Below are 453,238 nucleotides of genomic sequence, written 5' to 3'. Positions count from 1 at the left end.
GCGGGACAACGAGATCGTGTTGAACATCAGCTTCCAGGCCACGAGCCAACTGCAGATGGGCAATGACCTGATCGAATTCAACGCGCGTTTTTCCGGCAAGTCGCACAAGATCGAGGTGCCGGTGGCCAATGTACTGGCCATCTACGCACGTGAAAACGGCCAGGGCATGGCGTTTCCCGTCGATGCACCGGCTGGCGGCGCCGCCGACGCCGTGCTCTCGTCCGAGGAAGAGGATGTGCTGGACGAAGTCCCGGCCGGCAATGGCGAGCAAGGTGCGGCCGCAGGCGTTGAGGCACGCGATCCGGATGTCGCCGAAACTGGAGAAGGCCCGGGGCCCAACAACGGCGACGACGGCGGGAAGGGCGGCCGCGGACACCTCAAGGTCGTGAAATGAAGTAGAATCGCGGTCTTACGCCGGCTTAGCTCATCTGGTAGAGCAGTTGATTTGTAATCATCAGGTGGCGGGTTCGAGTCCTGCAGCCGGCACCATATAAAACAAGGGGTTACGAGATTTTTCTTGTAACCCCTTGTTCATTTCTGCGGCTCATGTAACCGCTGTGTAACCGGATTTCCTCAATCCCGGTCAACGTCGTTTCGGTTACATGACATCCCAAAAGGGCGCTGACCAGGGCTGGCGCGAGTCGAGCTGCGCGCCGTATGGGTTCCCTCCAACGTCTACGCCAGAGTAATCGTCGCCGGTCATCGGCAAGCCGGTTGCTGGGTTGATGTGATAAGTCATAGCGCTCTCCTTGTTGAGCGGTTGGAAAACGCCCCGCCGTCATCGGCGAGGCAGAGGAAACTCAGTCTTCGTTGGGCATCAGAATCGTGATAACTGGCTCGGCGTTGTCGCCGGGGCCGATGTGCAGGTTCAGCACGACGGGGCGAGGCTGTGTAGTACGGCCGTCGCGCGGAACGCGGTTCAGCTCGAATGCAATACGCTGCGTCCCACGTGCGCGTTTTGCCGCTAGGGCACCCATCCAGAGCACATCCCAAAGCCGACCGCTTTCACCTCTTCCGCTGTCGGCGTCGGTCCATGCCACGCAATCCGCCCATACGGCTGATGTCAGCGCAACCGGGATACGAAAACCGGCTTCTCGCGCCATAGCGCTTACATCGACCAGCACGCCATCAGCAATCGCCTGAGCGCGGGTGTAAGTCGAAATCGTTTTGCCGAAAACGTCGTCGGGGTTGTTTGTGTTGTCCTGCATGGTGTTCGCCTCCCAAAAGCTGACCGGGTTCCTGATGCAGAGCCCCCGAACCGTTCCCGGTGCCGGCGTGGGGTGGCGCTTTGCCTGCCGCCGTTCTTCCCTCTGCTTCGCCCTGATGCACTGCGACGACAGGCAACAGGGACGACGTGCAAGGTCACGTCCGGAAGCCGCAGTCCGAAGGAACCGGGTGAGGAGCGTGCGCGTAGCGTTCAACCTTGTACGGCGGCACGCCTGGCGTACAGTCATCCGTTTGGGCTAAGAAGCAGGGAAGAACGGCGGCAGGCAGCCGTCGCGACAGCACCGGCGTCGCGGGCGAACGGGGCCAGTGGACACGCGCGCACGCGACCTTTGCACGCGCAGCGTGCGTGACCCGCAAGCCGGAGGCGCGCAGTGGTCGGCCAATGGGCCGGCTACGTAGGGGAGCCGCATCGCATCGCGATGTGGGGCAAGGCGCCCAGCCGCAGCACACGCAATTGCACTCGCGCCCACGCGGGTCAAGTGCGCGCCGGGGGAGCCGAATCATTGCTGCGCGTCCCAACGTGCAGAGGGCACCCCAGTGACCGGTAATGATTTGGGGGCGAAGCCCCGCCCCACGCTGCGCGCGGGCAAGGTAGTCAGGTCATCGACCGTAGGCCACCAGCCGGAGCCGGCGGAGCGTCCAGCGCAGACGGATGAGTACCTTGCCCGCGCGCAGCGTGGGGCGCTGGTTTTAAGGACACGGCGGGCGTCCAGCCCGACGAATCCCCGTGCGACCGTACAGGGCGCGTAAGGGGATGGTGGCCCTGCCGCGAAAGCGGCTTCGTTCCCCCTGTATGACCCCGGGCATACAGGGGGACATACGGGCGGTCACGCGCTATACGGATATGTTGAAACCATCGGAGACATACCCGTGACAGCGCCGGATGGCCGGATTACGGCTAGCCAGAACGAGGTGCGCGTGCTGCGAGCGCTCAATCGCTTCGGCTGGCTGCCGACGAAATCGCTTGGGGCGCTGCTCTGGCAACCCTGGCTGCGCAAGCCGGTAGGGGAGCCGGACATGCGGCCGCTGATGCCGAGTACATCGGCCCGGCTGATGGCGCAACGCACACTGCGCCGGCTGTATCTGGCGCATCAGGTGCTGCGGGCACGCGCACCTGACGGCAGCTTGGTTTACGCGCTTGCTGAAGCCGGCGCGCGCCGACTCGTGCAACTCGGCGTGCCGGCTGTGTCTGGAAAGGACTTGGTGCGGCGCTTCAGTTCGGCACAGTTCCGCCATCGGAGCATTGCGAACGACGTTGCGCTCGCCAGTATCGTGGCCGGATTCCGCGTCTCGACCGAACGCGAAATCGCAGTCGGGAAATGGCTCGGTGGCGAGCAAGGCATCGCAGACAAGAAACCCGACGTGCTGCTGCAAGCGGATGGGCGCGTCTGGTGGGTGGAGGTCGAGAAGTCACGCCGTAGAGCCAGCGACAGGGCCAAGCTGCACACATTCCTGAACGCCGTCCATGAGGACGCCAATCGGGCAGATGGCCCGGTATTGCTCGACGGGTTGCATTGGGCGAGAGTCATCTTCATCTGCACGCCGGCATTCCGTCTTCGTCTTGTGCGCGAGCTGGAGAAATCCGGCTGGTCGGCGGAATTGCTAAAGCGCCTGATAATCTTCGTGGATGACACGTACCATTTCACGGACATCGCGTTTCAGTGAAATAGCATGCTGTCACAGGGATTCTATGAAAACCGGCTTGCCAGGAATGGTGCAAAAGATACGCAACATGGGCTATTGATGCGCTATACGGTTTCGTGGGAAACGCGTTTCGGTAATATCAGGTCGCCACAAATCGGCGGCCTGGGTGCAGGTATTCACGCCAGCAGGCTGGACTGGACGTGCAGTAGCCCTATGACTGTCTGCGCCAATCAAGCGCGGCCGCGTGATGCAGCGCGCTTCTGGCCATCACGCGTTACGGGTAGGACGGGGCTGTAATTGTGGTATCGAGGTGCAAATCCGCTGCGGGCCAAAGAGGATGAGGCCACGGCGCGGTTATACGGCCGCAGCAACCGCCCAGTCCGGTCAGTTTCCGGCTCGGCGGTTGTCTTCACGCCTCATTGGCTGCGTGAAGCATGTTGGCCATGTTGGCCGACTCGGACAGGCTCCAGTACCACTTGCCGTCTTTACCCTTGTACTTTTCGACGCGCATAGCGTCCGACGCGCGCCGCAGGGTGCGCAGAGCGATGCCGGCGCTTTCCGCTTCGGCTTCGACGGTCTTGGCCGGAAGGTCGCCACCGTTGAGCAGATTGCTCAGGAATTCGCGTGCGGAATTCGCTGCGCCGCCGCCGCGCGCACCGTCGCCCCCCTTGCTGGCGAGCAGGTCGTGTGCAGAGCCGGTGAGCTGTTCGCCCCATGCGATGCAGGACGTCGGAATGCCTGGCTTGGGTTCAGACTGCTCGATTTGATACTCGAAGCCATCGCCGTCAGGGCCGATGTTCGATTTGGCGCGTGCGAAAACACGAACGTCCTCGCTGCCGTCGCGTTTCACCTTGGCTGCAATCATGACGACGCGTGCTACCGCAGTGAAAGCGACCGAGCCGTTGAGCCACATTGCGGGATTGGTACCTTGCTTGCCCTTGTTGAAGTGCGTGATGCCGAGCAGTGCAGCACCGATGCTCATGGCCAGTTCGACGACGGGTTGCAGCGCGCGACGAGTTTCCGTGTTCTTGTGACTGTCACCCGAGACGGCGGACACGATGGGGTCGAGGATTATCAGCCGGACATTGCCGATTTGTTCGCACGCTTCCTTAAGTTCAGACATGTGCTGAGCTGGGTCGAAGGGACGTACCTTGCCTTCGACACGGGTAGCTGTGACGAAATGGATTCGGTTCAGGTCTGCACCAGCAGACATCAGCCGGGGGGCCAGCGTGTCTTGCGGGTCGTCTTCGCCCGACCAGATGAGGACGTTGCCCGACTCTACTACGGTACCGTCGGGCCATTCTCCACCGCGCGAAACAATCGCGGCCATAGACATGGCGAGAGTCGTTTTACCAGTGCCCGGCTCGCCTGCCAGGAGGGACACCTTGCCTTGGGCCAGATAGCCATTCCAGAGCCACTTGACGGGCAGCGGAGACAGCGATGCAGCGCTGACCGTAAGCACCCCGTCGCTTACGGAGGCGCGGGCGTTTGCAGGAGCCGGCAGCGGATTCGTGTTTGCCGGGCGTTGTGCGATGGACGTGACGAGATTCATGCTGCCACCTCGCCCATGAGCTGTTGAACGGCATTGTTCGGCCACGCGAGGAAGCGATTCGGGAGCTTCGTCGGGCGCACGCCGTGATAGCTGCCGGTTTCCATGTAGCGCTTGCGGATGGACTGCGGGCGCACGCACATCAGCGTGGCCAGTTCCTCGGTCGTGAGGAAGGGGCGGACGGCAAACATTGCCGGGGACTGATTGACGTTCATCTGTATCACCTTTCGCCGTTCGGCGTTTCGTTGGGGTGATACGCATTAGATTTACCCCTATACCGTCCCCCACAAGCGTGCCCCGCTCCCCCAACTTGGGGGACGGGGCACGGGGGAGGCTACCGGGCGTCGGCGAGTTCCTTGTTACGTCTCAATCGCTCCCATGCCTTGTCGAACGTCGTGGAGCCTTGCCAGTTCAGCTTCTTGCGAACCTCGGCCTTGACGCCTGGCTGCCCGGCAGGGGATTTGGGCAAGTTCAGTGGGTCGTGTCCGAATTCCGCCAGAACCCGCAGGATTTCCTGTTCCTGGAAAACCTGTTGCTGCAATGGTCGGGGCGTGGCACTTGGTTCCGACGACTGCGAATCCTCTGCACCAGTCCCGACAGGGGCGGTCTCGACCGGGGCGTTGGCGGGCGCTTCGAGAGGCCACGCATAGCCGTGCTGCTTGCACCAGGCGCTGATGTCGATGTGCGAAAGCATCTGCTTGCCGGAAATCGTTGTCACGGAAATGGCTGTACGTGCAATGGCATCGGAGAGCGCGGTTTCCCATGTCCAGTACATGTCTTCGTACTTGGGCAGCATGAGCTTGGCATCGCTTAGGTGGGCCATGAGAATTTTTATCGCCCGGTCACCCGAAACCCAGGGCTGATGGTCGTAGGCCAATATCCAGCCGGGGATGCGCTTGCCATTCGGGAAGAGGCGCTCGTCCGAGCCGCTGTCGCCGGGCAGAGAAACCGCAATATCGTGGGAAGCCAGCCGCGGGTAGATTTCGGCTGTATAGAAGATGAACTGCTCGAAGGCGGGCTGTGCGCTATCGTTCGGCATTCCATCAGCATCAAAAAGTGTGCAGTGGCTTGCGACGAGATTGAGTTGCTTCAACAAACGTAGCCGGGTATCGGTATCGATAGGGAGCAGAATCCCCGACTCGTTGCGGCATCGCACGTGGTCAAGGCCTGCCGGCTCACCGTTCAGAAAAGCGAGCAGGCAGTGCGCTGCACCGTCGATGTATGCCATTTCCGCTTGCTCGATTTGCTTCAACAGCTCCCACAAATTGACGAATTGGCCGCCATCGTTCGGGCGGTTTGTCAGGCTATACACATTTCCCTCACGTATCAGATTTCAACTTGTCCAACGTGGCCAGCTTCGGGACGTTGGACAAGTTGGCCAACATGGCCCAAAACCGTATATCGGCAGTCGTCGGGGTTTTGTGAAGCCGTGTCGGGGTTGACGCGTCAGATGGGAATATCGGCCGAGGCAGTGCGACAAGCATGACGAGTCCCATCCGATGGGACTATTATCTTGGCCGAGACCCTTATTCCGCCCTGCCAGTGAACCAAGACCTGAAGAAAACCCTCTGGGCCGCAGCCGACAAGCTGCGCTCGTCGATGGATGCCGCCGAGTACAAGCACATCGTGCTCGGCCTGATTTTCCTGAAGTACATCTCCGATGCATTCGACGAGCGCCGCGCGCAGCTCGCGGCGGCGTTCGCCAACCAGGAAGACGACCTGTATCTGCCCGATGCTGCCGACCATGCTGAAGCATTGGAGGAGCGCGACTACTACACGATGGCGAACGTGTTCTGGGTGCCGGCATCCGCGCGGTGGGAATCCATCCGCGCGCAAGCCAAGCAGCCGGACATCGGCGTGCGGATTGATTCTGCGCTGGAAGCTATTGAGGCCGATAACAAGAGCCTCAAAGGCATCCTCGACAAGCGTTTCGGTCGCACGCAGCTCGAACCGGGCAAGCTCGGCGAACTGGTGGACCTGATTTCGACAGTCGGTTTCGGCGAAGGCCATCACGCGAAAGACCTGCTTGGCGAGGTCTACGAATACTTCCTCGGCCAGTTCGCGACGGCCGAAGGCAAGAAAGGTGGCCAGTTCTACACGCCGGCCTCGGTGGTGCGTGTGCTCGTCGAAGTGCTGGCGCCGCACGAGGGGCGCGTATATGACCCCTGCTGCGGTTCGGGCGGGATGTTCGTGCAGTCCGAGAAATTCATCGAGTCGCACGGCGGCAAGGCGGACGACATCAGCATCTACGGCCAGGAAGCGAATCCAACCACCTGGCGGCTGGTGGCGATGAACCTGGCGATTCGCGGTTTCGCGGCCGACCTCGGCAAGGAGCCGGCAGATACTTTCCATCGCGACCAGCACCCCGATTTGCGTGCCGACTACGTGCTCGCCAATCCGCCATTCAATATCAGTGATTGGGGCGGCGAGCGGCTGGCCGACGACCGACGCTGGACGTATGGCGTGCCGCCGGCCAGCAACGCAAACTATGCGTGGCTGCAACATATCCTGCATCACTTGAGTCCGCGCGGGCAGGCAGGCGTGGTGCTGGCCAACGGCAGCATGTCCAGCTCGCAGAGCGGCGAAGGCGAGATTCGCCGCGCCATGGTCGAGGCCGGCGTAGTCGATGTGATGGTTGCGTTGCCGCCGCAACTGTTCTTCAATACGCAGATTCCGGCGTGCCTGTGGTTCCTCGCGAAGGACAAGAGCGGGACGCCGGTTCCTGGTGGCAAGCCGAGCCGAGACCGGCGCGGCGAGGTGCTGTTTATCGACGCGCGCAAGCTCGGGCGCATGGCGTCGCGCGTGGTGCGTGTGTTCGATGACGAGGACATCGCGCGCATTGCTTCGACCGTACATCGCTGGCGTGCGGATGGTGAGGACGGGTCCGACGAGCCGTATGCCGATGTGCCGGGATTTTGCCGGTCGGTGAAGGTAGCCGAGATTGCCGAGCACGGGTATGTGCTCACGCCGGGACGCTATGTCGGTGCGGAAGAAACTGAAGACGATGAGGAGGCGTTCGGCGAGAAGATGGGGCTCCTTACTGCACAGTTGGCCGAGCAGATGGCAAAAGGAGCGGTGCTGGATGCGGTGATTCGCGAGAAACTTGCGGGGCTTGGGTATGCAATCTGAATGGCATTCGGGCCGTTTGGGCGACTTTATAGAGCTGAAACGTGGTTATGACCTACCGCAAGCAAAGCGAGTAAAGGGAGCGATACCACTTGTATCCTCATCTGGTATTATCGACTCACACAATGTGGCGATGGTCAAAGGGCCGGGGGTCGTCACGGGCCGATATGGAACGCTCGGTCAAGTTTTCTATATTGAAGATGATTTTTGGCCGTTGAATACGACGCTTTACGTCCGAGATTTCAAAGGGAATGACCCAAGCTATATTCATTATTTCTTGAAGATTTTCGATTTTCTCGCGTTCTCGGATAAGGCTGCCGTCCCGGGAGTAAATCGAAATCATCTTCATGAGGCACAGGTTACTATGCCGCCGGTGGATGTGCAGCGGGACATCGCGGTTGCACTTCGTTCACTCGACGACCGCATCGACCTTCTGCGCCAAACCAACGCCACCCTCGAATCCATCGCCCAGGCACTGTTCAAAAGCTGGTTCATCGACTTCGACCCGGTGCGAGCGAAGGCCGAAGGCCGTGAGCCGGAAGGCATGGATGCCGAAACGGCTGCGCTGTTTCCGAATTCGTTCGAGAATTCTGAATTGGGCGAAATTCCAAAGGGGTGGCGAGTAGGGATTTTTGGTGACGTTGCCGAATTGGTGAAGGGTTCGATAAGCCCGATGACCGCGCCTGCCGATATATTTGAGCACTACAGTCTGCCGGCCTTTGACGATTCGCAGCTTCCTGTTTTTGAGCTTGGGGAAGCAATTAAGAGCAACAAAACACGCGTACCAACTGGTGCCGTCCTGCAGTCGAAGTTGAATCCGCATATCCCACGCGTTTGGTTCCCATCGCGCGTAGGCGATAGAGCTGTCTGCTCAACCGAATTTCTACCGTGGGTAGCGAAAGCGAATGCTAGCGTCGAAGTCCTCTATTGCACGCTGACTTGTCCATCGTTCGCCGCATCGGTTCGAACCTTGGTTACCGGCACTTCAAACAGCCATCAGCGCGTCAAGGCGGACCAAGTGGCGGCGCTCGCACTTGTTTTGGCACCGAGTGACATCTACGAGGCGTTCACCCGCCTTGCCGAGGTATTGCTTGCCAAAGTCGGCGAGAATCGGCGGATGGTTAAGAATTTGACCGACCTTCGGGACACACTGTTGCCGCGCCTCGTCTCTGGCAAGCTTCGACTCCCTGAAGCCGAAGCCCAACTGAACGAGGCGCTGGCATGAGCGGCATCACTGAGGATGCAGTCGAACAGGCCATGCTCGGCTGGCTGGCCGACCTCGGCTGGCAAACGGCCAACGGTCCAGACATTTCCCCGCCCGATAGCAAGACGCCCGGCACCGAACGCGACACGTACCGCGATGTCGTGCTGGGTCATCGCCTGGCTGCCGCTATTGCGAAGCTCAACCCTCATATCCCGCCCGGTGCGCGCGACGACGCATTGCGCCATGTACTGAATCCGAACGTCCCCGGCCTCGTCAACGCCAATCGCCAGCTCTACCGCTGGCTGGTCGATGGCTTGCCGGTCGAGTTCCAGAAGAACGGCGAAACGCGCGGCGACCGTGTGCGCCTGGCCGACTTCTCCGATGTGGCCGCGAACGACTGGCTGGCCGTGAACCAGTTCAGCATCCAGGGCGCGAAGAAAACCCGCCGTCCCGATGTCGTGCTATTCCTCAACGGTCTGCCTATAGTCGTGGTCGAGCTGAAGAACCCCGGCGACCAGAACGCCGACATCTGGGGCGCATGGAATCAGCTTCAGGCTTACCAGGAAGACATTCCCGAGTTGTTCTACGCCAACGCGATACAGGTTATCTCCGACGGCACCACGGCCCGCATGGGTTCGCTCACGTCGAGCAAGGAACGCTTCCTGGCCTGGCGCACCATCGGCGGCCGGGAAACCGACCCGCTCGGCACGATGCGCGAACTCGAAACGCTCACGCGCGGCCTGTTCCGCCGCGATTACCTGCTCGACTACCTGCACCATTTCATCCTGTTCGAGGACGAAGGCGCGCTCGTCAAGAAGGTTGCCGCGTACCACCAGTTCCACGCGGTACGAGCAGTCGTCGATAGCGTGCTGCACGCCTCGGCTCCCGGCGGCTCGCGCAAGGGCGGCGTCGTCTGGCATACGCAGGGCGCGGGCAAGAGCATCGAAATGACCTGCCTGGCCGGTGCGCTGATGGCCAGTGCGGAAATGCAGAACCCGACGCTCCTGGTCGTCACTGACCGCAACGACCTCGACAACCAGCTATTCGGCGTATTCGCTGGAGCCAGCGAATTGCTGCGTGAAACGCCGGTGCAGGCCGATAAGCGCACCGAACTGCGCCGCCTGCTCGCCAACCGCCCGTCGGGCGGCATCATCTTCACGACCATCCAGAAGTTCACGCCGGGCGAGGACGAGGACACGTTTCCGGTGCTCTCCGAACGGCACAACATCGTCGTCATCTGCGACGAGGCGCATCGCAGTCAATATGGGTTCGATGCACGCCTAACGGATGCCGGCAAAGATGGTGCGGCATCGGCTAGCTCGGCCGTGCGATACGGCTATGCACAGTATCTGCGCGATGCCCTGCCGGGCGCTACGTTCGTGGCGTTCACCGGCACCCCGGTCGAACTGAACGACCGCGACACCCGCGCCGTGTTCGGCGATTACGTGCATGTGTACGACATCGAGCAGGCCGTGAAGGACGGCGCGACGGTGCCGATTTACTACGAAAGTCGTCTGGCAGCGCTGGAGCTGAAAGAGGCCGACACCGACGACCTCGACGACCAGGTAGACGAGCTGACCGAAGACGAGGCCACCGACGAATCGAAGGTTGCCACGCTGCGCCGTTGGGCTGCGTTAGAGAAGATTGTCGGCGCACCGCCACGCGTCCAGAAAATCGCCGCCGACATCGTGGCTCACTTCGAGAACCGCCTGGCTGCGATGGACGGCAAGGCAATGGTGGTCGCCATGAGCCGCGACATCTGCGTGCACCTGTACAACGCCATCGTCGCGCTGCGCCCCGAGTGGCATAGCGACGACCCGATGCAAGGCGTCATCAAAATCGTGATGACCGGCTCGGCATCCGACAAGGCAATGCTCAAGCCGCACATCTACCCGAAGGACATCCGCAAGAAGCTCGAACTCCGGTACAAGGACACGTCTGACCCGTTCAAGCTCGTTATCGTGCGTGATATGTGGCTCACGGGCTTCGATGCGCCGTGTATGCACACCATGTACATCGACAAGCCGATGAAGGGCCATAACCTGATGCAGGCCATCGCGCGCGTCAACCGGGTCTTCAAAGACAAGCCGGGTGGCTTGGTCGTCGATTACATCGGCATTGCGAACGAGCTGAAAGCGGCGCTGGCGACTTACACACAGGCCAACGGACGCGGCCGGCCGACCATCGACGCGCGCGAAGCGCTGGCCGTGTTGATGGAAAAGATGGACGTGCTGCACGACCTGCTGCACGGCGTCGATTACACGACGTTCCGCACTCAGGCATGGCAACTGTTGCCGTCCGTAGCCGACCACGTGCTCGGGCAGAAGGACGGGAAGAAACGCTTTGCGGATGCTGTCCTGGCTGCGGGCCAGGCGTTCGCACTGTGCTGTACGCTTGATGCTGCGCTTCAGTACCGCGACGAGTTGGCCTTTCTTCAGGCGGTCAAAGCCGCCATCGCCAAGAGCGAGAACGTCAATAAAACGCTGACTGACGAGCAGAAGGAACATGCGCTGCGGCAAATCATCAGCAGCGTGGTGGTCAGTGACGAGGTTATCGACATCTTCTCGGCGGCAGGGCTGAAACGCCCGGACATCGGCGTGTTGTCCGAAGCGTTTCTCGATGACGTGCGGCACATGAAGCAGCGTAACCTGGCCGTCGAGTTGCTGGAGCGTCTGCTGAAAGACCGCATCAAGTCGCGCTTCAAGACCAACGTGGTGCAGAGCGCGAAGTTCTCGGAACTGTTGCAGCAGAGCCTGACGCGCTACAACAACCGCACGGTGCAGACTTCGCAGGTCATCGAGGAGCTTATCGCGATGGCCAAGGCTTTCCAGGAGGCCGCTGAACGCGGCGAGCGACTGGGGCTAAATAGCGACGAGATGGCTTTTTATGATGCGCTGGCAACCAACGAGGCGGCCGTGCGCGAACTTGGCGATGACACGCTCAAGAAAATCGCGGTCGAGCTGGTCGTGAAGTTACGCGGCTCGGTCACGGTCGATTGGGCGAAGCGGGAAACCGTGCGCGCGAAGCTTCGCGTGATGGTCAAGACGCTACTCAAGCGCTACAAGTATCCGCCCGACCGGCAAGAGGAAGCGACGGATACGGTGCTGTCGCAGGCCGAAACGCTGTCGGCCGATTGGGTTGCGGTATAGCGACTGGCCATGTTGTCCAAGTTGGCCATGGTTTCAGCATGGACAAGTTGGACAACATGCGCGTGTTCGCCCGGTGTCTCGTCAGGCTGCCGTCCTGGTTGCCCGATGTGTCCGCGTAGCGCTACGAGGCGAGGCTTTTTCCTCGGCCAGATGGTCAATAACCACGGGCGGGCGATTCGGAAACTGCGCGACCAGTTCCAACTTGCCGCCCATGCCTTCGATGTAGCGCCGGAGCGTCGAGAGCAGCATGTCGCTGCGTTGTTCAAGGCGGGAAATGGTGTCCTGCCCCACGCCTAGTGCTTGGGCCAAATCGACCTGGGTTTTCTCGACAGCCTGACGCAAGTCCTTCAAGGAGGCGAGTTCCTGCGCACGCCGCTCGATTTTCGCGCGACGTGCCGCCGGCAATGCTGCCATCACATCATCGAGTTTTTTTGCCATGTTTGCTCTCCGTTCCTTTCATCGCTGCGAGCGCGGACAAGTGCTCATCGAACCGTGCATCGGCTACGACAATCAATCGCTTGTAGAACCGTTTCTGGTCCGCACCACCTTTGTCGCCGCCGACCAATAGAATCGCCTGCCGTTTGGGGTCGAATGCAAACGCGACGCGCCAGACACCGTTGTCCCAACTGAAGCGTAGTTCCTTCATGTTGGAGTGTTGCGAACCCTTGAGACTATCCACGGTCGGCCGGCCAAGGTTGGGGCCAAATTCACCCAGCAGGCTCGCGTGGGCCAACAGTTCGTCCTGCAAGCCTTCCGGTAGCTCTTGGAACTCTGCGTCGAACGCGTCGTGAAAGAGCACCGTCCAGTTCATGCTGGTCATTATGCACTAAACTCCATATGTATTCAATGTCATATTCTTGCGCCGCGCTCACCGGGCGGTTTCTGACGCCTGTTCCGGGCTGAAGTCAATGCCTGCTTCTTTCAGCATCCATGCTTCGATACGCGTGTGCCACTGGCGCAGCAGGTCGATCGAGCGGCGGCGGTAATGCTTCTCGGCCAGTGCGCTAGGTTTATGTCCCTGAATTTGGGCAACGACACCGGTGGGAATCTCCAGCCATTCGGCCAGCGTACCGAATGAGCGGCGTAGCCCTTGTAGCGTGACATGTGGGAGGCCGGCTTCCGCGATGGCAACTCCATGCGCGTATCGGGGTTCCTCGATGTGCCCGCTTTTCGATGCGCTGCTCGGAAACACCCATGGCGATGGCTGCCATGGCGTGCCTGCTGCTTCCAGCGCTTCTCGTTGCCTGAAATCTGGCGGTGTGTCGTTGATGCGTTTCAATTCGACCAGCAAAGACCGGAAGTAGGGCGTTAAGGGGATGGTGCGTGAGGTTTCGATTTTGTCGCGCAGGGTTATGCTGCCCCCCCAGCCTAATTCGACGTTTTCCCAGCGCAGTTCGGCGAGTTCTTCGCGGCGCGGGCCCGCAATGAGAAGTCCTTGCAGGTAGGTGGATGCCACAGCGTTCGGCAGCGCGCGCACTGCCTTGAACCATGCGGGCAGTTGTTCGCGCTCCAGGCAGTCTCCTTCGGGTGTTTTCGTGCCGCGCAGCAGGGCGGTGACCTTCGGGGACGAATAGCAGTCGCTTGGCAGCAGTGCCTCGAATCTTGTTTGCCCCTCGCACCAGCCGGCGAATGCCTTGAGCATGCGGTATGCATAGGCGACGCTGGTTGGCCGCTCGGCGACCTCGTTTTCCATCCAACGGGCAATTACATCGGCGGTCATGTCGGACAGCTTCAACGGCATGAGCGCATGCAGCGGACCCTGGCTCGTCAGTCCTTTTCCACGCCTTTTTTTCGTGCCTCCGGGGGCAGCTAACTTACGGTGGTCCTCGATGTACTGCGCGCTGCGGGGACGCTTCGTCTTGGGAGAGGGCTTCGTTTCAAGGTCGGTAAGGTAAGCCGTCCACGCATCGGCGAAGGTTATGTCCTTGCGCTCGGCTTCGGCCTTTCGCGCAACCAGGGCGGCACGTTGTTCAGCCGCTTCCTCTCGTGGGTCTTTGCCGGCATCAACCAGGCGTTGCAAACGGCGTGCTTCGTCTCGCGCGCCGTCAATATCCCAGTCCTTCGGCGAGCCAATCGTGACGCGGACAGTCGCCCCGTTCAGCTTGCCCTGAAAGATGTAGGACAGCGTGCCGGTCGCCGTGGCACGAAGGCCCAGGCCGGATGCATTGCTGTCCCACAAGAATGCTTGGGACTTGCCCGCAGGGCAGCTATGCCCGTTGACCCGCCCCACCGTGAAATTGACCTTGGCCACCGTTGTTATCCTTTGAACCGGGTTACATGGATTTCCATGTAACCGCTATGTAACCCGATTTTGTGGTTTTCGGTGCATTCGTGTCAACGTGGGTGAGAGCGGCATTTCGCATGAATTCCTTTATTTACAAGGGTTTTGGCGATTTTCCGAATTTGAGTCAACGCCGATAAATGCGCTATCTCATTGATTTGTAATCATCAGGTGGCGGGTTCGAGTCCTGCAGCCGGCACCAACATATCGCACCAAGTAGCGCCTGAAAGTCCCGAAACCCGCGCCAAGCCTAGTGCTGGCGCGGGTTTTTCGTTTCTGGTTACTCCGTAAGGCTTCGGTAAGTCCCACGGATTTGGGGGTAAGTTCTGGGGTATGGCTGCCTGATTGGGATATGGCTGCAAATCATTGACTTTACGGGCGTTCCCCATCTTCTGGCGGAATGAGGGTTACGCCCCAATCTGTCAGCATGCGAGTGCGACTCTATTGGCACTCTTGCGCTACTTTCAGGATTGTCGGGTGTGAGACAGCTTACTCCCGATGCGGCATCCGGAAACGCCGGTCGCCGATACGGCCGCGCATCCGCGATACGCATTCCCACGGGCTTGGAAGCTGTAACGGCTGCGTGGGCTTGCCGTGGCGCGGGCCATAGCATGCTATGGCCCGCGCTAGTACAATTGGTGCCTACAGTCGAAATGCAACGTTCACTGTAGGCGCTGGGTTCTTCTGATGGTCACTTTCATCACCAGTCCTTTTCGCTTGATCAGGCCGACAAGCTCGGCTGTCCGTGCTGGACGTCGTTGCACTGAAGGGCTGGACGTCCGACCGTCCAGCCCTTCGCCTTTCTGCGTGGTCACGGCTTTGCCTGCGCCAGCGTTTGGATGAACGCGCACAGACGATCTGCCTCATCCTTTGTCATATCAATCGGGATAACAACCTGAGCCAAGTAGCCAGGCCGAAGCGGGAACGGCAGGACTAGGTTTGTGCCAGTTGACGTGCCGCCGATGGTTTTCGGCGCGCCGTAGTCGCCGTCGCCCTTGGCTTGGTCCGGAGTGGTGGTCTGAGCTGACGTTTCCGAGACTTGCGCCGGTTTGGTCGCAGCCTTCTTCCTTTGCTCCGGTTTGTCGTTCTTGCCGTTCGACAAGCCGCGCGAAGGCGCTTTGTAGTTGCGGGGATCGGTCTTGTAGCTGATGAATTGCTGGATGGCGGTTGTCGCCCGTTTTTCGTACGTCTTCAGCGATTCAGGCGACAGATCACCAGGATGAAGGTTGTTGTACCTTAAAACCTGAGATTTGACATCGATCCGCCGGACGTCCTCATCATCGGGGACATCGCCGAGCAACTTCTTGACCGCTGCGTTCCAGCTATTGCCGGTGTTCGTGTTCACCCAGCCTTTGCTGGTGATCATGTCGACGAACTGTAACAGGCCTGACTTGGTAGTGTTTTCCATCTGGATGATCCGTGGATGGGATGGATGTCTAGCATTGTACAGGCAATCTGGATTTTTGTTATGGATCATCTTGGGATGCGGTTCGCGATCGGATGATCATCGGCGAAAGGTGGAGTGTGATTGAAAGCGGGAGCAGGCAGGCAAGGAAGGTTGGCGCCGGCGTCGAGGGCTGATTTAGGGCGAAGCATCGGCAGCTACTGCAGCCTCCCAACGAATTAACCGTTACCTCGCGTTTGGGCGCACGACCATTCAACGAGCGTGGACCATGCTCGCAATTAATAAAGGTCTGCGGCCTACCCCTTTTGCGCTGCTGAGATCGACCATGATCGGCTCGCGATAGCGGTTGCGTCCTGGTGCGGGCCCGTTACTTGGATCGCGGCGACCGTACTGGCGTCCGGATAGATTCGCCGATATCTAGCCACGATGTTGGTATTTTGGAGGCTTGAAAAATCTATTCTTCTTATTTATCGACACGTTGAGATGAATCTGTGGGTTCTGTACCTCACCAGAAATCAAGGGGTTACGCAAACATCGCGTAACCCCTTTTTCGTTTCCGGGCGAGCTTATCCGCCCCGCGCCCGCCCGAATCGCCAGACGGCCCTTCCGCACGCCCCCCGCCACTCCCGCGTACCATACCAACAACTCCGTGTCGTCCCGACACCGCTTCCATTCCCCCGGCTGCGCACCCGCACCACTACCACCCTCGCCTCATGCCGACACGAATCCTGCTCGTAGACGACAACCGCGACGCCACCGAGGCCCTTGCGCTGCTCCTCGAGTTCGAGGGGCACGAGGTGCGGTATGCCTGCGATGGCGGCGAGGCGTTCAGCGTCGTCGAGTCGTTCGTGCCGCAGGTGGCGTTCATCGACTGGAACCTTCCGGACATGAGCGGCGGCGACGTCGTGGCGCGTCTGCGGTTGAATCCGGCGCTCTCCGGCACGCGTTTCATCTCGCTCTCCGGATTGTCGCTGCCCGACAGCCAGCAAGACGCCGCAGGCGCCGGCTTCGAGCAAAGCATCACGAAGCCCGCCACGCTGGAGCAACTGCTCGCCTGCCTGTAGCCCTTACGTCCGTACAGCCACGCAGGCCGCCGGTCCCAGGCCAGTCCGAATGGATTGCCGTCCGCGTGAACGTGTGCCTGCAAAGACACCGGAACAGGCAGCCGCTTCCCGAGCCTGGAGCCGCGCCGTCGCGGCACGAGAATTGCGGCGATCCGCTGAATTGACTCTCTTGCGCGCGCATTCCTCCTACGATGGTGTCCGTTGCTCCAATTCCCGTCGGCCCGCAATGTCCAGGATGGCAGGGCGAGATGGCTCAGCGAATCGCCCGGTTCGACTGGAGCGACACGTCGCTGGGCCCGCGCGAGACGTGGTCGGCCAGCCTGCTCGCCGCCGTGCGGCTGGTGCTCGCGTCGCCCTCGCCGCTCGTCATGTTGTGGGGCCGCGAGGGCACCATGCTTTACAACGACGCCTATGCCGTTTTTGCCGGCGGCCGGCATCCGTTTCTGCTGGGCAAACCGGTGGAGGTGGGCTGGCCGGAGGTGGCGTCGTTCAATCGCAACGTGGTGGACAGTTGCCTTGCCGGGCGCACGCTCTCGTATCGCGACAAGGATCTGGTGCTGTACCGCGAGGGTCGCGCGGAAGACGTCTGGCTCGACCTCAGCTACAGCCCGCTCGCCGATGACGACGGCCGGCCCGCCGGCGTGCTCGCCATCGTCTTCGAGACCACGGCGAAGGTGCTTGCGCAGCGGCAGCGTCAGCGCGCCGAGGAAGAACTGCTGAAGCTCACGCAGACGCTGGAGCAACGCGTGGCCGAAGAAGTGTCGGCACGCGTGGCGATCGAGGAGCGGCTGCGTCAGTCGCAGAAGCTCGAAGCCATCGGCAGTCTGACGGGCGGCGTTGCACACGATTTCAACAACGTCCTGCAGGTCATCTCCGCGAATCTTCAGCTCATCGAAATAGCTACGCGCGGCAACGACGCGCTCAAGCGCCGCGTGTCGGCGGTGAGCAACGCGGTCGCGCGCGGCGCCAAGCTGGCGGCGCAACTGCTCGCGTTCGCGCGGCGTCAGCCGCTCGTGCCCACCGTGTTCGATCCTGTTCGCCTTGTCGAAGGCATGGCCGAGATGCTGCGGCGCACGTTGCCCGAAACAACCGAGCTTGCGACAGCGGTCCCCGCCGATCGGTGGAACATCTGCGCGGACCGCAACCAGCTGGAAATTGCGCTGCTCAACCTCGTCATCAATTCACGCGATGCGATTCACGGTCGCGGCAGCATTCACGTCAAGATCGACTGCGTCCATGCCGCGAGCGACGAACGCGCATGCGTGGCGGGCGTGCCCGCGGGCGAGTACGTGCGGATCTCGGTCTCCGACACGGGCACCGGCATGCCCGAGCACGTGAAGTCGCGCGCCATCGAGCCGTTCTTCACGACCAAGGCCGAGGGACAGGGAACCGGCTTGGGCTTGAGCATGGTGTTCGGCTTCGTTTCGCAAAGCGCGGGCTTCGTCGACTTGCTGAGCGCCGAAGGTCGGGGCACCACGGTCGATCTGTATTTCCCGCGCAGCCTCGACCCGGCGAGCGACGCCGCGGCCCCGATCGGCAGATTGCCCACGCGCGGCGGCGAAACCATCCTCGTCGTAGAGGACGATGCCGACGTGCGCATCGCCGCCATCGAAATGCTGGCTCAGCTCGGCTACAAGGTGATCTCCGCGCAGGATGGCGATGCCGCGCTCGCGCAGTTGCAGAGCGGGCAGCGCGTCGATCTGCTCTTCACGGACGTCGTGATGCCCGGCACGGTAAGGAGCAGCGAACTCGCGCGCATTGCCAGCGGGCCGCCGCACAATGCGCGCGTTCTCTTCGCTTCGGGCTACACGCGCGACGTGATCTTCCACGGCGGCAAGCTCGACGAAGGCGTGGCGCTGATCGGCAAGCCGTACCGTCTGGAAGACCTGGCGCGGGCGGTGCGGGATGCGCTGGATGCGGCGCCCGTGAAATCCGGCGAGAGCTCGGACGAGTAAGCGGGCGCAAGCGTGCCGCTCTTACTGGCGCGCCGTGGTCCGCATTTCGGCAGGGGCCGTCCATTCAACGCGTCTCTTCAGGCCGGCACGCCCTGACCCCGCGACGTGCTATGCCGATGCTTTAAGATGACGCGCTCGCGGCCGCCCGGCACGCGCGCTTGTCACCATCGCTCATATCGAGCTTCCACCGCATCCGCCATGACCGATTTCCCCACCCTCACCTGGTCCGACGAACAAGGCACGCACGTCGCGCGCTGGCGCTCCGAAGCGGGCGTGCCCGCGCCGAAGCGCGTCGTCATCGCCGACGACCGCATCACGGCCGACGCCGCGTGGCGGCTCGCCTGCGAGGGCACGGCGCTGCTGTGGTACGGCGACTTCCAGAACGCGCGTCAGCTACTTCAGGCCATGGCGCGGCGCATGGAGCGCAAGCCGCACAAGAAAGCGAAATCGGAACCGGCGTCGTCGCGCGACGCGTTCAATCTGCACCGTCTCGCACAAGCGCAGCGTGCGCGAACGCTCGGCATGTTGCTGATTCCGCTCGCGTCGGACTACACAATCGCGCTGCGTCGCGCGCCCGACGTGAAGCAGGCTTGCGAAGAGGTATACGGCGAGGCGAGCCCTTCAGCGAACCCTGGCGACGCAGACTCTGTCGTTTCGCTGCGCGAGTTGCTCGGTCTGATCGGCGCGCACGAATGGCGCAAGAAGGGCGTGGAGATTCCCGCGCTGGGCGACCGTATTCATCCCTACTACGGCGTCTTTTCGCCGGTGCGCGGCGAGTACCTCGATCTTGTCGCGAGCACGCCATTGCCGTCGCAGGAGAAGGCGTTCGACATCGGCACGGGCACCGGCGTGATTGCCGCGGTGCTCGCAAGGCGCGGCGTGAAGCACATCGTCGCGACGGATCAGGACCCGCGCGCACTCGCATGCGCGCGCGAGAATCTGGCGCGGCTCGGTTACGCATCGCAGGTGGACGTGGTGCAGGCGGACCTCTTTCCCGAAGGCCGTGCGCCGCTCGTCGTGTGCAATCCGCCGTGGGTGCCCGCGCGGCCGTCGTCGCCCGTGGAGCATGCCGTGTTCGATCCCGAAAGCCGGATGCTGCTCGGTTTCCTCAACGGTCTGAAGGATCATCTCGAACCGGGCGGAGAGGGCTGGCTCATTCTCTCGGACTTCGCCGAGCACCTCGGCCTGCGCATGCGCGATGAACTGCTTGCGGCCATCGATGGCGCAGGCCTCGAAGTGGCCGGCCGCGAAGATATTCGCCCGCGGCATCCGAAAGCGGCCGATCCCACGGATCCGCTCTTCAAGGCGCGCGCTGCGGAGCTCACTTCGCTCTGGCGGCTCAAAGTGCGTTGAAGCAGGTCACCGAAAGCAGCGGGCCGCTACGTCCCGCTGCTTTCAAATCGCTGCACGCCACCTATACTTTCTGAACACCTTCCCCGCCGCGTTTCGTGCCATCACGTGTCGTTTCGCGCCGCATCGATCCGCTCACCTTTCCCTCTTTTCCGTTCATGCGTGCCGCGCACTGCGCTCACGCGTGCTTCGTCCATCGACACAAGGAGGCTGCCATGACGCGCAAGTACATCGATTGCCGCGAATTCCCGAGCGAGATGGGTTGTTCGGTTGCGCTGTCCGCCGATACGGAGGCCGAACTGCTCGAGGCCGCTGTGCAGCACGCCGTGAGTGTGCATCGGCACACCGATAGCCCCGAATTGCGCACGCAACTGAAGATGCTCTTTCATGACGGCACGCCGCCCATGGAGGTGGTGCGAGCGGCGTAACCATGCTGGCGCGCGGCCGGGCACCGACACGCTACATTGCCGACCGCGCTTCGCCATCCACTTGCAGGCGCCGGTCATCGGCTGCCGAAAGCGGCTCGATCCTGCCCACGATCACGAGATAGCTGAACGCCCCCAGAAAACAGAAGCCGCCCGCCACCACGAGCGGAATGGTGAACGAACCCTTGGTGAGCTGAACCATGGCGCCCGTGAAGGTCGTGATGACGATGCCCGCCAGATTCGACGCGAAGTTCTGAATGCCGCCAATCGACGCGACATGCCGCGGCGTGGGCGCCACATCCGCTGGCAGCGACCAGATGCTCGCGGCGGCGAACGCGAGGCTGCCGTATGAAATGCCGAAGAACGCCAGCATGAGCCAGGTGTTCGACGTGAACGCGCAAAGGGTAATCACGGACGACATCAGCATGCCGCCCACCATGCACGTCTTGCGGGCCGCAGTGAGGCTCCAGCCGCGGCGGAACAGCGCGTCCGAAACGAGGCCGCCTATCCAGCCGCCGGGAATCGACATCAGCGCCGGAATCATGCCGAGCGTGCCGAGCGACTTCAGCGAAAAACCGCGCGTGGCGACGAGATAGCTGGGAAACCACGTGATGAAGAAATAGATCACGAAGTTGAGGCAGAAGAAGCCGAGCATCATGCCCCACAACGTGCGGTATCGAAACAGCGAACCCCAGCTCACCGACGGTTCGTCGGCGCGGGCGCGGCGCTCCGCAGATTGCGTTGCGGGGGCTTCGTCAGCGGTGCCCGTCATGTCGGCGTGGGCGGGCGCGCGGTAAATGGCGAACCAGCCCACCACCCACACGAAGCCCACCAGCCCCGTGATGATGAACGAGGCCTTCCATCCGAGCGTGCCGATGATGAGCGCGACGAGCGGAATCGACAGCGCCGAGCCTACGCGCGAGCCGCTGTCGAAGATGCTCGTGGCAAGCGCGCGTTCGGCGGGACGAAACCACTGCGCGACGAGTTTCGCGCACGACGGATACGCGCCCGCCTCGCCCACGCCGAGCATCAACCGGCAGCCGAACATCGACGCCACGCTGGTGGCGCCTGCAGTGGCCGCCGTGAAGAGCGACCACCAGCCCACCGCCAGCGGCAGCGCGATGCGCGCTCCCACGCGGTCGACGAACCAGCCGAACGGCATTTGCATGAACGCGTAAGTCCAGAAGAAGCCGCTCAGCACGAGCCCCATTTCGGCAGGCCCGATGCCTAGCGCGTGCCGGATCTGAGGCGCCGCGACGGCGAGATTGGCGCGATCGATGTAGTTCACCGCGATCGCAAGAAAGCACAGCAGGACGACGACCCAGCGCATTTTCCTCATGTCTCTTGTCTCCTCCACGAACGGCATCATGGCGATGCATTGCGGCGGCCCGTTGCGATGCCGGACAGCGAGCCACACTCGTGCGTCGCATTTGCGTTCGACGCCGGTGTCTTGTTCTGAAAGCGTGCGGATGACTACAGCATGGGACGTGCCGCGCGAGACCGAACAACTCGCGCGACGCGCAAGGCGGACGGTTCGGATGAATCGGCTTCTTGTGTCGCCCGATAGTGACGCTAAACGATGCGTTGGGCGGAGCCTTCGACGAGCGCGTCTGCTGCGCTAAAGCCTGCTTGGGGCGTGACGTCGCGTGTGTGCGTGCTGCATCGCGCCACGCGACAGGCAGCCGTCGCGGTCATTGATAGTAGGAATGCGAGGGGGAGGCGGTCAAGGCATTTTCCAGCGCGCTCGATGGCGCACGCCCTGACGCTTGCGCCGGGGGCTCGTGCCGAAATCGTGCGGCGCGCGGTCATGCAGCGGACCGCGCGTGCAGCGCTTGCGTGTTGCGGCCGCGCAATTTGAATCCGCCGCACGAGGCGAGCGCCAGCGTGTCAGTGAGCCTGCGCATCAGCCTGCTTCTGTCGGCGCCAGGCGGCGTCAACCCGCGTCGACCTCCATCAACCCGGATAAGCCTCGTCGACCTTCAGCCCGGCGAGCTTGAAGATGACGCGCAGCGTCTGGGGCTTGATGTCGCGACGCGCGGCGAGCGAGGTCATCACGAAGTCGAGCACCTTCGCGTATTTCAGCAGGATCAGGCAGGTTTCCAGGTTGGCTTCGCCGTCGCGCATGTGCTCCGCGAGCTGCAGCATTTCCACCGAAATGTCGCGAGCCATTTCGAGTTCGATCTGCTGTTTCTCGGTCCACTCGGGCGTGGCCGTGAGTTTTGCGAGCAGTTCCTGAAACTTCTGCTCGGCCTTTCCGTCGGGTAGTGCGTCCATTGCCGCCTCATTTCATGCCGCGTGCGCTTCTGGGCGTGGTCGACGCTGTCCGGCGCACTGCAGGTTACGTAACATGAGCGCCCGTGTTCCGGCGCGTCCTCCCCACATGTCCGCCGGCTTGCCGCGCCGGCGGGCGAGTCTGGTCTCTCCGATGTTTTGTTTATGCGGGTTCTACGCACGGCATACCGGTGCGGCGTTCACTGCCGGCCGTCCGGCAGCCGACTCTTGCAGGAAGCGTTCCAGGCTCGCTCGGGCAAGGTGGCGCCGTGTTGCCGGTTCCGTCCGGCTTTTTCCGTAAAATGGCAGGTACTTTTCGTTCCTTCTGTCCTCTGTCGCACGTTTCGCGGCCTTTCGCCGCGCGCCGCTGCATCTGTCCTGCCTCACGATCCGCTTACGATGTCCACTGCCGCCAAGACCTACGAAGTCCGCCCCAATCAATCCGTCGAACTCCTGAAGGAACTCCATATCCTCACGCGCGACGGCAAGATGAACCAGGACAGCCGGCGCAAGCTCAAGCAGGTGTATCACCTGTTCCAGTTCATCGAGCCCCTGCTCAAAGAACTGAAGAACGAGAAAGCGAACATCACGCTCGTCGATCACGGCGCGGGCAAGTCATATCTTGGTTTTATTCTCTATGACCTGTTTTTCAAGGAGCAGTGCGATAGCTCGCATATCTTCGGCATCGAGACGCGCGAAGAACTGGTCACGAAGTCGCGCGAGCTGGCGGCGCGGCTCGGTTTTGGCGGCATGTCGTTTCTGAACCTCTCGGTGGCGGAGTCCATCGCATCGAGCGAACTGCCGGAGACGGTCGATATCGTCACGGCGCTGCACGCCTGCGATACGGCAACCGACGACGCCATCCGCTTCGCACTGAAGAAACACGCGCAATACATCGTGGTGGTGCCGTGCTGCCAGGCCGAGGTGGCGGGCGTGTTGCGGCGTAACAAGGGGAAGTCGCTTGCGAACGCGCTCACGGAAATCTGGCGGCATCCGCTGCATACGCGCGAATTCGGCAGCCAGATCACGAACGTGCTGCGTTGCTTGCAACTCGAGGCGCACGGCTACCAGGTGAGCGTCACCGAACTGGTGGGCTGGGAGCATTCGATGAAGAACGAACTCATCATCGCCCAGTACAGGAATCTGCCGCGCCGCAAGCCTGCGGAGCGTCTCAACGAGATTCTGGATACGCTCGGCATTGCCGAGCTGCGCGAGCGGTTTTTCGTGGAGCCCTAAGGGGCGAGTGGAGAGAGGCGACGGGCCGCCAAGGACGTCTCAGTCCCGCTCGCTCATCCATTTGCGCCAGCCTTCCAGTCCCATTTCGCGCAACGTGGCCTCGTTGCGCTCGTAGATCTGGGCGGCATCGGGAAACGCCTCCACGGCGCGGTCGATGCTCGCCTCGCGCAGCAGATGCAGGATCGGATACGGCGCGCGATTCGTGTAGTTCTCGATGTCGTCGGCTTGCGTTCCTTCGAACTGAAACTGCGGATGGAAGCTCGCAATCTGCAGCGTGCCTTCCAGACGCAGCTGCGCGAGCAGCCGCTCCGCGAAGTGCGTGCAGTCGTTGAAGTCGGCGAAGTGGGCGAATGCGTTGGGCAGAATCAGCAGCGTCGTGTCGATGTCTGCCGGGTCGGCTTCAGCCAGCGCTTTCAGCTCCGTTTCGAGGTCCGCGAGCACGCCTTCCAGGTCGGTCGCTTCGCTGATCGCGTAGCGAATCTGGTTCTTCACGTGCACGCTCTTCGCGAACGGACACAGGTTCAGGCCGATCACGGCGCGCGTGAGCCAGTGGCGCGTGTCGCTCAGGATCGTTTCGCGGGAGGCGGGGGAAAGCGGCATGGTGGTGGGGCGGCGGCGACGTACGAAAGCCGTCATTCTAGACGGCGCGTTGCCGACACCGTTACGGTGCGCTCTGCTGTGCCGGTGCCTGCGGACAGGCCGCCGCGATCAACTGCGCGGCCACCTTCGGCGCGGCCAGAATCGGCCCGCAGCCCGGTCCGTACGTCTGGCTTGCCGCGTAAATGCCTTCGATCAGGAGCGCCAGCGCGTTGGCGAGCGCGGACGGGTCGGTTGCGCCGGCTTGGGTGGCCAGTTCGGTGAGCCGGGCCGTCAGCTTCGTCTTGTTGTCCGTCACGCATTGCCGCGCGGGGTGGTTCACGTCGGGAAACTCGGCGGCGACGTTGACGAACGGACAACCGCGGTAGTCCTTTGCAGACGCCCGTTCCGCCAGGTCTTCGAAATACTGGAGTAGCTGCTTCGCGGCGTCGCCCGGGTGCTTTTCGATGCTGCGCTCGAAGCGTTGGAAGAAGCGGTCGTGGGAGCGCTTCAGGTACGCGACGACAAGATCGTCCTTCGACGAAAACTGCCTGTAGAGGCTCATCTTGTTCACGCCCGCGCGCTCCACCACGGCCTCCACGCCGACGGCACGCACGCCTTCGCGATAGAACAGTTCGGCCGCGGCAGAGAGCAGATGCTCGTGCGCCTGCGATGCGGCAGTGGGCGGGCGCCGCGTGCCGGCTGCGGATGAAGATTCGTGTTGCGACATGTCCATGCTCCCTGTAATGACGTCGGGGCGATGCCTTGACATGTTACCGAGCGGTAACTAGTATCGCAACGACCTTGTTACTGATCGGTAACAATCCTCGGATGACGAATCGGTGCTGCGCCGAAAGCGCGCCCAACAAAAAGACGAAGGAGCGCAGATGAACTGGGCAGCAAAGATAGTCGGCGGGCGGTTTCACTACGGCTGGCTGGCGGTGGCCGTGGTGTTTCTGGTGCTGCTCGCGGCCGCCGGAACGCGGGCCACGCCCAGCGTGATGATGGTCCCGCTCGAGCACCAGTTCGGCTGGAGCCGCGCGACGATTTCGCTCGCCATATCGGTGAACATCGCGCTTTATGGGTTGATGGGCCCGTTCGCGGCGGCGGCCATGCAGCGCTTCGGCGTGCGGCCCACCATCCTCACGGCGGTGGGCACGATGGGCGCGGGCGTGGCGCTCTCGGCCATGATGACCCATCCGTGGCAGATGATCCTCGTGTGGGGCGTGATGGTGGGCGGCGCAACCGGCGTGGCGGCCCTCACGCTCTCGGCGACGGTGGTGAACCGCTGGTTCAGCACGCATCGCGGCCTCGCGATGGGCATTCTCACCGCGAGTTCCGCCACTGGTCAGCTCGTGTTCCTGCCGCTGCTTGCGGCCATCGCCGAAAAGCACGGCTGGCAGGCAGTCGTGCTCGTCGTGGCGGCGGCTGCGGCCGTGGTGCTGCCGCTCGTGGCGTTCCTGTTGCCGGAGCGTCCCGCGGATCTGAAGCTGCGCCCGTTCGGCGAAGCGCACGACGCGCCACCCGCGCCGGTGGCTGCTGCACAGAATCCGCTCAAGGTGGCGTTCGGCACGCTAGCCATGGCGAGCCGTACGCGCGACTTCTGGCTGCTGTTCTTCAGCTTCTTCATCTGCGGCGCGAGCACGAACGGCTATGTGGGCACGCACCTGATCGCCATGTGCGGCGACTACGGCATGACCGAAGTGCAGGGCGCGTCGCTGCTCGCCACCATGGGCATCTTCGATCTGTTCGGCACGACGCTTTCGGGCTGGCTCTCGGATCGCTTCAACAGCCGGGTGCTGCTCTTCTGGTACTACGGACTGCGCGGTCTTTCGCTGATTTACCTGCCGCACGCCTTCGGTATCGACTTCTTCGGGCTGCCGATTTTTGCTGTCTTCTACGGGCTCGACTGGATCGCCACCGTGCCGCCCACGGTGCGCCTTGCCACCGACGTCTACGGCAAGGAGGCCGCCCCTGTCGTGTTCGGCTGGGTTGTGGCGGGCCACCAGCTGGGTGCGGCGTTCGCGGCGCTGGGCGCCGGCATGCTGCGCGCGAGCCTTGGCACTTACACGGTGGCGTCGATGATTTCGGGCGGTCTGTGTTTGATCGCGTCCGTCATCGTGCTGCGGATCAATCGTGGCGAGCAGCGGGCGGTGGCTGCGGCGGTATAGGCGCAAGGCGCTGCGCGTCTATTCCCTCGCGGATGCTTAGCATTTGAACAGGCTGCACAACGCCTGCCGTGTCTCCCGGTTATGCTATGACCCTTTGGCGACTGACGCCTGCCGGGCGTCGGTCGTTCATGCTTCCGCGGCCGGCATCTTCGGGCCGCGGGGCATCAGGATCATCACGACCCACCGCACCGAGAGACGCCCATGAGCCACAAACCCGCTCCGACCGAAGTGCCCATCCACGATCTGCTCGCCGGCCGCTGGAGCCCGCGTGCCTACGCCGCCGAGCCGATTTCCCGCGACGCGCTGCGCGCCGTGCTCGAAGCCGCGCGCTGGGCGCCGTCGGCGTATAACGCGCAGCCGTGGCGCTTTATCGTGTTCGATCGCTTCGCCGACGAGGCCGCCTTCAAGCGCGCCTTCGGCACGCTCGTGCCGTTCAACCAGCAGTGGAATGCGTCGGCGCCGGTGCTGATCGCCGTGACGGCACACACGCGCAACGCCAAGGGCGAAGTGAACCGCACGGCGCTCTACGACGCGGGCGCCGCCGCGATGTCGCTGGTGCTCCAGGCGCATGCGCTCGGCCTTGCCGCGCACCAGATGAGCGGCGTCGATGTGCCGGCGTTCCGCAAGGAATTCGCGATTCCGGAAGACGTCGAGGTGATCGCCGTTATCTCGCTTGCCCACCATGGCGACGCGCAGAAGCTCGAGCCCGTGTTGCGCGACCGCGAAAAGGCGGAGCGTGCGCGCTTGCCGGTGGGCGAGATCGCGTACGGCGGCGCGTGGAATAAGGCGTTCTGAGGTTTTGAGGAGGGCGCGGCGGCAGGTGTGGCGTGAATGCGGAGGGCTTCGCATGGCGGGTTGGCGTTGGCTTTGCCAGTTTGCCCGCATCGCATCGCATCGGCGTTGCGTTCGCAGGCCGCGCCGAGTCGTGCAGTTGCGCCGCACGGCGTCCAGCAACGAAGCACCGCCGCTGCGTTCCATTGGGCGATGTCACTTCGCCACCCCGGCGCACACCGCCTCCCGCTATGCGCGCTCGCCACTTGCTGGCGTGTCGTTCGCCGTGCCGCTTTCGCGGGCGACGCCCGGAGCGAGCGCGGCGGCCACGCCAACTGACGCATTTTTCGGCATCGCCTGCGCGCCGCGCTCCGCCTCTTCATCCCCGACTTCGGATAGCGGCGCCGCCACTGTCTCCAGCGACTTGCGCTCCGCGTCCACACCCCAGATCGCCGCGATCACGGCGGCTGCAATCATCAGCAGCGACCCCGTCAGATAACCGGTGAAGACTTCGCTGCGCTGATGCGTATCGATCAGCCGGCCGAAGAAGGCCGGCCCCGCAATGCCGCCCAGCGCCGTGCCGAACGCGTAGAACACCGCGATGGCAAGCGCGCGGATTTCCAACGGAAACGATTCGCTCACCGTCAGGTAGGCCGAACTCGCCGCCGCGGAGGCGAAGAAGAAGATCGCCATCCACGCGGCCGTCTGCGTCGTGAGGGTGAGCCACTGCTGCTCGAAGAGATAGCCGCTCACGGTCAGCAGCACGCCCGAAATGGCGTACGTGGCCGCGATCATCGTGCGTCGGCCGGCAATGTCGAAGAGCCGCCCCAGCACGATTGGTCCGACGAAGTTGCCCGCTGCGAACGGAAGCAGATACCACCCGACGTGCGCGCCCGGCACGTGATAGAAGTCCGTGAGTACGAGGGCGTAGGTGAAGAAGATCGCGTTGTAGAAGAACGCCTGCGCGGTCATCAACGAAAGGCCCACGAGCGAGCGGTGCCGGTGCCGGACGAAGAGCGCGTGCAGCACTTCGCGCAGCGGCGTGCGGTGCCGCGCGCGCAGACGCAGCGGGCGCAGCGCGTCGTCGGCGAGGGTGTGGCCCGCGCGGCGAAAGCGCGTTTCGATGTCCTCGACCACCGACTTCGCGGTCTCGTGGTCGCCGTGCGTCATGAGCCAGCGCGGGCTTTCGGGAATCCATCGGCGCATGGGCAGGATAGCGAGCGCGAGCGCGGCGCCGATCAGAAAGCACGCGCGCCAACCCCAGTCGCCCGGCAGCAGGCCGGGGTCGAGCAGCACGAGCGACCCCGTCGCGCCTAGCGCCGCGCCCACCCAGAACGTGCCGTTGATGCCGAGATCGGTCCAGCCTCGCACGCGTGCCGGCGTGAACTCCTGGATCGTCGAATTGATGGCGGTGTATTCGCCGCCTATGCCCGCCCCCGTGAGAAAGCGGAACACGATGAAGCTTGTCAGATTCCACGACAGCGCCGTGGCGGCCGTCGCCGTGAGGTAGAGACCGAGCGTGACGAAGAAGAGGCGCCGGCGGCCGAGGCGGTCGGTGAGCCAGCCGAACCCCAGCGCACCGAGCACGGCGCCCGCGATGTAGGCGCTGCCGGCCAACCCGACATCGGCGTTCGAAAACCGCAGCGCGGGACTGGCCTTCAGCGCGCCCGCCACGGCGCCGGCCAGCGTGACCTCAAGGCCGTCCAGCAGCCAGGTCACGCCTAGCGCCACGACGATCAGCGTATGGAAGCGGCCCCACGGCAGCCGGTCGAGCCGCGAGGGCAGATCGGTCTGGACGATGGCGATGGCGGTCGACGTATCGTCTGCTGAGGCGGGGGGCGGCCGGGACATGGCTTGGCGTCTCCTTGGGGCTGCGTTCGCGGCGTGTTGTTGTCGAAGTGTTGTCGCGTTGTTGGGCGTGGCGGGGCGCGACGCGTGCCGCGTGAAGCGTGCGGACGGGCAGATCACGCCCGGCGACGCGCCTTCGCTTCCACGCACTGCGTCGCTTCGCTCTGGCCCGGCAACGGGCATAGTCGAGCGGTTACGCAATCGCCGTTCCCGGTTGGCTGCCGCGCAGCTATCCGGTTGATCGCCAAGCGGTTTTCATGATACAAAGCCCGTCCTCATTTTTCCGCGTCAGCCGTGAGCGGCGAGTCCAGCCATGAACTTCTGCGCGATTGACTTCGGCACGTCCAATTCGGCCGTCGCCTTGCCCGACGGCGCGTCGATGCGCCTCGCCCCGGTGGAGGGCGCGTACACCACGCTGCCCACCGCGGTCTTCTTCAATACCGACGAACACACCCGCGAATTCGGCCGCGCCGCGCTGGCGGCGTACGTGGACGGCTTCGACGGCCGGCTCATGCGGTCGATGAAGAGCATCCTCGGGTCACCGCTCGCCGAGACCACGACGGACCTCGGCGACGGCAGCGCCATTCGCTATACGGACGTGATCGCCACTTTCCTCGCGCACCTCAAGCAACGCGCCGAGGCGTGTGCGGGCAGCGCGATATCGCGCGCGGTGCTGGGCCGCCCGGTGTTCTTCGTCGACGACGACCCGCGCGCCGACGCGCTCGCGCAGCGCCAGCTCGAAGCGGCGGCGCGCTCCATCGGGCTGGCGGAAATCCATTTCCAGTACGAGCCGATTGCGGCGGCGTTCGACTACGAGTCGCGCCTCGCCGAAGAAGGGCTCGTGCTCGTGGCCGACATCGGCGGCGGCACATCAGACTTTTCGCTCGTGCGCGTGGGGCCGGCTCGCATGTCGCGCCTCGAACGCAAGGACGACGTGCTCGCGCACCACGGCGTGCACGTGGCCGGCACGGACTTCGACCGCCGCGTGGAGTTGTCCGCGATCCTGCCGGAATTCGGCTATCGGACGCTCGACACCGAAGGGCGCGAGATGCCGAATCGCATCTACTTCGACCTCGCGACCTGGCATCTAATCAATACCGTGTACACGCCCAAACGTGTGACGGAACTGAAGCTGATGCGCCATCTGTTCCGCGACACGCGCCAGCACGACCGCCTCGTGCGCGTGCTCGAAAGGCGTCTGGGTCATGCGCTCGCCGCACGCGCCGAGGAAGCGAAGATCGGCGTGGCTGCGGGCGGCGAAACGATGATCGATCTGGAAGAGGTGGAAGAAGGGTTGCGCCTCGCATTCGACGAGGCGCAACTCATCGAGGCCGGCATGGAGGAAACCCGCCGTATCGTCGAGGCGGCGCGCGAGACGGTGCGCGCGGCGGGCGTCGCGCCGCGTGAGGTGAGCGCGGTGTACTTCACGGGCGGCTCGACGGGGCTCGCGTTTCTCTCGAACGCGCTCGCCGCCGCGTTCCCCGAAGCTCGTCCGGTCTTCGGCGACCGGCTTGCCAGCGTGGCGACGGGCCTTGGTATTCACGCGCGCCGGCTGTTCGGCTGAGCGCAGCGCGAACGGCCACGAGAAGACGCGCGAGGCGATCTGCCGGTCAGGCATGGCCGCTCTGCGGGCTGCCATCCAGCACGGTTCCAGCCACGCCTCTGCGAAGCCCGCCCGCAACGCCCCAGAAATGACAAAACCCCACCTTCGAACGAAGCGTGGGGTTTTTTCCGCGTCAGGGAGCGTAGAGGCCCAAGCCGCGTGTGGCCTGGGCGTGCCGCTTGCTCCTGCTTACAGCGGCTTGATGTTCGCGGCTTGCTTGCCCTTCGGGCCAGTCTTCACTTCGAACTGAACCTTTTGGTTCTCTTGCAGCGTCTTGAAGCCTTCCACGCGGATTTCCGAGAAATGCGCGAACAGGTCTTCGCCGCCGCCGTCCGGGGTGATGAAGCCAAAGCCCTTAGCGTCATTGAACCACTTGACGGTACCGGTTTCCATATTACTTTCCTAAAGATGAATTTGAGCCGAAGCCCGTTGGGATGTGCACGAAAATCAAGGAAGGGGGGTAATAGGACAGCCGGAGTACCGTTGATGGGCGAACCACGAAAGACCAATTCACACTCGCCGCTTGAAATCCTGCCCGGTCTTTATACGGCGATTTTCAAGGAAGGTCAACTGCAACCCAGGGAAATGCAGGGGCTTTCGTCCGACGCAATCGAACCGGGCCCTGTTTACGCTTACAAAGCTTGCGCCAACGCGCATTTTTTTGTAGGGACAACCCGGATTTTGACTGCAATCGGCTGGTGCAACCGTTAAACTACGCGCCGCGCGGCGGTTGCACCCAGAAAACACGCTCGCGCATGCATGTGCGACGCCCGCGAGAGCCCCACGTCAGAGGGGGCGCCGCAGCGTCAAGCTGCGCTTGATACAGGAGATGACGTGAAAAGTTCTATTCAACGGAACATTGGTCCGATCGCGCTGATGCTGACCGGACTGGGTTCCATCATCGGCTCCGGCTGGCTCTTCGGAGCATGGAAGGCCGCCAAGATTGCCGGGCCGGCCGCGATCTGCGCATGGATCATCGGTGCGGTCGTGATTCTCGCCATTGCGCTCACCTATGCCGAACTCGGCGCGATGTTCCCGGAATCCGGCGGCATGGTGCGCTATGCGCGCTACTCGCACGGCTCGCTCGTGGGGTTCATCAGCGCGTGGGCCAACTGGATCGCCATTGTCTCGGTGATTCCCATCGAGGCCGAAGCCTCCATCCAGTACATGAGCACCTGGCCGTACGAGTGGGCGCACCAGCTCTTCGTGGGCGGTGAACTCACCACAACAGGGTTATTGCTCTCGGCATTGCTCGTGATCGTGTACTTCCTGCTGAACTATTGGGGCGTGAAGGTCTTCGCACGCGCGAACTCGGCCATCACCGTGTTCAAGTTCCTGATTCCGGGCCTGACCATTGCCGGTCTCATGGCCACGGGCTTCCATCACGAGAACTTCGGCGAAGCCAGCACGTTCGCGCCGTATGGCTGGTCGGCCGTGATGACGGCGGTGGCGACGAGCGGCATCGTGTTCGCGTTCAACGGCTTCCAGAGCCCGATCAACCTCGCCGGCGAAGCGCGCAATCCGGCGAAGAGCGTGCCGTTCGCGGTGATCGGCTCTATCCTGCTGGCGCTCGTGATCTACGTGCTGCTGCAGATCGCCTACATCGGCGCGGTGAGCCCGTCCGACGTCATGAAGGGCTGGAACCAGTTCAACTTCAAGTCGCCGTTCGCCGAACTGGCGATCGCGCTGAACCTGAACTGGCTGGCCATCCTTCTCTATGTGGACGCGTTCGTGAGCCCGAGCGGCACCGGCACGACCTACATGGCGACCACGACGCGCATGATCTACGCCATGGAGCGCAACAACACGATGCCGAAGATCTTCGGCAACGTGCATCCGTTCTACGGCGTGCCGCGTCAGGCCATGTGGTTCAACCTGCTCGTGTCGTTCATCTTCCTGTTCTTCTTCCGCGGCTGGAGTTCGCTCGCGGCCGTGATCTCGGTTGCGACCGTGATCTCGTATCTCACGGGCCCGATCAGCCTGATGGCGCTGCGCCGTTCGGCCACGGATCTGGAGCGTCCGCTGCACATTCCCGGCATGTCGGTGATTGCGCCGTTCGCCTTCGTGTGCGCGTCGCTGATCCTGTACTGGGCGAAGTGGCCGCTGACGGGCGAGATCATTCTGCTGATGATCGTCGCGCTGCCGGTGTACTTCTACTTCCAAGGCAAGTCGGGGTGGAGCGGCTGGGGCCGCGACCTGAAGGCGGCGTGGTGGCTGGTGGCGTATCTGCCCGTCATGGCGCTGCTTTCGCTGATCGGCAGCAAGGAGTTCGGCGGGCACAACCTGATTCCCTACGGCTGGGACATGGTCGTCGTGATCGCGTTTTCGCTGGTGTTCTATTACTGGGGTGTGCGTACGGGCTACCGCACCGAGTATCTGGACGAGCGCGAGAAGCACGACGAGATTCTCGAAGGTATCGGCGTTTGATCGGGGGCTGATACTGCTTTGCGCCGGCGGCGGGCACCGACCACGCCGCGCGGTAACGAAAAAGCCTGCCTGAGTTGCTCAGGCAGGCTTTTTTTGTGGCTTGCAGCGACTGTGGCCTGTCGCCTGCGATGAGGCGCTCAGGCGTGCCCGAACACGTAGTTCGTCATGGCCAGCGCGCGCTGGTAGGTGCCGAGCGACTGCACGCCGACGGTGTAGTCGTCGTCAGCGGCGCCGAGCGCGGCGAAGATCGGCAGCAGATGCTCGTCGGTGGGATGCATGAGCGCCGCGTGCGGGGCGCGGGCGCGGTAGTCGAGCAGCGCGTCGACGTCGCGGGCGGCGAGGTGCGATTCGAACCAGTCGGTGAACTCGGCCACGCGCGGGTCGGCGTCTTCGGGGCGGGCGCCGAAGTCCGCTGCCCGCAGGTTGTGCGTGATCTGGCCCGAACCGACCACCATTACGCCTTCGTCGCGCAGCGTACGCAGAGCGCGCCCCACCCGGAAATGATGGGCGGGCCCCATGTGCGGCTGGATCGAGATCTGCGCCACGGGCACGTCGGCGTGCGGGAACATCAGCAGCATGGGCACCCATGCACCGTGATCGAGACCATGCGGCTCTTCGCCGGTCGCGATGCCGTCGTCGCTGAGCAACTGTGCTGCGCGCCGCGCAACGTCCGGGGCGCCGGCCGCCGGATACTGGATTTCGTAGAGTTCGCGCGGAAAGCCGTAGAAGTCGTGGATCGTCTCGGGTTTTGTCGCGATGCTCACCACGGGCCGCGCCGTGCCCCAATGCGCGGAGAGCATCAGAATGGCTTGCGGGCGCGGCAGGTGCGCCGCCAGAGCGGTGAATCCCGCAGCCGGCAGAGCCGGGTCGATAGGCAGCGTAGGTGCGCCGTGCGAGAGGTAGAGACTGGGCACGCGGTCGGCGTGCGGCGTGGATTCGGTGGTCATGTCAGCAAGCCGCCTTGCAGGCGGCAGACGAGATTACGTTGGGACGAATATAGAGCCGTACTGCTGTTTGATAAACAGTCCGCGACGGATTTGATTGCATCCTTCGCGTTGTGAATCGCGCCCGTGGTTGCGCGCTGGGCTTGCTTATTCGTCTTCGCCGCGCAAGCCGGTCCACGCTGGCGACAGCGCCGGTCCGAGCGCGAACAGGTCGAGCACGCGGCCCACGGTGTGGTCGACCATCTCGTCGAGCGAGGCGGGGCGGTTATAGAAGGCGGGCAACGGTGGGAAGATCACGCCGCCCATTTCCGTGACGGCGGTCATGTTGCGCAGATGCGCCAGATTGAGCGGCGTTTCGCGCACGAGCAGCACGAGGCGGCGGCGCTCCTTGAGCGTGACGTCTGCGGCGCGCGTGATGAGATTGTCGGAGAGTCCGTGCGCGACGCTGGCGAGCGTCTTCATCGAGCACGGCGCCACGATCATGCCTTCAGTCGCAAACGAACCGGACGCGATGCTCGCGCCCACATCGCGCACCGAATGAACCACGTCGGCGCGGGCGTGCAGGTCTTCTTTGGTGAGCTGAAGCTCGTGCTGGATGTTGAGCCAGCCGGCGCTGGAGATCAGCAGATGGGTTTCGACGCCGCCCACGCGGCGCAGCATGTCGAGCGTGCGCACGCCGTAGATGGCGCCTGTTGCCCCCGTGATGGCGACGATCAGTCGTCGCGGACCGGGGCGGCGCGCTGCGTTCGAATGCATGGAAGGGCGGCGCCTTGAAGAGCGGATGGAAGCGGGAAAGCGTTTGGCGGCGGACGGCAGCGTACGTTATTCCGCGCCGCCGTAACCGGGAAGCGGCACCGACGGCACCGTCCCGCGATGACAAGCTCTGCTAACGCCGCGACAGCTGGCCGTGATACCTCGCTCGCCGTGATACCAATCAGGCAGCGGTAAAAAGCTGCTGCAGTTCGCCGTTCTGGTACATCTCCATCATGATGTCCGAGCCGCCGATGAACTCGCCCTTCACGTAGAGCTGCGGAATGGTGGGCCAGTTCGAGAATTCCTTGATGCCCTGGCGGATTTCGTCGTCTTCCAGCACGTTGACGGTCTTGAACTGGTCGACGCCGCAGGCCTTCAGAATCTGCACCGCGCGGCCCGAGAAGCCGCACATCGGAAACTGCGCGTTGCCCTTCATGAAGAGCACGACCGCGTTTTCGTCGACGATCTGCTTGATGCGTTGTTGCGTGTCCATATGCGCCCTTGCGTGTACGGTTTTGTGCGAGACAGATGGAAATGATAGCGGATTTCGTTCAACCGGGCTGAGCGTGCCGCGCGCTCGCCGGCGCCGCTCCGAGCCTTGTCTAGACGGCCAGCGTGCCGCCGCTGATCCGTTCGATACCCGCGAGATCGCGCTCCGAGCGCACCTCTGTGAAGCCCGCTGCCACGAGCAGTGCGCGCACCGCTTCAGCCTGATCGTAGCCGTGCTCGATCCAGAGCGCGCCGCGCGGCGCGAGCCACGCGGGTGCGCCTGCCACGATGCGGCGGACGGCCGCGAGTCCGTCGGCTTCGTCGGTGAGCGCGCCGCGCGGTTCGAAGCGCAGGTCGCCTTGAGTCAGGTGTGGGTCGTTCTTCGCGATGTACGGCGGGTTGCTCACGATGGCGTCGAAGCGCAGCTCGGGGTCGAGCGCGTCGTACCAGTCGCTTTCGATCAGCGTGACCTGGCCGCCGGGCCGCGTGGCGTCGACGAGCCGTGCCGCGTTGCGTCGGGCCACGGCGAGCGCTTCGCGTGAGCGATCGACGGCCCAGACGAGCGCGTCGGGCCGCGCCGAGGCGATGGCAACGGCGATTGCGCCCGTGCCGGTGCCCAGATCCACCACGCGCGGGCGGTTCGTCGTCGCGATGGCCGCGAGCGCCGTTTCCACCAGCAGTTCGGTTTCCGGCCGCGGAATCAGCACGTGCGGCGTGACTTCGAAGTCGAGTCCGTAGAACTCGCGCTGGCCAACCAGCTGCGCGACCGGTTCGCCAGCCACCCGCCGCGATTCGAGCGACCGGAACCGCGCGATGGCGTCTTCGTCGAGCGGTTCCGCACCGCGCGTGATCAATTCCGTGCGCCGCCAGCCCAACGCGTGACCGAGCAGGATGCGCGCTTCGAGCGCCGGCAGCGGCGACGCGCGTAGCAGCGAAGCCGCCGTTGCAGCGCTCGCGTCGGCGTCGTCCCGTTGTGGCGCGTCGCGGTTCATGTTCTACGGCTGCCCGTCATTCCGCGTCGCCCAGCGACGCAAGCTGTTCCGCCTGATGCTCGGTCACGAGCGCCGCGATCAGTTCGTCGAGTTCGCCGTCCATGATGGCGTCGAGGCGGTACAGCGTGAGGTTGATGCGGTGGTCGGTGAGCCGGCCCTGCGGAAAGTTGTAGGTGCGGATGCGCTCCGAACGGTCGCCCGAGCCCACCAGGCTCTTGCGCGTGGCCGCTTCCTTCGCGTGCTGCTCCTGATACTGCTTGTCCTTGATGCGCGCCGCGAGCACCTTGAGCGCGCGGTCCTTGTTCTTGTGCTGCGAACGGTCGTCCTGGCATTCCACGACGATGCCGGTGGGAATGTGCGTGACACGCACGGCCGAGTCCGTCTTGTTGATGTGCTGGCCGCCCGCACCCGAGGCGCGGAACGTGTCGATGCGCAGGTCAGCGGGATTGATCTCCACTTCGCCGATCTCGTCCGCTTCCGGCATCACCGCCACCGTGCAGGCCGACGTGTGGATGCGGCCCTGCGTTTCGGTGGCCGGCACGCGCTGCACGCGGTGGCCGCCCGATTCGAACTTGAGCTTGGAATAGGCCTTTTCGCCCGCTATCCGCACAATCACTTCCTTGTAGCCGCCCAGGTCCGACTCGCTCGCGGAGATCATCTCCACCTGCCAGCGATTGCGTTCCGCGTAGCGCAGATACATGCGCAGCAGGTCGCCCGCGAACAGTGCCGACTCGTCGCCGCCCGTGCCCGCGCGAATTTCGAGGAAGATGTTGCGCTCGTCGTTGGGATCTTTCGGCAGCAGCATTTTCTGCAGCTCGCCTTCGAGTTGCGCCATGCGTTCGCGCGACGCGCGCACTTCTTCTTCGGCGAACTCGCGCATCGACGCGTCGGCCAGCAGTTCCTGCGCCGTGGTCGCGTCGTTCTGCGCCTGACGCCAGAGCGCGTAGTGCTCCACGACCGGGCCGAGTTCCGCGTGCTCGCGTGTGAGCTTGCGGTATTGATCGATGTTCGAGGTGATGTCCTCGCGGCTCAACAGGTCGTTCAGTTCGGCCAGCCGGGTAGTGAGCTGGTCGAGCTTGTTTTGCATGCTCGTCTTCATCGGGCGGTGCGGAGCGGGCTCCGTAAAGGACTGCGGGAATGGGTAGGGCGGGGGTGGCGACCCGAAGCGTTGCGAGCCGCGAGCGAGCCTCGCCAGGCCCCGCGCGGCATGCGGCAGCGCCGCTAACGCTCGGACTGACCGGAATGCCGGTAGAAGCCGCTCATCAGTTCGATGAGCGTATCGCGGTTTTCGCCGCTTGCGCGGTTCAGCGCGTGAGTCGGGCCGTGGATCAGCTTGTTCGTGAGCGCCTGCGACATCGTTTCGATCACGGCCGTCGGGTCGTCGCCGCGCGCCAGCATGCGCAGCGCGCGTTCGACTTCGGCACGGCGCAGCGCATCGGCCTGGGTATGCATATGGCGGATCACCGGCACGATGCTGCGCGCCTCCAGCCACTGCATGAAATTCTGCACGCGTGTTTCGATGATGCCTTCCGCCTGCGCGACGGCGGCCTGGCGCGAGGCGTTGCCTTCGCGCACGATGGCGCCGAGGTCGTCCACGGTGTACAGGAACACGTCTTCGAGCTGGCCCACTTCCGGTTCGATGTCGCGCGGCACGGCGAGGTCGACCATGAAGATGGGACGGTGCTTGCGTGCCTTCACTGCGCGCTCCACGGCGCCCAGGCCGATGATGGGCAGCGTGGACGCCGTGCACGACACGATGATGTCGAACTCGTGCATGCGCGCGGGCAGGTCGGCAAGCGGGATGGCACGGCCATTGAAGCGCTCGGCGAGCCGCTCGCCGCGCTCCGCCGTGCGGTTGGCGACCACGAGTTCGCGCGGCTGCTGGGCGGCGAAGTGCGTGGCGCACAGTTCGATCATTTCGCCCGCGCCGATGAAGAGCACGCGCTGATTCGAAATCCTGTCGAAGATGCGCTGCGCGAGGCGCACCGCGGCGGCAGCCATGGAGACCGACTGCGCGCCGATCTCCGTGGTGCCGCGCACTTCCTTCGCCACGGCGAAGGTGCGCTGGAAAAGCTGGTTCAGGTACGTGCCCAGCGCGCCCGCTTCGGATGCGGTGCGCACCGCGTCTTTCATCTGGCCGAGAATCTGCGTTTCGCCGAGCACCATCGAATCGAGCCCCGACGCAACGCGAAACGCGTGGCGCACGGCTTCGGACTGCGGCAGCGCGTAGACGTGCGGCGCGAGTTCGTCGACGGCCACGTTGTGGTACGCCGAGAGCCACTGGATGGCGGCGTCGCGCGCGGCGCGGTCGTCGGTGGCGCAGTAGAGTTCGGTGCGGTTGCAGGTGGAGAGGATCGCGGCTTCCGGCGCGGCCAGCGACCGGCGCGCCGACCAGGCCTCGCGGAACGTGTCGAGTGCAGGCTTGATCTGTTCGAGCGGAAACGCCACGCGTTCGCGCAAGGCGACGGGCGCGGTGTGGTGATTGATTCCGATCGTTAGAAGCTGCATACGTGGGGCTATGGTCGAAGGCTCCATTATAGCGTTTCCCGCTTTGCCGCATGGGGCGGGGCGCACCGGCAGGCGCGAGGGCCGGCGTGGTCGGGCGGCCCTGCGGCTCTTGCCGGCTCGCGCTTGCTTTGAGACATCTGGCCCCCTACACTCGACGCCTGCCCAGCGTCCGGCGTGCGATGTCGACCCGCACCCGAATGTCCACCCGAATTCCCCCGGCCGGGGTGGGTTTCTGTGAAAATCTCCGAGAACAACACATGTCACGCTCCGCAAGCCTCCGCGTTCTTCCCTTCCGTCCGGCAGGTCAGAAAATAGCGAAGGCGCGCGGCTGCTGATGGGCTGGCTCGGCATCGTCGTACTGGGCGCCGCGGTCGGCCTGGCCGGCTGGTGGCTCCATCCGCTGCGTAATCGTGGTTCGCGCAGTAAGCATGGCAGCCGAGGCATGCAGATGGCCATGGCGATCGCAGCCGGTGTGGCCGGCGCGGCAATCGCCAAAATGGCCGGCAGCGTGACCGGCATCTTCCTTGACGGCGATACGCTCGAATGGCCGATATGCACGGCCGCCGCGCTTGTCGCCGTTGCCGTGACGGCCGGCCTTGCGTCGCGTCGCTGAATCCCCGCAGGTGAAACAATGAACGCCCGACTTCCCGAAACCTCCTCTATCCCCGAACGGATTACCGCGCTGCGCGCCGTCATGACGAGCCAGGGCATTGCGGCCTGCCTCGTGCCCTCGGCCGATCCGCATCTGTCCGAGTACCTGCCCGAGCGCTGGCAGGCGCGACAGTGGCTATCCGGGTTCACAGGGTCGGCGGGCACATTGGTCGTGACAGGCGACTTCGCCGGCGTGTGGACGGACAGCCGCTACTGGGTCCAGGCGCAGGCGCAGCTTGCGGGCACGGGCGTGCAGCTCATGAAGATGACGGGAGGCCAGCAGACGCAGCCTCACGTCGAATGGCTCGCGCAGAACGTGCCTGCGGGTTCGACCGTCGCCGTGGATGGCGCCGTACTGGGCGTGGCGGCGGCGCGTGCGCTCGAAGGCGCGCTGGGCGCGCGCGGCGTGAAGCTGCGCACCGACCTCGATCTGCTCGACGCTGTCTGGCCGAATCGCCCCTCGCTGCCCGCTGCGGCCGTCTACGAACACGCGGCCCCGCACGTCGACGTGACGCGCACAGGCAAACTCGACCGCGTGCGCCGCGTCATGCAGGAAAAGGGCGCGCAGTGGCACTTCGTTTCCACGCTCGACGACCTCGCGTGGCTGCTGAACCTGCGCGGCGCGGACGTCAACTACAACCCCGTGTTCGTCGCGCATGCGTTGATCGGGCTGGACCGTGCGACGCTCTTCGTCGCCGACGGCAAAGTGCCCGAGCCGCTTGCCGCAGCGCTCGCGCGCGACGGCGTGCGCATCGAGCCGTATGCGGCGGCAGCCGGCGCGCTTGCCGCGCTGCCTGCCGGCGCCACGCTGCTCGTCGATCCGCGGCGCGTCACGTTCGGGCTCATGCAGAAGGTGCCGGCGAACGTGAAGCTCGTGGAGTCGGTCAATCCGTCCACGTTCTTCAAGTCGCGCAAGACCGGACCCGAAGCCGGCCACGTGCGCGCGACCATGGAGCAGGACGGCGCCGCGCTCGCCGAGTTCTTCGCCTGGTTCGAAGGCGCGCTGGGCCGCGAACGTATCACCGAACTCACCATCGACGAGCGGCTCACCGCCGCGCGCGCGCGCCGCGCCGGCTTCATTTCGCCGAGCTTCGCGACCATTGCGGGCTTCAAGGCGAACGGCGCGATGCCGCACTATCGCGCGACGCCGGAGTCGCACAGCGTGATCGAAGGCGACGGCCTGCTGCTGATCGATTCGGGCGGCCAGTATCTGGACGGCACGACGGACATCACGCGCGTCGTCCCCGTGGGCACGATCAGCGACGCCGAGAAGCGCGACTTCACCGTGGTACTGAAAAGCATGATGGCGCTCTCGCGCGCGCAGTTCCCGCGCGGCGTGCGCTCCCCCATGCTCGACGCCATTGCGCGCGCGCCCATCTGGGAAGCGGGCGCCGACTACGGCCACGGTACGGGCCACGGCGTCGGCTACTTCCTGAACGTGCACGAAGGGCCGCAGGTGATCTCCTACTACGCGCCCCCCCGAGCCGTGGACGGCGATGGAAGAGGGCATGATCACCTCGGTGGAGCCGGGCATCTATCGGCCGGGCAAGTGGGGCGTGCGCATCGAGAACCTCGTGCTGAACGTGGCGTCCGAAACCACGGAATTCGGCGACTTCCTGACGTTCGAAACGCTCACGCTGTGTCCCATCGACACACGCTGCCTCGCCTTGTCGCTCTTGCGCGACGACGAGCGGGCGTGGCTCAACGCGTATCACGAGACGGTGCGCGCGCGCGTCTCGCCGCACGTGAGCGGCGACGCGAAGACGTGGCTGGAGGCACGCACGCAGCCCGTCTGAACGCAGGTGTCTGGCCTCGCCTACGCCGGCAAGTCGCCGCAAACAACAAGGAGCGCACCGTATGACCGACGTCGCTGTGATCGTGATCGACGTGCAGCAGGAATTCTTCACCGGCCCCGCGCCGGCCTATCGCGCCGATGAGGTGATCGACGGCATCAACCGTCTCACCGATACAGCGCGCACGGCGGGCGTTCCCGTCTGTTTCGTGCAGCACGACGGCGCACCCGGTGAAGGCGAGGTCGAACCCGGCACGCCCGGCTGGCAGATCGCTGCGCGCCTTGCGCATCGCGACGGCGACGCCGTCGTGCGCAAGACGGTGCGCGACGCGTTCCATCAAACGAATCTCGAAGACTGGTTGAGCGTCGTGGGCGTGCGCCGTCTCGTGCTATGCGGCTACGCCACGCCGTTTTGCGTCGACGCCACGCTGCGCCGCGCCGTCGGACTCGGTTATTGCGTCACGGTGGTGGACGGCCTGCACACCACGCACGACGTGGGCGACACGCGTGCCGCCGACGTCATCGCGCAGCATCACGCCGACTGGCGCGCGCTCAAGGGACCCGCCGGCGCTCCGGCCGTGCGTCCGCTCGCCGACGTCCTCGCTACGGAGCTCGCATGACCATCAAAGCAGTCGTCTTCGATTTCGGCGGTGTGCTCGTGGACTGGAGCCCCGAGTACGTCTATCGCGAGTTGATTCCCGACGAGGCCGAGCGCCGCTGGTTTCTCACGCACGTTTGCGCGATGGAGTGGGTCGTCCAGCAGGACGGCGGCCAGACCATCGAGGAAGGCACCGCCGAGCTCATCGCGAAGTTTCCCGATCACGAGCCGCTGATCCGCGCGTTCTACGAACGGTGGCACGAGATGCTGGGCGGGCTGCTGGAGGGCGGCGTCGAAACCTTCGAGAAACTGGAGGCCGCGGGCGTGCCGCTTTTCGGCCTGACGAACTGGTCGGCCGAGACGTTTCCGTATGCGTGGGAGAACTTTCCGATCCTGCGCCGCTGCCGCGACATCGTGGTGTCGGGCCGCGTGAAGCTGGTGAAGCCGGACCCGGCGATCTTCGCCGAAATGGTTCGCCGCATCGACGCGCATCTGCCCGGCGTGCAGCCTGGCGAACTCGTCTTCATCGACGACAATCTCAAGAACGCGCAAGCCGCCACGGCGCTCGGCTGGCACGGCGTGCATCACACCAGCAACGCCGAGACCGACGCGAAGCTGCGCGCCCTCGGCCTGCCCATCTGAGGCGTACTCGCGCCGGCCGCGCACGACGGCGGGGCCGTCACGGCATCACTGGCCGAGCAGATTCATCAGCGCGCCGCCCAGCCCCTTCGCCGTTTCGCCCACGCCTTTCGCCACGCCCTCGACGCTCACGCCGAGGGCGCTCGCAAAGCCGCTGCCCATCTTCGTCATGAGGTTCTCGTTGAGCGAGAACTTCGGGTCGTGCAGATTGCCCGCCAGCACGAAGTGCAGCGTGATGTCGTCGTGGCGGCGCTTGAGCGCGGCCACGGCGGCCTTGGTGGGAATGGACATGAAGGTGTCGAGCGGATCGCCGGTGTCCGCGAGTTCGAGGTGATGCAGCGTGATCGTGCCCGGCGCACGCAACGCGTAATTGCGCACGGAGGCTTCCACGGATGCGTCCAGCGTGCCGGCGGCGATTTGCGTTTGGGTGCCCACTTTCTTCAGCAGATACGGCGCGAAGCGCACGACATCGACGCCCGTGAGCTTCGTCGTGGTTTGTGAGTCGCGGTTCGCAATCGCGATCCAGCCCGCGAACGAGAGGGTGCCCGTGTGCGACGGGCCGCGAATGGCGCCCGTCACGTTCACGTTCGAAGGTTCGGTCAGCGCCGGAAAGTGCAGAGGCCCGACAGCCGCGCGTGCGTTCGTCACGGCGATGTGCCACGCGGGGCGGCTCACCGACTCGTCGTAGAAATCGAACGTGCCGTCTTCGAAGGCGACGTGATCGATGCGCTTTTCGCGCGGCAGCGTGTCCTCGTCGTTGCTCGCCGGCTTGGTGTCACCTGAGCTGGCCAGTGCCTGATGCAGTCCCGGCAGCAGTTCGATGCGACCGTTGGCGGCGCGGCGCACCGTGAGATCGAAGCCGCTCACCGTGATCTCGCGCACGTGAAGCCGTCGCGCCATCAGGTCGCGCAGGTCGGGAACGATGGTGACGCGGGCGGCGCGCAGCGCGTCGGGTGCGGGCCAGCCGGCCGGCGCCTTGAAGCGCAGGTCGGTGAGCGTGATGGCGGTGAGCCCCACGTCGATGCGCGCCGCGCTGCCTTGCGGGCCGAGCGCGGCCACCACCTGCTCTTTCACTTCGCGTTCGGCGATGTGGACCGCGACGGCGGCCCCCGCCAGCAGCACGACGACTGCGACCGCGACAATCGCCACGATGCGTTTGCTGTGGGACATGGCCGTGTCCATTGCCTCGTCATCCTCGTCGCTTGTTGAGCGCTGTGCCGCTGAGCCTTTGCATGGCGCCCACGCGCAATATTCGCGCCCGCGCTCAGAAGCTGCCGGCCGGCAACGGCGCGATGCGTTCGCTCACGGCGCGGCACGCCGATTTCAAGGGCGCCACGTACGTTTCGAGCGGCGTCGCGCTCTTGCGAAAGAGGGGAATGCTCACGCTGATGCTGCCCACCGGCAACCCGCCCGGGCCGATGATCGCGCACCCGTAGCAGAAAATCTGTGCCTCGTTTTCTTCGCGGTCTTCGGCATAGCCGCGCTCGCGCGTGGCGTCCAGTTCCGCGGCGAGCGCGGCAGGCTCCACGATCGTATTGGGTGTGAAGCGCTCCAGCGTGAGCGTGCGCAGCAGCGCGTCGCGCGTGGCGGCATCGAGGGCCGCGAGATACGCCTTGCCCACCGAACTCGAATAGAGCGTCACGCGTGTGCCGATGCGCGACGCCATCCGCACCGCGTGCGGGCTTTCGAGCTTCTCGATGTAGACCATTTCCGTTCCGCTGCGCACGGCGAGGTGCACGGTTTCCTGGGTGGCGTCGCGCAGTTGCTGGAGCACATCGACGGCCGCGACGCGCAGATCCGAACGCTCCCAGCTGCGGCTGGCGAGCGTCATCAAACGCGGGCCCGGAATCAACGTGCTGCCGCGCAGACTCTCGGCAACGAGTCCTTCCGCGATCAGCGCGCCGACGATGCGATACACCGTGGGCCGCGGAAAGCCGCTTTGCACGGCTAGCTGCGCGATGCTGGGCGGCGTGCTCGCGTCTGCGATCAGTTGCAGGATCGCCATGAACTTCGAGAAGGCGGCGGTGCCGGTGGCGCGGGCGGCTTCGATGGCGTCGGCGGGGTTCGGCATGGTCGGGAGAGCGGTGTGGCGGGAGTTAGACAAACGGACGCAACGGTATCACGCCGTCGCCGTATGCCCGTCACCCGTCACGAGACGAGATACCCGCCGTCCACGGGCAGCACGGTTCCCGTAACGAACGCGGCGGCCGGCGAGCACAGGAACGCGACCACGGGCGCGATGTCTTCCGGCTCGCCCCAGCGCGCGAGCGGCGTGCGATCGAGAATGGCCTGCGAGCGCGCGTCGTCGGCTTGGAGTGCCTGGGTGAGCGGCGTCGCGATCCAGCCGGGCGCCACGGCGTTCACGCGAATGCCGTCTTTCGCATAAGCGATGGCGAGCGACTTCGTGAGCTGCGCGACGCCGCCCTTGCTCGCGCTGTACGCCGGCACGAGTCCGCCGCCGAAGAAGCTCAGCATCGACGCCGTGTTCACGATCGCGCCGCCGCTTGCCGCCAGCAGCGGACGTGCCGCGGCGCACGCACGCAGCGTGCCGTTGAGGTTGACGTCGATTACCTGCTCGAACACCTCGGGTTCGTGTTCTTCGCCGCGACGGATCATGCCCGCGCAATTCACGAGCACGTCCAGCGAATCGAGTGGAGCGAAGAGCGCTTCGATATCGGTCGCGAGGCGCACGTCGGCTGCGGTCACCTCGATGCTAGGCCCGAGTGCTTCGCGCTGGGCGTCGGTGGGCGAGAGCCCCGCCGCGATGACGCGCGCGCCCAGCGCCGCGAACTGGCGCGCGATGGCCGCGCCGATACCCTGCGTGCCGCCCGTGACGACGGCCGTTTTGCCGGTGAAGAGGTCGGGTCGAAAGGTCATGTCGAATGGAAGCCGCAAGCGTGGTCTGTCATGCAAAGACGATGATGAAAAGGCGGACAAAAAGCGGCCCGCCCCACGGTGTCACGCAAGTTCGATCGCAGCCTCGCCGCTGCTGCGCTCGGCAATGGGCGCGCGCACCACGAACATGTAGACGAGCGCCGCGGCGAACGACACGGCCGCGCTAATCAGGAACGCGTTGACGAACGAGTGCGTGCGGTCGACGACGATGCCCGTGACGAACGGCGCGAACGACCCGCCGAAATAGCCCCCGAAGTTCTGGATGCTGCCGAGCGACGCAGCCAGATGACGCGGCGCCGTCACGCTCACGAGCGCCCAGGCGCCGCCGCTCGCCATGTTGACGAAGTACATGGCAAGCGAGAGGTACACGATGGCGAGCGTCGTGTTCGGCGTGAACGCGGCGGGCACGGTGAACACGGCCGCGCAGATAAGGCCCGTGCAGATGGGCCACTTGCGGCTGCGGATGGGCGCCATGCCGCGCGCCATCAGCCCGTCCGCCACATAGCCGCTGGAGAGCATGCCGAGCGTGCCGAAGAGATACGGAATGGAGACCACCCAGCCGGTCTTCGCAATCGAGAGATGCCGTTCGTGCTCCAGATACGCGGGCAGCCAGGTGAGGTACAGCCACACCATGTAGATCACGCCCATGAAGCCGAAGATCATGCCCCACGTGGTGGGTGAGCCGAACAGGCCGCGCCATTCGGCGAAGGTCATGCGGAGCTCGGCACGCGCGTGTGGCTCGTCTTCGGTGAGGTGCACGACTTCTTCCTCGGCGAGCGTCACGTCGCCGCGGTTGCGATAGACGACGTACCAGCCCAGCGCGACGGCGATGCCGAGCACGCCCATCACGACGAACATCCAGCGCCAGCCGAACGCGAGCAGCAGCGCCGTGAGGATGGGCGGTGCGAGCGCGGGCCCGATGGTGGACGACGTCGTGAAAATGCCGGTGGGCCGGCCGCGCTCACGCAGTGCGAACCATTCGCTCACCACCTTGGCGCCGGCCGGAAACTGCGGCGCTTCGCCGATGCCGAGCGCGATGCGCGCCACAAGAAACTGCTGCAACGTCTGCACGAGACCGCCGCACAACTGCGCAACCGACCACACCATCATGCCGAGCCCGAGCATGAGCCGCGCGCCGAAGCGATCGAGCAACGCGCCCACCGGCAACTGCGAGAACGCGTAGGCAAACGAGAAGGCCGAGAGCAGCAGGCCCATCTGTGACGCAGAGAGGCCAAGCTCTCCACTCACCGAGTGATTCGCGATGGAGAGCGTGCTGCGGTCGAGATAGTTGACGATGCCCGCGAGCGTGAGAAACGTCACGGCAATCCGCTGGATGCGCCCAAGGCGCGGTGTCTTCACCTGCATGTGTCTCCTCCTGCGCTCTTGCGAGTCTGTGGGTGGAAGGGCTGCAATGCTTCTACATGCGGCGACCTTATCCGGCCGCTATGGTTGGTGTGGTTGCAGGCGCGGCTACCTCACGAACTGGTCGACGTAGCCCGCGCCGAGCCCCACGCGCTCGTAGTGCGCGCGGCACATGTCGAGCTTCGTGAAGACGTCCTCGTAGCCGGTGAAGTTGCCGTGCGGATCGCAGTAGAACATCACTCCGTTCACCTGGAAGTACGTGATCATTTCTTCGACGTCTTCCGGCACGTAGAGCGTGTGGGTCTCGCCGGGCGGCTCGAAGACGTAGCTGCCTTCGGTGGCCACCCAGTCGTGTTCCAGGTAGCGCCATTTGCCTTTGAGCACCATGCCGTGCACCGCCTGCGGATGACGATGCCGGCTCAGCACGCCGGACTTGCGCACGCGCAGCAGGTTCATCCAGTAGCCGGCCGAAACGTTCAGGCAGAGCGGCCGGAACCATACGTTGTCGGCCTGCGGCACCCACAGGCGCTCGTCTTCGGGAATGGCGGGCGCGACGACGATCTCGCGCAGCGCTTCGGGCGGGTTCGGCAACTGATACGGCGTCATCGCATCAGCGCCGGCGGCAGGGGCGGGCATAGCGTCTCCGAGTGTCCATAATATGGATCTATAGATCGTATTGTGGACAAATGGTCGAGCCACTGGCGCGACGCTGTCAACCTGGCCGCGCGGTGCCGAAATAGTGGGATGGTGGAGCGAGGCGAGGCACGCGGGAGGTCGCGAGGCGATGTCGCGAAGCGTGGCGCGAAAACGGAGGAGGGGACCAGCGGCTGCGGGAACGCAGCGGGGTGCAGAGGAAAAACGGCGCGGCGCGCAGTTCAAAAAACAGGTGCGCCGCGCCGTTCAACAGTGGGCCGCCTCGTGAAACGGCCCGCGACCATCAACGCGTGATCGGACGATAACGGATGCGCTTCGGCCGCGCGGCTTCCTCGCCGAGTCGCTTGACCTTGTCGGCTTCGTATTCCTGGAAGTTGCCGTCGAAGAACACGACCTGCGAGTCGCCTTCGAACGCGAGGATGTGCGTGGCGATGCGGTCGAGGAACCAGCGGTCGTGCGAGATCACCATCACCGAGCCGGCGAACTCGAGCAGCGCGTCTTCGAGCGCCCGCAGCGTTTCCACGTCCAGATCGTTCGACGGTTCGTCGAGCAGCAGCACGTTGCCGCCCGCAATCAGCGTCTTCGCGAGATGCAGACGGCCGCGCTCGCCGCCCGAGAGGTTGCCCACCACCTTCTGCTGGTCGCCGCCCTTGAAGTTGAAGCGGCCGATATAGGCGCGCGACGGCGTTTCGTACTTGCCCACGGCCAGCACGTCCGCGCCGCCCGAGATTTCTTCGAACACCGTTTTCGAACCGTCCAGCGCGTCGCGGCTCTGGTCCACGTAGGCGAGCTTCACCGTGGGTCCCATCACGATCTCGCCCGAATCGGGCTGCTCCTTGCCGGTGAGCATGCGGAACAGCGTCGACTTGCCGGCACCGTTCGGCCCGATGATGCCGACAATCGCGCCCGCCGGAATCTTGAAGCTGAGGTTGTCGATGAGAAGCCGGTCGCCGTACGACTTGCTCACGTTCTTGAACTCGATCACTTCATTGCCGAGCCGCTCGCCAGCCGGGATGAAGATTTCCTGCGTTTCGTTGCGCTTCTGGTATTCCTGGCTGCTCAGTTCCTCGAAGCGGGCAATACGCGCCTTCGACTTGGCCTGGCGGCCCTTCGGGTTCTGGCGCACCCACTCCAGTTCCTTCTTGATGGCCTTCTGGCGCGCCGACTCCGACGATTCCTCCTGCTTCAGACGCTCTTCCTTCTGGTCGAGCCAGCTGCTGTAGTTGCCCTTCCAGGGAATGCCGTGGCCGCGGTCGAGTTCGAGAATCCACTCGGCGGCGTTGTCGAGGAAGTAGCGGTCGTGCGTGACGGCCACCACGGTGCCCGGAAAGCGCGTGAGGAACTGCTCGAGCCACTGCACCGACTCCGCGTCGAGGTGGTTGGTCGGCTCGTCGAGCAGCAGCATGTCGGGCTTTTCGAGCAGCAGCTTGCAGAGTGCGACGCGGCGCTTCTCGCCGCCCGACAGGTTCTCGATCTTCGCGTCCCACGGCGGCAGGCGCAGCGCGTCCGCGGCTACTTCGAGCTGCTGTTCGGCGCTGCCGTCGGCGGTGGCGAGAATCGCTTCGTACTTCGCCTGCTCGGCGGCGAGCTTGTCGAAGTCCGCGTCGGGTTCGGCATAGGCGGCGTAAATTTCGTCGAGCTTTTTCTGCGCCTGAAGAATGTCGCCCAGCCCCTCTTCCACTGCCTCGCGCACCGTCTTCTGCGGATCGAGCTGCGGCTCCTGCGGCAGATAGCCGATGTTGAGGTTCGGCATGGGCGTGGCTTCGCCTTCGATGTCCTTGTCGACGCCGGCCATGATGCGAATCAGCGTGGATTTGCCCGAACCGTTCAGGCCGAGCACGCCGATCTTCGCGCCGGGGAAGAACGACAGCGAGATGTCTTTCAGAATCTGGCGCTTGGGCGGCACGATCTTGCCGACCCGGTTCATGGTGAAGACGTATTGGGCCATGTGAGTGTGGTCTGGAACCTGGAAAGGGAACGAGGAATGGGGACGGATAACGGCGGCGCGCAGGCGCGGCGCGTGGGTCCGAAGCCGGTATTGTAAGGGCTCGCGGCGCGGGTGCCGGCTCGCGCGCGCGGGCTACATGCATGTCGCGTCGATCAGCGCGGCTGCGGCTTAGCGCTTGCGCTATGGCGTCGCGTTCACAGCCACGATGCCACGCCGCCGTGCCGTGAGCACGTGCCGCTGCGATGTCGGCTGAAGCTGTAGGTGCCGTCGCGGCAGCGCGCCGTGGCGCCCTCGGGCACCTTGCCCGAAAGCGAATGGGCCGGCGAATGGACGGTGGCGCCGTCGCGGTTGCGGTAGGTCTGGTGGTTGTCGAGGTTGCTTTCGTCGGGCTGGCCGGGCGACGACTGGAACGCGAAGGCCGGCGCGCAAGGCAGCGCGAGGGCAAGGGCCGTGAGTCCCGCCGCGCATATCGCGCCCAGCTTCATGCGCCGCGGACGGACGAGCGGGAACAGGGTCATGGTCTTCTCGCTTGTTGTCGCGATGTGGTCGGACTATCGTGCTGCCGCCGATGCCCCATGGCGAATTCCGCCGATTGTATGAGTCTCGCGCGCCTGCAAAAGAAAAAAGCCGCGCGAGTGGCGCGGCTCTTTGCGACGGTGCGGGCTCGCAGCCACCGCTACGACGCGACGTCAGACGTTGAACAAAAAGTTCATCACGTCCCCGTCGTGCACCACATATTCCTTCCCTTCGGCGCGCATCTTGCCGGCTTCCTTCGCGCCCTGTTCGCCCTTGTACGCGATGAAGTCGTCGTAGCTGATGGTCTGCGCGCGGATGAAGCCGCGCTCGAAGTCCGTGTGGATCACGCCCGCGGCCTGGGGCGCCGTGTCGCCGATATGGATGGTCCACGCGCGCACTTCCTTCACGCCCGCCGTGAAGTACGTCTGCAGGCCCAGCAGCTTGAAGCCCGCGCGGATCACGCGGTTCAGGCCCGGCTCGTCCATGCCCATGTCGGCGAGGAACACTTCCTTGTCTTCGTCGGCGAGGTCGGCGATTTCCGCTTCGATCGCGGCGCAGACCGCGACCACCGGTGCCTTCTCGGTTTCGGCGTAGCGGCGCACGGCATCGAGGTGCGCGTTGTTCTCGAAGCCGTCTTCCTTCACGTTGGCCACGTACATCGTCGGCTTGGCCGTGATGAGGCAGAACGGCTTGATGAGCGCCTGCTCGTCGTCGGAGAGGTCGAGGCCGCGCACGGGCTTCGCCTGATCCAGCTGCGCGCGCACCTTTTCCAGCACGGCGGCGAGCTTCACGGCTTCCTTGTCGTTGCCCGACTTCGCTGCCTTCGAATAGCGCGCGAGCGCCTTTTCCACGGTGCCGAGGTCGGCCAGCGCGAGTTCGGTGTTGATGACTTCGATGTCCGCGACGGGGTCGACCTTGCCGGCCACGTGAATCACGTTCTCGTCTTCGAAGCAGCGCACGACGTGCGTGATGGCATCCGTTTCGCGGATGTTGGCGAGGAACTGGTTGCCAAGGCCTTCGCCCTTGCTTGCGCCGGCCACGAGGCCCGCGATGTCCACGAACTCGACCACGGCCGGCACGATGCGCTCGGGCTTGATGATTTCGGCGAGCGCCTGAAGCCGCGCATCCGGTACTTCCACCACGCCGACGTTCGGCTCGATGGTGCAGAACGGATAGTTTTCCGCGGCGATGCCCGCCTTGGTCAGCGCGTTGAACAGGGTGGACTTGCCGACGTTAGGCAAGCCGACGATGCCGCATTTGAGGCTCATGGAATTCTCTGCAATCAGGTGGTGACGCGCTTGCCGGGCGGCGGGTAGGTCTCGCGCCGCGCAGTCGGCCGGGCGGGTGCGCCGTGCCGGGCGGCGCGCCGCGGGCGGCACGTCGGGAGGCGGTGACGTGGCCGTCACCAAAAACCGTAATTGTAACCCTGTCCCGGTGGTCTTCCGCCTGCCGTCCCGCCGGCGGACGTGCGCCCGGCGGATCGGGCAGCGAAGCGCCCGCGGCGCGGTGTCGCGCGGCGGCCCGTGCCGGCTGGAATCCGCGGGCTCGCCATCGGTGCGCTACCCGTCTTTCCCGGCGCGGCCGCGACACACCCCAAAGCTATAATGCCCGGATGACTACCCATCCTCAGACATTTGACGTCGCCGTGATTGGCGGCGGGCTGGTCGGCAAGACCGCGGCGCTCGCGCTCACGCAGGGCGGTCTGCGTGTCGCGCTGCTCGCGCAGCCCTGCGCGCCGCTGCCTGCCGACGAAGCGTTCGACGCACGCGTCTACGCGCTCTCGGCGAGTTCTCACGCGCTGCTCGAGCGGCTGCGTGTCTGGCAGGCGATCGACCTCGCGCGCGTTTCGCCCGTCTACGACATGCGTGTGTACGGCGACGCTCACGCGGAGCTGCATTTCTCCGCCTTCCAGGCCGCGGTGCCGCAGCTGGCGTGGATTGCGGAGTCGTCGCTGATCGAGCGCGCGCTGGACGCCGCCCTGCGTTTCCAGCCGAATCTCACGTGGCTCGACACGCGCGCTCAAGGCCTCGACGTGAAGGCCGACGCCGCCACAATCGGGCTCGCGAACGGCCAGGTGCTCGAAGCGGACCTCGTGGTGGGCGCGGACGGCGCGCACTCGTGGGTGCGTGCGCAGATCGGCTCGAAGGTGGAGCGGCGCGACTATCGCCAGACCGGCGTGGTGGCGAATTTCCGCGCCGAGCGGCCGCATGGCGAGACGGCGTACCAGTGGTTCCGCGACGGCGAGATCATTGCGCTGCTGCCGTTGCCGGGTCCGCACGTGTCGCTCGTCTGGTCGGCGCGCACGGAGCACGCGAACGAGCTGCTGAGGTTGACGCCGGCGCAGCTCGCCGCCGAAGTGGAGCGCGCCACGCACGGCCACCCCGGCGCGCTGGAATGCGTGACGCCCGCGCGCGGCTTTCCGCTCGCGCTGCAAACCGTGGACAAGCTGATCGCGCCGCGCGTGGCGCTGGTGGGTGACGCGGCGCATCTGATTCACCCGCTGTGCGGCCAGGGCATGAACCTCGGTTTGCGCGACGTCGCCGTGCTCGCCGACGTCATCGCGAAGAAAGAGGCGTTCCGCGACCTCGGCGACACGGTGCTGCTGCGCCGTTACGAACGCGGCCGGCGCGAAGATATCCGCTCGCTGGTGGTCGCCACGGACGGGCTGCAGCGGCTCTTTTCCGTGCCCGGCAGCATCGCGCGCGCGGTGCGCAATACGGGCATGGCGCTGGTGGGCTCGCAGCCGCTCGTCAAGCGCTGGCTCGTCACGGCGGCCTTGGGGTGAATGCGCATTCAGGGTGCGGGCCGCGCGGTCGATGTTCCGGCAAGGCCGTTCACCTCGGCTCATTCACCGCAACTCAGGCACCACAATTGATTCACGGCAGTTAATCCAGAAACTCCAGGAAGCAGCAATGAAGATGCGTATCCGACATTGGGCGTTTGCACTCGCGGCCGCCACAACCCTGCTGGGCGGCGTGGCGCAGGCCGACCCGGTCACCGACAAACTGAAGGCCACGCTCGAAGCGCGCCTGGGTTCGGACGCCCAGGTCAAGGGCATCGCGAAATCGCCGGTGGCGGGCCTCTACGAGGTGAACCTCGGCTCGCAGATCATCTATAGCGACGCGAACGGCGACTACCTGCTGCTCGGCGACCTCGTGGATGCGAAGTCGCGCAAGAGCCTGACCGAAGCGCGTCTGGCCGACCTCAACCGCATCGACTTCGCGAGTCTGCCGTTCGCGAACGCGGTGAAGGTGGTGAAGGGCAACGGCGCCCGCAAGATCGCCGTGTTCTCCGACCCGAACTGCCCGTATTGCCGGCAGCTTGAGAACACGCTGAAGTCCGTGGACAACGTGACGGTCTACACCTTCCTCTATCCCGTGCTTTCGCCCGATTCGACGGTGAAGGCCAAGGCGATCTGGTGCTCGGCCGACCGGGCGAAGGCCTGGGAGGCATGGATGCTCGATCGCCGCGCGCCCTCGGGCGGTTCGTGCGACACGGCCGCGCTCGACAGCAACCTGGCGCTCGGCCAGAAGATGAACGTGACGGGTACGCCCACCGTGTTCCTCGCCGACGGCCGCCGCCTGCCCGGCGCCGTGCCGGCCGCCACGCTCGACAAGGAACTGTCGGCGGTGCGTTAAACGCTGCGCGTGGCCGTTGTCCGGACGGACCTTTGATTCCTCGCCGGACAGCGCTCGCCCTTTGAGCCGCGGGCGCCGCCCTGGGCGAGCGTCCGGCGGCCAGAAGCAGCGGCCCGGGCGCCTTGCCACCTTGCCGACTCGCCGCCGACTCGTCCCCCAGCCCACCTCACCCAACCCACACGATGAAGCCGATTCGCTACAGCATCGTCCCGAAGCATCCCGCCGCGCACCTTTTCGAAGTCACCGTCACCGTTGCGGACCCCGATCCCGCCGGCCAGCGCTTCATGCTGCCCGTGTGGATTCCGGGCAGCTACATGGTGCGCGAGTTCGCCCGCAACATCGTGACGCTGCGGGCGTTCAACGAGGTGGGCCGCAAGGTGCGCATCGAGAAGACCGACAAGCATTCGTGGCAGGCGGCGCCGGTCAATGGCGCGCTGACGCTGCGCTACGAGGTGTACGCATGGGACCTCTCGGTGCGCGCCGCGCATCTGGACGACACGACGGGCTTCTTCAACGGCACGAGCGTCTTCCTCGCCGTGCAGGGCCACGAAGCGGCGCCCTGCGTGGTCGACATCCAGCGCCCGGAGGGCGAGGCGTATCGCCGCTGGCGCGTCGCCACGGCGCTGCCGGAGGCGCGCGGCACGAAGCGCTACGGCTTCGGCGAGTACCGCGCGGCCGACTACGACGAACTGATCGATCACCCGGTGACGCTCGGCGAGTTCGCGCTCGCGACCTTCGACGCGCACGGCGTGTCGCATGACATCGTGATCGCCGGTCGCGTGATCGCGCTCGACATGGCGCGCCTCGCCGCGGACCTGAAGCGCATCTGCGAAGCGCAGATAGCGCTCTTCGAGCCGCGGTCGAAGAAGGCGCCGATGGACCGCTACGTGTTCATGACGCAAGCCGTCGCGGACGGTTACGGCGGGCTCGAGCATCGGGCGTCCACGGCGCTCATCTGCAATCGCACCGACCTGCCCGTGAAGGGCCGCGACGCGATGACCGAGGGCTATCGGACCTACCTGGGCCTGTGCAGCCACGAGTATTTCCATACGTGGAACGTGAAGCGCATCAAGCCCGCTGCGTTTGCGCCGTACGACCTCACGCAGGAAAACTACACGACGCTGCTGTGGCTCTTCGAAGGCTTCACGTCGTACTACGACGACCTGATGCTCGTGCGAAGCGGCGCGATTTCGACGGACGAGTATTTCGACCTGGTCGGCAAGACCGTGGGCAACGTGCTGCGCGGCGCGGGGCGTCTCAAGCAGAGCGTGGCGGAAAGCTCGTTCGACGCGTGGGTGAAGTACTACCGCCAGGACGAGAATGCGGCGAACGCCATCGTCAGCTATTACACGAAGGGCTCGCTCGTCGCGCTCGCGTTCGACCTCACGATTCGCGCGCAAACGGGCAACCGCAAGTCGCTCGACGACGTGATGCGTCTCTTGTGGCAGCGCTACGGGCGCGACTTCTATCGCGGTCGCGCGACGGGTATCGAAGAATCCGCCGTCGAGGCGCTGTTCGCCGAAGCGACGGGGGTGGACTTGTCGGCGCTCTTCGCCGAAGGTGTGCGCGGCACGCGTGACTTGCCGCTCGCCGAACTTCTCGCGCCGTTCGGCGTGGCGCTGGAGCCTGACCTCGGCAAAAACGGCGGCAGGGACGGCAAGCCGTCGCTCGGCGCGCGCACGCGCGGCGGCGCCGAATGCACGATCGCGGCGGTCCACGACGGCGGCGCGGCCCAGAAGGCCGGGCTGTCCGCAGGCGACGTGCTGATCGCTATCGACGGTCTGCGCGTGACCGGTTCGAATCTGGACGCGCTGCTCGCCCGCTATCGGCCGGGCGCGAAGGTCGAGGTGCACGCGTTCCGCCGGGACGAGCTGCGTGTGGCGCGGCTCACGCTCGACGGCCCGGAAGTGCCGCGCTACAAGCTTGTCGTGGCGGACAATCGCACGGCGGCGCGCACCGCGCGCTCGCGCTGGCTGGGCGTCTGAACCGTCGCCGGGAGGCGGGCAGGGCGTAAACGCGCGCGACCTGTCTGCCGGTCGCGGCTAGCGGCCGGCTCTCCCGCTGCTGATTGTTCCACCGATGCAACAATGCTTCGCCGCCGCGATACTTTTTCGCCTGGCGGCGAATCCACAGAATGGCCCCACTCGCGCGACATCTGCGCGTTCCGAAACCGGATGGAGCCAAACATGACCACGATTCTGCAAATCAACTCGGCAGCCCGCTCGCAAGGCGCGCAGTCGACGCTGCTCGCCACCGAACTCACCGCAAAGCTGCAACAGTCGAATCCGGGCGCGAAGGTCGTCGTCCGTGACCTGCTGGCCGATGCGCTGCCGCACCTCGACGACGCCGTGCTGGGCGCCTTCTTCACGCCGGCCGAGCAGCGCACGCCGGAGCAGCAAGCCATCGCCGCACGCAGCGACGCGCTGATCGCCGAACTGCAGGCTGCCGACATCGTCGTGATCGGCGCCCCGATGTACAACTTCGGCGTGTCGACGCAGCTCAAGGCCTATTTCGACCAGCTCGCCCGCGCCGGCATCACGTTCCGCTACACCGAAAACGGTCCCGAAGGCCTGGTGAAGGGCAAGAAGGTGTATGTGGTCTCGGCACGCGGCGGCAAGTACGCCGGCACGCCCGCGGATTCGCAGACGCCGTACATCAAGACGTTCCTCGGCTTCATCGGCATCACGGACGTGGACTTCATCTATGCCGAAGGCCTGAACATGGGCCCCGATGCGGCAAGCGCCGCGCTGGCCGGCGCGCGCGAAGCGATTGCGACGGTCTGAGCGATCACGCATCAGGTCTGCCGGCGGCCACGCCGGAAATGAAAACGCCATGGAACGTCGTGTTCCATGGCGTTTTTCGTTGGCTATCCCGGCGAGCGGCTTGCCGCCGGGCGGCGGGTTCAGGCAAGCACTTCGGCCTCGTCGGGCAACCGCCAGTCGATCGGCGTGCGCCCGTGTGTCTGCAGATAGTCGTTGGCGAGCGCGAAGTGCCGGCAGCCCAGAAAGCCGCGGTGCGCGGAGAGCGGCGACGGATGCGGCGCCTCCAGTACGCAATGCGGTCGCCCGGCCAGCAGCGCACGCTTTGCCTGCGCATGCGCACCCCACAGCATGAACACGAGATGCTCGTGCCGCATGGCGAGTTCGTGGATCAGCGTGTCCGTGCATTGCTCCCAGCCGCGCTTCGCGTGGCTCGCGGCCTGGTCGCGTTCGACCGTCAGCACCGTGTTGAGCAGCAGCACGCCCTGGCGCGCCCAGCTGTCGAGGCAGCCGTGATGCGGCACGTCATGCCCGAAATTGGCTGCGATCTCCTTGAAGATATTGCGCAGCGAGGGCGGTGGGCGCACCGAAGGCGGCACCGAAAAGGCGAGGCCGTGCGCTTGCGGCGTGCCGCGGTCTTCGCCGTGGTACGGGTCCTGGCCCAGGATCACCACCTTCACCTCGTCGGGCGAGGTCAGGCGCAGCGCGCGAAACACGTCGGCGGGATAGACGGTCTTGCCGGCGGCGCGCTCGCCGTCCACGAACCGGCACAGCGGCGCGTAGGCGTCGCTTTCCGTGAACGGACGCAGATGCTCGCGCCAGGCGGGCGGCAGTGCGGCGAACTGATCTTCGAGCAACGGCGGGTGCAACGAGGAAGCGTCGGCGGTGGCTTGGGCGTCAGCGGACGCGGATGCGCCTTCGTCGAAGAGCGAGGGCTGCGATGCCGCGGACGTCTGCGGCGATCGGGATCGGGAACGGGAGGCTGAGGTCATGGCGGGCAAGTGTCGCAGCAAAAGCGTGGCGGCTCAATCTTTGCGCGCGTCCTCGCGCAGACGGTAGCCGCGTTGGGCCTTGCTGACGTTGTCCGGCGCGAGACCAGGAATCAGGCGGCCGAGTTCGGCCGCGAGCGCGTGCAGCGCCGCTTCGTCGCCGCGCTTGAGTTCCAGCTCGATCTCGCAGATCGGCATGCGCCGCACTTCAGCCGCCGCCGAACCGCCGTTCACCTCTGCCACGACTTCGCCCTGGTCGATGGCGGCTTCCACGTCGGCGGCATCCGTATGGATTTCCCACAACGTGCGCGTGAAGTCCGTGCGGAAGAGTTCGATCAGATGCGGCGCCGCGCTGCGCAGTGCCGCGGCGGCTGAGGGTTCGTCGCAGGTCGCCAGCAGCGCGTCGATTTCGAGCGCTGCACCGGACACCGGCATTTCCCATTCGTGCCGCGCGTGCAGTCCGCCCGTGGCGTTGCCCGCGGTCTTGAAGGTCTGCAGCCAGCCCTGCGGCGTGCGGCGCAGACGCAGCGCGCTGCGAGCCGCGGAGAGCGTGAGTTGCGGCGTGTCGAAATAGGCGTTCTCGAGCCGGATGGCGCGGCCGGCGAGCCCGGCGCGCGCGGTAAAGAACTGGGCCGCGGTGGCGACTTGCGCCTGCGGCAACGCCAGCTTGATTTCGCGTTCAATGGCCATGACTGCTGAGGGGACGGATGAGCGGGTTCAGAAGAACATGCGCGCAAGCTCCGCGCCCGGTTCCGCCGCGCGCATGAACGCCTCGCCCACGAGGAACGTGTTCACCGAGTGTTCGCGCATGCGCTCGACGTCCGCACGCGAGAGGATGCCCGATTCGGTCACGACGATACGGTCGTGCGGAATCGAACGTAGCATGCCGAGCGTGGTTTCCAGCGACGTTTCGAACGTCCGCAGATTGCGGTTGTTGATGCCGATGAGCGGCGTGGTCAGCTTGAGCGCTTCCTGCAATTCGTTGCTGTCGTGCACTTCCACGAGCACCGCGAGACCGAGCGAGTGCGCGTACGCTTCGAGTTCCTGCATCTGCGACGTTTCGAGCGCGGCGGCGATCAGCAGGATCGCGTCGGCGCCCATGGCGCGCGCTTCGAGCACCTGGTACGGGTCGACGATGAAGTCCTTGCGCAGTACCGGCAGGTTGCACGCGGCGCGCGCTTCTTCGAGGTAGGCGGCGCTGCCCTGGAAGAACTGCACGTCGGTCAGCACGGAAAGGCACGCGGCGCCGTGGGCGGCATACGAGCGAGCAATGTCGGCCGGCACGAAATGCTCGCGCAGCACGCCTTTTGAGGGGCTCGCCTTCTTCACTTCGGCGATCACTGCGGCGAGGCCGGTTTCGTGTTTCGCGCGAATGGCGCCCACGAAGTCGCGCAGATCGCGCGCCGACGCCGCCAGCCGCAGTTCTTCGAGCGGCGCGCTCTCTTGCGCCGCGCGCACTTCTTCGTGTTTCACCGCGATGATGCGTTGGAGAATGTCACTCATGATTTGCGATCCTTATCGCTTCAATTAGCGCTTCGATTAACGCTTGAATTGCTGCGTGAAACGTACCAGCTCGTCTACCTTGGCGCGCGCGCGGCCGCTCGCGATGGCTTCGCGCGCCACCTGGATGCCGTCCGCAATCGACGCCGCCACGTTCGCCGAATAGAGCGCGGTGCCCGCATTCAGCACGACGATCTCGCGCGCGACGCCCGGCTTGTTGTCGAGCGCTTCGAGCAGCAGCGTCTTCGACTCGCTTGCGTCGGCCACCTTCAGCGTGCGGTTCGACACCATCTGCATGCCGAAGTCCTCGGGGTGAATCTCGTACTCGTGCACTTCGCCGTCGCGCAATTCGCCGACGAGCGTGGCCGCGCCGAGCGAGACCTCGTCCATGCCGTCCTTGCCGTACACGACGAGCACGTGCTTCGCGCCGAGACGTTGCATCACGCGTACCTGAATGCCGACGAGGTCCGGGTGAAACACGCCCATCAATTGATTCGGCGCGCCGGCCGGATTCGTGAGCGGGCCGAGAATGTTGAAGATGGTCCGCACGCCCAGTTCGCGGCGCACCGGCGCGACGTTCTTCATCGCCGGATGATGGTTGGGCGCGAACATGAAGCCCATGCCCGTTTCGGCGATGGAGGCGGCCACCTGGTCCGGCTGCAGGTCGATGTTCACGCCGAGCGCTTCGAGCACGTCCGCGCTACCCGACTTGCTCGACACGCCGCGGTTGCCGTGCTTCGCCACACGCGCGCCGGCGGCTGCCGTCACGAACATGGTTGCAGTCGAGATATTGAACGTGTGCGAGCCGTCGCCGCCCGTGCCGACGATGTCGACGAAGTTGTCGCTGTCGGGCACGTTCACGCGATTCGAAAACTCGCGCATCACGGTGGCCGCCGCGGTGATCTCGCCGATGGTTTCCTTCTTGACGCGCAGGCCCGTGAGAATGGCCGACGTCATCACCGGCGACAGCTCGCCGCGCATGATGAGCCGCATCAGGTGCAGCATCTCGTCGTGAAAGATCTCGCGGTGCTCGATGGTGCGCTGGAGCGCTTCCTGTGGGGTGATCATGATGTCTGCTCCGCTCTTCATCACGCGCCTTGTTCTGCTGCTACACGTTTCGACTGCTTCAGGAAGTTCTCGAGCAGCGCGTGGCCGTGCTCAGACAGAATCGATTCGGGGTGGAACTGTACGCCTTCCACGGGCAGCGTCTTGTGACGCACGCCCATGATTTCGCCGTCTTCGGTCCAGGCCGAAATTTCGAGGCAGTCGGGCAGCGTGTCGCGCTCGATGGCGAGCGAGTGATAACGCGTCACGTTGAAGTGGCGCGGCAGGTCGGCGAACACGCCTTTGCAGTCCGTTTCGATCTGGCTCACCTTGCCGTGCATGATGGTCTTCGCGCGCACCACGCGACCACCGAACGCTTCGCCGATGGCCTGGTGGCCAAGGCACACGCCGAGAATCGGAATGCGGCCGCTGAAGTGGCGCAGGACGTCGAGCGTGATGCCGGCGTGCTGCGGATTGCTCGGGCCCGGCGAAAGGCAGATGCGCTCGGGGTTGAGCTGTGCGATTTCGTCGAGCGTGATTTCGTCGTTGCGGTAGGTCCGCACGTCTTCGCCGAGTTCGCCGAAGTACTGGACCAGGTTATAGGTGAACGAGTCGTAGTTGTCGATCATGAGCAACATGGTCTGTCTCCGGTCAGAAGTCGCTGTCGAGGCCGTCCTGCACCTGCTCCGCCGCGCGCAGCACCGCGCGGGCTTTGTTCTCGGTCTCTTGCCATTCGGACTCGGGCACGGAATCCGCAACGATGCCCGCCGCCGCCTGCACATACAGATTGCCGTTGCGGATGAGTCCGGTGCGGATGGCGATGGCGAGATCCATCTCGCCGCTGAACGACAGGTAGCCCACGGCGCCGCCGTACAGACCGCGCTTCACAGGCTCCAGTTCGTCGATCAGTTCCATCGCGCGCACCTTCGGCGCGCCCGAAAGCGTGCCTGCCGGGAACGTGGCGCGCAGTACGTCGAAGTTCGTCATGCCGGGCTTGAGCTTGCCTTCCACCGAACTCACGATGTGCTGCACGTGCGAGTACTTTTCGATCACCATCTTGTCGGTTACCGCGACGGAGCCGATCTGCGCGATGCGGCCCACGTCGTTGCGCGCGAGGTCGATCAGCATGACGTGCTCGGCGATTTCCTTCGGGTCGTTGAGCAGTTCGGTGGCGAGTTCGGCATCGCGCTCCGGCGTGTTGCCGCGCGGACGCGTGCCCGCGAGCGGCCGGATCGTGACGATCTGGTCTTCGCCGCGCTTTTCCTGGCGCACCAGAATTTCCGGCGATGCGCCCACCACGTGGAAGTCGCCGAAGTTGTAGTAGTACATGTACGGCGACGGATTCAGCGAACGCAGCGCGCGGTACAACGAAAGCGGATTGTCGCGATACGGCTTGGTGAGACGCTGGCCGACCTGCACCTGCATCAGTTCGCCGGCCGCGATGTATTCCTTGGCCTTGCGCACGGCGGCCAGATAGTCGTCTTTCTTGAACTCGCGATAGGTTTCGGTGCGCACGCTCGCCGACGTCACAGGCGGCTGGACCGTGGTACGCAGGCGCTGGCGCAGTTCGCGCAGACGCTGCTTCGCCTTCGTGTAGGCCTCGGGCGTGGCGGGGTCGGCGTAGACGATCAGATAGAGCTTGCCGGCGAGGTTGTCGATGACGGCCACTTCCTCGGTGAGGAGCAACTGGATGTCCGGCATGCCGAGGTCGTCCGGCGGCGCGGTGTGGGCAAGCTTCTTCTCGATGTAGCGCACGGCGTCGTAGCCGAAATAGCCTGCGAGGCCGCCGCAGAAACGCGGCAGGCCCGGGCGCTGCGCCACCTTGAAGCGCGCCTGGAACGTCGCGATGAAGTCGAGCGGATCGCCTTCGTGGGTTTCGACGACTTGGCCGTCGCGCACCACTTCCGACACGCCGTTGCGCGTGCGCACGAGCGTGCGCGCGGGCAAGCCGATGAACGAGTAGCGCCCGAAGCGCTCGCCGCCCACCACGGATTCGAGCAGGAACGAGTTGGCACCGGCGCGTTCGGTCTGCGCGAGCTTCAGGTAGAGCGAGAGCGGCGTTTCGAGGTCGGCGAGCGCCTCGGCGATGAGCGGAATGCGGTTGTAGCCCTCGTTGGCGAGAGACTGGAATTCGAGTTCGGTCATGTTCCGATCCTGTTCGTACGGGCGGCCGGTCGACGGGCCTGGTCTGGGGCGTTGCGTTGCCGGCCTGGTGCAGGCGCTTTGCCTGCGGTACCGGCGGTGCGGACAGTCCCGGCGATTCGCCGTCTTGTCGGCGCGATCCTGTTCCGACGCGGCGCGCGGCGTACCGGATAGGGTACATGCTCGCGCGGCGCGCACAGCCTGAAAGGGCCTGGCAATGACCCGAACGGCCGGAAGGGACTACGACGACAAGCTGGATAACGCGGGGGGACCGGCGTCCAGCGCAGCCCGAGGTGTTGGGCACCTCTGTACGACTAAAGGCTGGATGGAACGCGCAACGAAGTAAAAAACAGCGCCGAAGACGAGCTTCAGCGTACCTCTGCAGAGGTTAGTGTGACCAGCGACGCCAGGGCCATGCTCCCCGGTCGATGCTGCTCAGACTCCGTTTTTTATTCAGAAACATGAGGAAGGACTGTTCAAGTCGGTGAATTGTGCGCCGCGATCGCCTTGGCGGCGTCGAGCAACGTGGCGACTATACCATCCGAATCGATTTTGTGTACAGGCTGGCCGTGGTTGTAGCCGTAAGGGACGGTGAGCGTCGCCATGCCGGCCGCGCGGCCCGCGAGCGCATCGTTTTCCGAATCGCCGATGGCGACCGCGGCCTGCGGCGTCACGCCAAGCGCGGTGCAGGCGGTCAGCATGGGCAACGGATCAGGCTTTTTGCGCGCCACGCTGTCGCCCCCGAGGATCACGGTGAAGTAGTCGAAGAGCCCATATTGCCGCAGCAGTTCGATGGCGAAACGGTGCGGCTTGTTGGTGACGCAGGCGAGCTTCAGGCCGGCGCCGCGCATCGCGGCAAGGCCCGCTTCCACGTCGGGATAGAGCCGCGTGTAGCGGCCGTTGATGCGCGCGTACTCGTCCTGATAGAGCGCGAGGGCTTCGTCGAAGCGGCTTTGCGCTTCGTCTTGCGCGAAGCGTGGCGCGAGCACGCTGCGGATCAGATGCTCCGAGCCCTTGCCGACGTAGCCCACCACTTCCTCGCGCGTGGTTTCTTCCGCGTCGAGCTGCGCGAGCATGCCGTTGAGGCCGGCGGCGAAGTCGTCGGCCGTATCGACCATCGTGCCGTCGAGGTCGATGATCGCGGCTTCGATGCGCGGTGCCGTGAAGGTAGGCGCGCGCATTACTGGTCGTGCTTCACGGTGGCGAGCGCGCCGCGCATGTCGTCGATGACGGCGCGGTAGTCGGGCTTGCCGAAGATGGCCGAGCCGGCCACGAAGGTGTCCGCGCCCGCTGCCGCGATTTCCGCGATGTTGTCGACCTTCACGCCGCCGTCCACTTCGAGATGAATCTCGCGGCCGGTCTTGTCGCGATAGGCGTCGATGCGGCGGCGCGCCTCGCGCAGCTTGTTGAGTGCTTCGGGAATGAACGACTGGCCGCCGAAGCCCGGATTCACTGACATGATGAGCACGAGGTCGACCCGGTCCATCACGTGATCGAGGTAGTTGAGCGGCGTGGCCGGATTGAACACGAGCCCCGCCTTGCAGCCGTGATCGCGGATCAGCGAGAGCGTGCGGTCGATGTGGTCCGAGCCTTCCGGATGAAAGCTGATCAGATTCGCGCCGGCCTTCGCGAAGTCGGGCACGATGCGGTCGACGGGACGCACCATCAGATGCACGTCGATGGGCACCTGGACGTGCGGGCGGATCGCCTCGCACACGAGCGGACCGATCGTCAGGTTCGGCACGTAGTGATTGTCCATCACGTCGAAGTGAATCCAGTCGGCGCCGGCGGCGACAACGTTGCGGACTTCTTCGCCGAGCCGCGCGAAGTCGGCGGACAGGATGCTGGGAGCGATGCGGAATTGCGTCATGACGTGATGGGAGAGGGCGAATCGAAAGGTGTCATTTTACCGTTCCGGCGATGGCGGGGCAGGGAAGAAGGCCGGACGCGCTTCGGTGGCGCCGGTCCCTGGCGGGCCGAGGCTATGAGTGCGGCAGAAACGCCGCGCGCCTTCTTTGTTGCCGTTTTGTCCGGCTCTTTTGTCGGGTTGCGGGGCGTGGCGGCATCAAGCAGAATGCGAAACCAGATCGAATCCGCAGCCGCAGGCCGCCGGTCCAGTCCCGCCAAGGCGTTGCGGCAGGCGACGCCGGGCACGCTCCCGGCTTCTTCACCACACCGGAATCAGGATGAGCCAGTACGAATTCAGCGTATCGGCGCAGGTGCGCTACCTGCCCGAAGAATCGGACCCGGACCGCCGCCAGTACGCGTTCGCTTACACGCTCACCATCCGCAACACGGGCCAGGTGACGGCGCAACTGATCGCGCGCCACTGGGTGATCACCGACAGCGACAATCACGTGCAGGAAGTGAAGGGGCTCGGCGTGGTCGGGCAGCAGCCATTGCTCAAGGCGGGCGAGCAATTCGAGTACACGAGCTGGGCGGTGATCGCCACGCCTGTGGGGACGATGCGCGGCGAGTACTTCTGCGTGGCGGAAGATGGTGAACGTTTCGACGCGACGGTTCCGGAATTTGTGCTGCGCATGCCGCGCACGCTGCACTGAAGTGCGATCCGGATTGCGCGGCGCGCTGACTAGTTGCGTTGTTTGTCGCGCTCGGCGCGCTTATGCTTCTTCTTGCCCGACGCGGTCCAGACAACGATGAAGATCAAGAGGAACAGCGCAAGGAGCGACTCCAGCGCGAAAACGAGCATGGGGTATTCGTCGAACAGATCGGACATGGCGGTTTCCATCAAGAGCAGGCATTGTATGCGGTTTGCCCAGCGTGTCGCGCAGTGGGCGGGTGCGGTTTCGATAGCAGTCTTGCTGGCCTCGTGCGGCAGCAGTCCGCCCCTGAAGACGGCGCCGCCTTCGGGCGCGGCGATCGTTCCCGGCCAGATTGCGGCGACGCGCCTCACGCCCGTGGCCTGGCAGCAGGTGGCGGGCTGGGAGGACGATTCGCTGATCGGCGTGACGGCTGCGCTGCGGCAGAACTGCACGCGGCTCGCACGCGATTCGCGCTGGCAACGCGTCTGCGCCGCCGCAGCGCAGATCGACGATCTCGACGTGACCACCGCCCGCAAATTCTTCGAAACGTATTTCACGCCGTTCCAGTTTTCCAACAACGACGGCACGCTTGATGGCCTCGTGACCGGCTACTACGAACCGCTGCTGCGCGGCTCGCGCACGCGTCACGGCGTGTACCAGACGGCGCTCTACCGCTGGCCCGCGAGTCTGCGGCCCGGCGCCGCGCTGCCGCCGCGCGCGCAACTGGAGCGCTCGGGCATCCTGAACGGCAACGAACTGGTGTGGGTGGACGACCCCATTGAAGCGTTCTTCCTGCAGGTGCAGGGCTCCGGTCGAATCGTGATGGAAGACGGCAGCGTGATGCGCGTGGGCTATGGCGGCACGAACAACCAGCCGTACAAGTCCATCGGACGCTGGCTGCTGGACCGCGGCGAGATCACGCCTGCGCAGGCCACCATGCAGGGCATCAAGGCCTGGGCGCGCGCGAATCCGTCTCGCGTGGATGCGCTGCTCGACACCAATCCCCGCTTCGTGTTTTTCCGCGAGATGCCTTCGGCCGAAGGCATGGCGCAAGGCGGCGCCGATGGCCCCGTCGGTGCACTCGGCGTGCCGCTCACGCCGGAGCGCTCCATTGCGGTGGACCCGTCGTCCATTCCGCTCGGCACGCCGGTGTTTCTGCAGACCACTCGTCCGATGACGAATGCCCCCCTGAACCGTCTCGTGTTCGCGCAGGACACGGGTACGGCAATCAAAGGCGGCGTGCGGGCCGACTACTTCTGGGGGCTCGGTGACGACGCAGGCGACCTGGCCGGCAAGATGAAACAGACCGGCAGAATGTGGCTGCTGTTTCCCAATTCGGATGCCCCGGCGGTGGCGGCGCGTTAGCGTTCGGCGCCTTGCCGCTTCCCGTGGCCCGTGCCGCCGCCCGCTGTGCTGCCATTTCGCTCAGCGGCTGGCCTGCCGTTTATCCACCACGCGCCGCGCCTTTCCGACCGAGCGCTCGATTCCGTTCACGGCCAGCACGTTGACCACCGCGCTCACGCCGATCAACGCCTTGATGTCGTAGGTGAGCGCTTCTTTCGCCGCCCTCAGAACGGCGGCGTCGGGCGCGGTCTCCGGGCATGGCTCGACGTTGACGGTCATGACATCGAGCGGGCCTTCCTTCGTCAGCACGATCTGGTAATACGGCGCAAGCGCGTGCTGCTTCAACAGCAGTTCCTCGATCTGCGTCGGGAATACGTTGACGCCGCGGATGATCATCATGTCGTCCGAGCGGCCCGTGATCTTTTCCATGCGGCGCATGGTGCGCGCGGTGCCCGGCAGGAGTCGGGTGAGGTCGCGCGTGCGGTAGCGGACGATGGGCAGCGCTTCCTTGGTGAGCGACGTGAAGACGAGCTCGCCGAATTCGCCTTCGGGCAGCACTTCGCCGGTGTCCGGATCGATGATCTCCGGGAAGAAGTGGTCTTCCCAGATCGTCGGGCCGTCCTTGGTTTCGACGCATTCCGATGCAACGCCCGGTCCGATCACTTCCGACAGACCGTAGATGTCCACGGCCTCGATGCCCATGCGTTCTTCTATGGCCTTGCGCATGTCGTTGGTCCAGGGCTCCGCGCCGAAGATACCGATGCGCAGCGAACACTTCACCGGGTCCACGCCTTGCCGCTCGAGTTCGTCGGCGATGGAGAGCATGTAGCTCGGCGTGACCATGATGATGTCCGGCTTGAAGTCCTGAATCAGCTGCACCTGCTTTTCGGTCTGGCCGCCACCAAACGGAATGACCGTGAGGCCCGCGCGTTCGGCGCCGTAGTGCGCGCCGAGGCCGCCTGTGAAGAGCCCGTAGCCATAACTCACGTGCACCTTGTCGCCGCGCCGCGCGCCGGCCGCCCGGATCGAACGGGCAACGAGGCCGGCCCAGATATCGATGTCGCGCGCCGTGTAGCCCACCACGGTCGGCTTGCCCGTGGTGCCCGACGATGCGTGAATCCGCGCGATCTGATCCTGCGGCACCGCGAACATCCCGAACGGATAGTTGTCCCGCAGATCCTGCTTCGTCGTGAACGGGAAGCGCGCGAGGTCGGCGAGCGTCTTGAGCTCCGCTGGGTGCACCCCTGCTTCGTCGAATTTGCGCCGGTACACCGGCGAATTCTCGTAGGCGTGCGCAAGCGACCATTTCAGCCGCGAGAGTTGCAGGGCGGCGAGTTCGTCGCGGCTCGCCGTTTCGATGGGCTCGAGCGGCAGCGGGGTGGTCATCGATGTCTCCTGGGTGCTTTATGAATAGTAGGCGGCTCGTGAGGCGAAACAATCGGGACTAGGGCGATGCGTGCGGCAGGCCTGGATGGGCTGATCCGGTCCGGCTCGCTGCGCTATTCGGGAACCGGTACGACCTGGCCGCGAATCTGCGCGGACTTGCCGCGGAACATCGCGACGGTTTCGCCCGCGCGGTTCGTCACACGAATGTCGTAGATGCCGGTGCGCCCGTTCAGCGCCTGTTCTGTCGCTTCGGCGGTCAGCACTTCGTCGGGTTGCACCGGCCGCAGGAATTCGATCGAACAGCCGGACGCCACCGTGTTGATGTTGTACGAGTTGCACGCGAACGCGAACGTGGAGTCGGCGAGCGTGAAGATGAGGCCGCCGTGGCAGATGCGATGTCCGTTGAGGAAGTCGGGCCGCACGGTCATGCGCATGCGTGCGTAGCCGGCTCCCACTTCCAGCAATTCGAGGCCTAGTGCGCGGCTGCACGCGTCGGCTTCGTACATCGACTGGGCGGTGGAGAGGGCGAGTTCGTCGGGTGTCATAGGCGGATGCGGGTGATGGGCCGAGGACATGTCAGCGCCCCTGGAAGCGCGGGGCGCGTTTTTCCATGAAGGCTTGCACGCCTTCCATGTAATCGTGCGAGTTGCCCAGGTCGCGCTGCAGGTCGCGTTCCAGGTCGAGTTGCTGCTCGAGGGTATGCGTCACACTTTGCCGCATGGCTTGTCTCGTGGCGACGATAGCGCGCGTGGGCTGCTGAGCGAGCTGCGTGGCCAGATGGGTCGCGGCGGACGGCAGGTCGGCGTCGTCGACGGCCTGCCAGATGAGCCCCCAGCTTTCTGCCTTTTCGGCACCGAGGCGCTCTCCCGTTATGGCGAGCCCGAGCGCTCGGGCCATGCCGACGCGTTGCGGCAGAAACCAGGTGCCGCCCGAGTCCGGCACGAGGCCGATCTTCACGAATGCCTGGATGAAGCTCGCCGATTTCGTGGCCAGCACGATATCGCATGCGAGTGCCAGATTTGCCCCTGCTCCTGCCGCCGTTCCGTTGACGGCTGCGATGACGGGCATCGGCAGTGACTGGAGCTTTTTCACGAGCGGGTTGAAGTGTTCTTCAATGAGGGCACCGAGGTCCGTCATCGCGCCGGGCGTGAAGTCGAGATCGGCGAGATCCTGCCCCGCGCAGAATGCGCGGCCTGCGCCTGTCAGAATGAGCGCGCGCGCGTTGGCACCCTCCACTTTATCGAGCGCGCTTGCCACTTCGCGATGCATGGCCCGAGTGAAGCTGTTGAGCTTGTCGGGCCGGTTCAGGGTGAGCGTTGCAACGTGCGTGGATGCGTCGAGTTCGACACGGATCGCTTCGTAGGACATCGGTTGTCTCCTTGTCTCCGTTGCGTTGGCTGAGGTGTCGTAGTGCCGTCAGATACGCTCGATAGCGAGCGCAATGCCCTGACCGACGCCGATGCACATGGTGCAGAGCGCGAAGCGGCCCGCTGTGCGTTCTAGCTGGTGAAGGGCGGTGGTGACGAGGCGCGCGCCCGATGCCCCAAGCGGATGACCCAGCGCAATCGCCCCGCCGTTCGGATTGACACGAGGATCGTCATCGCGAAGGCCGAGAAGGCGCAATACGGCGAGACCCTGCGACGCGAAAGCTTCATTGAGCTCGATTACGTCGAACTGATCGAGCGACAGCCCGGTTTGGGCGAGCAGCTTTTTTGTGGCGGGCGCAGGACCAATGCCCATGATGCGTGGCTCCACGCCGGCCGTCGCCATGCCGATCACGCGTGCTCGCCGGCGCAGCCCGTACTGGTCCGCGGCCCTGGCGCTTGCCAGCAGTAACGCGCACGCGCCGTCGTTCACGCCTGATGCGTTTCCTGCCGTCACCGTGCCGTCGGGCCGCACCACGCCTTTCAGTTTGGCAAGTGCTTCCAGCGTCGTGCTGCGTGGATGTTCGTCGAGGCTCACGCCTATCGGGTCGCCCTTCTTCTGAGCGATTTCGACCGGGACGATTTCTTCGGCCAGCGTGCCGTCTTGTTGAGCGCGCGCGGCCTTTTCCTGGCTGCGCAGCGCGAAAGCGTCCTGGTCGGCGCGGCTGACGCCGAACTGGACCGCCACGTTTTCTGCGGTCTCCGGCATGGAGTCCACGCCGTATTCGCGTTTCATCCACTCATTGACGAAGCGCCAGCCAATCGTCGTGTCGTAGACCTTCGCCTCACGAGCAAATGCCGACGCCGCTTTGCCCATCACGAAAGGCGCACGCGTCATGCTTTCCACGCCGCCCGCAATCATGAGCTGCGCCTCACCTGCCTTGATGGCCCGGGCGGCGCTGCCCACGGCGTCGAGGCCCGATCCGCAGAGCCGGTTCAGCGTGGCGCCGGGCACGTTTACCGGAAGGCCGGCGAGCAGGGCGGCCATGCGTGCCACGTTCCTGTTGTCTTCGCCGGCCTGGTTGGCGCATCCGTACAGTACGTCGTCGATCGCTTGCCATGCGACGCCCGGATTGCGGACGATGAGCGCCTTGATCGGCACGGCGGCGAGGTCGTCGGCGCGCACGTCCTTGAGGGCGCCGCCGTAGCGGCCAAACGGCGTGCGGATTGCGTCGCAGATAAAAGCGTCGGTCATCGTGGGTTCATTCCTGCGTGAGGGCGAACGGGGCGAGGTTCCGGTTCGTCGGCTCGTTCATATTAGGGAGCCCGCAAGGCGCGTGCTATTCGGCCTGATGGCCTATGCCGTCTGGCCGACTTCCGCAGTCGGTGTTTTGGGCTCAACATGAACCCGGCTTTGAACGACACGGAAGCGGTTGGCGACGAATGCCGCGTCGGTCAGGGCAGAGTTGGCGGCGGGATTGGCGCCCGTGCCGTGGAAATCCGAGAACGCTGCGGACTGGTTGACGAATACGCCGCCCGTCAGGTTGATGGAAAGAGCGACGCCGCCTTGGATCGAAGCCTCGTGCGCGGCATCGATTACGGCGTCGTCGGTGCTGTACACGGAGAGCGTCAACGCGCCGTGATCGCGAGCAATGGACCCCGCCAGTTCGAGGGACTGCGCTGTGGAATCGGTAGCGATAAGGAACGCGATGGGCCCGAACCATTCGTGGGTGAACGTTGTGGCGTCCTTGGCGGCGTCGAGTTGCAGGAGGAGCGGCGTACGGACGCGGGCTTCCGGAAACTGCGGATGCTCGAGCGTGCCGCTGTCCACCAGTACGCGGCCGAGTGTGCGGGCTTCATCGATGCGGCGCATGACGCCGTCGTTCTGGATGGCGCCCAGTATCTCGACTGCGCGGGCGGGATCGGCCACGAGCTTTTCTACGGCCGACGCTATGGCAGCGGCCGTGTCGTCGAAGCTCAACGTTCCGTCGGCGGTCCGGACACCATCACGCGGAATGTAAATGTTTTGGGGCGCCGTACACATTTGACCGGAGTAAAGCGCGAGAGAGAAGGCAATGTTGCGCGCGGCCGCCTTGATGTCGTTGGCGGAATCGATCACGACCTGGTTGACACCCGCTTTCTCAGTGGAGACGTGTGCCTGCACCGCATGCCGCTCGAGCCATGTACCGTTTTGCGTGCTGCCTGTGAAGTCGATCAGCCTGATTTCGGGGCGTTGAGCCAGCGTCTGGACGAGTGCGCCGTCGTCAGGAGACGTCGCGAGCAGCATCACGACATTCGGATCGAAGCCCGCTTCCCGCAGCACGTCGCGCGCAATGCGTACGGTGATGGCGAGCGGCAGAATGGCGCCGGGATGCGGCTTGACGATGACTGTGTTGCCTGTTGCGAGGTCGGCGAACAGGCCCGGATAGCCATTCCAGGTCGGAAACGTGCAGCAGCCGAGGACGAGGCCCGTGCCGCGCGGCACGATCGTGTAGCGCTTGTGCATCGCGAGCGGTGGGTTCTTGCCTTGTGGCTTCTCCCAGTACGCGGTGGCTGGAATGCGGCGCAGTTGGTCCCACGCGTATGCGACCGCTTCGAGGGCGCGGTCCTGCGCGTGCGGGCCGCCCGCCTGGAACGCCATCATGAAGGCTTGTCCGGTTGTGTGCATGACGCTATGAGCGATTTCGAAGCTCGCGCGATTCAGTCGGGCGAGAATTTCGAGGCTCACGCCGACCCATGCCGTCGGGCCTGCTTCGCGCCAACGTTTCTGGGCGCTAGCTGCCGCTGTGATCAGCTGATCCGGCTCGGAACGAGGGTAACGGATGCCGAGCGCGAAGCCGAATGGAGAAGCTTCGCTGCCGATGGTATCGCCCGTCGCCGGTTGGTCCAGCTGGAAGGCCCGATTCAGATGGGCCTTGAATGCCGCTTCACCGTCCGCGCTTGCTGTTTCCCCGTACACTTTGGGGCTGGGCATTTCGCTGAACGGACTCCAGTAGCCGCGTGTCTCGATGGCAGCCAGCGCCTTTTGAAGCGTGACCTCGTGTCTGCTGAAGAGCGGGTGTGTCATGGCGGGCGAAAGAAGATAGGCGTTAGATGAGTCCGTGTCAATTAATTGACCGACCGGTTGGTTGGCAAATGTTAGCATCAATCAAATTTCCGCGCGAAACGTTTTGTTCGCGCGTCACCTTGAAACCGGAGGACGCATGGCATACGAAAACATCTTGGTGGAAACCCGCGGCAGGGTGGGTCTCGTCACGTTGAATCGGCCCAAGGCATTGAATGCGCTGAACGACGCGCTCATGGATGAACTGGGTGAAGCGCTGCGCACCTTCGACGCGGACGATGGCATTGGTGCGATCGTGGTGACAGGCAGCGAGAAGGCGTTCGCGGCCGGTGCGGATATCGGCATGATGGCGACGTATAGCTTCATGGACGTCTACAAGGGCGATTACATCACCCGGAATTGGGAGACGGTGCGATCGATCCGCAAGCCGATCATCGCGGCCGTGGCCGGTTTTGCGTTGGGAGGCGGGTGCGAGTTGGCAATGATGTGCGACATCATCCTTGCTGCCGACACGGCAAAGTTCGGGCAACCCGAGATCAAGCTGGGCATCATGCCGGGCGCCGGTGGCACGCAGCGCTTGCCGCGCGCCGTATCGAAAGCGAAGGCGATGGATATGTGTCTCACGGCGCGGTTCATGGATGCAGAGGAGGCTGAGCGTGCCGGTCTTGTGTCGCGAGTGATCCCGGCTGCCTCATTGATCGACGAAGCGATGGCGGCTGCGGCCACGATCGCGGAAATGCCTTTGCAGGCCGTGATGATGGTGAAGGAATCGGTTAATCGTGCATATGAGACGACGCTTGCCGAAGGTGTTCACTTCGAGCGCCGGCTTTTCCATTCGTTGTTCGCAACGGAAGATCAGAAAGAGGGAATGGCGGCGTTTGTGGAGAAGCGCAAGCCGGCATTCAAACACCGATAGAGGTCAATCCAAAAAAACTGCTTGCCAGGCGTGTGCGGGGTGACTAGAATCTCGCTCTTTCGCGCTCCGGGAGCCGGGGCGGGGAGAGACGGGAAGGCCCGCGTGGCGGGGCGTTCCGGGGAGGTGGTGGTGAGGCTGGCAGGGTGGAAGCGGTAAAAAACCTGTTGACGGCTGACCCGGAAGTCTTCATAATCTCGTTTCTCTGCTGCTGATGCAGCGACGCAGGCGGTACCGGGGTGAAGTGTCCTGGTGGTGCGGCGAACGATCTTTAAAAACTTACAGCCGATAAGTGTGGGCGCTTGATGGCGGCGCGCCCGGTGACGTGAAGTTGCCGGGAAGCAAAGGTATCAAGAGTCTCACACGGTAAGGAAGGTAGTGAAGAGATTCACGACCTGTCAGTACCGAGTTGAGCGACCTGTCCGGAGACGGACAGAGACAGTAACAGGTTTGAACTGAAGAGTTTGATCCTGGCTCAGATTGAACGCTGGCGGCATGCCTTACACATGCAAGTCGGACGGCAGCGCGGGCTTCGGCCTGGCGGCGAGTGGCGAACGGGTGAGTAATACATCGGAACGTATCCTGGAGTGGGGGATAGCCCGGCGAAAGCCGGATTAATACCGCATACGCTCTGAGGAGGAAAGCGGGGGACCTTCGGGCCTCGCGCTCAAGGGGCGGCCGATGGCGGATTAGGTAGTTGGTGGGGTAAAGGCCTACCAAGCCGACGATCCGTAGCTGGTCTGAGAGGACGACCAGCCACACTGGGACTGAGACACGGCCCAGACTCCTACGGGAGGCAGCAGTGGGGAATTTTGGACAATGGGGGCAACCCTGATCCAGCAATGCCGCGTGTGTGAAGAAGGCCTTCGGGTTGTAAAGCACTTTTGTCCGGAAAGAAATCATCGGGGCTAATACCTCTGGTGGATGACGGTACCGGAAGAATAAGCACCGGCTAACTACGTGCCAGCAGCCGCGGTAATACGTAGGGTGCGAGCGTTAATCGGAATTACTGGGCGTAAAGCGTGCGCAGGCGGTGCTGTAAGACCGATGTGAAATCCCCGGGCTTAACCTGGGAACTGCATTGGTGACTGCAGCGCTGGAGTATGGCAGAGGGGGGTGGAATTCCACGTGTAGCAGTGAAATGCGTAGAGATGTGGAGGAACACCGATGGCGAAGGCAGCCCCCTGGGCCAATACTGACGCTCATGCACGAAAGCGTGGGGAGCAAACAGGATTAGATACCCTGGTAGTCCACGCCCTAAACGATGTCAACTGGTTGTTGGGGATTCATTTCCTTAGTAACGTAGCTAACGCGTGAAGTTGACCGCCTGGGGAGTACGGTCGCAAGATTAAAACTCAAAGGAATTGACGGGGACCCGCACAAGCGGTGGATGATGTGGATTAATTCGATGCAACGCGAAAAACCTTACCTACCCTTGACATGTACGGAACCCTGGTGAGAGCCGGGGGTGCCCGAAAGGGAGCCGTAACACAGGTGCTGCATGGCTGTCGTCAGCTCGTGTCGTGAGATGTTGGGTTAAGTCCCGCAACGAGCGCAACCCTTGTCCCCAGTTGCTACGCAAGAGCACTCCGGGGAGACTGCCGGTGACAAACCGGAGGAAGGTGGGGATGACGTCAAGTCCTCATGGCCCTTATGGGTAGGGCTTCACACGTCATACAATGGTCGGAACAGAGGGTTGCGAAGCCGCGAGGTGGAGCCAATCCCAGAAAACCGATCGTAGTCCGGATTGCAGTCTGCAACTCGACTGCATGAAGCTGGAATCGCTAGTAATCGCGGATCAGCATGCCGCGGTGAATACGTTCCCGGGTCTTGTACACACCGCCCGTCACACCATGGGAGTGGGTTTTGCCAGAAGTGGCTAGTCTAACCGCAAGGAGGACGGTCACCACGGCAGGATTCATGACTGGGGTGAAGTCGTAACAAGGTAGCCGTATCGGAAGGTGCGGCTGGATCACCTCCTTTCCAGAGCAGCGCGTCCAAAGTCAGAGCGCTCACACTTGTCGGCTGTATGAATGACAGACTCAGGGGTCTGTAGCTCAGTCGGTTAGAGCACCGTCTTGATAAGGCGGGGGTCGTTGGTTCGAATCCAACCAGACCCACCAACTTTGTCTGTGACGGGCAGTTCCCTGCAGGAGTCGGTGAGGGGGCATAGCTCAGCTGGGAGAGCACCTGCTTTGCAAGCAGGGGGTCGTCGGTTCGATCCCGTCTGCCTCCACCAGTCCCCAGCGCGCAGCATCCGCATGAAGGCGGGTACTGCGCCCTGGCGACTGCCAGCCAGACGGCATGAAGTTGATGCCGCTGTCGTTCTTTAACAATCAGGAAGCAGCAGTAATTTGACTGATGCGAAAGCGCCTTGTGAGATGGGCGTGAGTAGGTCAGTCAGGGTTGTGATTGTATCGAAGTATCTCAGGGCCATTGCAAGATGGCATTGGAATACGGCACAACGCGAGAACTCAACCTGTAGCGGTTGTGGTCATGTCTCCATTGGGGACGAGACTCACCCGTTATAGGGTCAAGCGAACAAGTGCATGTGGTGGATGCCTTGGCGATCACAGGCGATGAAGGACGCGGTAGCCTGCGAAAAGCTCCGGGGAGCTGGCAAACAAGCTTTGATCCGGAGATGTCCGAATGGGGAAACCCACTCCTTCTGGAGTATCCGTGGCTGAATACATAGGCCATGTGAGGCGAACGCGGCGAACTGAAACATCTAAGTAGCCGCAGGAAAAGAAATCAACCGAGATTCCCAGAGTAGTGGCGAGCGAAATGGGAGCAGCCTGTACTCTTTATCTGCAGTGTTAGCTGAACGCTCTGGAAAGTGCGGCCATAGCGGGTGATAGCCCCGTAGGCGAAAGCATTGTGGAAGAACTGGGTGTACGACAAGTAGGGCGGGACACGTGAAATCCTGTCTGAAGATGGGGGGACCATCCTCCAAGGCTAAATACTCGTGATCGACCGATAGTGAACCAGTACCGTGAGGGAAAGGCGAAAAGAACCCCGGGAGGGGAGTGAAACAGATCCTGAAACCGCATGCATACAAACAGTCGGAGCCCTGAAAGGGGTGACGGCGTACCTTTTGTATAATGGGTCAGCGACTTACATTCAGTGGCGAGCTTAACCGTATAGGGCAGGCGTAGCGAAAGCGAGTCCGAACAGGGCGTCCAGTCGCTGGGTGTAGACCCGAAACCAGGTGATCTATCCATGGCCAGGCTGAAGGTGCGGTAACACGTACTGGAGGGCCGAACCCACTGACGTTGAAAAGTCAGGGGATGAGCTGTGGATAGGGGTGAAAGGCTAAACAAACCTGGAAATAGCTGGTTCTCTCCGAAAACTATTTAGGTAGTGCCTCGTGTATCACCTTCGGGGGTAGAGCACTGTCATGGTTGAGGGGTCCATTGCGGATTACCTCGCCATAGCAAACTCCGAATACCGAAGAGTGCAATCACGGGAGACAGACATCGGGTGCTAACGTCCGGTGTCAAGAGGGAAACAACCCAGACCGCCAGCTAAGGTCCCCAAACATGGCTAAGTGGGAAACGAAGTGGGAAGGCTAAAACAGTCAGGAGGTTGGCTTAGAAGCAGCCACCCTTTAAAGAAAGCGTAATAGCTCACTGATCGAGTCGTCCTGCGCGGAAGATGTAACGGGGCTAAGCCATGTACCGAAGCTGCGGATGCAGATTTATCTGCATGGTAGGAGAGCGTTCCGTAAGCCTGCGAAGGTGCACCGGAAGGTGTGCTGGAGGTATCGGAAGTGCGAATGCTGACATGAGTAGCGATAAAGGGGGTGAAAGGCCCCCTCGCCGTAAGCCCAAGGTTTCCTACGCAACGTTCATCGGCGTAGGGTGAGTCGGCCCCTAAGGCGAGGCAGAAATGCGTAGCTGATGGGAAGCAGGTCAAGATTCCTGCACCGGCGTGAAATGCGATGGGGGGACGGATCGCGGAAGGTTGTCCGGGTGTTGGAAGTCCCGGTCGCTGCATTGGAGAAGGTGCCCTGGCAAATCCGGGCACGCAATTCAAGGGTGTGGCGCGAGCGGCCTCGGCTGCGAAGCAACTGGAAGGGGTTCCAGGAAAAGCCTCTAAGCTTCAGTTTCACGTTGACCGTACCGCAAACCGACACAGGTGGGCGAGATGAGTATTCTAAGGCGCTTGAGAGAACTCGGGAGAAGGAACTCGGCAAACTGGTACCGTAACTTCGGGATAAGGTACGCCCTGGTAGCTTGACCGGCCTGCGCCGGAAGGGTGAAGGGGTTGCAATAAACTGGTGGCTGCGACTGTTTAATAAAAACACAGCACTCTGCAAACACGAAAGTGGACGTATAGGGTGTGACGCCTGCCCGGTGCCGGAAGATTAAATGATGGGGTGCAAGCTCTTGATTGAAGTCCCGGTAAACGGCGGCCGTAACTATAACGGTCCTAAGGTAGCGAAATTCCTTGTCGGGTAAGTTCCGACCTGCACGAATGGCGTAACGATGGCCACACTGTCTCCTCCCGAGACTCAGCGAAGTTGAAGTGTTTGTGATGATGCAATCTACCCGCGGCTAGACGGAAAGACCCCATGAACCTTTACTGCAGCTTTGCATTGGACTTTGAACCGGTCTGTGTAGGATAGGTGGGAGGCTGTGAAGCGTGGACGCCAGTCTGCGTGGAGCCGACCTTGAAATACCACCCTGGCTTGTTTGAGGTTCTAACCCAGGTCCGTGAATCCGGATCGGGGACAGTGCATGGCAGGCAGTTTGACTGGGGCGGTCTCCTCCCAAAGCGTAACGGAGGAGTACGAAGGTACGCTAGGTACGGTCGGAAATCGTGCTGATAGTGCAATGGCATAAGCGTGCTTGACTGCGAGACCGACAAGTCGAGCAGGTGCGAAAGCAGGTCATAGTGATCCGGTGGTTCTGTATGGAAGGGCCATCGCTCAACGGATAAAAGGTACTCTGGGGATAACAGGCTGATACCGCCCAAGAGTTCATATCGACGGCGGTGTTTGGCACCTCGATGTCGGCTCATCTCATCCTGGGGCTGTAGCCGGTCCCAAGGGTATGGCTGTTCGCCATTTAAAGAGGTACGTGAGCTGGGTTTAAAACGTCGTGAGACAGTTTGGTCCCTATCTGCCGTGGGCGCTGGAAGTTTGAGGGGGCCTGCTCCTAGTACGAGAGGACCGGAGTGGACGAACCTCTGGTGTACCGGTTGTCACGCCAGTGGCATCGCCGGGTAGCTATGTTCGGAAGAGATAACCGCTGAAAGCATCTAAGCGGGAAACTCGCCTCAAGATGAGACTTCCCCGGGGCTTCGAGCCCCTTGAAGGGTCGTTCAAGACCAGGACGTTGATAGGCCGGGTGTGGAAGCGCAGTAATGCGTTAAGCTAACCGGTACTAATTGCCCGTAAGGCTTGATCCTATAACCGGTGTGTTTCAGACACACACCGCCACAGTTGCGCGTTGTGCCCAGTCACAACCCCCATTACCACGCTGCTTCCCGATTGGCTGCGCCGCAGCCGGGCTACCTACGCCCCCAGCGACGCAGCAACCCGTCATGCCTGATGACCATAGCGAGTCGGTCCCACCCCTTCCCATCCCGAACAGGACCGTGAAACGACTCCACGCCGATGATAGTGCGGATTGCCCGTGTGAAAGTAGGTAATCGTCAGGCTCCCCTTGCCGATACAGACCCCGCCCCTCAAAAGGCGGGGTCTTGGCTTTGCGCCGACGGTTATTCGTCTTCGCGCCCACCATTACCCGCCTTGACCTGCCCCCGGTTTTAGTCCGAACTGCAGTTAGAGTCCGAGGTTAAAAACTGCTGTTTTGCATCGTGCGCCTGAGCGAACTGCACGGATGTCAGATAGTCGAGTGAACTATGAGGCCGCTCGGTGTTGTACTCGATACGCCATTCCTCAATCAGCTGTAGTGGTCAACTGATTCCGGACACTGCGTTAAGTTTTTCTTCCGCGACAGCGGGCGCCAGTCCGTCGTTGAACTGATGCGGCCGTATCCAGTTGTACCGATGCATCAGGTAGTGACTGATATCCCGGTGTGCTTCCTGCGCCGACATGTAACCCACTGACGGCAGCCATTCCGTCTTGAAGCTGCGGAACAGCCGCTCCATCGGGGAATTGTCCCAGCAATTTCCACGACGGCTCATGCTCTGCTTTACCCGGTAGCGCCACAGACGCTGACGGAACTTCCGGCTTGCGTATTGGCCGCCCTGGTCCGAGTGAAACAACAACCCTTGCGGTCGGCCTCGTTGCTCGTAGGCCATCTCCAACGCCCGCACGACCAAATCGGCGTCCGGGCGTGTCGAGAAAGCCCAACCGACAACTCGCCGCGTGAACAGGTCGAGCACGACCGCCAGATAATGCCAACGGCCTTGTGCCCAGACATACGTGATGTCGCCGCACCAGACCTGATTCGGCGCACCAACCTCAAACTGACGGTTGAGATGGTTCGGAATATCGATCCGCTCAACCGTCGCCTGTTTGTACGCATGACTGCCGGGTTGCTTGCAAATCAACCCCAGCTCTTCCATCAAGCGGCTGACCTTGAAGCGGCCAATCGCCGTACCTTCCTCGCGCATCATGCCCATGATGCTGCGACTGCCGGCTGAGCTTCGACTCTCGATGAACAGCTCGTGTACCCGGCTACGCAGTGCCATTCGCTCGGCATCAACACGTCGGGCTCGCCCTCGGTGGGCATACAGGCAGGACCGCGACACGTCGAATACCGCGCAGATCAGCTCGACCGATTCGCTTGCGCCAATCTGATCAATTACTTCGTACGTTCGATGCCTTCCGACATCAAGAGCGCGGTAGCCTTTTTTAAAATGGCCTTCTCACGCTCGAGGCGTTCGATACGCGCCTCGAGTTCCTGAATACGCTGTTGATCCGGCGTGATTGCCTTGCCCTTCGGCGTGACGCCCTGGCGTTCCATCTGAAGTTGCTGCACCCAGCGGCGCAGCACCGTCTCGCCGACGCCGACCGAACGGCTCGCCTCTGAAAAGTTATAGCCCTGGTCAAGCACCAGGCTGGCTGCTTGCTGTTTGAACTCGGGGGAAAACGAACGACGTTGCTTCGGCATCAGACACCTCTCCATGGCGAGCATTCTCGCCTAAATCAGTGTCCGGGTTCATTAGGCCACTACATCAAGATCCGGACCGCTTCGCGCCTGGCCTGCGGGCTTGCTACTTTCGGGCTAACAGGTCCTTCAGCGCGGCGTTGTCGAGCATTGATTCGGCCAACAGGCGCTTGAGCTTGTTGTTCTCCTGCTCCAGTTCCTTCAGGCGCTGCGCTTCGGAGACCGTCATCCCGCCGAACTTCGCTTTCCAGTTGTAGTAGGTCGCTTCCGATATGCCGTACTTGCGGCACAGCTCCGCCGGCTTCAGCCCGGCCTCGGCTTCCTTCAAGATGCCGATGATTTGTTCTTCGGTGAATCGCTTTTTCATTGCCGTTCCTCTCTGGAACGGACTCTACACCGTCACAGTACTAAACGCGGGGAGCAGGTCAGCCTCGCCCCCGACTCTCCCCCGCCGCTTAATGCAGGGTACAAAGCCCTTCACCAGCACTACTGGGCGCACTACGCGTAGCCTAGGTCGAATTTCACCTTGGCAATCCCGGCTGGCTGAGGCCCCAGAGCACTATCATCAACCAAATCGCTGGTACCATCCGCCGCCAGACGCAGACGCTTACTCACTCGCTTTGCAAGAGAAACTGTGTGGCTAGCCGCACCCAGTAAGTCGCACCCACCGGAAGCAACGAGTCATTGAAGTCGTAGCTCGCGTTGTGCAGCATGCAAGGCCCGGCGCCGTGTCCTGCTTCCCGATGTCCACCGTCGCCATTGCCGAGGAACGCGTAGCAACCGGGTTTGGCAAGCAACATGAACGAAAAGTCCTCAGCACCCATGGTCGGCTCTATGTTGGTCTCGACGTTTCCCGGTCCAACCACTTCTGCCATTATCCTGGCGGCAAATTGCGTCTCTTTGGCGCTGTTTACCGTGGGCGGGTAGTTACGGTGAAAGCTCACCGTCACGCCGCAGTCGTAGGCTGCAGCGGTACTTTCTGCGATCTTCCGCAAGCGCGTCTCGATCATGTCCAACGTTTCGGTCGTGAACGTTCGCACAGTGCCAGCAAGCCATGCGTCGTCCGGAACAACATTCACAGTGTCGCCGGCATGAATCTGGGTGATTGAAAGCACCGCGGTGTCCAGCGGCTTCTTGTTTCTCGTGACGATGCTTTGCAGGCCGTTGGCGACCTGTACCGCGACGAACACGGGGTCGCGGCCGTTGTGCGGTAGTGCTGCGTGAGATCCGACGCCCTTGATGTCGATCCGGAACTCGTTGCTCGACGCCATGATCGGTCCTTCCCTGACGCCGAAATGTCCTTCAGGCAAGCCGGGCCAGTTGTGGATGCCAAACACCGCGTCCACGGGAAACCTCGTGAAAAGGCCGTCGTCGATCATCGCTTGCGCGCCGGCTCCGCCTTCTTCGGCCGGCTGGAAGATAAACACAATCGTTCCGTCAAATTCCGCATGCTGCGCGAGATACCGCGCCGAGCCCAACAGCATCGCGGTGTGCCCGTCGTGTCCACACGCATGCATCTTTCCTTCATTACGAGAGCGATGCTCGAAGCCATTGAGTTCCTGGATCGGCAGGGCGTCCATATCGGCTCGCAGTCCGACAGAGCGCGTTCCGTGACCGCGCTTGAGTACGCCCACCACCCCTGTCTTACCCAGGCCGCGATGAACCTCGATGCCCCATTCAGTGAGTTTCGCGGCGACGAGGTCGGCTGTTCGGGTTTCCTCGTAGCGCAGTTCGGGATGAGCGTGAATCGTTCGTCGGAGAGTCTGGATTTCGCCGTGCGCGGCCTCGATTTCAGGGATCAATCTCATGGCATTCGTCTTGGTGTCTCGTGATGTGCGGCGATCGCCGCGACAGATCGGACCATTCTACGCTCGCCCGATTTTCCCGCCGGAATCCCCCTTCTGGCCGACCTGGCACGCGTGCAGAACGTAATAGAATCACCGCTTCGGTATTCGAAATACGTCCGTGGCCGCCCATATGAACGCTCCAGTAGAATTCGCCCGCGCCGTTTGTCCGCATGACTGCCCCGACACCTGCGCGATGCGGGTCACCGTAGAAAATGGCCGGGCAACCAGGATCGCCGGCGATCCAGATCATCCGCCCACGCAAGGAGTGCTGTGCACGAAAGTGAGTCGATACGCGGAGCGCGTCCATCACCGTGATCGCTTAACGGTGCCGATGAAGCGGGTCGGCCACAAGGGTGAAGGTCAGTTCGAGGCTATCAGTTGGGATGAGGCGTACTCGATCGCTGCCGCTCGGCTTTCTGAAATCGCGGCCCGGACACCCGAAGCGATTCTTCCGTACAGCTACGCGGGCACGATGGGGCTTGTGCAGGGCGAGAGCATTGCTCAGCGGTTCTTTCACAAGCTTGGGGCCTCGCGGCTGGACCGTACCATCTGCGCCGCTGCCGGTGCGGCCGGCTTGCGCTATACCTATGGCGCGAGCATCGGCATGCACAGTGAGTTCTTCTCCGAAGCCGAGGTCATTCTGATCTGGGGCGGCAACCCTATCGCGTCGAACCTGCACGTATGGACGCGCATGCAAGAGGCGAAACGCAACGGCGCGAGGCTCATCGCGATCGACCCATACCGCTCGCTGACCGCCGAGAAATGCCACGAGCACGTCGCGCTCAAGCCGGGCACGGACGCCGCGCTCGCGCTTGGCATGATGCACGTGCTAATTACGGAAGACCGGCTCGATCACGAGTACATCGCCGAACATACATACGGATTCGAGCAGTTAAAGGCTCGGGCATTGGCGTGGACGCCGACTCGCGCCGCGCGCGTGTGTGGCATCGAGGAGCAAACGGTCGTCGATCTCGCCCGGCTCTATGGGTCGACCAGGCGAGCCGCTATTCGTGCGAACTACGGATTGCAACGTGTGCGTGGCGGCGGCAACGCGGTACGCGCGATCGCCTGCTTGCCTTCGCTCACGGGCGCATGGCGGCATCGCGCGGGCGGGTTGATGCTCTCGTCGTCGGGCTGGGCGCCGGTCGACAACCACGCGCTCGAGCGGCCCGATCTGATTCCGGGTTGGCCATCGAAACTTCCGCGCGTCGTCAATATGAACGAGATCGGCAACGCGTTGCTGCATCCTGGTGACGACGAGTTCGGGCCGAAACTGGAGGCAATCGTCGTCTATAACTCGAATCCGGTTGCCGTGGCGCCGGACTCCGTACGCGTTGCGAAGGGCTTTGCGCGTGAGGACCTGTTCACCATTGTGCTCGAGCAATTCCAGACCGATACGGCCGACTATGCCGATTTGCTGCTTCCGGCGACGACGCAGCTAGAGCATCTCGACATCCACAAATCGTACGGCCACACCTACGTGATGGCGAATCTCCCGGCGATTCCGCCGGTTGGCGAGGCGCGCCCGAATACGGAGATTTTCCGCGGCATCGCGCGCGCGATGGGCCTCGCCGAGCCAGCGCTTTACGATAGCGACGAAGCCGTGGCCAAGATTGCTTATCGTTGGAATGATCCGGCGCTCAAGGGCGTGACTTGGGAGTCAATAAAAGCGTCGGGCTGGGCGAAACTTGCGTTACCCGAGGCGCCCTTCGCCAACGGCGGTTTTCGTACGCCGTCTGGCAAGTGCGAGTTCTTTAGCGACCGTCTTTCGAAAGAGGGTCTCGATCCGCTGCCGGACTATTTGCCGCCTCATGAATCGGCCGAAGGCTCGCCGGACCTCGCGGCCCGCTATCCGCTTGCCATGATTTCACCGCCGGCGCGCAACTTCCTGAACAGCACGTTCGTGAACGTCGAGAGCTTGCGCTCCACCGAAGGGACGCCTCATCTCGACATCCACCCGGCGGACGCGGCCGTGCGAGGCATAGCCGAAGGCGACGAAGTGCATATCTTCAACGACCGCGGTGCGATGCGAGCCCGCGCCCGCGTGACGGACCGGGCGCGCGAGGGTGTCGTCGTCGGCCTGTCGATCTGGTGGAAAAAGCTTGCGCCGGACGGGTGCAACGCGAACCAGGTCACGAGCCAGGCCCTGACGGATCTAGGCCGTTCCGCAACGTTCTACGACTGCCTCGTCGAAGTGGAGCCGGTCCGAGAATGAGTTCGTGCCGTTGTTGTGGGCGGCCCTCACGGCGCGCCCGAACGTATTCGAGGCCGAAATCTAACTGCTTGTCCAGCTTCGAAACCGCCTGCGTCCCCGTGCTAGGATGCCAGTTTTTAGCACGACCATTCGAAAATTCAGGAGGAGACGCGGCATGGAAAAAATCTGGCTAAAGTCCTATCCGCCCGGCGTTCCAACCGAGATCGATCCGAGCCAGTACGCGTCCATTACGGACTTGCTCGAGGAAAGTTTTCGGCAATATCGCGCGAAAGGGGCGTTCGCCTGCATGGGTAAGCAGATCACGTACGGACAGCTCGACGAACTGTCACGTGCTCTCGGTGCGTGGTTTCAGTCGCGTGGCCTCCCATGTGGCGCCCGCATCGCCGTGATGATGCCCAACGTGCTGCAATACCCGGTGGCGCTCGCCGCGATCCTGCGCGCGGGTTACGTGGTGGTGAACGTCAATCCGCTTTATACGCCGCGCGAGCTCGAGCATCAGCTCAAGGACAGCGGCGCCGAAGCCATCATCATTCTCGAGAACTTCGCGATTACGCTGCAGGCGGTTATCCGAAACACGGCAGTGAAGCACGTGGTGGTCGCAACGATGGGCGACCTGTTGGGACCGAAAGGCGTGCTCGTTAACTTCGTCGTGCGCCGCGTGAAGAAGATGGTTCCCGAGTGGACCTTGCCGGGGCACGTGGGTTTCAACGATGCCGTGCGCGCAGGCGGCCGGCAGACCTTTGAGCGCGTGGAGCAGAGCGCGGACGACGTCGCGTTTCTCCAATACACGGGCGGCACGACCGGCGTGGCGAAGGGGGCGACCCTGCTGCATCGGAACATCATTGCGAACGTTCTGCAATCGCATGCATGGCTGGATGTGGCGCGCCGCAAACGTCCCGACATCGAACAGTTCGTCACCGTGGTCGCGTTGCCGCTTTATCACGTGTTCGCGCTGACGGTGTGTGGCCTGCTGACGATCCGGACGGGCGGCCTCGGCGTCCTGATTCCGAATCCGCGCGACATAGCGGGCACGATCAAGGCACTGCAGGGCTACGCGATCACGACGATTCCGGCGGTTAACACGCTCTACAACGCTTTGCTCAACCATCCTGACTTCGACAAGCTCGACTTTTCGAATCTGCTCGTTGCGAATGGTGGCGGTATGGCGGTTCAGGAAGCTGTCGCGAAACGGTGGTTCGAGCGTACCCATACGCCGATCATCGAAGGTTATGGGTTGTCCGAAACATCGCCGTGCGTAACCTGCAACCCGGCAACGGTGACGGAGTACAGCGGGACGATCGGCCTACCGCTGCCGTCCACCGAGGTTTCGATCCGGGACGACGCAGGCAACGAGGTTCCACTCGGCGAGCCGGGTGAAATCTGCATCCGCGGTCCGCAGGTGATGGCCGGTTACTGGAACCGCCCCGAAGAGACGGCCAAGGTGATGACGTTCGATGGCTTCTTCAAGTCGGGCGACGTCGGGGTCATGGACGCGCGCGGTTTCGTGAAGGTCGTCGACCGGAAGAAGGACATGATTCTGGTGTCCGGCTTCAACGTGTACCCGAACGAGATCGAGGACGTGGTCGCGAAACTTCCCGGGGTGTTCGAGGTTGCCGCGGTGGGAGTGCCTGATGCGCATTCGGGCGAGGCGGTGAAGCTCGTCATCGTCAAGAAGGATCCGGCGCTTACCGACACGGACGTTTTCGCGTTCTGCAAGACGCAGCTAACGGGCTATAAGCGGCCCAAGATCATCGAGTTTCGCGCCGAGCTGCCGAAGAGTAATGTCGGCAAGATCTTGCGACGGGAACTGCGTGACGGAAGCGCATGAGGTGCGTGGCGGTTGGAAATGTGTCTAGCGCCTGGTTTTTTGCGCACGAAGTAGTCACATGGCAACCGACTGGGGGCTGCGTTTAGCTACCCCGATCATCGCGTCTTGCGAGCCAGCCCGCCGGACGCAAAGTCGGGCGGGTTTTTTAGGCGCTGTTCTGCCGGTAGGGGCAGGAAGGGCGGGCTACATCGCCCAATCAACAACACCAAGAAAAAAGGCGCCCGAGGGCGCCTTGAGACTACAAACTACTTTGTTCCGACTTATTAGAACTTGTGACGGATACCGACACGCGCCGTCAACTGGTTCTTGTTCGACGATGCGGTGAGGCCGTTGATACCGGCGACGGCGGGAACGACGCTGTTACCGCTCGAGCTAACCGTATCGCCAGATGCATGCTGGTACACACCGATCACGTAGACATCGGTGCGCTTCGACAGGAAGTAGTCGGTACCAAGCGAGAACTGATGGTACTTCGCGGCCGAATTGCCGTTGATCTTGGAGCCCTGCGTATAGTCGTACGCCGTGCCGATCAACAAGGCGGGCGTCAGTTGATACTTGAAGTTGACTTCAGCATTGTTGAACGTGGCAGTTTGACCTGCGAAGGCCGATGCGTACGACGAGCCCAAGTTATAGAACTTGATGTTCGAGTACGTTGCACCAACGGTCGCTGCGCCGAACGTGTATGCGCCGCCTGCGCCGATAACTTGATACGTGTGCGCCGAACCGTAGCCCGAGTAGACCGGCGAGCTGACGTTCGACACCGTGCCGCTGACCGTGCCGGAGGTGCTGTTACCGAAGAAGCTGACGTTCGGATTGCGCACGTTCAAGTAACCCACACCGAGAACCAGCGGGCCGTTGTTGTAGCCGGCGCCGAACGAGAAGATCTGGTTACGGCTGAAGTCGCCGGACACACCACCGAGGCTGTACAGGGCGCCGAACTTGAGGCCAGCGTAGTCAGCGCTCGTGAACTTGATCGCGTTGTTCACGCGATAAGCGTTGTTGAAGTTGTCGAGGTCGCCCGGGTGAGCAGCGATGTAGCCGCCCCACTGGTCACCGACTTCCAGCGGGCCAACGAAGTCGACCACGGAGTCATACTGACGGCCCAGCGTCACGGTGCCGTACGGGCTCGACAGGCCAACATACGCTTGACGGCCGAACTCAAGGCCGCCTTGGCCCAGTTTGCCGGTGTTCACGTCGAAGCCGTTTTCCAGCACGAAGATCGCCTTGAGACCACCGCCCAGGTCTTCCGTGCCGCGCAGGCCCCAGCGGCTGCCTTGCATGACGCCGCTCGACAGGTTGTAAAGGTGCTTGCCGCCGGCATTCGTATTGATGTTGAAGCCTTCATCGATAATGCCGTACAGCGTGACGCTGCTCTGTGCGTGAGCAACGCCAGCGAACGCGCCAAGGGCTGCGAGCGCGAGAAGCGACTTTTTCATTGAGAGATCTCCAAGGAATTCCAAAATCGTTATCTGGGCAGGGCAAATATTTGTCGTGCGTTGCGGCCTTGCCATCTAACTTCGCGAGAAGTTGCCCGTAATGTAACAAAACGCCTAACGCGGACAAAGAAAAAGCGGGGTGCGCTGCAAGTCCATGTTTCGTTTACGCAACATGGTCTAGAATTGCATATTCGCCATAGGATTTACCCTGGATTCGTCCGGCAAGAGAAGGCGATATCGGTCTTCCGTTGGCTTCGGGCTACTACGTATTTCTTCCGGATGCAGACGTCGGCGTACCGATGGCCGGACGCAGAAGTCGCATGGAGGGATTGAATGACGCTGGATGAATTGATTACGGAGTTTGACCGCGGCCTGCGCACCATGGCCGGGGTATCGCGAATGAGCCGTCTTACTCCGTTGCCGCCCACCGAAGAACACCCGGGAGAGGGGGCGCAGCCCATCGCGCCAGTAGAGCTCTCTCCAACGGAGCGCACTCATGCGGCCGGCCTGATGCGCGTGAATCACGTCGGCGAGGTATGCGCCCAGGCGCTATACCAGGCGCAGAAACTCGCTACGTCGTCACCCAGGTTGAAGGACGCGTTCGAGCGCGCGGCCCGCGAGGAAGAAGACCATCTCGCATGGACGGCACGGCGTCTCGAAGCGCTGGACTCGCGTCCGAGCCTGCTCAACCCGCTTTGGTACGCCGGGGCACTCTCGATCGGGTTCGTTGCCGGCTTTTTCGGCGACAAGGTGAGTCTCGGCTTCATGGCCGAGACGGAGCGGCAGGTCGAGCAGCACCTCGACAGCCATCTGGACAAGCTTCCCGAAGCGGACCGCGAATCACGGGCGATTGTCGAGCAGATGCGCACCGACGAGGTAGCGCATGCAAAGGCGGCCACCGACGCGGGCGGCATCGAGCTGGCTTTTCCGGTTCGTGCACTCATGAGAGCCGCATCCAAAGTGATGACGCGCACTGCCTACTATCTCTGACCCGTTTCAGGTGGGACGGTATTCCAACGCCGTTCCACCTCGCCGCCTCCCGGACGCTTCCCGCAATCCCCGCTTCCTTCTCGTCCGTTCCCCCCTCCAATCACGCCTTTCCCCTGCACTTTTCAGGTATTACCTTCACAGTCTGCAGTAGCTCATTCATTCGTAACGATTTTTTATTTTCGCGATGCTTGAGCAAGTGCCGCTAAGTCCTTGTTCTGACTAACAAATTTCGTCAAAAAACGGCCTTTCTCCCTTGACCCGTTTGGGGCGTTCCTCTAAAGTGGGAGGCAGTGTGAGAAAGTGTATTTTTGTGTGATTCCTCGGGCATCTTCCGGTAGATTTTTGAGATCAGGCGGGCGGTGCGCGGCACCGCGATGAGGGGAGAGCGAAGTGTTCCAGGGGGCGTCGGCGCTGACGCTCGATGCGAAAGGACGGATGTCGATTCCGTCGCGCTATCGGGAGGCGCTGCAACAACAGGCAGAAGGACGGGTGACGGTGACCAAGCACCCGGACGGCTGCCTGTTGCTGTTTCCGCGCCCCGAGTGGGAAGTGTTCCGCGCGAAAGTCGCTGCCTTGCCCATGGACGCCCACTGGTGGCGCCGCATCTTTCTCGGTAATGCCTCGGATGTCGAACTGGACAGCGCGGGCCGCGTGCTCGTATCGCCTGAATTGCGGCTTGCTGCCGCGCTGGAGAAGGAAGTGATGCTGCTCGGCATGGGCAGTCACTTCGAGTTGTGGGATGCCCAAACTTACGCCGCGAAGGAAGCCGCGGCGATGGCGCAGGGCATGCCAGACGCGCTGAAGAATTTCACCTTCTGACCGCGGTGACTTCAATGGCATCCGCGATGGGAAATGGGTTGCAGCATCGCACGGTGCTGCTGGACGAAGCGGTCGACGCGCTGATCACGCGTACCGACGGCATCTATGTGGACGGCACGTTCGGACGTGGCGGCCACAGCCGGGCGGTGCTCGCAAAGCTCGCTGACAAAGGGCGTCTGATTGCGTTCGACAAAGATCCCCAGGCCATCGCAACGGCCGGCGAGATCGTCGATCCGCGTTTCGAAATCGTGCATGGCAGTTTTGCATCGCTGCGTGACGCTCTGGCGGAACGCGGGGTAGGGCGTGTGTCGGGAGTGCTGCTGGATCTCGGCGTGTCGTCGCCGCAATTCGACGACCCGCAGCGCGGTTTCAGTTTCCGCGCGGAAGGTCCGCTCGACATGCGGATGGACCCGACGCGCGGCGAGTCCGCGGCTGACTGGCTCGCGCGGGCCACTGTGCAGGAGTTGACGGAGGTAATACGAGACTATGGGGAAGAACGGTTTGCTTTTCAGATTGCAAAGGCGCTTGTTGCTCGCCGGGCAGAGTCCGACCGTCTTGGGCCTCTCGTCAGCACGCGCGAGCTTGCCCAAATCGTGGCTAACGTCGTCAAAACCCGTGAGAAGGGCAAGGACCCGGCAACCCGCACCTTTCAGGCTATACGGATTCACGTCAATCAAGAGCTTGCGGAGCTGCAGGTCGTTCTAGAGGCTGCATTGTCGTTGCTGGAGCAAGGGGGGCGGCTCGTGGTCATCAGCTTCCATTCGCTGGAGGACCGGATAGTCAAGCGATTCATGCAGACGCATTCGAGTGCGCCTGCGCTCGACCGCCGACTGCCGCTCCGCGCTGTCGATCTGCCGAGCCCGCCGCTCAAGCTGATGGGCCGTCTGTTCGCGAGCGACGCGGAGGTCGCCGAGAACCCGCGGGCCCGCTCGGCCGTGATGCGCATCGCGGAGCGTGTCACGCCATGAGCCGCCTGAACATCTTTCTACTGATCGTTGTCATGGGATGCGCGCTGTCGGTCGTCAATGCGACGAACCAGCAGCGCCAGTTTTTCATCGCGCTGCAGCGTGCGCAGTCGCAGGAGCGGCAGCTGCAGCAGGATTACGCACAGCTTCAATATCAGCAGAGCGCGTTGTCGAAGACTTCGCGCATCGAACAGATCGCCACCGATTCGCTCAAGATGCAGCCCGTGACGACCGGACGCACGCAATATCTCACGCTCGCGCCGGGCGCCGCCACGGCTGAAGACGCTCCCGTGCAGGCGTCCGCGCCGGGTGCTGGCGCTTCCACGCCGGCGAACGGCCGCGAGGTGTCGCGATGAAAAAGTCGTCGAAGCGCAGCGTGGCGTTCTCGGCCAATCCGATTCTCTCGGTGCGCCTGCCGATGTGGCGCTCGAAGCTCGTCGTCTTCCTGCTCTTCATGGCGTTCGTTGCGCTGGCCGGGCGCGCGTTCTGGATCCAGGGTCCAGGCAACGCCTTTTATCAGAAGCAAGGCGAGAGCCGCTATCAGCGCACCATCGAACTGCCCGCCACGCGCGGCAAGATTCTCGATCGCAACGGCCTCGTGCTTGCAACGAGCCTGCCTGTGCGCGCCATTTGGGCGATTCCCGAATCCGTGCCGGACGACCTGGGCGCCGACAAGCTTGCCGCACTCGGCAAGCTGCTCGGCATGACGCCGACGGAGCTGCGCGCCAAGCTCTCGGAGGACAAGACTTTTGTCTACGTGAAGCGCCAGGTGCCGCTCGACGTCGCGCAGAAGGTGGCCGACCTCGACATCCCCGGTATTTATCAGCGTAACGAGTACAAGCGCTATTACCCGGAAGGCGAAATCACGGCTCACCTGATCGGCTTCACGAACGTGGAGGACGAGGGCCAGGAAGGCGTCGAACTGGGCGACCAGAAAATTCTGGCGGGTACGCCGGGCAGCCGTCGCGTCATCAAAGACCGCATGGGCCATATCGTCGAGGACGTCGACGAACTCGCCGTGCCGCATAACGGTCAGGATGTCGAGCTTTCCATCGACAGCAAGATCCAGTACATCACGTACGCGAACCTGAAAGCCGCCGTGGAGAAATTCCGCGCGAAGGCCGGCGCGGCAATGGTGATCGACGTGCGCACGGGCGAGGTGCTCTCGCTCGTCAATTATCCGACCTATAACCCGAACGACCGCTCGCACCTCACTGGCGAGCAGTTGCGCAACCGCATGCTGACCGACGTCTTCGAGCCCGGTTCCATCATGAAGCCGTTCACGGTGTCGCTTGCGCTCGATCTGCACCGCGTGTCGCCGACTACACTGGTGGATACGGGGCCCGGCCGTTTCGTACTGGACGGCGCCACCATCACGGACGACAGCGCGTTCGGCGTGCTCACCGTAGGCGGCGTGATCCAGAAGTCGAGCAACATCGGCGCGACGAAGATCGCGATGCAGCTGCGGCCCGAAGAGATGTGGAACATGTACACCAGCATCGGTCTCGGTCAGGCGCCGAAGGTCGGCTTTCCCGGCGCGGCGGCGGGCCGTCTGCGTCCGTGGAAGAGCTGGCGCCGCATCGAGCAGGCAACGATGTCGTACGGCTATGGTCTTTCGGCCTCGCTGTTTCAGCTCGCGCGCGCCTACACGGCCATCGCGCATGACGGCCAGATTCTGCCTGTGTCCATTTTCAGGACGCCGGGCGACCAACCGGTCTCCGGCCCGCAGGTGTTCTCGCCCACCACGGCGCGCGAAGTGCGTGCCATGCTGGAAACGGTGACCGCGCCCGGAGGCACGTCGCCGGATGCAGCCGTGCCCGGCTACCGCGTGGGCGGCAAGAGCGGCACGGCGTACAAGCACGGGGCGCACGGCTACGACCACGGAAAGTACCGTGCGTCGTTTGTCGGTATGGCGCCGATGCCGAATCCGCGCATCGTGGTGGCGGTGTCCATCGACGAGCCCACCGCCGGCAGTCACTTCGGCGGACAGGTGTCCGGGCCGGTGTTCTCGGGCATCGTCGGCGATACGCTGCGCTCGCTCAACATTCCGCCGAACATGCCCGTCAAGCAACTCGTGGTCTCCGACGACACCGCGCAGCAAGCGCAGCCCGGTACACCCATGCAGGCGCCCGCACCTGTCGCGACAGCGGCGAAGAAGCTCGCGGGCGGCAAGGAAGCGGGCGGCGCCAAACATCTGAAGGTCGCGGAAAACGCGAAGAACCGTGCGGGGGTGGTCCGATGATCGCGCTGCACAAACGGGCCCGCGCCCAGCATCCCGCACATGCCCGAATCGCGGAGGCGCTTGCATGGCTCGGCGCGCACGTGCAACGCGGCGCCGACCTGCATGCCGACACGCGCGCGCTCAAGCCCGGCGACGTGTTCGTCGCCTACGCCGTGGACGGCGCCGACAATCGCCCGTTCATCGACAACGCCATCGAGCGGGGCGCGTCCGCCGTGCTGTACCAGCCGGAAGGTTTCGGCGATGCCGTCAGCGCCGTTGCCTCGCTCGCGGTGCCTGCACTCGACGCGCTGGCCGGCGACATTGCGAGCGGCTGGTACGGCGACCCGAGCGACGCAATGTTGGTGATCGGCGTGACCGGCACCAACGGCAAAACTTCGTGCAGCCAGTGGGTGGCGAGCGCGCTCACGGCGCTCGGCAAGCCCTGCGCCATTGTCGGCACGCTCGGCAGCGGCATGCCGGGGCAACTCGTCCACACCGGTTTCACGACGCCGGATGCGCCCCAACTCCAGCGCAGCCTTGCACGACTACGCACCGGCGGTGCGCAGGCGGTGGGCATGGAGGTGTCGTCGCACGCGCTTCATCAAGGGCGCGTGAACGGCACGGCGTTCGACATCGCGATCTTCACGAACCTCACGCAAGACCATCTTGACTATCACGGCACGTTCGAAGCCTACGAAGCCGCCAAGGCGAAGCTCTTCGCGTGGCCCGGACTGCACTGCGCAGTGATCAATCGCGACGACGAAGCCGGCCGCCGCTTCATCGCCGCTACGCAAGGCCGCGTGCGCACGATCGCCTACGGCATCGCCGCGGACGGTGAGGCTTCGGGCATGGCTGCGCCGACCGCCGACGCGTTCCTCACCGCGAGCAACGTGCGCGCCACCGCAACCGGCACCGCGTTCCATCTGTCGACGTCCGATTGGGGCGCAGCCGATGTCGAAGTGATGACCCTCGGCGCCTTCAACGTCAGTAATCTGCTCGGCGTGCTGGGCGCGCTGCTCGCGGCCGACGTGCCGTTCGCGGCTGCGCTGGCCGAAATCGCGAAGCTCGAACCGGTGAACGGCCGGATGCAACGCCTTGGCGGCCGTCTGGATCACGACGAGCCGCTCGTCGTGATCGACTACGCGCACACGCCGGACGCACTCGAAAAGACGCTGGAAGCGCTGCGCCCCATGGCTGCCGCGCGGGGCGGCCAGCTCGTCTGCATGTTCGGCTGCGGCGGCGACCGCGACGCGACCAAGCGTCCGCTGATGGGCGGCATTGCGGAACGGCTCGCCGATACCGTCGTCGTCACGAGCGACAACCCGCGCAGCGAAGACCCGGCGAAGATCATCGACCAGATCGTCGCGGGCATGACGAAACCCGATGCAGCGCGCCGCGTCGAAGACCGCGCGAGCGCGATTTTGCAAGCCGTGCGCGGCGCTGCGCGCGAAGACGTGATCGTGCTCGCGGGCAAGGGACACGAAGCCACACAGGAAATCATGGGCAAGAAGCGCGCTTTCTCCGATCAGGATCACGCACGCCTCGCGCTTGCGGCGCGTGCCACGCACGTCCGTGGAGGTGGCGAATGACGATGTTCTCGCTGCGCGAAGCGGCCCAGCTGATTCCCGGCGCCACGGTGCTCGGCGACGACTCGGTAACGTTCGAGCGCGTCTCCACCGACAGCCGCACGGCCGGCCCCGGCGATCTGTTCGTCGCGCTCAAGGGCGACCGCTTCGATGCACACGATTTCCTTCCGGAAGTCGCGGCGCGTCACGTGAGCGCGGCGCTCGTGTCGCGCAGTCCCGGCGACTGGCGTTTGCCGGCACTGCGCGTGGCCGATACGCGTGCAGCGCTCGGCGCCCTCGCGCACGGCTGGCGGAAACGTTTCACGTTGCCGCTCGTCGCTGTGACAGGCAGCAACGGCAAGACCACCGTCAAGGAAATGATCGCGTCCATCTTCGCGGCCGCCGTGGGCGTGGATGCGCGGCTCGCGACGGCGGGCAATCTGAACAACGACATCGGCGTGCCGCTCACACTGCTCCGATTCTCGGACGCTCATCGTCTCGCCGTGGTCGAGCTTGGCATGAACCATCCCGGCGAAACGCAATTGCTCGCGCAGATCGCGGCGCCGACAGTGGCCGTGGTGAACAACGCGCAGCGCGAGCACCAGGAATTCATGGCGACGGTCGAGGCGGTCGCGCTCGAACATGCGAGCGTGATTCACGTGCTCTCGCAAGACGGCATTGCGGTCTTTCCCGCCGACGACGCCTACGCCAGCATCTGGCGCGTCGCTGCAACGGGCAACACCGTGATGGATTTTGCGCTGCATACCGCCGGGCGCCAGACACCTGCCGCCGTGACGGGCACGCTCACCGGCAACCGTCTCGCTATCGACGCGAAGCAAGGTCACGTCGACGTCGCGCTGCAAGTGCTGGGCGCGCACAACGCGCACAACGCGCTCGCGGCGGCGGCGGCGGCGCTGGCCTCGGGCGTGTCGCTGGACGCCGTCCGTCGCGGGCTCGAATCGTTCGTGCCGGTCAAGGGGCGGCTTCAGGTGAAGCGCGCGGCGCTCGGCGATCTGGCCGGCGCCACCGTGATCGACGACACCTACAACGCCAACCCCGATTCCGCTCGCGCCGCTATCGACGTGCTCGCACAGCAGCCGTCGCCGCGCGTGCTCGTGATGGGCGACATGGGCGAAGTGGGCGACAACGGCCCCGCGTTTCACCGCGAGGTGGGCGCCTACGCGAAGGAGCGCGGCATCGACGCGCTCTACGCGCTCGGCGACGCATCGCGCGACATGGTCGCCGCCTACGGCGCCGGCGCAACGCATGCGAGCGACGTCGGCTCGCTCGTGACCGCTCTGCTGCAGGCCGGCTTCGGCCCGGCGGCAACGATTCTCGTGAAAGGCTCGCGTTTCATGCAGATGGAACGCGTGGTGGACGCCCTGACGAGTCCGCTCACCCCTGCGTCGGGCGTTGCGCCCGGCGCTCATTGAAGACTGGAAGGACTCAAAGCATGCTACTGGCGCTGGCGCAATGGCTGCAGAATGACGCAAGCTTCTTGCGCGTGTTCAGTTATCTGACGTTCCGCGCGGTGATGGCGACCATCACCGCGCTGTTGATCGGACTCGTCTGCGGCCCGTGGGTGATCCGCACGCTCACGCAGATGAAGGTCGGCCAGGCGGTGCGCAAGGAAGGTCCGCAGTCGCATCTCGTGAAGTCGGGCACGCCGACCATGGGCGGTGTGCTGATCCTCATCGGCATCGCGGTGTCTACGCTGCTTTGGGGCGATCTCACGAACCGCTTCATCTGGATCGTCATGCTCGTGACGTTCGGCTTCGGCCTGATCGGCTGGGTGGACGACTATCGCAAGGTGGTCTACAAGGACCCGCGCGGTATGTCGTCGCGCGAGAAATATTTCTGGCAGTCGGTGATCGGCATTTTCGCGGCCGTGTATCTGGCGTTCAGCGTGTCGGAGGCGAGCAACGTGCGCGTGTTCGACCTCTTCATGGCGTGGGTGCGCAGCGGTCTTTCGATGGGCCTGCCTGCACGTGCCGATCTGATGCTGCCGTTCCTCAAGTCGATCAGCTATCCGCTTGGCGTGTGGGGCTTCATCGCGCTCACCTACTTCGTGATCGTGGGCGCGAGCAACGCGGTGAATCTCACGGACGGCCTGGATGGTCTCGTCATCATGCCCGTCGTGCTGGTGGGCGCCTCCCTCGGCGTGTTCGCCTACGTGATGGGCAGCTCGGTGTACTCGAAATATCTGCTGTTTCCGCATATTCCGGGCGCGGGCGAACTGCTCATCTTCTGTTCTGCGATGGGCGGTGCGGGGCTCGCGTTCCTCTGGTTCAACACGCACCCGGCGCAGGTCTTCATGGGCGACGTCGGCGCGCTGGCGCTGGGCGGCGCGCTCGGCACCGTCGCCGTGATCGTGCGGCAGGAGATCGTGCTCTTCATCATGGGCGGCATCTTCGTGGCGGAAACGCTTTCGGTGATGCTCCAGGTGACCTGGTTCAAGTACACGAAGCGCCGTTACGGCGAAGGGCGGCGCATCTTCAAGATGGCGCCGCTGCATCACCACTTCGAATTGTCCGGCTGGAAGGAAACGCAGGTCGTGGTGCGTTTCTGGATCATCACGTTGATGCTGTGTCTGTTCGGTCTGTCCACCCTCAAACTGCGGTAAGGGAAAGCAAGCGATGTTCGGCGAGAAGTTTCGGGATCGGCAAAAGCCGATGGTGCTCGTGCTGGGGCTCGGAGAATCCGGCCTCGCGATGGCGCGCTGGTGCGCGCGGCACGGCTGCCGGCTGCGCGTGGCGGACACGCGCGAAGTGCCGCCCAATCTCGCCGCGCTCGAAGCCCACGGTGTGGACGCCGATTTCGTCGGCGGCGCGTTTTCGACGGCGCTGCTCGAAGGCGTGGAACTGGTCGGCATCAGCCCCGGCCTTTCGCCACTCGCGCCGGACCTTGTGCCGCTCATCGCGGCTGCGCGCGAGCGCGACATTCCCGTCTGGGGCGAACTCGAATTCTTCGCGCAGGCGTTGAAGACGCTTGGCGAGAGCGGCTACGCGCCGAAGGTGGTCGCCATTACGGGCACGAACGGCAAGACCACTACGACGAGCCTCACGGGCTTGTTGTGTGAGCGCGCGGGCAAGAAGGTGGCGGTGGCAGGCAACATCAGCCCGGCCGCACTCGACAAGCTGTCGGACGCCATCGATCACACCGCGCTCCCCGACATCTGGGTGCTCGAGCTGTCGAGCTTCCAGCTCGAAACGGCGCACACGTTCGCGCCGGACGCTGCCGCGGTGCTCAACATCACGCAGGATCACCTCGACTGGCACGGCGGCCTCGACGCCTACGCTGCCGCGAAGGGCCGCATCTTCGGTCCGCAGACGGTGCGCGTGCTGAACCGCGACGACGCGCGTGTGATGGCGCTCGCCCCGGCTGCCGATGCCCAGAAGGACAGCGCGCCCGTGATCACCTTCGGGGTCAACGAGCCGCAACGCGACGGCGACTACGGCGTGCTGCGCGAGAACGGCATGCTGTGGCTCGTCGCCGCCGAAGACCGCGACGCGACCGACGAACCCGTGTCGCCGCGACGTCGCAAGCAGGAAGCGGCCGCGCCGGCCAACATCGCGCTGAAGCGTCTGATGCCCGTGGACGCCCTGCGCATCCGCGGCCTGCACAACGCCGCCAACGCGCTTGCCGCGTATGCGCTCGCCCGCGCCATCGGCCTGCCGGGCGCGCCGCTGCTGCACGGCTTGCGCGAGTACCGCGGCGAACCGCATCGCGTGGAACTGATCGCGTCGATCGACGGCATCGACTTCGTGGACGACAGCAAGGGCACGAACGTCGGCGCGACCGTGGCCGCACTCGACGGCCTTGCGCAACGCACGGTGCTGATCGCCGGCGGCGACGGCAAGGGACAGGACTTCGAGCCGCTCGTCGCGCCCGTCACGCGCTGGTGCCGCGCCGTCATGCTGATTGGCCGCGACGCGCCGCAAATCCGCGCGGCGCTTGAGCACACCGGCGTCGCGCTCTCCGATCATCCGACGCTCGAAGCCGCCACGCGTGCCGCCACGGCGCTCGCCGAACCCGGCGACGTGGTGCTGCTCTCGCCCGCCTGCGCGAGCCTCGACATGTTCAAGAACTACGCGCATCGTGCCGCCGTGTTCCGCGGCACGGTCGAAGACATCGCCGCTGAACGGGGGACGACGATATGAGCTGGTCCGAACGCTTCGGTTCGAGGCTCGCCAGGGAACGCGGCAGCGCAGGCGGTAACGCCGTGCCGCGTTCGGGCGGCGTGCGCGGAGGCCTTGCGAGCGCGGTCAACGGCGTACGCGGCGCGCGCTCGCGCATGCTCGACTACGACCATTCGCTCTTGTGGGTCGTGATCGCGCTGCTCGGGCTCGGCGTCGTGATGGTGTATTCGGCATCCATTGCCATGCCCGATTCGCCCAAGTACGCCTCGTATCGCGACTATGCGTTCCTAGTGCGCCAGATCGTCTTCGTCGTGATGGGCGCGGTGGCGGGCATCGTCGCGTTCCGCATTCCGGTTTCCACGTGGGACAAGTACGCGCCGAAGCTCTTTCTGATCGCGTTGCTGAGTCTCGTGATCGTGCTGATTCCGCACGTCGGCAAGGGCGTGAACGGTGCGCGGCGCTGGATTCCGCTCGGTGTGACGAACATGCAGCCGTCGGAAATCATGAAGCTCGCCGTGACCATCTACGCGGCCAACTACACGGTGCGCAAGCAGGAATACATGCACAGCTTCGCGAAGGGCTTCCTGCCGATGGCGTTTGCCGTGGGCGTGGTGGGCGCGCTGCTGCTGCTCGAACCGGACATGGGCGCGTTCATGGTGATCGCGGCCATCGCCATGGGCGTGCTGTTTCTTGGCGGCGTGAACGGCAAGCTGTTCGGCGGGCTCGTGGCCACCGCGGTGGGCACGTTCACGCTGCTCGTGTGGGCGTCGCCATGGCGGCGCGAGCGGATCTTCGCGTACCTCGATCCGTGGGACGACCGTTACGCGCAGGGCAAGGCCTATCAGCTCACGCATTCGCTGATCGCATTCGGGCGCGGCGAGTGGTTCGGCGTGGGGCTCGGCGGCAGCGTCGAAAAGCTCAACTATCTGCCCGAGGCGCATACCGACTTCATCCTCGCCGTGATTGGCGAGGAGCTTGGCTTCGTCGGCGTGATGATCGTGATTCTGCTGTTCTACTGGATCGTGCGTCGTTCGTTCGAGATCGGCCGTCAGGCGCTCGCGCTCGACCGCACGTTCGCCGGTCTGATGGCGAAGGGCGTCGGCATCTGGTTCGGTGCGCAGACGTTCATCAACATGGGCGTGAACCTCGGGCTGCTGCCCACGAAGGGCCTCACGCTGCCGCTCGTCAGCTACGGCGGCTCCGGCATTCTGCTCAACTGCATCGCGGTGGCCGTGCTGCTGCGCGTGGACTACGAAAACCGGGTACTGATGCGCGGAGGCAAGGTATGACCGCTCCGCGCACGCTCATGGTGATGGCCGGCGGCACCGGGGGACACGTGTTTCCCGGGCTCGCCGTCGCGCATCGCATGCAGGCGTGGGGCTGGCGCGTGGTGTGGCTCGGCAACCCTGGAGGCATGGAGGCATCGCTCGTACCGAAGCACGGTATTCCGATGGAGTACGTGCGCTTCGGCGGCCTGCGCGGCAAAGGGCTCAAGACGAAGCTGATGCTGCCCGTGAACCTGCTGCGCGCCTGCATGCAAAGCCTCACGGTGCTGCGTCGCGTGAAGCCGGACGTCGTGCTCGGCATGGGCGGCTACATCACGTTCCCGGCTGGCGTCATGACGGCGCTGTCGGGGAGGCCGCTCGTGTTGCACGAACAGAACTCGATTGCAGGGCTCGCGAACAAGGTGCTCGCGAAACTTGCGAGGCGTGTGCTCGTAGCCTTTCCGAATGCATTGCCGCACGCCGAATGGACCGGCAATCCGATTCGCGAAGAGCTTGCGCGTCTGCCCGAGCCCGGCGCGCGCTATGCGGCTCGCAGCGGTCCGCTGCGGCTGCTCGTGGTGGGCGGCAGCCTCGGCGCCGCGGCGCTCAACGAAGTTGTGCCGCGCGCGCTGGCGCTGCTGGCGGCCGGCGAGCGTCCGCAGGTCGTTCACCAGGCGGGCGCGAAGCACATCGAGGCGTTGCGCGCGAATTACGCCGCGGCGGGCCTTGTACCGACAGCGTCGACAGATTCTTCGGCCGATTCTTTGTCCGATGGCGGCGTGCAACTCGTGCCGTTCATCGACGACATGGCGAACGCCTACGCGAACGCCGATCTCGTGGTCTGCCGCTCGGGCGCCATGACGGTCGCTGAGATTGCGGCGGCCGGCGTCGCGGCCCTGTTCGTGCCGTTCCCGTTCGCCGTGGACGATCACCAGACCACCAACGCAGCGTTCCTCGCCGATCAAGGCGCGGCGCTCGTCGTGCAACAACGCGACCTGTCGGCGGAAAAGCTCGCCGACTGGTTGCGCAGCCAGACCCGCGAGAGTCTCGCGCAGATGGCGGAGCGTTCGCGCTCGCTCGCGAAACCAGATGCCACCGATCAGGTCGCACGCATCTGCGCGACCGTGGCGGGCGCGAGCCCAGAAGGAAAGCAATGAAACACATCGTCAAACACATTCATTTCGTCGGCATCGGCGGCGCGGGGATGAGCGGCATCGCGGAAGTGCTCGTCAACCTCGGCTACCAGGTGAGCGGCTCGGACCTCGCCCGCAACGCGGTGACGGACCGGCTCGCCGCACTCGGCGCACGCATCGCGATTGGCCACGACGCAGAGAACATCGAAGGCGCGAACGCCGTGGTGGTGTCGAGCGCCGTGCGCAACGACAACCCCGAGGTGCTCGCCGCGCGTCACCGCCACATTCCCATCGTGCCGCGCGCCGTGATGCTCGCGGAGCTGATGCGGTTGAAGCAGGGCATCGCGATTGCCGGCACGCACGGCAAGACCACGACCACCTCACTCGTGGCGAGCGTGCTTGCAGCGGGCGGACTCGATCCCACGTTCGTGATCGGCGGCCGGCTGATCAGCGCCGGTGCGAACGCGCGGCTCGGCACGGGCGACTTCATCGTTGCGGAAGCGGACGAATCGGACGCGTCGTTCCTGAACCTCTTTCCGGTGATCGAGGTCATCACGAACATCGACGCCGACCACATGGACACCTACGGCCACGACTTCGCGCGGCTCAAGCAGGCGTTCATCGAGTTCACGCACCGGCTGCCGTTCTACGGCATCGCGGTGCTGTGCGTGGACGACCCGAACGTGAAAGAGATCTTGCCGTTCGTCTCGAAGCCGATCATTCGCTATGGTTTCTCGGCGGACGCGCAGGTGCGCGCGGTGAACGTCGTCGCGCACGAAGGGCGCATGCATTTCACTGCGATGCGCGAAGACGCGGCGCCGCTCGACATCGTGCTGAACCTGCCCGGCACGCACAACGTGCAGAACGCGCTCGCGGCCATCGCGATTGCGACTGAACTCGAAGTCGCGGATGCCGATATCCAGCGTGCGCTCGCCGAGTTCAACGGCGTCGGGCGGCGCTTCCAGCGCTACGGCGAAGTGCCGGTGGCCGCGGGCGGCACGTACACGCTGATCGACGACTACGGCCATCACCCGGTGGAGATGGCCGCGACCATCGCGGCCGCGCGCGGCGCGTTTCCCGAGCGGCGTCTTGTGCTCGCGTTCCAGCCGCACCGCTTCACGCGCACGCGCGACTGCTTCGAAGATTTCGTCAGGGTGCTGTCCACTGTCGACGCACTGGTGATCACCGATGTTTACGCAGCCGGCGAGGCGCCCATCGTGGCTGCCGACGGCCGCGCGCTCGCGCGTGCCATCCGCGTGGCGGGCAAGGTGGAGCCGGTGTTCGTGGAGACGGTCGACGAAGTGCCGGAGGCACTCGCGGCGCTGGTGCGCGACGGCGACGTAGTGATCACGATGGGCGCGGGCTCGATTGGCGGCGTGCCGGGGCGGCTTGCCCAGTCAACGGAAGGTGTGAAATGACGAGCAGTATCGATCCGAAACAGTTCGGCAAGGTGGCAGTGCTGCTTGGCGGCGTGTCCGCCGAGCGCGAGGTGTCGCTCAATTCGGGCCGCCTCGTGCTGGAAGGCTTGCGTGCCGCGGGCATCGACGCGCATCCGTTCGATCCGTCCGAGCGGCCGCTTTCGGCACTGAAGGACGAAGGCTTCGTGCGCGCCTTTAACGCGCTGCATGGCGGCTACGGCGAAAACGGCCAGATCCAGGGCGCGCTCGACTTCTACGGCATCCGCTACACGGGTAGCGGCGTGCTGGGTTCGGCGCTCGGTCTCGACAAGTTCCGTGCGAAGCTCGTGTGGCAGCAGCTCGGCATTCCCACGCCGCCTTTTGAAGCCGTGATGCGCGGCGACGACTACGCCGCGCGCGCCGCGACCATCGTCGCGAAGCTCGGTCTGCCGCTCTTCGTGAAGCCGGCGAGCGAGGGTTCGAGCGTCGCCGTGATCAAGGTGAAGACGGCCGACGCGCTGCCGGCCGCCATCGCCGAAGCCGCGAAGCACGACAAGATCGTGCTGGTGGAGAAGAGCATCGAGGGCGGCGGCGAGTACACCGCCTGCATCGCGGGCGATCTGGATCTGCCGGTCATTCATATCGTGCCGGCGGGCGAGTTTTACGACTACGACGCGAAGTACATCCTCGACACGACGCAGTATCTGATTCCGTGCGGGCTCGCGCCCGAACTGGAATCGCGCCTGAAGGTGCTCGCGCGCCGTGCATTCGATGTGCTGGGCTGCACCGACTGGGGCCGCGCCGATTTCATGATGGACGGCGCGGGCAATCCGTACTTTCTCGAAGTGAACACGGCGCCGGGCATGACCGATCACTCGCTGCCGCCGAAGGCGGCGCGCGCGGTGGGTATCAGCTATCAGGAACTCGTGGTGAAGGTGCTCTCGCTCACGCTGTGAGCCGCGAGCGCAGGCACAACAGACATTTGACGCAGACAAAGCAACATCGCACATGTGGAACAACGTTCGCCAGCTCAACCTCGCCACCAGCGCGCTGCACGTGCTGTTCGTGGTGGCGCTCGTCCTGGCGGGAGGGCTGTGGCTGGTCCAGCGCCCGAGCTTCACGTTGCGCGAAATCCGTATCGACGGCGACACCGAGCACATCAACGCGCCCACGGTGCGGGCGAGTGTGGTCGGCAAGCTGAAAGGCAACTTCTTCACCGTGGATCTGGACGCGGCGCGCCAGGCGTTCGAGCAGATGCCGTGGGTGCGTCACGCGAGCGTGCGGCGCGTCTGGCCGAATGCGCTGGCTGTCACGCTGGAGGCGTACAAACCGCTGGGAACGTGGGGCAGCGATCAGCTCGTGAGTGTGGACGGCGAACTCTTCACCGCGAACCAGGGCGAGCTGGATCAGGACCTGCCGTCCTTCGACGGACCGGACGGCACCGCGCAGGAAGTCGTGGCGCGCTATCACGATTTCCAGAAGTGGTTTGCGCCCATCGGCGCGACGCCGGAAGACGTGACGCTCTCGCCGCGCTACGCGTGGACGGTGAAGCTGTCGAACGGCATGCAGGTGGAACTGGGCCGCGAGCGCAACAGCGACACGCTCGCAGATCGCACGCGGCGCCTCACGGCCGCATGGCAGGCGGTGACGCAACGCTGGGGGAAGGATATCGAGTATGCGGACTTGCGCTATCCGAACGGTTTCGCGATTCGTGCAGCGGGCATGCGTTTCATCAGCGAACCCGTCAAGGGCAAGAAGTAACAGGACATCACACGCAACGAGCACGCTATGAGTAAAGACTACAAGGATCTGCTGGTCGCCCTCGACATCGGGACGTCGAAGGTGGTGGCCGTCGTTGCCGAGCTGAAGGGCGAAGGCCACTACGAGGTGATCGGCCTTGGGCAGAGCGAATCGAAAGGGCTCAAAAAGGGCGTCGTGGTGAACATCGAGGCCACTGTGCAGTCTATTCAGCGAGCGCTCGAGGAAGCGGAGCTGATGGCCGACTGCAAGATCACGAACGTCTTCACCGGCATTGCGGGCAGCCACATCCGCAGCTTCAACTCGAGCGGCATGGTGGCGATCAAGGAGAAGGAGGTCACGCAGGCCGACGTGGCGCGCGTGATCGAAACCGCGAAGGCGATCAACATTCCGACCGACCAGCAGGTGCTGCACATCCTCACGCAGGAATTCATCATCGACGGTCAGGAGGACGTGCGCGAGCCGATCGGCATGAGCGGCATTCGCCTCGAGGTGAAGGTGCACATCGTGACGGGCGCGGTGAGCGCGGCGCAGAACATCGTGAAGTGCGTGCGCCGCTGCGGGCTCGAAGTGAACGACCTGATCCTGCAGCCGCTCGCGTCGTCGCTCGCGGTGCTGACGGAAGACGAGAAGGAACTGGGCGTGGTGCTCGTGGATGTGGGCGGCGGCACGACCGACATCGCGATCTTCAGCGAAGGCGCGATTCGTCACACCGCGGTGATTCCGATTGCGGGCGACCAGGTGACGAGCGACATCGCCATGGCATTGAGAACGCCCACGCCCGACGCCGAGGACATCAAGGTGAGCTACGGGATCGCGAAGCAGGCGCTGGCCGATCCCGACGAAATGATCGAAGTGCCTGGGTTGGGCGAGCGCGGTCCGCGCACGCTGTCGCGCCAGGCGCTGGCGGCCGTGATCGAGCCGCGCGTAGAAGAACTCTTTTCGCTCGTGCAGCAGGTGGTGCGTGAATCCGGCTACGAAGAACTGCTGAGCTCGGGCGTCGTGCTGACGGGCGGCGCCGCCATGATGCCGGGCATGGTCGAGCTGGGCGAGGACATATTCCTCAAGCCCGTGCGCATCGGCGTGCCGGAGTACGCGGGCGGTCTGGCGGACGTGGTGCGCAATCCGCGCTACTCGACGGCGATGGGCCTGCTCGTGGAAGGGCGCGCGCAACGTATGCGCGGGCGCAAGGTGGCGGTGCAGTCGGGCTCGATGAGCCAGGTGTTCACGCGCATGAAGGATTGGTTCCTCGGCAACTTCTGAAGCGAAGGGGCGAGGCAAAGGTTTCAGAAATACGCGCTGGTGCCGGCGGCCGGCGCGCGACAGGAGGTTGCCCGATCTCCTGCCGGATAACGGCCGAGTGGCAGCATTTTTTTCTTGACGGAGGCAACATGGAATTCCAGATGCTGGAAACGGAAACCAACGGCACCATCATCAAGGTGGTGGGTGTTGGTGGCGCTGGCGGCAACGCCGTGCAGCACATGATTAACCGCGGCGTGCAAGGCGTCGACTTCATCGTGATGAACACGGACGCCCAGGCGCTGTCGCGCTCGCGTGCGCCGTCCGTGATCCAGCTTGGCATGACCGGTCTCGGCGCCGGTGCGAAGCCGGAGATGGGCCGCGCGGCAGCCGAAGAAGCACGCGAGCGGATTGCCGACGCGCTGCGCGGCGCACACATGGTGTTCATCACGGCCGGCATGGGCGGTGGCACCGGCACGGGCGCGGCACCCGTGGTCGCACAGATCGCGAAAGAGATGGGCATTCTGACCGTGGGCGTGGTGAGCAAGCCGTTCGAATTCGAAGGCGGCAAGCGCATGCGTGTGGCAGAAGCAGGTTCGCAGCAACTGGAGGATCACGTCGACTCGCTGATCGTCGTCCTGAACGACAAGCTGTTCGAGGTGATGGGCGATGACGCCGAGATGGACAAGTGCTTCCAGTGCGCGGACGACGTTCTGAACAACGCGGTGGCCGGCATTGCCGAAATCATCAATGTCGATGGTCTCGTGAACGTCGACTTCGAAGACGTGAAGACGGTGATGGGCGAGCAGGGCAAGGCGATGATGGGCACGGCCACGGTGGCCGGCGTCGATCGCGCGCGCCTTGCGGCCGAGCAGGCCGTGGCGAGCCCGCTGCTGGAAGGCGTGGATCTGTCGGGCGCGCGCGGCGTGCTGGTCAACATCACGTCGAGCCGTTCGCTGCGTCTGTCCGAAACGCGCGAAGTGATGAACACCATCAAGAGCTACGCGGCGGACGACGCCACGGTGATCTTCGGTGCTGTCTACGACGACGCAATGGGCGACGCGCTGCGCGTCACGGTGGTGGCCACGGGCCTTGGCCGCGCAAGCAAGAAGCAGCAATCCGCACCGATGACGCTGCTGCGCACCGGCACGGACAACCAGCCGGTCGCCGCCGTGCAGCACTCGTACGCTCCGCAGCAAGGCAACATGGCGGACTACGGCGCGCTCGACACGCCGGCGGTCTGGCGCACGTCGCGCGACACCGCGGCTTCGCACGTGCAGGCGCTGCAGGAGAAGGGCGTCGATACGTACGACATCCCGGCGTTCCTGCGCAAGCAGGCGGACTGACACGCCCGCGAGCACGTTCAGCCGCGGCGCGGTAGTATCGCGCCGTGATTGCTGACGGCACGCCGGCGTGGCGGTAAACCGCCACACGAAGGCCGCGTTCCGCCTGGACGCGCGGTGCGTTGCCGTCTCCTGCGCTTTTGCGAGGGACGAGGGCAGGCGCGACTGCGTGAATCGGTGACGATCAGGCGATCGCGCGACATTCGTGAGGCAAAGCGCCGTGCCGCCGAAAGCGTGTTATGAGCGTGACGGAATGCAGCGCATCGATGTGAAGGACGAGCGATGATCAAGGTGGGTGAAAGGCTGCCCGATGCGACGCTCTTCGAGTTTGTCGAAGATGCGCGCGAGGGCTGCACGATCGGGCCGAACAGCTTCGACGTGCGGGAAGCAACGCGTGCGAAGCGCGTGGTGATCTTCGGATTGCCAGGCGCGTTCACGCCGACCTGCTCGGCGAAGCACGTGCCGGGTTACGTGGAGAAGGTCGACGCGCTGCGCGCGGCCGGTATCGAGGAAATCTGGTGCGTGTCGGTCAACGATGCGTTCGTGATGGGCGCGTGGGGACGCGATCAGCACACCGCGGGCAAGGTGCGCATGATCGCGGACGGCAGCGCCGTTTTCACCCGAGCGCTCGGTCTGGATCAGGATTTGTCGGCACAGGGCATGGGAATCCGTTCCCAGCGCTATGCGATGGTGGTCGACGACGGCGTGGTCAAGACGCTCAACGTCGAAGCACCCGGCAAGTTCGAAGTCAGCGACGCCGCGAGCATTCTCGCCACGTTGAGCTAGCCGCAGCCGCGTCCGGCAAAGGCGCGTGGTGGTGGCCGTTGTGCGCCGCCAACGCTTGTGCCGCGTGGATGTGACGGGCTGTAACGCGGGCCGATGGCCGGAAACGCCTCCGTTTCGGTCGTCGGCCCGTCACGCTTTGTCGAGCGTAATAGCGGGAAACAGATTGTCACGGCGTGTGAAACGACGGGTCAGACGGTTTGGAGTATAATCGCCGCTATGAATTAAAATCCGCGATTGGGATTTTCAATCGAAAATAAGATCACTATGTTGAAGCAGCGCACCATCAAATCGATCGTCAAGACCGTCGGCATCGGCCTGCACTCGGGCCGCAAGGTCGACCTGACGCTCCGTCCCGCGGCGCCGGACACGGGCATTGTCTTTTCGCGCGTGGATCTGCCCACGCCGGTGGACATTCCCGCTTCCGCCATGGCGATCGGCGACACCCGTCTGGCTTCGGTTCTGCAAAAGGATGGCGCGCGCGTCTCCACGGTGGAGCATTTGATGTCGGCGTGTGCGGGCCTTGGCATCGACAACCTCTACGTCGACGTCACGGCTGAAGAAATCCCGATCATGGACGGTAGCGCGGCGTCGTTCGTGTTCCTGATCCAGTCGGCGGGCATCGAGGAACAGCCTGCGCTGAAGAAATTCATCAAGGTCAAGAAGCCGGTTGAAATTCGCGACGGCGACAAGTTCGCGCGGCTCGATCCGTATTTCGGCTTTAAGCTCAAGTTCACCATCGACTTTCGCCATCCGGCCGTCGACAAGACCGGCCAGGCGCTCGAAGTCGATTTCGCCACCACCTCGTATGTCCGCGAAATCGCGCGTGCCCGCACGTTCGGTTTTGCTCACGAAGTGGAAATGATGCGCGAACTGGGCCTCGCGCGCGGCGGCAGCATGGACAACGCCATCGTGCTCGACGAGTACCGCATTCTGAACAATGACGGGCTGCGTTACGACGACGAGTTCGTCAAACACAAGATGCTCGATGCGATCGGCGACCTGTATGTGGTCGGTCATCCGCTGCTCGCTTCGTACACGGCCTACAAGTCGGGGCACGGTCTCAACAACGCGCTGCTGCGCGAGTTGCTGGCTCACGAAGACGCCTACGAAATCGTCACGTTCGAAGACACGCAGAAGGCGCCGCGCGGTTTCGGCTACGACGTCCAGACGGCGTTCGCCTGACGCGTCTTCCTGACACCCGCAGCTTCCTTTCGCCCGTTCCCGGGCAAGTCTTTTCCCTACTTCTTCAAATGCCGCGCGGCCATTCTGGCCAGCGCGGTCTGCAATGGCGACGGACTCAGCGCCTGACTCAGTTCCTGCAGCGCCGCGGCGCCGGCAGGCGTCATGCGCGCCTCTTTGACGGGTGGCGGCGCCTTCATGGCCTGGGGCCGCACGCGGATGCGCAGCGACTCCACTGCCCATCCCCGCTGCTGAAGGTCGGTCAGGAGCCGGGGCTCCAGGTGCCGCAGCCGTGCCGCCAGTGCGTTGTGCGCGGCGAACAGGACCAGTACGCCGTCCTTGATGAAACCGGGTTCGACGCTCGCCGCAAGATACTCCGGCAATAGCCGGGACAGATCCCGCTCCATGGCCGCGATCTGCTCCACGCCTGCGCGCAGCGGCGCGAACGCGTCCGTGCGGCTCAATACTTCAGCCACGGGCTGCGGCAGGCGCGGGCCGGAGGGCCTTGAAAACGGCGAAAAGCGGCTCATGTCCTTCTCTGGGGGCGGCGTATAAGGCAGACCAACGCGGGCACCGGAACGTTCCGGCGTGCGTCAGGCGGTGTACTTTCGGATGCCTGGATTGTAGCGTGCCATCGGCCTTGCAGGCGTTGTCCGACAAGCCTTTGCGGCGACCTGCACGAGCAGAATACGCGCGGCTTCGCGACCCACGCCTGACACAGGCGCAGACAGGGGCGCGTGCTAAAATGCCCGATTCGAATTCACTACTGGACTTATGCCGCCGAGGTCCTTCCGCTCCGGGTGCATCTGGCAAGCATGCCCGGCCGAAAGCCGCGACGCAGAACCGATCCGATGATCAACGGTTTCCTACAGAAGATTTTTGGCAGCCGCAACCAGCGTCTGATCAAGCAATATCAAAAGACCGTCGCGGCCATCAATGCGCTCGAATCGAAAATCGAGCAATTGACCGATGAGCAGCTGCGCGCGAAGACGGACGAATTCCGTCAGCGCGTCGCGAACGGCGAGTCGCTCGATCAACTGCTGCCCGAAGCCTTCGCGGTGTGCCGCGAGGCGAGCCGCCGCGTGCTCAAGATGCGCCACTTCGATGTGCAGTTGATTGGCGGCATGGTGCTGCATTACGGCAAGATCGCCGAAATGCGCACCGGCGAAGGCAAGACGCTCGTCGCTACGCTGGCCGCTTATCTGAACGCGTTGTCGGGGCGCGGCGTGCACGTGGTCACGGTGAACGACTACCTCGCCCAGCGCGACGCCGAGTGGATGGGCCGGCTCTACAACTTCCTCGGGCTTTCCGTGGGCGTGAACCTGTCGCAGATGGATCACGCGCTCAAGCAGGAAGCCTACGCGGCGGACATCACCTACGGCACCAACAACGAGTTCGGCTTCGACTACCTGCGCGACAACATGGTCTACGAGACCGAAGCGCGCGTGCAGCGGCCGCTCAACTTCGCCATCGTCGACGAGGTGGACTCCATCCTGATCGATGAAGCGCGTACGCCGCTCATCATCTCGGGCCAGGCCGAAGACCATACCGATCTCTACGTGCGCATGAACGCGCTGCCGCCGTTGCTCGAGCGGCAGATCGGCGAAGAGCGCGCGGACGGCACGGGCGTGGAGAAGCCGGGCGACTACACGCTCGACGAGAAGGCGCGCCAGGTGTTCCTCACCGAGTCGGGCCACGAGAAGGCGGAACGCCTGCTCGCCGAGTGGGGCCTCATCGGCGAGGGCGAGAGCCTTTACGCGCCGCAGAACATCACGTTGATGCACCACGTGTACGCGGCACTGCGTGCACATACGCTGTTCTATCGGGACCAGCACTACGTCGTGCAGAACGGCGAAGTGATCATCGTCGACGAATTCACGGGCCGCCTGATGCAGGGCCGCCGCTGGTCCGACGGCCTGCACCAGGCCGTGGAAGCCAAGGAGCACGTGAAGATCCAGAGCGAGAACCAGACGCTCGCCTCGATCACGTTCCAGAACTACTTCCGCATGTACTCGAAGCTTTCGGGCATGACCGGTACCGCGGATACCGAAGCGTACGAATTCAACGAGATCTACGGCCTCGAGACGGTCGTGATCCCGACCAACCGGCCGCCGAAGCGGATCGACCTCCAGGATCAGATCTACAAGACCGCGAAAGAGCGCTACGACGCGGTCATTCGCGATATCCGCGATTGCTACGAGCGCGGCCAGCCGGTGCTGGTCGGTACGACGTCGATCGAGAATTCGGAGCTGCTGTCGAACCTGCTGCAGAAGGCAGGTCTGCCGCACGAAGTGCTGAACGCCAAGCAGCACGCGCGCGAGGCAGCGATTGTCGCGGAAGCCGGGCGCCCGAAGCGCATCACGATCGCCACCAACATGGCCGGCCGCGGTACCGACATCGTGCTGGGCGGCAATGCCGAAAAGCAGGCGACGTTCCTCGAAGCCGACGAGTCGATTCCGGCCGACGAAAAAGCGCGCCGCATCCAGCAGCTGCACGACGAATGGCAGGCGCTGCACGACCAGGTGAAGGCGGCGGGCGGTCTGCACATCATCGGCACCGAGCGTCACGAGTCGCGCCGTATCGACAACCAACTGCGCGGACGCGCCGGCCGTCAGGGCGATCCGGGCTCGTCGCGCTTCTATCTGTCGCTCGACGACCCGCTGCTGCGCATTTTCGCAGGCGACCGCGTGCGCGCCATCATGGACCGCCTCAAGATGCCGGAAGGCGAGGCGATCGAGGCCGGCATCGTCACGCGTTCCATCGAGTCGGCGCAGCGCAAGGTCGAAGCGCGCAACTTCGATATCCGCAAACAGCTGCTCGAATACGACGACGTCTCCAACGACCAGCGCAAGGTGATCTACCAGCAGCGCAACGAGTTGCTCGAAGCGCAGGACATCACCGAAACGATCGGCGCGATGCGCCACGGCGTGGTCACGGATCTCGTCCGGCAGTTCGTTCCGCAAGGCAGCATCGAAGAGCAATGGGACGTGCCCGAGCTGGAAGAAGCGCTGCGCAACGACTGGCAGCTCGACCTCGCGATTCAGGAGATGATCAACGAATCGCAGTCGATCGACGCAGACGAAATTCTCGAAGCCGTGCTCGCCGCCGCGGACGAAACGTACGAGCACAAGGTCGCGCTCGTGGGCCGCGAATCGTTCAGCGCGTTCGAGCGTTCGATCATGCTGCAGACGCTCGACCGTCACTGGCGCGAGCACCTCGCGGCGCTCGATCACCTGCGTCAGGGCATCCACCTGCGGGGCTATGCGCAGAAGAATCCGAAGCAGGAATACAAGCGCGAGGCGTTCGAACTCTTCGCGGCCATGCTCGACGCGGTCAAGCACGAAGTGACGCGGATCGTGATGAACGTCCAGATCCAGACACCGGAGCAGCTCGAGCAGGCGGCGGAACAGTACGAAGAGGAAGGCAGCAGCCATCTCGAAAACGTCGAGTTCCGGCATGCCGAATTCGCCGAAGCGGCTGCTGTCGCGGCCTCCGCGGCACCGGCCGCGGCGGATGCCGCAGCATCGATGGTCGATCACGCCATGCAATACGGCACGGCGCAGGACAACCCCGTGCCGAAGGCCGCGCCCGCCGTCGCCAAGGTGGGCCGCAACGATCCCTGCCCGTGCGGCAGCGGCAAGAAGTACAAGCAGTGCCACGGCAAGCTCGGCTGATGGCGAATGCGGCGCGTCCTGTGTGGCGCGCCGTTTCGTCTCATGGCGCGCTGTGCCGTTGAGACTCCGGCGGCCTGGACTTCGTCCGGGCCTTTTTTGACCCTACGATGCCGGCTCACCCGCCACGTCTTGCCGCCGGCATTGCCTCTCCGACAGGTCGCCACCATGGCTGTCAATTTCCCCTCGATCGATCCCGCACAACTTCATCCCGTCGCCGGCGTGACGCTCGGCTGGGCTGAGGCCAACATCCGCAAACCGAACCGCAAGGATGTGCTGGTGATTTCCGTCGAAGAAGGCGCCACGGTTGCGGGCGTGTTCACGTCGAACCGCTTTTGTGCCGCGCCCGTGACGGTGTGCCGCGAGCATCTCGCCCGCGTGCGCGAAGGCGGCAGCGGCATTCGCGCGCTGGTGGTGAACACGGGTAACGCCAATGCCGGGACGGGGGAGCCGGGGCTCGCTGTCGCGCGCGAAACGTGCGCTGAGCTTGCGCGTCTCGCGGGTATTGCGCCTGAGCAGGTGCTGCCGTTCTCGACCGGCGTGATTCTGGAGCCGTTGCCCATCGACCGCCTGAAGGCCGGTTTACCGCAGGCACTCGCAAACCGGGGCCCGGCGCACTGGTACGACGCGGCGCAGGCCATCATGACCACGGACACGCTGCCGAAGGCGGCCTCGCGCCAGGTCACCATCGACGGCCATACCGTGACGCTCTCGGGCATCAGCAAGGGCGCCGGCATGATCAAGCCGAACATGGCGACCATGCTCGGCTTCCTCGCCTTCGACGCCGCCGTGGCGCAGCCCGTACTCGACGCGCTCGTGAAGCACGCAGCGGACCGCTCGTTCAACTGCATCACGATCGACGGCGATACGTCGACGAATGACTCGTTCATCCTGATCGCCACCGGCAAGTCGAGCCTGCCCGCGATCACGTCGACCGAATCGCCCGCGTATGCCGCACTGCGCGACGCGGTGACCGAAATGGCGCAGACGCTGGCGCAACTCATCGTGCGCGACGGCGAAGGCGCGACGAAGTTCATCACGGTTCAGGTGGAACAGGGCGCGAATGTGGGCGAGTGCCGCCAGGTCGCCTACGCCATCGGCCATTCGCCGCTCGTGAAAACGGCGTTCTACGCGTCGGACCCGAACCTTGGCCGCATTCTCGCCGCCATCGGTTATGCCGGCATCGCAGACCTCGACGTGGGCAAGGTCGAGGTCTATCTGGACGACGTGCTCGTTGCGCGCGCGGGCGGGCGCAACCCCGACTACCGCGAGGAAGACGGCCAGCGCGTCATGAAGAAGAGCGAGATCGCGGTGCGTGTGCGGCTAGGCCGCGGCGACGCGCAGGCCACTATCTGGACCTGCGACCTGTCGCACGACTACGTGAGCATCAACGCCGACTATCGCTCCTGATCCCGCACCTTGCCATGGACAAGCTCGAACAGTTTCTGACCCGCGCCGAGGCTTTGCTCGGCCGCCTGGAAGCGGTGCTGCCGCCGCTCGCGCCGGAAGTGGACTGGAATGCCGCGGTGGCGTTTCGTTGGCGCAAGCGCCAGGGGCGTGGCTTTCTGCAGCCCGTCACCGCCATTTCCACCATCGCGCTCGACGATCTTCAGAACATCGATCGCCAGAAGGACCTGATCGAGCAGAACACGCGACAGTTTGTTCATCGGCGGCCTGCGAACAACGTGCTGCTGACGGGCGCACGCGGCACCGGCAAGTCGTCGCTGATCAAGGCCTGCCTCAACGCGCACGCGAAGGACGGCCTGCGCCTGATCGAGGTCGACAAGGACGACCTGCATGACCTGGGCGACATCGTCGATCTCATTTCGCAGCGTCCGGAGCGCTTCATCGTGTTCTGCGACGACCTCTCGTTCGAGGAAGGCGAGTCGGGCTACAAGGCGCTCAAGGTCGCGCTGGACGGCTCGGTGGCAGCGCAGTCCGACAACGTGCTGATCTACGCGACGTCGAACCGGCGCCACCTGCTGCCGGAGTACATGAGCGACAACGAGACGTACCGGCATATGCCGGACGGCGAAATCCACCCGGGCGAAGTGGTCGAGGAAAAGATCTCGCTGTCGGAGCGTTTCGGGCTGTGGGTCAGCTTCTACCCGTTCAAGCAGGACGACTACCTCGCGATCGTCGGCCACTGGCTGCGGCATTTCGGCTGCGATGACGCCGAAATCGAAGCGGCGCGCGGCGATGCGCTCGTGTGGGCACTGGAGCGCGGCTCGCGCTCGGGGCGGGTCGCATGGCAGTTCGCTCGCGACTGGTCCGGCAGGAGGGCGTCGGCATGACGGGCGCGACGAATAGTGCAGCAGCGGACACGGGCGCGCAGCGACCCGTGACCGAAGTGGCCGTTGGCGTGCTTGTGAAGCCGGACGGTCGGTACCTGCTGGCGCAGCGGCCGGCGGGCAAACCGTACGAAGGCTACTGGGAGTTCCCGGGCGGCAAGCTGGAGGCGGGCGAATCGGTGGAGGCCGCGCTCGCGAGAGAGCTTCACGAGGAACTCGGCATCGAGGTGACCGCCTGTCATCGGTGGCACACGCTCGAGCACGACTATCCGCATGCTTACGTGCGGTTGTACTTCTGCAAGGTCACCGAATGGCAAGGGGAGCCGCACGGGCGCGAAGGTCAGGCGTTCGTCTGGCAGACACTGCCGGCTGACGTGTCGCCGCTCTTGCCCGCGACGATTCCCGTGCTGGAGTGGCTCGCGGCGGAGTGATGGAGGCGTGGTCGCGGTAAGGCGCCGCGCCTTGCGACTGGCTTACCGCACCGGTTCACCGCACGCGGTTACTGCGGCCGCGTATCGATGGGCGGCGTGTCGTCCGGCGGCGTATCTTCTTCATTGCCGCCGATGCGGTATTTTTCCGCGGCCCATGCACCCAGATCGATCTGCTTGCAGCGCTCTGAGCAAAACGGGCGGTAACGGTTCTCAGGTACCCAGCGGACTTCCTTTCCGCAAGTCGGGCATTTCACGACAGTGGCAGTCATTCGGCTAGACGTTCGTTCGATTGTGCTGAGGGTCTTGACACGGTGCGCGTCGGGCACTTGCCGGAACGCAATGCCTCGTTCAACGGCTGAGGCGCGACAATCGTGTGAAATGCGCCAGGTGGCTCAGAGGCTGCACAACGTGAGCTGGAACGGTACGTCGACGTCGACGGCGCGCGGCCGCAGGTCACCGTCTTGCACCATGAAGCGCACCCACAGCATGTACTTGTTCGCGCTTGCTTCCGGAATGACGCGCAATTCCGGTGCCACGCGCACTTGCATGAGCTGATATGAGCGGCCCGAGAGCATTTGCTGGTAGCTGCCCTGCATGGCCATCACCTTGGACGCCTGGCCCGATTCGCGTGCGAGGCGCAGCACAATGGCGGCGGCATCGCGCAGCGGCAGCAGCGGCGTGACCCACTTCGCGATGTCCTGACGCCGCTGGTCCGGGTGCGACTGCTGCCAGGCGTAGTACGACGGAAGATCGAACTTGCAGGTACCGCCCGGAATGATCGTGCGGCTACGGATGCTTGCAAGCCACTCGTTGTCTGCAAGATGCTGGCCAGTTTTGCCTTGCATCTGGCCGAGCCCGGCGAGCGTCTGCTCGATCTCGCCCAGCACGGCTTCGAGTGCGTTTTGTTCGATGCCGGGGTTGCCGCGGAATGGTGCCAGCGTCTGACGCTGACGCTCGAGTTCCTTCATCAGATCCGACTTCAGATCGGCGCGGCCCGCGACTTCCGATATTTCGAACAGCGTCGTGAGCGCAACGTGATGCTCCCGTGCGTCTTCCTGGGTGAGGAAGAACGTGAAGCGCTCGAACAGATCCTCGAGGCGCAACAGCGTGCGGATTCGCTCGTTGAAGGGATACTCGTAAAGAATCAAGCGCGCTCGCCTCGGCGTGGTCGGTGACAGGATTGCAGGACATTCTAATGCCGTGAGACTACCGTCGCAATCGCGCACTTTCATGGCGAGGCAAGCCTTGCGGCGCCGTGACGCGCCCCGCGAAGCGTGTGTTGATCGGGTTGCGTAGCCGCCGGCGGTTCGTTCACCGTATTGTCACGGATGCCCTTCTTCCTGCACGTGTTCGACAGACGTTTGTCTGCACGTCTCTACGGCTGGCGCTGCGTGTGCTCCTGTCCGCTGGCGAGAGCAAGATACCGGCGGTGCAACGCTTCGACGCGAGCGGTCAGTGCCACGATAGAAGCGCCGTCGTTCACGACGACGTCGTCTGCGGCAGCGAGTCGGGCTTCGCGCGATGCCTGCCGCGCGACGATCGCAAGCACCTGCTCGCGTGTGAATCCGTTTCGCTTCATGACCCGTTCGACCTGCGTTTCGACCGGGCAGTCCACGACGAGAACGCGATCCACGCGCGTCTTCCAGTCGCCCGACTCCACGAGCAGAGGGACGACAACGATCACATACGGCCCCTGTGCTTCGCGTCGTTCGCGGTCCGCCTCAGCGCGAATGAGCGGATGTGTGATGGCTTCGAGCCGCTTGCGCGCGGAATCGTCCGAGAAGACGAGCGAGCGCATGCGAGCGCGGTCGAGTGACCCATCCGGCGCCGCGAAGGACGGACCAAACTCTGCGACGATCGGCAGCATGGCCAGACCACCTGGCGCGGTGATGCGATGAGCGATGAAATCCGTATCGACCACCGGGACGCCCCGTGCCGCGAACAAGTCTGCGACAGTGGATTTGCCGCTTCCAATACCTCCGGTTAGCCCGACGGAGAACATGAACCGTGCTCCCAAATACGAAGTTAGAACGGTGCGAAATAAAACGGCGTGCCGAGAAAGAGGGTGATGAGCCCCCCGGCCGCGAGAAACGGGCCGAACGGCAAGGGCTCTTCGAATCGCATGCGACCTGTCCAGGTTGCCACGAGTCCGACGATGGCGCCCGCAACGGCGGCAATCACGACGATCTGCGGCAACGCCGTCCATCCGAGCCATGCACCCAGGGCCGACAGTAGCTTGAAGTCGCCGTAGCCCATTCCCTCCACGCCGCGCACCAGCCGAAATAGCCAGTAGACGCACCAAAGCGCGAGATAGCCCGCAATGGCGCCGATTACGGCGTCGTGCAGATTCGCGAACGTGCTGCCCAGATTGACGATGAGGCCGGCCCACAGTAGCGGCAGCGTCATCGAGTCGGGCAACAGTTGGTGATCGAGATCGATGGCGCTCACCGCGATCAGCGTGGCGCACAGGCCGAAGGCGAGCAGCGCTTTGCCGGCAGGGCCAAATGCGGCGAGGGCGGCTACCGCGCAGAGTGCGCTCGCGACTTCGATGAGCGGGTAACGCACGCTGACGCGCATCTGGCAATTCGAGCAGCGTCCGCGCAGCAGCAGCCAGCTGAGCACCGGGATGTTTTCCCAAGCGCGCAGCGCATGGCCGCAGTGCGGGCACGCGCTGCGCGGCAGCCACAGGTTGTAGCGTGCGGGCAGACCATCGTCGGGGAAGAGCTGGCCGGTTGCATCGGTGACCTCGGCGCGCCACGTCCGGTCCAGCATGATGGGAACGCGGTGCACAACGACGTTGAGGAAGCTGCCGATTACGAGCCCGATGACGATCGCGAAGCCGAACTGCACGCTCTGCGGCAACGCACCGAAAGCGAGCGCAAGCGTGCTGGGCGGATGTCCCGAGACGCCGGCCAGGCCGCTTCGCGCGGTATCGGACAGGAACGGAAAGAGAGCGTGCATGGATGGATGACGGAATCTGGCAGCGATGCTACACCACGTTGCCCAGTTGAATGATGGGAAGATACATGGCGATGACGAGGCCTCCCACGAGCGCCCCAAGCACGACGATGACGAGCGGCTCGCACAGGCTGGACAGCGTGGCGATCTTTTCGTCGACCTGACGATCGGCGAGCGCGGCTACGTCGAGCAGCATGGCATCCAACGCGCCTGATTCCTCCGCAACGGCAACCGGCTGCACGACGTGTGACGGAAAGCACTGCGCCGAACGCATGGCTGCCGCGAGCCGCTCGCCACGAGCAAGGCGGCTCGCGATGCCGGCACTTGCCTCGTCGAAGAATGCATTCCCGCTTGCATGCGAGAGCGAGGCGAATGCGTCGGCGAGTGGCGTGCCGGCCGCGAGGAGCGTTCCGAGCGCGCGGCTCCAGCGTGCCGCACAGAGCGTCTTCAACAGTGGGCCGGCAATCGGGACACCGAGCGCGAATCGTCCGAAGCGGACACGTGCCGTGTCGGAACGGCGCAAGAGCCAGCGTAGCGCCAGGCAGCCCGCGATGATCAGCGTCACGAACGGACCGCTCCAGCGCGCTGCAGCGTTCGAGAGCGCGAGTACCGTTCGTGTGGGTGCAGGCAAGGTGGCGCCAAAGCCATCGAAGATCTGCTTGAACGTGGGAACGACCCATATGAGCAGCGCCGCGGTGATCGCAACGGCGAACAGGAGGACGGCGACGGGATAAGTCAGCGCAGCGCGAACCTTGGCGCGTTGCGCGGCGGCGCGTTCGCGATCGTCCGCAATCCGGGCGAGCACGGCCGGCAGCGCGCCTGAGGCTTCTCCTACGGCAACCAGTTGGCAGTAGAGCGGGCCGAACTGCGCAGGATGACGGCCCAGAGCCGCAGAAAATGCGATGCCCGCGGCGATGTCGCGTGACAGCGTCGCAGCGATGCGCGGCATGCCGCGCGGACCGTCTGCCTGTGCGAGCAGATTCAGTGCCGGCGCGAGCGGCAGTCCTGCGCGCAAGAGGCTGGCGAGTTGCCGCGTGAACAACGAGACGTCCGAGTGGGCCGCTTTGGGCCGCGGTGCCGTGCCGCGCACGACGAGTTCGAGTGCGAAGACGTTGTCTCGCTTGAGCGCTTCGCGGGCCTGTGCGGCATTCGCCGCAACGAGCAAACCGCGCCTTGGCATACCGGAGGCGTCCATGCCGCGCCATGCAAAGCGCAGGTCGTGAACAGCAGCGTTCGTTTCGGCGTGTTGGACGTTCACGCTGCCTCCGTGGCGGCGAGTGCTTCGTCGAGACTCGTGGTGCCGTCGCAGACTCGTGCGAGTGCGGCTTCACGCAGGCTAGTGACGCGTTCGGCGCGAGCTTGTCGCGCAATTTCGTGGCTCCCCGCACGTCGAACGATGAGTTCGCGCATGGCATCCGACACGGGCATCACCTCGTGTACGCCGAGTCGCCCGCGATAACCGATGCCGTGGCACGCACCACATCCGCGGGGCGAGTAGGGCAAGCCGCGATCTGCCTCGTCACCGGCCACCGCCCGCCACGCCGCCAAATCGTCGGACGGCCTGCGACACGTGGTGCACAGCCGCCGCACGAGCCGCTGCGCAGTCACCATGCGCAATGCCGCCGCGAGGTTATAAGGCGCCACGCCGATGTCGATCATGCGGCCGATGGCGGCCGGCGCGTCGTTCGTGTGCAGCGTCGAGAGGACAAGGTGGCCGGTCTGGGCCGCCTTCACCGCCACGTCGGCTGTTTCCTCGTCGCGAATTTCGCCGATCATGATGACGTCCGGATCCTGGCGCAGAAACGCGCGCAGCGCCACCGCGAACGTGAGCCCCGCCTTCTCCCGAATGCTGACCTGGTTGATGCCGGCGAGCTGAATTTCAGCGGGATCTTCCACCGAGCACACGTTGCGCGACTCCGTGTTGAGCATCTGCAGAAAACAGTACAGCGAGAGCGTCTTGCCGCTGCCGGTGGGACCGGTCACGAGCACGAGACCATGCGGTGAGCGGATCGCGGTTTCGACGGTGCGCTGCTGTGCCTGCGCGAGCCCCAGCGACGCGAGCGACAGATCGGCAGGAAGCGCATCCAGCCGACGCAGTACGAGCTTTTCGCCAAAGAGCGTGGGCAACGAATTGACGCGATAGTCTTCGTTGCGCTCACCTGTGAGCGCAAGACGTAGTCGTCCGTCCTGCGGCACACGCCGTTCCGCGATATCCATTCGTGCGAGCACCTTCACTCGCGTAACGAACGGATCGCGCAGATGAGCAGGCGGTCGCGCGAGTTCGTGAAGCACGCCGTCGATGCGCAGTCTCACGCGCCAGCCGTGCTCGAAGGGCTCGATGTGCACATCGGACGCGTTGCGTTGCGCAGCTTGTTCGAGCGTGTCGGCGAGCAGTCGGACAGCGGGCGTGTTATCGGTGTCGCGCACGGCGGCGAGCGTATCGGCCGGACGAGCGCGAGGCGGCGGGCTCGCTGCGGTGGTGACTGCCGCGGTTCGAGTGCCCGCGGTGCCTGCGGCGTTGCTGCTCGCCGCGGCAGCCGGGGCCAGACGGCCGTCGGCTGGCGATGTCGACGCGTATAGCGGGGAATGCTCTGGGTGCTGCGTGAAAGGAGACTTCGAAGGAGACATCGAAAACCGGCACTGCGCCGCCTGCGGAAGATGACGGCTCATCATCGGTCATCGGCGGTTGGTCTGGCATTCGTCCAGATGGCTAACGCTGCGATGTCTGCATGGTCTTGCTGCTTTTGGTGCCGCCTTTCATACGGCCTTTTGCGCCGGGTCTGAACAGCTTCACGGTGCGGATAGCCTGATCGTCGCTGCGCATCACTTCGAGTTTCACGTCGCCGATCTGCACGCAGACGTCACCGTCCGGAATTTCCTCGAGAATTTCGAGGATCAGGCCGTTGAGGGTCTTGGGGCCATCCGTTGGCAACGAAATCTGGAGCCAGCGATTCAGCTCGCGCAGCGGCATGCTGCCCGACACGATGCATTCGCCTTCCTCGTTCCATCCTCCGCGTCCTGAGCCGCTACGCGGCATGGACGTGGTGAACTCCCCGATCAGTTCCTCGATGATGTCTTCCGGCGTGACGAGTCCTTGAAGTTCCCCGTATTCGTTGACGACGAGCGCCGTACGCTGCCGCGACTCCTGGAAGTATTGGAGTTGCTGGAACACGGGCGTGCCGGTCGGGACGAAGTAGGGTTCCGCGAGCAATTCGCGCAGTGTCTCGCGCTCCAGTTCCTGGTTGTGCAGCGCCGCCAGCGTTTTGCGCACGTGCAGGATGCCCAACACACGGTCGATGTCACCCTGATAGACGACCAGCTTGTTGTGATAGCAGGTTTCGAGTTGGTGAAGGATGTCTTCGAGCGGTGCTTCGAAGTCGAGTGCCTCGATCCGGCGGCGCGGGATCATGACGTCGTCGACGGTGATGTTCTCCAGATCGAAGAGGTTCAGCAGGATGCTGCGGTGCTTGGTGGGCATGAAACTGCCGGATTCGAGCACGATGGTGCGCAGCTCTTCCGTGGACAGGCGCTGCTCGCGCGCGCCTTTGGTATTGATGTGCAGCAGCCTGAGCAGACTGTTGGCGAACAGATTCACCAACCAGACCACCGGTTTCGTGATGCGCATCAACGGAGCGATGAGCAGACTGGCGGGTAGCGCGATCTTCTCGGGATAGGTGGCGCCCACGATCTTGGGCGTGATCTCGGCAAACACGATGATAAGGAACGCAACGATGCCGGTCGCGATGGAGAGCACCACGTTGTCATGGCCGAACGTATGCAGCGCGATCGACGTGGTGAGCACCGGAATGATGGTGTTGAACAGATTGTTGCCAATAAGGATAACCGAGAGCAGCAGGTCGGTACGCGCCAGCAGCCCTTGGGTGACTTTTGCGCCGAGCGCGCCCCGGCTTGCCAGGTGTTTGAGGCGATGACGGTTGATGGCCATCATCGCCGTCTCGGAGATGGAGAAGAAACTGGAGCAGATGAGCAGCAGGAAAACCGCGCCTATCTGCGCCCATAAAGGGAGTTGTTCCACGCGTCGAGAGGGGGGAGGAAATAGGATGGGAAAACTATATCAGAGGGGGATGGCGCTTCCAGCCTGGCCGGATGGCTGAGCGCGGCCGCTGCGGTGCCCAGACCGGTAATCGCGGGCGAAAAAAAACCGCGCAATGATGCGCGGTTTTTTCAGCAATTCTGGTCGGGGTGAGAGGATTCGAACCTCCGGCCTCTACGTCCCGAACGTAGCGCTCTACCAGGCTAAGCTACACCCCGAATTAGACTCTCGCGATGTTTCGGTCTTGTTCAAGACTGACGCGTCGTCGAGTAAGAACATAATTCTAGCAGGCTTTCTTTGTAAATGGAATCCGGGAACGAAGAAATTGCCGCTGCGGCCGCGCGAGCCTCTTCTTTGGCGCATTCGAGCGTGTGGTCGAGCGCGCCGGAGCGCGTGATGGCGGCGAAGATGTCCTCGAAGCGGTCCGTTCCGCCTTGCTCGATGGCTTCGCGCGCGAGCGCCGACTCGGCCGGTGTGCCATGCTCGATGAGCCAGATCAGCGGCAGGGTGGGCTTGCCTTCGCGCAGGTCGTCGCCTGCGTTCTTGCCCATCGACTCGGCCGTGCCTGTGTAGTCGAGCCAGTCGTCCATGATCTGGAAGGCGGTACCGATGTGTCGGCCGTACTCGGCGGCAGCCTCTTCGATCTTCCCGTCGGCACCCGACAGCACGGCGCCCAGTTGCGCCGCCGCTTCGAAGAGCTTCGCCGTCTTGTAGCGGATCACCTGCATGTAGCGCGCCTCGTCCACGTCCGCATCGTGCATGTTGAGAAGCTGCAGGACTTCGCCTTCGGAGATGATGTTGGTCGCTTCGGCAAGAATTTCCATCACGCGCATCTTGCCGACGCCCACCATCATCTGGAACGAGCGCGAATACAGGAAGTCGCCCACCAGCACGCTGGCCGCGTTGCCGAACAGCGCGTTGGCCGTTTGCCGGCCGCGCCGCAGGTCCGATTCGTCGACCACGTCGTCATGCAGCAGCGTTGCCGTGTGGATGAATTCGATCACGGCGGCCAGTTCGTACCGGTGCCCGGTGCGCTCACCGAGCGCACCCGCCACGAGAAGCAGCAGCGCAGGACGCAGACGCTTGCCTCCGGCCCCGATGATGTACTCCGAGATCTGGTTGATTAGCATCACCTCGGACGCCAGACGTTGCCGGATGACACGGTTCACCTGCTCCATGTCTTCAGCGATCGGGGCAAGCAGGGCAGCGGCGTTGGGGGCGGAAGTGGCGGTCGACGACATGATGGCGAAAATGGGTAGTGCCGCGAATTATAAGGCGAACGGGCACATCCCGGGCTTTGGCGGGGCTGCTCGGGCGAGGCGGCGGCCTGCCAATGCCTTGCGGGCGTTGGCTTGCATGGCCGGGGGGGATGCTGCGGAGGGCCGCGCGCACCAGCCGTGAATGAGTTTTGACCTTGATCCTAACTCTATGTATAATCACGGGTTTCCGCGCGCGGTGCGTCGGAAAAACGAATCCAGAGTGAGGTTTTCAATGTACGCGGTCATAAAAACCGGCGGCAAGCAGTACAAGGTTGCCGTTGGCGAAAAACTTAAAGTAGAACAGATACCGGCTGACATTGACGCAGAAATCACGCTCGACCAGGTTCTCGCAGTGGGCGAAGGCGAATCGATCAAGTTCGGTACGCCGCTGGTCAGTGGGGCTTCCGTCAAGGCCACCGTTGTGTCGCACGGTCGTCACGCCAAAGTGACCATCTTCAAGATGCGTCGCCGGAAGCACTACCAGAAGCACGGCGGCCACCGCCAGAACTACACCGAACTGCGCATCGACGCGATCAACGCGTAAGCGCAACGGTTAAGGAGCAATCACATGGCACACAAAAAGGCAGGCGGCTCGTCACGCAACGGCCGCGATTCCGAGTCGAAACGACTGGGGGTCAAAGTGTACGGCGGTCAGGCAATCAATGCCGGCGGCATCATCGTGCGTCAGCGTGGCACGCGCATGCACCCCGGTGACAACGTCGGCATCGGCAAGGATCACACCCTGTACGCGCTCGTCGACGGCCACGTCAAGTTCACGACGAAGGGCGCCGACCGGAAGCACACGGTCGTCGTCGTCCCGGCAGCAGCCTGAGCGGCCCTTCAGGCTCGGGTAACTGACCGGATGAAAGGCCCCGCGAAGTTTGCGGGGCCTTTTTCATTGGTGCTGCGAATGCGCTGCGAGCTCGCACGCGGCCATCGCGAGTGCGATTGCCTCGACCATTCGGTCAGTTGGTGTGGGTCCGCCGGGCGCGGCAAAATAGAGAAAACACGGGACGGAGTAACGCATGAAGTTCATTGACGAAGCGAAGATCGAAGTCATCGCCGGCGATGGGGGCGATGGCAGCGCGTCGATGCGCCGCGAAAAGTTCGTCCCGTTCGGCGGCCCGGACGGCGGAGACGGCGGGCGCGGCGGTAGCGTCTACGCCATTGCTGACCGCAACATCAACACGCTGATCGACTACCGCTATACGAAGAAACATCAGGCGCGCAACGGCGAGAACGGTCGCGGCTCGGACTGCTACGGCAAGGGCGGCGACGACATCACGCTGCGCATGCCCGTCGGCACGATCATTACGGATATCGACACCGGCGAGCTGATCGCCGACCTGACGGAGCACAACCAGCGCGTACTGGTCGCGAAGGGTGGTTCGGGCGGCTTGGGCAATCTGCACTTCAAGTCATCCACGAACCGGGCTCCGCGCCAGAAGACCGAAGGCAAGCCCGGCGAGCGCCGCATGGTCCGGCTCGAGTTGAAGGTACTCGCGGATGTCGGCCTGCTCGGCATGCCGAACGCGGGCAAGTCCACGTTCATTTCGTCTGTCTCGAACGCGAAGCCGAAGATCGCCGATTATCCGTTCACTACGCTCGCGCCTAACCTGGGTGTGGTGCGCGTGGCACCCGGCAAGAGCTTTGTCATCGCGGACATCCCGGGATTGATCGAGGGCGCGGCGGAAGGCGCCGGACTCGGACACCAATTCCTGCGCCATCTGCAGCGCACCGGGCTGCTGCTGCATCTCGTGGATCTTGCGCCGTTCGACGAGGGCACGGACCCGGTCGCCGAAGCGAAGGCAATCGTCAACGAACTGCGCAAGTACGACGAGTCGCTTTATCAGAAGCCTCGCTGGCTGGTGCTGAACAAGCTTGACATGGTGTCGGAAGCGGAGCGCGAGGCGCGCGTTGCGGACTTCGTCAAGCGCTTCGAGTGGGACGGGCCCGTCTTCGAGATTTCCGCGCTCACGGGCCAGGGCTGCGAAAACCTCTGCTACGCCGTGTACGACTACGTTGCTGCCCATTCGGACGCCCGTCGCGCCGAGGAGGCCGAAGATCTGGCGTCCGACGTGCGGTTTCGCGGCGCGAATGGCGCCTCCGGTCAGAACGAGGGCGAGGCGGGAACAGCGCCGGACCCGTCGCAGGGGTAGGTTTATACGTTGCGCCGGTATGTGCGATGCGTCGCCTGCCGGCGTTCCTCCAGCATCATCCGTTATCGGGGAGATTGCGCAGCATGCGTTCTGTCATTGCCGATTCCCGGCGCCTCGTTGTGAAAGTGGGATCGAGCCTCGTTACCAACGACGGGCGCGGGCTCGATCACGAGGCTATCGGCCGCTGGGCCGCGCAGATCGCGGCGTTGCGCGGCGCAGGCAAGGAAGTGGTGCTGGTAAGTTCGGGCGCAATCGCGGAAGGCATGCAACGGCTCGGCTGGACGAAACGTCCGCGCGAAATCGATGAGTTGCAAGCCGCCGCCGCGGTGGGGCAGATGGGGCTCGCGCAGGTCTACGAGAGCCGTTTCGCCGAGCATGCCATCCGCACCGCGCAAATTCTGCTCACGCACGCCGACTTGGCCGACCGCGAACGCTATCTCAACGCGCGCTCCACGTTGCTCACGCTGCTGCGCCTGGGCGTGGTGCCGATCATCAACGAGAACGACACCGTGGTTACCGACGAAATCAAGTTCGGTGATAACGACACGTTGGGGGCGCTGGTCGCGAACCTGATCGAAGGCGACGCGCTCGTCATCCTCACGGATCAGCGCGGACTCTATACCGCCGACCCGCGCAAGGACCCGAACGCCACCCTCGTGGCCCAGGCGGATGCCGGCGCGCACGAACTTGAAGCCATGGCCGGCGGCGCGGGGTCGAGCATCGGCCGCGGCGGCATGCTCACGAAGATTCTGGCTGCGAAACGCGCCGCGCACAGCGGCGCAAACACGGTGATCGCGAGCGGCCGCGAGCCCGACGTGCTGCTACGACTTGCCGCAGGCGAGGGGATTGGCACCCAACTGATCGCCCGTACGGCGCGTATGACCGCGCGCAAGCAATGGATGGCCGACCATCTGCAGGTGCGCGGCCACGTGGTGATCGACGACGGCGCCGTGGAGAAGCTCACCTCGGGCGGCAAGAGCCTGCTGCCGATCGGCGTGGTCGCCGTGCAGGGTGCCTTTGCGCGCGGCGAGGTGATCGCGTGCCTGAACGGCGCGGGCGTCGAAGTGGCGCGTGGCATCACCAACTACAGCAGTGCCGAAGCCAAGCTCATCCAGCGTCATCCGAGCGGGGAGATCGAGTCCGTGCTCGGCTACATGCTCGAGCCCGAACTGATCCACCGCGACAACCTCGTGCTGATCTGACGGCGGGGCGCCGTCAGCCGCTCAGTGAATGAGCGAAGTCGCGGTGCGCTTGTAGCGCATGTTCTCGACGATCCGTGGTGCGGAACCCGTCGGAATTTTGTTCGCGCAGAAGTAGTCTTGATACAGCGCGGCCTGATAGGCGTTGAGGTTGCCGTTCTCGATTCGCTTCCAGTCGGTCGCGACCGTGCGGTCCCAGCCGTCGTGATCTGCGTTCAGGCCAGCGTACTGGCGCCACTCGTAGGTATCGCAGCGGATGCCTTCGTAGTTGACGTTACGCGCGCCGCTGGGGCTGGTGATCACCACCGTGTAGCGCACTACACCGTCGCTGCCTACCGAAACCGAACCCGGGTCCACGCCGAAGCTGAGAGGCGTGTTCTGCGAGACATCGAATGGCAGCAGACGCGCGCCGGGCTGCGGCAGAGGCGGAAGCGTCTCGACTTTGTTCTCGGTCCAGTTCGCGGGCTTGTCGAACAGGTAGGTGAACACGCTGTCGTCCTGGTTGGTCTTGGGCTGCGTGCTGGAGCAGGCAGCGAGAAGCGCACCGGTGGCAACGCACGCCACGGCCAAAGCAAATCGTTTCAATATGATGTCCTCGAAACGCCGGTGGTCCGTTCGAACGGCCGTACCGGCGGCAGCGGCGCGTGAAGCGCCGCAGAAATGCCACGACAGGCAGGTACGATCTGCCGCTTCAACCGTCCACCGACGAACGATCGAAACAGCGGTAAAACGATCATGAGGCCGGGTCTACGCTGCGGACCGTCAGGCTTTCCATCGATGCGCAGTCACCCTCGACGGCGGTGTGGATGGTGGTTGTCTCGACGGTCACGAGCGTTTGCGAAATCGTCGCCGTCTCGTGGGCGGACGACGCGACGCGGGGGTACCGCGCTCCATGCGCGTGGGGCCCACTGCGCTCGGGGCGCGGCGCAGGGCGCCGCAGAAAACGCGACAATTCCGTCAGCGCGAGCTGATAGACATCCCGCTTGAACTCGATCACGGCGTCGAGCGGCACCCAATATTCATTCCAGCGCCAGGCATCGAACTCGGGGTGATCGGTCGCTCGCAGACAAATGTCGCAGTCGCGTCCGAGCATCCTGAGCAGGAACCAGATCTGCTTCTGGCCGCGGTAATGACCGCGCACCTCGCGCTTGATGAACTTGTCGGGCACCTCGTAACGCAACCAGTCGCGCGTGCGACCAATGATCTTGACGTGCTCTGGATGCAGGCCGGTTTCTTCGTGCAACTCCCGATACATCGCCTGCATGGGGGTCTCACCGTACTTGATGCCCCCTTGCGGAAATTGCCAGGAATGTTCGCGAAGCCGTTTGCCCCAAAACACCTCGTTGTGAGCGTTCAAGAGGATGATGCCGACGTTCGGGCGAAAGCCTTCACGATCCAGCATACAACCACCTTCGAATCCTTTAAAATTGCTTTGATTATAAACAGATAACGGTCCTGACGCACCGGACAGGCACCACGATGGAACAATTTCCCGCCGCAGCGCGCAGCGTGGCGGCAGGGGCGCCTGAACACCAGGCCCGCCGCAGGGAATGGTTTGACGATTCCACCGCCGCGCAGGTCCGGAAATTCCACCGTTTGACCTTCTTTGGGCGGCCCGTCCCGGCCGCCGCTTTTGGAAAATTCTGAATGAAAGCCTCCCGTTTCTTTATCGGCACCCTGAAGGAAGCTCCTGCTGACGCGGAAATCGTCAGCCACAAACTGATGGTGCGCGCCGGCATGATCCGGCGCGTGGCCGGCGGCATCTATAACTACCTGCCGATCGGGCTGCGCTCCATCCGCAAGGTCGAGGCGATCGTGCGCGAAGAGATGAATCGCGCGGGGGCGATCGAGCTGCTGATGCCGTCGGTGCAACCCGCCGAGCTGTGGCAGGAATCGGGGCGCTGGGAGAAATACGGGCCGGAACTGCTGCGTTTCAAAGACCGCAAGCAGAGCGACTTCGTGCTGGGGCCGACCCACGAGGAAGTGGTGACCGACATCGCGCGCAACCAGGTAAAGAGCTATCGCCAGCTGCCGGTGAATTTCTACCAGATCCAGGCGAAGTTCCGCGACGAGATCCGTCCGCGTTTCGGCGTGATGCGCGGGCGCGAATTCATCATGAAGGACGCTTACTCCTTCGACAAGGACATGGACGGCCTGCGCGAGTCATACCGCAAGATGTACGACGCGTACGTGCGCATCTTCACGCGTTTCGGGCTCGATTTCCGCGCGGTCGCGGCCGATAACGGCGCGATCGGCGGTACGGGTTCGCACGAATTTCACGTGATTGCCGACACGGGCGAGGACGCGATTGCGTACTGCCCGACCTCGGAATTTGCGGCGAACGTCGAGGCGGCGGAAGCGCTGCCGCTCGTTGCCCAGCGCGCGGCGCCCACCGAGCCGATGCAGAAGGTCGCCACGCCTGGCAAGGCGAAGTGCGAGGCGGTGGCCGAGCTGCTGAACATTCCGCTCGAGCGCACCATTAAGTCCATCGTGCTTGCCACCGAGAACGAAGGCGCCGAACCCACCATCTGGTTGCTGATGCTGCGCGGCGACCACGATCTCAACGAGATCAAGACGAGCAAACTGCCCGGTCTCGCGGAGCACCGGTTCGCCACGGAAGACGAAATTGTCGAGTGGTTCGGCACGCCGCCGGGCTACCTGGGCCCTGTCGGCACGAAGAAACCCGTTCGCGTGATCGCGGACCGCACGGTCGCGAACATGAGCGATTTCGTCGTCGGTGCGAACGAAATGGACTATCACATCGCCGGCGTGAACTGGGGCCGCGATCTGCCGGAGCCGGTGGTTGCCGACATCCGCAACGTTAAGAAGGGCGATCCCTCACCGGACGGCAAGGGTGCCATCGACATCTGCCGCGGCATCGAGGTGGGCCACGTGTTCCAGCTCGGCACGCGCTACTCGGAAGCAATGGGCGCGACGTTCCTCGACGAAACCGGCAAGCCGCAACCCATGCTGATGGGCTGCTACGGCATTGGCGTCACGCGCATTCTCGGCGCGGCGATCGAGCAGAATTTCGACGAGAAGGGCATCATTTGGCCCGAGGCGATTGCGCCGTTCGAGGTCGTGCTGTGCCCGATGGGCTACGACCGCAGCGACGCCGTGCGCGAGCACGCCGACCGCCTGTACGACCAGCTCGTGGCGGCGGGCATCGACGTGATTCTGGACGACCGCGGCGAGCGTCCGGGCGTGATGTTTGCCGACTGGGAGCTGATCGGCGTGCCGCATCGGCTCGTGATCGGCGAACGCGGTCTGAAGGAAGGCAAGATCGAGTACCAGGCGCGTCGCGATGCCGAACCGACGCTGCTGCCCGTGGAAAGCGCCGCCGCGACGGTAACGGAAAAAGTCCGCGCCGCGCTCGCTCGCTGACCCGGACAGGAGAAACGCGGTGGAATACACGTTTCTGTCCGCGACGATCCTGCTCGTCCTGATCACCGATCCGCTCGGCAACATTCCGCTCTTCATCGGCTGTCTGCGCGGCGTGACCGCGCGGCGGCGCGTCGTCGTGATTCTGCGGGAAGTGGCGATCGCGTTCGTGATCCTGCTGGTGTTCATGATCGTCGGCGACCGCTTCCTGCGCATGATGAGCCTCACCGACCAGTCGCTGCGCATCGGCGGCGGCATTGTGCTGTTCCTGATCGCGCTGCGGATGATCTTCCCGCATCCGGGTGGTCCGTTCGGTCATGTGAAGGGCGGCGAGCCGCTCATCGTGCCGCTCGCCATTCCCGCGCTAGCTGGCCCGTCCGCGCTCGCGACCGTCATGCTGCTCACGTCGCAGGCACCTGGGAAAATGCTCGAATGGATCGGCGCGCTCACGGTGACGATGATCGTGTGCGCAATCGTGCTGGTACTGGCCGAGCGCATTCAGCAATGGCTCGGCGAGCAGACAGTGACCGCCTTCGAGCGCCTGATGGGACTCGTGCTCGTGGCGATTTCGGTGGAAATGATGCTGGGCGGGATCAGGAGCTTCGTGCACCAGCTTTAGAAGATCTGGGTTCCCGCAGTTGGTTTTTTGCGTTTGCGTCTGGTGCCGCTCAGGCGAGCGGCGGCACGCAGGCTCAAGCGGGCGGCGCGGCTTGACGCATTCTTGCCGCAACCGCGCCAACAGCGTTACGCGTCTTCGGTGAGCGCCCGGATGGTCGGCAGATTGCGCCAGTAACCCTTCGCGTCCATGCCGCAGCCGAACACGTAGCGGTCCGGCACCTCGAATCCGCAAAAGTCGGGGCGCAGCGGCTTCGCCTTCTTGATGATTTTTTCGCACAGCACCGCCGACAGAAAGCGCTTCGCGCCCATGTCGAGAATGCGGTCGCGAATGGCCGCCATGGTCTCGCCTTCGTCGAGGATGTCGTCCAGCACGAGCACCACGCGATCCTTCACCGATTCCGCTGGCGCCACACGCCACTGCATCTCCGCGCTTCCCTTCGTCGTATTCCGGTAGCGGGTGAGGTGGATGTAGTCGAATTCGAGCGGGAAATCGAGGTGGGGCAGCAGCATGCCGGTGAACACCGCCGCACCGCCCATCACCGAAAGTACGAGCGGGAACTCGTTGCTCATTTCGGCTCGGATCGCGCTGGCCATCCGGCTGATCGACGCGTCGACTTCGTCTGCGGAGACGATCTCTTCGGAGTGGCGGAAAATGTGGAGAGCTTCTTCGCGATTCATGACGTGTAGCGGGCGTTGTCCCTGTCTGTATGAGTGTGGGCGAGAACGGCGGCGTGCGCTATAGCATAAACCCGTGCGCCGTTCGGCACGTTCGCCGCTCAAAAAAACGGCTGGCCGGCGCAGGGCCGGCCAGCCGCGCACGTTTGTTTCAGCGCATGCCGGGCATCATGCCCTTCATGCCGCGCATCAGCTTCTGCAGGTTGCCGCCCTTGAGCTTCTTCATCATGGTGCGCATCTGCTCGTACTGGTTGAGCATGCGGTTCACCTCCTGCACCTGCACGCCCGCGCCGGCCGCGATCCGGCGTTTGCGCGTCGCCTTGATGAGTTCGGGCTTCGCGCGCTCGGCCGGCGTCATCGAATTGATGATGCCTTCCATGCGGCGCATCTGCTTTTCGGCTTGCCCCATGTCGGCGCCCGAAGCGGCCTGCTGGAACTGCGCCGGCAGCTTGTCCATCAGCGACGAGAGGCCGCCCATCTTCTTCATCTGCGACAACTGGGCGCGGAAGTCGTTGAGGTCGAAGTCTCCGCCTTTCTTGACCTTGTCGGCCAGCTTTTGCGCTTGCTGGACGTCGACGCCGCGCTGGGCTTCTTCGACGAGGGCGAGAATGTCGCCCATGCCGAGAATCCGGTTCGCCATGCGGTCCGGATAGAAGATCTCGAGGCCGTCCAGCTTCTCGGCCACGCCGACGAACTTGATCGGCTTGCCGGTGACGTGTCGCACGGAGAGCGCGGCACCGCCGCGCGAGTCGCCGTCGAGCTTGGTCAGCACGACGCCGGTGAGCGGCAGTGCGTCGTTGAACGCCTTCGCGGTGTTGACGGCGTCCTGGCCGAGCATCGCGTCAACCACGAACAGCGTTTCCGCCGGATTCAGCGCGCCGTGCAGGGCGGTAATCTCCTGCATCATCGCTTCGTCGATACCGAGCCGGCCGGCCGTGTCGACGATCAGCACGTCGTGATAGTGGCGCTTCGCCCAGTCCACCGCGGCGCGTGCGATGTCGACGGGCTTCTGGTCCGGCTGCGACGGGAAGAACTCAGCGCCCACCTGTTCGGTGACGGTCTTCAACTGGGCAATAGCGGCCGGCCGATAGACGTCGCACGAAACGGTGAGCACCTTCTTCTTGTATTTCTCGCGCAGCAGCTTCGCGAGTTTGCCGACGGTGGTCGTCTTGCCCGCACCCTGCAGGCCGGCCATGAGGATGATCGCGGGCGGCGCGACAGCGAGATTGAGTTCGGCGGCCTTGCCTTCGTAGTCGCCGCCGATCACCGCCGTCAGCTCGCGCTGCACGACGCCGACGAGCGCCTGGCCCGGCGAGAGGCTGGCAAGCACTTCCTCGCCCAGCGCCTTTTCCTTGACCTTGGAGATGAAGTCGCGCACCACGGGCAGCGCGACGTCGGCCTCGAGCAGCGCGAGACGCACTTCGCGCAGCATCTCCTGGGTATTCGCCTCGGTGAGCCGGGCTTCGCCGCGCAGCGTCTTGACGACGCGCGCCATCCGTTGGGTGAGAGTGTCGAGCATGGGGGATGGTGGACAGTGCGGCCCGGGTGTCTCGCAAAGCGGGAGCCGTCGCGAGAGAAGGGCCTATAGTAAACTGTAACTATGGATATTGTACTGTATGCCCTCACCGTGCTTCTGTACGGCGGCCTGTGTGCTGCCGACTTTCGCGCGCGTCGCCACATCGCGGTGCAGCCGCTCGCGGGCGGGGTCGCGGCTACGGTGCCCGCGATGCCGGGCGGAGCGAGTGCGCCTGTGCAGCCGGCATCGGGCATGAGCCCGGTAGCGCGAGGCGTGCTGTCGCTCGCGCTGATCGTACATGGCGTGCTGCTCCATACCACCATCTTCCCTGCCAACGCGATGGTGTTCGGTTTCGCGTACGCGCTTTCGGCCATGTTCTGGCTCGGCGCCGGCATCTACTGGATAGAGAGTTTTTTCTTCCCGCTCGACGGCCTCAGGCTGCTCGTATTGCCGCTCGCGGCGGTCGCGTCGGTGCTGCCGCTCGTGTTCGGCGGCGTCCATGTGCTGACCTACGCGGCCGCGCCGATGTTCAAGCTGCACTTCGTCATTGCCAACGTTGCCTACGGTTTGTTCGCCATCGCTGCGCTGCATGCGGTGCTCATGCTCGCGGTGGAGCGCCGGCTGCACGCGCTGCGCGGCGGTCTGCAGCGAGGCGCGGCGCGCAAGGGCTGGCTCTCGAACTGGCTGGAGACCCTGCCGCCGCTGCTCACGCTTGAGAAACTGCTGTTCCGGTTGATTGGCGCGGGCTTCGTGCTGCTCACCCTTACGCTCGCGTCCGGCATCGTGTTCAGCGAGCAACTGGTCGACCGCGCGCTCACGCTCGATCACAAGACCGTCTTCGCGATCCTGTCGTGGCTGATGTTCGGCGCGCTCCTCACGGCACGCAAGCTCTCGGGCTGGCGCGGACGCGCTGCGCTGCGCTGGGTGCTCGCGTCGTTCGCTGCGCTGCTGCTTGCGTATGTGGGCAGCCGTTTCGTTTTTGAGGTGCTGCTGCACCGCCCTGTGGTCTGAATTCGATGAGACAGATTTTTCTGCTGATCCTGCTGTTCGTTGTGGGCCAATGGCTCGCCAAGGCGCTGCGTCGTGTCGACGCGCGTCCTGCCGACCGTGCCGGCGCAGGTGGCGGCAACGCCGCCGGCCAACAGTCGGACACGGCGAGCCGGCGCGCGGGCTCAACCGGTACGCGGCTCGCCGAACCGATGGTCCGCTGCACGGAATGCGGCGTGCACGTCCCAAACAGCGAGTCGGTAGTCGCGGCCGGCCAGCCGTTTTGCTGCGAGGAGCACGCCCGACGCCATGTCGCCCGCACATCGGCTGCGACTGCGCAGCCGGGCAGCGGCCGTACCGGCGGCGACACCAGCGCGCGATGAGCGCGACGCTTCCCGAGAGTTTCGTCGTCGATGCACAAGGCTGGGTCACGGCCGCGCGTCGTCTCGCGTCGCCGAATTTCGAGGCGCGTCCCGAGGGCGCCGTGCCGACGCTGATCGTCGTGCACAACATCAGCTTGCCCCCCGGCACGTTCGGCGGCACGGCGATCTCCGACCTCTTCCTCAACCGTCTGGATTGCGACGCTCACCCTTACTACGACACGCATCTGCGTGGCGTGCGGGTGTCAGCGCATTTCCTGGTTCATCGCGACGGCACGCTCGAGCAATACGTCTCCTGCGACGAACGTGCATGGCACGCAGGCTTGTCGAATTTCTTCGGGCGCGAGCGGTGCAATGATTTTTCGATCGGCATCGAGCTCGAAGGCGCCGACACGACCCCCTTCGAGCCCGCGCAATACGTCACACTGGTAGCGCTCGTGAGGGCGCTCGCCGCCCACTATCCGATTGCGGCGGTTGCCGGTCACTCGGACATCGCCCCCGGCCGCAAGACCGATCCGGGGCCGCACTTCGACTGGTTTCGCCTGCAGCGCGAGACCGGGCTCGCAGATCGGTATTTCCCCTACCTTCACCCTGAAGCGCGTTCGCGCCACACGTCTTAAGTCCTGTCGCTTCATGTCGCTAACCCGCATGGAGCCTTGCTTTGCGGTCTGCCCCGATGCGGCCTTGGACTCCAAAAAGTCAAGCTTTCGAAGCGAAATAAAAGAATTTGAGGTCCGTCTAAAGTCCACTATACTTAGTGCCAAGTTTTGAAATTAACACTACATCTTGTGTTGAATGCGGCGCCCCGCTCGCCTGAGCACGGCGCCGCACGCATTCCAGGCGTACGAAACTTTGTGCGGTGCCGCTGGCAATAGCGCTTCGGCGGCACCGGCATCAATCGAGAAGAAGGACACAGCCAGTGATCGCGACATACATGATGAAGACCGTTGTCCCATCTGCTTTGTCGCATCCGGCCGCCCGGCCTTGCTGGACCTTCCTCTCCTTCTCCTCGCTCGCGCACGTGGCGGCGCGGCGTTCTTGTTAATCCGCGGACACTCTCCGCATATTCTCCAGGACCAGGAGCTTTGCACATGCAAACGACCGATAACGTCACGACCCGGTATGAGGACGCACCCGCCGGCCGTCCGTTGAGTGGTGAGCAGAATGGCGGGCAGTCGCTCGCCCCGCAGGCCACCTTCGCTGACTACAAGGTGATTCGCCGCAACGGCAGCGTGGTGTCGTTCGAGCCGTCGAAGATCGCAATCGCCGTGACCAAGGCGTTTCTGGCCGTCAATGGCGGGCAGGGTGCCGCATCGGCGCGCGTGCGCGAACTCGTCGACCAGCTCACCCAGGCGGTCGTGCGCGCGCTCCTGCGTAGCCGGCCGAACGGCGGCACGTTCCATATCGAAGACATCCAGGACCAGGTCGAACTGGCGCTGATGCGCGGCGGCGAGCACAACGTCGCGCGCGCCTACGTGCTGTATCGCGAAAAGCGCAATCAGGAGCGCGGCCACGCGCAGGACGCCGGCGCTGCACCGAGCGCGCCCGGTCTGACCGTCACGGACAACGGCGTCACGCGTCCGCTGGACCTGAACGCGCTGCGCGCGCTGATCGTGTCGGCCTGCGAAGGCCTGGGCGACGCGGTGAGCGCCGAGCCGATCGTGACGGAGACGGTCAAGAACCTGTACGACGGCGTGCCGATGAGCCAGGTCTACGACTCGGCCATCCTTGCCGCACGCACGATGATCGAGAAGGACCCGGCCTACAGCCAGGTCACGGCTCGCATCCTGCTGCATACCATCCGTCGCGAAATCCTCGGAGAGGAAGTCGTTCAGGCCGAGATGGGCGAACGCTACGCCGAATACTTCCCGCAGTTCATCAAGCGCGGCGTCCAGGCGGAACTGCTCGACGACAAGCTGCTGCAGTTCGACCTGAAGCGCCTTGGTGCCGCGCTCGATTCGAGCCGCGACCTGCAGTTCGGCTACCTTGGCCTGCAGACGCTCTACGATCGCTACTTCCTGCACGTGGACGGCACGCGCATCGAAATGCCGCAGGCATTCTTCATGCGTGTCGCGATGGGCCTTGCGCTCAACGAGATCGATCGCGAAGCGCGCGCCATCGAGTTCTACAACGTGCTGTCGACCTTCGACTTCATGAGCTCGACGCCCACGCTGTTTAACTCGGGCACCCGTCGCTCGCAACTCTCGTCGTGCTACCTGACGACGGTGGACGACGACCTCGACGGCATCTATGAAGCGCTCAAGGAAAACGCGCTGCTCTCGAAGTTTGCCGGCGGCCTGGGTAACGACTGGACGCGCGTGCGCGCGCTCGGCTCGCACATCAAGGGCACCAACGGCAAGTCGCAGGGCGTCGTGCCGTTCCTGAAGGTGGTGAACGACACCGCCGTGGCCGTGAACCAGGGCGGCAAGCGCAAGGGCGCGGTTTGCGCGTACCTGGAATCGTGGCACCTCGACATCGAAGAATTCCTCGAGCTGCGCAAGAACACCGGCGACGACCGCCGCCGCACCCACGACATGAACACGGCGAACTGGATTCCCGACCTGTTCATGAAGCGCGTGATGGAAGGCGGCGACTGGACGCTCTTTTCGCCGTCCACCTGCCCCGACCTGCACGACAAGTACGGCGCCGAGTTCGAAACGGCTTACACGGCTTACGAAGAGAAGGTCGCCCGCGGCGAGCTCAAGCTGTTCAAGAAGGTCCCCGCGGCGCAGCTGTGGCGCAAGATGCTGGGCATGCTGTTCGAGACCGGCCACCCGTGGATCACGTTCAAGGACCCCTGCAACATCCGCAGCCCGCAGCAACACGTCGGCGTGGTCCACTCGTCGAACCTGTGCACCGAGATCACGCTGAACACGAGCGACACCGAAATCGCCGTCTGCAATCTGGGCTCGGTGAACCTGGTCGCGCACCTCGCAAAGCAGGCCGACGGCTCGTACGCGCTCGACCACGACAAGCTGAAGCGCACCATCAGCGTGGCGATGCGCATGCTCGACAACGTCATCGACATCAATTACTACGCGGTCGCCAAGGCGCGTAACTCGAACCTGAAGCACCGTCCGGTAGGCATGGGCATCATGGGCTTCCAGGACTGCCTGCACCTGCTGCGCACCCCGTACGCGTCGCAGGAGGCTGTGGAGTTCGCCGACCGGTCGATGGAAGCGGTGTGCTACTACGCGTACTACGCCTCTACCGAACTTGCCGAAGAGCGCGGCCGCTACTCGAGCTACCGCGGCTCGCTGTGGGACCGCGGCATCCTCCCGCAAGACACGCTGAAGTTGCTCGCCGAGGCGCGCGGCGGCTACGTCGAAGTCGACACCAGCGAAACGATGGACTGGGCGACGCTGCGTTCCCGCATTGCAACGCACGGCATGCGCAACTCGAACTGCGTGGCGATCGCGCCCACGGCGACCATTTCGAACATCATCGGCGTGTCGGCGTGCATCGAGCCGACGTTCCAGAATCTGTACGTGAAGTCGAACCTCTCGGGCGAATTCACGGTGGTCAACGACTACCTGGTGCGCGATCTCAAGGCACGCGGCCTGTGGGACGAGGTGATGGTCGCCGATCTGAAGTACTTCGACGGCTCGCTCTCGCGCATCGACCGCATCCCGGCCGACCTGCGTGCCATCTACGCTACGGCGTTCGAGGTGGACCCGAAGTGGCTGGTCGAGGCGGCGTCGCGCCGTCAGAAGTGGATCGACCAGGCGCAGTCGCTCAATATCTATATGGGCGGCGCGTCGGGCAAGAAGCTCGACGAGGTTTACAAGCTCGCCTGGGTGCGTGGCCTCAAGACCACCTACTACCTGCGCACGATGGCGGCGACGCACGTCGAGAAGTCGACGGTTGCTCACGGTGCACTGAACGCCGTGCCTTCGGGCGGTGACGGCGGCGCGGGTGGTATGGGCGGCGCAGTGGGAGGCAGCTCGTTCGGCGTGACGGGTGGTGCGTCGTCGGGCGGCATCGTGGCTTCGGCTGCCGCTGCATCGGCTCCGGTCCAGGCGGCGGCAGAGGACGCGCCGCAGGCCGATGGTCCCGTGTGCATGATGCGTCCGGGCGATCCTGGCTTCGAAGAGTGCGAGGCCTGCCAATAAGCGTGACGGCGCTCGTGCGGTGAAGTGAACAAGGTGGGCGGCGACGGTTTCGCGCGCTGCCCACCGTGTGATCAGGCGGCGCACGAACATTGCGGGCCTCAACAGCAAGCACGCAACTGTGAGGCGATGCAGGTCGAAGCATCCGCCGCAGACTCATCGCTTCAACCAGGTTCGCCGCGTTCACGACGAACCTTGCGACGAACCTCGCAACAGACCTCTTCACAACGTCGTAGCCAGCACGTCGAGCAAGTCTCAATCTCTTCTTGCGGACATGCTCGAGATGAAGCGAAGACCTTGGACAAGGCATCGCTCGCTCTATCTGCATGAAGCGATGCACGCGATGCGATGAGAAAGTGTTGTATGCAGGTCTCAACGCGAATCGAAAACAGGAATTTTCGTGAGCGAACCCTTTTATCGCTCACGAAAAGATGGTACAAACCGATCTAAATTGATGGTGACATATATGCTCAACTGGGATGACGAGATTGCTGCCGTAACTCCGTCGAGCGCTTCGCAACCGAGCGTGTTGCGCAACGCAGCGGGTATGGCTGTCGGTACGCAGGCAGTAGCGCGTGCCGTCTCTCCGGCTCCTTCGGCTCAAGACGTTTTCGCGGGCGACTTTGCCGTCGCTCCGTACGCGGCGCAGAACACTGCGGCCGCTGCGCCGGCAGTGTCGCCGGAAGCGCGCGTGAACGTGGCCGACAAGCGCATCATCAACGGCAAGACTGACGTCAATCAGCTCGTGCCGTTCAAGTACAAGTGGGCGTGGGAGAAGTACCTCTCGGGTTGCGCGAACCACTGGATGCCGCAGGAAATCAACATGTCCCGCGACATCGCGCTGTGGAAAGACCCGAACGGCCTTTCCGACGACGAGCGCCGCATCATCAAGCGCAACCTCGGCTTCTTCACCACGGCCGACTCGCTCGCCGCGAACAATATCGTGCTCGGCACGTACCGCCACATCACGGCGCCCGAATGCCGCCAGTTCCTGCTGCGCCAGGCGTTCGAAGAGGCGATCCATACGCACGCCTACCAGTACATCGTCGAATCGCTGGGCCTCGACGAAGGCGAGATCTTCAACGCGTATCACGAGGTTTCGTCGATCCGCGCGAAAGACGAATTCCTGATTCCGTTCATCCACACGCTGACCGATCCGGCCTTCAAGACCGGCACGCTCGAAGCAGACCAGGCTCTGCTCAAGTCGCTGATCGTGTTCGCCTGCGTGATGGAAGGTCTGTTCTTCTACGTCGGGTTTACGCAAATTCTGGCGCTCGGCCGCCAGAACAAGATGACCGGCGCAGCGGAGCAGTATCAGTACATCCTGCGTGACGAGTCGATGCACTGTAACTTCGGTATCGACCTCATCAACCAGATCAAGCTCGAAAACCCGCACCTGTGGACCGCCGAGTTCCGTGCGGAGATCCGCGAAATCTTCAAGCAGGCCGTCGATCTCGAATACCGGTATGCAGAGGACACGATGCCGCGCGGCGTGCTCGGTCTCAATGCGTCGATGTTCAAGAGCTACCTGCGCTTCATCTGCAACCGTCGTTGCCAGCAAATCGGTCTCGATGCGCTGTTCCCGAACGAGGAAAACCCGTTCCCGTGGATGAGCGAGATGATCGACCTGAAGAAGGAGCGCAACTTCTTCGAGACGCGTGTCATTGAATATCAGACTGGCGGGGCGCTTTCCTGGGAATGACCCTGAGCGCATCGCAGAGAAGATCGATGGGGAGCGCCGGCAGCGCGCAAGCGCCGTTGCCGGCCGTGGTGATTAGGAGCAGGAACGCCTGATGCAAAGCGTGCCCGGTGCCTTAGCGGCCCAAAAACATGACAGGCACTTTGCGAACCCTTCAGTGGGATGGGCAAACTTCCCCCCGGAAAAAGCCGTTGGCCTGAGTGCCGGCGGCTTCATCAAACGCTGGCCGGCGTCGGTATCCGATGCCGGATGGACTTGGCGCGCGGTACCCGTTGGCACGGCGCGCCTTACCGTATTCATTAGCGTAAGCGCGCGGAATCTGCGTACGCCGATGAATAGCCCGCTTCGTAGCGATCGCCCTGACAAGCGTCCGCGGGAAGCGGGTTTTGACGAAGGGTGTAGTTTGAACTGACCTCTCATCTGAACCTGAAGGAGAAAAAAATGGCAACTGCCAAGAAGAAGCCCGCTGCCAAGAAAGCAGCAGTGAAGAAGGTTGCAGCGAAGAAGGCCGCTCCGGCCAAGAAGGCAGCAGCGAAGAAAGTCGCGGTGAAGAAGGTCGCTGCGAAGAAAGTCGCCGTGAAGAAGGTTGCAGCGAAGAAGGCTGCACCGGCCAAGAAGGCAGCAGCGAAGAAGGTTGCAGCCAAGAAGGCGCCGGCGAAGAAGGTTGCAGCGAAGAAGGCTGCACCGGCGAAGAAGGCGGCAGCCAAGAAAGTCGCGGTGAAGAAGGTTGCCGCGAAGAAGGCCGCACCGGCGAAGAAGGCAGCAGCCAAGAAAGTAGCGACGAAGAAGGTCGCTGCGAAGAAGGCTGCCAAGAAGGCGCCTGCGAAGAAGGCTGCGGCCAAGAAGGCTGCGCCTGCGAAGAAGGCTGCCCCTGCCAAGAAGGCTGCGCCTGCGAAGAAGGCGGCTCCTGCCGCCCCCGCTGCGCCTGCGCAATCGACCGCCCCTGCGGCCACGGTGAAGACGGCCCTGAACCCGGCCGCAGCATGGCCGTTCCCGACGGGCAGCCGTCCGTAAGCAGTCGATGCAGTGCCGCGACACACCGCGTGTGTGTCTCACGATTGAGTAAGGCTACTCAATCCAATCCCGCCACCGGTAACCCGGCGGCGGGATTTTTTTTGCCTCGCGCCTGCGTTTCCGGCGCACAAAAAAACGCATGCACCGAAGTGCATGCGTTCGAGGGTCAATCAAAAAGGATTAGTCGACGGCGCGGCGCGCCGACGCCGTACAGGGCAAATGGCCTTACCGCCGCTCGCGCGGCTAGTGCGTCACGCGCGTGACACCGCCGCTCGACAGCAGACGGACGCGCTCGCCGGCACGGAAGATCTCGCCCGTGGCCGACTGCGTGATGGCACGCATATCGCCATTGTCGAGCCGCACGGTGATTTCCACACCATCGCGCATCGCCACACCGTTTTCGACTGCGTTGCCGGCCACCGCGCCTGCGATGCCGCCTACGATGCCAGTGAGGATCGAGCCGCGTCCTCCGCCTATAGCGCTACCGGCTACGGCGCCGAGTGCGCCGCCGCCCACGGCACCGAGGCCGCTGGGCTGCCCGTTGTTCGAGCTGATCTTCACGGCCCGTACGCTTTCCACGGTCCCCATGCGGACCGTCTCTTCGCGCTGCGCCTGCGACGCCGTGTAGACGTCGGCAGAGCTGCTGTTGTACGCGCACCCCGTCATGGCGAGCGACCCCACGATCAGTACTGCTGCAATGACGCGACTCATTGTTTTCATCTTCTCTACTCCAGATACTGAGCCCCAGGCGGAGCCCTCATTCGTTCACGGCAGGTCGTAACCGAACGCCTGCCTGAACCGTTCGCCAATCTGCGCGCGGGTGGGCGCGTAGTTCTGCGGGCCCTGGTGCTCGATCTTGAGCGCACCCATGAGGCTCGCGAGGCGCCCGGTGGTTGCCCAGCCGAGCCGGTTCTCGATACCGTAGAGGAGACCGCCTCGAAACGCGTCGCCGCAACCCGTGGGGTCGAGCACGCGCTGTGCCGTGACGGCGGGAATCTCTTCTACGCCTTCCTTATGATAGATCCGCGAACCTTGTTCGCCGCGCGTCACGATGAGCGCTTCGACGCGGCCGGCAATTTCTTCGATCGACCAACCTGTGCGATGGCTTACAAGGCTTGCTTCGTAGTCGTTGACAGCAACGTAAGTGGCAAGTTCAATGGCATGCCGCAGCGACTCGCCGTCGAAGAGCGGCAGGCCCTGACCCGGATCGAAGATGAACGGCACGCCTGCCGCGGCGAACTGTTCGGCGTGCTGGACCATGCCGTCGAAGCCGTCCGGCGCGACGATGCCGAGCGTGATGCCGTCCGCATGATCGGCGCGGTTGAGATGCGACTGCATCATTGCGCCGGGATGGAACGCCGTGATCTGGTTGTTCTCGAGGTCCGTCGTGATCATTGCCTGCGCGGACCACGTGTCGGGCAGCACCTTCACGTGCGCCTTCGAGAGACCCAACTGGTCGAGCCGGTCGATATACGGCTGGGCGTCCACGCCGCCGAGCGTCGCCATGATGCGCGCGTCGCCGCCGAGCAGATGCAGCGAGTAGGCGATGTTGCCCGCGCAGCCGCCGAACTCGCGACGCATGGTGGGCACGAGGAAGCTCACGTTGAGGATGTGTACCTGTTCCGGCAGGATGTGTTCCCTGAACCGGCCCTCGAAGGTCATGATGTTGTCGTAGGCGAGCGAGCCGCAGATCAGCGTAGCCAAGGCGTGAATTCCCCTAATTGAGCGTGCGAGTGCCTGAGAATGGCGTGAAGGTCATGGGCGCGGGACTCCGGCGTTGCCGCGCCTCGCATCGGCGCGCGGCGCAGCAACAGCGGGTGCGAGCGTCTGTTTTTACTTGAGCGCAGCGAGTGCCGCGTCGTAGTTCGGCTCGTTCTTGATCTCGCTCACGAGTTCGGCGTGGACCACCTTGTCGTTTTCGTCGACCACCACCACGGCGCGCGCCGTCAGGCCGGCGAGCGGGCCGCTCGTCACGTCTACACCGTACGCTTGCGCGAAGTCATGACCCCGGAACGTGGATGCCGTGACTACGTTGTCGACGCCCTCAGTCGTGCAGAAGCGCGAAGCGGCAAACGGCAGGTCGCCCGACACGACCACCACCACCGTGTTCGGCAGCTTGCCTGCGGCCTCGTTGAACTTGCGCGTGGACGTCGCGCATACCGGCGTGTCGAGGCTCGGCACGATGTTCAGCACCTTGCGCTTGCCTGCGAAATCGGCGAGCGACACCGGCTTGAGGTCCTTGCCGACCAGCGAGAATGCGGGCGCCGCCTGGCCCACGGAGGGGAACGTTCCGGCGACTTCGATCGGGTTGCCGCCCAGCGTGACTTGACTCATGTTGTGCTCCGAAGGATCAGTAGTGGTGTGTGAATGCGCCGGATCGAGCCGACGCTGGAGACGTAACGGTCATGCCGTTACGGATAAAAAATCTGGATGCGGAAGTTCGAGGCGACCGCGTTGCCGATGTCGAGTCGCACGATCATCATCTGCGTCGTGTGCGCGGGTAGACCGGCGCTGATCGGCGTGCCGGGACGCACGTAGTCTTGCGGCCAGAGCACGCGGCGGATGGCGACGTTGTTCTGGCTGTCGAGCAGCGTGAGCTCGATGGCGGGATACGCGAGCGCCACGTTGAAGCGGTTGCGCAGCGGCATCTTCAGTTCGAGCCGATGTGGACCGTCCACCTGGCGCAGATCGGGCGGCTCGACCTGCAGTCCGTCGATGTCGCGCGGCGGCGCCACGGTGCAGCCCAACTGCGCGCAGGCCTGCGCGAAGAGCGGCTGCGACGCGGGCCAGTAAACCATCACCGTTTCGCGCTGCCACCAGGCGAGTTGCGCGAGGAGCAATACGAAGAGCACGACGGCGAGCAATCCGCCGGCGATGCGCAGACCGACGCGGCCTGGTTCGGCCGCACGCCTTTCGCGTGTGACTGCGAAGTGGCGTTCGCCGTCGTCGGGTGGCACGGCGACGAAGGGTTCCGGCGACGGGGCACGCGCGCCCGCCGCCATCGCGGCCGCTGCACTTGCTGCCGGACCGGCGGCAACCGCGGCCGCATCGGCATTCCACGCGGTGCGCGTCGCCATACCATCGGCCGCGCGCTCGGCCTCGCCGAGATGCGGCTCGCGCGGTTCGTCGGGTTCATGTGCCCAGCCCGATTCGGCCGAGCCCGCCCCGGCAAAGACCGGTTCATGATGCGAGGGCTCTTCGGGCTCGGGGGCGAGCGTTGGCTCTGCCGCGTCGTGCTTCACGTCGCCGGATGGTTGCCAGGCGGGCTCGGTCTCGGGCGGCTCTGCCGGTTGGGACGATTGGAGCGGATGGGCTGCTGCTTCGGCGTCTTCTTCCGCGGGTGCATCGGCTGGCGTGACCTCAGCGGGCGTCGTGCCGACGAGCGTGGCCGGCGGAACGGCAGCCGCTACCGGATGGCCCAGCGGCAGATTGCCGGCATGAAAACGCGGTCCGACGTCTTCATTTGCGTCGTGCGGCGGCGACCAGGGATCCCAGGCGCGTGAGCGAAAATTCGGCGGACTGGCGAACGGGGGAGTGTGCGGGTCGTGTACGGGTGAAGCGGTGGCCGCTTCGTCGGTGGAACCTTCGGAGGGCGATACTGCGGACGCTTCCTCTACGGAAGAGGATTCAACAGCCGGTGGCTCAGCAGGTGGCGATTCAGCAGAAACCGCCGATCCGCCAGGCGCCATTTCCGCCGGACTTTCTTCGTCACCGCGGATTTCGTCAACGGCCGGCACTTCGCCCGAAGGCGCTTCCATCGAAGGCGTTTCTGCAGCCGGCTCTTCTGCCGCGACCGTCGCAACGCCCTCAGATACAGTCTCCTGCGACTGTTCCTCCGCCGTTACCGCCTGCTCCTGAACCGTCCCCGGATGTCCGGCACCGCCTTGGGACGCCAGCGCCGATGCCACGTCGGGAGGCACCGGCACGGCCGCCGAGAAGTCGCTGCCCGCCGGCAACTCGAAAAGGCTGCTCGACGCGTCGAACACTTCCCGGCAATGTCCGCATCGCACGAGGCCGCGACGCGGCGCGAGCTGCGTGGGCTGGACACGGAAGACGGCTTCACAGAAGGGGCAGCGCGTTACGAGGAACATGGTGGCCGCTGACCGGCTAGGCGGTGAAGTGGGAAATACGGCCTATTCTAATGGCTTTCGCGTCGCGTTCCGGCAAGGCACACCCAGCCCTCGTGCTCGCGCCACACGGCGATGTCGATCCACCGCTCGTAGACGCGTGCCACTTCCTCGGCCTGGCGCGCGAGTATGCCGGAAAGCGCGATACGTCCGCCCGGCTTCACCTTCGACGACAACATCGACGCCATCAGCTTGAGCGGATTCGACAGGATGTTGGCCACGACGATGTCGAGCGTGCCCGACGGACAGGCATCGGGCAGACCGTACGTGACCTCTGCATGGTTGCGCTCACTGTTGTGCCGCGCCGATTCCACGGCCTGCGGGTCGATGTCGATGCCCACCACCGGGTTCGCGCCGCACTTCTTCGCGAGAATTGCGAGAATGCCCGAGCCGCAACCGTAGTCGAGCAGCGACTGCCCGGGCTGCACCGTTTCTTCGATCCATTCCATGCACAGCCGCGTGGTCGGGTGACTGCCTGTGCCGAACGCGAGGCCCGGATCGAGTTCGAGCACGAGTGCGCCCGGGTCCGGGGCGTCGTGCCACGACGGCACGACCCAGATGCGCTTGCCGATATGGATGGGGTCGAACTGCGATTGCGTGAGCCGCACCCAGTCCTGCTCTTCGACCTCGCGCAACGAAAAGGGCGGAGTCGCATCCAGCCCCAGCTCGTTGGCCGCGGCGGCGAGCAGCACGGCGGGGTCGTGTTCCGGCGCGATCAGCGCGATTACGCGCGAGTGCTGCCATGCCGTGCGCTCGGGCGTGAGGCCCGGCTCGCCGAAGAGCGGCTGCTCGTCGGGCGTGTCGGCATCGGCGTCTTCCACCGATACCGAGAGCGCGCCAAGCTCGATCAGCGCGTCCGAAAGTGCTTCGGCACGGTGCCGGTCCAGCTCGACGATCAGTTCCCGGTAGCTCATGAGGTTACGCTTCTTCCGGTGCGGCCTGCTGCCTCGCGGCGAGGCGGTTTTCCAGGTAATGGATGCTCGTGCCGCCTTCGACAAACTTCGCGTCCAGCATCAACTCGCGGTGCAGCGGGATGTTGGTCTGGATGCCTTCCACTACCATTTCGGAGAGGGCGATGCGCATGCGGCGAATAGCCTGCTCGCGCGTACTGCCGTAGGCGATCAGCTTGCCGATCATCGAATCGTAGTTGGGCGGCACGAAGTAGCCGTTGTAGGCGTGCGAGTCGACGCGGATGCCGGGCCCGCCCGGCATGTGCCACGACGTCAGCCGGCCCGGCGACGGCGTGAACTTGAACGGGTCTTCGGCGTTGATCCGGCATTCGATGGCGTGGCCGCGGAACTGCACGTCGCGCTGGCGCAGCGCGAGCTTTTCGCCCGCGGCAATGCGGATCTGCTCCTGCACGATGTCCACGCCCGTGATGAGTTCGGTCACCGGGTGCTCCACCTGCACGCGCGTGTTCATCTCGATGAAGTAGAACTCGCCGTTTTCGTACAGGAACTCGAAGGTGCCCGCGCCCAGGTAGCCCATCTTCTTGCAGGCGTCCGCGCAGCGGTCGCCGATGCGGTCGATCAGCCGTCGCGCGATGCCCGGCGCCGGCGCTTCCTCGATCACTTTCTGGTGGCGGCGCTGCATCGAGCAGTCGCGCTCGCCCAGCCAGATTGCGTTCTTGAACGAGTCCGCGAGCACCTGGATTTCGATGTGGCGCGGGTTCTCGAGGTACTTCTCCATATAGACCTGCGGGTTGCCGAAGGCGCGGCCCGCTTCTTCGCGCGTCATGTTGACCGCGTTGACGAGCGCCGCTTCCGTGTGGACCACGCGCATGCCGCGTCCGCCGCCGCCGCCCGCTGCCTTGATGATCACGGGGTAGCCCACGGCGCGGGCAATCTTCACGATTTCCTTCGGATCTTCGGGCAACGCGCCTTCCGAGCCCGGCACGCACGGCACGCCGGTCTTGAGCATGGTCTGCTTGGCCGTGACCTTGTCGCCCATCATGCGGATGGTTTCCGGGCGCGGGCCGATGAACACGAAGCCCGACTGCTCCACGCGCTCGGCGAAGTCGGCGTTTTCCGAGAGGAAGCCGTAGCCAGGGTGGATCGCTTCGGCGTCCGTGACTTCGGCCGCGCTGATCAGCGCCGGCATATTCAGGTAGCTCAGATTCGACGGCGCCGGTCCAATACAGACCGCCTCGTCGGCGAGCTTCACGTACTTGGCTTCCTTGTCGGCTTCCGAATAGACGACGACCGTCTTGACGCCCAGTTCGCGGCACGCGCGCTGGATGCGAAGCGCGATTTCGCCGCGATTGGCAATGAGGATTTTTTCAAACATGGCGGGTATTCGGCTCATCAGTGGGCGCCGCCGCGGCATCGCGCAAAACGCACAAGACGTACGGAATGCGCGAGAGACACGAAATAGCGAAGGGCGGCTGCCTCGGAGTACTGGGCGCGCGCAGCAGGAACGGGCGCGCTGCGCAAAGCGGTGCGCAGCGCCGGCGCGCGGCTTGCTCGCTTACGCGATCACGTAGAGCGGCTGGCCGTATTCCACGGCCTGACCGTTCTCGACGAGGATTTCCTTGATGACGCCGGCTGCGTCCGATTCGATCTCGTTGAGCAGCTTCATCGCTTCGATGATGCACAGCGTCTGGCCTTCCTTCACCGTGTCGCCCACCTGCACGAACGGGTCGGCGCCCGGCGACGGCGAACGGTAGAACGTGCCCACCATCGGCGAGGTCACGACGTGGCCTTGCGGCGCGGCGGCTGCCGGAGCTGCGGGAGCGCCGCCGGGCGCTTCGACCGCGTGGCCCGCGGCGGGTGCGGGCGCCGCCACTTGCGCGGGGTAGGGCGCAGCGGACTGCTGCACGTAAACCGGCGGCGCATTCTTGACGATGCGCACCTTGCCTTCACCCTCGGTGACTTCGAGTTCCGAGATGCCCGATTCGGAAACGAGGTCGATCAGAGTCTTCAGTTTACGTAGATCCATTGGGCTGCCCCTTTCAATGCGTAGAGCGCCGGCGACCGATGGTGGATGCGTGCCGGCACGGGTTGGGTGTTATTCGGATTCAGGCTTGCTTCGGCGCGGCCGCGAGCCGGTCGAGCGCGAATTCGAGTGCGTACAGATAGCCCTTCCAGCCGAAACCGCAGATCACGCCTTCCGCCTGGTCGGAGAAATACGAGTGATGCCGGAAGGATTCGCGCCGGTGCACGTTCGAGAGATGAATCTCGACGAACGGGATACCTACGCCGGCCAGTGCGTCGCGGATCGCCACGCTCGTATGCGTGTAGGCCGCCGGGTTGATGACGATGAAGTCCGTTTTTTCGGTGCGGGCCGCGTGGATGCGATCCACCAGCGCGCCCTCGTGATTGCTCTGGAACGTAGCCAGTTCGACGCCTGCGTCGGCCGCGCGATCGGCGAGCGCCTGATCGATCTGCGGTAGCGTGACGCGCCCATAGACCTCGGGTTCCCGGGTGCCGAGAAGGTTGAGGTTCGGGCCGTGCAGAACCAGCAGTCGGGTCATGGTCGCTTCAGTTTCCGTGGAATTGCGCGAACTTTAGCGCCGATTAGAGAAACTTGTCTAGTTTTGCGCGAAAAACATGCGCCGGATCACCGCTTCCAGGGAGCGCCGTACGGCTCAACTTCCTTCAATTTTCGTTAAATCGCGGGCAATTCAAGCCCTTTCGGCGTTTTTCGGCAGAAACCCGCGGATGCGATCAAAGGGCGTCGAGCGTGCGTTTGAGTTCGTCTGCCCGAATTTCGCCCAGTTTTGTCGCACGAACGTTGCCTTTCGCGTCAATTACGACCGTGAACGGCAAGCCGCCGGCGTTGTTGCCGAATGCGCGGGCGAGATCCGCGCCGCCGAAGCCGGTCACGTAGATCGGGTAATCGACGGGTACCTTCTGGAGGAACGTTTTCACGTTCTTCCCGGAATCCACGCCGAGCCCGACAAACTGGATACCTTTCTTCGAGTACTCGTCGTGCAGTTTCGCGAGCGTGGGCATTTCCTCGACGCACGGTCCGCACCACGACGCCCAGAAGTTCACCACCATGGGCCGGCCCTTGTACAGCGCGAGCGATTGCGGCTTGCCGTCGGCATTCGTGACAGCCGCACTCCACAGTTGTGCGACGGCGCTTTGGGCTACAGGCGCTTCGCCGGCTTCGGACACATCGCCTCCGCGCACCCAGTGCCCGGCGAGTACGCCGCCGCCCGCTGCAATTGCTGCCACGGCGGCAGCGGCCAGAATCCGCTTCGTGTTCATGGTCGATCGGTTGCTCGCCCGGTTGGGCTCAGTGGTTTTAGTCGTATCAGTTGGTAGACGGGGAGGGCGCGTCCGTTTCGTCGAGAAGCGTCTGCACCGCCTGGGCGTTGGCCCGCGCGAGGCGTCCGCGGGCGTCGGCGCGCACGGCGCCGCGCAGGTCATCGGTGTCGTAGAGCGCAATATGAATGCCGACCGGTTCCGCGTCGCGTGCCGCCTTCCACAGGAAGCTCAGCGTCTCCACGTAGCCGCGCTGGGCGAAGTGCCGCGTTTCCGACACGTCATATTGAATGTTCGCGTTCAGAAGATAGATGGCGACTTCCTTCGGGTTGTCGCAGAAGATCTGCAGATGCACGTCCGAATGCTCGCCCGCCGTGCCGTTCAACACCGCGCCCGTGAGATACGGGTTGAAGGGTTCCAGCCGCTGCATCCAGTCGAGCGCGATTTCGCGCAGGCGCCGCAGTACCGCCGGCTGGCTGTCGCCATGGAAAAGAGCTTGGTACTCGCGGATTTCTTCCTCGATCTGGTCGTTATCCGGCAGCCACGAGCCGTCCACGCGCGTCTCGCCCACCACCTGCCTTGCCGCCTTGCGCTTGGCCGTGGAGTAGTCGAGCCCGTCCTCGGCGATCATCCGCGCAGCCGCGATCGCGATTTCCTCACGAACGCGCTGTGGGTCGAAATGTGATTTGCGAACCATCCGGCCATCATACTAGAGAATACATGACGCCTTTCCGGCGCTCCCCCCGCCCCACGGCCCGTTCGACGGCTGGCGCGAGTGCCGCCAAAGCGCCAGGCGGAGGACCGGCGTTCAGGCCGAACCAGGGCCCGCCACCGCCCGGGCGCGCCGGATGCGTCGGGTACAATAGCGGCCTTTGCGGTCCTCTACGGCAACCGGCGCGCATGCAGGTCAGCCCGGAACGCCGCCCGCATCCTCCCACTCCATATCGAACACGGCGCCCGCTCGGCGCAACAGGCTTATGCACATCCATATCCTCGGCATCTGCGGCACGTTCATGGGCGGTCTCGCCGTGCTCGCCCGGGCGGCGGGCCATACGGTGACCGGCTGCGACGCCGGCGTGTATCCGCCGATGAGCACGCAGCTCGAGGCTCAGGGCATTCGCCTGATCGAGGGTTACGATGCCGCGCAGGTCGACCTGAAGCCGGACCTGTTCGTGATCGGCAACGTGGTCACGCGCGGCAACCCGCTGATGGAGGCCATTCTCGACCGGGGCCTGCCATATGTCTCCGGCCCGCAATGGCTCGGCGAACATGTGCTGGCGGGCAAGTGGGTGCTCGCCGTGGCCGGCACGCACGGCAAGACTACGACCACCTCGATGCTCACCTGGCTGCTCGAAGACGCCGGCCTCAATCCGGGCTTTCTGATCGGCGGCGTGCCGCTCAACTTCGGCGTCTCGGCGCGGCTCACCGATTCGAGCTTCTTCGTGATCGAAGCCGACGAGTACGACACCGCGTTCTTCGACAAGCGCTCCAAGTTCGTCCACTACCGCCCCCGCACCGCGGTGCTGAACAACCTCGAGTTCGATCACGCCGACATCTTCGCCGATCTCGCCGCCATCGAAACCCAGTTCCATCACCTCGTGCGCACGATTCCCGGCGTGGGCCGCATCGTGACGAACGGCCGCGAAGATGCGCTCGAGCGCGTGCTCGCGCGCGGCTGCTGGAGCGAAGTGGAGCGTTTCGGCGTGGAAGGCGGCTGGCAGGCGCTGCCCGCCGAAGACGGCGCGCCCGTGGACGAACGCTTCGCCGTGTATCACGGCGGCGAGCGCGTGGGTGTCGTGGAGTGGCAGGTGCAGGGCGAGCACAACCGCATGAACGCGCTCGCGGCTATCGCGGCGGCGCGCCACGTCGGCGTGCCGCCTGCCCAGGCGGCGAAGTCGCTGGCGACGTTTCGCAACGTGAAGCGCCGCATGGAAGTGCGCGGCAGCGTGGACGGCGTAACGATCTACGACGACTTCGCACACCATCCCACGGCCATCCACACCACGATTGCCGGCCTGCGCACGCGCGTGGGCCGCGAGAACACGCGCATTCTGGCCGTGCTCGAACCGCGCTCGAACACCATGAAGCTCGGCGTGATGAAGGCCCAGTTGCCGGGCAGCCTCACCGACGCGGACCTCGTGTTCGGCTACGGCGCGCCGTCGGGCCGCGATGCCCTGGGCTGGAATCTTGCGGAGGCACTCGCGCCGCTTGGCGAGAAGGCCCGCGCATTCGACAACCTCGACGCGCTCGTGAAAGCCGTCACCGCAGCCGCGCGCCCCGGCGACCAGGTGCTCGTGATGAGCAACGGCGGCTTCGGCGGCGTGCATCAGAAACTGCTCGACGCGCTTTCGGCGCGACCGGCGGCCACGGCCGCGGCGAGCGGACGGGACAGCGCGTGATCGTCTACCTGCACGGCTTTCGCTCGTCGCCGGCCTCGTTCAAGGCGCGGCTGCTTGCCGCGCGCCTCGAAGAGAGGGGGCGCGCTGAAGAATGGTGCTGTCCGATGCTGCCTGTCTCGCCGCTCGACGCGGTTGCGCTGGTGGAGCGCGAAGTGGAGCAGCGGCGCGCCGCGACCGGCGACACGCACGTGGCGCTGGTGGGCAGCTCGCTGGGCGGCTACTTTGCGACGCATCTGGCCGAAAAGCACGGCTGGCCGGCCGCGCTGCTGAATCCGGCGGTCGTGCCGCAGCGCGACCTGAGCCAGTATCTCGGCGAGCAGCCGTTGTGGCACGGCGGCGGCTCCATCGTCGTGGAGCCCCGGCATCTCGACGAATTGCGGACGCTGGCCGTCGCATCGGTTACGCGGCCCGAACGCTATTATTTGTTAGCCGCGACGGGCGACGAAGTGCTCGACTATCGCGAGATGCTCGCGCACTACCCGGGCGCGCGCACGAAGCTGATTGACGGCAGCGATCACGCCATCAGCGAATTCGCGAGCTACGTGGACGACGTCATCGCGTTCTGCGATGTGGCGTCTGCGGTCCCGCCCGCCGTCGCCTGAGCGACACGAACGCGAGCGAAGCGACCCCAGCAACACGAAAACGGGTGGGCGGTCTGGCCGCAACGAACCGCGCACCTTATCCGGAACGAACACGCGTCTTGCGCCTGCAATGGGGCACGCACGGCACGCAAGGCGCGCAGCAAGTCTGAACGAGAGTACTGAGTGAACGTTTTCTTCGAGGAATCGGGCAGTTTCAAGGCCGGCAGCGTGCTGTCGCGCCAGGGTGACGCATTTCAGGTCGAGCTGCCGGGCGGCCGGCGCGCGAAGGTGCGGGCGAAAGACGTGCTGATCGAGTTCGAAAAGCCTGCCGCGGCCGAACTCATGGAGCAGGCCGACGCCGCCGCGCAGCAGATCGACCTCGACTTTCTGTGGGAATGCGCGCCGCAGGAGGAGTTCGCGTTCTCCACGCTAGCGAGCGAGTACTTCGGCGAAAGTTATGGCCCCGTGGAGCGCGCGGCGCTCGTGCTGCGCCTGCACGGCGCGCCGGTCTATTTCCGCCGCAAGGGCCGCGGCCAGTACCAGCGTGCGCCCGAGGAGCAGCTCAAGATGGCGCTCGCCTCGCTGGAGCGCAAGCGCCAGCAGGCGCTCGTCCAGGCGCAGTACGAAGAGGAACTGAAGGCGGGCCGCTTGCCCGAGGCGTTCCAGGGCCGCGCGCTCAGTTTCCTCACGCGGCCCGACAAGAACTCCATCGAGTACAAGGCGCTCGAAGCCGCCGCGGCGGCGCGCGGCATTTCGATGCCGCGGCTCATGCTCGAGTGCGGCGGCATTCCGTCGGCGCGCGCGCTGCACGAGGCGCGCTTTCTCGCTGAATTTTTCCCGCATGGCACCGGCTTTCCGCCCGTCATCGTGAACCCGCTTCCCGACGATCTGCCCGAAGCGCTGGTGCAAGCCTTCTCGATCGACGACGTGACGACCACCGAAATCGACGACGCGTTTTCCGTCGAGCATCTGGCCGACAGCCGCGTGCGCATCGGCGTGCACATCGCGGCACCGGCGCTCGGCATCAGCCGGGGCGACCCTGTCGATACGATTGCGCGCAACCGTCTTTCGACGGTCTACATGCCGGGCGACAAGATCACCATGCTGCCCGATGAGTTCGTCGATGCCTTCACGCTGAAGGAAGGCGGCCTGCGGCCCGCGCTGTCGCTCTACATCATCGTGAACCGCGAAACGCAGGAGATCGTGGCGACCGAAACGCGCGCCGAGCGCGTGTTCGTGAAGCACAACCTGCGGCACAACACGCTCGACGAACACGTCACCGAGGAAGCGCTCGCGGCGGGCACCGGCGACTATCCGCACAAGGACGACATCGCCGTGCTCTGGCCGTTCGCCCAGGCGCTCTTCGAAAAGCGCCAGCAGATGCGCGCGAGCTACGGCCTCAAGCGCGAGGTGCAGCGCAACACCGACTACAACTTCTACGTGGACGGCGAGCGCATCACCATCACGCCGCGCCGCCGCGGCTCGCCGCTCGATCTGATCGTGGCGGAACTCGCGATTCTCGCGAACTCGACCTGGGGCGCCTTCCTGCACGATCACGGCGTGCCGGGCATCTACCGCTCGCAGCGTGCGTTCGGCGCACCCACCGGCCCCAAGCGCACTCGCATGCAGACCACCGCCGCGCCGCACGAGGGCCTGGGCGTGGCGCAATACGCGTGGAGCACCTCGCCGCTGCGCCGCTACGTGGACCTCGTGAACCAGTGGCAACTGCTCGCGTGCGTGCAGCACGGCGTGACCGCGAAGCTCGCGGCGCCCTTCAAACCTAAAGACGCGGATCTGTTCGCCGTCGTGCAGGGCTTCGACGAAACCTATACGGCCTACGCCGACCACCAGCGCCGCATGGAGTACTTCTGGTGCCTGCGCTGGCTCATGCAGGAAAACCGCCGCGAGGTGGTGGCGGCGGTCGTGAAGGGCGACCTCGTGCGCCTCGAAGAAATCCCGCTGCTGCTGCACGTGCCCGCGCTCGGCGTGCACGCGCGCGGCACGCGCCTGCTGCTGGAAGTGATGTCGATCGACGAACTCACGATCGAGGCCTCGGTGCGCATGCTGCGCGTGCTCGACGCCCCGACGGTGACGAGCGGCGCGGAAGCCGAAGCGGAAGAGGAGAGCGAAGACGAAGAGCTGATCGACGCCGCCGACGAGTCCGCCGAAAGCGAGGCCGAAGCGCTGGCCGAAGCTGAGGGTGCTGAGGGCGCTGAGGGTGAACCGGCCGAAGCCGGGTCGAACGCGCGCGGCGAAGCGCCCGGCTCTGAAAATCCCGCCGACGATGCGGCCGACGGAAGCCGCCACCACGCAGAGGAACAGAGCCGATGAGCGCGCCGCAAGTGCAGACGCAAGCGGACCGTTATGCCGTGATCGGCAATCCGGTTGCGCACAGCAAGTCGCCGTTCATTCACGCGCGCTTTGCGGCGCAGACCGGCGAGGCCGTCGAATACGACCGGCTGCTCGCGCCGCTCGACGGCTTCGTCGAGACCGTGCGCGCATTCATGGCGTCCGGCGGCCGCGGGCTCAACGTCACCGTACCGTTCAAGCTCGAAGCGTATGCGCTGGCCGACACGCATTCGGCGCGCGCCGCGGCGGCCGGCGCGGTCAACACGCTGCGCTTCGATGCCGACGGCATCTACGGCGACAACACGGACGGTGTCGGCCTCGTGCGCGACATCGAAACGAATCTCGGCGTGACGCTGAAGGGCGCGCGCGTGCTGCTGCTCGGCGCAGGCGGCGCGGCGCGCGGCGTCGTGCTGCCGTTGCTCGAACGCGGCCCGCGCTGCCTCGCTATCGTGAACCGCACGGCGTCGAAGGCCGAAGGGCTCGTCGCGCAGTTCGCCGCCGCGGCCTATGAAGCGGGCTGCACGCTGACGGGCGGCGGCCCGGACGCCGTCGACCCGTACCCGTACGACGTGATCGTCAACGCGACGGCGGGCAGCCTCGACGCCGCATTGCCCGACTGCGACGACCGCGCGTTCGGCGCCGCCACGCTCGCCTACGACATGATGTACGCCGCCGAGCCCACGGTCTTCATGCGCCACGCGCAGTCGCTGGGCGCGCGCAGCGCGGACGGTCTCGGCATGCTCGTCGAGCAGGCCGCCGAATCGTTCTACGTGTGGCGCGGCGTGCGGCCCGACGGCGCGCCCGTGCTCGCCGAACTGCGCGCACTGCTGGCCGGACTGCGCGCGGCGCAGAAGGCCTGACGCGCGAGTCCGCCGTGGCGATGTCGCTCACCGCTGCCGCCCGGCGCACGCGCCGTCCGGGCCTCGCCCGATGGGCGTTCTACGGCTTCTCCGTGTTCGCCTGCGCGTGGCTTGCCACGCAGCTTTACTACTTCGCGCAGATCGCCGTGTGGAACGTCGTGAATCCGCAATCGACAGCGTTCATGCGCTCCGACGCGTGGCGGCTTTCGAACGAGCGAGGCGGGCGCGCCGACGCGTCGATCCAGCACACGTGGGTGCCTTACGAGCAGATCTCGCGCAACCTGAAGCGCGCCATCATCGCCTCCGAGGACGCCAGGTTCGTCAGCAACAACGGCTACGAAACCGACGCCATCCTGCAAGCCTGGGAAAAGAACAAGTCGCGCGGTCGCATCGTGGCGGGCGGGTCGACCATTACCCAGCAACTCGCGCGCAACCTGTTCCTCTCGCGCGACAAGAGCTACCTGCGCAAAGGGCAGGAGCTGATCATCACGTGGATGCTCGAAACGCTGATGGACAAGCAGCGCATCTTCGAGATCTACCTGAACTCGGTGGAGTGGGGCGATGGCGTGTACGGTGCGCAGGCCGCGGCGCAGCACTACTACCGCACGTCGGCGGCGAAGCTGACTGCGTGGCAGGCCGCGCGGCTCGCCGTCATGCTGCCGCGCCCGCGGTACTTCGACGAGCATCGCAACGCGCCCTGGCTTTCGCAGCGTGCCGCCGTGATCGCGCGGCGCATGGGTGTGGCGGAGTTGCCGCAGTAGCAGCCGCGGCGCAGGGCCGCGCCATGTAGCGGACGGCTTTACAGCACCTGCGAGCGCCCGCGCGTTTTTGCGAGGCTCGTCGTCGATGCTGCCGCCGCGTTCGTCTCCAGTCGCCTCGTTCACGGCCCGCGCTGGCGCAATCGTCGCCTCGCACGCGCGCCATTCCCTTTCGTGCCCACCTCCGTTCCCCTCGCGATTTCTCGCTTCGTCATGTCTGGAGCTGAGAATCCCATTATGTGAGCGTCAAACTCATATATTGGAGATTCAAAACGTTCCGCCCTACAATGCGCCACACACCGGGCACGCGATGCCCAGCGCCCACAGCAAGAAAGAAACGGTCGGCCGCGCATTGCCCCGCGAGCCGGCACGAAATCGGAGACAAGTCAGCCATGTCCATTCCCGCGACGCACGCGGCGCACGTCTTGCCGCCCGACGGAACCACCGTCATCCGCACACTGTTTCGCTCTCCGGGCCATTGCGCCCGCTAACGCACGAACGGCCCTTCCGGTTGCGATCGCCATGGACAACAAACTGATGTCTCCGCCCAACCCCATCACACCTCAGCCCGACCACACCGGGCGCGCATCGCGCGCCGCGAACGGCGCCGCGACGAAGCCGGGTGCCCGTGCGACTGCGCAGACGCCCGCGCAGCCCGCCGACGAAATCGGTTTGCCCGGCTCGCCGCTCGACCTCGCGCAGCAGCAGGCCGGCACGCAGACGCTTCTGCGCGGCCTCGCGATTCTCGAAGCCGCCGCGGCCGGCGTGCGCGACCTGCGCTCGTTCGGCGCGGCGCTCGGCACGACGCGCAGCACCACGCACCGCCTCGTGAGCAGCCTCGTGCAGGCGCGCTACCTGCGCCAGGTGCAGGGCGGCTACCTGCTCGGGCCGAAGCTCATCGAACTGGGCACCATCGCGCTCGAACAGATGCCGCTCACGGCGGTGGCGCGTCCGCATCTGCAGGCGCTGGCCGATTACTCGCTCGATACGATTCACCTCGGCGTGCGCGACGGCGACGACGTGCTCTACATCGACAAGATTCCCGGCCAGCGCGGTCTCGAAATGCGCTCGCGCGTGGGGCATCGCATGCCGCTCGCGTCCACGGGAATCGGCAAGGCGCTGATGCTCGATCTCGCGCCCGACGTCTGGCGCAAGCTGCACGACGCGTCGCGCCGCGCGCTCGCGGGCGTGAGCTTCAAGCCGGACCATCGCCCGGACCTCGACACGTTTCTCGAACGCATGACCGGTTACGCCGCGGGCGGCTACACGTTCGACCTCGAAGAGAACGAAGCCTCCATTCGCTGCGTCGCCGCGCCCGTGCGCGACGCGTCGGGCGCCATCGTCGCGGCGCTTTCGGTGGCGAGCACGATTCCGTACATGTCGCTCGAACGCATGGACGAACTGGTGCCGATCGTGCAGCGCGAAGCGCGCGCGATCTCGGAAGAACTCGGCTGGCGCGCTCCGCAGCCGGCCGCACGCAGGATCAAACGATGAGTCAATCCACGGCCGGCGGCGATCTTGCCGCCGTCACCGGTTTCAGTGCCGCGAACGCCGCGGCGGCCCCCGCCGCGCTCATCGCGCTCGACTGGGGCACCACGGCGCTGCGCGCGTATCTCTACGACGCGACGGGCCGCGTGCTGGCGAGTCGCGGGTCGCCGGCCGGCATCATGAATCTGCCGCGTCCCGCCGCGGAAGGCGGCTTCGACATGGCGTTCGACGCTGTGTGCGGCGAATGGCTGGACCAGACGCCTTCGCTGCCGGTGATTGCCGCAGGCATGGTGGGCAGCGCGCAGGGTTGGGTGCAGGCGCCTTATGTGGATACGCCCGCGAGCGCGGACGCGCTCGTCGCCGGCATCGTGCGGGTGAAGACGGCGCGCGGCGCGACGCTCGCGATCGTGCCCGGCGTGCTGGAGCGCGGCGAGTTGCCCAATGTGATGCGCGGCGAGGAAACGCAGATCGTCGGCGCGCTCGGTGGCGAAGGCGACGACGGTGGGCATGACGCCCATGACGCAGAGGACAGCGCGGCGGCAAACGTGCTGATCGGCCTGCCGGGCACGCACGCGAAGTGGGCGATCGTGCGCGACGGGCGTATCGAACGCTTCTACACGTTCATGACCGGCGAGATTTTTGCGGCGCTACGCGAGCACACCATTCTGGGCCGCACCATGGTGTCGCCCGGCGAGCCCGACCTCGGCGCCTTTCTGCGCGGCGTGGCCGTCGCCCGCGAACACGGCGATGCGGGCGTGCTGGCCACGGTGTTCAGCACGCGCACGCTGGGTCTCACGGCGCAGCTCGAGCCGCAGCAGCAGCCCGACTATCTCTCGGGCTTGTTGATCGGGCACGAACTCGCGGGTCTGGAAGCCGTGCTCGCGCACGATCCGCCGCCGCTCGAGGGGCGCACGCTGCGCCTGATCGGCAACGACGCGCTGTGCGAGCGCTATCGCCTCGCGCTCGCGCAGTTCGGCTGCACGAACGCGCAACTGGTGCGGCACGCGACGGAGCGAGGGCTGTGGCGCATCGCCGTGCAGGCAGGACTCGTGACGCCGACGGTGGGTGCGCCGGCGCAGGAAGGTTCAGCCGCACAGCGCGAAACGCGGGCGACGTAGCGCAAGAACGCAGCGCCGAAGGCAACAAACCCGGCAGCGAACCCGGCGAAGAACCTAGGCGAAGAACACGCAGCAACGAATCGAAACCAACCGTCGAGCGAGAGCGAAGCACGGCAACGCAATAGCGACAAAGCAGCAACGCGACCCGCGCCGCCCCTCTCGACGCAGCAGAGACCGACACAGGAAAGAGCCATGCCAACCGATCTCAACCTGCCAGCACCGTATGCGCCGCACGCGGGACTTGCCGCGGCGTTCGACACCTGTGCGCTCATCGCGATCCTGCGCGGCGTGACGCCCGCGGACGCCGCCGATCACGGCCGCGCGCTGTACGAGGCGGGCTTTCGCATCATCGAAGTGCCGCTCAATTCGCCGCAGCCGTTCGAGAGCATCGCGGCGATCCGCCAGGCCGTGCCCGCCGATGCCATCGTGGGCGCCGGCACCGTGTTGCAGCCCACGCTCGTGAAGGACGTGAAGGCCGCAGGCGGCGAGTTGATCGTGATGCCGCACAGCGACCCCGAAGTGGTGCTCGCGGCGAAGGCGCACGGCCTTGCGTGCGCGCCCGGCGTCGCCACGCCCACCGAGGCGTTTCTCGCGCTCAAGAACGGCGCGGACGTGCTCAAGATGTTCCCCGCCGAGCAGCTCGGCATGCAGGTCGTGAAGGCCTGGCGCGCGGTGATCGCGCCGCAGGTGCCGCTCGTGCCGGTGGGCGGCATCACGCCGGACAACATGGGTCCGTTCCTCACGGCCGGCGCGAACGGATTCGGTCTGGGCTCGGCGCTCTACAAGCCGGGCCAGAGCGCGGCGACCACGGCGTCGCATGCGAAGGCCTTCATCAACGGACTGCGCGTGGCGCGTGCGGGGATGCGCAAATGAAGCGGCTGGCCGGCAAGGTCGCGCTGGTTACCGGTGCCGGTCGCGGCATCGGCGCCGCGATCGCGGCGGCCTTCGCGCGCGAAGGCGCGGCGGTGGTGCTGGCCGAACTCGATCTCGATGCCGCCGAAAACACGGCGCAGCAGATCGAAGCCACGCTGAAAGACAAAACGCAAGACTCGCCGCGCGTGCTCGCCGTGCGCACTGACGTCACGCAGCCGCAATCGGTGCGCGACGCCGTGGACGCTGCCGAACGCACCTTCGGCCCGCTCGACGTGCTCGTGAACAACGCCGGCATCAACGTGTTCTGCGACCCGCTCACGATGACCGACGACGACTGGCGCCGCTGCTTCGCGGTGGACCTCGACGGCGTCTGGAACGGTTGCCGCGCGGTGCTGCCGGGCATGGTGGAGCGCGGCGCGGGCGCCATCGTGAACATCGCGTCCACGCATTCGTTCAAGATCATTCCGGGCTGCTTTCCGTACCCGGTCGCGAAGCACGGCGTGATCGGCCTCACGAAGGCGCTCGGCATCGAATACGCGCCGCGCAACGTGCGTGTGAACGCCATCGCGCCGGGCTACATCGAAACGCAGCTTACGCACGACTGGTGGTCGAGCCAGCCGGACCCAGCCGCGGCGCGCCAGGCCACGCTCGATCTGCAGCCGATGAAGCGCATCGGCCGTCCCGAGGAAGTGGCGATGACCGCAGTCTTTCTCGCGTCCGATGAAGCGCCGTTCATCAACGCGAGCTGTATCACGATCGACGGCGGACGCTCGGCGCTCTATCACGACTGAGCCAGCCGAAGCCGCCACGCAGACATAGCCGGCGCGCAATGCGCGCGACCGCAGAGGTGTGATCCCGATGACGCACTGGCCGCGTGCGTCGCTCCGGGGAACAAGAAAACGCGGCCAATACCTTTGCGTAATTGCCAGACAGGAGACACGCACCATGAAACGCAGAATTTTCCTCACGCTCGCTGCAGCAGCCACGGCGGTGCTCTTCAACGCGCCCGTCGCGCAGGCTGCCGATCAGGTCAAGATCGGCTTCCTCGTGAAGCAGCCGGAGGAGCCGTGGTTCCAGGACGAATGGAAGTTCGCCGAGATCGCCGCGAAAGAAAAGGGCTTCACGCTCGTGAAGATCGGTGCGCCGTCTGGCGAAAAGGTGATGAGCGCCATCGACAACCTCGCGGCGCAGAAGGCGCAGGGCTTTGTGATCTGCACGCCGGACGTGAAGCTCGGACCGGGCATCGTCGCGAAGGCGAAGGCTGACGGCCTCAAGATGATGACGGTGGACGACCGTCTGGTGGACGGCGCGGGCAAGCCGATCGAGTCGGTGCCGCACATGGGCATTTCGGCCTACAACATCGGCAAGCAGGTGGGCGAAGGCATTGCCGCCGAAATCAAGAAGCGCGGCTGGGACATGAAGGACGTAGGCGCGATCGACGTGACCTACGAGCAGCTGCCCACCGCTCACGACCGTACGAGTGGCGCAACGGACGCGCTCATCGCCGCCGGTTTCCCGAAAGCGAACGTGATCGCGGCGCCGCAGGCGAAGACCGACACGGAAAACGCGTTCAACGCAGCCAACATCGCGCTCACGAAGAACCCGAAGTTCAAGCACTGGGTGGCCTACGGCCTGAACGACGAAGCCGTGCTGGGCGCCGTGCGCGCAGCGGAAGGCCGCGGCTTCAAGGCGGACAACATGATCGGCATCGGTATCGGCGGTTCGGACTCGGCCTTGAACGAGTTCAAGAAGCCGGAGCCGACGGGCTTCTACGGCACCGTGATCATCAGCCCGAAGCGCCACGGCGAAGAGACGTCGACGCTCATGTACGACTGGATCACGAAGGGCACGACGCCGCCCCCGCTCACGCTCACGACGGGCATGCTGGCCACGCGCAGCAACGTGAACGAAGTGCGTGAAAAGATGGGGCTCGCCTCGAAGTAAGGCAGGGCTGGCAGGCGCGGCGCGTCCTGCTTCGGTGCTCGGGTGGTCCGAGAAACCGAAGCGGGGCCGCCGCGTCGGTCAGCGGGCGAACGAGACGGAAAGAGAGGGAAGCGAAGTGTCAGCGACGCTGAGTTTTGACAACATCGGCAAGGTATTTCCGGGCGTGCGCGCGCTGGACGGCGTCTCGTTCGAGGTGCGCGCCGGCGAAGTGCACGGCCTCATGGGCGAGAACGGCGCGGGCAAGTCCACGCTGCTGAAGATCCTCGGCGGCGAGTATCAGCCGGACTCGGGCCGCATCCTGATCGACGGCAACGAGGTGCATTTTTCGAGCGCGGCTGCATCGATTGCGGCCGGCATCGCGGTGATTCACCAGGAACTGCAGTACGTGCCGGACCTGACGGTGGCGGAAAACCTGCTGCTCGGGCGCTTGCCGAATGCGCTCGGCTGGGTCAACAAGCGCACCGCGCGACGCTTCGTGCGCGAGCGGCTTGCCGCGATGGGCGTGGACCTGGACCCGGACGTGAAGCTGCGCAAGCTCTCCATCGCGCAGCGGCAGATGGTGGAAATCTGCAAGGCGCTCATGCGCAACGCGCGCGTGATTGCGCTCGACGAACCCACAAGCTCGCTCTCGCACCGCGAGACCGAAGTGCTGTTCAAGCTCGTGCGCGATCTGCGTGCCGACAACCGCGCGCTCATCTACATCTCGCACCGCATGGACGAGATCTACCAGCTCTGCGACGCGTGCACGATTTTCCGCGACGGCCGCAAGGTGGCTTCGCATCCGTCGCTGGAAGGCGTGAAGCGCGAGACCATCGTGAGCGAGATGGTGGGCCGCGAAATTTCGGACATCTACAACTACCGCGCGCGACCGCTCGGCGAAGTGCGGTTTGCGGCGAAGAACATCGGCGGCCATCCGCTTGCCGAGCCCGTGAGCTTCGACGTGCGGCGCGGCGAAATTCTCGGCTTCTTCGGCCTCGTGGGCGCGGGCCGCAGCGAACTGATGCATCTGGTCTACGGTGCGGACAAGCGTAAGAGCGGCGAGATCGAACTGGACGGCGAGCCGATCCGCGTGAAGAGCGCGGGCGAGGCGATTCGCCAGGGCATCGTGCTGTGTCCCGAAGACCGCAAGGAGGAAGGCATCGTCGCGATGGCTTCCGTGGCGGAGAACATCAACATCAGCTGCCGGCGGCACTACCTGCGCGCGGGCATGTTCCTGAACCGGCGCAAGGAAGCGCAGACGGCCGACGAATTCATCAAGCTGCTCAAGATCAAGACGCCGAGCCGCAAGCAGAAGATTCGCTTCCTCTCGGGCGGCAACCAGCAGAAGGCGATTCTGTCGCGCTGGCTCGCGGAGCCCGACCTCAAGGTCGTGATTCTCGACGAGCCCACGCGCGGCATCGACGTGGGCGCGAAGCACGAGATCTACCACGTGATCTATCAGCTCGCGGAGCGCGGCTGCGCGATCGTGATGATTTCGTCGGAGCTGCCCGAAGTGCTCGGCGTGTCGGACCGCATCATCGTGATGCGCGAGGGCCGCATTGCGGGCGAGCTTTCGCGTGAAGCGGCCACGGAGCACTCGGTGCTGGGCCTTGCGTTGCCGGAAGACGCGCCCGGCGCCAACGCGGAAAACGAAGCGCGCGCTGCCTGAACGCGGCGCGCAACGGCACCGCGCGCCGGCGCCGGTGGACAGACAGTGAGACAACCCGTGGGGAACGGGAGGAGTGAAGCAAATGCAAGCCAGAGAGAACCTCGCGCATGAAGCGGCCAAGAGCGCTGCGGAAGCGCTGATTCCGAAGACCAGCGACAGGCAGAAGTGGTGGCAGCAGATCACCGAATACAGCCTGATCCTCATCTTCGCGGTGATGTTCGTCACGATGTCGCTGACGGTCGATCACTTCTTCTCGATCGAGAACATGCTGGGCCTCGCGCTGTCGATCTCGCAGATCGGCATGGTGGCCTGCACGATGATGTTCTGCCTCGCCTCGCGCGACTTCGACCTTTCCATCGGCTCCACGGTCGCGTTCGCGGGCGTGCTCTGCGCGATGGTGCTGAACGCCACGAACAACACGTTCATCGCCATCGTGGCCGCCGTGGCCGCGGGCGCCGCAATCGGCTTCGTGAACGGCGCGGTGATCGCGTATCTGCGCATCAACGCGCTGATCACGACGCTCGCCACCATGGAAATCGTGCGCGGCCTCGGCTTCATCGTCTCGCACGGCCAGGCCGTGGGCGTGTCGTCGGATACCTTCATCGCGCTGGGCGGCCTTACGATGTTCGGCGTTTCGCTGCCCATCTGGGTCACGCTCGTGTGCTTCATCGTGTTCGGCGTGATGCTCAACCAGACCGTGTATGGGCGCAATACGCTTGCCATCGGAGGCAATCCGGAAGCCTCGCGGCTCGCGGGGATCAACGTGGAGCGCACGCGGGTCTGGATCTTCCTCATTCAGGGCGCGGTGACGGCACTCGCGGGCGTGATCCTCGCCTCGCGCATCACGTCGGGCCAGCCGAATGCGGCCGAAGGCTTCGAACTCAATGTGATTTCGGCGTGCGTGCTGGGCGGTGTGTCGCTGCTGGGCGGTCGCGCCACGATTTCGGGCGTGGTGATCGGCGTGCTGATCATGGGCACGGTCGAGAACGTGATGAACCTGCTCAACATCGACGCGTTCTACCAATACCTCGTGCGCGGCGCGATTCTGCTTGCCGCCGTGCTGCTCGACCAGTTGAAGAACCGCGGCTCGCGCGACTGAGCGCACGCTCCTGAACGAAAACCGAAGGAACCGAACGATGTCTTCTCCCGCCAACGCAAGCGAGCGCGTAGCCGCAACGAGCGGTACGGGCGGCGCGTACGCGAACTATCCGAGTCTGGTCGATCGCACGGTGCTCGTCACCGGCGGCGCAACCGGCATCGGCGCGTCATTCGTCGAGCACTTCGCCGCGCAGGGCGCGCGCGTCGCGTTTTTCGACATCGACGCGACCGCGGGCGCCGCGCTGGCCGACGAACTCGGCGACTCGCGCCACCGTCCGCTGTTTCTGCCCTGCGATCTCACCGACATCGACGCGCTGCGCGCCGCCGTCGCCGACGTGAAAGCGGCGCTGGGCCCCGTCGAGGTGCTCGTCAACAATGCCGCGAACGATCGCCGCCACAAGACCGAAGAGGTCACGCCCGAATCGTTCGACGCGGGCATCGCGGTGAACCTGCGTCACCAGTTCTTCGCGGCGCAGGCCGTGATCGACGACATGAAGGCGGCGCAGCGCGGCTCCATCGTGAACCTGGGGTCGATCAGCTGGATGCTCAAGCAAGGCGGCTTCCCTGTGTACGTGATGTGCAAGTCCGCGGTGCAGGGCCTCACGCGCGGCCTCGCACGCGAGCTGGGGCCGTTCGGCATTCGCGTGAACACGCTCGTGCCGGGCTGGGTGATGACCGAAAAGCAGAAACGCCTGTGGCTGGACGATGCGGGCCGGCGTGCGATCAAGGAAGGCCAGTGCATCGACGGCGAGTTGCTGCCCGCCGATCTGGCTCGCATGGCGCTGTTCCTCGCCGCCGACGACAGCCGCATGATCACCGCGCAGGACATCGTGGTGGACGGAGGCTGGGCATGAGCACGGGTTCTGCGGCGACCGAACGCGCGGCGGCGCTCGCCGTCGATTCGCAATGCTCGCTGGGCGAGGGCGCGACCTGGTGTGCGCGCACCGCTCGCCTATACTGGACCGATATCGAAGGCGCCCGGCTGTGGTGCCACGACTCGCGCGACGGCGCGATTGCGTCGTGGCCCATGCCGGAGCGGCTCGCGTCCTTCGCGTTGTGCGCGGACCCGCAATGGCTGCTGCTCGGGCTCGCAAAGTACCTCGCGTTCTTCAACCGCACGACGGGCGCGATTCATCGCATCGTGGACGTGGAGCCCGATCTGAACACGCGACTGAACGACGGACGTTGCGACCGGCAAGGGCGCTTCGTATTCGGCACCAAAGACGAGGGCGCACCCACGCGTGCGGTCGGCGGCTTCTACCGGCTCAACCGCGATCTCACGCTCGAAAGGCTGCCGCTGCCGGCGCCCGCGATTGCCAACGGCATCGCGTTCAGCCCCGACGGCGCGACGATGTACTACTGCGATTCCCCGACGCGCGAGATCCGCGCGTGCGACTACGGCGACGACGGACGCGTGACGAACGATCGCACGTTCACGACGCTCGGCAACACGACTGCGGAGCCCGACGGCTCGACCGTGGACGCCGACGGCGGCATCTGGAACGCGCAATGGGCCGGCGCCCGCGTGGTGCGTTACGGGCCGGACGGTGTGGAAACGGATCGCGTGCCGATGCCTGTTTCGCAGCCCACCTGCGTCGCGTTCGGCGGCGCGCAACTCGACACGCTCTACGTGACGAGCGCGCGCCTCGGGCTGGAGGCGGACGTGCTCGCGCGCGAGCCGCAGGCGGGCGGCGTGTTTGCGGTGGTCACGGGCCGGCGCGGCATCGCTGAACCCTTCTTCCAGGGCGCCGCGCCGCAGGGCTAGGCGGCGCGCGCAGCGGACAATACGGCGCCCTGCGCGTCGTGGAAAGTGTTCGGCAAAAGCGGTAGGCAAGAGCGCTCGCGGGCATGACGCGCAGCGCAAGCAACATGCAGCACGAGATGAAGAGGCGGCCACGCGGGCAACCGGTCGGCATGCAATGGCCGGCGGTGCCCTCGCGCTGCGTCCGGCAGATGCCGGCGCTCCGAGCCGCCCGCATTTTGCCGCCCGGCTCTGTCAACGCAGGCGGCACGGAGATCCACGCCTCTCGAAGGAGTCTGATATGACTGTCGCGAATCCCGCCGTTGGCGGCCTTGCTGGCTCGCCGCCGTCGCCAGGCGCTGCTGCGGCCATTTCTTCTTCCGCCGGCTCGCCGGCCGCTGCGCGGCGCGCGCGGCTCGAAGCGGCTGCGCATCCGGTGCTGGCGGGGCCGAGCACGTCGGCCGTCGCGATCGGCGCGGCGGATACTCACGACGTCGCCTGCGTCACGCTCGTGAATGCGCAATTGCGGCTCGACGTTGCGCCTCAACTGGGCGGCGGCATGACGCGCTTCGACTGGCGCGACGACGGCGCGCTCGTGCCCGTGTTCCGGCGCTGCCTCAACGTGAGCGCGCACACGGATCCGAACGAACTGGCGTGCTACCCGCTCTTGCCGTACTCGAACCGGATCGGCGGCGGCAGCTTCCGCTTCGGCCATCGCACGGTGCAGGTGCCGCGCAACCGCGCCGCCGAGCCGCTGCCGATTCACGGCGACGGCTGGCTGGGACGCTGGGACGTGGAAGAGGTGGATGCCGAACGCGTGCGTCTGTCGTTCGAGCAGACCGACGGCAAGCCGTACACGTATCGCGCGGCGCAGACCTATGCGCTCGATGGATCGACGCTCACCATCACGCTCGAAATCGAGAACACGGGGCGCGACGCGCTGCCGTTCGGGCTTGGCATTCATCCGTTCCTGGTGCGCGATAAGGCCACGGAGTTGTGCGCGGCGGCAAGCGGCCTCTGGCTCGCCGGCGACGACTGGCTGCCGGTGCGGCACGTGCCGGCGCCGCCGGCCTGGCAGTTCGGCGTGGCGTATCCGTTGCCGGGCGGCATCGTGAACCACGGGTTCACGGGCTGGAGCGGCCGCGCGGCGGTGGTCTGGCCGAAGCGGCGGCTCTTGCTTTCAGTGACCGCCGATACCGACTACTACGTGCTCTACACGCCGCCCGGCGAAGACTTCTTCTGCTTCGAGCCTGTCGACCATCCGATCAACGCGATGAACCTGGCAGGCGGTGCGGCCCAACACGGCATGACGGTGCTCGCGCGCGGCGAGCGGCTCACGCGCGCGTTCAGCTTCACGGTGGAGCGCACGGGATTGCGTACGGCAGCGGGGGCGCCTCGCGCTCCTGGCGCGAAGGCGGGGCGCAATGCCGCGGGGAAAGCAGCGCGGTAAGGTAAGCGATGAGGTGCGCGACGACGTGAAGCGACGAGGTCGCGCGAGCCGGTCTCGCGCCGGTCTCGCGCCAGCGCCGGTTTAAAATACGCGCCTCTTCCGTTACCGGCTCGCCGCGAGTTTCCACCATGTCCTCATTCATCCAGACGCTCAACGACGCGTGGCAGCGTGCCAATTCGCTGCTTTGCGTCGGCCTCGACCCCGAGCCCTCGAAGTTTCCCGGCGCACTCGCGAACCGCTCCGATGCGATCTTCGAGTTCTGCCGCACCATCGTCGATGCGACTGCGCCCTACGCCTGCGCGTTCAAGCCGCAGATCGCCTACTTCGCCGCGCACCGCGCGGAAGATCAGCTCGAAGCGCTGGTCGCGCACATCCACGCGCATCATCCCGGTTTGCCCGTGATCCTCGACGCGAAGCGCGGCGACATCGGCAGCACCGCCGAGCAGTACGCGCGCGAAGCCTTCGAGCGCTATGCGGCGGACGCCGTCACCGTGAATCCGTACATGGGCTTCGATTCGATCGAGCCGTACCTCGCGCACGCGGACAAGGGCGTGATCGTCTTGTGCCGCACGTCGAACCCCGGCGGCTCCGATCTGCAGTTTCTCGAAACGGGCGGCCGGCCGCTCTATCAGGTCGTCGCGCAACTCGCGGCGCAGAAGTGGAACGTGGGCGGCCAACTGGGTCTCGTGGTGGGCGCGACGTTTCCGAAGGAAATCGAGGTGGTGCGCGGCATCGTCGGCGACATGCCGCTCCTGATTCCGGGCATCGGCGCGCAGGGCGGCGACGTGGAAGCCACGGTGCGCGCGGGCCGCACGGCTGCGGGCACGGGCATGCTCATCAATTCTTCGCGCGCCATCATCTATGCCGGCAAGGGCGACGACTACGCGCAAGCCGCGGCGCGCGCCGCGCAGGAAACGCGCGACAAGATCAACGCGTACCGGTGATTCGTTGTGCTTGCGGGCGTGTCAGCCGGTGTGTTGGCCGGACGCGCCGGCAGGCCGCAACTGCACGATGAGCTCGTGGTGCGCGGGGTACTGCGCGGCGAGTGCATCCACATCGGCGAGTTCGAATTCGCTGAATTCGAAGCCCGGCGCCACGGTGCAGCCCACTAACGCGAATGTCGACGGGTCGGTGCAGCGCGCGGCGAACCAGTCGCCCGCGCGAACCACCGCCTGAAACGTGGTGCCGGGATGGTCGAGCGCGTTGCCTAGCCGGTGCGTGACAAGGGCGCCGGTGACGGCATCGAGCACGTAGACCTCCAGCGGCGCGCCCGCGTAGAAGTGCCAGACTTCGTCGGACCGGATACGGTGCCAGGCCGAATGCGCGCCGTTGCACAGCAGGTAGTAGATCGCGGTGGACGCCGAACGCGCGGCGTCGGGATCGACGTTCGCGCCCGCGCGCCATACCTGCTGGGCCGCACGCCACGTTTCGCGATAGAAGCCGCCTTCGGGATGCGGCTGCAATTCGAGGCGGTGGATCAGTTCGTCCACTGCAATGCCGGTGCTCGTCATGGGAGCGTTTCCTGACCGGGTTCCCGGCTTACCGTTCTTTTTCGTCGAGCAACGCAAGCAGCCCGCGCAACGCATGCGCGGCGGCCTGCACGCGAATCTGCTCGCGATCGCCCTTGAACACGACCGTTTCGGCGGCCGTGTGCAGCCGGTTGCTCCACGCGAACGAGACCATGCCCACCGGCTTCGTCTCCGTCCCGCCGCCGGGGCCGGCCACGCCGGTAATCGCCAGCGACACCTGCGCGCGACTGTTGCGCAGCGCACCGTCGGCCATGGCGCGCGCGACCTGCTCCGAGACCGCGCCATGCTTTTCGATCAACTCGGCGGGCACGCCGATCATCTCGCTCTTGGCCTGATTCGAATACGTGACGAAGCCGCGCTCGAACCAGCCGCTACTGCCGGAAATATCGGTGATCGCGGTGGCGACCATGCCGCCTGTGCAGGACTCGGCGGTCGTGAGCATCAGGCGTTCGTCGCGCAGCTTGTTGCCGGCGCGGATGGCGAGCTGGTGGACGACAGAATCGGTAGGCATGGTCGAGCAGGTGAGCGTGAACAAAAGCGGATGAACGAAACGCCTGAGCGCCTGAGCGAAAGCGACCGTCAGACGGACATGCGCCACAGCGCGACCACGAGCAGCGTGAAGAATGCCGCCACGAGGTCGTCGAACATGATGCCGAAACCGCCCTTGAGCCGCCGGTCGAAATAGCGGATGGGCGGCGGTTTCACCATATCGAAGAAGCGGAACAGCACGAACGACCAGAGCTGGCCGCTGAACGACACGGGCATCACCATCAGCAGCACGAGCCAGAATGCCACGATTTCGTCCCAGACGACCGGCGAGGGATCGTCGGTGCCCATTTTCCTCGCCGTAAAGCCCGTGATGCCGATGCCGGCAACGAAGCCGCCCACGATCAGGATGCCCCAGTCCAGCACCGCCAGATAACGGCTCAGCGCCATGAACGAAAGCCAGGCGAACAGCGTGCCCATCGTGCCGGGCATGATGCGCGAGAGCCCGCTGCCGAAGCCGAGCGACACGATGTGCAACGGATGCGAGAGCATGAAGCGCACGCTTGCGCGGCGGGGGGCGCTCGTTGTTCCGGATGCGGCGTTGGCCGTGGGGGGCGGGGTGGCACGGCGTGCGGAAGCGGCATCGTCCGGCGAGGCGGGTGAGGGCGTTTCTGCGCTTGCGCCTTCTGCCGAAGACGAAGCGGACGTGTGCGACGTCTCAGATGCCTCGGGCACGTCAGGCGCTTGCGGCACTTGGGGCACGTCTTCGGCCGGGGTCGGCGTGGGTTCAGTCTGCATGGAAATGATCGAAGCCGTGCAACGTCAGGGAGAGCGGGTTGCCTGCCGCGTCGCACCAGGCAATGGCGGGTGCGGCGTCCGCGTTTTCGGGAGGAACTATTGTACCGATGCGCGTCACCGGCACTCCCGCCCGTTGCGCGGCTGCATCGACTGCATCGCGCGCGCCGGGCGGCGCCGTGAAGCACAGTTCGTAGTCGTCGCCGCCTGCGAGCGTGCAGCGGCGCTGCACGTCGGGCGCGAGGCGCGCCAACGCGGCCGAGCGCGGCACGGCGTCCGCATCGATCACCGCGTTCACGCGTGAGCTTTCCAGAATGTGTTGCAGATCGCCGGCAAGGCCGTCCGACACGTCCAGCGCCGCGCGCGCGATGCCGCGCAGTGCGAGCCCCAGCGCCACGCGCGGTTCGGGGCGCTCCAGCGCGTGGCGGAACATCGCGGCATCGGCGTCGTCGGCGCGCCATTCGCCGCGCAGCACGCCGAGTCCCGCGCGCGCGTCGCCCGGCGTGCCGGAGACCCACACATCGTCGCCGGGCTGCGCGGCATCACGACGCAGCGCCCGTTGAGGCGGCACCGCGCCGAACACGGTGATGCAGATGTTGAGCGGCCCGGCGGTCGTATCGCCGCCCATGAGTTCGCAGTCGAAGCGGTCCGCGAGTTCGAAGAGGCCGGCGCTGAACGCTTCGAGCCACTCTTCGCGGGCGGCGGGCAAGGCGAGCGCCAGCGTGAAGCCGAGCGGTCTTGCGCCCATTGCCGCGAGGTCCGAGAGATTGACGGCGAGCGCCTTGTGGCCCAGCGCATGCGGATCGACGTCGGGAAAGAAATGGCGGCCTTCCACGAGCATGTCGGTGGAGACGGCCAGCACTTCGCCGGCGGGCGGCGCGATGAGCGCGCAGTCGTCGCCGATACCGAGGGCGGCGTGGTGGACATGGCCCGTGCGGGCACGTCGGGCGAAGAAACGGTCGATGAGCGAGAACTCGGAAAGCATGGCCTGAAGGCGCGGCAAGGCTCGTGGATAGTGAAAACCCGAAGGCAACGTCGTCAGGCATTCGCGGGAACGCGAGACGGTCGGAGGGCAGGGGCAATTGTACGGCGAGCCCCATCTGGCGGGCCTCGCCGACCGGTTCGCGGTGTACCGTTCAGTACGTTCCGGTCGCGGCACCTGCGCCTGAAGTGAAAGCAATCGGCAGGGGGATTGGCGCTACAATGCAGCCGACTGTCTCTCGAAGATCCATTCTAATCCGCACCAGAAGCCCGCCTCTCATGTCGAATTCCGCCAATACCAAGCTTCGCGAAGCCGCGCTCGATTATCACGAATTCCCGAGCCCGGGGAAGATCGCCATTGCGCCCACCAAGCAGATGATCAACCAGCGCGACCTCGCGCTCGCCTATTCGCCGGGCGTGGCGTTCGCCTGCGAGGAGATCGTCGAGAACCCGCTGAACGCGGCGCGCTTCACGGCACGCAGCAACCTCGTGGGCGTGGTGACCAACGGTACGGCAGTGCTCGGACTCGGCAACATCGGGCCGCTCGCGTCGAAGCCCGTCATGGAAGGCAAGGCGGTGCTGTTCAAGAAGTTCGCCGGCATCGACGTGTTCGACATCGAACTCAACGAATCGGACCCGCACAAGCTGGTCGACGTGATCGCCGCGCTCGAGCCGACCTTCGGCGGCATCAACCTGGAAGACATCAAGGCGCCGGACTGCTTCATCGTCGAACGCGAATGCCGCAAGCGCATGAAGATCCCCGTCTTCCACGACGACCAGCACGGCACCGCGATCGTGGTGGCCGCGGCCGTCACCAACGGCCTGAAGGTAGTGGGCAAGGACATCTCGAAGGTGAAGCTGGTGGCATCGGGTGCGGGCGCAGCGGCGCTGGCGTGCCTCGATCTGCTCGTGGACCTGGGGCTGCCCATCGAAAACATTCTCGTGACCGACCTCGCGGGCGTGGTCTACAAGGGCCGCACCGAACTGATGGACCCGGACAAGGAGCGCTTCGCACGCGAAACGAGCGGACGCACGCTTGCCGAAGTGATCGAAGGCGCCGACATTTTTCTCGGCCTGTCCGCAGGCGGCGTGCTCAAGCCCGAGATGGTCAAGCAGATGGCGGCCAAACCGCTGATCCTCGCGCTCGCGAACCCGACGCCGGAAATCCTGCCCGAACTGGCGCTCGAAGTGCGCCCGGACGCCGTGCTTGCCACGGGCCGCACGGACTATCCGAACCAGGTCAACAACGTGCTGTGCTTCCCGTTCATCTTCCGCGGCGCGCTCGACGTGGGTGCCACGACGGTGACGCGGGAAATGGAGATCGCAGCGGTCAATGCGATCGCTGAACTGGCGCGCCAGGAGCAGAGCGATATCGTCGCGACGGCCTACGGCATCCAGGACCTCTCGTTCGGCCCCGAGTATCTGATTCCGAAGCCCTTCGATCCGCGCCTGATCGTGAAGATTGCACCGGCTGTGGCGAAGGCCGCGATGGAATCCGGCGTGGCGACGCGTCCCATCGAGGACATGGAAGGCTACGTGCAGCACCTGCAGCAATTCGTCTATCACAGCGGCACGACGATGAAGCCGATCTTCCAGCTCGCGCGCAGCGCGGACCCGGAGAAGAAGCGCATCGTGTTCGCCGAGGGCGAAGAAGAGCGCGTGCTGCGCGCCGTGCAGATCGTGGTGGACGAGAAGCTGGCCAAGCCGATCCTGATCGGTCGGCCGTCGGTGATCGAGCAGCGCATTGCGCGTTATGGCCTGCGCCTCGTGGCGGGCCAGGACTACACGGTCGTCAACACCGATCACGACGAGCGTTACCGCGACTTCTGGCAGACGTACTACAAGTTGATGTCGCGCAAGGGCATTAGCGAGCAGATGGCGCGGCTCGAAATGCGCCGTCGCACCACGCTCATCGGCTCGATGCTCGTGAAGAAGGGCGAGGCCGACGGCATGATCTGCGGCACGATCAGCACGACGCATCGCCACCTGCACTTCATCGATCAGTTGATCGGCAAGCGCCCGGGCTGCAGCGTTTACGGCGCGATGAACGCGCTCGTGCTGCCGGGCCGGCAGATCTTCCTCGTCGACACGCACGTGAACGTGGACCCGACGCCGGAACAACTCGCGGAAATCACGATCATGGCGGCCGAGGAAGTGCGCCGCTTCGGTATCGAACCGAAGATCGCGCTCGTGTCGCACTCGAACTTCGGCACGAGCAACGCGCCGTCGGCCCAGAAGATGCGCGACGTGCTCGAAATCCTGAAGACGCGTGCGCCGGACCTCAAGGTGGACGGCGAAATGCACGGCGACGTGGCGCTCGACGCCAACCTGCGCCGCGAGGTGCTGCCCGACTCGACGCTCGAAGGCGACGCGAACCTGCTGGTGATGCCGAACATCGACGCCGCCAACATCTCGTACAACCTGTTGAAGACGGCGGCCGGCAACAACATCGCGATCGGGCCGATCCTGCTGGGCGCCGCCAAGCCGGTACACGTGCTGACTGCTTCGGCCACCGTGCGCCGGATCGTCAACATGACGGCGCTGCTGGTGGCGGACGTGGCGGCGGCACGCCAGAGCGCTTCGGTGCGCTGACGGAGCATGGAAGGACGGCCGATGCGAGCGTAGCGTTTGCGTTTTGCATCGGTCGCGATTTCAGTGGCACGTCCGCTCAGCCGGGCGCGAAGGCGCGATAAAGCCGCCCTGCATTGACCACGGCGCCTACCGCGGGGGAGCTGCGAAAAAAATCAGACCAGAGCACGCAGCCGCCGCCTGAGCGACAAGAGCAACAAGCGCACAGACAAAAAAAAAGCGTGCCCGAACGGGCACGCCTCGAGGCAAAGCGCACAGTCGCTACCCTCAAAATGCCACCTACAGGCTTGGGCTGCAGCACACGAACCCTCATGCAACAGGGGTGGCACCCGCCGCGTTCGCGCGCCGCATCGCAATTTTATCTCGGACAAGATAAATTTATCTGTGAACTATCGTCAACGCGGATGGATGGCCGGCGCGCAGAATGTTCAGCCACGGCGGCGAAAAGCCTTTCGGTTACCCGACCATCATTGATTCCCGCGACTAATAGCGATACCCTTACACCTTTCATGGTCGTCGAACTCGTTTATTCGATAGCGGGAATGTGATACATGGCACGCAAGTGGCTCCGCAACGGCGTGCTAGTCGCCGCAACGAGCGCCGTCCTCGCGGCCGGCAATGTGGGCGCACTCTTCGCTGGCAACGCGCTTGCACGCGAGCTTCCCGCTCCTGTAGCGGAGGGCTCGCAAGACGCCCAGGGTGTCGTTACGCGGGCCCAGCTGCCGCCGCAGGCGGTCAATACCTTGAACCTCATAGCGGCAGGCGGACCTTACCCGTACGATAAGGACGGCGTCGTATTCGGCAACTTCGAGCGTTTGCTGCCGCCGCATCGGCGCGGCTATTACCACGAATACACCGTTCCTACGCCTCGTGCCCGCAATCGTGGCGCCCGGCGCATCGTCTGCGGCGGTCCGCTGCGTCGAATCGACAACTGTTATTACTCCGACGACCACTACGCCAGTTTTAAACGCATTGTTGAATGACATCGGGATGAGCGGCATGAGCGACAACATCTACGCGCACGACTCCGGGGTCGCGACGGATCTTTTCGCGGCCGGCGAGGGCAATCTGTTCCAGCGCGTCATGCAGATGCACGCCACCGGTCAGGGCAGGGACATCCAGGGCGAAGCCAGCACTATGCTTTCATCGAACGAAGGGTCCACGGGCCTGTTCAAAACGGTACGACCGAACATCGTGCAATCGATCCGCGCGTTTCGCGTGCAGGAACTGGCCGACGAAGCGAACAGGCTCCAGCAGCATTTCCTCTACGCTCACTGCGCGAACGCCCAGAGCAAGCAGGAAGTGCTGGAGACCATCGCCACGTCGTTCCTGTTTCCGAAGCACTTCGGCAAGAACTACGACGCGCTCTACGACTGCCTCACGGACCTCGTGCACAAGGCCGGCGCGCAACCCGGCTTCGTGATCGTGCTGGAAGGCTTGCCTATCGCGCAGAAGTTCGACAAGGAAGGGCGCGAGACGCTGCTTGACGTGTTTCGCGAAGCGGCCGAGTTCTGGGCCGAACGCAAGGTGGCGTTCCGCGTGTTTTACTCGTTCGCCTGACCGGCACGACAGGCGCACGGCGTCCGTTGGCACTGCAAGGCCCGCCTCTCGGCGGGCTTTGTGCTTTTGCGGCCGAGATTGTTAAACCAGCGGGTGGCTCACCAGCCGCCCCAACGCGCCGCCAGCGCGGCAAGCACGGCGATGCCGGCCGTTTCGGTGCGTAGCACGCGTGGGCCGAGTCCTATCGCTGTGAAGCCGCATTCTCGTGCAGCGGCTTCTTCGTCTGGCGAGAGGCCGCCCTCGGGTCCGATCAGCAGCGTGACGTTTCCTCGCGGCGCCTCTTGCGGCAAGGCAGCGAGCGGCTGGTTCGCGCGCGGCGAGAGCAACAGGCGCAATTCCCCTTCAACCGGCGTGGTGGGCAGCGACGCTAGCCAGAGACCGAACTCCTGAGCCGCCGCGACTGCCGGCAGCCGATTACGGCCGCATTGTTCGCAGGAAGCCTGAACGATTCGTTGCCAGTGCTGCTGTCGCCGTTGGGCCCGCTCGCCGCTGAGCCGTACGATGCTGCGCGCCGTGACGAGCGGCACGAACGCCGAGGCGCCCAGTTCCACCGCCTTCTCGATCAGCCAGTCCATCTTGTCGCTGCCCGCAACGCCTTGGGCCAGCGTGAGCCGGTAAGGCGGCTCCGCCTCCACGGCGCGGAACTCGCCCACTCGCACCTGGATATCGCGCCGTCCTATCTCGACAATTTCGGCGTCGAACTGACCGCCTTCTCCGTTGAAGAGCTCGATGGTGTCGCCGGGGCGCAAGCGCAGCACCTGAACGTGACGGGCGACGTCGTCGGGCAACGGCAGCGTGGCGCCCGAATGAAGCGCGCTATCGACAAAGAAACGGGGCATGACGCGGCTCTCTTCCTTCACTTCTTTCAAGACAAATGGCGCGCAAGCGCCCAGCGGTACCCATCCAGATCTTCGATCTGCGCGAAACGGTCGCCCCAGAACTGGTCCTGCGGCTCGCTCAGCGACTTCGCGCCTGCCGCCAGCGCGCGGGCGTACGTGCTGTCGACGTCGTCCACGTACAGGTAAAACGACTGCGGGGCGATGGCGCCCGCGCTGCGCGGCGTTTTCGCCGCTGAACCAAACGCGCCTTCGGGCGCGAACATCACGATGAGCTGATCGTGGTAGGTCATCTCCACGTGCATGACGGCGCCGTCGTCCTGCACGCAGTCGCGCACGCGAAAGCCGAACGCCGTTTCGAAAAAGGCGATGGTGGCGCGTGCGTCGCGCACCGTCAGGTACGGCGTCAACCACGGCACTCCGGCGGGGCGTGGGGCATCCATCGAGCGTTCCTCCTCGGGGTGGGCGGATTGCAGAAAACCTGGCGGCGCGCGGCCGGAGGGCGCGTCGCCAGGTGCGGTCATGTGCCGATTCATGCGGCCGATTCATGCGGCCAACTCGTGCGGCCCGGTCCGGCGGCAGACGCTCCGCACGGACCGACGTCAGTGGCCCTAGTTTATCGCGTGGCGCCCGGGCACCGACCGAACGCCAAACGAGCGCGGGCGCACCGCTTGCTGATGCTTTCGCGCGACCAGGGCGCGCCTGCATCGCGGCCCTCACCGCAGGCCGCATGCCTTGGTGAAACCCGCGCCGGCGTGCCGTCCCAGGTGGTTTTGGGGCGCCGTCGGCGGCGCCAGCTCGGCCGGGAGCCTCCGGTTCGATCTGCTAGAATGACGTGCTTTGCAGCCCTGTCCGTTTGCTCTGCCCGTTTCGCGTCTTCCGGCGCCGCACCGTGCGTCGGAGTCGACGGGCCACCGAGCCTCCGGACCGCCCGCACCGCTGCGCACGCCGCCTTTTTGCACTCTCGTTCTCCGGACTCGACATGACGACCCCGTCTCCCGTTCCCACCTCCCTCATGGCCAACGCGATTCGCGCGCTCGCCATGGACGCCGTTCAAAAGGCGAACTCCGGTCACCCGGGCATGCCGATGGGCATGGCCGAAATCGCCGTTGCGCTGTGGTCGCGTCATCTGCGGCACAACCCCGTCAATCCCCACTGGGCTGACCGCGACCGCTTCGTGCTCTCGAACGGCCACGGTTCGATGCTGCTGTACTCGCTGCTCCATCTGACGGGCTACGGCTTGCCGATGGCAGAACTCGAGAACTTCCGCCAGTTGCATTCGAAGACGCCGGGCCACCCTGAATACGGCATCACCGTCGGTGTGGAAACGACCACGGGCCCGCTGGGCCAGGGTCTCGCGAATGCAGTGGGCATGGCGCTCGCCGAGTCGCTGCTCGCCGCCGAGTTCAACAAGCCGGACGCGAAGATCGTCGACCACCATACGTACGTGTTCCTCGGCGACGGCTGCCTGATGGAAGGCATTTCGCACGAGGCCTGCTCGCTGGCGGGCACGCTCAAGCTGAACAAGCTGATTGCGCTCTACGACGACAACGGCATTTCCATCGACGGCGACGTCGTGAACTGGTTCCACGACGACACGCCGAAGCGCTTCGAGGCCTACGGCTGGCACGTGATTGCGCATGTGGACGGTCACGACGTCGATGCCGTGGACGCCGCGATTGCCGAGGCGAAGAAGTCCGACCGCCCCACGCTCATCTGCTGCAAGACGGTGATCGGCAAGGGCGCGGCCACCAAGGCCGGCGGCCACGACGTACACGGCGCGGCGCTGGGCGCGGACGAAATCGCGAAGACGCGCGAGGCACTCGGCTGGAAGTGGGAGCCGTTCGTGATTCCGCAGGAGATCTACGCGGCGTGGGATGCGAAGGAATCCGGCGCGCGTTTCGAGTCCGCATGGAACGACGCGTTTGCGCAATACAAGGCGAAGTACCCGCAGGAGGCCGCGGAGTTCGAGCGTCGCAGCGCCGGCAAGCTGCCCGCCGACTGGGCGCAGAAGGCGCAGGCCATCATCGCCGGCGCCAACGAGCGCGCCGAAACGGTGGCGACGCGTAAAGCCTCGCAGCAGACCATCGAAGGGCTGGCCGCGGCGCTGCCGGAACTGCTGGGTGGCTCGGCCGACCTGACGGGCTCCAACCTCACGAACTGGAAGGCGTCGAAGCCTGTGCGCGCGCCGCGCACCGGCGAAACGGCCATCCAGTGGGGCAATCACATTAATTACGGCGTGCGCGAATTCGGCATGAGCGCGGCCATCAACGGTCTCGCGCTGCACGGCGGCTACAAGCCGTTCGGCGGCACGTTCCTCACGTTCTCGGACTACAGCCGCAACGCGTTGCGCATGGCTGCGCTCATGAAGGTGCCGTCCATCTTCGTGTTCACGCACGATTCGATCGGCCTGGGCGAAGACGGTCCGACGCACCAGTCCATCGAGCATCTCTCGAGCCTGCGCCTGATTCCGAACCTTACGCTCTGGCGTCCTGCGGACACGGTCGAAACGGCGGTGGCCTGGACCGAGTCCATCGAGCATCACGGCCCGTCGTGCCTCGTCTTCAGCCGCCAGAATCTGCCGTTCTCGCCGCGCAGCGACGCACAGATCGCCAACATCGCGAAGGGCGGCTACGTGCTGCGCGATTGGGACGAAGAAGTGGTCGCGCGCAAGGTGATCCTGATTGCGACCGGCTCGGAAGTGGAACTCGCGCTGAAGGCTGTCGAGCCGCTCGCGCGCGAAGGCGTTGCCGCGCGCGTGGTATCGATGCCCTCCACCAATGCGTTCGACCGTCAGGACGCCGAATACCGCGAGCGCGTGCTGCCCAAGGGCGTGCGCCGCGTCGCCATCGAAGCGGGCGTGACCGATTTCTGGCGCAAGTACGTGGGCCTCGAGGGCAGCGTCGTCGGTATCGACACGTTCGGCGAATCGGCGCCCGCGGGCGTGCTGTTCAAGTACTTCGGCTTCACCGTCGAGCACGTCGTGGACGCGGCGAAGGCTGCGCTGGACTGAGGCGCGTCGGTGCTCCGCCAGGCGGCGCGACGTCGTGCCGCTCGGCGGGATCCGTCGATCAACGGATACTAGAAGGTATTTTTTGCCATCCATCAGGAGATAAACCATGACGATTCGCGTTGCAATCAACGGCTATGGCCGGATCGGCCGCAACACGCTGCGTGCCTTCTATGAAAGCGGCAAGAAGCACGACATCCAGTTTGTCGCGATCAACGACCTCGGCGATGCCAAGACGAACGCGCACCTCACCCAGTACGACACGGCGCATGGCCGCTTCCCGGGTGAAGTCGGCGTGGATGGCGATTACCTCGTCGTGAACGGCGACCGCATCCGCGTGCTGGCCAACCGCAACCCGGCCGAGCTGCCGTGGGGCGAGCTGGGCGTGGATGTCGTGATGGAATGCACGGGCTTCTTCACGACGAAGGAAAAGGCGAGCGCGCACATCAAGGGCGGCGCGAAGAAGGTGATCATCTCCGCGCCGGGCGGCAAGGACGTGGACGCCACCATCGTCTACGGCGTGAACCACCACGCGCTGAAGGCCGAGCACACGGTGATCTCGAACGCGTCGTGCACGACGAACTGCCTCGCGCCGCTCGTCAAGCCGCTGAACGACAAGATCGGCGTGGAAAACGGCCTGATGACCACGATCCACGCGTACACGAACGACCAGGTGCTGACGGACGTCTATCACGAAGACCTGCGCCGCGCGCGCTCGGCCACGCACAGCCAGATCCCGACGAAGACGGGCGCGGCCGCCGCCGTGGGTCTCGTGCTGCCGGAACTGAACGGCAAGCTGGACGGCTACGCAATTCGCGTCCCGACCATCAACGTGTCGATCGTCGACCTGTCGTTCATCGCGAAGCGCGACACCACGGTGGAAGAAGTGAACGCCATCATGAAGGAAGCTTCGGAAGGCGCGCTGAAGGGCATTCTGGGCTACAACGTGGCGCCGCTCGTTTCGGTCGACTTCAACCACAACCCGGCTTCGTCGACGTTCGACGCGACGCTCACCAAGGTGTCGGGCCGTCTCGTGAAGGTGTCGAGCTGGTACGACAACGAGTGGGGCTTCTCGAACCGCATGCTGGACACGGCGGTCGCGCTGGCTAACGCGAAGTAATTGCCATGATGCAGGCGGGCGCGCTTAGGCGCGTTCGCCTGGGGGCAAGTGGTCCGGCGCCAGATGTCGGCTACAAATGGAAAACGCCACGGAAAGCATCGCTTCCGTGGCGTTTTCGTTTTGTCGTGGCCCCTTCTCGTTCGTGCCGCTTCAGGCAGACCGTTGCGGCGTAGGAAAGTAGACGCCCGCGCGCTGTGCCGCATTGGCGATGTGGATCTCGATGGCGCGCCCGGTCGCTTCGCTGTTGCGCGCCTTGAGCGCATCCACGATCTCGCGATGCTCGTGGTACGTCGAGAGCAGCAGCTCGCGACGGTAGAACGGCATCCGCTGGCTCTCTTTCATGATGTCCGCGCTGCTGCGCAGAATCGCTTCGATGGCGGCGTTGCCGGCAAGGCTCACGATGCGCATGTGGAAGTCGAAGTCGAATTGCGCCGCTTCGTCCAGTTCGCCCGCAGCCAGCGCACCGTGCAGTGCCGCCAGGTTTTCGTCGAACCATTCGACGTCGCTCTCCGTGATCGCGAGCGCCGCCATGCGCGCGACGAAGCCCTCCAGCGCGTAACGCATCTGGTACGTGTCCGGCAGCGACGACTGGTCGGCGAAGCGCCAGACCTGCGGGCTGCTGGCCTGGGCGCTCTCGACGTAGACGCCCTTGCCGGCCCGGATCTTCAGCATGCCGAGTGCTTCGAGCCGCGAAAGCGCTTCGCGCAGCGATGCCCGGCTGATGGCGAGTTCCTCGGAGAGCTGACGCTGCGCGGGCAGCAGGCTGCCCACCGGATAGGCGCCGCCTTCGATCCGCTCGCGGATGGTGGCGATGGCGGTGTCGGTAACGGTGTGCGGGACGTTCTTCATGATGCTCCGGCAGCGTGGTCTGACCGGCATTCTAAACCGATGTCGCGGGCGCCGTGCCTTGCCCGGCCGCGTGGCGAGGTGCGTCCCCCAATCCGGCAGACGAACCGACAGCGGATTCGCTTAGCTGTCGGGGTAAACCCCGTTTTTTGATTCCTTGACGCGACTATATCGGCTTCCTACTATCCGCCATAACAGTACTGGTCTGACCAGTATGAACTGTTGAATCCGGAACAGGAGACCACCGTGTCGAGGTTTTTCAATTCGCTGTTTGGGCGGGTGGTAATCGCCCTTGTCGTGGGCGTGGCCCTCGGCGCGCTGTATCCGCAATTCGCCCAGTCGCTCCAGCCGCTCGGCGACGGCTTTCTCAAACTCATCAAGATGGTGATCGGGCCCATCGTGTTCTGCGTCGTGGTGAGCGGCATGGCGCATGCGGGCGATCTGCGCAAGGTAGGGCGCGTCGGCATCAAGTCAGTCGTCTACTTCGAAATCATGACCACGATTGCGCTCATGATCGGCGCGGTGCTGGCCTGGGTGACACGGCCGGGTGCCGGCATGAACGTCGACGTGAAGACGCTCGATGCAACGGCACTGACCACCTACGCGACGAACGCCAAAAGCCTGAAGGACACCGCGGGCTTTCTGCTGAAGATCATCCCCGACACGCCGTTCGACGCCTTCGCCAAGGGCGACGTGCTGCAGATTCTGGTGTTCTCGGTGCTGTTCGGGGCGGCGCTTTCGCTGCTCGGCGAAAAGGGGCGGCGCGTGGGCACCCTGATCGACGACTTCGCCCAGGTGCTGTTCCGCGTGATGGGCTTCATCATCAAGCTCGCGCCGCTCGGCGTGCTCGGCGCCATTGCGTTCACCACCGGCAAGTACGGCGTGGGTTCGCTCAAGCAACTGGGCCTGCTCGTGGTCGTGTTCTACGCGAGCTGCTTCGCGTTCGTGGTGATCGTGCTCGGTCTCGTCATGCGGCTGGCGGGCTTCAGCGTGTTCAAGCTGATCCGCTATCTGCGCGAGGAACTCTCTATCGTGCTCGGCACCGCTTCCTCGGACGCCGTACTGCCTCAGGTCATGCGCAAGCTGGAATGGATGGGCGTGAAGGACTCGACGGTCGGCCTCGTCATTCCCACCGGCTACTCGTTCAACCTGGACGGTTTTTCGATCTACCTGACGCTTGCCGTGCTGTTCATCGCGCAGGCCACCAATACGCCGCTGTCGTTGCATGACCTCATCGTGGTGCTGCTGGTGTCGCTCGTCACGTCGAAGGGCGCGCACGGCATTCCCGGCTCCGCAATCGTGATTCTGGCCGCGACGCTCTCCGCCATTCCCGCCATTCCGGTGCTGGGCCTCGTGCTGATCCTGCCGGTCGACTGGTTCGTCGGCATTGCGCGCGCCGTCACGAATCTGATCGGCAACTGCGTGGCTACGGTGGTGGTGGCCGTGTGGGAGAACGACATCGACAAGGCCCGCGCGCGCCGCGTGCTCGATTTCGATCCGGCGCTGCGCTTCGGCGCGGGCGAGGCCGAAGCCTTGCCGGCCGGCGTGCCCGCAGCCGCGCAAACGGCAGGCGGCGATGAGCTTCGTGCGGTCTGATCGTGCTTCGAATGTCGCGACAGATTGTGGCGAACGGCGGGTTGTCGACGCATCGGTCAACTGAGCGCCAACTGAGCGCCGCTCGTCGTGACCCCGTGATGACCCCACGCTGACGCCACGGCAGTCGGCTCGCATCCGAGGCGAGCCGACCGCGGGACCCGATTACGCGCAGCCCGGCCGGCAAGCGCGGCTTTCCGTTTTTCCTCTTCACCTTCGAGCTGAAAACATGGCTACTCCGATCCTCGATCCGAACGCGCCCGCCTTCACGCGCCGCTACATGAATCTGGCCGACGCGCGCCTCGGCGCAAAGGCGCTCGTCGCCAGCGACGAATTCTTCGCGCCGAAGGAGCGCATGCTCGATCCGCAGCCCGCGGTGTTCATCCCGGGCAAGTACGACGACCACGGCAAGTGGATGGACGGCTGGGAGACACGCCGCAAGCGCACTGCCGGCCACGACTGGTGCATCGTGAAGCTGGCGCGGCCGGGTGTCGTGCATGGCGTCGATCTGGATACGAGCCACTTCACGGGCAATTTCCCGCCGGCGGCATCGCTCGAAGGCTGTTACGCCGAAGGCGACCTGCCGCCCGACGACATCGAATGGCAGCCGCTCGTGCCCGCTACGACGTTGCAAGGTAATCAGCACCACTACGTGACGGTGCAGTCCGGCGCCCCGTGCACGCACATTCGCGTGAACCTCTATCCCGATGGCGGCCTTGCGCGGCTGCGCGTCTACGGGCAGCCGCAGCGCGACTGGACGCGCGTGGAAGCCGGCGCACTGATCGATCTGGCCGCCGTCGAAAACGGCGCCTGGCTGGTGACGGCAAACAACCAGCATTTCGGTGCGGCCTCGCAGATGCTGATGCCGGGCCGCGGCGCGAACATGGGCGACGGCTGGGAAACGCGGCGCCGCCGCGAGCCGGGCAACGACTGGGCGATCATCGCGCTCGCACGTCCGGGCGTGATCCGCAAGATCGAAGTGGACACCGCGCACTTCAAGGGCAATTACCCCGACCGTTGCTCGCTGCAGGCGGCGCGCGTGGAGGGCGGCACCGACGAATCGCTCGTCACGCAGGCCATGTTCTGGCCCGTGCTGTTGCCCGAAATGCCGCTGCAAATGGACCACGTGCATACGTTCGAGGCCGACCAGCTTGCGTCCCTTGGCGTGGTCACGCACGTGCGCTTCAACATCTATCCGGATGGCGGCGTGTCGAGATTGCGCCTGTGGGGCGAACTCGCATGAGCTTGCCTGCGATCGCGAAGAACGTGCTGCGCGTCGAACCATTGGCGCGCGAAACGTTCGCTCCATTCGGCGACGTCATCGAACTCGCCGGTGCGCGTCATTTTCCGATCAATGGCGGCACCACGGAGCGCTATCACGACCTGGCGACGCTCGACGTCTGCGCCGACGGCGGCCGTCCGCTCGTCAACGTGTTCCGCGCGCAGCCACGCGCACTGCCGTTCGAGATTGCGCTGATGGAGCGGCATCCACGCGGCAGTCAGGCGTTTCTGCCGCTTGCGGGCGTGCGGTATGCCGTGGTGGTGGCGCCCGCGGGCGATTTCGACGCCTCGCGCATGCGCGCTTTCGTGAGCGACGGCTGGCAGGGCGTCAACTATGCGCGGGGCGTCTGGCACCATCCGCTGATCGCGCTCGATCACGCGAGCGATTTCATCGTGATCGACCGCGGCGGGGACGGACCGAATTGCGACGAGATCGCACTCGAGCACCCCTGGCAGCTCGATATGTCGTAGTGGCCAGGTGGCGTAGAGAGGTAGCGGGAAGTTGATGAGGAGTGGGGGAAGAGGCGTTGCCGACGCTGCGTTGGAGCCTGCCTCAGGCCGCGGCGTCAGCGGCCTGCTGCATCAATGCTTGCGATGCGGGCAGTTTTCTTTCGTGCACGCGCCGTACAGCGCGAGGGCATGCTCCTGCAGCTTGAAACCCCGTTCGGCCGCAATGGCCTGCTGGCGCTTCTCGATTTCGGCGTCGAAAAATTCTTCCACGCGCCCGCAATCAAGGCACACGAGGTGGTCGTGGTGCGACCCTTCGTTCAACTCAAAGATTGCCTTTCCCGATTCGAAGTTGCTGCGCGTGAGGAGACCCGCCTGCTCGAACTGCGTCAGCACGCGATAGACGGTGGCAAGCCCGATGTCCAGTTCCTCGTGCAGCAGGTTGCGGTAGACGTCTTCGGCGGTCAGGTGACGCACGGGGCTTTGCTGAAATATCTCCAGGATCTTGAGGCGCGGCAGGGTCGCCTTGAGCCCGATGTTCTTGAGATCGGTTGGATTGGTCATGACGATGAGTCCCTGGAGTACAATGCAGGGTTCTAATGGTAATGGGTTTTTGCCGTTCCGGTCATCTATCGACAGAATACGCGCGGCTTCACGCCTGAAAGGGCAGCCCGCACGGTGAGGGACATGATTCCAGAATTTCAATTGATCAACCGGGGCAGCCGTTCGGCGCGCACCATGACGGGCGTCCTTATCGCGGCAGCATGCGTGGTTCTGGCCGGATGTTCGACCTATGACAGCCTGACTCAGCGTATTGCCCAGCGCATTACGCCGTATCGCATCACTGTCGTGCAGGGCAACTTCGTCTCGAAAGAGGCGGCGGCGCAAATGCGGGTAGGCATGTCCCGCGCCGAAGTGAAGCAACTGCTCGGCACGCCGCTCCTCACGGACATGTTCCACGACGACCGGTGGGACTACATCTTCTATTTCAAGCGCGGCTCGACCTCCGTCGTGCAGCAGCGTGACTTCATCGTGAACTTCGCGGGCGACCGCGTGGCGGCCTGGTCGGGCGGCGACGATCTGCCTTCCAACCTGGAACTGCTTGCCGAGATCGACGGCGACAAGAGCGGCAAGAAGGTGAAGCCCATAGCCGCTGCGCCGGCAAGTGGAGCAAGCGCGGCAAGCTCGGCGGCCTCTGCGGCTGCACCGGCGAGCGCGCCTTATGCGCCCACGGTGCCGGACACGGCGGGTCAGCCGGGCATCGCTGCCGACGCCGCTGCTCTGCCGCAGACCGACCCGAACGCACAGGCCGCCCAGGCGGCGAATCGCGCGACCAACGCGGTGCAGACGCCGACAACCGGCGGGTCCTCGGCACGGGCCAACGCGCCGCGCAGCGGTGTGGGTGTGCCGTCGAGCGTCGATACCACGCCGCAGCAGCAGATCCAGTTGCGTCGCAAGCCGGCGCCGGCACCCGTTTCACCGGAGTCGAATCCGGTCGGGCCGACGGGCACGCAGGACAACAGCAGCACGGGGCCCACGCACAACGCGCCGCTCACGTCTTCGCCGACGTCTTCAACTGCGCAGGGAGCGGGCGGCTGATCTGACGGTCCGCCACATGCGAGCGGGACCGCGCGCAACGCGGTCCCGCTGTGATTCCCGCCCACCCTCCGACTTGCTGGAAAGCTCATGAAAATCGCCATCGCCGGTGCATCGGGCCGAATGGGCCGCATGCTGATCGAAACCGTCCTCAACGATCCCGATGCGACGCTTGCCGGCGCGCTGGACCGCGCGGATTCCCCGCAGCTCGGTCAGGACGCGGCGGCGTTTCTCGGCAAGACGAGCGGCGTGCCGCTCACGAGCGATCTCGACGAAGTCTTTTCGAAAGCCGATTACCTGATCGACTTCACGCGGCCCGAAGGCACGATGGCGTACGTGGAAGCGGCGTTGCGCCACAACGTGAAGCTCGTGATCGGCACCACCGGCTTCGAGCCCGAGCAGAAGGCCCGCGTGCACGCCGCAGCCGAAAAGATCGGCATCGTGTTTGCCGGCAACATGAGCGTGGGCGTGAACGTCACGCTCAAGCTGCTCGAGTTCGCCGCGCGCTATTTCGCGACCGGCTACGACATCGAGATCATCGAGGCGCATCACCGTCACAAGGTGGACGCGCCGTCCGGCACGGCGCTCATGATGGGCGAAGCGATTGCCGGCGCGCTGGGTCGCAATCTGGACGACTGCGCCGTGTACGGGCGCCACGGCGTGACGGGCGAGCGCGATCCCTCGACCATCGGCTTCTCGGCCATTCGCGGCGGCGACATCGTGGGCGACCATACCGTGCTCTTCGCCGGCATCGGCGAGCGCATCGAGATCACGCACAAGTCGGCGAGCCGCCAGTCGTATGCGCAAGGCGCGCTGCGCGCGGTGCGCTTCCTCGAAGGCCGCGCCACCGGCCTTTACGACATGCAGGACGTGCTCGGCCTGCGCTGAGCACGCTGTTCCGTTCCCATCCGGGGCCGCGGTCGACGCGACAACGGTCACCGGCGAAGCGAGGTTCCATGGCAGCAGGCACCGGTATCGTTCATTACCTCCAGACGAGCGACGCCATCACGCACGCAGTGGCCTGGGTGCTGCTCGCGATGTCGATGGCGAGCTGGTGCTTCCTGCTCGTCAAAACGTGGATGCTGGTGCGCGCGAAAACCCAGGGGCCGAGCGCCCTCGCGCAATTCTGGCAGGCGAAGACGCTTGCCGAGGGCGTTGACGTAATGCGGCGCACGGACCGCGAACGCATCTTCCTGCCGCTCGCCCAGGCGGCACTGCAGGCGTCCGAAGCTGACATGCCCGGTGCGCTGCTTGCCCGTGTGGACAGGAGCGAGCGCGTGCTTCGCGCGCTGCGCCAGGCGCTCAATACCTCCCAACGTCGGCTCGAATTCGGCCAGGTGCTGCTCGCTTCGGTGGGCAGTACGGCGCCGTTCGTCGGGCTGCTCGGCACCGTCTGGGGCATCTATCACGCGCTGGGCAGCATCGCGTCGAGCGGGCAGGCCGCCATCGAAAACGTGGCCGGTCCGGTGGGCGAGGCGCTCATCATGACGGCATTCGGTCTCGTGGTCGCGATTCCGGCTGTGCTCGCGTACAACATCCTGGGCCGTCTCGCGCGCCAGCTTTCCGAGGACCTGGACGGCTTCGCGCACGACCTTCACGCGTACGTCTGCGGCCCCGAGGCCCACGACGCCCCGGCGCCGGCCCGCGAATCGCAACGCGACGCGAGCGGGCGTCGGGTGTCCGCGGGCTGAGACACGAGGAGCGCGGCATGGCATTCGGCGGACTCGACAAGCATCAGAATTCCGCGCCCATGGCGGACATCAACATGACGCCGCTCATCGACGTGATGCTGGTGCTGCTCGTCATCTTCATCATTACGGCGCCGCTGCTCACGCACGCCATCCGGCTCGATCTGCCGAAGGTCGCCGCCGCGCCGGCGCGGCCCACGCCCGAAACCATCACGCTTTCCATCGACGCCGCAGGCAAGATCTACTGGAACGCCAAACCCGTGACGGTCGAGCAGATGCGCGCGCAGTTCGCGGAGGCTGCCCGGCGCGCCGGGCAGCCCGAGATCCAGTTGAGGGCCGCGCGCGCTACGCGCTACGAAGTGATCGCGCAGGTGATGGGCGCGGCGCAACAGGCGGGGCTGGAGCGCATCGGCTTCGTGACGGAGCCGCCGCAGGGGCAGGGCGGCGAGTCATCGGACGTTGCCGCGCCTGCACCGCGTGCACCAGCCACACCCACGCCAGCGCCTGGCGCGACGAAACCTTAGCCGGTCATCGGCCGGCAACCGGTTCTCGAACCGCAACACCGCTCACGCAGACCGCTTTCAGCGGCAAAAGCACGCAAAACCCCGCCCTCCCGCAGCGGGGGCGCCCGTTGCGGACGGTATAATCGACGTTTCCCGCGAAAAGTCTGCGGGTCTCGCCGAACGGTGGCGAGCGCGACATCAACAAGGCAAACGCACCCGGCCCGGTGCGCTGCACCGAACCTGGCGAAATCCCATCCACACCATGCACGAAAAATACGTTCCTTCCGACGTCGAGTCCACCGCACAGGGCGAATGGCGCGCGAACGACGCATACCGGTCCACCGAACGCACCGACCGGCCCAAGTTCTATTGCGTCTCGATGCTGCCGTACCCGTCGGGCAAGCTGCACATGGGCCATGTGCGCAACTACACGATCAACGACGTGATGTACCGCTATCTGCGGATGAACGGCTACAACGTGCTGATGCCGATGGGCTGGGACGCGTTCGGCATGCCCGCCGAAAACGCCGCGATGGCCAACGGCGTGCCGCCCGCGAAGTGGACGTACGACAACATCGCGTACATGAAGGGGCAGATGCAGTCGATGGGCCTCGCGATCGACTGGTCACGCGAAGTCGCCACCTGCAAGCCCGATTACTACAAGTGGAACCAGTGGCTGTTCCTCAAGATGCTCGAGAAGGGCGTCGTCTACAAGAAGACCGGCACCGTGAACTGGGACCCGGTCGACCAGACCGTGCTCGCGAACGAGCAGGTGATCGACGGGCGCGGCTGGCGCTCGGGCGCGCTCGTCGAGAAGCGCGAAATCCCGATGTACTACATGCGCATCACGCAGTACGCCGACGAACTGCTCAACGACCTTGAAGGCCTCGGCTGGCCCGAACGCGTGAAGGTCATGCAGCAGAACTGGATCGGCAAGAGCTACGGCGTGAACTTCGGCTTCCCGTATGAGATCGACGGCGAGCAGAAGCTTTTGCGCGTGTTCACCACGCGCGCCGACACCATCATGGGCGTCACGTTCTGCGCGATCGCAGCCGAGCATCCGCTTGCCACGCGCCTCGCCGAAGGTCGTCCGGAGCTGCAGGCCTTCATCGACGAATGCAAGCACGGCGGCGTTGCGGAAGCCGACATGGCGACGATGGAAAAGAAGGGCGTGGCCACCGGCTTCTTCGTCACGCATCCGCTCACGGGCCAGCAGGTCGAGGTCTGGATCGGCAATTACGTGCTGATGAGCTACGGCGAAGGCGCCGTGATGGGCGTGCCCGCGCACGACGAGCGCGACTTCGCGTTCGCGAAGAAGTACGGTCTGCCCATCAAGCAGGTGGTGGACGTGCCGGGCAAGACGTACTCCACCGATGCCTGGCAGGAGTGGTACGGCGACAAGGAAGCGGGCGTGTGCGTCGCGAGCGGCAAGTACGACGGCTTGAAGCACGAAGACGCCGTGAAGGCGATCGCCGCGGACCTGAAGGCGCTCGGCGTGGGCGATCGTCAGGTGACCTGGCGCCTGCGCGACTGGGGCATTTCGCGCCAGCGCTACTGGGGCACGCCGATCCCCATCATCCATTGCCCGAGCTGTGGCGACGTGCCGGTGCCCGAGCAGGATCTGCCCGTCGTGTTGCCGGAAGACCTCGTGCCGGACGGCACGGGCAACCCGCTCGCGAAGTCCGAGGCGTTCCTGAACTGCACGTGTCCGAAGTGCGGCGCAGCCGCGAAGCGCGAAACCGACACGATGGACACCTTCGTCGATTCGTCGTGGTACTTCTCGCGCTATCCGGCGTCGGATGCGACCACGATGGTCGATGAGCGCACCGACTACTGGATGCCGATGGATCAGTACATCGGCGGCATCGAGCACGCCATCCTGCACCTGCTGTACTCGCGCTTCTGGGCGAAGGTGATGCGCGACATGGGCCTCGTGAAGTTCGGCGAGCCTGCGAAGAACCTGCTCACGCAGGGCATGGTGCTCAACGAAACGTATTACCGCGAGAACGACGCGGGCAAGAAGACCTGGTACAACCCGGCCGAGGTGGCGGTCACGCACGACGACAAGGGCCGCCCCGTGGGCGCCACGCTGAATGCGGACGGCAAGCCCGTGGTGCTGGGCGGCGTGGAAAAGATGTCGAAGTCGAAGAACAACGGCGTCGACCCGCAGGTTCTGATCGATCAGTACGGCGCCGATACCGCGCGTCTCTTCACGATGTTCGCCGCGCCGCCCGAGCAGCAGCTCGAATGGTCGGGCGCGGGCGTGGAAGGCGCCAGCCGCTTCCTGCGCCGCGTGTGGGGCTTCGGCTATGCGAACGCGGACGTGCTGCGTGCGCAGACCGCGCTCGATGCCGCGCAACTCGCCGAAACCGACAAGGTGCTGCGCCGCGAGATTCACGGCGTGCTCAAGCAGGCCGACTTCGACTATCAGCGTCTGCAGTACAACACGGTCGTGTCGGCGGCCATGAAGATGCTCAACGCGCTGGAAGGCGCGAAGGGCGCGCAGCCTGCCGTGCTGCGCGAAACCTTCGGCATTCTGCTGCGCGTGCTGTACCCCGTCGTGCCGCACGTCACGTACCGTCTGTGGCAGGAGCTCGGCTATGCCGACGAGTTCGGCACGCTGCTGGATGCGCCGTGGCCGAAGGTCGACGAAAAGGCGCTGGAGCAGGCCGAAATCGAACTCGTGCTGCAGGTGAACGGCAAGGTGCGCGGCGCGCTGACCGTGGGGAAGGATGCCGCGCGCGAGGCTATCGAGCAGGCAGCGCTGGCGCACGAAATGTTCGCGAAGTTCGGCGAGGGCAAGCCCGCGAAGAAGGTCGTGATCGTGCCCGGCCGCCTCGTGAACATCGTGGTGTAAACATGCGGCGTCTTCTGTTCTGCTCTGTCCTGAAGGACGGAAGACGCGAGCGATCGCTTTCGGTCCAGACGGTGTGTCCGGACAGTGCGGTCCAACCGTCGTGAACCTCGGGAGCCCAAGTGATTCGTAGATCGTTTCTGACGCTGGCATGTGGCGCGCTGATGTTGTCCGCCTGCGGTTTCCAGCTGCGCGGCCAGCAGAACTACGCGTTCAAGCGCCTCGCGATCGTCGGCGCACCGGCGCCCGTGGCGGCACGTCTCACGCGCATGGTGGAAGGCGGCAGCGACACCGTGGTCGTCAATTCGCCAGCGAACGCCGATGCCGTGTTGCGCGTATCGGAGGCGCGCGGCATGAGCACGCTGACGCTGAGCACGCTCGGCGTGGTCGAGGAGTATCAGCTCAACTACTCGTTGAACTACACGCTCGTCGGCGCAGACGGCACGATGCTGATCAACCCGAGCGTCATCGCGCTGAATCGCGCCATGACCTACAGCACGCAGTACTCGCTCGCGAAGGGCCAGGAAGCGGACATCCTGTACGCCGACATGCAGAACGACGCCGTGGATCAGCTCACGCGCCGGCTCGGCGTCGTGCACACGCTGCACCCGGCGCCGGGCCAGGAAGTGCCGAGCGTCGCGCCGCGCGCGCCGCTGCCGCCGCCGCCGCTGTAATGCACCGGCGCGTGCGCGCAGCCTTCCGCGCCACGCACGCGTCGACACCGGCCTCGCTTTTCGTAGCCTCGTCTTCGTAGCCCCATTTCTCTCGCTGAATCTCAAGCCGCTTTTCAGCCTGCTGTTTAAGCCGTTTTTCAGCCGATTCCGCGCATCACTTTCAACGCTCCAGCGCCATGCAACTGCGACTCGACGCACTCGAAGCACACCTCGGTAAAGGCCTCGCCGGCCTCTACGTGGTCTATGGCGACGAGCACCTGCTCGTGCAGGAAGCGTGCGACCGCATCCGCGCGGCGGCACGCGCGGCCGGCTTCACGGACCGCAATGTCTTCACCGTCGAGCGCGGCTTCGACTGGAGCACGCTGCTGGGCGCGAGCCAGTCGATGTCGCTGTTCGGCGACCGCCAACTCGTGGAACTGCGCATTCCGTCCGGCAAGCCGGGCAAGGAAGGCGGCGAGGCGCTGAAGACGCTGGCCGCGGGCGCGAGCCCCGACGTGCTGACGCTCGTCACGCTGCCGCGGCTCGACGCGGCCACGCAGAAGTCGGCGTGGTTCACGGCGCTGGCGGAGGCGGGCGTCGCGCTGAAGATCGATCCCGTCGAGCGCGCGCAGTTGCCGAACTGGGTGGGCCAGCGGCTCGCGCAGCAGGGCCAGCGCGTGGCGCCCGGCGAAGAGGGCCGCCGCGCGCTGCAATTCATCGCTGAGCGGGTGGAAGGCAACCTGCTTGCCGCGCACCAGGAAATCCAGAAGCTCGGGCTGCTGTATCCCGCTGGCGCGCTCTCCTTCGAGCAGATCCACGATGCCGTGCTGAACGTGGCGCGCTACGACGTCTTCAAACTGAACGAGGCAATGCTGGCGGGCGACGTCGGCAGACTGGCGCGCATGCTCGACGGCCTGCGCGGCGAAGGCGAGGCGGCGGTGCTCGTGCTGTGGGCCGTGGTCGAGGAATTGCGCACGCTGTTGCGCATCAAGCGCGGCGTGGCGGCCGGCAAGCCGCTCGCCATGCTGCTGCGTGAGAACCGCGTGTGGGGGCCGCGCGAGCGGCTCGTCGGGCCGGCGCTGTCGCGCATCACGGAGCCCACGCTGGAGCGTGCGCTTGCGATTGCGGCGCGGCTCGATAGGCAGGTGAAGGGACTTGCCGCGAACGCGCGAGGCGAGCGGCGCGACCTGCTGCCGCCCGATGCATGGGACGGGCTCTTCGAACTTGCCATGGCGGTGGCGGCGCCGTCGCCCGCGCAGACGGCGGGCGCGGGCCGGCCGGCTGCACCACCACCGCGTGCGTCCGGCGGGCGACCGGTTGGGTCAGCCGGATCGGCGGGGCCAGCAGCGCCATCGAGGCCAGTCCGCGGCCGGCCAGTCTGAACGCCCACGCCGCGCACGAAGGAAGATGGACGACGCGGCGCGCGACACAACGTGAGCGCGAGCCCTCGCCGCAGCGCTTCTTTCAGGCGTCACCACAAACCTTGGCCGCGAGCAAACGGGGTCGGCAGGACTTACAATCCTGAGACTTCCTGCAAGCAGATACGACACCACGCGCAACGCACCGCCGGAACGGACTTCGCGAACGCGCAGCATCACGACAGATCACCATGGACATCGACCAGTACATGACCGACCTCGGCCGCCGCGCCCGCCAGGCTTCGCGCGCAATGGCACGCGCGTCGACGGCCGCGAAGAACGCCGCGCTCGAAGCGGTGGCCCGCGCCATCGAGCGCGACGCCGCCGCGCTCAAGGCCGCCAACGCGCGCGACCTCGCGAAGGCGCGCGAGAAAGGGCACGACGCCGCATTCATCGACCGGCTCACGCTGTCCGACAAGGCGCTCGCCACCATGGTGGAAGGGTTGCGTCAGGTCGCAGCGCTGGCGGACCCGATCGGTGAAATCTCGAATCTCAAGTACCGTCCGAGCGGCATTCAGGTGGGGCAGATGCGCGTGCCGCTGGGCGTGATCGGCATCGTCTACGAGTCGCGGCCGAACGTGACCATCGACGCCGCCGCACTGTGCCTGAAGTCGGGCAACGCGACGATTCTGCGCGGCGGCTCCGAAGCGCTCGAGTGCAATACGGCGCTTGCAAAGCTGATCGCCGAAGGTCTGCGTGCAGCGGGTCTGCCGCAAGACGCCGTGCAGGTCGTCGAGACGGCCGACCGCGCCGCGGTGGGCAAGCTCATCACGATGACCGACTACGTGGACGTGATCGTGCCGCGCGGCGGCAAGAGCCTGATCGAGCGCCTGATGGCCGAGGCGCGTGTGCCGATGATCAAGCACCTGGACGGCATCTGCCACGTCTACGTCGACGACCGCGCCGACATCGAGAAGGCACTCACCGTCTGCGACAACGCGAAGACGCATCGCTACGGCACGTGCAACACGATGGAGACGCTGCTCGTGGCGCGCGGCATCGCGGCCGAGATTCTGCCGCCGCTCGGCAAGCTCTATCGCGACAAGCAGGTCGAACTGCGCGTCGATCCGGCGGCGCGGGCGGTGCTCGCCGCGGCGGGCGTGGGTCCGCTCGTCGACGCCACCGAGGCCGACTGGAGCACCGAGTACCTCGCGCCCGTGCTCGCGATCAAGGTCGTGGACGGCCTCGACGCCGCCATCGAGCACATCAACACCTACGGCTCCGCGCACACGGACGCCATCGTCACCGAAGACCACGACCGCGCCATGCGCTTTTTGCGTGAGGTCGATTCGGCGAGCGTGATGCTCAACGCCTCGACGCGCTTTGCCGACGGCTTCGAATTTGGCCTCGGCGCCGAGATCGGCATCTCGAACGACAAGCTGCACGCGCGCGGCCCGGTTGGGCTTGAAGGGCTCACGTCGCTGAAGTACGTGGTGTTCGGGCACGGGGAAGGGCGGCAGTAAGCGGCGCTTCCTGCGAGCCGCACGCATCGCCATGACACGCCTTTAAAGAATTCAAAGGACCATCAATGCTCTGGGTGAAGACGTTTCACATCGTTCTGATTGCTTCCTGGTTTGCCGGCCTGTTCTATTTGCCGCGCATCTTCGTCAATCTGGCGATGGAGACCGAGCCCGCTGCCGTGAAGCGTCTGCTCATCATGGCGCGCAAGCTGTATCGCTTCATGACGATGATCGCCGTGCCGGCGCTGCTGTGCGGACTGTGGCTGTGGCTTGTGGTGGGCATTGGCCGCGGGCAGGGCTGGATTCACGCGAAGGTGGGCGTGGTGGCGCTGCTCGTCGCGTATCACGTCTGGTGCGGTCGACTGCTCGCTACCTTCGAGCGCGGCGAGAACCGCCGCTCGCACAAGTGGTATCGCATGTTCAACGAACTGCCGGTGCTCGGCATGCTTGCCGCCGTCGCGCTCGTCGTCATCAAGCCGTTCTAGTCGCGAGGCCCGCGCCGGGGGCACCCGGCTTACGGCTCCAGTGGGTCGATGCGTCGGCCCACGATCAGATCCTTCGCCTTCTTCAGCTTTTCCGCGAGCGCCGGTCCGCGCTGCAGCGCCACGCCCACGGCCAGAATGTCGCCGATCGCGAGATGCGAGGTGCGCGACGTCATCGGCGAAAAGATGTCGGTGTCTTCATCCACGTTGGCGTGCAGGCCCACCGTTGCGATGCGCGCGAGCGGCGAATTGCCGTGCGTGATCGCGATGACCTTCGCGCCGCCCGCGAGCGCGGCCTTGGCGGCGTCCACGATGTCGCGCGTGCGCCCCGTGTTTGAAATCGCGACCACCACGTCGCCGTCGCCCAGCAGCGCGGCGGACATCAGGAAGGTGTGCGGGTCCGAATACGCGACGCTCGGCATGCCGAGCCGGAAGAACTTGTGCTGCATGTCCTGCGCCGCGATGCCCGAGCCGCCCGCGCCGTAGAACTCGATGCGCCGCGCCGCGGCGAGCAGCGCGATGGCCGCAGCCACCGCATCCGACGAGAGCGTGTTGCGCACCTGGATCAGCGCCCCGATGGTGCGGTCGAGCACCTTGGCCGCGACGCCCGGCACCGGCTCGTCGGGCCGCACGTCGCGATACACGGCGGGCACGCCGGCTGCGACGCCCTGCGCGAGCCGGATCTTGAACTCCCGAAACCCCGAAAAGCCGAGCGCCCGGCAAAAGCGCGCGATGGTGGGCTGGCTCACGCCGGCGCGGTCCGCGACCTCGGTCATCGACAGGTCGAGCACTTCGCGCGGCGATTCCAGCACGTAGTCGGCCAGCTTGCGCTCGGACGGACGCAACTGCTCGCGCATGGCTTCCACCTGGGAAAGCATCATCGAAAAACTCGCACTATGCTGAAAGATCCGGGGACTATAGCGGATTGAATGATTGTACAAAAACTACATGATCGGCGTGGGTGTATTCCCCAGGTTGTGGGCGGTTTGCCGTGAAGGTACTTGAATATTGGCGCTGCGGCGAGGGCGAAAATGAAGGAGCGCCCGAAAAAGCCGATTGCTGGCTTGTAGTTTTTCTACTAACATCTTCGGGCGCGGCACACCGCGCCGGTGGCCGCGCAGCGTCAGCGCCACGTCCATGTCAGAGACGAAGGAGATTCGATGGCTTCCCCGCATGCCCAGTTGATGAAGGTCACGCGCCGCGTGATCGAGCGCAGCAAGCCCACGCGCGAGTCGTATCTCGCACGGATCGAGGCGGCGCAAGGACGCTTTCCCGCGCGCGGCGCGCTCTCGTGCGCGAACCTGGCTCACGGCTTCGCCGGCATGGAAGGCAACGACAAGTTCGAGATCAAGGCGCTGCGCGCGCCCAACATCGGCATCGTCTCGGCCTACAACGAGATGCTCTCGGCGCATGCGCCGTATCGCGACTACCCCGAGCTCATCAAGCAGGCCGCGCGCGAGAACGGCGGCGTCGCGCAGTTCGCGGGGGGCGTGCCGGCGATGTGCGACGGCGTCACGCAAGGCAACGCGGGCATGGAGCTGTCGCTCTTCTCGCGTGAGGTGATCGCCATGAGCACCGCGGTCGCGCTCACGCACAACATGTTCGACGCGGCGCTGTGCCTCGGCATCTGCGACAAGATCGTGCCGGGCCTCATGATCGGCGCGCTCCAGTTCGGGCATCTGCCCACTATCTTCGTGCCCGCCGGGCCGATGACGAGCGGCCTCTCCAACGACGAAAAAGCGAAGATCCGCCAGCTTTATGCCACGGGCCAGGTGGGCCGCGACGCACTGCTCGAATCTGAGGCCGCGGCTTATCACGGACACGGCACCTGCACGTTCTACGGCACCGCGAACAGCAACCAGATGCTCATGGAAGTGATGGGCATGCATCTGCCGGGCTCCGCCTTCATTCACCCGCACACGCCGCTGCGCGACGAACTGACGGCGGCCGCCGCGCGCCGTGTGCTGGACCTCACCGTGGAGCGCGGTCAGTACACACCGATCGGCCATGTGATCGACGAGAAAGCCATCGTCAACGGCATCGTGGCGCTGCTCGCCACGGGCGGCTCCACGAATCACACGCTGCACCTCGTCGCGATTGCGCGCGCGGCGGGCATCGTGATCGACTGGAACGATTTCGACGAACTCTCGCAGGCCGTGCCGCTGCTCGCGAAGGTCTACCCGAACGGCAAGGCCGACGTAAATCATTTCCACGCGGCGGGCGGCATCGCCTTCCTCGTGCGCAATCTGCTCGAAGGCGGCTTGCTGCACGAGGACGTGAAGACCGTGGCGGGAGAGGGACTTGCTCACTACACGCAGGAGCCGAAGCTGATCGACGGCAAGCTGACGTGGGTGCCCGGCGTGGTGGAGAGCCAGGATACGGCGGTGCTGCGCGGCATCCAGCAGCCGTTCCAGCCGGACGGTGGCTTGCGGCTCATGCAGGGTAAGCTGGGCCGCGGCGTCATCAAGATTTCGGCGGTAGCGGCGCAGCATCGTGTGGTGAAGGCGCCGGCCATCGTGTTCGACTCTCAGGAAGCGGTGCAGGAAGCGTTCGATCGCGGCGAACTGAAGCGCGACTTCGTAGCCGTGGTGCGCTTCCAGGGCGCACGCGCCAACGGCATGCCGGAGCTGCATCGGCTGACGCCGCTGCTCGGCGTGCTGCAGGATCAGGGCTTTCACGTGGCGCTGGTGACGGACGGCCGCATGTCGGGCGCCTCGGGCAAGGTGCCCGCGGTGATCCACGTCTCGCCCGAAGCGCTGCTGCAAGGTCCGCTCGGCAAGGTGCGCGACGGCGACATGATCGTGATCGATGCCGAAGCCGGCGTGCTCGACGTCGAAGTGGACGACGCCGAATGGGCCACGCGGTCGGTGGCCGCGCCGCGCCATCAGGCGGAAAACGAAGTCGGCTTCGGCCGCGAATTGTTCGGCGTGTTCCGCGCGGCGGCGGCGCCCGCGGAGCTGGGCGCATCGGTATTCGGCCCGCTCGTGGGCGAAACAACAACCGGCGAAGGTTCGGGCGAGCAGGCGGGCGCCGCGGCATCCCGCGCTCACCACGAACTGCACAAACAAGGAGCTTGAACATGACTGCACAGACAGTGGCCGAAATCGTACGGCTCGGTCCGGTGATTCCGGTACTCGCATTCGAATCGGTGGAGCAGGGCGAAAACGTGTCGCGCGCGCTGCATGCGGGCGGCGTGAAGGTACTCGAAATCACTTTGCGCACCGAGGCTGGCCTCAAGGCCATCGAGCGCGCGAGCCAGTTGGCCGAAGACATCGTGGTGGGCGTGGGCACGATCACGAAGCCCGAACAGTGCGCACTGGCGAAGAAGGCGGGCGCGCGCTTCGGCGTGTCGCCGGGCCTCACGAAGGACATGCACCAGGCCGCACAGGACGCCGGCCTGCCGCTGCTGCCGGGCGTGATGACGCCGACCGACATCATCGTCGCACTCGAACTGGGCTACGAGATCGTGAAGTTCTTCCCCGCGCAGCCGGCCGGCGGCGTGCCGATGCTGCAGGCGTTTCACGGTCCGTTCCCGACGCTGAAGTTCTGCCCGACCGGCGGCATCACGGCCGAATCAGCGCCCACCTTTCTTGCGCTGCCTAACGTGGTGTGCGTGGGCGGTTCGTGGCTCACGCCGAAGAGCGCGCTCGCCGCGCAGAACTGGGACGAAGTCACGCGGCTCGCGCGCGCCGCAAGCGAACTGGCGCCGCCTGCACGGTGATGTGCCGGTGGGTTCGGCGTTCCGGTTGATCGGAACGTCGGACCGCCGCCGCTGGGACGCGCCATCGATGCGAGCACAGGTGCGCGGCCTGGAAGCGGCCCGGCAGCGACCAGCAGGGCTACGTAACGCGCAAGATCGATCCACCGTGCGCAGCGGCACAGCGTGCAGGGTGAATCCACGCCGTCTGGCCCATCGGACCGCTCCCGCAGCGCTCTCCGCTCACGCGCAAGCACTCAAGTCTGACAGTAAAATTCAGCGTCCTCGCAGACGGGCCGTACGCGCCGCCGCGCGCAGAACCGCGATCCCGGCCGACGGCAGCGTCTCGCGTCCGTTTCCATAACACCAAAGGAGGGGCTTCATGGTAGCCGTCCACGGCAGCATGCTGCTGGTCTTTGCGCTGGTCGCCATTGCCGCGCTGATCCTGCTGATCACGCGCTTCAAGGTCTATCCGTTCCTCGTTCTCATCATCGTCTCGCTGCTGCTCGGTCTTGCCGTCGGCATGCCGATGGATCAGATCGTCAAGTCGTTCGAGACCGGCAACGGCAATACGCTCGGCCACATCGCGATCGTGGTGGGCCTCGGCACCATGCTCGGCAAGATGATGGCGGAGTCCGGCGGCGCGGAGCGCATCGCTACGACGCTCATCGGCTGGTTCGGCGAGAAGAACATCCACTGGGCGATGATGTGCGTCGCGATCATCGTCGGCCTGCCCGTGTTCTTCGAAGTGGGCTTCGTGCTGCTGATTCCGATTGCCTTCAATGTCGCGCAGCGCACCGGCAAGTCGCTGCTGCTGATCGGCCTGCCGATGGTGGCCGGTCTTTCCGTCGTGCACGGGCTCATTCCGCCGCATCCGGCCGCGCTGCTCGCGGTGCAGGCGTATCACGCCGACATCGGCCGCACCATTGCGTACGGGCTGATCGTGGGTGTGCCCACGGCCATCGTCGCCGGTCCCTTGTTTGCGCTGCTGATTCATCGTCACATCAAGCTCACGGCGCCGAATCCGCTCGCGGCCCAGTTCATCGAAGGCGGCAACGGGACGGGCGCGTCGACGGGCGGCGCAGCGCGTCAGAAGCGCGAGCTGCCCGGCTTCGGCATCACGCTCTTCACCATCCTGTTGCCGGTCATCCTGATGCTCGTGGGCAGTTGGGCCGACCTCGTATTCGCGCCGAAGACGATTCCGAACGGTCTGCTCCACTTCGTCGGCACCTCGGACGTCGCGCTGCTGATCGCGGTGCTCGTGAGCTTCTGGACTTTCGGCACGCAACGCGGCTTCACGAAGGAGCAGATCCAGAAATTCTGCGGCGACTGTCTTGCGCCTATTGCGGGCATTACGCTGATCGTGGGCGCGGGCGGCGGCTTCGGCCGCGTGCTGATGGACAGCGGTATCTCGAAGGAAATCATTTCGCTCGCGCAGAACGCGCAGCTTTCGCCGCTGCTGCTCGGCTGGTTCGTCGCCGCGTTGATTCGCCTTGCAACCGGGTCGGCGACCGTCGCGATGACCACCGCGTGCGGCATCGTCGCGCCCATCGCGTCGGCAAGCGGCGTGCAGGTTCGGCCGGAACTCATGGTGCTTGCCACCGGTTCGGGCTCGCTCATCTTTTCCCACGTGAACGACGGCGGCTTCTGGCTCATCAAGGAGTACTTCGGCATGACCGTCGGTCAGACGTTCAAGACGTGGTCGCTTTGCGAGACGATTATTTCGTTGCTCGGTCTCGGTTTTACGTTCGCACTGGCGGCAGTGCTGTAAGGAGCAGTAGATGATCTTGATAGCAATGGGCGTGTCGGGCGCCGGCAAGTCGCGCATCGGCGAAATGCTGGCGGAACGCCTTCAGTGCAGCTTCACCGACGGCGACGCGTTCCACAGCGCGGCCAACAAGGAGAAGATGCACCACGGCATTCCGCTTACCGACGAGGACCGCTGGCCGTGGCTGCGCACCATTCGCGCGGCGATCGAGGAAAAGCAGCGCGCGGGCGAGACGGCCGTGTTCACGTGTTCGTCGCTCAAGCGCGCGTATCGCGACATCCTGCGCAACGGCGACGGCGATGTGTGGTTCGTGTACCTGAAGGGTTCGATGGAGACGCTGCGCGAGCGCCTGAAGACGCGCACGGGCCACTTCTTCGACCCGTCGCTGTTGCAAAGCCAGCTCGATACGCTCGAAGAGCCGGGTGCGGACGAGGCGGTGGAGGTAAGCATCGATCTCGAGCCGGAGCAGATCGTCGAGAGCGTGCTTGCGCAGTTGAAGGCGCGCGGCGCGTCGTGATCGGCTGGCTGATCTGCCGCGTTTTCGGCGGGCAGACGTGAAAAAGGCGTTCCTTCGAGGAACGCCTTTTTGCTTTGAGCGGGCGCTCAGGCCGTGGCTTAAGCAGCCACTCACACGTTACGCGATCCGCTTCGCCAGTTCCTCGGCCTTGCCCGTGTACGAGCCCGGCGTCATGTCCAGCAGGCGTGCTTTCGCGTCGGCCGGAATGTTGAGGCCGCCGATGAACGTCTGCAGCGCTTCGCGCGTGATGCCCTTGCCGCGCGTGAGTTCCTTCAACTGCTCGTACGGATTTTCGATGCCGTAGCGGCGCATCACCGTCTGCACCGGCTCGGCCAGCACTTCCCAGCAGTTGTCGAGGTCGTCGTTCAGACGCTGCGGATTGACTTCGAGCTTGTCGAGGCCGCGGATCAGCGCGTCATAGGCGAGCAGCGAGTAGCCGAACGCCACGCCGATGTTGCGCAGCACGGTCGAATCGGTGAGGTCGCGCTGCCAGCGCGAGACGGGCAGCTTGTCGGCGAGGTGGCGCAGCGTCGCGTTCGCGAGGCCCAGATTCCCTTCGGAGTTTTCGAAGTCGATCGGGTTGACCTTGTGCGGCATCGTGGACGAACCGATCTCGCCGGCCTTCGTCTTCTGCTTGAAGTAGCCGACCGAGATGTAGCCCCACACGTCGCGGTCCAGGTCCAGCAGGATCGTGTTCGCGCGCGCCACGGCGTCGAACAGTTCGGCCATGTAATCGTGCGGCTCGATCTGGATGGTGTAGGGGTTGAAGGTGAGTTTGAGCCGTTCTTCCACGACCTTGCGCGAGAACGACTCCCAGTCGAAGTCGGGGTACGCCGACAGGTGCGCGTTGAAGTTGCCCACGGCGCCGTTCATCTTGCCGAGCAGCTCCACCTTCTCGATGCGCGCGATGGCACGGGCGAGGCGCGCCGCGACGTTGGCGATTTCCTTGCCGAGCGTGGTGGGGCTGGCGGGCTGGCCGTGCGTGCGGGAGAGCATCGGCTGGGCGGCCTGGGCATGCGCGATTGCGACGAGGCGCTCATGCACCTTGCGCAGCGCGGGCACGATGACGTGCTCGCGCGCGCCGGCGAGCATCATGCCGTGCGACGTGTTGTTGATGTCTTCCGAGGTGCAGGCGAAGTGGATGAATTCGCTTGCGCGCTCCAGCTCCGGCTGACCCTTCACCGACTCCTTGAGCCAGTACTCGACGGCCTTCACGTCGTGATTCGTCACGCGCTCGATTTCCTTGATGCGCGCGGCGTCGTGCGCGGTGAAGCGCTCGGCGAGCTGCAACAGGAACTGTTCCGACGCCTCGGAGAAACGCGGCACCTCGGCGAAGCCGGCGTGCGAGAGCGCGATGAGCCAATGGATCTCGACCGTCACGCGGTGGCGCATGAAGGCGGCTTCGGAGAGCCAGTCGCGCAGGGCTTCCGTTTTGGCGGCATAGCGGCCGTCGAGCGGGGAGAGCGCGGTGAGCGCGTAGAGGGTGTCGGGGCGGGTGTCGGACATGATGGGACGAGCCGGAGGAGGGTGAGATCGGAAACGGGGAGAACCGCGAATTTTACCACCGACGCGGGGCCGCCCCGACCTGCGGCGAGGGTGTCATGGAGCCGGCGATGGGCGGTGTGTGCACGTCAGACGGGCACGGAATGACGCCCGGCAGTGCTCCAGCGGTCACGCCGCAACGGCACGCCGCCACGGCGGGTTCCGTGGCCCCCGCTAGAATGCAGGCTTTCGCGGTGCGCTCGCCGCGCCGGCCCCTTTACCCCACGCCGCCCGCCATGGAACTCAAGTGGCTCGAAGATTTCGTTTCGCTCGCCGAAACCCGCAGTTTCAGCCGGTCCGCGGAGTTGCGGCACGTCACCCAGCCGGCCTTCTCGAGGCGTATCCAGGCGCTGGAAGCGTGGCTAGGCACGGAACTGATCGACCGTTCGGTTTATCCGACGCGTCTCACGTCTGCCGGCCAGGTGTTCTACGAGCAGGCGCTCGCGATGCTCTCGCAGTTTCATGAGGCGCGCACGCTGCTGCGCGGCCACATGGCGACGCCCGCGGCCACCATCGAATTCGCGGTGCCGCACACGCTGTCGCTCACGTACTTTCCGCGCTGGCTGCAACGCATCGAGGCGCAACTGGGCCCCGTGCATGCGCGGCTGCGCGCGCTGAACGTGCACGACGCGCTGCTTTCGCTGGTGGAAGGCGGCTGTGATCTGGTGATGGGCTATCACCATCCGAGTCATCCTGTCGCACTGGACCCGGCGCGTTACGACATGCTCACGCTCGGCACCGAGCCCATCAGCCCGTTTTCCGCGCCGGGCCGTGCGGGCCGCCCGCGCCACACGCTGCCGGGCACGCCGGATGCGCCAGCACCTTACCTGTCGTACACGCCGAACGCGTACCTTGGGCGCATGACCGAAGTGATCATCGCCAACGCGCCCACGCGGCTCTATCTGGACCGCATCTACGAGACCGATATGGCCGAGGGCTTGAAGGCGATGGCGCTGGCGGGCCACGGCATCGCCTTTCTGCCGCACAGCGCGGTGGAGGAAGCGGTGGCCGAGGGCAAGCTGATTCGCCTTGACCGCGCAACGCGCGGCGTGCCGCAGGACCGCTTCACGCTGACCATGGAGATCCGGCTCTATCGCGACAAGCTTGCGGCGCAGGGCGACGACCCGCGTCACGAGCTGATGAGAAAGCTGTGGGATGTCGTGTCGGCGGAACTGGTCCAGGACGCGGGCCCGCGCACGTGAGCGTGGCGCCTGCGGCAGGCTTTTTCGCTTTTGCCGACGTTATGCAAGAAAAACATAACGCAATGACCAAACGGCATTGGATTTCGGCACATCGATTTTCGACAATGGCGACCATTCGTTGACCGCTGGAGCGTTCATGTCTTCCCAACCGCAGTCCGCAGTACCTGATCTTTCCATCCCCTCGTATCTCAACGCCGACAACCTCGGCCCCTGGGGCAACTATCTGCGCCAGGTGGACCGTGTCGCGCCCTACCTCGGGTCGCTCTCGCGCTGGCTCGAAACGCTGAAGCGCCCGAAGCGCATTCTCATTGTCGACGTGCCCATCGAGCTCGACAACGGCACCGTCGCGCACTTCGAGGGCTATCGCGTGCAGCACAACGTCTCGCGCGGTCCAGGTAAGGGCGGCGTGCGTTACCACCAGGACGTGACGCTCTCGGAAGTGATGGCGCTCTCCGCGTGGATGTCGGTGAAGAACGCGGCCGTGAACGTGCCGTACGGCGGCGCGAAGGGCGGCATCCGTGTCGATCCGCGCAAGCTGTCGCGCGGCGAACTGGAGCGCGTGACGCGCCGCTACACGAGCGAGATCGGCATCATCATCGGACCGAACACCGACATTCCGGCACCGGACGTCAACACCAACGAACAGGTGATGGCGTGGATGATGGACACGTACTCGATGAACCAGGGCCAGACGGCCACCGGCGTCGTGACCGGCAAGCCGATCGCGCTGGGCGGCTCGCTCGGCCGCCGCGAGGCGACGGGCCGCGGCGTGTTCGTGGTGGGCTGCGAAGCCGCGCGCCGCACCGGCCTTGCGATCGAAGGCGCGCGCGTGGCGGTGCAGGGCTTCGGCAACGTGGGCGGCATTGCGGCGCGCCTGTTCCAGGAAGCGGGTTCGAAGATCGTCGCCGTGCAGGACCATACCGGCTCGCTGTACAAATCGAGCGGCATGGACGCCGCCGCGCTGCTGGAACACGTGGCGAAGACGGGCGGCGTGGCCGGCTTCACGGGCGCCGACCCGCTCGCGAACGACGAGTTCTGGACGATCGAGACCGACATCCTGATCCCGGCGGCACTGGAAAACCAGATCACTGAAAAGAACGCCGGCAAGATCCGCACGAAGATCATCGTGGAAGGCGCGAACGGCCCGACCACGACCGCCGCCGACGACATCCTCCACGACAAGGGCGTGCTCGTGATTCCCGACGTGGTGGCCAACGCGGGTGGCGTGACGGTGTCGTACTTCGAATGGGTGCAGGACTTCTCAAGCTTTTTCTGGACCGAAGAGGAAATCAACCAGCGGCTGGAGCGCGTGATGCGCGAGGCATTCGCCGCGGTCTGGCAGGTGGCGAGCGAGCACAACGTGTCGATGCGTACCGCCGCGTTCATCGTGGCGTGCAAGCGCATTCTGATGGCGCGCGAACTGCGCGGCCTGTACCCCTGATTTAACCTGCAGCGAGTGTTACCGGAAGCGGACGGCGTCGCGACGATGCCGTCCGCTTTTGCGCACCAGGAGGCGTTGGTCTGACATGGTTAACAACAATAACTTTCAGTTAAATTACTTTGATACACTGCGCCCGTTCTAGCCAAGGAGATCAGAATGAAGGTTAAAAAAGCTGCGCTGCTTCTCGCCATGCTCGGTTTCGCTGCCTGCGCCGCGAATGCACAGGAAGGCGGTACGTTGAAGAAGATCAAGGACACGGGCGTGATCGCGCTGGGTCACCGCGAATCGTCCATTCCGTTCTCGTATTACGACGACAAGCAGAACGTCATCGGCTACTCGTACGAGTTCCAGATGAAGGTGGTGGACGCGGTCAAGCAGAAGCTGAACATGCCGAATCTGAAGGTCAAGTTCATCCCCGTTACGTCGCAGAATCGTATTCCGCTCGTGCAGAACGGCACGGTGGATATCGAGTGCGGCTCCACCACGAACAATCTGGAGCGCCAGCAGCAGGCTGCGTTTTCGGACACGATCTTCGTGATCGGCACGCGCCTGATGACGAAGAAGGATTCGGGCATCAAGGACTTCGCCGACCTGAAGGGCAAGACCGTCGTGACGACGGCGGGCACCACGTCGGAACGCCTGCTGCGCAAGATGAACCAGGACAAGAACCTGGGCATGAACATCATCAGCGCGAAGGACCACGGCGAGTCGTTCCAGACGCTGGAAACGGGCCGTGCCGTCGCGTTCATGATGGACGACGCGCTGCTTGCAGGCGAACGCGCGAAGTCGAAGACGCCGGGCGACTACGTGATCGTGGGCGCACCGCAATCGCGTGAAGCGTATGGCTGCATGATGCGCAAGAACGATCCCGAGTTCAAAAAGGTGGTGGACGACGCGATCGCGAAGGTCGAGACGTCGGGCGAAGCCGACCAGATCTACAAGAAGTGGTTCGAATCGCCGATCCCGCCGAAGGGCCTCAACCTGAACTTCCCGGAGAGCGACGACATGAAGGCGCTCTTCAAGAGCCCGAACGACAAGGCAATCGACTAAGCAGTCTCGAACGCCTACGTTGAACAGAACGGAAGAAGCCTGTGCTTCTTCCGTTCTTTTTGTTGGAGAGTCTTCGCCATGTCTTACCACTGGAACTGGGGCATTCTGCTGAGTCCGGTTTCCACCGGCGAGCCCACGACCTACCTCGGCTGGCTGCTGTCCGGCATGCGCGTGACGGTCACTGTGGGGCTGGTCGCCTGGGTGATCGCGCTCGTCGTCGGGTCGTTGTTCGGTGTGCTGCGCACGGTGCCGAACAAGTGGCTTGCGGGCATCGGTACCGTCTACGTTGCGATCTTCCGCAACGTTCCGCTCATCGTGCAGTTCTTCGTCTGGTACTTCGTCATACCGGAACTCGTGCCCAAGGCGCTGGGCGACTGGTTCAAGCAGTTGCCGCCGGGTGCGCAGTTCTTTTCCGCTTCGGTGATCTGTCTGGGCCTCTTTACTGCGGCTCGCGTGTGCGAGCAGGTGCGCTCGGGCATCAACGCGCTGCCGCGCGGCCAGCGCGCCGCAGGGCTCGCGATGGGCTTCACGCAGTGGCAGACCTATCGCTACGTGCTGTTGCCGGTTGCGTATCGCGTGATCGTGCCGCCGCTCACGTCGGAGTTCCTCAACATCTTCAAGAACTCGGCGGTGGCGTCCACCATCGGTCTGCTCGACCTTTCGGCGCAGGCGCGGCAACTCGTCGACTACACGGCACAGACGTATGAGTCGTTCATCGCCGTCACGCTCGCGTACGTGGTAATCAATCTCGTGGTGATGACGCTGATGCGTTTCGTCGAGCAAAAAGCGCGGCTGCCAGGCTACATCGGAGGCAAGTGATGAGTCATCAATTCGACTGGAGCGGCATTCCGGGCGCGATGCCCACGCTCGCCACGGGCGCCGTGGTCACGGCCAAGATCACCATCATCGCGATCGTGATCGGCATTGTCTGGGGCACGCTGCTCGCGCTCATGCGCCTGTCCGGCGTGAAGCCGCTCGAATGGTTCGCGAAGAGCTACGTCACGGTGTTCCGCTCGATACCGCTCGTGATGGTGCTGCTGTGGTTCTTTCTGATCGTGCCGCAGGTGTTGCAGAACCTGCTGGGCCTGTCGCCCGATATCGACATCCGCTTTGCGTCGGCGCTCGTCGCGTTTTCGCTGTTCGAAGCCGCGTATTACTCGGAGATCATTCGTGCCGGCATTCAGGCCGTGCCGCGCGGTCAGGTCAACGCGTCGTTCGCGCTCGGCATGACGTATGGGCAGGCCATGCGTCTCGTGGTGCTGCCGCAGGCGTTTCGCGCGATGGTGCCGCTGCTGCTCACCCAGGCCATCGTGCTCTTTCAGGACACGTCGCTCGTCTACGTGATCAGCCTCGCCGATTTCTTTCGCACCGCGACGAATATTGGCGACCGTGACGGCACGATGGTCGAAATGGTACTGTTCGCCGGTGCTTGCTACTTCGTGATTTGCGTGGTGGCGTCGGGCCTCGTCAAGAGTCTTCAGAGAAAGGTCGCAAGATGATTTCCATCAAGAATGTTTCCAAGTGGTACGGCCACTTTCAGGTACTCACCGACTGCACGACGGAAGTGAAGAAGGGCGAAGTTGTCGTGGTGTGCGGCCCGTCGGGTTCGGGCAAATCGACGCTCATCAAGACCGTGAACGGCCTCGAGCCGTTCCAGAAGGGCGAGATCCTCGTGAACGGCCAGTCCGTGGGCGACAAGAAGACCAATCTGTCGAAGCTGCGCTCGAAGGTGGGCATGGTGTTTCAGCACTTCGAACTGTTCCCGCATCTGTCGATTACCGAGAACCTCACGCTCGCCCAGGTGAAGGTGCTGGGCCGCTCGAAGGACGAGGCCGCGGCCAAGGGCGTGAAGCTGCTCGACCGCGTGGGCCTCAAGGCGCATGCCGACAAATACCCGGGCCAGCTTTCGGGCGGTCAGCAGCAGCGCGTGGCGATTGCGCGCGCGCTTTCGATGGACCCCATCGCAATGCTGTTCGACGAGCCGACCTCGGCGCTCGACCCCGAGATGATCAACGAAGTACTCGACGTGATGGTGGAGCTCGCGCAGGAAGGCATGACGATGATGTGCGTGACCCACGAAATGGGCTTCGCGAAGAAGGTCGCGCACCGCGTGATTTTCATGGACAAGGGCGTCATCGTGGAAGACGACCGCAAGGAAGACTTCTTCGCCAACCCGAAGTCAGACCGCGCGAAGGACTTCCTCGCGAAGATCCTGCACTGAGGGCTGTTACGGCGTATGCGGCTCGAGCGGCCGCGTACGCCGTTCAAGACTCGACGGCCGCCCGGTCGTCGTCCGCTTCGAAATCCACGGCCGCTTCGGCTTCCATCTTTGCTTGCACCTGCGCCGCCTGCGCAACCGTGCTGGCCGACGCGGACTTGTCGCACTCCGGATGGCGCAGTTTCTCCAGCACCGAAGCCGGCACCGGCACGTTCGTGCGCGCAATCACTTCCCCGTGCTGGAACATCAGCAGGTCGCCGGGCGCAAAGCGCGTCCAGACCTCGTCGTCCGTGAGCGGCTGCGTGGCGATGACGGCGACGCGGTCCTCCGGCGTGGTGTATTTGGCGAAGTCGATGGAAACGTCGGCGTCCACGAGATGGGCTGTCGAAAACGGCCAGCTGCGCACCAGGTAGTGCAGATGCGTCGAGCAGTGCGCGAAGAGCGCCTGGCCGTTCGACATCAGGAAGTTGAATACGCCGTACTGGGTGATCTCGCGTGTGAGCGACGCGACGGCATCGAAGAGTTCCTCGAGCGGCGGCTGTGCGCCGGGAAACGCCTTGCGCAGCCCTTCGAGAATCGCGCAGAACGCCAGTTCGCTGTCTGTCGTGCCCACCGGCTGGTAGACGCCGCAAAGGGCGGGGCGGTAGCCCTGCAGGTCGCCGTTGTGGGCGAAGATCCAGTGGCGGCCCCACAGTTCGCGCAGAAACGGATGGCAATTCTCGAGCAGGATGTGCCCCTGCGTCGCCTTGCGAATATGCGCGATGGTGTTCTTCGATTTGATCGGATAGAGCTTCACCATCTCGGCGAGCGGTGAAGTGGCGGACGACTGGTGGTCGATGAAGAGCCGGCAGGCCTTGTCCTCGAAGAACGCGATGCCCCAGCCGTCGGCGTGGTGATCGGTGACGCCGCCGCGCGCCGCAAAACCGGTGAAGGAGAACGTGACGTCCGTCGGCGCGGCGCAGTTCATTCCGAGAAGTTGGCACATGGTGCGGAAGCGGAGCGCGGGCCTTAGGTGCGGCCCGGTACAATAACGATTTTCCAAGGATAGCACCGAGCTACGCGCGTCAAATTGGAAAATTGGTGGCCAAATGGCTGTCAGTTTCTCACTGTTGCGCGATGTCCACGGCGTGCCGTGGACGAGGTTTCAGGCTCATGCCGAACGTGGCCGTGTACGCGCCGCCTTTCAGTCCTGTCCCCGTGGTCCGTTTCCCTTCTCTGTTGCCATGAACGCTTCCGCTCCCGTCATCGACACCCTGACCCTCGCCCGCCCCGACGACTGGCACCTGCACGTGCGCGACGGCGCCATGCTGGCCGCGGTGCTGCCGCATACGGCGCGCCAGTTCGGCCGCGCGATCATCATGCCAAACCTCAAGCCGCCCGTGACCACCACGGCGCTAGCGCAGGCGTATCGCGAGCGGATCGTGGCCGCGATTCCGGCCGGCGTGCTCTTCGAGCCGCTGATGACGCTCTACCTCACGGACAACACACCGCCCGACGAGATTCGCCGCGCCCGCGAAAGCGGCTTCGTGCACGGTGTGAAGCTCTATCCGGCTGGCGCCACGACGAACTCGGACGCGGGCGTGACCGACATCCGCAAATGCGCGAAGACGCTCGAAGCGATGCAGGAAACGGGCATGCCGCTGTTGGTCCACGGCGAAGTGACTCACGCCGAGATCGATCTGTTCGACCGCGAGAAGGTCTTCATCGACCGAGTGATGACGCCGCTGCGTCGCGACTTCCCCGAACTGAAGGTCGTGTTCGAGCACATCACGACGAAAGAGGCCGTCGACTACATCCGCGCGGACGGCGCGAAGCCGGGCCTGCTCGGCGCGACCATCACGGCGCATCATCTGCTCTACAACCGCAACGCGATCTTCCAGGGCGGCATTCGCCCGCATTACTACTGCCTGCCGGTGCTCAAGCGGGAGACGCATCGCGTGGCGCTCGTGGATGCCGCGACGTCGGGCGACCCGCGCTTTTTCCTCGGCACCGATAGCGCACCGCATCCGAAGGGCCTCAAGGAGCACGCGTGCGGGTGCGCCGGCTGCTACACGGCGCTGCATGCGCTCGAACTTTACGCTGAGGCCTTCGATCAGGCGGGCGCGCTGGACAAGCTGGAAGGTTTCGCGAGCTTCTTCGGGGCGGACTTCTACGGTCTGCCACGTAACACCGAGCGCGTGACGCTGCGGCGCGAGACGTGGACGCTGCCGGCCGAAGTGGCCGCCGGCGACACGCCCGTGGTGCCGCTGCGCGGCGGTGAGTCGATCGGCTGGCGGCTGGTCTGACGGCGGCGATGGCGCCCACGGCGGTTGCGGGTGGTGCGGTGGAGACGGCCGGCGCGGTGACGCCGATGGACCTGGCGGCCATCGGCGAGTCGCAAAAACGGCTTGCGTCTGCGGATCGGGTCGAGCCGCCAAATCGTGGCCTGGCGGCGGGCGCCCGGCGCGGTGGCGGCGACCCGGGGAGCTTCGGCCAGATCGATTGGTCGCAGCCGTGGTTCAACCAGTTCGTCCCACGCGGTGTCCGCTGGCAGCGGGCGGCGCTCGAAGGCTACGCACCGTTTCTCGCCGAACTCAATGCCGACGCACGAGCAACAGGGCAGACCACCGGCCGGGGCCGGCCGCTCGGGTTCATCGCCCAGGACGATCTGCCGGCCGGCACCGCATACGAGGCCCACATCGCTGCCACGGGTTGCGTGCCGACGCGGTACAACCTTCATGACTTCTTCAACGCACTGGCGTGGTTCTCCTTTCCGCGCATCAAGGCAGCCCTGAATGCACGACAGGCCGAGCAGATCGACGCGCTCGGCGTAGGCCCCACGCGCGGCGGCGTTCGGGACGCGCTGACGCTGTTCGACGAGAACGCCGTGATCTTCGCCAGCGCGAACCTTGAGCAGACAACCGCGTTGCGCAACTTCGACTGGCACACGCTTTTCGTCGCGTGCCGCGCCGGTTGGGGCGAGAATTGCGAGGTCCGATGCTTCGGGCACGCGCTGCTCGAAAAGCTCATGGTGCCGTTCAAGGCCTGCACGGCGCACGCGTGGGTGGTCGAGGTGCCGGCCGCGTATTTTTCGTGGGATAGACCGCAGCGCGACGCATGGCTCGACACGGCCGTGAGCGAGGCAGTCGCGCGCGACACCGAACTCAGCGGTCAGCGCTTTGCGCCGTTGCCCGTGCTCGGCATTCCCGGCTGGTGGGCCGCGAACGAAACTGCCGGGTTTTACGACGACCCCTCGGTATTTCGCAAGGGACGGCGGCAACGCCAGGCGGCACGGCTTGCCTGAACCTGTTGCAAATGATCGATTGCCCCACATGTTAAGATCGCGCTTCGCAAAGCAGGCCGGGCAGTCGCGGCCTCGCTGGCCTCGGCCGGCGGGGGCGAGGAAAGTCCGGACTCCATAGGGCAGGGTGATGGCTAACGGCCATCCGTGGCGACACGCGGAACAGGGCAACAGAGAACAGACCGCCGATGGCCCGGCTCAGCCGGGATCAGGTAAGGGTGAAACGGTGCGGTAAGAGCGCACCGCGGCTGCGGCGACGCAGACGGCACGGCAACCTCCACCCGGAGCAATTCCAAGTAGGCAGGCGCGTATCTTCGCGATACAGGACGGGGCCCCCGTTTCGTCTGCGGGTAGGAAGCTTGAGCGCGCCAGCAATGACGCGCCTAGAGGAATGGCTGCCACGCGCGCAGTGCCGCAAGGCCCCGCGCGTGCACAGAATCCGGCTTACAGGCCTGCTTTGCCGCTTTATTCAGAGAAAATGCCGACGTCGATTACCGACGCCGGCATTTTTTTGCCCGCACCGAACGGCCGTCGGTGCAAGCGATACGGGCTGGACGCAGCCGCCCGTCCGGCTCTCAGACCGCGACGATATCGAACGAGTGCGTGAGTTCGGCCGTTTTCGCGAGCATGATCGACGCCGAGCAGTACTTGTCGTGCGAAAGATTGATCGCCCGCTCGACGGTGGCCGGGTTCAGATTCTTGCCCGTCACCGTGAAGTGAAAGTGGATCTTCGTGAAAACCTTTGGGTCTTCGCTCGCGCGGTCGGCCTTCAGCGTCACGGAGCAGCCGCTCACTTCCTGGCGGCTCTTCTTCAGGATCATCACGACGTCGTACGCCGTGCAGCCGCCCGTGCCGAGCAGGACCATTTCCATCGGACGCGGTGCCAGGTTACGACCGCCGCCTTCGGGCGCGCCATCCATGGTCACGAGGTGGCCGCTGCCGGTTTCGGCGGCAAACGCCATCCCTTCGCCCATCCAGCTTACTTTGCATTCCATGCGTGTACTCCAGCCGTGCGGCTCAAACGTCAAGGCGGCAATTGTAGCCCGGCGTCTTCAGCGGTGTTTCGTGGCATTCCCGGCGTGTCCCCGCCTGGCTTCAGGACGTTAGTTCATCAGACCGCCGCCTTGCCTTTTCGCGAAAACGTGTGAACCAACAATAGCCCGCCGTCCCGATTCTTTAGGCGTTTTACTCTAGACCGGGCCTGCCGCCTCGGCCGCGACCGGCGCTAACGGGCTGATTTCCTTGAGGGTGGGACTTCTCGCTGTGTGAAGCGCATCGTTTCATATTGTGGTTGGGGATTTCGCAATGCAAATCTTCTTGCGTTGCACAAGCGCGGTCCGTATAATTGTGTTCATCGGTGATCGAGTTGTTCGTCACCTCAGCATGTCTCCTCCACCCTCCTCCTTTGGTGGATTAAGCCCGGACCCAAAGCGTTCGGGCTTTTTTTCGTCCATCCCTAGCATGACTTCTGTGCCCCTCGCCGACGGTAAGTGTTCACTCCATCGGCAACGCGACGCCTCTTTGCCGCCAGGTCAGGCCGGCTTTGACGTAGCCGTCCAATTTCCTTTATAATTCAGGGCTTTTCCGTATCATGCCCACGGAAGAAGAACAGGGAGAGCCTGCGCCAGCGCCTCGGAGCGCTTTTCAACAAGCAGGAAAGAACACAGGGCACTGCATTTTTATTGGATCGATCATGAAGACGTTTTCCGCAAAAGCCCATGAGGTGACGCGTGAATGGTACGTGATTGACGCGACGGATAAGGTTCTCGGCCGTGTCGCCAGCGAAGTGGCACGCCGTCTGCGCGGCAAGCACAAGCCTGAGTTCACCCCGCACGTCGATACCGGCGATTTCATCATCGTCGTCAACGCGAGCAAGCTCAAGGTCACGGGCAACAAGACCACCGACAAGAAGTACTACCGTCACTCGGGCTACCCGGGCGGTATCTATGAAACGACGTTCGGCAAGATGCAGGAACGCTTCCCGGGCCGCGCGCTCGAGAAGGCAGTGAAGGGCATGCTGCCGAAGGGCCCGCTCGGCTACGCGATGATCAAGAAGCTGAAGGTCTACGCCGAAGCAACGCATCCGCACTCGGCTCAGCAGCCGAAGGCGCTCGAGATCTAAGGGGAGCCCACATGATCGGTAACTGGAACTACGGTACGGGCCGCCGCAAGAGCGCAGTCGCTCGTGTCTTCATCAAGTCGGGTAAGGGCGAAATCGTCGTCAACGGCAAGCCCATCGCCGACTACTTCTCGCGTGAAACTTCGCTGATGATCGTGCGCCAGCCGCTCGAGCTCACGAACCACGGCGCCACGTTCGACATCAAGGTGAACGTGACCGGTGGCGGCGAGACGGGTCAGGCAGGCGCCGTGCGCCACGGCATCACCCGCGCGCTGATCGACTACGACGCGACGCTGAAGCCGGCACTGTCGAACGCCGGGTTCGTCACCCGCGACGCGCGTGAAGTGGAACGTAAGAAGGTTGGTTTCCACAAGGCACGCCGCCGCAAGCAGTTCTCGAAGCGTTAAGCGCTTCGCTGGCCGTCCCGCGCACATTGGGCGCGGGGTGCCGCGACTGCAAAAGCCGCCCGCGCAGATGCGCCGGCGGCTTTTTCGTCTGGATAGCCGGCCGTACGGAGAACCCCTTGATTTTGTGGGCTTAAAGCACGACTTTGGGATCAGTCCTACAATACCGACTAAAGGCTTTTTTGGAGAGTTCGAATGAACGCTGTGACCGACACCCCCGTGACCGACATGCCGGGTCCCTTCGTCTTCACGGACGCAGCCGCTGACAAGGTCAAACAACTGATTGACGAAGAAGGTAACCCCGAGCTGAAGCTGCGCGTGTTCGTGCAAGGCGGCGGCTGCTCCGGCTTTCAATACGGCTTCACGTTCGACGAGACGACCAACGAGGACGACACCGTGATGGTGAAGAACGGCGTCCAGTTGCTGATCGACGCCATGAGCTACCAGTACCTGGTGGGCGCTGAGATCGACTACAAGGACGACCTCAACGGCGCGCAGTTCGTCATCAAGAATCCGAACGCTACGACTACCTGCGGGTGCGGATCGTCGTTCTCGGTCTGATCGCATCAAGGTTGTACGGCGACGGCCGTATCGAAAAAACGGGGCGCGAAGCCCCGTTTTTTATTGCTGTCTTAGCGTCGACGCAGCGTATGCCCGTCGCGGCGTCCCTCAGTGCGGATAGATCGCACCAAGCACCCGTTCCCCTTCTGCGCCCGTCACCGCCGGCAGATTCCCCGGCTCGCGCGTGATACAACGCATGGCGAGCCAGGCGAAAGCGAGCGGCTCCACCTGATGCGGCGGCACGCCGAGCGCCTCGGTAGTCATCACCGGCACGCCCGCCACGCCGCTTGCCTGGAGCGCGTCCTGCAGCGCCTGCAACAGGCCGGGATTGCGCGCCCCGCCGCCGCAGACGTACACGGCGCGGCAGTCCGAGGCGTGGCGCTCGATCTCGCGAGCCACGGTCACAGCCGTAAGCGCCGCCAGCGTAGCCTGCACGTCCTCGGGCGGTATGGTTTCGTAGCCGCGCAGCTTGCCATCGAGCCACGCTGCGTTGAAAAGGTCGCGCCCCGTGCTCTTGGGCGGCTTCTGCTCGAAGAACGGTTCGTCGAGCAGCGCGTTGAGCAGCGGCTGGTGAATCTGGCCGCTCGCGGCGAAGTGGCCGCCTTCGTCGTACGGTTTGCCGATGTGCCGGCTGGCCCACAGATCGAGCAGCGCATTGGCCGGACCGCAGTCGAAGCCGCGTACGGAGCCGGACGCATCGAGAATCGTGATGTTGCTGATACCGCCCAGGTTGCACACCACGCGCGTTTCGCTTCGCGAGCCGAATACCGTGGCGTGGAACGCGGGAACGAGCGGCGCGCCCTGGCCGCCTGCCGCCACGTCGCGGCTGCGGAAGTCGGCGACGACGTCGATATGGGTCATCTCGGCGAGCAGCGCCGGATTGTTGGTCTGCCGAGTGAAGCCGACTTCGGGACGGTGACGCACCGTTTGTCCGTGCACGCCGATGGCACGCACCTGGCCGGGCGACAGATTGCCGGCACGCAGCAGTTCGTGGCAGCAGACCGCGTAGCGTGCCGCGAGCGCATTGGCCGCCAGGGCCTCGCGTTCGATCTCGTTCTCGCCGGGATGCTGGAGCGCGAAGAGGGCGTCGCGCAGGCCGTCCGCGAAGCCCACGAAAGCCTCCGCCCGGACCACCGGCGGCCTGCCATGCTCGAACTGGACCGCGATGCCGTCCACGCCGTCCATGCTCGTGCCGGACATCAAGCCGAAATACAGGCCGTCGGCGGCGTGCCGTGCCGCTCGTTCATCGTCGCGCTGGGACACGTCTTCACTCCTTTCGTCGAAGTCGTTGCGGCGCTGTGGCCGCGTGTGTGCGTCAAGCGATTATCGGCTATCAGCGCGAGGCCGGGCGCGTAAAACGGGCGTGATCTTCCGGAAGGGTGCCGTCTTGCGTCGCGACCTTTTCCCGGGCCGCGAGCAAACATCGGCGCGGCAAGGGGAATCACGTAAAATCGCATGTCTGACTTCAAGTTACGTTACAGCATGAGCACCGAGTCCCCGTCCCAAGCCGCCCCCGCCTTTCCGATCACCGACGAAGTGCGTCACGCGCTCGCCGTCGCCAAACGCGGCGCCGATGAACTGCTGATCGAAGAAGAGTTCGTGCAGAAGCTCGCGAAGAGCGCCGCCACGGGCACGCCGCTGCGTATCAAGCTGGGCCTCGACCCGACCGCACCGGACATCCATATCGGCCACACGGTGGTGCTGAACAAGATGCGCCAGTTGCAGGACCTGGGGCACACCGTGATCTTCCTGATCGGCGACTTCACGTCGCTGATCGGCGATCCTTCGGGGCGCAACGCGACGCGGCCGCCCCTCACGCGCGAGCAGATCGAGTCGAATGCGAAGACTTATTTCGATCAGGCGGCGCTCGTGCTCGATCGCGAAAAGACCGAAATCCGCTTCAACAGCGAGTGGTGCATGCCGCTCGGCGCGGACGGCATGATCAAGCTCGCGTCGCGCTACACGGTGGCGCGCATGCTGGAGCGCGAAGACTTCACGAAGCGTTTCCAGGGCGGCGTACCCATTTCGATCCACGAATTTCTGTACCCGCTCATGCAGGGTTACGACTCGGTGGCACTCAACGCCGACCTGGAACTGGGCGGCACGGATCAGAAGTTCAACCTGCTGGTGGGCCGCGAGTTGCAGAAGCAGTACGGCCAGGACCAGCAGTGCATCCTGACGATGCCGCTGCTCGAAGGTCTGGACGGCGTCGACAAGATGTCGAAGTCGAAGAACAACTACGTGGGCATCAGCGAAAAGCCGAACGACATGTTCGGCAAGCTCATGAGCATCTCCGACACGCTGATGTGGCGCTACTTCGAGCTGCTTTCGTTCCGCCCTATGGACGAGATCGCGCGTTTCCGTCGCGAGGCGGAAGAGGGCCGCAATCCGCGCGACTTCAAGGTGATGCTGGCCCAGGAAATCGTGGCGCGCTTTCATTCGCAGGGCGATGCCGAGCGGGCGCTCGAAGACTTCAATCACCGCGCGAAGGGCGGCGTGCCGGACGACATTCCCGCCGTGACGCTGCCGGGCGCACCGCTCGCCGTTGGCCAGTTGCTCAAGCAGGCGGGCCTCGTCCCGTCGACCAGCGAAGCGCTGCGCAATATCGAGCAGGGAGGCGTGAAGATCGACGGCGCCACGGTTTCGGACAAGGGGCTGAAGGTGGAAGCGGGCGAGTACGTCGTGCAGGTGGGCAAGCGCCGCTTCGCGCGCGTGACGCTCACAGCATGATTGCGCTGATCCAGCGTGTGCGGCGCGCCGATGTGCGCGTCGCTTCACCCGACGGCGGCGAGCGCGTCACCGGCGCCATTGGCGCCGGGCTGCTCGCGCTCGTGTGCGCCGAACGCGGTGACACGGAGGCAATGGCCGACCGGCTGCTCGCCAAGGTGCTCGGCTATCGCGTCTTCAGCGACGCGGCGGGCAAGATGAATCTCTCCGTGCAGAACATCGACGGCGCAGGGCAGGCGGGTGGTCTGCTGCTTGTCTCGCAATTCACGCTTGCCGCCGATACCAACAGTGGCCTGCGTCCCAGCTTCACGCCGGCTGCCCCGCCCGAAGAAGGGCGTCGGCTGTTCGACTACTTCGTTGCGGCGGCGCGCTCCAAGCATCCCATCGTGGAGACCGGCGAGTTCGGCGCCGAGATGCAGGTCTCGCTCGTCAACGACGGCCCCGTCACGTTCTGGCTGCAAGTGCGCAACTGAAGCGGCCCTCCGTGGCGTGCCGTTGTGCCTGAGAGCGCCCGCCTCGCCCCGCCATCGTGGACGCGGCGCGGCTTTTGCGACAATGTCCGCTTTCCAGGACTGCCGCCTTGGGCGGCGCCACCCTCTTCCCCATGTCCACTCAGATTCTCTTCATCCGCCACGGCGAAACCGAATGGAACCGCATCAAGCGGATTCAGGGGCACATCGACATTCCGCTCGCGGCAAGCGGCGAAGAACAGGCGCGGCGGCTCGCGGCGCGTTTTTCGCGTGAGGCGGCGGACGGCGCGAAGCTGGACGCCATCTGGTCGAGCGACCTGCAACGCGCGCGGCAGACGGCCGAGCCCACCGCCGAAGCGCTGGGTCTCTCGATCACGCTTTCCGAAGGGCTGCGCGAACGTTCTTACGGCGCGTTCCAGGGGCACGACAGCGAAGAGATCGCCGCTCGCTTTCCCGACGAATACGTGCAGTGGCAGACGCGCGATCCCGGCTTCGTCCCACCCGACGGCGAGTCGCAGCGCGCGTTCTATCACCGCGTGTTGCATGCGCTCGAACCCATCGTGGCGGCGCATCCCGGCGGGCGCATTGCGTGCGTGACGCATGGCGGCGTGCTGGACTGCATCTATCGCTTCGCACGAGCGTTGCCGCTGCAAGCGCCGCGCGAATGGCCGCTGCTCAACGCGAGCGTCAACGTGGTGGATTTCGAGGCAGGGGCGGCGCGCATCATCTCCTGGGCCGATGTCGCTCATCTTGGCGGACAGAGCGCCGACGATAATTTGAAGAAGGCACCCTGATCGCTGAGCCCGCGCCGGAGCTTTACCGCTCAGGCCGCATTCAATCGTCGTGATGCGTACCTGCGGCGACCCGCCGACGTGCGCGCTTCGACACGCCGTTCGTCAGCGCCCATCGCATCACCGGCGCGACTGCGCGCATGCCGGGCCGCACCATCATCCGCCGCATGCCTGAAAACGTATCGAAGCCGAGCATCCGTTGAGCCCAGTCGGGCAGCAGGTCTACGCCCGCGTTGAGCATGAGTAGCCCGGCGGGCCGCATGGCGGGACTGGGCGGTAGCGCATGCATGAGAATGCGCACGACTTCGCGTGTGCGGTCGCTGACTTCGAGTTCCGGTTGCATTGCGAGCAGCCAGGCGTCGACGGCTGCTCGCGAACGTGGGACGTCCGTTGCCCCCAGCATTCCGGCAATGCGGGCGGTTTCCGCGAAGTACTGATCCTGAGCGGCGATGGGCAGGCCGGGATTCACGTAGCGCAGATGGGCCGCCAGAAAACTCGACACTTCGGCGACGTGGACCCACGTCAGCAACGTGGGGTCGTTCGCGCGGTACGGACGCCCGTCCGGCGCCGTACCCGTCACGCCCAGATGGATCTGCTTCACGCGTTCGATCAGTGCGAGGGCATCGCGCCGGCTGCCGTAGGTGGTGCCCGCGATGAACGTTGCCGTACGCCGCAGGCGGCCGAGAATGTCGGTGCGAAACGCCGAGTGGTCCCAGACTCCCGCGAGCGCGAGCGGATGCAGCGTCTGCAGCATCAAGGCGCTGATGCCGCCAGCCATCATCGACGTGAAGTCGGCATGGACTTTCCAGCACACCGCATCGGGTCCGAACAGTCCGGGGTCGCCTGGTGGAGACGAGTAGTCCAGCTTGGGTCCGCCGCCGCTTGTGAGATGCGTCACTGCGTCGGCGAGCTTCGAACGCACGCGTTGTGAGAGCTGCGCGGCGAACCCGCCGCTTTGCCTCGTGCCGGGCGTGCTGCTGCGGTGGCTGGCGTCGTCGGACATGGCGTGCTTACGCTCAAGCTGTCTTGTGCGGCGTCAGGGCGCGTCGCTGTCCCAAAGGCCGCGCACGGGGTTCGACGCCTCTGGAGCGGAGAGCCCGAAATGCCGATAGGTGAGGAGCGTTGCGACCCGTCCACGCGGCGTGCGCTGCAGATAACCCTGTTGGATCAGGTAGGGCTCCAGCACGTCTTCGATCGTGTCGCGCTCTTCGCCGATGGCTGCCGCGAGATTGTCGACGCCTACCGGGCCGCCGTCGAACTTGTGCAGGATGGCTTCGAGCAGCTTGCGGTCCATCAGGTCGAAGCCGACGGGGTCGACGTCCAGCATGGCCAGCGCCGCATCCGCGACCTTGGCCGTGATGTTGCCGTCTGCCTTCACTTCGGCGAAGTCGCGCACGCGGCGCAGCAGCCGGTTCGCGATACGGGGTGTGCCGCGCGAGCGCCTCGCGATTTCGAGCGCGCCATCCGGATGGATCTGCGCGCCGAGCAGCGAAGCCGAGCGCCGCACGATGCGCGACAACTCTTCCGCGTTGTAGAACTCCAGCCGCGCCACGATACCGAATCGATCGCGCAGCGGGTTGGTGAGCATGCCGGCCCGCGTAGTGGCGCCCACGAGCGTGAACGGTTGCAGGTCGAGCTTCACGCTGCGCGCGGCCGGCCCTTCGCCGATCATGATGTCGATCTGGTAGTCCTCGAGCGCCGGATACAGGATTTCCTCGACGACCGGCGAGAGCCGGTGAATTTCGTCGATGAACAGCACGTCGTTGGCTTCGAGGTTGGTGAGCAGCGCCGCGAGGTCGCCGGCGCGCTCCAGCACCGGCCCCGAGGTCTGCCGCAGATTGACGCCCATTTCACGCGCGATGATGTGCGCGAGCGTGGTCTTGCCGAGGCCCGGCGGTCCGAACAGCAAGACGTGGTCGAGCGGCTCCGAGCGGCGCTTCGCTGCCTCGATGAAGATTTCCAGCTGGCCGCGCACCTTTTCCTGGCCGACGTACTCCTCGAGCTGGCGCGGACGCAGCGCGCGCTCGAACGCTTCCTCGTTCGGAGAGACGGGCGTGGCCGCGATGATGCGTTCGGCGGCGAGTTTGTCGGTTTCGATCATGCACGCATTGTACCGCGCGCTGCCGGCCGGCAAAGCTGGCCGAACGGCCAGGTGGCGAGGGCAGGCGCTGCATGCGAAGCTTGGTCCGTATGCGGCGAGGCACTACCGACGTACCGGCGTCAGGTCGCCCGAGGCCACCGGCCGTCGGTCGACCTTTACGCCTTGGAAAGCGCCTTCAGCGCGAGCTTGATGCCCTCGGAAACCCCGGTGCCGGCCGGCACGTTCTTGATCGCCGCCAGCGCTTCTTTTTCGGAGTAACCCAATGCGAGCAATGCATTCAGGATGTCAGACGCGTGATCCGATGCGGACACCGTTGCTGCTGCCGCGCCCAGGTCGGCGCCCAGCTTGCCCTTCAGTTCGAGCAGCAGCCGTTCGGCCGTCTTCTTGCCGATGCCGGGCACCCGCGTGAGGCGCGCCGCGTCCTGCAGCGTGACGGCCTGGGAGAGCTCCTGCACGCTCATGCCCGAGAGCACGGCAAGCGCCATGCGTGCGCCAATGCCCGTGATCTTGAGCAGTTCGCGGAAGGTCGCGCGCTCCTGGGCCGTACCGAAGCCATACAGCAGGTGGGCATCCTCGCGCACCACCATGTGCGTGAGCAGCGCCACCTTCTCGCCGGTGGAAGGCAGGTTGTAGAACGTGCTCATCGGCACGTCGACTTCGTAGCCAACGCCGTTGCAGTCGACGAGCAGATGAGGCGGATTTTTTTCCAGCAGGACACCGGCGATGCGACCGATCATGGCGAATTCAATGAGAACGGAAAGCGCGAGTGTAGCTCAGCGACATAGGTCTGCGGCACGCAGCGGCGTAGCTGAAAAGTGGGACCTTGCGGTGAACGGCGCTGGCTTGCCGGCGACACCGCCTTCAGCCCACCAGTCGTCCGCGCCGCACGCGCAGGCCCTTTTTCGCGAGGGATGGTGCAATGCCGCCCAGGGTCGCAAGCGTGTCGCCGCCGTGCGCGTGGCAGATGGCCATGCCGAGCGCGTCGGCGGCGTCAGTGCCCGGCACGCCGGCGAGACTCAGCAGGCGCACCACCATCTGCTGCATCTGTTCTTTGGTCGCGCGGCCGTAGCCCACCACCGCCTGCTTGAGCTGCAGCGCGGTGTACTCGGCAACCGGCACGCCGCCTGCCACGAGTCCGCAAATCGCGGCGCCGCGCGCCTGACCGAGCAACAGCGTGGATTGCGGGTTGACGTTGACGAAGACTTTCTCGATAGCCGCCTGATCCGGCGCGTGCTGGCGAATGAGGGTGGAGATACCGTCGAAGATGGTGCCGAGCCGGGTCGGCAAGTCGGCATCGGCGGTGCGGATCACGCCGCTCGCGACGTAGGTGAGCTGGTGGCCGGTCTGGTCGATTACGCCGAAACCGGTTACACGCAAGCCGGGGTCGATGCCGAGAATTCTCATGAAATGCACTGCTGACGGAATGCCTGCGATGGTACAACGAATGCCCGCCGCGCCCGCACAAAAAAACACCCCGCAGAGGCAAGCCGCCTGCGGGGTGTTTCGCGGCCTGGAAGGCCGGTGCGACTCAGTGCCGGAAGTGGCGCACGCCGGTCAGCACCATCGCGATGTTGTGCTCGTCAGCGGCGGCGATCACCTCGTCGTCACGCACCGAGCCACCGGGCTGAATCACGCAGGTCGCGCCCGCCGCCACCACCACGTCGAGGCCGTCGCGGAACGGGAAGAACGCGTCCGATGCCACTGCGGAGCCACCCAAGGTGAGGCCCGCGTTCTGCGCCTTGATGCTCGCGATGCGCGCCGAGTCCACGCGGCTCATCTGGCCCGCACCGACGCCGAGCGTCATGCCGTTCGCGCAGAAGACAATCGCGTTCGACTTCACGAACTTCGCCACGCGCCATGCGAAGAGCAGGTCGTCCATTTCCTTCGGCGTGGGGTGGCGCTTCGTCACCACGCGCAGTTCGCGCGGCTGCACGTTCTTCGAGTCGAGCGATTGCACGAGCAGACCGCCGCCCACACGCTTCAGGTCGAACGCGTTGAAACCCGTGCCGAGCGGAATCTCGAGCAAACGTACGTTCTGCTTCGCCTCGAACACTTGCCGCGCGGCGGCGCTGAAGGCCGGCGCGATCAGCACTTCGACGAACTGCTTCGCCACGGCCTGGGCGGCGGCCTCGTCCACTTCGCGGTTGAACGCGATGATGCCGCCGAACGCCGAGGTCGGATCGGTCTGAAACGCCTTCGCATACGCTTCGTGCGGGTTGGCGCCCACCGCGACGCCGCACGGGTTGGCGTGCTTGATGATGACGCAGGCCGGCGCGTCGAAGGTCTTCACGCATTCCCAGGCGGCGTCCGAGTCTGCGATGTTGTTGTACGACAGTTCCTTGCCCTGCAACTGGCGATAGTTCGCAAGCGCGCCTTCGGGCACTGCGAGGTCACGATAGAACGCGGCGCTCTGATGCGGGTTTTCGCCGTAGCGCAGGTCCTGCACCTTGTCGAACGCGAGGTTCAGCGTGGCCGGATACGTGTTGCGCGACGTATGCGAAAGCGAATCGGTGAGGCTCGTCAGATAGTTCGTGATCGCGCCGTCGTATTGGGCCGTGTGCGCGAACACTTTCGTTGCGAGGCGGAAGTTCGTCTTGTAGCTCACGGTGTTGCCGTTCGCGCGCATTTCGTCGAGCACCGTTGCGTAGTCGGACGGATCGACCACCACCGTCACGTCGCGATGGTTCTTCGCCGCCGAGCGCAGCATGGTGGGGCCGCCGATGTCGATGTTCTCGATGGCTTCTTCCAGCGTGCACTCTTCCTTCGCCACCGTCTGCACGAACGGGTACAGGTTCACGACGAGCAGGTCGATGGTCGGAATGTCGTGCTTGTCCAGCGCCGCCATGTGCTCCGGCAGATCGCGGCGCGCGAGGATGCCGCCGTGCACCTTCGGGTGCAGCGTCTTCACGCGCCCGTCGAGCATTTCCGGAAAGCCCGTGTAGTCGGCCACTTCGGTAACGGGAAGGCCAGCGTCCGCGAGCAGTTTCGCGGTGCCGCCGGTCGACAGGATCTTGACGCCGAGGTCCGACAGCGACTTGGCGAAGTCGACGATGCCTGACTTGTCGGAAACGGAGATGAGCGCTTGCTTGATCATGATGGGAACGGGAAGCCGGAGGACGAGGGCGCGGCGCGCGGCGCTACAGCAGGCCGTGCTGCTGAAGCTTCTTGCGCAGCGTGTTGCGGTTGATGCCGAGATACTCGGCGGCCAGCGACTGATTGCCGCCGGCCTGCTCGAGCACCACCTCGAGCATGGGTTTTTCGACGCACGAAATGACCATGTCGTAGACGTCGTGCGGGTTGGCGCCGTCGAGGTCCTGGAAGTACATCCCCAGGCTCTCGCGAACGCAATGTTCTATGTTGTGCTTGCTCATGCTGCCAGTCGATCGTTTGTTTCGGGCTCATCGCCGGCGCCTTCTTCGTCCACGTATTCGAGGCGCTCGGAAAACGCCTTCTGCGCGTCGAAGAATTCGTTGACGGCGGCGAGCTGCTCGCGCGTGGTGTCCAGCGTGTTCATGCGGTGCCGGAACGCCTGGGCGCCACGAAGGCCGCGAGTGTACCAGCCGATGTGCTTGCGCGCAGTACGAACGCCGGTGAATTCGCCGTAGAACGCGTAGTGGTCTTCGAGATGGCCGTTCATGATGCGCTGGATCTCCGCGACGCGCGGCGGCGGCAGCAACTCGCCGGTTGCGAGGAAATGGGCGATCTCGCGAAAGAGCCACGGGCGGCCCTGTGCGGCGCGTCCGATCATGATGGCGTCCGCGCCGGTGGCGGCCAGCACCTCGCGTGCCTTGCGCGGCGAAGTGATGTCGCCGTTCGCCACCACGGGAATGCGCGCGGCCGCCTTCACTGCGGCGATGGTCTCGTATTCGGCCTCGCCGTGATAGAGATCGGCGCGCGTGCGGCCGTGCACCGTGAGCATCGAAATGCCGGCCTCTTCGGCGATGCGCGCAATGGCGAGCGCGTTGCGGTTCTCGCGGTTCCAGCCGGTGCGGATCTTGAGCGTGACGGGCACGGCATCCGCCCCTACGCCCACGGCATTCACTACGGCCGACACGATGCGCGCGACGAGCGCCTCGTTTTGCAACAGCGCAGAACCGGCCGCGACGTTGCAGACCTTCTTGGCCGGGCAGCCCATGTTGATGTCGATGATCTGCGCGCCGTTGGCCACGTTGTAGCGCGCGGCCTCGGCCATCATGTCGGGGTCGGCGCCCGCTATCTGCACCGCGATCGGCTCGACCTCGCCCGCGTGGTTGGCGCGCCGCATGGTCTTCTCGCTTTTCCACAACTGGGCGTTCGAGGCCACCATTTCCGAGACCGCGTAACCCGCGCCGAGGTGCTTGCACAGCTGGCGGAACGGCCGGTCCGTGACGCCCGCCATCGGGGCGACGAACAGGTTGTTGCGCAGCGTGTGGCGGCCAAGCGTGAGCATGTCGAAGGGCAGGAACGAGCGCGCGTGCCGCGTCGCGGCATACGCAGGGTGCGAAGGGAAAACGCATATTTTAGCGTAACCGTCCCCGCGGACGACTCGCTCCCCGTATGACCCCCGGTCTAACCCCTTAAATCTTCTATGAAATCGTGCGCGGCTTGGACCGCCACGCTTTTGCGCAGCTAGCGGCGCTGGCCGAACATCATCTGCCTTGCGAGCGCGGTCTTCACGGGCGGGACGAACTCGAGCGCGGTCAACGCGAGGCCGCGCAGCGTGCCGAGCGCCGGCAGGTCGAACGTGAAGAGCCGCGCGAGCGTGTCGGTGGCGCTGATGGTCAGGCGTCGGTCGAGCGCGCGCCGCTGGCCGAACGAGGCCAGTGCGAGCGGCGTGGCGCCATGCTGCGACAACGCATCCGAAAGCGCATGCGCGTCGCGCAGACCCAGATTGAGCCCTTGACCCGCCACAGGGTGCAGCGTCTGGGCCGCATTGCCGACGGCCGCCACGCGTCCCTTCACGAGCGCATCCACTGCCGAAAGTCCGAGCGGGAAGGCCGCGCGTCCCGCGATGTGCGTGAAGTGTCCAAGGCGGCTGCCGAACGCGACTTCGAGTTCGGCGAGGAACGCTTCGTCGGAAAGCGCGCCGCGGCGCCGCGCTTCGTCGGGCGAGCAGCACCAGACGAGCGCGTAGTCGGCACCGCGCGCGCCGCCCATCGGCAGCAAGGCGATCGGCCCCTGGTTCGTGAACCGCTCCCACGCAACATGTGGCCGCGGCGCCGAGACAGTGACTGTGCCGACGATCGCCGTCTGTCCGTAGTCGCGCGTGCTCTTCGCGCTCGTCACGAGGCTGGCGGTTTCGCCCGACTCTCGCGGCTGGTAGAGCCCACCTTCCGCGTTCACGAGAATGCGCGTGCGCACGTTGCGTGCGCCATGCGCGTTTTCGATGGGCAGCGTGACGCCGTCGTATTCCTGCACGGGCGGCAGCGCGGACGTGGAGCGCAGCCAGTGCACCGGCGTGTCGCGCACGCACGCGGCCAGCGCCTGCACGATGGACCCATACCGCACCACGTAGCCGAGAGCCGGCAGATCGTGCTCGGTCCGGTCGATCAGCGTGCGGCCGAAGTGTCCGCGCTGCGAGACGTGAATGCGATGGATGGCCGTGGCGTCCGCCGGCCAGGCGAGCGGTTCAAGCAGCATGCGGCTGCCTTCCGATACGGCGATGGCGCGCGGGTCGGTGGCCGAGTCTTCGGGTTCGCGCGCGTCGATCAGCGCGATCTTGAGTTCGCGCGTGGCGCTGCGCCGCGCGAGCCAGCCCGCGAGCGCAAGGCCAACCGGGCCCGCGCCTACGATGGTCACGTCGAAATCGAACGGCGTGGCTGCGGTGATGTGCGTCGGCCCTGTCGATGAAGTTGCCATGTCAGCGGTTTGCACCTGGGCGGGGCGAGCCGGCCCTGCGGTTCGGGAGACTGCGTTCATTTCGTGTCCGTACCGGTTGCTTCTCTCAGGCGGGCGTCGCGTTCGGACGCGCCCGCACGTCATGCTGTCCGTGCTGGTTCGTGCAGCTCACGCGGGCGCGCGTGCTTCGCGCATCAGCGCTTCGATCTCGTCGGCTTCCACCGGCACGTCGCGCGTGATGAGTTCACAGCCGTGTTCGGTGACGATCGCGTCGTCCTCGATGCGAATGCCGATGTCCCAGTAGCGTTCCGGCACGTCTTCGGCGGCGCGCACATAAAGGCCCGGTTCGATCGTGAGCGTCATCGCGGGACGCAGCGTGCGCCACGGCGGCGCGGCGTCCGACTGGGCATCGGCGGCCGCGGCCCGTTCGCGGTAGTCGCCGCAATCGTGCACGTCCATGCCGAGCCAATGCCCGGTGCGGTGCATGTAGAAGCGCGTGTACGCACGCTCGGCGATGACGTCGTCCACCGACGAAAACTGCGTGCGGTCGATGATGCCCGTGTCGAGCAGCCCTTGCGCGAGCACGCGCACGGCCGCCTCGTGCGGCGCGTCGAAGCTGACGCCGGCGCGGGTGGCGTCGATGGCCGCCTTCTGGGCCGCCAGCACGATTTCGTAGAGTTCGCGCTGGGCTGGCGTGAAGCGGCCGCTCGCGGGAAAGGTGCGCGTGATGTCCGACGCGTAGCCGTCCAGCTCGCAGGCCGCGTCGATCAGCACGAGGTCGCCTTCGCGTGCAATCGCGTTGCCCGCCGGATAGTGGAGCACGCAGGCATTGGCGCCCGCCGCGACGATCGAGCCGTAGGCCGGCGCCTGTGCGCCGTGCTTGCGGAACGTGTAGAGCAGTTCGGCCTCGATCTCGTACTCGCGCATGCCGGGCCGGCACGCGGCCATCGCGCGACAGTGCGCGGCCGCCGAAATACGCGCGGCGCGCCGCATGATGTCCAGTTCGTGCGCGTCCTTGAAAAGACGCATGTCGTCGAGCAGCGGCAGCAGGTCGTGCGCTGCCGTGGGCGCCGTCACGCCGCTGCGGCCCTGGGCGCGCACGGCGTCGAGCCAGCGGCGCACCTGCTCGTCGAGCGCGGCGGATGAGGCGAGCGCATAGTGCAGCGCCGGTTTGCCGGCCAGGATGCGCGGCAGCTGCGTGTCGATTTCGTCGGACGCGAAGGCTGCGTCGAATCCGAATGTCGTGCGCGCCGCGTCGGGGCCGTACCGGAAGCCTTCCCAGGTTTCGCGCTCGACGTTCCTTGCGCGGCAGAACAGGATGGCGGCGGGCTCGCCGGCTGCGGCGCTCGCGTCGAGCACGAGAAGCGCTTCGGGTTCCGAGAAGCCGGTCAGGTAATAGAAGTAGCTGTCGTGCCGGTAGGCGTAGTCCGTGTCGCGATTGCGCAGCACTTCGGGCGCCGTCGGCACGATGGCCACCCCGCCGCCCATGGCCCGCAGCGCGGCGAGCACGCGCTCGCGGCGGCCGCGGTAGACGTCGATGGCGGGCGCGTCAGCGGCAGGGCGGTGCAGGGAGGAATCGGTCGGCTGGTCCATCGCGAGATTGTAGCGCCCAATCCGCAGACGTTCCCGGCCGCCGCGCCCGCAGGTATGCGTGGCGGGCAAGGCGCGGCACGCTCGACACGCACCGCGGGCGCCGGACTTGCGCCATGTTGCAATCCGTCCACAGCCATATGGCCATCGGCCGTTCGCCGGACGCGCCCTTCGTCTGGATCGCCGAAAACCAACGTATACTTTCGCGGACCCCAGAATTCCAGAAAAGGCAGGCAGGTGTGATGAAACTCATCGGTTCGCTCGGCAGCCCGTTCGTGCGCAAGGCTCGAATCGTGCTCGCCGAAAAGAAGATCGACTACAAGCTGGTGCTCGAAAACGTCTGGGTGCCGGAAACCACCATTCACGACTTCAATCCGCTCGGCAAGGTGCCCTGTCTCGTGATGGAAGACGGCGAGGCCGTGTTCGATTCCCGCGTGATCTGCGAATACGTGGATACGCTCTCGCCCGTGGGCAAACTCATTCCGCAGTCGGGCCGCGAGCGCGTCGAAGTGCGTTGCTGGGAAGCGCTGGCCGACGGCATGCTGGACGCCGCCGTGCTGATTCGCCTCGAAGGCACGCAGCGCACGCCGGAGCAGCGCAGCGACAGCTGGCTCGCGCGCCAGCAGCGCAAGATCGATGAAGGGCTCGTCGCCATGTCGCAAGGGCTGGGCAGCAAGACCTGGTGCGCGGGCACGCACTATTCGCTCGCGGACATCGCGCTCGGCTGCGCGCTCGGCTATCTCGACTTCCGCATGCCGGAACTCGACTGGCGCGACCAGTACCCGAACCTCGACAAGCACTTCGCCAAGCTCTCGCTGCGCCAGTCGTTCATCGACACGGTGCCTTCCAACTAAGCGCAAAACGCGCTTTCACGCGCGGTCATCTTCTCAGGCGTTCGCCGCCGCGAAGGTGACCGTGACGGTCACGCCGCGCCCGTCCGGGCCGGCGCCTAATTCGATCTCTCCACGGTGGGCCTGCACGATCTCGCGGACGATGGCGAGGCCGAGGCCCGTTCCTTCGGTGTCCGTCGCCGCGCGGTAGAACGGCTCGAACACGCGGCTGCGCGCCTCGGCGGGAATGCCGGGGCCGTTGTCGCAGACGGTCAACACGACGCGGCCGTCCGCGCGCTTGACGGCCACTGTCACGTGACCGCCGCGCTGCGTGTAACGAATCGCGTTTTCCGCGAGATTCGAAACCAGCGCGGCCAGCAGCGCGCGATGTCCCATCACGCATGCCGGGCCATGCAGTTCCACGCCCAGGTCGATCTCGCGTGTCTGCGCGAGCAGCGCAAGTTCTTCCACCACTTCGGTGGCGAGCGCGCTCAGGTCCACGTTCTGGCTCGCCAGCTGCGAGTAGTCCGCTGATTCGGCCTGCGCGAGCAGCAGCAGCTTGTTCGTGAGACCCACCATCGACTGGTTGCTTCGATGCATCGCGGCCAGCACTTCCGCGAGTTCCGGCTCGATGCTGCGCCGCTGCCGCGCGAACTGAAGCTGCGTGCCGAGCAGCGTGAGCGGCGTGCGCAGCTGATGCGCGGCGTCGGCGATGAAGCGCCGCTGCGTCGCGACCTGCAAGCCGAGCCGCGCGATGCACTGGTTGATCGCATCCACGATGGGCCGCAGTTCGGTGTGCAGCCGCTCCACGCGCAGCGGCGCAAGTTGCATCGGATCGCGGTCGGCCACGTCGTCTTTCACCTTCATGAGCGGCCGCAGTTCGAACGTGAGTCCGATGCAAGCCAGCGCGACCGCCAGCACGATCATCTCGATCTGCCGGATCAACTGGGGCCGCCATACGGCTTGCACCATGGCGTCGCGCGAGCGCGTCGTCTTGCCCACGAGAATCTGCACGCGGCGCGTCGCGCCGTTGTCGTACATGAGCCGCACGAGCGACACCGCGCGCACGCGCTGGCCGCGCAGCGTGGCGTCGAACCATTGCGGCTCGGTGGCCGGGTCGGCCACGCCGCCGCTTGCGGAAGGGAAGTCCGGCAGGCCCGCGAGCAGCCGGCCGTCTTCCAGACGCACGCTGTAGAACACCTGGTCGCCGTAGGGCGAGGCGAACACTTCGATGGCGGCGGGCGGCATGTCGACCATGAGCGCACCGTCCGCCCATTCCACTTCGCCCGAGATCATGCGTGCCGAGGCGACGAGCAGATTGTCCTGCACGAGGTCGGCGGTGTGGCGCGCGTTGTCGTGCTCCGTTTTCGCGGTCACGAACACGTAGAGCGCGAGCGGCAGCAGCAGCCACCACAAAAGACGCACGCGCAGGCTATTGGTCATCGTTACTGCTCATCGTCTTTCTTGCGCAGCAGGTAGCCGAGGCCGCGCAGCGTGACGATGGCGGCGGAGCTGCCGTCCAGCTTCTTGCGCAGGCGCGAGATGTAGATTTCGACGGCGTCTTCGCTGGGCTCGTCGGCGAGCGTGAAGATGGCGTCCATGAGCGCCGCCTTCGAGACGGTCTTGCCGAGCCGCAGGATCAGCGTTTCGAGCACCGTGCGTTCGCGCGGCGTCACCGCAAGCGGGGTGCCCTTCAGCGTGAACTGGCGTGTGTCGATATCGAAGGCGAGGTCGCCGCAGGTCACGTCGCCGGCCTTGGTGGGTGCCTGGCGGCGAATCAGCACCTTGATGCGTGCCACGAGTTCGCGCACCTCGAACGGCTTCACGAGGTAGTCGTCCGCGCCGAGTCCAAGCAGCTCGACCTTTTCGTCGATCGACCCGCTCGCCGTGAGGATCATGACCGGCGTTTCGTCGCCGCGCTGGCGCATGCGGCGCAGCACGTTCTTGCCCGAGAGCTTCGGCAGGTTCAGGTCGAGCAGCACCACGTCGTAGCGGTTCGTGCGCAGCAGCTGGTCGGCGGCGTCGCCGTCCTGCACGGCGTCGAGCGCGAACGCGTCCTGCTCCAGCGTTTTGGCGAGCCAGTGCGAAAGCGTGGGATTGTCTTCGATGAGCAGCAGCTTCATGGGGCAGCAGCGGGCGAGCCGCACGGATCAGGCCGTCGATTGTGCCGCAAATCGGCGGCTTTGCAATGCGGCCCACGAGCCTCGCGCAGGGCGGCGCGCGGCATTGCGGGTTAACACGAATGCTTGTCGCCGCGGGCCGATAGCTGGCAGAAGGTTTCGCATTTTTATAATCCGCCTCACGCCTAGCTTAAGACCAGGCCCAGAAAGGACCGCGCCAACGCAAGGCTGAACCCGAGACCAAAACCGGGGCGAAGCACAAGGCGGTCCGCCCAACCAAGGAGACTTTCTTCATGCGTACCCTGCGTAAAGTGGCTGCCCTGTCGAGTTTTGCCGCGCTGGCCTTCGCGCTTGCCGCGGCCCCGGCGCCGGCCTCGGCCGATTCCTCGAAGATCACGATCATGGTGGGCGGCGCGACCAAGATCATCTATCTGCCGGCCAAGCTCACCGAGCAGCTCGGCTACTTCAAGGAAGAAGGGCTCGACGTCGAGATCCAGTCGCAGCCCGCCGGCGTCGACGCGGAAAACGAACTGCTCGCAGGCGCCGTGCAGGGCGTGGTGGGTTTCTACGATCACACCATCGACCTGCAGAGCAAGGGCAAGGAAGTCGAAGCGCTCGTGATCTTCGGCCAGGTGCCGGGTGAAGTGGAAATGGTGGCGACCAAGGCCGCCGGCAGCCTGAAGAGCATGGCCGACGTGAAGGGCAAGACGCTGGGCGTGACGGGCCTCGGTTCGTCCACGAGCTTTCTCACGCAGTACCTCGCGCAGCGCGCCGGCGTGCCGTCCACGCAATACACGCTGCTGCCCGTGGGCGCTGACGCGAGCTTCATCGCCGCGATCAAGCAAAGCCGCATCGACGCGGGCATGACGACCGAGCCCACCGTCTCGCAACTGCTGAAGACCGGCGACGCGAAGGTGCTGGTCGACATGCGCACGCTCGACGGCACGCGCGCGGCGCTGGGCGGCACGTATCCGGCGTCGAGCTTCTACGTGCAGCGCGCGTGGGCCGAGTCGCACAAGGACGAAGCCGCGAAGCTCGCGCGTGCCTTCGTGAAGACGCTGAACTTCATCGCGACGCACAGCGCCGACGAAATCGCCGACAAGATGCCGAAGGACTACTACGGCAACAACCGCGACCTCTACGTGGGCGCGCTGAAGGCGTCGCTGCCCATGTTCACGAAGGACGGCAAGATGCCCGCCGACGGTCCCGACACGGTGCTGAAGGTGCTCTCGTCGTTCAGCCCCTCGGTGAAGGGCAAACATATCGATCTGGCGCGCACTTACACGAACGAGTTCGTCTCGTCGGTGAAGACCGCCGCGAAATAACCGGCGCATGAGTCACCCATGGCGGTCATGACAACAGCGGAACTGCAAGCGATGAATCGACCTGTATCCCCCTCAACGAACGGCTCGCCGACGGGCTCGCCGGCCATCGAGCTGCGCAACGTCTCGTGCCGCTTCATCAGCCCCGATGGCAAGGCGACCATCGCGTTGCGCGACTTCACCATGTCGGTGGCGCGCGGCGAGTTCGTTGCGGTCGTCGGGCCCACGGGCTGCGGCAAGTCCACGACATTGAGCATGATCACGGGTCTGCTCAAGCCCACCACGGGCGAAGTGCGCGTGATGGGCCAGCCCGTGAACGGCATCGACCCGCGCATCGGCTTCGTGTTCCAGGCCGACGCCGTGTTCCCGTGGCGCTCGGTGCTCGACAACGTCGCGGCGGGACCGCTCTTTCGCGGCCGTTCGAAGTCGGCGGCTTACGACGAAGCCAACGAATGGCTGCGTCGCGTGGGCCTCGACAAGTTCGGCAAGCACTACCCGCATCAGCTGTCGGGCGGCATGCGCAAGCGCGTGGCGCTCGCGCAGACCTTCATCAACAAGCCGGAAATCCTGCTCATGGACGAGCCGTTCTCCGCGCTCGACATGCAGACCCGCACGCTGATGCAGGACGAACTGCTGCAACTGTGGTCGGCGAATGCGGGTTCGGTCGTGTTCGTCACGCACGATCTGGAAGAGGCGATTGCGCTGGCCGACCGCGTGTTCGTGCTGACGGCACGTCCGGCCACGCTCAAGAAGGTGTACGAGATCGACCTGCCGCGTCCGCGCATCACCTCCGAGGTGCGCTACGACCCGCGCTTCATCGAAATCTCGCGGGACATCTGGCACGACCTGCGCGAAGAAGTGCAGATCGGGTAATCAACGCAAGCGGAGTACATCATGTCTACCCCTCAACAAGCGATGCCCGTGGGCATCGACGCCGCGGCGCTCGCCCAGGTCGAGCGCGTGGCCCAGCAGCGCATCCGGCGCCGCCACGCGCTCGTGATCGGTCTGCGCATTGCCGTGCTCGTCGTCGTGCTGGGCGGCTGGGAAGTGGCCGCACGGCTCAAGTGGATCGATCCGTTCTTCTTCTCCATGCCGTCGCAGATCTTCGCGCAGATCGTCGACTGGTTCGTCAACGGCACGTCGCAAGGGCCGCTCTTGACCCAGGTGTGGGTCACGCTGGAAGAGACCGGCCTCGGCTTTCTGATCGGTTCCGTGGCCGGCGTGTTCTGCGGCATCGTGCTGGGCCGCAACAAGCTGCTCTCCGACGTGTTCAGCATCTACATCAAGATCGCCAACTCGATTCCGCGCGTGGTGCTGGGTTCGGTGTTCGTGATCGCGCTGGGTCTCGGCATGGCGTCGAAGGTGGCGCTGGCGGTGGTGATGGTGTTCTTCGTCGTGTTCGCCAATGCGTTCCAGGGCGTGCGCGAAGCCGACCGCTACATGATCGCGAACGCGCAAATTCTCGGCGCCTCGCGCCGCCAGGTGACGACGGCGGTGGTGATTCCCTCGGCGCTCAGCTGGATTCTCGCGAGCCTGCACGTGAGCTTCGGCTTCGCGCTGGTCGGTGCCGTGGTGGGCGAGTTCCTGGGTTCGAAGCAGGGCATCGGTCTGCTGATTTCCACGGCGCAAGGCGCGTTCAACGCGAGCGGCGTGTTCGCGGCGATGATCGTGCTGGCGGTGGTGGCGCTTGCCGCGGATTATCTGCTGACCGCAATCGAGCAGCGTTTGCTGAAATGGCGGCCGATGGCGGTGTGAAGGCCATCTGACCGCGCCGCAAAAACATCAGGCGCGGCCCATGCTCCATCGCATCGGTCCGCGCCTTCAGCGTTATCCGTTCTTTCGCGTGGTTACGTCACGTTGACCACATTGCCCCGCTTCGGCGGGGCTTTTCTTTTGTGCGCAGGGTCGCGTGCGTCATGGCCTGCTACGCCGCCACTGCCGCTTCGAGTCGCGGCGTGAACGAGTCGCTGCGCGCCACCGGCCACCACTGTTCGTACAGCGAGTAGCGGTAGTTGCCGCTGAGCAGATCGCCCGGCTCCAGGTACTTGAGCAGTTGCGACATCAGCTGGACCTCGTGCGACGAGACGCGCCGCACGATGTGATGCGCGCGCAGTTCCGACGGATGCTTGAGGCCCGCGGCCTGCACGATTTCCTTGAGCGCGTGCAGCGTGTTGTGGTGGAAGTTGAATACGCGGTCGGCCTTGTCGGGCACGACGAGCGCGCGCTGGCGCACCGGGTCTTGCGTCGCGACGCCGGTCGGGCAGCGGCCCGTGTGGCAGGTCTGCGCCTGGATGCAGCCCACGGCGAACATGAAGCCGCGCGCGGAGTTGATCCAGTCCGCGCCGATGGCGAGTGTCTTCGCAATGTCGAATGCGGTAATCATCTTGCCGCTCGCGCCGATGCGGATTTTCTCGCGCAGCCCGCAACCCACCAGCGTGTTGTGCACGAGCAGCAGCCCTTCCTGAAGCGGCACGCCGATGTGATCCGTGAACTCGAGCGGTGCGGCGCCCGTTCCGCCTTCGGCGCCGTCCACCACGATGAAGTCGGGCAGGATGCCTGTTTCGAGCATCGCCTTGGCAATGCCGAAGAACTCCCAAGGATGACCGATGCAGAGCTTGAAGCCCGTCGGCTTGCCGCCCGAGAGCTTGCGCAGCCGCTCGACGAATTCGAGCAGCCCGCGCGGCGTCGAGAACTCGGAGTGCGTGGCGGGCGAGATGCAGTCGCGGCCCATCGGCACGCCGCGCGTCTCGGCAATTTCGGGTGTGATCTTCGCGGCGGGCAGCACGCCGCCGTGGCCCGGTTTGGCGCCCTGCGAGAGCTTCACTTCGATCATCTTCACCTGCGGGTCCGCGGCCTCGCGCGCGAACTTCTCGGCGTTGAAGGTGCCGTCGTCGTTACGGCAACCGAAATAACCCGAGGCGATTTCCCAGATGATGTCGCCGCCGTGTTCGCGGTGGTACTTCGAGAGCGAGCCTTCGCCCGTGTCGTGGGCGAAGCCGCCTTTCTTCGCGCCCAGATTGAGCGCGCGGATCGCGTTCGCGGAAAGCGAGCCGAAGCTCATGGCCGAGACGTTGAAGATGGAAAGCGCATAGGGCTGCTCGCGCTCCGGCCCGACGAGAATGCGGAAGTCGTGGTTGGGCAGTTGCGTCGGCATGAGCGAATGGCTGATCCATTCGTGACCGGCGGCGCGCACGTCGAGTTCGGTGCCGTAGGGGCGGCTGTCCACTTCGTTTTTCGCGCGCTGGTAGACGATGCTGCGCTGCTGGCGCGAGAACGGCTTTTCTTCGGTGTCGTCTTCGACGAAGTACTGGCGGATTTCGGGGCGGATGAACTCGAACGCGAAACGCAGATGGCCCCAGAGCGGGTAGTTGCGCAGGATCGCGTGGCGCTCCTGGGTGAGATCGGCCAGGCCGAGCGCGACGAGGAGCGCGGGAATCACGCTCCAGAACCAGGACAGGTGATGGAGCGCGGCGGCGGCAAGGCACGCGGCAAGCAGCAGCACGGCGCACCACATGGCCAGATAGCGTCGGGAAAACATACGGTCTCCTCGGGGTGAACGAAGGAGGCCGCCGCACTTCGTGTGCGGCGCGGCGGCCGGTTGTGCCCCGAATGATGCCGCAAGATGAAGGGCGCGGCTGTGAAACTCACTGATGCGCGAGACGGAATAGACGTCTAGCGAAAGGTGCCGAAAGGCGCGCGAAGGAATGCGAAGGATGAAGCCTGGCTGCGCGGCGAACGAGAACGGCGACCCTCGTTCGCGCGCGGTGCAGGCTTATCGCACGCCGAGCAGCGCCGCTTGCTGCGGCTCGCGCGCGGCGGGTTGCGGCGTGGGCTGCGCCGTCGCCGCGCTTTCGATGATGCCGCCGCCGAGGCACACGTCGCCGTCGTACAGCACAGCGGACTGGCCGGGCGTCACGGCCCATTGCGCTTCGGTGAAGCGCAGTTCGAAGGCGTCGTCGGCCTCGCCCGTATTGGCAGCCAAAGCGGGCAGCGCGTGGAAGACGCATGCCGCGTCGGCCTGGCGGTAGCGGGTTTTGGCGCCGCAGGCGTGGCCGTCCGCGGGCGACTCGCCGGCCACCCAGCTCACGTTGCCGGCGCGCAGCGTCTCCGAAAGCAGCCACGGATGATCGTGGCCCTGCACGACGTACAACGTGTTCGATGCAATGTCTTTGGCCGCCACGAACCAGGGCTCGCCGCTGCCGTCCTTGCTGCCGCCGAGGCCGATGCCCTTGCGCTGTCCGAACGTGTAGAACGCAAGGCCGATGTGCTCGCCCACCACCTTGCCTTCGGGCGTTTTCATGGGGCCGGGCTTCGTCGGCAGGTAGCGGTTCAGGAAGTCGCGGAACGGCCGTTCGCCGATGAAGCAGATGCCCGTGGAGTCCTTCTTCTTCGCGTTCGGCAGGCCGATCTGCGCCGCGATCTCGCGCACTTTCGTCTTCGGAATTTCGCCGAGCGGGAACATCGTCTTCGAAAGCTGTGCCTGGTTGAGGCGGTGCAGGAAGTACGACTGGTCCTTGGTGTGGTCCGTGGCCTTCAGCAGCTCGAAGCGGCCCTCGTTTTCGCGCACGCGCGCGTAGTGGCCCGTCGCGATGCGCTCGGCGCCGAGACTCATGGCGTGGTCGAGGAACGCCTTGAACTTGATCTCGGCGTTGCAGAGCACGTCCGGGTTCGGCGTGCGGCCCGCCGAGTACTCGCGCAGGAACTCCGCGAACACGCGGTCCTTGTATTCGGCGGCGAAGTTGACGGCCTCGACGTCGATGCCGATCAAGTCCGCTACCGACACGACGTCGATCCAGTCTTCACGCGTCGAGCAGTATTCGCTGTCGTCGTCGTCTTCCCAGTTCTTCATGAAAAGACCGACCACGTCGTATCCCTGCTCCTTGAGCAGCCATGCCGTGACCGACGAATCCACGCCGCCCGACATGCCCACTACGACTTTTTGTTTGCTCATGGCTTGCTGCCTGTTGCTGCTTGTTGGTGCTGCCGATTGATAGTGCCGATGGATCGTGCGGACCGGAGCCGCGGGTCGTGACCGTAGGTCATTGCCGCGCGGTGTTGCCAATCACTCGACTACGACCGCCCGAAGCCATCGCGCTTACGGGCGCTCCGGGCGCCGCGGCCCCACCGCGTGCGTGTGCACGAAATCGAGCGGGACGCGACGTCCCGCGAGGTAATCGTCGATGCAGCGCATGACGAGCGGGGTGCGATGCCGTTCGCCCGCCGCGCGCAGTTCGTCGGCGCTCATCCAGAGCGTACGGACGATGTCGGCATCGAGCGCGCGGTCTGCGAGCGCCTCGCCCGCCGTGCCGCAGAACGTGAAGCGCAGGTAGGTGGCGCCGCTTTCGTGCGGTTGGCCGAAGTGCGTCATGTACACGCCCACGAGCGCCTGCGGCACGAACGGATGCGCCGTTTCCTCGAGCGTTTCGCGAGTCACCGCATCGACGAGCGACTCGCCCGCCTCGAGATGCCCGGCCGGCTGGTTCAGCCGCAGTCCTTCGGACGTGTGCTCCTCGACAAGGAGAAAACGCCCGCCGCGCTCGACGATGGCCGCCACCGTAACGTGCGGGGCCCAGATTTCCGGTTCCATGGGCCGACATTTTACCGGTTGGCGCCGTGCCTCGCTTCGGGCCGCTTGCAGGGCCGAGTCAGGTCCGCAGCAGGCCCCCATCAGGCCCGCATCGGGCCAAAAACCAGGCCGAACGCGACCCGAAGCAAGCTCCAGGCACGCTCCAGACAGGCCCGAACCCGACCCGAAGCGGCGCGCACAGCCGGGATTGTGCCGATTACGGTTCGCCCCCCACTTTCGGGTAAAGTGGCGCGGTAGCCGCTGCACGAGAAGCCGGCGCACCGTGGCCGGCCCCTGTCTTCGCTTTATTCGCTTCATGAGCGCTTGATAAGCAATAAGAAGGAGGGTTCCAGGATGCATATCGGAGTGCCTGCCGAGACGCGGGCGAACGAAACCCGAGTGGCCGCGACGCCCGAGACGGTCAAGAAGTATGTGAGCCAGGGGCATCGCGTCACCGTGCAGGCGGGCGCCGGCACCGCCGCGAGCTTCACCGACGAGGCCTACGTTGCCGTCGGTGCCGAGATCACGGACGCGGCCACCGCCTTCGCCGCCGACCTCGTGCTCAAGGTGCAGTCGCCCTCCGTGAGCGAGCTGCCGTTCATGAAGCGCGGCGCCGTGCTCGTGGGCATGCTCGATCCGTTCAATGCCGCGAATGCCGCGCAGCTCGCCGAAGCGGGGCTCACGGCGTTCTCGCTGGAAGCCGCACCGCGCACCACGCGCGCGCAGAGCCTCGACGTGCTCTCGTCCCAGGCCAACATCGCCGGCTACAAGGCGGTGCTCGTGGCTGCCAGCGTCTACCCTCGCTTCATGCCCATGCTGATGACGGCCGCCGGTACGGTGAAGGCGGCGCGCGTGCTCGTGCTCGGCGCGGGCGTGGCGGGTTTGCAGGCCATCGCCACGGCGCGGCGGCTGGGCGCGGTGATCGAAGCGTCCGACGTGCGGCCCGCCGTGAAGGAGCAGATCGAGTCGCTGGGCGCGAAATTCCTCGATGTGCCCTACGAGACGCAGGAAGAGCGCGAGGCGGCCGAAGGCGTGGGCGGCTACGCGCGGCCCATGCCGCCGTCGTGGCTCGCGCGGCAATCGGCGCTCGTGCACGAACGCGCGCGCCAGGCCGACATCGTGATCAGTACCGCGCTGATTCCCGGCCGCGACGCCCCCACGCTCTTGCCCGCGCAGACGGTGGAGGCCATGAAGCCGGGCTCGGTCGTGGTAGACCTTGCAGCGGGTCGCGGCCCCGTGGCCGATCAAGCCACCGGCCGCCGCGGCGGCAACTGCCCGCTCACCGTGGCCGACGAGGTGGTGACGAAGCACGGCGTGACGATCGTGGGCTACACGAACCTGGCGGCAATGGTGGCGGCGGACGCGTCTTCGCTCTACGCGCGCAACCTGCTCGACTTCCTGAAGCTGATCGTCACGAAGGAAGGCACGCTCAACATCGATCTCGCGGACGACATCGTCGCGGCCACGCTGCTGGCCCGCGACGGCGCCGTCACGCGCAAGGCATGAGGAGAACAGCGGCGATGGAAGTCATCAACCATACGGTCATCAATCTCATCATCTTCGTGCTGGCGGTCTACGTGGGCTATCACGTGGTGTGGAACGTCACGCCCGCGCTGCACACGCCGCTCATGGCAGTCACCAACGCGATCTCGGCCATCGTGATCGTGGGCGCCATGCTCGCCACGGCGCTCACGGTGGGCGGCGCCGGCAAGTTCTTCGGCACGCTTGCCGTGTTGCTCGCGGCCGTGAACGTGTTCGGCGGCTTTCTGGTGACAAGGCGAATGCTGGAGATGTTCCGGAAGAAAGAACCCAGGAAGCAGGGCGGCGCCACCGGCAAGGAGGGCGCATGATGGGGCTGAACTTCGTGAGCATGAACGTGGTGACGCTGCTCTACCTGCTGGCCTCGGTGTGCTTCATCCAGGCGCTCAAGGGGCTGTCCAATCCGAAGAGCGCGCGGGCCGGCAACCTGTTCGGCATGGTGGGCATGGCCATCGCCATCCTCACCACCATCGCGCTGATCGTGAAGCAGGCCGGCTACCTGGGTTCGAACCTCGGTCTCGGCCTTGGGCTGTTGTTCGGTGCGCTCGTGGTGGGCGGTGCGATTGGCGCCTATGTGGCCGCGCGCGTCGAAATGACGAAGATGCCCGAACTCGTGGCGGCCATGCACTCGCTGATCGGTCTCGCTGCCGTGTGCATCGCATATGCGGTCGTGGCGGAACCGGCCGCCTTCGGTCTGGGCGCCGAGGACGCGCCGTATGCGGGCTTCCTGCCCTACGGCAACCGCATCGAACTCTTCATTGGCACGTTCGTGGGGGCGATCACGTTCTCAGGTTCGGTGATCGCGTTCGGCAAGCTCTCGGGCAAGTACAAGTTCCGGCTCTTCCAGGGCGCGCCGGTCGTGTATGCGGGCCAGCATCTGCTGAACCTCATGCTCGCCATCGCGATGGTCGGCTTCGGCGTGATCTTCTTTCTCACGCAATCGTGGCTGCCGTTCATCATCATGACGGTGATCGCATTCGCGCTCGGCGTGCTCATCATCATCCCGATCGGCGGGGCGGACATGCCCGTCGTGGTGTCGATGCTCAACTCGTACTCGGGCTGGGCCGCGGCGGGCATCGGCTTCTCGCTCAACAACGCGATGCTGATCATTGCGGGGTCGCTGGTGGGGTCGTCGGGCGCGATTCTCTCGTACATCATGTGCCATGCGATGAACCGCTCGTTCTTCAACGTGCTGCTGGGCGGCTTCGGCGCGGAGCCGGGCGCGGCTGCGGCGGGCGGCGCGCAGGAACAGCGGCCGGTGAAGTCGGGTTCGGCCGAAGACGCGTCGTTCATGCTCGGCAACGCGGAAACGGTGGTGATCGTGCCGGGCTACGGGCTCGCGGTCGCCCGCGCGCAGCACGCGTTGAAGGAGCTCACCGACAAGCTCATCGAAAAGGGCATCGACGTGCGCTACGCCATTCACCCCGTGGCGGGCCGCATGCCGGGGCACATGAACGTGCTGCTCGCCGAAGCCGAGGTGCCCTACGACCTCGTCTTCGAGATGGACGACATCAACAACCAGTTCGGCCAGACCGACGTGGTGCTGGTGCTCGGCGCGAACGACGTGGTGAACCCCGCGGCGAAGAACGATCCGAAGTCGCCGATTGCGGGCATGCCGATCATCGAGGCGTACAAGGCGCGCACGGTCATCGTCAACAAGCGGTCGATGGCGGCGGGCTACGCCGGTCTCGACAACGAGCTGTTCTATATGGACAAGACGATGATGGTATTCGGCGACGCGAAGAAGGTGATCGAGGACATGGTGAAGTCGGTGGAGTAGTCCACGTCGACGTTGACGTCGGCGTCATGAGCGCGCGCCGTCACCGCGACGGCGCGTTCACCACGCGCAGATAGTCCGCGAGGCGCCGGCCGCTCATGTCGGGAAAGTGCTCGTGCACGGCCACGCCCTTCATGCGCGCGATGTCGAAGTTGCGGAAGTCCTCGCGCAATTCGCACCAGGCGCCCACCGTCCAGCGCCCGCCCCAGTAGACGAGACCGAGCGGCCACACGCGCCGCTCGGTCTGTGCGCCCAGCCGGTCCTCGTAGCCGAAGCTCACCACGAGCCGCGTATCCACGGCGCGATGCAGCGTGTCCACCTTCTTCGAAAACTCGCCGTCGATATGAAACGACGGCACGAACACGGCGAGCCGTTCGAGCGCTGCGCGCTTGTCGGCCGGCATGGCCGAGGCGATTTTCGCGAGCGCGCTGCGGGCACCGCCCGCGAGGCCCGCGCCGCCCCACGTTTCGAGCATCCGCGCGCCGGTGGCGAGCGCCGCGAGTTCGTCGGCGGTGAACATGAGTGGCGGCAGGCTCGCCGCTCGCGAGAGCCGGTAGCCGATGCCCGCTTCGCCTTCGATCGGCACGCCCGAAAGCTGCAGGTCGCGCACGTCGCGATACACGGTGCGCGCCGACACGTTGAGCCATTCGGCCAGCTGCTGCGCAGTCGTGAGCCGCCGGCCGCGCAGCAGCTCGGCGATCTGGAACAGGCGGTCGGCGCGACGGGTCATCGTGGCGGGTGCGGTGGGTGGAATGCGGCGATCATAGCGCGCACGGCAACGGCGGCGAACCGCTCGTGCCGTGCTTTCTTCGCTTAAGCCAGCTTGAGCGAATGCAGTCCGACGCGGTTGCCTTCGGTATCGATGAAGTAGCCGATGTAGCCGTAGTTGTTCGGCAGCTCGATAGCCGGCCCCTGCTTCTTGCCGCCCGCACGCTCCACGCGCTCGAGCGCCGCCGTCACCGTGGGCTTTGCGTTGAGGTAGACCAGCACGCCGTCGTTGTCGGGTTTCTGCTGCTGCGGGTTGAACACGATGCAGCCGCCGGTGTCGGCTTCGCCGCGGCCGAAGATGGCCATCGGAATGCCGCTCACCACTTCGCGCCGCAGTTCGACGTCGAGCGCGGCTTCGTAGAAACGGGTGGCGCGGTCGAAGTCCACGGCCGGAATGTCGAACCAGGCGATGACGCGCGATTGATCTGCTGACATGACACGCTCCTTGATTGTCGGTAAGTCCTGAAGGCGCCGGATGGCGTGATGGAAGTGTGCGGGGCCGCTGCTGACAGCGTTCTGTCAGTAGCTTTGCTGGGCCGAGTGAAAGAGCGGGCTTGAAAACGGCTTTAACGAACCGCCTGCCGCGCGGCGCTTGACGTGCAACCTCATGGTTGCATAATGGACGCCGACGGCAAGCCTGCACGCGCATCGTCGTGCGCATCTGCGAACACAGAAGCGGCAGGCCGCGAGAGACGAACGAGGACTTCAATCGACGTATGGACGCCGTATTCAAGGCGCTGGCAGACCCGACGCGCCGTCAGCTGCTCGACCTGCTGCACGCGCGCAATGGACAAACGCTGGGCGAACTCTGCGAGGGCCTCGCGATGACGCGCCAGGCCGTGAGCAAGCACCTGGCGCTACTGGAAGAAGCGAATCTGGTGGCGACCGCCTGGCGCGGTCGCGAAAAGCTGCATTACCTGAATCCGGTGCCGATCCACGAGATTGCGGAGCGCTGGATCGGCAAGTTCGAACGCGACCGGCTGCGCGCGCTGCACGACCTCAAGCGTGGGCTCGAGGCGCGCGCCGACGCGGGGGATGAGGGCGAACGGGAAGGGTGATGAACGCGTGATGCCGGCTACCGTGGCCTGAAACGCTGCCGAGGAATGGTCGCTGCGCCGCGGAACCGCCCGTTGCGGCTCAGCGCAAGTTCAACCCCCGCTGGCTTCTCCGCCGTCTTCGCCCGGCGCGGCGGCGTTCGGCCGTTGCCGCACGCTGCCCGCGATCAGGTCGAAGCGGAACAGCCGGCATTCGAGCGCGCCGTTGAAGAGCGGCGTCTTGGCCGATTCGCGCAGCCGCAGCTGACCGGGAAGCTTGCGGTCCGACGTGAGGAAGAACGCGTGCCAGCCCGTGAAGCGCTGCTTGAGCGCGTCGCCGATAGCGTGGAAGAACTCGCTGTCCGGCGCATCGGGCTGGGCGCGGCGAAAGCCTTCGTCGTCGTAGGCATCACGCTCGGACCGGCGGCCGGTGTCGCGAATCTCGCCGCGCGGGCCGCGGCCCCTCACTTCGATCCGCTCGCCATAGGGCGGGTTCGCCACGAGGATGCCGGGCGTGTCGGTGGGCGGCGTCATGGCGCGCGCATCGATCTGCTTGAGCGGCATCGCCGGCAGACCCGCGCGCTCGATGTTCGCCCGCGCCTTGTCCAGCATGTCGCCCGAAATGTCGCTGCCGTAGATCTGCAGATTCGCGCGGGCGCCGCGGGCGGCGCGCCTCGCGTCCATGGCCGCGACCTTCAGCGTCTGCCATGCCGTGATGTCGTACTGCTTGAGCTTTTCGAAACCGAAACGGCGGTCCACGCCGGGCGCGATGTTGAGCGCGATCTGTGCCGCCTCGGCGAGGAACGTGCCGCTGCCGCACATCGGGTCGTAGAGCGGCGTGCCCGGCGTCCAGCCGGTGAGGCGCAGGATGCCCGCGGCCAGGTTTTCGCGCAGCGGCGCCGCGCCCTTGTCGAGCCGCCAGCCGCGCTTGAAGAGCGGCTCGCCCGAGGTATCGAGATACAGCGTGCACTCGGCGGCCGTGAGGAATGCGAAGACGCGCACGTCGGGCACGGCGGTATCGATGCTCGGGCGCGCGCCGCTCACTTCGCGCAGGCGGTCGCAGACCGCGTCCTTCACGCGCAGCGTCGCGAATTCCAGGCTGCGCAGCGGCGACTTGATCGCCGTGATGTCGACGCGCAACGTCTCGTTGGCCGAAAACCACTGTTCCCAGCGCTGCTCGTGCGCGAAGTTGTAGATGTCGTGCTCGTTGCGGTACGGCTGCTGTGCGATCTTGAGCAGCACGCGGCTCGCGATGCGCGAGTGCAGGTTAACGGCCATGCCGGCCGACCAGTCGCCGCGGAAATGCACGCCGCCCGGCACGTCGCTGCCCGGTTGCAGGGCGCCGGCGCGCAGATGGCGCGAGCCGATCTCGGCAATTTCGGCGGCGAGGGCGGCTTCGAGACCGCGCGGACAGGGAACGAAGAAATCGAAAGACATGAGGAGGGCGGAACGCTGCGGGGAAGGCGCTATTGTACGCGGTCGGGTTTGGGCGGCCGGCCGCTTCGTGTGGGCGTCATGCTTTGTTGCGCGGCATTGCGGCTGCCGTCGCTTCTACAGCTTCCGCCGCGGCGGCACCGGTTCGGCTTGCGCGTTGTGCCGCGCGAAACGGCGCCGCCTGATGGCGTCAACTGCCCGAGCCAACAGCCGCGGACGAACCGACCGAAGCGGCAACCGGCGACATTGCCGTGGCGGGGCAGGGCACGAGAGGCGCAGCCGACGCCGCGCTGGTCCCCGCCGCTGACGCCGTTCGCGCCGCCGTCGCCCGGGAGGCGCTTTTGCCCGCACCCGCACTCGCGGTCGCACCCGTACCCGTACCCGTACCCATATCCGCTGCCCGCGGCAGCGCCGCGAGCGACTGCACGCCGCCCGCAATGGCCGCGGCGATCGCCTGCACCGCGCGGCGATGGCCGTCCACGAGGGCGTCGTAGCCGCTTGCCACCGGTACGCTCGCCACGCTGCGGCACGTCATGACGGCGCGGCTGCCCACCGGCCGCACGCTCCACACGGCGTCGATCAGCGCATGCGAGCCAGGCCACGATTCGAAGCGATGCACGTTGACGCTCACGCGATACACCGGCACGCCTTCGGGATACGGCGCGCCGTAGACGTCGATGGTGCCGAGCCGCTGCGCGAGGTCGCCCGAAAGCGCGCGCCGCACTTCGTCGCCGGGCAGCGACGCCCAGCGTTGCTCTTCGAGCACGCTCACCTCGTTCGCGTCTTTCTGCACGACGAGCTGGTTGCGCGCCACCTGCGACGGCATGTCGACCGGCGCCACTTCGATCAGCAGCGCAGGATTGGCGGCGGGCGCTGTTGTGCGCTGAGCCGTGCCGGCGCCGGCATCGGTCGCCGCACTGAGCGTATAGAAACGGCTGGGCGGCGACGAAGAGCACGCGGCGAGCGTGGCCAGCATCGTGAGCGCGATGGCGGCGGCCAGCGCGCGAGGCAGGGTACGACGCGGTACGTTTTTCATGGTTTGTCTCCCGGCTTGCCGCGCAGCAGCGATTCGGGGTGGCGTTCGAGGTAATCGGACAGCGCGTTGAGCGACTGCAGCGTGCGCGTGAGTTCCTGCAGCGCCTGGTGCACGTCGGACTGCAGCGGCGAGTCTTGCTGGAGCGTGGCTTCGGCGGCGCCGAAGGTCTGCTTCGCGGCCGAGAGCGTGTCGCGCGCCTGCGGCACCACTTCGGTGTCGAGCCGCGAGAACAGACGGTCGGCGTTCTTGAGCGCGCTGTTGAGGTTGGTGCCGATCTGGTCGAACGGCACCTTGTCGAGCTTCCTCGCGATGTCGGCCACCTGCAGTTGCAGTTCGTCGAGCGTATTCGGAATGGTGGGCAGCTCGATGGGTTCGCGCGTGACGTCCACGGTGGCGGGGGGGCGCCTTCGGGAACAGGTCGAGCGCGACGTAGAGCTGGTTGGTGAGCAGGTTGCCCGTGCGCAGCTGGCCGCGCAGGCCGTGCTTCACCAGCGTCTTCAGCATCTCGCTCGCCTCGGGCGTGCTTTGCATCGGCATCTGGTTGCGCGAGTGGCGGCGCAGGCGGTCGGGGTAGAGGTCCATCGTGACCGGCATCGTGAACTCGTGCGTCTTCGGATCGTAGTCGACGCCGATGTCGGTCACCTGGCCCAGCACGATGCCGCGGAAGTCGACGGGCGCGCCCACCGACAGGCCGCGCAGCGACTGGTTGAAGTTCATCACGACGCGCACCGGAATGCCGTCGGGCTCGCGCATCGCGTCGCTCTCGTCGGCGCCGAGCCGGAACATCGTGCCGTTGGGCGCGTTGGGGCCCGCGGCCTGGCCGGGCGGCGCCTGGAATGCGAGGCCGCCCACGATCACCGTGGCGAGCGACTGCGTGTTGAGCTTGAGGCCGCTGGCGTCGAGCCGCAGGTCCACGCCGCTTGCATGCCACCAGCGCGTGTTGGTGCCCACGTACTGGTCGTAGGGCGCGGAGACGAACACTTGCACCGTGACGCCCGTACCGCCCTTGTCCAGCGAAAAGCCCGTGACCTGGCCCACCTGCACGCGGCGATAGAAGATGGGCGAGCCGATGTCGATGGAGCCGAGCGAGTCGCCGTGCAGCGTGTATTGGTGGCCCTTCTGGTCGATGGTGACGGGCGGCGGGGTTTCGAGGCCGACGAAATTCGTTTCGCTTTCGCTGGAGCGGCCCGCATCCACGCCGATGTAGGCGCCCGAAAGCAGCGTGCCGAGCCCGGACACGCCCGTCGTACCCACGCGCGGACGCACGATCCAGAAGCGGCTGTCCTTTACCGCGAAGTTCTCGGCTTCCTTGGTGAGTTCCACCTGCACCAGCACGTGCGAGAGATCTTTCGACAGCCGGATCGATTTCACCGATCCGATGTTGACGTCCTTGTACTTGACCTGGGTCTTGCCGGGCTCCAGCCCTTCGGCGCTCACGAAGCTGATCGTGATGTTGGGCCCTTGCGCGAGCACGGACTTCACGACGAGCGCCACGCCGATCAGCGCGGCGAGCAGCGGCACGATCCAGACGAGCGAAGGCAGCCAGCGGCGGGGCGGCTCGACGTCGGGGTCCGGAAGCTCGGGCGGCATAGCGGGCGGCACAGACGCGCCGGCTCCGTGTGCGGGGCGCGGGTCCTGTGGCTCGCCTGGTTCCGGCGGCGTGGGTCCTTGCGTGCTGTTCATGAAGCAGGATCCTCTGGTGAGGGTGATTGTTTGTTTTTGGTTGGCGAGGCCGGCGCGGACGACACTGAGCCCGCCCACGGCCCGTCTTCCTCGACCGCGTCCCAGATCAGGCGCGGGTCGAACTGCATCGAGGCGATCATGGTGAGAATCACGACCGAGCCGAATGCCAGCGCGCCGGGCCCCGCCGTAATGACCGCCAGCGACTGGAAGCGCACCAGCGCCACGGTCATGGTGACCACGAAGACGTCCAGCATCGACCATCGACCGATGAACTCGACGATGCGGTAGAGCCGCACGCGTTCGTTGGGCCGCCACGCGGAGCGGCGCTGCGCGGTGAGCGTGAGCAGCGTGAGCACCGACAGCTTGAGCATGGGCACCACGATGCTCGCCACGAACACGATTACGGCGAGCGGCCATTCGCCCGAGGTCCAGAAGTAGACCACGCCGCTCATGATCGTGTTGTCGTCGCTGCCTACGAGCGAGGACGTATGCATGATGGGCAGCAGGTTGGCCGGAATGTAGAGGATAGCGGCGGCGGCGAGCAGCGCCCAGGTGCGCATGAGGCTGTCGGGATTGCGCCGGTGCAGCACCGCGTCGCAGCGCGAGCAATGCTGTTTGCCGACGGAGCGCAGCCAGGGCTGCACGCGCCCGCACGCATGGCACGAAACGAGGCCGGCACGCCTGGCCGTGACGTATTTCATCGCGGCGTCAGTCCTTGCGCGCTGCGAGCGCGGCGGGACGGCGGCCGGGCACGGCGCCCGCGCTGCCGCTCGCTTTTTTGCCCGATTTGCCGCCAGGACTGCCGCCGTGGCGACCGCCCGACGGCCGCGATGGCCTCACCCGCCCGCGCTGGCTCGAGCCGTGGCGGGCGCGCAGTTCGTCGGCGATGTCCCAGAGCGTGCGCGAATCGAAGGTCACGACCACGGTGGACATCAGCGTGAGCGCGCCGAAGCCGAACAGCGCGACGTCGGGAATCACGCGCGCGAGGCTCACCATCTTCACGATGGTGACGAGCACGCCCAGCATGAAGACCTCGATCATCCCCCAGGGCCGCACGAACTGGATGGCGCGCAGCACGCGGTTGAAGCCCGGTGGCACGTGGCCCTGGCGCACGGGCAGCAGCACGTAGAGCAGGGCGACCAGCTCGGTCAGCGGGAACAGGATCGTGGAGCAGAACACCATCACGGCGACGAGCTCCATGTGCTCTTCCCACAGCACGACCAGCGCGCCGAACAGGCTGGAGCGAGAGGTGACGCCGTTCGCGTCGAGTTCGAGGATCGGAAACGACTGGGCAATGATGAACGTGATGAGCGCACCGAGCGTCATCGCGCAGATGCGGTCCAGTTGCGCGGACGAGCCGTGATAGAGCACGGCGCCGCAGCGCGGGCAGCGCGCGGTGAGCCGGGCGCGCAGCAGCGGCTTGCGGAACAGCGCGTCGCACTCGTGACATGCGATCAGATTGTCTCGTTCCATGTGGGCGTGCTGGATAAACGGCCTAAGCGGTTTGACCGGCCTGAAGGGCCCAAGTGGGCGGGATGGCCTGATCGTCTGCGAGGAGCCCCGCATCGAAACTGGCCGTGCGGGGCGCCGTGTCGCGTTACAGACCGGCTGGACGGTCCAGAAGGCGCCACCATGTTACCAAACCCGCCTGCTGCCACGCACATCAAGGCTGCGGCGGCGAGCGCGGCGGGCCGGGCGAAGCGGCGGGCGCCGGACCGTGCCGAATGCCGGAATATCGACCCTCGCGCGCTCTTTTCGTTCCGTTGTGCCGGTCTGCGAGTCTTCATGCCGGACGGCGCCGGGCTGGAGTAGCATGGCGGCCTTGACATCCCCGGCTGTTGTCCGCTGTTTCCGCGGCCGCTTTCTGCGGAAGCTTTTCGTACCGTACCGGGTCATTCGCCGTTTGCAGGGCTGCGTGGTGTCCTCGCTTCCCCGGACGCCAGCGCGGCATGAGCGGCGGCCTTCGCGCTCCGCATTTTGCCTGACGGACGGAATAAGCGCGCCGGCTGCCACGTTGAACGTAATGCGTTAGCGTCCGGATCGTCATGCCATCCCGTCCTTACTTTGGCTCGCCCGAGCCGTACACCCGCACGGCAATCGGGTTCCACTGGCTGATCGCACTTCTCATCGTCTGTGCCTTCGCGCTCGGCTGGGTGATGACCGGCATCCCGGGCCTCACGCCCACCAAGCTTCGCTATTACTCCTGGCACAAGTGGATCGGCGTGACGGTGTTCGCGCTCGCCGTGCTGCGCATCGTCTGGCGCGCCACGCACCGGGCGCCGCCGCTGCCGCGCCGTATGCCGGGCTGGCAACGCGTGCTCGCCCACGGCGTGCACGTGCTGCTCTATGTGCTGATGGTGGCCGTTCCGGTCTCGGGTTATCTGTTCAGTTCCGCGGCCAACGTGCCGGTCGTGTATCTGGGGCTCGTGCAGCTGCCCATGCTGATCGGCCCCGATCCCGTGCTGAAGACGGTGTTTCGCACGGTGCACGTCACGCTCGATTACTCGCTCGCCGGGCTCGTGGTGCTGCACGTGGCGGCGGCGATCAAGCATCAATGGCTGGACCGCGACGGCCTGCTGTCGCGCATGATTCCGTTCCTCAAATAAGGGCAAACATGAAGGGTTCGTTCTATCGCTACATGCTGGCCGTGTTCGCCGCGGCTTCTCTCAACGCTGCGGCGCCGGGCCGCGCGCTCGCCGACACCGGCGCGGCAAGCCAGGTCGATCTCGCGAAGAGTTCGATTACCGCGACCTCGAAGCAGATGAACGTGCCGGTGGAAGGCCGGTTCAGGAAATTCACCGCGCAGCTCAGCTTCGATCCCGCGAAGCCTGCCGCGGGCAGCGCCCAGTTCACCGTGGACGTGGCCAGCTACGACCTGGGCGACGAAAGCTTCAACGACTCGGTGCGCGGCAAGGACTGGTTCGACGCGAAGACCTGGCCGCAGGCCACCTTCGTCTCCAGCGCCATCGCGCCGGCGGGCGGCAACCAGTACAAGGTGACAGGCAAGCTCACGATCAAGGGCAAGTCGCAGACCGTGGTGGTGCCGGTCGCGTATTCACAGCAAGGCTCGATGCAGGTCTTCGACGGCACGCTGCCGATTCACCGCCTGCAGTTCGACGTGGGCACGGGCGACTGGAAGGACACCTCGACCGTGGCCGACGAAGTGGTCATCAAGTTTCACATCGTTGCCGCGCGCAAATAGGTGGCGTTGCTGCTGGGCGTCGCGGTGTTTCGTGTCGTCGATTGTCTTTGAGGAGGGCAGGACTTGAAGAAATCACAGCGGTTTGCCATGGCGGCGCTCGGCGCGTCGCTGTCGTTCGCTTCGGCCGGCGTGTTCGCCGCCGACACCTATATGCTGGACCCCACCCACACCTATCCGAGCTTCGAGGCCGATCACTTAGGCGGCCTCTCGATCTGGCGCGGGAAGTTCACGAAGACCTCGGGCACGGTCGCGCTGGACCGTCAGGCGAAGACGGGCACGGTGGACGTGACCGTCGACGTCGCCTCCATCGATACCGGCAACACCAAGCTCGACGATCACCTGAAGGAGGCCGAGTTCTTCGACGTCACGAAATATCCCAAGGCCGTCTACAAGGGCACGCGGATTCGCTTCGACGGCGACCGGCCCGTGGAAGTGGATGGCGATTTCACGCTGCACGGCGTAACGAAGCCGCTCGCGCTGAAGATCGAGTCGTTCAAGTGCATGCCGCACCCGTTGTACAAGCGCGAGGTCTGCGGCGTGGAGGCGAGCGCCACGTTCGACCGCTCGGACTATGGCCTCGCGTTCGGCAGGGACTACGGCTTCAGCATGCAGACGACGCTGCACATTCAGGCCGAAGGCATCAAGCAATAGGCATCGCGCGGGGCGGCGCTGTTGGCGAGCGGCCCCGCGTTTGAGCCGACGGCACGAGCGGAACGAACCACACAGGCGCGCGCCGCAAGTGCGCGGGCATGGAAGCTGCAAATCGAGCGGCTGCAAACCACGGAGCAGCAAAGAAGGCGGTCAGTACCGGTCACTACTAGAACGACACACACACGGAGGTTGCGATGAACAGAGGCATGACGGCAATCCCGCCGGCTGTCGCCACCGGTAGCCGCTCCTGGCGGCTGATCGTGGCGGCATCCATCGGCAACGCGCTGGAATGGTTCGATCTCGTCGTCTACGGCTTTTTTGCGGTCGTCATCTCGCGGCTCTTCTTTCCCGCCGGCAACGATACGGTTTCGCTGCTGCTCACGCTCGGCACCTTCGGCGTGTCGTGTGTCGTTCTTCATGCGGCCGCTCGGTGCCATCGTGCTGGGCGCCTATGCGGACCTGCGCGGACGCAAGGCGGCGCTCACGCTTTCCATCCTGCTGATGATGGCGGGCACGCTCGTGATCGCGGTGCTGCCCGGTTATGCGTCGATTGGCGTGGCTGCGCCCATCGTGCTCGTGCTGGCGCGTCTGGTGCAGGGCTTTTCGGCCGGCGGCGAGTTCGGCAGCGCCACCGCGTTTCTCGCCGAGCACGTGCCCGCGCGGCGCGGTTTCTATGCGAGCTGGCAGATCGCGAGCCAGGGTCTCACGACGCTGCTTGCGGCTACCTTCGGCACGTTCCTCTCCGGCGCGCTCACGCCGCAGCAGATGGACGCCTGGGGCTGGCGCGTGCCGTTCGTCTTCGGACTCTTGATCGGCCCGGTGGCGTGGTACATCCGCTCGCGCCTTGACGAGACACCCGAGTTCCTCGCCGCCGAAACCACCCCTACACCGTTGCGCGACACGTTCGCCTCGCAGAAGCTGCGCCTTCTGATCGCGATGGGCGCGGTGGTGCTCGGCACCGTCGCGACGTACCTCGTGCTTTTCATGCCCACTTACGGCGTGAAGCAGTTGGGGCTGTCGCCGTCGGTGTCGTTCGCGGCTATCATGCTCGTGGGCGTGATCCAGCTCGTGCTCGCGCCCGTGTTCGGGCACTTCTCGGACGTGCATGGCCGCACGCGGCTCATGCTCGCCTCGGCCGTGTTGCTCTTCGTCCTGATCCTGCCGGGCTTCGCCTGGCTGGTCGCCCATCCCGGCTTCGGCACGCTGCTCGTCATCGAGGCCGTGTTCGGCTTGCTGATGACGGGCTACTTCGCGTCGCTGCCGGGGCTGCTGTCCGAGATATTTCCGGTACAGACGCGCACCACCGGCATGTCGCTCGCCTATAACGTCGCGGTGACCGTCTTCGGCGGGTTCGGGCCGTTCATCATCGCGTGGCTGATTCGCGCGACCGGCACGAAGGTGGCGCCCGCGTTCTACGTGATGCTTGCTGCGGCATTGAGCATTGCTGCGTTGATCGCGGCGCGGCGCAAGCTGCAGTTTCGGTAGACGAGCATCAAGTCGAGGACGTGGTCCGTCGTGGCGGCGTGCCACGGCGGGCGCCTTAAAAGCACGAAGGCCGGTTCTTTCGAACCGGCCTTCGTTTTTACGCCGACTGCTTTTATGCGCTTACGGCGGCAAGTGCATTACACCTGCGCACCCGCGTTCGGATCGTTCGGGTCGTGCCGCTCGCGCCGTTCCTTGACGAGGTCTTCTCGCTTCACGCCGAGCCACATGGCGAGCGCCGCCGCCACGAACACGGACGAGTAGATGCCGAACAGAATGCCCACCGTGAGCGCCAGCGCGAAGTAGTGCAGCGTGGGGCCGCCGAAGAGGAACATCGAGAGCACCATCATCTGCGTGCAGCCGTGCGTGATGATGGTTCGCGACATGGTGCTCGTGATGGCGTGGTTGATGACTTCGATCACGCTCATCTTGCGCTCGCGCCGGAACGTCTCGCGAATCCGGTCGAAGATAACGACCGATTCGTTCACCGAGTAGCCCAGCACGGCGAGCACCGCGGCCAGCACGGAGAGCGAGAACTCCCACTGGAAGAACGCGAAGAAGCCGAGAATGATCACGACGTCGTGCAGGTTCGCGATGATGCCCGCCACGGCGTACTTCCACTCGAAGCGGAACGACAGGTAGATCACGATGCCGGCCACCACGCAGGCGAGCGCGAGCAGGCCGTCGGTGGCCAGCTCCTTACCGACCTGCGGGCCCACGAACTCCACGCGCTGCAATTGCACCTGCGCGTTTTGCCCCTTGAGCGCCGACATCACCTGGTCGCTCTGCTGCGCCGACGAAAGCCCTTGCTTGACCGGCAGGCGGATCAGCACGTCGCGCGAGGTGCCGAAGTTCTGCACCTGCGCGTCGCTGTAGCCGATCTTCTCGAGCGTGCCGCGCACCGGCTCCAGGTCCACGGCCTGCGGATACTGGACCTCGATCACGGTACCGCCCGTGAACTCGATCGAGAGGTGCAGGCCGCGATGCAGCAGGAAGAACACGGCGGCGATGAAGGTCACGAGCGAGATCGCGTTGAAGAGCAACGCGCGCTGCATGAACGGAATGTCTTTACGGATGCGGAAAAATTCCATGGTCTTCTCCGGGCCTTAGCGGGACGAGCCCGGTTTGCCTGAGTTCGGGCCGGAACTGCCCGGACCCGAACGGCGCCGCACCACCGGCTTGCCGGTACGTGCCTGCGCCTTCTGGCGGTTCGCCGCGTTTGCTGCGCCCGACGCGGCGCGTGCCGTGCTGCTGGCGGCTTCGCTGTCCTCGCTGCTGTCGGTGAGTGACGGCATGGGCGGCGCGAAGGCCGCACCGGCCGCGCCGGCACCTGCCCCTTCGGGGCGCCACACCTGGCCGATGGCCAGCGACTTGAGCTTCTTCTTGCCGCCGTACCAGAGGTTCACGAGACCGCGCGAGAAGAACACCGCGGAGAACATCGACGTGAGAATGCCGATGCAGTGCACGACGGCAAAGCCGCGCACCGGGCCGGAGCCGAACGCGAGCAGCGCGAGGCCTGCAATCAGCGTGGTCACGTTCGAGTCGAGAATCGTGGCCCATGCGTGCTGGTAGCCGTTCTGGATAGCGAGCTGCGGCGGCGCGCCGTTGCGCAGTTCTTCGCGCACGCGCTCGTTGATGAGCACGTTGGCGTCGATGGCCATACCGAGTGCCAGCGCAATAGCCGCGATGCCCGGCAGCGTGAGCGTGGCCTGCATCATCGACAGCACAGCCACCAGCAACAGCAGGTTCACCGAGAGCGCGATCACCGAAATGGCGCCGAACAGCATGTAGTAGACGACCATGAACGCGGCGATGGCCGCGAAGCCGTAGACCACCGAGTCGAAGCCCTTCTTGATGTTGTCGGCGCCGAGGCTCGGGCCGACCGTGCGTTCTTCGATGATGTCCATGGGGGCGGCGAGCGAGCCGGCGCGCAGCAGCAGCGCGAGGTCGGTGGCGGCCTGCGGCGTGGGCTGGCCGGTAATCTGGAAGCGGTCGCCGAGTTCGGACTGGATCGTCGCCACCGTGAGCACTTCGCCCTTGCCCTTCTCGAACAGCACCATCGCCATCGGCTTGCCGATGTTGTCGCGCGAGACGCTGGCCACCGCGCGGCCGCCCGCCGAGTCGAGGCGGATGTTCACCGAGGGACGCTGGTGCTCGTCGAAGCCCGCCGAGGCGTCGATGATGCGGTCGCCCGTGAAGATCACCTGCTTTCTCAAGAGCACCGGCGCCTGGTTGCCCTGCGTGAAGAGTTCGTCGCCGGGCGGCACGGGCGCGTTCGGGTCCGGATGCAGGCCGAGCGGGTCGGCAAGGCGCGCTTCGAGCGTTGCCGTGCGGCCGATGATGTCCTTCGCCTTCGCCGTGTCTTGCACGCCGGGCAGCTCGACCACGATGCGGTCGGCGCCTTGCTGCTGGATGACCGGCTCGGCTACGCCCAGTTCGTTGACGCGGTTATGCAGCGTGGTGATGTTCTGCTTGATGGCCGCGTCCTGCACAGTCTTCTGGACCGCGGGCGTGAAGGTGCCCACCACCTGGAAGCCGCCGCTCGCGGCGGGCTGTACGGCCCACTGCAGTTCGGAGCCGTTGCGCGACAGCAGCGTGCGAGCCTGTTCGGCGACGTTCTGGTCCGCGAAGCTGACCACCACCGACTGGCCGACGCGGTTCACGCCGCCGTCGCGGATGTTGTTGTCGCGCAGCAGCGTGCGCGCGTCGGATGCGTCCGAATCGAGCTTCTTGTTCAGCGCGCCTGCCATGTCGACCTGCAGCAGGAAGTGCACGCCGCCGCGCAGGTCGAGGCCGAGGTACATGGGCAGCGCGTGCAGCGCCGTGAGCCAGCGCGGCGAGGCGCTTTGCAGGTTCAGCGCGACGATGTACTGCGGGTCGTTGGGGTCGGCGTTGAGCGACTTTTGCAACAGGTCTTTCAGGCGCAGCTGCGTGTCGGTGTCGCGCACGCGCACACGGATGTTGGCGTTGTTCGCGGAGTTGTCGAACGTGACGTCGTCAGCCTGGATGTGGCTCGAAGCGAGCGCGGCTTCCACTTGCGAGAGCGTGCCGGAATCGAGCTTGACCGTAGCCTTGCCGCTCGACACCTGCACCGCGGGCGCCTCGCCGAAGAAATTGGGCAACGTGTACACGAGGCCGATGACGAGCGCCACCAGCATCGCGACATATTTCCAGAGGGGGTAACGGTTCATGGGATGGCCCAACGGGATGGGTTGCCTGATCGGGAACGTCCGGCGCGGGAACGTCCGGCGTTCCCGGACCTCGTGGCCGGCCGGCGGGCAGCGTGTCTGACGACGAAGCCGCGCCGGACGCCGGAATGCGCTGCGACAGGCTTACAGCGACTTGATGGTGCCCTTGGGCAGAATGGTGGAGACCGACGACTTCTGCACGGTGATTTCCGTGCCGTCTGCCACTTCCACGCCGACGTAGGCTTCGCCCACCTTGGTGATCTTGCCGACGATACCGCCGCTCGTGACGACTTCGTCGCCCTTGGCCATGGCGGCGAGCATGTTGCGATGCTCCTTCTGACGCTTCATCTGCGGGCGGATCATGATGAAGTACAGCACCGCGAACATCAGGATCAGCGGCAGAAAGCTCATCAGGCTCGATTCCGCGCCGCCTGCTGCTGCGCCTTGTGCGAAAGCACTCGAAATGAACGACACGTTGGTCTCTCCAGGTTTATTTACGGTCCAAAAAACCGAGCCGGTCATTCTACCACCGGCCCGTGGCGCGACGGCGCGGGCAACTGGCCCGGCAATCAAGCCGCTTCGGGCGCTTGGGGGCGTGCCGTGAGGCATGCCTCACGGCGCCTTCCGTCCGTCGCGAAAGCAAATTGTAATGTTCGTTTGCGCGTGAAATGCGGCGAATCGCGCGGCCTATCCCGCGGCCGGCGCTTCTTCCACGCCGCGCGACCGGTTCTCGTGGAAGGTCTTGCGGAACGATTCGAAAGTGTGGGTTTCGATCGCCTTGCGAATCTCGCCCATCAATTCCAGGTAGTAGTGCAGGTTGTGAATGGTGTTCAACTGCGCGCCCAGAATCTCGCCCACGCGATGCAGGTGGTGCAGGTAGCCGCGCGTGAAGTTGCGGCACGTGTAGCAGCCGCAGTGTTCGTCGAGCGGGCGCAGCGAGTTGCGGTGCGTGGCGTTGCGGATCTTGACGTCGCCGAAACGCGTGAAGAGCCAGCCGTTGCGTGCATTGCGCGTGGGCATCACGCAGTCGAACATGTCGACGCCGGTCGCCACGCCTGCCACGAGGTCTTCGGGCGTGCCGACGCCCATCAGATAGTGCGGCTTGTGCGCGGGCAGCTTCGGCGCGATGTGATCGAGCACGCGCATCATGTCTTCCTTCGGCTCGCCCACCGAGAGGCCGCCGATCGCGAAGCCGTGAAAGTCCATCTCCGAGAGCCCCGCCAGCGACTCGTCGCGCAGGTCCTCGTACATGCCGCCTTGCACGATGCCGAAGAGCGCGTTGGGATTGCCGAGGCTGCGGAATTCGTCGATGGAGCGCTTCGCCCAGCGCATCGACATGCGCATCGATTCAGCTGCGTCCTGGTGCGAGGTGGGCACGCCGTCGGTGGCGTAGGGCGTACATTCGTCGAACTGCATGACGATGTCCGAGTTCAGCACCTTCTGGATCTGCATCGACACTTCGGGCGACAGGAACAGTTTGTCGCCGTTGACCGGCGAGGCGAACGCGACGCCCGCTTCGGTGATCTTGCGCAGGTCGCCGAGCGAGAAGACCTGGAAGCCGCCCGAGTCGGTGAGGATGGGCCGCTTCCAGCCCATGAAGCTGTGCAGGCCGCCGTGCGCCGCGATGGTGTCGAGGCCCGGCCGCAGCCACAGGTGAAACGTGTTGCCGAGAATGATCTGCGCGTGAATTTCCTCCAGCTCGCGCGGCTGGATGGCCTTCACTGTGCCGTAGGTGCCCACGGGCATGAAGATCGGCGTTTCGATCACGCCGTGGTTGAGCGTGAGGCGCCCGCGGCGGGCAAGGCCGTCAGTCGCGAGCAGCTCGAAGGCGAGGCCGTTCGGCGGCGGGGTATGGCTGTGGTCGGATGGACCTGCGGTCATCGGTAACTCCTGTGCCACCGGAAAACAGTCCGGCGCATGTGGTGAACGACCGCCGCGCAGAGCACGGCGGCGAAGAAACGGTATCGATGGGGCGCGGCTGTCGCGCGCTTATCGGCTGGTCGGTTGCGGCGCGCCTGCGTCGGCGGCGCGCGTGAGCAGCATCGCGTCGCCGTAGCTGAAGAAGCGATAGCGCTCGCGGATGGCGTGGCGATACGCGGCGCGAATCGTTTCGATGCCTGCGAACGCGGACACCAGCATCAGCAGCGTGGACTTCGGCAAATGGAAATTCGTGACGAGCCGGTCGACCACGCGAAAGCGATAGCCCGGCGTGATGAAGATGTCCGTTTCGGCCGACGTTGCGGCCAGCGCCCGGCCAGCCGCTTCGGCGTCGCGCGCGGCGGCTTCGAGCGCGCGCATCGAGGTCGTGCCCACGGCGATCACGCGGTTGCCGCGCGCCTTCGTTGCCGCGATGCGGTCCACGAGCGCCTGCGGCAGCTGATACCACTCGCTGTGCATCTTGTGTTCGGCGATGTTTTCCACGCGCACCGGCTGGAAAGTGCCTGCGCCCACGTGCAGCGTGAGCGTGGCGCGCGCGACGCCGCGTTCGTCGAGCTTCGCGAGCAGCGGTGCGTCGAAGTGCAGGCCGGCGGTGGGCGCCGCCACCGCGCCCGGGTTTTGGGCGAACACGGTCTGGTAGCGCGTTTCGTCGGTGGCGTCGGCGTCGTGCTCAATGTAGGGCGGCAGCGGCAGGCGGCCGTAGCGCTCGATCAGCGTGAGGCAGTCGTCCGGAAAGTGCAGCGTGTAGAAGGGCTCGACACGCTCGCCCACCGTGACGTCGAACGCGTCGGCAAGGCGCAGCGTCGTGCCGGGCGCCGGGCTCTTGCTTGCACGGATCTGCGCGAGCGCGGTACGCTCGCCGGTCAGTCTTTCGACCAGCACCTCGATGCGGCCGCCGCTGGCCTTCTGGCCGAGGAACCGCGCTTTCAGCACTTTGGTATCGTTGAACACGAGCAGATCGCCGGGCTGGATGCAATCGGGCAGCTCGGAGAAACGGCGGTCGACGAGGCGCGGCTCGACCGGATGGGCCTGGCTGGCCTGGTTAGCCTGGTGATGGACTTCAAGCAGGCGGCTTGCGCTGCGCTCGGGCAGCGCGGTTTGCGCGATGAGCTCGGGCGGCAGCTCGAAGTCGAAATCGGAAAGCTTGAACATGCGAAAGACGATGGAACGGGGTGCGCCGCCCGCCGGCGGCAAGCGGCTATGATGGCGGGGCGGTGCTGCGGCCCCGATAACCGTGGTGGTTCGGCCGCCCGCGCGTTTTTGCGTAAAGCCGATATTGTACTTGCGAAGCGACCCATGCCTTTTCCCTCTCGCCCGTTGAACCCCGCGGAATCCCGCAGCCAGCACAGCCAGCACAGTCAGGACACGCACGCGCTGGATTCGGACGCGGCGGGCGAGGTGCGCGACGTGTCGGCAAGCGGCGCGAATGGCGGCGAGGACGCCGATGGCCTCAGTGGTGGCGGCGACCGTGGTGCGCACAGCGACCCGACGCCGGCGCCGCGGCGCAAGAGCAAGGCCGCCGCGAAATCCGCTCCGTCGAAGCGCGGCGCGTCGAAGGCGGCCGAAGCCGCTGCCGGAGAGACCGGGGATGAATCGGGCGGCGCGGAGGGTTCGGGGGATTCCAAGCCCGCCACCGCGTCCAAACCCGCCGCTGCCAAACCCGCCGACAAGCTCGCACGCCTCGGCCTTCATCGCGACATCGATCTCGTGCTGCATCTGCCGATGCGCTACGAAGACGAAACCACCCTCACGCCCATCGGCGAATTGTTGCCGGGCGGCACCGCGCAAACGGAAGGCGTGGTGTTCGACAACGAGATCGCCTACCGCCCGCGCCGCCAGTTGCTCGTGAAGCTGCGCGACGACGCCGGTGACGAACTCGTGCTGCGCTTCCTGAACTTCTACGGCTCGCAGGTCACGCAGATGGGCATCGGCAAGCGTCTGCGCGTGCGCGGCGACGTGCGCGGCGGCTTCTTCGGCATGGAGATGGTGCATCCGATGGTGCGCGTCGTAGAAGCCGATACGCCGTTGCCGCAGGCGCTCACACCGGTTTATCCGAGTACCGCGGGCGTTACGCAGGCGTATCTGCGCAAGGCCATCGACAACGCGCTCTCGCGCACGGCGCTGCCCGAGCTGCTGCCCGAGGCGATTGCGCGGCGCTATTTCGCGCCGCTCGGCCTGCCGCCGCTCATGGACGCCGTGCGCACGCTTCACCATCCCGCCGCGGATGCCGACGAGACGGCGCTCATCGACGGCACGCATCCCGCGTGGTCGCGCATCAAGTTCGAGGAGCTGCTTGCGCAGCAGCTTTCGCTCAAGCGCGCCCACGAAGAGCGCCGCACCCGCGCGGCGCCTGCCATGCCGCGCCGCGCCCCGGACGATGTCACGTCGCTCGTCGCGCGCCTGATGCAGACGCTGCCGTTCAAGCTGACGGGCGCGCAGCAGCGCGTCGTCGGCGAAATTTCGCACGACCTGACCCAGCCGCATCCCATGCAGCGCCTGTTGCAGGGCGACGTGGGCAGCGGCAAAACGGTGGTGGCGGCGCTTGCCGCGGCGCAAGCCATCGACGCCGGCTATCAGGCTGCGATGATGGCCCCCACCGAAATCCTCGCCGAACAGCATGCGCGCAAGCTGCGCGACTGGCTCGAACCGCTCGGCGTGAGCGTGGCCTGGCTCGCCGGCAGCCTGAAGAGCAAAGAAAAGCGCGCGGCGCTGGAAGCGGCGGCGCTCGGCACTGCGCGGCTCGTCGTCGGCACGCACGCCATCATTCAGGACACGGTGGAGTTCGCGCGGCTCGGGCTCGTGATCGTCGACGAGCAGCATCGCTTCGGCGTCGCGCAGCGGCTCGCGTTGCGCGCAAAAGCGGCGCAGGCGGCGGACGGCGCGCGTGACTTCCAGCCGCACCAGCTCATGATGTCGGCCACCCCCATTCCGCGCACGCTCGCAATGACGTACTACGCGGACCTCGATGTCTCGACCATCGACGAACTGCCGCCCGGACGCACGCCGATCCTCACGAAACTCGTCTCCGATGCGCGGCGCGAAGAGGTGATCGCCCGCGTGCGCGAGGCTGCGCTCACGGGCCGGCAGGTGTACTGGGTCTGCCCTCTGATCGAGGAAAGCGAGACGCTGCAGTTGCAGACTGCGGTGGAAACGTTCGAAACGCTGGTGGCGGCACTGCCGGAGCTGCGGGTGGGTCTCGTGCATGGCCGCCTGGCCCCGGCGGAGAAGGCCGCCGTGATGGAGGCGTTCTCGCGCAACGAGGTGCAGCTGCTCGTTGCGACGACCGTGATCGAGGTGGGCGTGGACGTGCCGAATGCGTCGCTGATGGTGATCGAGCACGCCGAGCGTTTCGGCCTGGCTCAGCTGCATCAATTGCGTGGCCGGGTGGGGCGCGGCAGCACGGCGTCGGTGTGCGTGCTTCTTTACAGCGGACCGCTCTCGCAAGCCGGGCGCGCGCGGCTCCAGACCATGCGCGAGACCACGGACGGCTTCGAGATCGCCCGGCGCGACCTGGAGATTCGCGGACCGGGCGAGTTTCTCGGCGCGCGGCAGTCGGGCGCGGCGATGCTGCGCTTCGCGAGCCTCGAAAACGACGGCTGGCTGATCGAGCCGGCCCGTGAAGCCGCAGAGCAATTGCTGCACGAGTACCCGCACGTGGTGGCGCAGCATCTGACCCGCTGGCTCGGCGCGCGCGAGCAGTATCTGAAGGCGTAGGGCTTGCAGCTTGCGGCGAGGCGGCGACGGGCTCGAAGGCCGGAATGGCGCTGCTTGCCCAGCCTCATCCGGTTTGAATATTGGCGAATTGGCCCCATAGGTGTATAACTGAAACCTATCGAATCTTTCGCCTGATTGGTCCCCGAATGACCCTGACCGAACTGAAATACATCGTCGCCGTGGCGCGTGAACGGCACTTCGGCCGCGCCGCCGAAGCCTGCTTCGTCAGCCAGCCGACGCTTTCCGTCGCCATCAAGAAGCTCGAAGACGAACTGAACGTGCAGATTTTCGAGCGCGGCACGAGCGAAGTGAGCGTGACGCCCATCGGCGAACAGATCGTCACGCAGGCGCAGCGCGTGCTGGAACAGACGCTCGCCATCAAGGAAATCGCCAAGCAGGGCAAGGACCCGCTCGTCGGCCCGCTGCGGCTCGGCGTCATCTACACGATCGGCCCCTATCTGTTGCCCACGCTCGTGAAGCAGATGATCAAGCGCGTTCCGCAGATGCCGCTGATGCTTCAGGAGAACTACACGCTCAAGCTGATCGAGCTCCTGAAGCAGGGCGAAATCGACGTTGCCATCATGGCCCTGCCGTTTCCCGAAACCGGTCTCATGCTGCGCCCGCTCTACGACGAGCCGTTCGTCGTGGCGCTGCCGTCCGGCCACGCCTGGGAGAAGCGCCCGAAGATCGATCCGGGCGACCTGAAGCAGGAAACCATGCTGCTGCTGGGCAGCGGTCATTGCTTTCGCGACCACGTGCTGGGCGTGTGTCCGGAACTGATGCGCTTCTCGCAGAACGCGGACGGCATCCAGAAGACGTTCGAGGGCTCGTCGCTGGAGACCATCCGGCACATGGTGGCGAGCGGCGTGGGCATCACGGTGCTGCCGCGCATGTCGGTGCACGAAGTGAAGCCGCATGCGGGCGGCGTCGACTCGGGCCTGCTTTCCTATGTGCCGTTCGACGAACCGGTTCCCGATCGCCGCGTCGTGCTGGCGTGGCGCAAGAGCTTTACGCGGATGCCGGCCATCGACGCCATCTGCGACGCCATTGCCGCGTGCGACCTGCCCGGCGTGAAGAAGCTCGACATTCCGGCTGCGGCCGCTTGAGGATTTTTGCGCCGGGTTTTGCCGCCCTTTGCAGGCGGCCGCGTGACCTCTTGGCCTTCGGGCGAGTTGTCTTGCCCGGCCGCTCGCCGCGCTTTAGCCCTGATTAGTCCAGGGCTATTGAATAAATAAAATCAATCAAACACTGTTCATTGATAGTGTTGATATAGTTTCCTCCACGGATCGACCGATCCCCACCCCACCCGGAGGAAGCCATGTCCCAGCCCGTTCAGCCGTCCATTGCGAACTCCGCCGCGCAGGCCTCGTTGCTGCGCGCGTCGCAGTCCGCCGCCGGTACGTCGCAGCGCTCCGTTTCAGCCTCGGGCGCCACGCTGCGCGAATTGCGCACGGTAGCCTTCTCGCTGCTCGTAGATCGCGCGCTGTCGGCATAGCCAGGCTTGCGTCCGCCTGAACGAGCGCGGCACTTACCGTTTTCTTCTTCGCACCGTTTTCCCCTTTCAGCATTACCCCCAAGGAGTCCAGGATGTCCGAACGCAAACTCACCTCGTCCGCCGGCGCGCCCGTTGCCGACAACCAGAACTCGATGACCGCGGGCCCGCGTGGCCCGGTCATGCTCCAGGACGTGTGGCTGCTCGAAAAGCTCGCCCACTTCGACCGCGAGGTCATCCCCGAACGCCGCGTGCACGCCAAGGGCTCCGGCGCATTCGGCACCTTGAAAGTGACGCACGACATCACGCAGTACACCAAGGCCAAAGTCTTCGCGCAGCCCGGCAAGGAAACACCGCTCTTCATGCGCTTCTCGACGGTGGCCGGCGAGCGCGGCGCCGCCGACGCCGAGCGTGACGTGCGCGGCTTCTCCATCAAGTTCTATACCGACGAGGGCAACTGGGACGTGGTGGGCAACAACACGCCCGTGTTCTTCATCCGCGACCCGCTCAAGTTCCCCGACTTCATCCACACGCAGAAGCGCGACCCGTACACGAACCTGCGCAACAACGTCGCGGCGTGGGACTTCTGGTCGCGTCATCCCGAGTCGCTGCATCAGGTCACCATTCTCATGAGCGACCGCGGCATTCCGAAGAACTACCGCCAGATGCACGGCTTCGGCTCGCACACGTACTCGTTCATCAACGCGAACAACGAGCGCTTCTGGGTGAAGTTCCACTTCAAGTCGCTCAACGGTATCGAGAACTACACCAACGAGGAAGCCGCTCAGGTCATCGCTGCGGACCGCGAAAGCGCGCAGCGCGACCTCGTCGAGCACATCGACCAGGGCAACTTTCCGCGCTGGGCGTTCCGCATCCAGGTGATGCCTGAGGCCGACGCAGCGAAGGTGCCGTACAACCCGTTCGACATCACGAAGGTCTGGCCGCACAAGGACTACCCGCTGATCGACGTGGGCGTGATCGAACTGAACCGCAACGCGCAGAACTATTTCGCGGACGTGGAGCAGGCCGCGTTCACGCCGGCCAACGTGGTGCCGGGCATCGGCTTCTCGCCGGACCGTCTGTTGCAGGGCCGGCTGTTCTCGTATGGCGACACGCAGCGCTACCGGCTGGGCGTGAACCATCACCAGATTCCGGTGAATGCGCCGAAGTGTCCGTTCCACCACGCGTTCCACCGCGACGGCGCAATGCGCACCGACGGCAACCTGGGCGGCACCGTGAACTACGAGCCGAACCGCTTCGGCGACTTCACGCAGGACCGCAACGCGGAAGAGCCGCCGCTCGCCGCAGGCACCGTGGACCGCTACGACCATCGCGAAGACGGCGACTACTACAGCCAGCCGGGTGCACTGTTCCGTCTGTTCGATGCGGGCCAGCGTGAGCGCCTGTTCGCGAACATCGCCGCGGCCATCGACGGTGTGCCGAAGGAGATCGTGGACCGCCAGATCGAGCATTTCCGCCAGGCCGATGCGGCGTATGCCGAAGGCGTGATTGCGGCGATGGCCGCAAGAGCGGAAGGCGCGAAGTGAAAGCGCGCTAAAGAAAGACAAGCGCCAGCCAAGCCCGAGACGTCTTGCGGACGGTGGATTCTCCACCGTCCGCAGATCGCAGCGCGCGGCAAAGCGAAGCAAACGAAACACCACGCGAGGCGCGCGAGCGTCTCGTTCGTTCTTGAAGTCGCAAAGGAGAAAGATCATGAATTCGAGCCCAATCGCACAGCGAGCGCACTCCGGTGCGGCGGTCGCATCCGCCTTTCATGCGGGCGGCGACATCCTGATGCGCAAGGCACTCGGCTTCGCGATCGTGAGCAGCGGGTTTGCCGTGTTGATCGTGCAAGGCGTGCAGCACCTGCTGCGAGGCTAGGGGCCTGTGTCACGCGCGATGCGCCGTTCTTGACCCGAGTGCCTGCGCCTGTACTACGGGGCGCAAGCGGATCGCTATTCCAAGCTAAACTGTCGCCTGCTCGAAGGTCCAGGCGGGGCGTCCGTCTCATGGACCACGACGGTTCGAATCACTCTTCCAAGGAGTCATCATGGCCAAAAAGGGATCCGTGCAACAAGTCAACATCGGCATCAGCGACAAGGACCGCAAGAAGATCGCGCAAGGGTTGTCGCGTCTGCTTGCCGACACGTACACGCTGTACCTGAAGACTCATAACTTTCACTGGAACGTGACGGGGCCGATGTTCAACACGCTCCATCTCATGTTCGAAACGCAGTACACCGAACTCGCGCTCGCCGTGGACGCAATCGCCGAGCGCATCCGCGCGCTGGGCGAACCGGCGCCGGGCAGCTATCGCGACTTCGCGAAGCTCTCGTCGATTCCGGAAGCCGACGGCGTGCCGGCCGCGGAAGAAATGATCCGCCAGCTCGTGGAAGGGCAGGAAGCCGTGGTGCGTACCGCGCGCGAAATCTTCCCGGCCACGGAAGCCGCCAACGACGAACCCACCGCAGACCTGCTCACGCAGCGCATGCAGACGCACGAAAAGACGGCATGGATGCTGCGCGCGATGATCTCGTGATCGTCGAAGCGCGAACGCGCACCGTGCCGTAACGCGCGCGTTGGCCCGGCCCGGTTGCCGGGCCGGGCCGCGCGGCCTGACCTACAATAGCGGGATCGTTTTCACCGGCACGTCCCCATGTTTGCCCGACTCCCGCTGTATCTGCGCCTTGTCCGCATGGACAAGCCGATCGGCAGCCTGCTGCTGCTCTGGCCCACGCTCAACGCACTCTGGATCGCGTCCAACGGACGTCCGCCGCTCCAACTGCTCGCCATCTTCGTGGTGGGCACCGTGCTCATGCGCTCGGCGGGCTGCGCGATCAACGACTACGCGGACCGCGATTTCGACCGCTACGTGAAGCGCACCGCCGAACGGCCCATCACGTCCGGCAAGATCAAGGCATGGGAAGCCGTAGCGCTCGCGGCGGGGCTCTCGTTCATCGCGTTTCTTTTGATCCTGCCGCTCAACGCCCTCACGAAGGAGCTTTCCGTCGTAGCGCTCTTCGTGGCCGGCTCCTATCCGTTCACCAAGCGTTTCTTTGCGATTCCCCAGGCGTATCTCGGCATCGCGTTCGGCTTCGGCATTCCGATGGCTTTCGCGGCGCTGCAGGACCACGTGCCGGTACTTGCGTGGGTGATGCTCGCCGCGAACGTGTTCTGGTCGGTGGCTTACGACACGGAATACGCGATGGTGGATCGCGACGACGACATCAAGATCGGTATCCGCACGTCGGCGCTGACCTTCGGCCGCTTCGACGTGCTGGCCATCATGCTCTGCTATGCGGCGACGCTGGGCATCTACGTCGGCATCGGCATCGTGCTCGGCTTCGGGCTGCTGTACTGGCTGGGCTGGGCCGCGGCGGCGGGGTGCGCCGTCTATCACTACACGCTGATCCGCAATCGCGAGCGCATGCCGTGCTTCGCGGCGTTCCGCCATAACAACTGGCTGGGCGGCGCGCTCTTTGCGGGCATCGCCGCACATTACGCAGCGGCTTCGTTCTAGTTCTTCTGCTGCCCGCCGGCGCCCGGCTCACTGCTTGCCGAACGCCTCGCCCATTTCCTTTGCCCGTGCGTCCGCGGCCAGCGCGCCGCGCACGATTGCTTCCTTCACGCCCGACGCGTCGAACGAGGCCAGCGCCGCCGCGGTGGTGCCGCCCTTCGAAGTCACGCGCTCGCGCAGCACCGCGGGCGGCTCGTCGGACTGTGCCGCGAGCTGCGCCGCGCCCGCGAACGTCGCGATGGCGAGCGCGCGGCCCTGCTGCTCGTCCATGCCCAACCGGCGCGCTGCTTCTTCCAGCGCCTCGATGAAATAGAACACGTACGCCGGGCCGCTGCCCGAGATTGCCGTGACGGCATCGATCTTCGTTTCGTCGTCGAACCACACCGTCTGGCCTACTGCGCCCAGCACCTGCGAGCCGAGTGCGCGGCCCGCTTCGTCCACGCCCGAGGTCGCCACGAGGCCCGCCGCGCCCATGCCGATCAGCGCGGGCGTGTTCGGCATGGTGCGCACGATGCGCGCGTGGCCGCCCAGCCAGCGCGAGAGGTCCGCGGTCCGGATGCCGGCCATGATGCTGATGACGACCTGCGTCGGCGCGAGATGCGGTGCGAGCGCCGTCGCCACGTCTTTCGCCACCTGCGGCTTCACGGCGAGCACCACGGCGTCATAGGCGGCGAGCGCCGCGTCGGCCGCGGCGCCGGTGCGGATGCCGAATTGCTGCTCGCTGCGTGCGCGGGCGTCGGCGTTCGGATCGATCGCGTAGAGGTCGCCGGGCGCCACGCCGCGGCGGATCATGCCGCCGATGAGTGCGGCGGCCATGTTGCCGCCGCCGATGAAGGCAATCTTCATGATGGGTGATGAAAAGAGGTGAGTCAGTGGGTGTACTGGCGCGCGCCGAAGATCGCGGTACCGATACGCACGATGGTCGCGCCTTCCAGTACGGCCGCTTCGAGGTCGGCGGACATGCCCATGGAAAGCGTATCCAGCGCGAGGCCGCCGGCGCGCAGCGCGTCGAACAGCTCGCGCAGCACGCGGTGCGGCGCACGTTGTGCCTCGATGGTTTCGGCAGGCTCGGGAATCGACATCAGTCCGCGTAGACGCAGCTTCGGCAGCGCGGCGATTTCATGCGCGACGGCGGCCGCCTCGGCGGGCGTCACGCCGCTCTTCGACGCCTCGCCGCTCACGTTGACCTGGAGCAGGACGTTGAGCGGCGGCAGCGCGTCGGGCCGCTGTTCGGAAAGCCGCTGCGCGATCTTCAGGCGATCCACGGAATGCACCCAGTCGAAGTGCTCGGCGACCGGGCGCGTCTTGTTCGATTGCAGCGGCCCGATGAAATGCCATTCGAGCGACGCGCGCAGGTCCGCGAGCGCTTCGATTTTCGCGATGGATTCCTGCACGTAGTTCTCGCCGAATGCGCGCTGGCCCGCGGCGTGCGCGGCGCGTACGTCGTCGGCGGGGAAGGTCTTGGAGACGGCGAGCAGCGCGACCGATTGCGGGTCGCGGCCGGCCGCGTGCGCCGCGCGCTCGATGCGCGCGTGAACGTCGGCGAGGTTATGAGCGATATCTGACATGACGCGCTGGCAAGAGGCTGGATCGGTACGGCGGCGGGGCGGACACGTCGCGGGCCAGCCGATAAACCGGTCGGCAGGCGCGGCGCCGCGAGCAGGCGCCCATTATACGGAGCCCGGATTGGCGAGCATATGCTCCACCAGCTCGATCCAGTGCGCGACCGGCAGGGACGTTCCGCTTTGCAGATGCGCGATGCAGCCGATGTTGGCCGACACGATCATCTGCGGATCTGTGGCGTGCAGGCGTTCCAGCTTCTGGTTGCGCAACGCGTACGAGAGCTTCGGCTGCAACAGCGAGTACGTGCCCGCCGAGCCGCAGCAGGTGTGGCTGTCGGCGGGAAGCCGCACGTCGATGCCGAGCGCGGTGAGCAGTCGTTCGACGTCGCCCCTCAACTGCTGGCCATGCTGGAGCGTGCACGGCGGGTGATACGCCACCGTATGGATGGTGCGGCGACGCGCCGCGGCGGCAAGCGGCTCCTCGAACTGCGGCAGGATTTCGGAGATGTCGCGGGTGAGTTCGGCAACGCGGCGTGCCTTCTCCGCGTACGCGGGGTCGTTGCGCAGCAGGTGCGCATACTCCTTCACCGTTGCGCCGCAACCCGACGCGTTCATCACGATGGCCTCCACGCCCTGCTCGACGTAGGGCCACCACGCATCGATGTTGTGGCGGGCGTCGTCGAGCGCTTCGTCGTTGTAGCCGAGATGCAGGCGGATTGCGCCGCAACAGCCCGCGTCCGGCGCGACCACGGTTTCGATGCCGAGCACGTCGAGTACACGCGCCGTGGCAGTGTTGACGTTCGGCATCATCGAAGGCTGCACGCAGCCGGCCAGCATCAGCATCTTGCGCGGGTGCTTCGCCGTGGGCCACGCCAGCGCGCGCTGGCGCGCGGGCACCTTGTCGCGCAGCTTCTTCGGCAGAAGCGCGCGCACGTGCTGGCCGAGCCGCATGGCGGGCGTGAAGACCGCGCTGTTGGGCAGGAAGCTCGCGAGAAAGCGCCGCAGCGCGCGCTGGCCCGCGGGCCGCGGCACCTTCTCTTCGGCGAGCTTGCGGCCGATCTCCGCGAGGCGGCCGTACTGCACGCCGGACGGGCAGGTCGTTTCGCAATTGCGGCAGGTGAGGCACCGGTCGAGGTGCGTCTGCGTGCTGCGCGAGACCTCCGACCCTTCCACCATCTGCTTGATGAGATAGATGCGGCCGCGCGGACCGTCCAGTTCGTCGCCGAGCAACTGGTAGGTGGGGCACGTCGCGGTACAGAAGCCGCAATGCACGCACTTGCGCAGAATGGCGTCGGCTTCGTCGCCGTCGGCGGTGTTGCGAATGAAGTCCGCGAGGTTGGTTTGCATCGCGTTGCTCAGAAATCGGGGTAGAGCCGGTTGCGGTTGAAGATGCGCGCCGGGTCGAAGGCCGCCTTCAGTCCGCGGTGGATTTTCATCACGGGCGCGGGCAGCGGTGTGAACACGCCCGCGCTGCGGTCGTAGCCATGACCGGTTCGAAAGAGGGTGGCGTGGCCGCCCGCCTGTTTTGCGCTCATGCGCACGGTCTGGGCGTCGGTATCGGTGATCCACCAGCGCTGCGCGCCGCCCCATTCCATCAGCTGGGCGCCCGGCAGTTGCAGCGGCTCGGCGATGGAGGGCAGCGCGAGGCGCCACAGCGCCGACTTCGGCGCGATACCCATGAAGAACGGGTCGGTCTGCTCGCGCAGGCCTGCCCAGAAACGTTCGGCTTCCACGGCATCCACGACCTCGCCGCCGAGCGAGGCGCGCGCGGACTTGACGGCGGTCTCGGCGCCCGCGAGGCGCACTACCAGCGTGTCGTTGCGCCACGCGCTGCCCGTGATGGGCAACGGACGGCCGCCCCATTCGTTGAGCTTGCGTACGGCGTCAGTGCCGTTCATGTCGAAGCGAAGCGTGGCCTCGGCCTTGGGCAGCGGCAATACCTTGACGGACAGTTCGAGGATCAGGCCCAAGGTGCCGAGCGAGCCCGCAAGGAGGCGCGAGACGTCATACCCCGCGACGTTCTTCACCACCTGGCCGCCGAAATGCAGCACTTGCCCCTGCCCGTTCATGATGACGGCGCCCAGCACGAAGTCGCGCGGCGCGCCCGTGTACGGACGGCGCGGCCCGGCAAGACCGGCGGCGATACAGCCGCCGAGCGTGGCCTGCGCGCCGAAGTGAGGCGGCTCGAACGCCAGCATCTGGTCGCGTTCGGCGAGTGCGGCTTCGATCTCCACGAGCGGCGTGCCGGCACGCGCCGTGATGACGAGTTCGGGCGGATCGTAGGAAACGATGCCGCGATGCGCGCGTGTATCGAGGATCTCGCCTTCCAGCGCCTGGCCGTACCAGTCCTTGGTGCCGCCGCCGCGGATGCGTAGCGCGCGCCCTTCCGCGCTCGCCGAGCGGATGCGCTCGGACCAGTCCGCGACGATGTCGTCCTCTTCCATGGCGTTTTGTTCGTTGTAGGTCGTTCGATTGTACTGACTGGTTTTGCTGCCGCATCCGGAAGGACCCTAAGCCCGGTGCCGCCATTTTGCTGCCTCGATTCGTCGCCCCGCACGCCGTTGCCGAAACCCCGCGGCTCGAAGCCTCGGCTCAGAACCGCGGCTCAGAACCGCGGCAGATCCGGATGCGGCAGCAGCCCGCCGCGCACGTGCATCTTGCCGTACTCGGCGCAGCGCGCTCGCGTCGGAATGCCCTTGTCGGGATTGAGCAGCCCCGGCGGGTCGAAGGCGCGCTTGATCGCGTGGAACGTGTCGCGCTCTTCGGGCGAGAACTGCACGCACATCGAATTGATCTTCTCGATGCCCACGCCGTGCTCGCCCGTCACCGTGCCGCCCAGCTCGACACAGGTTTCGAGGATGTCCGACCCGAAGGCCTCGGCGCGGTGCCACTCGTCGAGGTCGTTGCCGTTGAAAAGAATCAGCGGATGCATGTTGCCGTCGCCCGCGTGGAACACGTTGATGCAGCGCAGCCGGTACTGCTCTTCCAGCGCCTTGATGCGCATGAGCAGCGGCCCGATGCTGCGCCGTGGCACGGTGCCGTCCATGCAGTAGTAGTCGGGCGAAATGCGGCCCGCGGCCGGAAACGCGTTCTTGCGGCCGGACCAGAAGCGCAGCCGCTCGGCTTCGGTGCGCGAAATCTGGATGCGCGTGGCGCCATGCTCGCCCAGCACGGCCGTCATGCGCACGACTTCCTCGGCCACTTCTTCCGGCGTGCCGTCCGATTCGCACAGCAGGATGGCCTCGGCATCGAGGTCGTAGCCGGCACCCACGAATTCCTCCACGGCGCGCGTGGCGGGGTTGTCCATCATTTCCAGCCCGGCCGGGATGATGCCGGCCGCGATGATCCCGGCCACCGCGTCGCCGCCCTTCACGACGTCGTCGAAGCTCGCCATGATGACCTGCGCCGTTTGCGGCTTCGGAATGAGCTTCACGGTGACCTCGGTGACGATGGCGAACATGCCTTCGCTGCCGATCAGCACGGCGAGCAGGTCGAGCCCCGGCGCGTCCGGCGCGAGCGAGCCGAATTCGACGATGTCGCCGTCCATCGTGACCGCGCGCACGCGCAGCACGTTGTGGACCGTGAGGCCGTACTTGAGGCAGTGCACGCCGCCCGAATTCTCGGACACGTTGCCGCCGATCGTGCAGGCGATCTGCGACGACGGGTCCGGCGCGTAATAGAGGCCGAACGGCGCGGCGGCTTCGGACACGGCCAGGTTGCGCACACCGGGCTGCACGGTGGCCGTGCGCGCGTACGGGTCCACTTCGACGATTTTGCGAAAGCGCGCGAGCGAGAGCACGACGCCGTGACGGATGGGCATGGCGCCGCCAGACAGGCCCGTGCCGGCGCCGCGCGGCACGATGGGCACGTCGAGGCGCCGGCAGATCTGCACGATGCGCTGCACCTGCGATTCGGTCTCGGGCAGCACGACTGCGAGCGGCAGGCGCCGGTACGCCGAGAGGCCGTCGCATTCGTACGCGATCGTGTCTTCCTCGCGGTAGAGCAGGCAGTGGGTGGGCAGCACGGCCATCAGCGCCTGCACGACTTCGCGCTGGCGTTGCGCGAGCGCGTCGGCTGTCAGTTCGCCCGGTGCGTTCATGGGGTCTCCCGCGTCGAAGGTGTCGGGGTGGCGAGGTGTCGCCGCGCTGTCATGCCGACCAGGAAAAAATCTTGCCCGGATTCATCAGGTTGCGAGGGTCGAGTGCGTGCTTGATGGCGCGCATCGTGTCCACCGTGTCGGCACCGTGCTCATCGAGCAGGAAGTCCATCTTGTGCAGGCCCACGCCGTGCTCGCCGGTACAGGTGCCGTCCATGCGCAGCGCGCGTTCGACGATGCGGCGATTGAGTCGCTCGGCTTCCTCGAGTTCTTCGGGCTTGTCGGGATCGATCAGGATGGCGACGTGAAAGTTGCCGTCGCCGACGTGGCCCACGATCGGGCAGGGCAGTGGCGAGGCGATGAGGTCCGCCTCGGTCTCGGTCACGCATTCGGCAAGGCGTGAGATGGGCACGCAGACGTCCGTGGTCACGGCGCGGCAGCCGGGCTTCAGTTGCAGCATCGCGAAGTAGGCGTTGTGGCGCGCGTTCCAGAGCCGGCCGCGGTCTTCGGGACGCGTGGCCCATTCGAAGCCTTCGCCGCCGTTTTGCGCGGCGATTTCCTGAACCGTCTCGGTCTGTTCCCTGACACCGCTTTCGGTGCCGTGGAACTCGAAGAACAGTGTGGGCGCCTCACGCAGCGTGAGGTTCGAGTGACGATTGATGGAACGGATGGCGAGCGAATCGACGAATTCGACGCGGGCCACGGGCACGCCCATCTGGATGGTCTCGATGACGGCCCGCACCGCGTCGCCCATCGACGCGAACGTGCACACCGCCGCGGACACCGCTTCGGGCTGCGGGTAGAGCCGCAGCGTGATCTGCGTGATGACGCCGAGCGTGCCTTCCGAGCCGACGAAAAGACGCGTGAGGTCGTAGCCCGCCGAAGATTTGCGCGCGCGCGAGCCGGTCTTGATGACGCGGCCGTCGGCCAGCACCGCCGTGAGGCCGAGCACGTTCTCGCGCATCGTGCCGTAGCGCACGGCGTTGGTGCCCGAGGCACGCGTTGCACACATGCCGCCGATACTCGCGTCCGCGCCCGGATCGATGGGGAAGAACAGGCCCGTGTCGCGCAGCGCCTCGTTGAGCTGCTTGCGCGAGATGCCGGGCTCCACGGTCACGGTGAGGTCTTCGGCGTTGATGGAGTGCACGCGGTTCATCTCGGAGAGATCGATCGACACGCCGCCTTGCACCGCGAGCAGATGACCTTCGAGCGACGAGCCGTTGCCGTACGGGATGACGGGCACGTCGTACTGGCCGCACAGCCGCACGACGGTCTGAACCTCTTCGGTGCTGTGCGCGAACACGACGGCGTCCGGCAGTTGGGGATCGAACGGCGATTCGTCGCGACCGTGATGAGCGCGCACGGCTTCGGCCATGGACACGCGTTCGCCAAAGGCGCCCTGGAGCGCGGCAACGAAACCATCAGGCAAGGGACGACCGGGACGACGGGCAGGATGCAGGGAGGTGGGCGGCGCGATTTGATTCACGCGTGTCTCCTGATAACGATTGAGTGGTTCTGCTTTCGCTTCATTTTACGCCCATCGCCGAAGCGCCCGCCGCCCGGGCTTCCCCGCGCTTCGGGCTTCTGGCGCGCGCGGAGAACGGTGAGGGTCGAACCTATAATGTCCCGCTCCGCATTTGCCAATACATCGATCAACGAAGAGGGACGACATCATGGGCAACCGCCTCAGCAAGATCGCGACGCGCACGGGCGACGACGGCACCACGGGTTTGGGCGACGGCAGCCGCGTGCGCAAGGACGACGCGCGGATTGCGGCGATTGGCGACGTCGACGAACTCAACTCGCAGATTGGCGTGCTGCTCTGCGAAACCTTGCCCGACGACGTACGCGACGCGCTGACGGCCATTCAGCACGATCTCTTCGACCTGGGCGGCGAACTGTGCGTGCCGGGCCACACGATGATGACCGACGCCCACCTGGCGCAGCTCGATGGCTGGCTCGCCTCGTATAACGCGACGCTCGAACCGCTCAAGGAATTCATCTTGCCCGGCGGTTCACGGGGGGCCGCGCTGGCGCACGTGTGCCGCACGGTGTGCCGGCGCGCCGAGCGGTCCATCGTGGTGCTGGGCGCCCAGGCGGGTGCCGGCGGCGCGGAAAAGGGCGAGCCCGGCGAGTCGGATAAAGGGCACGATTCGACACGCAACGACGTCCCTCGACGCTATCTCAACCGCCTCTCCGACCTGCTGTTCGTGCTCGCGCGCGTGCTCAATCGCGCCGACGGTGGCAATGACGTGCTGTGGCGCCACGAGCGCAGTGCAAAAAAACATCGCTGATGTTGGATTGGCGTCACATTCCTGGCTTTTTGCGCCGCGACAAAATGTCCTCGTTTTTGTTCGTGCTAAAAAATGTATTGTGTCAGCATCTTTTGAGGAGAGGCACGCTATGACAGCGCTTACCGCTGAACAGATGGCCCGGGTGAAGGCTACGGCCCCCGTTCTTGCCGAGCACGGCACCACGATCGCCAGGCATTTCTACAAACGGATGTTCGCGCACCACCCGGAGCTGAAGAACGTCTTCAACCAGACGCACCAGCAAAGCGGCAGCCAGCCCGAAACGCTGGCGCGCGCGGTCTACGCCTATGCGGCGAACATCGACAATCTTGGCGCGCTGGGTTCGGCCGTGTCGCGCATTGCTCACAAGCACGCGAGTCTCAACATCCGTCCCGAGCACTACCCCGTGGTGGGGCGTCATTTGCTTGGCGCGATCGTCGACGTGCTGGGCGACGCGGTAGACCAGGACACGCTCACGGCGTGGAAGGTGGCGTACGGCCAACTGGCCGACATCCTGATCGGCGCGGAAGCGAAGCTGTACGAAGGCGCGGCGTGGAGCGGTTTCCGTCCGTTCGTGGTGGCGCGCAAGGAAGTGGAAAGCGACGAGATCACGTCGTTTTATCTGACGCCGCCCGATGGCTCGAACGCCTGCGGTTTCGAGCCGGGCCAGTACGTGAGCGTGATGCGCTTCGTTGACCGGCTGGGTGTGGACCAGCCGCGTCAGTACAGCCTCTCGGACGCCCCGCATGGGCGCTGGCTGCGCATTTCGGTGAAGCGCGAGGCCGCACGCGAGGAGGTTCCGGCCGGCCACGTGTCGAACCTGCTGCACGACGGCGTGGAAGAGGGCACCGTGGTGCACGTGAGTGCGCCGATGGGCGACTTCACCCTCGACCGTTCGGCATCGACGCCCGTTGTGCTCGTGAGCGGCGGCGTGGGCATTACGCCGATGACTTCCATGCTCTCCACGCTGGTGGCCGATGGCAGCCAGCGCCGCGTGGCCTTCGTGCATGCATGCCGCAACGGACGTGTGCACGCGTTCAAGCATTGGCTCAACGACGTGGCTGCGTCGAACGCCAACGTGTCGCGCACCGTGTTCTACGAAGCCGTGGATGCGGCTGACCGCAAGGGCGCTGATTACGACTTCGAAGGCCGGCTCGACTTCAAGCGCATTGCCGATCAGGCCGTGTTGCCGGACGCCGACTACTACATCTGTGGTCCGCTGCCCTTCATGCGTGAGCAGCGCGACGCGCTCGTGGCGCTGGGCGTGGACGCTTCGCGCATCCATACCGAAGTGTTCGGCTCGGGCGCGCTCGAGTAAGCGCTTCGTTTCCCGCGTTCGGGTACGGCGTCAACCCACTGAGAGCCGGACCGGCTTGCCGATCCGGCTCAGCAGTTCCACCAGCATGTCGATGGTGAACTTCGAAGTCTTGCGGTTCACCACGTCTGAAACGCGCGGCCGCGACACCATGAGCACCTGAGCAGCCTCTGCCTGCTTCAGATGGTGCTGCTCGATCCATTGCGTGAGTTCGGTCATGAGCTGCTCTTTAAGCAGCCGCGTGTCGTTGATCTGCTTTTGCGACGCGGCGTGGAGACGCTTCGCTTCGTCCGGCGCAAAGCCGAGTTCGAGGAAGAGGTTGGCACCCGGCTTCGTGACGTGCCGGATTTCGGTGTCGATGCTCACGGTCTTGCTGGTCATTTACTGAGCCTCCCTGCGATGAGCCACGGCGCGGTAACGCGCCATGGCGATTTCCGTATCGAGCTTCCGGGTAACCGGTGTCTTCTTCTGGAAGCAGTGAAGTACGTATACCGCTTCCTCGAACTTCGCCACGTACAGCACCCGCCAGGTGCCGAAGCGTTCGCGGATACGGATTTCCCGCGTACCCGCGCCGATGCGCTCGAACGGCTTCCAGTCGGTCGGATCGAGTCCCGCCTGTACCTTGCCGAGGTCGAAGCCTGCCTGCCTCCGTACTGCCTGGGGAAAAGCGAGCAGGTCGTCCAAGGACGAACCTACCCAACGGATCTCTCGTTCGTGAATCATGGTTACCCGACGTGTATAAAATTTTATACAGAAATTCGCCGCAAAACAAGCTCTGCTTTGCGACACGACGGCAACCACCTTACGAATTCAGGCACGCTTGAACCATTCGTCCGGACGGCCAAACAAAAAAGCCCGGCACCGTAGTGCCGGGCTCCTGCTGCCCACCGCCGCTCGACTCGACCGGTTGGGCAATTACGTCCGAACGCTTCTGGCCATGCTCAGTTGCCGCTGCCGCGGGCCGTGCGACGCTGACGTACCGCTTCGGCGAGTCCTTCAAGCACGCCGACACTTTCGTCCCAACCGATGCACGCGTCCGTGATGCTCTGGCCGTAGGTGAGCGCGCAACCTTCCTTAAGATCCTGGCGCCCCGCAACGAGGTGCGATTCCACCATCACGCCGACAATGCGCTCGTCGCCGCCGGCAATCTGGCGGCCGATGTCGGCGCACACCGGAATCTGGTTCTCGTGCTTCTTCGAGCTGTTGGCGTGGCTTGCGTCGATCATGAGGCGTGCGGCGAGGCCGGCCTTGCCGATGTCGCTGCACGCGGCGTCCACGCTTTGCGCGTCGTAGTTCGGCGCCTTGCCGCCACGCAGGATGACGTGGCAGTCCTCGTTGCCCGCCGTCGAGACGATGGCCGAGTGGCCGCCCTTCGTCACCGAGAGGAAATGGTGCGGCTGCGACGCGGCCTTGATCGCGTCGACGGCGATCTTCACATTGCCGTCCGTGCCGTTCTTGAAGCCGACCGGGCACGAAAGGCCCGAAGCCAGTTCGCGATGCACCTGCGACTCCGTCGTGCGTGCGCCGATTGCGCCCCAGGAGATCAGGTCCGCGATGTACTGCGGGCTGATCATGTCGAGATACTCCGTGCCTGCAGGCAGCCCGAGTTCGTTGATCTGCATAAGCAGTTCGCGCGCGGTGCGCAGGCCGTCGTTGATCTTGAAGCTGTTATCGAGGTACGGGTCGTTGATGAGCCCCTTCCAGCCCACCGTCGTGCGCGGCTTTTCGAAGTACACGCGCATCACGATTTCCAGTTCCCCCGCGAAGCGCTTGCGTTCCTTCACGAGCCGGCCCGCGTATTCGAGCGCCGCGCGCGTATCGTGAATCGAGCATGGCCCGATGATGACGATGAGCCGGTCGTCCATGCCGTGCAGGATGCGATGCATGGCCTGCCGCGCGTTGTAGATGAGGTCGGCGACCGTCTCCGTGCACGGGAATTCGCGGATGAGGTGAGCGGGCGGAACGAGCTCCTTGAGTTCGCGGATGCGCACATCGTCGGTGTTGTACGGGGGCATGGTTTTCTCCTGATTCTCTTCGTAGCGTGTCTGTGCGGTCTTCGATGCGGCGACAGACGAATTCGAAAGGTGTTGCGGCAATGCGTGAGGCGAAAAAAAACCGCCAGACTGGCTGGCGGTTTTTCGGGAATTTCGGGTGACTTTCGTGCGCTAACACCCCTCTCGATCCGCCAGCGGCCTGAGATACCAAAAGAAATAAAAGTAGAACCGGGCGGACATGATCGTGAGGAAACGTGGTGGTGCGTGAAGTACGTTCGTCGAAAGTGTTGAGCTTTATAACCCGGCGGACCGGTGCTGACAAGCCGAGCCCCGCAAAAATGCGGGAAACCCGCACGATCCATTGCTATGGCGCAAGGACCGTGCGCCGGCTCCTACCCAAGCCCGAATCAGACCGTGCCGCCCACCGTCATGCGGTCGATGCGCAGCGTCGGCTGGCCCACGCCCACCGGCACGCTCTGGCCTTCCTTGCCGCAGACGCCCACGCCCGTGTCGAGCCGCATGTCGTTGCCGATCATGCTCACGTACTTGAGCGATTCGGGGCCGCTGCCGATCAGCGTCGCGCCCTTCACGGGGTAGCTGATCTTGCCGTTCTCGATCATGTAGGCCTCGGATGCCGAGAACACGAACTTGCCGTTCGTGATGTCGACCTGGCCGCCGCCGAAGTTGACGGCATAGAGGCCGTTCTTCACCGAGGCGATGATCTCCTGCGGGTCCTTGTCGCCGTTCAGCATGTACGTGTTGGTCATGCGCGGCATGGGCAGCGACGCGTACGATTCGCGTCGCGCGTTGCCCGTCACGGGCATGTTCATGAGGCGCGCGTTGAGCGTGTCCTGAATGTAGCCCTTGAGGATGCCGTCTTCGATCAGCGTCGTGCACTGCGTGGCGTTGCCTTCGTCGTCGATGTTGAGCGAGCCGCGGCGGTTCGGCAGCGTGCCGTCGTCCACCACCGTCACGCCTCGCGCCGCGACCTGTTCGCCGATGCGCCCCGCGAACGCCGACGACCCCTTGCGGTTGAAGTCGCCTTCCAGCCCGTGGCCGATGGCTTCGTGCAACAGCACGCCCGGCCAGCCCGGCCCGAGCACGACCGTCATCGCGCCGGCCGGCGCGGGACGCGCTTCGAGGTTCACGAGCGCCGAGTGCACGGCGTCGTCGACGTAGCGCGACAGCACGTCGTCGGTGAAATAGCCGTAGTCGAAGCGACCGCCGCCGCCGCCGTTGCCGATCTCGCGGCGACCGTTCTGTTCAGCGATCACCGTGACCGACACGCGCACGAGCGGCCGGATGTCGGCCGCCAGCGCGCCGTCGCTGCGGGCCACGAGCACGATGTCGTACTCGCCCGCGAGCGCGGCCATCACCTGCGTAATGCGCGGATCGCGGCCGCGCGCCATCTGCTCGATGCGCTCGAGCAGCTTCACCTTCGCGGTGGCGTCGAGCGAGTGAAGCGGGTCGGCGGGCAGGTACAGATCGCGGCCGGCCACGCCGGTGAGCGACGACGCCACCTTCACCTTCTGCTTGCCGCCGCCCGACTTCGCGATGGCGCGCGTGGCAATGGCCGCCTGGCGAATGGCTTCGGGCGAGAGGTCGTCGGAATAGGCGAAGGCGGTCTTGTCGCCGGACACGGCGCGCACGCCCACACCCTGGTCGATGCTGAAGCTGCCCGATTTGACGATGCCTTCCTCGAGGCTCCACGCCTCGCTACGGGTGGCCTGGAAATACAGATCCGCGTAATCGACGCGATGCGTGAAAATCTCGCCGAGCGTGCGCGTGAGCACGCTTTCGTCGAGTCCATATGGCGTGAGGAGCACGTCCTTTGCGGTCGCGAGATTGCGGATGCCGGGTTCGATGATGTTCATGCGAGCAGTAATGAAAGGACTTGAGTGACAGTTCGGGCCAATGTACGGGATATCAACGGGTGGGTGCTTCGTCCAGCACACGATGCCGCCATGCCGGCAGGCTCGTGCGGACTTCCTGGATGCGCGCAGGATCGATGTCGCCCACCACGGCGCCCGCGCCTTCGTCGCGTACGGCAACGATTTCGCCCCACGGGTCGATCAGCATGCTGTGGCCCCAGGTGCGCCGGCCGTTTTCGTGCTTGCCGCCCTGGGCCGCGGCGAGCACATAACACTGGTTCTCCACGGCACGGGCACGCAGCAGCGTTTCCCAGTGGGCGCGGCCCGTGGTGTAGGTGAATGCGGAGGGCACCACCATCAGCGCGCAATCGCCCATGCGGCGGTACAGCTCCGGAAAGCGCAGATCGTAGCAGACCGAGAGTCCGACGCGCCCGAACGGCGCCTCGAACGTGCGGACGGTGTCGCCGGGGCGGATGGTGCGCGCCTCGTCGAACGACTCCTCGCCTTTTTCGAAGCTGAACAGATGGATCTTGTCGTAGCGCGCCGCTTCGGCGCCTTGCGGATCGAACACGAGCGTCGTGTTGAGCACGCGTTCGGGTTCCGGCGCGACGAGCGGCAGCGTGCCGCCGATCACCCATACGCCGTGACGGCGGGCAGCGTCCGACAGAAAGCGCTGGATCGGACCGTCGCCGTGCGGCTCGCGTACGCCGATCTTGTCGGTGTCCTTGAATCCCATGAAGCAGAAGTATTCGGGCAGCAGCACGAGCTGCGCGCCCTGAGCCGCCGCTTCGGCGATCAGTCGTTCCGCCTCGGCAAGATTGCGGTCGCGCTCGGGCGTGCTGACCATCTGCAGCGCCGCAACGCGGTAAGGCGACAAACCAGTGTGTGGATCGCTCATCAACCTGACAACCCCCGGCACCGCAGCGTCCCTGAAAAAACGGGCGCCGCCGTGCGCGTAATCTGCTGAATTTGCCGGATGTCCAGAGACCGTGTGCCGGGGCGCAAGCCCCGGTGGGCGCGGCGCTCGCGGCTCACTGCGCCGCGACCGGCATTTGAGCGTCCATCTTACCCTGTTCGCCCCGCACCCGCTCGACGTGGGGTTTCGACCACGAACCGGTGATGGCGTAGTCCAGCGCGAAGGCCGACGAGATCGAATGCGAGAGCGCGAAGTCCGCTAAGAGCGCGCCCAGGCCGAAGAGCGGATTGATGACCGCGGCCGCCACCACACCGGCGCCGGCGCTCAACGTGGGCACCACGTGGACGTGCAGGTCCTGCGTCTCGTGGGCGAGGTCGACGGTGCCCTGCATCTCGGCCCGCGCCGGTGCCGTGACCATCTTGAAGTTGCTGGTGCGCCCAATGCCGTTCTGGATCTCGCCCGTGCCCGTTACGCTCTCGTAGGGCAGTCCTTCGCCGATCACGTCGCGGAAGTTGAGCGTGACGAACCGCGCGAGACTTTGCAGGCTCAGCACGCCGAGCAGCTTCGCCACGCCCGGATCGACCTTCAGGATCTGGCCGTGATGCAGATCGAGCGCGAGATTGCCATTGAGCGTGGGGTAGTCGATGGCCGTGGGGCCGCCGCGCCACGCCACCTTCCCGGAAAGCGTGCCGCTGCCCTTCTTGAGCGTGCGCGGCAAGCCCGCGCGTTCGAGCAGCGCGCCGGCGTCCTTGATGTCGAGCTTGAAGTCGAGCACCGTGCGTCGCGGTGCGTCTTCGTCCGCGGTGGCGCCGAAGCTGCGCGCCGTGCGCCAGTTCGCGGTGGCCGTGAGCTGGGCAGCGGGATTGCTGATGTCGAGCTTGTCGAGTTGCCACACGGGCACGCCGTCTTCCTCGCGGTTGTGCGCATCCACTTCGAGCCGGCCGAAGTTGCGATCTCGCACGATCAGCTCGTTCACGATGAGATCGATGGAAGGCATGTTCTGCGCCGGTACCGAGATCGCTTCGCCCAGCAGATCGTTTTCCGCGCGCGCCGGCACCACGAGTTTCGCGAGCCGCGCTTCCAGTGTGCCGGGCGCGCCGGGCACCGTGCCCGGCAGCCAGGTCAGATGCCCCGACACCTGGTTCGACGCGATATTCGCCTGCCAGGTGCGGTCGGTGTGGGACGCGCCCACCACCACGCTTTCCCAATGGCGTTTGAGCAGCGTGAGCGTGCCGATATGGACAGCGAAGCGCGAAGGCAGGAACTGCGCGACGGTGCTGGCGGGCAGGGCAGGCGCTACGGCCTTTGCCGTGATTTGGCCCGGCGCCTGGCCTGTTACCGATGCGGCTTGCGCCGTGTCTTGCGTAGCGGCCTGCGCCGTACCCGTTTGTCCAGCGGGCACCGACACTTGCGGCGCCGCCGCCGGTTGTTGCTGAGCCTTCCCGCGCATCGCGGTGATCACGCTGCGCCAGGCGTCGGCGTCGAGCGTGTCCAGATCGACCGCCGCGGTCACGCCCTCGGACGGCAGTTCTGCGGGACGGTTCACGCCGATCGCGCCGCGCACGACTTGCGGCGCCTGGCCACGCGTCTCGCGCACCAGATACGTTGCGGCCACCGGTCCGAACGTCAGCGCGGCGCGTTGCAGGCCAGTCAGCTCCTGCTTGCCGGCTTCGTCGCCGTGAGGGTCGTCTTCCTTCGTTTCCTCTGGGCGCAACGACAGGCGCAGCGGCATCGGTTGACCGGCCGGCTTGCCGAACGGCGCGGGGAAGTCGAGCGCGAGGTCGGTCAGGTCGGAACTCGCGGATACCTCGGGCAGCCTGCCTTTCGCGCCGCGCACCGAAAGCGCGTAGGGCGCCGTGCCGCTCATGCGCGTGAGCACCTGGGCCGCCGTGCCGCGCAGGTTGAGACCCCGTGCGGCGTCGACGGCGATGTTGCCGTCGAGGTCGAGCGCGTAGGCGCCGTCCTGGCGCAGACCGCCGTTGGCGTGCACGTCGCCGCCCATGAAGCGGCCCGCGAGGCGGTCCAGTTGCGCCGTGTGCTCGGTGAAGCGCACTTTGCCCGTGAGGTCGGAGAGCGGCGGCACGTTGTGCATCGAAAGTCGGTCGTTCTGGAAGCCGAGCGCGCCCTCCACAGCGATGTGCGGTTTCGGCGTGCGCGGCACCGTGAGCTTAAGCGCGAGCGCCGCAGGACCTTCCGCCTCGATCTTCTCGCCCGCGTGCTTCGAAAGGCCGCCCAGCGCGCTGTTGTTCGCGTAGTCGATCATGTCCGCGAGCGGACCGTGCCCGTTGCCGTTGATGATGAGGCTCGACGCCTTCGTGCCCAGGTCGTCGATCTTGCCCGTCACGCCCGTGAGCAGCACGCGCTTGTAGTAGCCGCGCGCGATGTCGAAGCGCAGCAGGTTTTCCTTGAGCCGGAACACGCCGTCGATACGATCGAAACCCGGCCACACGCTCGGCGTGCCGTTCTTCAGCTTGCGCGGCGGGTAGGGCGACGGGTCGAAGCGGCCGCCGGTGAAAGGCGCCTCGATGCGGAAGATGCCCGCCGTCGGGTCGCGCGAGTACGGGAATTTTTCGAGGTTGCCGTGCACTTCGATGGTGGCGCTGCGCGAGACGCCGGCCTGCAGGCCGTGCCCCAGGTAGATGCGCAGTTTCTCGCTGATGCTCGTGGGCAGATAGCGAACGATGCGGTTCACCTGGGCGTGATCGAAGCTCGCCTTCAGATCGAGCGCGCCGCGGCCGTGGCCCGGGTTCGTGTAGTTCGCGACGGCGCTGGCCTTGACGTCCGCGTTCTCCACGCCGAACTCCGGCACGTTGATCTGGAAGCCCTTGCGCTTCTCGCCCGGCGCGCGCGCGTTGGCGATGGTCCAGTCGCTGCGGCCGTACAGGCGGTCGAAGGTGAGGCGCGGGTCGTCGAACACGCCCGGCAGCGTGATGGCCGCGTTCGCCGTGTCGAAGGTGGCGCTGCCGTGGGTTTCGTCGGCGTCGATGTGCCCCCACAGGTTTTCGATGCCGGGCAGGCCCGCGCGCGGATGGTTGCGCGCCGTGAGTCCGGGCGGCGGTTCCTGGGCGGCGACGCTGATGCCTTGCAGGTCGGCCTTGAAGCGATAGCGCACGATCGGCTCTACGCCGTCGCCGCGCTGCTCGGCCGCGGCTTCGCCCGCGTCTGGCCGCGCACGCTCGATGCCGATTTCGTAGTTGGCGACGAGCCCGCGCGGGTCGAACCGCACCAGCGTATTGAGGAAGCGGCGCGGCAGCGGCAGCGTGCGGCTGAACTCGGAGAGCATGCCCAGATCCATGCGGTCGCCTTGCACGCTCATCATCTGCCCGTGCTGGACCGACGGCCGGCGGTAATGGCCGGTAAGCGTCGAAAACGCGAGCGTGCGAACGACGGGCGTGCCGTCGTCGAGCGGCTGCTGGCCGAGTTCGGCGCGCAGGCGGCTCAGCTTGATCGTGTAGTCGCCGGGCGCCGCGTCGACGGTCCAGGAGAAGTGGGCCACCGGCATGTCGAGCCGCGGCTGCGTGGGATGCACGCGCAGCGCCACGCCCACGCCGTCCAGCACGCCCGTCGCCGTCGTGATGCGGCCTTCGCTGAAACTCGCCCAGATCACGTTGTCGATACGGCCGGCGTAGGTCTCGACGGGAATGTCGATGTAGCGGGCGAGCGTGGGCAGGTCCACCGGTCCCGTGGATACGTAGGCCGAGCCGCTCCAGCCCACGGGCTTGCCGGGCGCACCGGTGCGCGGGCTGCGAAAGCGCGCGCGGAAGTCGAGCGGGCCGTGCAGCAGCCGGCCTTCGGGCGGGGCCTGGAGCGCGAGGCGGTGGTCGGTGCCCTCGTTGAGAATGGCGAGGCGGATGTTCTGCAGTGCGATTTCCGGCGCGTCGTGGCGCCCGTCGCGCCAGCGCAGCGTGCCCCCGCGCAGCACGATGGCCTGCTGGCGCAGAAGCCAGGTGCTGAACGCGTCGTTGCCAGTATGGGCGGCAGGAATCGGCACGCCAGCCACCGAGAGGGAGCCACCTTGCGAGCGGGCCACGAGCACGTCGGGCCGGTCGACGATCAGGCTCGACAGGCGCGGCGCGAGCGTCACGAGCGAGAGCCACGACACCGTTGCGGTGGCGTGCGGCACGTTCAGCGCCACTTTGCCGTCGTGGTCGCGAATGGTGAGGTTGGTGACGTCGATGCCGGGCTGGAAACCCAGCCAGTGCGGCGAAAGCTTGCCGATACGCAGCTCGGCGTGAATCTTGTCGGAGACGAGCGTTTCGATGCGCGGGCGGAACGTGTCGATGCGCGGCAGCACGACGTAGCGCAGGCCGAGGACGAGCGCCGCGGCGATGAAGTAGAGCACGACCGCAATGGCGAGCACGACGCGCAGCGTGTGGCGCAGCGCGATATGGTGATGCTCGACGGGGACGCGTCCGTTCGCCCGGCTGGCCTGTCCGGCTTCGTACGGACCGGCGGATTCGTTTCGCTCGGACATGCTGCGAGGGGGGCGGTATGGTAGCTTTGCGATCTAACGACGAAATGTAACACACGGGTGCGCGGCTCACGACATCCGGCAAACCCTGCGCAGCCCGTGCCGGCACGGGGTTTTGCGGACCACGGCGCCAGCCTGCCGATGCGTCTTCCTCACCCGCTCGTGACAAAGCAACGAACGAGCCCGGAAACCTCCATGACTGATGCAATTCACCTGAGTTCCGCCGCCTTTTCCCACTATGCGTCGCGGGCGCTGGCGAGTCGCCCGGAACTCGCCGCGCGCGTCGCGGCGCTCGCCGCGGGCCCCGTCACGCGCGAGCGCATCGAGGCGCGCTTCGATGCGTTGTCCAGCGAGGTTCGGGGCGCCGCCGCGGCAGCGCTGACCGACGATCAGCTGAAGAAGGTGCTGCGCCAGTTGCGCACCGAGGTCTTCTGCGCCGTGATGGAGCGCGACCTTGCCTTCAACGCGGACGTGGCCGAGGTCACGGGCACCATGACCGATCTCGCCGAAGTGGCGATCCAGCGGGCGCTCGCCGTCGTCACGGCCGATCTGGAGGCGCTTTACGGCGAGCCGCGCGGTTCCGAAGGCGAGCGCCTCGCGCTCGGCGTGGTGGGCATGGGCAAGCTGGGCGGACGCGAACTCAACGTGTCGTCGGACATCGACCTCATCTTCGTCTACGAGGACGACGGCGAAACGGCCGGCGGTGAGCGCGCGCCCATCGCCACGCAGGAATTCTTCACGCGGGCCGGCAAGCGCCTCATCGCGGCGCTCAACGACGTTACGGCGGACGGCTACGTGTTCCGCGTCGACATGCGGCTGCGGCCGAACGGCGACGCGGGGCCGCTTGCGTGCAGCCTGGGCATGCTCGAGGAGTACTTCTACGTGCAGGGGCGCGAGTGGGAGCGCTACGCGTGGATCAAGGGGCGGCTCGTCTCTGAAGGTCAAAGCGCGTCGGCCCGGCGGCTCGCGCAGCAGCTCGATGCCATCGTGAAGCCGTTCGTCTACCGGCGCTATCTCGATTTCGGCGTGATCAGCGCCATCCGCGCGCTGCATCTGCAGATTCGTCAGGAAGCGCAGCGGCGCGCGTCCATGCGCCCCGAGAAGGCCGACGACATCAAGCTGGGACGCGGCGGTATCCGCGAGATCGAATTCAGCGCCCAGGTGTTCCAACTGATTCGCGGCGGCCAGGACGCGGATTTTCGCGTGCGCCCCACGCTCGCTGTGCTTCGGCACGCCACGGCGCGCGGCCTCATCGCGCCTTCGGTCTGCGCGGAGCTGACGGAAGCCTACCGGTTCCTGCGGCGGCTCGAACACCGCCTCCAGTACCGTAACGACGCGCAGACGCACGCCATGCCCGTCGATCCCGACGAGCGCGCGGCACTCGCGAAGACGATGGGCTTCGTGGACTACGCCGCCCTCATGACCATGCTCGACGGACATCGCGAGAAGGTGGAGCGCCAGTTCGACCAGATCTTCGCCGACAAGGTGAACGGCCACGGCGGCTGCGCCGCGCCTGATGATGGCGCCGCCGCGTGGGTGTGGAGCAGCGCGCTCGCGGACGACAGCGCCGGCGAGGCGCTCGAGGCGCGCCTTGCCGACCTCGGTCTTGCCGAGCCCGCCGAGTTGCTCGCGCGGCTGCGCGCCATCTGGCAGTCGCCGCGTTACCAGGGGCTGCCGGAACACAGCCGCCAGCGCTTCGACAGCGTGGCCAAGCGCGCACTGGACGCGGCGCGTACGATCGATCCTCCGGAGCGGCGCACCGCTACGCTCGCGCGCTTCTTCGATCTGCTCGAAACGGTGGGCCGGCGCGGCGCCTATCTCGCGCTGCTCTGCGAGTATCCGCACGCGCTCGACCGCGTGCTCTCCGTGCTCGGCGCGTCGCGCTGGGCGGCGGGCTATCTGATCCGCCATCCGCAATTGCTGGACGAGTTGCTCGACGACGAGGTGATCGCGAGTCCCTTCGACTGGCCCGAGTTCAAGCGCACGCTACGTACGCGTCTTGTTGCCGCCGACGGCGCCGAGCACCAGATGGACTTGCTGCGCCACGCCCACCAGGCCGAAGTGTTTCGCATTCTGCTGATCGACCTCGCGGGCAAGCTCTCGGTCGAGCACGTGAGCGACCGGCTTTCCGAACTCGCCGACGCCGTGCTCGACGTGACGATGGAAACCGTCTGGGCCCAGTTCGCCAGGCGTCACCGCGAGGTGCCGCGCTTTGCCGTGATCGCTTACGGCAAGCTGGGCGGCAAGGAACTCGGCTACGCGTCGGACCTCGATCTGATCTTCCTCTACGACGACCCCGACGAAGCGGCGCCCGACATCTATGCGACCTTCACCCGACGGCTCATCACGTGGCTCACCATGGCGACGGGCGCGGGCACGCTATTCGACGTGGACCTGCGGCTGCGGCCAAACGGCGAGTCGGGCTTGCTCGTGACGGACCTCGACGCGTTTCGCCGCTACCAGCTGCGCGAAGGCGACGCCGCCAATACCGCGTGGGTGTGGGAGCACCAGGCCCTGACGCGCGCACGCTTCTGCGCGGGCGACGAAGAGATCGGCAAGGCGTTCGACGCGATTCGCCAGCAGGTGCTCACGATGCCGCGCGAGGCTGCGCTGCTCGCGAAGGATATCGTGGAGATGCGTCAGCGCGTGGAAGACGGGCACCCGAACCGCAGCGAGTTGTTCGACCTGAAGCACGACCGCGGCGGCATGGTGGACATCGAGTTTCTCGTGCAGTACTGGGTGCTGCTGCACGCCGCGCGCGACCCCGAACTCGTGCGCAACACGGGCAATATCGCGCTGCTTCGCGAAGTGTCGCGGCTCGGCATCATGAGCGCAGAGGAAGCCGATACGGTGGGCGCCGCCTATCGCACCTACCGCAAGCTGCAGCACCGGCTGCGGCTGGACGGCATGGAGAAGGCGAGGGTGGAGCCGCAGCGCGTCGAGGCCGAGCGCGCCGCGGTGCTGGCCTTGTGGAAGCGGGTATTCGGATGAAGGCCCGGCTGCGGCCTTCTTCTTCTGGCGGTTACGCCGCCAGCATTTCCTTCGCGTGACGCCGCGTGGTGGCCGTTATTTCGAGGCCGCCCAGCATGCGGGCGACTTCCTCGACGCGGCTTGCACGGTCCAACGGATTGACCGAACTCACCGTGCCGCCGTTGCCGTCGGACGCCTTGGCGACCTGGAAGTGGTGATCGCCGCGCGCGGCGACCTGCGGCAGGTGCGTGACGCAGAGCACCTGGCGGGCGCGGCCAAGCTGATGCAGCAATCGACCCACCACTTCCGCCACGCCGCCGCCGATGCCGGTATCCACTTCGTCGAAGATCAGCGTCGGCGTGGGGCTTGCGGCGCTCGCGATCACCGCAAGCGCGAGGCTGATGCGCGCCAGTTCGCCGCCTGAGGCCACCTTCGCGAGCGGCCGCAGCGGCACGCCCGCGTGGCCCGCTACGCGAAATTCGACCTGTTCCAGCCCGTGCGCGCCGCCCTCCGCGAGCGGCACGAGCGCCACTTCGAAACTGCCGCCCACCATCGATAGTTCCTGCATGCCGGTTGTCACCGCGGCGCCGAGCGCCTTGGCCGCCTTGGCGCGCGCTTTCGAAAGCTGCTTCGCCTCGGCGAGGTAGGCTTCCCTGGCCTTCGCCTCGGCGGCGCGCAGCGCATCGAGGTCGGCGGCCGCGTCGAGCGCGGCAAGTTGCGCCTGGCGCGTTTCGTGTTCCTCGGGCAGCGTTTCGGGCTGCAGACGGAATTTGCGCGCCGTGGAATGCAGCGCGTCGAGCCGCTTTTCCACCTGTGCGAGCCGGTCCGGGTCGAGTTCGAGCCGCTGCGCGTAGTGGGTGAGCGAGTAGGCGGCCTCTTGCAGCTGGATGGCGGCGGGTTCGAGCGCCGCGAGCGCGTCGTTGAGCGCAGGGTCGATTTCGGCGAGGTCCCGCAATTTCGAGACGATGGAGCCGAGCTGCGAAATCATCGCGTCGTCGGACTCCGAGAGCGCGGCGAGCGCGCCCTGCACGCCCTCGATCAGGTTGGCCGAATGCGAGAGCCGCCGGTGCTCGGCGTTGATCTCTTCCCATTCGCCGGGCTGCGGGGCGAGCTTGTCCAGTTCGGCCAGTTGCCAGGCGAGCCGTTCACGTTCCAGTTGCAGTTCGCGGTCGCGCGTCTGCGCGGTTTCGACCGCGTTGGATGCGTCACGCCAGGTGCGCCAGGCGCGGCCCGTTGCGGCTGCCAGATCGGCAAGACCGGAGTGCGTGTCGAACAGCTCGCGTTGCGCGTCGGGGCGCATCAGTAGCTGGTGCGCGTGCTGACCGTGAATGTCCACGAGCATTTCGCCCACTTCGCGAAGTTGCGTCAGCGTGGCCGGCGTGCCGTTGATGAAGGCGCGTGAGCGGCCGCCGGCGTCCACGACGCGGCGCAGCAGCACCGTGCCGCCCTGGCCTTCGTCGCCTTCGGCAGCAAACGCCTGGTCGTCGAGCCAGCGCGCGACGTGCGGGTAGACGTCGAATTCGGCGGTGATGTCGGCGCGTGACTCGCCGGTGCGCACGACGCTCGCGTCGGCGCGGGCGCCGAGCGTGAGCGCGAGCGCGTCGATGAGGATGGACTTGCCGGCGCCGGTCTCGCCCGAGAAAACCGTGAAGCCGCTGTTGAACTCGAGATCGAGCGCGGCGACGATGACGAAGTCGCGTATCGAAAGGTGGCGGAGCATGGTCTGGGTTCTGGCTTCTGCGTTTGGAGTCAGTACAGCGAGTTGTCCTCGAGCGACGGATGTTCGTTCCAGTGCAGCTTCTGGCGCAGCGTGGCGTAATAGCTGTAGCCCACGGGATGCAGGATCGGCACCGTATGGCGCGAGCGGCGCACCTCGATGGTGTCGTTCAGTTGCAGCGCGGTGAACGACTGCATGTCGAAATTGACGTTGACGTCCCGGCCCGCGACGATCTGGATGCTCACTTTGCAGCTGTCGGGCAGCACGATAGGGCGGTTCGAGAGCGCGTGCGGCGCGATGGGCACGAGCACGATGCCCTGCAACTGCGGATGCAGGATCGGCCCCGACGACGACAGCGCGTAGGCCGTAGATCCCGTTGGCGTGGCGACGATCAGGCCGTCAGAACGCTGGTTGTACATGAAGCGGCCATCCACGTGCACGCGCAGTTCGGCCATGCCTGAAAAGCCGCTGCGGTTCACCACCACGTCGTTGAAGGCGATCGCGTGGTAGATGGGATCGCCGTCGCGCGTGATGCGCGCTTCCAGCAGCGTGCGCTCCTCGCGCTCGAAGCTGCCGCATAGCATTTGCGGCACGACTTCCTGCATGTCGGCGAGCGGGATGTCCGTAATGAAGCCTAGCCGACCGATGTTGATGCCGATGAGCGGTGTGCGGTACGGCGCGAGCTGCCGTCCGATGCCGAGCATGGTTCCGTCGCCACCGAGCACGACCGCGACGTCGGCGCGCGCTCCGATTTCCGCCGGCCGCAGCGCCGTATAGCCGGTTGCCCCAATGTCCTGTGCCGTCTCGGCCTCGAACACCACGTCGAAACCCCGTTTCGCGATGCACGAGGCGAGCGCCGTCAGCGGCTCGGCAATGCCGGGCGTGTTGCTGCGCCCGACGAGCGCCACGGTCTTGAACTGGCTGTTGATCTGCATGCCGGCATTACACCATAGTCAGGTCGCGAAAAGAACCGTGCACACCCGCCGCGACAGGCCCCGCGGCACGCCGTATGACGGGGGCGCTGAGCCTTGCACGATTATCGCTAGAATGGTGATGTGTTGATGACAGGGCGAAAGGTCATGTCGATGAGGTGGCGATGTCTGCGGCCACGTGTGGCGGGTGCCTTCCGGGCGAGCGTGACACAGCCGTTGCGCCAGCGGCTGGTGCGCGAACATGCCGCAACACCCGACGCGCGGGCGTGCGTCGGCTCCCGGGCGACAGGTCGTTGAGCTAAAATTTTGCGTCATGCTAGATCCTCGCGCACAAACCCTCCTCAAAACGCTGATCGAGCGATACATCGCCGAGGGGCAGCCGGTCGGCTCGCGCACGTTGTCGCGATTCTCGGGCCTCGAACTGAGCCCCGCGACCATTCGCAACGTGATGTCGGATCTCGAAGAACTCGGTCTCGTCGCCAGCCCGCACACGTCCGCGGGACGCATACCCACGCCGCGCGGCTACCGTCTGTTCGTGGATACCATGCTCACGGTGGAACCGGCCGGGGACGAAGAGGCTGTCACGCGCGCAGTAAAAACCACCCTGAAGCCGGGCGAACCGCAAAAGGTGATCGCAGCGGCGGCGAGCGTGCTTTCTAATCTCTCGCAGTTCGCGGGCGTCATCCTGACGCCGCGGCGCAGCCATGTCTTCAAGCAGATCGAATTCATGCGCCTGTCGGACAAGCGCATTCTGCTCATCATCGTGACGCCCGAGGGCGACGTACAGAACCGCATCATGGCCACGCAGCGGGACTTTTCGCCGTCCGAACTCATTGAAGCGTCCAATTACATCAACGCGCATTTCGCGGGACTCTCGTTCGACGAGGTGCGTGGGCGCCTGCGCGAGGAAATCGATCAGTTGCGCGGCGACATGACGGCCCTCATGCACGCAGCGGTGACGGCGAGCACCGACGAAGTCGAACCCGGGGAAACCGTGCTGATTTCGGGCGAGCGCAATCTGCTCGAGGTGGCCGACCTGTCTTCGGACATGGCCCGCCTGCGCAGGCTTTTCGACATATTCGATCAAAAGACCAGCCTCCTTCAGTTGCTCGATGTTTCCAGCCATGCACAGGGCGTGCAAATTTTCATCGGCGGCGAATCGAATCTCGTGCCTATCGAAGAAATGAGCGTCGTGACCGCGCCGTACGAAGTGAACGGCAAGATCGTGGGCACGCTCGGCGTGATCGGCCCCACGCGCATGGCCTATAACCGCGTGATTCCTATCGTGGACATCACGGCGCGCCTGCTCTCCACCGCCCTCAGCCAGCAATAAGCGCGCAGAACTCATCATCGGCGATGCCCGCGCGGCATACCATCCGCCGGATGGCCGACTGTCCCCGCAGGGGGCGCTGGCTATAATGAAAACTTTCCAACCGGATCTCCGCGCCACGCGGCAGACCTTCTCGCCTATGCGCTTCGATCTCGAGCGGCCTTCGCAGTCTGCTGCGTCTCATCGCGTTGCCGTGCTGCTCATCAATCTCGGCACGCCGGACGCGCCTACGCCGCGTGCCGTGCGCCGCTACCTCGCGCAGTTCCTCTCGGACCCGCGCGTGGTGGAGATTCCCGCATTGCTCTGGCAGGTGATCCTGCGCACGGTGATCCTGCCGTTCCGGGGCTCGGCCTCCGCAAAGAAGTACGCATCGGTATGGATGCCGGAGGGCTCGCCGTTGCGCGTCTTCACGGAGAAGCAGGTGGAGGGCTTGCGGCAACTGCTGCACGTCAACGACTACGCGGTGATCGTCGACTACGCGATGCGCTACGGCACGCCAGGCATTCCGGCCGTGCTCAACCAGCTCAGGCTTGCGGGCGCCGAGCGGATTCTGCTGATGCCCATGTATCCGCAGTATTCGTCGTCAACCACGGCCACTGCCTTCGACGACGCCTTCACCGCGCTGCGTCGCATGCGCAACCAGCCGGAGATCCGTACGGTGCGTCATTACTGTGACCATCCGGCCTATATCAGCGCGCTTGCCGCACAGATTCATCACTACTGGAACGCACACGGCCGGCCCGATTTCGCCGCCGGCGACCGGCTCGTGCTGAGCTTTCACGGCGTGCCGAAGCGCACCATGGATCTCGGCGACCCCTATCACGACCAATGTCAGCAGACCGCGAGCCTCTTGATGCATGCGCTCGGTCTTCAGCCGGTGGAGTGCCTCGTCACGTTCCAGTCGCGATTCGGTCGGGCCGAATGGCTTCAGCCTTACACCGCGCCCACCCTGAAGGAACTCGGTTCGGCCGGCGTGAAGCGGGTCGACGTGTTTTGCCCCGGCTTCACCGCTGACTGCTTGGAAACGATCGAAGAGATCGGCATCGAAGGGCGCGACGAATTCCTCCATGCCGGCGGCAAGGCGTTTCACCGGATACCCTGTCTCAATGCGGCGCCGGCGTGGATTGCGGCGCTGGGCGAGATCGTGGCGCAGAATCTTCAGGGCTGGTCGGTGCAGGCACCCGTGCCGGCGGGCGTGGCGGCATGAGGCGTGCTTTGCCGGCAGTGCCGCTGATAATGCGGTCGGCACGGCGGCTGGTTCCGGTCACATCTGGTCACAGTTTCCCGCGGTGGCAGCCGTCATTGGCATGCGGCAGAATTTGAATCCCCCGTATGAAAGACAAAGTTTCGACTGATCCGTCTGCTCGCACTCGTGTGGACAAATGGCTCTGGGCTGCGCGCTTTTTCAAGACGCGTTCCCTTGCTGCCGACGCCGTGGTGAAGGGGCGGGTGCGGGTCGATGGCGCACCGGTGAAGGCATCGAAGGACGTCCGCGTAGGCGACCTGATCGACATCGACATAGAGCGCGTCGTCTGGCAGGTGGAGGTGCGGGGAATTTGCGACGTGCGTGGGCCGGCCAGCGTGGCCCAAACGCTTTATGCGGAGACGGACGAGGGGCGTGCGAAGCGCATGCAGGAACTGGAACGGCGCAAGACGTTTCGTGAGCCGGCAGCGGCGCTGCACGGCCGGCCCACGAAGCGGGACCGCCGGATCATCGACAAACTTTCAGGTGGGGATTGAAGAGCGACTCCATCGTCGCGTGAACAACGCCGTACTCGGTCGTGTTCTCCGTGACGGCCCCGGACATGCAGATGGTGGTGGTTCCCGCGATGAGTACCAGCGCGACCACCGATATTGCGAAGGTCAGTTTCACCGTACTCCCCTTGGGCATTCAGGTCGAAAACGGGCCGAACACCGGCAACCTGGTGATGTGCGGCATCGCTGCGCCAGCATCAGGGTAAACGTGCCCTGCGAGCGCCTGACTTGCAGTGTAGGTCAGGGCCGGAGGCCACTCAATCTCAATCTGCGGGTGCCTACGTAATGGTTGTTACGGGGAGTTTCGCCGGCACGGAGACGGTGCAAAAAACGGGGTCGACGGTCTTGAAATCGCCATATCGGCCCCCACGTGCACAGCCTGTGAGCGGATCGGTTGTTGCTTTTCCACAACGGCATGACACCCGGCTGGAGGGGCAGCACATTCATTCAGGCATTTATTTTTGACGACTTTCAGCGACATGGAAAACACGCAAGAGAATCCGACCAGCCAGAACCCGACGTCACCCGAAGACGCCGCTCGAGAGCCGGCCGCGGCAGGAGCCGAGCAGGCGCAGCAGCCGGCCGCGGAGAATGCGGCAGCCGGAACTGACGCTGCGCTTGCTGAAGCGCAGGCGAAGATCGTCGAACTCCAGGAAAGCTTCCTGCGCGCGAAAGCCGAAACGGAAAACGTGCGCCGTCGCGCCCAGGAAGACGTCGCGAAGGCTCACAAGTTCGCTATCGAGAGCTTCGCCGAATATCTGCTGCCCGTCGTCGATAGCCTCGAAGCCGCCATGGCGCACGACTCCGACGACATCGCGAAGGTGCGCGAAGGCATCGAACTCACGCTGCGGCAACTCACGGGCGCGCTGGAGAAAGGGCGCGTGGTGGCCATCAACCCGGTGGGCGAGAAGTTCGATCCGCACCGGCACCAGGCCATTTCGATGGTGCCTGCCGACCAGGAAGCAAACACGGTCGTTTCCGTGCTGCAAAAGGGCTATACGATCGCGGATCGCGTGCTGCGCCCGGCGCTGGTGACGGTGGCCCAGCCGAAGTAAGGCGGCGGGCGCTGCGGCAGCCGAGCGCTTGTATCGCAGGAGCACCCCGGCACCACGGCGACGCCCGCCCCGTACTTCCCGGCTGGGCCAGAACGACTGGCCGCGCGACCACCGGCAGCCAGCGGTCGGCGCAGTCCGAGACAGACGGTGTCTGCACGGCGGGCGAAAAATGAGAAAATCCGCGCCGCCGGTGAAGCGCCTGCGGCCGGCAAGCCGGCATCAGGCAGATCGGCATCCCGCCAGATGAAGGCTGGAGCGACCACAGCGCGGCCGATTGAGAAAAATTAAAGACCGCATTGCGTTCGAGGTCTTGAAAACGATGCGGTGGCACTTACCTTGGGTGCAGTGAAGGATTGAAGGCCGGTTGCCTCGCGACAGGAAGCGCAATAGGGCAGCCAGCAACAGCGATCGAAATCAGGAGATTAGTAAAAATGGGCAAAATCATCGGCATCGACCTCGGTACCACGAACTCTTGCGTGGCGCTGATGGAAGGTAACCAGGTCAAGGTGATCGAGAATTCGGAAGGTGCGCGCACCACGCCGTCGATCATCGCTTACCTCGACGAGAACGAGGTGCTGGTGGGCGCACCGGCCAAGCGTCAGTCGGTCACCAACCCGAAGAACACGCTGTACGCAGTCAAGCGCCTCATCGGCCGCCGCTTCGACGAGAAAGAAGTGCAGAAGGACATCAACCTGATGCCCTACAAGATCGTCAAGCACGACAACGGCGACGCCTGGGTGGAAGCCCACGGCCAGAAACTTGCGCCGTCGCAGGTGTCGGCCGAAGTGCTGCGCAAGATGAAGAAGACCGCTGAAGACTATCTCGGCGAGCCGGTCACGGAAGCCGTGATCACGGTTCCCGCGTACTTCAACGACAGCCAGCGTCAGGCTACCAAGGACGCCGGCCGCATCGCAGGTCTGGAAGTCAAGCGCATTATCAACGAGCCGACGGCGGCTGCGCTCGCGTTCGGTCTCGACAAGTCCGAGAAGGGCGACCGCAAGATCGCAGTGTTCGACCTGGGCGGCGGTACGTTCGACATCTCGATCATCGAGATCGCGGACGTGGACGGCGAAAAGCAGTTCGAAGTGCTCTCGACGAACGGCGATACGTTCCTCGGCGGTGAAGACTTCGACCAGCGCATCATCGATTACATCATCGGCGAGTTCAAGAAGGAGCAGGGCGTCGACCTGTCGAAGGACGTGCTCGCGCTGCAACGCCTGAAGGAAGCGGCCGAAAAGGCGAAGATCGAGCTGTCGTCGTCGCAGCAGACCGAAATCAACCTTCCGTACATCACGGCTGACGCCTCGGGTCCGAAGCACCTGAACCTGAAGATCACGCGCGCGAAGCTGGAAGCGCTGGTCGAAGACCTGATCGAGCGCACCATCGAACCGTGCCGTATCGCGATCAAGGACGCGGGTGTGAAGGTCGGCGAAATCGACGACGTGATCCTGGTCGGCGGCCAGACGCGTATGCCGAAGGTGCAGGAGAAGGTCAAGGAGTTCTTCGGCAAGGAACCGCGCCGCGACGTGAACCCGGACGAAGCCGTTGCCGTGGGCGCCGCGATCCAGGGCCAGGTGCTCTCGGGCGACCGCAAGGACGTGCTGCTGCTCGACGTGACGCCGCTGTCGCTCGGTATCGAGACGCTGGGCGGCGTGATGACGAAGATGATCAACAAGAACACCACGATCCCGACGAAGCACTCGCAGGTGTATTCGACCGCGGACGACAACCAGTCGGCCGTGACGATCAAGGTGTTCCAGGGCGAACGCGAGATGGCGGCGGGCAACAAGCTGCTCGGCGAGTTCAACCTGGAAGGCATTCCGCCCGCACCGCGCGGCGTGCCGCAGATCGAAGTGACCTTCGACATCGACGCGAACGGCATCCTGCACGTCGGCGCGAAGGATAAGGCGACCGGCAAGGAAAACAAGATCACCATCAAGGCGAACTCGGGCCTCTCCGAAGCCGAGATCGAAAAGATGGTGAAGGACGCCGAAGCGAACGCGGAAGAAGACCACAAGCTGCGTGAGCTGGCCGACGCGCGCAACCAGGGTGACGCGCTCGTCCACAGCACGAAGAAGGCACTGACCGAGTACGGCGACAAGCTCGAAGCCGACGAGAAGGGCAAGATCGAAGCCGCGCTGAAGGACCTGGAAGACACGCTGAAGAGCACGTCGACCGACAAGGCGGCACTCGAAGGCAAGATCGAAGCGCTGGCCACGGCTTCGCAGAAGCTCGGCGAAAAGATGTACGCCGACATGCAGGCCGCTCAGGGCGCGGCAGGCGCAGCCGCCGGTGCGGCGGGCGCTTCGGCCGGAGCATCGGCGGGCGGCAGCCAGCAGGCCGACGACGTGGTCGACGCCGACTTCAAGGAAGTGAAGAAGGACTAAGCCGCCGGGTTGAAGTAACGATCCGAAGCCGCGCACCGTGAGGTGCGCGGTACGGCAGCAGGACAGCCGGCGCGTCGCCACACCAGCGGATGCGTACGGTATTGCAAGCGCCTGGCGGGCCTTTTGGCTCCCCGGGCACATTTGTTTTCTGGACGCCGTTCTCGGGACGGCGCGGCGGGCACCGCAATGCCGGCCGCGCTGTGCCACGAAGAGGCGGCAGGACGGGTCGCGAGACTCCAGCAATCACAAGGAGCGGCCGTGCGGCGATGCGCACGGCTGGTGTTGAACCGATATGGCGAAACGGGATTACTACGAGGTTCTGGGCGTCGCAAAGAATGCGAGCGACGACGAAATCAAGAAGGCTTATCGCAAGCTCGCGATGAAGCATCACCCCGACCGCAATCCGGGCAACAAGGAAGCGGAAGAGCAATTCAAGGAAGTGAAGGAAGCCTATGAAATGCTCTCGGACTCGCAAAAGCGCGCGGCGTACGACCAGTACGGGCACGCCGGCGTGGATCCGAACATGGCGGGTGCGGGCGCACAAGGCTTCGGCGGTTTCGCGGACGCGTTCGGCGACATCTTCGGCGACATCTTCGGCCAGGCCGCCGCGGGCGGCGGGCGCGGCCGCGCGGGTCCGCAGGTTTATCGCGGCGCCGACCTGCGCTACAGCATGGAAATCACGCTCGAGCAGGCGGCGCACGGCTACGACACGCAGATCCGCGTGCCGGGCTGGATCTCGTGCGAGGTGTGTCACGGCTCCGGCGCAAAGCCGGGTACCAAGCCCGAAACCTGCCCTACCTGTAACGGTTCGGGCGCGGTGCGCATGTCGCAGGGCTTCTTCAGCATCCAGCAGACTTGCCCGAAGTGCCACGGCACGGGCACCTACATCCCCGATCCGTGCACGCACTGCCACGGCGCCGGCAAGGTGAAGGAAACGCGCACGCTCGAAGTGAAGATTCCGGCCGGCATCGACGACGGCATGCGCATCCGCTCGGCCGGCAACGGCGAGCCCGGCATCAACGGTGGGCCGTCGGGCGACCTGTACGTCGAGATTCACATCAAGGCGCATCCGGTGTTCGAGCGCGACGGCGACGACCTGCATTGCCAGATGCCGATTCCGTTCACCACCGCGGCGCTGGGCGGCGAAATCGAAGTACCTACGCTCGCGGGCCGCGCGAGTTTCACGGTGCCGGAAGGCACGCAGTCGGGCAAGACGTTCCGGTTGCGCGGCAAGGGCATCAAGGGGCTGCGCTCCAGCATTGCTGGCGATCTGTACGTGCACGTGCAGGTGGAAACGCCGGTCAAGCTCACGGATCAGCAACGCGAACTGCTGCAGCAGTTCGAGAAGTCGCTGGTGGAGGGGGGCGCGCGACACAGCCCCCAGAGCAAAAGCTGGTTCGACCGGGTGAAGAGCTTCTTTGACTGACGGGTGGCCCCGGCTGGCGGCGCTATGACGGATGAAGACCGCGGCGCGCTGTTCGCGCTGCTCGATGACTGCGACTCGACGGCCGCGCACCGCACGAGCCGCCTGTACACGGGCTTCGTGCGCGAGCGCGCAATCGCGGACCCCGCCGCGCTCGACGAACTGTGCGACGCCGTGGTCGCCGACACGCGCGCCGGTCTTCACGCCGTCGTGCTCGCGGACTACGAGTTTGGCCGCAACCTCCAGCTGAAATCGAAATTGACGCAGCGTGGCGATGCCGCGCTGCGTTTTTTATTGTTCGAGCGTTGCGAGCGGCTTTCGCGTGACGAAGCCGACGCGTGGCTCGCAGAGCGCGATGTCGGTACCGCTGCTGGCGCCGATGAGCCGTCGGTGGCCGGCACGGCCAACGTGCGCGAAAGCGTGGACGATGCACAGTTCCATCACGCCATCGCGGCCGTCCACGAGGCGCTGCGGGCTGGCGACTCCTACCAGGTCAACTACACCTATCGGCTGACATTCGACGTGTTTGGCTCGCCGCTCGGGCTGTACCGGCGGCTGCGCGCGCGGCAGCCCGTGCGCTACGGCGCATTGATCGCGTTGCCGCAGGATGGCTGGGTGTTGTCGTGCTCGCCCGAACTCTTCGTCGAGAAGGCTGGGGACACGCTGCGCGCGCGTCCCATGAAGGGCACCGCGCCCCGTTCGGCCGATCCGCGCGAAGACGAAAGCGGCGCGCGCTTTCTCGCGAGCGACCCCAAGAACCGCGCGGAAAACGTGATGATCGTGGATCTGCTGCGCAACGACCTCTCGCGCATCGCGCAGACGGGCTCGGTCAGCGTGCCGGCGTTGTTCTCCGTGGAGCCGTACCGGTCCGTGTGGCAGATGACCTCGACCGTGACCGCGCGTCTGCGCGAGGGCACGTCGTTTGCCGGTGTGCTGCGTGCGCTGTTTCCGTGCGGCTCCATTACGGGCGCGCCCAAGCATCGCACGATGGAGTTGATCGACACGCTCGAAAGCACGCCGCGCGGGCTGTACACGGGCGCCATCGGCTGGCTCGATGCGCCGGCGAACGGGAGCGAAGCCGGCCGGACATGCGGTGACTTCTGCATGTCCGTCGCGATCCGCACGCTCACGCTGGAGAGTGCCAACTCAGCCGGTCTGCGTCGCGGCACGCTGGGCATTGGCGCCGGCATCGTGCTCGACAGCGTGGCCGCCGACGAACGTGCGGAGTGCCGCCTGAAAGCGCGCTTTCTGACCGAGGCCGCGCCGGGTTTCCAGCTTTTCGAAACGATGTTCGCCACGCGAGAGGGCGGTGTGCGGCATCTGGACCGCCATCTCGCGCGGCTTTCCCACAGCGCCACGCAACTTGGGTTTGGCTACGACGAGGTCGAGGTGCGCGCGCGCCTGCAGGCGCAGTGCGAGCAACTGCCGGCCGCGGCGGCGCATCGCATGCGGCTCGCGCTCGACAAGGCGGGCACCGTGCACGTCACGGCCGCGCCGCTCGCTCCGCTCGCGACCGAAACGGTCGGCGTCATGCTCGCCCCGGACCACGGCTTCGCGGCCACCCAGGCAGCCGATCTGCTGCTGCTCCACAAGACCACGCGCCGTGCCGAATACGATCGCGCATGGCACGAAGCCGAACCGAAGGGTGCCTTCGACATGCTGTTCTTCAACGAGCGCGGCGAGCTGACGGAAGGCGGTCGGTCGAATGTGTTCGTGAAGCTCGACGGGCGGTGGTGGACGCCGCCGCTCGCGTCGGGCGTGCTGCCCGGCGTGATGCGCGGCGTGCTGCTGGAGGACGCGTCGATGAACGCCACGGAGCGCGTGCTGACGCGCGAAGACGTATTGCGGGCCGAAGCGCTGATGCTCTGCAACGCCTTGCGTGGTGCGCTGCCCGCGCACATCGTGAGCTAAGCCAACGCCGCGCACGACGTGAATCTCGCTTCACCGTTGCAGACGGCGCCGCAAGGCTCCCGCCAGCGACCAGGCGGCAATGCAACACAGCAGGCGTCGCCGTATCGACACGCGCCTGCCTCAAACGTCGCTCATCCCAATCAGAACGAATGCTCGGGCCCGGGGAACGATCCGTCCTTCACGGCGCGCACGTAAGCGTCCACGGCCGCGGCGATGCCCGGCTGTCCCTGCATGAAATCCTTCACGAAGCGCGGCCGCTTGCCGGGGAATACGCCCAGCATGTCGTGCAGCACCAGCACCTGCCCCGAGCACTGCACGCCCGCGCCGATGCCGATGGTCGGAATGCGCAACTGCTTCGTCACGTCGGCGGCGAGCAGCGTGGGGATCGCTTCCATCACGATGAGTTGCGCGCCTGCGTCCTGCATGGCGAGCGAGTCGCGCAGCAACTGGTTCGCGCCCGCTTCGGTCTTGCCCTGCACCTTGAAGCCGCCGAACGCATGGACCGACTGCGGCGTGAGTCCGACGTGCGCACACACCGGCACAGACCGTTCGATCAGGAAACGCACCGTTTCGGCGAGCCATTCGCCGCCTTCCAGCTTCACCATCTGCGCGCCTGCGCGCATCAGCTTCACGGCGCTCTCGAACGCGGCGGTGGGCGTACCGTAGCTGCCGAACGGCATGTCGGCGACGATCAGCGCCGACGGCTGCGCGCGCGCCACGCACGCGGTGTGATAGGCGATATCTTCGAGCGTCACGGGCAGCGTGGTGGTGTGCCCTTGCAGCACGTTGCCGAGCGAATCGCCGATGAGCAGCACGTCCACGCCCGCGCGGTCGAGCAGCGCCGCGAAGCTCGCGTCGTAGCAGGTCAGCATGGCGATCTTCTCGCCGGCTTCGCGCATGGCCTGCAGTTTCGGAACGGTCACGGCCGGCCGGCTCGTTTCCTGCAAATAGGTCATCAGACAGTCCGTTTGAAATAGGAGGGGAGGGCCGCGCGCAGCTTAGCGTGCCGTGCCCTTGACGAAGAATTCCTTGCGGCCGCGCATCGTTTCGATGCGCTCGACGAGAAGCGCGAGGTCCGCTTCGGAGTCGAGCGGATTCAGATGTTCGACGTTCACCGTGAGCACGGGCGCGCGGTCGTAGTGATAGAAGAACTGGTTGTAGGCGTCCGAAAGGCCGCGCAGATACGTGTCGGAAATCTGCTGCTCCATCGGAATGGCGCGCTTCTGGATGCGCGAGAACAGCACCTCGGGGCTCGCCTGCAGGTAGACGACGAGGTCAGGGTCCGGCGCGCTCGCCGTGAGCCGCGCCGCGATGGCGCGATAAAGCTGCCACTCGTCGTCGGGCAGCGTGAGGCGACCGAAGACGTCGTTCTTCTGGGTGATGAAGTCGGTGACGAGTGTGCCGCCATCGGCCAGCATCGACGCAATGGCTTGCGCTTCCTCCATGCGCTGTAGCGCAAACTGGAGTTGCGTGGGGAAGGCGTAGCGCGTGTTGTCGCGATAGAAGCGTTCGAGAAAGGGATTGTCCTGCGGGCGCTCGAAACACGTCTGCATCGACCAGCGCTGCGCGAGCCGCATGGCGAGCGACGTCTTGCCGGCGCCGATCGGGCCTTCGATTGCCAGGTACCGCACCGGCGGGCGCAGTTCGGGAGCCGTGACCGTGAGCGGCGGTGCGGTCATCGGCAGCCGCCTCGCTTCATCTTGCCGTTGCTGTCGCCGGCGGCGACATCGGGGGCCGCGCCCCGGGCGGTGTCCGCCTCGGCTGCCGCCAGACCGGCGAGGCATTGGCACAGCGGCTTCACCTTTTCGATGCGCTGGTCCGCGACGGCCGTGAGGAATGCGTCGGCGCGTCCATGCTGCGGGATGATCAAGTCGGGATCGAGTTCGATGAGCGGCACCAGCGCGAAGGCGCGTTCGATGAGCCGCGGATGCGGGACGATCAGATCGGGCTCTTCGATGACGTGGTCGCCGTAAAGCAGAATGTCGAGATCGAGCGTGCGCGGTGCGTTGCGAAAGGGACGCTCCCGGCCGAAATGGCTTTCGACGCGGTGACACAGCGCCAGCAGATGCCGCACCGGCAGCGTCGTGTCGAGCTTCACGACGCAGTTGTAATAGTCGTCGCCGCCCGCGTCGATCGGGGCGGTGCGATACAGGCTCGACTTCGCGAGCACGGTGATGGTGTGCTGCTGTGCGAGGCACACCACCGCGTCTTTCAAGGTCTGGCGCGCGTCCCCGAGATTCGCGCCGAGCCCTAGCCAGGCTACCGTCATGGCATCACTTCCTGCGACTTTCGTTTGACGGCGAAAGCGCCAGCCCGATCAATCCTCGTGTGCGCCGTTGTGGCTCACCTCGCCGGATGCGTGCCGACCCGCTGCTGTGCCGTCCTCCACTCCGTCGCCCGTCTTGCGGTTTCTGGCGCCACCGCGCCGCCGTCGTTTTCTGGGCGTCCGGTCCTTCCCGCCTTGCGCGAGCAATGCTTCGCGCGCAGCCGCATCTCCTTCGATGAACTCCGTCCACCACGCGCCCACGGCCTTATCCAGCTCGCCTGACTCGCAGCGTAACAGGAGGAAATCATACCCCGCTCTAAATCTTTGGTGTTCCAGCAGCTTCAGCGCGCTGCGGCCCGAGTGCTTTTCGAGGCGCAACTGCAAGCCCCAGATCTCGCGCATGTCCGACGAGAAGCGGCGATGGATGGCGAGCTTCTCGGTCTGCGCGTCGATCACGTCGTCCATCGCGCGGTGCAGTGCGGGCACCGGATAGTCGCCCTCGGCGACGTACTGCTGGTAGCGCTGCTGCACGTCGTGCCACAACAGCGTGGCGAACAGGAAACCCGGCGAGACGGGCTTGCCGGCGCGCACGCGGGCGTCGGTGCTGGACAGCGCGAGCGTGATGAACTTCTCGCCTTGCGGCTGTTCGAGCACCACGTCGAGCAGTGGCAGCAGGCCGTGATGCAAGCCTTCCCTGCGCAGCCGCTGCAGACACGCGAGCGCGTGGCCCGAAAGCAGCAGCTTCAGCATTTCGTCGAACAGACGCGCGGCGGGCACGTTGTTGATGAGGTCGGCGAGTTCCTGAATAGGCGCGCGTGTGCGGTCTTCTATCTCGAAGCCGAGCTTCGCCGCAAAGCGCACCACCCGCAGCATCCGCACCGGATCTTCGCGATAGCGCGTGGCCGGGTCGCCGATCATTCGCAGCAACCGCGCGCGCATGTCGGCCATCCCGTTGTGATAGTCGAGCACGGTCTGCGTGGCCGGGTCGTAGTACATCGCGTTGATCGTGAAGTCGCGGCGCGTGGCGTCTTCGTGCTGTTCGCCCCAGACGTTGTCGCGCAGCACGCGGCCGCTCGCATCCACCGCGTGCGTGCGGCGGTCGAGTTCGTCGCGGCGATAACGCTTCGGCGGCGCTTCGGCACTTACGCCTTCTTCGAGCGAGGGCGGCGGCGGATCGACGAGCGCACGGAACGTGGAGACTTCGATGATCTCCTGGCCGAACTGCACGTGAACGATCTGGAAGCGCCGGCCGATCAGGCGCGCGCGGCGAAAGAGGCGTTGAACCTGGTCCGGCGTGGCGTCGGTGGCGACGTCGAAATCCTTCGGGGCGATGCCGAGCAGCAGATCGCGCACGGCGCCGCCCACGATGAACGCACGGAATCCCGCCTGCTGCAGGCCTTCGGTCACGCGCACTGCGTTACGTGAAATGAGCGAGGGGTTGATGCCGTGAACGTCCGACGAGAGGATGACCGGCGCATCGGGATCGCCCGCCTGCGCCGCCGCTTTGCCGGCCTTGCTGCGTGCGGGGCGCCGACGCGCTTTCGAGCCGTCTTGCGCCGCTTCGTCGGCCGCGTGGGAGTCTGAATGCGAGCCGGACGTCGAGCCTGACTGCGGGTCGCCGGCATCGGACGAGCCGGCCGCGGTGGCCGTGTCCTGACCGAACAGCTTGCGGATGAGTTTCTTGATCACGAGGGTTGGAAGAGGTCGAGAATGCGCCAGCCCTTCGCCTGTGCGTGAGCGCGCAGCGTGTCGTCAGGGTTGGTCGCGATCGGGTCGGTGACTTTTTCGAGCAGCGGAATGTCGTTGTGCGAATCGCTGTAGAAGTAGCTGCGCTCGAAGTCCGACCACGTTTTGCCGAGCGAGGCGAGCCATGCCTCCGTGCGCACGATCTTGCCTTCGCGGTAGCTCGGCGTGCCGGTAGGACGGCCCGTGTAATCGGAATGCGGCTGGCCGTCCACGGTTTCCACTTCGCACGCAATCAGCTTGTGCACGCCGAACACTTCGGCGATAGGCGCCGTGATGAATTCGTTCGTGGCGGTCACCATGCAGCAGAGGTCGCCGGCGTCCTTGTGCTCGCGCACGAGTTCGAGCGCGGCTGGCACGATGGCCGGCTTGATGACTTCATGCATGTACTGGTCGTGCCAGATCTTGAGCTGCGCGCGCGGGTACTTCGCAAGCGGCGTGAGCATGGCGACGAGATACGCGTGAATGTCCAGCACGCCCGCCTTGTAGTCGGCGAAGAAGCGGTCGTTCTGACGCGCGAAACTTTCGCCGTCCACAATGCCGAGCTTCACCATGAAGCGGCCCCATTCGTGGTCGCTGTCGGTGGGGATGAGCGTGTGATCGAGGTCGAAGAGTGCGAGATTGGCCATGGGGGCTCATTTTACTTGAAGCGGGTGAAGGCGTTGCCGCCGTCCGGCGCACCGTCCGCCGTGCTGTGCGCTGTCTTCTCCGGCGAGGCCAGCATGGCGCGCAGCAGCGGCAGCGTGACGGCGCGTTTCTGTTCGAGCGAAAAGCGGTCGAGCGCGTCGAGCAGCGCCATCAGGCTCGGCATGTCGCGGCGATAGTGCGTGAGCAGGTAGGCGGGCACGTCGTCGGCGAGGGCGATGCCGCGCTCGCGCGCCGCCTGTTTCAGCACGGCGGCCTTGCCTTCGTCCGCGAGCGGCGCGAGGTGATAGACGAGACCCCAGCCGAGCCGCGTGCGCAGATCCTCGCGCACAGCGAGCGCGATGGGCGCCGCGTTGCCGGTCGCGACGAGCGCGCTCGTGGGATGCGCGCGCACCTCGTTGAACAGGTTGAACAACGCGATCTGCTGGGCGCCCGAAAGCGCGTCGCAATCGTCGATGGCGTAGATGGAGACGGCCGGATCGAACGAGAAGGCCGCCAGTCCGCTTTGCGGACCGGCGAAGCGCGCGTGGCCCGGCGGCGTTTCATGGACCAGCGCCTGGAGCAGATGGCTGCGGCCGCTGCCGGCTTCGCCCCAGACGTAGAACGTGCGGTCCGCGACGGGACCGGCCGCGAGCGCGGCGTCGAGTTCGCGCAGGCGCGCGACGAGCTCCGTGTTCGGGCCCGCGAAGAAATTGTCGAATGTCGATGGCGGCGGGGTGCCGAGATCGAGCGTCAGCTGTCGAAGCACAGTCGGATAAAAGCGAAATGCGGTATCGGATATCAGTTCTTGTAGAGCGCGCTGGCGAGGTACCCGCGGCGCAGTTCGCGCAGCGCCACGGCAAGCACGGCGCTCACGGGCAGCGCGATCAGCACGCCGAAGAAGCCGAACAGCTGTCCGAACGCGAGCAACGCGAAGATGACGGCGAGCGGATGCAAGCCGATGCGCTCGCCCACGAGCCGCGGCGTCAGAAAGAAGCCTTCGAGAATCTGCCCGACGCCGTAGATCAGGGCTACGGCGCCGAAGCCGTACCAGTCGCCGAACTGGAGCAGCGCGGCGATGAGCGCGAGGCCGAGGCCCGTCGCGTACCCCACGTACGGAATGAACACGGCGAGCCCCGTGAAGACGCCCACGGGCAGCGCGATCTCGAACCGCGCGATGCTGAGCGCAATGGCGTAGTACGCCGCGAGCACGACCATCACGAGCAACTGGCCGCGCAGGTACTGCGAAAGCATGCGGTCCATTTCACTCACGAGTTCGCTGGTGCGCCCGAGCCAGCGGCGCGGAATGAAGCCCTGCACGCGGCCGATCATCGCGTTCCAGTCGTAGAGCAGATAGAACAGCACGAGCGGCACCATGACCACGTTGCCGATCACGGAAATCATGACGTTGCCGCTGGTGCGAATGGAGGCCCATGCAGCGAGCGCCACGGACTGCGCGCTGCCTTCGAGCTGCCCCATCACCGTGTCGCGCAGGCTCGCGAAATCGAGCGGATTGGCGAGGCCCAGCAGCGCGAGCTTCGGCTGCAGCCAGTCGTGCAGATGTGCGAAAAGCGCCGGCACCTGCTGCTTCAGCTGCGGCACCTCGTTTTGCACGACGGCGAGCACCAGCACGACGAGCAGCGTGATGACGAGCGCGAACAGCAGCATCATGAGCAGGGCGGCAAGCCCGCGCGGCACGCGATGGCGCACGAGCCAGGCCACGCCCGGCTGCAGGATGTAAGCGAGAATCGCGCCGAGCAGGAACGGCGTGAGCACCGGCCGCAGGAGCCACAGCACGATGCCGAAGGCCATGGCGAGCGCGGCCCAGATGAAGGCCTGGCGCTGGTATGGCGTGAAAATCGGGGAGTTCTGCGACAAGGTTGTTTTCCCAAGGTGGTCGGACAGGCGAATTCAGCCAGGCGGCCGGCATCGGGTAAAATCGCATTTTACCGACCTTCTCGCTCTTCCCCATGAATCAACCGAAATCCGACCCGAACGCCCAGGGACTGTCGTATCGCGATGCCGGCGTGGACATCGACGCAGGCGACGCCCTCGTCGACGCGATCAAGCCCTTTGCCAGGAAGACGATGCGCGACGGCGTGCTCGCCGGCATCGGCGGATTCGGTGCGCTTTTCGAGGTGCCGAAGAAGTACCGCGAGCCGGTGCTCGTGTCCGGCACCGACGGCGTGGGCACCAAGCTCAAGCTCGCATTCCATCTGAACAAACACGACACCGTGGGCCAGGACCTCGTGGCCATGAGCGTCAACGACATTCTGGTGCAGGGCGCCGAACCGCTGTTCTTCCTCGACTATTTCGCCTGCGGCAAGCTCGAAGTGGGCACGGCCGCGACGGTCGTGAAGGGCATTGCCTACGGCTGCGAGCTGGCGGGTTGCGCGTTGATCGGCGGTGAGACGGCCGAAATGCCGGGCATGTACCCGGACGGCGAATACGACCTCGCGGGCTTTGCGGTCGGCGCAGTGGAAAAGAGCAAGATCATCGACGGCAGCACGATCACGCCGGGCGACGTCGTGCTGGGCCTCGCGTCGAGCGGCATCCATTCGAACGGTTTTTCGCTCGTGCGCAAGGTTATCGAGCGCGCGCAGCCGGACCTTTCCGCCGACTTCGACGGCCGGTCGCTCGCCGACGCGCTGATGGCACCCACGCGCATCTATGTGAAGCCGCTCCTCTCGCTGATGGAACAACTGCCGGTGAAGGGCATGGCGCACATCACGGGCGGCGGGCTCGTCGAGAACATTCCGCGCGTGCTGCGCGAAGGACTCACGGCCGAACTCGACCACCGCGCATGGCCGCTGCCGCCGCTCTTCTCGTGGCTGCAAAAGCACGGCGGCGTGGCCGATGCTGAAATGCACCGCGTGTTCAACTGCGGGATCGGCATGGCAGTCGTCGTTGCGGCAGCGGATGCCGACAAGGCCATCGGCCTGCTGTCGGCTGCGGGCGAGCAGGTCTGGAAGATCGGCTTCGTGCGCGAGAGCGCCGCGGGCGAAGCGCAGACGGTGGTGGTCTAAGCGGGCTGCCCCTGCCCTAAGCAGCCTGTAGCGTCAGGAACCATAAACAGGAAGGCGTGCCGGGACGAACCCGGCACGCCTTTTTTCATGTCGCGCCCAGCTTGATGCACAAACGTCGCGCCGCGCCGCGCCGCGCCGCGCGGCGCGACACGGCACGCTACAAAACCGTCCTGACGTGCCAAAGCTCGGGAAACAGCACCACGTCCAGCATTTTGCGCAGATACGGCGCGCCGTTCGTGCCGCCCGTGCCCTGCTTGAAGCCGATGATCCGCTCCACCGTCGTCATGTGACGGAAGCGCCACTGGCGAAACGCGTCCTCGAGATCCACCAACTCCTCGGCCATCTCGTACAGGTCCCAATGTCGCGACGGATCGCGATACACCTCGAGCCAGGCGGCTTCCACCGACGCATCGTGCGCCGTCGGCTGCGTCCAGTCGCGCTCGAGCCGCTCCTGCGCAATCGGAAAGCCGCGGCGGGCGAGCAGGCACACCACTTCGTCATAGAACGACGGCGCTTCGAGCGCGGCCTGCACCTGCGCGAAGACATCGGGCCGGTGCGCGTGCGGCTTGAGCATCTGGTCGTTCTTGTTGCCGAGCAGAAATTCGAGCAGCCGGTACTGATACGACTGGAATCCCGACGACGCGCCCAGGTACGGCCGCATCGCCGTGTACTCCGAGGGCGTCATGGTGGCGAGAACGTTCCACGCCTGGACCAACTGCTCGAAGACGCGCGACACGCGCGCGAGCATTTTGAACGCGGGCGGCAGGTCGTCGCGGTGCACGCAGGCAAGCGCCGCGCGCAGTTCGTAGAGCGCGAGCTTCATCCACAGTTCGCTCGTCTGATGCTGGATGATGAACAGCATCTCGTTGTGGTCCGGCGAGAGCGGATGCTGCGCAGAGAGAATCGGGTCGAGCGAAAGGTAATCGCCGTAGCTCATCGACTTCGAGAAATCGAGCTGGGCGCTGTGCCAGCCGGCATCGCCCGCTGACGGCGCTTCGGGCACGACGTGTCCGGCGTGCCCCGCGTGCTTGACTTCGGAGCCGTGCGGGCCCGCTGCGCCATGTCCGAACGGACAGCCGCCGCGCTGCTCGTCGACCCGCTCGACCGGTTCGCCCGGCACTTCCATGTGATCGGTCATCGCTGTCTCCTCAGGTCACGGCGCCGCGTGCGGCAAATTCGGGCGCGCGCCAGCTTTCGCTTTCCAGCACGTCGCGCAGCGTTTCCACGGCGTCCCACACATCCACGTAGCGCAGATAAAGCGGCGTGAAGCCGAAGCGCAGCACGTGCGGCTCGCGATAGTCGCCGATCACGTTGCGCGCGATCAGCGCCTGCATCACCTCGTAGCCGTGCGGATGCGCGAAGCTCACGTGCGAGCCGCGCTGAGTGTGCGCGCGCGGCGTCACGAGATGCAGCGCGTGGCCGGCGCAGCGCGATTCGACGAGGTCGATGAAGAGGTCCGTGAGCGCGAGCGACTTGCGGCGAATCTCGTGCATGCCGGTTTGCAGGAACACGTCGAGCCCGCACTCGACGAGCGCCATCGAGACCATCGGCTGCGTGCCGCACAGATAGCGACCGATGCCCGGACCGGGCTGGTACACCGGGTCCATCTGGAACGGCGCGCGGTGCCCCCACCAGCCCGAGAGCGGTTGCGAGAACGCGTCCTGATGGCGCTTCGGTACCCAGACGAAGGCCGGCGAGCCGGGGCCGCCGTTGAGGTACTTGTAGGTGCAGCCCACGGCGTAATCGGCGGCGACGCCGTTGAGATCGACCGGCACGGCGCCCGCCGAATGCGCGAGGTCCCACAGCGCGAGCGCGCCGCTCTGGTGAATCAGCTGCGTGAGCGCGGCCATGTCGTGCATGTAGCCCGTGCGGTAGTTCACGTGCGTGATCATCGCGACGGCCGTGTCGCTGCCGATGGCCTCGGGCAGCTCGGCGGGGTCGTCGACGAGGCGCAGTTCATAGCCGCGATCGAGCTGCTCGATGAGCCCCTGCGCGATGTACAGATCGCTCGGGAAATTCGAACGCTCCGACACGATCACGCGACGGCCCGGATCGCGCGCGTCTTGCAGCCGCAGCGCCGCCGAGAGCACCTTGAAGAGGTTGATGGAGATGGTGTCGGTGACCACCACTTCGTCTTCGGCCGCGCCGATCAACGGCGCCAGCTTGTTGCCGAGCCGGCGCGGCAGCGCGAACCAACCCGCGGCGTTCCAGCTGCGAATGAGTCCCTCGCCCCATTCGGCGCCGATCACCTGCTGCGCGCGGGCGGCGGCCGCCTTCGGCGGCACGCCCAGCGAGTTGCCGTCGAGGTAGATAGTGTCCGGTGCGAGCGCGAACTGGTCGCGCAGCGGTGCAAGCGGGTCGGCGCGGTCCAGCGCCAGGGCTTCTTCACGGTGTTTCATGGTGCTCCAGTCGAAAGAAAAGGGTCGGGCCGGCGCCGGCTCAGGCGACGCGAGACATCGCTGAAGCGCCTGCGGCCTCAGGCTTGGCGTGGCAGCGCGCGCAGCACGGCGCGCACGGGGCTTGCGTCCAACGTGGCGAGGCGCAGCGGCAGCGCGATCAGCTCGTAGTCGCCGGGTTCCACCGCGTCGAGCACGAGGCCTTCCAGAATCGCCATGCGATGTGCGCGAATGCGGCCGTGCGAATCCATGGTCCTGGAGTCCTGCGGGTCGAGCGAAGGGGTGTCGATGCCGATCAGCTTCACGCCGTGCGAGGCGAGCAGATCGACGGTCTGCGGCGCCACGGCGCAAAAACGGCTGTCCCATTCGGCAACCGGCGCGCGCTGCCAGGTGCGCAGCAGCACGCGCGGCGGCATGCCGTCAGCGAGTGCCGCTGCGACGTGTTCCGGCGTCACGAGCGGCGCCGCGCCGATGCAATGGATCACGCGGCACGGGCCGAGATAGGCGTCGAGCGGCACCTCGCCAATCGGGGCGCCGTGCGCGTCGTAGTGCAGGGGCGCGTCGGCGTGCGCGCCGGTGTGCGGCGAGAACGTGAGCCGGCCGACATTCACCGGCGAGCCCGACTCCATGCGCCACACGCGCTCGATGCCGACCGGCGTGTCGCCCGGCCATACCGGCGTTTGCGGTCCGACGGGCGGAGAAATGTCCCAAAGCGCGTCCATGTCTGCGGATGTCCTGCAAGTGGTCGTGAACTCGCCGCGCCGCGGCGGGCTGATCCTTTGAATGATAGGTGCCCTGTCACGAAATGTGCTTGCAAAAAAATCACCGCAACGGGGTGCCGTTGGAACATAATTTGATGGAAAGCGGAAAGGGAGACCGAAAATGAACGCAATCTCGCTCGACGCCACGGATTGCCGCATTCTGGCGGTACTTCAGAACGAGGGCAGAATCAGCAACCTGGACCTGGCGGACCGCATTTCACTGTCGCCGTCCGCGTGCCTGAGGCGATTGCGCCTGCTGGAGGAGCAGGGTGTGATCGAGCGCTACCGCGCGTGCCTGAATCGCGAGGTGCTCGGTTTCGAGCTGGAGGCGTTCGTCCAGGTGTCCATGCGCAACGACCAGCAGAACTGGCACGAACGGTTCGCGCAGGCGCTGCGCGACTGGCCCGAGGTAGTGGGCGCGTACGTGGTGACCGGCGAGACGCATTACCTGCTGCGCGTGCTGGCTCACAACCTCAAGCATTACTCGGACTTCGTACTGAACAAGCTCTACAACGCGCCAGGCGTCATGGACATCCGTTCGAACATCGTGCTGCAGACGCTGAAGGACGATACCGGCGTGCCGGTGGATCTGGTGGCGCGCGCCGCAGGGAAGGCGGGCGGTTCGTGACGGCGTGCCGATGGCCGGCGTTTCTGATTCCGATGCGAGCGCGCCCGCTTTTGTAGGCTGAGCCGCGGGGCGATCGTCAGAGCGGCTCGATCCGATGAAAGCCGCCGTTATGGAACACGAGCGGCGACACTTCTCCGGCGCCCTCGCGTACGCCGCAGCGCTCCACTTCACCCACGAAGATCACGTGGTCGCCTTCCTCGTAGCGGCTGCGGTTGTGGCATTCGAACCAGGCGAGCGCACCTTCGAGCACCGGCATGCCGGTGTCGCCGGCCGCATGCGCCACGCCCTCGAAGCGGTCGCCCTTTACGGTGGCGAAGCGCTTGCAGAGATCGAGTTGTGATGCTGCAAGCACATTCACCACATAATGGCTGTTCGTCTGGAACACCGGCATCGACGCCGAACGCGTCGCGAGGCTCCACAGCACGAGCGGCGGATTCAGCGACACCGAATTGAACGAACTCGCGGTAATGCCGATCAGCTGGCCCGACGGCGCGCGCGTGGTGATGACGGTTACGCCCGTGGCGAACTGGCCGAGCGCGTGGCGGAACGCCTTGTCGTCGAAATTGGGGGCTTTGGCGCGGTGCGTCATCGCGGTACGGTCTCCGTAGCAACGAGCACGGGCGATAGCGGGGCGGGCGCCGGCAGGACGAAAACTGGAGCGAAGGTCATGTAGAAAACGCGTGAATTGCCCCCATTCTAGCGTCATTCGCGTGCGTGCAGCCGCTTGCAGCGGGCGCGGCGCGGACTATCCAAGGAGGAATTCCATGAGTCAGGCAGTTGAAACCGCCACCCTCGGCGGCGGATGTTTCTGGTGCCTCGAAGCGGTGTTTCTGGACGTCGACGGCGTGGTGGCGGTGGAGTCCGGTTACGCGGGCGGGCACGTCGACCAGCCGTCGTACGAGCAGGTCTGTGACGGCAATACCGGACACGCGGAAGTCGTGAAAGTGCAGTTCGACCCGTCGAAAATCGGCTATCGCGACATCCTCGACATCTTCTTTGCGATCCACGACCCGACGCAGCTGAATCGCCAGGGTAACGACGTCGGCACGCAGTACCGGTCGGTGATCTTCACGCATTCAGAGGCGCAGCGCGAAACCGCATTGCAGGCCATTCGCGAACTGGCGGCCGAAGGCGTCTACGACGGGCAGATCGTCACGCAGGTGCTGCCGCTTGAGGGCAATTACTGGCCGGCTGAGGCTTATCACCAGAACTACTTCGCGCAGCATCCCGAGCAGGGTTACTGCGCGTTCGTGGTGGCGCCGAAGGTGGCCAAGTTCCGGCAGAAGTTCGCGCACCGCATGCGCGGGGCGTGAGGCGTGAGCCGCACAGCGGCGCGCCGGGCGCCGCGCCGCTGTGCGAGGGCACGCGCGGCGCCTGGCGCCTCTTCGCCAATCCCCCTCAGGTTGCCTCGACTCCTTTTTCTCCTTCCTCTTCGCGCATCCTCGTGCACGCCGCGCCGATCTCGCGAGCGAGTTCAATGCACGTAAGCGGCGCCGAGCCTTCCGCCTTGTTGTTCGTCGCGATCAGTACCGGCTGGCCCGCAATCGCATAGCGCGCGGCCAGCTCGGCGAGCGCCTGGCGCGTGTACGGATCTTCGTCGACGAGCTTGTCGAACGGCTCGTATTTCGCCTTCGCCTGCTCGTACTTGAAGCCGCTGTGCAGGCTCCAGCGCACGATCAGCGGACCGGCGGGCGTGTCGCCGTCCAGCAGCGCGAGCGCCGCCGCCTGCCGCAACGGGTCAGGCATGCGAGCGTGCAGCCCGACGCAATATCGCACGCCCGCGGCGCGCAGCGCGCGGATGAAGCGCGGTGTCAGCAGGCTGGCGTCGCGAATTTCGACCGCGTAGCACGGTCCGGGGCCCACGGCGGGCTCGGCGGCGGGTAGCGGCGGCAGCGCGGCGAGGAACGCCGAGAGCCGCTCGATGAAGCCGGCCGGATCGGCAAGCAGCGCGTCGGGCAGCGGCGGAAACTGGAACACGAGCGCCCCGGCTCGCACGCCAAGCCCCTCAAGACACGGCCGTACGAATTCGTCGATGGCGAGTTGTGCATTCAGAAAGCACGGATTCGCCTCGACCGGCTCGCCGCGCTCTCCGCGCACCACGGCGTCGGTAATCAGCGCCGGGCACTTCACGATGAAGCGAAACGTGTCGGGCACCTGCTGTGCGTACCGCAGATAGTCAGCAACGGTGAGCGGCGCATAGAACGAGCGATCGATACTCACGGTGCGCAGCAGCGGGTGTGCGCCGTAGGCGGCGAGACCGTCGCGCGAGAGCTTCGAGTTGCTGTACTCGTCGCCGTACACAATGCCCTTCCAGCCGGGAAACGACCACGACGACGTGCCGAGATGCACTTCGCCGGGCAACGTGCGGGCGATGTTGAGCACGTCGTCGTTGGGCGGCGCAGCCAGCACGGCGGCGCGCCCGCGCGACTTTTTCGGTGTGGTGGAAGCCGAAGCCCCGGTCTGCGTGGCGGATGAAGCCGCCGGCTGAGCCGCATTTTGCGGCGGCAGCGGCTCGCCGAAGAGGTCGAACTGCTGCGCGGGACCACCGTCCGCGGCACTTTCCGCGGTGCTTTCGCACGGCGCGGTAGCGTCGATTGCGTTGGGCTCGTGAGCGGCCGGTGCAGCGCCTTCGTTCATCTAATCCTGTCGGTGTTTCCTGGGCGCCGCCGTGCGTCTGCGGCACGGCGGCCATCCTTGCGAGCGCCTATGCAGCGCCGGCGAAGTGCTTACAGCGGCTTTTCGTACATGTAGCGGCGCGACCACGGCAGCGTTTTCGCGCTGCGTCCGGCCTTGCGGCACACCACCTGGAAGAGCGACACGTCGTCGTGTTCGAACGCGTAGGCGCAGCCCGCCAGATACACGCGCCAGATGCGGAATTTCTCGTCGTCCACGAGCTTTCGCGCTTCTTCCGCGTGCGTTTCGAACCGCTCCGCCCAGATGTCGAGGGTGTGCGCATAGTGACGGCGCAGGCTCTCGGCGTCAATTGCTTCCAGCCCGCCGCGCTGCATCGATTCGAGCACGAGGCCGATGTGCGGGAGTTCGCCGTCTGGAAACACGTAGCGGTCGATGAATTCGCCGCCGCCCAGCGAGGTCTCGCCGCTATCCGCATCCGACGACGTGATGCCGTGATTCATCGCGATACCTTCGTCGGTGAGCAGGTCGTGCATCTTGCGGAAATAGCCGGGCAGGTTCTTGCGCCCCACGTGTTCGAACATGCCGACGCTCGTGATGCGATCGAACTGGCCCTCCACGTCGCGATAGTCCTGCAGGCGGATCTCGATGCGGTCCGAGAGGCCGGCGGCCTTCACGCGTTCGGTGGCAAGGTCGAACTGGTTTTGCGAGAGCGTGACGCCCACACAGTTGGCGCCGAACTTCTGCGCGGCGCGCAACACGAGTGCGCCCCAGCCGCAGCCGATGTCGAGCAGACGCTGGCCCGGCTGCAACTGGATCTTGGTGAGAATGTGGTCGATCTTCTTGAGCTGCGCGGTGCCCAGATCTTCGTTGCCGTTCTCGAAATAGGCGCACGAATAGACCATGTTCTCGTCGAGCCACAGCTTGTAGAACTCGTTCGAGACGTCGTAGTGATACTGGATCGCTTTCTTGTCCGACGCCTTCGTGTGGTTGAAGTAGCGGCGCACGCGGGCGAGCTTGCTCGCATTGGTGACCGTGCTTCGTGCCAGCGAATAGCCGATGTTGATGATGTCCGAGAGCTTGCCCTCGATGTCGATCTTGCCCTTCACATACGCTTCGCCGAGGTTGTCGAGGCTCGGTTCGAGCAGAAGCGGCAGCGCCGACGCGCTGTTGACCTTCAGCGTGACCTGTGGCGCCGCGAAGTTGCCGAAGTCGTGTTGTTGTCCGTCCCAGAGCACGAGACGCGCCGGCAGGTTCGCCTTGTCCCGTACTTCCTGCACCCACTGCGCCAGCTTCTTCTCCCAGAACATGTGATTTCTCCGTGTCCGATGAAATACAAAGCAAAGCTCGTGGATCGCGCCGATGCGCTCCTTTTGTGCTGCGTGTTACCCCGATGGAGAACGCGATCCGTGTTTTCACTGCGCGCCGGGTGCGCCCCGCGCGCCGGTGTTCGTCAACGCCTTGACGTCAAGGCGACAGCCGCGCGATTCGCCAGTCGCCGCCTGTCTCGCGCGTGTAGAGAATGCGGTCGTGCAAGCGGGACGGACGACCCTGCCAGAACTCGATGGCGTGCGGCATGAGCCGATAGCCGCCCCAGTGCGGCGGGCGCGGCGGATGTTCGCCGTACTTCGCTGCCATGTCGCGTTCGCGTGCTTCCAGCACGGCGCGGCTTTCAATTTCCTTGCTCTGTTCGGATGCCCAGGCACCGATGCGCGAGCCGAGCGGACGCGAGGCGAAGTAGGCGTCGCTTTCTTCGGCGCTTGTCTTGACGACGCTGCCGTCGATGCGCACTTGCCGTTCCAGCTCGATCCAGTAGAAGAGCAGGCTGGCGTGCGGATTGGCGGCCAGTTCGTGGCCCTTGCGGCTTTCGTAATTCGTGAAGAAGACGAAGCCCTGTTCGTCCACGCCCTTGATGAGCAGGATCCGCGCGGTAGGACGACCGTTCTCGTCCACCGTGGCGAGCGTCATCGCGTTCGGTTCGGGCAGTTTGGCGTCGAGCGCCTCGGCGAGCCATTTCTGGAATTGGTGGATCGGGTTGGGATCCACGTCGGTCACGTCGAGTGAGCCGAGCGAATAATTCTTGCGGAGATTAGCGAGGGAAGTCATGTTTTATGCGCACGCTTCAATTAGGCCAGTATAGCCGGGGTGTGAATTTTCTGCGTGCGCTCGCACGCGCGTGCAAGGCCCCACCGTTTCCTTGCGCGCGATCAGGCAAAATACGGGTTGCCCGCGCTTCGTCGTTCGCCGCCGCGCCGTTGCAGGCCGCGGTTGCCAGATCAGGCAGCCGGATCCGCAGCGCTTTCTTCCGTTTCCGCGTTCAGCCATGCCTACCTCCGGCCTCACTGCCCACCACGCCAGTCCCGATCTTACCTCCAGCGTCGCCGAGCCTGAAGCCGCCGATCGCGCCCGCCGCTTCGGCGGCATCGCGCGGCTTTACGGTGACGCCGCGCTGGCCGGCTTCGAGCGCGCTCACGTGGCGGTGATCGGCATAGGCGGAGTGGGGTCGTGGGCAGCCGAGGCGCTCGCGCGCAGCGCGGTGGGTACGATCACGCTGATCGACCTCGACAACGTGGCCGAAAGCAACACGAACCGACAGATCCACGCGCTCGACGGCAACTACGGCAAGCCCAAGGTGGAAGCCATGGCCGAGCGGATCGCGCTGATCGATCCGGCCTGCAAGGTGCGGCTCGTGGAGGACTTCGTGGAGCCCGACAATTTCGACGCGCTGCTGGGCGCGGGCTTCGACTATGTGATCGACGCCATCGACAGCGTGCGCACGAAAACCGCGCTCATCGCGTGGTGCGTGGCGCGCGGGCAGGCGCTCGTGACGGTGGGCGGCGCGGGCGGCCAACTGGACCCCACGCGCATTCGCATCGACGACCTCGCGCTCACCATTCAGGACCCGCTGCTTTCGAAAGTGCGCGCGCAGCTACGCAAGCAGCACGGCTTTCCGCGCGGACCGAAGGCGAAGTTCAAGGTGAGCGCCGTGTATTCGGACGAGCCGCTCATCTACCCCGAAACGGCCGTCTGCGACATCGACGCCGAAGCCGAGCACGTGAGCACGTCGCCGGGGCACAGCGGGCCGGTGGGCCTCAACTGCGCGGGCTTCGGGTCGAGCGTGTGCGTGACCGCGAGCTTCGGCTTCGCGGCGGCCTCGCACGTGCTGCGTGCGCTCGCCCGGCGCGCGACGGACGCGGCGAGGGGCGAAAGCCTCGGCGCGCGATCTGTCACGGGCGCATGAAAACGAACGCGGCCCGAAGGCCGCGTCGTGCAAGCGTGGGGGTGATGCTCGTGAAGCGCAAAACGGCTCGCCCGGAAAGACGCTGTCAATAAAGCGCCGCGCTCAGCTTGCGGCGCCATTCGCTCACGAGCTGCGGCTGCCCGGCCGCGAGATCGAATACCGACAACATCGTCTTGCGGCCGATGTCCTCGCGGAACGACCGGTCGCGCTTCACGATTTCCAGCAGATGCTCGAGCGCGCCCGCGTACTGGCGGCGGGCGATCAGCGCGCTCGCCAGGTCGAAGCGCGCTTCGAGGTCGCCCGGATTGGCCGTTACGCGGGCTTCCAGCGCATCGGTGGGCGGCAGATCGGCGGCGGCGTCCACCGCGTCGAGCCGCGTTTTCAGCGCGTTGAAGCGGGCGTCGATGCCTTGCGTCGTCTTGGGCGAAAGCAGTTCCACTTCGGCACGGGCGTCGTCGATGCGCTGATCTTCCAGCAGCATTTCGATCAGGTCCATGCGCGCGTCGTCGTAGCCGGGGTCGTAGGCAAGCGCGGCCTTCAACGCATCGTAGGCCTCGTCACGGCGGCCTTCCTCGAGCGCGGCGAGCGCTGCGCGGCGCGCCGCTTCGGCGCCGTCGGGCACGAGCCGGTCGAGGAACGCGCGCAACTGACCCTCGGGCAGCACGCCGACGAACTGATCCACCGGACGACCGTCCGCAAACGCGATCACGTGCGGAATGCTGCGCACCTGGAAATGCGCCGCCAGCTCCTGGTTCTCGTCGACGTTGACCTTCACGAGCTTCCATTTGCCGCCGTACTCGGTTTCAAGGCGCTCGAGCATCGGGCCGAGTGTCCGGCACGGGCCGCACCACGGCGCCCAGAAGTCCACCAGCACCGGCGCGAGCGTCGAGGCAGCGATCACATCTTTTTCGAAAGTGGCGAGTGTGGTGTCCATTGCATCCTCGTGGGAAAACGGTCTCGATTTCATCTAGGGGCGGCGGCGGGCCATTTCAAGCTACTTCTTCTGCGGCAACGGAATCCAGTCCGTTTCCCCGGGCACCTGCCCCATCTGCTGGTTCATCCACGCCGTCTTGGCGTGCTCGATTTTGTCGCGCGAACTCGACACGAAATTCCATTCGATGAACCGCTCGCCCGCCAGTTTCTCGCCGCCCAGCAGCATGACCGTAGCGCCGCGCTCGCTCGCGAGCGTCACCGTTTCGCCGGGAACGAGCACGGCCATGCGGTAGGGGTCGAGCGGCGTACCGTCGATGGCGAAATCGCCCTCCACCAGATACACGCCGCGCTCCTCGTGTTCCGGTTCCAGTGCGAAGGCCGCACCGGGCGCGAAGTGTGCTGCCACATAGAGCGTGCCCGAGAAGGTTTCGACCGGCGACGTATGGCCGAACGCGGTGCCGGCGATCACGCGCAGCGTCACGCCGTTGCGCTCCAGCTGCGGCAGCGTGGCGGCCGGGTGGTGCGCGAACGAAGGCTCGATGTCCTCGTCCTCCACGGGCAGGGCAACCCAGGTCTGGATGCCATGGACCGTCATGCCGCGCGCGCGGTCTTCTTCGGGCGTGCGTTCGGAGTGCACGATGCCGCGGCCCGCGGTCATCCAGTTCACGTCGCCGGGCACGATCTTCTGTGCCGAGCCCAGGCTGTCGCGATGCATGATGGCCCCGTCGAACAGATACGTGACGGTGGCGAGCCCGATATGCGGATGCGGACGTACGTCGATGCCCGAGCCGGGCGCGAGCGAGGCTGGGCCCATGTGGTCGAAGAAGATGAAGGGCCCAACGAGACGCGCGGCGAGGGCCGGCAATACGCGACGCACCATGAGGTTACCGATGTCGCGTTCATGAGGCTTGAGGACAGCTTTGATGGCAGAAGACATGAGGGTTCCTTGGGGGCCTGGTCGTGGGCCTGGTCGAGCGACCGGCCCATTCTAGCCTTATGCGGCGCGACGTTACCTGGAGCCTGTGCAGCGCGACCACCGGCGCAATGGGCGCTTCGGCAGGCTTGGCGGGGCCCAGGCTAAACTCGGCCACGTCCGGCGGAAACGCAGGAAAAACTTCAGTAAAAGAAAAGGAGGAGTCGGCCATGTCGCCGAAAGACCTGTTGCTCGCGCTTGTCGTCGTGGTGGCGTGGGGCGTCAACTTCGTGGTGATCAAGGTGGGTCTGCACGGTGTGCCGCCCATGCTGCTGGGTGCGCTTCGGTTCATTCTCGCCGCGGTGCCGGCGGTCTTTTTCGTGAAGCGCCCGCGCGTGCCGCTGCGCTGGCTCTTTGCCTATGGCGCGACCATTTCGTTTGGGCAGTTCGCGTTCCTGTTCTACGCCATGTATGTGGGTATGCCGGCGGGGCTCGCCTCGCTGGTGCTGCAGGCGCAGGCGTTTTTCACGCTCGGATTCGCCGTGCTGTTTCTGCACGAACGCTTTCGCGTGCAGAACCTGGCCGGTCTCGCGATCGCGGCAGCGGGGCTTGCCGTGATCGGCGCGGGTGCAGCGGGCGGCCATTCGATGACGCTCGCCGGCTTCGTCCTCACGCTATGCGCGGCGGTGCTCTGGGCGCTCGGCAACATCGTGACGAAGAAGGTGGGCAAGGTGGATCTCGTGGCGCTCGTGGTGTGGGGCAGCCTCATTCCGCCGTTGCCGTTTCTGGCGCTGTCGTACGTGACCGAAGGGCCGGCGCGCATGATGGCGGCGCTGAGCGGCATCGGCGTGACGTCGATACTCGCCATCGTTTATCTGGCCTTCGTGGCGACCATTCTGGGCTACGGGCTGTGGGGCCGGCTGCTCTCGCGCTATCCGGCTTCGCAGGTGGCGCCGTTTTCGCTGCTCGTGCCGATCGTCGGGCTGGCATCCGCCGCGCTGTTGCTGGGCGAACATTTGTCTACCGTGCAGATCGCGGGCGCGGCGCTCGTGATGCTCGGGCTCGTCGTCAACGTGTTCGGAGGCTGGGTGGCGCAGCGCTTTGCGGCTGCGCGCTGAGCGCGCGGCGTCGGCTGTGAGACGCCGGCATGGATACGGTTCGTGCCCGCGAGTGCACATGGCGGCGCACCGGCAGGTCGCGTTCGGGGCGTGCTCGACGCACGCCCCGAGCACGCCCTGAACGTCCCGCCCGTCTTACGTCATACGGCTTTTCGCGAGCGGCGGATTCGCTGCGAAGTAGCGCTTGATGCCCTTCATGATGGCGTCGGCCATCTGGTCGCGATAGCTGTCGTCGTTCAGCCGGCGTTCTTCGTCGGGATTGCTGATGAAGGCGGTCTCCACGAGGATCGACGGAATGTCGGGCGCCTTCAGCACGGCAAAGCCCGCCTGTTCCACCGACCCTTTGTGCAGCTTGTTGATGTCGCCGATCTCCTTGAGCACGAAGTTGCCGTAGCGCAGCGAGTCGCGAATCTGCGCGGTGGTCGACATGTCGAAGAGCGCGCGGTTGACGGTGGCGTCTGCAGTCTTGATGTTGATGCCGCCAATCAGGTCCGACGAGTTTTCCTTGTTCGCCATCCAGCGCGCCGCGGCGCTCGATGCCCCGTGTTCCGACAGCGCGAACACGGACGAGCCGCGCGCCTCCGGCGTGGTGAACGCGTCGGCGTGAATGGAGACGAACAGGTCCGCGCCCACGCGCCGCGCCTTCTGAACGCGCACGTTGAGCGGCACGAAGAAGTCGGCGTCGCGCGTCATCATGGCGCGCATGTTGGGCTGGGCGTCGATCTTCGCGCGCAGTTTCTTCGCGACGTCGAGCGCGATGTGCTTCTCGTAGGTACCTGCGCTGCCGATGGCGCCCGGGTCTTCACCACCGTGGCCAGGGTCGATCGCGACGGTGAGCAGGCGCACCGTGTTGCCCCGGCCGCCCTTCGGCGTGGTGAAGGCGTAGGTGTCGCTGTCGGTGCCGTCATCCGCGCCGTCGCCGTTCTTGTCGCGTGCGATAGCGGCAGGCGGCTGCGTGGGCTTCGGCGTCGCGCGTGGCGCCGCGGGGCCATTCGCCCCCGCGGACGGCGGCGTGTGCGCAGCCGAGGGCGGCCGCGGCACGTCGCCCGCCGGACCGCCGTTCTGCGCGTAGCGCTGGAAGAACGCCTCGCTGTTGTCGGCCGACCCGGGCGGCGTGTTGGGGCCGCCGAGCGTGGCAGCGGGCGGGGCGCTGTTCTCGTTGAGCTGCTGCTCCTTGCGCTCGGTCTGCGCGAGCAGGTCCATCAGCGGGTCCGGCGCCACGGCCGGGTAGAGGTCGAACACCAGGCGATAGCGGTACGAACCCACGGGCTGCAGCGTGAACACTTGGGGCTTCACCTGGCCTTTGAGGTCGAACACCATGCGCACCACGTGCGGCTGATATTGCCCCACGCGCACGGACTGGATCTGCGGATCGTTCGGCGTGATCTTGGAGACCAGGTCGCGCAGCGACTGGTCCAGGTCGAGCCCGTTCAGGTCGACCACGAGACGGTCGGGCCCTTGCAGAAGCTGCTGCGTGTTCTGCAGCGGCTGATCCGATTCGATGGTGACGCGCGTGTAGTCGCGCGCCGGCCACACACGCACGCCCACCACCGACGTCGCCCATGCAAGGCGCGGCGCAACGAGGCCGAGCACGAGCGTGGACGCGCCCGCCCGCAGGATCTGCCGGCGCCGCCAGTTGTGGCTCGCGGTGGCGGCGGATTCGATGGAGCGGAACGGTTTGATTAACATCTTTCCAGACATGCCTTTCCTGTTTCGCTGTACGCGCGCGCCGTGAGTGCGCGCGCGTCACTCTCCTTGCCGTCACGCAGTTCGCTCACGACGTCGAGCGAAAAGACGAGATCCGGCACGCCCAGCAACGCGCCTGCCCGCTGAGGCCATTCGACGAGGCAGATCGCGCCGCTGTCGAAGTACTCGCGAAAGCCGGCATCGGCCCATTCGGCCGGATCGGCAAAGCGGTACAGATCGAAGTGATAGAGCTCCAGTTCCCCGTCCGGCGTTTCCACGGCATAGGGTTCGACGAGCGTATACGTGGGACTGCGCACGCGGCCCGTGTGGCCGAAGCCGCGCAGCATGGCCCGCACGAGCGTAGTCTTGCCGGCGCCGAGGTCGCCGGTCAGTTGCACCTGCAGGCCCTCGAATGCCGCGCCGCTTTGCGTTGCGTTGCCGGTGGCCATCGCATGGCGCACCTCGGCAATCGCGTGAGCCGCGCGCGCGCCGAACGCCTGGGTGGCCGCGTCGTCCGCGAGCGCGAAGCGGCGCTCGAGCAGGACGGTGGCGTGTGTCAGGCTGGCGAGTGCTTCGTGGCCTGACGTGCCGGCGATACCGGGCGTATTGGGCATTCTCGTAAAATGGCGTGATGAACCGAAGTTCGCATCTTTCTTCCTGCACACCCTTGCCAGAGCGCGACAGCACGAGCGATCGCGATGGTGCGCATGCCGGTCGGGACGCGCCCTCGAATGAGGCGCTCGCGTTGCTTGCGGCGCGCATTCGGGCGTGGGGACGCGAACTGGGTTTCGCGGCGATCGGTATCAGCGATACCGACCTGTCCGATGCCGAAGCGGGGCTCGCCGCGTGGCTCGAAGCGGGCTGCCACGGCGAGATGGATTATATGGCCAAACATGGGCTCAAACGCGCCCGCCCGGCCGAGCTTGTGGCCGGAACGCGACGCGTGATCACCGCGCGCATGGCCTATTTGCCGGCTTCGGCGCTCGCCGTCGAAGCCACTCGTGGGCACGATGAAAGTGCTTCGCAAGCCACGCAACCTTCGCAACCTGCACACGACGACTGGCGTGACCGCGAGCGCGCACGGCTCGCGGACCCCGCCGCGGCGGTCGTTTCCATCTATGCGCGCGGCCGCGATTACCACAAGGTTTTGCGTCAGAGGTTGCAGCAACTCGCGCAGCGTATCGAAGAGGAGATCGGTGCCTGCGGCTACCGCGTTTTCACGGATTCGGCGCCGGTGCTCGAAGTCGCGCTTGCGCAGAAGGCCGGTATCGGCTGGCGGGGCAAGCACACGTTGCTGTTGCAGCGCGACGCCGGGTCGCTCTTCTTTCTCGGCGAAATCTACGTGGACTTGCCGCTGCCTACCGATGCCGAACTGCACGCTGTACAGGCGAGCGATGCAGCGAATGTCGCGAATGCCACCGCCGATTCACGCTCGCACGACGCACCAACCATCCCACAGCCAGACGCCGAAGCCGCCGCCCCACATTCGACGCATGCGCCCGAAACGGCGGGCGCGCATTGCGGCAACTGCACGCGCTGCATCGGTGCGTGTCCCACGGGCGCGATCGTGGCGCCTTACCAGGTGGACGCCCGGCGCTGCATCTCGTATCTCACCATCGAGCTGAAGGGCAGCATTCCCCAGGACTTGCGGCCGCTCATCGGCAATCGTGTCTATGGCTGCGACGATTGCCAGCTGGTGTGTCCGTGGAACAAGTTTGCACAGGCCGCGCCCGTCGACGATTTCGACGTTCGGCACGGGCTGGACCGCGCGTCGCTCGTCGAGCTGTTCGAATGGACGGAGGACGAGTTCGACACGCGCCTGCAGGGCAGCGCGATTCGCCGGATCGGCTACGCGTGCTGGCTGCGCAATCTCGCGGTCGGCATGGGCAACGCGCTGCGCTCAACGACGTTGCCGGCCGAAGCGCGCGAGGCGATCGTGGAAGCGCTGCGCCGCCGTGCCGACGACACGTCGCCGCTCGTGCGCGAGCACGTGCAATGGGCGCTCGAGGCAGCGTAGAGTAGCGAAGCGCGGCGGCGGCCATGCCGGCGCCCGCGATGAGGAGAACGCAACATGATGTTCAACGCCGTGATCGATGCGCCGTTCGGCAAGGTGGGCATTCGCACCGAGGCGGGCGCCGTGCGCGAAATCGTCTATCTGCCCGAGTCGGTGAAGAGCGTGGCGCCCGATTCGGCGCTCACGCGTCGGGCCGCGCAACAGATCGAGCGGTATTTCGAACGCGCCTCGGCCACCTTCGACCTGCCGCTCGCCGAGGTGGGCACCGCGTTTCAGCGGCGCGTCTGGCAAGCCATCAGCGAGATTCCGCCGGGCATCGTGCTCACCTACGGCCAGCTCGCGAAGGCCGTGAGCTGCGGCTCGCCGCGCGCGGTGGGCCAGGCCTGCGGCGCCAACTATTTTCCGCTCGTCATTCCGTGCCATCGCGTGGTTGGCTCGGGCGGCATCGGCGGATTCGCGAATCACGACGACGACGGCTACTTCCGCAAAGTGAAGCGGTGGCTGCTCGCACACGAAGGCGTGCCCTACGCATGACGACAGACATCAAACGCACCGCCGCGCAACCGGACGGCATCGCCCCAGCAGTGGATGCGGTTTCCGCCGACCTTGCGGCCGCGCAAGCCGCGATGACCGAAACGGCGATCACGGAAACAGCCGCCGAAAGCGCTTCATCCACGTCGCCGTTGCTGGCCGCAAGCCACGCATCGATCGATGCTTTCTGCGACTCGCTCTGGCTCGAACATGGTCTGTCGCGCAACACGCTCGACGCGTACCGGCGCGATCTGCGTCTTTTTGCCGAGTGGCTCGCGAAGGCGCGCAACGGCTCGCTCGATACCGCCACGGAAACCGATCTGCTCGCCTACAGTGCGGCGCGCAAGGAGAGCAAGTCGACCTCGGCGAACCGGCGGCTTTCGGTTTTTCGGCGCTACTACGGCTGGGCCGTGCGCGAGCATCGTGCGCAGGGCGACCCTACGGTGCGCATCCGCTCCGCGAAGCAACCGCCGCGGTTTCCGTCCACGCTCTCCGAGGCGCAGGTGGAAGCGCTGCTCGGCGCGCCCGACATCGACACGCCGCTCGGTCTGCGCGACCGCACGATGCTCGAATTGATGTACGCGAGCGGCCTGCGCGTGACGGAGCTGGTGACGCTGAAGACGGTGGAGGTCGGTCTCAACGAAGGCGTGGTGCGCGTGATGGGCAAGGGCTCGAAGGAGCGGCTGATCCCGTTCGGCGAGGAGGCGCACGCGTGGATCGCCCGCTATCTGCGCGACGCGCGGCCCGCATTGCTCGGTGCGCGCACCACCGACGCGCTCTTCGTCACCGCGCGGGCCGAAGGCATGACGCGCCAGCAGTTCTGGAACATCATCAAGCGCCACGCGCGCGCCGCGGACGTGCACGCGCCGCTCTCGCCGCACACGCTGCGGCACGCGTTCGCCACGCACCTGCTCAATCACGGCGCCGACCTGCGCGTCGTGCAACTGCTGCTCGGGCACAGCGACATCTCCACGACGCAGATCTACACCCACGTGGCCCGCGAGCGGCTCAAGTCGCTGCATGCGCAGCATCATCCGCGCGGGTGATGTGCCGTTGACGCGCAGTCGACTGCTGCGCGCATGCTCCTCTCGCTGCTCCCACGGTTTTTTGCCGCCGCAGCGGGCTGCAAAACCGGAGGAGCGGCAAGCCTCGATCACGCCAGTTCGCGCAGCTTGTGCTTGAGGATCTTGCCCGTGGACGCCGCCGGCAGCGCCGGTATCACGCGGATGTGCGCGGGTCGCTTGTAGGGCGCAAGACGCGCGCCGCACCATTCGTCGAGCGCCTGCGTCGTGACCGTGGCGCCCGCAACCAGCTCGACGAACGCGATGACTTCCTCGTTGCCCTCTACCGGCCGCCCGACCACCGCGGACTGCATCACCGCGGGATGCGCATTGAGCACGTGCTCCACCTCCGACGGATACACGTTGAAGCCTGAGCGAATGATGAGTTCCTTGCTGCGGCCCACGATATGCATGGCGCCGTCCGCGTCCTCGCGCGCGAGGTCGCCGGTCTTCAGCCAGCCGTCTTCGGTGACGGTAGCGCGCGCGAGTTCGGGGTTGCGGTAGTAGCCGAGCATCACGTTCGGGCCGCGCACCCACAGTTCGCCGATCTCGCCGCGCGGCACGTCGTGGCCTTCCGGCGACACGTAGCGCACTTCGACGCCCGGAATCGCGTGACCCACGGAACAGTCTGCGCGCGGCGCATCGAGCAGCGTTTGCGCCACGGTCGGGCTGCTCTCGGTCATGCCATAGCCGTTGTGGAGCGTGACGCCATAGGCGCTTTCCACGCGTGCCTTGAGCGCGGCGTCGAGCGGCGAGCCGCCCGAATAGGCGAAGCGCAGCCGCGGCGCGCGCCATTCGAGGCGCTCCGTTTGCAGATAGTCGAGCAGCTTCGCGTGCATGGCGGGCACGCCCTGGAAAATGGAAACGTGCTCGTCGGCCAGTGCGCGCCGCACGGCCTTGGGCACGAAGCGCGGTGCGAGCCGCAACGTCGCGCCCGCATACAGACTGCCGAGGCTCACCGAGGCGAGGCCATACACGTGCGAAATGGGCAGCACGGCGTAGACGACGTCGTCGGCATTCACGCGGCGCAACGTGCTGGAGACCGCCGCGATGAAAAGCAGATTGCGATGCGAGAGCATCACGCCCTTCGGTGTGCCGGTGGTGCCCGTCGTGTAGATGAGGGCCGCGCATTGACGGTCCGGTTGCGTCTCTACGGGTTCGGGGAAGGTGCTTTCGGTGTCGCGTGCGGGCTTGTCGGTTTGCCAGTGCCACGCGCCGATATCGACGGGTCCGGCTGGCGCGGGCGTGGCGCCGTGCCGTTGCGCATGGGCCTGTGCATCGGACGAACTGGCGACCACGTAGGCCGTGAGGCGAGGCCGCGCGTGTGCGCAAATGGCGTCGAGTTCGACCGCCGAGAGTCGCGCGTTCGAAACGAGCGCCCACGCATCGAGGCGCGTAGCGGCGAAGAGCAACACGATCTGCGCGACGCTGTTTTCAGCGACGATCATCACGCGGTCGCCGCCTCGCACGCCGCGCTCGCGCAAGAGTGCGGCCGTGGCGTCCACGGCCTCGGCAAGCTGCGCGCGCGTGATGACGCGCAGTCGTGCGGCGGCGGCTGAGTCGGCATCGCGCGCCTCTTCGATCAGCGCGACGCGGTGCGGGTCGTGCGCGGCGAGTCGGGCGGGAATATCGGCGATGCGATCGGGGAGGGCGGCGAGCAGCGCGGCGACGTCGAGCGAATGGATGGATGCGGATGCCGTCTGCGAGGGCTGCGCCGGTGCGTCGTCGTGGCGAGGCGCGGCATGCGGGCGCGGATGCGGGTGAGCGGTCAAAGCGGTCTCCTCCTGTGCTTCGCCGCGATTGTACGGGCGCGGCGGCGCGAAGCTGGGTGGGCGTACCTCATGCACGGCGGACAGGTGAGCCGCCGGCGCATTGCGAACGATCGTGCCATAGCCGTGGGGCACGGACAACGGACCGTTCTTCCGTCTCGCCTTGTCTCGCGTCGTACCCTTCATCCAGGCCCGCCATTACAATGCGCCGATGAGCAAGAACCGACACGTTTCCGAAACCCCCGCCACCCAGTTCCTCAAACGCCACGGCGTGACGTTCGACGAATATCCGTACGAATACGTCGAGCATGGCGGCACCGCCGAGTCGGCGCGCCAGTTGGGCGTGGACGAGCATCTCGTCGTCAAGACGCTCGTCATGGAAGACGAGCACGCGAAGCCGCTGATCGTGCTCATGCACGGCGACCGCAAGGTCTCCACCAAAAATCTCGCGCGGCAGATCGGCGCGAAGCGCGTGGAGCCGTGCAAGCCCGAGGTGGCGAACCGGCATTCGGGGTACCTGGTGGGCGGCACGTCGCCGTTCGGCACGCGCAAGGCCATGCCGGTGTATGTGGAGTCGAGCATCCTCGAACTCGAGAAGATCTATCTGAACGGCGGACGGCGCGGCTTTCTGGTGAGTATCGAGCCCTCGGTGCTGACTGCGCTGCTGGAGGCCAAACCGGTGCAGTGCGCGAGCGTCGATTGAACGGCGGCCAGGGCGCAGCCTTCGCACGACGGTGTGTTCCTGAAAGCGTGGCGTAGGAGTGAGCTGCTTCGGCGCGGTCCGCGCGGCGAAAAGCGCTCCGGTAGAATGAGCGCCTTTCCGGGGCGGCGCGGCCGTGCGGCGTGCCGGTCCGGCGTCAGGGTTTTTCCGGCTCGCGCCTGCGCCGGGGCTGCCCGACCATGCGCGCGGATGCCGCCGCTGTCCCGGTCGTCCCAGCCGTTCATCCAGTCTTCCGTTCCACTACAAGAAGAGTGACCTGCATGTACAACCTGATCGTCGCCGTCCTGGCCTATCTGATCGGCTCGGTGTCGTTTGCCGTGATCGTCAGCGCCGCAATGGGTCTCGCCGACCCGCGCTCGTACGGCTCAGGCAACCCCGGGGCGACCAACGTGCTGCGCAGCGGCAACAAGACCGCGGCGATCCTCACGCTGCTCGGCGATGCGTTCAAGGGGTGGCTCGCCGTGTGGCTCACGGCGCACCTCGCGTCCCGCTTCGGCCTGGACGACGATGCCATTGCGCTGGCCGCCATCGCCGTGTTTCTCGGTCACCTGTATCCGGTGTTCTTCCGCTTCAAGGGCGGCAAGGGGGTGGCGACGGCGGCGGGCGTGCTGCTCGCGATCAGTCCGGTGCTGGGCATCGCCACGGCGCTCACGTGGCTCATCATCGCGTTCTTCTTTCACTATTCGTCGCTGGCGGCGCTCGTGGCCGCCGTGTTCGCGCCGCTCTTCGACGGTTTCCTGTTCGGCGCCAACGTGATTACGCTGGCAGTCTTCGCGATGAGCGCGCTGCTCATCTGGCGTCACCGTTCGAACATCGCCAAGTTGGTGGCCGGTAAGGAAAGCCGCATCGGCGAGAAGAAGGGCGCGACGCCGTCGGCGGGTAGCGGGCACTGAAGCGGCGTTGGATGGCCTGGGCCGCGGCTGCGGTTGTTGCGCGGAGGCGGCGACCCGGCCGCGCCGGGGCCGGGTGCGGGTTGAACTGCTCGATCTGAGCCGCCCGATCGTTTGATCGCTCGATGGATCAATCGCGGAAGTTGTTGAAGTCGAGCGGCGTGTCGCTCACTTCCTTGCGCAGCATTGCGATCACGCTTTGCAGGTCGTCGCGCTTGGCGCCTGAAACGCGCACCGCGTCGCCCTGAATGCTGGCCTGCACCTTGATCTTGCTGTCCTTCACGAGCCTGACGATCTTCTTGGCCAGATCGCCGGACACGCCCTTCTTCACAGTGATGACCTGCTTTACCTTGTCGCCGCCGATCTTCTCGATCTTGCCGTGATCGAGGAAGCGCACGTCGACGTTGCGCTTCGCCATTTTCGACACCAGCACGTCCTTGACCTGACCGAGCTTGAAGTCGTCGTCGGCATAGGCGGTGAGTTCGTGCTCTTTCTGCTCGACACGCGCGTCGGAGCCCTTGAAGTCGAAGCGCGTGGAAATCTCCTTGTTGGATTGCTCGATCGCGTTCTTCACCTCGATCATGTTGGCTTCGCAAACCACGTCAAACGATGGCATTGGTTTCTCCCAGTAGTGCAGTGGAGGCGGCGCAAAGCCGCCGTTCGCACTCGCTATAATCACGGACCGGCCGTCATTTTACCGACGCCGTCCCCTTTTGCCCAAGGCTCGCGCGCTTCGCGCGGCCGCATGTGTCAAGCTACGCCGCCCGCCGATGTCCGTTCCCTCCGTCTCTTTCGCCGACTCCGTCTGGTTCGCCGCCGACTACTCCTTGCGCGAGCACAACACCTTTGGGTTCGACGTGCGTGCGCACCTGCTGTGCCGCGTCGAAAGCGAAGCGCAGTTCGCGGCCGCGCTGGCCGATCCGCGCGCAGAGGGCCTGCGTACGCTGGTGCTGGGCGGCGGCAGCAACGTGGTGCTGACGCGCGACTTCGACGGGCTGGTGCTGCTCGTCGCCTTGCGGGGGCGCGAAGTGGTGCGCGAAGACAGCGATGCATGGTACGTGCGTGCCGCGGCGGGCGAGACCTGGCACGACTTCGTGGCCTGGACACTCGCTCAGGGCATGCCGGGCCTCGAAAATCTCGCGCTGATTCCGGGCACCGTGGGCGCGGCGCCCATCCAGAACATCGGCGCGTATGGACTCGAGATGGGCGAGCGCTTCGCGTCGCTGCGCGCCATCGAACTGGCGACGGGCACGGTGCACGAGTTCGATGCCGCGGCATGCCGGTTCGGCTATCGCGACAGCTTCTTCAAGCGTGAAGGGCGCGAGCGGTTTGCGATTACGTCGGTCACGTTCAGGCTGCCGAAGGCCTGGCAGCCGCATGCCGATTACGCCGATATCGCGCGCGAGCTTGCGGCCAAAGGCAAAGCCGACAACCCCGATGCCCAGGCGATCTTCGACGCGGTGGTCGCCGTGCGGCGCGCGAAGCTGCCCGACCCGCGTGAGCTGGGCAACGCGGGCAGTTTCTTCAAAAATCCCGTGATCGACGCCGCGCAGTTCGAGACGTTGCGGGCGCGAGAGCCGGAGGTGGTGTCGTATCCGCAGCCCGATGGGCGCGTGAAGCTTGCGGCCGGCTGGCTGATCGACCGCTGTGGCTGGAAGGGGCGCGCCTTGGGGCATGCCGCGGTACACGAGCGGCAGGCGCTGGTGCTCGTCAATCGCGGCGGCGCGACGGGTGCCGAGGTGCTCGCGCTTGCGCAGCGCATTCAGCAGGACGTGATTCAGCGCTTTGGCGTGGCACTGGAGCCGGAGCCGCTTGTGCTCTAAGTGCGGCTCAGCGCTTCCGCCTTTCACGGCAGCGAGAGACCGTGAAACGAAAACCGGCGGTTTTCGCCGCCGGTTCGTTTGCGTCCGCCAAGGTGCCGCGTCTGTGTTTGCGTCTGCGGCTCAGTGGTTCAGTGGTTCAGGCGACCGAGCAGCAGAAATTCCATCAGCGCCTTCTGCACGTGCAGGCGGTTTTCCGCTTCGTCCCACACCACGCTTTGCGGTCCGTCGATCACTTCCGCACTGACTTCTTCGCCGCGGTGCGCCGGCAGGCAGTGCATGAAGAGCGCGTCGGGCTTCGCGCGCGCCATCATGTCGGCGTCTACGCACCAGTCTGCGAATGCCTTTTTGCGCGCCTCGTTTTCGGCCTCGAAACCCATGCTGGTCCAGACGTCTGTCGTAACGAGGTCGGCGCCCGCACAGGCTTCGTTCGGGTCGTCGAACTCTTCGACAAACGGCGCGCTTTCCGGCGCCACGAGTGCGCGATCGAGCCGGTAGCCGGGCGGCGTAGAGAGGCGCAGCGTGAAGCCGAGGATCTGCGCGGCCTGGATCCACGTGTAGAGCATGTTGTTCGCGTCGCCAACCCAGGCCACGGTCTTCCCGCGAATCGGGCCGCGATGTTCGTAGTACGTGAACACATCGGCCAGCACCTGGCACGGGTGGTACTCGTTCGTGAGTCCGTTGATGACCGGCACGCGCGAGTTTTCCGCAAAGCGCTGGATGATGTCCTGCCCGAACGTGCGGATCATGATGATGTCCACCATGCGCGAAATGACCTGCGCCGCGTCTTCGATCGGCTCGCCGCGGCCCAGCTGCGTGTCGCGCGTGCTCATGAAGACGGCATGGCCGCCAAGCTGGAAGATGCCGGCTTCGAACGACAGGCGCGTGCGCGTGGAGTTCTTCTCGAAGATCATCGCGAGCGTGCGATCGTGCAGCGGGTGGTACGTCTCGTAGTTCTTAAATTTGCGTTTGAGGATACGGGCGCGCTCCAGCACGTACTCGTAATCTTCCAGCGAGAAATCCTTGAACTGCAGGTAGTGGCGAATGTTCCGGGAGGTCATGAAAGGAATACGGCGGGTAGCCTGACCGGCACGGTGGGCATGTGCCGGGAAACGCCGCTGTGATGGGTGGTAAGTCGATGCAGCATAAAGGATTTTGCCGCGTTTGACGAGTCGGCCGGAAGGCCGGTGGAGCTTGCCAGGACGGCCCGGTGGTGGCTTGGTTGCAGTGCGGAAAAAGAAGGCGTGCGCTATAATGCACCGGTTTTTTCAGGCCCAGCGAGCAGGTCTCGCGCTTGCGGGTGAACCCTGCGCACGCCGCCTCGGCGTGCGGTTGCGGGCTATCCGCAGAAGAAGGTCGGGACGTTGCCGGGCAGGCCTGTCCGCATGTCCCGTCGTATGCCTCACGGGTCTTCGGTGCTCGGGCCGGCCACGCCGGCGGCACATGGAAGGGTCGCGCAGGCGGGCGTCAGCCGCGCCACGCGTCAGGGCGGGCACGCCAGGTGTAACGCAGCGCAGTCACTCAGGTATTCCTACATGGCCGAAACACCCCCAACCGAGTACTTCATCCAGGGCATTACCAAAAGCGGGAGAAAGTTTCGACCCAGCGACTGGTCCGAACGCCTCGCCGGCGTCATGTCTTGCTTCGGTCCCAGCGCGCGGGAATTGCGTGGGCCAAACGCCCGTCTGCAGTATTCGCGCTACGTGCGGCCCACCATGATCGGCGATCTGAAGTGCGTGATCCTGGATTCGCGGCTGCGTGACATCGAGCCTATGGCCTTCGATTTCGTCATGAACTTCGCGAAAGACAACGATCTGGTCGTGACCGAGGCTTGCGAATTGCCGCCGGATCACGGTACGCAGCAAAAAACCAAAGACCGCTAACAAAGACCGCTCAGCGACGCTGCGCGCTCGCCCCCACCTCGGCAGAGTGCCCGGTTGCTCTGCTTGCGAGTTAGGCGAGCGGCAACAAAAAAGCCCGCCGGAGCGGGCTTTTTTGTTGCGCAGTGGAAACAGGAGGCGGCCCGCTATGCGGGCCTGCCGGATTTACTGCGCGCTTGCCTGCAGCGCCTTGACGGCGGCAGCGAGACGGCTCTTGTGACGAGCGGCCTTGTTCTTGTGAACGATCTTCTTGTCGGCAATGATGTCCATCGTCTTTGCCGATGCCTGGAAGATCTCGGCGGCCTTGGCCTTGTCGCCGGCTTCGATTGCCTTGCGAACGGCCTTGATGGCGGTACGGAACTTCGAGCGCAGCGCCGAGTTGTGCGAATTGGCTTTGGCGGCCTGACGGGCGCGCTTGCGTGCTTGTGCGGTGTTAGCCATGACGTTTCCCTTGTCCTGTTTCCTGCTGTTCCTGTTTCCAGAGCCTGGCCCGAAGGAAGGGCGGCGCTGCTTTCCGATCCGAACTCCGCGAGCGATTGCCCGGAAGCGCAAAAGTCACTGGCGAGCAGGCTGATGAAAACGGCCTGCTATGGCCGATATGCGAAGCGCGGCGAGTCTGATCGGGCCTGACTGCTTACTGCTCTGACGTTGCGAAAGGTTCCGCGGATTTGCCGCCGGTCCCCTTGCTTTCAGTGCCCGGCAAGCCGGACGAGCTTCGAAACTGGCGATTATAGCAACAAAATCAGGGATGTGGCAAATGAAGGCTGCGATGAGCTCGATCGCGCGAAGAGGCGGCTGACGCGCCGCTCCCGCTCGGGCGTGACCAATCGGCGAACGTTTGTCCGCGCGGCCGGTCCGATCTCGCTTGTGCCCTGGCCTCGCTGCCGCGCGCTTCGCATCGTGCACGGGCGTCCGGCACGCTATCCAGTCCCGCCCAGCCATCGGCCATCGGGCCTGCCATCCGGCTTCCGTATAATAAGCGCCCCATGAATCTATTCCGAGCCCTGCTGACGGTCAGCGGCTTCACGCTGCTGTCGCGCGTGACCGGACTGGCCCGCGAAACGCTGATTGCCCGCGCGTTCGGTGCGAGTCAGTTCACCGACGCTTTCTACGTCGCTTTCCGCATTCCCAACCTGCTGCGCCGCATTTCCGCCGAAGGCGCGTTTTCGCAGGCGTTCGTTCCCATCCTGGCCGAGTTCAAGAACCAGAAGGGCCACGACGCCACCCGAGCGCTGGTGGACGCCATGTCCACTGTGCTCGCGTGGACGCTGGCGATTCTTTCGCTGCTCGGCATCGTGGGCGCGTCCTGGGTCGTGCTGGTGGTCGCCTCCGGTCTGCAGGCCGAGGGCGAGGCGTTCAGGCTCGCTGTCGTGATGACGCGGATCATGTTCCCGTACATCGTGTTCATCTCGCTCACGTCGCTTGCCTCGGGCGTGCTCAATACCTACAAGCTGTTCTCGCTGCCCGCCTTCGCGCCGGTGCTGCTCAACGTGTCGTTCATCGCCGCTGCGGTGTTCGTGGCGCCGCACATGAAGCAACCCGTCTACGCGCTTGCATGGGCCGTGATCGTGGGCGGCGTGCTTCAGTTCATCGTGCAGCTGCCCGGGCTCAAGAAGATCGACATGATGCCGCGCATCACCATGCGGCCCGTCGCGGCACTCGCCCACCGGGGCGTGAAGCGCGTGCTGGCAAAGATGGTGCCCGCGATGTTCGCGGTGTCGGTGGCGCAGATCAGCCTCATCATCAACACCAACATTGCATCGCGGCTCGGTGCGGGCGCGGTCTCGTGGATCAACTACGCGGACCGTCTGATGGAGTTCCCCACCGCGCTGCTCGGCGTCGCGCTGGGCACGATCCTGCTGCCCAGCCTCTCGAAGGCGCACGTGGACGCCGACACCAACGAATACTCCGCGCTCCTCGACTGGGGCCTGCGCGTGACGTTTCTGCTCGCCGCGCCGAGCGCCATCGCGCTCTTCTTCTTCGCCGAGCCGCTCACGGCCACGCTGTTCCACTATGGGCTCTTCAACGGCCGCTCAGTCGTCATGGTGGGCCGTGCGCTTGCTGCGTACGGCGTGGGACTGGTCGGGCTCATCCTCATCAAGATTCTTGCACCCGGCTTCTACGCGCGGCAGGACATCAAGACGCCGGTGAAGATTGGCGTCGCCGTGCTGGTCGCGACCCAGGTGGGCAACTACGTGTTCGTACCGATCTTCGCGCACGCGGGGCTCACCTTGTCGGTCGGGCTCGGCGCTTGCATGAATGCGCTGCTGCTGTTCATCGGCTTGCGCAGACGCGGTATCTATTCGCCGCTGCCGGGCTGGACGGTATTTTTCGTGCAACTGCTCGGGGCATGCCTCGTGCTGGCAGGCACCATGCACTGGTTCGCAATCAACTTCGACTGGATCGGCATGCGGCGCGAACCGTTCATGCGCATCGCGTTGCTGGGCGCCTGTCTCGTGCTGTTTGCGGCGCTATATTTCGGTATGCTTTGGCTGATGGGTTTCAAGTACGCGTACTTCAAGAGGCGGACGAAGTGAACACCACGACGCGGGTTCTCGATTATTTCAGCGCGCTCGTTGCCGAGGACGACAGCCTGCCGCTTACCGAGGCAGCGCTCGCGATCGCGCAGGACGCCTATCCGGACGTCGACCTGCAAGGCACGCTCGCGGAGATCGACGAGCTTGTTCTGCGCGTGAAGCGCCGTCTGCCGGAGGGCGCCGACGTACGGCAGAAAGTGGGCATCCTGAACCGCTTCTTCTTTCGCGAACTCGGCTTTGCCTGCAATCTCAACGACTACTACGACCCCGATAACAGCCATCTGAACGTGGTGCTCAAACGGCGGCGCGGCATTCCCATTTCGCTTGCCATCCTGTATCTGGAAATGGCGTCCCAACTCGATTTGCCCGTGCGCGGCGTCTCGTTTCCGGGCCACTTCCTGCTGCGCGTGTCCACGCCCGAAGGCGACGTGATGCTCGACCCGACCAACGGACACTCGCTGTCCGAGTCCGAGATGGTCGAGATGCTGGAGCCTTACGTCGCGAAGGCCGGCGAATCGGTGGGACGTGCGCTGCGCATGCTGCTGCAGCCGGCTACGCAGCGCGAGATCGTGGCGCGCATGCTGCACAACCTGAAGTCGACGTATCTGCAGACCGAGCGCTGGCAGCGCCTGCTCGGCATACAGCAGCGGCTCGTGATCCTGCTGCCGGAGAGTCTCGAGGAAGTGCGCGATCGCGGCTTCGCCTACGCGCGCCTCGATTATTTGCGGCCGGCGCTCGAAGACCTCGAACGCTACTTGGGCGAGCGGCCCGACGCGGAGGACGCCACCGTCGTGGAATCGCAACTGCACGAATTGCGGCAGCGTACCGAAAACCACGGCGGCGATTGAGCGAAGCCAGCGCCGCGCTTGCAAGCCGCAGGCGCTCCGGGCAAGAAAAAATCCCTCGACAAGGGTTCGCCCCATCGAGGGATTTTTTTCAACCGCGACGAACGCGCGTTACGTCGCGCGCTTATTTTGGCTGCATACGGATCGCGCCGTCGAGGCGAATCACTTCGCCGTTGAGCATCGGATTGTCGAAGATCTGCTTGACGAGCATTGCGTACTCGGCGGGTTTGCCGAGTCGCGAGGGGAACGGCACCGTCGCGCCGAGCGCGTCCTGCACTTCCTGCGGCATGCCCAGCAGCATCGGCGTTTCGAAGATGCCCGGTGCAATGGTCATGACGCGGATGGCATTGCGCGACAGGTCGCGCGCCACGGGCAGCGTCATGCCCACCACGCCGCCTTTCGACGCCGCATAGGCGGCCTGGCCGATCTGGCCGTCATACGCCGCCACCGACGCGGTATTCACGATCACTCCGCGTTCGCCCGCGGCATTCGGCTCGTTCTTCGCCATCGCCGCTGCGGCGAGGCGAATCATGTTGAAGGTGCCGATGAGGTTGACCGAAATGGTCTTCGTGAAGATATCGAGCGGATGCGGGCCGTCCTTGCCCACGGTCTTCGCGGCCGGCGCAATGCCCGCGCAGTTCACGAGCCCGCGCAGCGAGCCCAGTGCGAGCGCTGCGGCAACGGCGCGCTCGCCGTCTTCCTCGCTTGCCACGTTGCACCGGACGAACACGCCGCCCAGCTCTTTCGCCAGCGCGTTGCCGGCTTCTTCATTGAGATCGGCGAGAACGGTTTTGCCGCCCTCGTTGGCGATCAGGCGCGCCGTGGCTGCGCCCAGACCCGATGCTGCGCCGGTGATCAGAAAAACGTTGTCGCGAATTTCCATCGTTGCTGCTCCTCCTGGGTTCTCCTGGGGTGTCCAGGTTCTTTGTCCCCGGCCTCGCGGCGCAGCGCGCGCGGCAAGCCGGGACAATCGGAGAAAGCAGCCGGAAAGTCGCCGTGCCGCGGCGCCGCCGCACCGATGCGGCGGGGCACTTGTTTTGTGACCGGCGAGCGGCGGCTTACTTGAGCGCGTCGAAAACGCGTGCGCGGATTTCGTCCACCGAGCCGAGGCCGGAAATGCGCCGGTATTCGGGCGCCTTGAGGCCGTTTTCGTCTCCGCGCTGCGCCCACGCCTGGTAGTAGTCGATGAGCGGCTTCGTCTGCGCCACGTACACGTCGAGACGCTTGCGCACCGTCTCTTCCTTGTCGTCGTCGCGCTGAATGAGCGGCTCGCCCGTGACGTCGTCGAGGCCGGCGTTCTTCGGCGGATTGAACTTCACGTGATAGGTACGGCCCGATGCCGCGTGGACGCGGCGGCCGCTCATGCGTTCGATGATCTCGTTGAACGGCACGTCGATTTCGAGCACGTAGTCGATCGCGACGCCGGCCTGCTTCATGGCTTCGGCTTGCGGCAGCGTGCGCGGGAAACCGTCGAACAGATAGCCGTTCGCGCAGTCCGCGTCGAGCAGGCGTTCCTTCACGAGGTTGATGATGAGCTGGTCCGGCACGAGTTCGCCCGCGTCCATGTAGCGCTTCGCTTCGAGGCCGAGCGGCGAGCCTGCCTTGACGGCGGCACGCAGCATGTCGCCCGTCGAAATCTGCGGGATGCCGAACTTTTCCTTGATGAAGTTTGCCTGGGTACCCTTGCCCGCACCGGGGGCGCCCAACAGGATCAAACGCATGAGATATCTCCAGATCTATGTGAATTCTTGCGGCGCGATGCGGGCAGCCTGCCTTGCGCATGCCGTTCCTGCATTTGCCTCGTTTTTCTGCTGTTCCTTCGTGCGGGTCTCGCGCTCCGCTACGACACGTACGACACCGGCGGTGCTGCCGCCTCGCGCAGCAACGTCTTGAAGACGGCGCAGCAAGGCTTGGCGCATCACGCATGGGCGTCGGCATGGGCAACGGAAAACACGGGGAAACCCTGGCGCACAAAGGCTTGGGAAGGCGCGCGCGAACGTCCGATTATGCCATGGCTTACTGCGTTGTCAGCCCGAAAAGCGCCTGAACGCGGGCGAGATCGGCGGGCGTATCCACGCCGGGCGCCGGCGCGTCGGCGGCCACGAGCACCGCGATGCGCTCGCCGTGCCACATCGCACGCAGTTGTTCGAGCGCCTCGACTTCTTCGATGGGCGAGCGTGCGAGTGCGGGGTAGGCGCGCAGGAATCGGGCTCGATACGCGTAGAGTCCGATGTGTCGATACACCGTTGCTGGCGCAGGCGGCGCGGGCATCGCAGCGACGTTGGGCCAGTGCGGCTGCCACGCGTCGCGTGCCCACGGAATGGGCGCGCGCGAGAAGTAGAGGGCGAGGCTGCGCGCATCGAGCACGACCTTCACGACGTTCGGATTGAAGATCTCGGCGGGGTCGGTGATGCGGTGTGCCGCCGTCGCGATGGCGCAGTCCGGATTCGCTGCGAGGTGCGACGCAACGTCGCACACCAGCGCGGGATCGATCAGCGGTTCGTCGCCCTGCACGTTGACGACGATCGTGTCCTCGCTCCAGCCGAATGTCGTCGCGACTTCCGCGAGGCGGTCTGTGCCCGAGGGATGATCGGGGCGCGTCATCACCGCTTCGAAGCCGTGGCTGCGCGCGGCATCGAGCACGGCCTGCGCGTCGGAGGCGATCAGCACCTGGCTTGCGCCCGACGCCCGCGCACGCTCGGCCACGCGCACCACCATGGGCTTGCCGCCGATGTCGGCGAGCGGCTTGTTGGGCAGACGCGTCGACGCGAGGCGCGCCGGAACGACGGCAATGAACGGATGGGCGGGAGCGGTCATCGGTGTGACGGGCAGTGAGGGAAGGACGGTGGGGATGCGTGCGCAGCGTGTAGCGCCGCGCGAAGACAGTTACATCGGGCGATGCCTGGGCGGCGGGCAACGCGTCAGCGTGTAGTCAGACCGCTCGCGAACTGCCGTCGCGCCCTTCCCGAAGTGTCGCGCCCTTCCCGAAGTCAGCGAGTCGGACAGGCCGTCGCACAACCACGACGACCAGGCGCAACGACACAACGCCCTGCGCGACGCCGGCACGTCAGGCGCCGGGACCCGCAGGGTCGACGGGCGTGCCTTCAACCGTCTGGCGTGCTTCGTCGACGAGCATGACGGGGATGCCGTCGCGAATGGGGTAAGCGAGCTTGTCCGCGTGGCAGATCAGCTCCTGTGCGGCGCGGTCGTAGCTGAGCGGGCCCTTGCAGATGGGGCAGACGAGGATTTCAAGCAGACGGGCGTCCACGGAGTTTCTCCACAACCAGTGCGATGAGGCGGTGATCGAGCGCAGCCTGGACGGGTACCACCCAGATGCGCGCGTCGTGCCAGGCCGCCAATTTTACCGCATCCTTTTCGGTGATCAGGATGGCGTCGGCTTCCACGTCCACGAACGGATTCGTCGCGAACGCGTAGTGATCGGGCAGGGCGCGCGTGTCCGGTGAAAGGCCCGCTGCGCGCAGTGTGGCGAAGAAGCGCTCCGGCGCGCCGATGCCCGCTGCCGCCAGCACCCGCTGTCCGGCGAACTGCGCGAGCGGCCGGCGCAGGGCGGGATTGTCGAGATGCCATGCGTCGCCGGGCGCGAGGTCGAGGGCGAACGTGTTCGGCCAGGCCGGCAGCGTGCGTGCGTAGGGATCGTTGATGAGCGTCGCGTCGCGGTGCCGCGAAAGCGGTTCGCGCAGCGGCCCCGCGGGCAGCAGGAAACCGTTGCCGCCCAGGCGATGGTCGAACACGACGAGTTCCGCGTCGCGCGCGAGGCGATAGTGCTGAAGGCCGTCGTCGCTCACGATCACGTCGACGTCGCGGTGCGCCGCGCACAGCGCCTGCGCGGCTGCCACGCGATCCGGGCAGACCCAGACCGGCACGCCGGTGCGGCGCGCGATGAGGAGCGGCTCGTCGCCGGCCATGCCTGGTGCGCTCGCGGAGGTGACCGCCGTCGGCCGCTCGATGCGCGCGCCGTAACCACGCGAGACGACGCCCGGCGAGAAGCCCGCTGCGCGCAGCGCTTCCACGAGCGCGATCACGGTGGGCGTTTTGCCGGTGCCGCCCACGGTCACGTTGCCCACCACGACGACCGGCACCGGCACACGCACGCTTTTCAGCCAGCCTGCGGAAAAGGCCGCGCGTCGCAGCGCGGCCACGGCGCCGAAGACGCACGCGAGCGGCGTCAACGCCCACGCGAGCGGACCGCGGCGCTGCCATTCGCGGCTCACGCGGCTTTCAAGACGGGAACGCAGGCCGTCGATCATCGGACCCAGGCGGCGGTACGGGCGACGCGAACTGCTCGGAGCGCGATGCAAAGCGCGCGGTCATGCGCATGCTGCTGCGAGCGCACGAAGGCGGCCGGCGCGCTGAGGTGAAATGCGAGGGGCTGGGCTGCTGGCATCGGCGAGATTTCTCCGGGCGGCTGGGGGGCGCGCAGTGCTAGGGGCGGGGCGCGAAGCGCAGCGCATCCGTCCCCGCGAAGCCGGCACTCTAGCGCGCGACGGCCTGATGCGGCAAGCGAGCGCCTGTGGACAACTTTGTGGAGAACCAGCCGTCCATTGCCCGGGAACGCCCGTTCGAGAAGCCTTCTATCGGCATCGACCCGCCTGGAATCAGGTGCAAAGCCTTGCAGATCAAGGGTTTGCGCCGGATTCATTGGCGTTGCAACGGTATTCGGCGGGGCCTGTGCGAGCCCGCCTGGAATGTGGACACATTGCGCTTCGCATACAGCCTGCTGGACGCGGCAAGCCCGATCGGTCTATCGTCTGGGCGGCCAGTCAAACGCAAACCGTGGCAAAACCGCGGCAAACCGCTCATTCATCGCATGAACTCCGACAGCTTCGACCGTTCCTCAGACCGCTCATTCACCGCGCCGATTCCCGGGGGCACCGAGGCCGTCGTGCCGGTCTCGGCGCTCAACCGGGCCATCGGCACGCTGCTCGAACGGTCGTTTCCTCTGGTGTGGGTGTCCGGCGAGGTGTCGAACTTCACGCGCGCCGCGAGCGGCCACTGGTACTTCTCGATCAAAGACGCGCAGGCGCAGATGCGCTGCGTCATGTTCCGCGGACGCGCCCAGTACGCCGAGTTCATGCCGCGCGAAGGCGACCGCATCGAAGTGCGCGCGCTCGTCACGATGTACGAGCCGCGCGGCGAATTGCAGCTCAACGTGGAAGCGGTGCGTCGCACCGGCCAGGGGCGTCTCTACGAAGCCTTTCTGAAGCTGAAGGCGAAGCTCGAGGCCGAAGGTCTCTTCGATGCCGCACGCAAGCGGCCGCTGCCCGCGCATCCGCGCGCCATCGGCGTGGTCACGTCGATGCAGGCGGCCGCGTTGCGCGACGTGCTCACCACCTTGTGCCGGCGCGCACCGCACGTGCCGGTGATCGTGTACCCCGCGCCGGTGCAGGGCACAGGCGCCGCCGACAAGCTCGCCGCGATGGTGCAAGCCGCGAACGCGCGCAACGAAGTGGATGTGCTGATCGTCTGCCGCGGCGGCGGCTCCATCGAAGACTTGTGGGCCTTCAACGAAGAGGTGCTGGCCCGCGCGATTGCGGCAAGCGCGCTGCCGGTGGTGAGCGGCGTAGGCCACGAAACCGACTTCACCATCGCCGATTTCGCCGCCGATGTCCGCGCGCCGACCCCCACGGCCGCCGCGGAACTGGTGAGTCCGCAGCGCGTGCTGTTGCTGCGCGATCTCGATCATCGGCATGCGATGCTCGCGCGCGGTTTCGGTCGCATGATGGAGCGACGCGCGCAGCAGCTCGACTGGCTGGCGCGGCGGCTCGTGTCGCCCGCAGAGCGACTCGCGCGACAGCGCACGCATCTGCAGCAGCTCACCGTGCGGCTCGCGTCGGCGGGCGCGCGTCCCGTGCGCGACGCGAAGGCGCGCTTTGCGCTCGTGCAGATGCGGTGGCAGCGTTGCCGTCCCGACCCCGCACGGCAACAGCTGGCGCTCGACACGCTTGCCCAGCGGCTTCACGGCGCGCTTGCGCGCCGGCACGAGCGTGCGACGGCGCGCGTGGCCTCGCTCGCGGCACGGCTCGACGTGTTGAGCCCACAGCGCACGCTGGAGCGCGGATACGCCGCGTTGCTCGACGTGCAAAGCGGCGAGGCACTGCGTTCGCCCGCACAGCTCAAGCCCGGCAAGCGGCTCACGGTGCATCTGGCGCAGGGCGCGGCGGACATTGCGCTGGCCGACGTCCAGCCGCGTTTGACCGAAGGCTTTTGAATGGCTCATGCCCTGCGGGGCAATCGAAAGCGCACTTGAGCAATCGAAGCAAAAGGCGCACGTCGAAGCACCGACGTCGAAGCACCGCGGCGCGCTTCTTGCGGCACCTTCCGAAGCGGACCGCTTTCGCGACGATACCCGCTGCCGTCCCGCCATCCAGCGCGCTGTTGAATGACATCCGGATGACAGCGCGCGTCGCGACAGTCCGACGCTGTTCGGCACACACTTTTGTCCGCGCCCCGCTTGCGTGAAAGCAGCTTTTACGACGGCTACGCCACTTGTCCGCACGAAGTTCGACAAAAAGGCGCGTGGTTTGCGGGGTTATTCCAAGTCGCCTACAATCCAGTGCTCCACAGCGTCATCCGCAGACTCCCCATAAACGAGAGAAGGATCAGCACCATGGCACAACATACGCTCCCGCCGCTGCCGTACGCGAAGAACGCGCTCGCTCCGCACATGTCCGAAGAGACGCTCGAGTTCCACTACGGCAAGCACCACCAGGCCTACGTCACGAACCTGAACAACCTGATTCCGGGCACCGAATTCGAGAACCTGCCGCTGGAAGAGATCATCAAGAAGGCGTCGGGCGGTATCTTCAACAACGCCGCGCAAATCTGGAATCACACGTTCTTCTGGAACGGCCTCTCGCCGCAAGGTGGTGGCGCACCGGCCGGCGCGCTGGGCGACGCGATCAACGCGAAGTGGGGTTCCTACGACGCGTTCAAGGAAGCCTTCTCGAAGGCTGCGGTCGCGAACTTCGGTTCGGGCTGGACGTGGCTCGTGAAGAAGGCCGACGGTTCGCTCGACATCGTTTCGACGAGCAATGCCGCCACGCCGCTCACCACGGATTCCAAGCCGCTCCTCACCATCGACGTGTGGGAGCACGCGTACTACATCGACTACCGCAATGCGCGTCCGAAGTTCGTGGAAGCGTTCTGGAACATCGTGAACTGGGACTTCGCCGCGAAGAACTTCGCATAAGGCGTTTGCCGTTCCGTTGCAGCGTTGCTGTAGCGTTGCAGAAAGCCCTCCGGTCCCGGAGGGCTTTGTCGTTTACGGCGCCCGGCGGTCTCGGCGAGGCCACGCCAAGCCACGCCAAGCCACGCATCACGCCGGTGCATCGCTCTTCATCGTGCCGATCGCGTCGCGCGAACTCAGTACATCGTCTATCAGGCCGTACGTTTTCGCGGCGCTCGCCGACATGAAGTTGTCGCGATCGGTGTCTTTGCGGATCTGCTCGAGCGTCTGGCCCGTGCGCGCGGCCAGCACCCCATCCAGCTGGTCGCGAAGATACAGCACCTCCTTCGCCTGAATCTCCACGTCCGCGGCCGTGCCCTGGCTGCCGCCCGACGGCTGGTGAATCATGATGCGTGCGTTGGGTAGCGCGTAGCGTTTGCCCGGATGTCCCGCGGCGAGCAGAAAGGTGCCCATGCTCGCGGCGAAGCCGGTGCAGAGCGTCGACACGTCGGGCTTGATGAACTGCATCGTGTCGTAGATGGCGAGGCCGTCGTAGACGGACCCGCCCGGCGAGTTGATGTAAAAGCAAATATCCTTGTCAGGGTTCTCGGACTCGAGGAAGAGCAGTTGCGCCACGATCAGGCTGGCCGACTGCTCGTTCACCGGTCCCACCAGGAACACGATGCGCTCGCGCAGCAGCCGCGAATAGATGTCGTAGGCGCGCTCGCCGCGACCGGATTGCTCGATGACGGTGGGCACGAGTCCGAGCCCGGACGACGAAACGAAGGGCATGTGAGGCAGATGAAAAGTCGGGCGCATGAATTCCTCGTGGGAAGGGGATGTGATCTGCCCTGTTGACGCCCCGGCGCGGCGCCGCGTGACAGAAAAAATTTTGCGCGAAGGTGTCACGCGCGAGGCGCCCCAGACGTCAACGGAAAGAGAGGCAAGAGGTCATCGAAGCGGCGCGCGAAGGCCCGCGCGATCATCGAGGAGCGAGACGAATGACGCAGTCTTCCAGCAGCAACAACGGCATCACGGCCTTCGAGGCATTGCGCTCGCGGCTGGAGTCGCTCGCGTACCGGCTGCTGCGCAGCCGCGCCGAGGCCGAAGACGTGGTGCAGGACGCCTGGCTGAAGTGGCACGCCGCGGACGCCAACGCGCTGCGCGAGCCCGCTGCCTGGCTCGCGACGATCACGACGCGCCTTGCCATCGATCGTCTGCGGCGGTTGCGACGTGAACGGTTGCCGCACACGCATGGTTCGGGGCCTTGGCCAGCCGGCTCCGGCGATTCCGGCAACTCAGGCCTCGCCACCGATTGGGCGCCCTCCGCGGAAGATCTCGCGCTGCGCGCCGCCGAAATCTCGCATGGCCTGCTGTTGCTGCTCGAACGTCTCTCGCCGGTGGAGCGCGCCGCCTTCGTGCTGCACGAAGGCTTCGATTGCGACTATGCGGAGATCGCGCGCATCGTGGGCAAGACGCCGGCGAACTGCCGGCAGATCGTGCATCGTGCCCGCGCGAGGCTACAGCGCCCCGGCATGCCCGCAGCGCCCGACGATCCGGCGCGGCACAGGCAGGTGGTGGACCATCTGCGCGAGGCGATTGCCTCGCAGGACCGGGCGGGCGTGATGGCGCTGCTCGGGGCGACTACGGTGGTGGCGTGCGTTGCCAGTGAAGACGCATTGCCCGTGGATCGCGATGTGGTGAGCGCGCTTGCTTGCGCTTCGCAGGGGTCCGAGGAGGCGCACGCATGCGGGCAAGCACTCCGCGCCGAGTCCATCGCCACGATCGACGGTGAATCGCGCATAGCGCTGTTCGGTGCCGATGGCGAGATCGTTGCGCTCGTCGCCGTATCGGTGGGAGTGGAGGAAGGCGAGAACGCGCCGGTGGCACGCATGGCGATCATCACGGACGCGGCCGTCGTGTACGCCGCCAATCGCCTGTACGGCGCGCGAGCGATCAAACGTCTGCTTCAGCGGATATTCGCGCAACCGGCGCGCAGCGGCGCCGTGCGTTGCAGTGTGGAGGAAGCCATCGCGGCGTGACGTGAGGGCCACTCACGCAAGAGCGCGCATGGAGCGCGCATCAAGCGCTGCGCCGCGCCGCCATGTCCCAGTTGATATCGACGCACAGCACCTGCATGCCGTGCGCGGTGTGCGCCGCGATGGAGGCGGTCACGCACAGATGCGCCTCGTTGATCGAGAGATACGGCGGCGTGAGATGCACGTGGCCCGGCGCACGCACCGCCTCGATGAAATAGGGGCGGCGTTCCCAGCTCGCGCCTTCCGAGTGCAGTAGCGGACTGAAGCGCTTGGCACGCTGCGACGTGCGGCCCGTGGGCAGCACGTTGTCACCGATCTGACGGCCCGAGCCGTCCAGCAGGAAGCAGCGCGCGGTCTCGCCGAGCTTGAGCAGCGGCGCCGTTGCTTCGGCCATCGAAACGCCGGCCGCCAGTTGCTTCGCCGCGCCTTCCAGCGCGCGCACATAAGGCGCGAGGCGCGCCGTTTGATCGCGCTCGCGTGCGGCGACGCGTTCGCGCAGCCGGGCCGAAAGCGCGTCCATGAGTTCGGCCGCGACCTGCGGCTTCACGGGCTCCACATCGGGTCCGGCGAAATACGCGCCCTGCACGAAATCGACGTTGCATTCCAGCGCGATCAGCGCGTCGCGCTCGGTGGCGAGCCCACCCATCAGCACGAGCTGCCCGGACTCGTGGAGCATCGAAACGAGTCCGGGCAACACACGTTCGATGTGCGAATGGCGCGTGGCTTGCGCGAGAATGCCGCGGTCCAGCGTGACGATGTCGGGCCGCAGATGCCACACGCGATCGATGTTCGAGTGCTTCGCGCCGAAGCCGTCCAGCGCGATCAGGAATCCCGACTTGCGCAGGCCGTCGATGATCTCGGCAAAGCGCGTGGTCTCGCCGCCCGTTTGCTCCGAGAGTTCCAGCACTACACGCTGCGGCGGCAGGCCGAGCGCCTTCAGGCGCGCGAGCAACGCGTCGCCGTAGCTCGTATCCATCAGGGCCGCGGGGTGCAGGTTCAGGAAGAGCCACTCGTCGTGACTGTCGAAGGCGTTGAAGTTGCCCAGATGCAGCGACTCCGTAAGCCGCCCGAGTTCGAGCAGGTCGCCGCGCCGTGCCGCCTGCGTGAAGACCTCGTGCGACGAAACCTGCTGGCCGTGTTCGTCGTGCGCGCGCAGCGACGCGTGATAGCCGATGGCACGCCGGTGCGCCACCGAAAACACCGGCTGGAACACGCTGAACACGGTGTAACCGCCATACAGCACGGTGCGCCGGGAGCCTTCGTCGCCGGCCACGGGGCGCGGCGGCTGAAAGCCGGGGGGATCGAGGTCGAGCATGCTCATCATGTCAGTGAGGCGGCGTGTGTGCGGGAATTGCGCGAACCGCACGAGAAGAGGCTTCGAGTTTACAGGATAGGTCAGCAAGAAGCATGCACAGCGGGAATGCGCGGCCCTCTGACGTGGCGCAGGAACGGCGCGGCGCAGTCCGGTGGCATCTGCACACGAACGGTGCGCCCGCTGCCCCGCAGCGGGTCGCGTGCGCGCAGGCGGCGTCCCGGCAGGCCAGCTGCCGGTGCCGCGCGGCGATCGAAACAGGCGCGCGAAAGCGCGCTGAACGGGCTCGGACTCAGGCCCGCTCAGACGGGTCCGTCTTCTTCGCCGTGCCGCGGATGTCCGGCGAAAGCTGCGCGAAGATCCACGACGAGCCGGCCGTGATGATGCCCACGCACAGGAACGTCGCGTGGAAGGCAGGCAGCACGTGCGTGGCGGTGGCGCGGGGCAGGATGCCTGTGAACGTGGTGAGCATGGCGCCGGCCACGGTCACGCCAAGGCTCATCGAGAGCATCTGCACGAGCGAGAAGAGGCTGTTGCCGCTGCTCGCACCGCCCGTGCCGAGGTCCTTCAGCGTGAGCGTGTTCATCGCGGTGAACTGCATCGAGTTCACGCAGCCGAAGAGCGCAAGCTGTACGAGGCGAAGCCACAGCGGCTCGTTCGGGCTGGAGAGCGAAAAGCTCGCCATCGCCAGCCCGACCAGCACGGTGTTGGTGACGAGCATGCGCCGATAGCCGTAACGCGTGATTAGTCGCGTCACCAGCCGCTTGGCTGACATGCCGGCCGCGGCGACGGGCAACATCATCAAGCCTGCTTCGAATGCGCTGTAGCCGAGGCCCACCTGAAGCAGCAGCGGAATCAGATACGGCATGGCACCGCTGCCGATGCGCGCGAACAGATTGCCGAGCAGCCCCACGCTGAACGTGTGGATGCGAAAGAGGTCGAGCGAGAAGAGCGGCTGCGGGGCGCGTACCGCGTGTAGCCCGTAGGCGACGAAACAGGCAAGGCTCAGGATCAGCAGCACGAGCACGGTGGCGTGCTCGAGGCTCAGTTCGGCGCGACCGTCGAGCGCAACGGAGATCGCGATCATGCCGACCACGAGCAGCAGATAGCCCGCGACGTCGAAGCGCGGCGTATCGGGATTGCGGCTGTCGTGCATGAAGATGAAGGTCGCGATGCAGCCCACGATGCCCACCGGCACGTTGATCAGAAAGATCCAGTGCCACGAGGCGATCTTGACGAGCCAGCCGCCGAGCGTCGGGCCGATCAGCGGTCCGATCAGCCCCGGAATGGCGACGAACGAGAGCGCCGGCAGATAGCGCTCGGCGGGAAACGTGCGCAGCACGGCGAGGCGCCCCACAGGTAGCAGCATCGCGCCGCCCACGCCCTGCACGATGCGCCACACGACGAGCTGCGTGAGCGAATGCGCATTGGCACACAGCAGCGAGCCCAACGTGAACACGAGAATCGCGCTGAAGAACACGCGCCGCGTGCCGAGCTTGTCGGCGAGCCATCCCGACACGGGAATCATCACCGCCATCGTGAGCGAATAGGCGATCACGACCGACTGCATTCTGAGCGGCAACTCGCCGAGGCTCGCTGCCATGGCGGGCAGCGCGGTGTTGACGATGGTGGAGTCGAGCGTCTGCATGAAGAAGCCCGTCGCGACGAGCCACAACATGACGGTGAGGGAACGGGCAGACGGCGTGGCAGTGGGCGCAGCGGAAGCGGTGGTGGGGACGGGCATGGGCGTGCTGGAGGCGCGGGCCGCGGCAAGTGAAGCGGCGAATAGGGAGCAGCCGCCATTGTAGGGAAAACAGCGCGTGCCCGTCGTTTGCGCGCCTGCCGTTGCAGCAGGCCCGCTCGGGCCGTCAGGCGCTCAGGCGCGCCGCGGTCTCGAAGAACGCACGTGCCCGGGGATCGTTGGTGAAGGCAGCGTTGATGCGGATCCACGGACTCGGCTGACTGTCGGGCCGGAAGTAACTGCCTGGCGTCACCATCACGCCGAGCGGTTCTCCGCAGGCAACCAGGCGGGCCGAGTCTTCGATGTGCGGCACGCGCGCCCACAGGAACTTGCCGCCCTGAGGCCGCGCGAACAGCTCCCAGCCGCTTGCCGTGAGCGTCTGCATCGCGCTCCCGAGCGCGTCGCGCATGCGCCGCCGCAGGCGTTCCAGATATTTGCGGTACGCGCCGCGTTCCAGCAACGCGACCGCTACGGCCTCGGCGAAACGTGAGCCACCAATGCTCGTGAGCACCTTGATGTCGGCGAGGTCTTTCACGATCTGCGGGCTTGCCACCACGTAGCCCACGCGCAGCGACGACGAAAGCGTCTTGGAGAGTCCGCCCACGTAGACCACGTGTTCGAGCTGGTCGAGCGTGGCGAGTCGGTCGGTGGGATCGGTCTGGAAGTCGCCGTAGATGTCGTCTTCCACGATGGTGAAGCGGTGCTCGCGCGCCAGCTGCAACAGCCTGAACGCGACGGGTGGCGTCACGGTCGTGCCGGTCGGATTGTGGAACACGGAGTTGATGAAGAACGCGCGTGGCCGGTGCTCGATCAGCATGGCTTCGAGCATGTCGAGATCCGGCCCGTTGGCCGTGCGCGCAATGCCCACCAGCTTCACGCCGTGCAGCTTGAGCAGGCCGTAGAGGTTGTAGTAGCCCGGGTCTTCGACGAACACCGTGTCGCCGCCCTTGAGCATGTAGCGCATGAGCAGGTCGAGCGCCTCGCTCGCGCCTTCGGTGATGAGGATCTGCTGCGGGTCGACGGCAATGCCGAGCGGCGCGAGGCGCGTCTGCAGGTGCTCGCGCAGCCGGGCGTTGCCGAGCGGCGTGGCGTAATCGACGAGGCTCGAACCGTCGGTGCGCGACACGAGGCGAATGGCCTGGCCGAGGCTCTCCGTGTCACGCCAGGCGAGCGGAATGGAGCCGCTGTCGAGTTGCAGCGTTTCGTCCGGCCGGTTCAGGTGCCGCAGGATGTGGATGGACTCTTCTTCGGCGCGCCGCGGGTCCGAAAGCCCCATGCCGCTCATGCCGAAGGTGCCGGGCAGCCCGCGCTCGGTCACGTAGAAGCCCGAGCCGTGACGCGAGTCGACGTAGCCGAGCGAAACGAGCCGGTCGTACGCCTCGATCACGGGAAAGCGGCTGATGCCGTAGTCGGCGGCGAACTGGCGGATGGATGGCAGTTTGGCGCCCGGGTGCGCGGCGCGCGAGCGGATCCAGTCCTGCACGCCGGTCACGATCTGGTCGGTGAGCGGCACGCCGCTCGCGCGGTCGAGTTGAAGCTTCATGGAGACTCACTGTCAGGTTTTTCGACTGTACAGTTCAGACCGAACTGTACGGAACTGTGCATGGGCGCAGCGGCGTCGCCTCGCAATAATGCTGGAACCGTCAATGCCCTTCAAGGAGCACTGCAATGCGCGAAATCCGTACATTCGAACTGGAACATGGCGAGCCCGCGGCCGCCCTGCAAGCCGCGCAGCCGCTCGTGCTGGACGTGCGGGCCGGACAGATCTGGTTGACGGTGGAGGGCGACGCCGGTGACTACTGGCTTGCGGCCGGCGAGTCTTTTGAGTTGCCGCGCGGCGCGCGTGCGTGGGTCAGCTCCGGCCGGGACGGCGCGCGTTTTGCGCTGGCGTTCGACCTGGAAACGGCGCGTGGCGGCGCGGCGCACGCGCAAGGTATCGCGCCTCAGCGCATGCTGCGAAGCTGGGCATCGAAGTGGAGCCTCGCGCGCTTTGCCTCGCGTTTTGCCTCGCGTCTCGCCTAAGCGGCGGCCGCCCGCAGTCACGGTCATTCACTCGCACCGGCTTCGTACTCTCCCACATACCTCGCACGCGGACGGATGAGCCGGCCGTCCGCTGTCTGTTCCATCGCATGCGCGATCCAGCCCGCCGTGCGTCCCACGGCGAACAGCGTGAAGGCGGCGCCGTGCGGCAACCCCAGCACGCGCTCGATCGCGGCCAGCGCGAAATCCACCGTCGGAAAGGCGCCCGTCGTTTCGTGCACGGCGCGTGCGAGGGCGTCCACGTCGCGCATCGGTGAACGCGCGGGCGCGCGCTCGGCCAGCAGTTCGAGCAGCAGCCGCGCGCGCGGATCGCCGTCCGGATAGAGCGGATGGCCGAAGCCCGGCAGGACCGCGGCGGGACGCTCGGGCACGGCGATCGCACTGCCGTGCTCGTGTGCGGCGAGCCGGGTGGCGAGATAGCGGTTGAGGTCGCCGGCGCGCGCGGCTTCGTCGAAAAGCGCGGCGACGCGCGCCGTCTCGCCGCCGTGGCGCGGCCCCGCCAGCGCCGCGAGTCCGCCCGCCACGGCGCCGAACAGATGCGTGCCCGTGGACGTAATGCAGCGCACCGTGAAGGTGGACGCGTTGAGTTCGTGATCGGCGCAGAGCACGAGTGCCGCGCGCAGCAGGTCGGCTTGCTGGCGGTTGCGCACACCCCATGCAGCCGCCAGCTGACGATGCAGGGCGTCCGCCGACGGCGCCGCGGAAATCATCGCCGCCGCCACGAAGCGCAGCACGAGCCCCGCCGTATCGAGCTGTGCGTCGCGGCCGAGCGCCCACACGCGCGGCATCTGCGCCGCCGCCGCGGGCAACAGCACGAGCGCGCGGTCGAGCGGCGTGCTGTCCGCCCATAGCTTGAGCCAGGCGGACCACTGCGCGGCGGAGAGCGGCGCGGCGAGCGCCTCTGCGATGCGGCGCGGCGTGCATTCCCACAGCAGCGCGGCGACGTCTTCGAGCGTCGCGGTGCGCGCGAGCGCGGTGACATCGCGGCCGCGATAGAAGAGCCGGCCGTCGGCGATCAGCGAGATCGACGATTCGAGCACCGGCACGCCCCAGTCCAGCACCTTCTGTGCGACCTTGCCCGCACGCTTGCCGTCGGCCTTGCGCCGCGCGAGGCGCCGCACGTCGGTTGCGGCGTAGCGGCGCCGTTTGCTGGCCGGGTCGGGCGCGGATTGCAGCATGCCGCGGCTCACGTAGGCGTAGAGCGTGGCCAGGCTGACGCCGAGTGCGTCGGCGGCTTCGGATGCGGTCATATAGCTGGACATGGCGGGCTGGGCGAAAAAACCGGAGAAATCGATATATGTTGATTATCTTAATCAAGATTGATCGGCATGGCGGGGAAATCTAGACTCGTTTCACTCCGTTGTTTCGCCTCGCCTGTTCCGATCCACTCACCCCGCCGGACCCGCCCGGCTGCCGATCATGACGCCTCGTCTCGCTCTGGAACATCTCTGGTCTCTTGCCGAATGCGAACCGGCCGCGCTCGATTCGATCCATCTGAAAGGCAACGACCCGGCCTTGCCGTCGGTCTATCGCGTGGGCGCGCTGGCCGCCTCCACCATCGCCGCGGCCGGGCTTGCCGCCGCCGAATGCTTCCGGCTGCGCACAGGCTGCCGCCAACGCGTCGAGGTGGACGTGCGACGCGCGCTCGTCGCATTTCGCAGCGAGCGCTATCTGCGCGTGAACGATGATTTGCCGCCCGAACTGCGTCATCCCGTGACCGGCTTTTACGCCACGCGCGACGGCCGCTGGATTCAGCTGCACACGAACTTCCCGCACCATCTGCACGGCGTGCTCGCGGTGCTGGGCTGCAAGAATCGCCGCGAGGCCGTGGCCGAAGCGATTCGCGGCTGGGACGGCGCCGCGCTCGATACGGCGCTGGCGGACGCCGGCCTGTGCGCGGCGCTGATCCGCTCGCCGCGCGAATGGGCCGCGCTCCCGCAGGCGCGTGCCATCGCAGACTTGCCGCTCATCGAGATCGAACGCATTGGCGATGCGCCGCCGCAGCCGCCCGGCCGCGGCGGCACCGACCGGCCGCTCGCAGGCGTGCGCGTGCTGGACCTGTCGAGAATCATTGCCGGGCCGGTGGCGGGACGCGCGCTCGCGCATCACGGAGCGGACGTGCTGCTCGTCAACGGACCGCATCTGCCGAACATTGAACCGCTCGTGATCGACAACGGTCGCGGCAAGCGCTCGACCACGCTCGATCTGCGCGAAGCGGCCGCGTGCGACACATTGCATGCACTGGCGACCGACGCCGACGTGTTTCTCCAGGCCTATCGTCCCGGTGCACTCGCGGAGCGCGGCTTCGGGCCGCAGGCGCTCGCCGCGCGGCGTCCCGGCATGGTCTATGTGTCGATCTGCGCTTACGGGCATACCGGGCCGTGGGCCAGGCGGCGCGGCTTCGACAGCCTCGTGCAATCGGCAAGCGGCATCGTATGGACGGAGAGCCGCGCGGCGGCGGGTTCGCGTGGCGCGGCCGGCGACCCACCGTTCGACGCGCCCCGGCATCTGCCGTGTCAGGCGCTAGATCACGGCACGGGCTATCTCGCGGCGTTCGGCGCGATGGCGGCGCTCGCGCGGCGCGCGAAGGAGGGCGGCAGCTGGCACGTGCGCGTTTCGCTCGCGCAGACGGGGCGCTGGCTACAGTCGCTGGGGCAGATCGAAGAGGGTTGGCGCACGCCCGACGTGACGTTCAACGACGTGGGCGACTGTCTCGAAACGATGGACTCGCCATTCGGTCGCGTGCGCGCGGCGGCGCCCGCGGAGCGGTTGTCGGAGACGCCGCCGTTTTATGCTCGCCCGCCGGTGCCCATCGGGACGGACGAAGCACGTTGGCATTGATCCACGCGCAACAGCCGGGCTACTTGCGCAGCTCGGCGACGAAGTCGTAGTAGTCGTTGCGGCAATACGTGTCGGTGAGTTCGATGGCGCGTTGGTCCGCCGTGTAGCCCACGCGCGTGATGAGCAGCAGCGCTTCGTTCGGCGCAATGCTCATTTGCCGCGCAATCTCTTCGCTGGCGTTGACCGCGCGGAAATGCTGAAGCGCGCGCACGATCGCGAGGCCGCGCTGTTCGAGAAAGCTGTACAGCGAATCGCCGATCGCCTGCGGATCGGGAATCAGCGCGGCAGGAAAGGTGGAGTTCTCGACGGCCATCACGATGCCGTCCGCAAGGCGCAGCCGTTTCAGGCGCGTCACGGCAGCCGCCGGCGAAAGCCCCAGCTGGATCACTTCTTCGCGGCTTGCGGGCTGAATCTCGCGCGACAGCCACTTCGAGCTGGGCGTGAAGCCGCGACGCCGCAGCATCTCGCTGAAACTCGTGAGCCGCGAAAGCGGATCTTCGTAGCGCGGCGTGATGAAGCTGCCCGCGCCTTGCGTGCGGCGAATCAAGCCTTGCTCGACCAGCAGCGCAATGGCCTTGCGCGCCGTGATGCGCGACACGCCGAGCGCTTCCGAGAGCACGCGCTCCGAGGGCAGCGCCTCGCCGGCGTTCCAGCGATTCTCGTGAATCGCGTGGCCCAGCTTGCGGGCGAGTTGCAGATAGAGCGGCGTGTCGTTGTCCGGGTCCGGGCGCAGGTCGCGCCAGCGGTCTTCCGAGGGAGCGTTCATAAGGGGGCGGGCGTGAAAGGCGATTGTCGATTTTAAGTCATCGCGTGCGGCCGTTATAGCGAGGTTTCGCGAGGCCCGCGATGATCCCGCGCGCAAAGGGCTAAACTGGCCCGCTCCGGTTCGCGCTTCGCGTGATCCCACACGATGTGCACGCCGCGAGGATGGTCCGCGAAGCGGTCTGGGCGGTGCATGACGGGACCGACGCGAAGCCGACCGAAATCGAGTCTTGAGGAGCGTTCATGGTCACGGAGATTGCAAGTGTCGCGCTGCCCGACGGCGAGCGCATTCCGAAGCTGGGACAGGGCACGTGGGAGATGGGCGAGCGACCGGCGCGCCGTGCCGACGAGATCGCCGCGCTGCGCGAAGGCATCGCGCTCGGCATGACGCTGATCGATACCGCGGAGATGTACGGCGAGGGCGCGACCGAAACGTTGCTGGCCGAGGCGCTGCACGGGCTGCGCGACGACGTGTTTCTCGTGAGCAAGGTGTATCCGCACAATGCGAGCCGGCGCGGCGTGCAGGCCGCCTGCGAGGCGAGCCTCAAGCGCATGAAGACGGATCGCCTCGATCTTTATCTGCTGCACTGGCGCGGATCGGTGCCGCTCGAAGAGACGGTGGCGGGCTTCGAAGCGCTGCGCCAAGCGGGCAAGATTCGCCACTGGGGCGTGAGCAACTTCGACACCGACGACATGGAGGAGCTTTTCTCCGTTCCTGGTGGCGACGCGTGTGCGACCAACCAGATTCTCTATAACGTTGCGCGTCGCGGCCCGGAGTTCGACCTGCTGCCATGGCTTGCCGAACGGCATGTGCCCGCGATGGCCTACAGCCCCGTGGACCACGCGCGCCTGCCGAAGCGCTCGGCGCTCGACGACATTGCGCACGAGCGCGGCGTGTCCGTGTTTCAGGTGGCGCTCGCCTGGGTGCTGCGCCAACCCGGCGTGTTCGCCATTCCGAAGGCGGCGCGCGTGGAGCACGTGCGGGACAATCGCCGCGCGCTGGACCTCGACCTCACGGCCGAAGAATGCGCCGCGGTGGACGCGTACTTCAGACCGCCGCGCGGCAAGCGGCCGCTCGAAATGCTGTGACGAGGGGAAGGGATCGAAGGAGAGAGGCGGCGGCATCGGGCTTCAGCGATGCGCGATGCCGCCGCACGATTTAGCGCACAGAGTGCATCAAGCGAGGCGCGTGGTACGGGCAGACGCGCCCGTTTTCACTCGCACGCATGATGCATGTGCACCGAGCCCAGCACCGCGACTTCGGCCGGCGTGCGCTTGAGCGCATCGGAGTCGACCTGGCGCGTGTCGGCGACGAACTCGTCCACGATGGACGGCACGGGCGTGTTACGCAGACAGAGCGACACGCGTTGCGTCTCGCCGGTGGGCAGCGTTCCGCGTTGGCCGAGGAACAGCACGCCGTACTGGTAGCCGTGAATGATGCCGCGAATGGCGCTCACACACTGACCGCGCGAGACGTTGTCCGATGGAGGCTGCTGACACATCTGCGAGAGCCAGTAAGCCGAGAACGACGGATCGACCGGGGGAGGCGCCGAGGACGCCTGCGTCTGCGCGCTGGCCGCGGACGCGAGGCCGAACGCGAATGCCGCTGCGAGCGTGAGGCGCGCGGCGCCGTGCGGGAAGTGTTGCTTCATGTTGTTGTCCTCCTGCCAGTGTGTCGAAAGGGTTTCGAATGCACTGTAGGAGACCGTGCCGCGCGATTGGTTCCCTCGGTTGGGCTATCGACTGCGATCGAGGTGCGGCTTTCGCGCTGTTTGTTGGTCGTCGTCAAATGGCGCGTTGTGCGCGTCGTGCGCGCCGCCCCATGCGCCAGCACGTGGACCTCGAAGGAAGGCGAACGGACCGCGTAATGCGGTCCGGGCCGCGGCGGTGACGCGCCGACCGGGGGATCGGAGCGCCACCGCCGTCACCACAGAAAGGCGTGACTGGGATGTCATGCCGTTTCGGGGCGGTGTGCGGTGCGGGGGCACCGCCGCGCGGGTCTATCGTCCGCTACCACCGCCACCGTGACCGCCGCCGGGACCGCCGCCATAGCCCCCGCCGAAGCCGCCACCTTTGCCGAAGCCGCCGCTAGGCCCTCCACCGAAGCCTCCACCGAAACCGCCGCCCGAACCGCCGCAGCCACAACCACCACCAAAACCTCCGCCACCGAATCCGCCACCGGGGCCGCCGTGGCCACCTCCGCTGTTGCCACCACCACCACCACCGCCGCCACCACCACCACCGCCACCACCACCGCCACCACCACCGCCACCACCACCACCACCGCCGCCGCCACCACCACCACCACCACCACCGCCACCGCCACCACCGCCACCACCGCCACCACCGCCACCACCGCCACCGCCACCGGTGCCGCCGTGGCCACCACCATTACTCCCGCTTCCTGAAGCCTTCCCTCCGGCCGCTGCTGCTGCGCTGCCAAGCCCGCCCGACGACCCGCTGGCACTCGACCCCGCCGCCGAGCCGCCCACCCCGCTGCTCGCGCCACCCGCGCCTCGCCCACCGTTCGCACTGCTCGCACTCTTCGCACCGTTGGGGTTGCATGCCGCGGTGCTCCCCGCGCCACTCATGTTGCGATCGCACTCGCGTGGCAAGAACACCGTGGCCGCATCTTCGGCGGCTGTGACGGCGTCGTCGGACGCCTCGGCGCTCGTTCCCGTGGCCGTTCCCGTCGGTGCTTCCTGCGCGAGGAAGATCGCGGCGGTCATGGCGTTCGCAGGAAGTGGGACGTGCGCGCTCACGTCCCACTTCACCGCGTCCTCACCATCGCGCGAACCCGCCGCGCCGGCCGGTGCTGCGAAGAGCAGCCCAGCCATCGAGGCAACCACCCCGACTCTCTGCCATTTAAACGCATGGCAGTCCTGATCGATTTTCTTGTTCTTCATGGTCTTCTCTCTCTCCCTGAGTGCCGGCGCCTCGTAACCGGAACTCTTCGCTGCGTCATGCAGGGCGTGCCCGTTATCTCCAGGTTTTGCCGTCCCCGTGTCGTGCCGCGCGCTGCGCTCCTTCAGCGCGCGGCTCGATCTGCATGAAACCCGCTTCTTGTGGTTCATCCGTTACGTGCAGCGGCCTGTGCTTGCCTCTGCCGCGATACGACTCACGGGCCGGACGTGCCTGGTGTTTAGCGATAAATGTGCCACCGCCCGCAAAGGCGCGTGACAGATGGGGGCCGGCGCGAGAGTGCCTCAGCACCCCTCGGGAATTGCGGAAAAACGTTTCGGCGGTGAAACGCGAAGCGCGCGGTTCTATCGCTCGCGCGTAACGTTTTGAAGCGCGCGCAGTTCGGCGACGGGGATGTGGCAGCGAATGCGATGACCGTCGCCGGCGTCGGTGAAGGGCGGGTCTTCCTGTTCGCAGATCGCGCCGATCTTGCGTGGGCAGCGCGTATGGAAGACGCAGCCCGACGGCGGCGACGCGGCGCTGGGCGGGTCGCCCGAGAGGCGGATGCGCTTGCCTTTCGTACCGTCGTCGAGCGTGGGCACCGACGAGATCAGCGCTTCCGTATAGGGATGATGCGGGCCGTCGAACACGGCCGCGGCGGGGCCGACTTCGAGCAGGCGGCCCACATAGAGCACGGCGATGCGGTCCGAGAGATAGCGCACCACGTGCAGGTCGTGCGAGATGAACACGTAGCTCACGCCGCGCTCGCGTTGCAGGTCGGCGAGCAGATTGAGAATGGCGGCCTGCACGGAGACGTCGAGGGCCGAGGTGGGCTCGTCGCAGACCACGATGCGCGGATTGCCCGCGAACGCCTGCGCGATGGCGACGCGCTGCTTGAGTCCGCCCGAAAGCTGCCGCGTGCGAGCATCGAGATAGCGGTCGGGCAGGCGCACCGCCTCGATCAACGCATTGAGCCGCGCTTCGCGCGCGGGACCGTGCAGCGAGCCGAGTCGCGACAGCGCCCGGCCGATCAGTTGCTTCACGGGATGCGCGCGGTTCAGTGCCGAATCGGGGTTCTGAAAAACGATTTGCAGCGACTTCACCTGGTCGTCGTTGCGCGCCGTGACGCGCGGCGGCAGCGGCGTGCCGTCGAGTTCGATGACGCTCCCTTCGTCGGGCGGCGTCAGCCCGAGCAAGAGCTTTGCGAGCGTGGTCTTGCCGCTGCCCGACTCGCCGACGAGCCCGAGCGTCTCGCCGGCTGCGAGATCGAGCGAGACCGAATCCACCGCGCGTACCATCGCGCCGCCTGCACGGAAGGTCTTTGAGATGCGCTCGGCGCGCAGGATCAGCGCGTCGCTGCGCGGGCGTTCGAGTGTGCCGTTGTCACTCGCATGGCTTGCGTGCGAAATACGCGTAGCCGCTCGAGGCAACTCGATGGCCCGCTCATGATAGTGGCAGCGCGCCATCTGTTCGCCGTGCGGCGCGTTTACGCGGTAGGGCGGCGGGGTTTCGCGCCGGCAGCGTTCGTCGGCGAGGCGGCAGCGGTCCGCGTAGATGCAGCCTGGCGGCGCGTCGCCAGGCGAAGGCAGTTGCCCCGCGATGGTGTCGAGCCGGTCGCGGTCCTTGCTGCGCCCGGGAGCGGGCAGGCAACGCAGCAGCCCCACCGTGTACGGATGACGCGGGCGCGTGAACACGTCGCGCGTCGCGCCTTCCTCGACGAGCCGCCCCGCGTACAGCACGCCCACGCGTTCGCACATCTGGCCGATCACCGCGAGGTTGTGGCTGATGAAGAGCACGGCCATGCCGAGTTCCGCGCGCAGCTGCGCGATGAGGTCCAGCACTTCGGCTTCCACCGTGGCGTCGAGTCCGGTGGTGGGTTCGTCGAGAATCAGCAGGGCAGGGTTCGACGCCAGCGCCATCGCGATGACGATGCGTTGCTGCATGCCGCCCGAGAGCTGATGAGGGAAGCTGTCCATCACGCGCTCCGGCTCCGCGATGCGCACGCGGCGCAGCAGGTCCGGCGTGCGCGCGAGCGCGTCGGCGCGCGAGGCGCCCGCTGCCTCGAACGCCTCGGCCACCTGGCGCGCGACGGTGAGCGACGGGTTCAGCGCACGTGCCGGGTCCTGATACACCATCGAGATCGCATTGGCGCGCATGACGCGCAGCCGGTCCGCGTCGAGTGCGTGCACGTCTTCGCCGCCAATCGCGATGCGTCCTGCCTTCACCTTGCCGTTGCGCGGCAGATAGCGCAGCGTCGCCATCGCGACCGTGGACTTGCCGCAGCCCGACTCGCCCACGAGCCCGTAGGCTTCGCCACGCCGCACGCGCAGCGAGACGTCGTGCAGCACTTCGCGATCGCGCCCGCGAATGCGGTAGGTGACGGTCAGGCCGACAATGGCGAGCGCGTCGGCGCGCTCGCTTTTCGCGGCGCCGAACGTGGGGAACGGCGCGGGCGGCGGCGTGGAGCGTGCGGTATCGGCGTCGTTCTGCGCGCGACTGCGAGTGCCTGTCGGCACGCCATTCGGTTCATCGCTCGTCGAACCGTTCATCGGTCGAGTACTCCCTGCACGCCGTCAGCCATCAGGTTCACGCCGACGACGAGCGAGGCGATGGCGAGCGCGTCGAATACCACGGTCCACCACGCGCCGCCGGCCATCAACGTGTACGACTCCGAGAGCGCGAGGCCCCAGTCGGCCGAAGGCGGCTGGATGCCGAAGCCGAGGAACGACAGCGTGGCCACGGCGAAGATGGCATAGCCGAGCCGCACCGTGGCTTCGACCACGATGGGCGGCAGCACGTTGGGCAGAATCTCCACGAACATGATGTAGGGCGCGCGTTCGCCGCGTAGCTGGGCCGCGGCCACGTAGTCGAGGTGGCGTTCGGCGAACACGGCGGCACGCACGGTGCGCGCCGTGATGGGCGTGAACGTGATGCCGATCACGAGGATCACGGTGAAGTTCGATGCGCCCACTGCCGCGAGCGCGAGCAGCGCGACGATGACGAGCGGCAACGCGAGCACGGCGTCGATCACGCGGCCCATCACGTTGTCCACCCAGCCGTCGAAGTAGCCCACCACGAGGCCGAGCGCGGTGCCCGCGAGCGTGCCCGCCAGTGTGGCGAGCGGCGCGATCGTGAGGATGTCGCGCGCGCCGACGATCACGCGCGAGAACACGTCGCGGCCCAACTGGTCGGTGCCGAACCAGTGGGCGCGGTCCGGTGCGGTGAGCGAATTGAGCGGGTCCGACGCGTAGGGATCGTGCGGCGCGAACCACGGTCCCGCCACGGCGCAGACGATCCACCACGTCACGATGACGAGCCCCGCCACGAACGACGGCGAACGCAGCAGCACGCGCAGTTGCTCGAAGCGCGGTTCGGCCGCGGCGCGAGTCGTAGAAGAAGACGAAGACGGCGTGAGCGTGCTCATTGCGCGCTCCTCACGCGCAGGCGTGGGTTGAGCAGCACGTTGAGCGCGTCGGCCACGAGATTGGCCACGGTGTAGACCACACCGATCGTGAGCACGCCCGCTTCGAGCATGGGGAAGTCCTTCGCCTTCGCGGCGTTGTAGATAAGCGAGCCGATGCCCTGGTAGTGGAACAGCGTCTCCACCACCACGAGGCCGCCGATCATGTAGCCGAGCTGCGTAGCGGCCACGGTGATGGTGGGCAAGAGCGCGTTGCGCAGCACGTGTCGCCAGATCACGACGCGTTGCGGCAGCCCTTTGAGGATGGCGGTGCGCGTGTAGTCGGCGTCGAGCGCTTCCACCGTGCCCGCGCGCGCCATGCGCGCGATGTAGCCGAAGAACACGAAGACGAGCGGCAGCACCGGCAGCACGAGGTGGCGCAACTGTTCGAGCACGCCGGCATCGGGCGGCCACGACGCTTCGATGGGCAGCCACCGCAGCCACACGCCGAAGATCAGGATCAACGCGATCGACGAAACGAACTCGGGCACCACCGTGGCCGAGAGACCTGTAATGCTGATGACGCGATCGAGCCAGCGGCCCGCGTGCATCGCGGCCCACACGCCGCCCGCAATGCCGAGCGGCACGACCACGACGAAGGCGAGCAGGCCGAGCTTCGCCGAATGCGCAAGCGCCTCGCCGATGAACGGTCCCACTGCCTCACGGTAGGCGTACGAAATACCCATGTCGCCGCGCACGAAATGCGCGATCCACTCGACGTACTGCGTGACGAGCGGACGATCCACGCCGAGTTGATGATCGAGCGCGGCCACGGCACGTGCATCCGCGAGCGGACCCAGAATCGCGCGGCCGATGTCGCCGGGCAGCAGCTGGCCGCCCGCGAACACGATGACGGAAAGCAGCCACAACGTGATGGCCGACAGCACGAGGCGCGTCGCGAGGAAACGCGCGATGCGCGCGGCGTTGCCGCTGGCGGTGCGCCGTGCGCGCGAAGAAGAAGAGAAGACCGAGGTCGACATCGAAGGTCCCGAGGCACGCTCATGCAGGCTGGGGCTCGCCGCGCACGACACGGCGCGAGCGTGTCTTTGCGGCCGCGGCGGGCTGTACGGGCCTCATACGCTTCACGCCCGGCGCGTCAGGCGGTCAACACCGCGCGGTCGAAATACAGCTGCGCGATGGCCGTGAAATGCACGCCGTTCAGCGCGGCGCGGCGCGCGATCAACTGGTCGTAGAAGTACGGAATGATCACCGGCGTTTCGTCGAGCAGAAGCGCCTGGATCTGTCCGGAGATCTTCTTCTGCGACGCGACGTCGAGCGCGGCAACGAACTGCGCCACCAGCTGGTCGTACTGCGGATTCTTGAAGTGCGCAGCATTCCACGTGCCACCGCTCGTGAGCGGCGCGTTGAGAAACACGTTGGGCACGCCGCGATGGCCGTAGTCGGTGATGCCGAGCGGCGAGTCGAGCCAGTCCGATTTGCCGAACGTGCCCGCGCCGTAGTACTGGTTCTGGCTCTCCACCTTCAGCGCAAGCTGCACGCCGATCGCTTTCGCCGCGTTCTGTACGACCACGGCGAGGTCGGGAATCTCCATGTACTTTTCGGTGGTGAGCGGCGCGTCGAAGCCGTGTCCCACGCCCGCCTGCGCGAGCAACGCCTTCGCCTTCGCCACATCGAGTTTGCGCTGCGGCACGGATGTATCCGACGACGGAAACACGGGCGCGAACGGGCTGTCGTTGCCCACCACGGCGCGGCCGCGGAACAGCCCGCGCACCATCACTTCGCGGTCGATGGAAAGCGCCAGTGCCTGGCGCACGCGCTTGTCCTTGAACTGCGGGCTGTCGGTGCGCATGTGGATCTGGCGATGGGCGCTCGAGCGCACGCCGTCCACCTTGAACTCCGGATTGTTGAGAATGCCCGTGCCGCCCTGCACGGTGAAGGTGCCCATCACGTCGGCCTGGCGGCCCTGCAGCGCGAGGATCTGCGACTGCTGGTCGGCGTAGAACGAGAACTGCACGCGCTGCGGCAGTGCCTTGTCGCCCCAATAGTCGGAATGACGCACGAACGAGGCGCCCACTTTCGGCTGGTACTTTTCGAGCTTGAACGGCCCGGTGCCGATGAACGTCTTCTCGTAGTTGCCCGTGTAGCTCGCGGGCAGGATCACCGCGTTGTAGTTGTCCGAAGAGACGTAGTACGGGAAGTTGCCGTTCGGCGCGTCGAGGTGGAAGGCCACGGTGTGGTCGTCCATGGCTTTCGTGCCGCCCTTCGAGAGCACGCCCTTCAGCACCGACAGGGCCGCCGACCCCGCTGCGGGGTCGGCGAGACGGTCGAAGGTGGCCACCACGTCTTTCGCAGTGAACGGCGCGCCGTCGTGGAACTTCACGTTCTGGCGCAGCTTGAAGGTCCACACGTCGCCCTTCGCATTCGGCTGCCAGGCAAGCGCCAGCGCGGGCTGCAGCGTACTGTGCTCGTCGTCGTTGACGAGGAACTCGCCGGTCTGGTTCAGCAGGCACAGGCCGCCCGCATCGGTGACGGTGAGCGGGTCCACGGCGCCCGCAGGCATCAGATGGGCCACGCGGATCGTCTGGTTGCCCGGCGAGCCCTGGGCGCGGGCGCGCGGCGTGGCGAGCAGACCGCCGCCCACGAAGGCCAGACCGATTACGCTGGCGTGCCGCAGCAACTCGCGGCGGCTGAGCCGGCCCGCGAGGAATTCGTCGATTGCGTGGTTGCCGAGGCCATCTGCGTGGCGTCGGAGCAATTCGAGGACGACGCTGGGATCCGCGGGAGTCTTCATCGATAAGGGTTCCGTTCTGTTCCGTGTTTTGTCGGAGTGCGTGCGCGGGTGGCGCAGGGTACCTGCCACACGTCTTGCGCGGGGTGCGGCGCAGCCTGTGTCAGCAAACGACAGCAGAAGAGCGGTATTGCGATGACGAATGCGGGTTCAGTGTAAGCGATTGGCCCGCAATCCGGAACGGGCCGCGTCGTGATGGAAAAACCGCTGCCGCAGCGGCGCTCAGTGCTCGTGCGGATGCTTGTGGATCGGATCGACCCAATAGACGGTTTCGGGCTGCTCCACTGCGTCGATGTCGAGATTCACCACGACCGTTTCGTTGTCGCTGCGCACGAGCACGCATTCGAGCGGCTCGTCGGTGCTCGCATTGATCTCCTGATGCGGCACGAACGGCGGCACGAAGATGAAGTCGCCGGGACCGGCTTCAGCCGTGAATTCGAGGTGTTCGCCCCAGCGCATGCGAGCGCGCCCGCGGATCACGTAGATCACGCTTTCGAGCGGGCCGTGATGGTGGGCTCCCGTCTTCGCGTCCGGATGAATCCTCACCGTGCCGGCCCAGATCTTTTGCGCGCCCACGCGCGCGGCGTTGATGGCGACGGCGCGGTCCATGCCCGGCGTCTGCGCCGTGTTGACGTCGAGCTGATCGCCGCGAATCACCTTGACGCCGTTGTCGCGCCAGTCCGGCGCCGCAGCATCGTCTCGAGGGTTGCGATGATCGTCATGGTCGTGGCTCATGCTGTGCTCGCTGGAAGGAGAGGGAGGCGCCGGAGGGCGTCGTCCGGCCTGGAGAGGCTGCATGGAGGCCTGCACGCAGGCCTCCATGAGCGGTCGAGCGAGGCTTAGCGCTTCGCGCTCATCACCGCTTCCGCGATGTTCTGCGGCGTTTCGGCGTAGTGCTTGAACTCCATCGTGTAGGTGGCGCGGCCTTGCGTGAGCGAACGCAGCGTCGTGGAGTAACCGAACATCTCCGCGAGCGGCACCTCGGCGCGCACGATCTTGCCGCCGCCGCCCGCGATGTCCTCCATACCTTGCACGATGCCGCGGCGGCTGGAGAGGTCGCCCATCACGTTGCCCATGAAGTCTTCGGGCGTTTCCACTTCCACGGCCATCGTGGGTTCGAGCAGCACGGGCTTTGCGCGGCGCATGGCTTCCTTGAACGCCATGGAACCGGCCATGCGGAAGGCGTTTTCGTTCGAGTCGACGTCGTGGTACGAACCGAACGTGAGCGTGACCTTCACATCGACTACGGGGTAGCCCGCCAGCACGCCGTTCTTCAGCGTCTCCTGGATACCCTTGTCCACGGCCGGGATGAATTCACGCGGAATCACGCCGCCCTTGATGGCATCGACGAACTCGTAGCCCTTGCCCGGCGGCTGCGGCTCGAGCGTGATGACGGCGTGACCGTACTGGCCGCGACCGCCCGACTGCTTGACGAACTTGCCTTCCACATCCTTCGCCGTGGTGCGCACCGTTTCGCGGTACGCCACCTGCGGCTTGCCGACAGTGGCTTCCACGCCGAACTCGCGGCGCATGCGGTCCACGATGATTTCGAGGTGCAGCTCGCCCATGCCGGAGATGATGGTCTGGCCGGATTCTTCGTCGGTCTGCACGCGGAACGACGGGTCTTCCTGCGCGAGGCGGTTGAGCGCAATGCCCATCTTTTCCTGATCGGCCTTCGTCTTCGGTTCGACGGCCTGCGAGATCACGGGCTCCGGGAACACCATCTTCTCGAGGATGATGATGTTGTTCGGATCGCACAGTGTGTCGCCCGTGGTCGCTTCCTTGAGACCCACGGCCGCTGCGATGTCGCCCGCCCGCACTTCCTTGATTTCCTTGCGCTCGTTCGCGTGCATCTGCAGGATGCGGCCGAGGCGTTCCTTCTTGTCCTTCGTGGCGTTGAGCACAGTGTCGCCGGATTCGACCACGCCCGAGTAGACACGGAAGAAGATCAGCTGGCCGACGAACGGGTCGGTCATGATCTTGAAGGCGAGCGCAGAGAACGGCTCGTCGTCGCTCGGATGACGCTCTGCTTCCTTGTCGTTGACGTCGTGGCCGAGAATCGCGGGAATGTCGACGGGCGAGGGGAGGTAGTCGATCACGGCGTCGAGCATGGCCTGCACGCCCTTGTTCTTGAACGCGCTGCCGCAGAGCATGGGCACGATTTCGTTGGCGATGGTGCGTTTGCGCAAGGCGCCCTTGATCTCGTCTTCGGTCAGGCTTTCGTGATCGGTGAGGTACTTCTCGAGCAACTGTTCGTCCGCTTCCGCCGCCGCTTCCACCATCTTCTCGCGCCACTCGTGGGCGAGGTCGGTGAGGTTGGCCGGAATGTCCTGATACTCGAACTTCACGCCCTGGCTTTCGTCGTCCCAGACGATGGCCTTCATCTTCACGAGATCGACCACGCCCTGGAAGTGATCTTCAGCGCCGATCGGAATCTGGATAGGCACGGCCACGCCTTTAAGGCGCTCGCCGATCTGCCGCTGCACGCGGAAAAAATCCGCGCCTACGCGGTCCATCTTGTTGACGAACGCAATGCGCGGCACCTTGTACTTGTTCGCCTGGCGCCACACCGTTTCCGACTGCGGCTGCACGCCGCCCACGGAGTCGTAGACCATGCACGCGCCGTCGAGCACGCGCATGGAACGCTCCACCTCGATCGTGAAGTCGACGTGGCCCGGGGTGTCGATGATGTTGATACGGTGCTCGGGATAGTTGTTCGCCATGCCGCGCCAGAACGCCGTGGTGGCCGCGGAGGTAATCGTGATGCCGCGCTCCTGCTCCTGCTCCATCCAGTCCATGGTGGCGGCGCCGTCGTGCACTTCGCCGATCTTGTGATTCACGCCGGTGTAAAACAGGATGCGCTCGGTCGTGGTCGTTTTGCCGGCATCGATGTGAGCGCTGATCCCGATGTTGCGATAGCGCTCGATGGGAGTCTTGCGGGGCACGTTTATCTCCTTGGAATGGCGCGCCGGTGGAGTCTCTCTGGCAAACCGCGGCGCGGGCTGCGGTCTGCACGGCGGGCCGCGGGCCGATCAGGCTCGCGAACCGAGACTACTAGCATAGCGCGCGGTGCGGGCTTTTGCAGGGTTCTTGCCAGGCGGGCGCGCCCGCTGCGAGCGCCCCTGGAGGCCATGACAGCGGTACGGCGAGCAACGCCGGCCGGGCTATGTCGCAAACAGCTTGCCTGAGCTCGTGGGGTCGATGGATGCGCTGCTGACAGAAAACGCACCGGCGCAAAAAAAGCCGGTGCCTGTTGGATCACCGGCTTTTCACGACGAACCGCGACATGGCCATTCGTCCGAACGATGCGAGGCGCGCGCAGGGCGTCCGCTCGCGTCGCTGCAACTTATTGCGGCTGGGGCAGCCCTTGAATCTTCATGCCGGGCTTGATGCCCTTCGACTGAAACCAGCCCTTGCTCATTTCGAGTGCATAGACACCGTTGTTGCGCGGGCAGTGGTTGTTGGTGGTCTCGGCCTGCATTTCATCGACGTCGGTAATCGTGCCGTCGGCGCGAATGAATGCGATCGACAACGGGATCAGCGTGTTCTTCATCCAGAAGCAATGCACCGCGTTCTCGTTGAACACGAACAGCATGCCTTCGTTCGGTGCGAGCTGCGTACGATACATGAGGCCCTGCTCGCGGTCGGGGTCGTTGGCGGCGACCGCAGCATCGACGACGAACATGCCCACCGTGAGTTTCACGCGTGGGAACTCGCTGGGCTGCTTCGCGCCGGGCGGCATCTGCTGCGCCTCGGCGTTACCCGCGCCGGCGAGGGCAAACGACACGGCAGCAACGGGCAATACAGCGGCCAATGCGAGGCGCGCGATCAGCGAGCGCAGGAAGATTCGCACGAGAAGGCTCCTTGGTCGAAAAGAGTAACCCGCGCATGTTACGCGAGCGCGTCAAGATGGGTCAAAAGACGAAGCACGCGGCCGTGCATCGGGATGAGACGCGACGGTCCAGATGCGGCAACCCCAAAAGAAAAAGGCAGATCGCCTCGAGGGTGATCTGCCTTTCAACGCCGTAAGAACGGCAGAACTGCGTGTTCTTGACTGCGTTTTTACAGCGTGCTTACTCCGAAGCGCCCGAAGCAGCTTCAGCCTTCGCTGCCTTCTTGTGCGACTTCTTGTGAGCCTTCTTCGCCTTGTGAGCCGACGAAGCAGCAGCCGGAGCAGCCGAAGCAGCTTCCGGAGCCGAAGCTTGAGCGAATGCAGCCGTTGCGAACAGGCCAGCGACCAGAGCGGCGATCAGTTTGTTCATGTTTTGAATCCTCAGCTTGAGTTAATTAACCAAGTGACCCGGTCATTGAGTCACGACGGTAAACGTGCCATCCACCTTTCGGTTGACAGTGGCAGGGACAAATTTGTCCTTGCTGCTGCCAGCGGTCGGAACCGTCTCGCGCGCCTGTGAGGCTGGCGGGAAGGACCTGAAGGCTGAATGCCGGATAGCTTCGGGCGGCATCTGCGAGCAATAACGCGTCGTGCCGCGAGCCGGTTGACGCGTGTTGTTGTAACCAATGTTTGCTCGTCACGACACCGTTATCCGGGGTATCAGACGCCGTCCCACGGCGCGCGCGGCGGCAGGTCCGTGCTCTCGCCCGGCTGCAGGCCGAGCGCGAACACGTCGAGGGCGCCGATGCCCACGCGCACGAGCCGCAAGGTGGGAAAGCCCACGGCCGCGGTCATCCGTCGCACCTGACGGTTCTTGCCTTCGGTAATCGCGAGCTCGATCCAGGTGGTCGGAATGGCTGCGCGATAGCGAATGGGCGGCGTGCGCGGCCAGAGCGTCGCGGGCGGTTCCACGAATCCGGCACGACACGGACGTGTCACGTAGTCGCCCAGATCGACGCCCCGCGCCAGTGCTTTGAGCGCAGCCTCGTCCGGTGCGCCTTCCACCTGGGCCCAGTAGCGCTTCACGAGTTTGTGGCGTGGTTCGGCGATGCGCGTCTGCAGTGCGCCGTCGTCGGTGAGCAGCAGCAAACCTTCGCTATCGGCGTCGAGCCGGCCGGCGGGATACACGCCGGGCACCTTCACCCAGTCGGCCAGCGACGGCCGGGTTTCGTGAGGCGAGAACTGGCAGATGGTGCCGAACGGCTTGTTGAGAGCGATGAGACGCATGCGATGAGGCGGGACCGAAGGTCGCCGGGATGGGCTGCCGGCGGGTGGTTCTATGGCAAATGACGAGATATTAATGCATAATATGAAACGCCAACTCTTTTGTCTTATATAAGACTCAAGACTGAACCGGGCAACAGGTGTGGCATGGCGCATCGTGTTCGTGGGTTGCGGTCCCGTCGCGTTGTGGCATGGCGGCATGCGTGCCGGCGCCGCGTTCTCGCTCCAGCGTGGGCTAGAATAGCGGCCTGGCCGCGTGAGGCAGACCGGCGCACTCCACGCGAAGGCAGCCGTTGCGCTCAGGCTGCCGACCGCCAGCAGTCCCGCGCCGCCGGCTTGTTGCCGGCAGGCCGCGCCCCGGTTCCGCAGGCCCAAACCGCTTCCACCAGCACAGCCATCACTGGAGTCGATCATGCCGTATCAGCACATCAAGGTTCCGACCGGCGGTGACAAGATCACTGTCAACGCGGATTACTCGCTCAACGTTTCCGACCAGCCGATCATTCCGTACATCGAAGGCGACGGCACGGGCTTCGACATCACGCCGGTGATGATCAAGGTGGTCGACGCGGCGGTCGAGAAGGCGTACGCGGGCAAGAAAAAGATTCACTGGATGGAAATCTACGCCGGAGAGAAGGCGACCAAGATCTACGGCCCGGATGTCTGGCTGCCGGAAGAGACTTTTGAAGTGCTCAAGGAATACGTTGTGTCGATCAAGGGCCCGCTGACCACGCCGGTGGGCGGTGGCATCCGGTCGCTCAACGTCGCGCTGCGCCAGGAACTGGACCTGTACGTCTGCCTGCGCCCGGTGCAGTACTTCAAGGGCGTGCCCTCGCCGGTGCGCGAACCCGAGAAGACCAACATGGTTATCTTCCGCGAGAACTCGGAAGACATTTACGCCGGTATCGAATGGGCGGCCGAGTCCGAGCAGGCAAAGAAGGTCATCAAGTTCCTGCGTGAAGAAATGGGCGTGAAGAAGATCCGCTTCCCGGAAACGTCGGGCATCGGCATCAAGCCGGTCTCGCGCGAGGGCACGGAGCGTCTGGTGCGCAAGGCGATCCAGTACGCGATCGACAACGATCGCCGCTCGGTCACGCTCGTCCACAAGGGCAACATCATGAAGTTCACGGAAGGCGCTTTCCGTGACTACGGCTACGCGCTGGCGCAGAAGGAATTCGGCGCGGAACTCATCGACGGCGGCCCGTGGATGAAGTTCAAGAATCCGAAGACGGGCAACGAAATCGTCGTGAAGGACGTGATCGCCGACGCGTTCCTGCAACAGATCCTGCTGCGTCCGGCCGAATACGACGTGATCGCCACGCTGAACCTGAACGGCGACTACATCTCCGACGCGCTGGCAGCGCAGGTGGGCGGCATCGGCATCGCTCCGGGTGCGAACCTGTCGGACTCGGTCGCGATGTTCGAAGCCACGCACGGCACGGCGCCGAAGTACGCAGGCAAGGACTACGTGAACCCGGGTTCGGAGATCCTGTCGGCGGAAATGATGCTGCGCCACCTTGGCTGGACCGAAGCGGCCGACGTCATCATCTCGGCGATGGAAAAGTCCATTCTGCAGAAGCGCGTGACGTACGACTTCGCGCGTCTGATGGAAGGCGCAACGCAGGTTTCCTGCTCGGGCTTCGGTCAGGTGCTGATCGAAAACATGTAATCGGCGCACGTCGCCTTCGCCTATCGGGCGGGGCGGCGTTCCGACGACGGCGCGAACTTCGCATTCCACGTCTTCGTTTTGCTCCGGTGCCCTGTCCCGGCACCGTGACTCACACCCCGCCTGCGCTCCGCGCATGCGGGGTGTTTCATTTGCACGCCTGTCACGATGACGCTGTTAAACGAGACGAAAACGTTTTCGACGGGAACCCAGCGGGTTTGCGATCGTCGATAAAAGAGAAGTGGTTGCTCACGCGCCGTATCTGGCTATGTGTTGGAGTCGTACCGCGCACCGATCCGGCGCACAAAAAAAGAAACCCGGCCAAAGCCGGGTTTCGAGGAGCGGGATCGAACCGTCTCAGGCGGCTGCCTGGATGTTCGATGCCTGTTTGCCCTTCGGGCCTTGCACGACCTCGAAGCTTACCTTCTGGCCTTCCTTGAGGGTCTTGAAACCGTTCATCTGGATAGCCGAGAAATGAGCAAACAGATCCTCGCCGCCTTCGTCGGGCGTAATGAATCCGAAACCTTTCGCGTCGTTAAACCACTTGACCGTACCAGTTGCCATACCAACTTCCCCTGTAACTCATGTCACTACCACGAGCACGCTCGAAAAGCTTGACGGCCACGTAAGCGGCCGTCCCCTCCTCACAAGCTCACCAACGGCATTTTTTCGAAAATATGAGGCAGTTGAAAAAAGTGCCAGCTTGATTGTTGAGTCTCTTTATTCAAGTGTCAAGCACATTTTGTGGGGGCGCCAACAGCGTTGTAAAAGGATCGGTTTCCAGGGTTTCCACGGCTTTTCTTATGTGCGGTGGCGCAAGCTGTCTGACTTGAAAACCCGCATAATCCACGCATATGGCATAGGTGTGTTCAAGAGCGCGCAACTGTGTCGCGAGGGACGCGCCGGCAGGTGCTTCAGCGGCATTTTTTGTGGCCGGCACCCTGGCGCGGGTTGTGCGATACTCGATTCGAACCTCCCCGGCGCGGACGCATGGTGCGACGAGGGGCGGGAGTATCCCGGAACGACCGGTGCCGCAGCCGGTCTGGTCGCAAGGTGCGAACGAGACCTGGCATGCCGGGTGCGTGTGCATCGGTCGCCGTCCGGCCGGTCGGGTTTCGGCAGGATTGCGGGCCTGCCCGAGTTGTTTAGAATGGGTGTATGGCGATTATCCCGGACAAGCAGGACGGCACCGTACTGGAGCGGCAGGAACAAAAGCTGAAACCGCCTTCCATGTATAAGGTGGTGCTGCTGAATGACGACTACACGCCAATGGAATTTGTCGTGATGATCGTGCAGGAGTATTTCAATAAGGATCGCGAGACCGCGACGCAGATCATGCTCAAGGTCCATCGTGAGGGTCGGGGGGTATGTGGGGTCTACACGCGGGACATCGCGTCGACCAAAGTTGAGCAAGTAGTTACCCACGCACGGCAGGCCGGGCATCCGCTGCAGTGTGTGATGGAGGAAGCATGATTGCCCAGGAACTGGAAGTCAGCCTGCACATGGCGTTCATGGAAGCACGCCAGGCGCGGCATGAGTTCATCACGGTCGAACACCTGCTGCTGGCCCTGCTGGATAACCCCACGGCCGCAGAAGTGCTGCGCGCGTGTGCAGCCAATATCGAAGACCTGCGCCAGAACCTGCGCAACTTCATTCACGACAACACGCCTACCGTGCCAGGCACGGACGACGTCGACACGCAGCCCACGCTGGGTTTCCAGCGTGTGATCCAGCGCGCGATCATGCACGTGCAGTCCACGTCCAACGGCAAGAAGGAAGTGACGGGGGCGAACGTGCTCGTCGCGATCTTCGGCGAGAAGGATTCGCACGCGGTGTACTACCTGCAGCAGCAGGGCGTCACGCGCCTCGACGTCGTGAACTTCATTTCGCACGGCATCGCGAAGACGAACAGCACCGACGCGGCGAAGGCGAGCGACGCCAATCCCGAGTCGGAAGATGCGGCTGCGCAGAAGGAAACGCCGCTCGCGCAGTTCACGCAGAACCTGAACCAGATGGCCAAAGACGGCCGCATCGACCCGCTGATCGGGCGCGAGGCGGAAGTCGAGCGCGTGGTGCAGGTGTTGTGCCGGCGGCGCAAGAACAACCCGCTTCTCGTCGGCGAAGCCGGCGTAGGCAAGACCGCGATTGCGGAGGGGCTCGCATGGCGCATCACGCGCGGCGAGGTGCCCGACATTCTCGCGGACGCGCAGGTCTATTCGCTCGACATGGGCGCGCTCCTCGCCGGTACCAAGTACCGCGGCGATTTCGAGCAACGTCTCAAGACGGTGCTCAAGGAGCTGAAGGAGCGCCCGCACGCCATCCTGTTCATCGACGAAATTCACACGCTGATCGGTGCGGGCGCCGCATCGGGCGGCACGCTGGACGCGTCGAACCTGCTCAAGCCGGCGCTCTCGTCGGGCACGCTCAAGTGCATCGGCGCGACTACTTTTACGGAATATCGCGGCATCTTCGAAAAAGACGCGGCGCTCTCGCGGCGCTTCCAGAAGATCGACGTGACCGAGCCGACCGTCGAGCAAACGGTAGCGATTCTGCGCGGGCTGAAGTCGCGCTTCGAAGAGCACCATGGCGTGAAGTATTCGTCGGGTGCGCTCTCGGCCGCGGCGGAACTTTCCGCGCGCTTCATCACCGACCGTCATCTGCCCGACAAGGCCATTGACGTGATCGACGAAGCGGGCGCGGCGCAACGCATCCTGCCGAAGTCGAAGCAGAAGAAGACCATTGGCAAGACCGAGATCGAGGAAATCATTTCCAAGATCGCGCGCGTGCCGGCGCAAAGCGTGTCGCAAGACGACCGCAGCAAGCTGCAGACGCTCGACCGCGACCTGAAGGCCGTGGTGTTCGGCCAGGATCCGGCCATCGACGCGCTTTCCGCCGCCATCAAGATGGCGCGCGCGGGGCTCGGCAAGACCGACAAGCCGATCGGCGCGTTCCTGTTCTCAGGCCCGACCGGCGTCGGCAAGACCGAAGTGGCGCGCCAGCTCGCGTTCACGCTCGGCATCGAGCTGATCCGCTTCGACATGTCCGAGTACATGGAACGCCATGCGGTGAGCCGCCTGATCGGCGCGCCGCCGGGGTATGTCGGTTTCGATCAGGGTGGTCTGCTGACCGAGGCTGTCACGAAGAAGCCGCACTGCGTGCTGCTGCTCGACGAAATCGAGAAGGCGCATCCGGACATCTTCAACGTGCTGCTCCAGGTCATGGACCACGGCACGCTGACCGACAACAACGGTCGCAAGGCTGACTTCCGCAACGTCATCATCATCATGACGACGAATGCGGGCGCCGAAGCCATGCAGAAGTCGTCGATCGGCTTTACGAACCGTCGTGAAACGGGCGACGAGATGCAGGACATCAAGCGCATGTTCACGCCCGAGTTCCGCAACCGGCTCGACGCGATCATCAGCTTCCGCTCGCTCGACGAAGAGATCATCCTGCGCGTGGTCGACAAGTTCCTCATGCAACTCGAAGACCAACTGCACGAGAAGAAGGTCGACGCGCTCTTCACCGACGCATTGCGCAAGCATCTGGCGAAGCACGGCTTCGATCCGCTGATGGGTGCACGCCCCATGCAGCGGCTGATCCAGGACACGATCCGTCGCGCCTTGGCCGACGAACTGCTGTTCGGCAAACTGCTGAACGGCGGCCGTGTGACGGTCGACGTGGACGAGAACGACAAGGTCACCTTGACGTTCGACGAACATCCGGCGCCGCGCAATCCGAATCCGGAGGCGGTCGAAGTAGAATAAGCGGTTCGTTTCCGGAACTGTCCATCGCGAAACGGCGCGGGCTCTTGGGCCCGCGCCGTTTCTGTTTGTGCGCCTGCTTGCGCGAATCTCCTCGCCGGTGGAGAGCGGCTCAATCGGGCACGGGGCCCGCCAGGTGCACATTGCAAGGGTTTTAGAGTTGTCTACACGTGAACGCGATACGTTCGACTCGATTGTCGAGCGCGAAAAGGGGCTGCAGCGAGGATTGGGCGCAGGCCAGATGACGATGATCGCTATTGGCGGCGCCATCGGAACCGGGCTGTTCCTCGGCAGCGCCTTTGCCATCGGATTTGCAGGGCCGGCGGTGCTCGTCTCGTACGCGATCGGCGCGTTGCTCGCGCTGCTGCTGATGGGCAGCCTTGCCGAGATGACGGTCGCGCATCCGGTCTCGGGTTCGTTCGGCGCATACGCCGGCCATTACATCGGTCCGCTCGCGGGTTTCGTGGTGCGCTATGCGTACTGGTCCGCCTACGTGCTCGCCGTGGGCACCGAGGTCTCGGCCATTGCGGTCTACATGAAGTACTGGTTTCCGGCGATTCCCGGCGCGTGGTGGATCGTCGCGTTCTCCGCGCTGCTGATCGGTGTCAACGCGATGAGCGTGCGCGCGTATGGCGCCATCGAATACGCGTTTTCGAGCTTGAAGATTGCCGCGATTGCAGCCTTCATCGTGGTGGGTAGCTGGTTTGTCTGGAGGGCGCCCGCAGGTTCCGGTGTGGGCCTCGCCAATTACACCGGGCACGGCGGCTGGCTGCCGAAAGGATGGTGGGGCGTGTGGGTGGGCACCGTCGTGTCGCTCTTTAGCTACCTCGGCGTCGAGACCATTGCCGTTGCGGCTGCGGAGGCGCGCGATCCGCAGCGCGCCGTCACACGCGCCTTTCGCGCCACGCTCGTGCGGCTCACACTCTTTTATCTGCTGACGCTCGCGTTGATGCTGGCCATCGTGCCCTGGACTCAGGCCGGCGCGGACGAAAGTCCCTTCGTGAAGGTAATGGCCGCGACAGGGGTGCCTTACGCCGCCGGCGCCATCAACTTCGTGATACTCGTAGCCGCGCTTTCGGCGATGAACAGCCAGCTCTATATCACGACGCGGATGATGTTCAGCCTCTCGCGAGCCGGCTATGCGCCTGCGCGTTTCGGGCGCCTCAACCCGCACGGCGTGCCCACCGCGGCGCTCTGGCTCTCGACCATCGGCATTGCCGTTGCGGCCGTGGTGAACGCGCTGTATCCGCAGACCGCGTTTCCGCTGATGATGTCCATCGCCATGTTCGGCGCGATGTTCACGTGGCTCATGATCTTCGTCACGCACCTCTTTTTTCGGCACCGCTACACGGGACCCGCGCCCGCGTTTCGCATGCGCCTGCATCCGGTGGGCAGCGTGGCCGGCGCCGTGCTGATGACCGCCGTGCTCATCGCTACGGCTTTCACGCGTGAATTCAGGATGACGCTCGTCTACGGCTTCGCGTTCCTCGTCGTGCTGATGGCCGCTTATGCACTGTGGTATCGGCGGCCCACGCCGCAGCGGTAACTCGCGGCGCAACGCGCCACCACATTGGCCTTTCTCAATGCTTGCCGGTGCTGCCGAATCCGCCGGCACCGCGCTCGCTCGTCTCGAATTCGTCGACGATGTTGAACTGCGCCTGCACGACCGGCACGATCACGAGTTGCGCAAGCCGTTCCATCGGATTGAGCGTGAACGTGGTGTGGCCGCGGTTCCAGGTCGAAATCATCAGTTCACCCTGGTAGTCCGAATCGATCAGTCCCATGAGGTTGCCGAGCACGATGCCGTGCTTGTGGCCGAGTCCGGAGCGCGGCAGGATCAGCGCCGCGTACCCCGGATCCGCGAGATGAATGGCGAGGCCGGTCGGCACGAGCGCGGTCTGGCCGGGTTCGAGCGAGAGCGGTTTGTCGAGGCAGGCGCGCAGGTCGAGTCCCGCGCTGCCGGGCGTCGCGTACTGGGGAAGCTGGTCGCGCATGCGCGCATCGAGAATCTTCAGGTCGAGTTTCATGGGTGTTTCTGGTTGGAGGTGGATATCTCAAAGGTTTCGTCGGCCGCAACAAGCGCATCAGGGAGGCAACTGGAACGCCTGCGCCAGCAACTCGTACGAACGCAGGCGCGCGGCGTAACTGCCGGCAACCGTCAGCACGATCAGTTCGTTGGCCTGGAATTGCTCCTGGAGCGCATACAGTCTTTCCGTGACCTTCTCCGGCGTACCGATGATGCTGCGCGGCTTTTCGCGGTCGATCACAAGCTGCTCGCGCTCGCCGTACTCCTGCGCGAGACCTTGCTCGGTGCTCGGAATGGGCGCATTCAGGCCGTAGGCCATTTGCACGCGGCGCAGGTCGACGGCTTTTTCCAGGTCCGCGGCCTGCTGCTCCGTGTCCGCGCAGATCACGAACACGGCGGCCGCAAGCCACGGCTGCGCTTCGTGGCCCGCCGTAAAGCGCTCGCGGTAGGCGTTGGCGACGAGATGACCGAAGTGCGCGTTGATGAAGTGCGCGAACGCGAAGCGGATGCCGAGCTGCGCCGCAAGCGCGCCGCCGAATTCGCTGGAACCCAGCATCCACAGCTGCGGACGTGTATCGATCTGCGGCTGGAGCACGACGCCGTGAGCGAGATGGTCGGCGGGCAGGGTGCCATCCATGAGCCTTACCAGGTCCGTCACCTGTTGCGCGAACAGTTCGCCGCGGTTGTAGTCGCCCGCCGCCACCGCCTGCGCGGTGCGCATGTCGCCGCCCGGCGCGCGGCCCACGCCGAGATCGACGCGATTCGGGAACAGCGCTTCGAGCATGAGGAACTGCTCGGCCACCTTGAACGGGCTGTAGTAAGGCAGCATGATGCCGCCCGAGCCGATGCGGATGCGCTTCGTCACGCTGCCGATCCGCGCGAGCATCACTTCGGGACAAGGATTCGCGACGCCGAGCAGCCCGTGGTGCTCAGCGCACCAGTAGCGCGTGTAGCCGAGGTCGTCGACGAGTTGCGCCAGTTCCAGGGTGGCAGCGATGGCGTCCGCCGTCGAATGTCCGGCGATCACGGGCGTTTGATCGAGCACGGAAAGTAGCGTCATGGCGGTGCGCTCCTGGCTGGCTGGGCGGATGAATTCGCGAATGAGCTAACAGATAAATGAGCCGACGCTCGCTGTCGCACGTGCGGCGCGGACTTGCTGCTGGTTCGCTGCCCGACTCGCTCCCTCAGCTCGCGTGCTACGAAATCAGGCTCGTGTCGGGTAGCCGCTTCGCAATCTCGGCGATCAACGTACTCGCGAGCGCCTGCTTGTCCGCGCGCGGTAGTTTCGTTTGTCCACTGGCTTCGAACAACACGACTTCGTTGTCGTCGCGGCCGAACGTGAGTGGGCCCAGGTTGCCGATCAGAAGCGGCACGTTTTTGCGCACGCGCTTCTCCTCGCCGTGCACGTCGAGGTCTCCGCTTTCCGCCGCGAAGCCGACGCAGAACGGCGGATGCGGCAGGCTCGCGACGGCAGCGAGGATGTCCGGGTTCTCGACGAACGTGAACGAGGGCAGGCGGTGGTCGGCCGTCTTCTTGATCTTGTGATCGCTCGTGTGATCGACGCGCCAGTCCGCCACCGCGGCCACGCCGATGAAGATGTCGTAGTCGGCGACGGCGCGCATTACCGCGTCGTGCATCTGCTGTGCGGTCTGCACGTCTTCGCGGAAGACGCCCCAAGGCGTATCGAGGGCGACCGGACCCGCGACGAGATGCACGTCCGCGCCCGCCTGTTGCGCGGCGCGCGCGAGCGCGAAGCCCATCTTGCCGCTCGAACGGTTGGTGATGCCGCGCACGGGATCGATAGGCTCGAACGTGGGGCCCGCGGTGAGCAACACGCGACGTCCGGCCAGCACCTTCGGCGCGAAGAACGAGGCGATGGCCTCATAGACGGCTTCGGGTTCGAGCATGCGCCCATCGCCCACTTCACCGCACGCCTGCGGACCCGAATCCGGCCCGAGCGTTTCGACGCCATCCGCACGCAGTTGCGCGACGTTGCGTTGTGTCGCCGGGTTGGCCCACATCTGCCGGTTCATCGCGGGCACGACGAGCAGCGGACACTCGCGCGCCACACAGAGCGTGGCGAGCAGGTCATCGGCCATGCCGTGCGCGAGCTTCGCGAGGAAATCGGTCGAGGCCGGGGCGATTACGATGGCGTCCGCTTCGCGCGACAGGTCGATGTGCGCCATGTTGTTCGGCACGCGCGCGTCCCACTGGCTCGTGTAGACCGGCCGGCCCGAGAGCGCCTGCATGGTGACGGGCGTGATGAATTGCGTGGCCGCCTCGGTCATCACCACCTGCACGGTGGCGCCGGCCTTGACCAGCAGGCGCGTGAGCTCGGCGATCTTGTAGCAGGCGATGCCGCCTGTCATGCCGAGCACGAGATGTTTTCCAGCGAGTTCAGCGGTTGCCAAGGCAGGTCTCCGACACTCACGCCATGCCGGCGCGTGCGCCGGCATGGCGTTGCACAGGGGCGCAGGCGCCCCTCGTTTCTCAGACGCTCAGCGGCGTGCGCCTAGCGCGAACCGCGTACGCGCCGCAATTCGTCGAACACGAGCAGCGCGGCGCCGATCGTGATTGCGCTGTCAGCCAGGTTGAACGCCGGCCAGTGCCATGCGCGCACGTGAAAATCGAGGAAGTCGATTACGTGGCCATAGGCGAGCCGATCGATCACGTTGCCGAGCGCGCCGCCCAGAATCAGCGAAAGTGCGGTGCAGAAGAGCCGCTGCGCCGCGTGGCGCTTGAGCAGATAGCAAATCACGAGCGCCGCCACGATGCCGAGCGCGGTGAACGCCCAGCGCTGCCAGCCTCCGGCCGCAGCGAGGAAGCTGAACGCGGCGCCGCGGTTGTACACCAGCACGAGGTTGAAGAACGGCGCTATCACGCGTCCTTCGCCGTAGGCGAACACCTTTGCGATTGCGATCTTCGTGAGCTGGTCGCAGAGAATCACGATCAGCGCCACGCCCAGCCACGGCGCCAGCGATCCACCGGCACGCTTCGAAAGGGTTCTGGCCATTATGCCGCGCTCCTCTTTTCGCCGCTGCCGAAGAGGTTCGCCACGCAGCGGCCGCACAGGGTGGGATGCGCCGCGTCCGCGCCCACGTCAGCGCGGTAGTGCCAGCAGCGTTCGCACTTGAGGTACTTCGAGGTGATCACCTCGACGCCTTCGTCTGCTTCGCTTTCCACCTTCACGACATTGGCCGCCGAAGTGATGAGCACGAACTTGAGGTCGTCGCCGAGGCTCGCGAGCGCGTCGTAGCGCGCACCGCTCGCACGAATCTCGACTTCGGCCTGCAGCGAGGAGCCGATCAGGTTCGCCACGCGCGCTTCTTCCAGCGCCTTGGTGACGTCGCCGCGCACCGCACGCAGCAGCGTCCACTTTTCGATCAGCATGGCGGCGTCGGGCACGTCGGGGAAGGCGTGGAACGTCTCGGTGAAGATGGTCTCGCTGTTGGGCTGGAACACCTTCCACGCTTCTTCCGCTGTGAACGAGAGGAACGGCGCCATCACGCGCAGCAGGCTGTGCGTGATGTGATAGAGCGCCGTCTGCGCGGCGCGGCGCGCGGTCGAATCCGGCGCGCTCGTGTAGAGCCGGTCCTTCAGCACGTCGAGGTAGAAGCCGCCCATGTCTTCGGAGCAGAACGTGAGCAGCTTCGCGACCACCGGGTGGAATTCGTAGCGGTCGTAGTGCGCGAGTACGTCGCCCTGCAAACCGGCCGTGAGCGCGACGGCGTAACGGTCGATCTCGAGCCATTCCGAGACCGGCCGCGCGTGCTTGCCGAAGTCGAAGTCCGAGAGGTTGGCAAGCAGGAAGCGCAGCGTGTTGCGGATGCGCCGGTAGCTTTCCGTCACGCGCTTCAGGATTTCCTCGGAGATTGCCAGTTCGCCGGAGTAGTCCGTCGACGCGATCCACAGGCGGATGATCTCTGCGCCGAGGCGATTGGCCACCTCGTGCGGGTCCACGCCGTTGCCGAGCGACTTGCTCATCTTGCGGCCTTCGCCGTCCACGGTGAAGCCGTGGGTGAGTAGCGCGTCGTAGGGCGGACGGCCGTCGAGCATCGAGGCCGTGAGCAGCGACGAGTGGAACCAGCCGCGATGCTGGTCCGAGCCTTCCAGGTAAAGGTCGGCGGGGAATTGCAGCTCGTTTGCGTGCGAGCCGCGCAGGACGTGCCAGTGCGTCGTGCCGGAGTCGAACCACACGTCGAGCGTGTCGCGGTTCTTTTCGTAGAGATTCGCGTCGTCGCCGATCAGCTCGCGCGGATCGAGCGACTGCCACGCCTCGATGCCCGACGCTTCCACGCGCTTCGCCACTGCCTCGAGCAGCTCCAGCGTGCGCGGATGCAGTTCGCCGGTTTCCTTGTGGACGAAGAACGCCATCGGCACGCCCCATTGGCGCTGGCGCGAGAGCGTCCAGTCAGGCCGGTTCGCGATCATCGCGTAGAGGCGCTGCTTGCCCCACGACGGGTAGAACGCGGTGGCCTCGATGCCTTCCAGCGCCGTTTCGCGCAGCGTCTTGCCACCGCCCTTCGGCGTGACATCCATGCCCGCGAACCACTGCGAGGTGGCGCGATAGATGATGGGCGTCTTGTGGCGCCAGCAGTGCATGTAGCTGTGCGTGTACTTTTCGCTGCGCAGGAGCGTGCCCGCCGCCTGCAGCGCTTCCACCACCTTCGGGTTCGCGCTCCAGATGGACAGACCGCCGAAGAGCGGCAGCGACTCGATGTAGCGGCCGTCACCCATCACGGGGTTGATGATGTCGGAGTCGGCCATGCCGTGCGCCTTGCACGACACGAAGTCTTCCACGCCATAGGCGGGCGACGAGTGGACGATGCCGGTGCCGGTGTCGGTCGTGACGTAGTCGCCGAGATAGACGGGCGCCGTGCGCCGGTAGCCCGGATGCGCCGACGCGAGCGGATGATGAAAGCGCAGGCCGGCCAGCTTCGCGCCCGGCGCGGTGGCGAGCGTGCGGCCTTGCAGACCGAAGTCCTTGAGACACGCCTCGACGCGTTCCTCGGCAAAAATCAGCAGCCCGCGCGACGTATCGACGAGCGCGTAGACGATCTCGGGATGCAGGTTCAGCGCCTGGTTCGCGGGAATGGTCCACGGCGTCGTGGTCCAGATGACGATGCCGCCTTCGGCGCGCGGCAGCGCCGTGAGCCCGAATGCGTGCGCCGTCTTGTCCGGTTCGGCGAACGGGAAGACGACGTCGATGGTCGGGTCGGTCTTGTCCTTGTACTCGACTTCCGCTTCCGCCAGCGCCGAGCCGCAGTCGAAGCACCAGTTCACCGGCTTGAGGCCGCGGAACACGTAACCCTTTTCCATGATCTTTGCGAGGGCGCGAATTTCGTTCGCCTCGTTCACGAAGTTCATGGTCTTGTACGGGTTGTCCCAATCGCCCAGCACGCCGAGACGCCGGAAGCCCTTCTTCTGCGTTTCGATCTGGCCGGCCGCGTATTCGCGCGCCTTCTGCATGACCTCGGTGGCGGGCAGCGACTTGCCGAACTGTTTTTCGATCTGGATTTCGATGGGCATGCCGTGGCAGTCCCAGCCCGGCACGTACACGGCGTCATAGCCCGCGAGGTTGCGTGCCTTGACGATCATGTCCTTGAGGATCTTATTCACCGCGTGGCCGAGGTGAATGTCGCCGTTCGCGTAGGGCGGGCCGTCGTGCAGGATGAACTTCTTGCGGCCTTTGCTTGCGGCGCGGATCTTTTCGTAGATCTTCCGCTCCTGCCATTCCTTGACCCACTGCGGTTCGCGCTTGGGCAGGTCGCCGCGCATGGGGAACGGCGTGTCGAGCAGGTTGACCGGGTATTTCGCCTCGGCTTTGGAACTGGATTTCTTGTCGCTCATGGTCAGATCACGGTGAATTCGGGTGACGCGTGGTGTTCGGTGGCTGGTCGGGCGCGGACAACAGGACGATGGTCCGTCACGCGCCTGCGACCGGCCGGTGCGAGCATGGGGCGCAACGCGACGGGCGGCACAGGCCGGCGTGAGCCGGGTGGCGTGTGCGAGCCCGGCTCACGCCGCAATCATCTAATTCGGTCGGTGGCCGATGTGGCGAAGCCGGTGGCGCGGCTACCCGGAGCGTCGGCGCCCGCTGCGGCGAACCATTCGCGCGCATGGACGACGTCGCGTGCAATGGCCGCGGTCAGCGTTTCGAGGTCGACGTACTTTTCCTCGTCGCGCAGCTTCTTCAGGAATTCGACGCGCACGAGCTTGCCGTAGGCGTCGCCATGCCAGTCGAGCAGATGCACTTCGAGCAGCACGCGCCCCGAGTCGTCGACGGTGGGCCGCAGGCCGAGGCTCGCCACGCCGGGCAGCGGTTCGTCTTCGATGCCGTGCACGCGCACGACGAAGATCCCGGCGAGCGCGGGCCGCTTGTGCGCGATGGGCAGGTTCAGCGTCGGGAAGCCGAGGTCACGGCCCAGCTTGAGTCCGTGCACGACGTGCCCGCTGATCACGTACGGCCGGCCTAGCGCCGCACGGGCCGCGTCGAGGTCGCCGGCCACGAGCGCGGCGCGCACGCCGGAGCTCGAAATGCGCGCACCGGACGGATCCGCGATGGTGGGCATCTGCTCCACTTCGAAGCCGTAGCGGTTGCCGGCGGCCTTGAGCGAGACGAAGTCGCCGGCGCGCTTTGCGCCGTAACGGAAGTCGTCGCCGATCATGACCCACCGCGCGTGCAGGCCGCTCACGATGATGCGTTCCACGAAGGCGTCTGGCGACTGGCTTGCAAACGTGTGGTTGAAGTGCTCGACGACGACGCGGTCCACGCCGTTCGTGCGCAGCGCCTCGAGTTTGTCGCGCAGCATGGCGATGCGCGGCGGAGCGCCCGCAGGGTTGAAGAATTCGCGGGGATGCGGCTCGAAGGTCATCACGCAGACCGGCAGGCCGCGCGCGTCGGCCGCGGCGCGCGCACGCGCGAGCAGTTCCTGATGTCCGCGGTGGACACCGTCGAAATTGCCGATGGTGAGTGCGCAGGGCGCGCGGCTCTCGGCATTGGGAAGACCGCGGAAGACTCTCACGATAGCGGGCAGGCAGTTAGCGTGCGAACGGACGAGGGCGAGCGTGACGGCCGCAGGGCCGCACGACGAAACAGGAGATTATAAACGCTCGGGGCCGCTCCCGCCGCCGTGGCACGGTTTTTGGTTGGCCCGGATGATAAAATCCCCGGATGAAAAATCTCGTGATCCTGATTTCAGGGCGGGGCAGCAACATGGAGGCCATCGTGCGTGCCTCCTCGCGTGAAGCGTGGCCGGCGCGTGTCGCCGCCGTGATTGCCAACCGCCCGGACGCCGCCGGCCTCGCATTCGCGGCGGCGCACGGCATCGCCACCGCGGTGGTCGACCATCGCCAGTTCCCCGACCGCGAGTCGTTCGATGCCGCGCTGGCGCGTGAAATCGACAGCTTTGCGCCTGACCTCGTCGTGCTCGCCGGCTTCATGCGCGTGCTTACCGCCGGTTTCGTCGATCGCTACGCGGGCCGCATGCTCAACGTTCATCCTTCGCTGTTGCCCAGCTTTCCGGGGTTGAAGACCCACCAGCAGGCGCTCGACGCCGGCGTGCGCGTGCATGGCGCGTCGGTGCATTTCGTCACCTCGCAGCTCGATCATGGGCCCATCGTCGCCCAGGCCGTCGTGCCGGTCCGCACGGGCGACGACCCCGCGGCACTCGCCGCACGCGTGCTCGAAGCCGAGCATGTGATTTATCCGCGCGCCGTGCGCTGGTTCGTCGAAGGGCGTCTTGCGCTCGATGGCCTGCGCGTCACCGTCACGCCGCCCGAGCCGCAGTGGTTCTTTGCCGACGAAGCCGCCGCTGCGCCGGTCGATACACAATCCATCACCGGGGAGGGCACATGAGGCTCCATGGTTTCCTGATCGGACAGATCGAAACGCTGCTGGCCGAAGTGCTCAAATTCGCCGGTCCTGCCGATGCGGTGACGAGCCGCTTCTTCCGTGCGCATCCGAAGCTCGGGCATGCCGAACGCGGCATCATCGCCGAGGCGGTGTTCGCGGTTTTGCGACGGCGCATGGAGTTCGCCAACCTGGCCGAAAGCGGCACGGGCAACCCGGCGCGGCGGCTCGCGCTGCTGGGTCTGATGCAGACCGTGGGACGCTCGGCGGTGCGGCCGTTCGTGTCGGATGACGAAGCGCAGTGGCTCGAGCGTGTGGCGAAGGTCGATCCGGCCAGCTTGCCGCTGCGGGTGCAGATGAACCTGCCCGAGTGGATCGTGAAGTCGCTGGAAAGCCGCTTCGACGCTGCCGAGCTCGCTCAGCTCGCCGCCGCACTCAACTACCCGGCGCCGCTCGATCTGCGCGCCAACGTGATGAAGGCGACGCGCGACCAGGTGATCGCGGCGCTCGCCTCGGCCGGCATCGAGGCCGGCGCCACGCCGTTCGCGCCGTTCGGCGTGCGCGTGACGGGCAAGCCGGCGCTCACGAAGCTCGATGCTTTCCAGAACGGCTGGATCGAAGTGCAGGACGAAGGCAGCCAGTTGCTGTGCTCGCTCGTCGCGCCGCGGCGCGGCGAGATGATCGTCGACTTTTGCGCGGGCGCCGGCGGCAAGACGCTGGCGCTCGGCGCGGCGATGCGCTCGTCGGGGCGTCTGTATGCCTTCGACGTGTCGGAGCGCCGGCTCGCCAAGCTCAAGCCCCGCCTTGCGCGCAGCGGTTTGTCGAACGTGAATCCGGTGCTGATCGACAGCGAACACGACGCGAAGATCAAGCGCCTCGCGGGCAAGATCGATCGCGTGCTGGTGGACGCGCCGTGCAGCGGGCTCGGCACGTTGCGCCGCAATCCCGATCTGAAGTGGCGGCAGACGCCGGAGTCGGTGGAGGAACTCACGCCGAAGCAGGCGTCGATTCTCGCCAGCGCGGCGCGCCTCGTGAAGAAGGGCGGCCGGCTCGTCTACGCGACGTGCAGCCTGCTCGAGGCGGAAAACGAGGCCATCGTCACGCAGTTCCTCGCCGAGCATCCCGACTTCGCGCTGGTGAGCGCGAAGGACGTGCTGGCAGAGCAGCGCATCGAACTGGACACGGGCGACTACCTTTCGCTGTGGCCTCACCGGCACGGCACCGACGGCTTCTTCGCGGCGGTGCTGGAGCGCCGCGGTGCAGTGGGTGGGGCGGCGGCAGACCCGGCGGCTGCGCAACAGTAAGCGCGATTGCCGCTCCGTTGGAGTCCCGGAGCGGCGCAGCGAGCAGACAGACTATGCAGAACCGTTTGTTTTCCCACATGCTCGGCGACGTGGTCCGCGACTACGGGCAGCCGGTCATCCTCTGGCAGGCCGGGCTGCTGCTTGCGGCGCTCGTCGTGGCCTGGTTCGTGGCGCGGGCATTGCGGCACGCGCTCGACCTGCGCCGCCAGACGCGCTACGAGTCGCTGCGCTTCGGCGCCGAAAGTTTGAACCGGGCGTTCTTTCCGCTCGTGGGCGCCGCGGTGGTGTGGGTGACTTCGGCTGTCGCGAGCCAGTTTATCCATACCGGGCTGCTCGACCTCGCACTTGTGCCGCTGTTCGGCATCGGGCTCATCTACATCGCGTTCTTCGTTGCGCGGCGCGTGTTTGGACGCGACGGCGAGACGCACGTGTGGCTCGGCATCGTCGAGAAAGTCGTGTCGCTCGTCGTGTGGGTGGGCATGGTGCTCACCGTGATGGGAGTGCAGGACGACGTAATGACGTGGATGAGCGGCGTGCGCTTTCGCGTCGGCAACGTGCATCTCACGCTGCTCTCGTTAGGCACAGGCTTGCTGTGGGTCACGGTAACGATGATCGTGGCCGTCTGGGCGGGCGCGGCGCTGGAAGACCGGCTGATGCGGTCCACGACGCTCGACGCGAATCTCAAGGTGGTGCTCTCGCGCGTGGGGCGTGCGCTCCTCATGCTGGCGGCGGTGCTCATGAGCCTGTCGCTCGTGGGCATCGACGTCACGGTGCTCGGTGTATTCAGCGGCGCCCTCGGCGTGGGGCTCGGCTTCGGCTTGCAGAAGATCGCGAGCAACTACGTGTCGGGCTTCATCATCTTGATCGACCGGTCGCTGCGCATCGGCGACGCGATCACGGTGGGCGGGCTGCAGGGCCGCGTCGCGCAGATCCGCACGCGTTACACCGTCGTGCGCGGTCTCGACGGTACCGAAACGCTGGTGCCCAACGAAAAACTGATTACCGACGTCGTGCAGAACCAGTCGTCGTTCCTCACGCGCGGCCGGGCGGCGCTGCCCGTGCAGGTGGCCTACACGGCGGACATTGAACGCGCAATGGCGCTGCTCGTGGAGGCGACCCGCGGCGTGCCGCGCGTGCTCGACGACCCGGCTCCGGCCGCTTACCTCACGGGCTTCGGTGCGGACGGCATCAATCTGGAGCTCGGCTTCTGGATCGAGGATGCCGCCGACGGCACCGCGGCCGTGCGCTCGGCCGTGAACCTCAACATCTGGCGCCTCTTCGAGCAGAACGGCATTTCGATTCCGTACGCCCAGTGCGAGGTGCGCATCGTGGGCGGCGCGGGCAGCGACATAGTGTCGCAAGTCGCGGCCGTCACGGACCGTACGGTCGCCGACGGAGCCGCCGCGGCGGCGCCCTAAGCGCGACTGCGAACGGGTTCGGGCGGCGCGCTACGCTGCGGCGACATGGAAGCTTGCGGCTTGGGACGGGCGCGGCACGGGCTTTGCAATCCCACACTCATACTTGGTTCGGGAGGGGAGTTGCCTCGACCGTGGGGCTCGCTGTCGAGCGGCGTTGCGGCTTGTGTTCTGTCCCCGCAGTAAGGTTGTCCGCGTTGTCTGCGTACAAAAAAACCTCCTTTGTTACAAACACTTGGAGCGCTTCGAGTAGAATGCGGCTACCCGGTTGATGCTTTCACTTCCTTGACAGCTACGCTGTACCCTCCCCGGGCCGTTTCCTCCGTTTTCGTTTCACAGGTAGAGTGCCTTGTTGAATTCCTTGCTCGATTTTCTGGCCCACGGACTGCTGCACTTTTCGTGGTGGCAAATCCTGCTTTTCACGCTCGCGGTGACGCACGTCACGATCGTCGGCGTAACGGTTTACCTGCATCGCTGTCAGGCGCATCGCGCGCTTGATCTGCATCCCGCCGCAGCGCATTTCTTCCGTCTCTGGTTGTGGATGACCACGGGCATGCTCACTGGCCAATGGGCGGCGATCCATCGCAAGCACCACGCCAAGTGCGAAACCGAAGAAGACCCGCACAGCCCGCAGACGCGCGGCATCTGGAAGGTGCTGCTCGAAGGCGCCGAACTCTATCGCGCTGAAGCGAAGAACGAAGAGACCATGCGCCGCTTCAGCCACGGCACGCCGAACGACTGGATCGAGCGCAACATTTACACGCGCTATCCGATTCTCGGCGTGAGCCTGATGATGGTGATCGACGTCGCGCTGTTCGGCGTGGTCGGGCTCAGCGTGTGGGCCGTGCAGATGGTGTGGATTCCGTTCTGGGCGGCCGGTGTCGTCAACGGGCTCGCGCACTTCTGGGGCTACCGCAACTTCAATTCGGCCGATGCCAGCACCAACATCTTCCCGATCGGCATCATCATCGGCGGCGAGGAACTGCACAACAACCACCACACGTTCGCGACTTCCGCGAAGCTGTCGAGCAAGTGGTTCGAGTTCGATATCGGCTGGATGTATATCCGTCTGATGTCGGCGGTGGGTCTCGCGAAGGTCAAGAAGGTGGCGCCTACGCCGCGCCTCGCGAAGGGCAAGATGGTGCTCGACCAGGACACGCTTCAGGCCGTGCTTTCCAACCGGTATGAAGTGATGGCGCGCTACGCCAAGACCGTCAAGCGTGCGTATCGCCAGGAGCTCGCGCACCTCAAGGAAATGGGCGCGCGCGAGAAGTATCAACTCATGCGTAGCGCGCGCAAATGGTTCCACAAGGACGAGGCGGGCCTCAACGAGCCGCAGCGCCGTCAGTTGCCGCAGATCTTCGCGAACAGCCAGAAGCTGCGCACGTTCATCGAACTGCGTAACGAGCTGGCAGCGATCTGGGAGCGCTCCAACGCTTCGCGCGAACAGCTGCTCGCGCAACTCCAGGACTGGTGCCATCGTGCCGAGCAAAGCGGCATCAAGGCGCTCCAGGAATTCGCGATGCGTCTGCGCCGGTACGCCTGAGCAGAAAATCCAAAATCCATTAAAATTTGAAGACGTCACAAAACCCCGCGTTGGCGGGGTTTTGCTTTTTGGGCCGCCGGCCTCATATCGGCTTTCGTAAAGCCTGATCGTGCAGGCGGCATCGGCAGGGCAGAGGAGATCATGAGTCAGCCAATCAGGAGCGTCGAGTACGACCGCCCGCAGGGCGGGGTGTGCAGCGTCGGGCAAGCCTGGGCGAGGTTGCCGGACGCGCCGTCGGCGGCGGAGAAGGCCGAGCTGAAGGCGCGCATCCGCACGCTGCTCGCGCGCGAAAAGGCGGTGCTCGTTGCGCACTACTACGTGGACGCAGAGTTGCAGGAGCTTGCCGACGAGACGGGCGGCTGCGTGGCCGATTCGCTCGAGATGGCGCGCTTCGGTCGCGACCATGACGCCGACACGCTGGTTGTGGCGGGCGTGCGATTCATGGGCGAAACGGCGAAGATTCTGAGCCCCGGCAAGCGCGTGCTGATGCCTGATCTCGATGCGACCTGTTCGCTGGATCTCGGTTGCCCCGTGGACGAATTCTCGGCGTTTTGCGACGCGCACCCGGACCGCACCGTGGTCGTGTACGCAAACACGAGTGCGGCCGTGAAGGCGCGTGCGGACTGGATGGTGACGTCGTCGATCGGGCTGGAGATCGTGGCTGACCTGCACGCACGCGGCGAAAAACTGATCTGGGCGCCGGACCGCCATCTGGGCAGCTACATCCAGAAGAAGACGGGTGCGGACATGCTGCTGTGGCAGGGCTCGTGCCTCGTTCACGACGAATTCAAGGGCATCGAACTCGATCTGCTGCGCGGGCAATATCCGGACGCGAAGGTGCTGGTGCACCCGGAATCGCCGGCAAGCGTCGTCGCCTTGGCCGATGTGGTGGGCTCGACCACACAACTGATCGACGCGGCGCGCAAGCTCGACGCGACGCACTTCATCGTGGCGACGGACCTCGGCATCCTGCACAAGATGCGTCTTGCCGCGCCAGGCAAGACGTTCATCGAGGCGCCCACAGCGGGCAACAGCGCCACTTGCAAGAGCTGTGCGCATTGCCCGTGGATGGCGATGAACGGCCTTGCGAATCTGGCCGAGGTGCTGGAGCGCGGCCATAACGAAATCTTCGTGGACCCATCCATCGCCGGCCGGGCGAAGCTGCCTATCGATCGCATGCTCGATTTCGCCGCGCGTCACAAGACACGCGTGCAGGCGAGCGGTGACCTCGCCCGCGACGCGTCGCTCTTCTCCAACGTGGGGGCCGCTTGATGGGCGCACTCGAATTGATTGGCGTGGATGCCGTCTCGCCGCTCTATCCGGCCATCCGTGCGCAATACGGCGATGCGTTCGATGCGGCGCTCGCGCGCAATGTGGCCGATGCGCTGGCGGAAGACGTCGGCACGGGCGACGTGACAGGGCGGCTCGTGCCGGCAGACAGCATGCGCGAGGCGCGCATCGTCGTCCGCGAAGATGCGGTTCTTTGCGGCGTGCTGTGGTTCGGCAAGGTGATGGCGAGCGTCGATGCACGCATCGAAGTGCGCTGGCACTACCGCGAAGGCGATCGGATGGCCGCCGATTCGGTGGTGTGCAGGATGCGCGGCCCCGCGCGCGCGCTGCTCACGGCGGAGCGCAACGCGCTCAATTTCTTGCAGTTGCTGTCGGGCGTGGCGACGGTGACGCGGCGGTACGTCGACGCAATCGCTCACACGCGCACCAGCATTCTCGATACGCGCAAGACGCTGCCTGGTTTGCGGCTCGCGCAAAAATACGCGGTGCGCGTGGGCGGTGGGGCGAACCAGCGGCTTGCGCTATACGACGGCATCCTGATCAAGGAAAACCACATCGCCGCGGCGGGCGGCGTGGGCGCGGCAATGGATGCCGCTCATGCATTGCAGTCCGGCGTGTCGATCCAGATCGAAGTGGAAACGTTGGAGCAGCTGGAAACGGCGCTTGCGCACGGCGCCATTTCCATTCTGCTGGACAACTTTTCGTTCGACGCAATGCGCGAAGCGGTGCGCATCACGGCCGGACGGGCGGTGCTCGAGGTGTCGGGCGGCGTGAACTTCGACACGGTGCGCACGATCGCCGAAACGGGCGTGGACCGCGTGTCCATCGGCGCGCTCACGAAAGACCTGCGCGCCACCGACTACTCCATGCGGATCGTCTGAGCCGACGCGGCGCGGCAGCATGTGCCGCGCCGTCTCGTCAGCGAGCGGGAAATCCCGAAAGCTACGCTGCGCGATTGCGCACCCGCTCCGGCGACAGCACCGTCGGCAGCGCTTTGGGCAACGCGGCGGGCCAGTCGCGGCTGTAGTGCAGCCCCCGGCTTTCGCGCCGCGAACGTGCGCTGTCCACGATCAACGATGCCACATCCACCAGATTGCGTAGTTCCAGCAAATCGCGGCTCACCTTGAAGTTCGCGTAGTACTCGTGGATCTCGTCGCGCAGCAGTTCGATGCGGTGCTTCGCGCGCGTGAGCCGCTTGTCGGTGCGCACGATGCCCACGTAGTTCCACATCAGCCGACGCAGTTCGTCCCAGTTGTGCGCGACCACCACTTCCTCGTCCGCGTCCGATACGCGGCTTTCGTCCCAATCCGGCAGCGGCGCATGTGCCATGGCGCCGAAGCCCTCCTCGCAGATGGCGGCCGCCGCTGCGCGGCCGATCACTAGGCACTCGAGCAGTGAATTGCTGGCCAGCCGGTTCGCGCCGTGCAAGCCCGTGCACGACGTTTCGCCGACCGCGTAGAGCCCGGCCAGATCGGTGCGCCCCGCGAGGTCCGTAACAACGCCGCCGCACGTGTAGTGGGCCGCAGGCACAACCGGAATAGGCTGCTTCGTGATGTCGATGCCGAATTCGAGGCAACGCGCGAGGATGGTGGGAAAGTGCTCGCGCAGGAATTCGGCGGGCTGGTGGCTGATGTCGAGATAAACGCAATCGATGCCGCGCTTCTTGATCTCGAAGTCGATGGCGCGCGCCACGATGTCGCGGGGGGCGAGTTCGGCGCGCTCGTCGTGAGCCGGCATGAAACGCGTGCCGTCCGGCAGCTTCAGCAGGCCGCCTTCGCCGCGTACCGCTTCGGAGATCAGGAACGACTTCGCGTAAGGATGGAACAGGCATGTGGGATGGAACTGGATGAACTCCATGTTCGCCACACGGCACCCGGCACGCCAGGCCATGGCAATGCCGTCGCCCGTCGCGGTATCGGGGTTCGTCGTGTACAGATAAACCTTGCCGGCACCACCGGTGGCGAGCACCGTGTGCGGTGCTTCGACGGTGACGGTGCGACCCGTGTTCACGTCCAGTGCGTACAAGCCGTGACACCGGCGGCCGGGTAGGCCGAGGCGGTCGGACGTGATGACGTCGATCGCGTGGTGATCTTCGAGCAGGGTGATGTTGGGGTGCCGCCGCACGAGTTCGCTGAGCGTGGCGACAACGGCGTGGCCCGTGGCATCCGCCGCGTGAATGATGCGCCGATGGCTGTGGCCGCCTTCACGCGTGAGGTGAAAGCCAAGTTCGGCGGCGTCGTCCCGGGTGAAGGGCACGCCTTGCGCGATCAGCCATTCGATCGCCGAGCGACCGTGTTCGACGATGTATCGCGTGGCAGCTTCGTCGCAGAGTCCTGCGCCGGCTACCAACGTGTCGCCTACGTGGTTCTCGACGCTGTCCGCCGAATCCAGCACGGCGGCGATGCCGCCTTGCGCCCAGTCGCTCGCGCCTTCGATCATCGAGCGCTTGGCGATGACCGCGACTCGCCGCGTGTCTGCAAGATTGAGCGCGACGGTCAGGCCCGCGAGGCCGCTGCCGACAATCGCCACATCGAAGTTCATGTCCCGCTTCTCCATCTGTTGTGCTGTTACCGCGGCGCATGGGCCGCTCGCGCGCCGTCATCATGCACCGGTAAGTCAGCAAGCATACCCTGTTGACGGAAAGTGGGAAAACCAGCCGGCAGGCCAAGGAGCAGCGGACAGGAAGCGCCGTGCGAATCCGGGCGCCCATAAAGGAAAAGCCCCGCAGGTTAGCGGGGCTTTTCCTCGTCTTCAGGCTCGAAACCAGACCTTATTTGATCTTGGTTTCCTTGTACGTCACATGCTTGCGGACGACGGGATCGAACTTCTTGATCTCCATCTTTTCCGGCATGTTTCGCTTGTTCTTCGTGGTCGTGTAGAAGTGACCGGTGCCAGCCGTGGACTCCAGCTTGATCTTGTCGCGCGCGCCCTTTGCCATGATTTACTCCTTACACTTCACCACGTGCGCGCAGGTCGGCGAGCACGGAGTCGATGCCGTTCTTGTCGATCAGGCGCAGGCCGGCGTTCGAAACGCGCAGGCGCACCCAACGGTTTTCGCTTTCAACCCAGAAACGGCGGCTTTGCAGGTTCGGGAGGAAGCGGCGCTTCGTCTTGTTGTTTGCGTGGGAAACGTTGTTGCCGCTCATCGGCGCTTTCCCAGTTACTTGGCATACGCGTGCCATGAGAGCACTCCTAATACGCTTAAATTCTGAGTTCGAACGCCGCTGAAGTTTCCCGGGGCAGCGATGCCGTTTTTCGCGTATGGAGCGAAAGAGGCCGCTTACTTTCCTGGAAACCCGTTGACGGGCTTCGGAACAGGGTTGGAATGAGGCAAACCGCGATTCTAGCAGAAAAAACTGCGAAAAATCAAATGCGATTTGCAGTTCGTCAGACGAGGCCGTGAAAGGCCGCCAGCACGTCTCCTACGCCGGTTTGCCGGCCTCCCGTGTTGCCATTCAATCCCAGCCGGCTCGCGCGAAGGAGAACGTTTCGCTGCGACCGATCACGAGATGGTCGATCAGCTGGACGTCGATCAACGTAAGCGTGTCGCGCAGCACACGAGTGAGCCGCCGGTCGCTGGCACTGGGATGGACCGCTCCGGAGGGGTGATTATGCGCCACGATCAGGTTTGCGGCATTGAGGACCAGGGCGCGCCGCGCAATTTCACGGGGATAAACCGCCATGCGCGTAAGCGTGCCGCGCGTGCACTCCTCAAAGCGGATCAGGCGGTGCCGCACGTCCAGGAAGAGGCACACGAACATCTCGAAGGGCCGCGCGCCGATCATGAGGCGCAGGTAGTCTTCCACGGCGCCGGGCGAGTCGATGAGCGGACGTTCCTGCAGTTTTTCCGCGAGCGCGCGGCGCGCCAGTTCGGTGATGGCCTGCAACTGCGATGCCTTGGCCGGCCCGATGCCGCGCAGGCCGAGAAATTCTTCCGGCTGCGCGTCGAGCATCGCCCGCAGCGAACCGAAGCGGCTGAGCAGCGATTCCGCCACGACGAATACGTTATGGCCGGGCAGGCCCGTGCCAAGCACGAGCGCGACGAGTTCCAGGTCGGAAAGCGCGGCCGGCCCGGCTTCACGCAGGCGCTCGCGCGGCATGTCGCGCGAGCGCCCGCGCGGGGCGGGATACGCCACTCCCGTACCCTGCGTCGGTTCGTCGCGCACCGTGAGGTGTTCGGATTCCGGCAACCAGCAGGCGACTTCTTGCATACCTCGACTCCTTGATCGGACAACGGCAGCCGGGCGTCTGCGGCACACCGCGGGCGACCGACACCGGGCGCCCGGTCGCGCGCGACTCGGGCCGGATATGTGGCTTACAATAGAGCCTTTGCAGGCGGCGCGGCACGCGCTTTCCCCTCCCGCGCACGCACGCCCCGGCGCGCGCCGCGCGCTCAGACCGAACGAGACCGCATGAGCATCATCGACATTTCCGAAGTGAAACCCGGTTCCCATGTCACGCTTCACTACCGGCTTTCGCTTGCCGATGGTGCCGACATCGTCAATACATTCGTGGACCGTCCTGCCACGCTGCTCATCGGCGCCGGGCAGATTGCGCCGCCGCTGGAAGACATTTTGCTGGGACTGAAGGTGGGCCACCACTCGACCTTTCAGCTACCAGCCGGCCAGGCATTCGGTCAGCGCAATCCCGATCTGGTGCAGCGCGTGTCGTTGGGCACGCTGCGCGAAAACGGCATGATTGGTGAGGATTTTTCTCCCGGCGATCTCGTCGAATTCAACGCGCCCGACGGCGGCCGCTACGCGGGCGTGCTGAAGGAGGTTGGCGAAACCTCCGCGCTGTTCGACTTCAATCACCCCCTCGCCGGCGCGGCGGTGGCGTTTGAAGTCAAAATCATCGGAATCCTGTAAATACATGAGCACCACGGACACGACCCTGACCGACGCCGAAATCCTGCTGGCCCAGCCAAGAGGGTTCTGCGCGGGCGTCGATCGCGCGATCGAGATCGTCGAGCGTGCAATCCAGATTCACGGTGCGCCCATCTACGTGCGCCACGAGATCGTTCACAACGCCTACGTCGTCGAAGATCTGCGCAAGAAGGGCGCGATCTTCGTCGAACAGCTCGAGGAAGTGCCGGCCGGCAACACGGTGATCTTTAGTGCCCACGGGGTGTCGAAGGCGGTGCGTGCGGAGGCTGAGGAGCGCGGCTTGCGCGTCTACGACGCCACGTGCCCGCTCGTGACGAAGGTGCACATCGAAGTGGCGAAGATGCGCCAGGAAGGTCTCGACGTGGTAATGATCGGCCACAAGGGGCACCCTGAGGTAGAAGGTACGATGGGTCAGGTCGGCGCAGGCATGTATCTCGTCGAGGACATCGAAGACGTGAAGGCGCTTCAGTTGTCCGACGCCAGCCGGATCGCTTTCGTGACGCAAACCACGCTTTCCGTGGACGACGCTGCCGAGATCATCTCGGCGCTCAAGGCGAAGTACCCGGGCATTCGAGAGCCGAAAAAGCAGGACATCTGCTATGCCACGCAGAACCGTCAGGACGCGGTGAAATTCATGGCGCCCCAATGCGACGTCGTGATCGTGGTGGGCAGTCCCAATAGCTCGAATTCGAATCGGTTGCGCGAGGTAGCCGAGAAGCGCGGCGTGCCGGCGTACATGGTGGATTCGCCGGATCAGATCGATCCGGCCTGGCTTGTGGGTAAGCGCCGCATTGGCCTCACGGCCGGCGCGTCGGCGCCGGAGGCGCTGGCGCAGGCGGTGATCCGGCGGTTGAACCAGCTGGGCGTGAATAACGTTCGCGCGCTCGACGGAATCGAGGAGAGCATAGCTTTTCCCTTGCCGCGAGGCCTTGGGTTGCCCGCGTGACCCGAGTCATCCCCACTTAAAGATAGAAGGGCGGTCCGTCATGGGCCCGCCCCGCGAACCAGGAAGCGCGCCTCATCGGCGCGCTTTTTTCATTTGCGGCGCCCAACGATGAGAGTGGACATTAAATAGGTGCCATATCACTGCAAAACGCGAGTGCGCCGGGTATCACCGGCGGCCGCTTGTGGTTTCGCAGCAAGGCGACCCGCTGCCTTTTATTCGATGCGTCCCTTATAAATTGCCGACGTTCAGCGTGGCGTAACGCCCCGCGCTTCATTGTGGTGCATATGCGGCGACATGGCTCGTGGATGCTCTTCTTTCGGGCGATCTCCGCTGTGCAAGGCGCAGCGGGAGCCGGCTCGCAACGATTGATGCCAAAAGACCCAAAAGATGGCGCAACTGATGTGAAGCGATGTGTCGCAACCGGGTTGCGACACATCGGCGGTATAAGTCTCAAAAAGTGGTTGCAATGCAGGAAAACCCTGCGGGATCAGAATATTGCCCACTGCTTAATTGGAGTTACAATGCGCGCGTTCTGAAGGCCTGGCGGTCTGTAGACAACGGATTTTGCAAGGCGCAGGAGACCTGTTTGATGCGAGTCGAGTTGACTTACGCCGTGTCCATCGCGGCTGCGGTCGTGACGTTGGGAGCGGACAGTAGCAATAGCGACGACGGGGCGGGCAAGCGCGCAACAAGCGCGACCGCAGCACCGGTAGACGGAATGACAGCTGGAATGACCATCGCCACAGCGGACCGTGCAGCAGCGTCGGCTTGCGGTGGCGTGAATGAAGGCCCGGATAACGAAAGCAGTGCGCACATGGCGATTCAGCGCGTTCGTGCATGCGACATCAGGATCGGTGGCCCCGGGGATCGGCTCGTTCGGAATGCACGCTTCGTCGCGGTGCGTTTGTCGAATGGCATACATGTTGCTGTGACTTCGTCCTCTCGCACGGCCTTGCCCCAATTGCAGGCGGTGCGTCTGGCAGCGAACGATGCCGCGCCCGCAGAGCGGGCCATCCTCAGGAATACCTGCAGCGTTGCGCGCGACACGGCGATGTCGCGCAAGACGGGCGCAACCGGGAAGCGGATGGCCGCGGGCGCTGCTGTGCCCTTGGCTGCACTGCCTGCGAATGGCGGTGCGCAGGCAAGCGAAAGCGTGTTCGCGCTCGATGACTTCAAGAACAGGGCTCAGGCCGTGCTCGAAGTCGCGAAGCTGTAAAGGATTTGTTGAACCGACGGCACCGAACCATCGGACGGTGCCGTTTTTGCATCCGCCGGTCGCGGATCGCTGTTGCCGGCAACGCGTGTGCCGGTGGCGGATTGGCCTCGACCGGTTTTTTTATCAGTACCCGAGAGTGCAGTTGCGGTTCCGTGACCCATCGCCCCACCGGCGCATGAAGATCGCGAATCCGGTCGCACGGGCTAAGGAGTATTAAATGGATATTTTCATCCAGCAGATCCTGAACGGACTGGTGCTTGGTAGCGTCTACGCCATCATCGCACTGGGCTACACGATGGTTTACGGGATTCTGGGCATCATCAACTTCGCTCACGGCGACGTACTGATGGTGGGAGCGATGGTCGCGCTGTCGGCGATCGGCGTGCTGCAGAATCACTTTCCCGGTCTCGGCAACGTGCCCACCCTCATCATTGCGCTCGCCATTGCGGCGGTCGTGTGCGCGGTGGTGGGTTACACCATCGAGCGCGTGGCCTACCGGCCACTGCGACGTGCGCCGCGGCTGGCTCCGCTGATTACCGCAATCGGCGTGTCGATTCTTCTGCAGACTCTCGCGATGATGATCTGGTCGCGCAATCCCCTCGCTTTCCCCCAACTGCTCCCCACCGATCCGATCAACGTGATCAAGGCCACGGACACCGCGCCGGGCGCCGTGATCTCGATGACTGAAATCGTGATCATCGTGGTTGCGTTCCTCGTGATGGCCGGTCTGCTGCTGCTCGTGCACAAGACGAAGCTGGGGCGTGCGATGCGCGCCATCGCGGAGAACCCGGGCGTCGCGAGCCTGATGGGCGTGAATCCGAACTTCGTGATTTCGGCCACCTTCATGATCGGCTCGGCGCTCGCCGCTCTGGCCGGCGTGATGATCGCGTCCGAGTACGGCAATGCGCACTTCTACATGGGCTTCATTCCTGGCATGAAGGCCTTCACCGCCGCTGTGCTGGGCGGTATCGGCAACCTGACTGGTGCCATGGTTGGCGGCGTGGTGCTGGGTCTCATCGAGCAGCTGGGTGCCGGCTACATCGGCAATCTGACCGGTGGGGTGTTCGGCAGCAATTATCAGGACGTGTTCGCGTTCGTCGTGCTGATCGTGGTGCTCGTGTTCCGTCCGTCGGGTCTCCTCGGCGAGCGTGTTGCGGATCGTGCCTGATCCGGGTTCTGAGGAGAGAAACAAATGACTTCAATTCAACCGATCGAGCCGTCCACGACGCTCATCCCCGAGAAGAACGTGACGAAGACGCTGGTGGTCGGCGTCATCACCGCGATATTCGTGATCGCCGCGCCGATGATCATTGGCGCCGCGGGCGGCAACTACTGGGTGCGTGTGCTCGACTTCGCGATGCTGTACGTGATGCTCGCGCTGGGCCTGAACGTGGTGGTGGGCTTCGCGGGTCTACTGGACCTCGGCTACATCGCGTTCTACGCCGTGGGCGCGTACACCGCGGCGCTGCTCTCGTCGCCGCACCTCACGTCGCAGTTCGACTGGATCGCGCATCTCGCGCCGGCCGGCCTGCACTTTCCGATCTGGATCATCGTGCCCATCGCGATGGCGCTTGCCGCGACGTTCGGCATCCTGCTCGGTGCGCCGACGCTGCGTCTGCGTGGCGACTATCTCGCCATCGTGACCCTCGGCTTCGGGGAAATCGTGCGGATCTTCATGAATAACCTCGACCGTCCGGTGAACATCACCAACGGCCCGAAGGGCATCACCGGCATCGACCCGGTGACGGTCGCAGGCTTCAACCTCTCGCAGACGCACACGTTCCTCGGCTTCTCGTTCCCGTCCGTGTACATGTACTACTACCTGTTCGTGCTGTGCGCGCTGCTCGTGATCTGGGTGTGTACGCGTTTGCAGCACTCGCGCATCGGCCGTGCATGGGCTGCGATCCGCGAAGACGAGATCGCCGCCAAGGCGATGGGTATCAACACGCGTAACGTGAAGCTGCTTGCATTTGCCATGGGCGCGTCGTTCGGCGGCCTCTCCGGCGCGATGTTCGGTGCGTTCCAGGGCTTCGTGTCGCCCGAGTCGTTCACCTTCTGGGAATCGGTCGTGGTGCTCGCCTGCGTGGTGCTGGGCGGCATGGGTCATATCCCGGGCGTGATTCTCGGCGCCGTGCTGCTCGCCGTGTTCCCCGAATTCCTGCGTTCGACGATGGGCCCGCTGCAAAACGCCGTGTTCGGCCACGAGATCGTCGATACCGAAGTGATCCGTCAGCTGCTGTACGGCCTCGCCATGGTGCTGATCATGCTGTACCGCTCGGAAGGCCTGTGGCCCGCGCCGAAGCACGAAGACAAGATCGCGAAACTGGCGAAGCGCAACGGCAAGAAGCCGGTGCGCGCGTAAAGGCATGGGACCCGCGTAAGCGTCAGAGCGTCAACGCGGGTCGACACAGGAGCACGACAATATGAGCAACAAGAGCATTCGACTCTCGGTGAAGGGCGTCAACAAGCGCTTCGGCGGCCTGCAGGCGCTTTCCGACGTCGGCCTGCAAATCGAGGAAGGCCAGATCTACGGCCTGATTGGTCCGAACGGGGCGGGCAAGACCACGTTCTTCAACGTGATCACGGGGCTTTACACGCCGGACTCCGGCGAATTCAAACTGGACGGCGAGGCCTACACGCCGACCGCGGTGTACCAGGTCGCGAAGGCCGGCATTGCGCGCACGTTCCAGAACATTCGTCTCTTCGGCGGCATGACCGCGCTGGAAAACGTGATGGTGGGTCGCCACGTGCGCACGAAGCACGGGCTGATCGGCGCCGTGTTCCAGACGCCGGCCGAGCGCAAGGAAGAGCGCGAGATCAAGGAACGCGCTATCGAGCTGCTCGAGTACGTGGGTATTGCGCAGTACGCGGACTACACGTCGCGCAATCTCTCATACGGTCACCAGCGGCGTCTGGAGATCGCGCGCGCGCTCGCCACCGACCCGAAGCTGCTCGCCCTCGACGAACCGGCCGCAGGCATGAACGCGACGGAAAAGGTGGAGCTCACGAGACTGCTGGACAAGATCCGTTCGGACGGCAAAACGATTCTGCTGATCGAACACGACGTGAAGCTGGTGATGGGCCTGTGTAACCGGATGACAGTGCTCGACTACGGCAAGGTGATCGCCGAGGGTCTGCCGCAAGACGTGCAGAAAGACCCGAAGGTGATCGAGGCATATCTGGGCGCGGGGGTTCACTGATGGCTACGTCAATGCTGAAAATCAAGGGGTTGCAGGTCAATTACGGCGGCATCCAGGCCGTGAAGGGCGTGGACCTGGAAGTGGCGCAGGGCGAGCTCGTTACGCTGATCGGCGCAAACGGCGCGGGCAAGACGACGACCATGAAGGCGATCACGGGCCTGAAGCCTTACTCGGCCGGGGACATCGAATACATGGGCCAGTCGATCAAGGGCGTGCCGGCGCACGAACTGCTCAAGCGCGGCCTCGCGATGGTCCCGGAAGGCCGCGGCATCTTTGCGCGCATGACGATCATCGAGAACATGCAGATGGGTGCGTATCTGCGCAACGACACGGACGGCATCAAGAAGGACGTCGACCGCATGTTTGGCTTCTTCCCGCGTCTGAAGGAACGTTCGACGCAGCTCGCGGGCACGCTCTCTGGCGGCGAGCAGCAGATGCTCGCGATGGCGCGCGCGATCATCAGCAAGCCGAAGCTGTTGTTGCTCGACGAGCCGTCGATGGGTCTCTCGCCGATCATGGTGGAGAAGATCTTCGAAGTGGTGCGCGAAATTTCGAAGGAAGGCATCACGGTGCTGCTCGTCGAACAGAACGCCCGCCTTGCGCTGCAGGCCGCGAACCGCGGCTACGTGATGGACTCCGGCACCGTGACGATGTCGGGCGACGCCAAACAGATGCTCAACGACCCGAAGGTGCGCGCGGCGTATCTGGGCGAGTAACGGGTAACGTGCACTGATGGACGCGATGGCGTTGCCGTGAGCGGTGCCATCGGCTGTGAAACCGTCCAACAAGAGACAGAAGACAAAGGCCGCATGCGTGTGCAAACGCATGCGGCCTTTTCTATGGGCGCGAGCAGCTAAGCGAGAGAGCGCGGATCGAAGCGGTGCACACTAAAAGAGCTCCGCCCGATCCGTAGAGAGACTAATCCGCCGTCTGCGTTGCCACGTCAACCCGCGGCGCCAACGCACCCAGCCGCTTGCCGAGGCTGATCACGGCGTCACTGCCGTAGCCTAGCGCTTCATAGAAACGCCGCACGTCGGGCTTGCTTTCCAGTACCTGCAGATTCACCTTCGGACACCCCAGCGCTGTCAGCGCGTGCTCGGCATGAGCCACGAGCCGCGTGCCGATGCCGCGCCGACGCAGGCCGAGCGGAACCGCGAGCGAGTAGAGCCAGCCGCGATGGCCGTCGTAGCCGGCCATCACCGTGCCCGCAAGCTGTGCCTCGAGCGTCGCGACGAAGAACAACTCAGGCTGCATCGCGAGCTTGTTTGCGATGGAGAGGCGCGGGTCGCGCTGCGGCCGGCTCGTGTCGCCATACTCGGGAAACGCCTCTTGCCACAGCGCGATGACCGCTTCCGTGTCCGCAACCTCGAAGCGACGAATGACGAGCGTCGTGTCGGTCATGGCGGCCTTTACAGCGAATCGAGCACCGAGCGCAGCATCGCCATCATCTGGTCGATTTCTTCGATCGTCACGTTGAGCGCCGGCATGAAGCGCAGCAGGTTCGGACGCGCCGCATTGAGCAGCAGCCCGTCGGGTTGCATGACGCGCGCTTTCTCGACGATCTGGTTGCCGATGTCCTTGCCCAGCAGCAGCGCACGCAGCAGACCTTCGCCGCGCTCGCCCACGAATCCGCGTTCGGCAGACAGTTCGAGCAGCTTCGCACGCAGATATTCGCCTCGCGCCCGCACGCCTTCGAGGAAGCCCGGTGCCACGAGTTGCGAGATTACCGAATAGCCCACCGCCGTCATGAGCGGATTGCCGTTGTACGTGCCGCCCTGGTCGCCGGCTTCGAACACGGCGATCTCTTTCTTCGAGAGCAGCGCCGCCAGCGGCACACCGCCGCCGATGCCCTTGCCGAGCGTCATGATGTCGGGCTCGATGCCGGAGAGCTCGTAGGCGAAGAGGGTGCCTGCGCGGCCACAGCCGCTTTGCACTTCGTCGACGATCAGCAGGATGCCGTGCTTCTTCGTCAGTTCGCGCAACTGCTGCATGAATTCGCGCGTGGCTGGAATCACACCGCCTTCGCCCTGGATCGGTTCGAGCATCACGGCCACGGTCTTGCTGCCGATCAGCTTTTCGACGGACTCGATGTCGTTCAGCTCAGCCTTCGGAAAGCCGGGCACCTGGGGCGCGTAGATCGTGTCCCAGCCCGGCTTGCCGCTCGCCGACATGGTGGCGAGTGTGCGGCCGTGGAAGCTGTGGTTGAACGTGATGATCTCGTAGGCGCCGTCGCGGAACTTCCTGCCCCACTTGCGCGCGAGCTTGATGGCGCCTTCGTTGGCTTCCGCGCCGCTGTTGGCGAAGAACACCTTGTCGAAGCAGCTGTGCTCGGTGAGCAGCCCGGCGAGCTTGGCCATCGGCTCGTTATAGAAGGCCGGCGACGGATTGATCAACAGGCGCGCCTGCTTTTCGAGCGCTTCGATCATGCCGTCGTTGCAGTGCCCCAGGCTGTTGACGGCCCAGCCCTGAATGAAGTCGAGGTAGCGCTTGCCTTCGTTGTCGTAGATCCACGACCCCTTGCCATGCGTGAAAACGATTTCGGGCCGGTTGGTGATGTACATCAGCGACTCGATCGGGTACTCGGTGAATTTCATGGCGACAGGCTCCGGCAAACGGGCTAGAAGGTTGAAAAAGGGAGCGGAAAAAACAAAAGCCACGGACGTCCGTGGCTTTCATGATTCGAACAGCTTGCGCGTGGTGCAGCGAGTAGCGCGCGAGTCCGTGACGTAGCCAGGCCCCCACTATGGGTGCAGCGAGCGGCGACGTCGGAGTTCGGACAGGATGCGGTTCATGCGCGAAAGAATACGACAACGCGAACGCCGGTGTAAACCATGAATTTCGCACGGCGGGCACTTTTTTGCGGCTTGGCCCGCCGTGTTCGAGGCGCTCGAAAACACGCCTAGACGGGATTGGCCAGATCGGCTGCGCTCGTGAACGAATCCGCGTAGAACTCATCGGCCGGCAGCCCGTGGTGCTGCGTGAAGTCGCGCTGCGCCGATTCCACCATCACCGGTGCGCCGCACGCGTACACCTGGTAGCCCGACAAGTCTGGCAGGTCTTCGATGACGGCGCGATGAACGAAGCCCGTGCGCCCTGTCCAGGCGTCGGCCGCATCGGGTTCTGACAGAACCGGCACGAAGCGGAAGTTGGGAATGTCCTTCGCCCACTGCTCGGCGAGCTCCATCAGGTACAGGTCTTTGCGCTGGCGTGCGCCCCAGTAGAGCGTCATCGGGCGCCCGATGTTCTTGAACGCGGCGTGCTCGACGATGGCCTTGATCGGCGCAAAACCGGTGCCCGAGGCGAGCAGCACGATAGGCTTGTCCGATTCCTCGCGCAGGAAGAACGTGCCGAGCGGTGCCTCGAAACGCAGGATGTCGCGCTCTTTCATGGCGCCGAACACGTGGTCGGTGAACTTGCCGCCGGGCATGTGGCGGATGTGCAGCTCGATGGGACCTTCCTCGTGCGGCGCGGTGGCCATCGAATAGCTGCGGCGCGAGCCGTCTTTCAGCACGAATTCCAGGTACTGGCCCGCGAGGTACTGCAGGCGTTCGTTCGCGGGCAACTGCAGCTTGAGTACGACGACGTCGTCGGCCTTGCGTTCGATCGACATCACGCGGCACGGCAGTTTGCGCACCTGAATGTCGCCCACGCCCGCCACTTCGCGCACGTCGATTTCGAGATCGGTCTGCGCCGTTGCGCAGCAGAAGAGCGCCATGCCGCGCGTGCGCTCGTCGTTGGAAAGCGCCGACGACGAATGCGCGCCCTGTTCGATCTGCCCCGATACCACCGAGCCCTTGCACGAACCGCACGCGCCGTTCTTGCAGCCGTACGGCAGCCCGATGCCCTGACGCAGGGCGGCGGTGAGCACCGGCTCGTCGGGTTCCACCTGGAACTGACGGCCGCTTTGTTTGAGCGTTACGTTGAATGCCATATACGAAGAGAACGAAGAGTCGGAAACCTGTGAGCGCCGCGCATGACGGCTAGAATTGCGTCCACCATGATCGCGACACGAACCTTGCGCCGGCCGCGCGTGCTGATTGTCGGCTGTGGCGACGTCGGCTTGCGCTGCGTCGCGCGCCTCTTGCCCCGCTCGCGCGTCTTTGCGCTGACGAGCCACGCTGCACGCGCCGGCGAACTGCGCGCGGCCGGCACGATTCCGCTGGTCGGGGACCTCGACGTGCGAACGAGCCTTGCACGCCTTGCCGGACTTGCGCCTGTCGTGCTGCACCTCGCGCCACCACCGAAGGCCGGCGACGCCGACACCCGCACGCGTGCCCTGTTGGCCGCGCTTGCCGCGCCGCGTCGACGACCGGCGCGGTATCTGCAGCGTGCGCAGTTCCGGGGACGTCGGTCCGCAGGCGGTCTTGTGGGCCGCTTCGCGACGCTGGCCGCTCCCGCAACGGGCGCCGCAATCGGTGTGCCGCGCGGCAAGGCGCCTATTGTACCCGAGGGGGTGGGCCGGGCTGCCGCCCGTCCGGTGCGCCGCGTGCCGGTTCGCCTCGTGTATGCGAGCACCACGGGCGTGTACGGCGACTGCGGCGGTGCGAGCATCGACGAGACGCGCCCCGTGCGTCCCGCGAACGCGCGCGCCATGCGCCGCGTTTCCGCGGAACGGCAACTGCGTGCGGCCACCGCCCGCAGCGCGGTGCGGGCCAGCATCGCGCGCATTCCCGGTATTTACGCGGCAAATCGCCTGCCGCTTGCGCGTCTGGAAAAGGGCACGCCTGCCTTGATCGATGCCGACGACGTCTACACCAACCACATTCACGCCGACGACCTTGCCGCCATCCTCCTGCGCATGGCGACGCACGGCCGGCCGGGCCGCGCCGTGCATGCAAGCGACGACAGCGAACTGAAGATGGCGGAGTATTTCGATCGCGTGGCAGACGCGTTCGGTCTCGCGCGTGCGCCACGCGTGTCGCGCGACGAAGCCGAGAAGACGCTCGACGCCACGTTGCTCTCGTTCATGCGCGAGTCACGGCGGCTTTCGAACCGGCGCCTCAAGCGGGAGCTAGGCGTGCGCCTGCGCTATCCGCACGTGGAGGACTTCCTGCGCACGGTCACTGCCGCGCGAAAGTGACAAGCGCGCAGTCGGTGCGCGTGGCAATCACATACCACACGTGGCTCACGGCGCAGGCACCGGCGTTCAGGTGAAAGACGGCAGCGCCTCGAGCAGAACGAAGCACAGCAACGCGCCGATCAATGCGCCGATCAGGTTTGGCCGGTACTGATGACGCGCATGCATGGCCGCCAGCAGCGCTCCGATGAGAATCGCCGCCATGCAGATGAACGCAATCATCGTGTATGAAATCTTGAACGTGTCGTAGATGACCATGGCACGTCTCCCTTGACTGTTTGTCGTCGTTCTGTAGCCAAGTATAGGGCGCGATGTGGCGCGAGACATGTGGCAACGCAACACATGGAGCCTGTTTCGAAGGGCGTTGTGTGTGCCGTCCAACAGAGCTGCGCATGGCGTCGAACGGTCGCGGTCTTATCCCTCGCGCAACGCCGCGAGATCGGCGTCGTCGAGCCACTGCCAGGCGCCGGCCGCGAGACTCGCGGGCAGCGTCCATCCGCCAATCCGCTCGCGATGCAGCGCTTCTACGCGATTGCCTGCCGCGGCCACCATGCGTTTGACCTGGTGGTACTTGCCTTCGAGCACCGTGAGTACCAGTTCGTGAGCGCCGCGTGCCTCGGCGGCCACGGCTGCAATCGGCTTCGCCTCGCCGTGTAGCAGCACGCCGTCGCGCAGCGCCTGGAGCTGCGCATCGTCGATGGCGTGGCGCGTCGTGGCCACGTAGAGCTTCGGCACCTTGCGCTTCGGCGACGTGAACGCGTGAACGAACTGGCCGTCGTCGGAGAGCAAAAGCAGCCCTGTGGTGTCCTGATCGAGCCGGCCCACCGACTGCACACCGCGCGTCGCGAACTGCGGCGGCAGCAGATGAAACACGCTGAGATGATGCTGCGGGTCGCGCGAGCACTCGTATCCCGCCGGCTTGTTGAGCGCGATGTACACGCGCTCGCGCCAGGGCCAGGCCACGCCGTCGACGCTGAACACCAGCGTGGCGGTATCGAACTGCGCATCGGGATCGGTGCAGACGCCGCCGCCGATGGTCACGCGTCCGTCTGCAACGAGCGCGCGGCATTGACGGCGCGAGCCGAAGCCCTGGGTGAAAAGAATGCTTTCGAGGTCCATGAAGTGCGCGAAAGGCCGCGAAGCCACAGCGAGTGAATCGATAAGCCCGTCAGTGCGTAAACAGGCCGGCGCATTTTAACCGGCGCGGGCGCCGACGCTTGCGCATTCGCACGACGTTCGAATGCGCGTTGCAAAGCGACGGGGTCGCGTTTTGCACGCGTCACCGGCGCCCATCCTGCCTGCCCGCCGCGGATGAAACCGCAAGAACCGGAGCGCGCGCCATGGCCTCGCCGGAGACGATGAGCCCATCGTCAACCGGAGTTCACCATGCCATTCCGTCTCTTCGGCGCTTCATCGCGCAGCACCGCTTCTGCCGGTCCTGCATTTGGCGCAGCCTTCAATCGTCTCGCGTGGTCCAATCTTTTCGCGCAATCGGCGGAGCAGGTGAGCCTTGCCGCGGCACCGCTCGTCGCCGTGTTTGCGCTCGACGCCTCCGCACGCGACATCGGGCTGTTGCAGACCGCGCAGACCCTGCCGTTCCTGCTGCTTTCCATTCCACTCGGCGTGTGGGCCGACCGCCATTCGCGCCGCACGCTGATGACCGTGGCCGAAGCGTTGCGCGTTGCGGCGCTCCTCGCGGTGCTGGCGCTCGTCTACACCCACGCACTGTCGCTGCCGCTGCTGATGGTGCTGGGCTTTCTCGGCGCCACCGGCACGGTGGCCTACGGCGTGGCGGCGCCCGCGCTCGTGCCGTGGCTCGTCGCGCGCGAACAACTGGCGGCCGCAAACGGACGCGTCGAGCTGGCCCGTAGCGTTGCGTACTCGGCGGGGCCGGCGTTGGGCGGTCTGCTGGTGGAATGGATCGGCGCGGGCTGGGCGTACAGTGTGGCGGCCGGGCTTTCCGCGCTTGCGGTGGCGTTGCTGGCGCGGTTGCGCGAGCCGCCGCGCGCGGCGTCGGCGCATCGGCATTTCATGCTCGAGTTGCGGGAGGGCGCTCGCTTTGTCGCGAGCGATGCCTTGCTGCGGCCAATGCTGGCCACTGCAGTGTTCTTCAACGTGGGCTTCTTCACGCTGCAGGCCGTCTACGTGCCTTATGCGGTGCATCGGCTCGGGCTGGGCGCATCAGCGGTGGGCGTGACGCTCGGCGCCTATGGCGTGGGCATGGTGTGCGGCGCGCTCGCGGCCCCCACGGTGGCACGCGCGCTTGCGTTTGGCCGCATGCTCGTCATCGGACCGCTGTGCGGGCTGGCCGCCTCGCTCGTCATGGTTGCGACGCTCGTCGTGCCGTCGTTCCTGCTCGCCACACTGAGCTTCTTCCTGTTGGGCGTGGGGCCGATCCTGTGGGTGGTCGGCTCCACGACGCTACGCCAGGCCATTACGCCGGGCGGCATGATGGCGCGCGTATCGGCTATCAACGCGACAGCGACGCAGGGCGCGCGTCCGCTCGGGGCGCTGCTCGGTGCCGCGATCAGCGCGCACTTCGGGATGGACGCATGCCTCGTGGCGGCTGCCGCGGCGTTCGCTGTGCAGGCCGCCATCATCGTCGTGTCGCCCGCGGCACGGCTTCTGGGCGTACCGGAAGCCGCCGCAGTCTGACTACAGCCGTGCGGCGACCGCTTCGCCGAGCGCGCTCGTGGACGCCTCGCCGCCCATGTCCCGCGTGTGCGGACCGTGCTTGAGTACCTCCGAGATGGCCGCGACGATGGCATCGTGCGCCTCGTGCTCGGCGCCGCTCGCGTTGCCGAGGAAGTCGAGCATCATCGCTGCGGACCAGATCATCGCGATCGGATTCGCGATGGATTGGCCCGCGATATCGGGCGCCGAGCCGTGCACCGGTTCGAATAGCGAAGGAAAGCGCCGCTCGGGGTTCAGGTTCGCGGAAGGCGCAATGCCGATGGTGCCCGTGCAGGCGGGGCCCAGGTCCGAGAGGATGTCGCCGAACAGGTTGGTTGCCACCACCACGTCGAAACGCTGCGGTTGCAGCACGAAGCGTGCGCAGAGAATGTCGATGTGCTGCTTGTCCCACGTGATGTCGGGATAGCGGGCCGCCATCTCGGCCGCGCGCTCGTCCCACCACGGCATGCTGATCGCGATGCCGTTGCTCTTCGTGGCGACCGTCACGTGGTGCCGTTCGCGCCGCTGCGCGAGGTCGAAAGCAAACTTCAGCACGCGTTCGGACCCCACGCGCGTGAAGATGGATTGCTGCACGACGAACTCGCGGTCGGTGCCTTCGAACATCGTGCCGCCCACGGCCGAGTACTCGCCCTCGGTGTTCTCGCGCACGATGTAGAAATCGATGTTCTTCGCGTTGTGCGCCGCGAGCGGTGAGCGCACGCCTTCGAAGGTACGCGCGGGCCGCAGGTTCACGTACTGGTCGAATTCGCGGCGGAACTTGAGGAGCGAGCCCCACAGCGAGATATGATCCGGCACGGTGGCAGGCCAGCCGACCGCGCCGAACAGGATCGCGTCCACGTCCTTCAACTGCGTCTTCCAGTCGTCGGGCATCATCTGGCCGGTCTTCGCGTAGTAGTCGCAACTGGCCCACTCGATGTGGCGAAAGTCGAACCGGATGCCGAAGCGTCGCGACACGGCCTCGAGTACGCGCAGCGCTTCGGGCATGACCTCGCGGCCAATGCCGTCGCCGGGAATGACTGCAATGCGATGGATTTTGTCTGTCATGTCGTACGCTCTCGGGTGGTGCCGCCTGATCGGGACGAGTCGCCCGCGATGCGGCAGCGGCGGGCACGTACACATTCTAGGCAGGCAGGCGGTGCCGCGCAGCCTCCAGCCGGTTAACCCACTTTCCACGAAACGTGAATAAAACGCCGAATCTCAACGATCTGCGCGTGTTCCGCGCGGTGGCGCGCCACGCCGGCTTCAGCGCGGCGGCGGCGGAGCTGGCCATGTCGCCCGCGTTCGTCAGCAAGCGCGTGGCGGTGCTCGAAGCCGAACTCGGCACGCGCCTTCTGCATCGCTCTACGCGACGCGTGGCGCTGACCGAAGCCGGCGAACGCGTGCTGGCATGGGCCCAGAAGATTCTCGACGACGTCGATCATCTGGTGGACGAGGTCTCCACCGCGCGGCGTGTGCCGCGCGGCACGCTGCGCGTGTCGAGCAGCTTCGGGTTCGGGCGGCACGTCGTGGCGCCGGCTGTGGCGCGGCTTTCGGCGCAGTATCCGCAGTTGAACGTGCGGCTCGAACTGTTCGACCGGCTCGTGGACGTGGCCGCGGAGGGCTTCGACATCGACATTCGCGTGGGCGACGAGATCGCGCCGCATCTCATCGCGACGCGGCTCGCGTCGAATCATCGCGTGCTGTGCGCGTCGCCGGCCTATCTGGCACGCCGCGGCGCGCCTGCCGACGTCGCGGACCTGAAGACGCACGCCTGTCTGCCGATCAAGGAGCGCGACCATCCGCTCGGCGTGTGGCGCTTGACGGTGAACGGCGTGCCGACCACGGTGAAAGTGGACGGGCCGCTTTCCACGAATCACGGCGAGATTGCGGTGCAGTGGGCGCTGGCCGGCTACGGCATCGTGCTGCGCTCCATCTGGGACGTGGCGCCGCTCATCGCCGGCGGCGCGCTGGTGCAGGTGCTGCCCGAGGCGATCCAACCTGCGAATATCTGGGCCGTTTATCCCGAGCGGCGCGCCGGGCTCGCGAAGGTACGCGCCTGCGTCGACCTGCTCGCGCAGGAATTCAGCGAGTGGGACAAAGGAGACAAGGACGAGAAGACGGTGGCGCCCGTCAAGGGCGCTCGGCGTTGACAAGCGCCTCGAGCTTCGCGCGTTCCTGCTGCACGTCGCCGTTCTGCTGCGGCCAGTCGAGCGCGATGCCGTCGTCGAGCGACTTGCGCACGAGCGACGAGTAATCCCACTTGCTCAGTTGACCTGACTTCATGGCGTCCGCCACGTCGTGCCGAAGTTCAGGCGGAAAGGCGGGCCACGCGAGCGAGAGCGACGCGTACTGCCGTGCATCGATTTCAGCGGAGGAACGCGGCCACACCCATATCACGACGGCTACGAGGGCGAGGAACGGAACGAACGTATAACGCAGAACAAACTTGACGGGCTGCTTCATTCGGAAAGCGTGGTGGAGGAAATGGACTTCATGTCTTGCGCCGCAGGGCTCGCGCGCAACGCGGCCAGAATGCCTTTGAGCAGATCGATGGGCGTGGGCGGGCAGCCGGGAATGCTCACGTCGACGGGAAGCAGGTTCGAAAGCGGGCCGCTCACGGCGTAGCTGCCTTTGAAGACGCCGCCGGTGCACGCGCAGTCGCCCGCTGCTACGACCAGCTTGGGGCTGGGCGTGGCGTCATAGGCTTGCCGGACCGCTTCCCGCATGTTCAGCGTGAGCGGCCCTGTGACGAGCAGCATGTCCGCATGACGCGGGCTCGCCACGAAGCGGATGCCGAGACCTTCGATGTTGTAGTACGGATTGTTCAGCGCGTGAATCTCCAGCTCGCAGCCGTTGCACGAACCGCCGTCGATCTGGCGGATGCACAGCGCGCGGCCCAGCACGTCGAGAATGGCCTGCTGGAGCGCGGCCTGTGCCGCGTCTTCCGTGCCCTGTGGGCCGGTGGCTGAGCGTGCTTCGCGCCATGCGTCTTCGGGAGCCGGTGCGGGCTCCGCAGGCGTGCCGGTTCGCGCGATCTGCTTGAGCAGTTGCCACATTACAGGTCGTGCCCCGCGTAGTTGAGGTTGAACGATTTGTTGATGAGCGGAAAGTCCGGAACGATGTTGCCGATGATCGCGTGCTCCAGCGCGGGCCAGTTCTGCCACGACGGATCATGACAATGGCAGCGCGCGATCGTGCCGCCCGGGCCTGTTTCGAGTGCCACGAGCACGTCGCCGCGCCAGCCTTCCACCCAGCCGAGTCCGCGCGAAGGCGCGCGGGTCACGTCCACGGGCACGGCGATTGGGCCCGCCCCCGCAGTCTCGCTGCCCAGCCCTTTGAGCAACACGCGGATCAGCCGCAGCGACTCGCTCACTTCGTTGAAGCGCACCGCGACGCGAGCGGCGACGTCGCCGCGCTCGTCGGTGACGATCTTTGGCGCGAGCGCATCGTAGGGCGTATGCGGATGGTCGACGCGCACGTCCATCGCCTGGCCGCTCGCGCGCGCGGCGAGACCGCAGACGCTGAAGTGCGCCGCGACCGCAGGCGTAAGCCGGCCCGTGGTCGAGAAACGGTCCTGCAAGCCGGACTGCTCGTCGTAGATGCGATGCATCACGCGAACCTCGCATTCGATCTGCTCGCACTGCACGGCGATGGCGTCGGCGAGCGCGGGCTCCAGGTCGCGTGCCACGCCGCCGGGCACGATCAGGTCCATCAGATAGCGATGACCGAACGCGCGCGCGTTGAGGCGCAGCCAGTCTTCCTTGAGGCGCGAGAACTGCGCGAGGCCGAACGCGAAGCCGGCGTCGTTGCCGAGCGCGCCCAGGTCGCCCAGGTGATTCGCAACGCGCTCGCGCTCCAGCAGCAGCGCCCGCAGCCATTGGGCACGTGGAGGAACCGGCACGTCGAGTGCGCGCTCCAGCGCCATGCAGTACGCCCACGAGAATGCCACGGTGGAGTCGCCGGCAATGCGCGCGGCCAGCCGATGTCCTTCGAGCAGGGGCGCGGCGCCGAACAGACGCTCGATGCCACGATGCGCGTAGCCAAGCCGCTCTTCGAGCCGCAACACTTTCTCGCCGACCACCGAAAAGCGGAAGTGCCCCGGCTCGATTATGCCGGCGTGAATGGGCCCCACCGCGATCTCATGGACGCCGTCGCCGGCCACCGGCACGAAGGCGTAATCGGCCTCGTTCGATTCGAACGTCTCGCGGCCCGACCATTGACTTTGCCGCAGCGGTTGGTAGTCCGCGGGCCAGTTGCCGTGATTGAGCCAGGGGCGTGTGTCCGCGGCGCCCGCGGCGTTCAGGCCGAGCAGGTCATGCACGGCGCGCTGCATGCGGTTGGCGCACGCGAAGATGCCGGAGACATCGGGATACGAGGCGCGTTCGGGCGTGGCGTCGTCCAGCGCAAGGCGTGTCCACAACAAGCCGTCTTCGAGCGCATAGACCGCGTTGATCGAGAACTGGCCCAAGGTCTGTTCGGCACCCCAAAGCGAGACCAGCCGACCGCCGCCTTCGCGTACCGTTTGCGCGGCGCGCGTCCATTCGCTTGCATCGACGTGTGCAAGGAACGCCGCGGATCGCGCAGAAAGCGCGTGCAGGCGAACAAGGCTTGCAAGACCGATGGCGTCGATTCGCATGCTCACCCCGCAATCATGGCGGCCGCCAGCCGGTACCACTCGGCCAAGTAGGGCGGCACGTACAGGCCGAGCATCAGCCCGAGCCCGAGATGGACGAACACGGGCAAGAGCGCCGGCCTGTGCTCGAGCACCTTGGCCGTGCTCGTCTCGCCGAACACCATCGCCTGCACGCGTGCGAAGATGGCCGCGAACGCCACCGCGAGCGCGAGCAGCAGGAACGGCGCGGCCCAGGGCAGACGAGCCATGGTCGTCGTGAGAATCAGGAATTCGCTGGCGAACACGCCGAACGGCGGCATGCCGAGAATGGCGAGCGCACCGAGCATCAGCCCCCATCCCACCATCGGGCTCACGCGCAGCAGGCCGCGAATGTCGTCCATGATCTGGGTGCCCGTCTTTTGCGCGGCGTGTCCCACCGTGAAGAACACCGCAGATTTGACGAGCGAATGCACCGTCATGTGCAGCAAGCCCGCGAACGTGGCGGCGGGGCCGCCGAGGCCGAACGCGAACGTCATCAGGCCCATGTGCTCGATCGACGAATACGAGAACAGGCGCTTCACGTCCCTCTGCCGGAAGAGCGCGAACGTGGCGACGAGCACCGAAACCAGCCCGAATCCGATCAGCATGCGGCCCGGCAGACCGTTGCCGAGCGCGCCGTCTGCCAGCACCTTGCAGCGCAGGACTGCGTAGAGCGCAACGTTGAGCAGCAGGCCGGAGAGCACGGCCGAGATCGGCGTGGGGCCTTCGGCGTGTGCGTCGGGCAGCCAGTTGTGCATGGGCACGAGGCCCACCTTGGTGCCATAGCCGATCAGCAGGAACACGAACGCGAGTGAGACGATGGTGGGGTCGAGGCTCGCCTTGACCGCGTTGAGGCTGCTCCAGAGCAGCGCGTCGCCGCCGTCCAGCTGACGGCTCGCGGCGAGGTAGAGCAGGATGGTGCCGAACAGCGCCTGTGCGATGCCCACGCCGCACAGAATGAAGTACTTCCACGCGGCCTCGAGGCTCGCGGCCGTGCGATACACGCTCACGAGCAGCACCGTGGCGAGCGTGGCGGCTTCCATCGCGACCCAGAGTATGCCCATGTTGTTCGTGGTGAGCGCGAGCAGCATGGCGAACATGAAGAGCTGGTACATGCTGTGGTAAAGCCGCATGCGCGAGGCTGTCATGCGCCCGCGGTCGCGCTCGATGCGCATGTACGGTCGCGAGAAGATCGACGTCGTCCAGCCGACGAACGCGGTGAGCGCGACGAGGAACACGTTGAGCGGGTCGACGAAGAAGAGCTTGCCGAGCGCGAACGACGGTCCGTGCGCGACCGTGAGCGCGGCCAGCAGCATCGCGGCCACGAAGGTGAGGAAGCTGAAGGCGACGTTGAGGTCGGGCGCGAGGCCGCGCTGCCCGAGCACGGCGAGGCACGCGCCGGCAACGAGCGGCGTGCCGCAGACAGCCATCAGGATCCACGCGTCAATCATCTTTGAGCTTTTCGAGGTGATGGATGTCGAGGCTGTCGAATTGCTCGCGAATCTGGAACATGAAGACGCCCAGAATCAGGATGCCCACGAGCACGTCGAGACCGATGCCGAGTTCCACGATCATCGGCATACCGTTGGTGGCCGCGGCTGCCGCGAAGAAGAGTCCGTTCTCCATCGAGAGAAAGCCGATCACCTGCGGAATCGCCTTCGATCGCGTGATCATCATCATGAACGAGAGCAGCACGCAGGCAAGCGCAATGCCGAGTGTGCCGCGCGCCTCGGACGACGCGAGCTGGCTGATCGGCGTGGCCACGTTGAACGCGACGATGACGAGCACGATGCCGATGAGCAACGTGGCGGGAATGTTGAGGAGCGGCTCGATGTCCGTCTTCACGTTGAGCCGCTGCACGAGCTTGTAGAGAATCCACGGAATCACGCCGACCTTGAGCACCAGCGTGAGCATGGCGGAGACGTACAGGTGGGCGTCGTCGGCCACGTAACCGAGCACCACGTTCGCGCAGACGAGCGCGAGACCTTGCAGCGTGTAGAGGTGAATCAGCGAGAGAATGCGCCGCTGGCTCAGCATCGCGAACGAGAGCAGCAGCAGAATGGCTGCGAGGAAGTTGATGATCTGCGTGGCAAGGCTGTGCGCGTTGTGCATTCACGCCCCCAGGAGGAAGTGAACCAGCATGCCGATCACGGCGAGCAGGAACGCGGTGGCGAGAAACTCGGGCACGCGGAAGATGCGCATCTTCGCGTTGCTGGTTTCGATCAGCGCGAGTATGGCGCCGCCCGCCAGCAGCTTCACGGCGAGCGCCGGAATGGCCACGAGCAGCGCGAGCGGATTGCCGGCTTCGGCCATGCCCCAGGGCACGAACAGCGCGATGCCGATGCACGAATAGGCGAACAGCTTGAGGCTCGCCGCCCATTCCATGAGCGCGAGATGGCGGCCCGAGTATTCGAGGATCAGCGCCTCGTGGATCATCGTGAGTTCGAGGTGCGTGGTGGGGTTGTCCACGGGCAGCCGTGCGTTTTCGGCGAGCGAGACCATCGTGAACGCAATGCCCGCGAACGCGAGGCTCGGATAGAGCGCGAGTTCGCGATGACTGAGCGTCGCGACGATGTGCGTGAGCAGCGTGGACTGCGTGATGAGCGAGGCCGAGAACAGGACCATCAGCAAGGCCGGTTCGGCGAGAAAACCGACGAGCATCTCGCGCCGCGCGCCCAGTGTGCCGAACGCGGTGCCGATGTCCATGGCGGCGAGCGAAACAGCGACCCGCGCAAGCGCGAAGAGGCCGACGAGGGCGATGGCGTCGGCGGCGGAGGAGAGCGGCAGGTCGGTGGACAGCGTGGGCACGATGGCGCAGGCGAGCGTCATGGCACCCCAGATCACATAGGGCGCGCCGCGGAACACGGGGCTCGCGCCGTGCGCAATCACCGACTCTTTATTGAACAGCTTGTGCAGCATCCGGTAGGGCTGCCAGATGGAGGGCGCGCGACGATTCTGCAACCACGCGCGGCAGATGTTGACCCAGCCCGTGAGCAGCGGTGCAACCGCGAGCGCGACAACGATTTCGAGTGCCTGGGAGAGCAGACCGGAGAACGTGATCATGGTCTCACCAGCATGAGCAGGACAACCAGCACGACGAAGCTGTACAGCAGATAGATGGCGATGCGTCCGGTCTGGAGCCGGCCGGCAAGTGCCGCGACCTGCTTCACGATCCGTTCGATGGGCAGATACAGCAGCGTCCAGACGCGGTCCGAAACGGTGACGTGGTAGGTGGGCTGCGTGTCGAACGGGGAGGGCAACTGGCGTTCGATCTGCATGAGCGGCGCGAAGATTTCGCGGATCGGCTGACCGAAGCCTTCCGCGGTGTCCTGCATGCGGGCGTTCGCGAACGGAAAGCCGCAGGCCCACGGAATCGAGCGGCGCAGACGGCCGTGGTAGAAACGGCGCACGAGCACCCAGGCGAGGCCGCAGCATCCGAGGAAGAACAGTACGAAGACCGCGGGCATGTAGCTGGCGCGGCTCGCTTCGGTCGGCACGAGCAGCAGCGCGCCGTGCCGGGCCAGCGACTCGCCAATGCCGGCACCGACGAGCGCGTTCGTGACACGGTCGATGAGGCTTGCGTACTGCACCGGCAAGAGGCCCAGCAGCACGCAGAGTGCCGCAAGCCAGGCGAAGCCGACGCGTTCCCAGGGGCTCGCGTCGTGCGCGCGGGCCAGCTTGGCTTCGCGGGGCTGCCCGAGAAAGACAATGCCGAAGAACTTCACCATCGTGTAGCCGCCCAGCGCCGCCACGAGCGCGATGAGCGCCGCGACGATAGGCACGATCATGTTGAGGAACGGGTCGGGCAGACCGGGGGTGAACAGAAAACTTTGCAGCAGCAGCCATTCGGAGACGAACCCCGAGAGCGGCGGCAAGCCGGCACTGGAGAGGGCGCCCACCAGCGCGGCGAGGGCGGTCCAGGGCATGTAGCGGATCAGGCCGCCCAGCCGGCCGAGATTGCGCTCACCGGTGGCATGGAGCACGGAACCGGTCGAGAGGAACAGCAGACTCTTGAACGCGGCGTGGCTCGCGATCTGATAAAGCAGCGCGGCGAGTGAAAGCGCCGCGAGCGCAGGCATGCCGTAGGCCTTGAACAGCACCGTGAGCCCGAGGCTGGCGAACATGAGCCCGATATTGTCGATGGACGACCAGGCGAGCAGCCTTTTCATGTCGGTCTGGACCGCGCTGAAGACCACGCCCGAGAGCGCCGAAAAGAGACCCAGCCCCAGCATGACGACGCCCCACCACGCAATTTGCAGATGCAGCAGATCGAAGACCACACGCAGCACGCCGTAAAGACCTGCCTTCAGCACGAAGCCGCTCATCAGCGCGGATACGGGCGAAGGTGCCGCAGGGTGCGCTTCGGGCAGCCACACGTGCAAGGGAAAGATGCCCGCCTTCGTGCCGAATCCGAACAGCGCGAGTACGAAAGCGATCGATGCCCAGAACGCATCGAGGTTTTGCAGCCGCATGTTGGCGAAGGTGTAGTCGCCGGTACCTGCCTGCAGTAGGCCGAAGCAGAGGAGCAGCCCCAGCGCGCCGACGTGCGAAATCAGAAAGTACAGATAGCCCGCCCGGCGAATCTCCGGCAACCGATGGTTGCTCATGACGAGGAACGTGGCGGAGAGCGTCATCGCTTCCCAGGCCACCATGAAGCAGTAGGCGTCGTTGGCGATCAGGACGAACGCCATGCTCGCAAGGCACACGTGATATTCGAAGCAGAGCAGCCCGGGCGGCGTGCCTTCGCCCTTGCGGAAGTACCCGCTCGAAAAGGCGCTGATGCCGGCGCTTATCGCGCCTAGCACCATGAGGAAATAGGAGGAGAGTGCGTCGATGCGTACGTGAAACGGCAGGCCCGGCAAGCCTGCCGGCAGGATCGCTTCGGCGGGAACCTGAAAAATACCCCCCACGCCGATAGCCGCCAGCAGCAGCCCGATGGCGGCGCCAGCAGGAAACAGCATGTGAGCGACGATGCCCGTGCGGCGCAGGCTCGCGATACCGAGCACCGCGACCGCAAGCCACCCTGCAATGACGAGGAGCACGCCATGAAGAAGGGAGGACGGGGCCATCGGGAGTCGTTCTCGTTGAGAAAGCTTAGGGGCGCCGGGTGACAGCCGCGCGAGGCCGTGCGTTTTCGCCTGAACCACGAAGAATCATGTGGTTATCACAACATGGTAATGTTGTTAGCATGCTAGCAGCTTTGCCAGGGAGATTCCACAAGGCCGGCCGCCGGGCGGAACGGCCTCGATGACCTGCGGCGTTATGTCCATTGCACGATTCGTGGTGCACTGCCTCGGGCTATGCTAATTTCATGCACATTCGATGTGTCGGGCTACGGTGAGGAGCAGTTATGTCGCAGTCACAAGCCGGTTCGGGCTTTCCTGAACCTCACTGCATGCCGGGCGAGCCAGACGCCGCCCCGGAATCGGCGGTTGACGACAAGGCGCTCGACACGGCCGCACCGCTCATCTCGCTCGATTACACGCCCAAGCTCGTCGCCGACCTGATGGGCGAGCGCGGGCTCGTGGTGGTGGGCATGGGCCGCGCCGCCGAACGAGGATTCCAGATGCTCTACCGGTTTGCCGGCGCGTGCGGCAGCCTGGAGACGCTGGGCGTCAATGTCGCATTTGTCTATCCGAAGGAGTCGGCGCGGCATGTTTTCGACGCAACGTCGATCCGCGCGGCGCGCTATCGGGCAAAGCCGGTCCTGTTTCTGGACGCAAGCGGCAAGCTCTTCCGGGCGCCCCTGGAGGCGAGGTCGTTGCGCGTCGTGCATCTGGATCGTGAGTTGCAGGAGACGAGGGCGGCGCACGTGGCGCTGACCGACGACGACTGGGATGCACGGCTACTCGCTTTCTTTGCCGGCGTCAGCGGTAAGGGAGCGGTTGGAGGCTGAGGTGTGACGGCCGATTGTCGGTGAGGTTCGCAAGCGCCTCACATCGGCGCGAGGCTTATCTATGAGGAATGGTGGTAATGGAACGGTGGGTTGAGGTGGATCGCCGTTGGGGGCGGCCGGGGTATGAGCCAACCACGGTGGCCTGTATTGCGTCGGGCTTCGTGAGCGAGATTGTCTGCTTTGCGAACGGCCGCTTCGTCAATGGCAAGGACGCGATGTCGGTCATGTCGCTGCGCGTGAAGCCCGGCACGGAGGTGCGCATTCTCGCGACAGGTCCCGACGAGGCGGCTGCGGTACAAGCCGTTTGCGAAGTGCTCGGCCCGCAGCAAGCCGGGGCCGGCGTATGCCGGCAAACATGTTGAGCCGCGCGCAGCGGGATAGAGCGGGTTTTCCCGCTCTATCCCGCTGGCTCGTGCATTTTCGGACGACGTTGCCCCGCGGGCGGCATGGATTATAATTTGATTAACATACGCCAAATTCTCCTTCGCCTGCCATGGAAACAAAAAGCGCCCGACTGACTGTTCTGATCGATCCCGTGAAAAAGGAGGCGTTCGAAAAGCTGTGCGCGGCGCAGGACCTTACGCCGTCGCAGGTCGTACGCCAGTTGATCCGCGAGTACCTTGAGCAGCACGGGGTGACGTACCGCACGCGCAGCACATTGGGCGCCCGCGCTCGCCGCAAGAGCGCCTGAGCGTCTCGGCGCGGCGCGGCGTCGTCCCTTCCACTCTCTTCCGAACCGGCCGTAGACGAGTGCTTCGTCGCGGCTCCCATGTACCTGCTGTCCCGCACCCAGTTGCGAGCGCCTGCTTTGCCATACGCTGGGGTTATCGCACCGGCGTACCGTAACAAACCTTGACAGTCTGGTTGTCGTTCGCTGCTAAGGTGCAAGCGGTTTTGTCAGCCCGTCTGCTGTCCGGAAGGCGGCAGTATGGCCGTCCGCTTGTTCCTGAGCAGGGGTTCGCATTGAAGCAGATCGATCTCGTACAGTCGACCCGTCACACGTTTACCGAGCCGGTCAGGAAGCAGCTGTCCACGCAGATCGGTTTGTCGCCTGAGATTCTGGAGCGCGTGGTGGGTTGTGCTGCGCCCATCCTCGTGGCCTCGTTGATGGCGACGGCGAATTCGGCCGAGGGCAATGCCGCGATTTTCGAGGCGGCCAGATCGAAAGAAGCGAATGCGCGTATTGCCGACGAGCTGGTGCAGCTCACGGCTGCCACTGCCGGCATCAAAGACCTCGAGACCGCCGGCGACGCGCTGCTCGCCCACGCCACGGGCCGGCGCGTTGCCGTGCTGAGCGATCAGGTGGCGACGCAGACCAGCCTTCCCTCCCAGGCCATGCATGCTTTGACCGGCATGGTGGCCGCCGTGCTGTTTGGTGTGCTCAAGCATCATCTGTTGCTCGAACAGGCCAGCGAGTCGTCGTTACCCACGATGCTTCGTGCCCAATTGCCGTCTGTGTCGGGTCATATCTCCGATGCCGTCGCGCAGGCCATGGGTTTTGCGGATGCCAACGAGTTCCAGCATTCGATTGCTTCGCAGCTTGACGCCATGATTGCCGCCAGTGCCGTGCCCGGTGCGCCGAAGGGCGTTGCGCCGGAAGCTGCTGCGTTCAAAGCTGCTTTGCCGCAGCGTCCGGGACTCGTCGCATCGGCCGTCCCCGCGGAGCGTTCTTCTTCTGACGTTGCATCGATGAAAGGGAGGCGCTCGGGCAGATGGGCGTGGTCCCTGTTCGCCGTGCTTGCTACCGTGCTGGGCAGCGTTTTCGCATGGAATGGTTTGCGCCCTACAAGCGGGGCGGACGACGCGAAGCCTGCCGCTGCGGCTGTCGATCCTTCGTCCGTCGCCGCGGCCGGGTCGAGCGGAGCGGTTTCAGTGAGCGCGGTGCCTACCAGCAAGCCGGCTGCGGTTGCTGGCTCGGGGGCGGCCGATTCGCCCGTCGCGGGCAGTTCGACGGCCGCGTCCAAGGTGGCCGCATCCATGTCGGCCATGCCTGCAACGGCAAGTGCGTCCACGGCGGCCAGTGCGCCTGGCGGCTCATCCGCGGCAGCACGGACCGTCGCTCCCGTGTCCGCGTTGCGGTCCGTTGAACCACGCCCGCAGGAAGATGCCTCAATCGCCGATGCGCAACTTGCGTTCGGCGCGAATCGCGCCGGCGTCCCAATCCTCGAAGCCGTTCTGAAAGACGAAACAGAGAAGAAGAAACTACTCGACGCGCTGGGCCGCAACGCCGCCACGCGGCAGGTCCATGTCGACGTGCGGCTCGATAGCCACGTGGCCTTGGCGGGCTGGCTCTCCCATATCGACGCTCTGCTCGCGCCCATGACGGTTCAGGGCGCCGCGCTGCGGGTGCAGGGAACGCAGGTCGAATTGGCGGGATCGCTCGCCAGCGTCGCATCGGACTGGCGCTTGCGGTTGCAGCGGCAACTCGGTCCCGCCTATAACGTCACGGTGTTCAATCCGGACGACGCCGCAGCATCGGCCACGGACGCGTACTTGCGCGCCATGGCCCACATCGTCGAGACAGACAGGCGCTGCTCCGCGCCAGACATTGCCGGCGTGCTCAACCTCCAGGTGGTCAGCTTCGCGAGCTCGAGCGGGCACGTGCCGGCATCGGCAAAGGAATCGCTGATGGAAGCGGCGCAATTGATGAAGGCTTGCGCGGATGGGGGCCGCCCCATGCGATTCACCATATCGGCGTTTTCGGACAACGCCGGAAATGCTGACGCAAACCTCCAGCTCTCGCAGAAGAGAGCCAACGCCGTGCGCGATTTTCTCGTGAACGCCGGAGCCCCCGCAGACCAGTTGACGGCGAAAGGCTACGGCCGCACGCAACCCGTTGCGAGCAACCTGACGCCCGGCGGACGATTCGCGAATCGCCGCATCGTGTTCGAACCGGATGTACGGTGAGATAGCGGACGCAACGTCCTGCGTGGCTCAAGCGGTTCTGCGAAGTTGTTGCCGATATTGCCGAGATAGTGGAGGTCTGCCGGCACTCCATCACGCGTTCTGACCGCAATGGGTCTGGACGAGGACTCCGCCGCCGCACAGTGGGGCTAAGTCTCGGTCGATAAACCACGATCGAGGACGTGGAGCATGCGAGCCGTTGGTGACACGTCCGCGATAGGCACGCTACGCCTGCGTAGCCTCCTTGTGCGGCTCGCGGTGAGTCCGTCGACCTCGTACAAGAAAATGCCGGGCGCTGTGGGAAAATTTTTGGAAAGGGAGCGGCGCAAACTCTCCGTGGGAAATCTTGGGAGGTAGCGAACTTCGGGAAAGGTAAGCCAGATAAGGCTTTGCGGTACTTGGTGCCCAGGGCCGGACTCGAACCGGCACGCCTTGCGGCGGGGGATTTTGAGTCCCCTGCGTCTACCTGTTTCACCACCTGGGCTTGCGGGATGCGCACGCACGGCAACCGCGCGCGGCGAAACGTGGATTATGTCGCAAATCGGTTTGCCGGGCAAGATGACGCCCGCGCGCTCACACCGTCCGCGAGAAACGCTCCATGCGTTGCGTGCCGAGATATCGGTCGAACACCATGGCGACGTTGCGCACGAGCATGCGGCCGGCAGGCAGCACGTCTATGCGGTTGCCGCCAATCGATACGAGACCATCGCGCTCGAATTCGCGCAGACGATCGAGTTCCGGCGCGAATGTTTTGCCAAAGCGAATGCCATACGCCGCCTCGAACTCGTCAAAGCGCAATTCCAGGTTGCACATGAGCTGCGTGATGATGTCGCGGCGCAGCCGGTCGTCCGTGGTGAGGCGGATGCCGCGTGTAATCGCAAGGCGGCCGGCGTCGATGGCCGCCGCGTAGGCCGGCAGGTCCTTTGCGTTTTGCGCGTACACGTCGCCCACTTTGCCGATCGCCGAGGCGCCGAAGGCGATCAGGTCGCAGTCCGCGCGCGTGCTATACCCCTGGAAATTGCGGTGCAAAGTGCGTTGCGCCTGGGCGAGGGCGAGTTCGTCGGTGGGCAGCGCGAAATGGTCCATGCCGATGTACACGTAGCCAGCGGCGGTCAACCGTTCGACCACGAGCCTCAACAGTGCAAGCCTTTCCTGGGGCGACGGCAGTGCCGCCGCGTCGATCTGGCGCTGCATCTTGAAGAGGTGCGGCATGTGCGCGTAGCCGAACACCGAGAGCCGGTCCGGCGCGAGCGAGAGCATCGTGTCGAGCGTACGGCGGAAGCTGTCGACGGTCTGGTACGGCAGCCCGTAGATCAGGTCGACGCTGATCGAGTGAAACCCCGTGGCGCGTGCGGCGCGTATGACGTTCGTCGTGAGTTCGAGCGGCTGGATGCGGTTGACCGCTTGCTGCACGAGCGGATCGAAGTCCTGCACGCCCAGGCTGATCCGGTTGAAGCCGAGCGTGCGCAGTTGCACGATTGTTTTTGCGTTCGCTTCGCGCGGATCGATCTCGATGGAGTACTCGCCCTCGGCATCGGGGCGCAGCGTGAAGTGTTCGCGCGTGGCAGCCATCAACTCGGCCATTTCGTCGTGCGAAAGGAAAGTGGGCGTGCCGCCGCCCCAGTGCAGCTGCGATACGGGCCGCGAGGTGTCGAAGAGCGCGGCCTGCAGCGCCAGCTCGCGCTTGAGGCGCTCCAGATACGGCCTGGCCCTCGCGCGGTTCTTCGTGACAACCTTGTTGCAGCCGCAGTAGAAGCACACCGTGTCGCAGAACGGAATGTGGAAGTAGAGCGAGAGATCCGTGTCGGCGGCGCCGGGGTCGCCCGCGGCGCGGGTGTAGTCGGCGATGTCGAAGTCGTCGCGGAACTGGAGGGCCGTCGGATACGACGTATACCGCGGACCGTTCGCGCTGTACTTCGCGAGCAGTTCGGGGTGGAAGAGGGTGTCGGCTGTGGTCATGGGAGCTTTCCGGCTGGTGCCTCGCGCGATGGACCGCTGTGGCGCTGCTGCGTGCCGTTCCCCGGCACGAACGCGCGCCGCGCGCCATGGGCGACCGGCGGCAGCGGCACGGAATCGTGAAGGTCGGGGCAACAGACGCGCATCGGGCTTCGGGGTAATCGATCTATGGGAGTGGCGATCCACCGCACTGTGCAAACGGTCGCACGGGTGGTCGATGGCACAATGTACTTCTGCAAAGCGGGCTGGATTTTGATGTATTGCAACCTTCTCGAAACCGGAAAGCCATTGGCGAGTACCGATTCCCCAGTCGATGTTCCCGACCACGCGTGCCGCCCGGACTGCGGCGCGTGCTGCATCGCGCCGTCTATTACGACCCCTATTCCGGGTATGCCGCACGGCAAACCCGCAGGCGTCCGATGCGTTCAGCTTTCGGACGATATGCGTTGCCGGATCTTCGGCTCGCCGGAGCGGCCCGCCTGCTGCTCGGGTCTCAATCCTCAGACGGAGATGTGCGGCGACTCGCGCGACGCGGCCTTGATGTGGCTGACGACGCTCGAGGCGCAAACCCGGCCTTCACCTCACTATCGCGGCGCGCGGGCATTGCCAGCATGAGTCGCCAGCATCAGGAAACAGGAGATTTCATATGACCCGAATCGCGCCACCGGTCTGCCGGCCACCGTTTTCCCGACGCGCGTTTCTGCTCGGGATGTGCGTTGCCGCAGGCGCGACCATGTCCGTGTCGGCGTGCGCAACGGGCATCTTTCCGTTCATCCCCGACCACTACACCTTCTCCCAGCAGCAGGTGCAGGACGCGGTGCAGCGCAAGTTCCCGTACGAGCACTCGGTCTCGCAGGTCTTCGACGTGGCGCTGACTCACCCGGTGGTGGGACTGCTGCCCGACGCCAACCGCATTTCCGTGCGGCTCGATGCGCGTCTGGCGAGCCCGTTTCTACGTCAGCCCGTCGACGGCGTCTTTACGCTGTCCAGCCAGCTCGCGTGGGATGCGGCGAGCCGTTCGGTCGTGCTCCATGAGCCGAGCGTCGATAACGTCGCGGTGAACGGCGATGCCGCGGCGTACACGCAGCAGATCAACGCGGCGGCCGGCGTGCTCGCCACCCAGCTGTTGACGAACTATCCGGTCTACACGTTCAAGCCCGAGCAGCTTCAGTTTGCCGGGGTGAGCTACGAACCCGGTACAATCACTATCCTTACAAACGGCATACGCGTGCAGATCGTCGAGAAATGACGCGCGCGCGGCCGAAAGCGGGCCGCACGCATCCGGCGCGGCTCCTGCATGAATATTCTGGAGAGCGAGCCCGATGGATTGGATTCTGACCTGCAAGGCGCTGGTGCTGGGTTTGGTGGAAGGCTTGACCGAGTTCCTGCCCGTTTCGAGCACAGGGCACCTCATCGTCGTGGGGAGCCTGCTCGGCTTCAATAACGAGGACGGCAAGACCTTCGACGTCGTCATCCAGCTGGGCGCCATCCTCGCGGTGTGCTGGGAGTTCCGCCGCAAGATCGGGGATGTGGTCGCAGGGCTCGCGTCGAAGCCGGATGCACGGCGCTTCACGGCGAACGTCGTCATTGCCACGTTGCCGGCCATCGCGCTCGGGCTGCTGTTCGGCAACGCCATCAAGGCGGCGCTCTTTTCGCCGGTATCGGTGGCGTTTGCGCTCGTCTTGGGCGGCGTGATTATTCTTTGGGCGGAGTCGCGTCAGCGCGAGCGCCGCGCCGTGGCGGCCGTTACTGCCCCAGGTTCTGCCGGAGGCGCTGCGGCCGGCGCCATCGCTGAACCGGTCGCCCGCGTTCAATCGATGGACGAACTCACGGCCGCGGACGCGTTCAAGGTGGGCTGCGCCCAATGCGCCGCGCTGATTCCGGGCATGTCGCGCTCGGGCGCCACGATTATCGGCGGCATGTTGTTTGGTCTTGATCGACGCGTTGCCACCGAGTTTTCGTTTTTCCTCGCCATTCCCGTCATCTTCGGCGCGACGGTCTACGAGCTGTACAAAGGCTGGCACGCGTTGTCAGCCAGCTCGCTGGGCCTGGTCGCCCTCGGTTTCGCGGCTGCGTTCGTGAGCGCGTTTGCCTGCGTGCGGTGGCTGCTGCGCTACGTCGCTGCGCACGACTTCACCGCCTTCGCGTGGTATCGCATCGGCTTCGGGCTCGTGATCCTGCTGATCGGCTACAGCGGCGGCCTCGATCTGGGTGAATGACGCGGATTTCGCGGGCTGGGCCTTCCCCGGGGACACGTCCCTGTGTCGCGTCAGTCCGCGCGACGCCTGAAAATCAGATCCCACACACCATGGCCTAGTCGCAGTCCGCGGCGTTCGAACTTCGTCACCGGACGATAGTCGGGGCGCGGCGCGTATTCGGGCGCGGTGTTCTCGAGCGCGGGCTCGGCGCGCAGTACTTCCAGCATCTGTTCGGCGTAGTTCTGCCAGTCCGTTGCGCAATGCAGGTAGGCGCCCGGCTTCATGCGCGAGGCAAGCAGCGCGACGAAAGGCGGCTGGATCAGCCGACGCTTGTGATGGCGCGCCTTGTGCCACGGATCGGGAAAGAAGATGTGCACGCCGTCGAGGCTGGCGGGCGCGATCATGTGTTCGAGCACCTCGACGGCGTCGTGCTGCACGATGCGGATGTTCGTCAGCTCGTGTTCGCCGATCAGCTTCAACAATGCGCCCACGCCCGGCTCGTGCACCTCGACGCCGAGAAAGTCGTCGCCGGGACGGTGCGCGGCGATCTCGGCCGTGCTGTTGCCCATGCCAAAACCGATCTCCAGTACACGCGGCGCCTTGCGGCCGAACACGACGTCCCAGTCCGGATGCTCGGCCGCATACGGCACGACGAAGCGCGGACCCAGCTCGTCGAGGGCGCGGCGCTGGCCCGTGGAAACGCGTCCCGCGCGCGTCACGAAGCTGCGGATGCGACGGCGGTGAAGCACGTCGTCGGTTGCTTCGTCCGCAGACGGATCGGGCTGCTGGGCTTCAGCAGGCGGGTTTGCGGCGGGCGTGTTGCCGGGCAGATCGGCGTCGTTCTGATCGTGAGTCATGGTGTGGGACAGCGGTAAGCGGATGAGGCAAGGTTCGGATGTCGCGTTTGGCCGCAAGAGGCCGGGGCGCGGGCGCGACAGCGATAGACCGGTGGACGGAGCACGGCAAAACGTGGCGCATTTAGCGCATGCTCCGAAGCGCGATGCGGTGGCCGCGGCTGATGTGGCGAACGGAGGCGAACAGGGCGCCTTGCCGGTAAGCGCACGCGCGACGCAAGCCTGGATCGGTATCGCCGGGCAGAGCCCGCATTGCCTGGCCTTATGCCCCGGCGCGAATGCCCGCTTTCTCAGTCCGCGCTCATATGCGCTTCAACCGCGCAGCTCGTCTCGAAGGATGCCGGCAGTTCACCGCCCGCACCCGTGCAAACGCCTGCTGCCGCACTGCACTGGCGGCGCCGTGTCCGTTGGTTTCGCAGGCGCGGATTATAGCAGCGCAGCCAGGCGGCCCTTGAGCCAGGGGCCGCCTTTCGTGTGCCGGCAGGAAGCGCTTCGCGGGGTGGGTGCGACCGCCTTAGAAGCGGTAGCTCGCGCCGATCTGGACGATCGGATAGAAGCGGTAGCGCTGCACCGAATCGCGGATCTTCTGCTCTTCCCGCTGGATGTCGCCGTCCGCGAGCGCCTGCAGGTCGGGCGAAACACTGAAGTCGACGCGCGGGCGTCCGTAGGCCACACCCACGTCGGCCACAAGCCCGAAGCCCTTCGATGTCGGCTTGTGACCGAAGCCGATGCCCAAGTATGGCATCGCCACCGGGTACTTCACCGTCGCGTTCGCGTAGGCGCCGGGCAGCGCCGGGTAGGCCTTGCCGTTGAGCGAGAACGTGCCGTTGGTTGGCACCGCGTTACCCTGGAGCCGGTCGGCATCCAGAAGCAGGCCGCCCGTCAGACGGAACGAACTGCTCGCGAACGGGAACAGGTCCAGATAGCCGCCGCCGTGCAAGATGCGCAGATGCCCGTTGAACTCGTTACCGCCCGCGTTGAACGAGTGATTGAAGGCGAAGCCGTTAACGTCGGCATGCAGCCCGAGCCAGTTGGTCACGCCCACTGCGAGGCCCGCGCCGCCTCCTTGCGTGCCGCCCTGCAGATAGATTTCCTGCGCCGCCGCGTGACCGGCACAGAACGCGCCGCCGATTGCGACAGCCGCGAGCTTGATCAGAATCTTCAAAGAACTTCTCCAGACGAATTGCGCGGTCAATACGGTGCCGCGCAACGTGACTGTAGAGAGCGTGACGGCAAAGCAATGCGTGGATAAGCGGGGCGTTGAGGGCGTAATTCCGCGGTAGCCGCGCGGGGCTTTGCGGCGCGGCAGTTGTGTTGTTGTCCGAAACATTCAGGGCGTGGCCCCTGTTGCGGCAGGCATCGTGGCAGCGCTTCTTTCATGCCGCCGCACGGTACGACCTGCCGGTCAGCGCTGACTTTCCTCGCGCGCTGCGCCGGTATCGCCGCGACGTTGCAGCGTGGCGCGAAAGCGCTCGCGATATTGCATCGGCGTTGCGCCGATGCGCCGCACGAAGACGAGCCGCATGCGGTCCGACGTGCCGAATCCGCAGTCGTAGGCGATCGTTTTCAACGGCGCATCCGTGCTCTCCAGCAGCTTGCGCGCGGTGTCCATGCGCGCTCGCTCGACGAACTCGTGCGGCGTGATGTGGGTCTGCTGCACAAACACGCGCGCGAAGTTGCGTGCGCTCATGCCTGCGATTTGCGCGAGGTCGCTCACCGTGAACGACTCGCGGATGTGCGCCATCACGTGAGCCAGCACTTTGGCGACCGGCGAGGTGTCGTCGGCAGGCGCCGTGAGGTAAGGGCTGAACTGCGACTGGCCGCCCTGGCGCTGCGCGAACACCACGAGCCGCTTCGCAACGGCAAGCGCAAGCTGCGGGCCGTGGTCTTCGGCAACCAGCGCCAGCGTGAGGTCGATGCCGGCCGTAATGCCCGCCGACGTCACGAGCGGCCCATCGCGCAGATAGATGCGATCGAAGTCCACGCGCGCGTGCGGAAACTGGTCGGCCAACTGCTGCGCGTGCTGCCAGTGCGTCGTGACGTGACGCCCGTCGAGCAAACCCGCGCGACCTAGTGCAAAGGCGCCCGTGCAGATGGAACCGTAGCGGTCACAGCGCGCTGCGACGTCCGACAACCATTCCGTGACGCCGGACGGCGCGTCGCCTCGCGGCAGTGACGGACCGCCTGCCACCAGTGCGAGATCGAAGCGGCCCGGCCCGCGCGCGAACGTGTCGTGCGGCGCGAGCGTCAGGCCGTTGGAGGCCCGCACCGTGCCCGCGGTATCGGCGAGCAGCTTGACGTCATAGCGATCCTCGGGGGCAAGAAACTCGTTCGCCTCGCCGAGCACGTCGACCGGGCCCGCGACGTCGAGCGCCTGCACGCCTCTGAAGATCGCAATTGCGACGGTCCGCATGGGGATGGGTCCTCTGGGTTCTCTAGCGCTGCTTCAATTCGTCGTGCCGTGCGTGTCTGCGGCATGTATCGCTGCGGCTATACGCCCGGCAGAAGACGACGTGCGTTTGGCAGTGTCCGGCGGTGCGCCGGCGTTGCCCATGCATGCGCGCTCGCCAATACTCGGTGGCATGGGAATTCGCTTCCGGAGAGCAACGATGCACGAGCATAGCAAAGCCATCGGCGCCAACAGGCGGCACCTTCGCGGCGCCCATTGCGCGCCTCGGCCGGTGCTGCCCTTACGCGATACGCCTCGCGGGCTCGAAGCCCTGCTCGACGAGGCATTGAAAGCGACCTTTTCCGCCAGCGATCCCGTGTCGGCGCCCAGCGTCGACCAAACGCGACGAGCGGCCACACCCGCATGCGGGCGCCTGTGCGCCCATCGAGCAGGCGGTGTGACGTGCCCTGCCTCCGTTGCAGCGTACGTCGGCCGCCGTCACAATCTGTCCGCGTTGTCCGTACGACGTGCGCGGGCTCACTCTCACCGAGGTTCCACATGACACAGACGATTGCCGGCATCAAGATTCCCGACAGCGCGATGGCGCGCGAAGCGACCGAACTCGTGCGCGACACGGAAACGGACCTGCTGTTTCACCACTCGCGCCGTGTGTTTCTGTTCGGCGCATTGACGGGCGAGCGCAAGGGGCTCGTCTACGATCCCGAACTGCTGTACATCGGCGCGATGTTTCACGACATGGGGCTTGTCGAGCCCTATAGCAGCAAGGACGAACGCTTCGAGGTGGACGGCGCCAACGCGGCACGCGATTTTCTGCGTCGGCATGGTATCGCGGAGTCTGACATCGATGACGTCTGGGATGCCATTGCGCTGCACACCACGCCGGGCATTCCGAAGCACAAGCGGCCGGTGGTGGCGCTCGTGACGGCGGGGGTCGAGATGGACGTGCTCGGGCTCGCGTACCACGAGTTCACGGACGAGCAGCGTCATGAGGTGACGCATGCACACCCGCGCGGGCACGGGTTCAAGGAGGGCATCATTCACGCGTTCGCGTGCGGGACGATGCACAAGCCGGAAACGACGTTCGGCAACGTGAAGGCGGACGTGCTGGCGCTCAAGGACCCGCACTATCACCGCGAGAACTTCTGCTCGATCATCCTCGGTTCGGCCTGGAAGGATTGAGCGATCTGAGACGGGGGCGCGGCGCGGCTGCGCCTATAGCGATACGACGACGCGCATCGGTGTGGGACCGCCGAGTTCGAACTCGCGCGTGCGGCCGGCGCGCACGTCGAGCAGCAGGCGGTCGATCTGGCCGACCGCCACGCGCATGCGCTGAGTCTCCGTGGGCGACGACGAATGGTCGGCCTCGGCAAGCATCGATTGGCGAGTCTCGACGAGCAGGGAAATTGCACGCGAGCGCGACATGAAGAAGCGGTCCATCTGTGCGGCCACGCAAAAGAACACGCGGAAAACGGATATTAACCGTACACAGACAATTGATCCGCGTGGAAATTCCCAGCTTGGCGAGGGATGTGTTGCGTCACATTACAAGCGTAGCGCAGCAGCGGCGCGAGTCGCCGTTCGACTTGTTTGACCGGGAGACTGGTGGTGGGAGAAGCGCTGGCCGGTGGGGATGCCAGCAAGGCTTGTGGGGCCTGGTGGAGCGGGCGATGGGAATCGAACCCACGTCTCCAGCTTGGGAAGCTGGGGTAATAGCCATTATACGACGCCCGCGGAGCCAGTAATTTTACAGGGATTTTGGTGGTTTGGGGAGTGGGGTGGTTTGGACTCTGGTATCGAAACTGGCGTGGGTTGATGACGGAGCGGTGGCCCTGCCATCGGAGTTGGGTCAGGAGCCGTCGTCCGAGGTCGATGGCTACGCACTCATCGATCATCCAGATCGTCGTGCCATACCCTGTGGACATGTTAGATTGCACGGAGTGGCGACACACGGGGGAAATGCCGTCCCTGCATGCTTTTGAAGTGATTCCGCTACGACTAACGAAGAAACGCTATGGTGACGCAAACGACGAAGAAAACCACTGCACGGAAATCGCCCGCGAAAAGACTTTCCAGTTCCACCAATTCACAGCGATTCGAACCCGCCAAGCTTGATTCATTATTCATTGTCCTGGATGCAATCGCGTGGCTGGATACGCCGTCAAACGGTCAGATTGCCCAATTCGCAGGGATTGATCCTAGGACTGCGGGAAAGTTGCTCAAAAACGCGTGCCAGATCGGGATGGTTGATAGTGTCGGCGCAGGTTACGCCTTGGTGCTTCCCTATCCCTATAAAGGATCGAAAGAACAGAAGGAGGCGGTGGTCAGGGAAGCACTAGTTCGGCTGCCCCTCCTAACAGGCGTTCGTCAGTTTCTGAGGCTGGGTGATAAGACGGATGTTGCTCTTCGCAAGGCAGCGACCATTGCGGGCATTACGCCGTTTGTCCCTGCCGACATCAATCCTCTGCTTGAATGGGCCCAGTCACTTGGTGCATTGCAACCGGCTCTAATCGCCGAGGATCTTGTTGATGCGGCTGAAAGCAAAAAAGAGCAGCGTCACAAGGACGAGAAGGGACGTCGCATTGCGTTCTTGTCACACAGTTCCATTGACAAGCCCTTCATTCGGCAACTCGCTGCTGACCTCACCGCGAACGGGGTTGACGTGTGGCTTGATGAGCAGCGAATACGGGTAGGAGATTCCATACCGGAGAAAATTGCGCAAGGTTTGGCTGGCTCGGATTTCTTCCTGATCGGGATGAGTGAGAGTTCTGCGAACTCGCCTTGGGTTCAGAAGGAACTGAACAACGCGCTCGTCAATGAGGTACAACGGCGGAAGGTCCATATCCTCCCGCTGAAGCTCGATGAGTCCCCTATGCCACAGATTCTCGCCGACAAGAAGTACGCAGACTTTTCGAAGTCTTATAAGGCCGGCTTGTGTAGTGGTCAACTGATTCCGGACACTGCGTTAAGTTTTTCTTCCGCGACAGCGGGCGCCAGTCCGTCGTTGAACTGATGCGGCCGTATCCAGTTGTACCGATGCATCAGGTAGTGACTGATATCCCGGTGTGCTTCCTGCGCCGACATGTAACCCACTGACGGCAGCCATTCCGTCTTGAAGCTGCGGAACAGCCGCTCCATCGGGGAATTGTCCCAGCAATTTCCACGACGGCTCATGCTCTGCTTTACCCGGTAGCGCCACAGACGCTGACGGAACTTCCGGCTTGCGTATTGGCCGCCCTGGTCCGAGTGAAACAACAACCCTTGCGGTCGGCCTCGTTGCTCGTAGGCCATCTCCAACGCCCGCACGACCAAATCGGCGTCCGGGCGTGTCGAGAAAGCCCAACCGACAACTCGCCGCGTGAACAGGTCGAGCACGACCGCCAGATAATGCCAACGGCCTTGTGCCCAGACATACGTGATGTCGCCGCACCAGACCTGATTCGGCGCACCAACCTCAAACTGACGGTTGAGATGGTTCGGAATATCGATCCGCTCAACCGTCGCCTGTTTGTACGCATGACTGCCGGGTTGCTTGCAAATCAACCCCAGCTCTTCCATCAAGCGGCTGACCTTGAAGCGGCCAATCGCCGTACCTTCCTCGCGCATCATGCCCATGATGCTGCGACTGCCGGCTGAGCTTCGACTCTCGATGAACAGCTCGTGTACCCGGCTACGCAGTGCCATTCGCTCGGCATCAACACGTCGGGCTCGCCCTCGGTGGGCATACAGGCAGGACCGCGACACGTCGAATACCGCGCAGATCAGCTCGACCGATTCGCTTGCGCCAATCTGATCAATTACTTCGTACGTTCGATGCCTTCCGACATCAAGAGCGCGGTAGCCTTTTTTAAAATGGCCTTCTCACGCTCGAGGCGTTCGATACGCGCCTCGAGTTCCTGAATACGCTGTTGATCCGGCGTGATTGCCTTGCCCTTCGGCGTGACGCCCTGGCGTTCCATCTGAAGTTGCTGCACCCAGCGGCGCAGCACCGTCTCGCCGACGCCGACCGAACGGCTCGCCTCTGAAAAGTTATAGCCCTGGTCAAGCACCAGGCTGGCTGCTTGCTGTTTGAACTCGGGGGAAAACGAACGACGTTGCTTCGGCATCAGACACCTCTCCATGGCGAGCATTCTCGCCTAAATCAGTGTCCGGGTTCATTAGGCCACTACATTGGACGACCTACTCAACGCACTGAAGGATGAGGTATGACGACTGCACAGAAGAAGGCACGATCGATGCCGAAAGGCGGGCGAAAGGGCGGCACCATTTTTCCACGAGTAGCGCTTGTAGATGCACTTGGATATGCACGGAAGTTGGTTAGCAAGACGCACACTAGCGCGCAACCGAAGGAAGTCATCTTTTCCGGTGTGGTTGGAGCCAAGACCGGTCTGGGAGATGTACGCGTGTCTGCACTGAGGCAGTATGGCTTCCTGAAGGGCGACGCGAAGTCGAACTTCTCTGCTGACGAATTGGCCAAGCAAATCGTGGCGGCGCCGCAAGAGGAGTTAATCCCGCTGTACAGAAGGGCCGTGTTAAAACCGGTCGTATTCAAAAAACTGTTCGATACCTTTCACGGTGATACCGTAACGAAATCCAAGCTGAAGCAACGTGCTGCCGACCTGAAGGTTCACCCTGACGAAACAGAAACCTGCGTGGATTTATATGTCTCCGGCCTGACGACCGCTGGTCTGGTGACTGTCGAAGGAGATCGTGTAACGCACATGACATCGGACGATGCTTCGGCGATGCCTGTTGGGATTCCCGCTGAGGACATGAATCCCGACTTACCAGCAAGCGCATTGACAGACGTGGCTGAAACTGGGCAGAGCAATCCTTCCGTTGATATGGGTAACGAGGCCGCGGCAGGGAACGGTAATGGTGCGAACATCGCAGCGGCGACACCATCGATGGGAACAACCCAAAGTGGACCGCGCGCTGTCTTTAATGTGAATGTTACGCTCGACTCCAGCATGGACATCGAGAAACTGCAGAAACAGCTCGAACTATTGAAGCGCTTCGGAGCAATCTAGGCGCTGCAGTAACAGCCATTTCTCCGGACAGTAATTAAGAACTAAACGGGCTTCGGTAATCCCGCCGAAGGGCCAGCGCGATCGGAAGTGGAGTTTGCTGTTTGAGGAGTCCTGCCGAATGCAGTCGAGATGCACGGATAACCGCATCATGGAAATGGAACTTTAGAGCCAGCACGACAGCAGCCTTCCGTAATCGAAGCTAGCATGGAAACTGGCATCGCCGTAAAGCCCGCGTGAACAGTGGGGCTTCGTGGACTCGGGAGAAAACCCGAAGTGAGAACGCGCGTGAATAGTGGTTTGAGTAACGCGCAGGGGCTTGGGAAGCTGGGGTAATAGCCATTATACGACGCCCGCGGAGCACGCAATTCTACGCGGTTTTGCGTGAATTCCGCAATCTCGCGCGCCGCAGGCGCGGCACGCGAGCGTTGCCGCATTCAAATGCCGAACAGCGTGAGCGACACCGCCAGTCGCGTCACGACCATCAGAAGCACCTGCACGATGACGAAGAGCAGGATGGGCGAGAGATCGACGCCGCCCACCTGAGGCACGACGCGGCGCAGCGGGTTGAGGAACGGCGCGGTGAGCTGATAGAGGATCGGCATGGCGGGCGAGCGCGGATTGAGCCACGACAGCAGCGCCATCAGGATCGTGAGCCAGATGAGCAGGTTGAGCGCCCATTTCACCACCGTCAGCACGGCAACGAGGAGCAACATGGGCAGCAGCCCGAGCGGTTCGACACCTGCGATCAACACCATCAGCACGACATAGACGAGCGCTGCGATCAGCGCTGCGACCACGCTCGCCCAGTCGATACCGCGCGTGCCCGGTATCACCCGACGCAGCGGAAGCACGAGCCAGTTGGTGACCTGCAGTACGGCGCTGGAGACGGGGTTGTACGGCGGCATGCGCACGAACTGCAGCCAGGCGCGCAGCAGCAGGGCAGCGCCGAACAACGTGAAAACGGTATTGAGCAGAAAGCGGGCGATATCGCCGAACATCGCGTGTCCTTTTCTTTCAGGGCGCATCGGTGGATGCGCCGGCCTTGTTGTCGAATGGTGTTCCGCGTCGGGCGCAGCCTCGCGTGAGCGCCCGGAAGGCAGGCGCCCCGCGCCGCCTTCGCGCGGCCAGTATGCGGCGCCGCGCCGGTCGTCACATTATCACGGCTTACTCGCCGCTTGCATCCGCCGGAATGCGGCCGAGCGTGCGCGCGAGCGATGCCTCGACGGCGTCCGCCATGGTGTCGATTGTCGCGGGCGGCGTCTTGCGCCGGCGTGCGAGCCGGATGGCGCGCCGGGTCATGAGTGCGTAGAGCGGCGCATGGTCGCCGCCCATCGATTCGAGCAGCGCCAGCTGCTTTTCGACGACGCCCGCGTCGCCGCGCGACACGGGGCCGGCCAGCGCGTTGACCAACCCTTTGTCGCGAGCTGTTTCGATCGTGCCTGAAAGCATGGGCAGGACGGCGCGCAGCGCATCGTTCTCGTCGAAACCCAGCTTGTGCCACAGGCTGACGCACTCCGCGAGGCTGCATAGCGCGAAGCTGGCGGCATAGTGCGCGGCGGCGTGGTACAGCATGCGGCCGCCAGACGGGATCGAGAGCGGATGGCAGCCGAGCGCGCGAGAGAGATCCGTGAGAGCCTCCTTGAGGGGTCCGTCCGCCTCGATGGTGACGGAGCAGCCCGCGATGCGCGCCAGGTCTGCGAGATTTCCGGCGAACAGGTAGAGTGGGTGAAAACCGCCGGTGGTGGCGCCCTGGTCTCGAGCGGCCGAAAGCAGTTCCACAGGCGACGCGCCACTGCAATGCACGAGGGCCCATGCGCCGGCGCGCGCAGGCGAAGGGGCGAAGCGAAGACTGTTCGCTGTCGAACCGATGGCGTCGTCCGGGACGGTTAGAAAGACGATATCGGCTGCGTCCACCACGTCTTGTGGATCGTCGTACGTAGCGCATTGGCCGATTTGCCCGGCGAGCGCACGGGCCGAATCCGGCGTGCGGCTCGCGATGGCTGCCACGGGGTAGCTGGCGCGCGAGAAGCCGTGCGCGAGACAGAATGCGATACGCCCCGCGCCGATGAACCCGATGCGCGGTAGTGGGGACAGAGACATGGTTTCTGCTCCGACGAAATGAATACGGAAGGGTGGAGTATCGCCGATCAAAAGGGTGATACCGGTGACACGTCCGGGCGGCCACAGCGCTTGACACTCGCCCGTGGTGCGATGTCCGCTACCGTCCGGTACGTTGCTGCGGACACTTTCCTCAGAACAGTCCTGGCCGGGTATGGCGGATGCCACCCCTCATGTACGCGCCGTGCCTTTGGCTCGACGGAACGGGCGCACAATTTCTGCCTGGTTCCGGCTTTCCGTTGTGGTTGATCGTCGTGTTGGTTCTATCCGGCAGTTCGTTTCGGGAGAGTTCACCATGAGCATCTTTTCTTACCGGAAACACCTGCGGTTCCTAACCCACTCGCAGCGCCGCCGGTGGTGGGACCAAAGAAAACGTCTGACGCCACGCGTGCAGATTGGTGGGGCCTATGTGCCGCCGAGCGTGACTCGCGAATTCACGTACGTCAAAGTCGGATAGGGGAGTGGGCTTCACTCAGCGAGTCGCTTTCCGAACAGATCCGAGCGCCCGGCCAGACGCCGGGCGTTTTGTTTTTCCTCGCGCCTTTCGTGGCGGCCGCTGTCTCTTCTTTGACGCCCCAATTTGTAATTAAACATTACCGGTCAGGCACGGAACGCGCGAGCCGACGCGGTAAAACGGCTTTTGACTATCGACACCGCTCAGCAAGTGCCTCGATTTATCTTGAATTCGGTGGGACGGTGTGAATCCAATGTACAGCGGCCGTTCCCGTTGCTTGCCCACGCGTTTACGGACCTTGCAATTTGCAACAAATGCCGTCGGCGGCGTAACGGCCTTTTCGTTACATTAGATGCATGACAGTACCGTCGTGCGGGCCGGCACGGTGCCGTGCCGCAAGGAGAAGAGAAGTGAAGAAGACTGTTTCGTTTGTTGTTGCCGCCGCGCTCGGTTTGGGGCTCGCGAGTGCGGTCGAGGCTCACGTGTCGATCGGCGTGGGCATCGGGGTGCCTGTGGCGCCCGCCTACCCTGTCTACGCAGCGCCGCCGCCTGTCTACTACGCACCGCCACCGCCGCCCGTCGTCTATGCGCCGGCGCCGGCTTACTACTATGGCCCGCCGCCCGGCGTGGTCGTGGGAGGTTACTGGGGCCGGCCGTACTGGCATCACGGCGGCTATTGGGGAGGCGGTCACTGGAGGCGCTGATTCACGGCCAGATGCCGGACGGCGACCGATGCATTTGCTAGCAACCGCACCAACGTAGCTCTGATACGGACGGCGCAACGTGAGGGTTCCCCCCGTTGCGCCGTTCCGCGTTTACAGTACGCCGCCGCTCTGCGCGTGCTGCACGACGATGAGGTCGTGGTAGCCGTTCACGATCACGCTCCACGAGAAATAGGCGAAAAGCAGCGCAGAAAGGACATGACACGCGCGCAGCAACCCTGGACCCGCCCGTTTGCGGCCGTGGCTCGCGAGGCTGCACAGAAAGAGTGTCCAGGCGAGACCGCCCACGAAGAAGCCGGTCAGGAACACTGCCGCGCCGCCTGCATTTGTCGCACCGGACTTCGCGATCAGCGCGCCGCCCACTGCGGCGAACCACAGAATCGCGGTCGGCGACGAGAGCGCGAGCAATGCGCCGCGCGTGAAGCCGCGCGAGGGACTGAGGTGCGGCGTGCTGGCATCGGCTTCGCCGGCCACGGCGGGGGCCGCGGCAGGATTGATGGCCTCTCTCGCCATCTTCCACGTGAGGAAGAGCAGAATGGCGCCGCCGCCGATCCAGACCACCCATCGCACCGGCGCGAACTGCAGAAGCGCGGCCATGCCCGCGAGCGCGAGCGCGGCGTAGATGAGATCACCCAGGCAGGAGCCGAGGCCTAGCCAGAATCCCGGCTTGAAGCCGTGTGTCAACGTGAGCGAGATCATCGCTACGTTCACTAGTCCGATATCGAGGCACAGCGACAGCGAAAGAAAAAAGCCGTCCGAGAACATCGAGAGGGCGGGCATGCGAAAACAAACTCCAGTTTCTGATTGTTGTGACGACTTGCGCGCAGGGTCTCGCTACCATCGCCTTTTCAGCTGCCGCCGAACCCTAGTTCGTCCCACAGGCGATCGACGCGCGTCTTGACCGCGCTATCCATCACGATGGGACGTCCCCATTCCCGGCTGGTCTCGCCGGGCCACTTGTTCGTGGCGTCGAGGCCCATCTTGGAGCCGAGACCCGCCACGGGCGAGGCGAAGTCCAGATAGTCGATGGGCGTGTTCTCCACGAGCACCGTATCGCGCGCCGGGTCGATGCGCGTTGTGATGGCCCAGATCACTTCCTTCCAGTCGCGGATGTTCACGTCTTCATCCACCACGACGATGAACTTCGTATACATGAACTGGCGCAAGAAGCTCCATACGCCGAACATCACTCGCTTGGCATGACCCGGGTAGCTCTTCTTCATCTGCACGATGGCCATGCGGTAACTGCAGCCTTCGGGCGGCAGATAGAAGTCGGTGATTTCGGGGAACTGCTTCTGCAGCAGCGGCACGAACACTTCGTTGAGTGCGACGCCGAGCACGGCTGGCTCGTCTGGCGGCTTGCCTGTATAGGTGGAGTGATAGATCGCGTCGCGCCGCATCGTAATGCGCTCCACGGTGAAAACCGGGAACCACTCCTGTTCGTTGTAGTAGCCGGTGTGATCGCCGTAAGGGCCTTCCAGCGCATGCTCATATGCGGCAGCCGCGCCTTTCGACGGACGCGGCGGCGCGCCCTCCGGTGCCGCGGGGAGCGTGTGCGGATCCTGCGGATAGATGAAGCCTTCGAGCACGATCTCGGCGCGCGCCGGCACCTGCAACGTATCGACGCCCGGCGTCAGGCACGACGCGAGTTCGGTACGGGCGCCGCGCAAGAGTCCCGCGAACTGGTACTCGGAAAGCGTGTCCGGCACCGGCGTCACGGCGCCCAGTATCGTGGCGGGGTCGGCGCCGAGCACGACCGCGACGGGATACGGCTTGCCGGGGTCGCGCAGTGCGAACTCGCGAAAGTCCAGCGCGCCGCCGCGGTGCGCGAGCCATCGCATGATGAGCTTGTTGCGCCCGATCAGCTGCTGCCGGTAGATGCCCAGGTTCTGCCGCACCTTGTTCGGCCCGCGCGTGACCGTGAGCCCCCACGTGACGAGCGGCCCGGCGTCGCCGGGCCAGCAGGTCTGGATGGGCAGCTTCGCCAGGTCGACGTCCGTGCCTTCCCAGACGATGTCCTGGCAGGGCGGCGAGCCAACCGTTTTCGGCGCCATGTCCCATACGGCCTTGGCGAGCGTGAAGAGCTTGCCGGCGTCCTTGAAGCCGCGCGGCGGTTCGGGCTCCTTGAGGGTGGAGAGCAGCCGGCCGACGTCGCGCAGCGACTCCAGCGCGGCGCCGTCGCCGTCGGACTCCGAAGCGTCGATGCCCATGCCGAGCGCCACGCGTCGAGGCGTGCCGAAGAGGTTGCCGAGCACCGGGAACCCATGCTGGCCGCGATGCTCGAACAGCAGCGCAGGGCCGCCGGCCCGCAGCACGCGGTCGCACAGCTCGGTCATTTCCAGCACAGGCGACACCGGCTGGCCGATGCGGCGAAGTTCGCCGAGCGTCTCGAGACGGCTGATGAAGTCGCGCAGATCTTTGTATTTCATTCGGATGGGTCAGGGCCGCGCGAGCGCGGCGGGGCCGAAGAGGTAGGCGCAACGGGCGGACGATACGAGGTGCCGCGGCGCCCAAAACGGTTGTCGATTTTACCTGCGTTGCTCGCCGCACGTTGGCACCCGAAATCGCGATGGTCCCGAAACGCGCTTGGTGAGCGGGTCTCCACACGCTGAACGCTGTTCATTATTACATTTGGTTATAGTTGTGACGTGCTATAGTGTTGACGATCTATAAAACCCTGCTAGAATCGCTCGACATTGGGTGCAGGGCTTGAATTCTTTACCATCGCCCCCGGTCCTTCAGACGCAACGCGTCACCGTTTGCCGACCCCTGCACGGCTACTGAACGGTCTAGATTTGTTGTCCTCGCCGGCGCCACGTGACGCCGGCTTTTCGCGTGGGAGTCGCTGCGCGCATGTCTTCGACACATGCCGCCCGACCTTTGTGGATGACTCCCCGTACGGCGCACCTGCCGTTTCCCGACGCTACCGCACCAACCAGAGCGCGTGGCGTCTTTGACCCTTCGAATGGCTGTACGTCGGCTTGCCGACACGTTCACCGGGTCATGCAACATGGGAGATCCGAATGAACACCTGGTTAACGTGGCGTCCCGATGAACGGTTCGCCGAGCGGCTGACGCAAAGTTTGCGTGCCGTTCTGCGCCGTGGGACGCGGTTGAGTCACCATCTCTTCAGCGTGGTAGGCGGCGTGGCCGTCCTGTTCGCGCTCGCCCTCTGGCTGATGCCGAGCTGGCGCGGCACCTTCGCGGCCCGTGTCATGCCGTTCGTTTCGGCGGCGGTCCAGGCCGGTCCGGCGCGGCTGTTGCAAGGCAATCCGTTGCCGTCGTTTGCCCCGCCGGGCGCTCGTAGCGGCGCGTCGGACGGCTCGCTGGCCTCCATGGCGAGCGATCCTGCGGCGGTCGCTGGTGGCGTGGCCCCCGTATCGATGTCGGACGTTCCGGCCGACAGCAACGGCGCCGCCTTTGCGCCCTCGCCGTTTGCGTCCGTCACATTGAACGGTCTCGACCCGCGGTCGCTGCCGAGCGTCGGCGAACTCGCGCGGATGATCCCGTCGCAGCGCGTCGCCGCCGATGCGCGCGACAACCGCGTGCTCGTTTCCGTGCGTGAGCAGGCGCTCGTCGCGACGTATCTGTCGCGTCGCTATCGCGTGGCGCAGGAGCCAGTGGGAGAACTCGTTAAGGCAGCATTCGACACCGGCCGCGAAGTCGGCCTCGATCCGCTCCTGCTGCTGGCCGTGATGGCGATCGAATCCGGCTTCAATCCGTATGCCGAGAGCGGCGTCGGGGCGCAGGGCCTCATGCAGGTCATGTCGAAGGTCCATTCCGACAAGTTCCAGTATTTCGGCGGCAAGAGCGCCGCGCTCGACCCGCTCGCAAACATCAAGGTCGGCGCGCTGGTTCTCAAGGACTGCATCGCACGCGGTGGCTCCCTCGCGGGTGGCCTGCGCCTGTATGTCGGAGCGTCGACGCAGGACGACGGCGGCTACGGCGCGAAGGTGATCGCCGAGCGCAGCCGTCTGCGCGACGTGGCTCGCGGCGTGAAAGTACCGATCAATGCACCTCAGGCACCGGCCACTGCTGCCGCGCCGGCCCAGCAGTCGCAGACCACGGTCGCTTCCGCGAAGCGCGTGCAGGTTACGCTCGACGGCGCACATCCGCTCTCGGACAAGGCTGCGGCCGCAACGGCCCACGTGCCGGCGCAAGACGACGCCAGCACGAGTGCGCAGAAACACCCGTCGTCTGAGATGGGCGCCTGACGAGGGCGCAGCAACGCGGAAGCCGCTTCGCGCGGACCAAAGACGGCATGGCCGCCGGCCAGATAGACCGGCGCAAGCAGGCGGAAAAGAGAAAGGGCACCTCGCGGCGCCCTTTTTTCGTTGGTGAATCGCGGGCAACGCTGCTCGGCCGGCCCGCCATGAAGCGCTTCTCTTCAGCGCCCCGTGCGCTCGAACAATACCCGCAACCGCTGCACCGCTTCTTCGAGCTTCGCCTGCGCCGTCGCATAGGAGAGGCGAATATAGCGGCGCGGCTCGTTCGTGCCGAAGTCCATGCCCGGCACGAGCACGATGCCTGCGTCGTGGAGCATGGCTTTCGTCAGCGCGTCGCTGTCGCCGGCTGCGGGATGAGGCATGCCCGTGCAATCGGCGTAGACGTAGAACGCGCCGTCGGGCATCACAGGCACGGAAAAGCCGAGCGACTTCAGGGCCGGCACGATGTAGTCGCGCCGCGCCTGGAATTCGCGCCGCCGCGCTTCGTAGATGGCGAGCGTGTCAGGCTCGAAGCAGGCGAGTGCCGCGTGCTGCGCGAGTGCCGAGGCACAGATGAACAGGTTCTGCGCGAGTTTTTCGAAGGCACTCACCAGCGCGGGCGGCACCACGAGCCAGCCGAGCCGCCAGCCGGTCATGTTGAAGTACTTCGAGAAGCTGTTCACCGTGACGACGTCGTCGCCGAGGGTCAGCGCCGAGACTGGGCGCGCGCCGTAGCTGAGCCCCTGGTAGATCTCGTCGACGATCGTGAAGCCGCCGCGCGCACGCACCGCCTGGACGATACGCTCCAGCTCGGCCGGCTCGATGGACGTGCCCGTTGGGTTCGACGGCGAGGCGAGTAGCACGCCTCGCGTGCGCGCGGTCCACAGGCGCTCGACGTCGTCTGCCGTCAGCTGGAAGCGTTCGGCCGGGCCGCTCGGCACCAGCACCGGCTTGCCCTCCGCTGCGACCACGAAGTGCCGGTTGCAGGGATAACATGGGTCGGGCATGAGTACTTCGTCGTCGCGATCGACGAGGGCCGCGCACGCGAGCAGCAACGCCGCCGACGCGCCCGCCGTCACGACGATGCGCGCCGGGTCCACGCTGACGCCGAAAGCCTGCTCGTAGTGACCGGCAATGGCTTCGCGCAGCGCGGCGATGCCGACGGCGCTCGTGTACTGCGTCACACCGCGCCGCAGCGCGGCCGCGGCGGCTTCGACGACGGGTTCGGGCGCCGTAAAGTCCGGCTCGCCGATGCCCATGTGGATGATGTTGCGGCCGGCTTGCTCGAGCAGCGCCGCCTCCTTGGCCAGTTCCATCACATAGAACGGCTGGATGGCGTCGACGCGGGCAGCAAGGCGCAGCAGCGGTTCGGCTACGGAGTTCATACGGTGATTCCAGTTCCTGCGGGTGCCCGGCGACTTTGGTTTTAGCGGCTCGGGCTGAAGGCTTAGCGGCGGCGAGCGGCCTGCGATTCGTCGGGGCGCAGTTGCGCCGAGAGCTTGTCGAGCACGCCGTTCACGTACTTGTAGCCGTCCGAGCCGCCGAACGTCTTGGCGAGTTCCACGGCTTCGTTGATCACCACGCGATAGGGCACGTCGATGTGGTGCTTGAGTTCGTATGTGGCGACGAGCAGCACGGCGCGTTCGACCGGTGAGAGCTGTTCGATCGGACGATCGAGGCACGGCGTGATGTCGGCGGAAAGCGTGTCCGACTCGCGGATCACCCCGTGCAGGATCGCTTCGAGGTGTTCGTGGTCGGCTTTGTCGTAACCCTGCGAACCGCGCAATTGCGCGTCGATTTCGCCGGCGGGCACGCCCGAAAGCAGCCACTGATACAGCCCCTGCGTGGCCAGTTCGCGGGAGCGTCGGCGTGCGCTCTTCATGCCCGTTCCTCTTCGTCTTCCTCGTCCTCGTCTTCTTCGTCGTCGCCGTCGAGTTGCTCCAGCGCGACCGCCAGGTTGGCCATCTCGATGGCAACGCGGGCGGCGTCACGACCCTTTTCGGTCATGCGGGCCACGGCCTGCTCGTCGGTGTCGGTGGTGAGCACGCCGTTGGCAACCGGAATGCCGAAGTCGAGCGCGACGCGTGTGATGCCGCCGCCGCTTTCGTTCGAGACGAGCTCGAAGTGATAGGTCTCGCCGCGAATCACCGCGCCGAGTGCGATGAGCGCGTCGAACTGGCCGCTTTCCGCGAGTTTTTGCAGCGCGAGCGGAATTTCCAGCGCGCCGGGCACGGTGACGAGCAGCACGTCTTCGCCAGCCACGCCGAGGCGTTCGAGTTCTTCGATGCACGCGTCAGCCAGGCCGTTGCATACCGGCTCGTTGAAGCGCGACTGCACGATGCCGACGCGCAGGCCGTCGCCGTCGAGATTCGGTTGGTATTGTCCGATTTCCATATGAGATCCGTAGTGTCGGGTTGAGCGTGAAGAGGCCTGAATGTGCCGTGAGCCTTCGATAGTGGGCCGCGCGTGTTTCAGTCGTGCGGCGATTGGGTCTCGGGCGGGTAGGGCGGCAGCGATTCCTTGCTGCCGGGCATCGGCATGAAGCCCGTGACTTCGAGGCCGTAGCCCGACATGCTGCCGAGCCGCTTCGGCCTGGAGAGCACCTGCATGCGGCCCACGCCGAGTTCGCGCAAGATCTGCGCGCCCACGCCGTAGGTCTTGAAGTCGACCGGGCGCCGCGCGAGGGCCTCTGCGCGCTCTTTCTGGTCGAATGCCTTGAAGACGTCGATCAGATGGTCCTTGGTATCGCCGCAGTTGAGCAGCACGATGACGCCGAGTTCGCGCGCCGCGATTTCCTTCATTGCCGCGTCGAGCGTCCACGAGTGCGTGGAGGCGCCGGTTTCCAGCAGATCGAGCACGGAAAGCGGCTCGTGCACACGCACGGGCGTGTCCTGATCCGGATGGGGCGTGCCGCGCACCAGCGCGATGTGCGGCATACGCGTGGGCTGGTCGACGTACATGACCGCGTGGAACGGACCGTGCGCGGTTTGCATGGTGCGCTCGGCCACCCGCTCGACGATCGATTCGGTGCGGCTGCGGTAGTGGATCAGGTCCGCGATCGTGCCGATCTTGATGCCGTGTTCCTTGCTGAAATCGATGAGGTCCGGCAGGCGCGCCATCGTTCCGTCATCCTTGATGATTTCGCAGATCACGGAGGCGGGCGTGAGGCCCGCGAGCGCCGTGAGGTCGCAGCCGGCTTCGGTGTGGCCGGCGCGCACGAGCACGCCGCCTGGCTGCGCCATGATCGGGAACACGTGGCCCGGCTGCACGATGTGCTCGGGGCGCGCGTCGTGTGCGACCGCGGCCGTGATGGTACGAGCCCGATCCGCAGCGGAGATGCCGGTGGTCACGCCTTCGGCGGCTTCGATGCTCACCGTGAACGCCGTGCCGTACTGCGTGCCGTTGCGATAGGTCATGAGCGGCAGGTTCAGCTGCTTGCAGCGTTCCTGCGTGAGCGTGAGGCAGATCAACCCGCGCCCATAGCGCGCCATGAAGTTGATGGCTTCCGGCGTGACGAAGTCGGCCGCAATGACGAGATCGCCTTCGTTTTCCCGGTCTTCTTCGTCGACGAGAATCACCATCCGGCCGGCTTTCAGTTCGGCGATGATCTCAGGGGTAGAGGCGAGCGTCATGTTCGGGGCAATCTGGAGAAAGCGCGTATTTTACGCCACGCTGACGCACCCGTCCCCTCGGCCGTATGGAAAAGGCCTCCGCGCTTTCCCTGCCGGTGGGCGGTGCCCGATGACCCGGCGCGTTCAGCCCAGCAGGCGTGCCGCGAGCGAATGGGCGAACGCGAGCAGATGCTCGCCCGCGAGCATGCCCAAAAGGCCGACTAGCGCCACGGCGGGCGGCGCGGGAGACTTCACGTCGAGCACGCTGTAGATGACTCCGACGAGCACGCCCACGGCAAGTGAGACCAGATACGTTTTCAGCATGGCCGGCTCCCTTCACATCGCGATCACGACGCGGCCGGCGGTGCCCGCGGCCACGGCCTTGTACGCCTCCTGCGCGGCGTCAAGGCCGAAACGCGCCGCGATGACGGGCGGCGCGAGCTTGCCGCTTTCGAAACCGTCCACAAGTGCGTTCATGAGCCGCGCGGATTCCGCCACGCCCAGCTTGGCGCTGTCGGCGCCGAAGAGTTGCGTCTCGTTGTGATAGAAGTCGATCAGGTCGAATTCGACGCGCCGCCGGCCCGTCGCGCTGATTTCGACCACGCGGCCGCGGCGCCGCACGAGGGCGAGCGCCGTTTCGAAAACGACGCCGCCTACCGTGTCGAAGACCACGTCCGCGCCGCCGTCGGTCAACGTCTTGACGGTTTCGACGGCGGAGGCGTCGAGCGGAACATAGTGGTCGATCAGCCGTCCGGCGGGTGAGTCAGCACGCGGCGGGTGGCGATCCACGCCGATCACGCGGGCACCGCGCGCCCTGGCGATCTGCGTGACGGCGCCGCCCACGCCGCCGCCCGCACCGATCACGGCGATGGTTTCGCCTTCGCGCAACTGCGCGTAATCCACCGTGCCGAGCCACGCGACGACGAAGTTCACGCCGATCGCCGACGCCTCTTCGTGGCTCAGGTTCGACGGTTTGCGCGAGAGGGCCGCGACCGGGACGTGGATGAATTGCGCGTGGGTGCCGTCCCGCGTGAAGCCGATGTCGCCGCCGGTGCCCCAGACTTCGGCGCTCATCCACTCCGGCGGGCCGTCCACCACCACGCCGCTGAAGTCGCGCCCCGGAATGCGCGGCAGCGTGGTGTGTTCGAAATGGCCGGAGACGTTCTTGACGTCGCTCGGATTGATCGACGCGCTGACGATCTTCACGACGGCCGAATCGCCGTCGCGCTGGGGCGTGGGCACGTCGACGTATTCGAGTGTGTCTGGACTGCCGAAGCTGTTGAACCGGATGGCTTTCATGGCGACCGCTCCTGTATGGGATGGTGTGGCCGCGCAAGGGCGGCGTACGGTCGGAAGTGTAGGTGGCGTGCAATCCGTCGAGCGGACAAGTGCTTTCGATTTTCGGACAAGGGGCGTTCGGCAGCTTTGGCGGGCGAGTGCCGTGGCGGGCGTTTGCCCGTTCCGCCTTGTGCGTTATTGCGCTATGCGCTACCCGGCACAGTGCCGCGGTCAGCCAGTCGAAGTGTCGACGCGGCTCTGGCCGTCCGGTGCGCCGGCGGCAGCGTCGCCAGGCGCTGGTTCTTCGCCGGCCAGCGTCGCGCGCGTGTAGAAGCCCGTGGGCGATGCGCCGAGTTCGCGGCGGAACATGTCGCTGAAGCTGCTGGGCCGGTAGCCGAGCGAGCGCGCCACACGGTCCACCGGCTGCCCTTCGGCAAGGCGCGACGCGGCAACGGCGAGCTGCACCTGGCGGCGCCACTCGGCGAAACCTACGCCCAGTTCGCGCGTGAACAACCGGGCGAGCGTGCGCACGCTTGCGCCAGCGCGGGCGGCGTGCTGCTCGAAGCCGACATCGATGGAAGGATTGGCGATCACCGCTTCGCAGAGCGCCCCGAGCCGGCGGTCGGCCTGCGCGCTGGGCAGTGGGATGCGCAACGCGTGTTGCGGCGCATGTTCGAGTTCGAGCACGATCATGCGAAAGGCGGCGTCCAGATAGGCATCGTCGCGATCCTGCTCGTGCTCCGCAATGGCGCTGATCAACTCGCGTAGCAGACCGTTGACCTCGAAGACGTCGCACCGGCTGCTCAGATGCTGCACGTAGTTGCTGCGCAGGTAGACGTTGCGCATTTCGACCGCGCTCAACATGCGGATGGCGTGGACGGTGCCTGGCGGCAGCCACACCGCGCGCTGCGGCGGCACCATCAGCGCTTCGTTGCCGGCTTCCACCCACATCACGCCCGCCACCGCATAGAGCACCTGAGCCCAGTCGTGCGCGTGGGGCTCGATGTAAAGACCACGCGGATAGTGTCGCGCGAGCGCACGGCCGCTGCCGTGGCTTGTCTGCAGGTCGGGAGGGATGGCCTTGGGCATGCGGGCGGCTGCGTTCAGGCTGGAAGAAAGAGGGAGATAGCCGGGCTCCGGCTGCGCGGCCTTTGGGACGCAATATCCGTTTCTATACGTGGTGGCCGTTGCTGCGCCCCACTGGCATAGGTGCGCGCGTTATAGCGGCCTGCGGCTGTCCTGCTCGAGCGAGAGCATCCGCTCCACATACCGCGCAATTATGTTGAGTCTGGCTGGAACACCAAGCCCCACATAGGCGGCATCGAGAAAAGTTGCTCGTATACCGTCGCAAATACCGTCGTGTCACGCTGCTTGTAGCGAGACGACGATAGGCGATGCTGGACGGTGCCCGCAATCGGACGTCATTCAGAGCGTTTCCAGCATCTGAAGCGTTTCGGGGTGCTTGGCGACCAGTCGGATCAGCGTGGCGGCCTGTGCATTGGGCTTGGCCTTACCTTGTTCCCAATTCTGATACGTACGCACGTTGATGCGCAGGCTTCGGGCCATGACAGCTTGAGACGCGTGAGAGGCTTCGCGCACGGCCTTAATTTCGGCTGGTGAAACGTCGAGCGCATCGGGCGCCTCAGCCTTGATCTTGCGCAGCGTGATTTTCTCGTCGCGCTCGGCGGCAAGGGCGTCGAGACCCTCAGTCAATTCAGCAAAGAGATTTCGCTTCTTCATCGCTTGCTCCGTATCGTGACCTCTCTGTCCAGTAGCTTTGCGAAGGCTTTCCGCTCGTCACTGGTTAGGTCTGCCATTTCATCCTTGTCGTACAGTGTGAACAACCAGAATTGGTAACCGCTAACCCAATAGTAATAGATTACTCGTAGGCCACCACGTTTGCCTTTCTGGCGGCGTTTGTCAGCGAACCTCAACTTCCGCAGACCGCCGGTTCCCTTGATCAAGTCACCGGCCTCGGGATTAGCCAGCAGCTCTTTCTGCAGGACGGCGTACTCGTCATCCGCGAGGTAGTTCTCGCGTTCACGGGAAAACGGCGGCAGTTCGATGAAGGTCGCTTGCATCGTTAAATTATACGCTATCTGCGTATAATTGCAAGGGCAAGCACTGGCCGCCCGCACATCCTCTTCTGGTGGACCTGCCCCCTTTCGGACGCGCTGGCGATCTGCTACGCTACGAGCACGGTTTCTGACTACCTCCCTGCTGCGTGGGAAAAGTCAGCGGGTGCATGACGAATCACATCCCCAATGTCGCCAATCGGGCAAGCAGCATGCTTAGCTCTGCCAGCGTTCTATTCCTGGCGGCGACGATTTCATCGGAGAATGTGATGTTCCAGTATTTGGACGTTGTAAATGGCCTGAAAACCCTCTGTACCGCACTTGATACGCCGACCGACCTTTCCCATTGTCAACGTCTGGACTTCCAGGCTCGGTCGCTCGGTTTCCAAAGCTATCACCACTTCCGGCGCACCATGAGCCAGCTTCCGACCGATTCGTTCGCAGCGGTTTCGCTCGGCCTCATGCGACGCATTTGCGAAAAGCGATTGCCGTTAGAACCGAAATGCCGCTACTACGAGTTTGTTCCGTTGCCGCATGGAATGGGTTACTACAGCCGTTGGATCGGTTGGGACAAGAACGGCGACGAAGTGCGGGAGCCCCGCCCGCTTAACGGGCGTGACTCTGTGCAACGGCTACGTGGGGTTGTGGATTTCCCGGTGTATGTCGTCGAGTCGGAGAGGGAGCTGACAGCTTGGCGGCAAGTCTGGCGCTCGACTGCTTATCTCCCGGAGGAGCTTGCCAAACGGCACTTCGCTGCGTATTTCGACAAGCAGCGATTCGTGGCTGAAAAGCCGCCGATGGACCTTGTAGAGCGGAAGGCTCGCAGCGGGCGCTACGACAGCAATGTCATGGTCGACAACGCCTAGCGGAAAATGAGTGTGGAACGGTCGTTGGCGACTTCTGAGCGGTCATGTGTTCGGCGCGTCTCGGGGGCTCTGGCTGGTCGCGTTAGCCGAGCCTCGCGAGCGCTGGGCCATGGAAATAGTTTCTGCTGGTGAACGTGGCAAGGCGGCGTTACCGGAACGGATATATCGAGTCTGGCTGAAAACGCTTGTGCGACAATGCAAAGACGCTGAACGATCGCCGGTATACCGTCGGCCGATTTGATTTACAGTAAGACGTCAATGGTCTGGTCGGACCATAACCGGCACGACCTCGGTGGCGGCAAGAGATGCACTAGCGATCTCCGATATAGCGTCGTGAGGACCAACTTCCGCCCCATGCGTCCTTCTGTTGAAGACGATACCTCTCTGCGGCACAGCCGACTTGTCCGGCCGGGCCGGCGTTCGCATTCCGTTTCGCATCAGTGGCTGCGTTTGGGTCACGAGACCATCCGGGGCCAGCGATGGCATCGGCATCGGTAATTGTGACGCATTCGAGCATATCAGGGTGTGATTTCAGAAATAATTGCATCTTGCTTCCGCCTAGCCTATAAATCTTGGCAATGATCTAGGTGATCCATCAGCTTGGGCAACTAAAAGAATGCCGAAAAATAAAGGCCCGATAAGGGTAGCTTTGAATTCGATCGCTGTGGTTATGTTGGCAAAAAGAGGGAAAAATGGATCAAGGAACCGCAGTCGCATCAGCCGTGGCCGCGCAACTAACGCTTGACCATTGGTGGCCGCCGCAAGATTCTACGAAGAAGATGGGGGTAGATTATCTTTATACGAATAACTCAATGCCCATATTTCTTGCAAAAATTAAGAACCGGCTGGCATCTGGGAACCCTCCTTATTATTTCTCATTTGATTCGACGTTTTCCAATAGTTGTCTAGCAATGACCGCTCCGCAATTGATGAACAGTATCAATTCTAAAACAACGTGATGATGCTTCGCGGAGGTGATAATGAACGTGACATCTCATGCCATGAGAGTCAGATGGCGCACGTCGCCATCGGCGGTTACATCAATGCTGGTTGTCAGCATGTCATGCGCGTACCCGACTTCGGCGCTCGCTGAAGCGCTAGCGGCAACAGATAACGAAACAGGAATTTGTGCCAACGGAGTTGTTGACAAAGATAAACTGGCATTGAGCCTGCTTCAACAATACCCAGTTAGCGCGGCGGCTGTCAGCATTTCGAGCGTAGACAAACTAAAAAATCTTTCTCCGCAGCGCCAGCTATATGCAAATGAAGATCCATGCAGTACTGCAAGCTGTTCAGCCAGTGACAAGAAAAATATCGGAACTGGGAGCTTCCGGATTCGCGAGATGCTTCTGGGGTACGATAGAGGAAATTTCATCCCGACAAATCCTGAGGCTACCCCGTTCGAATACATGAGCGGCCCCAACGAGCAGAGCGCAATTAAATGCGTCAATGCAAATGCATCCCTTGGAGGCTCGTCCGAGGCTAAAGTGGTGAAGAGCGGTTCGACTCTGCTTTCGCAGTTTCGGCTTCGCGGAAGCGCTAGCGCACTGGCGGTTCCACGTCCGGACGTTTTAAGTGGCGATGCTGGTACGCCGACGCCGTTTTCTACAACGGACAAGGCGACATTTGATCTGTTGCAGAATTCGGCGGCTGGATCTCGTACGTCAAACATACTGACTTTTGTCGGCTACGCTATTCCTACGTCGCTGTTCGACTTGGATGGCGCGGGCGGCAATACGTTTTCTATAATCCCATACGCCGGGATTAATCGAGACATAGTTTCTGTCAGCAAGGGGAGTTCGGTAAAGCCGAGTGTTAGTAATACGGCGGATTTCGGTGTCATAGGGCTATTTAGCTTTCTGGAGGGTGATCGTAATGTTGAGGTGAATCACGTGCTCAGCGTGCGACCCGACTATCTTTTTGATTTTCATGATGGAAGCAGGCTTGCCACGCTGAATTTCATCTATACGCCTGTATTGCAAGGTATAGCAAACACCTACGCACCGATTTCAATAAACGTAAAAAGTGGATATTTTGCGTATGAGCCGATTTTCGAGGTAAAGTCGGATATTGGGCACTACACAGACCGTGGACTTCCCGGTGTTTCTGCTGGCAAAAAAGATTTTATACGAGTTGGCGGGGAGATTGGGCTTGGGCTGGTTAGCCAGTTGTCGTGGCTGCCAGTAGATATATCGGTAACCTATGCCCGGCTTTATCCGGCAAATGGGGGCGTGCGAGTTGGTGAACTTAATTGTGTACTTTCATACAACTTTACCCAGTACTTCAGCGTGAGTCTCAAGTACCTGCATGGCAATCGAGAAGATACTGCGAAATTCGAGAAGCAATGGGAGTTGGCGCTGTCAGCTAAATACTAGGGATATTTCGCGGGGTTTTGCGTGCCTGCGCAAAGTTATTTGGCCGTTGAGGCCATGATTTGGCCCTGATAAAATGGCGATACGGCTGAAAAACCGCTCACACACCGGTTTTCGGCTCGCCGCTCGCGCCGCAGCGCATGCCTGAGCGAATCCGCAGGAAATTTGCCGGATTCCCGCCTCACTTTTCTCCTTCCGATCTGCCCGATGCCGCCAGGCAGGCGTAGCCGCGCGCTTCTTTTTCGCGTTTTCAGGAGCTGATCCATGCCTGTCCTTCCAACCGGAGTCGAGAGCACCCCGACGACCTTCACGCCCGCATTTCCGTTCGTGGCGCAGACCAGCGATTTCGATGACGTCTTCGCATGCGCCGCGATGCTCTCGGGCAAGAAGATCGAGGAGGTGAGGGAGATTGCCATCGCCAAGACGAAACATCCCGCGCGAGGGCCGTACTACCTCGGGGAGAGTCATATCGCGGCACTCCTGGCGCAGCTGGGCTTTGTTGCCACCGTGTACAAGGAGGTTTCCCGCGTATCCGATATTCCCGACGTCGCGCTGATTCTCGTGGACTACAACGACGATATGGAGATGGGGCGACACATCCTTTTTCATCGCGGCAAGGCCTCGCATGCCCCGGGGACATCAATCGAGTACGCACTGGATCCCGCGCCGTGGTGCAAACCGGCCGACCGCGTCCGCACCAACTTCAAGTCCATCGCCGGTCACTGGGTGATCGGCATCCATGCCATGGGCGGCAAGGGAGCGGCGGGCAAGTAGTGCCGCCACCGCCGACGAAATTCCCGACGCGCCAGCGTCAGGGGCCAGTGCCAGCAGCACTGGCCCTTTCGCGTTTACGGGCCGCCGGCCGTTGCCGGTGACCCCCACTGAAGGAGGTTTTGATGAGTATCGAAGATACGAGCGCAGGACCCGAACCCGTTCCATGCCGTTCGCTGCAACCGCCGGCGCCGCTTTTCGCTGTGGGCCGCGTCGTCGCGACGCGAGGCGTACTGAAACACCTCGAACGCCACGGCATTCAGGCCGATCCCTATCTGCGACGCCATGTGCGCGGCGACTGGGGCGACGTGCCGCCCGAAGACGCGCTTGCCAACGAGCAGGCCGTGAAGTGTGGTGCGCGCATCCTGTCGTCGTACGAAGTCGCGGGCAGGCGCGTATGGATCATCTCCGAAGCGGACCGTTCGGTGACGACCCTGCTGTTCCCGTCGGAGTATTGATCCATGCCGGCCATTCCCACTACCGTCACCATGATCGGTGCCGGCTTCGCACCGGCGTTCACTCGGGTGGAGCAAAGCGGCGACTTCGACTGTTCCTTCGCGGTGATTGCCATGATCTGCGGTACTACGCTCGATGCTGTGCGCAACGTTGCCATCGGGCGGTTTCATCACCCTGTGCATGGCCCGTACTGGATTACCGGCGAACTGATTGCGAAGCTGCTCGGGCACTTCGGGTACGAAACAGGCATGTATGAAGAGCCGACGGTGCTTGCTGACATACCCGATCTGGCCATTGCGCTTGTCGACTACGATGAGCGCACCAACCTCGGCCGGCATGTCATTTTCCATCGCGCCCGCGCAAGCCACGACCCGAAGGTCACCGTGACGTACGTGATTGATCCGGCGTACTGGATCGAGCCGCACGATTACGTGCGAACCCGCCTGCCGCCCGTCCATTGGTTCCTGGAGGTGCGCGCCGCACAGCCGGGAAGCGGTCCGCCCCCACCACGGTAAGGCATTGCCGGATACCGACGGACAGTATTGCCACACGCCGTGGCGATATTGTGGAACCCGGCACTACACCGCGGCAACGCAGCGACCGGGATCAGCGGGGCAGCGACCTGATTGGCCCGGCGAGAACCTGGTCGATGAATTCGTGCGGATCGGTTTCGAGCGCACCGAGAATATCGAGCAGTTCGACGAGGTCGACACGGCGCATTCCGCTTTCGTATTTCGACACGAACGATTGCGGGCGATGGAGGCGTTCCGCAACGTCTTCCTGAAGCAGCCCGCGGCGCTTGCGGAGGTCCGCGAGGAGGGCCGCGATGCGCTGGTTGCGGGGATCGTGAATGGGATGTGCCATGGCCGGATTCTAGATCCGCATATATAATATCCCATATGAGGATGTAACATATTATGAGTATGCTGACGCTGGCAATGATCTGGCTGCTGATGGCCACGGGGATAGCTGCTGCAGTGATATCGGACATGCGCCGGCTGTCGGTGCATCGCGTCGGGCTGTCAGCTGTGGGCTGGTCGTTCGTATGTGCTGGTACGGGACCGTTGGCAATCGCCGCCTACCTGGCCTGTCGGCGGGTTGT

At 65.1% G+C, this 453,238-nt stretch carries 410 protein-coding genes, 6 tRNA genes, 3 rRNA genes, 1 other RNA gene and 6 pseudogenes (2 of these 426 only partly in view); 212 read left to right on the top strand and 214 right to left on the bottom strand.

Annotated elements, in window-relative coordinates; translation table 11 throughout:
• On the top strand, window positions 1–394 hold the 3' portion of the coding sequence (locus U0042_RS17395; RefSeq protein WP_114814046.1) for a ClpXP protease specificity-enhancing factor. The gene continues 125 nt to the left of window position 1, outside the view; the window shows 394 of its 519 coding nt (coding positions 126–519); its start codon lies off the left edge, out of view; its stop codon occupies window positions 392–394.
• 19 nt (window positions 395–413) lie between these two features.
• Window positions 414–489, top strand: a tRNA-Thr gene (locus U0042_RS17390).
• A gap of 109 nt (window positions 490–598) precedes the next feature.
• On the opposite strand, the gene U0042_RS17385 is transcribed toward U0042_RS17390, so the two are convergent.
• On the bottom strand, window positions 599–739 hold the full coding sequence (locus U0042_RS17385; protein ID WP_114814047.1) for a peptidase: 141 nt from the start codon (window positions 737–739) through the stop codon (window positions 599–601).
• A 61-nt stretch (window positions 740–800) separates the two neighbouring features.
• Window positions 801–1,208, bottom strand: a complete 408-nt coding sequence (locus tag U0042_RS17380) for a DUF6573 family protein (RefSeq protein WP_114814048.1) — start codon at window positions 1,206–1,208, stop codon at window positions 801–803.
• An 889-nt stretch (window positions 1,209–2,097) separates the two neighbouring features.
• Here U0042_RS17380 and U0042_RS17375 point away from each other — a divergent pair.
• The gene (locus U0042_RS17375; protein WP_114814049.1) at window positions 2,098–2,892 is read left to right on the top strand and encodes a hypothetical protein; all 795 of its coding nucleotides are present in this window, start codon (window positions 2,098–2,100) and stop codon (window positions 2,890–2,892) included.
• Between the two features lie 388 nt (window positions 2,893–3,280).
• Here U0042_RS17375 and U0042_RS17370 read toward each other — a convergent pair whose 3' ends face one another.
• From U0042_RS17370 to U0042_RS17360, 3 genes are all read right to left on the bottom strand, one after another.
• The gene (locus U0042_RS17370; RefSeq protein WP_232833517.1) at window positions 3,281–4,423 is read right to left on the bottom strand and encodes an AAA family ATPase; all 1,143 of its coding nucleotides are present in this window, start codon (window positions 4,421–4,423) and stop codon (window positions 3,281–3,283) included.
• The gene (locus tag U0042_RS17365) at window positions 4,420–4,635 is read right to left on the bottom strand and encodes a DNA-binding protein (RefSeq protein WP_114814050.1); all 216 of its coding nucleotides are present in this window, start codon (window positions 4,633–4,635) and stop codon (window positions 4,420–4,422) included. Before U0042_RS17365 ends, U0042_RS17370 begins: the two co-directional genes overlap by 4 nt.
• Window positions 4,636–4,754: 119 nt before the next feature.
• Window positions 4,755–5,648, bottom strand: coding sequence for a hypothetical protein (locus U0042_RS17360; RefSeq protein WP_232833518.1), 894 nt, complete (start codon window positions 5,646–5,648; stop codon window positions 4,755–4,757).
• A 314-nt stretch (window positions 5,649–5,962) separates the two neighbouring features.
• Between U0042_RS17360 and U0042_RS17355 the strand changes: the two genes are divergently transcribed.
• Genes U0042_RS17355 through U0042_RS17345 form a run of 3 tightly spaced genes read left to right on the top strand, consistent with a single transcriptional unit; the run spans window position 5,963 to window position 11,899 of the window.
• A complete protein-coding gene (locus U0042_RS17355; RefSeq protein WP_114814052.1) occupies window positions 5,963–7,549 on the top strand; it encodes a type I restriction-modification system subunit M in 1,587 nt (528 codons plus the stop codon).
• Window positions 7,539–8,771, top strand: coding sequence for a restriction endonuclease subunit S (locus tag U0042_RS17350; protein ID WP_114814109.1), 1,233 nt, complete (start codon window positions 7,539–7,541; stop codon window positions 8,769–8,771). Before U0042_RS17355 ends, U0042_RS17350 begins: the two co-directional genes overlap by 11 nt.
• Entirely contained in the window at window positions 8,768–11,899 is a 3,132-nt protein-coding gene (locus tag U0042_RS17345; RefSeq protein ID WP_114814053.1) for a type I restriction endonuclease subunit R, read from the top strand. Before U0042_RS17350 ends, U0042_RS17345 begins: the two co-directional genes overlap by 4 nt.
• A gap of 81 nt (window positions 11,900–11,980) precedes the next feature.
• On the opposite strand, the gene U0042_RS17340 is transcribed toward U0042_RS17345, so the two are convergent.
• From U0042_RS17340 to U0042_RS17325, 4 genes are all read right to left on the bottom strand, one after another.
• Window positions 11,981–12,337, bottom strand: a complete 357-nt coding sequence (locus U0042_RS17340; protein ID WP_114814054.1) for a helix-turn-helix domain-containing protein — start codon at window positions 12,335–12,337, stop codon at window positions 11,981–11,983.
• Window positions 12,318–12,719 (bottom strand): type II toxin-antitoxin system RelE/ParE family toxin, encoded by a 402-nt coding sequence (locus U0042_RS17335; protein WP_198665390.1) that lies wholly within the window; start codon window positions 12,717–12,719, stop codon window positions 12,318–12,320. Before U0042_RS17335 ends, U0042_RS17340 begins: the two co-directional genes overlap by 20 nt.
• A gap of 48 nt (window positions 12,720–12,767) precedes the next feature.
• Window positions 12,768–14,150: a tyrosine-type recombinase/integrase gene (locus U0042_RS17330; protein ID WP_114814055.1), complete on the bottom strand. Its 1,383-nt coding sequence runs from the start codon at window positions 14,148–14,150 to the stop codon at window positions 12,768–12,770.
• 841 nt (window positions 14,151–14,991) lie between these two features.
• Window positions 14,992–15,588 (bottom strand): hypothetical protein, encoded by a 597-nt coding sequence (locus U0042_RS17325; protein ID WP_114814056.1) that lies wholly within the window; start codon window positions 15,586–15,588, stop codon window positions 14,992–14,994.
• A 710-nt stretch (window positions 15,589–16,298) separates the two neighbouring features.
• Between U0042_RS17325 and U0042_RS17320 the strand changes: the two genes are divergently transcribed.
• The 4 genes from U0042_RS17320 to U0042_RS17305 all read left to right on the top strand — a co-directional run bounded on the left by U0042_RS17320 (window position 16,299) and on the right by U0042_RS17305 (window position 20,382).
• The gene (locus U0042_RS17320) at window positions 16,299–16,649 is read left to right on the top strand and encodes a response regulator (protein WP_114814057.1); all 351 of its coding nucleotides are present in this window, start codon (window positions 16,299–16,301) and stop codon (window positions 16,647–16,649) included.
• Between the two features lie 248 nt (window positions 16,650–16,897).
• The gene (locus U0042_RS17315; protein ID WP_114814058.1) at window positions 16,898–18,604 is read left to right on the top strand and encodes an ATP-binding protein; all 1,707 of its coding nucleotides are present in this window, start codon (window positions 16,898–16,900) and stop codon (window positions 18,602–18,604) included.
• A 198-nt stretch (window positions 18,605–18,802) separates the two neighbouring features.
• Window positions 18,803–19,957 carry a methyltransferase gene (locus tag U0042_RS17310; protein ID WP_114814059.1) on the top strand — a complete coding sequence of 385 codons (1,155 nt, stop codon included), beginning with the start codon at window positions 18,803–18,805 and terminating at the stop codon, window positions 19,955–19,957.
• A 212-nt stretch (window positions 19,958–20,169) separates the two neighbouring features.
• Entirely contained in the window at window positions 20,170–20,382 is a 213-nt protein-coding gene (locus U0042_RS17305; RefSeq protein ID WP_114814060.1) for a DUF1059 domain-containing protein, read from the top strand.
• A 31-nt stretch (window positions 20,383–20,413) separates the two neighbouring features.
• On the opposite strand, the gene U0042_RS17300 is transcribed toward U0042_RS17305, so the two are convergent.
• Window positions 20,414–21,718: an MFS transporter gene (locus tag U0042_RS17300; protein WP_114814111.1), complete on the bottom strand. Its 1,305-nt coding sequence runs from the start codon at window positions 21,716–21,718 to the stop codon at window positions 20,414–20,416.
• Window positions 21,719–22,332: 614 nt separating this feature from the next.
• The gene (locus tag U0042_RS17295; protein ID WP_017776150.1) at window positions 22,333–22,653 is read right to left on the bottom strand and encodes a hypothetical protein; all 321 of its coding nucleotides are present in this window, start codon (window positions 22,651–22,653) and stop codon (window positions 22,333–22,335) included.
• 396 nt (window positions 22,654–23,049) lie between these two features.
• On the opposite strand from U0042_RS17295, the gene U0042_RS17290 reads away from it, so the two are divergent.
• Complete coding sequence (locus U0042_RS17290; RefSeq protein WP_114814061.1) at window positions 23,050–23,886, top strand: class I SAM-dependent methyltransferase; 837 nt, start codon at window positions 23,050–23,052, stop codon at window positions 23,884–23,886.
• Between the two features lie 39 nt (window positions 23,887–23,925).
• Here U0042_RS17290 and U0042_RS17285 read toward each other — a convergent pair whose 3' ends face one another.
• Window positions 23,926–24,486 (bottom strand): DUF1415 domain-containing protein, encoded by a 561-nt coding sequence (locus U0042_RS17285; protein ID WP_114814112.1) that lies wholly within the window; start codon window positions 24,484–24,486, stop codon window positions 23,926–23,928.
• A 61-nt stretch (window positions 24,487–24,547) separates the two neighbouring features.
• Entirely contained in the window at window positions 24,548–25,192 is a 645-nt protein-coding gene (locus U0042_RS17280) for a TetR/AcrR family transcriptional regulator (protein WP_232833520.1), read from the bottom strand.
• A gap of 157 nt (window positions 25,193–25,349) precedes the next feature.
• Here U0042_RS17280 and U0042_RS17275 point away from each other — a divergent pair, with 157 nt between their 5' ends.
• Window positions 25,350–26,633: an MFS transporter gene (locus tag U0042_RS17275; RefSeq protein WP_114814063.1), complete on the top strand. Its 1,284-nt coding sequence runs from the start codon at window positions 25,350–25,352 to the stop codon at window positions 26,631–26,633.
• A gap of 201 nt (window positions 26,634–26,834) precedes the next feature.
• On the top strand, window positions 26,835–27,428 hold the full coding sequence (locus tag U0042_RS17270; protein ID WP_114814064.1) for a nitroreductase family protein: 594 nt from the start codon (window positions 26,835–26,837) through the stop codon (window positions 27,426–27,428).
• Between the two features lie 225 nt (window positions 27,429–27,653).
• Here U0042_RS17270 and U0042_RS17265 read toward each other — a convergent pair whose 3' ends face one another.
• A complete protein-coding gene (locus U0042_RS17265; protein ID WP_114814065.1) occupies window positions 27,654–29,255 on the bottom strand; it encodes an MFS transporter in 1,602 nt (533 codons plus the stop codon).
• Between the two features lie 310 nt (window positions 29,256–29,565).
• Between U0042_RS17265 and U0042_RS17260 the strand changes: the two genes are divergently transcribed.
• Window positions 29,566–30,816, top strand: coding sequence for an Hsp70 family protein (locus U0042_RS17260; RefSeq protein ID WP_114814066.1), 1,251 nt, complete (start codon window positions 29,566–29,568; stop codon window positions 30,814–30,816).
• Between the two features lie 228 nt (window positions 30,817–31,044).
• On the opposite strand, the gene U0042_RS17255 is transcribed toward U0042_RS17260, so the two are convergent.
• Window positions 31,045–31,248 (bottom strand): cold-shock protein, encoded by a 204-nt coding sequence (locus tag U0042_RS17255; protein WP_017776142.1) that lies wholly within the window; start codon window positions 31,246–31,248, stop codon window positions 31,045–31,047.
• Window positions 31,249–31,341: 93 nt separating this feature from the next.
• Between U0042_RS17255 and U0042_RS17250 the strand changes: the two genes are divergently transcribed.
• Window positions 31,342–31,566, top strand: coding sequence for a hypothetical protein (locus tag U0042_RS17250; protein ID WP_157977882.1), 225 nt, complete (start codon window positions 31,342–31,344; stop codon window positions 31,564–31,566).
• A 123-nt stretch (window positions 31,567–31,689) separates the two neighbouring features.
• A complete protein-coding gene (locus U0042_RS17245; protein ID WP_114814067.1) occupies window positions 31,690–33,282 on the top strand; it encodes an APC family permease in 1,593 nt (530 codons plus the stop codon).
• Between the two features lie 137 nt (window positions 33,283–33,419).
• Here the strand turns inward: U0042_RS17245 and U0042_RS17240 are convergent, their stop codons facing one another.
• The 6 genes from U0042_RS17240 to hemA form a co-directional block, all read right to left on the bottom strand.
• Window positions 33,420–34,229, bottom strand: a complete 810-nt coding sequence (locus tag U0042_RS17240) for a DODA-type extradiol aromatic ring-opening family dioxygenase (protein WP_114814068.1) — start codon at window positions 34,227–34,229, stop codon at window positions 33,420–33,422.
• Between the two features lie 144 nt (window positions 34,230–34,373).
• Window positions 34,374–34,982, bottom strand: coding sequence for a UbiX family flavin prenyltransferase (locus U0042_RS17235; protein ID WP_114814069.1), 609 nt, complete (start codon window positions 34,980–34,982; stop codon window positions 34,374–34,376).
• Between the two features lie 178 nt (window positions 34,983–35,160).
• Entirely contained in the window at window positions 35,161–35,472 is a 312-nt protein-coding gene (gene grxD, locus U0042_RS17230) for a Grx4 family monothiol glutaredoxin (RefSeq protein ID WP_114814070.1), read from the bottom strand.
• Window positions 35,473–35,581: 109 nt separating this feature from the next.
• Complete coding sequence (gene prmC, locus U0042_RS17225) at window positions 35,582–36,460, bottom strand: peptide chain release factor N(5)-glutamine methyltransferase (protein ID WP_114814071.1); 879 nt, start codon at window positions 36,458–36,460, stop codon at window positions 35,582–35,584.
• 16 nt (window positions 36,461–36,476) lie between these two features.
• Window positions 36,477–37,559, bottom strand: coding sequence for a peptide chain release factor 1 (gene prfA / locus U0042_RS17220; protein WP_114814072.1), 1,083 nt, complete (start codon window positions 37,557–37,559; stop codon window positions 36,477–36,479).
• A gap of 122 nt (window positions 37,560–37,681) precedes the next feature.
• Window positions 37,682–38,968: a glutamyl-tRNA reductase gene (hemA, locus tag U0042_RS17215; RefSeq protein ID WP_114814073.1), complete on the bottom strand. Its 1,287-nt coding sequence runs from the start codon at window positions 38,966–38,968 to the stop codon at window positions 37,682–37,684.
• A gap of 334 nt (window positions 38,969–39,302) precedes the next feature.
• Here hemA and U0042_RS17210 point away from each other — a divergent pair, with 334 nt between their 5' ends.
• The 4 genes and pseudogenes from U0042_RS17210 to U0042_RS17195 all read left to right on the top strand — a co-directional run bounded on the left by U0042_RS17210 (window position 39,303) and on the right by U0042_RS17195 (window position 42,651).
• Window positions 39,303–39,581, top strand: coding sequence for a hypothetical protein (locus U0042_RS17210; RefSeq protein ID WP_114814074.1), 279 nt, complete (start codon window positions 39,303–39,305; stop codon window positions 39,579–39,581).
• 18 nt (window positions 39,582–39,599) lie between these two features.
• Window positions 39,600–41,415 (top strand): annotated as a pseudogene (locus tag U0042_RS17205) (aminopeptidase P family protein).
• A 61-nt stretch (window positions 41,416–41,476) separates the two neighbouring features.
• Window positions 41,477–42,031, top strand: a complete 555-nt coding sequence (locus tag U0042_RS17200) for a cysteine hydrolase family protein (protein ID WP_114814075.1) — start codon at window positions 41,477–41,479, stop codon at window positions 42,029–42,031.
• Window positions 42,028–42,651, top strand: coding sequence for an HAD family hydrolase (locus U0042_RS17195; protein WP_114814076.1), 624 nt, complete (start codon window positions 42,028–42,030; stop codon window positions 42,649–42,651). Before U0042_RS17200 ends, U0042_RS17195 begins: the two co-directional genes overlap by 4 nt.
• A 45-nt stretch (window positions 42,652–42,696) precedes the next feature.
• On the opposite strand, the gene U0042_RS17190 is transcribed toward U0042_RS17195, so the two are convergent.
• From U0042_RS17190 to ychF, 8 genes are all read right to left on the bottom strand, one after another.
• The gene (locus U0042_RS17190; RefSeq protein ID WP_232833521.1) at window positions 42,697–43,818 is read right to left on the bottom strand and encodes a DUF748 domain-containing protein; all 1,122 of its coding nucleotides are present in this window, start codon (window positions 43,816–43,818) and stop codon (window positions 42,697–42,699) included.
• Window positions 43,819–43,912: 94 nt separating this feature from the next.
• Window positions 43,913–44,719: an IclR family transcriptional regulator gene (locus U0042_RS17185; protein WP_114814078.1), complete on the bottom strand. Its 807-nt coding sequence runs from the start codon at window positions 44,717–44,719 to the stop codon at window positions 43,913–43,915.
• Window positions 44,720–44,796: 77 nt separating this feature from the next.
• On the bottom strand, window positions 44,797–45,525 hold the full coding sequence (locus tag U0042_RS17180; protein WP_114814079.1) for an SDR family NAD(P)-dependent oxidoreductase: 729 nt from the start codon (window positions 45,523–45,525) through the stop codon (window positions 44,797–44,799).
• An 81-nt stretch (window positions 45,526–45,606) separates the two neighbouring features.
• Window positions 45,607–46,908, bottom strand: a complete 1,302-nt coding sequence (locus tag U0042_RS17175; RefSeq protein WP_114814080.1) for an MFS transporter — start codon at window positions 46,906–46,908, stop codon at window positions 45,607–45,609.
• Between the two features lie 105 nt (window positions 46,909–47,013).
• Window positions 47,014–47,541 (bottom strand): 2,4'-dihydroxyacetophenone dioxygenase family protein, encoded by a 528-nt coding sequence (locus U0042_RS17170; protein WP_114814081.1) that lies wholly within the window; start codon window positions 47,539–47,541, stop codon window positions 47,014–47,016.
• A gap of 301 nt (window positions 47,542–47,842) precedes the next feature.
• Window positions 47,843–49,507 carry an energy-dependent translational throttle protein EttA gene (gene ettA, locus U0042_RS17165; RefSeq protein ID WP_114814082.1) on the bottom strand — a complete coding sequence of 555 codons (1,665 nt, stop codon included), beginning with the start codon at window positions 49,505–49,507 and terminating at the stop codon, window positions 47,843–47,845.
• 194 nt (window positions 49,508–49,701) lie between these two features.
• On the bottom strand, window positions 49,702–50,025 hold the full coding sequence (locus U0042_RS17160; RefSeq protein WP_114814083.1) for a DUF3761 domain-containing protein: 324 nt from the start codon (window positions 50,023–50,025) through the stop codon (window positions 49,702–49,704).
• Window positions 50,026–50,196: 171 nt separating this feature from the next.
• On the bottom strand, window positions 50,197–51,291 hold the full coding sequence (ychF, locus tag U0042_RS17155; RefSeq protein WP_114814084.1) for a redox-regulated ATPase YchF: 1,095 nt from the start codon (window positions 51,289–51,291) through the stop codon (window positions 50,197–50,199).
• Between the two features lie 344 nt (window positions 51,292–51,635).
• Between ychF and U0042_RS17150 the strand changes: the two genes are divergently transcribed.
• The 4 genes from U0042_RS17150 to U0042_RS17135 all read left to right on the top strand — a co-directional run bounded on the left by U0042_RS17150 (window position 51,636) and on the right by U0042_RS17135 (window position 56,444).
• Entirely contained in the window at window positions 51,636–52,808 is a 1,173-nt protein-coding gene (locus U0042_RS17150) for a UbiH/UbiF family hydroxylase (RefSeq protein ID WP_114814085.1), read from the top strand.
• Between the two features lie 127 nt (window positions 52,809–52,935).
• Entirely contained in the window at window positions 52,936–53,661 is a 726-nt protein-coding gene (locus tag U0042_RS17145; RefSeq protein ID WP_114814086.1) for a DsbC family protein, read from the top strand.
• 182 nt (window positions 53,662–53,843) lie between these two features.
• Window positions 53,844–55,646 (top strand): M61 family metallopeptidase, encoded by a 1,803-nt coding sequence (locus U0042_RS17140; RefSeq protein ID WP_114814087.1) that lies wholly within the window; start codon window positions 53,844–53,846, stop codon window positions 55,644–55,646.
• A gap of 201 nt (window positions 55,647–55,847) precedes the next feature.
• Complete coding sequence (locus tag U0042_RS17135; protein WP_114814088.1) at window positions 55,848–56,444, top strand: FMN-dependent NADH-azoreductase; 597 nt, start codon at window positions 55,848–55,850, stop codon at window positions 56,442–56,444.
• 119 nt (window positions 56,445–56,563) lie between these two features.
• On the opposite strand, the gene U0042_RS17130 is transcribed toward U0042_RS17135, so the two are convergent.
• From U0042_RS17130 to rpe, 8 genes are all read right to left on the bottom strand, one after another.
• The gene (locus U0042_RS17130) at window positions 56,564–57,412 is read right to left on the bottom strand and encodes a uracil-DNA glycosylase (RefSeq protein WP_114814089.1); all 849 of its coding nucleotides are present in this window, start codon (window positions 57,410–57,412) and stop codon (window positions 56,564–56,566) included.
• Window positions 57,413–57,445: 33 nt separating this feature from the next.
• Window positions 57,446–58,099: a CYTH domain-containing protein gene (locus tag U0042_RS17125; RefSeq protein ID WP_114814090.1), complete on the bottom strand. Its 654-nt coding sequence runs from the start codon at window positions 58,097–58,099 to the stop codon at window positions 57,446–57,448.
• Between the two features lie 27 nt (window positions 58,100–58,126).
• On the bottom strand, window positions 58,127–58,912 hold the full coding sequence (gene trpC, locus U0042_RS17120) for an indole-3-glycerol phosphate synthase TrpC (RefSeq protein WP_114814091.1): 786 nt from the start codon (window positions 58,910–58,912) through the stop codon (window positions 58,127–58,129).
• 36 nt (window positions 58,913–58,948) lie between these two features.
• Window positions 58,949–59,980 carry an anthranilate phosphoribosyltransferase gene (gene trpD / locus U0042_RS17115; RefSeq protein ID WP_114814113.1) on the bottom strand — a complete coding sequence of 344 codons (1,032 nt, stop codon included), beginning with the start codon at window positions 59,978–59,980 and terminating at the stop codon, window positions 58,949–58,951.
• Between the two features lie 17 nt (window positions 59,981–59,997).
• Window positions 59,998–60,591 carry an aminodeoxychorismate/anthranilate synthase component II gene (locus U0042_RS17110; RefSeq protein ID WP_017776115.1) on the bottom strand — a complete coding sequence of 198 codons (594 nt, stop codon included), beginning with the start codon at window positions 60,589–60,591 and terminating at the stop codon, window positions 59,998–60,000.
• A gap of 13 nt (window positions 60,592–60,604) precedes the next feature.
• Window positions 60,605–62,098 (bottom strand): anthranilate synthase component I, encoded by a 1,494-nt coding sequence (gene trpE / locus U0042_RS17105; protein WP_114814092.1) that lies wholly within the window; start codon window positions 62,096–62,098, stop codon window positions 60,605–60,607.
• Window positions 62,099–62,571: 473 nt separating this feature from the next.
• On the bottom strand, window positions 62,572–63,276 hold the full coding sequence (locus U0042_RS17100) for a phosphoglycolate phosphatase (protein ID WP_114814093.1): 705 nt from the start codon (window positions 63,274–63,276) through the stop codon (window positions 62,572–62,574).
• Window positions 63,276–63,965 (bottom strand): ribulose-phosphate 3-epimerase, encoded by a 690-nt coding sequence (gene rpe / locus U0042_RS17095; protein WP_114814094.1) that lies wholly within the window; start codon window positions 63,963–63,965, stop codon window positions 63,276–63,278. Before rpe ends, U0042_RS17100 begins: the two co-directional genes overlap by 1 nt.
• A 316-nt stretch (window positions 63,966–64,281) precedes the next feature.
• Between rpe and apaG the strand changes: the two genes are divergently transcribed.
• Both apaG and U0042_RS17085 read left to right on the top strand, forming a co-directional pair.
• Window positions 64,282–64,656, top strand: a complete 375-nt coding sequence (gene apaG, locus U0042_RS17090; RefSeq protein WP_017776111.1) for a Co2+/Mg2+ efflux protein ApaG — start codon at window positions 64,282–64,284, stop codon at window positions 64,654–64,656.
• 96 nt (window positions 64,657–64,752) lie between these two features.
• On the top strand, window positions 64,753–66,003 hold the full coding sequence (locus tag U0042_RS17085; protein ID WP_114814095.1) for a murein transglycosylase A: 1,251 nt from the start codon (window positions 64,753–64,755) through the stop codon (window positions 66,001–66,003).
• A 60-nt stretch (window positions 66,004–66,063) separates the two neighbouring features.
• Here U0042_RS17085 and paaK read toward each other — a convergent pair whose 3' ends face one another.
• The 5 genes from paaK to paaN form a co-directional block, all read right to left on the bottom strand.
• Window positions 66,064–67,368 (bottom strand): phenylacetate--CoA ligase PaaK, encoded by a 1,305-nt coding sequence (gene paaK, locus U0042_RS17080; protein WP_114814096.1) that lies wholly within the window; start codon window positions 67,366–67,368, stop codon window positions 66,064–66,066.
• A 113-nt stretch (window positions 67,369–67,481) separates the two neighbouring features.
• Window positions 67,482–67,913: a hydroxyphenylacetyl-CoA thioesterase PaaI gene (gene paaI, locus U0042_RS17075; RefSeq protein ID WP_198665391.1), complete on the bottom strand. Its 432-nt coding sequence runs from the start codon at window positions 67,911–67,913 to the stop codon at window positions 67,482–67,484.
• 31 nt (window positions 67,914–67,944) lie between these two features.
• Entirely contained in the window at window positions 67,945–68,736 is a 792-nt protein-coding gene (gene paaG, locus U0042_RS17070) for a 2-(1,2-epoxy-1,2-dihydrophenyl)acetyl-CoA isomerase PaaG (protein ID WP_114814098.1), read from the bottom strand.
• A gap of 48 nt (window positions 68,737–68,784) precedes the next feature.
• Window positions 68,785–69,987, bottom strand: coding sequence for a 3-oxoadipyl-CoA thiolase (gene pcaF / locus U0042_RS17065; RefSeq protein WP_114814099.1), 1,203 nt, complete (start codon window positions 69,985–69,987; stop codon window positions 68,785–68,787).
• A gap of 102 nt (window positions 69,988–70,089) precedes the next feature.
• Window positions 70,090–71,799: a phenylacetic acid degradation protein PaaN gene (gene paaN, locus U0042_RS17060; protein ID WP_114814100.1), complete on the bottom strand. Its 1,710-nt coding sequence runs from the start codon at window positions 71,797–71,799 to the stop codon at window positions 70,090–70,092.
• Window positions 71,800–71,935: 136 nt separating this feature from the next.
• Between paaN and U0042_RS17055 the strand changes: the two genes are divergently transcribed.
• From U0042_RS17055 to rrf, 6 genes are all read left to right on the top strand, one after another.
• Window positions 71,936–72,712 (top strand): enoyl-CoA hydratase, encoded by a 777-nt coding sequence (locus U0042_RS17055; protein WP_114814101.1) that lies wholly within the window; start codon window positions 71,936–71,938, stop codon window positions 72,710–72,712.
• A gap of 449 nt (window positions 72,713–73,161) precedes the next feature.
• A 16S ribosomal RNA gene (locus U0042_RS17050) occupies window positions 73,162–74,692 on the top strand.
• Between the two features lie 63 nt (window positions 74,693–74,755).
• Window positions 74,756–74,832, top strand: a tRNA-Ile gene (locus U0042_RS17045).
• Between the two features lie 40 nt (window positions 74,833–74,872).
• Window positions 74,873–74,948, top strand: a tRNA-Ala gene (locus U0042_RS17040).
• Between the two features lie 292 nt (window positions 74,949–75,240).
• A 23S ribosomal RNA gene (locus U0042_RS17035) occupies window positions 75,241–78,121 on the top strand.
• A gap of 138 nt (window positions 78,122–78,259) precedes the next feature.
• Window positions 78,260–78,373: ribosomal RNA gene (gene rrf, locus U0042_RS17030) — 5S ribosomal RNA — on the top strand.
• Together the 16S, 23S and 5S rRNA genes with 2 tRNA genes alongside form the textbook arrangement of a ribosomal RNA operon.
• Window positions 78,374–78,481: 108 nt before the next feature.
• Here rrf and U0042_RS17025 read toward each other — a convergent pair.
• The 3 genes and pseudogenes from U0042_RS17025 to U0042_RS17015 all read right to left on the bottom strand — a co-directional run bounded on the left by U0042_RS17025 (window position 78,482) and on the right by U0042_RS17015 (window position 81,599).
• A pseudogene (locus U0042_RS17025) lies at window positions 78,482–79,794 on the bottom strand (IS3 family transposase).
• A gap of 74 nt (window positions 79,795–79,868) precedes the next feature.
• A pseudogene (locus U0042_RS17020) lies at window positions 79,869–80,158 on the bottom strand (transposase); the annotation flags it as partial.
• A 244-nt stretch (window positions 80,159–80,402) separates the two neighbouring features.
• Entirely contained in the window at window positions 80,403–81,599 is a 1,197-nt protein-coding gene (locus tag U0042_RS17015) for a M20 aminoacylase family protein (protein ID WP_114813101.1), read from the bottom strand.
• A 169-nt stretch (window positions 81,600–81,768) separates the two neighbouring features.
• Here U0042_RS17015 and U0042_RS17010 point away from each other — a divergent pair, with 169 nt between their 5' ends.
• Together U0042_RS17010 and U0042_RS17005 are read left to right on the top strand one after the other, a co-directional pair.
• Window positions 81,769–83,853, top strand: coding sequence for a molybdopterin-containing oxidoreductase family protein (locus U0042_RS17010; RefSeq protein ID WP_114813103.1), 2,085 nt, complete (start codon window positions 81,769–81,771; stop codon window positions 83,851–83,853).
• A 154-nt stretch (window positions 83,854–84,007) separates the two neighbouring features.
• Window positions 84,008–85,681 (top strand): long-chain fatty acid--CoA ligase, encoded by a 1,674-nt coding sequence (locus tag U0042_RS17005; protein ID WP_114813105.1) that lies wholly within the window; start codon window positions 84,008–84,010, stop codon window positions 85,679–85,681.
• A gap of 263 nt (window positions 85,682–85,944) precedes the next feature.
• Here U0042_RS17005 and U0042_RS17000 read toward each other — a convergent pair whose 3' ends face one another.
• Window positions 85,945–87,117 (bottom strand): porin, encoded by a 1,173-nt coding sequence (locus U0042_RS17000; protein WP_114813107.1) that lies wholly within the window; start codon window positions 87,115–87,117, stop codon window positions 85,945–85,947.
• 333 nt (window positions 87,118–87,450) lie between these two features.
• On the opposite strand from U0042_RS17000, the gene coq7 reads away from it, so the two are divergent.
• The 18 genes from coq7 to lpxC all read left to right on the top strand — a co-directional run bounded on the left by coq7 (window position 87,451) and on the right by lpxC (window position 107,919).
• Window positions 87,451–88,107, top strand: a complete 657-nt coding sequence (gene coq7 / locus U0042_RS16995) for a 2-polyprenyl-3-methyl-6-methoxy-1,4-benzoquinone monooxygenase (RefSeq protein WP_114813109.1) — start codon at window positions 87,451–87,453, stop codon at window positions 88,105–88,107.
• Between the two features lie 390 nt (window positions 88,108–88,497).
• Window positions 88,498–88,926, top strand: a complete 429-nt coding sequence (mraZ, locus tag U0042_RS16990; protein ID WP_017777133.1) for a division/cell wall cluster transcriptional repressor MraZ — start codon at window positions 88,498–88,500, stop codon at window positions 88,924–88,926.
• A gap of 26 nt (window positions 88,927–88,952) precedes the next feature.
• Window positions 88,953–89,894 (top strand): 16S rRNA (cytosine(1402)-N(4))-methyltransferase RsmH, encoded by a 942-nt coding sequence (rsmH, locus tag U0042_RS16985; protein ID WP_114813111.1) that lies wholly within the window; start codon window positions 88,953–88,955, stop codon window positions 89,892–89,894.
• Window positions 89,891–90,247, top strand: a complete 357-nt coding sequence (gene ftsL, locus U0042_RS16980; protein WP_114813113.1) for a cell division protein FtsL — start codon at window positions 89,891–89,893, stop codon at window positions 90,245–90,247. Before rsmH ends, ftsL begins: the two co-directional genes overlap by 4 nt.
• Window positions 90,244–92,133: a peptidoglycan D,D-transpeptidase FtsI family protein gene (locus tag U0042_RS16975; protein ID WP_114813115.1), complete on the top strand. Its 1,890-nt coding sequence runs from the start codon at window positions 90,244–90,246 to the stop codon at window positions 92,131–92,133. Before ftsL ends, U0042_RS16975 begins: the two co-directional genes overlap by 4 nt.
• On the top strand, window positions 92,130–93,701 hold the full coding sequence (locus tag U0042_RS16970) for a UDP-N-acetylmuramoyl-L-alanyl-D-glutamate--2,6-diaminopimelate ligase (RefSeq protein WP_114813117.1): 1,572 nt from the start codon (window positions 92,130–92,132) through the stop codon (window positions 93,699–93,701). The genes U0042_RS16975 and U0042_RS16970 overlap by 4 nt, the downstream gene beginning before the upstream one ends.
• The gene (locus U0042_RS16965) at window positions 93,698–95,110 is read left to right on the top strand and encodes a UDP-N-acetylmuramoyl-tripeptide--D-alanyl-D-alanine ligase (RefSeq protein ID WP_114813119.1); all 1,413 of its coding nucleotides are present in this window, start codon (window positions 93,698–93,700) and stop codon (window positions 95,108–95,110) included. The genes U0042_RS16970 and U0042_RS16965 overlap by 4 nt, the downstream gene beginning before the upstream one ends.
• Window positions 95,111–95,130: 20 nt before the next feature.
• Window positions 95,131–96,300, top strand: coding sequence for a phospho-N-acetylmuramoyl-pentapeptide-transferase (gene mraY, locus U0042_RS16960; protein WP_114813121.1), 1,170 nt, complete (start codon window positions 95,131–95,133; stop codon window positions 96,298–96,300).
• A 13-nt stretch (window positions 96,301–96,313) separates the two neighbouring features.
• Window positions 96,314–97,837 carry a UDP-N-acetylmuramoyl-L-alanine--D-glutamate ligase gene (gene murD, locus U0042_RS16955; protein WP_114813123.1) on the top strand — a complete coding sequence of 508 codons (1,524 nt, stop codon included), beginning with the start codon at window positions 96,314–96,316 and terminating at the stop codon, window positions 97,835–97,837.
• Window positions 97,834–99,105, top strand: a complete 1,272-nt coding sequence (gene ftsW, locus U0042_RS16950) for a putative lipid II flippase FtsW (protein WP_114813125.1) — start codon at window positions 97,834–97,836, stop codon at window positions 99,103–99,105. Before murD ends, ftsW begins: the two co-directional genes overlap by 4 nt.
• Window positions 99,102–100,238 (top strand): undecaprenyldiphospho-muramoylpentapeptide beta-N-acetylglucosaminyltransferase, encoded by a 1,137-nt coding sequence (murG, locus tag U0042_RS16945; RefSeq protein ID WP_114813127.1) that lies wholly within the window; start codon window positions 99,102–99,104, stop codon window positions 100,236–100,238. Before ftsW ends, murG begins: the two co-directional genes overlap by 4 nt.
• Window positions 100,235–101,632 carry a UDP-N-acetylmuramate--L-alanine ligase gene (murC, locus tag U0042_RS16940; RefSeq protein WP_114813129.1) on the top strand — a complete coding sequence of 466 codons (1,398 nt, stop codon included), beginning with the start codon at window positions 100,235–100,237 and terminating at the stop codon, window positions 101,630–101,632. Before murG ends, murC begins: the two co-directional genes overlap by 4 nt.
• A complete protein-coding gene (locus U0042_RS16935; protein ID WP_114813132.1) occupies window positions 101,629–102,567 on the top strand; it encodes a D-alanine--D-alanine ligase in 939 nt (312 codons plus the stop codon). The genes murC and U0042_RS16935 overlap by 4 nt, the downstream gene beginning before the upstream one ends.
• Before the next feature lie 52 nt (window positions 102,568–102,619).
• Entirely contained in the window at window positions 102,620–103,372 is a 753-nt protein-coding gene (locus tag U0042_RS16930; RefSeq protein ID WP_114813133.1) for a cell division protein FtsQ/DivIB, read from the top strand.
• A gap of 27 nt (window positions 103,373–103,399) precedes the next feature.
• The gene (ftsA, locus tag U0042_RS16925) at window positions 103,400–104,632 is read left to right on the top strand and encodes a cell division protein FtsA (protein ID WP_017777120.1); all 1,233 of its coding nucleotides are present in this window, start codon (window positions 103,400–103,402) and stop codon (window positions 104,630–104,632) included.
• Window positions 104,633–104,760: 128 nt separating this feature from the next.
• Window positions 104,761–105,954, top strand: a complete 1,194-nt coding sequence (gene ftsZ / locus U0042_RS16920) for a cell division protein FtsZ (protein WP_017777119.1) — start codon at window positions 104,761–104,763, stop codon at window positions 105,952–105,954.
• A 279-nt stretch (window positions 105,955–106,233) separates the two neighbouring features.
• Window positions 106,234–106,737: a peroxiredoxin gene (locus tag U0042_RS16915; protein ID WP_114813135.1), complete on the top strand. Its 504-nt coding sequence runs from the start codon at window positions 106,234–106,236 to the stop codon at window positions 106,735–106,737.
• A 264-nt stretch (window positions 106,738–107,001) separates the two neighbouring features.
• Window positions 107,002–107,919, top strand: coding sequence for a UDP-3-O-acyl-N-acetylglucosamine deacetylase (gene lpxC / locus U0042_RS16910; RefSeq protein ID WP_114813137.1), 918 nt, complete (start codon window positions 107,002–107,004; stop codon window positions 107,917–107,919).
• A gap of 56 nt (window positions 107,920–107,975) precedes the next feature.
• Here the strand turns inward: lpxC and U0042_RS16905 are convergent, their stop codons facing one another.
• Window positions 107,976–108,446: a DciA family protein gene (locus U0042_RS16905; RefSeq protein ID WP_114813139.1), complete on the bottom strand. Its 471-nt coding sequence runs from the start codon at window positions 108,444–108,446 to the stop codon at window positions 107,976–107,978.
• A 321-nt stretch (window positions 108,447–108,767) separates the two neighbouring features.
• Here U0042_RS16905 and secA point away from each other — a divergent pair, with 321 nt between their 5' ends.
• From secA to U0042_RS16885, 4 genes are all read left to right on the top strand, one after another.
• The gene (gene secA / locus U0042_RS16900; RefSeq protein WP_114813141.1) at window positions 108,768–111,590 is read left to right on the top strand and encodes a preprotein translocase subunit SecA; all 2,823 of its coding nucleotides are present in this window, start codon (window positions 108,768–108,770) and stop codon (window positions 111,588–111,590) included.
• 165 nt (window positions 111,591–111,755) lie between these two features.
• Window positions 111,756–112,997, top strand: coding sequence for a bifunctional glutamate N-acetyltransferase/amino-acid acetyltransferase ArgJ (argJ, locus tag U0042_RS16895; RefSeq protein ID WP_114813143.1), 1,242 nt, complete (start codon window positions 111,756–111,758; stop codon window positions 112,995–112,997).
• 14 nt (window positions 112,998–113,011) lie between these two features.
• Window positions 113,012–113,881: an ATP-binding protein gene (locus tag U0042_RS16890; protein ID WP_114813145.1), complete on the top strand. Its 870-nt coding sequence runs from the start codon at window positions 113,012–113,014 to the stop codon at window positions 113,879–113,881.
• On the top strand, window positions 113,878–114,309 hold the full coding sequence (locus U0042_RS16885; RefSeq protein WP_114813147.1) for an NUDIX domain-containing protein: 432 nt from the start codon (window positions 113,878–113,880) through the stop codon (window positions 114,307–114,309). The genes U0042_RS16890 and U0042_RS16885 overlap by 4 nt, the downstream gene beginning before the upstream one ends.
• Before the next feature lie 68 nt (window positions 114,310–114,377).
• Here U0042_RS16885 and yacG read toward each other — a convergent pair whose 3' ends face one another.
• The 9 genes from yacG to U0042_RS16840 form a co-directional block, all read right to left on the bottom strand.
• Window positions 114,378–114,578 carry a DNA gyrase inhibitor YacG gene (yacG, locus tag U0042_RS16880; protein ID WP_114813149.1) on the bottom strand — a complete coding sequence of 67 codons (201 nt, stop codon included), beginning with the start codon at window positions 114,576–114,578 and terminating at the stop codon, window positions 114,378–114,380.
• A 123-nt stretch (window positions 114,579–114,701) separates the two neighbouring features.
• Window positions 114,702–115,457, bottom strand: a complete 756-nt coding sequence (zapD, locus tag U0042_RS16875; protein WP_017777111.1) for a cell division protein ZapD — start codon at window positions 115,455–115,457, stop codon at window positions 114,702–114,704.
• A gap of 227 nt (window positions 115,458–115,684) precedes the next feature.
• Window positions 115,685–116,311 (bottom strand): dephospho-CoA kinase, encoded by a 627-nt coding sequence (gene coaE, locus U0042_RS16870; RefSeq protein ID WP_114813151.1) that lies wholly within the window; start codon window positions 116,309–116,311, stop codon window positions 115,685–115,687.
• Window positions 116,312–116,334: 23 nt separating this feature from the next.
• The gene (locus U0042_RS16865; protein WP_198665368.1) at window positions 116,335–117,270 is read right to left on the bottom strand and encodes a prepilin peptidase; all 936 of its coding nucleotides are present in this window, start codon (window positions 117,268–117,270) and stop codon (window positions 116,335–116,337) included.
• A 28-nt stretch (window positions 117,271–117,298) separates the two neighbouring features.
• Complete coding sequence (locus U0042_RS16860; RefSeq protein WP_198665372.1) at window positions 117,299–118,462, bottom strand: type II secretion system F family protein; 1,164 nt, start codon at window positions 118,460–118,462, stop codon at window positions 117,299–117,301.
• 59 nt (window positions 118,463–118,521) lie between these two features.
• Window positions 118,522–119,895 carry a GspE/PulE family protein gene (locus U0042_RS16855; protein WP_114813395.1) on the bottom strand — a complete coding sequence of 458 codons (1,374 nt, stop codon included), beginning with the start codon at window positions 119,893–119,895 and terminating at the stop codon, window positions 118,522–118,524.
• An 82-nt stretch (window positions 119,896–119,977) separates the two neighbouring features.
• Window positions 119,978–121,303 carry an HlyC/CorC family transporter gene (locus U0042_RS16850; protein ID WP_114813155.1) on the bottom strand — a complete coding sequence of 442 codons (1,326 nt, stop codon included), beginning with the start codon at window positions 121,301–121,303 and terminating at the stop codon, window positions 119,978–119,980.
• 159 nt (window positions 121,304–121,462) lie between these two features.
• Window positions 121,463–121,539, bottom strand: a tRNA-Pro gene (locus U0042_RS16845).
• 30 nt (window positions 121,540–121,569) lie between these two features.
• Complete coding sequence (locus tag U0042_RS16840) at window positions 121,570–122,562, bottom strand: polyprenyl synthetase family protein (RefSeq protein ID WP_114813157.1); 993 nt, start codon at window positions 122,560–122,562, stop codon at window positions 121,570–121,572.
• 250 nt (window positions 122,563–122,812) lie between these two features.
• Between U0042_RS16840 and rplU the strand changes: the two genes are divergently transcribed.
• From rplU to proB, 4 genes are all read left to right on the top strand, one after another.
• Entirely contained in the window at window positions 122,813–123,124 is a 312-nt protein-coding gene (gene rplU, locus U0042_RS16835; protein WP_006025184.1) for a 50S ribosomal protein L21, read from the top strand.
• Between the two features lie 24 nt (window positions 123,125–123,148).
• Entirely contained in the window at window positions 123,149–123,412 is a 264-nt protein-coding gene (gene rpmA, locus U0042_RS16830; RefSeq protein WP_114813161.1) for a 50S ribosomal protein L27, read from the top strand.
• A 193-nt stretch (window positions 123,413–123,605) separates the two neighbouring features.
• Window positions 123,606–124,739: an Obg family GTPase CgtA gene (gene cgtA, locus U0042_RS16825; protein ID WP_114813163.1), complete on the top strand. Its 1,134-nt coding sequence runs from the start codon at window positions 123,606–123,608 to the stop codon at window positions 124,737–124,739.
• 83 nt (window positions 124,740–124,822) lie between these two features.
• Window positions 124,823–125,941, top strand: a complete 1,119-nt coding sequence (proB, locus tag U0042_RS16820) for a glutamate 5-kinase (RefSeq protein ID WP_114813165.1) — start codon at window positions 124,823–124,825, stop codon at window positions 125,939–125,941.
• A 21-nt stretch (window positions 125,942–125,962) separates the two neighbouring features.
• On the opposite strand, the gene U0042_RS16815 is transcribed toward proB, so the two are convergent.
• Window positions 125,963–126,523 carry a CNP1-like family protein gene (locus tag U0042_RS16815; protein WP_114813167.1) on the bottom strand — a complete coding sequence of 187 codons (561 nt, stop codon included), beginning with the start codon at window positions 126,521–126,523 and terminating at the stop codon, window positions 125,963–125,965.
• 148 nt (window positions 126,524–126,671) lie between these two features.
• The gene (locus U0042_RS16810; protein ID WP_114813169.1) at window positions 126,672–127,340 is read right to left on the bottom strand and encodes an RNA pyrophosphohydrolase; all 669 of its coding nucleotides are present in this window, start codon (window positions 127,338–127,340) and stop codon (window positions 126,672–126,674) included.
• 77 nt (window positions 127,341–127,417) lie between these two features.
• Between U0042_RS16810 and U0042_RS16805 the strand changes: the two genes are divergently transcribed.
• From U0042_RS16805 to U0042_RS16795, 3 genes are read left to right on the top strand one after another with little or no spacing between them, the layout of a single operon-like run.
• A complete protein-coding gene (locus U0042_RS16805; protein WP_198665369.1) occupies window positions 127,418–127,585 on the top strand; it encodes a hypothetical protein in 168 nt (55 codons plus the stop codon).
• Entirely contained in the window at window positions 127,586–129,322 is a 1,737-nt protein-coding gene (locus tag U0042_RS16800; RefSeq protein ID WP_114813173.1) for a proline--tRNA ligase, read from the top strand. It begins immediately after the preceding gene.
• Between the two features lie 19 nt (window positions 129,323–129,341).
• Window positions 129,342–129,938 (top strand): MarC family protein, encoded by a 597-nt coding sequence (locus tag U0042_RS16795; protein ID WP_017777098.1) that lies wholly within the window; start codon window positions 129,342–129,344, stop codon window positions 129,936–129,938.
• A gap of 125 nt (window positions 129,939–130,063) precedes the next feature.
• Here U0042_RS16795 and U0042_RS16790 read toward each other — a convergent pair whose 3' ends face one another.
• A complete protein-coding gene (locus U0042_RS16790) occupies window positions 130,064–130,615 on the bottom strand; it encodes a hypoxanthine-guanine phosphoribosyltransferase (protein ID WP_114813175.1) in 552 nt (183 codons plus the stop codon).
• A 148-nt stretch (window positions 130,616–130,763) separates the two neighbouring features.
• Window positions 130,764–132,131, bottom strand: coding sequence for a signal recognition particle protein (ffh, locus tag U0042_RS16785; protein ID WP_114813177.1), 1,368 nt, complete (start codon window positions 132,129–132,131; stop codon window positions 130,764–130,766).
• Between the two features lie 81 nt (window positions 132,132–132,212).
• On the opposite strand from ffh, the gene U0042_RS16780 reads away from it, so the two are divergent.
• From U0042_RS16780 to U0042_RS16750, 7 genes are all read left to right on the top strand, one after another.
• Window positions 132,213–133,139: a cytochrome C assembly family protein gene (locus tag U0042_RS16780; protein ID WP_114813179.1), complete on the top strand. Its 927-nt coding sequence runs from the start codon at window positions 132,213–132,215 to the stop codon at window positions 133,137–133,139.
• A gap of 5 nt (window positions 133,140–133,144) precedes the next feature.
• Window positions 133,145–133,498 (top strand): PP0621 family protein, encoded by a 354-nt coding sequence (locus U0042_RS16775; RefSeq protein WP_114813181.1) that lies wholly within the window; start codon window positions 133,145–133,147, stop codon window positions 133,496–133,498.
• Window positions 133,495–134,115 carry a 1,6-anhydro-N-acetylmuramyl-L-alanine amidase AmpD gene (ampD, locus tag U0042_RS16770; RefSeq protein ID WP_114813183.1) on the top strand — a complete coding sequence of 207 codons (621 nt, stop codon included), beginning with the start codon at window positions 133,495–133,497 and terminating at the stop codon, window positions 134,113–134,115. The genes U0042_RS16775 and ampD overlap by 4 nt, the downstream gene beginning before the upstream one ends.
• Window positions 134,116–134,586: 471 nt before the next feature.
• Window positions 134,587–137,607, top strand: a complete 3,021-nt coding sequence (locus U0042_RS16765) for a ribonucleoside-diphosphate reductase subunit alpha (RefSeq protein ID WP_114813185.1) — start codon at window positions 134,587–134,589, stop codon at window positions 137,605–137,607.
• 463 nt (window positions 137,608–138,070) lie between these two features.
• Window positions 138,071–139,306, top strand: a complete 1,236-nt coding sequence (locus U0042_RS16760) for a ribonucleotide-diphosphate reductase subunit beta (protein WP_114813397.1) — start codon at window positions 138,071–138,073, stop codon at window positions 139,304–139,306.
• Window positions 139,307–139,397: 91 nt separating this feature from the next.
• A complete protein-coding gene (locus tag U0042_RS16755; protein WP_114813187.1) occupies window positions 139,398–139,715 on the top strand; it encodes a hypothetical protein in 318 nt (105 codons plus the stop codon).
• A 29-nt stretch (window positions 139,716–139,744) separates the two neighbouring features.
• Window positions 139,745–140,317: a histone H1-like DNA-binding protein gene (locus tag U0042_RS16750; protein WP_114813189.1), complete on the top strand. Its 573-nt coding sequence runs from the start codon at window positions 139,745–139,747 to the stop codon at window positions 140,315–140,317.
• Window positions 140,318–140,560: 243 nt separating this feature from the next.
• Here the strand turns inward: U0042_RS16750 and U0042_RS16745 are convergent, their stop codons facing one another.
• The 10 genes from U0042_RS16745 to U0042_RS16700 form a co-directional block, all read right to left on the bottom strand.
• Entirely contained in the window at window positions 140,561–141,037 is a 477-nt protein-coding gene (locus tag U0042_RS16745; protein WP_114813191.1) for a glycine zipper 2TM domain-containing protein, read from the bottom strand.
• Window positions 141,038–141,082: 45 nt separating this feature from the next.
• Window positions 141,083–142,021 (bottom strand): carbohydrate kinase family protein, encoded by a 939-nt coding sequence (locus U0042_RS16740; RefSeq protein WP_114813193.1) that lies wholly within the window; start codon window positions 142,019–142,021, stop codon window positions 141,083–141,085.
• A 129-nt stretch (window positions 142,022–142,150) separates the two neighbouring features.
• Complete coding sequence (tpx, locus tag U0042_RS16735; protein WP_114813194.1) at window positions 142,151–142,651, bottom strand: thiol peroxidase; 501 nt, start codon at window positions 142,649–142,651, stop codon at window positions 142,151–142,153.
• Between the two features lie 77 nt (window positions 142,652–142,728).
• Window positions 142,729–144,408: a zinc-ribbon and DUF3426 domain-containing protein gene (locus U0042_RS16730; RefSeq protein ID WP_114813196.1), complete on the bottom strand. Its 1,680-nt coding sequence runs from the start codon at window positions 144,406–144,408 to the stop codon at window positions 142,729–142,731.
• Window positions 144,409–144,455: 47 nt separating this feature from the next.
• Window positions 144,456–145,358 (bottom strand): 50S ribosomal protein L11 methyltransferase, encoded by a 903-nt coding sequence (gene prmA / locus U0042_RS16725; RefSeq protein WP_114813197.1) that lies wholly within the window; start codon window positions 145,356–145,358, stop codon window positions 144,456–144,458.
• A gap of 4 nt (window positions 145,359–145,362) precedes the next feature.
• Window positions 145,363–146,730 (bottom strand): acetyl-CoA carboxylase biotin carboxylase subunit, encoded by a 1,368-nt coding sequence (gene accC, locus U0042_RS16720; RefSeq protein WP_114813199.1) that lies wholly within the window; start codon window positions 146,728–146,730, stop codon window positions 145,363–145,365.
• A gap of 180 nt (window positions 146,731–146,910) precedes the next feature.
• Window positions 146,911–147,381 (bottom strand): acetyl-CoA carboxylase biotin carboxyl carrier protein, encoded by a 471-nt coding sequence (accB, locus tag U0042_RS16715; RefSeq protein WP_114813202.1) that lies wholly within the window; start codon window positions 147,379–147,381, stop codon window positions 146,911–146,913.
• Window positions 147,382–147,460: 79 nt separating this feature from the next.
• Window positions 147,461–147,916: a type II 3-dehydroquinate dehydratase gene (gene aroQ / locus U0042_RS16710; protein WP_114813204.1), complete on the bottom strand. Its 456-nt coding sequence runs from the start codon at window positions 147,914–147,916 to the stop codon at window positions 147,461–147,463.
• Window positions 147,917–148,109: 193 nt separating this feature from the next.
• Window positions 148,110–148,655: a TlpA family protein disulfide reductase gene (locus tag U0042_RS16705; protein WP_114813206.1), complete on the bottom strand. Its 546-nt coding sequence runs from the start codon at window positions 148,653–148,655 to the stop codon at window positions 148,110–148,112.
• 46 nt (window positions 148,656–148,701) lie between these two features.
• Window positions 148,702–149,349 carry a UDP-N-acetylmuramate--alanine ligase gene (locus U0042_RS16700; RefSeq protein ID WP_114813208.1) on the bottom strand — a complete coding sequence of 216 codons (648 nt, stop codon included), beginning with the start codon at window positions 149,347–149,349 and terminating at the stop codon, window positions 148,702–148,704.
• A 280-nt stretch (window positions 149,350–149,629) separates the two neighbouring features.
• On the opposite strand from U0042_RS16700, the gene mpl reads away from it, so the two are divergent.
• The 16 genes from mpl (at window position 149,630) to pyrF (ending at window position 167,903) form a co-directional block, all read left to right on the top strand.
• Complete coding sequence (gene mpl / locus U0042_RS16695) at window positions 149,630–151,051, top strand: UDP-N-acetylmuramate:L-alanyl-gamma-D-glutamyl-meso-diaminopimelate ligase (RefSeq protein ID WP_114813210.1); 1,422 nt, start codon at window positions 149,630–149,632, stop codon at window positions 151,049–151,051.
• Entirely contained in the window at window positions 151,048–151,653 is a 606-nt protein-coding gene (locus tag U0042_RS16690; RefSeq protein ID WP_114813212.1) for a YqiA/YcfP family alpha/beta fold hydrolase, read from the top strand. The genes mpl and U0042_RS16690 overlap by 4 nt, the downstream gene beginning before the upstream one ends.
• A 162-nt stretch (window positions 151,654–151,815) precedes the next feature.
• Window positions 151,816–153,963 (top strand): ribonuclease catalytic domain-containing protein, encoded by a 2,148-nt coding sequence (locus U0042_RS16685; RefSeq protein ID WP_114813214.1) that lies wholly within the window; start codon window positions 151,816–151,818, stop codon window positions 153,961–153,963.
• Window positions 153,960–154,841, top strand: coding sequence for a shikimate dehydrogenase (gene aroE / locus U0042_RS16680; protein ID WP_114813216.1), 882 nt, complete (start codon window positions 153,960–153,962; stop codon window positions 154,839–154,841). Before U0042_RS16685 ends, aroE begins: the two co-directional genes overlap by 4 nt.
• Window positions 154,842–154,861: 20 nt before the next feature.
• Complete coding sequence (gene mtgA / locus U0042_RS16675; protein WP_114813218.1) at window positions 154,862–155,602, top strand: monofunctional biosynthetic peptidoglycan transglycosylase; 741 nt, start codon at window positions 154,862–154,864, stop codon at window positions 155,600–155,602.
• Between the two features lie 519 nt (window positions 155,603–156,121).
• Entirely contained in the window at window positions 156,122–157,093 is a 972-nt protein-coding gene (locus U0042_RS16670) for an IclR family transcriptional regulator (RefSeq protein WP_114813220.1), read from the top strand.
• Window positions 157,090–158,205, top strand: coding sequence for a 2-dehydro-3-deoxygalactonokinase (locus tag U0042_RS16665; RefSeq protein WP_114813222.1), 1,116 nt, complete (start codon window positions 157,090–157,092; stop codon window positions 158,203–158,205). The genes U0042_RS16670 and U0042_RS16665 overlap by 4 nt, the downstream gene beginning before the upstream one ends.
• 192 nt (window positions 158,206–158,397) lie before the next feature.
• A complete protein-coding gene (locus tag U0042_RS16660; RefSeq protein WP_114813223.1) occupies window positions 158,398–159,078 on the top strand; it encodes a 2-dehydro-3-deoxy-6-phosphogalactonate aldolase in 681 nt (226 codons plus the stop codon).
• Window positions 159,075–159,869: an SDR family oxidoreductase gene (locus U0042_RS16655; RefSeq protein WP_114813225.1), complete on the top strand. Its 795-nt coding sequence runs from the start codon at window positions 159,075–159,077 to the stop codon at window positions 159,867–159,869. The genes U0042_RS16660 and U0042_RS16655 overlap by 4 nt, the downstream gene beginning before the upstream one ends.
• A gap of 154 nt (window positions 159,870–160,023) precedes the next feature.
• Window positions 160,024–161,022 carry an arabinose ABC transporter substrate-binding protein gene (locus tag U0042_RS16650; RefSeq protein WP_114813227.1) on the top strand — a complete coding sequence of 333 codons (999 nt, stop codon included), beginning with the start codon at window positions 160,024–160,026 and terminating at the stop codon, window positions 161,020–161,022.
• A gap of 115 nt (window positions 161,023–161,137) precedes the next feature.
• Entirely contained in the window at window positions 161,138–162,670 is a 1,533-nt protein-coding gene (gene araG / locus U0042_RS16645; RefSeq protein WP_114813229.1) for an L-arabinose ABC transporter ATP-binding protein AraG, read from the top strand.
• 82 nt (window positions 162,671–162,752) lie between these two features.
• Window positions 162,753–163,769, top strand: a complete 1,017-nt coding sequence (gene araH, locus U0042_RS16640; RefSeq protein WP_114813231.1) for an L-arabinose ABC transporter permease AraH — start codon at window positions 162,753–162,755, stop codon at window positions 163,767–163,769.
• A gap of 37 nt (window positions 163,770–163,806) precedes the next feature.
• On the top strand, window positions 163,807–164,622 hold the full coding sequence (locus U0042_RS16635; RefSeq protein WP_114813233.1) for an SDR family NAD(P)-dependent oxidoreductase: 816 nt from the start codon (window positions 163,807–163,809) through the stop codon (window positions 164,620–164,622).
• Window positions 164,619–165,533 carry an SMP-30/gluconolactonase/LRE family protein gene (locus U0042_RS16630; RefSeq protein ID WP_114813235.1) on the top strand — a complete coding sequence of 305 codons (915 nt, stop codon included), beginning with the start codon at window positions 164,619–164,621 and terminating at the stop codon, window positions 165,531–165,533. Before U0042_RS16635 ends, U0042_RS16630 begins: the two co-directional genes overlap by 4 nt.
• Before the next feature lie 277 nt (window positions 165,534–165,810).
• Entirely contained in the window at window positions 165,811–166,959 is a 1,149-nt protein-coding gene (locus U0042_RS16625; protein WP_114813237.1) for an aldose 1-epimerase, read from the top strand.
• 128 nt (window positions 166,960–167,087) lie between these two features.
• The gene (gene pyrF / locus U0042_RS16620) at window positions 167,088–167,903 is read left to right on the top strand and encodes an orotidine-5'-phosphate decarboxylase (RefSeq protein ID WP_114813239.1); all 816 of its coding nucleotides are present in this window, start codon (window positions 167,088–167,090) and stop codon (window positions 167,901–167,903) included.
• 21 nt (window positions 167,904–167,924) lie between these two features.
• On the opposite strand, the gene U0042_RS16615 is transcribed toward pyrF, so the two are convergent.
• The 4 genes from U0042_RS16615 to thiL all read right to left on the bottom strand — a co-directional run bounded on the left by U0042_RS16615 (window position 167,925) and on the right by thiL (window position 170,754).
• On the bottom strand, window positions 167,925–168,470 hold the full coding sequence (locus tag U0042_RS16615) for a cupin domain-containing protein (RefSeq protein ID WP_114813241.1): 546 nt from the start codon (window positions 168,468–168,470) through the stop codon (window positions 167,925–167,927).
• Between the two features lie 28 nt (window positions 168,471–168,498).
• Entirely contained in the window at window positions 168,499–168,999 is a 501-nt protein-coding gene (locus U0042_RS16610) for a CinA family protein (protein WP_114813399.1), read from the bottom strand.
• 68 nt (window positions 169,000–169,067) lie between these two features.
• Window positions 169,068–169,709, bottom strand: coding sequence for a phosphatidylglycerophosphatase A (locus U0042_RS16605; RefSeq protein WP_419150530.1), 642 nt, complete (start codon window positions 169,707–169,709; stop codon window positions 169,068–169,070).
• Between the two features lie 52 nt (window positions 169,710–169,761).
• Complete coding sequence (thiL, locus tag U0042_RS16600) at window positions 169,762–170,754, bottom strand: thiamine-phosphate kinase (protein ID WP_114813245.1); 993 nt, start codon at window positions 170,752–170,754, stop codon at window positions 169,762–169,764.
• Window positions 170,755–170,972: 218 nt separating this feature from the next.
• On the opposite strand from thiL, the gene U0042_RS16595 reads away from it, so the two are divergent.
• The 3 genes from U0042_RS16595 (at window position 170,973) to U0042_RS16585 (ending at window position 174,899) form a co-directional block, all read left to right on the top strand.
• The gene (locus tag U0042_RS16595) at window positions 170,973–173,342 is read left to right on the top strand and encodes an NADP-dependent malic enzyme (protein WP_419150439.1); all 2,370 of its coding nucleotides are present in this window, start codon (window positions 170,973–170,975) and stop codon (window positions 173,340–173,342) included.
• Between the two features lie 548 nt (window positions 173,343–173,890).
• Window positions 173,891–174,322 carry a ribonuclease gene (locus tag U0042_RS16590; RefSeq protein WP_017777057.1) on the top strand — a complete coding sequence of 144 codons (432 nt, stop codon included), beginning with the start codon at window positions 173,891–173,893 and terminating at the stop codon, window positions 174,320–174,322.
• 16 nt (window positions 174,323–174,338) lie between these two features.
• Window positions 174,339–174,899, top strand: coding sequence for a barstar family protein (locus U0042_RS16585; protein ID WP_114813404.1), 561 nt, complete (start codon window positions 174,339–174,341; stop codon window positions 174,897–174,899).
• Window positions 174,900–174,997: 98 nt separating this feature from the next.
• Here U0042_RS16585 and U0042_RS16580 read toward each other — a convergent pair whose 3' ends face one another.
• Both U0042_RS16580 and U0042_RS16575 read right to left on the bottom strand, forming a co-directional pair.
• Window positions 174,998–175,738, bottom strand: coding sequence for a 16S rRNA (uracil(1498)-N(3))-methyltransferase (locus tag U0042_RS16580; RefSeq protein WP_114813248.1), 741 nt, complete (start codon window positions 175,736–175,738; stop codon window positions 174,998–175,000).
• A gap of 26 nt (window positions 175,739–175,764) precedes the next feature.
• Window positions 175,765–176,178, bottom strand: a complete 414-nt coding sequence (locus U0042_RS16575) for a VOC family protein (RefSeq protein WP_114813250.1) — start codon at window positions 176,176–176,178, stop codon at window positions 175,765–175,767.
• A gap of 539 nt (window positions 176,179–176,717) precedes the next feature.
• Here U0042_RS16575 and tkt point away from each other — a divergent pair.
• Window positions 176,718–178,748, top strand: a complete 2,031-nt coding sequence (gene tkt / locus U0042_RS16570) for a transketolase (protein WP_114813252.1) — start codon at window positions 176,718–176,720, stop codon at window positions 178,746–178,748.
• 106 nt (window positions 178,749–178,854) lie between these two features.
• The gene (gene gap, locus U0042_RS16565) at window positions 178,855–179,865 is read left to right on the top strand and encodes a type I glyceraldehyde-3-phosphate dehydrogenase (protein ID WP_114813254.1); all 1,011 of its coding nucleotides are present in this window, start codon (window positions 178,855–178,857) and stop codon (window positions 179,863–179,865) included.
• A gap of 150 nt (window positions 179,866–180,015) precedes the next feature.
• Here gap and U0042_RS16560 read toward each other — a convergent pair whose 3' ends face one another.
• Window positions 180,016–180,714, bottom strand: coding sequence for a FadR/GntR family transcriptional regulator (locus tag U0042_RS16560; RefSeq protein ID WP_114813256.1), 699 nt, complete (start codon window positions 180,712–180,714; stop codon window positions 180,016–180,018).
• A gap of 243 nt (window positions 180,715–180,957) precedes the next feature.
• Between U0042_RS16560 and U0042_RS16555 the strand changes: the two genes are divergently transcribed.
• The 3 genes from U0042_RS16555 to U0042_RS16545 all read left to right on the top strand — a co-directional run bounded on the left by U0042_RS16555 (window position 180,958) and on the right by U0042_RS16545 (window position 184,056).
• A complete protein-coding gene (locus U0042_RS16555) occupies window positions 180,958–182,307 on the top strand; it encodes a C4-dicarboxylate transporter DctA (RefSeq protein WP_114813407.1) in 1,350 nt (449 codons plus the stop codon).
• Window positions 182,308–182,533: 226 nt separating this feature from the next.
• Window positions 182,534–183,547, top strand: a complete 1,014-nt coding sequence (gene alc, locus U0042_RS16550) for an allantoicase (RefSeq protein ID WP_114813258.1) — start codon at window positions 182,534–182,536, stop codon at window positions 183,545–183,547.
• Window positions 183,544–184,056 (top strand): ureidoglycolate lyase, encoded by a 513-nt coding sequence (locus tag U0042_RS16545; protein ID WP_114813260.1) that lies wholly within the window; start codon window positions 183,544–183,546, stop codon window positions 184,054–184,056. The genes alc and U0042_RS16545 overlap by 4 nt, the downstream gene beginning before the upstream one ends.
• A 111-nt stretch (window positions 184,057–184,167) precedes the next feature.
• On the opposite strand, the gene fur is transcribed toward U0042_RS16545, so the two are convergent.
• Window positions 184,168–184,596 carry a ferric iron uptake transcriptional regulator gene (gene fur / locus U0042_RS16540; protein ID WP_017777047.1) on the bottom strand — a complete coding sequence of 143 codons (429 nt, stop codon included), beginning with the start codon at window positions 184,594–184,596 and terminating at the stop codon, window positions 184,168–184,170.
• A 174-nt stretch (window positions 184,597–184,770) separates the two neighbouring features.
• Between fur and U0042_RS16535 the strand changes: the two genes are divergently transcribed.
• From U0042_RS16535 to U0042_RS16495, 9 genes are all read left to right on the top strand, one after another.
• Window positions 184,771–185,631: an outer membrane protein assembly factor BamE gene (locus tag U0042_RS16535; protein ID WP_198665374.1), complete on the top strand. Its 861-nt coding sequence runs from the start codon at window positions 184,771–184,773 to the stop codon at window positions 185,629–185,631.
• Between the two features lie 87 nt (window positions 185,632–185,718).
• Complete coding sequence (gene dapB / locus U0042_RS16530; RefSeq protein WP_114813264.1) at window positions 185,719–186,516, top strand: 4-hydroxy-tetrahydrodipicolinate reductase; 798 nt, start codon at window positions 185,719–185,721, stop codon at window positions 186,514–186,516.
• A gap of 68 nt (window positions 186,517–186,584) precedes the next feature.
• Entirely contained in the window at window positions 186,585–187,319 is a 735-nt protein-coding gene (locus tag U0042_RS16525; RefSeq protein ID WP_114813266.1) for a MotA/TolQ/ExbB proton channel family protein, read from the top strand.
• A 17-nt stretch (window positions 187,320–187,336) separates the two neighbouring features.
• A complete protein-coding gene (locus U0042_RS16520; RefSeq protein WP_114813268.1) occupies window positions 187,337–187,840 on the top strand; it encodes an ExbD/TolR family protein in 504 nt (167 codons plus the stop codon).
• Between the two features lie 241 nt (window positions 187,841–188,081).
• Window positions 188,082–190,676: a leucine--tRNA ligase gene (leuS, locus tag U0042_RS16515; RefSeq protein WP_114813270.1), complete on the top strand. Its 2,595-nt coding sequence runs from the start codon at window positions 188,082–188,084 to the stop codon at window positions 190,674–190,676.
• 119 nt (window positions 190,677–190,795) lie between these two features.
• A complete protein-coding gene (gene lptE / locus U0042_RS16510; RefSeq protein WP_042302491.1) occupies window positions 190,796–191,347 on the top strand; it encodes an LPS assembly lipoprotein LptE in 552 nt (183 codons plus the stop codon).
• A 176-nt stretch (window positions 191,348–191,523) separates the two neighbouring features.
• On the top strand, window positions 191,524–192,708 hold the full coding sequence (gene holA, locus U0042_RS16505) for a DNA polymerase III subunit delta (protein ID WP_114813272.1): 1,185 nt from the start codon (window positions 191,524–191,526) through the stop codon (window positions 192,706–192,708).
• Window positions 192,709–192,935: 227 nt separating this feature from the next.
• A complete protein-coding gene (locus U0042_RS16500) occupies window positions 192,936–194,207 on the top strand; it encodes a glutamate-5-semialdehyde dehydrogenase (RefSeq protein ID WP_114813274.1) in 1,272 nt (423 codons plus the stop codon).
• A 65-nt stretch (window positions 194,208–194,272) separates the two neighbouring features.
• Window positions 194,273–194,689, top strand: coding sequence for a CopD family protein (locus U0042_RS16495; protein ID WP_114813276.1), 417 nt, complete (start codon window positions 194,273–194,275; stop codon window positions 194,687–194,689).
• A 29-nt stretch (window positions 194,690–194,718) separates the two neighbouring features.
• Here U0042_RS16495 and U0042_RS16490 read toward each other — a convergent pair whose 3' ends face one another.
• Entirely contained in the window at window positions 194,719–195,567 is an 849-nt protein-coding gene (locus U0042_RS16490) for a MurR/RpiR family transcriptional regulator (protein WP_114813278.1), read from the bottom strand.
• Between the two features lie 279 nt (window positions 195,568–195,846).
• On the opposite strand from U0042_RS16490, the gene edd reads away from it, so the two are divergent.
• The 4 genes from edd to U0042_RS16470 all read left to right on the top strand — a co-directional run bounded on the left by edd (window position 195,847) and on the right by U0042_RS16470 (window position 200,668).
• Entirely contained in the window at window positions 195,847–197,763 is a 1,917-nt protein-coding gene (gene edd / locus U0042_RS16485) for a phosphogluconate dehydratase (RefSeq protein WP_114813281.1), read from the top strand.
• A 2-nt stretch (window positions 197,764–197,765) separates the two neighbouring features.
• The gene (eda, locus tag U0042_RS16480) at window positions 197,766–198,407 is read left to right on the top strand and encodes a bifunctional 4-hydroxy-2-oxoglutarate aldolase/2-dehydro-3-deoxy-phosphogluconate aldolase (RefSeq protein WP_114813284.1); all 642 of its coding nucleotides are present in this window, start codon (window positions 197,766–197,768) and stop codon (window positions 198,405–198,407) included.
• A 358-nt stretch (window positions 198,408–198,765) separates the two neighbouring features.
• Window positions 198,766–200,154, top strand: a complete 1,389-nt coding sequence (locus U0042_RS16475; protein WP_114813285.1) for a GntP family permease — start codon at window positions 198,766–198,768, stop codon at window positions 200,152–200,154.
• Window positions 200,155–200,164: 10 nt separating this feature from the next.
• Window positions 200,165–200,668 carry a gluconokinase gene (locus U0042_RS16470; RefSeq protein ID WP_114813287.1) on the top strand — a complete coding sequence of 168 codons (504 nt, stop codon included), beginning with the start codon at window positions 200,165–200,167 and terminating at the stop codon, window positions 200,666–200,668.
• Between the two features lie 117 nt (window positions 200,669–200,785).
• On the opposite strand, the gene purB is transcribed toward U0042_RS16470, so the two are convergent.
• Window positions 200,786–202,174, bottom strand: coding sequence for an adenylosuccinate lyase (gene purB, locus U0042_RS16465; protein ID WP_114813289.1), 1,389 nt, complete (start codon window positions 202,172–202,174; stop codon window positions 200,786–200,788).
• A 272-nt stretch (window positions 202,175–202,446) separates the two neighbouring features.
• On the opposite strand from purB, the gene U0042_RS16460 reads away from it, so the two are divergent.
• From U0042_RS16460 to U0042_RS16435, 6 genes are all read left to right on the top strand, one after another.
• A complete protein-coding gene (locus U0042_RS16460; protein WP_114813411.1) occupies window positions 202,447–203,412 on the top strand; it encodes a LysR family transcriptional regulator in 966 nt (321 codons plus the stop codon).
• Between the two features lie 136 nt (window positions 203,413–203,548).
• Window positions 203,549–204,853, top strand: a complete 1,305-nt coding sequence (locus U0042_RS16455; protein WP_114813414.1) for a Glu/Leu/Phe/Val family dehydrogenase — start codon at window positions 203,549–203,551, stop codon at window positions 204,851–204,853.
• A 156-nt stretch (window positions 204,854–205,009) separates the two neighbouring features.
• A complete protein-coding gene (locus U0042_RS16450) occupies window positions 205,010–205,903 on the top strand; it encodes a glutamate/aspartate ABC transporter substrate-binding protein (protein WP_114813291.1) in 894 nt (297 codons plus the stop codon).
• Window positions 205,904–205,981: 78 nt separating this feature from the next.
• Window positions 205,982–206,722, top strand: coding sequence for an amino acid ABC transporter permease (locus U0042_RS16445; protein ID WP_114813293.1), 741 nt, complete (start codon window positions 205,982–205,984; stop codon window positions 206,720–206,722).
• Window positions 206,722–207,402, top strand: coding sequence for a glutamate/aspartate ABC transporter permease GltK (gene gltK / locus U0042_RS16440; RefSeq protein WP_114813304.1), 681 nt, complete (start codon window positions 206,722–206,724; stop codon window positions 207,400–207,402). The genes U0042_RS16445 and gltK overlap by 1 nt, the downstream gene beginning before the upstream one ends.
• Window positions 207,399–208,124 carry an amino acid ABC transporter ATP-binding protein gene (locus U0042_RS16435; protein WP_114813306.1) on the top strand — a complete coding sequence of 242 codons (726 nt, stop codon included), beginning with the start codon at window positions 207,399–207,401 and terminating at the stop codon, window positions 208,122–208,124. Before gltK ends, U0042_RS16435 begins: the two co-directional genes overlap by 4 nt.
• 43 nt (window positions 208,125–208,167) lie before the next feature.
• Here U0042_RS16435 and U0042_RS16430 read toward each other — a convergent pair whose 3' ends face one another.
• Window positions 208,168–209,106 (bottom strand): class II glutamine amidotransferase, encoded by a 939-nt coding sequence (locus U0042_RS16430; RefSeq protein ID WP_114813308.1) that lies wholly within the window; start codon window positions 209,104–209,106, stop codon window positions 208,168–208,170.
• Between the two features lie 238 nt (window positions 209,107–209,344).
• Here U0042_RS16430 and pyrC point away from each other — a divergent pair, with 238 nt between their 5' ends.
• The 3 genes from pyrC to rnpB all read left to right on the top strand — a co-directional run bounded on the left by pyrC (window position 209,345) and on the right by rnpB (window position 211,864).
• On the top strand, window positions 209,345–210,406 hold the full coding sequence (pyrC, locus tag U0042_RS16425) for a dihydroorotase (RefSeq protein ID WP_114813310.1): 1,062 nt from the start codon (window positions 209,345–209,347) through the stop codon (window positions 210,404–210,406).
• A gap of 8 nt (window positions 210,407–210,414) precedes the next feature.
• On the top strand, window positions 210,415–211,404 hold the full coding sequence (locus tag U0042_RS16420) for a DUF3025 domain-containing protein (RefSeq protein WP_232833484.1): 990 nt from the start codon (window positions 210,415–210,417) through the stop codon (window positions 211,402–211,404).
• Window positions 211,405–211,452: 48 nt separating this feature from the next.
• An RNA gene (gene rnpB, locus U0042_RS16415) (RNase P RNA component class A) lies at window positions 211,453–211,864 on the top strand.
• A 112-nt stretch (window positions 211,865–211,976) separates the two neighbouring features.
• On the opposite strand, the gene U0042_RS16410 is transcribed toward rnpB, so the two are convergent.
• Entirely contained in the window at window positions 211,977–212,396 is a 420-nt protein-coding gene (locus U0042_RS16410) for an OsmC family protein (RefSeq protein WP_114813312.1), read from the bottom strand.
• A 698-nt stretch (window positions 212,397–213,094) separates the two neighbouring features.
• On the opposite strand from U0042_RS16410, the gene rplM reads away from it, so the two are divergent.
• The 3 genes from rplM (at window position 213,095) to erpA (ending at window position 214,485) form a co-directional block, all read left to right on the top strand.
• Window positions 213,095–213,523: a 50S ribosomal protein L13 gene (gene rplM / locus U0042_RS16405; protein ID WP_017777021.1), complete on the top strand. Its 429-nt coding sequence runs from the start codon at window positions 213,095–213,097 to the stop codon at window positions 213,521–213,523.
• Window positions 213,524–213,534: 11 nt separating this feature from the next.
• On the top strand, window positions 213,535–213,927 hold the full coding sequence (rpsI, locus tag U0042_RS16400) for a 30S ribosomal protein S9 (RefSeq protein WP_114813314.1): 393 nt from the start codon (window positions 213,535–213,537) through the stop codon (window positions 213,925–213,927).
• Between the two features lie 192 nt (window positions 213,928–214,119).
• Window positions 214,120–214,485 (top strand): iron-sulfur cluster insertion protein ErpA, encoded by a 366-nt coding sequence (gene erpA, locus U0042_RS16395; RefSeq protein WP_114813316.1) that lies wholly within the window; start codon window positions 214,120–214,122, stop codon window positions 214,483–214,485.
• A gap of 108 nt (window positions 214,486–214,593) precedes the next feature.
• On the opposite strand, the gene U0042_RS16390 is transcribed toward erpA, so the two are convergent.
• The gene (locus tag U0042_RS16390) at window positions 214,594–215,748 is read right to left on the bottom strand and encodes an anhydro-N-acetylmuramic acid kinase (RefSeq protein WP_114813318.1); all 1,155 of its coding nucleotides are present in this window, start codon (window positions 215,746–215,748) and stop codon (window positions 214,594–214,596) included.
• Window positions 215,749–215,967: 219 nt separating this feature from the next.
• Here U0042_RS16390 and tyrS point away from each other — a divergent pair, with 219 nt between their 5' ends.
• The 3 genes from tyrS to U0042_RS16375 all read left to right on the top strand — a co-directional run bounded on the left by tyrS (window position 215,968) and on the right by U0042_RS16375 (window position 218,476).
• Window positions 215,968–217,215 (top strand): tyrosine--tRNA ligase, encoded by a 1,248-nt coding sequence (gene tyrS / locus U0042_RS16385; RefSeq protein WP_114813320.1) that lies wholly within the window; start codon window positions 215,968–215,970, stop codon window positions 217,213–217,215.
• Window positions 217,212–217,685, top strand: a complete 474-nt coding sequence (gene dtd, locus U0042_RS16380; RefSeq protein WP_114813322.1) for a D-aminoacyl-tRNA deacylase — start codon at window positions 217,212–217,214, stop codon at window positions 217,683–217,685. The genes tyrS and dtd overlap by 4 nt, the downstream gene beginning before the upstream one ends.
• Window positions 217,686–217,816: 131 nt before the next feature.
• On the top strand, window positions 217,817–218,476 hold the full coding sequence (locus tag U0042_RS16375) for a histidine phosphatase family protein (RefSeq protein WP_114813324.1): 660 nt from the start codon (window positions 217,817–217,819) through the stop codon (window positions 218,474–218,476).
• A 40-nt stretch (window positions 218,477–218,516) separates the two neighbouring features.
• Here the strand turns inward: U0042_RS16375 and U0042_RS16370 are convergent, their stop codons facing one another.
• From U0042_RS16370 to U0042_RS16330, 9 genes are all read right to left on the bottom strand, one after another.
• A complete protein-coding gene (locus U0042_RS16370) occupies window positions 218,517–219,476 on the bottom strand; it encodes an oxygenase MpaB family protein (RefSeq protein ID WP_232833485.1) in 960 nt (319 codons plus the stop codon).
• Between the two features lie 33 nt (window positions 219,477–219,509).
• Entirely contained in the window at window positions 219,510–220,574 is a 1,065-nt protein-coding gene (gene ruvB, locus U0042_RS16365; RefSeq protein ID WP_114813326.1) for a Holliday junction branch migration DNA helicase RuvB, read from the bottom strand.
• Between the two features lie 155 nt (window positions 220,575–220,729).
• Window positions 220,730–221,311 (bottom strand): Holliday junction branch migration protein RuvA, encoded by a 582-nt coding sequence (gene ruvA / locus U0042_RS16360; RefSeq protein WP_114813328.1) that lies wholly within the window; start codon window positions 221,309–221,311, stop codon window positions 220,730–220,732.
• A 124-nt stretch (window positions 221,312–221,435) separates the two neighbouring features.
• Window positions 221,436–221,978 (bottom strand): crossover junction endodeoxyribonuclease RuvC, encoded by a 543-nt coding sequence (ruvC, locus tag U0042_RS16355; RefSeq protein WP_026121892.1) that lies wholly within the window; start codon window positions 221,976–221,978, stop codon window positions 221,436–221,438.
• Between the two features lie 124 nt (window positions 221,979–222,102).
• Window positions 222,103–223,668: a bifunctional phosphoribosylaminoimidazolecarboxamide formyltransferase/IMP cyclohydrolase gene (gene purH / locus U0042_RS16350; protein ID WP_114813330.1), complete on the bottom strand. Its 1,566-nt coding sequence runs from the start codon at window positions 223,666–223,668 to the stop codon at window positions 222,103–222,105.
• Window positions 223,669–223,711: 43 nt separating this feature from the next.
• The gene (locus tag U0042_RS16345) at window positions 223,712–223,945 is read right to left on the bottom strand and encodes a Fis family transcriptional regulator (RefSeq protein WP_114813332.1); all 234 of its coding nucleotides are present in this window, start codon (window positions 223,943–223,945) and stop codon (window positions 223,712–223,714) included.
• Complete coding sequence (dusB, locus tag U0042_RS16340; RefSeq protein ID WP_114813334.1) at window positions 223,942–225,003, bottom strand: tRNA dihydrouridine synthase DusB; 1,062 nt, start codon at window positions 225,001–225,003, stop codon at window positions 223,942–223,944. Before dusB ends, U0042_RS16345 begins: the two co-directional genes overlap by 4 nt.
• A 179-nt stretch (window positions 225,004–225,182) precedes the next feature.
• The gene (locus tag U0042_RS16335; protein WP_114813336.1) at window positions 225,183–226,412 is read right to left on the bottom strand and encodes a UbiH/UbiF/VisC/COQ6 family ubiquinone biosynthesis hydroxylase; all 1,230 of its coding nucleotides are present in this window, start codon (window positions 226,410–226,412) and stop codon (window positions 225,183–225,185) included.
• A gap of 147 nt (window positions 226,413–226,559) precedes the next feature.
• Window positions 226,560–227,984, bottom strand: a complete 1,425-nt coding sequence (locus U0042_RS16330; RefSeq protein ID WP_114813424.1) for an aminopeptidase P N-terminal domain-containing protein — start codon at window positions 227,982–227,984, stop codon at window positions 226,560–226,562.
• A 239-nt stretch (window positions 227,985–228,223) separates the two neighbouring features.
• Here U0042_RS16330 and U0042_RS16325 point away from each other — a divergent pair, with 239 nt between their 5' ends.
• Window positions 228,224–228,835: a glutathione S-transferase C-terminal domain-containing protein gene (locus U0042_RS16325; RefSeq protein ID WP_114813338.1), complete on the top strand. Its 612-nt coding sequence runs from the start codon at window positions 228,224–228,226 to the stop codon at window positions 228,833–228,835.
• 33 nt (window positions 228,836–228,868) lie between these two features.
• On the opposite strand, the gene U0042_RS16320 is transcribed toward U0042_RS16325, so the two are convergent.
• Window positions 228,869–230,254, bottom strand: a complete 1,386-nt coding sequence (locus U0042_RS16320; protein WP_114813340.1) for a sensor histidine kinase — start codon at window positions 230,252–230,254, stop codon at window positions 228,869–228,871.
• Window positions 230,255–230,256: 2 nt separating this feature from the next.
• Window positions 230,257–230,934 carry a response regulator gene (locus U0042_RS16315; RefSeq protein WP_114813343.1) on the bottom strand — a complete coding sequence of 226 codons (678 nt, stop codon included), beginning with the start codon at window positions 230,932–230,934 and terminating at the stop codon, window positions 230,257–230,259.
• Window positions 230,935–231,224: 290 nt separating this feature from the next.
• Here U0042_RS16315 and U0042_RS16310 point away from each other — a divergent pair, with 290 nt between their 5' ends.
• Genes U0042_RS16310 through U0042_RS16300 form a run of 3 tightly spaced genes read left to right on the top strand, consistent with a single transcriptional unit; the run spans window position 231,225 to window position 234,008 of the window.
• Window positions 231,225–232,256 (top strand): ABC transporter substrate-binding protein, encoded by a 1,032-nt coding sequence (locus U0042_RS16310; RefSeq protein WP_114813345.1) that lies wholly within the window; start codon window positions 231,225–231,227, stop codon window positions 232,254–232,256.
• 51 nt (window positions 232,257–232,307) lie between these two features.
• On the top strand, window positions 232,308–233,126 hold the full coding sequence (locus tag U0042_RS16305; RefSeq protein WP_114813427.1) for an ABC transporter ATP-binding protein: 819 nt from the start codon (window positions 232,308–232,310) through the stop codon (window positions 233,124–233,126).
• A gap of 21 nt (window positions 233,127–233,147) precedes the next feature.
• A complete protein-coding gene (locus U0042_RS16300) occupies window positions 233,148–234,008 on the top strand; it encodes an ABC transporter permease (RefSeq protein WP_114813347.1) in 861 nt (286 codons plus the stop codon).
• A gap of 169 nt (window positions 234,009–234,177) precedes the next feature.
• Here the strand turns inward: U0042_RS16300 and U0042_RS16295 are convergent, their stop codons facing one another.
• The 3 genes from U0042_RS16295 to U0042_RS16285 form a co-directional block, all read right to left on the bottom strand.
• Window positions 234,178–235,791, bottom strand: a complete 1,614-nt coding sequence (locus U0042_RS16295) for an FMN-binding glutamate synthase family protein (RefSeq protein ID WP_114813349.1) — start codon at window positions 235,789–235,791, stop codon at window positions 234,178–234,180.
• Between the two features lie 234 nt (window positions 235,792–236,025).
• The gene (gene mnmA / locus U0042_RS16290) at window positions 236,026–237,204 is read right to left on the bottom strand and encodes a tRNA 2-thiouridine(34) synthase MnmA (protein ID WP_114813351.1); all 1,179 of its coding nucleotides are present in this window, start codon (window positions 237,202–237,204) and stop codon (window positions 236,026–236,028) included.
• A 144-nt stretch (window positions 237,205–237,348) separates the two neighbouring features.
• Entirely contained in the window at window positions 237,349–237,840 is a 492-nt protein-coding gene (locus U0042_RS16285) for an NUDIX hydrolase (RefSeq protein WP_114813353.1), read from the bottom strand.
• Between the two features lie 333 nt (window positions 237,841–238,173).
• On the opposite strand from U0042_RS16285, the gene U0042_RS16280 reads away from it, so the two are divergent.
• Genes U0042_RS16280 through U0042_RS16270 form a run of 3 tightly spaced genes read left to right on the top strand, consistent with a single transcriptional unit; the run spans window position 238,174 to window position 241,138 of the window.
• Window positions 238,174–239,325: a Re/Si-specific NAD(P)(+) transhydrogenase subunit alpha gene (locus tag U0042_RS16280; RefSeq protein WP_114813355.1), complete on the top strand. Its 1,152-nt coding sequence runs from the start codon at window positions 238,174–238,176 to the stop codon at window positions 239,323–239,325.
• Between the two features lie 14 nt (window positions 239,326–239,339).
• On the top strand, window positions 239,340–239,669 hold the full coding sequence (locus tag U0042_RS16275) for an NAD(P) transhydrogenase subunit alpha (RefSeq protein WP_114813357.1): 330 nt from the start codon (window positions 239,340–239,342) through the stop codon (window positions 239,667–239,669).
• Window positions 239,670–239,683: 14 nt separating this feature from the next.
• Complete coding sequence (locus U0042_RS16270; protein ID WP_114813430.1) at window positions 239,684–241,138, top strand: NAD(P)(+) transhydrogenase (Re/Si-specific) subunit beta; 1,455 nt, start codon at window positions 239,684–239,686, stop codon at window positions 241,136–241,138.
• 40 nt (window positions 241,139–241,178) lie between these two features.
• Here U0042_RS16270 and U0042_RS16265 read toward each other — a convergent pair whose 3' ends face one another.
• Both U0042_RS16265 and U0042_RS16260 read right to left on the bottom strand, forming a co-directional pair.
• The gene (locus U0042_RS16265; RefSeq protein WP_017776993.1) at window positions 241,179–241,865 is read right to left on the bottom strand and encodes a helix-turn-helix transcriptional regulator; all 687 of its coding nucleotides are present in this window, start codon (window positions 241,863–241,865) and stop codon (window positions 241,179–241,181) included.
• Window positions 241,866–241,948: 83 nt separating this feature from the next.
• Window positions 241,949–242,338, bottom strand: a complete 390-nt coding sequence (locus U0042_RS16260; protein ID WP_114813359.1) for a VOC family protein — start codon at window positions 242,336–242,338, stop codon at window positions 241,949–241,951.
• 281 nt (window positions 242,339–242,619) lie between these two features.
• On the opposite strand from U0042_RS16260, the gene U0042_RS16255 reads away from it, so the two are divergent.
• Window positions 242,620–242,961 (top strand): ArsR/SmtB family transcription factor, encoded by a 342-nt coding sequence (locus U0042_RS16255; protein ID WP_114813361.1) that lies wholly within the window; start codon window positions 242,620–242,622, stop codon window positions 242,959–242,961.
• A gap of 90 nt (window positions 242,962–243,051) precedes the next feature.
• Here the strand turns inward: U0042_RS16255 and U0042_RS16250 are convergent, their stop codons facing one another.
• The 5 genes and pseudogenes from U0042_RS16250 to U0042_RS16230 form a co-directional block, all read right to left on the bottom strand.
• Window positions 243,052–244,374, bottom strand: a complete 1,323-nt coding sequence (locus U0042_RS16250; RefSeq protein WP_114813363.1) for a THUMP domain-containing class I SAM-dependent RNA methyltransferase — start codon at window positions 244,372–244,374, stop codon at window positions 243,052–243,054.
• A gap of 187 nt (window positions 244,375–244,561) precedes the next feature.
• Window positions 244,562–245,248 (bottom strand): annotated as a pseudogene (locus tag U0042_RS16245) (PqiC family protein); the annotation flags it as partial.
• Window positions 245,249–245,403: 155 nt separating this feature from the next.
• Window positions 245,404–247,090 (bottom strand): annotated as a pseudogene (locus tag U0042_RS16240) (intermembrane transport protein PqiB).
• Window positions 247,087–247,791, bottom strand: a complete 705-nt coding sequence (locus tag U0042_RS16235) for a paraquat-inducible protein A (RefSeq protein ID WP_114813367.1) — start codon at window positions 247,789–247,791, stop codon at window positions 247,087–247,089. The pseudogene U0042_RS16240 and the gene U0042_RS16235 overlap by 4 nt, the downstream one beginning before the upstream one ends.
• Window positions 247,792–247,798: 7 nt before the next feature.
• Window positions 247,799–248,563, bottom strand: coding sequence for a paraquat-inducible protein A (locus U0042_RS16230; protein WP_114813369.1), 765 nt, complete (start codon window positions 248,561–248,563; stop codon window positions 247,799–247,801).
• A 572-nt stretch (window positions 248,564–249,135) separates the two neighbouring features.
• Between U0042_RS16230 and U0042_RS16225 the strand changes: the two genes are divergently transcribed.
• The 4 genes and pseudogenes from U0042_RS16225 (at window position 249,136) to U0042_RS16210 (ending at window position 252,428) form a co-directional block, all read left to right on the top strand.
• Complete coding sequence (locus U0042_RS16225) at window positions 249,136–249,696, top strand: cytochrome b (protein ID WP_114813372.1); 561 nt, start codon at window positions 249,136–249,138, stop codon at window positions 249,694–249,696.
• Window positions 249,697–249,704: 8 nt separating this feature from the next.
• Window positions 249,705–250,292 carry a YceI family protein gene (locus U0042_RS16220; RefSeq protein WP_114813374.1) on the top strand — a complete coding sequence of 196 codons (588 nt, stop codon included), beginning with the start codon at window positions 249,705–249,707 and terminating at the stop codon, window positions 250,290–250,292.
• Window positions 250,293–250,379: 87 nt separating this feature from the next.
• Window positions 250,380–250,943 (top strand): YceI family protein, encoded by a 564-nt coding sequence (locus U0042_RS16215; protein ID WP_114813376.1) that lies wholly within the window; start codon window positions 250,380–250,382, stop codon window positions 250,941–250,943.
• A gap of 206 nt (window positions 250,944–251,149) precedes the next feature.
• A pseudogene (locus tag U0042_RS16210) lies at window positions 251,150–252,428 on the top strand (MFS transporter).
• A 137-nt stretch (window positions 252,429–252,565) separates the two neighbouring features.
• Here the strand turns inward: U0042_RS16210 and secF are convergent.
• The 5 genes from secF to queA all read right to left on the bottom strand — a co-directional run bounded on the left by secF (window position 252,566) and on the right by queA (window position 258,703).
• Window positions 252,566–253,516, bottom strand: coding sequence for a protein translocase subunit SecF (gene secF, locus U0042_RS16205; protein WP_114813378.1), 951 nt, complete (start codon window positions 253,514–253,516; stop codon window positions 252,566–252,568).
• A 15-nt stretch (window positions 253,517–253,531) separates the two neighbouring features.
• Entirely contained in the window at window positions 253,532–255,616 is a 2,085-nt protein-coding gene (gene secD, locus U0042_RS16200) for a protein translocase subunit SecD (RefSeq protein ID WP_114813380.1), read from the bottom strand.
• Window positions 255,617–255,757: 141 nt separating this feature from the next.
• A complete protein-coding gene (gene yajC / locus U0042_RS16195; protein ID WP_114813382.1) occupies window positions 255,758–256,087 on the bottom strand; it encodes a preprotein translocase subunit YajC in 330 nt (109 codons plus the stop codon).
• Between the two features lie 213 nt (window positions 256,088–256,300).
• Window positions 256,301–257,494, bottom strand: coding sequence for a tRNA guanosine(34) transglycosylase Tgt (tgt, locus tag U0042_RS16190; protein WP_114813383.1), 1,194 nt, complete (start codon window positions 257,492–257,494; stop codon window positions 256,301–256,303).
• A 108-nt stretch (window positions 257,495–257,602) separates the two neighbouring features.
• Entirely contained in the window at window positions 257,603–258,703 is a 1,101-nt protein-coding gene (gene queA / locus U0042_RS16185) for a tRNA preQ1(34) S-adenosylmethionine ribosyltransferase-isomerase QueA (protein ID WP_114813385.1), read from the bottom strand.
• 144 nt (window positions 258,704–258,847) lie between these two features.
• On the opposite strand from queA, the gene recG reads away from it, so the two are divergent.
• The 7 genes from recG to ubiA all read left to right on the top strand — a co-directional run bounded on the left by recG (window position 258,848) and on the right by ubiA (window position 266,277).
• The gene (recG, locus tag U0042_RS16180) at window positions 258,848–261,265 is read left to right on the top strand and encodes an ATP-dependent DNA helicase RecG (RefSeq protein WP_114813387.1); all 2,418 of its coding nucleotides are present in this window, start codon (window positions 258,848–258,850) and stop codon (window positions 261,263–261,265) included.
• Between the two features lie 146 nt (window positions 261,266–261,411).
• Window positions 261,412–262,371, top strand: a complete 960-nt coding sequence (locus tag U0042_RS16175) for a LysR substrate-binding domain-containing protein (protein ID WP_114813389.1) — start codon at window positions 261,412–261,414, stop codon at window positions 262,369–262,371.
• Between the two features lie 212 nt (window positions 262,372–262,583).
• Complete coding sequence (locus U0042_RS16170) at window positions 262,584–262,760, top strand: hypothetical protein (protein ID WP_157977873.1); 177 nt, start codon at window positions 262,584–262,586, stop codon at window positions 262,758–262,760.
• Window positions 262,761–262,852: 92 nt separating this feature from the next.
• Window positions 262,853–264,304, top strand: coding sequence for a catalase (locus tag U0042_RS16165; protein WP_327204984.1), 1,452 nt, complete (start codon window positions 262,853–262,855; stop codon window positions 264,302–264,304).
• A 166-nt stretch (window positions 264,305–264,470) separates the two neighbouring features.
• On the top strand, window positions 264,471–264,638 hold the full coding sequence (locus U0042_RS16160) for a hypothetical protein (protein WP_157977895.1): 168 nt from the start codon (window positions 264,471–264,473) through the stop codon (window positions 264,636–264,638).
• Window positions 264,639–264,807: 169 nt separating this feature from the next.
• The gene (locus U0042_RS16155) at window positions 264,808–265,296 is read left to right on the top strand and encodes a Dps family protein (RefSeq protein WP_114814583.1); all 489 of its coding nucleotides are present in this window, start codon (window positions 264,808–264,810) and stop codon (window positions 265,294–265,296) included.
• Between the two features lie 117 nt (window positions 265,297–265,413).
• Window positions 265,414–266,277 carry a 4-hydroxybenzoate octaprenyltransferase gene (gene ubiA / locus U0042_RS16150; RefSeq protein WP_114814582.1) on the top strand — a complete coding sequence of 288 codons (864 nt, stop codon included), beginning with the start codon at window positions 265,414–265,416 and terminating at the stop codon, window positions 266,275–266,277.
• A 27-nt stretch (window positions 266,278–266,304) separates the two neighbouring features.
• Here the strand turns inward: ubiA and proC are convergent, their stop codons facing one another.
• The 6 genes from proC to U0042_RS16120 form a co-directional block, all read right to left on the bottom strand.
• Window positions 266,305–267,120: a pyrroline-5-carboxylate reductase gene (proC, locus tag U0042_RS16145; protein ID WP_114814581.1), complete on the bottom strand. Its 816-nt coding sequence runs from the start codon at window positions 267,118–267,120 to the stop codon at window positions 266,305–266,307.
• Window positions 267,121–267,143: 23 nt separating this feature from the next.
• A complete protein-coding gene (locus U0042_RS16140) occupies window positions 267,144–267,842 on the bottom strand; it encodes a YggS family pyridoxal phosphate-dependent enzyme (protein ID WP_114814580.1) in 699 nt (232 codons plus the stop codon).
• Between the two features lie 102 nt (window positions 267,843–267,944).
• A complete protein-coding gene (glcF, locus tag U0042_RS16135; RefSeq protein ID WP_114814579.1) occupies window positions 267,945–269,183 on the bottom strand; it encodes a glycolate oxidase subunit GlcF in 1,239 nt (412 codons plus the stop codon).
• Window positions 269,184–269,191: 8 nt separating this feature from the next.
• Window positions 269,192–270,280: a glycolate oxidase subunit GlcE gene (glcE, locus tag U0042_RS16130; RefSeq protein WP_114814578.1), complete on the bottom strand. Its 1,089-nt coding sequence runs from the start codon at window positions 270,278–270,280 to the stop codon at window positions 269,192–269,194.
• Window positions 270,281–270,441: 161 nt separating this feature from the next.
• Window positions 270,442–271,935 carry an FAD-linked oxidase C-terminal domain-containing protein gene (locus tag U0042_RS16125; protein ID WP_114814577.1) on the bottom strand — a complete coding sequence of 498 codons (1,494 nt, stop codon included), beginning with the start codon at window positions 271,933–271,935 and terminating at the stop codon, window positions 270,442–270,444.
• A 49-nt stretch (window positions 271,936–271,984) separates the two neighbouring features.
• Complete coding sequence (locus tag U0042_RS16120; RefSeq protein WP_419150438.1) at window positions 271,985–273,418, bottom strand: FAD-binding oxidoreductase; 1,434 nt, start codon at window positions 273,416–273,418, stop codon at window positions 271,985–271,987.
• 187 nt (window positions 273,419–273,605) lie between these two features.
• Between U0042_RS16120 and U0042_RS16115 the strand changes: the two genes are divergently transcribed.
• Both U0042_RS16115 and hmpA read left to right on the top strand, forming a co-directional pair.
• Entirely contained in the window at window positions 273,606–274,226 is a 621-nt protein-coding gene (locus U0042_RS16115) for a cob(I)yrinic acid a,c-diamide adenosyltransferase (protein WP_114814576.1), read from the top strand.
• The gene (hmpA, locus tag U0042_RS16110; protein ID WP_269814066.1) at window positions 274,180–275,541 is read left to right on the top strand and encodes an NO-inducible flavohemoprotein; all 1,362 of its coding nucleotides are present in this window, start codon (window positions 274,180–274,182) and stop codon (window positions 275,539–275,541) included. Before U0042_RS16115 ends, hmpA begins: the two co-directional genes overlap by 47 nt.
• 30 nt (window positions 275,542–275,571) lie before the next feature.
• On the opposite strand, the gene U0042_RS16105 is transcribed toward hmpA, so the two are convergent.
• The 6 genes from U0042_RS16105 to U0042_RS16080 all read right to left on the bottom strand — a co-directional run bounded on the left by U0042_RS16105 (window position 275,572) and on the right by U0042_RS16080 (window position 284,793).
• Window positions 275,572–275,904: a helix-turn-helix domain-containing protein gene (locus tag U0042_RS16105; RefSeq protein ID WP_114814589.1), complete on the bottom strand. Its 333-nt coding sequence runs from the start codon at window positions 275,902–275,904 to the stop codon at window positions 275,572–275,574.
• Between the two features lie 15 nt (window positions 275,905–275,919).
• Window positions 275,920–276,261: a type II toxin-antitoxin system RelE/ParE family toxin gene (locus tag U0042_RS16100; protein WP_114814574.1), complete on the bottom strand. Its 342-nt coding sequence runs from the start codon at window positions 276,259–276,261 to the stop codon at window positions 275,920–275,922.
• 218 nt (window positions 276,262–276,479) lie between these two features.
• Complete coding sequence (gene aroG / locus U0042_RS16095; protein WP_114814588.1) at window positions 276,480–277,553, bottom strand: 3-deoxy-7-phosphoheptulonate synthase AroG; 1,074 nt, start codon at window positions 277,551–277,553, stop codon at window positions 276,480–276,482.
• Window positions 277,554–277,939: 386 nt separating this feature from the next.
• Window positions 277,940–279,406 carry a metalloprotease TldD gene (tldD, locus tag U0042_RS16090; RefSeq protein ID WP_114814573.1) on the bottom strand — a complete coding sequence of 489 codons (1,467 nt, stop codon included), beginning with the start codon at window positions 279,404–279,406 and terminating at the stop codon, window positions 277,940–277,942.
• A gap of 52 nt (window positions 279,407–279,458) precedes the next feature.
• Window positions 279,459–280,301 (bottom strand): carbon-nitrogen hydrolase family protein, encoded by an 843-nt coding sequence (locus U0042_RS16085; RefSeq protein WP_114814572.1) that lies wholly within the window; start codon window positions 280,299–280,301, stop codon window positions 279,459–279,461.
• A 133-nt stretch (window positions 280,302–280,434) separates the two neighbouring features.
• Window positions 280,435–284,793 (bottom strand): YhdP family protein, encoded by a 4,359-nt coding sequence (locus U0042_RS16080; RefSeq protein ID WP_114814571.1) that lies wholly within the window; start codon window positions 284,791–284,793, stop codon window positions 280,435–280,437.
• A gap of 192 nt (window positions 284,794–284,985) precedes the next feature.
• On the opposite strand from U0042_RS16080, the gene glnE reads away from it, so the two are divergent.
• Window positions 284,986–287,781, top strand: a complete 2,796-nt coding sequence (glnE, locus tag U0042_RS16075) for a bifunctional [glutamate--ammonia ligase]-adenylyl-L-tyrosine phosphorylase/[glutamate--ammonia-ligase] adenylyltransferase (RefSeq protein ID WP_114814570.1) — start codon at window positions 284,986–284,988, stop codon at window positions 287,779–287,781.
• Between the two features lie 31 nt (window positions 287,782–287,812).
• Here glnE and recN read toward each other — a convergent pair whose 3' ends face one another.
• Window positions 287,813–289,480 (bottom strand): DNA repair protein RecN, encoded by a 1,668-nt coding sequence (gene recN, locus U0042_RS16070; protein ID WP_114814569.1) that lies wholly within the window; start codon window positions 289,478–289,480, stop codon window positions 287,813–287,815.
• A 29-nt stretch (window positions 289,481–289,509) separates the two neighbouring features.
• Complete coding sequence (locus U0042_RS16065) at window positions 289,510–290,412, bottom strand: NAD kinase (RefSeq protein ID WP_114814568.1); 903 nt, start codon at window positions 290,410–290,412, stop codon at window positions 289,510–289,512.
• Window positions 290,413–290,722: 310 nt separating this feature from the next.
• On the opposite strand from U0042_RS16065, the gene hrcA reads away from it, so the two are divergent.
• The 8 genes from hrcA (at window position 290,723) to pabB (ending at window position 300,270) form a co-directional block, all read left to right on the top strand.
• On the top strand, window positions 290,723–291,742 hold the full coding sequence (gene hrcA, locus U0042_RS16060; protein ID WP_114814567.1) for a heat-inducible transcriptional repressor HrcA: 1,020 nt from the start codon (window positions 290,723–290,725) through the stop codon (window positions 291,740–291,742).
• Window positions 291,743–291,878: 136 nt separating this feature from the next.
• Entirely contained in the window at window positions 291,879–292,946 is a 1,068-nt protein-coding gene (hemH, locus tag U0042_RS16055; RefSeq protein ID WP_114814566.1) for a ferrochelatase, read from the top strand.
• 125 nt (window positions 292,947–293,071) lie between these two features.
• On the top strand, window positions 293,072–293,479 hold the full coding sequence (locus U0042_RS16050) for an RNA-binding S4 domain-containing protein (protein WP_114814565.1): 408 nt from the start codon (window positions 293,072–293,074) through the stop codon (window positions 293,477–293,479).
• A gap of 71 nt (window positions 293,480–293,550) precedes the next feature.
• Window positions 293,551–293,700 carry a hypothetical protein gene (locus U0042_RS16045; protein ID WP_198665408.1) on the top strand — a complete coding sequence of 50 codons (150 nt, stop codon included), beginning with the start codon at window positions 293,551–293,553 and terminating at the stop codon, window positions 293,698–293,700.
• 273 nt (window positions 293,701–293,973) lie between these two features.
• Complete coding sequence (gene grpE, locus U0042_RS16040; RefSeq protein ID WP_114814563.1) at window positions 293,974–294,549, top strand: nucleotide exchange factor GrpE; 576 nt, start codon at window positions 293,974–293,976, stop codon at window positions 294,547–294,549.
• 431 nt (window positions 294,550–294,980) lie between these two features.
• Window positions 294,981–296,936, top strand: a complete 1,956-nt coding sequence (gene dnaK / locus U0042_RS16035) for a molecular chaperone DnaK (RefSeq protein WP_114814562.1) — start codon at window positions 294,981–294,983, stop codon at window positions 296,934–296,936.
• A gap of 292 nt (window positions 296,937–297,228) precedes the next feature.
• A complete protein-coding gene (dnaJ, locus tag U0042_RS16030) occupies window positions 297,229–298,362 on the top strand; it encodes a molecular chaperone DnaJ (protein WP_114814561.1) in 1,134 nt (377 codons plus the stop codon).
• Window positions 298,363–298,386: 24 nt separating this feature from the next.
• Entirely contained in the window at window positions 298,387–300,270 is a 1,884-nt protein-coding gene (pabB, locus tag U0042_RS16025) for an aminodeoxychorismate synthase component I (protein ID WP_114814560.1), read from the top strand.
• A gap of 140 nt (window positions 300,271–300,410) precedes the next feature.
• Here the strand turns inward: pabB and panB are convergent, their stop codons facing one another.
• Genes panB through U0042_RS15990 form a run of 7 tightly spaced genes read right to left on the bottom strand, consistent with a single transcriptional unit; the run spans window position 300,411 to window position 306,781 of the window.
• A complete protein-coding gene (panB, locus tag U0042_RS16020) occupies window positions 300,411–301,226 on the bottom strand; it encodes a 3-methyl-2-oxobutanoate hydroxymethyltransferase (RefSeq protein ID WP_114814559.1) in 816 nt (271 codons plus the stop codon).
• A 42-nt stretch (window positions 301,227–301,268) separates the two neighbouring features.
• Window positions 301,269–301,949, bottom strand: coding sequence for a deoxynucleoside kinase (locus U0042_RS16015; protein ID WP_114814558.1), 681 nt, complete (start codon window positions 301,947–301,949; stop codon window positions 301,269–301,271).
• Window positions 301,946–302,539 carry a 2-amino-4-hydroxy-6-hydroxymethyldihydropteridine diphosphokinase gene (gene folK / locus U0042_RS16010; protein ID WP_114814557.1) on the bottom strand — a complete coding sequence of 198 codons (594 nt, stop codon included), beginning with the start codon at window positions 302,537–302,539 and terminating at the stop codon, window positions 301,946–301,948. Before folK ends, U0042_RS16015 begins: the two co-directional genes overlap by 4 nt.
• 48 nt (window positions 302,540–302,587) lie before the next feature.
• A complete protein-coding gene (pcnB, locus tag U0042_RS16005) occupies window positions 302,588–304,225 on the bottom strand; it encodes a polynucleotide adenylyltransferase PcnB (RefSeq protein ID WP_114814556.1) in 1,638 nt (545 codons plus the stop codon).
• Window positions 304,222–304,908 carry an HAD family hydrolase gene (locus U0042_RS16000; RefSeq protein WP_114814555.1) on the bottom strand — a complete coding sequence of 229 codons (687 nt, stop codon included), beginning with the start codon at window positions 304,906–304,908 and terminating at the stop codon, window positions 304,222–304,224. The genes pcnB and U0042_RS16000 overlap by 4 nt, the downstream gene beginning before the upstream one ends.
• Window positions 304,909–304,919: 11 nt before the next feature.
• On the bottom strand, window positions 304,920–305,672 hold the full coding sequence (gene hda, locus U0042_RS15995; protein WP_114814554.1) for a DnaA regulatory inactivator Hda: 753 nt from the start codon (window positions 305,670–305,672) through the stop codon (window positions 304,920–304,922).
• A gap of 32 nt (window positions 305,673–305,704) precedes the next feature.
• Entirely contained in the window at window positions 305,705–306,781 is a 1,077-nt protein-coding gene (locus U0042_RS15990) for an AI-2E family transporter (protein ID WP_114814553.1), read from the bottom strand.
• 92 nt (window positions 306,782–306,873) lie between these two features.
• Here U0042_RS15990 and purM point away from each other — a divergent pair, with 92 nt between their 5' ends.
• Window positions 306,874–307,929 (top strand): phosphoribosylformylglycinamidine cyclo-ligase, encoded by a 1,056-nt coding sequence (purM, locus tag U0042_RS15985; RefSeq protein WP_114814552.1) that lies wholly within the window; start codon window positions 306,874–306,876, stop codon window positions 307,927–307,929.
• A 157-nt stretch (window positions 307,930–308,086) separates the two neighbouring features.
• Here the strand turns inward: purM and kynA are convergent, their stop codons facing one another.
• The 3 genes from kynA to kynB form a co-directional block, all read right to left on the bottom strand.
• A complete protein-coding gene (kynA, locus tag U0042_RS15980; protein WP_114814551.1) occupies window positions 308,087–309,067 on the bottom strand; it encodes a tryptophan 2,3-dioxygenase in 981 nt (326 codons plus the stop codon).
• Window positions 309,068–309,077: 10 nt separating this feature from the next.
• Complete coding sequence (gene kynU / locus U0042_RS15975) at window positions 309,078–310,328, bottom strand: kynureninase (RefSeq protein ID WP_114814550.1); 1,251 nt, start codon at window positions 310,326–310,328, stop codon at window positions 309,078–309,080.
• 77 nt (window positions 310,329–310,405) lie between these two features.
• Window positions 310,406–311,047: an arylformamidase gene (gene kynB, locus U0042_RS15970; RefSeq protein ID WP_114814549.1), complete on the bottom strand. Its 642-nt coding sequence runs from the start codon at window positions 311,045–311,047 to the stop codon at window positions 310,406–310,408.
• A gap of 160 nt (window positions 311,048–311,207) precedes the next feature.
• Between kynB and U0042_RS15965 the strand changes: the two genes are divergently transcribed.
• Window positions 311,208–311,714, top strand: a complete 507-nt coding sequence (locus U0042_RS15965) for an Lrp/AsnC family transcriptional regulator (RefSeq protein WP_114814548.1) — start codon at window positions 311,208–311,210, stop codon at window positions 311,712–311,714.
• Between the two features lie 76 nt (window positions 311,715–311,790).
• On the opposite strand, the gene U0042_RS15960 is transcribed toward U0042_RS15965, so the two are convergent.
• Window positions 311,791–312,303, bottom strand: coding sequence for a flavin reductase family protein (locus tag U0042_RS15960; RefSeq protein ID WP_114814547.1), 513 nt, complete (start codon window positions 312,301–312,303; stop codon window positions 311,791–311,793).
• 175 nt (window positions 312,304–312,478) lie between these two features.
• Here U0042_RS15960 and msrA point away from each other — a divergent pair, with 175 nt between their 5' ends.
• The gene (gene msrA, locus U0042_RS15955) at window positions 312,479–313,027 is read left to right on the top strand and encodes a peptide-methionine (S)-S-oxide reductase MsrA (RefSeq protein WP_114814546.1); all 549 of its coding nucleotides are present in this window, start codon (window positions 312,479–312,481) and stop codon (window positions 313,025–313,027) included.
• 85 nt (window positions 313,028–313,112) lie between these two features.
• Here the strand turns inward: msrA and U0042_RS15950 are convergent, their stop codons facing one another.
• From U0042_RS15950 to pdxH, 3 genes are all read right to left on the bottom strand, one after another.
• The gene (locus tag U0042_RS15950) at window positions 313,113–314,351 is read right to left on the bottom strand and encodes a DUF72 domain-containing protein (protein ID WP_114814545.1); all 1,239 of its coding nucleotides are present in this window, start codon (window positions 314,349–314,351) and stop codon (window positions 313,113–313,115) included.
• Window positions 314,352–314,440: 89 nt separating this feature from the next.
• Window positions 314,441–315,655, bottom strand: coding sequence for an SAM-dependent methyltransferase (locus U0042_RS15945; protein WP_114814544.1), 1,215 nt, complete (start codon window positions 315,653–315,655; stop codon window positions 314,441–314,443).
• 157 nt (window positions 315,656–315,812) lie between these two features.
• Window positions 315,813–316,451 (bottom strand): pyridoxamine 5'-phosphate oxidase, encoded by a 639-nt coding sequence (pdxH, locus tag U0042_RS15940; RefSeq protein ID WP_114814543.1) that lies wholly within the window; start codon window positions 316,449–316,451, stop codon window positions 315,813–315,815.
• 217 nt (window positions 316,452–316,668) lie between these two features.
• On the opposite strand from pdxH, the gene tcdA reads away from it, so the two are divergent.
• Complete coding sequence (gene tcdA, locus U0042_RS15935; protein WP_114814542.1) at window positions 316,669–317,586, top strand: tRNA cyclic N6-threonylcarbamoyladenosine(37) synthase TcdA; 918 nt, start codon at window positions 316,669–316,671, stop codon at window positions 317,584–317,586.
• An 85-nt stretch (window positions 317,587–317,671) separates the two neighbouring features.
• On the opposite strand, the gene trxA is transcribed toward tcdA, so the two are convergent.
• Entirely contained in the window at window positions 317,672–318,520 is an 849-nt protein-coding gene (gene trxA / locus U0042_RS15930; RefSeq protein ID WP_114814541.1) for a thioredoxin, read from the bottom strand.
• Window positions 318,521–318,580: 60 nt separating this feature from the next.
• Window positions 318,581–319,456: a pirin family protein gene (locus U0042_RS15925; protein ID WP_114814540.1), complete on the bottom strand. Its 876-nt coding sequence runs from the start codon at window positions 319,454–319,456 to the stop codon at window positions 318,581–318,583.
• A gap of 206 nt (window positions 319,457–319,662) precedes the next feature.
• Between U0042_RS15925 and U0042_RS15920 the strand changes: the two genes are divergently transcribed.
• Window positions 319,663–320,550, top strand: coding sequence for an EamA family transporter (locus U0042_RS15920; RefSeq protein WP_114814539.1), 888 nt, complete (start codon window positions 319,663–319,665; stop codon window positions 320,548–320,550).
• Window positions 320,551–320,685: 135 nt separating this feature from the next.
• Here the strand turns inward: U0042_RS15920 and U0042_RS15915 are convergent, their stop codons facing one another.
• Together U0042_RS15915 and tsaE are read right to left on the bottom strand one after the other, a co-directional pair.
• Entirely contained in the window at window positions 320,686–322,251 is a 1,566-nt protein-coding gene (locus U0042_RS15915; RefSeq protein WP_114814538.1) for an N-acetylmuramoyl-L-alanine amidase, read from the bottom strand.
• Window positions 322,233–322,850, bottom strand: coding sequence for a tRNA (adenosine(37)-N6)-threonylcarbamoyltransferase complex ATPase subunit type 1 TsaE (gene tsaE / locus U0042_RS15910; RefSeq protein ID WP_114814537.1), 618 nt, complete (start codon window positions 322,848–322,850; stop codon window positions 322,233–322,235). Before tsaE ends, U0042_RS15915 begins: the two co-directional genes overlap by 19 nt.
• A gap of 17 nt (window positions 322,851–322,867) precedes the next feature.
• Here tsaE and queG point away from each other — a divergent pair, with 17 nt between their 5' ends.
• The 3 genes from queG to xerD all read left to right on the top strand — a co-directional run bounded on the left by queG (window position 322,868) and on the right by xerD (window position 325,827).
• Window positions 322,868–324,253: a tRNA epoxyqueuosine(34) reductase QueG gene (gene queG / locus U0042_RS29985; RefSeq protein WP_232833558.1), complete on the top strand. Its 1,386-nt coding sequence runs from the start codon at window positions 322,868–322,870 to the stop codon at window positions 324,251–324,253.
• 57 nt (window positions 324,254–324,310) lie between these two features.
• Complete coding sequence (locus U0042_RS15895; protein WP_114814587.1) at window positions 324,311–324,784, top strand: methylated-DNA--[protein]-cysteine S-methyltransferase; 474 nt, start codon at window positions 324,311–324,313, stop codon at window positions 324,782–324,784.
• Window positions 324,785–324,876: 92 nt separating this feature from the next.
• On the top strand, window positions 324,877–325,827 hold the full coding sequence (xerD, locus tag U0042_RS15890) for a site-specific tyrosine recombinase XerD (protein WP_114814586.1): 951 nt from the start codon (window positions 324,877–324,879) through the stop codon (window positions 325,825–325,827).
• Window positions 325,828–325,934: 107 nt separating this feature from the next.
• Here xerD and U0042_RS15885 read toward each other — a convergent pair whose 3' ends face one another.
• Entirely contained in the window at window positions 325,935–327,527 is a 1,593-nt protein-coding gene (locus U0042_RS15885; RefSeq protein WP_232833561.1) for a class I adenylate-forming enzyme family protein, read from the bottom strand.
• Window positions 327,528–327,822: 295 nt separating this feature from the next.
• Between U0042_RS15885 and ybaK the strand changes: the two genes are divergently transcribed.
• Entirely contained in the window at window positions 327,823–328,314 is a 492-nt protein-coding gene (ybaK, locus tag U0042_RS15880) for a Cys-tRNA(Pro) deacylase (protein WP_114814534.1), read from the top strand.
• Window positions 328,315–328,592: 278 nt separating this feature from the next.
• A complete protein-coding gene (gene plsY, locus U0042_RS15875; protein WP_114814532.1) occupies window positions 328,593–329,225 on the top strand; it encodes a glycerol-3-phosphate 1-O-acyltransferase PlsY in 633 nt (210 codons plus the stop codon).
• A gap of 127 nt (window positions 329,226–329,352) precedes the next feature.
• Here plsY and U0042_RS15870 read toward each other — a convergent pair whose 3' ends face one another.
• The gene (locus U0042_RS15870; protein WP_042303301.1) at window positions 329,353–329,838 is read right to left on the bottom strand and encodes a YajQ family cyclic di-GMP-binding protein; all 486 of its coding nucleotides are present in this window, start codon (window positions 329,836–329,838) and stop codon (window positions 329,353–329,355) included.
• A 154-nt stretch (window positions 329,839–329,992) separates the two neighbouring features.
• On the opposite strand from U0042_RS15870, the gene murB reads away from it, so the two are divergent.
• Window positions 329,993–331,045 carry a UDP-N-acetylmuramate dehydrogenase gene (gene murB / locus U0042_RS15865; protein WP_114814531.1) on the top strand — a complete coding sequence of 351 codons (1,053 nt, stop codon included), beginning with the start codon at window positions 329,993–329,995 and terminating at the stop codon, window positions 331,043–331,045.
• A gap of 128 nt (window positions 331,046–331,173) precedes the next feature.
• On the opposite strand, the gene argF is transcribed toward murB, so the two are convergent.
• Complete coding sequence (gene argF, locus U0042_RS15860; RefSeq protein WP_017776912.1) at window positions 331,174–332,103, bottom strand: ornithine carbamoyltransferase; 930 nt, start codon at window positions 332,101–332,103, stop codon at window positions 331,174–331,176.
• Window positions 332,104–332,577: 474 nt separating this feature from the next.
• Between argF and U0042_RS15855 the strand changes: the two genes are divergently transcribed.
• The gene (locus U0042_RS15855) at window positions 332,578–332,925 is read left to right on the top strand and encodes a DUF3579 domain-containing protein (protein WP_198665407.1); all 348 of its coding nucleotides are present in this window, start codon (window positions 332,578–332,580) and stop codon (window positions 332,923–332,925) included.
• Between the two features lie 162 nt (window positions 332,926–333,087).
• On the opposite strand, the gene rpsT is transcribed toward U0042_RS15855, so the two are convergent.
• Window positions 333,088–333,363 (bottom strand): 30S ribosomal protein S20, encoded by a 276-nt coding sequence (gene rpsT / locus U0042_RS15850; protein ID WP_017776910.1) that lies wholly within the window; start codon window positions 333,361–333,363, stop codon window positions 333,088–333,090.
• 545 nt (window positions 333,364–333,908) lie between these two features.
• Between rpsT and murJ the strand changes: the two genes are divergently transcribed.
• Window positions 333,909–335,459 (top strand): murein biosynthesis integral membrane protein MurJ, encoded by a 1,551-nt coding sequence (gene murJ / locus U0042_RS15845; protein WP_114814529.1) that lies wholly within the window; start codon window positions 333,909–333,911, stop codon window positions 335,457–335,459.
• A complete protein-coding gene (locus U0042_RS15840) occupies window positions 335,456–336,307 on the top strand; it encodes a SirB1 family protein (protein WP_114814528.1) in 852 nt (283 codons plus the stop codon). The genes murJ and U0042_RS15840 overlap by 4 nt, the downstream gene beginning before the upstream one ends.
• A gap of 121 nt (window positions 336,308–336,428) precedes the next feature.
• Here the strand turns inward: U0042_RS15840 and U0042_RS15835 are convergent, their stop codons facing one another.
• From U0042_RS15835 to lpxK, 5 genes are all read right to left on the bottom strand, one after another.
• Window positions 336,429–337,187 (bottom strand): 3-hydroxyacyl-CoA dehydrogenase, encoded by a 759-nt coding sequence (locus tag U0042_RS15835; protein ID WP_114814527.1) that lies wholly within the window; start codon window positions 337,185–337,187, stop codon window positions 336,429–336,431.
• 175 nt (window positions 337,188–337,362) lie between these two features.
• The gene (gene adk / locus U0042_RS15830; RefSeq protein WP_114814526.1) at window positions 337,363–338,025 is read right to left on the bottom strand and encodes an adenylate kinase; all 663 of its coding nucleotides are present in this window, start codon (window positions 338,023–338,025) and stop codon (window positions 337,363–337,365) included.
• A 295-nt stretch (window positions 338,026–338,320) separates the two neighbouring features.
• On the bottom strand, window positions 338,321–339,121 hold the full coding sequence (gene kdsB / locus U0042_RS15825; RefSeq protein WP_114814525.1) for a 3-deoxy-manno-octulosonate cytidylyltransferase: 801 nt from the start codon (window positions 339,119–339,121) through the stop codon (window positions 338,321–338,323).
• A 250-nt stretch (window positions 339,122–339,371) separates the two neighbouring features.
• Entirely contained in the window at window positions 339,372–339,572 is a 201-nt protein-coding gene (locus U0042_RS15820; protein WP_017776904.1) for a Trm112 family protein, read from the bottom strand.
• Window positions 339,553–340,572, bottom strand: coding sequence for a tetraacyldisaccharide 4'-kinase (lpxK, locus tag U0042_RS15815; RefSeq protein ID WP_114814524.1), 1,020 nt, complete (start codon window positions 340,570–340,572; stop codon window positions 339,553–339,555). The genes U0042_RS15820 and lpxK overlap by 20 nt, the downstream gene beginning before the upstream one ends.
• Window positions 340,573–341,132: 560 nt before the next feature.
• On the opposite strand from lpxK, the gene xseA reads away from it, so the two are divergent.
• Window positions 341,133–342,533 carry an exodeoxyribonuclease VII large subunit gene (gene xseA / locus U0042_RS15810; protein WP_114814585.1) on the top strand — a complete coding sequence of 467 codons (1,401 nt, stop codon included), beginning with the start codon at window positions 341,133–341,135 and terminating at the stop codon, window positions 342,531–342,533.
• 399 nt (window positions 342,534–342,932) lie between these two features.
• A complete protein-coding gene (gene sodB, locus U0042_RS15805) occupies window positions 342,933–343,514 on the top strand; it encodes a superoxide dismutase [Fe] (protein WP_114814523.1) in 582 nt (193 codons plus the stop codon).
• Between the two features lie 126 nt (window positions 343,515–343,640).
• Here sodB and clpP read toward each other — a convergent pair whose 3' ends face one another.
• Window positions 343,641–344,309 (bottom strand): ATP-dependent Clp endopeptidase proteolytic subunit ClpP, encoded by a 669-nt coding sequence (gene clpP / locus U0042_RS15800; protein WP_269814064.1) that lies wholly within the window; start codon window positions 344,307–344,309, stop codon window positions 343,641–343,643.
• Window positions 344,310–344,491: 182 nt separating this feature from the next.
• On the opposite strand from clpP, the gene U0042_RS15795 reads away from it, so the two are divergent.
• A complete protein-coding gene (locus tag U0042_RS15795; RefSeq protein WP_114814521.1) occupies window positions 344,492–345,532 on the top strand; it encodes a sigma-70 family RNA polymerase sigma factor in 1,041 nt (346 codons plus the stop codon).
• 40 nt (window positions 345,533–345,572) lie between these two features.
• Here the strand turns inward: U0042_RS15795 and U0042_RS15790 are convergent, their stop codons facing one another.
• Together U0042_RS15790 and mdtD are read right to left on the bottom strand one after the other, a co-directional pair.
• Window positions 345,573–346,850, bottom strand: a complete 1,278-nt coding sequence (locus tag U0042_RS15790) for an EAL domain-containing protein (protein ID WP_114814584.1) — start codon at window positions 346,848–346,850, stop codon at window positions 345,573–345,575.
• A 283-nt stretch (window positions 346,851–347,133) separates the two neighbouring features.
• Window positions 347,134–348,519: a multidrug transporter subunit MdtD gene (gene mdtD, locus U0042_RS15785; protein WP_232833560.1), complete on the bottom strand. Its 1,386-nt coding sequence runs from the start codon at window positions 348,517–348,519 to the stop codon at window positions 347,134–347,136.
• Between mdtD and U0042_RS15780 the strand changes: the two genes are divergently transcribed.
• Window positions 348,488–348,649: a hypothetical protein gene (locus tag U0042_RS15780; protein WP_232833562.1), complete on the top strand. Its 162-nt coding sequence runs from the start codon at window positions 348,488–348,490 to the stop codon at window positions 348,647–348,649. The genes mdtD and U0042_RS15780 overlap by 32 nt on opposite strands.
• A gap of 60 nt (window positions 348,650–348,709) precedes the next feature.
• Here U0042_RS15780 and U0042_RS15775 read toward each other — a convergent pair whose 3' ends face one another.
• On the bottom strand, window positions 348,710–350,125 hold the full coding sequence (locus tag U0042_RS15775) for a PLP-dependent aminotransferase family protein (RefSeq protein WP_114814519.1): 1,416 nt from the start codon (window positions 350,123–350,125) through the stop codon (window positions 348,710–348,712).
• A gap of 125 nt (window positions 350,126–350,250) precedes the next feature.
• Between U0042_RS15775 and U0042_RS15770 the strand changes: the two genes are divergently transcribed.
• Entirely contained in the window at window positions 350,251–350,604 is a 354-nt protein-coding gene (locus U0042_RS15770; RefSeq protein WP_114814518.1) for a DUF2917 domain-containing protein, read from the top strand.
• Between the two features lie 23 nt (window positions 350,605–350,627).
• Here the strand turns inward: U0042_RS15770 and U0042_RS15765 are convergent, their stop codons facing one another.
• Window positions 350,628–351,884, bottom strand: coding sequence for a citrate/2-methylcitrate synthase (locus tag U0042_RS15765; protein WP_114814517.1), 1,257 nt, complete (start codon window positions 351,882–351,884; stop codon window positions 350,628–350,630).
• 157 nt (window positions 351,885–352,041) lie between these two features.
• Here U0042_RS15765 and U0042_RS15760 point away from each other — a divergent pair, with 157 nt between their 5' ends.
• Window positions 352,042–353,463 carry a CoA transferase gene (locus U0042_RS15760; RefSeq protein WP_114814516.1) on the top strand — a complete coding sequence of 474 codons (1,422 nt, stop codon included), beginning with the start codon at window positions 352,042–352,044 and terminating at the stop codon, window positions 353,461–353,463.
• A gap of 19 nt (window positions 353,464–353,482) precedes the next feature.
• On the opposite strand, the gene U0042_RS15755 is transcribed toward U0042_RS15760, so the two are convergent.
• A complete protein-coding gene (locus tag U0042_RS15755; RefSeq protein ID WP_114814515.1) occupies window positions 353,483–354,229 on the bottom strand; it encodes a GntR family transcriptional regulator in 747 nt (248 codons plus the stop codon).
• A 239-nt stretch (window positions 354,230–354,468) separates the two neighbouring features.
• On the opposite strand from U0042_RS15755, the gene U0042_RS15750 reads away from it, so the two are divergent.
• Window positions 354,469–355,314 (top strand): aldo/keto reductase, encoded by an 846-nt coding sequence (locus tag U0042_RS15750; RefSeq protein WP_114814514.1) that lies wholly within the window; start codon window positions 354,469–354,471, stop codon window positions 355,312–355,314.
• Window positions 355,315–355,439: 125 nt separating this feature from the next.
• On the opposite strand, the gene U0042_RS15745 is transcribed toward U0042_RS15750, so the two are convergent.
• The 11 genes from U0042_RS15745 to U0042_RS15695 all read right to left on the bottom strand — a co-directional run bounded on the left by U0042_RS15745 (window position 355,440) and on the right by U0042_RS15695 (window position 368,454).
• Complete coding sequence (locus U0042_RS15745) at window positions 355,440–355,877, bottom strand: hypothetical protein (RefSeq protein ID WP_114814513.1); 438 nt, start codon at window positions 355,875–355,877, stop codon at window positions 355,440–355,442.
• Between the two features lie 299 nt (window positions 355,878–356,176).
• On the bottom strand, window positions 356,177–356,617 hold the full coding sequence (locus U0042_RS15740; protein WP_327204983.1) for a hypothetical protein: 441 nt from the start codon (window positions 356,615–356,617) through the stop codon (window positions 356,177–356,179).
• Window positions 356,618–357,491: 874 nt separating this feature from the next.
• Window positions 357,492–359,675 carry an ABC transporter ATP-binding protein gene (locus U0042_RS15735; protein WP_232833574.1) on the bottom strand — a complete coding sequence of 728 codons (2,184 nt, stop codon included), beginning with the start codon at window positions 359,673–359,675 and terminating at the stop codon, window positions 357,492–357,494.
• Window positions 359,672–360,550 (bottom strand): ABC transporter permease, encoded by an 879-nt coding sequence (locus tag U0042_RS15730; RefSeq protein WP_114814725.1) that lies wholly within the window; start codon window positions 360,548–360,550, stop codon window positions 359,672–359,674. The genes U0042_RS15735 and U0042_RS15730 overlap by 4 nt, the downstream gene beginning before the upstream one ends.
• Window positions 360,547–361,566, bottom strand: a complete 1,020-nt coding sequence (locus tag U0042_RS15725; protein ID WP_114814724.1) for an ABC transporter permease — start codon at window positions 361,564–361,566, stop codon at window positions 360,547–360,549. The genes U0042_RS15730 and U0042_RS15725 overlap by 4 nt, the downstream gene beginning before the upstream one ends.
• A 116-nt stretch (window positions 361,567–361,682) precedes the next feature.
• Window positions 361,683–363,338 carry an ABC transporter substrate-binding protein gene (locus U0042_RS15720; protein ID WP_114814723.1) on the bottom strand — a complete coding sequence of 552 codons (1,656 nt, stop codon included), beginning with the start codon at window positions 363,336–363,338 and terminating at the stop codon, window positions 361,683–361,685.
• 219 nt (window positions 363,339–363,557) lie between these two features.
• Window positions 363,558–364,070 (bottom strand): cupin domain-containing protein, encoded by a 513-nt coding sequence (locus U0042_RS15715; RefSeq protein ID WP_114814722.1) that lies wholly within the window; start codon window positions 364,068–364,070, stop codon window positions 363,558–363,560.
• Window positions 364,071–364,174: 104 nt separating this feature from the next.
• Entirely contained in the window at window positions 364,175–366,280 is a 2,106-nt protein-coding gene (fusA, locus tag U0042_RS15710; protein WP_114814721.1) for an elongation factor G, read from the bottom strand.
• A 401-nt stretch (window positions 366,281–366,681) separates the two neighbouring features.
• Window positions 366,682–367,188 (bottom strand): DUF192 domain-containing protein, encoded by a 507-nt coding sequence (locus U0042_RS15705; protein ID WP_114814720.1) that lies wholly within the window; start codon window positions 367,186–367,188, stop codon window positions 366,682–366,684.
• Between the two features lie 220 nt (window positions 367,189–367,408).
• Window positions 367,409–367,597: a hypothetical protein gene (locus U0042_RS15700; RefSeq protein WP_114814719.1), complete on the bottom strand. Its 189-nt coding sequence runs from the start codon at window positions 367,595–367,597 to the stop codon at window positions 367,409–367,411.
• Window positions 367,598–367,887: 290 nt separating this feature from the next.
• Window positions 367,888–368,454, bottom strand: coding sequence for a pseudouridine synthase (locus tag U0042_RS15695; protein ID WP_198665415.1), 567 nt, complete (start codon window positions 368,452–368,454; stop codon window positions 367,888–367,890).
• Window positions 368,455–368,863: 409 nt separating this feature from the next.
• Here U0042_RS15695 and icd point away from each other — a divergent pair, with 409 nt between their 5' ends.
• On the top strand, window positions 368,864–370,120 hold the full coding sequence (icd, locus tag U0042_RS15690; RefSeq protein WP_114814717.1) for an NADP-dependent isocitrate dehydrogenase: 1,257 nt from the start codon (window positions 368,864–368,866) through the stop codon (window positions 370,118–370,120).
• 354 nt (window positions 370,121–370,474) lie between these two features.
• Here icd and cspD read toward each other — a convergent pair whose 3' ends face one another.
• The gene (gene cspD / locus U0042_RS15685) at window positions 370,475–370,681 is read right to left on the bottom strand and encodes a cold shock domain-containing protein CspD (RefSeq protein ID WP_017776809.1); all 207 of its coding nucleotides are present in this window, start codon (window positions 370,679–370,681) and stop codon (window positions 370,475–370,477) included.
• 594 nt (window positions 370,682–371,275) lie between these two features.
• Between cspD and clpS the strand changes: the two genes are divergently transcribed.
• The 3 genes from clpS (at window position 371,276) to U0042_RS15670 (ending at window position 375,427) form a co-directional block, all read left to right on the top strand.
• A complete protein-coding gene (gene clpS, locus U0042_RS15680) occupies window positions 371,276–371,590 on the top strand; it encodes an ATP-dependent Clp protease adapter ClpS (RefSeq protein ID WP_017776808.1) in 315 nt (104 codons plus the stop codon).
• Window positions 371,587–373,884: an ATP-dependent Clp protease ATP-binding subunit ClpA gene (gene clpA / locus U0042_RS15675; RefSeq protein WP_114814716.1), complete on the top strand. Its 2,298-nt coding sequence runs from the start codon at window positions 371,587–371,589 to the stop codon at window positions 373,882–373,884. The genes clpS and clpA overlap by 4 nt, the downstream gene beginning before the upstream one ends.
• 157 nt (window positions 373,885–374,041) lie before the next feature.
• The gene (locus tag U0042_RS15670) at window positions 374,042–375,427 is read left to right on the top strand and encodes an amino acid permease (RefSeq protein ID WP_232833573.1); all 1,386 of its coding nucleotides are present in this window, start codon (window positions 374,042–374,044) and stop codon (window positions 375,425–375,427) included.
• A gap of 34 nt (window positions 375,428–375,461) precedes the next feature.
• On the opposite strand, the gene dut is transcribed toward U0042_RS15670, so the two are convergent.
• The 6 genes from dut to U0042_RS15640 form a co-directional block, all read right to left on the bottom strand.
• Window positions 375,462–375,908, bottom strand: coding sequence for a dUTP diphosphatase (dut, locus tag U0042_RS15665; protein ID WP_114814714.1), 447 nt, complete (start codon window positions 375,906–375,908; stop codon window positions 375,462–375,464).
• 57 nt (window positions 375,909–375,965) lie between these two features.
• A complete protein-coding gene (locus U0042_RS15660) occupies window positions 375,966–376,967 on the bottom strand; it encodes an LLM class flavin-dependent oxidoreductase (protein WP_114814713.1) in 1,002 nt (333 codons plus the stop codon).
• A 136-nt stretch (window positions 376,968–377,103) separates the two neighbouring features.
• On the bottom strand, window positions 377,104–378,318 hold the full coding sequence (coaBC, locus tag U0042_RS15655) for a bifunctional phosphopantothenoylcysteine decarboxylase/phosphopantothenate--cysteine ligase CoaBC (RefSeq protein WP_114814712.1): 1,215 nt from the start codon (window positions 378,316–378,318) through the stop codon (window positions 377,104–377,106).
• Between the two features lie 101 nt (window positions 378,319–378,419).
• A complete protein-coding gene (gene lspA / locus U0042_RS15650) occupies window positions 378,420–378,920 on the bottom strand; it encodes a signal peptidase II (RefSeq protein ID WP_114814711.1) in 501 nt (166 codons plus the stop codon).
• Window positions 378,920–381,757, bottom strand: a complete 2,838-nt coding sequence (ileS, locus tag U0042_RS15645) for an isoleucine--tRNA ligase (protein WP_114814710.1) — start codon at window positions 381,755–381,757, stop codon at window positions 378,920–378,922. The genes lspA and ileS overlap by 1 nt, the downstream gene beginning before the upstream one ends.
• A 179-nt stretch (window positions 381,758–381,936) precedes the next feature.
• Window positions 381,937–382,932 carry a bifunctional riboflavin kinase/FAD synthetase gene (locus U0042_RS15640; protein ID WP_114814709.1) on the bottom strand — a complete coding sequence of 332 codons (996 nt, stop codon included), beginning with the start codon at window positions 382,930–382,932 and terminating at the stop codon, window positions 381,937–381,939.
• A 149-nt stretch (window positions 382,933–383,081) separates the two neighbouring features.
• On the opposite strand from U0042_RS15640, the gene purN reads away from it, so the two are divergent.
• The 6 genes from purN to nadC all read left to right on the top strand — a co-directional run bounded on the left by purN (window position 383,082) and on the right by nadC (window position 390,195).
• Window positions 383,082–383,765 (top strand): phosphoribosylglycinamide formyltransferase, encoded by a 684-nt coding sequence (purN, locus tag U0042_RS15635; protein WP_114814708.1) that lies wholly within the window; start codon window positions 383,082–383,084, stop codon window positions 383,763–383,765.
• Entirely contained in the window at window positions 383,762–385,063 is a 1,302-nt protein-coding gene (locus tag U0042_RS15630) for an RsmB/NOP family class I SAM-dependent RNA methyltransferase (RefSeq protein WP_114814707.1), read from the top strand. Before purN ends, U0042_RS15630 begins: the two co-directional genes overlap by 4 nt.
• 53 nt (window positions 385,064–385,116) lie before the next feature.
• Window positions 385,117–386,481, top strand: a complete 1,365-nt coding sequence (locus U0042_RS15625; RefSeq protein WP_114814706.1) for a mechanosensitive ion channel family protein — start codon at window positions 385,117–385,119, stop codon at window positions 386,479–386,481.
• 346 nt (window positions 386,482–386,827) lie between these two features.
• Window positions 386,828–388,024 (top strand): fatty acid desaturase, encoded by a 1,197-nt coding sequence (locus tag U0042_RS15620; RefSeq protein WP_114814705.1) that lies wholly within the window; start codon window positions 386,828–386,830, stop codon window positions 388,022–388,024.
• A gap of 141 nt (window positions 388,025–388,165) precedes the next feature.
• Window positions 388,166–389,296: a quinolinate synthase NadA gene (nadA, locus tag U0042_RS15615; protein WP_114814704.1), complete on the top strand. Its 1,131-nt coding sequence runs from the start codon at window positions 388,166–388,168 to the stop codon at window positions 389,294–389,296.
• Window positions 389,296–390,195, top strand: coding sequence for a carboxylating nicotinate-nucleotide diphosphorylase (gene nadC, locus U0042_RS15610; RefSeq protein WP_114814703.1), 900 nt, complete (start codon window positions 389,296–389,298; stop codon window positions 390,193–390,195). Before nadA ends, nadC begins: the two co-directional genes overlap by 1 nt.
• Window positions 390,196–390,256: 61 nt before the next feature.
• Here the strand turns inward: nadC and nadB are convergent, their stop codons facing one another.
• The 4 genes from nadB to radC all read right to left on the bottom strand — a co-directional run bounded on the left by nadB (window position 390,257) and on the right by radC (window position 393,525).
• Window positions 390,257–391,855: an L-aspartate oxidase gene (gene nadB, locus U0042_RS15605; protein WP_114814702.1), complete on the bottom strand. Its 1,599-nt coding sequence runs from the start codon at window positions 391,853–391,855 to the stop codon at window positions 390,257–390,259.
• A 229-nt stretch (window positions 391,856–392,084) separates the two neighbouring features.
• Window positions 392,085–392,252, bottom strand: a complete 168-nt coding sequence (gene rpmG / locus U0042_RS15600; protein ID WP_017776793.1) for a 50S ribosomal protein L33 — start codon at window positions 392,250–392,252, stop codon at window positions 392,085–392,087.
• A 10-nt stretch (window positions 392,253–392,262) separates the two neighbouring features.
• Entirely contained in the window at window positions 392,263–392,496 is a 234-nt protein-coding gene (rpmB, locus tag U0042_RS15595) for a 50S ribosomal protein L28 (RefSeq protein ID WP_026121846.1), read from the bottom strand.
• Between the two features lie 273 nt (window positions 392,497–392,769).
• A complete protein-coding gene (gene radC / locus U0042_RS15590) occupies window positions 392,770–393,525 on the bottom strand; it encodes a RadC family protein (RefSeq protein WP_114814701.1) in 756 nt (251 codons plus the stop codon).
• Between the two features lie 201 nt (window positions 393,526–393,726).
• Between radC and U0042_RS15585 the strand changes: the two genes are divergently transcribed.
• The 7 genes from U0042_RS15585 to U0042_RS15555 all read left to right on the top strand — a co-directional run bounded on the left by U0042_RS15585 (window position 393,727) and on the right by U0042_RS15555 (window position 400,278).
• A complete protein-coding gene (locus U0042_RS15585) occupies window positions 393,727–394,182 on the top strand; it encodes an FKBP-type peptidyl-prolyl cis-trans isomerase (RefSeq protein WP_114814700.1) in 456 nt (151 codons plus the stop codon).
• Window positions 394,183–394,186: 4 nt separating this feature from the next.
• The gene (gene ispH / locus U0042_RS15580; RefSeq protein ID WP_114814699.1) at window positions 394,187–395,146 is read left to right on the top strand and encodes a 4-hydroxy-3-methylbut-2-enyl diphosphate reductase; all 960 of its coding nucleotides are present in this window, start codon (window positions 394,187–394,189) and stop codon (window positions 395,144–395,146) included.
• 730 nt (window positions 395,147–395,876) lie between these two features.
• Window positions 395,877–396,362, top strand: a complete 486-nt coding sequence (locus U0042_RS15575; RefSeq protein WP_157977904.1) for a hypothetical protein — start codon at window positions 395,877–395,879, stop codon at window positions 396,360–396,362.
• A 217-nt stretch (window positions 396,363–396,579) separates the two neighbouring features.
• On the top strand, window positions 396,580–397,530 hold the full coding sequence (locus tag U0042_RS15570) for a branched-chain amino acid ABC transporter permease (protein WP_114814697.1): 951 nt from the start codon (window positions 396,580–396,582) through the stop codon (window positions 397,528–397,530).
• A 24-nt stretch (window positions 397,531–397,554) separates the two neighbouring features.
• Window positions 397,555–398,724 carry an ABC transporter permease subunit gene (locus U0042_RS15565; protein ID WP_114814696.1) on the top strand — a complete coding sequence of 390 codons (1,170 nt, stop codon included), beginning with the start codon at window positions 397,555–397,557 and terminating at the stop codon, window positions 398,722–398,724.
• Window positions 398,725–398,785: 61 nt separating this feature from the next.
• A complete protein-coding gene (locus tag U0042_RS15560; protein WP_114814695.1) occupies window positions 398,786–399,562 on the top strand; it encodes an ABC transporter ATP-binding protein in 777 nt (258 codons plus the stop codon).
• Window positions 399,562–400,278 (top strand): ABC transporter ATP-binding protein, encoded by a 717-nt coding sequence (locus tag U0042_RS15555; protein WP_114814694.1) that lies wholly within the window; start codon window positions 399,562–399,564, stop codon window positions 400,276–400,278. The genes U0042_RS15560 and U0042_RS15555 overlap by 1 nt, the downstream gene beginning before the upstream one ends.
• 202 nt (window positions 400,279–400,480) lie before the next feature.
• Here the strand turns inward: U0042_RS15555 and U0042_RS15550 are convergent, their stop codons facing one another.
• The 3 genes from U0042_RS15550 to U0042_RS15540 all read right to left on the bottom strand — a co-directional run bounded on the left by U0042_RS15550 (window position 400,481) and on the right by U0042_RS15540 (window position 403,493).
• Entirely contained in the window at window positions 400,481–400,963 is a 483-nt protein-coding gene (locus U0042_RS15550) for a GNAT family acetyltransferase (protein ID WP_114814693.1), read from the bottom strand.
• A gap of 8 nt (window positions 400,964–400,971) precedes the next feature.
• Complete coding sequence (locus tag U0042_RS15545) at window positions 400,972–402,156, bottom strand: acetylornithine transaminase (RefSeq protein WP_114814692.1); 1,185 nt, start codon at window positions 402,154–402,156, stop codon at window positions 400,972–400,974.
• A gap of 305 nt (window positions 402,157–402,461) precedes the next feature.
• A complete protein-coding gene (locus U0042_RS15540) occupies window positions 402,462–403,493 on the bottom strand; it encodes a CDP-6-deoxy-delta-3,4-glucoseen reductase (protein ID WP_114814691.1) in 1,032 nt (343 codons plus the stop codon).
• A 66-nt stretch (window positions 403,494–403,559) separates the two neighbouring features.
• On the opposite strand from U0042_RS15540, the gene U0042_RS15535 reads away from it, so the two are divergent.
• A complete protein-coding gene (locus U0042_RS15535; RefSeq protein ID WP_114814690.1) occupies window positions 403,560–404,642 on the top strand; it encodes an NAD-dependent epimerase/dehydratase family protein in 1,083 nt (360 codons plus the stop codon).
• A gap of 66 nt (window positions 404,643–404,708) precedes the next feature.
• Here U0042_RS15535 and U0042_RS15530 read toward each other — a convergent pair whose 3' ends face one another.
• Entirely contained in the window at window positions 404,709–404,897 is a 189-nt protein-coding gene (locus tag U0042_RS15530; RefSeq protein ID WP_114814689.1) for a hypothetical protein, read from the bottom strand.
• 156 nt (window positions 404,898–405,053) lie between these two features.
• Complete coding sequence (locus tag U0042_RS15525) at window positions 405,054–405,758, bottom strand: pseudouridine synthase (RefSeq protein ID WP_114814727.1); 705 nt, start codon at window positions 405,756–405,758, stop codon at window positions 405,054–405,056.
• A gap of 267 nt (window positions 405,759–406,025) precedes the next feature.
• Here U0042_RS15525 and U0042_RS15520 point away from each other — a divergent pair, with 267 nt between their 5' ends.
• Window positions 406,026–407,294 (top strand): MFS transporter, encoded by a 1,269-nt coding sequence (locus tag U0042_RS15520; RefSeq protein ID WP_114814688.1) that lies wholly within the window; start codon window positions 406,026–406,028, stop codon window positions 407,292–407,294.
• Here the strand turns inward: U0042_RS15520 and U0042_RS15515 are convergent, their stop codons facing one another.
• Window positions 407,295–408,377, bottom strand: coding sequence for a tartrate dehydrogenase (locus U0042_RS15515; protein WP_114814687.1), 1,083 nt, complete (start codon window positions 408,375–408,377; stop codon window positions 407,295–407,297).
• A gap of 134 nt (window positions 408,378–408,511) precedes the next feature.
• On the opposite strand from U0042_RS15515, the gene U0042_RS15510 reads away from it, so the two are divergent.
• Window positions 408,512–409,462, top strand: coding sequence for a LysR substrate-binding domain-containing protein (locus U0042_RS15510; RefSeq protein WP_114814686.1), 951 nt, complete (start codon window positions 408,512–408,514; stop codon window positions 409,460–409,462).
• On the opposite strand, the gene U0042_RS15505 is transcribed toward U0042_RS15510, so the two are convergent.
• The 7 genes from U0042_RS15505 to hyfB are packed head-to-tail and all read right to left on the bottom strand — an operon-like array spanning window position 409,443 to window position 417,032.
• Complete coding sequence (locus U0042_RS15505; protein ID WP_017776774.1) at window positions 409,443–409,775, bottom strand: hypothetical protein; 333 nt, start codon at window positions 409,773–409,775, stop codon at window positions 409,443–409,445. The genes U0042_RS15510 and U0042_RS15505 overlap by 20 nt on opposite strands.
• Entirely contained in the window at window positions 409,772–410,368 is a 597-nt protein-coding gene (locus tag U0042_RS15500; RefSeq protein ID WP_114814685.1) for an NADH-quinone oxidoreductase subunit B family protein, read from the bottom strand. The genes U0042_RS15505 and U0042_RS15500 overlap by 4 nt, the downstream gene beginning before the upstream one ends.
• Window positions 410,368–411,948: an NADH-quinone oxidoreductase subunit C gene (locus tag U0042_RS15495; protein WP_114814684.1), complete on the bottom strand. Its 1,581-nt coding sequence runs from the start codon at window positions 411,946–411,948 to the stop codon at window positions 410,368–410,370. Before U0042_RS15495 ends, U0042_RS15500 begins: the two co-directional genes overlap by 1 nt.
• A gap of 2 nt (window positions 411,949–411,950) precedes the next feature.
• Entirely contained in the window at window positions 411,951–413,414 is a 1,464-nt protein-coding gene (locus tag U0042_RS15490) for a hydrogenase 4 subunit F (RefSeq protein ID WP_114814683.1), read from the bottom strand.
• A complete protein-coding gene (locus tag U0042_RS15485) occupies window positions 413,407–414,075 on the bottom strand; it encodes a formate hydrogenlyase (protein ID WP_114814682.1) in 669 nt (222 codons plus the stop codon). The genes U0042_RS15490 and U0042_RS15485 overlap by 8 nt, the downstream gene beginning before the upstream one ends.
• Window positions 414,076–415,026 carry a respiratory chain complex I subunit 1 family protein gene (locus U0042_RS15480; protein WP_042300127.1) on the bottom strand — a complete coding sequence of 317 codons (951 nt, stop codon included), beginning with the start codon at window positions 415,024–415,026 and terminating at the stop codon, window positions 414,076–414,078.
• Window positions 415,023–417,032, bottom strand: coding sequence for a hydrogenase 4 subunit B (hyfB, locus tag U0042_RS15475; protein WP_114814681.1), 2,010 nt, complete (start codon window positions 417,030–417,032; stop codon window positions 415,023–415,025). Before hyfB ends, U0042_RS15480 begins: the two co-directional genes overlap by 4 nt.
• A 326-nt stretch (window positions 417,033–417,358) precedes the next feature.
• On the opposite strand from hyfB, the gene U0042_RS15470 reads away from it, so the two are divergent.
• The 4 genes from U0042_RS15470 to U0042_RS15455 all read left to right on the top strand — a co-directional run bounded on the left by U0042_RS15470 (window position 417,359) and on the right by U0042_RS15455 (window position 420,766).
• Window positions 417,359–417,859, top strand: coding sequence for a hypothetical protein (locus tag U0042_RS15470; RefSeq protein WP_114814680.1), 501 nt, complete (start codon window positions 417,359–417,361; stop codon window positions 417,857–417,859).
• A 77-nt stretch (window positions 417,860–417,936) separates the two neighbouring features.
• Complete coding sequence (locus U0042_RS15465; protein WP_232833572.1) at window positions 417,937–418,221, top strand: HPr family phosphocarrier protein; 285 nt, start codon at window positions 417,937–417,939, stop codon at window positions 418,219–418,221.
• Window positions 418,222–418,352: 131 nt separating this feature from the next.
• Window positions 418,353–418,550 carry a ribbon-helix-helix protein, CopG family gene (locus tag U0042_RS15460; protein ID WP_114814678.1) on the top strand — a complete coding sequence of 66 codons (198 nt, stop codon included), beginning with the start codon at window positions 418,353–418,355 and terminating at the stop codon, window positions 418,548–418,550.
• Between the two features lie 272 nt (window positions 418,551–418,822).
• On the top strand, window positions 418,823–420,766 hold the full coding sequence (locus U0042_RS15455) for an OmpA family protein (RefSeq protein WP_157977903.1): 1,944 nt from the start codon (window positions 418,823–418,825) through the stop codon (window positions 420,764–420,766).
• Window positions 420,767–421,162: 396 nt separating this feature from the next.
• Here the strand turns inward: U0042_RS15455 and U0042_RS15450 are convergent.
• Both U0042_RS15450 and hemN read right to left on the bottom strand, forming a co-directional pair.
• A tRNA-Leu gene (locus U0042_RS15450) sits at window positions 421,163–421,247 on the bottom strand.
• Window positions 421,248–421,336: 89 nt separating this feature from the next.
• A complete protein-coding gene (gene hemN, locus U0042_RS15445) occupies window positions 421,337–422,722 on the bottom strand; it encodes an oxygen-independent coproporphyrinogen III oxidase (protein ID WP_114814676.1) in 1,386 nt (461 codons plus the stop codon).
• 252 nt (window positions 422,723–422,974) lie between these two features.
• Between hemN and U0042_RS15440 the strand changes: the two genes are divergently transcribed.
• From U0042_RS15440 to U0042_RS15430, 3 genes are all read left to right on the top strand, one after another.
• A complete protein-coding gene (locus U0042_RS15440; protein WP_114814726.1) occupies window positions 422,975–423,334 on the top strand; it encodes a YkgJ family cysteine cluster protein in 360 nt (119 codons plus the stop codon).
• Window positions 423,335–423,365: 31 nt separating this feature from the next.
• Window positions 423,366–423,968, top strand: a complete 603-nt coding sequence (locus tag U0042_RS15435; RefSeq protein ID WP_198665414.1) for a DUF1439 domain-containing protein — start codon at window positions 423,366–423,368, stop codon at window positions 423,966–423,968.
• A gap of 73 nt (window positions 423,969–424,041) precedes the next feature.
• Window positions 424,042–424,938, top strand: coding sequence for an undecaprenyl-diphosphate phosphatase (locus U0042_RS15430; RefSeq protein WP_114814674.1), 897 nt, complete (start codon window positions 424,042–424,044; stop codon window positions 424,936–424,938).
• Window positions 424,939–424,988: 50 nt separating this feature from the next.
• Here the strand turns inward: U0042_RS15430 and trmB are convergent, their stop codons facing one another.
• The 3 genes from trmB to U0042_RS15415 all read right to left on the bottom strand — a co-directional run bounded on the left by trmB (window position 424,989) and on the right by U0042_RS15415 (window position 428,184).
• A complete protein-coding gene (gene trmB, locus U0042_RS15425; RefSeq protein WP_114814673.1) occupies window positions 424,989–425,774 on the bottom strand; it encodes a tRNA (guanosine(46)-N7)-methyltransferase TrmB in 786 nt (261 codons plus the stop codon).
• A 511-nt stretch (window positions 425,775–426,285) separates the two neighbouring features.
• The gene (locus tag U0042_RS15420) at window positions 426,286–426,936 is read right to left on the bottom strand and encodes a hypothetical protein (RefSeq protein ID WP_114814672.1); all 651 of its coding nucleotides are present in this window, start codon (window positions 426,934–426,936) and stop codon (window positions 426,286–426,288) included.
• 240 nt (window positions 426,937–427,176) lie between these two features.
• On the bottom strand, window positions 427,177–428,184 hold the full coding sequence (locus U0042_RS15415; protein WP_114814671.1) for a GlxA family transcriptional regulator: 1,008 nt from the start codon (window positions 428,182–428,184) through the stop codon (window positions 427,177–427,179).
• A 534-nt stretch (window positions 428,185–428,718) separates the two neighbouring features.
• Between U0042_RS15415 and U0042_RS15410 the strand changes: the two genes are divergently transcribed.
• Window positions 428,719–429,360 (top strand): HD domain-containing protein, encoded by a 642-nt coding sequence (locus tag U0042_RS15410; protein ID WP_114814670.1) that lies wholly within the window; start codon window positions 428,719–428,721, stop codon window positions 429,358–429,360.
• A 33-nt stretch (window positions 429,361–429,393) separates the two neighbouring features.
• Here the strand turns inward: U0042_RS15410 and U0042_RS15405 are convergent, their stop codons facing one another.
• Both U0042_RS15405 and U0042_RS15400 read right to left on the bottom strand, forming a co-directional pair.
• Window positions 429,394–429,603 carry a hypothetical protein gene (locus U0042_RS15405; RefSeq protein ID WP_198665413.1) on the bottom strand — a complete coding sequence of 70 codons (210 nt, stop codon included), beginning with the start codon at window positions 429,601–429,603 and terminating at the stop codon, window positions 429,394–429,396.
• A 234-nt stretch (window positions 429,604–429,837) separates the two neighbouring features.
• Window positions 429,838–429,912: transfer RNA gene (locus U0042_RS15400), tRNA-Gly, on the bottom strand.
• A 280-nt stretch (window positions 429,913–430,192) separates the two neighbouring features.
• Here U0042_RS15400 and U0042_RS15395 point away from each other — a divergent pair.
• Complete coding sequence (locus U0042_RS15395; RefSeq protein WP_114814668.1) at window positions 430,193–431,191, top strand: toll/interleukin-1 receptor domain-containing protein; 999 nt, start codon at window positions 430,193–430,195, stop codon at window positions 431,189–431,191.
• Here U0042_RS15395 and U0042_RS15390 read toward each other — a convergent pair.
• A protein-coding gene (locus U0042_RS15390) for an IS3 family transposase (RefSeq protein ID WP_327204982.1) occupies window positions 431,122–432,284 on the bottom strand; the annotation gives its coding sequence in 2 pieces (ribosomal slippage) (window positions 431,122–432,029 and window positions 432,029–432,284; 1,164 coding nt in all). The genes U0042_RS15395 and U0042_RS15390 overlap by 70 nt on opposite strands.
• Window positions 432,285–432,383: 99 nt before the next feature.
• Here U0042_RS15390 and U0042_RS15385 point away from each other — a divergent pair.
• A complete protein-coding gene (locus U0042_RS15385; protein WP_157977940.1) occupies window positions 432,384–433,208 on the top strand; it encodes a hypothetical protein in 825 nt (274 codons plus the stop codon).
• Between the two features lie 434 nt (window positions 433,209–433,642).
• On the opposite strand, the gene U0042_RS15380 is transcribed toward U0042_RS15385, so the two are convergent.
• Both U0042_RS15380 and U0042_RS15375 read right to left on the bottom strand, forming a co-directional pair.
• Window positions 433,643–434,206, bottom strand: coding sequence for a YggT family protein (locus U0042_RS15380; protein ID WP_114815377.1), 564 nt, complete (start codon window positions 434,204–434,206; stop codon window positions 433,643–433,645).
• 166 nt (window positions 434,207–434,372) lie between these two features.
• The gene (locus U0042_RS15375; protein WP_114815376.1) at window positions 434,373–435,308 is read right to left on the bottom strand and encodes a Rossmann-like and DUF2520 domain-containing protein; all 936 of its coding nucleotides are present in this window, start codon (window positions 435,306–435,308) and stop codon (window positions 434,373–434,375) included.
• 828 nt (window positions 435,309–436,136) lie between these two features.
• Here U0042_RS15375 and U0042_RS15370 point away from each other — a divergent pair.
• Window positions 436,137–436,484 carry a hypothetical protein gene (locus tag U0042_RS15370; RefSeq protein WP_419150437.1) on the top strand — a complete coding sequence of 116 codons (348 nt, stop codon included), beginning with the start codon at window positions 436,137–436,139 and terminating at the stop codon, window positions 436,482–436,484.
• A gap of 111 nt (window positions 436,485–436,595) precedes the next feature.
• On the opposite strand, the gene U0042_RS15365 is transcribed toward U0042_RS15370, so the two are convergent.
• Both U0042_RS15365 and U0042_RS15360 read right to left on the bottom strand, forming a co-directional pair.
• On the bottom strand, window positions 436,596–437,282 hold the full coding sequence (locus U0042_RS15365; RefSeq protein WP_114815374.1) for a LysE family translocator: 687 nt from the start codon (window positions 437,280–437,282) through the stop codon (window positions 436,596–436,598).
• Window positions 437,283–437,350: 68 nt separating this feature from the next.
• Entirely contained in the window at window positions 437,351–438,931 is a 1,581-nt protein-coding gene (locus tag U0042_RS15360) for a UbiD family decarboxylase (RefSeq protein WP_114815373.1), read from the bottom strand.
• A 594-nt stretch (window positions 438,932–439,525) separates the two neighbouring features.
• On the opposite strand from U0042_RS15360, the gene U0042_RS15355 reads away from it, so the two are divergent.
• Window positions 439,526–440,716 (top strand): transglycosylase SLT domain-containing protein, encoded by a 1,191-nt coding sequence (locus U0042_RS15355; protein WP_114815372.1) that lies wholly within the window; start codon window positions 439,526–439,528, stop codon window positions 440,714–440,716.
• Window positions 440,717–440,889: 173 nt separating this feature from the next.
• Here U0042_RS15355 and U0042_RS15350 read toward each other — a convergent pair whose 3' ends face one another.
• From U0042_RS15350 to U0042_RS15310, 9 genes are all read right to left on the bottom strand, one after another.
• The gene (locus U0042_RS15350; protein WP_114815371.1) at window positions 440,890–442,092 is read right to left on the bottom strand and encodes a pyridoxal phosphate-dependent aminotransferase; all 1,203 of its coding nucleotides are present in this window, start codon (window positions 442,090–442,092) and stop codon (window positions 440,890–440,892) included.
• 62 nt (window positions 442,093–442,154) lie between these two features.
• Window positions 442,155–442,589 carry a transcription antitermination factor NusB gene (gene nusB / locus U0042_RS15345; RefSeq protein WP_017774466.1) on the bottom strand — a complete coding sequence of 145 codons (435 nt, stop codon included), beginning with the start codon at window positions 442,587–442,589 and terminating at the stop codon, window positions 442,155–442,157.
• Window positions 442,586–443,101, bottom strand: coding sequence for a 6,7-dimethyl-8-ribityllumazine synthase (gene ribH / locus U0042_RS15340; protein ID WP_114815370.1), 516 nt, complete (start codon window positions 443,099–443,101; stop codon window positions 442,586–442,588). Before ribH ends, nusB begins: the two co-directional genes overlap by 4 nt.
• Window positions 443,102–443,178: 77 nt before the next feature.
• A complete protein-coding gene (gene ribBA, locus U0042_RS15335; RefSeq protein ID WP_114815369.1) occupies window positions 443,179–444,339 on the bottom strand; it encodes a bifunctional 3,4-dihydroxy-2-butanone-4-phosphate synthase/GTP cyclohydrolase II in 1,161 nt (386 codons plus the stop codon).
• Between the two features lie 123 nt (window positions 444,340–444,462).
• Entirely contained in the window at window positions 444,463–444,642 is a 180-nt protein-coding gene (locus U0042_RS15330; protein ID WP_232833657.1) for a DUF1427 family protein, read from the bottom strand.
• 12 nt (window positions 444,643–444,654) lie between these two features.
• Window positions 444,655–445,617 carry a quinone oxidoreductase family protein gene (locus U0042_RS15325; RefSeq protein ID WP_114815368.1) on the bottom strand — a complete coding sequence of 321 codons (963 nt, stop codon included), beginning with the start codon at window positions 445,615–445,617 and terminating at the stop codon, window positions 444,655–444,657.
• Window positions 445,618–445,827: 210 nt separating this feature from the next.
• Window positions 445,828–446,685 (bottom strand): AraC family transcriptional regulator, encoded by an 858-nt coding sequence (locus tag U0042_RS15320; RefSeq protein WP_232833656.1) that lies wholly within the window; start codon window positions 446,683–446,685, stop codon window positions 445,828–445,830.
• Between the two features lie 336 nt (window positions 446,686–447,021).
• Entirely contained in the window at window positions 447,022–447,336 is a 315-nt protein-coding gene (locus U0042_RS15315) for a helix-turn-helix domain-containing protein (protein WP_114815367.1), read from the bottom strand.
• Window positions 447,333–447,677: a toxin gene (locus U0042_RS15310; protein ID WP_114815366.1), complete on the bottom strand. Its 345-nt coding sequence runs from the start codon at window positions 447,675–447,677 to the stop codon at window positions 447,333–447,335. The genes U0042_RS15315 and U0042_RS15310 overlap by 4 nt, the downstream gene beginning before the upstream one ends.
• Window positions 447,678–447,841: 164 nt before the next feature.
• Here U0042_RS15310 and U0042_RS15305 point away from each other — a divergent pair, with 164 nt between their 5' ends.
• From U0042_RS15305 to U0042_RS15295, 3 genes are all read left to right on the top strand, one after another.
• Window positions 447,842–448,537 carry a hypothetical protein gene (locus tag U0042_RS15305; protein ID WP_157977939.1) on the top strand — a complete coding sequence of 232 codons (696 nt, stop codon included), beginning with the start codon at window positions 447,842–447,844 and terminating at the stop codon, window positions 448,535–448,537.
• 692 nt (window positions 448,538–449,229) lie between these two features.
• Window positions 449,230–449,496 carry a hypothetical protein gene (locus tag U0042_RS15300; protein WP_157977938.1) on the top strand — a complete coding sequence of 89 codons (267 nt, stop codon included), beginning with the start codon at window positions 449,230–449,232 and terminating at the stop codon, window positions 449,494–449,496.
• A 21-nt stretch (window positions 449,497–449,517) separates the two neighbouring features.
• Window positions 449,518–450,912 (top strand): hypothetical protein, encoded by a 1,395-nt coding sequence (locus tag U0042_RS15295; protein WP_157977937.1) that lies wholly within the window; start codon window positions 449,518–449,520, stop codon window positions 450,910–450,912.
• Between the two features lie 35 nt (window positions 450,913–450,947).
• On the opposite strand, the gene U0042_RS15290 is transcribed toward U0042_RS15295, so the two are convergent.
• Window positions 450,948–451,175, bottom strand: a complete 228-nt coding sequence (locus tag U0042_RS15290; RefSeq protein WP_327204981.1) for a hypothetical protein — start codon at window positions 451,173–451,175, stop codon at window positions 450,948–450,950.
• Here U0042_RS15290 and U0042_RS15285 point away from each other — a divergent pair.
• The 3 genes from U0042_RS15285 to U0042_RS15275 all read left to right on the top strand — a co-directional run bounded on the left by U0042_RS15285 (window position 451,174) and on the right by U0042_RS15275 (window position 452,651).
• Complete coding sequence (locus tag U0042_RS15285; protein ID WP_327204980.1) at window positions 451,174–451,683, top strand: hypothetical protein; 510 nt, start codon at window positions 451,174–451,176, stop codon at window positions 451,681–451,683. The two genes, U0042_RS15290 and U0042_RS15285, sit on opposite strands and share 2 nt — an antisense overlap.
• 122 nt (window positions 451,684–451,805) lie before the next feature.
• Window positions 451,806–452,138 (top strand): hypothetical protein, encoded by a 333-nt coding sequence (locus U0042_RS15280; protein WP_327204979.1) that lies wholly within the window; start codon window positions 451,806–451,808, stop codon window positions 452,136–452,138.
• A gap of 3 nt (window positions 452,139–452,141) precedes the next feature.
• On the top strand, window positions 452,142–452,651 hold the full coding sequence (locus U0042_RS15275) for a hypothetical protein (protein ID WP_327204978.1): 510 nt from the start codon (window positions 452,142–452,144) through the stop codon (window positions 452,649–452,651).
• Window positions 452,652–452,742: 91 nt separating this feature from the next.
• Here U0042_RS15275 and U0042_RS15270 read toward each other — a convergent pair whose 3' ends face one another.
• The gene (locus tag U0042_RS15270) at window positions 452,743–453,000 is read right to left on the bottom strand and encodes a helix-turn-helix domain-containing protein (RefSeq protein ID WP_114815498.1); all 258 of its coding nucleotides are present in this window, start codon (window positions 452,998–453,000) and stop codon (window positions 452,743–452,745) included.
• A gap of 53 nt (window positions 453,001–453,053) precedes the next feature.
• On the opposite strand from U0042_RS15270, the gene U0042_RS15265 reads away from it, so the two are divergent.
• Window positions 453,054–453,238, top strand: partial view of a hypothetical protein gene (locus U0042_RS15265; RefSeq protein WP_232833669.1) — the 5' portion only. It continues 154 nt past the right edge of the window; 185 of the gene's 339 nt are visible here — the first part of the coding sequence; it begins with the start codon at window positions 453,054–453,056; its stop codon lies beyond the right edge, outside the window.

The organism is Paraburkholderia kururiensis (assembly GCF_034424375.1).
Taxonomy (GTDB): Bacteria; Pseudomonadota; Gammaproteobacteria; order Burkholderiales; family Burkholderiaceae; genus Paraburkholderia; species Paraburkholderia kururiensis_A.
The sequence above is the reverse complement of the archived record's forward strand: the minus strand, read 5'-3'. Positions and strand labels throughout refer to the sequence as shown.

Coding starts and splice junctions, on each gene's coding strand:
- U0042_RS17385 (WP_114814047.1), bottom strand. CDS start 739: ATGACTTATCACATCAACCCAGCAACCGGCTTGCCGATGACCGGCGAC.
- U0042_RS17380 (WP_114814048.1), bottom strand. CDS start 1,208: ATGCAGGACAACACAAACAACCCCGACGACGTTTTCGGCAAAACGATT.
- U0042_RS17370 (WP_232833517.1), bottom strand. CDS start 4,423: ATGAATCTCGTCACGTCCATCGCACAACGCCCGGCAAACACGAATCCG.
- U0042_RS17365 (WP_114814050.1), bottom strand. CDS start 4,635: ATGAACGTCAATCAGTCCCCGGCAATGTTTGCCGTCCGCCCCTTCCTC.
- U0042_RS17360 (WP_232833518.1), bottom strand. CDS start 5,648: ATGGCATACATCGACGGTGCAGCGCACTGCCTGCTCGCTTTTCTGAAC.
- U0042_RS17350 (WP_114814109.1), top strand. CDS start 7,539: ATGCAATCTGAATGGCATTCGGGCCGTTTGGGCGACTTTATAGAGCTG.
- U0042_RS17345 (WP_114814053.1), top strand. CDS start 8,768: ATGAGCGGCATCACTGAGGATGCAGTCGAACAGGCCATGCTCGGCTGG.
- U0042_RS17340 (WP_114814054.1), bottom strand. CDS start 12,337: ATGGCAAAAAAACTCGATGATGTGATGGCAGCATTGCCGGCGGCACGT.
- U0042_RS17335 (WP_198665390.1), bottom strand. CDS start 12,719: ATGACCAGCATGAACTGGACGGTGCTCTTTCACGACGCGTTCGACGCA.
- U0042_RS17325 (WP_114814056.1), bottom strand. CDS start 15,588: ATGGAAAACACTACCAAGTCAGGCCTGTTACAGTTCGTCGACATGATC.
- U0042_RS17320 (WP_114814057.1), top strand. CDS start 16,299: ATGCCGACACGAATCCTGCTCGTAGACGACAACCGCGACGCCACCGAG.
- U0042_RS17315 (WP_114814058.1), top strand. CDS start 16,898: ATGGCTCAGCGAATCGCCCGGTTCGACTGGAGCGACACGTCGCTGGGC.
- U0042_RS17310 (WP_114814059.1), top strand. CDS start 18,803: ATGACCGATTTCCCCACCCTCACCTGGTCCGACGAACAAGGCACGCAC.
- U0042_RS17305 (WP_114814060.1), top strand. CDS start 20,170: ATGACGCGCAAGTACATCGATTGCCGCGAATTCCCGAGCGAGATGGGT.
- U0042_RS17300 (WP_114814111.1), bottom strand. CDS start 21,718: ATGAGGAAAATGCGCTGGGTCGTCGTCCTGCTGTGCTTTCTTGCGATC.
- U0042_RS17295 (WP_017776150.1), bottom strand. CDS start 22,653: ATGGACGCACTACCCGACGGAAAGGCCGAGCAGAAGTTTCAGGAACTG.
- U0042_RS17290 (WP_114814061.1), top strand. CDS start 23,050: ATGTCCACTGCCGCCAAGACCTACGAAGTCCGCCCCAATCAATCCGTC.
- U0042_RS17285 (WP_114814112.1), bottom strand. CDS start 24,486: ATGCCGCTTTCCCCCGCCTCCCGCGAAACGATCCTGAGCGACACGCGC.
- U0042_RS17280 (WP_232833520.1), bottom strand. CDS start 25,192: ATGTCGCAACACGAATCTTCATCCGCAGCCGGCACGCGGCGCCCGCCC.
- U0042_RS17275 (WP_114814063.1), top strand. CDS start 25,350: ATGAACTGGGCAGCAAAGATAGTCGGCGGGCGGTTTCACTACGGCTGG.
- U0042_RS17270 (WP_114814064.1), top strand. CDS start 26,835: ATGAGCCACAAACCCGCTCCGACCGAAGTGCCCATCCACGATCTGCTC.
- U0042_RS17265 (WP_114814065.1), bottom strand. CDS start 29,255: ATGTCCCGGCCGCCCCCCGCCTCAGCAGACGATACGTCGACCGCCATC.
- U0042_RS17260 (WP_114814066.1), top strand. CDS start 29,566: ATGAACTTCTGCGCGATTGACTTCGGCACGTCCAATTCGGCCGTCGCC.
- U0042_RS17255 (WP_017776142.1), bottom strand. CDS start 31,248: ATGGAAACCGGTACCGTCAAGTGGTTCAATGACGCTAAGGGCTTTGGC.
- U0042_RS17250 (WP_157977882.1), top strand. CDS start 31,342: ATGGGCGAACCACGAAAGACCAATTCACACTCGCCGCTTGAAATCCTG.
- U0042_RS17240 (WP_114814068.1), bottom strand. CDS start 34,229: ATGACCACCGAATCCACGCCGCACGCCGACCGCGTGCCCAGTCTCTAC.
- U0042_RS17235 (WP_114814069.1), bottom strand. CDS start 34,982: ATGCATTCGAACGCAGCGCGCCGCCCCGGTCCGCGACGACTGATCGTC.
- grxD (WP_114814070.1), bottom strand. CDS start 35,472: ATGGACACGCAACAACGCATCAAGCAGATCGTCGACGAAAACGCGGTC.
- prmC (WP_114814071.1), bottom strand. CDS start 36,460: ATGAACCGCGACGCGCCACAACGGGACGACGCCGACGCGAGCGCTGCA.
- prfA (WP_114814072.1), bottom strand. CDS start 37,559: ATGAAGACGAGCATGCAAAACAAGCTCGACCAGCTCACTACCCGGCTG.
- hemA (WP_114814073.1), bottom strand. CDS start 38,968: ATGCAGCTTCTAACGATCGGAATCAATCACCACACCGCGCCCGTCGCC.
- U0042_RS17210 (WP_114814074.1), top strand. CDS start 39,303: ATGGGCTGGCTCGGCATCGTCGTACTGGGCGCCGCGGTCGGCCTGGCC.
- U0042_RS17200 (WP_114814075.1), top strand. CDS start 41,477: ATGACCGACGTCGCTGTGATCGTGATCGACGTGCAGCAGGAATTCTTC.
- U0042_RS17195 (WP_114814076.1), top strand. CDS start 42,028: ATGACCATCAAAGCAGTCGTCTTCGATTTCGGCGGTGTGCTCGTGGAC.
- U0042_RS17190 (WP_232833521.1), bottom strand. CDS start 43,818: ATGTCCCACAGCAAACGCATCGTGGCGATTGTCGCGGTCGCAGTCGTC.
- U0042_RS17185 (WP_114814078.1), bottom strand. CDS start 44,719: ATGCCGAACCCCGCCGACGCCATCGAAGCCGCCCGCGCCACCGGCACC.
- U0042_RS17180 (WP_114814079.1), bottom strand. CDS start 45,525: ATGACCTTTCGACCCGACCTCTTCACCGGCAAAACGGCCGTCGTCACG.
- U0042_RS17175 (WP_114814080.1), bottom strand. CDS start 46,908: ATGCAGGTGAAGACACCGCGCCTTGGGCGCATCCAGCGGATTGCCGTG.
- U0042_RS17170 (WP_114814081.1), bottom strand. CDS start 47,541: ATGCCCGCCCCTGCCGCCGGCGCTGATGCGATGACGCCGTATCAGTTG.
- ettA (WP_114814082.1), bottom strand. CDS start 49,507: ATGGCCCAATACGTCTTCACCATGAACCGGGTCGGCAAGATCGTGCCG.
- U0042_RS17160 (WP_114814083.1), bottom strand. CDS start 50,025: ATGACCCTGTTCCCGCTCGTCCGTCCGCGGCGCATGAAGCTGGGCGCG.
- ychF (WP_114814084.1), bottom strand. CDS start 51,291: ATGAGCCTCAAATGCGGCATCGTCGGCTTGCCTAACGTCGGCAAGTCC.
- U0042_RS17150 (WP_114814085.1), top strand. CDS start 51,636: ATGACTACCCATCCTCAGACATTTGACGTCGCCGTGATTGGCGGCGGG.
- U0042_RS17145 (WP_114814086.1), top strand. CDS start 52,936: ATGAAGATGCGTATCCGACATTGGGCGTTTGCACTCGCGGCCGCCACA.
- U0042_RS17140 (WP_114814087.1), top strand. CDS start 53,844: ATGAAGCCGATTCGCTACAGCATCGTCCCGAAGCATCCCGCCGCGCAC.
- U0042_RS17135 (WP_114814088.1), top strand. CDS start 55,848: ATGACCACGATTCTGCAAATCAACTCGGCAGCCCGCTCGCAAGGCGCG.
- U0042_RS17130 (WP_114814089.1), bottom strand. CDS start 57,412: ATGACCTCAGCCTCCCGTTCCCGATCCCGATCGCCGCAGACGTCCGCG.
- U0042_RS17125 (WP_114814090.1), bottom strand. CDS start 58,099: ATGGCCATTGAACGCGAAATCAAGCTGGCGTTGCCGCAGGCGCAAGTC.
- trpC (WP_114814091.1), bottom strand. CDS start 58,912: ATGAGTGACATTCTCCAACGCATCATCGCGGTGAAACACGAAGAAGTG.
- U0042_RS17110 (WP_017776115.1), bottom strand. CDS start 60,591: ATGTTGCTCATGATCGACAACTACGACTCGTTCACCTATAACCTGGTC.
- trpE (WP_114814092.1), bottom strand. CDS start 62,098: ATGACCGAACTCGAATTCCAGTCTCTCGCCAACGAGGGCTACAACCGC.
- U0042_RS17100 (WP_114814093.1), bottom strand. CDS start 63,276: ATGCGCGCGCCTACCTTCACGGCACCGCGCATCGAAGCCGCGATCATC.
- rpe (WP_114814094.1), bottom strand. CDS start 63,965: ATGACGCAATTCCGCATCGCTCCCAGCATCCTGTCCGCCGACTTCGCG.
- apaG (WP_017776111.1), top strand. CDS start 64,282: ATGAGCCAGTACGAATTCAGCGTATCGGCGCAGGTGCGCTACCTGCCC.
- U0042_RS17085 (WP_114814095.1), top strand. CDS start 64,753: ATGAAGATCAAGAGGAACAGCGCAAGGAGCGACTCCAGCGCGAAAACG.
- paaK (WP_114814096.1), bottom strand. CDS start 67,368: ATGACCACCCCGCTGCCGCTCGAGCCCATCGAAACGGCGAGCCGCGAC.
- paaI (WP_198665391.1), bottom strand. CDS start 67,913: ATGACACCCGACGAACTCGCCCTCTCCACCGCCCAGTCGATGTACGAA.
- paaG (WP_114814098.1), bottom strand. CDS start 68,736: ATGTCCTACGAAGCGATCCGTGTCGAACTCGACGCATCCACGCACGTT.
- pcaF (WP_114814099.1), bottom strand. CDS start 69,987: ATGACCGACGCTTTTATCTGCGACGCAATCCGCACGCCGTTTGGCCGC.
- paaN (WP_114814100.1), bottom strand. CDS start 71,799: ATGACACACCCGCTCTTCAGCAGACACGAGGTCACGCTTCAAAAGGCG.
- U0042_RS17055 (WP_114814101.1), top strand. CDS start 71,936: ATGGCATACGAAAACATCTTGGTGGAAACCCGCGGCAGGGTGGGTCTC.
- U0042_RS17015 (WP_114813101.1), bottom strand. CDS start 81,599: ATGAGATTGATCCCTGAAATCGAGGCCGCGCACGGCGAAATCCAGACT.
- U0042_RS17010 (WP_114813103.1), top strand. CDS start 81,769: ATGAACGCTCCAGTAGAATTCGCCCGCGCCGTTTGTCCGCATGACTGC.
- U0042_RS17005 (WP_114813105.1), top strand. CDS start 84,008: ATGGAAAAAATCTGGCTAAAGTCCTATCCGCCCGGCGTTCCAACCGAG.
- U0042_RS17000 (WP_114813107.1), bottom strand. CDS start 87,117: ATGAAAAAGTCGCTTCTCGCGCTCGCAGCCCTTGGCGCGTTCGCTGGC.
- coq7 (WP_114813109.1), top strand. CDS start 87,451: ATGACGCTGGATGAATTGATTACGGAGTTTGACCGCGGCCTGCGCACC.
- rsmH (WP_114813111.1), top strand. CDS start 88,953: ATGGGAAATGGGTTGCAGCATCGCACGGTGCTGCTGGACGAAGCGGTC.
- ftsL (WP_114813113.1), top strand. CDS start 89,891: ATGAGCCGCCTGAACATCTTTCTACTGATCGTTGTCATGGGATGCGCG.
- U0042_RS16975 (WP_114813115.1), top strand. CDS start 90,244: ATGAAAAAGTCGTCGAAGCGCAGCGTGGCGTTCTCGGCCAATCCGATT.
- U0042_RS16970 (WP_114813117.1), top strand. CDS start 92,130: ATGATCGCGCTGCACAAACGGGCCCGCGCCCAGCATCCCGCACATGCC.
- U0042_RS16965 (WP_114813119.1), top strand. CDS start 93,698: ATGACGATGTTCTCGCTGCGCGAAGCGGCCCAGCTGATTCCCGGCGCC.
- mraY (WP_114813121.1), top strand. CDS start 95,131: ATGCTACTGGCGCTGGCGCAATGGCTGCAGAATGACGCAAGCTTCTTG.
- murD (WP_114813123.1), top strand. CDS start 96,314: ATGTTCGGCGAGAAGTTTCGGGATCGGCAAAAGCCGATGGTGCTCGTG.
- ftsW (WP_114813125.1), top strand. CDS start 97,834: ATGAGCTGGTCCGAACGCTTCGGTTCGAGGCTCGCCAGGGAACGCGGC.
- murG (WP_114813127.1), top strand. CDS start 99,102: ATGACCGCTCCGCGCACGCTCATGGTGATGGCCGGCGGCACCGGGGGA.
- murC (WP_114813129.1), top strand. CDS start 100,235: ATGAAACACATCGTCAAACACATTCATTTCGTCGGCATCGGCGGCGCG.
- U0042_RS16935 (WP_114813132.1), top strand. CDS start 101,629: ATGACGAGCAGTATCGATCCGAAACAGTTCGGCAAGGTGGCAGTGCTG.
- U0042_RS16930 (WP_114813133.1), top strand. CDS start 102,620: ATGTGGAACAACGTTCGCCAGCTCAACCTCGCCACCAGCGCGCTGCAC.
- ftsA (WP_017777120.1), top strand. CDS start 103,400: ATGAGTAAAGACTACAAGGATCTGCTGGTCGCCCTCGACATCGGGACG.
- ftsZ (WP_017777119.1), top strand. CDS start 104,761: ATGGAATTCCAGATGCTGGAAACGGAAACCAACGGCACCATCATCAAG.
- U0042_RS16915 (WP_114813135.1), top strand. CDS start 106,234: ATGATCAAGGTGGGTGAAAGGCTGCCCGATGCGACGCTCTTCGAGTTT.
- lpxC (WP_114813137.1), top strand. CDS start 107,002: ATGTTGAAGCAGCGCACCATCAAATCGATCGTCAAGACCGTCGGCATC.
- U0042_RS16905 (WP_114813139.1), bottom strand. CDS start 108,446: ATGAGCCGCTTTTCGCCGTTTTCAAGGCCCTCCGGCCCGCGCCTGCCG.
- secA (WP_114813141.1), top strand. CDS start 108,768: ATGATCAACGGTTTCCTACAGAAGATTTTTGGCAGCCGCAACCAGCGT.
- argJ (WP_114813143.1), top strand. CDS start 111,756: ATGGCTGTCAATTTCCCCTCGATCGATCCCGCACAACTTCATCCCGTC.
- U0042_RS16890 (WP_114813145.1), top strand. CDS start 113,012: ATGGACAAGCTCGAACAGTTTCTGACCCGCGCCGAGGCTTTGCTCGGC.
- U0042_RS16885 (WP_114813147.1), top strand. CDS start 113,878: ATGACGGGCGCGACGAATAGTGCAGCAGCGGACACGGGCGCGCAGCGA.
- yacG (WP_114813149.1), bottom strand. CDS start 114,578: ATGACTGCCACTGTCGTGAAATGCCCGACTTGCGGAAAGGAAGTCCGC.
- coaE (WP_114813151.1), bottom strand. CDS start 116,311: ATGTTCTCCGTCGGGCTAACCGGAGGTATTGGAAGCGGCAAATCCACT.
- U0042_RS16865 (WP_198665368.1), bottom strand. CDS start 117,270: ATGCACGCTCTCTTTCCGTTCCTGTCCGATACCGCGCGAAGCGGCCTG.
- U0042_RS16860 (WP_198665372.1), bottom strand. CDS start 118,462: ATGGACGCCTCCGGTATGCCAAGGCGCGGTTTGCTCGTTGCGGCGAAT.
- U0042_RS16855 (WP_114813395.1), bottom strand. CDS start 119,895: ATGTCTCCTTCGAAGTCTCCTTTCACGCAGCACCCAGAGCATTCCCCG.
- U0042_RS16840 (WP_114813157.1), bottom strand. CDS start 122,562: ATGTCGTCGACCGCCACTTCCGCCCCCAACGCCGCTGCCCTGCTTGCC.
- rplU (WP_006025184.1), top strand. CDS start 122,813: ATGTACGCGGTCATAAAAACCGGCGGCAAGCAGTACAAGGTTGCCGTT.
- rpmA (WP_114813161.1), top strand. CDS start 123,149: ATGGCACACAAAAAGGCAGGCGGCTCGTCACGCAACGGCCGCGATTCC.
- cgtA (WP_114813163.1), top strand. CDS start 123,606: ATGAAGTTCATTGACGAAGCGAAGATCGAAGTCATCGCCGGCGATGGG.
- proB (WP_114813165.1), top strand. CDS start 124,823: ATGCGTTCTGTCATTGCCGATTCCCGGCGCCTCGTTGTGAAAGTGGGA.
- U0042_RS16810 (WP_114813169.1), bottom strand. CDS start 127,340: ATGCTGGATCGTGAAGGCTTTCGCCCGAACGTCGGCATCATCCTCTTG.
- U0042_RS16805 (WP_198665369.1), top strand. CDS start 127,418: ATGGAACAATTTCCCGCCGCAGCGCGCAGCGTGGCGGCAGGGGCGCCT.
- U0042_RS16800 (WP_114813173.1), top strand. CDS start 127,586: ATGAAAGCCTCCCGTTTCTTTATCGGCACCCTGAAGGAAGCTCCTGCT.
- U0042_RS16790 (WP_114813175.1), bottom strand. CDS start 130,615: ATGAATCGCGAAGAAGCTCTCCACATTTTCCGCCACTCCGAAGAGATC.
- ffh (WP_114813177.1), bottom strand. CDS start 132,131: ATGCTCGACACTCTCACCCAACGGATGGCGCGCGTCGTCAAGACGCTG.
- U0042_RS16780 (WP_114813179.1), top strand. CDS start 132,213: ATGGATATTGTACTGTATGCCCTCACCGTGCTTCTGTACGGCGGCCTG.
- U0042_RS16775 (WP_114813181.1), top strand. CDS start 133,145: ATGAGACAGATTTTTCTGCTGATCCTGCTGTTCGTTGTGGGCCAATGG.
- ampD (WP_114813183.1), top strand. CDS start 133,495: ATGAGCGCGACGCTTCCCGAGAGTTTCGTCGTCGATGCACAAGGCTGG.
- U0042_RS16765 (WP_114813185.1), top strand. CDS start 134,587: ATGCAAACGACCGATAACGTCACGACCCGGTATGAGGACGCACCCGCC.
- U0042_RS16760 (WP_114813397.1), top strand. CDS start 138,071: ATGCTCAACTGGGATGACGAGATTGCTGCCGTAACTCCGTCGAGCGCT.
- U0042_RS16755 (WP_114813187.1), top strand. CDS start 139,398: ATGCAAAGCGTGCCCGGTGCCTTAGCGGCCCAAAAACATGACAGGCAC.
- U0042_RS16750 (WP_114813189.1), top strand. CDS start 139,745: ATGGCAACTGCCAAGAAGAAGCCCGCTGCCAAGAAAGCAGCAGTGAAG.
- U0042_RS16745 (WP_114813191.1), bottom strand. CDS start 141,037: ATGAAAACAATGAGTCGCGTCATTGCAGCAGTACTGATCGTGGGGTCG.
- tpx (WP_114813194.1), bottom strand. CDS start 142,651: ATGAGTCAAGTCACGCTGGGCGGCAACCCGATCGAAGTCGCCGGAACG.
- U0042_RS16730 (WP_114813196.1), bottom strand. CDS start 144,408: ATGTTCCTCGTAACGCGCTGCCCCTTCTGTGAAGCCGTCTTCCGTGTC.
- prmA (WP_114813197.1), bottom strand. CDS start 145,358: ATGAGCTACCGGGAACTGATCGTCGAGCTGGACCGGCACCGTGCCGAA.
- accC (WP_114813199.1), bottom strand. CDS start 146,730: ATGTTTGAAAAAATCCTCATTGCCAATCGCGGCGAAATCGCGCTTCGC.
- accB (WP_114813202.1), bottom strand. CDS start 147,381: ATGGATCTACGTAAACTGAAGACTCTGATCGACCTCGTTTCCGAATCG.
- aroQ (WP_114813204.1), bottom strand. CDS start 147,916: ATGACCCGACTGCTGGTTCTGCACGGCCCGAACCTCAACCTTCTCGGC.
- U0042_RS16705 (WP_114813206.1), bottom strand. CDS start 148,655: ATGAACACGAAGCGGATTCTGGCCGCTGCCGCCGTGGCAGCAATTGCA.
- U0042_RS16700 (WP_114813208.1), bottom strand. CDS start 149,349: ATGGTTCGCAAATCACATTTCGACCCACAGCGCGTTCGTGAGGAAATC.
- mpl (WP_114813210.1), top strand. CDS start 149,630: ATGCACATCCATATCCTCGGCATCTGCGGCACGTTCATGGGCGGTCTC.
- aroE (WP_114813216.1), top strand. CDS start 153,960: ATGAGCGCGCCGCAAGTGCAGACGCAAGCGGACCGTTATGCCGTGATC.
- mtgA (WP_114813218.1), top strand. CDS start 154,862: ATGTCGCTCACCGCTGCCGCCCGGCGCACGCGCCGTCCGGGCCTCGCC.
- U0042_RS16670 (WP_114813220.1), top strand. CDS start 156,122: ATGGACAACAAACTGATGTCTCCGCCCAACCCCATCACACCTCAGCCC.
- U0042_RS16665 (WP_114813222.1), top strand. CDS start 157,090: ATGAGTCAATCCACGGCCGGCGGCGATCTTGCCGCCGTCACCGGTTTC.
- U0042_RS16660 (WP_114813223.1), top strand. CDS start 158,398: ATGCCAACCGATCTCAACCTGCCAGCACCGTATGCGCCGCACGCGGGA.
- U0042_RS16655 (WP_114813225.1), top strand. CDS start 159,075: ATGAAGCGGCTGGCCGGCAAGGTCGCGCTGGTTACCGGTGCCGGTCGC.
- U0042_RS16650 (WP_114813227.1), top strand. CDS start 160,024: ATGAAACGCAGAATTTTCCTCACGCTCGCTGCAGCAGCCACGGCGGTG.
- araH (WP_114813231.1), top strand. CDS start 162,753: ATGCAAGCCAGAGAGAACCTCGCGCATGAAGCGGCCAAGAGCGCTGCG.
- U0042_RS16635 (WP_114813233.1), top strand. CDS start 163,807: ATGTCTTCTCCCGCCAACGCAAGCGAGCGCGTAGCCGCAACGAGCGGT.
- U0042_RS16630 (WP_114813235.1), top strand. CDS start 164,619: ATGAGCACGGGTTCTGCGGCGACCGAACGCGCGGCGGCGCTCGCCGTC.
- U0042_RS16625 (WP_114813237.1), top strand. CDS start 165,811: ATGACTGTCGCGAATCCCGCCGTTGGCGGCCTTGCTGGCTCGCCGCCG.
- pyrF (WP_114813239.1), top strand. CDS start 167,088: ATGTCCTCATTCATCCAGACGCTCAACGACGCGTGGCAGCGTGCCAAT.
- U0042_RS16615 (WP_114813241.1), bottom strand. CDS start 168,470: ATGACGAGCACCGGCATTGCAGTGGACGAACTGATCCACCGCCTCGAA.
- U0042_RS16610 (WP_114813399.1), bottom strand. CDS start 168,999: ATGCCTACCGATTCTGTCGTCCACCAGCTCGCCATCCGCGCCGGCAAC.
- thiL (WP_114813245.1), bottom strand. CDS start 170,754: ATGCTTTCCGAGTTCTCGCTCATCGACCGTTTCTTCGCCCGACGTGCC.
- U0042_RS16595 (WP_419150439.1), top strand. CDS start 170,973: ATGCAGCCGACTGTCTCTCGAAGATCCATTCTAATCCGCACCAGAAGC.
- U0042_RS16590 (WP_017777057.1), top strand. CDS start 173,891: ATGGCACGCAAGTGGCTCCGCAACGGCGTGCTAGTCGCCGCAACGAGC.
- U0042_RS16585 (WP_114813404.1), top strand. CDS start 174,339: ATGAGCGACAACATCTACGCGCACGACTCCGGGGTCGCGACGGATCTT.
- U0042_RS16580 (WP_114813248.1), bottom strand. CDS start 175,738: ATGCCCCGTTTCTTTGTCGATAGCGCGCTTCATTCGGGCGCCACGCTG.
- U0042_RS16575 (WP_114813250.1), bottom strand. CDS start 176,178: ATGGATGCCCCACGCCCCGCCGGAGTGCCGTGGTTGACGCCGTACCTG.
- tkt (WP_114813252.1), top strand. CDS start 176,718: ATGACGACCCCGTCTCCCGTTCCCACCTCCCTCATGGCCAACGCGATT.
- gap (WP_114813254.1), top strand. CDS start 178,855: ATGACGATTCGCGTTGCAATCAACGGCTATGGCCGGATCGGCCGCAAC.
- U0042_RS16560 (WP_114813256.1), bottom strand. CDS start 180,714: ATGAAGAACGTCCCGCACACCGTTACCGACACCGCCATCGCCACCATC.
- alc (WP_114813258.1), top strand. CDS start 182,534: ATGGCTACTCCGATCCTCGATCCGAACGCGCCCGCCTTCACGCGCCGC.
- U0042_RS16545 (WP_114813260.1), top strand. CDS start 183,544: ATGAGCTTGCCTGCGATCGCGAAGAACGTGCTGCGCGTCGAACCATTG.
- fur (WP_017777047.1), bottom strand. CDS start 184,596: ATGACCAATCCAACCGATCTCAAGAACATCGGGCTCAAGGCGACCCTG.
- U0042_RS16535 (WP_198665374.1), top strand. CDS start 184,771: ATGACGGGCGTCCTTATCGCGGCAGCATGCGTGGTTCTGGCCGGATGT.
- dapB (WP_114813264.1), top strand. CDS start 185,719: ATGAAAATCGCCATCGCCGGTGCATCGGGCCGAATGGGCCGCATGCTG.
- U0042_RS16525 (WP_114813266.1), top strand. CDS start 186,585: ATGGCAGCAGGCACCGGTATCGTTCATTACCTCCAGACGAGCGACGCC.
- U0042_RS16520 (WP_114813268.1), top strand. CDS start 187,337: ATGGCATTCGGCGGACTCGACAAGCATCAGAATTCCGCGCCCATGGCG.
- leuS (WP_114813270.1), top strand. CDS start 188,082: ATGCACGAAAAATACGTTCCTTCCGACGTCGAGTCCACCGCACAGGGC.
- holA (WP_114813272.1), top strand. CDS start 191,524: ATGCAACTGCGACTCGACGCACTCGAAGCACACCTCGGTAAAGGCCTC.
- U0042_RS16500 (WP_114813274.1), top strand. CDS start 192,936: ATGGACATCGACCAGTACATGACCGACCTCGGCCGCCGCGCCCGCCAG.
- U0042_RS16495 (WP_114813276.1), top strand. CDS start 194,273: ATGCTCTGGGTGAAGACGTTTCACATCGTTCTGATTGCTTCCTGGTTT.
- U0042_RS16490 (WP_114813278.1), bottom strand. CDS start 195,567: ATGATGCTTTCCCAGGTGGAAGCCATGCGCGAGCAGTTGCGTCCGTCC.
- edd (WP_114813281.1), top strand. CDS start 195,847: ATGGCTTCCCCGCATGCCCAGTTGATGAAGGTCACGCGCCGCGTGATC.
- eda (WP_114813284.1), top strand. CDS start 197,766: ATGACTGCACAGACAGTGGCCGAAATCGTACGGCTCGGTCCGGTGATT.
- U0042_RS16475 (WP_114813285.1), top strand. CDS start 198,766: ATGGTAGCCGTCCACGGCAGCATGCTGCTGGTCTTTGCGCTGGTCGCC.
- U0042_RS16470 (WP_114813287.1), top strand. CDS start 200,165: ATGATCTTGATAGCAATGGGCGTGTCGGGCGCCGGCAAGTCGCGCATC.
- purB (WP_114813289.1), bottom strand. CDS start 202,174: ATGTCCGACACCCGCCCCGACACCCTCTACGCGCTCACCGCGCTCTCC.
- U0042_RS16460 (WP_114813411.1), top strand. CDS start 202,447: ATGGAACTCAAGTGGCTCGAAGATTTCGTTTCGCTCGCCGAAACCCGC.
- U0042_RS16455 (WP_114813414.1), top strand. CDS start 203,549: ATGTCTTCCCAACCGCAGTCCGCAGTACCTGATCTTTCCATCCCCTCG.
- U0042_RS16450 (WP_114813291.1), top strand. CDS start 205,010: ATGAAGGTTAAAAAAGCTGCGCTGCTTCTCGCCATGCTCGGTTTCGCT.
- U0042_RS16445 (WP_114813293.1), top strand. CDS start 205,982: ATGTCTTACCACTGGAACTGGGGCATTCTGCTGAGTCCGGTTTCCACC.
- gltK (WP_114813304.1), top strand. CDS start 206,722: ATGAGTCATCAATTCGACTGGAGCGGCATTCCGGGCGCGATGCCCACG.
- U0042_RS16435 (WP_114813306.1), top strand. CDS start 207,399: ATGATTTCCATCAAGAATGTTTCCAAGTGGTACGGCCACTTTCAGGTA.
- U0042_RS16430 (WP_114813308.1), bottom strand. CDS start 209,106: ATGTGCCAACTTCTCGGAATGAACTGCGCCGCGCCGACGGACGTCACG.
- pyrC (WP_114813310.1), top strand. CDS start 209,345: ATGAACGCTTCCGCTCCCGTCATCGACACCCTGACCCTCGCCCGCCCC.
- U0042_RS16420 (WP_232833484.1), top strand. CDS start 210,415: ATGGCGCCCACGGCGGTTGCGGGTGGTGCGGTGGAGACGGCCGGCGCG.
- U0042_RS16410 (WP_114813312.1), bottom strand. CDS start 212,396: ATGGAATGCAAAGTAAGCTGGATGGGCGAAGGGATGGCGTTTGCCGCC.
- rplM (WP_017777021.1), top strand. CDS start 213,095: ATGAAGACGTTTTCCGCAAAAGCCCATGAGGTGACGCGTGAATGGTAC.
- rpsI (WP_114813314.1), top strand. CDS start 213,535: ATGATCGGTAACTGGAACTACGGTACGGGCCGCCGCAAGAGCGCAGTC.
- erpA (WP_114813316.1), top strand. CDS start 214,120: ATGAACGCTGTGACCGACACCCCCGTGACCGACATGCCGGGTCCCTTC.
- tyrS (WP_114813320.1), top strand. CDS start 215,968: ATGAGCACCGAGTCCCCGTCCCAAGCCGCCCCCGCCTTTCCGATCACC.
- dtd (WP_114813322.1), top strand. CDS start 217,212: ATGATTGCGCTGATCCAGCGTGTGCGGCGCGCCGATGTGCGCGTCGCT.
- U0042_RS16375 (WP_114813324.1), top strand. CDS start 217,817: ATGTCCACTCAGATTCTCTTCATCCGCCACGGCGAAACCGAATGGAAC.
- U0042_RS16370 (WP_232833485.1), bottom strand. CDS start 219,476: ATGTCCGACGACGCCAGCCACCGCAGCAGCACGCCCGGCACGAGGCAA.
- ruvB (WP_114813326.1), bottom strand. CDS start 220,574: ATGATCGAAACCGACAAACTCGCCGCCGAACGCATCATCGCGGCCACG.
- ruvA (WP_114813328.1), bottom strand. CDS start 221,311: ATGATCGGTCGCATCGCCGGTGTCCTGCTGGAAAAAAATCCGCCTCAT.
- ruvC (WP_026121892.1), bottom strand. CDS start 221,978: ATGAGAATTCTCGGCATCGACCCCGGCTTGCGTGTAACCGGTTTCGGC.
- purH (WP_114813330.1), bottom strand. CDS start 223,668: ATGATCAAGCAAGCGCTCATCTCCGTTTCCGACAAGTCAGGCATCGTC.
- U0042_RS16345 (WP_114813332.1), bottom strand. CDS start 223,945: ATGAGCAAGCACAACATAGAACATTGCGTTCGCGAGAGCCTGGGGATG.
- dusB (WP_114813334.1), bottom strand. CDS start 225,003: ATGCTCACGCTTGGCCGCCACACGCTGCGCAACAACCTGTTCGTCGCC.
- U0042_RS16335 (WP_114813336.1), bottom strand. CDS start 226,412: ATGGCAACTTCATCGACAGGGCCGACGCACATCACCGCAGCCACGCCG.
- U0042_RS16330 (WP_114813424.1), bottom strand. CDS start 227,984: ATGGACCAGCCGACCGATTCCTCCCTGCACCGCCCTGCCGCTGACGCG.
- U0042_RS16325 (WP_114813338.1), top strand. CDS start 228,224: ATGAAACTCATCGGTTCGCTCGGCAGCCCGTTCGTGCGCAAGGCTCGA.
- U0042_RS16320 (WP_114813340.1), bottom strand. CDS start 230,254: ATGACCAATAGCCTGCGCGTGCGTCTTTTGTGGTGGCTGCTGCTGCCG.
- U0042_RS16315 (WP_114813343.1), bottom strand. CDS start 230,934: ATGAAGCTGCTGCTCATCGAAGACAATCCCACGCTTTCGCACTGGCTC.
- U0042_RS16310 (WP_114813345.1), top strand. CDS start 231,225: ATGCGTACCCTGCGTAAAGTGGCTGCCCTGTCGAGTTTTGCCGCGCTG.
- U0042_RS16305 (WP_114813427.1), top strand. CDS start 232,308: ATGAATCGACCTGTATCCCCCTCAACGAACGGCTCGCCGACGGGCTCG.
- U0042_RS16300 (WP_114813347.1), top strand. CDS start 233,148: ATGTCTACCCCTCAACAAGCGATGCCCGTGGGCATCGACGCCGCGGCG.
- U0042_RS16295 (WP_114813349.1), bottom strand. CDS start 235,791: ATGTTTTCCCGACGCTATCTGGCCATGTGGTGCGCCGTGCTGCTGCTT.
- mnmA (WP_114813351.1), bottom strand. CDS start 237,204: ATGAGCAAACAAAAAGTCGTAGTGGGCATGTCGGGCGGCGTGGATTCG.
- U0042_RS16285 (WP_114813353.1), bottom strand. CDS start 237,840: ATGGAACCGGAAATCTGGGCCCCGCACGTTACGGTGGCGGCCATCGTC.
- U0042_RS16280 (WP_114813355.1), top strand. CDS start 238,174: ATGCATATCGGAGTGCCTGCCGAGACGCGGGCGAACGAAACCCGAGTG.
- U0042_RS16275 (WP_114813357.1), top strand. CDS start 239,340: ATGGAAGTCATCAACCATACGGTCATCAATCTCATCATCTTCGTGCTG.
- U0042_RS16265 (WP_017776993.1), bottom strand. CDS start 241,865: ATGACCCGTCGCGCCGACCGCCTGTTCCAGATCGCCGAGCTGCTGCGC.
- U0042_RS16260 (WP_114813359.1), bottom strand. CDS start 242,338: ATGTCAGCAGATCAATCGCGCGTCATCGCCTGGTTCGACATTCCGGCC.
- U0042_RS16255 (WP_114813361.1), top strand. CDS start 242,620: ATGGACGCCGTATTCAAGGCGCTGGCAGACCCGACGCGCCGTCAGCTG.
- U0042_RS16250 (WP_114813363.1), bottom strand. CDS start 244,374: ATGTCTTTCGATTTCTTCGTTCCCTGTCCGCGCGGTCTCGAAGCCGCC.
- U0042_RS16235 (WP_114813367.1), bottom strand. CDS start 247,791: ATGAAATACGTCACGGCCAGGCGTGCCGGCCTCGTTTCGTGCCATGCG.
- U0042_RS16230 (WP_114813369.1), bottom strand. CDS start 248,563: ATGGAACGAGACAATCTGATCGCATGTCACGAGTGCGACGCGCTGTTC.
- U0042_RS16225 (WP_114813372.1), top strand. CDS start 249,136: ATGCCATCCCGTCCTTACTTTGGCTCGCCCGAGCCGTACACCCGCACG.
- U0042_RS16220 (WP_114813374.1), top strand. CDS start 249,705: ATGAAGGGTTCGTTCTATCGCTACATGCTGGCCGTGTTCGCCGCGGCT.
- U0042_RS16215 (WP_114813376.1), top strand. CDS start 250,380: ATGGCGGCGCTCGGCGCGTCGCTGTCGTTCGCTTCGGCCGGCGTGTTC.
- secF (WP_114813378.1), bottom strand. CDS start 253,516: ATGGAATTTTTCCGCATCCGTAAAGACATTCCGTTCATGCAGCGCGCG.
- secD (WP_114813380.1), bottom strand. CDS start 255,616: ATGAACCGTTACCCCCTCTGGAAATATGTCGCGATGCTGGTGGCGCTC.
- tgt (WP_114813383.1), bottom strand. CDS start 257,494: ATGACCGCAGGTCCATCCGACCACAGCCATACCCCGCCGCCGAACGGC.
- queA (WP_114813385.1), bottom strand. CDS start 258,703: ATGTTCAAGCTTTCCGATTTCGACTTCGAGCTGCCGCCCGAGCTCATC.
- recG (WP_114813387.1), top strand. CDS start 258,848: ATGCCTTTTCCCTCTCGCCCGTTGAACCCCGCGGAATCCCGCAGCCAG.
- U0042_RS16175 (WP_114813389.1), top strand. CDS start 261,412: ATGACCCTGACCGAACTGAAATACATCGTCGCCGTGGCGCGTGAACGG.
- U0042_RS16170 (WP_157977873.1), top strand. CDS start 262,584: ATGTCCCAGCCCGTTCAGCCGTCCATTGCGAACTCCGCCGCGCAGGCC.
- U0042_RS16165 (WP_327204984.1), top strand. CDS start 262,853: ATGTCCGAACGCAAACTCACCTCGTCCGCCGGCGCGCCCGTTGCCGAC.
- U0042_RS16160 (WP_157977895.1), top strand. CDS start 264,471: ATGAATTCGAGCCCAATCGCACAGCGAGCGCACTCCGGTGCGGCGGTC.
- U0042_RS16155 (WP_114814583.1), top strand. CDS start 264,808: ATGGCCAAAAAGGGATCCGTGCAACAAGTCAACATCGGCATCAGCGAC.
- ubiA (WP_114814582.1), top strand. CDS start 265,414: ATGTTTGCCCGACTCCCGCTGTATCTGCGCCTTGTCCGCATGGACAAG.
- proC (WP_114814581.1), bottom strand. CDS start 267,120: ATGAAGATTGCCTTCATCGGCGGCGGCAACATGGCCGCCGCACTCATC.
- U0042_RS16140 (WP_114814580.1), bottom strand. CDS start 267,842: ATGTCAGATATCGCTCATAACCTCGCCGACGTTCACGCGCGCATCGAG.
- glcF (WP_114814579.1), bottom strand. CDS start 269,183: ATGCAAACCAACCTCGCGGACTTCATTCGCAACACCGCCGACGGCGAC.
- glcE (WP_114814578.1), bottom strand. CDS start 270,280: ATGGAAGAGGACGACATCGTCGCGGACTGGTCCGAGCGCATCCGCTCG.
- U0042_RS16125 (WP_114814577.1), bottom strand. CDS start 271,935: ATGAACGCACCGGGCGAACTGACAGCCGACGCGCTCGCGCAACGCCAG.
- U0042_RS16115 (WP_114814576.1), top strand. CDS start 273,606: ATGGGCAACCGCCTCAGCAAGATCGCGACGCGCACGGGCGACGACGGC.
- hmpA (WP_269814066.1), top strand. CDS start 274,180: ATGACGTGCTGTGGCGCCACGAGCGCAGTGCAAAAAAACATCGCTGAT.
- U0042_RS16100 (WP_114814574.1), bottom strand. CDS start 276,261: ATGATTCACGAACGAGAGATCCGTTGGGTAGGTTCGTCCTTGGACGAC.
- aroG (WP_114814588.1), bottom strand. CDS start 277,553: ATGCCCCCGTACAACACCGACGATGTGCGCATCCGCGAACTCAAGGAG.
- tldD (WP_114814573.1), bottom strand. CDS start 279,406: ATGAACATCATCGAACCCGGCATCCGCAATCTCGCGACCGCAAAGGAC.
- U0042_RS16085 (WP_114814572.1), bottom strand. CDS start 280,301: ATGAGCGATCCACACACTGGTTTGTCGCCTTACCGCGTTGCGGCGCTG.
- U0042_RS16080 (WP_114814571.1), bottom strand. CDS start 284,793: ATGTCCGAGCGAAACGAATCCGCCGGTCCGTACGAAGCCGGACAGGCC.
- glnE (WP_114814570.1), top strand. CDS start 284,986: ATGACTGATGCAATTCACCTGAGTTCCGCCGCCTTTTCCCACTATGCG.
- recN (WP_114814569.1), bottom strand. CDS start 289,480: ATGCTCCGCCACCTTTCGATACGCGACTTCGTCATCGTCGCCGCGCTC.
- U0042_RS16065 (WP_114814568.1), bottom strand. CDS start 290,412: ATGCAGATCAACAGCCAGTTCAAGACCGTGGCGCTCGTCGGGCGCAGC.
- hrcA (WP_114814567.1), top strand. CDS start 290,723: ATGCTAGATCCTCGCGCACAAACCCTCCTCAAAACGCTGATCGAGCGA.
- hemH (WP_114814566.1), top strand. CDS start 291,879: ATGCGCTTCGATCTCGAGCGGCCTTCGCAGTCTGCTGCGTCTCATCGC.
- U0042_RS16050 (WP_114814565.1), top strand. CDS start 293,072: ATGAAAGACAAAGTTTCGACTGATCCGTCTGCTCGCACTCGTGTGGAC.
- U0042_RS16045 (WP_198665408.1), top strand. CDS start 293,551: ATGGTGGTGGTTCCCGCGATGAGTACCAGCGCGACCACCGATATTGCG.
- grpE (WP_114814563.1), top strand. CDS start 293,974: ATGGAAAACACGCAAGAGAATCCGACCAGCCAGAACCCGACGTCACCC.
- dnaK (WP_114814562.1), top strand. CDS start 294,981: ATGGGCAAAATCATCGGCATCGACCTCGGTACCACGAACTCTTGCGTG.
- dnaJ (WP_114814561.1), top strand. CDS start 297,229: ATGGCGAAACGGGATTACTACGAGGTTCTGGGCGTCGCAAAGAATGCG.
- pabB (WP_114814560.1), top strand. CDS start 298,387: ATGACGGATGAAGACCGCGGCGCGCTGTTCGCGCTGCTCGATGACTGC.
- panB (WP_114814559.1), bottom strand. CDS start 301,226: ATGACCTATTTGCAGGAAACGAGCCGGCCGGCCGTGACCGTTCCGAAA.
- U0042_RS16015 (WP_114814558.1), bottom strand. CDS start 301,949: ATGACCGCACCGCCGCTCACGGTCACGGCTCCCGAACTGCGCCCGCCG.
- folK (WP_114814557.1), bottom strand. CDS start 302,539: ATGACGGTAGCCTGGCTAGGGCTCGGCGCGAATCTCGGGGACGCGCGC.
- U0042_RS16000 (WP_114814555.1), bottom strand. CDS start 304,908: ATGGCCAATCTCGCACTCTTCGACCTCGATCACACGCTCATCCCCACC.
- purM (WP_114814552.1), top strand. CDS start 306,874: ATGAATCAACCGAAATCCGACCCGAACGCCCAGGGACTGTCGTATCGC.
- kynA (WP_114814551.1), bottom strand. CDS start 309,067: ATGACCGATCACATGGAAGTGCCGGGCGAACCGGTCGAGCGGGTCGAC.
- kynU (WP_114814550.1), bottom strand. CDS start 310,328: ATGAAACACCGTGAAGAAGCCCTGGCGCTGGACCGCGCCGACCCGCTT.
- kynB (WP_114814549.1), bottom strand. CDS start 311,047: ATGGACGCGCTTTGGGACATTTCTCCGCCCGTCGGACCGCAAACGCCG.
- U0042_RS15965 (WP_114814548.1), top strand. CDS start 311,208: ATGAACGCAATCTCGCTCGACGCCACGGATTGCCGCATTCTGGCGGTA.
- U0042_RS15960 (WP_114814547.1), bottom strand. CDS start 312,303: ATGACGCACCGCGCCAAAGCCCCCAATTTCGACGACAAGGCGTTCCGC.
- msrA (WP_114814546.1), top strand. CDS start 312,479: ATGAGTCAGGCAGTTGAAACCGCCACCCTCGGCGGCGGATGTTTCTGG.
- U0042_RS15950 (WP_114814545.1), bottom strand. CDS start 314,351: ATGAACGAAGGCGCTGCACCGGCCGCTCACGAGCCCAACGCAATCGAC.
- U0042_RS15945 (WP_114814544.1), bottom strand. CDS start 315,655: ATGTTCTGGGAGAAGAAGCTGGCGCAGTGGGTGCAGGAAGTACGGGAC.
- pdxH (WP_114814543.1), bottom strand. CDS start 316,451: ATGACTTCCCTCGCTAATCTCCGCAAGAATTATTCGCTCGGCTCACTC.
- tcdA (WP_114814542.1), top strand. CDS start 316,669: ATGCCTACCTCCGGCCTCACTGCCCACCACGCCAGTCCCGATCTTACC.
- trxA (WP_114814541.1), bottom strand. CDS start 318,520: ATGGACACCACACTCGCCACTTTCGAAAAAGATGTGATCGCTGCCTCG.
- U0042_RS15925 (WP_114814540.1), bottom strand. CDS start 319,456: ATGTCTTCTGCCATCAAAGCTGTCCTCAAGCCTCATGAACGCGACATC.
- U0042_RS15920 (WP_114814539.1), top strand. CDS start 319,663: ATGTCGCCGAAAGACCTGTTGCTCGCGCTTGTCGTCGTGGTGGCGTGG.
- U0042_RS15915 (WP_114814538.1), bottom strand. CDS start 322,251: ATGTCTGGAAAGATGTTAATCAAACCGTTCCGCTCCATCGAATCCGCC.
- tsaE (WP_114814537.1), bottom strand. CDS start 322,850: ATGCCCAATACGCCCGGTATCGCCGGCACGTCAGGCCACGAAGCACTC.
- queG (WP_232833558.1), top strand. CDS start 322,868: ATGAACCGAAGTTCGCATCTTTCTTCCTGCACACCCTTGCCAGAGCGC.
- U0042_RS15895 (WP_114814587.1), top strand. CDS start 324,311: ATGTTCAACGCCGTGATCGATGCGCCGTTCGGCAAGGTGGGCATTCGC.
- xerD (WP_114814586.1), top strand. CDS start 324,877: ATGACCGAAACGGCGATCACGGAAACAGCCGCCGAAAGCGCTTCATCC.
- ybaK (WP_114814534.1), top strand. CDS start 327,823: ATGAGCAAGAACCGACACGTTTCCGAAACCCCCGCCACCCAGTTCCTC.
- plsY (WP_114814532.1), top strand. CDS start 328,593: ATGTACAACCTGATCGTCGCCGTCCTGGCCTATCTGATCGGCTCGGTG.
- U0042_RS15870 (WP_042303301.1), bottom strand. CDS start 329,838: ATGCCATCGTTTGACGTGGTTTGCGAAGCCAACATGATCGAGGTGAAG.
- murB (WP_114814531.1), top strand. CDS start 329,993: ATGTCCGTTCCCTCCGTCTCTTTCGCCGACTCCGTCTGGTTCGCCGCC.
- argF (WP_017776912.1), bottom strand. CDS start 332,103: ATGACCTCCCGGAACATTCGCCACTACCTGCAGTTCAAGGATTTCTCG.
- U0042_RS15855 (WP_198665407.1), top strand. CDS start 332,578: ATGGCCGAAACACCCCCAACCGAGTACTTCATCCAGGGCATTACCAAA.
- rpsT (WP_017776910.1), bottom strand. CDS start 333,363: ATGGCTAACACCGCACAAGCACGCAAGCGCGCCCGTCAGGCCGCCAAA.
- murJ (WP_114814529.1), top strand. CDS start 333,909: ATGAATCTATTCCGAGCCCTGCTGACGGTCAGCGGCTTCACGCTGCTG.
- U0042_RS15835 (WP_114814527.1), bottom strand. CDS start 337,187: ATGGAAATTCGCGACAACGTTTTTCTGATCACCGGCGCAGCATCGGGT.
- adk (WP_114814526.1), bottom strand. CDS start 338,025: ATGCGTTTGATCCTGTTGGGCGCCCCCGGTGCGGGCAAGGGTACCCAG.
- kdsB (WP_114814525.1), bottom strand. CDS start 339,121: ATGACCGCTCCCGCCCATCCGTTCATTGCCGTCGTTCCGGCGCGCCTC.
- lpxK (WP_114814524.1), bottom strand. CDS start 340,572: ATGATCGACGGCCTGCGTTCCCGTCTTGAAAGCCGCGTGAGCCGCGAA.
- xseA (WP_114814585.1), top strand. CDS start 341,133: ATGAACTCCGACAGCTTCGACCGTTCCTCAGACCGCTCATTCACCGCG.
- sodB (WP_114814523.1), top strand. CDS start 342,933: ATGGCACAACATACGCTCCCGCCGCTGCCGTACGCGAAGAACGCGCTC.
- clpP (WP_269814064.1), bottom strand. CDS start 344,309: ATGCGCCCGACTTTTCATCTGCCTCACATGCCCTTCGTTTCGTCGTCC.
- U0042_RS15795 (WP_114814521.1), top strand. CDS start 344,492: ATGACGCAGTCTTCCAGCAGCAACAACGGCATCACGGCCTTCGAGGCA.
- U0042_RS15790 (WP_114814584.1), bottom strand. CDS start 346,850: ATGAGCATGCTCGACCTCGATCCCCCCGGCTTTCAGCCGCCGCGCCCC.
- U0042_RS15780 (WP_232833562.1), top strand. CDS start 348,488: ATGAAGAAGCCCGTCGCGACGAGCCACAACATGACGGTGAGGGAACGG.
- mdtD (WP_232833560.1), bottom strand. CDS start 348,519: ATGTTGTGGCTCGTCGCGACGGGCTTCTTCATGCAGACGCTCGACTCC.
- U0042_RS15775 (WP_114814519.1), bottom strand. CDS start 350,125: ATGAAGCTTCAACTCGACCGCGCGAGCGGCGTGCCGCTCACCGACCAG.
- U0042_RS15770 (WP_114814518.1), top strand. CDS start 350,251: ATGCGCGAAATCCGTACATTCGAACTGGAACATGGCGAGCCCGCGGCC.
- U0042_RS15765 (WP_114814517.1), bottom strand. CDS start 351,884: ATGTCCAGCTATATGACCGCATCCGAAGCCGCCGACGCACTCGGCGTC.
- U0042_RS15760 (WP_114814516.1), top strand. CDS start 352,042: ATGACGCCTCGTCTCGCTCTGGAACATCTCTGGTCTCTTGCCGAATGC.
- U0042_RS15755 (WP_114814515.1), bottom strand. CDS start 354,229: ATGAACGCTCCCTCGGAAGACCGCTGGCGCGACCTGCGCCCGGACCCG.
- U0042_RS15750 (WP_114814514.1), top strand. CDS start 354,469: ATGGTCACGGAGATTGCAAGTGTCGCGCTGCCCGACGGCGAGCGCATT.
- U0042_RS15745 (WP_114814513.1), bottom strand. CDS start 355,877: ATGAAGCAACACTTCCCGCACGGCGCCGCGCGCCTCACGCTCGCAGCG.
- U0042_RS15740 (WP_327204983.1), bottom strand. CDS start 356,617: ATGGTGGTGGCCACGGCGGCACCGGTGGCGGTGGCGGTGGTGGCGGTG.
- U0042_RS15735 (WP_232833574.1), bottom strand. CDS start 359,675: ATGAACGGTTCGACGAGCGATGAACCGAATGGCGTGCCGACAGGCACT.
- U0042_RS15730 (WP_114814725.1), bottom strand. CDS start 360,550: ATGAGCACGCTCACGCCGTCTTCGTCTTCTTCTACGACTCGCGCCGCG.
- U0042_RS15725 (WP_114814724.1), bottom strand. CDS start 361,566: ATGTCGACCTCGGTCTTCTCTTCTTCTTCGCGCGCACGGCGCACCGCC.
- U0042_RS15720 (WP_114814723.1), bottom strand. CDS start 363,338: ATGAAGACTCCCGCGGATCCCAGCGTCGTCCTCGAATTGCTCCGACGC.
- U0042_RS15715 (WP_114814722.1), bottom strand. CDS start 364,070: ATGAGCCACGACCATGACGATCATCGCAACCCTCGAGACGATGCTGCG.
- U0042_RS15700 (WP_114814719.1), bottom strand. CDS start 367,597: ATGAACAAACTGATCGCCGCTCTGGTCGCTGGCCTGTTCGCAACGGCT.
- U0042_RS15695 (WP_198665415.1), bottom strand. CDS start 368,454: ATGCGTCTCATCGCTCTCAACAAGCCGTTCGGCACCATCTGCCAGTTC.
- icd (WP_114814717.1), top strand. CDS start 368,864: ATGCCGTATCAGCACATCAAGGTTCCGACCGGCGGTGACAAGATCACT.
- cspD (WP_017776809.1), bottom strand. CDS start 370,681: ATGGCAACTGGTACGGTCAAGTGGTTTAACGACGCGAAAGGTTTCGGA.
- clpS (WP_017776808.1), top strand. CDS start 371,276: ATGGCGATTATCCCGGACAAGCAGGACGGCACCGTACTGGAGCGGCAG.
- clpA (WP_114814716.1), top strand. CDS start 371,587: ATGATTGCCCAGGAACTGGAAGTCAGCCTGCACATGGCGTTCATGGAA.
- dut (WP_114814714.1), bottom strand. CDS start 375,908: ATGAAACTCGACCTGAAGATTCTCGATGCGCGCATGCGCGACCAGCTT.
- U0042_RS15660 (WP_114814713.1), bottom strand. CDS start 376,967: ATGACGCTACTTTCCGTGCTCGATCAAACGCCCGTGATCGCCGGACAT.
- lspA (WP_114814711.1), bottom strand. CDS start 378,920: ATGGCCAGAACCCTTTCGAAGCGTGCCGGTGGATCGCTGGCGCCGTGG.
- ileS (WP_114814710.1), bottom strand. CDS start 381,757: ATGAGCGACAAGAAATCCAGTTCCAAAGCCGAGGCGAAATACCCGGTC.
- purN (WP_114814708.1), top strand. CDS start 383,082: ATGAAAAATCTCGTGATCCTGATTTCAGGGCGGGGCAGCAACATGGAG.
- U0042_RS15630 (WP_114814707.1), top strand. CDS start 383,762: ATGAGGCTCCATGGTTTCCTGATCGGACAGATCGAAACGCTGCTGGCC.
- U0042_RS15625 (WP_114814706.1), top strand. CDS start 385,117: ATGCAGAACCGTTTGTTTTCCCACATGCTCGGCGACGTGGTCCGCGAC.
- nadA (WP_114814704.1), top strand. CDS start 388,166: ATGAGTCAGCCAATCAGGAGCGTCGAGTACGACCGCCCGCAGGGCGGG.
- nadC (WP_114814703.1), top strand. CDS start 389,296: ATGGGCGCACTCGAATTGATTGGCGTGGATGCCGTCTCGCCGCTCTAT.
- nadB (WP_114814702.1), bottom strand. CDS start 391,855: ATGAACTTCGATGTGGCGATTGTCGGCAGCGGCCTCGCGGGCCTGACC.
- rpmG (WP_017776793.1), bottom strand. CDS start 392,252: ATGGCAAAGGGCGCGCGCGACAAGATCAAGCTGGAGTCCACGGCTGGC.
- rpmB (WP_026121846.1), bottom strand. CDS start 392,496: ATGGCACGCGTATGCCAAGTAACTGGGAAAGCGCCGATGAGCGGCAAC.
- radC (WP_114814701.1), bottom strand. CDS start 393,525: ATGCAAGAAGTCGCCTGCTGGTTGCCGGAATCCGAACACCTCACGGTG.
- U0042_RS15585 (WP_114814700.1), top strand. CDS start 393,727: ATGAGCATCATCGACATTTCCGAAGTGAAACCCGGTTCCCATGTCACG.
- ispH (WP_114814699.1), top strand. CDS start 394,187: ATGAGCACCACGGACACGACCCTGACCGACGCCGAAATCCTGCTGGCC.
- U0042_RS15575 (WP_157977904.1), top strand. CDS start 395,877: ATGACCATCGCCACAGCGGACCGTGCAGCAGCGTCGGCTTGCGGTGGC.
- U0042_RS15570 (WP_114814697.1), top strand. CDS start 396,580: ATGGATATTTTCATCCAGCAGATCCTGAACGGACTGGTGCTTGGTAGC.
- U0042_RS15565 (WP_114814696.1), top strand. CDS start 397,555: ATGACTTCAATTCAACCGATCGAGCCGTCCACGACGCTCATCCCCGAG.
- U0042_RS15560 (WP_114814695.1), top strand. CDS start 398,786: ATGAGCAACAAGAGCATTCGACTCTCGGTGAAGGGCGTCAACAAGCGC.
- U0042_RS15555 (WP_114814694.1), top strand. CDS start 399,562: ATGGCTACGTCAATGCTGAAAATCAAGGGGTTGCAGGTCAATTACGGC.
- U0042_RS15550 (WP_114814693.1), bottom strand. CDS start 400,963: ATGACCGACACGACGCTCGTCATTCGTCGCTTCGAGGTTGCGGACACG.
- U0042_RS15545 (WP_114814692.1), bottom strand. CDS start 402,156: ATGAAATTCACCGAGTACCCGATCGAGTCGCTGATGTACATCACCAAC.
- U0042_RS15540 (WP_114814691.1), bottom strand. CDS start 403,493: ATGGCATTCAACGTAACGCTCAAACAAAGCGGCCGTCAGTTCCAGGTG.
- U0042_RS15535 (WP_114814690.1), top strand. CDS start 403,560: ATGATCGCGACACGAACCTTGCGCCGGCCGCGCGTGCTGATTGTCGGC.
- U0042_RS15530 (WP_114814689.1), bottom strand. CDS start 404,897: ATGGTCATCTACGACACGTTCAAGATTTCATACACGATGATTGCGTTC.
- U0042_RS15525 (WP_114814727.1), bottom strand. CDS start 405,758: ATGGACCTCGAAAGCATTCTTTTCACCCAGGGCTTCGGCTCGCGCCGT.
- U0042_RS15520 (WP_114814688.1), top strand. CDS start 406,026: ATGCCATTCCGTCTCTTCGGCGCTTCATCGCGCAGCACCGCTTCTGCC.
- U0042_RS15515 (WP_114814687.1), bottom strand. CDS start 408,377: ATGACAGACAAAATCCATCGCATTGCAGTCATTCCCGGCGACGGCATT.
- U0042_RS15505 (WP_017776774.1), bottom strand. CDS start 409,775: ATGAAGCAGCCCGTCAAGTTTGTTCTGCGTTATACGTTCGTTCCGTTC.
- U0042_RS15500 (WP_114814685.1), bottom strand. CDS start 410,368: ATGTGGCAACTGCTCAAGCAGATCGCGCGAACCGGCACGCCTGCGGAG.
- U0042_RS15495 (WP_114814684.1), bottom strand. CDS start 411,948: ATGCGAATCGACGCCATCGGTCTTGCAAGCCTTGTTCGCCTGCACGCG.
- U0042_RS15490 (WP_114814683.1), bottom strand. CDS start 413,414: ATGATTGACGCGTGGATCCTGATGGCTGTCTGCGGCACGCCGCTCGTT.
- U0042_RS15485 (WP_114814682.1), bottom strand. CDS start 414,075: ATGCACAACGCGCACAGCCTTGCCACGCAGATCATCAACTTCCTCGCA.
- U0042_RS15480 (WP_042300127.1), bottom strand. CDS start 415,026: ATGATCACGTTCTCCGGTCTGCTCTCCCAGGCACTCGAAATCGTTGTC.
- hyfB (WP_114814681.1), bottom strand. CDS start 417,032: ATGGCCCCGTCCTCCCTTCTTCATGGCGTGCTCCTCGTCATTGCAGGG.
- U0042_RS15470 (WP_114814680.1), top strand. CDS start 417,359: ATGCCGGGCGAGCCAGACGCCGCCCCGGAATCGGCGGTTGACGACAAG.
- U0042_RS15465 (WP_232833572.1), top strand. CDS start 417,937: ATGGAACGGTGGGTTGAGGTGGATCGCCGTTGGGGGCGGCCGGGGTAT.
- U0042_RS15460 (WP_114814678.1), top strand. CDS start 418,353: ATGGAAACAAAAAGCGCCCGACTGACTGTTCTGATCGATCCCGTGAAA.
- hemN (WP_114814676.1), bottom strand. CDS start 422,722: ATGACCACAGCCGACACCCTCTTCCACCCCGAACTGCTCGCGAAGTAC.
- U0042_RS15440 (WP_114814726.1), top strand. CDS start 422,975: ATGTATTGCAACCTTCTCGAAACCGGAAAGCCATTGGCGAGTACCGAT.
- U0042_RS15435 (WP_198665414.1), top strand. CDS start 423,366: ATGACCCGAATCGCGCCACCGGTCTGCCGGCCACCGTTTTCCCGACGC.
- U0042_RS15430 (WP_114814674.1), top strand. CDS start 424,042: ATGGATTGGATTCTGACCTGCAAGGCGCTGGTGCTGGGTTTGGTGGAA.
- trmB (WP_114814673.1), bottom strand. CDS start 425,774: ATGACTCACGATCAGAACGACGCCGATCTGCCCGGCAACACGCCCGCC.
- U0042_RS15415 (WP_114814671.1), bottom strand. CDS start 428,184: ATGCGGACCGTCGCAATTGCGATCTTCAGAGGCGTGCAGGCGCTCGAC.
- U0042_RS15410 (WP_114814670.1), top strand. CDS start 428,719: ATGACACAGACGATTGCCGGCATCAAGATTCCCGACAGCGCGATGGCG.
- U0042_RS15405 (WP_198665413.1), bottom strand. CDS start 429,603: ATGTCGCGCTCGCGTGCAATTTCCCTGCTCGTCGAGACTCGCCAATCG.
- U0042_RS15395 (WP_114814668.1), top strand. CDS start 430,193: ATGGTGACGCAAACGACGAAGAAAACCACTGCACGGAAATCGCCCGCG.
- U0042_RS15385 (WP_157977940.1), top strand. CDS start 432,384: ATGACGACTGCACAGAAGAAGGCACGATCGATGCCGAAAGGCGGGCGA.
- U0042_RS15380 (WP_114815377.1), bottom strand. CDS start 434,206: ATGTTCGGCGATATCGCCCGCTTTCTGCTCAATACCGTTTTCACGTTG.
- U0042_RS15375 (WP_114815376.1), bottom strand. CDS start 435,308: ATGTCTCTGTCCCCACTACCGCGCATCGGGTTCATCGGCGCGGGGCGT.
- U0042_RS15370 (WP_419150437.1), top strand. CDS start 436,137: ATGACAGTACCGTCGTGCGGGCCGGCACGGTGCCGTGCCGCAAGGAGA.
- U0042_RS15365 (WP_114815374.1), bottom strand. CDS start 437,282: ATGCCCGCCCTCTCGATGTTCTCGGACGGCTTTTTTCTTTCGCTGTCG.
- U0042_RS15360 (WP_114815373.1), bottom strand. CDS start 438,931: ATGAAATACAAAGATCTGCGCGACTTCATCAGCCGTCTCGAGACGCTC.
- U0042_RS15355 (WP_114815372.1), top strand. CDS start 439,526: ATGAACACCTGGTTAACGTGGCGTCCCGATGAACGGTTCGCCGAGCGG.
- U0042_RS15350 (WP_114815371.1), bottom strand. CDS start 442,092: ATGAACTCCGTAGCCGAACCGCTGCTGCGCCTTGCTGCCCGCGTCGAC.
- nusB (WP_017774466.1), bottom strand. CDS start 442,589: ATGAAGAGCGCACGCCGACGCTCCCGCGAACTGGCCACGCAGGGGCTG.
- ribH (WP_114815370.1), bottom strand. CDS start 443,101: ATGGAAATCGGACAATACCAACCGAATCTCGACGGCGACGGCCTGCGC.
- ribBA (WP_114815369.1), bottom strand. CDS start 444,339: ATGACGCTCGCCTCTACCCCTGAGATCATCGCCGAACTGAAAGCCGGC.
- U0042_RS15330 (WP_232833657.1), bottom strand. CDS start 444,642: ATGCTGAAAACGTATCTGGTCTCACTTGCCGTGGGCGTGCTCGTCGGA.
- U0042_RS15325 (WP_114815368.1), bottom strand. CDS start 445,617: ATGAAAGCCATCCGGTTCAACAGCTTCGGCAGTCCAGACACACTCGAA.
- U0042_RS15320 (WP_232833656.1), bottom strand. CDS start 446,685: ATGCCCAAGGCCATCCCTCCCGACCTGCAGACAAGCCACGGCAGCGGC.
- U0042_RS15315 (WP_114815367.1), bottom strand. CDS start 447,336: ATGAAGAAGCGAAATCTCTTTGCTGAATTGACTGAGGGTCTCGACGCC.
- U0042_RS15310 (WP_114815366.1), bottom strand. CDS start 447,677: ATGCAAGCGACCTTCATCGAACTGCCGCCGTTTTCCCGTGAACGCGAG.
- U0042_RS15305 (WP_157977939.1), top strand. CDS start 447,842: ATGACGAATCACATCCCCAATGTCGCCAATCGGGCAAGCAGCATGCTT.
- U0042_RS15300 (WP_157977938.1), top strand. CDS start 449,230: ATGGATCAAGGAACCGCAGTCGCATCAGCCGTGGCCGCGCAACTAACG.
- U0042_RS15295 (WP_157977937.1), top strand. CDS start 449,518: ATGAACGTGACATCTCATGCCATGAGAGTCAGATGGCGCACGTCGCCA.
- U0042_RS15285 (WP_327204980.1), top strand. CDS start 451,174: ATGCCTGTCCTTCCAACCGGAGTCGAGAGCACCCCGACGACCTTCACG.
- U0042_RS15290 (WP_327204981.1), bottom strand. CDS start 451,175: ATGGATCAGCTCCTGAAAACGCGAAAAAGAAGCGCGCGGCTACGCCTG.
- U0042_RS15280 (WP_327204979.1), top strand. CDS start 451,806: ATGAGTATCGAAGATACGAGCGCAGGACCCGAACCCGTTCCATGCCGT.
- U0042_RS15275 (WP_327204978.1), top strand. CDS start 452,142: ATGCCGGCCATTCCCACTACCGTCACCATGATCGGTGCCGGCTTCGCA.
- U0042_RS15270 (WP_114815498.1), bottom strand. CDS start 453,000: ATGGCACATCCCATTCACGATCCCCGCAACCAGCGCATCGCGGCCCTC.